Origin of the sequence: Bacillus sp. REN16, assembly GCF_020731355.1 — a bacterium.
Taxonomy (GTDB): domain Bacteria; phylum Bacillota; class Bacilli; order Bacillales; family Bacillaceae_L; genus Ferdinandcohnia.
This window is the reverse complement of sequence record NZ_JAJFZK010000004.1, coordinates 1-362,412: the sequence shown is the minus strand read 5'-3', so window position 1 is coordinate 362,412 and position 362,412 is coordinate 1. Positions and strand designations below refer to the sequence as shown.

Here is a 362,412-nt window from a genome sequence, read left to right as displayed (position 1 = left end):
CACGCCGCCAGCGTTCATCCTGAGCCAGGATCAAACTCTCCAATAAGAGTATTGATTGCTCAATAAAATAAAATTAAAACGTTGACGCTTGTATTGTGTTCAGTTTTCAAAGAACTTTTAACCGCCGCTCAAAAGCGACTTTAATAATATATCATGTACCAAACTTTCATGTCAACAACTTTTTCAAAAACAATTTCTTCGTTTTTTAAAAGTGTGACTCAATCAATCACGTTGTCGTGATGACTTAACCTATATTATCAGCCCAACGTCCATTTTTCAATACTTTTAAACACGGTAATTTATGGTAAAAAAAAGACTCATCCAAAACAGGATGAATCTCTTCTATATAGATAGTTATTGTTTTTGATAGCGTAATACAGGTTTTCTTGCTGCTAATGTTTCATCAAGTCGGCTTACAACTGTTGTATGTGGTGCTTCTTGAACGATTTCTGGATTTTCTTCTGTTTCTTTCGCAATTTGGATCATCGCTTCAATGAAATCATCCAGTGTTTCTTTTGATTCTGTTTCAGTCGGTTCGATCATCATACATTCCTCAACATTTAGTGGGAAGTAAATGGTTGGCGGATGATAACCGAAATCGAGCAATCGTTTTGCAATATCTAATGTACGAACACCTAATTTTTTCTGACGTCTACCTGAGATTACGAACTCATGTTTACAGTGTCTATCATATGGCAGGTCAAAATGTGGCGCTAGTCGACGCATCATGTAGTTTGCATTTATTACAGCATTTTCAGTAACCGCCTTAAGACCATCTGGTCCCATTGACCGGATGTACGTATACGCACGAACATTGATTCCAAAGTTTCCATAGAACGGTTTTACACGCCCGATTGATTGTGGACGGTTGTAATCAAATTGATAGCCTTCCTCTGTTTTTACAAGAACCGGTTTTGGCAGATAAGGAATTAAATCTTCCTTTACACCGACAGGACCAGAACCTGGGCCTCCACCGCCATGTGGACCAGTAAAGGTTTTGTGCAGATTTAAGTGAACAACGTCAAATCCCATGTCTCCAGGGCGAGCTTTACTTAATACCGCGTTCAGGTTTGCACCGTCATAATAAACTTTACCACCAGCTGAGTGGATGATTTCTGTCATTTCCAAAATATTCTCTTCAAACAGACCTAGTGTATTCGGGTTGGTTAACATCAATGCAGCTGTATCCGGTCCAACTACTCGACGTAAATCCTCTAGATCTACTAATCCGTCCTCACCAGATTTTACAGTGATCGTTTCAAAGCCAGCTACTGTTGCAGATGCTGGGTTGGTACCATGTGCTGAATCAGGTACGATAACTTTTGTACGAGCAGTGTCGTTATTTGCTTCGTGGTAGGCACGGATCATCATTAATCCGGTCCACTCACCATGTGCACCAGCTGCCGGTTGAAGGGTCACTTCATCCATTCCAGTAATTTCTTTTAGATGCTCTTGCAGGTCATACATTAATTCCATCGCACCTTGGACTGTGCTTTCGTCTTGTAACGGATGGATATGGGCAAATCCATTGTAGCGAGCAACGTTTTCATTAATTTTTGGATTGTACTTCATTGTACATGATCCCAGTGGATAAAAACCTGAATCTACTCCATGATTCCTTCTTGATAATGCCGTGTAATGACGCATAATATCTAGTTCAGATACTTCTGGCAGTTCTGGCTCCTCAACACGAAGATAGTCACTAGGGATAATCTCATCCATATTTACCTCAGGTACGTCTAATTCTGGCAAACTATAACCAATTCGCCCTGGCTTTGATAGTTCAAAAATTAATGGTTGATCCTGCTTATTCATGGCTATCCCCCAATTCTTTTACAAGAGTATCAATCTCTTCTTTTGTACGAAGCTCAGTTACTGCAACTAACATATACCCCTCAAGCTCTGGGTAGTCACGGCCTAAATCATAACCGCCGATAATTCCTTTTTCGATTAAACGTGCATTTACTTCTTTAACAGATTGACCTACTTTTACAACAAATTCATTAAAGATTGGTCCGTCGAATGGAAGTTCGAAGCCATTTGCTTTAAATTGTTGCTTTGCATAGTAGGCTTTTTGAAGGTTTTGAGTTGAAATTTCTTTCACACCTTTTTTACCTAATGCTGTCATCGCAACAGATGCTGCTAATGCGTTTAGAGCTTGGTTTGAACAAATATTTGATGTCGCTTTGTCACGACGGATATGCTGTTCCCGTGCTTGAAGGGTTAATACGAAACCGCGTTTCCCTTGTTCATCAACCGTTTGACCTACTAGGCGACCCGGCACTTTACGCATTAATTTTGATGTAACCGCGAAATATCCACAGTGCGGTCCGCCAAATGCAGCTGGGATTCCGAATGGCTGTGCATCCCCAACTACGATATCAGCACTAAATTTTCCTGGAGGTGTTAATGCACCAAGTGCTAATGGATTGCTCGATACAACAAACATGCTTTTTCCGGTATGAGCGACTTCCTCGATTTCTTTTAAAGGTTCAATTTGACCAAAGAAGTTAGGATATTGAACAATCACACCTGCCACATCGTCATCCATTAAAGATCTTAATGCTTCAATGTCTGTTACACCGCTCTTTGTTGGAACTTCAACTACTTCAATGTATTGACCTTTCGCATAGGTTTCAAGAACAAGTCTAGATTCTGGATGAACAGCCCCAGAAACGAGTACTTTTTTCTTTCTTGTATGACCACATGAAAGCATAGCTGCTTCAGCTAGAGATGTTCCACCATCATACATAGAAGAGTTCGCTACTTCCATACCAGTCAATTCACAAATCATTGTTTGGAATTCAAAAATAGCTTGAAGCTCACCTTGAGATATTTCAGGTTGGTATGGTGTATATGCAGTATAAAATTCAGAACGTGAAAGAACATGATCCACAATTACAGGCATATAGTGATCGTACACACCTGCTCCTAAGAAAGAAGCGTTGTGGCGTAAATCAGCATTTTTTGCAGCAAGAACAGAAAGTTCTTTCATTAATGCAGGTTCTGATTTCGCCTTTTTAATCTTGTACTCGCCTTTAAATCGAACACTTTCTGGAATATCACTAAAAAGCTCATCGACAGTCGATACGCCGATTGCTTGGAGCATTTCGTTTTGATCTTGTTCCGTCATTGGTAAGTAACGATGTTTCATGAATGTACCCCTTTCCCACTTAGAGGATGTTCAAAAAGTCCGGTAAAAATGACACATCGAATTTCTGCGTTGGCTTGCTTTTGCGTTCCTCACGTATTAACTGCATACGTTCCGGTACTCAAAGCTGCACCGCCTTGAACTTCTTGGTCCTTTTTATCCTCCTTTTGAACCCTCACTATTCTCAGTTATTTTTTTGGACGCTTATAAAAAGGTGTTGCCACCACAATTGCTTTAAGACGTTTTTTACGAACTTGAACTTCAACTTCAGTTCCAAGTTCGGCATGATTTGATTTAATAAGAACTAACCCAATATTTTTTTGAAGGGTTGGTGATTGTGTTCCTGTCGTAACTTCCCCTACTTGCTCGTCACCAATATACACTTCATAACCATGACGCGGAATTCCTTTATCAATCATTTCGATCCCAACAATTTTACGAGGAGCTCCCTCTTCTTTTTGCTCTTTTAAAACTGCTTTCCCAATAAAGTCAGCCTCTTTATTTGGTTTCACCGCAAAGCCGATTCCAGCTTCGATTGGTGTGATATCTTTTGATAGTTCTTGTCCATAAAGTGCAAGATTCGCTTCAAAGCGTAATGTGTCACGAGCACCTAATCCACAAGGTAAAACTCCTTCTGGTTCTCCAGCTTCTAAAATAGCATTCCATAAGGTAGCTGTGTCCCAAGCCCGGCAATAGACTTCAAAGCCGTCTTCCCCTGTATAGCCAGTTCTTGAAACAAGTGTTTTCTTTCCAGCAATCACAACATCGTCTTGGAATTTAAAAAACTTGATTTCACTTAAATTTGTATTAGTTAGCTTTTGTAAAACAGCTTCAGCTAGTGGTCCTTGAAGCGCAATTTGTCCCATCTCGTTTGAAATGTTGACCACTTCCACATCACCAAAGACATGCTCTTTTAGCCATTCAAAATCTTTTTCTGTATTTGAAGCATTTACAACAAGTAAATAATGTTCATCGGATTTTTTATAGATCAGCAGGTCATCAATTGTTCCACCATTTTCATAGCACATCGCCGTATATTGTGTTGCGCCATCCTTTAACGTTGAAACATCATTTGTCATTACTTTTTGGAGATACGCTAAGCTGTCTTTTCCTTTTACATCGATTTCTCCCATATGGGATACGTCAAAAAGACCTGCTTTTGTACGAACCGCTTCGTGCTCTTCTTTAATACTTGAAAATTGAACTGGAAGATCCCACCCGCCAAAATCTATTGTTTTGGCGCCATGCTTTTGATACTCATCAAATAATGGTGTACGTTTTAACTCGGTCAAATCCGATTCCTCCCTCACATTGCATCATTTTAAAAGTTATTTGGGCCTCAATTCTAAAACCAAAAGATTCTGAAAACACAAAAAAGGACAGATAGACTCCACAGAAGTGTGAAGTCTCTGTCCTTGCACCTGAAAGTTTACCTAAGATGAAGTTCAAAAAGTCCGGGAAAAATAGCTGTCGAATCTCTTCGTTGGCTCGCTTCTGCGGTGCTCATGTATTAAAGCATACACTCCGCTCCTCGAAACTTCGCCGCCTCGACCTTCTCGGCTCTTTTTGTCCTCCTTTTTGAACCCTACTCTATTAGGTTTGCCCCTTTGGTGGCCATAAAATCGGCTCTCTCCAGAGTTGCGTCGAACAAGAGTCTTTTTGCCTGAGAGATTCACAATGGTTTTGCTTGCTCCTTCGGCGCTACAAAAAAGTAGTCTCTCCCCTTGTTGTCATTCGCGGTCTTCATATTTTTCATTTTTTTGGTAATACTAACGAAACGAATATGGAAATTTAACCAATTCCAGCCCAATAGCTTGTTTTTATCAATTAGAATGTATCACTAAACCCTTCTAAAAAGCATAGAGAAGCGTTTACCAACTACCTTCATCCTACCATTATCCAGCGGATTGGGCAATATATTATTTTCTTAACATTAATTTATTTTTTCTGTAAAACGTTCGTGTTTTATGAAAAAGTTCACTTTCTACTATATTAATACTCAACTAAGAAAGGACTGTGAATATATGAATGTCGATTTTGAATTTGATCAGTCGTGGCAGGGTGACTTTCTGCAAAGAATTGACGATGACGGTCCTTGGGCGAACTGGGAGTTGTACAAACTTGCATATGAAGTGGAAAAACACCAGTCGATACCTGATTTCGAAGGTCTTCAGGCTCCTAAGCATTTACCACAGTTAACACCACTTCCACATCAGCTGGAGGTGGCAAAGCAAGTTGTTGAAAAAATGAATGGAAAAGCGATACTAGCTGATGAAGTTGGGCTCGGAAAAACAATTGAAGCTGGACTGATCTTAAAAGAATATATGATTCGCGGACTTGTAAAAAAAGTGTTGATTCTAGTCCCCGCTTCGCTTGTATCTCAATGGGCTTCAGAATTAAATCAGAAGTTTTACATTCCAGCGGTTCAGCAAAAGAAAAGCTATATGTGGGAGCAATATGATGTGATTGTTTCTTCTATTGATACTGCCAAAAGAAGTCCTCATCGGGAAATCGTGTATGAGCAGGATTATGATTTAATTATCATCGACGAGGCTCACAAGCTTAAAAACAATAAAACAAAAAACTATGAATTTGTTCAAAACCTAAAAAAGAAGTTTTGTTTACTATTAACGGCAACCCCGATTCAAAACCGAATCGATGAGATTTTTAATCTCGTGTCCTTGCTTAAGCCTGGGCATTTAGGTAACCAGGAGAATTTCGAGGAGTCATTCGGGAAAAAGAGCCGCTCTATCGATGATCATGCGCATCTAAAGGAACTGGTCAATAAAGTGATGATTCGGAATCGCCGTGATGACACTGGAATTGAATGGACAAAACGGAAGGTTGAAACCGTTCCGATTGAATTTTCAGAGACGGAACAGGAGCTTTATGATGCGATTTCCGCCTATCGGTCTAGCTTTTCCGGCTTTGCGTCGAGTATGTTCTCAATTCTTACTTTGCAAAGAGAGGCTTGTAGTAGCCGCGAAGCCGTTTATTTTACATTGAAAAAGATGCTTGAGAAGAAAAATGAAGATGGTAGCGCTTCTGCCCCTCAGGATATGGTCTTAGGGCTCATGAATAAAGTCGAGCAAGTCACGCAAAACTCAAAGGCTGAAAAAGCAGTTGAACTCATTAAGCAAATTGATGATAAAGTAATAATTTTTACCGAATATCGTGCGACTCAAATGTATTTACAATGGTTTTTGCAGCAAAATGGCATATCATCCGTTCCATTTCGAGGTGGGTTCAAGCGCGGGAAAAAGGATTGGATGAGAGAATTGTTTAAAGGTAAATTCCAGGTATTGATTGCAACCGAGGCTGGCGGCGAAGGGATTAACCTGCAATTCTGTAATCATATTATCAACTATGACCTCCCATGGAATCCGATGAGGCTTGAACAGCGGATCGGGCGTATTCATCGACTTGGTCAGGAAAAGGATGTCCATATTTATAATTTCGCAACGAAGAACACAGTTGAAGAGCATATTTTGAAGCTATTATATGAAAAAATTAATCTGTTTGAGCGCGTCATTGGGCAACTGGATGATATCTTAACAAGACTCGACCTAGGAAATATTGAGGACCATATTCAAGACATCATGCTTCGGTCTCGTAGTGAAGGCGAAATGAGAATAAAAATGGAGAATTTAACATCAATTATTAGTTTTGAAGAACAAAATGGTGGTGAACAGCATGCAGCAACAGGAAATAGTTAATTTTCTAGAAAAATATTTTGTATCCAACCATTGTGAAATTCTTGAACGAAACCCTGGGCATATGACAGTCCAATTGACGATTGATTTGGATAAGCAACTTATGAACCGTCCCTTTTACTGGACCTATGTTGAAAAAACAGGTGGAGAACCGAATCCGATGAAGCTCACGTTAATTACAGACCGGGATCAAACACCGGATAACATAAAGGGTGATTTTATTCATTTCGGAACACCCCGCTTGCACCAAATTTTTGAATCAACGAAAAAGCTTGCAAGCTATATCCGGTTGTACCAGCAAAAACCGCCTGGCGCTCAAGGCAATACACCCCTTTACCCTTGGCTTGGTCTAAATGTGAAGGTTTCCTATAAAAGTGACCGCAAACGCGATGTATTAATGTCACTTGGCATTCAGCTTATAAATGGAGTTATTGTTGAGGATTTTCAGGAAAAACTTGAAAAGCTGCCACTTACTCCTAAAATACCAGATTTAACGTACACAATGTCACCGCTTGTCAGACCACAAAGTGGTGTCAATCGTCTTCAGCAATATGTGAGAGGCTATGTGGAAACACAGGATCACGCATGGGCAGATGAGGCAAGACAGCGCTGGGATGAGGACTTAGCTTTGTTAGATGCCTTTTATGAAGGTATCGAAGAAAAACCAGAGAGCTATGAAATTGAAAAACAAGCACTAAAGGACCAGTACGAACCAAAAGTTCTTGTCGAAATCATCAATGGCGGGTTGTTTTATCTTTGTCAAAATACGATGTAATTATGGCCTATCCTATGTTTTATAGAGTGGGTTTTGCCGCCAATGTTAATTTAACAAATTTTTTCTTCATTAGACTATTATTATTTAATATCTGCCTGTTCTGTCGGAATGGGCATTGTATTTGGACTCGCACCGACACTTCTACTTTGATCTGTCCGAATGAGCCTTGCATTCGGACTTTCAAACAGTAGTTCTACTTTGTTCTGTCTGAATGGGCTTGACATTTGTACACTGCAATGGAAGTTCTTCCTTGGACTGTCTAAATGAACCTCGCATTTAGACTAGTTGCCAGCAAATATACATTGGTCTGTCTGAATGACCCTTGCATTCGAACTTTCAATCAGAAGTTCTTGTTTAGTCCTGTCCGAATAAGGCTTTATAATCGGTTGTCATTCTGGCCTTTTATGATTCTGTTTATTCCCCGAAGGATAAGCTATAATAGGAAGCAAAAGGAGATGATAATTTGGCAACGAAAAGAGAAGATGTTTACAAATTAATTGAAGCGGTACCGGACGAAAAACTATCTGAGCTTGTCAAAATGATTAAACTTTTAACAATGCCTGAAGATGAGCCTACAAAAACAGAAATCAATGCAATTTCGGTATCTCGTTCAGAATATGAAAATGGGGAAACCTATTCTTATACGATTGACGAATTACGTAAGGAGTTTTTAGACGATGAGTAGGTATTACACTAGTATTACTCACTCCCCAAATCCCCCTATCAAAACTCTATATTAACCCCAATTATTGAAAAATCCCATATAATGATAAATAAATTACTTTTATCCGAAAGTTCTTGTCGAAATCATCAATGGCGGGTTGTTTTATCTATGTCAAAATACGTTGTAATTATGGCCTATCCTCATTTTTGGGGGTAGATAACATTTTTTGTGGGCATTTTTCAAAAGAATCGTTCGACAAATACCTTACATTTATTTGGTAATTCTACAAAAGTCCTTATAGAAATATCGTTATGTATTAACCTTAATTTCCTTCTAGTTAACAAATCCTGGGTCTTTTTCCCTATCCTTCGAGTTTCTTCTACATAAATGGTGAATATAGGGCATTTTTTATTAAGGAGGACAACCTATCGTTTACCTTTTTTAAATATTTTGACATCGACAGTTTTTTACAGAAAGTTTGTTTCCTATGTTTTATACTTCTAAATGTAATACAAAGGTTCTATACATAGAAGGACTATCGTTTTAGGTCAGTCGGCTGGGTTCGAACAGACAAAGGCAAACTTATTGAAAAATAGGGACGCAAAGTCACAGGTCTAAAGTTGAAGATTTCAATTATGACGGCTGGACTGCCTGGAATACTAATGTATTTTGGGAGGAAAACAAATGTTAAATGAAGTACAAAACAAAAACGAACAATTAGATCACGAATGGATCGACCTAATTTTAGAAGCAGTGGAGATGGGAATGAGCGTCCAGGATATTCAAGCTTTCCTCCAAAGTAAAACAGCATAACGGACCTTATTTATACATACAGCAACCAATTGTCGCAACAGATTGGAAACATATGGATGCAGGGAACTCGGTTAAATCGGGTTCTTTTTATTTTTCACTTTTTTGTGTTCTTATTATAAAACATTCACTTCGTTATATGTTATAATGGGATTAGGAAGGAAGGTGAAAAGTCATGATTGGTCAACGTATTAAAACATATCGCCTACAAAAACAATTGTCATTATCTGAACTAGCGGATCGCGCAGGAGTTGCCAAATCATACTTGAGCTCAATCGAACGGAATCTCCAATCAAACCCTTCTATCCAGTTTCTTGAAAAAATATCTACAGTATTAGGCGTAACGGTTAATGAATTACTCCATGAACAATCGGAGCCTGAAAGTGTAGAACTTGATTCAGAATGGACAAGGCTTGTACGAGAGGCAATGAAATCAGGAGTTTCCAAAGACGAATTTAAATCTTTCTTAGAATTTAACAAATGGAAAATGGATAATAAATGACGTGAAAACGAACCTTCATCGATGAAGGTTCGTTAAGCTAATCGGGCTTTTACTGGCAGTTGCTCCCCTTCAATATGGAATTCTTATCTTTAGAAAAAAGAAATTACTGCCAGTTTATGCGGAAAAAAATGCTTCGGCACATTAGTTGCCTGAAGCATTTTTTATTTTCATATGTATGTTTCAAAAGTGGAATTATTGTGGGATTCAAATTGTTGGGTAATTGGATATTTGTTCTGTAATGATGAAGGAAAAACTTCTCCTGCATCACGTGCAAGCAGGCTTATAAGATCAAATTGACATATAGGACATTTCCACTTACCGAGCTTACTGCTGCTAAAGGATGGTTGGTTACATTTTGGACATGTTTTCGTGTACATATGGTTTCCTCCATTGTTTAAAATATTTGCGTAATCCAATAGCCATGGAGGAAAAAGACATATGTGTATAAAGCAGTGGCTACATAGGATAAAGAACGAATTAATTTACTAACTGGGAAACGAATGATAAAGATAAGTGCTATTAAAAATATGGAAAGTAATGCTTTTGCAAAAAGAAAGAAAAAAGGATTTAACTCGTATAATGTATACATCAATGGATTTGCTTCTGAAATATGCCCACCAAGGATTCCCAAATGAGTGATAAAAGCGTCTAATAGATTTAAGATTGCTAGTAGAATGATGATGAATTTCATTGGGAACCTCACTTTAAGCTTTATAAAAGAGAATTAAACATTTTCTACTATGAAACTCTTTGTAATTCTCAATAAAGAACATCTTGGTAATTAAAAGCCCCTGTTATTTGAAATCGGTTAATCAACAGACCTTAATCGTCTTTTTAAGAAGATAAATAAGATTCCTCCACCTAAAACCAAAACAACACCAGCAATCAGTATGTTAAAGGTATTTGTACCAGTCTCAGGCAATTTTGGACCATCAACAGGGAGAACTCCCCCTAAGGTACCTTCTGCATAGAATTTCATTTCGACTTCAGTTTCCAACCCCTGGTACTCGTTCCCTAAATGTGAAGGAAATTCAACTGTAAAAATTAGTTCTTCTTGTTTACCACTTACAATTGGTCTAGGATTTATTTTTTTAAATTCACCTAATTTCCCTTTAAAAAACTCACCGCTGCTATCAGAAATGGTAAGATATAACTCTTCATACAATTTTTTCGATCCCGATTTTCGATCTGCTGAAGTTAAATAGTTAAAATCCTCTGAACCACTATTTTTTATAGTTAAGGTTCTTGTTGCCCAGTCTCCAGGTTTAAAATTATCAATATCAAATAATATTTTTTCAGGAGTCGTCATGATATCTATTACCTTATTAGTGTTAGTCGGTGATGCTGAAACTTGATTAGCTAGAAAAAAAAATAGAAGAGTACACACTGACATAAAATTTATTATTCTAAGAAATCCTATTCCCGTCTTCATCATACGCTCCCTTCCTTCCCTAGAAGGGGATCAATATTAAAGAATATTGATCCTTAATTTGTTTTCGTTTCTTCAACAGCATCTTTCGTCTTGCTACTTAAATCAATTTTTGAGATTGTTCTCCAGAGTGAGAAAATGGAATATAGGAATATTAGAACCCCTGGGACTATCATTAAAATAATTGTTCCTTTTTTGGAATCTGCAAAATCAGCAAAGTATCCAAGATATGGTATTGTAAATCCACGATATTCGGCTACTACATTTTGAGCTAATACTGGATTAATATCCTCTGTATTATTATTATCCCCTTTTGTCCGGTACATCACTTGATTCTCACTTTTCATAACTTCAACGATTCTATGGGTAATTAGCTTTTCATCTTCTTCCATGAAAGTAATAACATCGTTTTCTTTAAACCGCGTCATATCTCCACCTGTTTTAACAGCAATGATAGACCCTGTTTTTATTCCAGGCTCCATCGAACCCGATAAAACAGTTTTAAGCTGATATCCAAATACAGAAGGCTCCCCTCCAGAGAGTTTATTTGTTACGACAAGTGATGCAACGCAAATTAATAAAACTATTAATAAACCAGTAACAAAATGATTTAACCATTTTAAAATTTTCTTTTTATTCATTGTCCATCCTTCTCCTTATTTCCTTCGTCATTTGTAGATACATCTGGAACTGTGTTATTTACTGCATCTGGAGTTTGGTTTCCAGCATTACTTTCAGTTGTTGCAGGGGGCTCTTCACTTCCATTTGTAGAAGTTTGTTCCTTATTTTCTGGTGTCTGATTTGAAGGTTTATCTGATCCTGTTTCTTCTGTAGGGTTTGCTTCAGGCAATTCTATTTTCTCAGTTTCAACCGAGTTATTTGCTGGTTCTTCAATAGTTGATTCACTTTGATTATTTTGTTTTTTGCCATTGTCATCCTTACACATAACTTTTACCTTTACGCTCCAAACATCCTCAACGGATTTATTTGTTTGATAAGCATAAAACTTATAAAAACCTTCCTTAATTTCTAGATTTGTCATAAAACTAAGCTTGGTTTGTTCTCCACTGGCTAGCGCTGGAATTACGTCCTCCCCTTCAGGTATGTTGATCTTGGTTCCCTGAATTTTCGGATTACCCCCTTGTTCCTTTTCTCCATCCTTGTCATAATCTTTATCTATATAGTAAATCTCGAATTTACTTGGTGATTTCATATCACTATCACTAACATTTTTTATTGTAACTTCTGTTTTCGCAGGACATGCCTTTAAATTGAAATTTCCATTATCGGTAAATTTTAATCTGCTATTATCTGGCTCTACCCATGATCCGGCTGTAAGTGATATATTAGTTTTATCACTTGAGGTGAAGTGGGCAGATGTACTTGAGGTGACATATTTGATTGAAAAAATCATTAAATAAAACACCAAGGCTATTTTAAGAACGGCAAAAAAACGTTTTCTTCTTTGTTTTAAACCTTTTAACAATCTACTATTCCCATCCATATTTTTATTCCGCCCTTCTTCATTACAGTATTTATAGATATTTATGAAAACAAAGCCACCCATATGTGTTCATAAATATCTATAAAGTATGTAAGCGAGGAAGGAGATATAATCCCCTTCCCCTATTTCAATTATGCTATATTATCTTGCTTCACCTGGTGTTTGGTGAGCAGTAAATGTCCACTCAAGCTCTAAAGCGTCACCTTGGAATTCATTTTGGTCTGCACCATTGTCTACAAATTCAAATGCAACAAACATTTGGTCGTCAGATCCTGCAGCCAGACCGCTATCTTCTCCACCTAATCCAAGTAACTGTGTAATCCAATGATTTAAGTTTTCAACTGCATCTGGTGTCATATTTTGAAGGTCATATAAAGTAGTCTCAGAAATTACATCGTTATAATCTCCGATAATCCAACCATTACCTGTTTTATCGGCGTTTTCAAGGAAAAGAACCTTGATATGTTTACCGAAATCATCTACGTTGTCACCGTTAGCATCTACAACATTATAAGCTGTTGCTAAATCAATTGTTGAAATATCAAGTGATCCGTTATTTTCTAATTTAAATTCACGAACCATTGTATCCCCAGGCTTTAAATTATCAACATCAATAACAACAGATGGATTAACTGCTAAATCTAAAGTTCCAGCTGCAAATGTGTTGTTTGATACTTCTGTATCACTGAAGTATGCAAATGTTCCTCCCCCGATTAGTGATAATCCTAGTGCTGCTGATGCTACTCCTAAACCTAATTTCTTTTTCAAACTCATTTTTGTTTCCTCCTCTTAATCCCATTTAAATTTTTTTATTGAATCCTTATGTATTGATAAGGAGATCAACCGAGATATGTACTTTGCAAAGTTCGTTTCCGTTCTCTGTAACGAACCTTACAATGTGAGTATAATCCATAAGTCTTATTTATGGAAAATCTCAAAAACAGCCATATTTTCTCAATTAAGAACACTTATCGTTCTTTTTCTCGAATTCCCTCCCGTTTTCTTACTATTTTACAATTTTATTAAGAACGAAATGTTCCTTATAATGAACATGTAAGTATTCAAATAAATGAAGGAGAAGGAAGATGATTGGTTCGAGGATTAAAGAATTACGAAGGCAGAAAAGTCTCACCATTACAGAGCTTGCAAAGCGTGCTGGAGTTTCAAAGTCTTATTTAAGTTATATTGAACGAGATGTACAAAAAAATCCTTCTCTTCAATTCTTAACTAAGATTTCAAAGCCACTCGAGACAAATATTGAATTTTTATTAGGGAAAGAGAAACCTGACCCTAATACAAATGGACTACTTGATCTGGAGTGGACTAGGCTTTTAAAGAATGCAATTGATGATGGATTAAGCAAAGAAGACTTCCGGGAGTTTCAAAACTTTATTAAATTTAGAAACTGGAAAAATGATCACATAAATGACAAAGGAGGGAATAATATTGATAACGTGACAAAATAATAAAAGAATTTATGTAGGTAGTAATAAAAATGATTAACTATGGAAATAGTGAAGATGTAAATCTTTAATTATTTTGCTTTGTCAGAACAACCTTTTGATTATAGTGAAAGGAGAGAGATTAATTACCAATGAAAAAAGGAATTTTAATAACTAGTTTGATTGGTGTAATTTGTTTAGGGTCCACACAATTATTACCTGTGTTTGCAAGTGACGACGCAGAAAATAACGTAAAACAAGAACGCAAAGCTTTAACAACTCCTGAAAATACTAAGGTACAGGATACAAATACTAAAGAACAACAAAATGAAATTACCGAAGAAACAACAAAATCAGCTACTTCCACTAGTCTTCGTGGACAGCTAAGGGAAAATGAAAACTATGATAATTTAGCAAATGATTTGGGTATTTCAACTGAAGGAAAGGATACAGAGAAAATAGAAGCTGAAATTCGTTCTACAATACTCCAGCAGAAGGCAAAAGAAGCTGGAATTTCAGTTGAAGGAAAATCAGAGGAAGCACTAATAACTGAAATTAAAGAAAAGTATAGTGAGAAACCCGAATTAACAGAGCCTTCCTCAAATAAATACGAAGAACTACGTATGAAACCAGATTCTAGAAGAAATCAAATCATAGATACTGCAAAGCAAAATGGTATTGAAACAGAAGGTAAAGAATTTGATGCAATAGTTGATGAACTAAAAACAGTCCTATTACAAAACAAAGGTAAGTAAAGTTAAAAAACCTTGAAAGGGAAAATCCCTCCAAGGTTTTTTTGATTTAATCCGCCTTCTCCACTGCCGACAACACCAATCCCCGCTCATTCTCCTCAGCCTTATACGTAATATTGTTCAAAGTTGCGGTTCCGTTTATCTTCTTATCTTTATCACGAAGGAGACCCAATTTATATGTTACTCTTCCGATGTCCTCTTCTTTGACTGCTTCTTCCGTGTTTGTTACGGCGACCAATAGAAAGAAAGCAGCGATGGTGTCCTCATATTTATCTAAGGTTGTGTTAAGGTTATCTGATTCCAAGTCTTTTTTCACGATCGATAATCGAACGACCTCATTGGTTGTTTCATTTACGATTCCTTCGAGAATCATTCCATTGTTGATATCATGTTTAAATTCTCCATTTCTTACATTTAATTGATCAATTTTGTCGGAATCCTTCATTTCTTCCTGGGCTTGGTTCCAATTTTTCACGAGGTCATCTGTTGTGAAACCAAGTGAGCCTAAATTAATCATTTGATCCTCGACTTGTTGTATTTTTGTTTTAGCTTCGTCTTTTTCATCTTTCCCTTTGGCTTTATCATCGCCCTTACAGCTAACTAGCATGGTTATACTTAATAGGATGATCGCTATAAAATTTAGTCGTTTCCGCATGATATTCCTCCTAAAAACAACATTTTACATAATGATAATATGTGCGGTAAAAGGGCAAATCATACAACATGCAAAAAGCGACCCAAATCGAATCGCTTTTTCAATGTTCATCTTTTTCACTAATCATCGCCTTCACGACAATTACTTCGCTGCTTTCTTTTATTGTATCCTCAATCACTTCCTCATCAAGTCCAACTCGTACACCATTTCCGCTATCACTTGCAAGCAACGCAAGAATAATTGGTTTTTCAGCTTCTATTATTGTTTTATCATCCACCCATGTTTGGGCCATTCCTACATTTTCTTTATTAAGTTCCAAAGGGGTTGAATCAAATGTCGTTAGGGCTGTTCCATCAGAACTTGAAAAAGTCCATCTAGTATAGGAAGTATCATCTAATTTGAAGTCAAGTTGGGAGACACCCAATGTCATTTTTTCACTTGTACCCGTTAAACCATTTATAATATCTTCCTGTTTTTCACCATTCTTGTAATGCTCAATCCAAAAATGCATCATTTTTATGTCTTTGTTTTTTATATCAAGGTCGTACATTAACAATGTATCAAAACCGAGTGAACTAATAATTTGTGTGTTTCTTTCAGTTTGTTTGACTGGTGTAAGTACACCATCTTTTTGTTGTCCTGTTACATCATTGGTACTGCATGCAAACAAAGTAAGTATTACAAGAACCCAAATATAGTTTTTTAATGCTCTTTTCATCGACACTCCCCCTTTTTTTATAATACCATACATTACCATTTCCTCTGCATAAATTTACCGATGGAATGGGAATTCTAAGAGAAAAGTGAGGTGTATGTTTTGTTACGGAAAATATTGATTGGTTGCTGCTTTAGTTTGTTGCTATCACCGACTATTTTTTTCTTGAATGATTCCCCTGTTACCACAGCTGAAACTGAGAAACCGGTTCCAGAATATGCAAAATGGGGGAAACTTGCGATGGAGGAAACCAAAAAACGGTATCCATCAGCAGAAATTGTTGATTATCAACATGTTGGCAGATATAAGAAGAATGGGATGTATGTTGAACGGTTCAAGCTGTGGTTAAAGAAGGATAATCGGGAGTTTGGTGTTTTTGTGAATATCACGTTTGAACCGGACACAGAACGAGTAAAAAATATCACAGTTGTAGAAACAGATCGTTAGTCATTTTATACATATTCTACTTGTTTTTTGTGAAAAATAGCACGTAAAGGAGGTGTGAATGCTATGACTGGTTTCATTATGAAGATTATTTTATTACCTTTAGTTGTAGCAATTTGTTCTGGTATTTTTGATAGTGTAGATTATGTTTCATGGTATCAGCCAATCGTGGTTGGTGTAGTATTAGCCATTGTTGGTCACTTGATGGAAGTTATGATGCTTAGAAGAAATACAACAGTAATGACTGATATTGCAGATTTCATTGCTGCAGCAATTCTTGTATATTTTGTTTCACAATTTTTAGATGGTGCAAGGGTAACTCTATGGGGAGCACTCTTAACTGCCCTTGTGATTACTCTAGTTGAAATCCCTGTCCACCGCTGGTTAGTACGTTCAGGCAGGGCAGAAAAATCAACTGCATGATTTATCAAAAAAGAGGTGCAATCCAAGCACCTCTTTTCCATTTATCCACCAATATAAGACATTTCAATTTTCTTACGTTTCTTTGCCGTTTCCTCTGTTCGTTCATCTGAGTAACGATCCCGTCTTCCCTGCCAAATCGATGTCAGGGCTTTATCAATTTCACTTTCGGTTGCGTCTGAACGAATTAATGATTTTAAATCGTGGCCCGCGGTTGCGAAAAGACAAGTATACAGTTTTCCATCCGCAGAAATCCTTGCCCGTGTGCAGCTTGAGCAGAAGGATTCTGTAACAGAAGAGATAAACCCGATTTCCACATCTGTCCCTACATAACGATACCTTTTTGCCACTTCGCCGAAGTAATCGGCATCAACAGGTTCCAATGGCATTTCACTGTGAATCATGTCGTGAATCGCTTTTTTCGAAACAACCTGGTCAAAATTCCAGCCATTTGTTGTCCCAACATCCATAAATTCGATGAACCTTAGTGTAATCCCTTTTTCTTTAAAGAATCTGGCCATCGGTAAAATTTGTGAATCATTTACTCCTTTACGAACGACCATATTCATTTTCACGATAAGTCCGGCTTCTTGTGCAGCTTCAATCCCTGATAAGATCGGTTTCACGCCAACAGAGCGGCCATTCATACCTTTAAAAATTTCGTTATCGATTGCATCAAGGCTTACATTGACGCGCTGAAGTCCCGCTTCCTTCAATTGTTTTGCATATTTCGGTAAAAATACCCCGTTTGTTGTAAGGGCAATGTCTTCAATACCTTCTATATGAGTTAAACGCTCCACAAGCTCATGGACATTTTTTCGAACTAAAGGTTCTCCACCTGTTAACCGAATCTTTTGCACACCCAATTTGACAAAGCTTTTTGTCAATGTTTCTATTTCAGAATAGGATAATAGCTCCCCTTGAGGTAAGAATGGATAATCATCCCCAAAGATTTCTTTAGGCATACAATAAGAGCAACGGAAATTGCATTGATCTGTGACAGAAATGCGCAAATCACGTAGAGGTCGATTCAACTTATCAACAATTTTTTCTTTTTTCGTAGTCATCTAACCTGTCACTCCTACTTTTTAAGTACTATTACTCTATCATACTAACAAATACTTGTGAATAGAAACGATATACCCTTAAATGGGTTAAAGAAATAATTTTTCACATAATACAGACAAACGCCCACTACTTCTGGACTCTTATTACATATCCATGTTAGTGAGGCAAGAATAAGGAGCAAACTTCTATTTATGAAGGTAAAATTCTAGCCCACTCACGGAAAAAAAGAAAATCCCGTGCCCTTAATGGGGATATCACAAAACAGGAGGTAAACAGATGGGACCTTATAGAAGACCATTCGGATTTGGCCATGGATTTGGCAGACCGGGACGATTTTTTTGGGGAGCACCTTTAGTTGGCGGATTAGTTGGAGGACTTGTTGGTAGTACTCTCCTCAACCCGTATTTCTATGGTGGCGGATTTGGATATCCATATTATCGCCCACCGTATTATCCATACTACCCGTATGGCGGCGGTTTCTGGTATTAAATAGAAAAGTGCAAGGCGCCCGTTCATCGGCGACAAGCATAAGAAAAGCGCTGACAGAAGGTGCATTTTACCTTCCGAAGCGATTAGCTTATGACCTCGAGCCGATGGCGCCTGGAACTAGACAATCCAAAAAGAGAGCCGACAACAAGACTGTCAGCTCTCTCTTTTTTTGTTCTTCTTGAACATAAGTGAGACGGCAAGCGGCATAATTCCAAACCAGCGATTAGTTAATGGTTCCTGTTCTTCTTTACGTTGCTGCTTCGTAGCCTTGCGAACGTCTTTCGGCTGGTCTATAAACTTTACGAACTGTTGGGTTACAAATTTCACATAATCGTTTGTAGACATAATAACACCTACCTTTTTCAAGCGTTGATGATATTATTTCCTTATTTTTGCAAATGTAACCATGCTTAACGTAAATCAAACCAGGAACTTATTTCTTTTGTTTCATAATTGTACACAAATTTGGCACTGCTTTTACGTTGTTGTGGTGTTTTACATGTTAAGGTAATCTGCGCGGTTGTCGTTGTCAGGGGAACAACTCTATAAGTGATGGTACCTGTTGGATAGTTGAATGTGCCCGTTAATTCTGCACTTTCTTCTTTATCTTGCAATTTGACTTTTATGTCCCCAACACCTAGCTGCATTAGATTCTCCAAAATTAAGATTTCTTCCGTTTCGTTAGCGAAAGCTTTTTCGGTTCGATACTCATTGACCTGTGAAGTGAAAATGAGAAAAAACAAAAAGGAAATCGCAATCGTAACTGGAAGGATAAACCCCTTTTCATTTTTCATACTTATCTCACCTCCAAGGTAGTAAGGGAAGAGATCAATGCTTGATACGTTTTCCCGTCAACCGTCAGAACTGTAATTAAAAAACCATTTGTTCTTGGTTCAAATGTGACTTCCGTAATATGTTGAAGCAGCAATTCATGCCCTTTTGAATTGACTCTTCTTCTAATTTTATCCGTATATTTTTCGAAACTTACGACATCACCCGCTGCATTATAAAAGGTCACAGACGAATTTGTTGAAACGGAAAGATTACTCGCTTCCCGAATCTCCATCTTCATTTGTTGAATTAAAATTTGCCATTCCAGTTTGTTAAATTGTTTATCATTGTCCCGAAACACTACACCAAGAAATGGTGCAATAAACGAGAGAATAACGATTAGGATTGAAAAGGTTACGAGCATCTCAACTAATGTAAACCCCTTTTCATTCCCCGCCATTTATATATCCGCATCTTTCATACGTTTTTGATAGCTTGTCCTCCCAGTTTACACACAGCTCCCATTTTTGAAGTTCCCCATTAAAGCTTTTTTGAAAGTTGTAGCTTACCCCATCTTTTACAATATTCATTACGGATGAATCACCGTTATACTCCTTTTGCAGCTCCTCTGAAAGTAATTGAGTTCCGATATTATAAATGTCCGTATTTCTTCGTTCTGTGATAATTAGCATGAGCTGGGGAAGAAGCGTTACACAAAGCATAAACCATATGGAAACCGACAGGAGCATCTCAACCAACGTAAATCCCCGCTCATTTTTCAGTAACATAAAACCGGCCCTTTCCTAATAAGAACGTAACCAAATAGGTACTCTCCTTATATTTGAATCGAATTTCACCAGAACGCTGGATATTTCCATTACTTGTAAAAACCGTTTGATATCCAAGCGTAGAAAATTGAATACGGATTGCCGGGTCAATCTTACGATGGATAACCTCTTCTAAAGTATTTCCCCTTGTTATCCGATAAAATGACCCACTTGAACTAAAATAAAGTGTTGTCCCTTCACTATGGCTGATTGCAAATTGCTGGCCTAAGAAAATATCGTTTTGCAGCTGCTCCAAAAATTGATCCATTTTTTTCGATTCATGTAGTGGTCGAAGCTCTAAAAGACTAATCGAAGAAATAATGATGACGATTGATAAGACCAACATTACTTCGATTAAGGTAAATCCTTTATTATTGAGTTTGTGCAGGTGCTTCAACTATTCCAACAACTCCATTTGTAATTGTAATCTGATTACCATTTGGACATGCAGGTATTCCATTTTCTAGATATTTACCTTCTTTTAGTTCGGCCTCCGTCGGAAACTTGCCTTTTTCCAACTCATAAGCCTGCACCTGCGCTTCAACCATTTTTACCATGGCACTGCACCCCTTATCCTTAATCACCGTATTATGCTTTGTGACATTCGGCACAGTGATCAATAGCAAGATTGAAACGACTAATAAAACAACTAGCATTTCTACAAGAGTGAATCCCTTTTGGTTTTTTACTTTCATCTAAATCCTTCCTCTCTATATTCCGTTTAATAGCTGAAACATTGGAACCATGATTGCGCCGTACATTAACATGATGATGATTCCAATGATTGCAAATAGAATAGGTTGTACGATTGCTAATAAACGAGTCACCTTTTCCTCGGCTTTTTCCATGACATATTGGCTATAATGCTGGAGCTCGCTTGCTAAATTTCCATTGGATTGACCATGTAAAATGATCATCGCTAAATCTGCCTCGTAATATTCTCGCGTCTTCAAAATTTCGTCAAAACGGTTCCCCGCTCGCAATAACATTTTCATTTCCTTTGCTTCCTCACGAAAAAACGGCGAGTGAAGCTGTTGCTCAAACATGGTTAAGGCTTGAAAAATTGATAACCCGCCTTTTAACAAGTTACTGAGCTGAACGGAAAAGAAATGGGAATTAAACATAATCATTACTTTTTTCAATATGGGAATTTTTAATAGTAGCTTCATTTTTTCAACAGGAGTGCGTTTTTGAAAATGAAGAAAATAGTACGCGAGGCCGATGATTACTAGTAAACCGACGATGAGGAGCAAATATCGGTTTAGTTCTGGGAGCCTTAATAAAAACTTTGAAATAAACGATTGTTCATAACTCATGGAAGTAAATAAACTTTCAAATTGCGGTAATAAAATTTTTTCAATCATGGTAAACATAAAACCAACAAATAACAAGAGGGCTAGCGGATAGCGAATAAGTTTCTTTCCCTTTTCGAGATGGTTGAGCTTCTTTTGCAGCATGACACTTCCTTCACGAAGAGCAAATGAGACATCTCCATGCTGCTCGGCAAAATAGATATATCCTAAAATGTCCTTGTGAAATCCTACTTTGCTAAAGGCCGTGTATAACGAATCCCCTTGTTTACAGCTTTCAATAATCACTGCAATATCATGACTATGCTTTTTTGGAAGCTGAAAAAGTAAAAATTGTGAGGCTTGTTCAAAGGAATAGCCTTGATCAAGCAGGTTCCCAATTCGACTAAGGTATAAGGTTTGTTCCTTTAAAGTCCAATTTTTATTTCTTTTCCACGTCTTCATTGACGACCCATCTTTCTAACGCGTCTGGATATAAATAGCCAAGGGCAATTCCTTTTTTAATCACATCCTTTAATTTTTCATAGCGGTATTCTCCCTTTTCACCTCTTGCTTCCTTAATCACTTCCGTTAAGGCATGTCCATTTAATAGCTCGTACACCCCAACCCTTCTTACCTTTCGATACTTTTTACACAGTGGTGTACATTTACCTTCACAATACGGACATTTGAGATCCACAAGTCTTTGGGCGGCAATTGCAATTAAGGTTTGTTCAATATCCTGTAAGGAAACATCAAATTCCAAAAGCCGATAAATCGCCCCTTTTGTATCTCGAGTATGCATCGTGCTTAAGACTAAGTGACCTGTCAACGCTGCTCTGACTGCAATTTTTGCGGTTTCTGTATCCCTTATCTCTCCAACCATGATGATATCGGGATCATGACGCAAAATGGCCTTTAAGCCATGAGCATAGGTAATGCCTGCTTTTTCATTCACCTGAACCTGAAGAACATCTTCGCTTCTTTTTTCAATTGGATCTTCTAATGTGATGATATTCCGGTTGAAAAGCTTCTTCGTTGCGTGCAATAAAGAATAGAGGGTCGTCGATTTACCCGAACCTGTTGGACCTGTGAAAATTATAAGCCCATGTGAATGCTTCAATAGTGAAAGCAATTTAGTTGTCATGTTTGGAAAAAGCGATAGATTTGCAAAAGAATAAGTTGGTGTTTCAGGCAGGATACGTATGACTAGACTTTCGTTGTAAGGTGTGGGCAGTGTAGATAATCGAAGGTTAATGGTTACGCCTTTGAGATTTAAGTTTATCGCACCATTTTGCGGTCTTCTCCTTTCTCCAATATCCATTCCAGCCAGGAATTTATAATGGGAAATCAAGCGTTCGCAAACATCCTTTGGAATCGTTTGCTTATTGAATAAGTCGCTGTCGAGCCGGTATTGGATCATCGCATCATTGATTTTCGGAACAAAATGAATATCAGATGCACTCATTGACCAAGCGTCCTCGATCAATTGATCACCGAGCTGTTCAATTTCGCTCAAATACTTCACTCTCCTCATAGTTTATTTTTTTCTCTTGCAGGTATCATATTTCAACATAAATCTACAAACTCCTTCTTTTTTCGAAAAAATATTTGTGAACTTTTTTTGAACAAAAAATTTGAAGACAATAAAAAATACAACCACTGCCATGATGGTTGTATTTTTCAAAGCATTAAAGTTTTTCTCTATCATTAGGAGGAATCAATACATTATATGTAGGTGACATACAAAGTATGCTAATCATGTTGCTAAAATACTTGAAGTTTTGTGAACTTTTCCCTTCAAGTGATATAAATCACTTATTGATGGTATTTACCTGAGCTATAATGGGAGTATCATTAGGGTCACAAGGAGTGATAACGGTGGAACAAACACTGAAGATAACGAACGTTTTAGCAGATCCAACACGTTATTATATTTATCAATTTATTATCAAACGAAATGAAGATGTCACCGTACAAGAAATTGCAGAACAATTTGAAATTCATCCGAATGTAGCTCGACTTCATTTAACAAAGCTTGAGGATGTAAATATGCTTGTTTCAGAAGCTAGGAAAACTGGAAAAGGCGGCAGACCAAGTCGTCTATACAGACTATCAAATGATCATATTCAAATTAATTTTCCGTTTCGCGATTACCAGCTTCTTTCAAAAATTGCGATTGAAACGATGGCAACTCTTGGTGATGTCGGTAAAAAAGCACTTGAACTAACAGGTCGACGATTTGGTGAAGAATTGGTTAATCATCATATCCCTGTCTCCATTCATGAGCTAACCTTTGAACAAAAGCTCGAAATTTTAAAAAAGGCATCTACGGTTGCGGGTTTTTATCCAGAATTAGACCATAATAAGGAGAAGACAAAAATCTTTTTAAAGATCAACAATTGTCCTTTTAAAGAAATTGCCCAAGAAAATTTTGAAGCTGTTTGTGGAATGCATCATGCCTTTCTAAGAGGTATGTTTGATTTACTATTTGACGATGTCGAGCTGGAAGAGTCAGATAATATGATTCTTGGATGTAATTCATGCAGTTATCACGCAATTGTCGCAAAGTAAGGTTTACATTTGTGTAATCGTTACATTATAATAATAAAAGTGATGTTTATCATGTACAAGGGGGGGAAATATACATAATGGAACGTATGTACCGAGTTTTAGGTTTTTGGACAGGTATATTTGCAGTAATGTTCTACGTTGGTGGTATGGATATTCTAGCACTAATTTTCTTTGCACAAACCGGATTTTTCGTCCTTTTAAGCTATTTAAAATTGTCTGAAAGAATGTATATTTACGTGTTTGGCGCATATTTAACAGTTTTCTTCTGTGCCTTCTCTTACTACACCACATTTATGATGCCTATGGGCGGAGGTCACTAAAAAAAAGCGATGGAAACATCGCTTTTTTTATTTGTCTTGAAATAGAGATTTCCACTTTATTTCAACATTTTTTTGCTGGATCAGGACATGAAAGGCAGAACTCATCCCACCGTCCATAATCAGCGAACGAATCGCACGGTTTTGTTTACTTTTCACCGAAAAAGGATTGGAATCAAAATTATCCTGTAAAAATGTTAAAATCCCCGCTGCTAACAAAAATTCATCTTGTCGAAATTTTGTCACAAATTCAAATCCGAGCTTTTCACCTATCGAAATGAGTGTGTCAAAATGAATATGTGTTGTAAGATCCATCTCACCTGGATGTTCTAGTGGATCGTCCATTAATTGGTGCTTATAATAGCCACGAAGGCTTCCCTTCCGTCTAGCAGGTTCCATCCATTCCTCATTTGAGTATCCGTAATCAACGGTAAAGACAACCGCATTTCCAAGAAAGTTATTCAGCTCCTCAAGATATGAAAGCATTTGAAGTGGAACCTCAAATCGTTGACCATTTGCGAGCTCTATCTGATTCGAACGCAAATAGTGAAAAATTTGTTCATCGGAAAGTGGTTTAAGAATTTCGCTTAGCTGATCTTCCTTATTAAGTGTGACTTTCACTTCAAGGTATTTATCTTCATGTTTCTCGATCACTCTAACTGGAAATGCATCAAACAATTCATTTGAAAAAAGAATTCCATTAAGTACTGGAAAATTCATTTTTGCTTCATCAATGCTGTGATATTGGATTACCTTCTCACCAATCGGGAGAATCTCCTGCTGCAAACGCTGATGGTATGGACTCGATTCAATCATGATGTATGTTATTTTCTGATAGGTATCGATGTAGCGATTCTTTAACTCATCCAGAACTGCTTTTGCAAATCTGCCGTTTCCCCCTCCAATTTCGCAGATAATCGGTGAAATTTTTTCAAACGTAATAAGTTTATGAAAAATGGATGCAAATAATTTGCCGAAGACATTGGAGATATTGCTTGTTGTAATGAAATCCCCGTTTTTCCCTACCTTTTCTTTTTCTTTCATATAATAGCCCTTTTCTTCATAATAAAGGACGGTATTCATATATTGTTCATAGGTAATTTCGTTGTTTGGAGATGTTTGAATGATCTCTTTTAGTATACGTTGCATAGGCTCACCTTTTGCTAGTTTTCACCATTGACACAGTGTTTATATTATTATATTGTAAGTTTAGTAGCTTACAATATCCCTCCCATTATACGGATATTAAATCTTGGCGAATGCCAAGTTTACAGGGCATTAGGATATTCTTAATGCTAAAACATCCCCCAGAAAAGGTCTGACTCTGTTGAGTTAGGCCTTTTCTGTTTTTAAAATTAACTTTATTCTAAATCTAAGTGATTGTAGTGGAAAGCTTCCGCTGAAGCGAAAATCACCCTATGTTTTGCAAAATAGCCTTAAAACTAAAATCCATTTAGAAAAGGGTTTGAGTCCATTTCGGCCTCAATGGTTGTTTCCGGGCCGTGTCCGGATAAGACGATTGTTTCTTCTGGTAAAGTGAGAAGTTTTTTATGAATACTGTCCAGTAATTGTTCATGGCTTCCCCCGGGTAAGTCTGTTCTTCCAATGCTTCCTTGGAAGAGAGCATCTCCTGAAAAAACAATGCCAAGCTCCTTGAAATAGTATGAAACACTTCCCGGTGAATGTCCTGGTGTGTAGAAAATCTCAAATGGAAAATCACCAACAGAAAAGTCTCCTTCTTTTGGAAGAAGTACAGGATCTGCTTTTGACAGGATTTCTTGGCCAGGTATAAAATATGCAGACCCATTTAATGAAGGATCATGTAGCCAATTTTTCTCTTTCACATGAATATATACCGGGATATCCCAATTTGCGCGTACATCATCTATCGCACCAATATGATCAAAATGAGCATGTGTTAAAAGAATCGCAATTGGTGTTAATCCCTGTTGTCTTAATATGGTATTTAATTTTTGTCCATCCCCGCCTGGGTCAAAGATGACACATTCCTTATTTGAGTTTGCAAGTATGTACGCATTTGTTTGTAATGGTCCTAGTGGAACTCTTTGCCATTTCATCGTTTTCCCTCCGTTGTTTTTACTCTATCATTTATTCTACACTATCGTACAAAAACGAAAAAGCGCTTAACCAATCGCAATCATGCTTTTCTTAAAAATAATCATTTGTCTAAGAAGTGTCACTTTTTCCTCCTCGACAAAACTGGTGAAAACGATTAGAATATAAAATGAATCTATCTATTTTTTACATAAAGGGTTTTCAGCCTTTTGAAACAACATTTTACCTTATCGTGATGTTGTAAATTTTCATACTATGGGGAAAAATAGTATTGAATCGTAAGAAAAGGCTACATTTAAAATGAATCATTGATTATAGCAGGGGGGTAAGTCACATGGGTCTAATGATTATCTTTTCTTTAGTCGTAATTTTAGCTGCATTTGGTATTATTCGTTCATTACGCGATAAAAACCTTTTAGGCTTAGTATTCTCAACAGGAATCTTTTTAGTATTAGGCTGGTTCACAATCATGACAATCTGGAAACATGGTTTCCCAACAGCTCACTAAAAACAAAAGTGCAAGCGCCTTGATCAGCCCCGACAAGCATAAGAAAAGCCGGCGGGAAGGATGCCTTTTATCCTTCTTGACGGATTGGCTTATGACCTCGAGGGGCTAGGCGCTGGAGCTAGCCGAAAATAAATAAGTAATAAAAGCCATCGAACCCGATGGCTTTTTTCATTCCGTTTAAAATAATACAAGTTCCTCTACGGTTTTCGTCTTTAAATCAATTATCTTTTCGAATTGGAATCCATATAAACATAAGAACCCATTAGGAGAAAAATTAAGGGGTTGATCATCCATCTTTTCAAGGATTACTTCTTCCTTGCCTGTGCTCATATCATAGGAAACAAGCTCGAACTTTTCCCCATACGTATCCAAGGCACCTGTTGAATATGGCCTAAACGAATAAAATTTCTTTTGCCCTGCAACATAGTCAGCCGATGGAATATACCATTTGGAATAATCACTTAAAAGGGGCATTTTATATTCATGCAGCTGCTTATTTTTTTCAGGATTGTAAAAGCCAACCTTCGCAAATGATTTTTCCTCTTGAGTTAATTCATATGTAACAAGTAAATCCTTGTAGGATGCAAATGAAATGATGTTCTCAAATAAAAGTCCCTCTGTTTTCGTATTTAAATGATACGAATAAAGTGGTGCAAAGAAATCAAGCGCATTTTGATCCCATTTTAAATAGGAAATTGTGTTTGAATTTAACCATTGAATAAACGGCTGAAATACCTCATATTTCGTAGTCCTCTCGGCCCCAATATCAAGCAAATGAGTTTGAAATGACCAATCCTCTAAAAACGATGTCACGAACACCTGATTTGAGTTATACGGATTCCAGCTATAATACAAATCAAAGGATTTGACCGTCCATTCATATTGTACAGTTCCTGCTTTATCGATTGCGATTAACTTCGCCTGATTTTGACTATCGGAAGTATGTATCAAAAACATTGAATGGTCTTCATTGGCCTTCATGGTCAGAACCGGTGCTGTGGTTTTAAAGAATAATTCCTTCTCGCCCGTAAACAGATGGTACCTGTAAATTTCAGAATTTCCGTTGTCATCCACTACGTATAAGACACTTTCATCGTCATACCAATCGCCCACACTATTAAAATCCGCTTTCTGAAGGTCTAATGGTTGTAAGTGCTGATTCTCTCCCAAAAATTCAGTTGGCACAGGTCCCTTTGATACATTTTTATTACTGCTCTTCGGCGCGTTACTGCTATCCAACGGTTGATGAGAGTTACAGCCAGCTAATAGAAAAAGAAACATAAAAACGTAAATCAAATTTCTCACCAACTCAATAATCACCTCTTTACCATACACGGTCCATTTTACAACATGGGGTCATCTACCCTGCTATTGTTTCCCTTAACAGATAATACGATTATGCCTATTAAAAAGTTTCAAAGCAAGAAAAAAATCTGTACACAAAAATAGAGCCCGACCCAAAGTACTAAAAACGCTTAGTACACTGAAGATCAGGCTCTAAAAATTTTATGTTATCGTGTAATTCTTGGCGGTCTTACTGATGAAGTATCTGCTACAGCAACGATAATTGTTACTGAATTTCCACGATAAGTGGCAGTTACTTCAGTTACACCTACTGCTTTTGCTATGATAACACCATTTTGGACAGTTGCAATCTTTTCATTAGATACCTTATAGGTAGCTTCTGAAGTTACATCCTCAAACGTTATTTTATCACCAGCAGTAGCTATTTCAGTGATTTTCACTTTATCTGACGCACCCTTATTAATTAGAAGCAAATCTTTATCTGCAACTAAGTTGTATGTCGTCTCAGGATCTGGATCCGTATTCCCTTTAACTACAGTCACATTAACTGTTAATTCATTTCCACCATAAGAAATTGTTACAGTTGTTTCACCTGCAGCTTTTGCAGTAATTACACCTGCTTCTGCTGTTGCGATTGCAGCATCTGCCACTGTGTAAGTAGCTTTAGCTGTTACATCTTCTTCAGTAATTTTATCGCCTTCTTTAGTAGTTTGAGTTACTACTACATTTGCTGTTTGGCCTTCTTCAATTGTAACCTTTGATTGGTCAACAGCAAGGCTAACTTCCACTTCCACTGGTTTTTCTACAGTGAAATCTGCTTTGCCTTTATTTCCTGCAGCGTCAACAATATTTACTGTAACTGATTCTGCATCGTTTGGTACATTAATTTCAAATGAACCGTCTTGGCTTAGTGTAAGTGGTACAGCACTACCTGCTACACCATTGCTTGTGGCAACATAAGTAGCTGATAGCTTAGTGTTAAGGTCGTAATCTAATCCGTATGGACTTAGAACTTCCTTATAATCAACATACTTATCTGTTACATTACCTGTAATTTTATCTGTTCCTGCCTGGCCAGTAATTTTAGGGCTAGTAGATTTTACGAAAATTGGCCCTACGTAATCACCAATTACCCCAGATGTTGCTAGTGCAGTATAGTCAATTGTATATACTCCATCAGGAATCTTTGTTGCTGTTTGAGGTGGCGCCCAAGGTGTATATTGTCCTGCAATTCGTAATTGATATGAGCCTGCCCCTAAGGAGTTACCTGCATGTAAGTAACCGATATAGCCATCTTGATAATATCCACCATCAGGATCTTCGATATTCCAAAGTTCAAGATAGTTTGTCCCTACATCTCCAGTAATTGTGAAGTAAAGCATCGCTTCATCTTTCACACCATCTCCATTGAAGGAAAGATCTGTTTCGGTGATGCGCATATCTCTGATTTCTGTTGCTGCTTCTCCACTGAAGTCTGCTGCAAACGGAAGTGAAATATGGTTTGCACCACCATTAATGTGGATATAACCTAAAATTTCGTCTCCAGCTTTTGTAGTAGTTTTCGAAGCAGTTAACGTTACGTTTAATAGTTGTTCTCCATTTGGAGCTAAAGTGAATGATGTTTTATCAACCGTCACCTTGGCATCACCAAATGCCTTTGTTACGTTAACAGATACATTTAAATCTCCACCGGCACCTTTAAGGTCTTTGACACGAACTTGCTTCGTAACTGTAATGTTCTTGTCAAGTTTTTGCGGACCAAAAGTAACGGTTCCTTTAATATTTGGTACAACTTCACCACTGGCATCAAGTACAGCTTCATCTTCTGCATAAGCAAGTACACTCGGGAATACTGCAGCATACGCATCTACACGACCTGCTCCCTGAGCGAAAACATCATACTTACTTGTGTCCAGAAGTTTCGCAGTATTGGATAGAGCTACTTTCACATCAAAAGCATCCCAATCTGGGTTAGCTTGTTGGATGAGAGCCGCAATACCAGTAATATGTGGTGCAGACATTGAAGTTCCTGTAAAACGGTCATAAGACTCTTCATAGCTTGCATCAGGGAAATCCCATTTGTAAGCTGGTACAGATGACATAATATTTGTTCCAGGTGCTGTAACATCTGGTTTAATATCAAAGTTTGGTGTGGATGGTCCACGTGAACTAGAATCATTCACTTGATCACCTTCGGAATTTGTCTGACCGTAGTTTCCGAATGTCACAGTGCCTGATCCCGCCTTTAGCGCATCACGAATGGCTGTACCGTCTGTTACAGACATATCGATTGTCGGAATGAAGGCAAATGAGTCGCCTAAGAATACATTAGATACATCAGGTGCATTTGTTCCACCAGAGAAGTTATGAATGATTGTTGCGACTGCACCGTTTGCTTTTGCATTTGCGATTTTATCAACAAAAGCAAGTTCTCCACGAGAGATCAAAGCAACCTTTCCTTCTACATCAATTCCATCATAGTCAGAAACTGCGCCAACACCCGGTACAGCGACAAGCTCAAACTCACCAGCTAGTTGAGTTGCCAAATCTTGTCCAAATGTTGTTCCCATGAATTTTAATTGCTTCGAGAAGTTGTAATCCTCCCCAACAGTTACAGTCACTTCAGCGACATGTTGAGTTTCTGGATTAGTCGTGTTACCTACAATAATTCCAAGACGTGATGTTCCAGGAGTACTTACTGTTCCACGATTTGGACCCGAGTTACCTGAAGAGACAACTGAAATCACTCCAGCCATCATCGAGTTGTTAATTGCATATGATAAACTGTCATTTTCTGAGTTGCTGCCTCCACCAAGTGAAAGGTTAATAACATCCATTTCTTCATTAACTGCATGCTCAACAGCTGAAATAATTCCAGATGTTGCCCCACTTCCGTAGGCACCAAGTACGCGGTATGCATATAGATCAACTTCTGGAGCAATCCCTTTAATTCCATATTGATTTGCACCAATAGCAGCAATTGTTCCTGCAACATGCGTTCCGTGATCCGTATAGAATGAACGTCCATCCGCATCGAATTCTGGCTGGCCTGCAGCACGGTCTAACGGTGATGTTTCGCGTGCATCATCATCGGCACGATTACGTGCATACTTAGAGTCATGTACAATAAAGTTCTTTCCACCCTTATAGATTTCTTGGAATTCTGGATGTTCCGGATCAATCCCTGTATCAAGTACAGCTACCTTAATCCCTGCTCCTTTGTATCCCTTATCCCAAATATTCTCAATCCCTAAGTGGTCGATACTCGTATTCATTTGAGTCTCGTATTTCACAACTTTTTCAAGTTCTGATGATGCCGGATCTGTTGGCTTGTCCTCTTCTGCTGCATAAACGATCGCATCCGGTTCAACCCAAGTGATGCCTGTAATGTCAAGAAGCTTCTTAAGGTCATCCGCTTTTACTTTAGCAGCAAAGCCATTAAGCACAGTATCATATTTAAAGCCTTTTGTTAATTTGATGCCCTTTGCTAATATTTCACTATCAACAGTAGCTTGTTGTCTCTTAATCTTGCTGCGGATTTCTGAAATCTTTGAGTTTGATAAGGTTTTTCCTTTTAGTTCACTGATCCCTTTTTCTAATGCTACTGGGTTTTCTGATAGATGGATTATGACTGGAATCAGTTCATTACCTGATTTTCCTTGTAAATCCTTATGTAGCCTTGGTAACCCTTCTGAGGCTGCATGTTGTTCAGCAATTGCTGCCTTTAGCATCATGTTTTTTTCATTTTGTTGTACTTGCTTAAACGTTTTATTTTCTGCCCTCTCCCCTTCTGCCGAGACAGGCATCATAATTGATAGCACCATTACGAAAGCTAGGATACTACTAAATAGTTTCATAAACTTTCTTTTCCCCAATTCTCTTCCCCCTACTCATCTGTTTTCACCAATATTTAAATGACCATTTTGGTTGTTGTGTGTCTATTAAAAACGGATTGATATACTATTTTACACCCCCTCGTTTTTTGATTTCTTTTAAACAAATTTACCCACCTCCCAAATGTTCTCAAACGAGAACATAATATGCAAAAAAAGGAATGAAAGTAAACTTCTTTCATTTAGTTGAATTATACAATAGTATTTCGAATATTGGAACTATAAAACGAATAATTAGGACTTAATTAAGAACAAAAAATATTTTATAGTCCGGATGACCTTTTTATATCTACACAACTATCAGTTTAAAAACAGGTTTGGCTCCCATCGTATTGCCTGCCATTTAAAATTTTATTCCCCTACATTTGAATGTAGGGGAATTCCACAGAATATATTTACATATACATCGATGCCAAGAAGGCCCCAAGAGTTTCCTGATAAATTTCTTCAAATTGAGAAAGCGGTAATGGATTAACCCCTTTACCTAATTCAAATGTAAACCCGGGACGTCTCCATTCTTGGATAAACCAATCCTTATAGCCTGCATGGCTGTCTACAAAACGAACGGCCTCATACCCCGTAACCCTTGAGAATTCCTTAACTAGAGTTTCTGCTTCACGTGGCTCCAGGCCTTCATAGCCCCAATAAATGACCTCTCCTTGGGTATGGAAGGCTAATACTCGTGAAAAATTGGAGGACCTTGTTAATTTCTCGATTGCAATGACCTCTGGCTCAGTTAATGGAGCATCCCCGGGGTAATCTCGAGGTGCAGGTGCCTTTGGTTCTTTCCGTTTCTTTTCAATTTCCCAATTTGCCGGAAATTGATTATTTAAATCGATCCCTCGAATATTCGCTTTCCAGTCTTTAAAATCCATGCTTCCACCGTTTATTTGGATAACCTCATGATTATACGGCTCCTGGTTTGGAGGCCCATTCAGGACTAAATCAACCCCATCTGGATTAACCATCGGGACGATTGATAGAAATGCTTCCAAATAAAGTGGTTCCACATAAAACCCGCGAATTGGCGCCATATTGGTGAGTGCTAGCAAATACTCATTTAAAAAAGTCATGATTACATTTGTTGTAATCCATTCATTCGCATGAAAAGAGCCGTTCCAATGGATTCTTTTTTTACCTCGACCCAATTGCAGCTCAAGCAGGTCCTTTCCTAAGACACTGTTTCCAATCGAACGAGATTGAAGAAACGGATAAATCGATTGCAATTCCTGTATATCCTTTATCATATCTTCAAAATCATACTGTCGATTTCCGTTAACAATTGGCTTCACAACTCTCTCTGGTAACAAAATCGTTTGCCCTACTTTTAGATTTTCTGCCTCAATCCCCGGATTAACTAAAAATAAAGCATCTGCCAAAAGTGACCGGGATTTCGCAAGCTTCCATAAAGTATCACCGGAAACAATTGTATGTGATTTTATAATAAATCCAGGGATATTTATGTTTGCTCCCACCTGCAAGTTATTACTATCCACATGTAAGTTCGAATCAATCATTAAATGTATAGGTATGGCAAACAATTGACTGTAATACCAAAGCGTATCGTCTTGGCGGACTTTTACCTTCACTAAAAAAACCTCCTTGTTCCTTCCTTCTATAAACTTATGAACAAAGGGATGTACTTCATGCTATTGGAAAAGCCTTGACCATTCTCTGGCCAAGGCTTCGATTTGTTATTCTGCAAACCCTTCCGGAACGGGTTCGCTATAAGAGGTTCCATTATAAAAGCGCAGTAGGTCCCCATACACGATTTCATCAGAATAATCTAATTCATATCCCGCCTTCTTCATATACGGCTCACAGAAGCTGAGTTCAGTCTCCTCACCTGTTGCCTTGTCATAGCAGGCATTTTTCGTAAAGACATAGTCTTCTGTAATAAAGCTGCCGTCTCTTTGAACAACAAACGGCAATTTTTCGTTTGAAAATAAATCACTGCCGAAGTGAACATCGTTTTGTATATCCATTCCTAAAAGGCTTAAAATTGTTGGTTTTAAGTCAATTTGTCCAGCTACCCTTGAAATCACTTCTGGGTTCTTATTTGTCACACCAGGAATGTGAATGATTAGAGGTACCTTTTGTAATTGAATGGAATCAAATGGTGTAATTTCTTCTTTTTCTAAAAACTGCGCCATTGCTTTATTATGGTTTTCTGAGATTCCATAATGATCCCCGTATAGAACAAAGATTGTATTTTCGTACATTCCCTCTTCTTTTAGTCGCTCGAAAAAGAGTTTAATGGACTCATCCATAAAACGAACAGTTGGAAAATAACGGTTCAATGTTCTTGAGTTAGAATCAAATTCATTTACCATTCGATCCTTTTCTTCAAGCTCAAACGGGAAATGATTTGTTAGTGTAATAAATTTCGAATAATAAGGTTGTGGCTGCGATTTTAACAAGTCAATGGATTGTTCAAAGAATTCTTTATCCTTTAAGCCCCAACCAATTGAATTTTCTTCTGTTACTTCATAGCTGTCAACATCAAAAAATTTGTCATATCCTAAAGAATCATACATGATCTCCCGATTCCAGAAGGTCTTATTGTTCGCATGGAAGACCGATGAAAAGTATCCATAGTCCTTAATAAATTCTGGTGTAGCTGTATATTCATTGGTCGCATGTGTAAAGAATACTGCCCCGCGGCCAAGTGGATACAAGGAATTTTCTAATAAAAACTCAGAATCAGATGTTTTGCCCTGACCTGTTTGGTGATAAAAATTGTCAAAGTAATAGCTTTCATTTATTAAATCATTTAAAAATGGAGTAATTTCCTCTCCATCAATGGTTTCATTAATGACAAAGTTTTGAAGGGACTCCATTGAGATGACGACGATATTTTTCCCTTGGGCGATGCCAAATTTATCTCCTGGATCCTTTTGATTCGCTTTTAAGTAATTTTCTATTTCGATAAATGAACTGCTGTCGGCCAAAGCTCTTTGTGCGGAAGACTTCGATTGAAGGACGATATCATAAATTTGATAGTTGTATGTCCCAATGTTTTTCACTAACATTTCACGGTCAAATGTTCTAGTTAACAATTGAGGTCGCTGTGCTTCAGCTAATCCAAGATTAAAAAAGAACACCGCAGCAACTAGGATAAAATAGGATCTTCGTTCTTTCTTTGTAATTTCTTCAGCAACAGTGAAACTTGGTTTAAACTTGTTAATCAGAATCAAGATGACCACGTCGATAAACATGAGTGGGTCTGTGAACTTCAAGTTACCTGTGATACTCGTTCCTAAGTCCCCCATATTACTTGTTTGGAAGAGAACCGGAAGCGTCAGAAAGTCGTTGAAGAATCTGTAAAAGACAACATTGGCAAACAATACGAATGATGATATAAAACTAGCAAATATAATAAATTTGTTACGGTGTTTTTCCTTAATAAAAAAGGAAATACCAAAGAACAGCAATAAAAAACTTAATGGATTAATGAGTAAAATAAACTCTTGCATCAAGTTTTCTATTTTAATATCAAAGCTAGTTTTATATACGAAATACGTTTTTATCCAAAGCATTATTGCAGCTAAAAAGATGAATTTCGTTTTGGATAAGGTTGATGACCTAATCATCAAAATACCTCCCTGTTTTAAAGACCGCGGAGAACTATTTGAATTCCATTTTTAGGTAGTTATAAAAAACCTAATCATAATCTTAATATGTTTTTTACCAAAAATCAATCATCAAAACAACCTAATTTTATAGATTGATATAGAGGTACATTATGTATATACATATAAGACGAATAGTTGACTAGAAAGTTTCATAGTAAATAAAAGTAATAATCTTTTGAATTTTCTAACAAAAATGTAAAAAAAGAGATTTCGTCGTGAAATCTCTTTTTTCTAGTACTTTCGGATTATTTTTATGACAATTTTGTTTTTGCTAAATATGCGGCACCAATCACACCTGCATCGTTTCCTAATGTGGCAATTGTAATTTCTGCAACATCTGCGACTCTTGGAAACGCAAAGCGTGTGAATTGTTTTCTTAATGGTATCAGCAATTGTTCACCAGCTTTTGAGACACCACCACCGACAACAATTTTTTCAGGGTTTAGTCCATTTGCCACATGACTTAATGCTAAGCCCAGGTGGTAGGTAACATCTTCAATAATGCTCTTCGCAAGCTGATCCCCTTTTTCTGCTGCTTCAAAAACATCCTTAGAGGTGATTTCACCCGTTTTTTCAAATTGATCACGAATAAGGCTTGGCTCATTATGAGCTTGGATTGCCTCTTTCGCCAAACGGGCAATGCCTGTCGCTGAAGCGATCGTTTCAATACAGCCGGTCTTGCCACAGCCACATAGTGAACCACCTTCAGGTATCGAAGTGATATGGCCAATCTCTCCACCTGCACCATTTGCTCCGCGAACTACCTCACCGTTTGAAATAATACCACCACCAACACCAGTTCCTAATGTTACACAGAGCAGATTCTTAGCTCCTGCTCCGGCACCCTTCCACATTTCACCGATTGCTGCTACGTTCGCATCATTATCGACGACTGCAGGTAGACCGATATAAGCCTCTAACTCTGCTTTTAAAGGGTACATTTCTTTCCAGCCTAAGTTGGTTGCTTTATAGACAACCCCATCTTCGAAACGAACTGGCCCAGGTGCTCCCATTCCCGCACCAGCAAATTGTTCTATCTTAAGCCCTAATTCATTCATTTTTACCTTAATCGCTTCCGCAATTTCGGGAATAATTTTGTCCCCTGATTTATCGGTTGGAATTTCCCATTTGGTGACAATTTCACCTTCTTGTGTAATAAAAGCTAGCTTAACTGTTGTACCACCTAAATCAATACCTATCAATAATTTTTCCATATGTATTTCCCATTCCTTTATTTATTTGTTCTTGGCTCTTTTCTCTGTTTCCCATACGATTTCTTGACGGAGAAGAAAGATGGCTGTTTGATAGTCCTTTGTTTCAATGAGCTGGGAATTGTAAAGCTCTTGGATCTCAGCCTCCATTAATTCAAGATCAGCCACTCTTTCACCGACATAAATGATGGTTCCAAATTTTTTTAGAAATTGTTGAATATCATAAATTGTTTTCACATTTTCACCTGCATTCCGCAATATAAATCTAGCTTATTCAAAAAAAGGGGAACACGCAAGTCTTTATCATAAAAGTCCTTGAAATTGTAAAAGGAGTGCTCGTTTGAACACTCCCTAAAATTTTATTTATCTGGATCCTGCGGATGCAAGATTTTTGGTCGATTTCGTTTTAACGGAATTGGTGCACGGAATAAGACATCCTTAAATCCTTTATAGGAAAATGGGATAAACGGCCATAAATACGGCACATTAAAGGATTTCATTCGAGCTAGATAAATAATCCAAAGTGTAATCCCACCTACAAAACCAATTACCCCAAAAATACTTGTTGTTAATAGTAAAAATAATCGAGCCAAACGGTTTGCAAGACCCATCTCATAACTCGGTGTTGAGAAGGTTCCAATTGCGGCAATTGCTAAATACAAAATAACCTCATTTGTAAATAAACCAACTTCGACGGCTACCTGTCCAATTAACATCGCAGCGACAAGTCCCAATGCCGTTGCAAGGGAGGTCGGCGTGTGAATGGCTGCCATTCGTAATAGATCAATTCCTATTTCAATTAAAAAGAACTGTAAAATCAATGGTAATCTGCCATTATCATTCGGCCCAATAAACTTAAGTTCTTCTGGCAACAATTCAGGATGAATAGCAAATAAATACCAGAGCGGTAATAAAAAGAGCGAAGACCATACACCGATATAGCGAACTAGGCGAAGGTACAGGCCTGTAACTGGACTATTCCGATATTCCTCCGCATGCTGCATATGATGCCAAAACGTTGTAGGTGTGATAAGGACACTTGGAGAACCATCTACCATAATAATAATATGACCTTCAAATAAATGAGCTGCCGCTGTATCAGGTCTTTCCGTGTATCTTACAACCGGGTATGGATTATAATGTCGCCCTGAAATATATTCCTCAATGGTTTTCTCAGCCATCGGCAAACCATCTGTATCTATTTTTGAAATTGCATCTTTGACTTCCTTTACATGATCAGGATCGGCGATATCCTCAATATAACTTACAATGATATCTGTTTTTGAACGTCTCCCAACCTGCATATATTCCATTCGCAATGATTTATCCCGAATTCGTCTTCTCGTTAAGGCTGTATTAAAGACGATTGTTTCAACATAACCATCCCTTGAACCTCTAACAACTCTTTCAGTATCAGGCTCTGCAGGACCTCTTACAGGATATGTTCTTGCATCAATTAAGATCACTTTTTCAAGTCCATCAACAACAAGCGCTGTTGGACCTGCAAGCACCATATCAACCACCTTATCAAGGTCATCGACACTTTCAACTTCGACATAAGGAATATACGTCTTTAGCAGTTTTTCTAAGCCATCTATTTTAAACGTGTCTTCATCCTGTTTTGCGAGAAACTTTTGCAGAAGGTGCAGCATGTCATCTTTGACTAGACCGTCAATTAAAAACATGGACATCTCTTTTCCGGCATATTCCATGTCAAGTTGGATGACATCAAAGCTTTTATCTACACCAAGGGCTTCTTTTAAAAAGCTTCGATTTTCCTCTATACTTGTTGAGACCGGATGCTTTGGCTTTTCTTTTTCATTTCCCATCTGACTCACTCCAATCACGTACAAAAGCAACTTGTAAGGCTACTAATCCATCATTGACGTAAAACTGGAAAAACATACCGATTCGGAAAAATAAAGAAAAGTGCCTCGTTTGAGACACTTTTTACAATGAGCCATTCTCCATGGCATTTATTTCGTTCATTAATTCCTTGTAATTTTCGTTTTCCGGATCTACTTTAATTGCTTGTTCGACAGCCTTTTTTGCATGTTCATAATCCTGTAATTGGACATAGACTAAAGCAAGATTATAATGTGCTTCAGATATCTTTGGTGCTTTGTTCGTGACAATTTCCAAATGATCTCTTGCCTCTTCAAGCTTTCCTAATTTAATCTCAGTATAGGATAGGTAAAAAAACACTTCGGGTGAATCTGTACCTTGTTTTTCGGCAGTTAGTAGCACGTCATAAGCTTTTTGAATTTCATTTGCTTCAATATATTCCTGTGCCGTTTGAACGATAAATTGAGGATTATCAGAATGCGGCTGAACAACATATCCGACATAAAGAAGAGCACAAACAGTTACAATTGTTGCCGCTAATCCACCTAATCGTTTTGCAAATTCCTTTTGCTTCGGCAAATGCACAATGCTAGCTGCTAAAAATCCGCCAACCAAGCCGCCGATATGACCTGAGTTATCAATTCCCGGAATCATAAAACCTAAGGCTAAGTTAATGATAATAATTCCAATTACATTTGGCCCCATTGTTCGAAAAAAAAGTGAAGGATAGGCTGTACCAAAAAACAATAGTGCACCAAAACAGCCAAAAATAGCACCAGAAGCCCCGGCAGATATATTTGCATTAAATACAAAACTCGCTAGACTCCCTACGAATCCTGCAAATACATAAATCATTAAAAACCTTAGTTTTCCGTAGAGCCTTTCAACCTCTGCCCCTAAATAATATAACGCTAAGGTATTCATTAGAAGATGAATAAATCCAATATGTAAAATCATCGGCGAGAAAAAACGCCACCATTCACCATTTAAAATCCGAAAGTTTTCCTTTGCCCCATATTTCAGTAAGGTTTCAGTATTTGTGCTTCCTCCATGCAATTCTAGAATCGCAAACATAATTATTTGAATTGCAATAAGGATATAGGTAAAAAACGGTTTACCATTTTGGAAGACTTGCTTTTCATTTGAGATCCGTTTATTTGCAACCGTAATGACCTCTCGTTTTATGCTTTCAATTGTTTCGACATCAATATAGATGGAATCATCCAATTTAAAATCAGTCTGAACAAACTTAGATACCTCCTGTAATCCAGTATCCAAATGTTCCGAATCAATTAAAACCGTATGTAAAGTTGTATGACCTTTTGCACCTGCAACAAGTGGATCTTGTAATCGAAATTTCCAATCGTCGACAGGCGGGAATGTCGTAATATAAATATTCAAAGCATCCAGTTTGCGAACATATAGGCGTTTTCTTAGTTGTTCTAACCTTCCTGCTGTGATTTCCATATCACGTTGCATCCAATTGCTCCAGTCCAAATCATGGCGCAGGATACGGATAATTCTTGGTTTATTTTTTTGTGTCGTCTCCAACCATATTTCATTATTTGATTTTGATAATTGAAGAATTCGATAGCCGCCCTCTAACTGAAGCTTCTCAATCATTTTCCAATAAAGATAATCCTGCTTGAACACCAAATCCCCCCTTGTCCAACGAGTTTCTTTTATTATAAACGTTTTTCTATAACCTTTACCAAATTTCTGTCTTAAAAATTGAAAAACCTGTTGAATGAAAGTTCAACAGGGTTTTTTCTCTCTATCGGAAGGCTTGGTGCATCATTTTATTTCGAATAAATGGGATTTTCATCGACGAACTGATAAAGATACGTCGGATTGCCGGGTTACCAAATACGCGATTAAAAATACGATATCGGTATCTGTAGACAGCATAAATCCCTCCAAAAAGTAAAGCTATTCGGGTCAATAAGCTCAACATTTTTATCCCTCCTAGCTATACTTTTTGATTAACTCTTTCATTTTATCCTTATAATAGTGAAAGGAAATATGTCCCAAGTCCAGAAGCAAGCAGGATTGATATAAAATTCACAACATCATTATTGAAATAGCGTAAACCCTTTAGATAGGCTGTTTCCTGTCCACAATGGACCCTTTTTTCCGTTTCCATTCCACAGACAGAGCATCTATACACGACTTGGATAGTTGCCCCGATAATGGTATCAATTAAATTACCGCAAAAACCGATCAAAGTAATTCCTGCCAACAGAGGAATAGAAAGTTCTGGCCAAACTAAAAATGAAATGGCACTAATCAGAAATGAACCCAAGAAGCCAGCAATTGTGCCTAATGAGGAAACAGCTCCTGATGTCCCAGCATCAACCCGTTTCATTTTTGTTAGGAGAATTGGCTGTTTTTTACTAAGAGTCCCTATTTCTGAAGCCCAAGTGTCAGCGTTTGCTGCTGCGATCGAGCCAATAAAAAAGGTTAACCAAACGAAAGAATCCGTCGATACAAATAGGAGACTGGCAAGCGCTGCGACGCCGCCATTGGCGAAGACTTGGATGATATCCCGTTGTTCTCCTTTTGCCACTTTATTTTTGAGATTGTCTTTATTTTTAGCTTTGAATTTACTCCATAAGCTCGAGCTTGCAAAAAAGACTCCTAATAAAAGTAATCCACGATACCCAAAGCCAATCGACACAGCACTTCCTATTATGATCGTCCCGATAGCCCCGCTAAATGTTAAAGATTTAAGTCTGTATCCCGCTGCTGCCACGACAATTGAAGCAAGTATTTGGATTGATAGATTAATCATGGGTTTCAATAACCTTAGTGTTTGTCACGATTTTCTGAACAGGAATATCGAAAGGCTCAACTGGTATTTCATTAACTAGCTGATCTTGAAAAGCTAAGGAAACGGTATTCCCTTGATATTCCATTAAATATCGATCATAATACCCGCCACCATGTCCTAGGCGATATCCGTTTGCAACGAAGCTTAGGCCCGGTACAAATAATACATCCATTTCATTATGTAAAACCTCTTGTGTTTCATCTTCAATTGGTTCTTTTAATCCATAATAAACCACTTCAAGTTGTGAAAATGAGGTTATTTCACGGAATGTCATCGATTTAGTTTTTGGATGACACTTTGGGACAGCCACACGTTTGTTTGTTTCCCACGCTTTCTCGATCAAATATTTCGTATTAACCTCTAATTCTCCAGAAATCGTGATACCAATTGTCTTTGCATTTACCCATTCGGGCAAAGAAAGAACTTGTTCTGTTATATCCCGTGACCATTTATGTAAAGTGGCTTTCTCTATCGAACGTAAAGTTTCTTTCATATCTTTTCTCATGTCCTGTTTCGTTTTCAAGCTATTCGCCTCCCCTTGTCCTTACTTCTATTATATACATAAAAAAAACAGCAGGAAATTGCTTCCTACTGTTACTTTGTTTCACGGTGTAGAGTAACCTTTTTTAGTCTTGGGCTATATTTTTTAACTTCAAGACGGTCAGGGTTGTTACGCTTATTTTTAGTTGTAATATAATTACGATCACCAGTTTCAGTACAAGCTAAAGTGATTTTAACACGCATGGTCATTTCCCTCCAAACATTTAAAGCTTTAATCAGACTTAACCATCATACCACTTAACTAATCAAAATTCCAGTGCTATTTTTATGAAATTAGAATTTCTAAATACTATATTAAAATACATATTCAACGTATACAAAATGTTGTCCACGTTTGTAAGTTAGGATAAGATTAGTAATGGAATGGAGTGAAGATATGGAATACGCATTTATGATTCTATTAGGTATTGCAATACTTCTTCTTATCATTTCCTTTTATGGAAAAGACCGGATTAAAAAGGTGCAAGAAGAAATTGATCAACTTTCCCTTTCTGTCATTCAGGAAACGTATCTTATTAAGAAAAAAGTGAAAGTCCTCGAGGAAGAATTACTCACAAATGATATCGATTATGAGGGACCGCCGCAAACAAGTGCCATGTCTTTATCGAATTCCTCAATTTTATCTTTATATGATAAAGGGTTAAGCTACGAGGAGATCGGTAAGAGAACAAATTTGCCGGTTGAAGAAGTTCGACTCATTCTGGAGCAGGCAAAGAAAATGGGGCTCATCTAATGGATAAATATTTATTACGTGGAATTGCAATCGGAATCATCCTGTCAACCATTGTTTATGGGGCTATTTACTATTTGACTGCATAAGAAGACTCAAGCCATCAAACAGGCTTGAGTCTTTTCTATGCATTTAAATCAACATTTTTTCCTTTAACCATATAAATGATATGCTCAGACATATTTGTCGTATGGTCGGCTATCCGTTCAATATTACGGGAAACAAAAGAAAGCTGCGAAATTTGATTGAATGCATCAGGTTTGCTTGGCATTAATTCGAGTAGCTCTTTTATGGTTTTACCGTATAAAGCATCGACCTCATCATCTTCCTTAGCCGTTTCGATTGCTAGTTCAATATCTTTCTCGATATATGCTTTGATTACGTTATTTAACATATTCAAGGCCATTTCCGCCATTTTAGGAATATCCACAATTGGCTTGATGAGCGGTCCGTCTCCGATATGGATAACGGATTTTGCAATATTGACAGCAAGATCGCCGATTCGTTCGACATCGTTTGAGATTTTTAATCCGGCGATAATCGCACGAAGATCAGATGCGACCGGTTGTTGTTGGGCGATGAGTTGGATGATTAAATTGTTGATTTCTTCTTCAAGGTCGTTAATCTTTTGGTCTTCTTGAATGATTTGCTCAGCCATTTCGAGATTTTGAGTTGCAAGTGATTGGACTGATTTTTCAACCGCTATTTTTGATAAGTTTACCATTTCAATGAGTAATTCTTTAAGTCGATCTAAATCTTTATCTAGTGTCGTGCGTATGGACATATCGTACTCCCCTTTAATTATTTTTTATTTCTTACCCGAAACGACCTGTGATGTAGTCTTCTGTCCGCTTGTCGGATGGGTTTGAGAACATTTTATCTGTTTTTGCATATTCAATGATTTCTCCACTCAGGAAAAATGCAGTTCGATCAGAGATACGTGCTGCTTGTTGCATGTTATGTGTAACGATAATAATGCTAAAATTTTGCTTAAGTTCTTGCATGAGTTCTTCAATTTTCAATGTTGAAATCGGGTCAAGTGCTGAAGTTGGCTCATCCATTAGAATAACATCAGGTTCAATTGCTAAACACCTTGCAATACAAATTCTTTGTTGCTGACCACCTGAGAGACCATATGCATTTTCATGAAGACGGTCTTTTACCTCATCCCAAATCGCAGCTCCACGCAGACTTTTTTCCACAATTTCATCTAAAATCTTTTTATTTCGGATCCCGTGAATTCGAGGTCCATAGGCAATGTTGTCGTAAATCGATTTTGGGAACGGATTTGGCTTTTGGAAAACCATTCCAACCTTAGTTCGAAGTTGTTCTTCTTTATAGGATTTATCAAAAATATTTTTCCCTCGATATAAAATCTCTCCAGAAATTCGTACAATGGGTACAAGTTCAACCATTCGGTTTAATGTTTTAATATAAGTTGATTTTCCACATCCCGAAGGTCCAATAATCGCCGTGACTTCGTTTTCGTAGATTGGAAAGTTAATATTTTTTAACGCATTGTCTTCCCCATACCAAAGATTTAAATCCCTTGTATCATAAACAATTTTCTTATCTGTTTGATCAATATTTATATTTTTATTAGTCATAACATTTAATGTCATTGTTTGTGTTTCTCCCCTTAAATAAGTTTAAAATCTACTTTGGAACTTGTTTCGGATCATGATTGCAATGGAATTCATTAAAAATAGAACAATTAGCAGAACCACAATTGTTGCAGCAGCAAGATTGGCATATTCAGCAACTAGAGCAGAATCGAGTGTCCAATAATAAATTTGCATTGGCATTACTGTAAACTTGTCAAAAATACTATCTGGGAGTGGAATTAATAGTGCCGGTATTCCAAGAACTACAAGTGGAGCTGTTTCTCCAATTGCTCTAGAAAGTGCCAAAATAACTCCTGTTAAAATTCCAGGTAATGAAGCAGGTAATACTACATTTTTAATGGTTTGCCATTTGGTAGCACCCATTCCATAGGAAGCTTCACGAAGAAACCCCGGAACTGCACGAATCGCTTCTTGACTAGCTACTACCACAATTGGAAGGACTAATAAAGACATTGTCAGTCCGCCCGCTAGAACAATATTGCCTAAATGAAGGCCACGAACAAAAACGGTTAATCCTAGAATTCCAAAAACGATTGATGGAACGCCCGCAAGATTGGAAATATTCGTTTGAATAAAACGTTGAAGGCGGCCTTTTTTCGCGTATTCTTCAAGATAAACCGCTGTTCCGACACCAAGAAAAAGTGTGATTGGTGCAACTACAATCATTAACCAAAGCGTCCCAAGGAGCGCGCCCATAATTCCCGCGTTTTCAGCTACGGTAGATAGTTTGCTTGTTAAAAATTGAAGGTCGATCCAACCAAGACTTTGGGAGATAACCCGATAAAATAAAATTAACAAAACGACTAGACTAAACATGATTGAGATGAAAAAGATTGTTTTTGCAATTTTATTTGTCATTAACCTTGTTTTCAAAGTCTTTTGCACCTGAGCTGCATCTACATATTTCATTCTTAATATTCCTCCTTAAACTTGCGAGAAATATATTGAGCAAGCATGTTCATGATTAATGTAAAAACGAATAATGTCATTGCTACCCCGTATAGGCTGTAATAAATTGTTGTCCCTGCAGCTGCATCGCCGCCATTTACTTCTACAATATAAGAGGTCATTGTTTGCATTGATTGGGTAATATCAACTGTAAAGTTCTTTGAGCTTCCACTTGCAATCGTAACAATCATTGTTTCCCCGATTGCCCTAGAAATGCCTAGTACAAATGAAGCAATGATTCCAGACATCGCAGCAGGTATGACAACCTTCCAGGTTACTTCAAGTTTCGTTGAGCCTAAGCCTAGCGCGCCTTCTCTCATCGCATTTGGCACTGAGCTCATCGCATCTTCTGATAGAGATGCAACCATTGGAATAATCATGATTCCCATTACGATACCTGGACTAAGGATATTTGTCGGTTCAAGACCAGGAAAAATAGATCGTAAAAGAGGTGTCACGAACGTTAAAGCAAAGAATCCATACACAATCGTCGGAATACCAGCAAGAATTTCAAGGATCGGTTTTAAAATCTTTCTAACACGATCTGAAGCATATTCACTTAAATAAATGGCAGACATCAAACCGATAGGTATTGCGACTATCATGGCTATGGCCGATGATATAATCGTTCCTGTTAATAGAGGTAATACCCCAAATTGGGCATTTTCGCCTAGGGGTTTTAATACGGTACCGGTAAAAAAGTCAAGAAACGGTACACGTTTAAAAAACTCGAATGTTTCAAAAAGAAGAGTAAAGACAATACCAATTGTCGTTAAAATGGAGATAATCGCAATCAAAAGCAAGCCTTTTGGAATGGCTTTTTCAATTAAAGTGTTCATGCTTTGATTGCTTTTATTTTGAGCAATCAGTTCTCTTACGTTTAAAGCTTTAGAACCTTCCTTCATGATAAACTCCCTTCAAGCCAAATATTTTTTCTATCTATAAATTGGGTTGAAGATGAAAGCCAAAATATGCCCTCATCTTCACTTTTGAAAACCTATTTTAAAGCTTCTAATTCTCCAACCGTCTTTTGTAATACATCTTCTGGAAGTGGAGCAAATCCAGTTTCTGCTGCTATTTCAGCTGCATTTTCCATCGTATAGATTGCATAGTCTAATACTTGTGCCTTTTCCTTCGCCATATTAACATTTAGGTACGTAAATACTGGTCTAGTAAATGGCGCGTAATCACCATCTTCACTGATTGTTTCTGTACTCGGTTCTACCGGACCGTTACCAAAGTCAATTTTTACAATTTTTACTTTTTCTTTGTTGCTTGCAGCATAACCATATCCAAAGAAAGCAATTGCATTTTTATCTTTTGAAACTAGGTCTACTAATGTTGAATATTCTTGTTGTAAACTTGCTTCAGCTACAAGATCTTGCTCATCTAAAATGCTTTCCCAGAAGAATTCATACGTACCGTGGTTTTCATTAGGACCATATGTTTTAATTGGCTCATTTGGAAAATCGGAACGTACATCAGACCAATTTTTCTTACCAGCACTTGCTAAGAAAATATCAATAACTTCTTGCTGTGTAAGCTCTTCTGCCCAATCGTTTTCTGGATTCACAACAAACGTTAATCCGTCAAGTGCAACCTTTAATTCTTTCACTTCAATCCCAAGTTCCTTAGCTGTTGCTGCTTCTTCGTCTTTGATTTGGCGTGACGCATCATTAAAATCAGTTCCGCCATCTTCAACTAAGAATTTTTTAAATCCAGCACTTGTTCCAGCGCGGCTCACCTCAACCGATACATTTTCTTGCTCATTTAACATATAATTTTCAGCCATCTTAGACATGAAAGGAAATACTGTACCAGACCCATCAATTACTACACTGCCTTCTAATTCAGCACTTTCAGTTTCGCTTCCCGTTTGCGGTTCTTCTTCCTTCGTGCTGCTGTCATTTCCTCCACATGCTGCTAATACAAGCAGTGCAAATGTGATTATTGCTAAACCTATTAACTTAATTTGCTTCATTTCTTGTATTCCCCCTAAGAGTGAGTTTGTTTTGCTTTGTCTTACAGTATTAGAATAATCCGATTCTATTAATCTCGTATGAATTAAATGTAAAGGTTTTGTAAATTTGAATATAATGATGAATATACCCCTTTTTTGTCGATGCCTGATTCATTTTTGACATAGAAAAAAGCCTAACGAAAATTCGTTAGGCTTTTCTTTTATCATTCAGTTTCTGCTTCATCTTCAGTTGTGTCCTGCTGTGCACCTGCATTTGGTGTCTCCGTTTGTTGTGGCTGAGCAGCTCTCTTTTCTTTTAGCTCAAAATATTTGTCCAAAATGGCTGCTCCAACACTAAGGTTCATGTTATGTGATGTGTTACCATAATAAGCGTATGGAATGACTACAGCAAATGCCACTTCTGGATTGTCAAATGGTGCATATCCAACAAGTGTACTATTAACAACTTCAATACCATGGATAAATGACTGGGCTGTACCAGTTTTTCCAGCAGCATTATAAGGTTTACCAGCAAATGCACTGCGGGCAGTCCCATTTCCGCCTTGAAAAACTAATTTAAACCCCTGCTGAACCCGATTGAAATATTTCTGGTCGATCTCGACTTTATTTAGAACAGTAGGTTCAAATGGCTTTTGGATCGGACCTAATTCATTCTCCTCCATCGTTGGTTGATGAATTTCCCTTACAATCTTCGGCTGCATTCGATATCCGTCATTCGCAATCGTTGACACATATTGTGCTAATTGTAAGGTTGTATAAGTGTCATATTGTCCAATCGCTAAGTCCATTAGCAAACCTGGGCCGAATGATGGGCCAGTATAACCCGAACCCTCACCTGGTAAATCAATTCCTGTCTTCACTCCTAAACCAAATTGACTGAAATAGTTTCTAGCCGTACGAAAAGCATCATAATCAATCGAAATCGATTGGTTATAGACATAATGTCCACCTGCTAAATCAAGAAATGTTCTAAACATATAGACGTTTGATGACATTTCGAGTGCTTTAAGGTCGTTTGTTGGGCCTAGGTTTTTCCAAGATGCCTTTGTTTCCGTTCCTTTAATTTTTATGGGTGCATCGTAGTACATCGAACCAATATCAATTACCCCTGTATCATAACCAGTTAACATGGTCGCGCCTTTGACAGTGGACCCCATTTCATAAGCGGCATTCATGGTACCAAGCGCATAATCCTGGAATTTGCCTTTGTCGTATAACTTTCCAGCCATACTTAATATTTCACCTGTTTTGGGATCCATCATGACGACAAATGTGCGGTCAAGATATTGCGTATTCCTATTTTGCTTATGAACCAGCATTTGTTCTTCAATAATTTGTTCAACCGCCTGCTGCAGCTCCATATCAATCGTGAGGACTAGGTCACTGCCTCTTTGTCCTTCTGAAATCATTATTGTTTCTTGGACAGCGTTACCTTTGATTACATTTTTAACTTTGGCTTTTTGGCCATGTAATACTGATTCATATTGTGCTTCTAAATAGCTTAAACCAACACGATCATTTAGGTTATATCCACGAGCTAAATAATAATCCAGTTTCTCGCCCGGCAGTCCTTCATCTGTATCAGAAATTCGTCCGAGAATTGTTTTTAAAGTATTATCAAATTTATAGTCACGAATCCAATCAGTTGTTGTATTCACACCTGGTAAATGTTCTAGATTTTCACTAACGACCGCATATTCCTCTGGTGTTACATTTTCATTTTTTACAATTTGCGGGACTAGTGCATAGCCTTTTGTCATTTCGCGGAAAATAGCCGCTACCTCTAGCTCTGATTCAGTTATTTGATTAAGGTCTTCTTCCGTAATCCGTTCGATTTGCAGTTTGTAAATATCCTTACTTGATAAATCGCCATCTTGCTCTTTCTGCAACTCTTCATCAGTAACAAGCGCTTTAGCCTTTTCAGGATTTTCTAGCATCCAAAAATCTTTTAGGTCTCGTTCTGTTACTTTGTCAGGTTTCATCTCAATTAACTTCGCAAGAGTTTCTGCAATTTCTAACACATCTTCCTGCTTTGTTCCTTGAGCACGTGTATATGTGATTGCGTTTAGCGCCTGATTATCCACGATAACATTCCCATTTTTATCATAAATCTTTCCCCTTGGAACAGGAAGATTAACGATTTTGTCTTCTGTCTTATCTACTTCCTTTTGAAATTTCTCACCGTGAACAATTTGCACAACCCCAAGCCGTAAAATCAGCGCTGAAAAAAGTAAAAAGACAGCAAAAAATAGCATATTTAAACGAAAGGGAACATGTGACTTTTTCTTTTTAATCATTAACATCAACTACCTTTATTTATTTGCCTATTATTAATTTTATCATAGTGCTAACTTCTTATGAATTAAAAAGACACCTAGCCAGGCTAGGTGCCTTATCTTCTATTGTAAAAGAAACTTACACTTTTTTCTACGATAAAAATCTGGGTTTAAGCAGTTGAACCGCCTTCACCTTCAATTAGTTTACGGTTTGCGGCAGATTTTGATTGAACTTCACCAGTGGCATTGGGTATTTCAATACGCCTAACCGGAAAATAAAGAAGTAAATGCCCAGCACCGACAATGGCCAGAAGAATAGGAATACTTTGTTTTTCATCAAAAAATGTGACAGCGATCAGGAACAATATAATTGATAGAATCCTGCCGAGATTAAGAAAAAGTTCCCTAACGACTATATATTCGATCCTCATCTCTTTTGAATTCCATCCTTTTCCAATCACATCATAGGTTAAGGAGTTGTACGGAACAAGCAAAATTGGGTAACCAACTCCAATAATGACACCATATAAAATCAGCCTTGTATAATTTACATCAAAAAGAATCGCAAATATAGCCAGATACACCATTAAACCACCGACAAGAATTGCCTTTTTGCGCATTTTCTTTTTGATTAACCTCGTTGCTAAAAAATAAAACAAAAAGGATACGGCTGAATTGATTAAACCAAATTTCCCTAAGGCCAACTCGCTGCCAGTTGCAACAAATACAAACACCGAGATGACAAATACAAAGGTCCCTTCACGAATACCTTGAAAAAAGTGAGCATGGAGGATACCCTTCCAATTTGAATTGTTTTTTCGTTCTGAAAGAATTCGCCTAAATAAAAAGTCCCCTTCAGCACTTCGCCTTTTTAAGAAAAAGCTAAGCACAACAGCACCGATAAATAACCCTAAAGAAATTCCGAAAATAACGGTGTATCCGGTAAAACTCGCCATTGAAGAAATGATGATTCCCGCTGCAATTGGACCTAGCATCCCCGCAAAGGAACCAAGCAGCCCCAAAAAGCCGTTGAAAAAATCACGTGTTTCAGGCTCTGTAATCTCAAAGGTTAAGACATTAAAGGCTAGCCAGTAAAAACCATAGCCAATCCCAAGCAGTGCTCCTAAAAGCAATAAATAGTGTGAAGCACTTTCACCTATCCATAAAACGGTGATATAAAAAATGGCTAAGAATGAAACTCCAAGCCGTAGTACGATCACTCTATCTATTTTTTTTGCCCATCTTCCCGCAAGGATAAAGGTTAATGGTTGTAAAACGACGACTGCTAAATTATATAAGCCTAGATCTTTAAAATCACCTGACTGCTTCCATAAGTACACATTCACAAATGTGTTTGATAAAGCGATACTTAGTGCATATAAACCACCAATGACCAGTAACAAAATTAAATCCCTGTGTATGGGTACATCACCGAGTACCTTTTGAAAACGAAACATTTGCTGACTCCCCTTTTTTAACTACACTCATTATTGTGCGATAAAAAAATGGAGATATACAAAGAAAAGCCAAAGTTGCATAGTGATATACCCTTTACCCCATTTGCTGTATATCATTATTTGAATTATGGCTCGATGATATACCTCTATGGAGTTTGCGGTATACCATTTATCGTTTTGCGATAAGATGATATACCGATAACTTGGGTTTGCGGAAACAAAGTTACCATTTTTTATTTCTTTTTGGCAATCGGGCACGATTCCGGCCCTTGCGTTTCCCTTTTGGGATTTCTTTTCCAACAATCGGACACGATTCCGGCCTTTGCGTTACCCTTTGGGGATTTCTCTTCGGCAATCGGGCACGATTCCGGCCCTTGCGTTACCCTTTTGGGATTTCCCTTCGACAATCGGGCACGATTCCGGCCCTTGCGTTACCCTTTTGGGATTTACCTTTGACAATCGGACACGATTCCGGCCCTTGCGTTACCCTTTGGGGATTTACCTTTGACAATCGGACACGATTCCGGAACTTACGTTACCCTTTTGGGATTTACCTTCGACAATCGGGCACGATTCCGGCCCTTGCGTTACCCTTTTGGGATTTCCCTTCGACAATCGGGCACGATTCCGGCCCTTGCGTTACCCTTTGGGGATTTCCCTTCGGCAATCGGGCACGATTCCGGCCCTTGCGTTACCCTTTGGGGATTTCCCTTCGGCAATCGGGCACGATTCCGGCCCTTGCGTTACCCTTTTGGGATTTCCCTTCGACAATCGGGCACGATTCCGGCCCTTGCGTTACCCTTTGGGGATTTCCCTTCGGCAATCGGGCACGATTCCGGCCCTTGCGTTACCCTTTGGGGATTTCCCTTCGACAATCGGGCACGATTCCGGCCCTTGCGTTACCCTTTGGGGATTTCCCTTCGGCAATCGGGCACGATTCCGGCCCTTGCGTTACCCTTTGGGGATTTCCCTTCGGCAATCGGGCACGATTCCGGCCCTTGCGTTACCCTTTTGGGATTTCCCTTCGACAATCGGGCACGATTCCGGCCCTTGCGTTACCCTTTGGGGATTTCCCTTCGGCAATCGGGCACGATTCCGGCCCTTGCGTTACCCTTTGGGGATTTCCCTTCGGCAATCGGGCACGATTCCGGCCCTTGCGTTACCCTTTTGGGATTTCCCTTCGACAATCGGGCACGATTCCGGCACATAATAAGATCAAGATCAGTAGAAAGCAGCTCTGAGTCTATGCATACAAAAAAACCAGTGGAAGAATCCACTGGTTTTCACCTAAGGCTTTAGCCCACATTATTTATTTTGCAGCGTTGTAACGGTTTGCTACTTCTTCCCAATTTACTACATTGAAGAATGCAGAAATGTAATCAGGACGACGGTTTTGATAGTTTAGGTAGTAAGCATGCTCCCAAACATCAAGACCAAGAATTGGAGTTTTGCCTTCCATTAATGGAGAGTCTTGGTTTGGAGTGCTTGTTACTTCAAGCTCACCGTTGTTAACAACTAACCAAGCCCAACCAGAACCAAAACGAGTTGTAGCTGCTTTTGTAAACTCGGCTTTGAATGCATCTAAACTTCCGAATTTGCTGTTGATTGCATCAGCTAATTCACCAGTTGGCTCACCGCCACCGTTTGGAGAAAGAATTGTCCAGAATAGGCTGTGGTTTGCATGTCCACCACCATTGTTTCTTACTGCTGTACGAATATCTTCTGGAACAGCATCAAGATTAGACACTAATTCTTCAACTGATTTGCTTTCTAAATCAGCTTTGCCAGCAATCGCATTGTTTACGTTTGTAATATATGTGTTGTGGTGCTTAGTGTGGTGAATGTTCATTGTTTCTTTGTCAATGTGTGGTTCTAATGCATCATAAGCATAAGGTAATTGTGGTAGTTCGTATGCCATGTTTATTCCTCCTAAAGTATATGTAATATTTGAACCTTTTGAAAACGAATTCGTTTTCATTAGCCCTCACTTGTTAGATTACCAAAATAAGTATAATCTTTCAAATAAAATGCTTTACTATTTGATTAGTACACAACACCAGATTTAAAGTTCCCTTGAAACGAAAAATTTATACTAAAACACGACAATGAAAAAATAGATAATCATGATGGCTTGAATGACTCCTTTTGCTAGAACGCCACTTAGAAAACCAATGAGAGACCCAATACCGCTTTTAAAAGCATTCTTTAGATCCTTTTTATGTACGAGTAATTCTGCTAGAAATGCTCCAAGGAATGGGCCGATGATTATACCAAAAACCGGTATCACAAATGGTCCAACTAAAAGTCCGATCGTACTTCCCCACACAGCAGCCTTACTACCGCCATACTTTTTAACACCTAGTAAATTGGTTGCATAATCCGCCCCCAATAATAGAAGCAGAAACAACCCCTCAATTAACCAGAACCATATTGTGAATGAATCAAAGCCTTGAAAAAAACCATAAACCAAAAAACCGCCAGCAATAAACAGTACACTTGGAATGATTGGATATACCAGTCCTACAAAAGCGATTACAAACAATACAATGATGATCGCCCACATTAGTAATCCCATTTTGCTTACCTCCCTTCAAAAAAATACAAGGCATTGAAATTTGCCTTGTATTTCATGTTTTAGAATATTAAAGATGTGTTTCGCCTAGAACGGCTTCAGCAATATTTACAGCGTGGTCGCCGATTCGCTCTAAATTACTAATAATGTCAACAAATACGATACCTGCTTGACCACTGCATTTTCCTTCAGTTAAACGTAGAATATGTTTTTTTCGTAATGAACGCTCCATCGAATCGATTTTTTCCTCTTGTTTGACGACATCTATTGCAACAGTACGATCATTCTTCTGAAGGCATTGAATGGCCTCACTTACAGTATCAGTAGTTAATTTAAACATTTCATTTAAATCTTCCATGGCCCCTTCGGTTAACTTCACTTTGTTTGAAATTTGATAGTCAACCAATTCCACAACGTTTTCGAAGTGATCCCCAATTCTTTCGATGTCACGGCAAGAGTTTACAAGCAATGAGTGTAGTGCAGATTCTTGAGGTGAAAGCGATCTTGATGAAATTTTCACTAAATAATCCGTAATTTTTTTATCAAGATTATTAATCGCATCTTCAATTTGTAGTGCAGTATCCGAAAACTTCTGCGATTTTTGATTAAGATAGGTGTTGGATTCTTCTAGCCCTTTAACAGCAAATTCACCCATTCGAACAACTTCTTCTCTTGCCTGACCTAATGCAATAGCTGGTGATTGTTGAATAAAAACAGGGTCTAAGTGTTTCGCCTTATATTCAATAATCGAATCTTCACCAGGAATTAGCTTTGTTACAATAAATGCTAAAACGGCAATGAATGGGAACTGAATTATTGTATTTGTCACATTAAACGTACCATGAGCAAATGCAATTGTCATTTCAGGATTTAAATGTAATGTCGTTTGTAAATATCCTATTAACTTTGTAAACGGTCCAAGGAACAACAAAAAAAGTATTGATCCAATAATATTAAAGAGAACATGTGTAAACGCTGCTCGTTTAGCTGCAACAGATGCTCCAATTGAGGCCAATACAGCAGTAATGGTTGTTCCGATATTATCCCCAAATAAAACTGGAATAGCCGCCTTAAGTTCCAATAAACCTTCACCGAATAATCCCTGTAATATTCCAATTGTAGCACTCGAACTTTGTACAACGACAGTAAATACTGTACCTATAACAACTCCTAAAATAGGGCTTGAACTCATACTAACAGTTAAATCATGGAATGTTTCTAGGGTACGGAGAGGTTTCATTCCATCTCCCATTAACTCTAAACCTAAGAAAAGTGATCCGAACCCAAAGACAATTTGTCCAAAATTATGTACCCTCTTATTTTTAAAGAAAAATAGTAATATTGCCCCGACAGCGATAATTGGGAGTGCGTAATCGGAAATTTTAATACCAATAATGAATGCGGTAATTGTTGTTCCGATATTTGCTCCCATGATAACACCGATTGCTTGTCGTAAAGTCATAAAACCAGCACTAACCAGCCCTACGACGATAACTGTTGTTCCCGAACTGCTTTGGATTAAACATGTTACAAAAACACCTGCAAGAACACCCATGAATGGATTGGTTGTAAACTTATCTAAAATATCCCTCAGTTTATCACCCGCGGACTTTTGCAGGCCATCCCCCATATACTTGATACCAAAAAGAAAGATACCGAGACCACCTATAAACTGAAATATCATACTCTGAACGTCTAATTCCACTATGACAACTCCTACTATTTTTTAAATTTGTAAGCAAACCCATTAAAAATAGTAACGCAGTCTATTTTTTATGTAAAGGTAATATAAAGTAAATTTACAAACCTGTAACATTAGACTCTTTTCTATCTCGTAATTATATTTTTTACTCCCCGCGTAAAAGTATGCATTTCTAGCTACCCTATTAAATTTTTCCCCATTCTATTAATTATGGAATATTAAGGTGAGCCACGCATATTCTGTATTAAATAGACCTAATGGAGGTTTTAGATATGAAACGATTCTTCACATTTCTAGCAATTGCATTTATTTTATATATTATTTATTACGATGTAAAAATTGGAACTCTACCAGTTGCAAAAAATGAAGCGGTAGAGGTAATAGCAGGAACAGAAGTCGTTGCTCCCCACCCAAGTGATCCATATAAGGAACTCACAGTAAAACCAGGTGACACGCTGCTATCAATCGTTGAAAAAATGAATGAAGGGCAGAAGATCACTTCTATTGAATCGGTAATTAAGGATTTTGAAGAGCTTAACCCTGATAGTAAAGCCGAGCTTCTTCAGATTGGAAAAACCTATAAATTCCCCCTATATACAAATGAATAACAAGCTTTTCTTGTCAATTTTTTGTTTCAACTGTAAAATAGGCAGGTAAATGATTCTTTAGACTAGATATTTTTCTAATAAAGGATTACTCTTATATAAGTGATTAAAAAGCTTTATCTTTATTCTGCAAAACTGACAGAATAAAGTAAGCCTCCGGCGGATGCCACAGATTTTTAAAGGAATTTTTTCGAGCTTGCTCGAAAAAATCTGGGCGCAAATACGCCAGGGCGCATTTGATTTTTAAAGGAGCGATATTCGTGAGTGAAATCATCCATCGTACAAAAACACGTCCTGTAAAGGTTGGTAATTTAACGATTGGTGGTAATAATGAAGTCATTATTCAAAGTATGACCACTACTAAGACACATGACGTTGATGCAACTGTTGCAGAAATCAAACGTCTTCAAGAAGCAGGATGCCAAATTGTTCGTGTAGCATGTCCTGATGAGCGTGCAGCAAACGCAATTTCAGAAATAAAAAAAAGAATTTCAATTCCGCTTGTAGTTGATATACATTTCGATTATAAATTAGCCTTAAAAGCGATTGAGGGAGGGGCCGATAAAATTCGGATTAACCCAGGTAATATCGGTCGTAAAGAAAAGGTTGAAGCTGTTGTAAAAGCAGCGAAGGAAAAAGGAATTCCAATTCGTATCGGAGTAAACGCGGGATCATTAGAAAAGCGCATCCTTGATAAGTATGGTTACCCAACTGCAGACGGTATGGTTGAGAGTGCATTACACCATATTAAAATCTTAGAAGATCTCGATTTTCATGATATTATCGTGTCAATGAAGGCTTCTACCGTAGAACTTGCAATTGAAGCATATGAAAAAGCAGCAAAGGCGTTTGATTACCCATTACACTTAGGTATTACTGAATCTGGGACACTATTTTCTGGAACAGTGAAGAGTGCGGCTGGTTTAGGTGCAATCTTAAGTAAGGGCATCGGAAATACACTTCGTGTCTCACTAAGTGCGGACCCTGTTGAGGAAGTAAAGGTTGCACGTGAATTGTTAAAATCATTTGGGTTAATATCCAATGCAGCAACACTCATTTCATGTCCAACATGTGGAAGAATTGAAATTGACCTCATTAAAATTGCAAATGAAGTTGAAGAGTATATTGCAAATATTAAAGCACCTATCAAGGTTTCAGTGTTAGGCTGTGCTGTAAACGGCCCTGGAGAAGCAAAAGAAGCAGATATCGGGATTGCTGGTGCACGAGGTGAAGGCTTGCTGTTCCGCCATGGTAAAACCGTTCGAAAAGTACCTGAGGCAACTATGGTAGATGAATTAAAAAAAGAAATCGACAAGCTTGCTGAGGAATACTTCGCAAAACAAGCTGCTGAGCAGAAATAACAATAAGATAAAAACAAGCCCGACACTGTATGTGCCGGGCCTATTTTTATTATTTTTTAATCGTTAAAAAAATGGGAGAATGAAGATGCCGACGATTATCGATACAGCACCGATTCCGATTGCCCATGCTCCTAAACCAGTTGCTCCACGTCTGCGTGCAATGAATCCAATAATAATACCTGCTGCTCCTAATATGACAGGCATTACAAATAACGAAATAATTGATAAAGCTAGAGCGAGCCAGCCTAAACCTGCTCCACCTGCTCTATCCACCGTATGATCACGATCTGTCTCACGCCTAGTGGTTCCATAATTGATCGGAGGGGCAACCTCTGCCGCCGTTTCCTCATTATAGCTTGAGTCAGCATTTGCACCTATGTTAGGGTCAACGTAGTAATCAAAATCATTATCGTCACGATAATTTCTTACGTCTTTATCTTCTGCCATGCTTATCCCTCGCTTTCCTTATGGGTAAGGAGCATTTATAGTATGAGTTAGGAAAGCAGGAATTATGATTGTTAATCATTTACTTTGGAACCAATAAACTTAAAACCGAGTTCCTAAATCCTGCATTCCGGACATGATCCATAAATTTCAAATTTATGACCAGTTACATCATAACCGGGTAAAGTGTCGACGATTTTATCCATTGGACAGGATTCAATTTCCTTAGTTTTTCCACATTCCAGACAAATAAAATGGTGATGATGGTGCGTACCGCCACAAGTAAAGCGGAAATGTTTTTCACCTGAAAGTTCCGTCGTTTCCAAAATGCCAAGATCCGCAAATAAAGAAAGATTACGATAAATTGTATCGAAGCTTAATCCAGGATAGTTTGTCTTTAATCCGTCCAAAACATCCTTTGCGGTTAAGTATTTATCAGAAACAGAAAATAATTCAAGCATTTCCTGTCTTTTATCAGTATGTTTAAATCCTTTTTCCTTCATTAATTGAATCGCTTCAGAAACATTCATGCTATTCTTCCTTTCCACCATTTTTTCCAACTTATTGCACCTAAAAGTATCACAATGGATAATACTACGATCGTTCCTCCGGGAGCCAAATCAAGGTAATAAGAAAGCACTAACCCAAAAATGACAGCTAATTCACCAAACACAACAGAAAGAATAATCGTTTGCTTAAAGCCTTTTGCAATCCGAATCGCTGCTGCAACTGGTAATGTCATTAGAGACGATACTAATAAAATCCCGACAATTCTCATTGAAGCAGCAATCACTAATGCAACTGTGACAATAAAAATGAAATGAATGGTTTTTGCATTGATCCCAGAAACCGCTGCATGCTCTTCATCAAATGATAAAAGAAATAATTCCTTATATAGGATCAGGACGATTAAAATAACAAGTACCGTAATCCCAAGGACAGTCCATAAATCAGCTCGACTTATTGCACTTACACTGCCGAACAAATAATTAAACAGATCGGTATTAAAACCATCAGCAAGGGAAATAAAAATCACACTTAAACCTATTCCACCCGATAAAATGATCGGGATTGCCAGCTCTTGATAATGCTTATACACCGTTCTTAAGCGTTCAATAAAAAGCGAACCAATAACGGAAAAAGTCATTCCCATGTATATTGGATTGATTGGCCCAGCTAAACCAAGCTTCTTTTCAAGTAACAGACTAGCCGCAATACCTCCCAGGGTCACATGGCTTAAGGCATCAGCAATAAGTGACAGTCGTCTTACAACTATAAAAACACCCAGCAATGGTGCAATCAATCCGATCAGCAAGCCACTAAGGAATGCATTTTGTAAAAATTCATATTGAAAAATATCCGAGAGCATCGTTTCACCTTCCGTGATTATGGTCATGAGTAATTACTTGAAGTGAATGTCCATAAAATTGGGATAAATCCTGATCATGAAGATGTTCAAATTCTTTTGCACTTCCATGAAAGTGAAGTTCCTTATTTAAACATGCAACATGGGATACCTTTTCTGAAACTGTCCCAACATCATGGGTAACTAATATCAATGTAATCCCCTTATTCTTATTAATATCTTCGAGCATATGATAAAAAGTTTGAACCGTCTCTGCATCAACGCCAACAGTCGGTTCATCAAGGATTAGAAGTTCCGGTTCACTTACAAGTGACCTTGCGATGAAGACACGCTGTTGTTGTCCTCCCGAAAGTTCGCCAATGTTTCGATACAAAAATCGCTCCATACCTACGGATCGAAGAGCTTCTATTACTTTTTCCTTGTGTTCATGTTTGAAAAAATGAAACAATCCAAGCTTTGCTGTCAATCCGCTCGAAACAACTTCAAATACTGTTGCCGGAAATCCCGAGTTAAAACTATTAGCTTTTTGCGAGACAAATCCAATTTTCGGCCAATCTTTAAAATTTGAAATGGGGGTTCCAAATAACTCAATCGACCCTTTTTGAAGTTTTACAAGTCCTAGGATACTTTTTAACAATGTCGTTTTACCGGAGCCATTAGGTCCAACAATTGCTAAGAAGGAGCCTCGAGGGACAACTAAATTGATGTTTTCTAATACTGATTGTTCATCATATCGAAAGGAAAGCTCCTTAATCGTTAATACCGAATTTGACTGAGTCAAGTTATCACCACATTTATTATAATTGTTTATTTCCATCTTATTAAGAATCATTCCGATTTATACTTTATGAAGTATACAGGATGATTTTAATAAAGTAAAGATAATCAAAAAAGATTAACTCATTTTTAAAAAACCCGTTTGTTAAACAGAACTTTTTGAAAAAGTGTTAATCTACTCTCCATTAATGGACCGCGGATTTAAAGCGGCCTCCTTTTACCTCATGGGTATCCATAATGGTTATAAAGGCATTTGGATCAATTTCCTGTATAATTCCTTTAAGTTTTGTTACCTCAAGTCTTGTGACAACTACGTAAACAACTTCCTTCTCTTCGTCCGTATATCCTCCTCTGCCTTTTAGCTTCGTCGTCCCACGACCAAGACGATGAAGAATGGCATCTGATATATCATCAAATTGCTCAGAAACGATAATCGCTGCCTTCGTTTCATCTAGCCCTTCAACGACCGTATCAATTGTTTTAAACGCAATGTAATAGGCTAAGACAGAATACATGGCTGATTCAATACCAAAAACAAATCCTGCCAATGCAAAAATGAAGATATTGATAAACATTACAAATTCACCAACAGAAAACGGCAGTTTTTTGGTTAAAATAATCGATAAAATTTCTGTTCCGTCCATTGAGCCGCCGTTACGAATGACAAGTCCGACACCTGTACCAAGAAGAAGACCCCCAAATACGGCTGCAAGAATGGGTTCAATATCAAATGGTTTTACATAGTGAAGTAAAGTTTCTATGATTGCCAAAGCTACAATTCCAAGGATACTGGACCACATAAAGGTTTTGCCAATTTGTTTATACCCTGAAAACATAAACGGTAAATTAAAAATAACAACTAGAAAACCAAAGGTAATATAGGTAGGAGTTAAATAATCTACAATTAATGAAATGCCGATGATTCCACCATCGATAATTTTATTTGGAATTAAGAAAAGTTCAATTGAGGTGGCGGCAAAAGTCGCTCCAACCAAAATCATAATCATGCGAAATATAATGCGTGAAACGCTTTCCTTTTTATGCACTCTGTTCATCCCATCACTCCAATTCGAAAAAGTATTGGCTTTTCTTGATTTGTTTTATGCACACACCTTTTCGTGTTGAAATAAACTAACGTGAGGAAGGTGAAGATTATCAAGATGAATATTTATCAGCAAATCGTAAACCAAAAATTAAAAACTTTAACACCAGATGACTTAATAAAATATGGAAAACAATATGATATAGATGTAACCAAAGCGCAAGCAACAAATGTGTTAAAGTTGATTCGCAAAAAGAAACATATTAATATCTTTAATCCTGATGAAAAAAATCAATTATTAAGAGAAATTGCCCAGATAACGAGTCCTGACGTTGCCAGAAAACTAAACCAACTATTTATCAAATTTACGAGTTGAAAAAAGCTGTCGACACAGACAGCTTTTTTCAATCTATTGATTGATTATTTTCTCCAATAAGTCCTCATCAAATGACTCCTGACGAATCATGTCAATTTCAAACTTATATGGAGCTTTCTTATTGTTTTTGTCTTCCCCTACATACGGTGTTTCGAGAATTTTAGGGACATTTTCAAGAGATGGATGATGGACTATATAATTAATTGCCTTAAATCCAATTTTACCATATCCTATATTTTCGTGACGGTCTTTTCCTGCCCCTTTTTCATTTTTGCTGTCATTAATATGAAGGACTTTAATCCGGTCAATACCAATTAATTTATCGAATTGATCCAGTACCCCATCAAAATCATTGACTATATCATAGCCCGCATCATGAGTATGACATGTATCAAAGCAAACAGACAGCTTGTCATTATGTGTGACACCATCAATAATCTGTGCGATTTCTTCAAAGGATCTGCCGCATTCAGAACCTTTACCAGCCATTGTTTCTAATGCAATCTGGACTTTGTGGTCTTTTGTCAGAACTTCATTTAGACCCTCGATAATTTTCTTTATTCCTGCTTCAGCCCCAGCACCAACATGTGCTCCAGGATGAAGGACGATTTGGCTTGCCCCAAGTGCTTCTGTTCTCTCCATTTCCGAGCGCAAGAAATTTACACCAAGTTCAAAAGTTGCTGGATTTGAGGTATTACCGATATTAATAATATATGGAGCATGGACAACAATTTCATCAATCCCATTTTCTTTCATATGGGCTTGTCCTGCCTCGATATTTAAATCTTCTATTTTTTTACGTCTTGTATTTTGCGGTGCGCCTGTATATATCATGAATGTATTTGCGCCATAAGACACTGCTTCTTCACTTGCTGCTAGAAGCATCTTTTTACCACTCATCGACACATGTGAGCCTAATTTAAGCATGCATAAAACACTCCAATCCCCTTAACAGTACACGAATCTATTTTACCATATATTTCAGTTATTTTCTTTTTAAACGTCTTTGACGCTTTTTGAAATCTTCCATTTCCTGATTCATTTTTTTCTTATAGCCTGGCTTCACCTTTTTAGGCTTTTTCACCTTGTTTTGTGCAAGCTTATCAATATCATCGACTTCCTTTTTTCGAGCCTTTCGTTTATTTCGCTCACCAATATGCATCCATTCGTCGTTCTCAAGATCCATATTTACAAAGGAAATGCCCATTTTTTCGAGTCTTACAATTGCATCTTCATCAGACGGATCATAGATGGTTGCAGCGATTCCTGAATACCCTGCTCTTGCCGTTCTGCCAACTCTATGAATGTAAAAGTCAAGATCACTAGGCAGTTCATAATTGATCACATGGCTGACACCATCAATGTCAATCCCTCTTGCAGCTAAATCTGTTGCAACAACATATTGATACTCTAGTGAATTTATTTGCTTCATGACCTTTTTTCGTTCACGAGGCGGGAGGTCACCATGGATTCTTCCTACCTTCATCCCTTTTCCGATGAGGCCATCAGCTACTTCATCCGCCATTTTTTTCGTATTTGTAAAAATAATCGCCAAGTATGGGTTATACGCCTCGACCATTGACTTTAGTAAGCTTAACTTATTTCGATGTCTTAGTGGAACAAGAATATGTTCGACCTTTGCCGCTGTTGCCTGTTCTGGAGCAACATGGGTGTACCGAGGGTTTTCCATATATTTTTTTAAAAAGGGCTTTAATTTTTCAGGTATCGTTGCGGAAAACACCAAAATTTGTAGGTCTTCGGGCATTCTTGCTGCAATTTGGTCAACATCTTCGATAAAGCCCATATCAAGCATCAGGTCTGCTTCATCAACCACGATTTGAGTAGCCTTGTATACTTGAAGAGCCTGTTCTTTCACCAAATCATGAATTCTTCCCGGTGTTCCCACAACAATATGCGGCTGTGTTTTTAGCTTTTCAATTGCACGTGCCTTATCAGTCCCACCAACAAATAACTTTGCAGTAATTGAATTCTCCTCACTAAATTTAGTGATTTTGCCAATCTCTTGATGGATTTGCGTTGCAAGCTCCCTTGTGGGTGCTGTAATAACCGCTTGTACCTCTTGTCTTTCCGGGTCAATCATATTGATAATGGGTAACAAATAAGCATGGGTTTTACCTGTTCCTGTTTGCGATTGGCCAATCGCATTTTCGCCTCGTTGAATACTTGGAATTAATCTTTCTTGAATTTCAGTTGGCTTTGTAAATTTAATCTCCTTCAAAGCATCAAGTATAAATGGCTGAAATTGAAAACGTTCAAATTCTTGTACTGTCATTACGATCCCTCATTTATATAAATATAATTTGTATGTAAGATTATCTTTGCTTTAAATGTATTAAATCATAACCTAACAATTCATTATAAAGGAAAGCTTGGAAAAACACCAATCAAGCCCAATTGATCGATTTGCTAAAACATTCATCCACTTTTCGCATATCCTAAAAACAAGGTATTATCACAAACTCATTCTTATACTTAAGGCTTAGCAATGCGAGAGGAGGATAAGTAAATGTTTTATCCAAGACAACCAATGAACCAAATGAGACCAATGAGACAAATGAGACCACCATCTATGTTTTCGCAGCAATATGGTTACCGGCCACCTGGTATGTTTGGCGGAATGCAAGGCATGCAAGGACAAGGAAGATCTGGATTAGGCGGTCTTTTAAAAAAATTAATCCCTGGTGCGGGGCAGCGGAATCCGATGCAAGGAATGGGTGGAATGCCCGGCTTCTTTAATGCTTCACAAGGAATGAATCCCGGTACCCTTCAAAATTTAGCAAATCCCTCGAACCTAAGTGCAATGATGGGAAATGTACAAAAAACCTTAAAAATGGCAGAATCCGTTGTTCCAATGGTTCAGCAATATGGCCCATTAATGAAAAATATTCCAGCTATGATTAAAATGTACAGTGCCATAAAAAACGCGGGAAATGAAGAGGAAGAAGGAGATCAAGAAACCATATCACTTTCTGACGTCACTTCAGACGATGCAAATTTAGAAAATGGCAAGGAAAAACCAAAAGCAACTGGTACCGGAAAATCAGTGCCAAAGCTTTACATTTAATATGAAGTTCAAAAAGTCCGGTGAAAATGACACATCGAATTTCTGCGTTGGCTTGCTCCTCCGTTCCTTGGAAAAGAAAACCACTTTTCCGGCGTGCAAGATCGTCTGCTCACGTATTAACTGCATACGATCCGCTACTCAAAGCTGCGCCGCCTTGAACTTCTTGGTCCTTTTCATCCTCCTTTTGAACAACCAATAAAAGACTTTGTATTATCCTCCATACTCAGATATAATAAATACGAGATTACGAGAGTACCAGTTATTATGGTAACGGCTATCCGATTTATTATTTTTTAGGAGGAGAAGTGCATGGAAGTAATCAAAATTGCACCGCGCGGTTATTGCTACGGTGTAGTGGATGCGATGGTAATTGCGAAAAATGCTGCTTTAGATAAAACATTACCTAGACCCATTTATATATTAGGAATGATTGTTCACAATAAACATGTAACAGATGCCTTTGAAGAAGAAGGAATTATTACACTTGATGGGGAGAATCGTTTAGATATTCTAAATCAAGTAAAAGAAGGTACTGTCATTTTCACAGCGCACGGTGTATCACCTGAGGTGAAACAATTAGCGAAGGATAGAGGTCTGGTTACTCTTGATGCAACTTGCCCTGACGTAACAAGAACACATGATTTAATTAAGGAAAAATCAGCAGAGGGTTACCATATTATATATATTGGTAAAAAAGGTCATCCGGAGCCAGAAGGAGCAATTGGTGAAGCACCTGGTTTCGTCCACCTTGTTCAAACCGTTGAAGATGTTGAGAACCTGGAGTTAAATAGTGAAAAGCTTGTTGTCACTAACCAGACAACGATGAGCCAATGGGATGTTCTTGATGTTATGGAAAAAGTGAAGGAAAAATACCCGCATACTGAGGTCCATAATGAAATTTGTCTAGCTACACAGGTTCGCCAAGAGGCGGTTGCGGAACAAGCAGGGGTGGCAGACTTAACAATTGTAGTTGGGGACCCAATGAGCAATAACTCGAACCGTCTAGCACAAGTTTCTAAGGATATTGCAGGAACTACTGCTTACCGTGTAGCAGATGTAAGTGACATCCAACTTGAATGGCTTGAAGGCGTAAAGAAAGTAGCAGTAACAGCAGGTGCTTCCACTCCAACACCAATTACAAAAGAAGTGATTAACTTCCTCGAACAATATGACCCAGAAAATGAAGAAACTTGGGAACGTGTTCGAAAAGTTCCTCTTCATAAAGTATTGCCAAAGGTAAAAACAAAACAATAAGCCAAGGGTACTCCTGCAAACGGAGTACCTTTTTACTTATAAGAATTTGAATGGGTCTGTATTTAGTTCAGAGGTGATAACCGAAACCTCGAATTTCTTTTGTTTAAAACGCTCGTTTAGGATGTTTGCTACCCCTTTTTTCATGACCTTTTCAACATTATGACCAGGGTCAACAATATTAAGTCCCATCATCATGGCATCATGAGCAACATGGTAATACATATCACCTGTTACATACACATCTGCCCCAGCCCTTTTGGCATGCGAAATGTATTTATTGCCATCCCCGCCAAGTACGGCAACCTTTTTTACTTTATCTGAAAGTGAACCGACTACACGTATTCCTTCAACCTCTAATTTATCCTTCACATGCTGTGCAAACTCCTCAAGTGTCAGCTCTTGTTCAAGATAGCCTACTCGACCAAGTCCAAGTACTTTCCCTTCATTTTCAAGGGGGTAAATGTCAAAGGCAACTTCCTCATATGGGTGTGCCTGAAGCATAGCCGTAACAACCTTTTTTTGAAGGCTGCTTGGGAAAACTGTTTCGATTTTAATTTCTTCTACTACTTCTAAATTTCCGACCTCTCCGATATGGGGGTTTGTTCCCTCGTGTGGCAAAAAGGTCCCGACACCTTCTGTATTAAACGTGCAGTGACTATAATTCCCAATAAAACCTCCCCCAGCCGCTCCTAATGCTGTCCTAACCTTCTCGGCAGATTCCCTCGGAACATATACAGCCAGTTTTTTAAGCCTTTCCTCATAAGTAGGAGCCAGTAATTCAACATTTGTTAGCTCTAACGCATTCGCTAATAAATCGTTAACACCACCGGCCGCTACATCAAGATTCGTATGTGCCGCATAAACCGCAACGTTATGTAAGATACATTTTTCAATGATTCTTCCCGCTGGAGTATCCGTTTGAATGGCTTTTAATGGACGAAAGATCGGAGGATGATGAGCGATTATCAGGTCTACATTATTTGATATTCCTTCATCGACAACTTCCTCTAAAACATCAAGCACAACCATAATCTTCTTTACAGGTTTATTTAATGTTCCAATTTGAAGGCCAATTTTCTCCCGGTCACCTTCAACAGCTAAATATTTAGGAGAAAATTGTTCAAATACTTCGATAACTTCAAATCCATTTGGTATTTTGCTCATTTCAGGGCCTCCTTGACAATCTTGATTTTTTGTTTAAGTTCTTCTTTTCTTAGATGATTTTCAGTAGTCTCTCCTGCCACACTTAATTGTTCTAGAATTCTTTCCCAGTGGTTTAGCTCGTGATTCCATTTTTTTATGAAGATTGGATTTTTTTCTTTTACTAAAAATGGACCAAGCAGTAATTCTTGTTCTTTATTTTTATATGGCTTTTGAGGGTTACCTTTTTCGGCAACTAATACTTCATAGATTTTTTTGTCTTCTTCTAAAATCTCTTCAGCGATTAGCTCCCAATCATGTTCAATCAGCCATTCTCTTATCGTATAAGCTCCAATATTCGGTTGGAGGATTAACCGCTCTACCCCTGGTAGTTTGCTCTTTCCATTATCAAGGATGGAACGTATCAATGAGCCGCCCATTCCAGCAATCGTAATACACGTTACTTCATTTGGTTCGATGACTTCTAGGCCATCCCCTTTTCGCGCTTCCAATACCCGGTCAAGTTGATTTTTAGAGATTTGTTTTTTTGCTGATTGTAAGGGACCTTCTGCTACTTCACCAGCTATTCCGCTTTGGATCATGCCGTTTAAAAATGCATAGCATGGCAGATAGGCATGATCAGAACCGATGTCTGCTAAAATAGCCCCCTTCGGTATGTAAGATGCGACTGTTTCCAGTCGCTTTGATAGCTTCTCTTCATTCATAATAACACCACATTTTTTAAGGTTATTTAAAAATTCATTATACAGGTTTTGCGTGGAAACTTCCATTCAGGGTGAGATGGGCAGAAAAAAACCCCTTACATAAAACGTAAAGGGGTTTAGTCTATTATTATTTATTTTTGTTCAACTAACCAATTTGCTATTTCTTCTACCATTGCAGCGTCTTTAACTAAGCCACCTGGCATTGCACCTCTACCGTTTGTGATAACATCCTGAATTTCTTCAACAGATAGATCAATACCTTTCAATGCTGGCGCAGTACCTTGACCCGCTAAATCCTGACCATGACATGCTGCACATGTACTCTTGACAACCTCTTCTGGGGATGCAGCTGCTGTTTCTGGAGCCTCTTCACCTTTGTTTGCCATTTCGTCCATGTTACCTAGTCCAACAAAGCCTAATAGGAACATAAGTCCAATACCGAAAACCGCAATTAAAGCAAATGGTATTAATGGATTCTTTTTCATTTTCTGACCTCCCTTACCTTATGTACATAATTCATTAATCAAATGCGCCTTAGCGTATTTGCGCCCGATTTTTTTCGGCTTGCCCGAAAAATTTCCTTTAAAAAATCGCGGCATCCGCCGGAGGCTTAACTTTATTCAGCCAGGTTTTGAAACCTAACTGATTTGGGTCCGCTAATTTTATCCTGCCACTTCAGAATTCGGAAGAATCGCTGAATAAAGTTAATATAATATATATTCTTTACAAACACTCTCTATTTTACTTGAAAAATGATAGAAGTAAAAGACCTAATTGTACAAAGAACCCTATTAACATATTATTGCAAAATTATTTTACACAAAAACGTCACAAATTTGTCAAACAAACAGATAAAAAACTCCTATCCCAAGGGAAAGGAGCTCAAGTCAATTTTTATGTTTAACATCCAAGCGATCTGGCAATTACCATTCGTTGAATTTCAGATGTGCCTTCACCGATTTCTAAAAGCTTTGCATCCCTCATAAATCTTTCAACATGATATTCCTTCATGTAACCGTACCCGCCATGAATCTGAACAGCTTGATTTGTTACCTCCATGCAAATTTCAGACGCAAATAGCTTTGCCATTGACGCTTCTTTTGAAAAATTTCGGCTTTGATCCTTCAGCCATGCGGCTTTATACACCATATTTCTTGCCAACTCAATTTTCATTGCCATATCTGCTAATTTAAATTGTATCGCTTGAAAACTAGAAATTGACCTTCCAAATTGTTTTCGCTCTTTAGCGTACGATAACGCCTTTTCATAGGCCGCCTGCGCAATTCCAACCGCCATTGCCCCAATTCCGATTCTCCCGCCATCTAGAGTGATTAGAAACTGTCTGAAGCCCTCACCAAGTTTGCCAAGTAAGTTTTCCTCCGGGACACGTACATCCTCTAAAACTAATTCTGTTGTATTTGAAGCATTAAGCCCCATTTTTTCATAATTATCGATTACTTTAAAGCCTTCTGCATCCGTTGGAACAATAATCGCGCTGATTTCCTTTTTTCCGGCATTGCGACCAGTTATTGCTGTAAGCGCAAGATGCTTTGCAAAGCTTGCATTGGTAATAAAACATTTATTTCCGTTTATTATAAACTCGTTATTCATAAGTACTGCCTCTGTTTGCGTTCCTCCTGCATCTGATCCAGCGTTTGGTTCGGTTAATCCAAATGCACCAAGCGATTCCCCAGTACAGATTGGTGTTAAGTACTTTTGTTTTTGTTCTTCTGTTCCAAATAAATATAGGGGTGCACCACCAAGCGAGATATGTGCTGAGTATGTAATTCCGGTAGACCCGCAGGCACGGCTTAGTTCTTCAACCACGATTGCAAAGCTAATTGTATCTGAATCGGCACCGCCGTACTCTTCTGGAAACGGTAAACCCATCATGCCTAATTTTCCTAGCTTTTGAAAAACTTCAATTGGGAAACGTTTGTCTTTATCTCGTTGTTCAGCTCCTGGAGCAACCTCTGCCTCAGAAAATTCCCTTATCGTTTTTTGAATCATTTTTTGCTCAGTCGTTAAATCGAAATTCATAGTACCCCTCCCGTTGTATGCGTTTTCACTATCTATTATAAGGGGTGTCGACCAATTTTCAAACAATTTAAAAATTAAATAGAAGAATAACGGAAGTAATACTGCCAAGAATTCCGGTGATTAAAAAATATTTTTTCTTTGAAAAAATACCAACAATTACCCAACAAAAACAATTCAATAAAATAATTCCAAACAAATAATATTCATGCCCTTTAAACAGGAGATCACTTACGTTCACTGATAAAAGAAGGATAAAAAGAGCAAGAATAACGGAACCAATATGTACAAAAAATGGATTATTTCTGTTCCTAATCAACCCTAAAGTACAGATAATTATAAAAATAAAGTTTATAACCATTTGCAATATAGGCGATATTTCAGTAAAATAAGTGACAAGAAATAAAACTGGTAAAAGTAAACCAATTCCGAGTATCGAAATTGTCGTTTTATTCTTTGCTGGGGCCGTTGTCTTAGTGGGTTCGACCCCCTCACCTTCCGTATATAACGAAAGAAGGAAATTACAATAAGCTTCCGGAAGTAATTTGTTTTCACGCCAATAGATAATTTCGTTGATAATAACTTTTTTTCTGTCTTGATTCATGAAAGCGTTCACCTTTCTAATACTTAAAAACGGGTAATGACCCCAAAAAAATAGTTTACTTCAATTTTATGAAGTAAACTACGAAATGTAAATGAAAAGTTTTATTCTAAGAAATCCTTTAGTCTTTTACTACGGCTTGGGTGACGAAGCTTACGAAGTGCTTTTGCTTCAATTTGGCGGATACGCTCACGAGTAACGCCAAATACCTTACCTACTTCTTCGAGGGTACGAGTACGTCCATCATCCAAGCCAAAACGGAGACGTAATACATTTTCTTCTCGATCAGTTAAGGTATCAAGGACATCTTCAAGCTGTTCTTTTAAAAGCTCATATGCTGCATGTTCAGATGGAGATGTTGCATCCTGGTCTTCGATAAAATCACCAAGATGTGAATCATCTTCTTCACCAATTGGTGTTTCTAATGATACAGGCTCTTGAGCAATCTTTAGGATTTCCCTAACCTTTTCAGGGGTTAAATCCATATCCTCGCCAATTTCTTCAGGGGTTGGTTCGCGTCCAAGATCCTGGAGTAACTGACGTTGTACACGAATTAATTTATTGATCGTTTCAACCATATGAACCGGGATACGAATGGTTCTAGCTTGGTCTGCAATCGCACGTGTAATTGCTTGACGAATCCACCAAGTGGCATACGTACTGAATTTGAAGCCTTTGCGATAATCAAATTTCTCAACAGCTTTAATTAATCCCATATTTCCTTCTTGGATCAAATCTAGGAACAACATCCCACGACCAACGTAACGCTTTGCAATACTTACAACAAGTCGTAAATTGGCTTCAGCTAGTCGGCGTTTGGCCTCTTCATCACCTTGTTCGATTCTTTCAGCAAGCTGAATCTCATCATCTGCAGATAGTAGGTCCACACGGCCAATTTCTTTTAAGTACATACGCACTGGGTCATTGATCTTAACTCCTGGAGGAACACTTAGGTCATTTAGATCGAATTCTTCTTCCTTGGATAAATCTTGAACATTTGGATCATCCTCATCTTCTGCATCAGCATCATGGTCTTCACCATCACCAATTAATTCAATCCCCTGCTCTCCAAGGAACTCATAGTATTCATCAAGATGGTCTGATTCAACTTCAAAACCAGACATGCGCTCTGCGATTTCTTCATACGTTAACACACCGCGTTTTTTTCCAAGCGCTGTTAATTTTTCTTTAACTAGCTCTAATGTTAGTTCTGTATCAACTTCTTTAGACTTTTCAGCCATTTGTTCCCCTCCTTCCAAAACTAGTAAGACATAGAGGTTAGAAAACCTATTTTAATGTAAGGCTTTTTTCATTTGAATGATTTCATTTGCAATCGTAGCAGCCTTCAAATAATCCTTACTGCGTTCAGCATCAAGCTGTTCAGATTCTTTTTCTTTTATCATTGACAATTTTTTGTGATTCAACACCTGTTTCACATAATCTGATAAGACAGAATCTGATACTTCTTCTTCAACTGACATCATTGCTATATCTGTGACAATTCGTTTAAGATTATCATCGTGTATCCTTGTTAGAAATGTGCTGATATCTGGCTCATGACCTTCTTCATAATATGCGTAAAGATACGTTAAAATTGCTTGATGCTCCTCAATATTAAATTCGGCTTGCAGCTGATCTTGAACTTTATCGGCAATATCCCGACTTCTTAGCATATACGCAAGTAAAAAACGTTCTGCATTATGATAGGCTTTAAGTAATTGTTTAGATACGGCAGGTTTCGCTTTCGTATTATTTCTATTCCCAGAGAAATTATCCCTTTTTTTCCGTTCAGATTTATAATACTGAAGCTGTTGGGTTTTTAACGCATCTAGTGAAATCGAAAATTCACCCGAAAGCTGGCGCAAATAATGGTCTCGTTCAACAGCCTTTTCTAAAGAGGATATTTCCTTAAGTACTTCTTCGATATAACGGATACGTTCTCCTTCATCCTGAAGATTTTTTCCTCTTCGTAAGTACTGCATTTTAAATGCCATTAATGTAAGACTTGCCCCTATTACATCATTTTTAAACTTCTCTGCGCCATGTTTTTTAATGTAGTCATCAGGGTCCATACCATTGGGCATCGTTGCAACTCTCACATAACAGCCTGCTTCAACCAACATGGATGAAGCCCGTAAAGCAGCATCAAGCCCAGCATTATCAGAGTCATAGCAAATGACAACAGACTCCACATTCCTTCTAATCATTTTTACATGTTCATCCGTTAAGGATGTACCCATTGTACCAATCGAATTTGGAACATCAGCTGAATCAGCTGCAATTACATCTGCGAATCCTTCAAAAAGGACCGCTTGCTGTTGTTTTCGGATATCAAGTCTTGCTTGATGGAAATTATAAAGGGTCTTACTCTTATTAAATATAATCGTTTCGGGACTGTTTAAATACTTTGGTTCCTGACCCTTTTCAAGCACCCTGCCAGAAAAAGCAATCGTTTTGCCTTGATGATCCCAAATCGGGAACATAATACGGTTTCGAAATCTATCGAAGAATGTTCCGGTATCCTCCTTTTTTACAAGTAATCCGGCACGTTCCATCAACTCAGGCTTAAATCCTCTTTTTTGGAGAAATTTCGTAGCGAAGCTCCACGAATCAAGAGCATAGCCAATTTCAAACTTTTCGATAACATCCCTTGTAATGCCCCTATTTGTTAAATAATCTAATGCTGGTTGACCTTCTTTTGTATTAAGTAATAGGTGATGATAGAATTTCTTTATAAGCTCGTGCGCTTCTTGCATTTTTGATGCATCATTGCTTTTATTAGAAACAGCAGTTTGCTGTTCATAATCTGATAAGTCTATGTTCACTTTTCTAGCTAAGTTAGCCGCAGCCTCTGCAAAGGAATACCCTTCTAAGTCCATTAAAAAAGAAAATACATTTCCACCTGCACCACACCCAAAACAATGAAAGATTTGTTTATCAGGGGATACAGAAAATGAAGGGGTATTTTCACCGTGAAATGGACATAAGCCAAAATAATTTCTACCTTGCTTCTTCAATTGAACATATTCACTAATAATATCAACAATGTCAACAGATATACGAATTTTTTCGATTGTTTCTTCGGGAATTCGATACCCCATGTTTAACATCCCCAAGTACTAAGTTATTCGATATGTAGAGTTAAAATCCTGCAATATTCGACAAACTTTTTTTAAAAATTTTAGAAAAATGTTGTCTGTCTTCTTCAGTAAAGGGTTTTGGTCCTTTCGAGTAGGATCCATTACGTCTTTCCTTTGCAGATAAAAAGCGAAAATGGAGAATTTGATCCATATCCTCTTCCTTAAACTCTTTCCCACGGGGTGATAGAACAATAACACCTCTGTTTACCAAAATACTTGCTAAGCCAGTATCTTGGGTAACAACGATATCTTTTTTAATTGCATGATTCATAATATAAAGATCTGCCGCCTCTTTCTCAGCATCCACGTACACCCATTTTCCACCCATGGGATTTGACATAACATGCGCGTAAGAAGCTACAAATACAACATTGATATTATATGTACCAGCAATGCTAAGTATTTCTTCCTTCACTGGACATGCATCTGCATCAACAAATATTTTATTCTTTTTTCCGTCATATTTCTCTATTCTACATCACTCCAGAGAATCCTTCTTTTCCAGAAAAGTTTTAATAAGATGTTCAAAATCTGTGATTGTCCAATCTTTAGGTGAGTAATGCTTTGGAAGAAAAATTTTGAAATGAGAAAATTATGTCGAAAATTAATTCACCTATTTCCTAATCTTACCCTTGACAACCTTCAATACATAGTTTATTCTATCCAGTCGAACTCTAAACCTAAAAATATGTATTTTTATCACAATTTTTTATTATAATATAAAATTCTTACAAACGCCATAAAAAAACATATCTTTTTGAGATATGTTTTCTCTTATTAATTAGCGGTTTCGTTTTAATTGGTTCTGCGTTTATTGATTTTATTCAAGATAATATTCGCTGTTTCTTCAACGGCTTTATTTGAGACATCGATAACATCACAACCGATTCTATTTATGATTGATTCAAAGTGATCAAGTTCTTCTTTAATCCGGTTGATGTTGGCATAGATTGCTTGGTCATCTAATCCTAGTGATTTTAATCTTTCACGTCTAATATGATTTAGTTTATCGGGGCTTATTTTTAATCCAAAGCATTTATTCGGTGACACTTTGAATAATTCTTCAGGCGGATCCACCTCAGGAACGATCGGCACGTTAGCGACCTTGTAGCGCTTATGTGCAAGGTATTGGGATAAAGGTGTCTTGGAAGTTCTTGAAACTCCAATCAAGACAATATCTGCCCGAAGTATCCCCCTTGGGTCACGTCCATCATCATACTTAACTGCAAACTCAATTGCCTCTATTTTTTTGAAATAATCTTCGTCTAGTTTTCTTACCAGACCAGCTTCAAATCTTGGGTTGCTTTCATAAAGGCCTGACATTTTTTCAATTAAAGGGCCCAGAATATCATTCACAATTACCCCTTCTCGCTCTGCTTCCTTCACCAGGAAATCTCTTAGTTCAGGCACCACAAGGGTAAAAGCAATAATTGCATTATTTAGCTTCGCAAGGGCTACAACCTCTGAGAGTGTAGCTGTGTCTTCCACATAAGGAATTCGTTTTATATCTGTATGAGATCCGTTAAATTGACTTACTGCCGCTTTAACAACCAATTCTGCTGTTTCCCCAACCGAATCAGATACTACATATACCACGCGATTTCTCATTTCCTAATCCATCTCCTTACCAAAAATTAGAGGATTTCATCCCCAGCGAGGGCCACTAAGGCTTTTGTCATATTTGTCTTTGTGATTCTTCCAATAACTTCGATACCACGGTCAGAGTGTTTCACAACAGGTAATGCATCAATTTGCTTTTCGATTAATTTATGCGCCACATCAAGTAAAAGCTCATCTTTTTCACACATTGTAATATTCGGCATACGGGTCATAATAATCGTGACAGGAACGGATTTTAAATCCTGGTTACCTAAACTTGCCCGCAGTAAATCTTTTCTCGACAAGACTCCAACAAGAAGCGATGATTTATCGACTACAAATAATGTACCGACATCCTCTAAAAACATCGTAACTATCGCATCATAAACAGATATACTTTCGTTTATCACGACCGGAATGGATTGATAGTCCATCACTTTGATTTTTTTAATTTTATCAGCCAGTAATTGCTGACCTGTCTTTCCTGTATAAAAATAACCGACACGTGGTCTTGCTTCAAGATAGCCTGCCATTGTTAAAATGGCGAGATCTGGACGGAGGGTTGCCCTAGTTAAACCTAATCGGTCAGCAATCGCTTCCCCTGTAATCGGCCCATTGTCTTTTACTATTTCTACAATTTGTTCTTGCCGCTTACTTAGTTCTATTGTACTCACCACCAATCGTAAACTCTAATCATTTATGTAATGAATTTAAATGAGGTTATACTAATTAGAATTATTATATACTAATTGCATAATTACGTATAGTGTATAGAAAAAAGACTAGGAGCAAACGGGCTCCTAGCTTCCCTAATGTCTAGCACGAGGCGCCATCGGCTCGAGATCATAAGCCGATAAACAGGCGCCTTACGCTTTTCTTGTTTATTTTACAATAATCGCGTTCATATCCCCGATTAAATAGATTAGATCTGAAAGCTGAACCATTTGTGCAAGACGATTTTTCCTTACTGCGTCATTGTCTGCCATAACCATTGTGTGTTCAAAGTATTGGTCAATTACCTCTCGTAACGAGGCCAATAAATGGAAGGCTTCTGCTGCATCATGTTTTTTCAGAGCTTCAACTACCTTTGGTTTAACCTCTATATACTTCTCAAAAAGATGTTTTTCTTCATCTGATTCAAATAGGCTTGGATTAATTTCAGCTTCTTCACCTTTTTTTGCGATATTCAATACTCTGGCCAATGATTCAATAGTTGCTTTGAAGTCTTGATGGCCTTTATTTTTTTCCAGCATTTCGGCTTTTTTAATAAGCAGGCTAACATTTCCAACCTTGCTGCCTAGCACTGCGTCAATAATATCATAGCGGATGTTTCGAGTGTTTAATTCATGCTTGATCCGCAACTTAAAGAATTGAACAAGTTCTTTTTCGATTTCTGTTTTTTCAAGCTTTGCAATATTTGCTTCGACAAATAGAGCTGATACGTAATCGAATAACTCTTCAAGACTAATATCCCAGCCTTTATCAAGTAAGATTTGAACAACGCCTGACGCCATGCGACGTAACGCATATGGATCCTGAGAACCCGTTGGAATAATGCCGATTGAAAAACACCCAACGATTGTGTCTAGCTTATCAGCAAGGCTAATTAAAGCTCCAACAGTTGATGCAGGACTAGCGTCTTCAGCATATCGTGGCATGTAATGCTCATTAATGGCTACTGCGACAGCTTCATCTTCCCCACTTAATCGTGCATATCGTTCACCCATGACACCTTGAAGCTCAGGGAATTCATACACCATGTTTGTAACAAGGTCAAATTTACAAATACCTGCAGCCCGATTTGCTTTCTCTAGTGTTTCACGATCTATTCCAAGAAGCTCTGACAAATACTTTGTTATTTGCTGAATACGTCTAACCTTGTCACCAATTGAGCCAATTTCTTCATGATATATGATTTTATCAAGCTTTTGAATTAAGTCATCAATCTTTAATTTTTGATCTTCTTTATAGAAGAAGTCTGCATCTGACAAACGAGCACGAATGACTTTCTCATTTCCCCTTGCTACTGTTTCAAGATGCTTATGGTCACCATTTCGAACCGCGACAAAGTAAGGTAGAAGAGCGCCGTTTTTGTCTTTTACAGGGAAATAACGTTGATGCTCTCTCATGCTCGTAATTAGCACTTCTTCTGGTAAATTCAAAAATTCTTCTTCAAATTTTCCATAAAATGCAGTTGGATATTCAACTAGATTCGTTACTTCTTCTAACAAATCCGCATCAATTGGAACCATCCAATTATGATCTTCTTCTAAAATTTTAATTTGGTTTGTAATTGCTTCTTTACGCTCTAGATAATCAGCAATAACATATTGAGACATCAGTAGTTTTTCATAGTCTCTAGGCGCTGTAATTTCAACCTCATGTCCCAGGAAACGATGTCCCAAAGTTTTATTACTAGCAGTAACGTTTGTGATTGAAAGTGGAATAATCTCATCACCAAATAAAGCAACGATCCATTTTATAGGACGAACATAACGAAGCTCTTGATCACCCCAACGCATATTTTTTGGGAATGATAAATGTGTTATGACATCCTCAAGCTCACCTAAGATTTCTTTTGTGTCTTTACCTTTTATAAATTTATTGATATGTGCGTATTCCACCCCATTAATCTCTTTAAAATAGATATCTTCAACTGATGCCCCTTGACCTCTTGTGAAGCCCATCGCTGCTTTTGTCCAATTGCCATCCTGGTCTAAAGCGATTTTTTTCGCCGGTCCTTTCGCTTCAAGTTCAACATCCTCTTGTTTTTCCGCAACATCATGAACAAGCACAGCTAGTCTTCTAGGTGAAGAAAAACGTTCGACCTGCTCAAATGAAAGATTATGTTCTAGCAGCCAGTTCGTTACCTTGTCAGAAAGCTGGTTCATGGCATCTGTTACAAACCTTGCTGGCATCTCCTCTAAGCCAATTTCAATCAATAAATCCCGATTACTCATTACGATCGTCTCCTTTTGCCTTCAGCATTGGGAAGCCTAATTTTTCCCGCTCTTCATAAAACGTTTTAGCAACTTTACGTGCTAAATTACGCACTCTGCCGATATACCCTGTTCTCTCTGTTACTGAGATGGCTCCTCTTGCATCTAACTGGTTAAAGGTGTGTGAACATTTTAATACATAGTCATATGCCGGATGGACGAGACCCTCGTCCATTTGACGATGTGCTTCCTTTTCATAAATACTAAATAAGTTAAATAGCATGTCAATATCAGATGTTTCAAATGTATATTTTGAATGCTCGTATTCAGGCTGATGAAAAATATCACGAACCGTAAAGCCTTTAGTCCACTCAAGATCAAAAACATTTTCCTTATCCTGAATATAAGAGGCTAAACGTTCGATTCCATATGTAATTTCAACAGACACTGGTTTACACTCGATGCCCCCAACCTGTTGGAAATATGTAAATTGAGTTACTTCCATCCCGTCAAGCCACACTTCCCAACCAAGTCCTGCTGCTCCAAGTGTTGGTGCCTCCCAGTTATCTTCAACAAATCTTATATCATGCTCTAAAGGATCAATTCCTAATTTAATTAATGAATCAAGATAAAGCTCCTGAATATTATCAGGGGATGGCTTCATAATGACTTGGAATTGATGGTGTTGATAAAGGCGGTTTGGGTTTTCTCCATAGCGGCCATCAACTGGACGTCTGGATGGTTCAACATATGCTACATTCCAAGGCTCTGGACCAAGGCTTCTTAGGAATGTATAGGGGCTCATCGTTCCTGCACCCTTTTCTACGTCATAGGCTTGCATGAGAATACAGCCTTGATCTGACCAATGTTTTTGTAATGTTAATATCATTTCTTGTATATTCATTAATTTTGCACCTCCACAGTAATAGCGAAAAATTTCGGACATGATTTCAAACAAATTGTTATAAAATAAAAAAACTCCCCTCCTCTATGCCTAATTCTAGACATAGGGACGAGAGTTTACCCGCGGTTCCACCCTATTTGCAACAAACCCACTGAAGGATTATTGCCTCTTTCAAACGATACACTCTGGAACGCCTTCCTTATCTGTTCATACCCTAGCTTCCACCGTCCTAGGTTCGCTTTTATGAACTATAAGAGGATGTTAAAAAGTCCGGTAAAAATGACACATCGAATTTCTTCGTTGGCTTGCTTTTCCGTTGCTCACGTATTAACTGCATACGTTCCGCTACTCAAAGCTGCACCGCCTCGAACTTCTCGGTCCTTTTTATCCTCCTTTTTAAACACACACTTTAATAAGTACTACTTTCCTTCACCGTGCGATATTTTTAATTGAACTATATTCCAAATTTACGACCATGTCAAGTAGATTACCTTATGGTAGGCGAAGATTATCGAGTTGATCTAAAAATCGTTTTGATTTTAAATACAAACCTGAATATTCTTCGTAATACATGTCGATGACCGTTTTTAATTCTTTTTTTGTTTCATCCTTTACTGTTATACTCCCCAACCGGCTCAAATCAAAATAATAAAACAAGCGAAGCAATCGTATAGTTGCTTGTGATATTTTCAAGTGATATGGCTCTTTTTCATAGCAACGATGACAAAGGAGCCCACCTTCTCTTATCGAAAAAGCAAACTCTCCCTCTGTATTTTTACAAATTGTACATTCATCAAGTCGAGGATATAACCCGAGTAATGGGAGCATTTTAAGCTCATAGATGTACAAAAGAATATCAGGGTCATAACCTTCATTTAAATAATTTAATGTTTGATATAGCATTTCAAAAAGGAAAGGATTCGTTCTCTTTTCTTCCGTGCATTTATCGGTTAATTCAACTACATAAGATGCATATGCGGTTAAAAAAATATCTTCACGAATAGATCGGAAGGTCGAAATGGTTTCACCTTGTTGTAAGACTCCTAAACCTGACGTCTTTTGAACTAAAAACTGTCCATATGTAAAAGTAAGGGTAATAGCAGCAAGGCGACTGCTCGGTTTCTTTGCACCTCTTGCCATTACCCCAATTTTTCCCCATTCGCGGGTATACAAAGTTACGATTTTATTCGTTTCACCATAATCACTTGTTCTTATGATAATACCTTCGCATTTTTGCAGCAATTCTGTCACCATCCATTGGCAACTAGGTAACCAATTACCTTTGTTACGAAAATTTAGCGCTCTTTAAGACGCTTTTAAAGGATGGTCAAGTAATTGGAAATTCTATTCCTGCTAGCTCCTCACTCTGTGTTTCGGGTCTCTCAGTCTTCTCTTGTTCCAATTCCTTAAAAAGAAGATACGTATCAACATTACCTGTTTGACTAAATACCTTCCAGGTAAAATCTAACATAGTAACCCCACCTCTTTCGTTATTTTAACTAGCAAAGACTACTCCAATTTCATTCACTTGTATGAATATCTTGACCGAAAATCCTTAAAAACATGTTACATAAATTTTGTAAATCCGTGTATTTTTTCTTATCACCATAGATATCTAGCTCCAGCACATTAAGCTTTAAGTTAATATTCATCTTTTCTAAAGCCATAGTCACGAAGCTGGGACGCTTTGTTACGCCAATCCTTTTGAACCTTTACCCAAAGTTCTAAAAAGACCTTCGACCCTAACAGTGCTTCAATATCGGCCCGTGCGCGCTTTCCAACTTCTTTTAGCATGCTGCCTTGTTTTCCGATCACAATGCCTTTTTGTGAATTGCGTTCGACGATAATAGTAGCCCCCACGTATACAGTATTGCCACTTTCTCTTCTCTCGAGTGAATCCATGACAACTGCAATTGAATGTGGAATTTCCTCTCTGGTTAGGTGAAGTACTTTTTCACGAATTAATTCAGTGATAATAAATCGTTCCGGATGGTCTGTTACCTGATCAGCAGGATAATACTGAGGACCTTCCGGTAAATAATTTTTGATTTGTTCTACTAATCTTGGAGTATTCGTACCCTGAAGAGCTGAGATCGGGACTATTTCCTTAAAAGGATAGAGCCCTTTATACTTTTCAATTAATTCTAATAACTGATCAGGATGTATTTGATCTATCTTATTAACAACAAGAAAAACTGGTGTCTGAATATTTTTCAGGCGTTCGATAATGAACTCATCACCTCGGCCATAGCCCTCTTCAGCATTTATCATAAAAAGAACGATATCGACTTCCTTAAGGGTATTCTGGGCAACCTTCATCATAAAATCGCCGAGCTTATGCTTCGGTTTATGAATCCCAGGCGTATCAATAAAAATAATTTGTGAATTTTCCTCCGTAAAAACCCCTTGAACTTTGTTACGCGTTGTTTGAGGCTTATCACTCATAATGGCAATTTTTTGACCGATAACATGATTTAGAAATGTGGACTTCCCAACATTTGGGCGTCCAATGATTGAAACAAAACCTGATTTATAACCATTTTTATTTTCCATGTAAATCCTCCGGTGTAAAAGCTCCTGGCAGTAATTCAGCGATCGTTGTCTCTTGTAGATCACCTTTTAAATTTGATAAATAAACCTTTGTATCAGGCTGACATAGCTCTGAAATAACTTGACGGCATGCGCCACAGGGGGGTACTGGTCGCTCAGTATCTGCAACTACGGCAATAGCTGCAAACTCCTTATCGCCTTCAGATACAGCCTTAAATAAAGCCGTTCTTTCTGCACAATTGGTTACACTATAAGCTGCATTTTCAATATTACATCCATGGTATACTTTACCATCCTTTGTTAGTAGGGCAGCTCCTACTTTAAAGGTTGAATATGGAACATATGCTAGTTCTCTTGCTTTTTTCGCTTCGTTGACCAGTTCCTCTATTTTCACTTCTATCTTCCTTTCTGCATATCTTGGTACGGAAGTGTATTTTTATTTTACATAATATTTTTAATCAATGCATGGATTTAAATCATTTGTTATATAATTGTAAGAATTTTCTCTAAATTAAACTAGGTAAATAAGGTAAAAAGATGATTAAACCTATAATCACAGCTATAATTGCATAAATAAGGACAGCTCCAGCGGCTATATCTTTAGCTTTTTTAGCTAATGGATGAAATTCATTTGTAACTAAATCCACCACTTTTTCGACTGCTGTATTTATCATTTCAATTGAGAACATTCCGCCAATCAATACTAAAATAACCATCCATTCCACCTTTGTGATTTGAAATAGGAAACCACAAATGACAACAATGATTGAAAATAAAAAGTGTATTTGTAAATTACGTTCCGAAAAAAAGGCTTCTCGCAATCCTTGTATAGCGTATGAAAAGCTTTTGATTAAGCTTGTCCATTTATTTTTTTGCTTATCTTTCAAGTCCATATGCCTCTAAGATTTCATTTTGTCTTGAAAACATTTTGTCCTCATCCTCTTTTGTCATATGGTCATAGCCAAGTAAATGCAAGAAACCATGGACTGCAAGGAAACCCAGTTCCCGAGCAAAGGAATGGCCATAATCCTTAGCCTGTTCCCTTGCTCTTGGGATTGAAATAATAATATCGCCTAATAGCTTTGGTATGTCTTCCCCAATAATTTCAATTTCTCCTTCACCCATTTCTTCCATAGCAAATGAAATCACATCTGTTGGTTGATCCTTATCGCGATATTCTCGATTTATTTCTTGAATCCGTTTATTATCAACAAAGGTGATTGAAACTTCTGTTCCTTCTTTGACCCCTTCTTTATCAGCCGCTAAGAAAAGCAGCTCCTTCACTAATGTACTCTCTTCTTCTTTTACTTCTCCAATTTCATCGTTAAAATCAATTTCTAATCTCATGCTTCCTTCACCTTCTGTTTTGTGGCCTCTGCCGGGTATTCGATCCTTGAGTGGAAAATTCCCTTTAGCGACTCACAAAGTGTTTTCGCAACAATATCGAGCTCTTTTAGGGTTATATCACATTCATCAAACTGCCCATCCTGTAATCGGTCGGCAATAATGCTGTTAACAAGTGACTCAATTTTTTGCGGGGTTGGATTTGATAGCGATCGTACTGCCGCTTCAACGCTATCAGCAATTCCAATTACCGAAGCCTCTTTTGTTTGTGCCTTTGGCCCCTCATATCTGAAATCAGATTCAAGAATTTCCCGATCACTTTGTTGTTTTGCTTTATGATAAAAATATTTTAACAAAGTTGTACCATGATGCTGCTCAGCGATGTCGACGATTTCTTGTGGCATTTTATATTTCCTTAATGTTTCTGCGCCATCAGTGGCATGTGCTGTAATAATCGTTTTACTAAGCTGTGGAGCAATCTTATCATGCGGATTCTCAATATTCATCTGATTTTCGATAAAAAAATGTGGACGTTTTGTTTTGCCAATATCATGATAATACGATGATACTCTAGCTAATAATCCATTTGCTCCAATCGCTTCACAAGCGGACTCTGACAAGTTTGCAACCATGACACTGTGATGATATGTACCCGGTGCTTCCGTTAAAATCTTTCGTAATAACGGATGATTCGGATTCGATAATTCGATTAATTTCATGGTCGAAAGTATATTAAATCCGGCTTCAAAGAAAGGTAATAGACCAATGGTTAGTACAGCAGCTATCACACCCGACAAAACTGCCATAATAATGGATGAACCATAGTCTAAGCTAGAATAACTGCCATTTTGTAATAACATAATCGAAAAGATTACGATAATATTGATTAAAGCCACAAAGAGCCCCGCTTGAAGTATCTTACCTCTGCGATTATGCTGACTTAAAAATAACACACCAGCTAAACAAGCAAATAAGAAATAAATTCCTGCTGTGAAATTGAGAGTACCAGTAACACCCTCGTTAAAGATAATACTTCCACAAACAGCAAAAATCATGCTTGAGAGAATGGCGACTTTTTCATTTATTATCAGCTTGATTAACATTGCTCCCATCGCAACCGGAACAATATATCCTATATCGGAATAATCAATTTGTTGGAATAAACTAATACCCTTCATTAATAGAATGGTAACAGTAAAGATAATCGCAAAAATCGATAAATATATATTCCGATGTCGATCGGCAGGAATCATTTCATTATGAAAATGATAGACTAGTGCAGCTATTACTAACAAAATAATCAACGCCAAGCCAATAAACGGTTGAATTGGGTTATTGGTGCTAGTCATACCCAGTAGTTCAAGTTGACGATAAATATCTCTTGTGATCAGTTGTCCTTCTTCCACGATAATTTGACCTTGGAGAATTTTCACAGGCTCAACTGCTTCGATTGCTTGTTGGCGTTTTTCATCTGTGGCTTCAACATCATAATAGACGTTTTGAACGACAGCAAAACGCGCCATTTCTCTCATTGGCTCTCTTAACGCTGTATCAACACTAGAATAACGTAATTCCTCCACTACTTTATTTTTTGCATTTTCTACCTCAGATGAAGGAATTCTAGTGTTCATTACATTATTAACAGCAGTGATAACGGCATCCTTTGCACGTGATAATTGATCAGGGGTTGCCGTTAATAAAGCAGTAAGGACATCATCTGGAATTCGATTTGTTAAATCCTGTGGCAGCTTAGTTTTTAACATTTGTAATTTTTCTGAAGCAGTCAATTGTTTTGGATCTTCCCCTCGATCTTCCTCCGTGAGGCTTTCCCATTCCTTTACCTTCGCTTCATAGACATCCGATGCTTCATTATTCGTTTCTTCAATTGAGTCAAAAATCGAGATAGCAAGATCTACTTGGTTATCTGCGTATTCAGATTTAAGCGTGAAAACATCCTCAACCTCTTTTGCCGCTGTATCCTGTTTTGCTTTAGTCGCAATTTTATCTTCAATTGTTAATGGAGAGCGAATTGTTTGTTCGGATGGATGCAGCACCTCTAATTGCAAAACTTCTGGTTTGACATTGCTAAACATCACTAAGAACATAATTCCTGCAAGGAGGATATAAATCAAAATATGTAAGGATTGATAGCTCTTTAAAACGGATAATTTATTCGTTAGCTTAGTCGTTTTCCTCATTTCTTCAACCTCCTTTTCTAAGGATTATTTTACCAATTCCTTTAATGGTAAAAAAGACCCATTCCATATGGGTCTTTTACTTTTGATCAGCCTCGGCTTTTTCATACGCTTCAATAATACGTGCTACTAGAGGATGACGTACAACATCGGACTGTTCCAAGAAGATAAACGCAGAACCATAAACATCCTTCAGAATATTTATTACTTCATGTAACCCAGATTTTACCCCCTTGGGTAAATCGATTTGCGAAATATCTCCAGTTATGACCATTTTAGAGCCAAAACCGAGTCGTGTCAAAAACATCTTCATTTGCGCCAACGTTGTATTTTGCGCTTCATCTAAAATAACGAAAGCATCGTCTAAGGTACGCCCTCTCATATATGCTAATGGGGCAATTTCAATTATTCCTCGTTCCATTAAACGTTCGGTATGCTCTGCTCCAAGCACATCATGTAATCCATCATATAAAGGACGTAAATATGGATCAACCTTTTCTTTTAAATCCCCAGGTAAAAAACCAAGGCTTTCACCTGCTTCAACCGCAGGGCGAGTTAAAATGATTCGTTTAACCTGTCCATTTTTCAACGCATTAACAGCCATAACAACAGCCAAATAGGTCTTACCGGTACCCGCTGGCCCGATGCCAAATACTAAATCATGCTGTTTGATTGCTGCCACATACTGATGTTGTCCGTGCGTTTTTACACGAATGGATTTTCCTTTAGCCGTCTTTGTTATTTCTTCATCATATAATTCTTCAAATGAATCCAATTTTCCAGTCTTCGCCATTTGAATACAGTAGATGACATCTCGTTCACTCACAAGTATTCCTTTTCGGATAACACTTAGCAGCTTTTCGAGAATTTCCTCAACAAGCTGTACATTAGTTAATTCACCGGAAACGTGAACTGCCTCACCTCTTGTAATGATTGAGACATTTAATTCTTCTTCAATCCGTTTCAAATGGAGGTCATTGTTTCCAAATAAAACAAGTGCCTCGTTTGGGTTTTCCAGTTGATGTTTACTCATTACTAAATCTTCTGACATCCTTTAGTCTCCTTGAACTAATGGTATCGTAGTTACGATATTCTCAATAACATTATATTTTATTTCCAATTCAACTTTACCATTGTTAATCGATTGACGCAAAACATTTTCTTTTATAATTTCAGCATCACTGTCCAATCCTTGCTCTAAATTGGTCCTTCCGATTCGCTTTGCTTCTTCGATGGCTTGGTCTGTCGTATATTTTCTTGTAATTTTTTCACTTTCCCTTAGCGTATCTTTTTCATACGCGATCGGAAGCTGCCAGTTAAAGAATTTGACATGTTTTTTCTGTGACTCAGTTTGATACTCCTTGTATTCAATTTTGCCAAAACCCCATAAAGGAATACGTAAATTTCCTACCAAAAGATAATGCTTAGTTTTATTTTCTCCTGTTAATACTTCAAGTTTCGTTGTAATATCTACCTTTACGTCAGCCTTGTACCATGTTTCACCAAAAATTTTTCCACGTGCAGGTACATAGATCTCTTCCCCCTCTTTTCCAATTTTACCTGTAACTAAGAGATCCCCTTTTTTGACAAGATCATTTACTGCTTTTACTGGCTTTCCTTCCTCCACAATTAACTTTTTGATTATGGCTTTCTTATTTGCGACAAGATCACGTGGGCTTAACTGTTCTGGAGCCTCTGGCTGATTCTTTTCAACAACCTCAAAATGATAGGTCGTCCCATTTAATTCCACACCAATCCATGTAATATCGTTTATCGCGTCTTCTAAATGTCTTTGCAATGATTCATTATCTTCAATAAAGAATTGTAATTTTCCTTTTTCGACACCAAGCTTTTTTAATTCTTTAATAATAAGGTGCTCGGTTTCTGGTTTGGCCCCTACAACTTTTATGCCCCAAACCATATTCGATAATAATGTAACAATGATAAAAAACGATATCGCCCCAATAAAAAAACCACTATTATACAATGCCTTTTGAATGAGAAATGGCAAGCCTTTTTTTCCAATAAAGCGAAGCTTACAATCATTTTTCCGGACAATACGGCGAATTTTTTTGACATCCTTTAAATACATGGAGAAGCTAAGGGTGTGGGTCCCTGGCTTCTTCACATTCCACACGACAATACCTTGTCTTACACATTCGTTGATAAATCGCTCAGTCCCTTTTCCAGAAATAACAGCGTTGACACTTCCACTAAAAAAATGCATCCAATGGTTCTTCATGCTTATCCCCCTAGCGAATCAATTCTGAATCAATTCTCAATATATTGCACATGTTCGATTTTTCCTTCGAGCATTATTTCTTCAGGTAAAATGGTTTTAATCACAAATGCTTTTCCCTTAATCAGAAGTTGTCCTTGTTTCAGTAAGAGCCGCACCTCTTTATCTGAGAAGGCCAATAGTCCTCGGTGATTCTCTATGTAAATATGTAATTGTCCAATCATCGTGATTCTTGGAAGATCCATCATAACGTCAGCAGGAAGTTCCATCTTGTTTGTGATCCATCTTTTCATGCGTTGTCCTAGGTTTTTAGGCATAACAAAGAACCCCCTTTCAACTCATATTATGAGTGAAAGAGGGCTCATAGAACATTTTTAAATGGGGGATAAAAATGACACATCGAATTTCTGTGTTGGCTTGCTTCTCCGTTCCTCACGTATTAACTGCATACGCTCCGGTACTCAAAGCTGCGCCGCCTTGAAATTCTCGGTCCTTTTCATCCCCCTTTTTTAAAATATGATAATACAGATGTTAACGTCGGATTTGGTACGGTTTTTTTGCCCGTGGAGGACCTAGAATTTCGGACCAAATAATCCCTTCGACGACCTTGTTTTTCGAAAAGCTTTTGACGCCCGTTTGCCCTGAAGCAGCAGCTCTCGGTTTGATAACTTCTAGGACAGGCTGCCCTTCATCCTGGGTTGTTGTTTCACTATAGGTTCCCTTTTGTTGAAGCTCTTGATATCGTTCATAGAATGTATTTGAAACAGAAGTTTCTGGCACTTCTTTAGGTTCAAATTCATACTTTGACTCCGCCTGTTGAACTTCCTTTACAGGTTTTGGTTCTTGGTCAAACGGATTGAACTGTTTAGGCAATGGGACTTGAGGTGTTGGCTCTTTTTCACCGCTTGCAAAACGTTTAAACGTATTAACAGCTAATCCAATTATGATAATAAGAATCCAAGGATTTGCCATAACCTTTTCAATTATATTTTGTATAAGTAAATCCACAGTGTAAACCTCCTTTCACTTTTTGAGGTTTATTTTCGATCATTATTTATCTTCATCATGATCTTTTGTGCTTCTGCCAATTGAATCTCTCATGTCAGTGTCAGCCATGATGTTTTTAAGATTTGTATAGTCCAGCACTCCAAGGTTACCAGAGCGTAGTGCTTCTGCCATTGCCAATGGCACTTCAGCCTCGGCTTCCACAACCTTCGCTTTCATTTCTTCTACGCGGGCGCGCATCTCTTGTTCACTTGCAACCGCCATAGCACGGCGTTCTTCAGCTTTTGCTTGAGCAATTTTCTTATCTGCTTCCGCTTGGTCTGTTTGAAGCACGGCACCTATGTTTCTGCCGATATCAATATCTGCAATATCAATCGATAAGATTTCAAATGCAGTACCTGCATCTAGTCCTTTTGCTAAAACTGTCTGAGAAATCATATCAGGATTTTCAAGTACCTTTTTATGGTCTTTTTGTGAACCGATTGTGCTTACAATACCCTCACCTACACGGGCAATAACAGTTTCTTCTCCTGCTCCCCCGACTAAACGATCAATATTGGCACGAACGGTGATACGAGTTTTCGCTTTTACTTCAATTCCATCCATCGCAACACCTGAAATAAATGGTGTTTCGATAACTTTAGGGTTAACACTCATTTGTACCGCTTCTAATACGTCACGACCTGCTAGGTCGATAGCAGCTGCTCTTTCAAATGTTAAATCAATGTTTGCACGTTGTGCAGCGATTAATGCATTAACTACACGGTCAACGTTACCACCTGCTAAATAATGACTCTCCAATTGGTTTGTATTAAGATTTAAACCTGCTTTTTGAGCCTTAATTAACGGGATAATCACACGGTTCGGGATAACCCGACGTAACCTCATCCCAATTAATGTAAAGATACTTACACGCACACCAGCAGCAAGTGCCGAAATCCATAGTGCAACCGGCACAAATGTAAATAGTACAGCCAATAAAATAATACCAAGTGCAACTAATATTAATACTGTGATCAGACCTGTTGGCATTCTTTTTTCCTCCTACTTGTTTTTATTATCAATTTCAGTTACTTCCCGTACAACGATTCGAGAACCTTCTGTTTTGATAACTTCCACTTTTGTATTTTTCTCAATGTAATTCCCTTGTGTTACAACGTCTATTCTTTCATCATTGATAATAACAGTACCAGAAGGTCTTAATGTTGTTAAGGCAATGCCTTGTTTTCCAATTAGATCCTTGCGGTTCTTATTTGAGACATACCCGCTTTCGGTATTGGTAGAATCAAAAAGAATAATCTTTTTAAATGCATGTAGCCTCTTGCCAAATACTTTCACTAAAATAATTGATACTACAATCGTTGCTACTAATGCTACTAGAAGCGAAATTCCAATGACCATCATACTGCTCCCTGCCAAGAAAAAGCTCGTTAAAATAGCACCTAATCCTATCAAGCCGATAATCCCCCCAGGTAAAACAAACTCCAGTAAAACGAATACAATTCCTACCACAAAAAGAATAATGGATTCCATTCCAGCTAGTCCTGCTACTAAATGACCATAGAAAAAGAGCAATAACGCTGATATTCCCATTATACCAGGAATACCAAAACCAGGTGAGTATAATTCAACAACTAATCCTAAGCTTCCAATTGTTAATAAAATCGATACTACAATTGGATTTGTAATAAAGCGTGCAATTTTTTCCGCTAGACTCACTTCAGCTTCTTCAATTGCTGCTTTTTCATAGCCTAAAGTCTTTAATAAATCTGCTCTATCCTTTACGATCCCTTCCGCATAATTAACTGACAAGGCCTGTTTGGCTGTTAAGGTCAGGAATTTTCCTTTTTCAGCTCCAAGCTCCGGAAGGTCAATCTCTTTGTCTGCCATCGCTAAAGCATAGATCGGATCACGACCATTATTTTCTGCCGCCCCCTTCATTGCTGACAACCAGTAGGAAACAGCTTTTTCATCTGCTGTGTTCCCCGCTTGGTCAATGATGCCGGCAGCACCCATTCTACCATTTTGAGACATATAGATCCTATCTGCGTTTAATGCAATAAAAGCACCTGCTGAGATAGCATCATTATTGATATAAGCAACTGTTGGTATGGATGATTCCTGAATTCGTTTCCCGATTTGTGTTGCAGCATCAACGGCACCACCCGGGGTATTTATTTCAAAAATGATAATGTCTGCACCTTTATTCTCAGCATCAGTAAGCGAACGATCGATAAATGCACTTAATCCTTTTTCGACTGTTTCTTCTAATGGAATGATATATACTACCTGATCGGCAGCACTAGAGCTTTTATTTGGCGCTAGTGTGAGGATAAGTGGTATGAGAATAATGGACAGGAATAAAAGAATTCTCCATTTTTTCAAATTGTGTTCCCCCCTTTCTATTCATTTTACATCTTGATAATATGATATACGTTTGATAAGCTCATCTGGTTTCATTATTTGCGGTTTTTTATGCAATGTCTTTCGTGGTAAAGATTGCCTTTTTTATAAGTAATGATAAAGAAAAAACACCTTACGCGATGTAAGGTGCTTTTGTTAAGATAATTGCTGTTGAACAAGTTTATTTACGAGACCGCCATCAGCTTTTCCTTTTACCTTTGGCATAATTGCGGCCATCACTCTGCCCATGTCAGCCTTTGAAGAAGCATTGACCTCTTGTACTGTTTCTTTAACAATCGCAACAAGATCCTCTTCAGATAATTGTTCTGGAAGGTATACCTCTAATATCTCAATTTCAGTTTGAACTTTATTAACGAGATCTTCACGACCAGCGTTACTAAATTCGCGGAGGGAATCTTTTCGTTGTTTTAATTCACGAGTAAGAACTGTTAGTTCTGCTTCATCTGAAATTTCGCTAGTTCCAAGCTTAATACCTTCATTTTGAAGTGCAGCCTTAACCATTCGAATAACAGATAGCTTATCCTTCTCTTTATTCTTCATCGCTGTTTTCATATCACTATTTAAACGCTCGAGAAGACTCATAAAACTACACCCTCTTTTAGAATTTACGCTTTCTAGCAGCTTCAGATTTCTTCTTACGCTTTACGCTAGGCTTTTCATAGAATTCGCGCTTTCTAGCTTCTTGAATAGTACCAGATTTAGACACAGTACGTTTGAAGCGGCGAAGAGCATCTTCAAGCGATTCGTTTTTACGAACGACCGTTTTTGACATTCTAATTCCCTCCCTCCGAAAACAACCACTAACTCTAATTAAGACACATGTTCTATTACATTCTCTTAGTGTCGATCGATAAATATCGTCGAAACAAAAAACATGTACTTTGCAATTATAATATATGCATGATTTTTGGTCAACTGTAATTCATGATAGTATCACTAGAAATCACGTCTTTGTATTAGTTTTGATAAATAATTTAGCGGTTATCCCTGTTAAATCCTTTCTTTATATAGGAATTTGCTCGCAAATAAGATTGGACATGTATTCAAGATTAAAAAGTTGAAGTAGTCATTTTCACTACTCCTTGTCCATACAATGAGATAGGGGTGAAAATGCATGATTGAGCTAATATCGTTATTTGCTGTATTTATTGCAATTTTTTTATTTGGAATGACTGTGATGAGGACAGGCCTATATAATCTTACTGGAGATAAAGTAAAGGTTTGGCTGATTCGTTTCACTAATAACCCGATAAAAGGATTATTTACCGGAATGATCATTACCGCAATTATCCACAGTAGCTCTGCAGTTATGGTGCTTGTAGTCGGATTAATTGCGACAGGTTATTTAACCTTTAAACAATCAATTGGTATTATTCTTGGTACGAATATTGGAACCACCTTTACTGCAGAAATGATCACCTTTGACATTTTTGAATGGATTGTTCCAATTTTAATAGTGGGTTTTTTATGTTTGTTTATTAGTAATCAACAGGTCTTTAGCTTTGGTGCTTTTTTATTTGGATTAGGATGTATGTTTGTGGCGATGAATGGTTTTGAGCAGTTGGCTAGGCCAATCTCACAATTCCCATCCATTCATACTTTTTTTCAGCATACAAATGAAAGTGGTCTTTTTGGGGTAGGTGTTGGTACCATTTTAACCTCTATTATTCAGTCTAGTACAGCAACAACCGGGATCATTATGGGTTTTATGAATGAACAGCTACTTACTTTAAATGCTGGTATTGCCGTGTTACTGGGTGCGAATATTGGTACATGTATTACTGCTTTTATTGCAAGTATTGGGAGCAAACAGGAGGCAAAATTAGCTGCATATGCCCATATTTGGGTCAATGTGATCGGTGTGGTATTATTTTTCCCGTTAATCAATGTACTCGGTCAAATTTCCATGCTTTTAACCTCACATCCTGATGTTCAAATCGCCCATGTAAGTTTGATATTTAATGTTCTTACTTCACTGCTCTTTTTACCTTTTGCTGGAGTGTTAACAAATTTTATTACAAAGGTACACAGAGCTGCATGATAAAAGCTGGCCAATGGCCAGCTTTCTTTTTAATAGTCGGAAGATCCTGTTAAACCCTTTACAATGGAAATTCCTGCACTTGCACCAATTCTAGTAGCTCCTGCTTCAATCAAATCCTGGGTGCCTTTTAGGTCACGAACACCTCCAGATGCTTTCACTCCCATATCTGGTCCGACTGTTTTGCGCATCAAACGAATGTCTTCCACAGTGGCTCCACCAGTAGAGAAGCCAGTAGATGTTTTCACAAAATCTGCTCCTGCTTTAACGGAGAGCTCACATGCACGTACCTTTTCCTCGTCAGTAAGTAAACAAGTTTCAATAATCACCTTTGTAAGTGCCTTACCTTTTGCAGCTTCCACAACAGCAAGGATGTCTTTTTCAACTAATTCGTCATTTTTATCTTTTAAAGCCCCGATATTGATAACCATATCCACTTCAGTTGCTCCTTTTTCGATTGCATCCTTTGTTTCAAATGCTTTCGTTTCGGATGTACTTGCCCCTAATGGAAAGCCAATTACTGTACAAACCTTCACTTCAGAATCTTTTAAAAGATTTGCTGCTGTTTCAACCCATGTTGGATTCACACAAACAGACATAAATCCATATTCCTTTGCCTCGGCACAAAGTTTTTCAATTTGGGCTTTCGTTGTATCCGCTTTTAAAGCTGTATGATCAATCATTTTAGCAATATTCGTCATTATGTATGTCTCCTCTAATCATTTTAGTTGTACGTACCTCTAACATCATATCATTGTTGCATTGGGTTGGCTAGTCTTTATCAAATGCGCCTTGGCGTATTTGCGCCCAGATTTTTTCGAGCAAGCTCGAAAATCTTCCTTTAAAAATCTGTGGCATCCGCCGGAGGCTTTTAGTATATCAGACGGAGCCTGACTACGGCTGATATACTAAATAGTAATAGTATGCGATAAAAAAAAGAAGCTAATCAAATGATTAACTTCACTTCTTTTTTTGTATTACGCAGTCGTTCTTGCGTCTTCTGTTTCAATCGGAAGGTCTTCTTCAACTTTTACAAATTGTCCCTCATTATAAGGGTAACCAGCTTTTGTGATTTTCACTTTCACGATTTTACCAATCATATCTTCAGTCGCATTGAACTTCACTTTTAGATAATTGTCAGTAAATCCAACATATAAACCACTTGTTGGATCTTCCTTGTCAAGTTCTTCAGGAATAACTTCTAATACTTCTCCTTCGTAATTAGATGCATATTCCTTCGCTAATTGATCAGAAAGAGAGATAAGACGGTGTACACGCTCGTTTTTCACTTCTTCATCAATTTGGTCTTCCATTCTTGCTGCCGGAGTACCAGTACGCTTAGAGTATGGGAAAACGTGCAATTCTGAGAATTTATGATCTTTTATAAAATTATAGGTTTCCATAAACTCTTCTTCTGTTTCGCCTGGAAAGCCAACGATAACATCAGATGTTAACGCTAAGCCTGGCAATGCTTGACGTAGTTTTGTTAAGCGTTCAGCAAAAAATTCCATCGTGTATTTACGTCTCATGCGTTTTAGCACTGTGTTTGATCCAGATTGTAATGGAACATGCAGATGTCTTACTACCTTTGTTGATTGATCAAGTACTTCAATGATCTCATCGGTAATTTGGCTAGCCTCAATGGAAGAAATACGAATTCGCTTAAGACCAATTACATTCGATTCCAGGTCACGTAAAAGGGCAGCTAAATTGTAATCTTTCATATCCTCACCATAGCCGCCTGTATGGATACCAGTTAAAACAATTTCCTTATATCCTGCATTTACAAGCTGCTGTGCTTGTTTAATTACTTCTTCTGGATCACGAGAACGCATTAGCCCCCGTGCCCACGGGATGATACAGAAGGTACAGAAATTATTACAGCCTTCCTGTATTTTTAACGAAGCACGTGTTCTGTCCGTAAATGAAGGTACTTCAAGTTCTTCATATACACGTGTTTTCATAATATTACCCACACCATTAATCGGTTGGCGTTCTTGCTTGTATTGCTCGATATAACCAAGCATTTTCCTTCGATCTTGTGTACCTACAACAATATCAACGCCAGGGATTGCCATAATTTCTGCCGGCGATGTTTGAGCATAACAACCTGTAACGCAAATAACAGCATCAGGGTTTTTACGAATTGCTCTACGTATAACCTGTCTACTCTTTTTATCTCCTGTATTTGTAACAGTACAAGTATTAATAACATACACATCAGCAGTACTTTCAAATTCGGTACGCTCATATCCATTTTCTTTAAAGAGCTGCCAAATCGCTTCTGTTTCGTAATGATTTACTTTACATCCTAATGTATGGAATGCAACTAATGACATTGTCGTCACCTCGCTAATTCAAAATAATATGATACAGCTGATAAAACATATAATGGTGCTGTCTCAGTGCGTAATATTCTTGGACCAAAACTGCAGGAAATAAATTCATTCGCTATTAAGGTCGAAACCTCTTTTTCCGTTAGACCACCTTCGGGTCCAATCACAACCAATAGGGAGTCTCCCTGTTTTAATTGGGAAAAAACACGAGAGAGATTTGAGCTTTCACCGCGTTTTGCATCCTCTTCATATGCTACGACTTTATAAGTATAGGACTCTTTAAGAGATAGTAGCTCTTTAAATGTCAAAGGTGTACGGACATCGGGAACGATTCCACGGTGTGATTGCTCTGCTGCTTCCTTTGCAATTTTACCCCAGCGTTCCACTTTTTTCTGTCCTTTTTTTTCATCCCATTTGACAATTGAACGAGTCGCAACAAAAGGGACAAACTCAGATGCCCCAAGCTCCGTCCCTTTTTGGATTACATATTCAAGCTTGTCCCCTTTTGGCAATCCGCTTGCAATACATACCTTTATGGGGAGCTCATTCGAGTTCTCTACCCATTCTACAACATTTGCCAAAACCGTATCATTGGTAATTTCAGTAATCGCACATAGTGCTACTTTTCCATTATAGCAACAAAAAATGGAATCTCCAACTGACATTCTCATGACACGTGTAATATGGTGAACATCTTCACCCAAAATTGTGGCCTCAGTTTTGCTCATTTGGTCGACAAAATATCGTTGCATTTAATTTTCCACCCTACATGCTTTTCTTTCTAGCAATCATGGATACCCAATCTTCCATCACAAGTACTTCTTCAATAACAAAACCAGAAGCTAGAAGACTATCCTTTACTTCTTGTTTTTTCGTATTAATAATACCAGAAACAATAAATGCTCCATTTGGTTTTAGGATTTTTGCCGCGTCGTCTGTAAAACGGACAATAATTTCAGCAAGGATATTTGCTACAATGAGATCCACTGGTCCGTCGATATTCTCAAGAAGATTATTTTGAGAGACCGTAACTTGATCATGCACCTTGTTTAATTTTATATTGAGTTTTGCACTTTCAACGGCTACTATGTCTAAATCAAGGGCTTTGATGGGGTCTGCACCAAGCATTGCAGCAGCAATACTTAAGACACCAGATCCTGTACCAACATCGATTATGGTATCCCCCGATTTAACGGTACGTTCTAGTGCTTGAATACTCATCACAGTTGTAGGATGAGTACCCGTTCCAAAAGCCATTCCTGGATCCAGTTCAATGATTAATTCATCACTATTGACAGGTTCATACATTTCCCATGTCGGGACGATGGTAAATTTTTCTGAGATTTTAACAGGGTGATAATACTTCTTCCAAGCCGTAGCCCATTCTTCTTCATGGACTTCACTAATCGTAATTTTATTATGACCCAAATCAATATCAAAACGCAAAAGATTGTTAATCGCCTCTTTAATTTCATCGACGGTTTCACCTAAAAAGCTATTAACAGGAAGGTAGGCTTTCACGATAACACCTTCATCAGGGTAATCATCAGGATTAAGTTGGTAGATCTCACCAAACACATTTTCTCTTTCCTTTGTTAGGTCGAATGGATCTTCAATAACCACTCCACTTGCTCCTGCTTCATGAAGGATATTTGATACTGGCTCCACCGCCTCTTGTGTTGTGTGAATGCTAATTTCAGACCATTTCATTACTACCAACTCCAATCCAAATTCTATAAATGGTTATTCTCCCTTAAATGCTCGTTTTACTTTTGCGAAAAAATTATCATGTTGTTCGTCAGGTACTCCCGTACCACTAATTTCTGTAAACTCACGAAGCAATTGTTTTTGCTTTTCTGTAAGCTTTGTAGGAGTAATTACACGAACGTGAATATGCTGGTCACCTTGGCCATATCCTCGTACATTCGGTACTCCTTTGCCTCGTAGTCGGAATTTCGTTCCGGTTTGAGTACCCGCAGGAATTTTTAATTTGACCTTTCCATGCAGGGTAGGTACCTCAATTTCATCACCTAAAGCAGCTTGAGAAAAGGTTAATGGCATTTCACAGAAGATATCATCCCCATCACGCTCGAAAAACTCATGAGAACGCACATGGAAAACAACATATAAATCCCCTGGGGGTCCACCATTCACACCTGGTTCACCTTGACCAGATACACGAAGCTGTTGGCCATCGTCAATACCTGCTGGAATTTTGACATGAATTTTTTTGCGTTTATTCACTTTACCAGAGCCGCTGCATGTTGAACATTTTTCTTTAATGAATTTCCCAGTGCCACTACAATGATGGCAAACACGTCTGTTCACAATTCTGCCAAATGCTGTATTTTGTTCAACATTGATTTGACCTGATCCGCCACAGTGTGAACATTCCTGCGGCTTTGTTCCAGGTTTTGCTCCTGAGCCGTGGCAGGTTGAACATTCTTCTTCTCTTGGGATTTCGATGTCTGTTTCTTTACCAAATACAGCCTCTTCAAACTGTAAGGTCATTGTATATTGTAAATCTGCCCCTTGTCTTGGTGCATTCGGGTCTCTTCTTCTTGTTCCGCCACCGAAGATCGAGCTAAAGATATCTTCAAAACCGAAGCCACCGCCAAAATCAGAACCGCCACCAAAACCTTGGTTTGGATCTGTATGACCAAATTGGTCATAATGGGCACGTTTATTGTCGTCTGATAATGCTTCATAAGCTTCTGTAATTTCCTTAAATTTATCAGCAGCATCTGCTTCTTTGTTAATATCGGGGTGATATTTTTTAGATAATTTTCGATATGCCTTTTTTATTTCATCTTTGCTAGCATTTTTCGAAACCCCGAGGACCTCATAAAAATCTCTTTTACTCATTAAATCCACTCCCGCATCATTCACATAAAGAATATTGTATCATTTATTTTTATAAAAAGGCAATAATACGTCCATACATCTATCCTAACAAAAAAAGCCAAAGCCAAGACAGGCCTGACTTCGACTTTTTAAGCTTAACTTCTTCGTTTTTGAATTTATTTATCGTCGTTTACTTCTTCAAATTCAGCATCTACCACATCGTCGTCTTTTTTACCTTGACTCGCACCTTCTGCACCCTGTGCACCTTGCGCTTGTTGTGCTTGCTCATATAGTTTCACTGATAGCTGTTGAACGATTTCTTGTAGGGCATCTTTCTTCGCTTTGATTTCTTCAAGATCGTTTTTCTCGATTGCTTGTTTTAATGCATCTTTAGCTTCATTTGCTTTTTCAACCTCAGCTGCATCTACTTTACCTTCAAGATCTTTAAGTGTTTTTTCAGTTGTGAACACTAATTGATCTGCTTCATTGCGAAGTTCAACTTCTTCTTTACGCTTCTTGTCGGCTTCTGCATTTTCCTCAGCCTCACGTACCATGCGATCTACTTCATCGTCAGATAAGCCTGAAGATGATTGAATTGTAATAGCTTGTTCTTTGTTAGTGCCTAAATCTTTAGCACGAACATTGACAATGCCGTTTTTATCAATATCAAACGTTACTTCAATTTGTGGGACCCCACGTGGTGCTGGTGGAATATCAGTCAATTGGAAGCGACCTAATGTTTTGTTGTCAGCTGCCATTTGACGTTCCCCTTGAAGTACATGGATATCAACAGCTGTTTGATTATCAGCAGCAGTTGAGAACGTTTGGGACTTACTTGTTGGGATCGTTGTATTACGATCAATTAAACGAGTAAATACGCCGCCCATTGTTTCAATACCAAGTGATAGAGGTGTTACGTCTAAAAGAACAACATCTTTAACGTCACCAGTTAAAACTCCACCTTGAATAGCTGCACCCAGGGCAACTACTTCGTCAGGGTTAACACCTTTATGTGGTTCCTTACCAGTTTCTTTCTTAATTGCTTCTTGTACAGCTGGAATACGAGTTGAACCACCAACAAGGATGACCTTGTCGATTTCACTTGCTGAAAGTCCAGCATCTTGAAGGGCACGACGAGTTGGTCCCATTGTACGTTCAACAAGTCCTGCTGAAATCTCATCAAATTTCGCACGAGTTAAGCTTACTTCTAAGTGAAGCGGTCCCGCTTCTCCAGCAGTGATGAATGGAAGAGATATCTGTGTAGATGTTACACCGGATAAGTCTTTCTTCGCTTTTTCAGCAGCATCTTTTAAACGTTGTAATGCCATTTTATCTTTTGAAAGATCAATTCCATTTTCTTTTCTGAATTGCTCTACTAAATAGTCGATAATCACTTGGTCAAAGTCATCTCCGCCAAGGCGATTGTCACCAGCAGTTGAAAGAACTTCGAATACTCCGTCACCTAGTTCAAGGATAGATACGTCGAATGTTCCACCACCAAGGTCATAAACAAGGATTGTTTGGTCTTCATCTGTTTTTTCCAAACCATAAGCTAGAGCAGCTGCAGTTGGCTCATTAATAATACGTTCAACCTCAAGACCAGCGATTCGACCTGCGTCTTTCGTTGCTTGACGTTCAGCATCATTAAAGTATGCTGGAACTGTGATAACAGCTTTTGTTACTGTTTCGCCAAGATATTCTTCCGCATAGGATTTAAAATATTGAAGAAGAATAGCAGATACTTCTTGAGGAGTATATTGCTTACCTTCAACCTCAACCTTATAATCTGTTCCCATATGTCGTTTAATTGACATAATTGTGTTAGGGTTTGTAATCGCTTGACGCTTTGCCACTTCCCCAATTTGTCTTTCACCATTTTTAAATGAAACAACTGATGGAGTTGTGCGGTTACCTTCTGGATTCGGAATAACCTTTGCTTCTCCACCTTCCATTACAGCAACACATGAGTTTGTTGTACCTAAATCTATACCAATGATTTTACTCATGAAAATAACCTCCTATTAACTTTGAAATTACTCGTTTACTTTAACCATTGAAGGACGTAAAACTCTATCTTTCAGTTTATATCCCTTTTGAAACTCTTCTAGAACCACATTAGATTCAGCATCAGGTTCACTTACCTGCATAACCGCTTGATGAACATTTGGATCAAATTGGGCTCCAACTGCTTCGATTGCTTCTACCCCTTCTTTATTTAGGGCCTCCACAATACTGCGGTATACCATTTCTACACCTTGTTTAATTGATTTCGCTTGATCATTTGTTGCTTCAACTTGAAGCGCTCTTTCAAAATTGTCTAGAGCTGGCAATAAATCATTCACAAGGCTTTGTGCTCTATATGTAGCAGCTGTTTCTTGGTCTAAGCGTGCTCGTCTCTTAAAGTTTTCAAAGTCGGCAACCTGACGCAAAATGCGATTTTCTGCCTCTTCTAGCTTAGCCTCGAGTTCTGCAATTTTTTCATTGGCTTTCGAAAGTTCGGCATTCACATCTTTTTCTTGTTCTTCTACTAACTCTGCTTCAGCCTGTTCAATCGTTTCTACCACATCTTGTTCTTCGTTTACGTTGTCTACTTCAATTTCTTCTTTTACTACTTCATTCTCGTTAGCCAATACACTCACCTCCCTTAAAGTGAAAGTTTCTTTTCATAATAACTAGTATATGTATTAGAGGGAAAGGTCACCCTCTTCTAAATATAGCCAGTGCCAAGCACAGCTATTCGATTTGGTACAGTTTTGTCAAGACCTTTGAGAAATCTTGGCTAATATGCTGCAACAAAGTAATCACACGTGAATACTCCATCCTAGTAGGTCCTAAAATGGCGATAGACCCAAGATGTTCATTACCAATGGAATAGGTTGCCGTAATTAAGCTACAATCATTCATTGCAATATTGTTGTTTTCGTGACCGATTTTAATATTAATCCCCGCTTTGTCGGTTCGTAACAGTCTCGAAAATTCATGCTCACTTTCAATCATCGTTAGCAATGAGCGAACCTTGTCAATATCATGGAACTCCGGTTGACTTAACATATTTGTTTTTCCGCCAATAAACATTTTTTCTTCTGTTTTCAGTGAAAGTGTTTTATCCAAAACATTTATGACCTTGTCATAGTTCCGAATATTTGTTTTTAAAAGATAAGCAACCTCTTTATAAATTTTATTTTTCAGATCAGTAAGTGGAACACCAACAAGTCGCTCGTTTAAAATGTTAACCATTTTTTCGATATCGCTTGGGTCAATGGACTCAGGAAATGAAATTGTTCGATTTTCTACATGGCCATTATCCGTTACGATAATTGCAACAGCTGTTTCATTGTTAATTGGAACAATTTGCAGCCTTTTTACTTTATTATCTTTAAAGGCCGGACCTAAAACAATTGAAGTATAGTTTGTTAGTTCAGATAAAATCTGTGCGGATTTTTGAACAATTTTTTCTAGTTCGTAAATCTTCTCCGCAAAAATGGACTTTAACTCCTGTTTTTCCTTTAAAGTTAATCGACCTGGAGATAATAAATGATCTACATAATAACGATAGCCTTGTTCGGATGGAACTCTACCAGATGAGCTGTGAGTTTTCTCAATAAAACCTAGTTCTTCCAGATCTGCCATCTCATTGCGAATAGTTGCTGAGCTGAACACTATCCCATTCTTTTTCGACAATGTTCTTGACCCTACTGGCTGTGCAGATCTAATAAAGTCATCAATTATAACTTGAAGAATCAATAGTTGACGATCTGTTAGCAAGGAACATCACCTCTGTTAGCACTCCTTTATCGCGAGTGCTAATTCTATAATTAAATTACCAAATACATATGCCATTGTCAACGATTAAAACCTATTCACTTTATAGCAAAAATGCCTGAAAAACGTCATTACCTAAAAATTTCCCTTTATGTGTTAACCGAATAAAGTCTTCTGTTTCTTCAAGTAAACCATTTTCTTTTTGTTCCTTAATTTGGCTCGCAAAAACATCAAAAATACTTACTGAAAACTTTTCCTGAAAATGGGCGATGGAAACTCCTTTTGTTTTACGTAAGCCTAAAAAGAGTTCCTCCTCCATTTTTTCTTGTAATGTTACTTTATGCGTTTCAACATGCGGAAAACCGTGTTCGTCAATTGCTGTCATATATTTTTTAATTGGACCGGCATTTGATATTCTTTTTCCCGCCACGTAACTATGGGCACCAGCACCGATTCCGTAATATTCCTCATTGTTCCAATAGGTTAAATTATGAAGGCTTTCAAAACCATCTTTAGAAAAATTGCTGATTTCATATTGATGGAACCCATGCTTCTCCATCTTATCCATTAAAACTTCATACATTTTCGCCTCATTTTCTTGGCTTGGTAAATGAAGCTTTCCTTTTCTCATCAAGTTATAGAACACGGTTTTTGGCTCGATGATGAGAGAATAGGCAGATACATGTTCTACATCAAGGGTGAAAGCTAAATCGAGTGATTCTTGAAAGCTTTCAATTGTTTGATGTGGGAGAGCATACATTAAATCAATGCTAATGTTTTTAAAACCAACCTTTTTCGCCAGTTCAAGAGTGTGAAAAACATCCTCCCGACGATGTGTTCTGCCAATTGTTTTGAGAAGCTCATCATCAAAGGTTTGTACACCAAAGCTGATTCGATTGACACCAGAGTCTAGTAAAACTTTTAATTTATCCTCTGAAAGATCACCAGGATTGGCTTCAAATGTAAATTCTATTTTCTCGCTTCTTGGCTTTAAATATTTATTAATACTAAAAAGGAATGTTTCTAATTGGTTAACGGAAAGGACGGTGGGCGTTCCCCCACCAACAAAAATGGTTTTGAGAATTGATGGCGGATAGGCTTCAATTGTATTTTTCATTTCCGTATCCATGTATTGAAGATACTCATCAACCGGTTGTCCTTTTAGAAATACTTTATTGAAATCACAATAGTGACAAATTTGTTCACAAAAAGGTATATGAAGGTATGCTGCTTGTACCAAAAAAATCACTTCTTTCTACAAAATTGAGAAAAACCGCAGAAAAAGTCTGCGGTATCCCAATATTACTTGTCGTCCATTTTTAATACTGCCATGAATGCTTCTTGAGGTACTTCGACTGAACCAACCTGCTTCATTCGTTTTTTACCTTCTTTTTGTTTTTCAAGAAGCTTACGTTTACGAGAAATGTCACCGCCGTAACATTTTGCTAACACGTTTTTACGGATTGCTTTAATAGTTGAACGTGCGATAATCTTTTGTCCAACCGCCGCCTGAATTGGCACTTCGAATTGCTGTCTTGGAATAAGTTCCTTCAGCTTCTCGACAATGATTTTTCCACGTTCATATGCCGTATCCCTATGAACGATAAACGAAAGTGCGTCAACCTGCTCGGCATTTAATAGAATATCCATCTTCACAAGCTTAGATGGCTTATAGCCAATTAATTCATAGTCAAATGATGCATAACCCTTTGTGCTTGATTTTAGTTGGTCAAAGAAATCATATACAATTTCCGCAAGTGGAATCTGATAAACGATGCTTACGCGTTTTTCATCCAGATATTGCATATCGATAAAAATACCGCGTTTTCCCTGACATAGTTCCATTACAGCACCAACATAATCATTAGGCACCATCATTGTCGCTTTTACATAAGGCTCTTCAATTCTGTCAATTTTTTGCGGGTCTGGCATATCAGATGGATTATCGATTTTCAAATCAGTTCCATCTGTTAGGAATACATCATAAATAACGCTCGGTGCTGTTGTAATTAAATCGATCTTAAATTCCCTTTCAATTCGTTCTTGAATAATTTCCATATGCAATAAGCCTAAGAATCCACAACGGAATCCAAATCCAAGCGCTTGTGATGTTTCCGGTTCAAATTGTAGGGCAGCATCGTTTAATTCAAGCTTTTCCAATGCATCACGTAAATCATTGTATTTTGCCGTATCAATTGGATACAATCCACAGAAAACCATTGGATTTAGGCGTCTGTAACCTGGTAATGGTGTTGTAACACCATTTTTAGCATTTGTAATCGTATCACCAACACGTGTATCCCCAACATGCTTGATTGAAGCCGTTAAAAATCCAACATCTCCAACCGTTAATTCTTCTCGCAATGTTGCACGTGGTGTGAACACACCAGCTTCGATAACCTCGAACTCTTTACCAGTTGACATCATTTTAATTTTGTCTCCAGGTTTAACAGTACCTTCGACGATTCGAATATAGGCAACTACACCGCGATATGGATCATATATGGAATCAAAAATGAGTGCCTGTAATGGCGCTTCAGGGTCACCCTGTGGTGCAGGAACCTTTTCAACTACCTGCTCTAAAATATCTTCAATTCCAATTCCGGCTTTCGCGGATGCAAGAACTGCTTCTGAGGCATCAAGTCCGATCACATCTTCAATTTCTTGTCTCACCCGTTCAGGGTCAGCACTTGGCAAGTCGATTTTATTAATAACAGGTAAAATTTCAAGGTCATTGTCTAAAGCCAGGTACACGTTTGCTAGGGTTTGTGCTTCAATCCCCTGTGCTGCGTCAACAACGAGTACTGCACCCTCACATGCTGCTAAACTGCGTGAAACTTCATATGTAAAGTCAACATGCCCTGGGGTATCAATAAGATGGAAAGTATATTCTTCTCCATCCTTCGCCTTATATTTTAATTGTACCGCATTAAGTTTAATTGTAATGCCACGTTCTCTTTCTAGGTCCATGGAGTCTAGCAATTGCTCTTTCATTTCACGATGGGTTAACGCATTTGTTTTCTCAAGGATGCGGTCAGCCAATGTTGATTTACCATGGTCAATATGAGCAATTATTGAAAAATTTCGGATTCTGGATTGTCTATTACGTCTCTCTTCTTGGTTCATTAAAAATCCTCCTGATACGAAAAGCGCAAGTGCCTTGATCAGCCCCGACAAGCAGAAGAAAAGCCGGCGAGAAGGATGCCTTTTATCCTTCTTGACGGGTTGGCTTATGACCTCGAGGGGCTAGGCGCTGGAGCTGGACAATTGTAAAATAATCGTACAATATCTTATAAAATTTTAGCATACACTAGATTAGATTATACAGAACTCTTGTGCGACATTCAATTAAGAAAAAATCGAATCATAAAAAAGAAAAGAGAGCTTGCTTTTTATTTAGCAAGCTCCCCCTATATTTTATCCAGCAAACTCCCGATTCCGTTTCCAATGGCTACCATGATTTTTTCAAATAGAGCACTAATCCCATTTCCTAGTTTTTCACCTATGCTTGAAAAAAGGTTAAAGGCTTCTACTTCTTCCAATTGTTTTTGTTTTTGTTCTAGGTCATGACTGGTAACCTTTCGACCTAAGACGGATGCTTCAACTTCACCGTTATCATCGGATATATGAAAGGCACCTTGAAGAGAGGGGTCATTATAGCCCCTCATTTTCTTCATACCTTCATTCGCTTGCTGCATACCGATCAGAACTCCTAAAAGGAGAACGGTCACAATCAAGAAACATTTCATCATGAATTTAACCATTGGAATCACCTTCATTTATATCGCATTATTGCTTATTCGTTTCATTCGCGTTTACTTTTTCAGCTTGCCAGTAATATTCTGCTAATACGTCCGCAATGGCTGCTGCCGAACGGCGCAGTTCCTCAAAATTATTATCAACACCGCCAAATTCAATCAGCATCGCATTCTCCGACTTGTCTTGGTTATATACCCCATTATTGCCTTGTCCACCTTGGTCTAATACCCCCCTGCTTAAACCAGGGTATTTTTCTTGTAACTTTTCATGCAATTTTTGAGCCAAGGCTAAGTTTTTTTCAAAATGCGGATTTTCGATTCCCACAATAAAGGCAATCTTGGCATAGGATTTTCCGTTAATTGTAATTGTTGTTACTTCTTTTCGGTGTGAGTCCCGATGTATGTCAATTAAGTAGTTTAAATCAGTATTATTAGCCATTGCACTTGCCACCAGTTCACCCGAGCCTTTATAAGCTGTATAGTAATTGTAGCCTTTTTGCTTTAAATAACTATTCATATTTCGATTGTCTATCTCAGTTCCAATTCCTCGTGCCTCTAGTTCTTGTTTCAGCATTTCCCCCACTTTCGTTACATTCACTTCAGGATGTGAAGCATTATTCGCATTCGAGGTATCCACCCCTTTTAAATGCGGAAAGTAGGCTTCCCATGAATGTGAGTGATAAATATAGGCAACTTTTTTATCACCGGTCGTCATCGTTGGGGGAGGTACAGGTCCAGAAGGCTTCTCAGCCTGTTCAACATTTTGAGTGGCCACCTGTCTTTCATCTAATAAAACATCCAAAGGCGGTGGAGATTCTATTGGCATATTAGTATAGTTTGTTCCCTCACCCGCTACTAGAATTTTGCCATCAAATAGAGAGAAGCCAGGCAGTTCTCTGCCTAAAAAGCTCCGTGGGTCATCCAATGTAAGGTTAGTTGCTACTTTAAATACAGCCCCCAGGTAGTCTGGCTTCGTTGTAGATTCAGGCAATCCCTGAACGAAATAATGATTTTCATATCCCAATAAATGAACAAGAGCCTCTCCTGAAAGATTTGTTGCCACATTACTAATAGAAGAAGAACTTATTCTATACTCTGGTTTAAGAGAGACAATCGCTCCCGTAATCGTAAACAATAAGATAAAACTAAAAATGAGGAATAGAATCCCTTTCACGATGCTAGTTCCTTGAATTGAGATCATCATTCCCTGAGCCCGAAAACTCTTCATATTCTACCTCCTCAATGTTTGTCTATCATATTGATATGAACAAACATCAATTAGTAGAACTGAATTGCTAGAATCTGCCTCATTTTTTATTGTCTAGTTCCAGGGGCCATGCACATTTCTTTTTAATGCGTATAAGCTCCTGAATTATCCTGACCAATTTCACCATGCAATGCTGTATTAAGGCCTCCGGCTATAACATTTGCCATATCTTCAATAAAGACGTCCACTTCTTTTGGGGTCACCATTAAGTTATGGCCAAGCGGTGCCAACACTTCATGAATGAGCTTTCTTTTCTCATCATCTGGCAGTGTTCCAACAATTCCTAGGAAGGTATTTCGTTCCTTTTCACCAGGCAGATCATCTTCTGTTAAAACTTTCTTTTCTCCAAAGCTCATACCCGCAGGAACTAGAGCTCGTGAAGGTTTATCTCCTTCCTTCAATTCTCTACCAAAATGCTTTAAGATAAAATCAATTGCATCACTTGTAATCGAAACAGCATCGACTACGGTTGGTATTCCGATGGCGATTACGGGAATCCCCAAACTCTCTTTACTCAATTCTTTTCGCTTGTTCCCCACTCCAGAACCCGGATGGATTCCTGTGTCAGAAATTTGTATTGTTGAATTCACCCGCTCTACTGAACGTGCTGCCAGTGCATCAATGGCAATAATGAAATCAGGCTTTGATTTTTCGATCACCCCATAGATAATATCACTGGTCTCAATTCCCGTTAAACCCATCACCCCAGGTGCAATCGCACTTACAGAACGAAAACCATCCTGGACATTTTCTGGCTGAAGTTGAAAGAGATGTCTAGTAATGACCAAGTTTTCAACTGCCATTGGTCCAAGCGCATCTGGTGTGACATTCCAATTTCCTAACCCCACAACTAAGCAGCTTGCATCCTTTCCTATATTCAGATTTGAAAGGAAATGACTGAACTCTCTCGCAAATACACTTTGTACCTTTTGTTGAAGCTCTGAATCCTTTTGGCGAATCCCCTGTACTTCTAATGTTAAATAGTTGCCTTTTTTCTTACCGATTGCATTTGCACCTTCATCGGTAATTTCAACAGTTGAAATGGTAATGCCATCCTCTTGTCTTTCTTTTATGATGACTCCCTCTATTTCTGATACAGGCTGTTGGTCTTCTTTTAAGGTTTTATTTCGTTCTTCTACGGCCATTGCGCTTGCTTCAAGGGCTAAGTCAGTTCGAACTGAATATTTTGTTAAATCTAGTTGTTCTCCCATTCCAAAAACCTCCATTTTTCACATAGTATGTATAGCTTTACCCCTAGAAATGCGGTTCATGCAATTTTTATCTTATGGAAAATAGATTGGTATTGCATTATCACAGTCAATTTGATAGAATAACTTTTGTTGTAACATCAGAGTATCAAAGACTGTATTCTGATCATTTGGCGGTGGAAAGAGGATTTCTTCTGCGTAAATGATTGAACGTGTAGATCATCTTGATATTCGCAGGAGGTGAAAGTATGCCAAATATTAAATCAGCTATCAAACGAGTAAAAACTAATGATGAAAGCCGTGCTCAAAACGCAACTGTAAAGTCTGCAATGCGTACTGCTGTTAAAAACTTTGAAGCTTTAGTTGCTAATAACGACGCTGACAATGCAAAAGCAGCATTTGTTACTGCTTCTAGCAAACTTGACAAAGCAGCTCGTAAAGGTCTTATCCATAAAAATGTTGCTGACCGTCAAAAATCTCGTCTAGCTAAAAAACTTAACGAAGTTAACGCATAATACCGAATAGCACAGACGCAGACAATAAATAAACGACTCGAATTGAGTCGTTTTTTTTATTTGGCATTGTCTAGCTCCAGCGCATTCCGCTTTTCTATATTATTTAGCCAATTTCATAATAAATAATTCCAATATCAATTTCTTATCCATTTTACCGTTTTTCATTTCATAATCCGCTTCAGCAAGCTGGTTCATAATTTTTAGCAGCTCTTCTTGTGAAAATAAATTAGATTGTCCACCAGCTAACTTGACACGAAATGGGTGAACCTTCAAATTTCCCGCAATCTGTTGTTGTCCATACCCTTGTCTAGAAAGCTCCTTTACCTGAAAAATTAACCTAAACTGAGTCGCGAGCAAGGATAAAATTTTTATCGGCTCCTCTTTATTCTGCAGAAGGTCGTAAAAGATACGTAATGCCTCATCAAGTTTACGATTAACTACTTTATCAATAAGGGAAAAAATATTTTGTTCCAAGGATCGTGGTACAAGCAAATGAACCGTTTCCTCGGTAATTTCTCCATTTGCCCCCAGGTATAAACACATTTTATCCATTTCTTGTGTAATATTCATGAGATTCGTCCCTGCTACGTGTAAAAGTTCCTGAATGGCAGGAGGGCGAATTGTGACCTCATGCTGAGTTGCCCGATCAGTGATCCAGCTATGTAAATCCTTTTCGGATAATGTATTAACAGTCAGTACTTCCGCATTCGCTTTTAGAAGCTTGACGATTTTTTTTCGCTCATCTAATTTTTCATAGGGTGCTGTAAATACAAGAATCGTAAAAGGAGCAGGACTTTTCAAATAAAGCTCAAGGACCGATACATTATGTTCAACCTTGTCCTTATTTTTCTCAGACGTTAAAAACGAAGGATTTTGTAAAATAACTAGCCTTCTTTCTCCCATAAAAGGAAGTGTTTCCGCATCAGCTAAAGCTATTTCAACTGGCGTTTCCTCTAAATCAAACACCGATAAATTAAAATCCTTTTCTTCCTCCTTAATGCTATATTCAATAAGCAGATCCTTTGTTTCTTGGATTAAAAAATTTTCCGATCCATGTAATAAATAGACAGGTGCCAATTGTTTTTTCTTAATTTTTTTCCAAAGCTCTAAATTCATTCATATTCCTCTCCACTGTATGCCTTCATCTACCTATTTCATCGTATAGGGAATTTGGGTATTTTTCAATAGATAGATAAAACAGTAAAGGGAATTGGTCTTTGCCAATTCCCAATCTATATGAAACATTACCAAACAAGCCCCGGGAATCTTGCCTGGTAATGATAATTTTTGATCAGATCATTACGGCGATGTTGGCTTATGTACTATTAAGATTTACGTTGTTTTTTTGAACTATTTGTGACAAGTGTTGTCAATAAATGAAGAGTATTGGATAATAGGGAAAAAAGGATTTTTCTTACACTCCGCTTTCTATTTTTGTAAAACAAATCCAACTTTTTAAAGGAAATATAGATTTTTTTGGGTAGTTAGGCTATACTATAACTGTTTAGGAGGGGTTAGGCGTGAACGAATTTGAAAAAAATATTAAAAACACACGAAATGACGTTGTAGATGCTGGGGTAGCATTTGTTGTATCATTTGGCTTCTTCGCTACAATTTTCATTATCGCAACTTTAATTAAGGTTATCGGAGCTTAATACCGACAGAATACATACTGTCAAACACAGGGACTGCCTTTACGCGGCAGTCTCTTTTCGTACTCTGCTCTACATTATCTTATGGAATTGTGCGCATAAAGGTTCCTGAATTTTTAAAATATCGATATTGAATGGCGCCATCCGAATCTGTTCGATAAACCTTTATATTTTCCTCTTTAAAACGATTTAAAACGTCTGGATGCGGGTGATTAAATTGATTGTTTACCCCCACTGGGATTAAGGCAATTTTAGGATTTAAAGACTTTACAAACGCCTTCGTTGAAGATGTTTGGCTTCCGTGATGACCAACTTTTAACACATCTACCCTTAAATTTTGATAATTTTTGATGAGACCCTGCTCCACATCTTTTTCAATATCCCCTGTAAATAACCACTTAAGACCACCAAGCTTTGTATAAATGACAATGGAATTATTATTTTCTTTCATTTCATTTCCTTTTGGGGCAAGGATATAAAAAGTGTTTTTACCGTCCTTCCATTTATGTCCGCGTTCTACTGAATGAATAGGAATTCCTTTTAATACAGCGGCTTGTTTCAACTCTTCTTCCTGACTAGTATCCTGTTTGTTTTTTCCTAAGACAATTTCCTTTATTTTTATTTTTTCAACTAAATCTTTTGCACCGCCGATATGATCTTGGTCACCATGTGTAATGATAAGCTTATCCAGGCAGCGTACACCTTTTGATTTTAAGAAGGGAATAATGATATCAGCAGTCGAAAATTCCCTTCTTTTTTTCCTCCATGGTTCCTGTTCAAATTGAATCGCTCCCCCTGTATCAATTAAATAGACCCCTTTTCGAAATGGGAGTTCAATATAAATACTATCCCCTTGCCCGACATCAATCATTGTAACTTCACCATATGGGTTCAAATATGGCATGACTAGATGAAGGATTAAAACCCCTATTGGGGCAAGAAGTGACCATTGAATAATTCTTTTCTTTCTCTCCCAACAAATTAAAAAATAGAAAACGGAGGCACAATAAAGGAGCAGTAAAACTAACCCAGGTTTTCCTAGTGTTAACATAGAGAATGAAAATTGTGAGACCCAAACGGTGGCTTGATTTACGATTTCAAGCATCCAAGAAAGAATAATTGCAAATAATTGCCCTACCGGTTCAAATATTCCTAATAAAACCACAGTAAATAACACGAAGGGTAAAATTATCACAGAATATAATGGAACATAAAGCATATTTAACGGCAGGCTCAACAATGAAAACTCAAAAAAGTGAAATAGTAAAATGGGCAACGAGGCAATTTGCGATAAAAACGAGACCGCAAATAAGGAAGTAAACGTATTGGGATAGTGTTTAAAAATGGCTCTTGAGGATAAAATCAAAGATGCACTAACCATGAAGGATAATTGAAAGCCGATATTTACTAAATAGTACGGATTAATCGCAAGCATGCAAATGCAAACAAAACTAATCACATCTAGCATACTGCTCTTTTTCCACCACATGATGGTCGCTAGCATCAGCAAACACATCAGCACAGAGCGAATAACTGAAGGAGATCCACCTGCAATCACGATATAGGCAGGCAATAAACATAGGAGAAGAATGGAAGCTGACTCCCGCGTCACTCCAAATCGAATACATAAAAAATAAAACATCCCTGTCATCAGACTTACATGGAGTCCAGATATCGCTAATAGATGAATTAAACCTAGTGATTGATAGGAATTTACGATATCGTTCTCTATATTTGTTCTTTCTCCATATATTAAGGCTTGGATAATCCCCGCTGTTGACCCTTCAAAATGTGTATCAATTTGATGAATTCCAGCTTCACGAGTTTCTAGCAGCCAACGACCCATTGACCACTTTTCCTGGGAAGAACATGTTTCGGGAGTTAGCGCATTTGTCTCAAAGATCCAATGGATTTTTTGAGAATGTAAATATTTCTGATAATCAAATGAATGTGGGTTTCTTGAAACTTGAGGTTTTTTTGGAGATCCATTAAAGGTACACACCAAGCCCATTTGGACTGATTGGCTAAGTCGATACTTTTCATCTTCTGTTTCAATATAATATACCAGGAGGAGCTTTTCTTTTTCCGATGTTTTTACAATGACGGAGAGTTTATCCCCATTGATATCCGGAGACTCAATGATTTCAGCATTAATTGTCGTAGTTACAGATGTCAGATTTGTTTGATTCATAGAATCAACATAGATGAAAATACACATGAAGGAAAATAGAGTGAAAATACTGAGGATAATAAGAGAGAAATGGTGGCGAAAGATGATAAAACCTAATAAGAGCAGAGTAAGAAGAATGCTAAACCAAGAAAAGGAAGTATAAGGGATTGCTATTCCCAATATTGAAAAGAAAGCGAAATAGACAAGCTTCCCTCTGACGTATTCCCCATACTTCCTGATTGCATTAACCGATATTTGAAAAAAGTGTGGCAGCTTGTTCATGCAATTCCTTTATCTCTTTATCTTCCGCACCTGAATCCGTTAATTTCTCAATTAATTCATTTACAAATGATAATTTCTCTCTTGATTTTAAGTCAATCACCATTTCATGAAGTGGAACCTTTTCAACTCTTACACCCGATTTTTCAAACAATTCGATAGCATAAGGATGGTTCTTATAATCCTCTGCATAATATACAACTTTGATTCCTGCCTGGATAACAGCTTTTGTACACTGGAGGCATGGAAAATGTGTGACATAGATTTCCGCATTTTCTGTTGGAACTCCGAACTTCGCACACTGTAATAACGCATTCATTTCAGCATGTACAGTTCTTATGCAATGATTGTCCACAACATAACAGCCCTCATCTATACAATGTGTTCCTCCTGAAACGGAACCATTATATCCCCCTGCAATAATCCGCTTATCTCGAACAATTGTTGCTCCAACCGTTAATCGTGTACATGTACTTCTTAATGCTAGTAAATGGCTTTGAGCCATAAAATATTGATCCCATTTGATTCGATTCAAAACTTCCCCACCCCTTCAACAAAATCCTACAATTATTTTATCGGTTATCCGCATATTTCGTCAAATCATATTCAGCAGCTGCTAAATATAGTTAATTTAATTTAATCTGGTCCTTAATCTTTTCAAAGGATTTTTCTCCAATTCCACTTACTTCAAGCAGGTCCTCAAGTTGCTTAAAAGGCCCATGTTCTTCCCGATAAGAAATGATCGCTGCTGCCTTGGATGGCCCAATGCCTGATAACGTTTCAAGTTCTGCTTGTGTCCCTTTATTAAGTGAGACTTTACCTTCGTCCTTTTGTGAATGACCGCTTGTACCGATTGTAATCTCCTCACCAATACGTGGCACATAGATGACCATTTCGTCCTGTACCCGCTCGGCTAAATTTACTTGGACATGTTCCGCTTCCTCAGTAAAGCCTCCAGCCATTAGAACGACATCCTTAACTCTCATCCCCTCTTGGACCTCAAACACACCCTCATTATGTACTGCACCCTTTATATCCACAAGTATGACCTTAACTTCTTCTTCCACAACAGGGACATCTTCAATTACCGGTTCAAGTAGCAATTCCTCTTCTTCAATGTTAGGTTCAGCATTTGTTTCTCTGCCGAAAATAAAATAGAAAACAACGAAGATAATAAGACAAATTCCACAGATTATGACTAATAATTTTATTCTATTATCTTTAATACTCATGATTAACCGCCCTTTCTTCTTAGCCTAGGAAATTTGCAATCATATTTTGGTATGGAAAAACATATTGTGTTAGGAGAATAGTCTGTAAAGGAGGGACGAACTTGAATATAGGGTTTATTGGTACAGGAAATATGGGGAAAATTTTGATAGAGTCCTTTGTTGAATCTCTCGCTATTCCGCCTTCCAAATTAATCATTACGAATCGTACAATTGAAAAAGCAATAGTCATCAAAAACTCCTTACCAGATATTACGGTTGCTTCTTCAAATGAAGAGGTTGTAAGGGCTTGCGATTTAATATTTATTTGTGTGAAGCCATTAGAGATTCACCCCCTTTTACACCAATTATCCTCTTCCTTAACGAGTAACAAATGTATTGTATCCATTACTAGTCCGATTTCTGTTGAACAGCTTGAATCACTTGTAAACTGCCAGGTGGCACGAATCATTCCGAGTATTACCAACCGTGCACTTACAGGTGTTTCCTTATTTACCTTTGGCGGGAGGATTAGCAGCAGATTTAAAGATTATTTGGAATTTCTTTTTGAACAAATTTCCAGCCCGGTTCACATAAATCATGAAATCACAAGAGTTGCATCTGATATCGTTAGTTGTGGTCCTGCGTTTTTCACCTACTTGTTAAGGCGGTTTGTAGATGCGGCTGTGAAGGAAACGAAAATCACTGAGGAGCAAGCAACGAAGTTAGCAAGCGAGATGATTATTGGAATGGGAAATCTACTTGAGAAGGAAATTTATACATTACCCGCACTTCAGGAAAAAGTATGTGTCAAAGGTGGAGTAACCGGAGAAGGAATTAATGCAATTGAAAAGCATATTGGTGAATTATTTGAAGAAGTATTCAGGAGTACCCATAGGAAATTTGATGAGGATATTTACGAAGTAGGAAAACAATTTAATGAGACCCCATCTCGATAAATATACCATTTGACCAAGCAAATAGGAATAGGTATTTTTAAATTTTATAAATAAAAGGAGGGCAGACTTTAGATTCTGGCCCTCTATTTCTTTATGGTAAATAAGATTCTTTCAGATGTCTCTTGAACAGAATTTATAAAATCTCCTGTAATATCTTGTACGTTAAATCCGGCTTTTTCTAACCAGTTTTGATACGTTTCTATCGGAAAAGTTCGTTGTTCGTGGAACTCCTCAAACCTTGTGTAATCTTCATTATGTTCATTTTTCACAAAAAAGGATAGTTCGTGCTCGACACTGTGCGGGAGTTCCCCACTAAAACAATTCCAAATATAGCTAACCCCATCATCAACGCTCACAAATGGTCCATCCATAAAAATCGAATCCATTTTATAAACAGAATGGACATCGAACAGAAATAAACCATCTTCTTTCAAAAGCTTAAACGCATTTTCAAAGGTTTTTTGAACTTCTTCCTCCGTACCCAAATAGTTTAGCGAGTCACAGAATATCAAAATGAGGTCAAACGGCTCAAACCCTGAGATTTCAGTCATATTCTGCTGGTAAAATTCAACCTTTACGCCAGCTTCCATTGCTTTGTGATTGGCTACTGCCAGCATGTCCTCGGATAGATCGATTCCGACAACCTCAAAGCCTTCTTGCGCAAGTCTTATTGCAATTTCTCCAGTTCCACAGCCAATATCAAGAACCCGTAAACTTTTCATTTTATTGAATTGTGTTGCCTTTCTTTTTACAAATGAAATCCATTGCTCATAATCTACATCACGCATTAGTTCATCATAGATATAGGCAAATTCCCCATAGCTCATAAACTTAGCACATCTTCAATGGTTTCCGTAGGTGCATCTCCCCATAGACGTTCTAAATTATAATAGGTGCGTTCGTCTTTATGGAATACATGAGCAATTACATCTCCCAGGTCAACAAGAACCCATCTCGCTTCATCAAAGCCCTCTAGACGCTTAATATGAATACCATTTTCATCGGCCTTGTCCTTTATCTCACGAGCGATTGCCTGTACCTGTTTTTCAGAATTTCCGTGGCAAATAAGAAAATAATCGGCTACAAGAGATAACCCCTTCATATTTAACGCAATAATATTTTCTGCACGCTTATCATCAGCAGCTTGAACCGCAAATGTTAAAATATCTCTTTCATTCACCTTTGGATTCCCCCTTTTTCTCAATAAGTAAGTAATTATATGTCCGTACTGTATCGGGATAGATTGCTTGATTTTTCTTGGCCAAAAACGTAATTGTGTTGCGTAAGGCATAAATAAGAGCTTTGTCTAAGTCCTGCTTTGCAAGTTCTCTGCCTTCCTCTACTCCGGGAAAATGTCTTCCTGGCTCAATGTAATCAGCTACAAAAATAACTTTTTCAAGCAGCGTCATTTTTTCTCTTCCCGATGTATGAAATCGGATTGCATCAAGAATTTCTTCATCCTCAATCCCTACCTCTGTCTTTACAAGATAAGCTCCAACCGGTGCGTGCCAAAGCTCTGTATTATGGATCAATAAATCAGAAGGCATATGCTGGTCGATAATAATTTGTTTCATTTCATCCTTCGGTCTAAACTTTGCATAGTCATGAAATATGGCAGCCGTTTCCGCCTTTTCCACATTAGCATGGTAGCGTTTTGAAAGATCTATCGCCGTTTCCATTACGCCAAGTGTATGCTGATAACGATGCTCCGTTAACTGTTCTTTTACTATTTCTAAGGCCCTCTCACGTTCCATATAAATGCTTCTCCTCTATATAGTTTCGTACTTTTTCAGGAAGTAAATACATTGTATTTGCTTTTTCTGTCAGCCTCTTTCGAATTATCGATGAAGATATATCTAATTGTGGAATATCTACTTCTGTGATTGGATATTGAGTCGGAAATGAATAACCCGGCCTTTTTACTCCAACGAATGTAACCATTTTAACTAGTTCATCAATTTTATGCCAATGGGGCAGATATTCCACCATATCTCCACCAATGATAAAATAGAATTTTGTATCTTCATGTGTTTCACGTAATAATTTGATTGTGTCGTATGTATATGAGGGCCCTTCTCTTTCCAGTTCAATCAACTGTAATTTAAATTTCGGCTGATCTGAAATGGCTAGAGAAAGCATTTCTACCCGCTCCTCATCGGTCACATAGCTTTTACGCTCTTTATGCGGAGGAATATGATTTGGCATAAACCACACTTCCGTGAGATTTAATTTTGCTAATACCTCTGATGCGATGAAAAGATGACCAATATGAGGCGGATCAAATGTACCACCGATGATTCCAATATGGTTCATTTTTGTCCCTCCAACAAAATCTATTTTGACTTTGGTAACTCTAATTTTTTATTTTCTTTTGATTCTTTGTATAGGACAATCGTGTTTCCAATCACCTGCACCAATTCAGCCCTTGCACCTTTACTCAAGCTTTCAGCGACCGTATCCCGGTCGTCTTCGCAGTTTTGAAGTACACTTACCTTTAATAGCTCACGTGCTTCAAGAGCCTCACTAATTTGTTTAATCATATTATCATTTACCCCGCCTTTTCCCACCTGAAAAATAGGATCTAAATGATGAGCGTTGGAGCGCAAAAATCGTTTTTGTTTTCCTGTTAGCATGTTCTTCCTCCTAATAGCTTTGTAACTAAGTTTTCCATTCTTTCCGTATCCGGAAAAATTCCTGTCCATTTTTCAAACGCCAGGGCACCTTGATAAACAAACATTCCGATTCCGTTTTGCGTAATTGCGCCACGTTTTTTTGCTTCCTGCAAAAGCTTTGTTTCAAATGGATTATAAATAATATCACTCACAATTGTATTTGGAGCGATATTTTCCACTGAAAGTGGCATATCTTCAACATTTGGATGCATTCCAACGGAGGTAGTATTCACAATCACTTGATAATCCCCTAAATTAGCTTCTGCCTCAGCAAATCGCAATGCACGTGAATCAACCGCATATTTACAATCTTCTATAATCGTGTTCGCTCGGTCAATGGTTCGATTTACAATATCAATGTTTTTAACACCCATTGCTGCTAATGAAATAAAGATTCCTCTAGCTGCTCCGCCAGCACCGATTATCAAAACATTTGCGGAACATAATTCTTCATTGCTAATTACTTGATTTAATGAACGAATAAATCCACTTCCATCCGTATTATAGCCAACTAATTTCCCATTTTCGTTAACAATCGTATTAACTGCACCAATATTTGCCGCTACCTCTTCCACATTATCCAAATATTCAATGACCTCTATTTTATGTGGTATTGTGACATTAATGCCAGATATGCCAAGCGCTTTTATCCCCTCGATAGCAGCTTTAACTCCATCTTTTCCAACATGAAAGGCGTGGTATCTAGCTTCAAGCTTATAATGTTCAAAAATATCATTATGCATCATTGGTGACATTGAATGTGAGATGGGACTTCCGATTACGCCGTAAACCTTTTCCATTTCCTCACCCATTATCTTTTTTTATCTATATTATTAGATTAACGACCTTCTAACAACCACTCCTACACCCCTTGGAACATGTGCAACAACCTTTGTATGTGGTTCATTAATTGTTACCCAGCCCAAGCCAGAAAAGACAATATCTGTTTTTGCTTCTTTAATCATAAATTCATGTGCAACTAGTTCCGGGAATTCATTTAATTCGTTTTTTCCGGGCGGCTGTAATAGCTCCCCCTTTTGTCTTTCGTATAATTCGTATGCATTGTCAAGCTTTGTTCGATGGATATTCAGTAAATTTGAGAAATGACAAACGAATGATTGCCTGTCCCCACTTACAAAATCAAAACGAGCTAAGCCGCCAAAGAACAATGTTTGTTGTTCATTTAATTGAAAGACTTTTGGTTTGATTTCTTTTTTAGGTGTGATAATCTTCAAGTCTTCTTTTGAAACAAAATGTGCCATTTGATGGTGATTAATAATTCCAGGAGTATCAAATAAGGAATGCTCATCATCTAATGGAATATCAATGATATCTAAAGTTGTTCCAGGGAAATGCGAAGTTGTAATGACATCCTCCTTCTCCCCGCTAAATTCCTTAATCAGGCGGTTTATGAATGTTGATTTCCCGACATTTGTACACCCTACCACATACACATCTTTACCTTCACGATAATGCTCAATGGCATCCGCTACCTCTTTAATTCCAGTGCCTTTTTCTGCACTAATTAAATTGACGTCGACAGGTTTGAGTCCTAGTTCACGAGAAGACTCTTTCATCCAATTGACTAGTTTTTTCGGCTTCACCGATTTTGGCAGCAAATCTACCTTATTACCTATTAATAATATATCGTTATTCCCCACAAAACGGTGAAGACCAGGTAACCAACTGCCGTTAAAATCAAAGATATCAACAATTTTTACGATTAAGGCATTAGTAGAGCCAATCCCATGAAGAATTTTTAAAAAGTCATCATCAGTTAGCGAAACATCTTGGACTTCATTATAATGCTTTAATTTAAAACACCTTTGACAAATGATTTTATCCTTTTCTAAAGCAGAAGGTGGTGCGTATCCTAATTTTGTATTGTCAGCCGTTTGGATTTCAACTCCACAGCCAATACAGCTAATCTTTTCTTGTTCCACTCTATTAATCCTCCCAATAAAGCATTCCGCGACGCTTCATCCAAGTCAGTATTTTTCTTTCGACAAAGCGATTAAATTTAGTAAAAAAACCATCTGTTTGTGCAACAGGAACAACGAGAATGGTATGTAAGCCACAGCGATTCCCACCTAAAACATCAGTAAGAAGCTGGTCACCGATTACAACTACTTCATCTTTTTGTAGATTCATTTCTCTTATTGCACGATTGAAGGCCCGAATCATCGGTTTTCTTGCTTCAAAAATAAACGGGATCCCTAACGGATCTGCGAAATCTTTTACTCTTTTCTCTTGATTATTTGAAACAATCGTAACCGCTATCCCCTGCTCTTTTATATCTTTAAACCATTCCACGAGTTCTGGAGTTGCATTTGGACGGTCCCACTCAACTAATGTATTATCTAAATCGGTAATGACACCTTTAATTCCTATTTCCTTTAGTTTACTTGGTGAAATCTCTAAAACGGATTTCACATGTTCATTTGGTAAAAATTTCTTTAACAATATCCTTACACCTCACTGGACTTACCTTTTTGTCCATCCTATCATAACGGATTAAAGTGAAATTCACAAAGTAAAACGTGACAATTTCCGTCATGATTGGTAGTTTTTATAGAAAAAATAAAAAGTTTTCGACAAAAGTCAGTAAATTTCAACACTTGTGGATAAACTTATACACATTTTACACATTGATATACATAGATTTCCAAATTTTATAAACAAAATACCCACAGGTTATCCACCTTTTCCTGTGGATAACAGAACGGTTGTTCTATCGTTTTTTTCGTGATAGAGTTGAATTATCAACTAGAATAACGTATCAGTATATGACAACTAGAGATCAATTAGAACAAATTACTCTTAAAAAATCTTTAGGAGGTGAATAGCCAACCATTGGCTAAAAGCTATGAAAAAATTATCAGATGACTTGTTAGTTGAATCTTATTTTAAAGCAATAAAATTAAAGCTAAGTCCTGATTTTATTCACCTTATGGAAACAGAAATTGTGCGCAGATCATTAGGACATAGAATTAGAAATATATCATAAATTATTATTTTGTAAAAGAGCCTCTAGTGGCTCTTTTTTTCTTGTTTAAGTTTACCTAAGACTTCTCCTACTTTAATATTTGTTGCTGGTTTAATTTCAGGATTAATTGTAAAACCATCTTTTTCAAACAATAAAATAACGGTTGAACCGAATGAGAAATACGCAATTTCTTCCCCTTTTTTAACAGAATCACTTGTATGAGTTGTTTCAATACTATTGATGAACATAGCACCCACTTTGACAACACCAACAAATGAGTCGACTGCACGTATTTCTGTAATTTTCCTAAAATTTTTAGATAAAGGTTCTCTTCCATATTTTAACCCAAGGCGATTAACTGGATACGATTTCCTTCCCAATTCCCATTGCTTTGTGATGATACCAGAAATTGGGCTATGAATTCGATGATAGTGGCTTGGACTTAAATATAGAATAAAGAAGGTACCGCCTACGTATTTTGCAAGTGATTCTTCATCACCAAGCATTTCTTGAATAGAATAGTGTTTGTTTTTTACAATCATTTCCTTGTTTAAGGTTATCATCCCGATTTCTTCAATAACCCCATCCACAGGGCTGATTACTGAATTTTCTTGTTGATCAATTTGCCTGCTGTTCTTGTTGAGCTGTCTTACAAAAAGATCATGAAGGGTTGCGAAATCAGTTAAGTTTTTTTCCATTTCCGCTTGGTTAATCTTGTATATTTTCGCATAACTCGGAATAAGTATAGCACTAACCCTTGATTGTGAAAATTTTTTTAATATCGCTGATGAAAGACGATGGTTGGTTAATTCAATGAAGAAACGATACAGCCATTTCCGCAAATCTAATTCCCCCTAAAAATTACTCTTTGACTATCCACATTCGAACGAATAAAATAAAGTTATTAAAGCAATACTATTCTATTTTATGTATTTTGCATATTTATTACAAAGCTTTTCCAAGAAAGGAGTGAAAATATGTTTTTATTGGACTATCTAGATTCAACCTTAAAAAAACTTAAAGCCCATACCGCCAATATACTAACACTAATCAACCTAAGCTTAGGTGGTTTTTCCATACTATTTGCTATCAAGAATGAATTAAATTTAAGCTTATTACTAATCTTTTTAGCTGCACTGGCTGATCGTTTTGATGGAATGGTTGCAAGAAAATTTCAAATCGAATCAGAGCTCGGTAAACAGCTTGACTCGATGTGCGATGTTATTTCGTTTGGAGTCGCACCTGCACTTTTATTATACCAAGGAATTATCCAAGAATTCGGAGCACCGGGAATGTTTTTCACCGTTTTGTATATCGGATGTGGAGCATTTCGTTTAGCAAAGTTCAATATTAGTGATAATAAAGGTTTCTTTGTAGGCTTACCCATAACAGCTGCTGGCTGTCTATTGACATTAAGCTTCTTGGCAATCCCATATGTATCTCCACAGTTTTTCATATATCTCATCATTATTCTGTCTTTCCTTATGATTGGTACATTCAAATTAAAAAAAGTATAAAAAAACCTATCCACGAAATTGGATAGGTTTTCTTCTGTTTAGCTCCAGGCGCCTTGCGCTTTTCTTTTTATTTCGTTAACTCTAAAAATTCTTCAACGTCTTTTATAGAAAGCTTCACAGCTTTTTCCCAGAAATCACGTTTTGTTAAATCAACACCTAAGTGTTTGGCGGCAAGGTCTTCCACCTTCATACTCGCTGTATCCTTTAGCAATGCGATGTACTTCTCTTCGTAATCGGTTCCCTCTTCTAACGCCTTCGCATAAATTCCCAATGAGAAAAGATAACCAAACGTATATGGGAAGTTATAAAATGGTACACCAGTAATGTAGAAATGCATTTTAGATGCCCAGAATTGTGGATGGTATTCATCTAATGCTCCGCAATACGCTTCTTTCTGTGCATCAAGCATTAGTTCATTTAGACGATCTGTACTTACAATGCCAGCCTTCCGCTCCTCATAAAATCTTGTCTCAAATAGGAAACGTGCGTGAATATTCATGTAGAAGGCAACACTTCTTTGAATTTTGTCCTCTAATAGGGCAATTTTTTCATCTTCAGACTTTGCATTTTTTACAGATGCATCTGCGACAATCATTTCTGCAAAAGTTGATGCAGTTTCGGCCACGTTCATCGCATAGCTGCGATTTAATGTATGAACGTCTGCCATTGCATGCTGGTGGAATGCATGGCCAAGCTCATGGGCAAGGGTTGACACATTTGAAGGTGTTCCCGAGAATGTCATAAAGATCCTTGATTGATCACTTTCAGGAAAGCTCGTGCAAAATCCGCCTGGACGTTTTCCAGGGCGATCCTCAGCCTCAATCCAACTATCATTGAACGCTTTTTGTGTAAACTCAGTGAGACTGGAGCCAAACTTACCAAATTGTTCTAAAATAAATTCGGCACCCTCTTGATAAGACACCTTGCTTTCCGTTTGCCCCACAGGTGCATCAAGGTCATACCAGCTTAATCTGTTAAGATCTAATAGCTTTGCTTTGCGATTTAAATATTCCACAAAGGGAGCTTTGTTTTCAGTGATAACTGTCCACATGGTCTCAAGCGTTTCCTTAGACATTCTGTTAATGTCAAGCGGTTCATCGAGAACATTTTCCCATCCGCGTGCTTTATATACATTTAGACGGAACCCGCCTAGATGGTTTAATGTTTCACCAATGTAATCAGAATGCGCATCCCAAGCTTTTTCCCATTGCGTAAACATTGATTGCCTTACATTTCGATCAGAGCTTGAAAACTTGTTAAATGCTTGTCCAACCGACAGCTGGTTCGTTTCACCATTTTCATCAAATGGAACCTTGATGTTACCAACAACCATATTATAAAGCTGTCCCCATGCATGGTAGCCATCCACCCCCAAAGCATTAATGAGATTTTCTTGTTCTAACGAAAGCTTTTCTTTTGCTCTTGTTCTTCTTTCTTCTAGCACATACGATAGCTCATTTAATGGCTCTACTGATAAAAGTTCATCCCATACAGACTGTTCAACTGCGACTAACTTTTGATCGAATGCTGTTAAAATTGATTGAAATTCGCTGCTTAGTTGAGTAATTTTTCCTTGCAAAAGACTAGCTCCACGGTCAGTTGTATCCTGTGCTGTTAAACAGCTAACAAATGCCCCCGCTTGACGTAGCTTTTTAAATGATGATTGAAAATCATCCAGTATGTGTAATAACCCTTCTTTTTCCTTTGCATTTGTTGGAACCTGAAATTGATGGACTAACTCACTAAACTCAGTAAGTTCCTTCTTTAATGTTTCCAAAAAGGAATGAAAGACATGCGAACTGCTTCCACCTTCAAAAAAGACATCCAAATCCCATTTTTGTTCATATGTACGTGTACTCACATTAATTTCCCCCTTTTTAATTATTTAGACTCACTAAATAATTCACACCATTCATTATAAAGGGATTTTTATAAAATTTCTATAATTTCGTGCCATTTTGCCTTCCGTATTAAATTCTGCCTTTTGTGGCAAACTTAGGAAAAAGCCCGGAGCTGTTTGTTATGAAAAGACATCCCTTCAAAAATTATATAGATAAATTTAAAAATCCTAAACTAGATCCCACACAGTATCCTGAGGAATCGGCTGCAGAGGATATTGCAATAAAAAATCAGGAAATTAACCTTGATCTTCAGATAAACATATCGACATTGCAAAAGGTATATAAACTACCGGAAAACAGTGATGTAAAAATCCATAATTTTACGATAAACGGTATCAATAAAACAGCTGCCCTCTTGTTTATTTCAACGATCACTGATGTAGACATGATAAATGAGCATATTCTTGAACCCTTATTGAAAAATGAAGATCCAGGAAAGACAGTTCAAAATATAATCCAGATTCAATCATTTACACCAGTTCAACTAATAAATGATATTGTGAATGGTGCTAATCAAGGAAACACCATTTTACTTATTGATGGTGAACAACAGGCATATATGATTGGAACGGCAAATTTCCAAGGTAGATCCGTAGAAAAAGCAGAAAATGAGGTTGTCCTGAAAGGCCCTAAGGAAGCCTTCAACGAAAAAGCAGATACAAACATCTCGTTAGTTCGAAAAAAAATCAGGAATGAAAATTTAATTGTTGAAAATATTACCATTTCAAAACGTTCAAATAATGAACTATATATACTTTATATAAAAGACCTAACCAATGAAAAATTGATAAAAAATATAAAAGAAAGAGTGAGTTCTTTGGATGTCGACGCCATTCAAGACCTCTCCCTTTTGGAACAATACATTGAAGAAAGGCCAAAATCAATATTTCCAAGTATTCTCTATACAGAAAGACCAGATCGTGCATCCTCCTTTTTAGAGGATGGATATGTTGTTTTATTAATGAACAACTCTCCAGCTGCCTTAATATTACCGACCACCTTTTGGTCTTTTATTCATAATCCTGAGGATCACTACTTACGGTTTATATTTGGAAATTTCACTCGAATACTTCGTGTATTTGCCTTGTTTATTACCGTTTTTGGATCCGCGATTTATGTTTCAATTACAAATTACCATTCTGAAATGGTTCCGACTGATCTTTTATTAGCAATATCAGCAACACGTGAAAAAGTTCCTTTTCCAGCCCTTATCGAAATATTAATGATGGAAACTGCCTTTGAATTGATAAGAGAGGCTGGACTTAGAGTCCCAAATACGATCGGGCCAACAATTGGCATAGTTGGAGCGTTAATTTTAGGACAAGCAGCGGTACAGGCAAATATTGTTAGCCCTATCGTTGTTATTGTCGTAGCCTTAGGTGGACTTTGTTCATTTACCCTTAGCGATGTAAGCATGAATTTTGCAATACGAATCATTCGTTTTGCTTTTATTCTTTCCGCTGGATTCTTTGGCATTTATGGTATGACATCCTTATTTACAGTTGGGATATTTTATATGGTATCGATTAAATCATTTGGCGTTCCTTATTTATCACCAATGTCACCTAAATATACGTCTTCGAAAGATACAATCATCAGAAAATTAATCAAAAACGAAAGATTTCGTCCTGGTTATGTAAAACCAAAGGACATTATAAAAAAGGCAGAGGAATAGGCTATGGAACAATCTAAAGGAAAGATAGGAATCAGAGAATACGTTGCTATCGTCATTTTAGTGATCGGGGTGAAGCTGTCTGATGACACACCAACTATTTTTGTTGAAACCCTAAAGAGCGCATATTGGATGGCCCCCCTTATTATTGGATTTGTTTCAATTATTCCAATTTATTTTACGACTAAAGTCATAACAGCCTATAAAAATAAAAATTTACATGATGTAATCCTTCACTTATTCGGGAGATATATAGGCACTTTTCTATCTTCTGCCCTAGTACTAATTTTAATGCTTGGATTCATTTTTGATTCTGCCATTTATGTAGATATTATTGGTACTTTTTATTTTACACAAACACCATATTTGATGATTTATACCGTTATGATGATTGTTTGTGCGTATGGTGCCAAGAAAGGCCTAGAACATATCGGCTCTGTTTCATGGCTTGTACTTTTTTATATAAAAATCTCATTATTGTTAGCTCTAGTTTTAGCACTAAGAGAAAGCAGTTTTTCTTTCGTCTTCCCAATTTTTGGTCCAGGCCCTTGGGATGTGATAAAAAAGAGCACAACACATGTTTCGATGTTTGGGGAATTTTTTTTTATGGGATTAATTGCACCTTACATTGTATCCGCAAAAGCTTATAAAAAAGGGACTTGGATTGCATTCGTCGTAATCATAATTGAATTAACGATTGCCTTTCTTGTCTATTTATTTGTATTTGACTATGAAGGTCTAAAAATGATTGATTATCCTTATCAAGAATTAATACGTTTAATTCGATTTGGGTTTTTAACTAATATCGAAACCTTTTTCTTTCCATTTTGGATTATTGCATCATTTATTCGATTTACAGCCTATATATATTTAATTGCCTTATTTTTAGGAGGTATTTGTAATATCAAAAGCTTTGAATATTTAACTCCAACAATTGCGACTATTGTTGTTATTTTTGGAATGGCTCCTGAGGCTCCTACTTTCACAATCTTTAAACTTAGAGAACTTTTATTGAATAGCGTGAGTCCGATGTTTCTTTTGTTACCTTGCCTGATGTGGATACTTGCGAAATTAAGAGGGGATTTAAAACATGAAAAAACAAGCCAAAATAACTAGACTTCCTCTAATTTTCACAACTCTATTGGTTTTGGCCGGGTGCTGGGATATGGAGGAAATTGACCAAAGAGCATATGTCCTTGGGATTGGTCTAGATAAGTCAGATGTTAAAGGATTTTTACAAATTACTTATTTAATATCCAATCCTGAGGCCGGGTCAACACAACAAGGTGGTGGTAGCAATGAACCATCACATGAAATTATCACACTTAACGCTTCAAGTTTTATTCAATCTGAAAACCTGGCAAATGCCGTAATAGCAAAGGCCATTACTTATGATATATTAGATTTCTTTGTCGTTTCAGAAGAACTTGCGAGAGATAAGGATTTTATACGATTTTTCTATGATGCGACAAAGGACCGTGATGTTAGACGTGATTCAAAGCTAATCATTACAAAGGAAAAGGCTAGTACATTCATTGAACAAAACAAACCAAAACTCGAAACGAGAAGACATGAATATTTTGAAACGATTTTTAAAAATGCATCTAAAATTGGTTTTATTCCAACTTCAGAAATTAACAATTTTTTTAGAATAACCGAAGCAGATGCAGATCTTTTTATATCTGCCTATGCAACGACTGAACAGGACAAAAATACAGCAAAGAAAAACGAGGATGAGGATTTTATAGCTGGTAAGATGAAGGTAACTGGAAAAACGAATCCTGCGCAATTTCTAGGTTCGGCGGTCTTTAAAGAGGGGCAAATGATTGGAAAGCTTTCGGTGCAAGAAACGCGTATTACCAAAATGTTACATAAATCGATGGAAAAACCAAGCTTTTTAGTCACTCTTCCCGATCCCTTTATGAAGGATTACTGGATAACCTCACGTTTTTCACAGATTAAAAAACCACAGATAACAGTGGATGTATCGGGACATCCACCAAAAATCAAGGTGAATCTTCCAATAAACGCTGACATTCTAACAGACCATAGTATGGTCAATTATGCTGACCAAGAAAAGAAAAGAGAGGAATTAAAGGTTCATATCACTAAGGGCTTTGAAAAAAGAATAAATGATTACGTTCAACGTACACAAGAAGAGTTTAAAGCAGATCCTTTTGGATTTTCTTTTGTCGCGAGAAAACATTTTTTAACGATTCCGGAATGGGAAAACTATGATTGGATGAGATCGTATCCTGATGCAGATATTCGTGTGAATGTCGAAATCACATTTGGTGAATTCGGACGACAATCTAAATTACCAACATATGAAAAGATAAGGGATTAAGAGATGAGAATATTTATTTATTTGATGATGATCATCATGTTTTCCTATACCGCTGGGTTCTCCGTTTCCCTTTGGAAAGATAAAAACAAACCAGGTTCAATTGTTGTTTTTGGTCTAGCATTACTTGTAGCCATTGCACCATTTTTTACGATTCTAAAATAAATGTAGGGCGGATGGTGTAAAAAAGTTCATCTTTTGTACTATCATCAGCTTTTTTCTATTGGACAGACACACACAAGCACACTCGCTCATAACATTAAGTAATGGGCAAATGCCTAGATAAAGTAGTGTAACAAGTCTACATACACTACGATTTATGCGGAGGTGAGCGAATGTCTGGACTGTTAGCAGCATTAGGCTATTTTGTAAAAGAATTATTATTTTTAGTATCCTATGTAAAAAATAATGCTTTTCCTCAACCGTTATCGGCTTCTGAAGAGAAGAAATACCTACAATTGTTAGCCGAGGGAAATGAACATGCTCGGAATGTGTTAATTGAACATAATTTACGGTTAGTCGCTCATATAGTAAAAAAGTTCGAAAACACTGGTGAGGACACGGAGGATCTCATTTCGATTGGTACCATTGGCTTAATCAAGGCAATTGAAAGCTATTCACAAGGTAAAGGAACAAAATTAGCAACGTATGCAGCAAGATGTATAGAAAATGAAATATTAATGCATTTACGGGCTTTAAAGAAGACGAAAAAGGATGTTTCCCTTCATGATCCAATTGGTCAGGATAAGGAAGGAAATGAAATTAGTTTGATTGATGTATTAAAATCGGAAACAGAAGATGTGATTGAAACGATCCAATTAAATATGGAGCTTGAAAAAATAAAAGAATACATTGATGTCCTTGATGACAGGGAAAAAGAAGTCATTGTAGGCAGGTTTGGACTTGATTTAAAGAAAGAAAAAACCCAGCGTGAAATCGCAAAAGAGCTTGGCATCTCAAGAAGCTATGTTTCTCGCATCGAAAAACGCGCTTTAATGAAGATGTTCCACGAATTTTATCGGGCAGAAAAAGAAAAAAGAAGATCCTAAAAAAGGTGGATTGCACATATGATGCAATCCACCTTAAGCTTTATCCTATAATTCTACACTAACTTCAGTTCCAATTATAATTGCAATCACAGACGTAATGACAATCCCCATAACGATCATAAACATATTCATCAGCCTCCAATGAAGAGATGTATTTCTTACCTTAACTTTATCACCTTCGAACTGTGTAAACGTTACCCATATTTGAACATTGTGTTAAAGAAAATTGACAAAATTAAGGCAGCAAAACAAAACCAAAAGGAGCGTCTCACATGACGCTCCTTTTGGTTTAATGGTTATGCTTCTTTGTAAATAAAATTGTAAAAATAAGCACATGAACCGATAACATACATAACTCCTCCTAAAATTTTGTTCGTTAGGTGGAATCCTTCTCCACAGATAACCAAGCTATAATCGGACTCATTTTCATTAACATTTTCATTCCCCTTTCTTCCTTTTTATTTTGTTGATTAGAACAAGCGCATCATTGAATATTGGCGTTCTTTCATTTCTTCCATAAGCTTATTGACTCTTTCCTCATTTTCATATTGTTCAATTGATTTTTGACGTTTTGAAATCGAGATTGTTAAAAAGAATAGATTGATGGTCATTATTTTTCACCTCCTTTATCGGATTGCTATTAGATCAGTGTAGGAAAAAAAGACACAAAAATGCCACAGGCATACTGGTCCTGTGGCAATCAAATGCGCCTTGGCGGATTTGCGCCCAGATTTTTTTCGAGCTTGCTCGAAAACTTTCCGTTAAAAATCTGAGGCATCCGCCGGAGGCTTTAACTTATTCAGGCGGGTTTTGAAACCCGGCTAAATAAGTTAAAAGGCATAATAAAGCCACAGGCAGACTATTCCACCTGTGGCATGATTAACGTATCATTAAAAAAATTAGAAATTAATCACCGGTATGGTCGAATAGATTGTTCCATATGAAGTTTTTGATTTTCTCATGCCAATTGTTACTTTCATCATTTTATTCGACCTCCTTTAATAATTAATTTTTCCTACTGTGGTAATTATAACCAATATAACTATATATGTAAACCCTTTTTTTGCAAAAAAATTCCTTCACCATAAGTTTAGGTGAAGGACTATTCTTCTTCAAGTTGTTTTTTATATTTAATGGCTAATAAGAAAAAAGTAAAAGAAGAACTTAAAAAAATGAGTGTTGAACCCATCATACTATATATTTGAAATGGAGAACGTTCCTCCGGAATGATGATACCAATATAAAAAAATACACTTAACACTAGAAGGATGTAACCAAAGCTGATAAAATCCGTAATTTTATGGCGCAAGTTTTTCAACTGTTTATTATGATCCATTTTGCATCACCTACTAATTTATTAAACTTCTATCCTATGATAACACACATTAAAAACATGAGAAGAATGTAATTTTTAGCAGTTTCGTTACAAAAAAAACCTCCAACCCGAAAACGGGCTAGAGGCAACAGTTTTATCATTTATTCTAAACCTTGTTCTAAGTCTTCGATTAGGTCTTCAATATCTTCTAATCCGACTGATATACGAACAAGTCCATCGCCAATTCCTAGTTCCGAGCGGCGTTCCTTTGGAATAGAAGCATGTGTCATTTTTGCTGGAACAGAGATTAAGCTTTCAACAGCCCCAAGACTCTCCGCCAATGTAAAGTATTTAACCTTGCTTAGCAGCTTATCTGCATTCTCTGCACTACCTACATCAAAGGATACCATCCCGCCAAAACCATTCGCTTGTGCCTTTGCAATAGCATGGTTTGGATGTGTTTCAATTCCGGGATAGTATACCTTTTTAATCGCTGGATGGTTTTGTAAGAACTCTACAATTTTACGTGTGTTTTCTTCATGCTCTTCCATCCGAACTCCAAGTGTGCGGATACCCCGAATCAGCAGCCAAGAATCCTGAGGACCAAGTACGCCTCCAGTTGAGTTTTGAACAAAATGTAAGTCCTCACCTAACTTAGCCGAATTCACGACAACAAGACCGGCTACCACGTCACTGTGTCCACCAAGGTACTTTGTAGCACTGTGTAAGACGATATCAGCACCAAGGGCAATTGGATTTTGCCAATACGGTGTACTGAAGGTATTGTCAACAATGGTTAGAAGATTATGCTTTTTCGCAATTTCTGAAGCACCCTTGATGTCTGTAATTTTTAATAAAGGGTTAGTTGGTGTTTCAATGTAAATCGCTCTAGTATTTTCGCGAATTTCACCTTCAATATTGTCTAGATTGCATGTATCAACAAAGGTTGACTCAATCCCAAAACGATTTAGCACCTTAGACATCACACGAAAAGTCCCACCATATACATCATCGGAAAAAATGACGTGATCCCCGCTGTTAAACAGCATCATAACAGCTGTGATTGCGGCCATACCAGAACCAAATGCAAATCCTCTTTCTCCACCTTCAATATCCTTTATCAATTCCTCAAGGGCATGTCTAGTTGGATTTCCTGTTCTTGAGTATTCATACCCCTTAAAGTTTCCGATTCCTTCTTGTTTATATGTGCTAACCTGATAGATTGGTGTATTAACTGCACCTGTCTGAGGATCCTCGCCTACTCCCCCATGGATAAGTAAAGTTTTTCGTTTCATCCTATATCCCGCCTTCATATATTTTTTTGCTTAAATAGCGCTCACTGCTATCTGGAAAGATCACAACAATATGTGATTCTGGCTTTGCTTGCTCAGCTTCTAAAAGTGCCGCATGGAGTGCAGCACCTGACGAGCTCCCTACAAGCAATCCTTCCAATTTAGCGACTTCCTTTACTCGATTGAATGCATCCTCATCTGAAATCGTATGGATAGTATCGAAATAAGACGGATCCATATAGCCTGGCAAAAATTCCATTCCAATTCCTTCCGTTTTATGGGGTCCCGATTCGCCGCCATTTAAAATGGATCCAACCGGTTCAACTATGACGGTTTTTATAGATTGGTTCATTTCTTTTAAATACTCCGCAGTACCCATAAAGGTCCCGCCTGTACCAGCACCCGCTACAAAAATATCAATTTGACCCTCAAGCTGTTGCCAAATTTCAGGACCAATTGTTTTATAATACGTTTCTGGATTAGCAGGGTTTGCGAATTGCTGTGGACAATAGGAATTTGGGATTTCATGTAAAAGCTCTTTTGCCTTTTCAATTGCCCCCGTCATTCCTGCCTCCGTAGGCGTATTGATCACCGTCGCTCCCAACGCCCGCATCAATTCTTGTTTTTCAGCAGAAAATTTTTTAGGCACACAAAGGATTACCTTAATATTGTGGGTAATTGCTGCGAGTGCAAGTCCAATTCCCGTATTACCAGCGGTTGGTTCAATGATCGTGCCCCCTTCAGTTAACTGACCTGTTTCAAAAGCATGCTGAAGAAGCTCGACTCCTAGGCGATCCTTGATACTTCCACCGGGATTATAGAATTCAAGCTTGGCAAAAAGACGAACCCCATTTTGTAATGGAAATTTCGTAATTTCTACTATCGGAGTATTTCCGATAAGCTCATGGACATTTTGATACACTTGCATGACAAATCCCCCGTTAACTTTTTATTTATTTATTTCCTCAACCATGCGTTCAACAACTCTTGAAGAGTTGACGGCAGCTGTTTGCAGAAATTGTTCAAACGATACATCCGATTCTTTCCCTGCAATATCTGATAAGGCACGAATGACTACAAACGGTACTTTAAATTGATGACAAACTTGCGCTACTGCAGCTGCTTCCATCTCCACTGCATATAAATCACCAAATTTTTGACTAACAAATGAAACCCGCTCCGGATCATTCATGAAGGAATCACCTGTTGCAATTAATCCAGTTACAACCTGAATGTCTGTGATTCCTTCTGCACTTTTTTCAGCTAGTTTAATTAGATTTTCATCTGCTTTAAAGGCAGCAGGTAATCCCGGAACTTGCCCATATTCATAATCAAAGGCAGTTACATCAACATCATGATGTCTTACCTCAGATGAAATGACAATGTCACCGACATTAAGGGTTTTTAGATGACCACCTGCAGAACCTGTATTCACAACGTAGTCTGGTTTAAATTGCTGTAATAAAATGGTTGTTGAAATTGCAGCATTTACTTTTCCGATTCCTGATTTGAGTAAAATCACATCATATCCATTGATAGTTCCTGTATAGAAGACACTTCCAGCTACTATTGTTTCCTGTCTAGTTTCAATTTTTTCCCGTAAAATCGCTACTTCCTCATCCATTGCTCCGATAATTGCTACTTTCATAAGTACGTATCACCTTTCATACATTTTTATTGTTTCGTCGCTTCCATTACCCACACAAAATGATTAAAACGTGTGAATTCTACTGTAAAACCATTTTGGTTTGCAATGTCTTGCAAGTTAGGAATGGTTGTGTAGTATTCAGTTTCCAAATCTTTTGCTAGATTAAGGTAACCCTTTTTTATTGCGGACTGAATCGTCATTGTATATTCTCGTTTATTTTCAAATATTGTATCCGCAAACACTATTTTACCACCTTTATCAAGGATCTTGCTATATTCGGAAAATGCTTGATTTTTCTCGCCATCATTTAAGTGGTGGAATGCATACGTACTAACGATTGTATCAATTTTGTCAGCAGGTTTATTAAAAACAATAAAGTCACCATCTTCTATTGTTAGAGAATAGTTCTGAAGCTTTTCTAATGCTATTTCTCGCATTGGTTCTGAGGGTTCAACACCATATACTTTTTTATTTTCATTCAGTAGTTTTTGAGTGAGATTACCCGTACCCACTCCAAATTCCAAAACAGTGAGACCTGATTTCTTTACGACATCATTTAGAATATCATCATATCGCGAAAACACTTCCTGGTATTCCACATCATTTCCGGTTACAGTCTGGTCATAAGTGTGTGCCCAACCTTCAAAAACCTCTAAAAACTCTCGTCCCATTTTTCTCACTCTCCACCATTATATATTAATCCTATAAGTATACTATGAATTTAAAAATGAACTGTTCTAAATTTAACATATTCAACTTATTTTATCAATCATCGATGGATAAAGGAGAACAAAAAAACGCAGGATCTCCTGCGCCTATTTTAATCATTATTTTCATTTTCGTCTGGTTCATTCTCATCTTCATCAGGTTCTGAATTCTTATAGCCTTTATATGTTTCACTATCATTTTCTTTTAATTCTTCAATTTTTGTTGGTTTCCAGCCTTCGCCCGGAACCCAATCTAAATATACTTTTTGAACTTGTTTAGTTGATTTTGATGAAACAGTTGCAGTAATGGAATTTCCTCCATTTCTCCCTAGCCACCAAACAACCATATCTGAACGATCAAAACCAGTTGCGTAGCTTGCCGCCATTTCCATTTCATTTCGATCAACTGAGTTTTCCGTATAATCAATACTATGTGGTTCTGCCTGAGCAGTACCAATTGGCTTCCAAGCAGGATTTTCAACTGTTTTTATAATATTTGAATCTGGATCACCTTCAGTAACAACTGCTGCTTCATCGGATTCTGGAGCTTTTTGCTCATCCTGACTTTCTTCGTTTGCCTCTTGTTTTGTATCTTCATTTTTTGGATGATCTGAAGCATCTTCTTTTTTGTCCTTTGAATCATCTGAAGCAGCTTTTCCCTCATTGTCTGCCGGTTGGTTCGTTTGATTTGAAGACACAGGTTCATCTACGTTTTTGTCTCCAAAAATGAGCTTTCCGCCAAAAAAGACAATTAATACAATCACTAGGACAATTAAAATATTTAAAACCCGATTTACCTTTTTTCGTTTCGCTCTTCTCTCGGTTCGAGGCCCTTCATATAGTTTGTCTACATCATACCCCATTTTACAGTACCTCCTAAAACGACTATTACTCAATCGACTATCTTCTTATTCTAGCATGTGTACAGAAAAGGTTGAAGACATTTCTTTATTAGCCGTGTGTTTTAGTACCTTTTTCCTGTTCCTTTTGATAAATTCCTTGTACGATTTCATAAAAGACAGTATTTGTAACAGACTGAGAGGCAGGCTGCTCCAAATTGACCACTACAAGCGCATATTTCGGCCTTTCAAATGGAAAATACCCCGCAAACCAAGTGTTGACAAGTCCAACCTCACCTTGTTTTTTACCTGTCTCAGCTGTTCCTGATTTACCCGCTACTTTATAAGGCAAATCAGCAAATCGTTGTCCTGTTCCAGAGGTAACGACTCCGCGAAGTAATTCCTGAAGCCTGCTAGCTGTATATGGAGCAATCTTAGGTCCTTCCATATCCTGTTCCGCAAAAGAAAATAAGGTTGTACCGTTTTTATATAAAACATCACTAACCGTTCGAACTTCTTTTTTAGCACCGCCGCGTGCAATCGTTGACATCATGTTTGCAATACCTAATGGTGTCACCCTAACATCCTTTTGCCCAATCGCCGTTTGCGCAATGGCTTTCGCAACATGTTTATCCTTTTCATCCGTCCATATTCGACCATTATATTCATTAGGGAGTTGCTTGAAATCTTGAAAACGAAAAACATCGCCATTCCAACCAACAGGTCCAAGTAAGCCAAGCATCTTGGAATATTCTTCAATTACATCTTGGTCCTTTTGTAACAATTCCTGTGCAGTAATTGCAAATGTGTAATTACAGCTTTTCGCAAAGCTATTATGGAAATTCAGCATCCCATGCGGATATTCAGCTGGGCCTTCCCCATATAAATCTTGATCACAATTGTACATTCTATCATTAGAAATTTGCTGTTTTTCGATTGCTGCTGCTGCAATTACTGTCTTGAATACAGAACCAGGGAATTGCGGCATAATCATTTGATTTTCAGCAGTGCCATCTGCAAATGGATTTGATGAATTAATATCGGGTTTACTCACCATTGCAAGCAAATCATTGGACTCAACATCAAGAAGGACAATCCCTCCTTTTTTCAAATCATTCTTATCAAGGATTGTTTCCGCCAAAAGCTGTAGATCTTTATCCAAAGTTGTTTGAATTGCGACTGGATAATAAGGATTTGCTGGTGCTGTGTATTTTACATCAATGCCAAATAAAGGTCCTCCATCTCCTGCCACATGATAGAGAAGCTTCGCCTCACCTTCAGGTAAAAGGAATTCATCAAACGTTGATTGCAAACCTGTGATTCCCAGTTTCGTATTCCGCGGTAAATAGTTTTTCTCAGGATAGCGCTCCTGGAATAAGTCCCTATTTTCTCGGATTAGGCCAATTAAATGTTCTGCAATATCACTATCAAGCTCATATTGACGATGGACAGCAAATACACCTGGAATTTGAAGCTTGTTGATTTTGTTCATCTGCGTTTCCGTTAATTCTATGGGTTTTTCTCCACCAACGATTACAGGCTTTTTCGCATTTTGAATTTCATTTCTTAAGGTAGTGGCAGAAATATTTACGATTTCGGCTACGTCCTCCGCTGGCCATTCAATGTTTTTTAAAAAAGGAAACAATACGAGTGTTGGATAATATTCATGCGTTAATGCTTTTTTATTCCGGTCGATAAATCGTCCACGGCCTTGGTCAATAACAAGTTCTTGTGTTCGTTGCGAAACACTTGCTTCTATTAAGTTAATATCTCGGTTCGTTAGAGATTCTGTACTAACAAGCTGCAATTGCATTAGTCTGCCGATTAACCCTGCTAAGGTTAAAAGGATTACGATTAAAATGATAATAGCACGTTTTTTGATTACCATAGAAAAAACACCTCGTCAACAGTTTCGACGAGGTGTCATAATATTTATACATATAAATCAAATACGCCTTGGCGTATTTGCACCGAGGCTCTAACTGTATTCAGTATTTTTGAATAAAGTTAGTCAATTTTAGTTATTTCAACTAGCAAGTCTCCTCCTGGGGTTTGAACCGTTACTTTGTCCCCAACATGCTTTCCAATTAGGCTTTTTGCAATTGGTGAGTCATTTGATATTTTTCCTTCAAACGGATCTGCTTCAGCACTTCCTACAATCGTATAGGTTTCTTCTTCCCCATCTGGAAGCTCAATAAAGGTTACTGATTTTCCTAATGAGACCTTACCAGCACTGTCAGCATCTTCTTCGATAATTTTTGCATTTCGAATCATATTTTCAATCGTAGTAATACGACCCTCAACAAATGCTTGTTCATCCTTCGCTGAATCATACTCAGAGTTCTCAGAAAGGTCCCCAAAGCTTCTTGCAATCTTAATACGTTCTACAACCTCTTTGCGCTTAACTGTCTTTAAATTCTCTAATTCCTGCTCTAATTTTTGCTTTCCTTCTGCTGTCATTGGAAATACTTTCTCTACCATAATCCCTTCACTCCTTGTAGTCGTTACAATCCCCCTGTGATTGCTTAAAAAATCATTGTATGTAGTACGAATTGTTTTTTCCTATTTGTATAGTAAGGAAAGGAATGATAGGGAACTTCTACCATTCCTTTCCTTATGTTTGTACTATCATAACACCTATTTCTCTGTTATGTTATTACAAAATGACGTTTTGTTCAAGAATTGTTTGAATTTTTGTTACCATTAAATCAATTGCAACGTGATTTTGTCCACCTTCAGGGATGATGATGTCTGCATATCGCTTTGTTGGTTCACAGAATTGGTTATGCATTGGACGAACCACTGTCTCATATTGTTCGATAACGGAATCTAACGTACGACCTCGGTCTTTAATATCACGCAGCATTCTTCGGATTATCCGGATATCAGCATCAGTGTCCACAAATAGCTTAATATCCATTAAGTCACGCAGCCGTTCATCTTCAAGAACAAGAATTCCCTCTAAAATAACGACATCCTTTGGTTCAACGCAAATCACATCAGAAGACCTTGTATGAAATTTATAGTCATAAACCGGCTTACTTATACCTTTGTATTCAAGAAGTTTTTTGACGTGCTCAATGAGTAAGTCATTATCAAAAGCTAAAGGATGGTCATAATTTGTATTTAACCGTTCTTCAAAAGGCATATGGCTTTGGTCTTTATAATATGAGTCCTGCTCGATCATTAGGATCGAGTGACCCCTAAAATGCTCATATATGGCCTTTGATACACTTGTTTTACCAGATCCTGAGCCTCCAGCAATGCCAATGACAATTGGCTTCTTGCTCATGTTACTTCCCCTTTCGCATCATGTTGTTTGGATAAACAGGCTTGTCTACTTTAAACGAAACAATTTGCAATGGATGTTTTGCTTTCTCAATTTCGTTGCCGCGCTCATCCCAAATCATCTCAACTGTTTGTGTAAAATTGGCAATTTCAGGACCAAAAAATTCTACCTGATCTCCCTTTTTAAAATAATTTCGCTGCTGTAATGTTACGATTCCTGATTCCTTTTCATAGTCTAACACCAGACCAGCAAAATCATAAGTTGTTTTTTTGCTATGAGTGCCATACATTTGCTCATTTACACCAGGAACCCCTTCAAAGAAGGCTGGGGCAGTATCACGATTTGCACATTTATCAAGCTCTTTTAGCCACTCTTCATCGATAACAAAATTGTCTGGATCGGCACTATATGCATCGATGACTTTTCGATAAACACTTACTACTGTTGCAATATAGTGAATCGATTTCATTCGTCCTTCGATTTTTAAACTGTCGATTCCTAATTCAATCATCCGCGGAATTGATTCGATAAGCTTCAAATCTTTTGGACTCATTGCAAACGGGGAGTCCTCTTCTCCAAATAGGGCTTCCTCTTTTTCATCTTCATTTAATTTAAATAAATCATAATCCCATCTGCATGATTGACAACAGCCCCCACGATTGGAATCACGGGCTGTCATATGATTACTTAACGTACAACGGCCGGAATAAGCAATACACATCGCACCATGAACAAATGTTTCGATTTCGATGTCAACCTTTTCCTTCATTTCTTTAATGTCTTCTGCGCTCGTTTCACGCGCGAGTACAACACGTTCCAGCCCTTCTTCCTTCCAAAATTGAACTGCCTTCCAGTTGGATAGGGATTGCTGAGTGCTTAAGTGTACTTCCATTTTGGGAGCTACTCGTTTACATGTTTCAATAATTAATGGATCCGCAACAATGATTCCAGATACTCCGGCATTTTCAAGCCCCATTAAGTATTCATCTAGTCCATCCATGTTTTCATTATGGGCGAATATATTTGTAGTGACATAGATTTTGGCTCCATATTTTTTGGCGAACTCTACACCTTCTGCGATTTCTTCAAGTGTAAAATTATCTGCGTTAGAACGTAATCCATACTCTTGACCACCGATAAAAACGGCATCTGCACCATAGTGAACAGCAATTTTTAATTTTTCCAGGTTACCCGCAGGTGCTAGCAGTTCTGGTTTTTTGACGATCATACGCTTGCCGTCTACTATTTTTGAAATAGGTTCTCTTACAACTGCTGTTGACATGCAAATTCCTCCTCATTACTTATTAGTAGACCGTTTCTTTAAAGTAGAAGCCTGTGTCTAGGGGGCGATTGATTGGTTGAAGTTCTTCAAGTTGCTCTAATAGGTCATCTTTGACATCTTCATATTCATCGCGATTTTCCACACATAAGTCAATTGCTTTTCGATAAATTTTCGTTACCTCAAGCAGGTATTCAGTAGTTTTCAAAATCCCTTCGATCTTAAAGCTGTCAACACCAGCATCAATCATATCTTCCAACTCATCAATGATGCAAACATCATTTGGGCTCATAATATGAGTGCCATTTTCATCTTCAAAAATCGGGTATTTGCTGTCGCGCTCTTTATCAAATAAAAACAGATTTTTATCTTTTTTACGGTTTTCGATTTCCATCACATTACCTTGATACTCGAAATAGTTTCCGACTAACGAACGTTTTGATTGAAACATGCACATCATTCCATGAACCTGGACCTCAATTTCGACCTCTGCATTTTCTTTAATTTCGACAATCGCATCCATATTTAATTCACGGGCAAGCACGGCACGTTTCGCACCTTTTCTTCCCCAATAATTACATGTATACCTGTTCGTCGCAGTTGTTTCTGTATTCCAATGAAGCTTCATTTCTGGTGCAACCTCACGAACAGTCATTAATACCGCTGGATCTCCGAACACAATTGCATCTACCTTACTTTCCTGTAAAAATGCAACATAGTCAGCTAACTCATTCACTTTTTCATTATGGAATATGGCATTTATTGCTACATAGATTTTTGCATCATGAGCATGGGCGATGTTTGTCGCTTTAACAATTTCCTCGCGATTGAATTCACCAGCAAGACGTAATCCATAGCGTTGTTCACCTATAATAAGAGCTGTTGCCCCAGCATTTATCAATGGTTCAATATCTTCTATACATGTAGGCGTGACCAGAAGCTCTGGTTTCTTCATTCCTTAACACCTCTTCTTTTACTTAATGCAACTCCATCACCTACTGGTAAGATGGTTGTTTGATAATCTTGGTGCTTGAGAAGCCATTCGTTATATGCCTTAATTTTAGTCACGAGATTCCGAATTCTTTTACTCTCGATTTCTTCCTCCGCCACAAGCCCTTTAAATAGTACATTATCAGTCACAATTAAGCCATCCCTTGAAAGGCATTTTTCATAGATGTCAAAAAAATGTCGATATTGGCCTTTTGCTGCATCAATAAAAATACAATCAAATTCGCCGTATTTTTTCACCTCATCCGCTGCCTCAAGGGCATCCCCAAAAATCACTTCTATTTGTGAGCCAGTACCAGTTCGCTCAATATTCTCTAGGGCTTTTTCATAACGTTCCTCGTCCCTTTCGATTGTTACAATCTTGGTATCCGGAAGTGCATTTGCCATGCGGATAGCGGAGTAACCAATCGCTGTTCCAATTTCAAGAATCTGTTTCGGCCCTGATATTCGCATTATTTGAAGCATTGTTTCAATGCCTACCAGTTCCATGATTGGTACATTATTTTCTTTCGCATAATGTTCAATTTCTTCAATAATTTCATCGCGTTTTGGAAGTAATGCCTCTAAATAATTGGTTATTTTGCTTGATAACAAGAAAAAAAACCTCCATTTCGATATGGTGGTATTGGTAAAAACGTAGTCATTTGTTTTTGTATAATAATAATTTCCCTTTAACTTGAATTATTTTATCATAAAGAAACAGGGAACGCCATATTGGGTTCCCTTGAAAAATCTGTGCAGCCGCCGGAGGCTGTAACTTATTCCGTCATCGCAAAATAAAGTCACTATTGTTGATTCGTAATATACTTTGCCTTTAATGCATTATGCTCTTCCAATGTCCTTGCGAAATATACTTCTCCTGTTGGAGCAGCCAGGAAATAGAGATAATCTGTTTCCGCAGGGCTTAGTGCCGCTGATAAAGATGTTTCACCAGCATTAGAAATCGGACCTGGTGTTAAACCTTTAATTTGATATGTGTTATATGGTGAATTCACTTCAAGATATTCGTACAGTACCCTTCTCTTATGTTCACCTAATGCATAAAGAACTGTCGGGTCTGTTTGAAGTGGCATATCAGCATCTAAACGATTATAAAACACACTGGAAATTGTTTCACGGTCTGTTTTCGCTGTCGCTTCTTCCTCTATTAACGAAGCCATGGTTAATAGTTTATGAGTTGAATCGATATACTTATTGCCTTCCAGTGAGCCTGTATATTTTACAAGGATTTTCTCTGTTTGCTCTAGCATCGTTTCAACAATTGATTCAATTGAAGGCTTCTTCTCGTAAAACGGATATGTTGCTGGAAATAGATAACCTTCAAGCGGATGTTTAATATCTTTATTTAATATTTCTTCCGTTAAAATACCTGGGTATCTGCTGATTAAATCATTAACATACTTAGCGTCATCCATCTTATTAATGACTTCCTCATAGGTATAGCCAGTTTGTTCAGCAATTATAATTGCAATTTCTTCAAGCTGTTTTCCTTCAGGGATCACAAGTTTAAAAGCTGGCTCACCCATAAGAATTCCAGATTTCAACCCTTCAATGATTTCATCAAAGTTCATTGATTGAGTAAACGTGTATTCCCCAGCCTGAAAACCAGATTCATTTTTAAATTTCGTATAGTAACGAAATACTTTTGCATTTTTTACAATATCATTTTCCTCTAGAATTCGGGCAATTGCTGTTGGTGATGAACCAATTGGAATCGTAACCTCGATTGGTTCCTTATTTGTAGGGTCCACAGGCTCAAGAGCAGATTTTATATATAAATAGCCTCCGCCAATTATTCCAGATAAAGCTACCAGTATTACCATAAATACGATAAATACAATTTTACGGATTACTCTGGCTTCACTATGCCGTTCTTGCAGATTCTTTTTATATAAATCCTTTTTCGATTCGTTATCTGACATGTACCGTAAATCCTCCCCTCACTCGAATTATTATACTACATTTTTTTATGTAATTCGTCAATTTTAGGAAGAATTCACTAGAATTTTGTAGTTTTTTCTAAAAAATCAGGTTGTTTTCGGGGCTTTTTGGGGGGTTTTGAAGAAAAAGAAAAAACAGCCCATGGCTGTTTTACTCTTCTCCTTCTTCATCAAGGAATGTATTTAACATTTCTTCAACAAGATCCCATTCTTCTTCGGTCTCAATTGGTTGAAGTTCTCCGTCTTCTCCGTCCTCTGACGGGCTATAACTTGATGCATGAATTTCGATATCTTCTTCGTCTTCATTCTCATCACTTAACGGATAATAAAGGACGTAAGATTTTCCAAATTCCTCTGATTCAAATGTAAATAATACCTCACAAAGAATTTCATTTCCTTGTTCATCAATTACAGTGATTTGCTTTTCACCATGTTCCATGTAAATCCACCTCATTAATTTTTACTATCTAGATACCCCTGGAGGATCATGACGGCAGCCATTTTGTCGATCACTTGTTTTCTCTTTTTTCGACTTACATCTGCGGATATTAGGACTCGTTCGGCTGCTACTGTTGAAAGACGCTCGTCCCATAAAACAATAGGCAAACCGAATTTTTCCGTTACCATATCAGCAAAATGCTGACTAGCCTCGCCACGAGGTCCAATTGTTCCATTCATATTTTTAGGTAAACCAATAACAACAGATTCTACCCCATATTCCTTGATAATCTCGCCAAGCCGTTCCAATCCAAACTGCCCGCGCTCTTCATTAATCTTAATTGTTTCAATGCCTTGAGCAGTCCAGCCCATTTCATCACTGACGGCGACACCGACTGTTTTTGAGCCGACATCTAACCCGAGAATCCTCATTCGTTTTACCCCTCACGATGGATCTTTAAATAAGATTTCACTAGCTCCTCAATTATTTCATCTCGTTCAAGCTTGCGAATAATATTCCTTGCATCATTGTGACGCGGGATATACGCAGGATCTCCTGATAATAAGTATCCAACAATTTGATTGATTGGATTATACCCTTTTTCTTGAAGAGCATCGTAGACATTGAATAATACTTCATTTACATTTGTTTCAACTGGTTCCTCTGGAAAGTTGAATTTCATTGTTTTATCAAATGAGCTCAAGTTCTGCACCTCACTCTTTAGATTCTGATGTGTTTGAATCCGTGCATGTAAATCTTACCATTCATTGTACACTAATCACAACTAAATAGAAACAAGAAGTGACAATTTGTATCATCCGTTTTGGCCAGGATGATACAAATTGTTATGTTTTAGATTGTTTTTATCCATTCTTCTACAAATTGAAGTGCTGATTCCAGCTGGTCTGGATTTTTTCCACCGGCCTGTGCCATGTCTGGGCGACCACCACCGCCGCCACCGCATCGGGTTGCAACTTCCTTGATTAGTTTTCCAGCATGGAAACCTTTTTCAATCAAGTCTTTTGTTACTCCAGCAGTTAAGTTTACTTTATCATCGTTCACAGAACCTAAAACAATAACAGCTGAGCCAAGCTTTTGTTTTAAGTCATCAACCATCGTACGAAGATTATTCATATCTTGGGCATTTACCTTACTATATAAAACAGTAGCACCGTTGATTTCTTTTGCTTTGTCAACAAGGCTGCCCGCTTCAATATTGCCAAGCTTCGCAGAAAGTGATTCATTTTCACGTTGTAAATTACGAATTTCATGCTGTAATGCTTCGACTCTACCTGGAACTTCAGTTGGCTTTGTTTTTAAAAGATTAGCCACTTCCTGAAGCATTTTTACTTGGTCATTAATTACATGATATGCTGCTTCACCCGTTACAGCTTCGATACGTCGTGTTCCTGCACCTATACCTGATTCAGAAACAAGCTTGAATAACCCGATTGTTGAAGTATTTGGTACATGGCATCCGCCACATAGTTCCAAGCTATAATCACCAACCTGAACAACACGAACAATGTCACCATATTTTTCGCCAAATAGGGCCATAGCTCCCATTGCTTTTGCTTCAGTTAAAGATTTGTAATCAATTTGAACAGGGATGCTGCTCCAAATTTTTTCATTCACAATTGACTCAATTTGCTCAAGCTCTTCAGGCTTAATTTGACCAAAATGTGAGAAGTCAAAACGTAATCGATTTGAAGTTACAAGTGAACCCGCTTGGTTTACATGAACCCCGAGGACATCTTTTAATGCCTGATGTAACAAATGTGTCGCTGTATGGTTTTTAATAACCCCACCACGATTTTCTTGGTCAACCTTGGCCTGAAGCTGGTCACCTTTAGCTAAGCTTCCTTTTACAACGATAACACGGTGAAGATTTTGTCCATTTGGTGCTTTTTGGACATCTTTTACGAGTATTTTTGTAGCTTCATTTTCAATTGTACCCTCATCCGCAATTTGTCCACCACTCTCAGCATAGAAAGGTGTTTTGTCTAAAATAAGCTGAATTTCTTCACCTTCGCTTGCTTTCTCAACAATTTCCCCATCTTTGACCATGACAAGAACGGTTGATTGTGCCTCAAGTTCATCATATCCAACAAAAGTGCTTTCTATTTTTATTTCACCAAGAACACCACTTTGCACTTGCATAGAATCCACATCTTGACGAGCAGATCTAGCTCTTTCACGTTGATTTTCCATCTCACGTTCGAATCCGTCGTGGTCCACCTTCATGCCTTCTTCTTCAGCATATTCCTCTGTAAGTTCAACAGGGAAACCATATGTATCGTACAGACGGAAGACATCGACACCCGCAATCGTATCACTGCCTTTTGTTTTTTCCTTTTGAATGACAGTTGATAGAATAGCTAATCCATCATGTAATGTTTCATGGAAGCGTTCTTCTTCTGTTTTCACTACTTTTTGGATAAATTCTGTTTTTTCTTTTACTTCCGGATAAAAATCAACCATGATCTCGCCCACAACAGGAACAAGTTCATACATAAATGGACGATTGATTGAAATTTTCTTTGCGTAACGTACAGCCCGTCTTAATAATCTTCGGATGACATAGCCTCTACCTTCATTTGAAGGAAGTGCTCCGTCTCCTACCGCAAACGTAACGGTACGAATATGGTCAGCGATTACCTTAAATGCTTCATCTTTATCTTTTGCTTGTCCATATTTTTCACCGGAAATAGACTCAGTTGCCTCGATAATTGGCATGAAAAGGTCTGTATCAAAATTTGTAGGTACATTTTGAATAACAGAACACATTCTTTCAAGACCCATTCCAGTATCGATATTTTTCTTTGGAAGCGGAGTATATGTTCCATCTGGGTTATGGTTAAATTGTGAGAACACAAGGTTCCAGATTTCTAGATAACGCTCATTTTCTCCACCTGGAAATAATTCTGGATCATTTGGGTCGTTTCCAAACTCTTCACCACGGTCAAAGAAAATTTCCGTATTCGGACCACTTGGACCTTCACCGATATCCCAGAAATTTCCTTCCAGACGAATGATTCGTTCCTCAGGAATTCCAATCTTTTTATTCCAAATTTCAAATGCCTCTTCATCTTCCGGATGAATCGTCACAGAAAGCTTCTCTGGATCAAACCCAATCCAGTCCTTGCTTGTTAAAAATTCCCACGCCCATTCAATTGCTTCTTTTTTGAAGTAATCACCGATTGAGAAGTTTCCAAGCATTTCAAAGAAAGTATGATGTCTGGCTGTTTTCCCTACATTTTCAATATCATTTGTCCGAATGGACTTCTGTGCATTACAAATTCGTGGATTCTGAGGAATTACACGTCCATCGAAGTATTTTTTTAAAGTAGCTACACCACTATTAATCCATAGTAAAGAAGGATCTTCATGTGGAACTAAGGAAGCACTTGGTTCAATTGCATGTCCTTTTGATTTGAAAAAGTCTAAAAACATTTGTCGTACTTGAGCTGATGTTAATTGTTTCATTTCATAACCTCCACTATCATTTTAGACATAAAAAAATACTCTAATCCCCTAAAAACAGGGACGAGAGTATGCTCGCGGTACCACCCTGATTATGGACACAAAATAGAACACGCCCATCACCTTCGTATATTGATAACGGTATTCACCGGTAGGTTTTCCTACACTCAGGAGTAGCCTTCTGTTACCCTTCATCTGGAATTCCTTTCAGCCATGGAAATTCCTCTCTGGTTCGATGGTACTGTAACATACTGATTCCTTCATAGTTTTCAATTAATACATCATTTCCTGTCAATTATATTCAAGTCAAAAATGTTTGTCAATGCTGGTACTAGTCCTTTCGAACAACTGTAAAATGCTGTTTTGCGTGAACGATAAATACCTTTAAAATTGCTACGACCGGAACAGCTAGGATTAGCCCCACAACCCCACCAATTTCTCCGCCCAGTAAAAGTGCCGCAATGATAACGACTGGATGGAGACGCAGACTTTTTCCTACAATAATGGGAGATAGTAAATTCCCTTCAATAAATTGCAGTCCGAAAACCACAATCACAACAATAATTAACATTTTTACCGAAATGGTTGCTGCAATGATCGCAGCCGGGATTGCGCCGATAATTGGTCCAAAATATGGAATAATGTTTGTTACCCCAACGATGCTCCCAAATAATAATGGATATTTCATTCCAGATATCCAAAAGGCCACCGATGCTGTCGTACCAACAAGCAGACAGACGATAAGCTGTCCTCTTATATAATTTCCCAATGACTCATCCACATCTCGAAAAAAAAGCTGCCCTGCTTTTCTCAGTTTTCGCGGAGTCATGTACCAAAGCGCTTTTATCATTTGGTCATGGTCTTTTAACATATAGAAAACGATGAACGGAATGATTGCAATGATGAAGATTGAATTGAGTAATCCTTTTAAAAAATTCAGCGTCCGTGAAAGCAGGTAATCCACATAGTTTTCAGCTGAATTGAGCAATTCATCAAGCTGTCCATGGACGAAGGCAGGCAGCTGTGACGTTCCCGTTTCGATTTCTGTTAACCACCCCCGATAGGTTTTGCTAAATTCAGGAAAGCTTTCAGCAAGATCCCTAAGCTGGGCAAGAATCACTGGAATTCCTTTATATATTGCAGCTCCAATACCCCCGAAAAAAAGTAAATAAATAAGTAAAATTGCAAGTGATTTTGGCACCCCACGATGGTTGAGTTTTTCAATAATTGGATGAAGCAAATAGGTGATAAAAATAGAAACAATAAATGGGAGTATAAATGTTTTTAACAGTAACACTAGCGGTAGCCAGATTGGAGCCAATTTTAAGAAAATATAGATTGTCAAAAACGATAGTAATAAAAACGATAGTCTAAAAATCCATTTGACTCTTTTCTCGTTCATCAGACTTCACTCCCTCAGGAAGTAGTTTTTGGAATCTAAGTTGTTTTATACGGGTGGGGCATTTTACAGAAAATATTGTCAAAATACAGATTCTTTTGTAAAATGTTGCTGAAAGGATGTGGTGGCATGATTTTTAAACCACGCGGTGAAAATACCGAACTAGAGCTATTTCGCTCTTTGCGGATCCGCAAGAAACTAGAGGTGGAAGACGATAACAAATTTGCTTACCTTGAAAAAGGCTGGCTTGGCGAAATACAATTTGACCAATTGCTATTAGGTCTTCCAAATGAATGCCTCATTTTAAATAACCTTCTGCTGGAAATAAACAACTCCCTATTCCAAATTGACTCCCTGCTAATCGCCCTAAAGAAGATACTCATTTTTGAAATTAAAAATAACGAAGGCGATTATTACTTCAAAAATGACCGCTTACACATGATATCCGGAAAAGAAATCAAAAACCCGCTCAACCAAATAACCCGCAGCGAATCATTATTTCGGCAACTCCTCCATGAGTTGAGATTTAATATGCCAATTGAATCCCATGTTATATACATAAACCCAGAGTTTTATCTATATGAGGCACCAGTAAACTCACCTTTTGTATTTCATTCGCAACTGGGTCGGTTTATGAAAAATTTAGAATCGGTTGCAGCTTCCGGTTATTCTGATGGCCATTTGCGATTAGCTGAAAAGTTGGCATCCCTGCATATTACAAAAAATCCATTTTCTCGGTTGCCCGCTTTTACATATGAGGAGTTAAAGAAGGGGATTGTTGGTAAGTGTGGTTGTACGTTTATGGAAGTCGCGAATCAAAATTATCTTATTTGTCCAAGATGTAAGGAATTGGAACATAAGGAGTCCGCGGTGCTACGGAGTGTGAGGGAGCTAAGTTTGCTATTTCCGGACAGGAAGATAACGGTGAACGGAGTTATGGAGTGGTGTGGGGTTATTTCAAGTAAAAGGATACGTGGTATCCTTTTAGACAATTTTACTCTCGTTAAAATGGGAAAGGCATCTTATTATTTATACCCTTCGGAGGCAAGACAACAGGATTAAGCTATTTAAAAATGAATATGACTCTAGTGTCATACCTTGCGTTACACTGTTCGTCATTTCTTCCGGTAATCGGGCACGATTCACGCTTTTGCGTACCCATTTATGTTTTTTCTGACGGCAATCGGGTACAATTCATGCGCTTGCGTATCCATATATGTTTTTTCTGACGGTAATCGGGTACGATTCATGCGCTTGCGTATCCATATATGTTTTTTCTGACGGCAATCGGGTACGATTCATGCGCTTGCGTATCCATATATGTTTTTTCTGACGGTAATCGGGCATGATTCATGCTCTTGCGTACCCATTTATGTTTTTTCTAACCCCGATTGGGCACGATCTAGCCCCGCTAGATCAATCAAACACAAAAAACCCCACATTTGTGGGGTTCCCTTACATATTAAAACATTTTTGTGATGCGCTTGCGCATTTTTTTCATGTTGCGGGCAGACATAACATCTGTTCTTTGCATAATTCCGTATGCCGCAGCACCTAGACCAATCGTGATTAGAGATGTCATTGCTTTATTCATAACCTCTTCACTCCTTGTATAGGATTACATACTGATTCTTCTATCGTCCTCAGCAAACAGATCATCCAATGAACTGAGAGTGCCATCTTCCTCTACCTGATGTGTAAATATTTGTCCTTTATTTACGGATAATTCAATAAAACATCCCCAGCAGTAATATTGGTTAACACCAATTTTACCGATATCTTTACTTTTACAATTTGGGCACTTCACAGGGTACACCTCACATCATGGAATTCCTAATTTAGACATCAACGACGATGACATCTTCGCCAATCTTTAAAGGCTTCTCAGTTTTAACAACTTTTTTTCCTTCTGTAATATCAGCAAAAAAGCCATCCGTTACTTCATACCCTATAATCGTGCCCACTTCTTCAGTAAAATATACATCTTCCAGTAAGCCTAATTTTTGTCCTTCTGAGGACAATAAAGGTTTTCGGAATAATCCATGATGAGTGTGTAAAAAATAAGTCAGTGTCTCAGCTTCGTTGTCAAGATGCTCAAGCATCTGTACATCCGAAACCATAATACCATCATCTCCAATGGAGGAGATGCTTTGGATGGGGACTACTCGATCTCGTTCAAATAGTCCTTTTCCTTTAATAATCAAGGCATTTACCTTTCCATCTGATGTGATACAAAGATCAGCAACCCGACCAAGTACTTCAGCAGAATTTTCATCATAGACCGGTAAATCCTTGAGTAGTGAGAATGTCCGCAAAGATAATCGCCACCTCTTTCGAACATTATTATCATTTACTTTCAGACATCTTGTCATACAGCACAAGAGTTTCCAAAAGAAAAAAGCTGGTGTACCCAGCTTTTATTCAGCTTCCATATAATCATAAGGAGAAATTCCAGCCATCCCGATGTTGGGATCGGTTTGAAAAAGCATTTCATAATAAGAGATAACTTCTTCAGATTCCGCGACCGTGCTATCCCTATCTTCGATTTCACCAAAGGTTGCCTTTAATTTTTCACATAAGGTTGTGAGGCGGTTTGTATCATTTGCACGCCCAACACCTTGTCGTAATGCGTCTTCCTCCCCACAAAGGATTAAAAAGTTTTTCGCTCTTGTGATTGCGGTGTAGATTAAATTACGACGCAACATGCGGTAATAGCCTTTGACAATTGGTAAAATCACAATTGGAAATTCACTGCCTTGTGATTTGTGAATCGAACAACAATACGCATGTGTAATTTGATTTAAGTCCTGTTTTGTATAAGTGACTTCGTTGCCTTCAAAATTGACCACAACCATATCTTGTTTTTCAGTATTTTCTTTCGCATAAAAAATGGATTCAATTTCTCCAATATCGCCATTAAATACATTGTTTTCAGGTTGGTTGACTAATTGAAGTACCTTATCGCCACGGCGGTAAATGATATCTCCGAATTTTAATTCTCGTTTTCCATGGATGGGTGGATTAAAAAGCTCCTGTAGCATGACATTTAAACTGTCGATTCCCGCAGTTCCACGATACATTGGTGCTAAAACTTGAATATCCCTGACCGAAAAACCCTTCTTTTTCGCATTGTCCGAAACCTGTCTAACAACCTCAAGGATTTGATTTTGATAACATTTTAAAAAGGATCGGTCTTTTTTAGGGGCTGAGATGTCTGGTGGCAGATTACCTTTTTTAATATCATGGGCTAGCTCGATAATGGACGATCCTTCAGATTGACGGTAGATGTCCGTAAGTCGAACAGTTGGTAAAACCTCCGAAGCTAATAAATCCTTTAAAACCTGTCCAGGACCGACTGATGGCAGCTGGTCTTCATCGCCGACCAGAACTACTTGAACATGGTTGGGCAGGGATTTAAACAATTGGTTCGCCAGCCAAATATCGACCATGGAAACTTCATCAACAATCAACAGTTTGCCGTCGATCGGATTATCCTCATCATGACTAAATCCTTCGACGCCGTTCCATCCTAACAGCCTGTGAATAGTGACAGCCGGGAGTCCAGTTGATTCACTCATCCTCTTAGCCGCACGACCAGTTGGAGCGACAAGGACAACCGGAAATGGATTTTCAGAATTATAATCCTTCGGGTCTAAAGAGCAGCCATGCAATTCCCCGTATAACTCAACTATACCTTTGATGACAGTAGTTTTTCCGGTACCAGGTCCTCCCGTTAAAAGAAGCATTGGGGACATTAATGCTTTTTGAATCGCATCTTTTTGAGAAGGTGCATATTGTACTTTAATTCTTTCCTCAAGTGCACCAAGTGCTAGAAGAAATTCTGACTCCGGAAAAATATCTTCGTATTCGGTTTGTTCCATGACCCGTTTGATATTTGTGATAAGTCCTTTTTCAGAAAAGTAAAGGGAAGGCAGGTAAACCTTGTCCTCTTCTATGACAAGCTTGCTTTCTTCAGTTAAACTAATCATTTCCTTTGATATATCTGTTGCAATTATTTCATCTTGGCTATTTTGTTCCAATAATTGCTGGACACGTATGATTAAATCCTCGACAGTCAGATAGACATGTCCATCCTGCAAAGAGTCTTGTTCAAGTATGTAAAGACAGCCAGCCTTGATTCGATCTGGATGATTTCCGGAGATTCCTATTTGACGTCCCAATTCATCCGCCCTTCCAAATCCGATTCCTTCGATATCCTCGACCAATTTATAAGGACTGTGTTGAAGGATTTCAAGAGTTTGCTCTTTATACATTTGGTAAATCTTCATCGATAGCTGAGGTCCAAAACCATATTGGGTAAGTCCAATCATAATTTGTTCAAGACCCTGATGCTGTTGCAGGGTGTCGTATATTTCCTTTGCTTTATCGGCTGGGAGTTTATCAACGTCCTGCAACACTGATGGATTTGCGATAATTTTCGAAATGGCTCCTTCTCCAAGTGCCTCTACTATTTTTTCAGCCGTCTTTTTTCCGATTCCCTTAAAAAGATCACTTGAAAGATACTGGATGATTCCTTGTTTTGTGTGGGGGATTTCTTTTTGAAATTGATCAACGTGGAATTGGATCCCAAAGCGCGGATGCTCCTTTAAGCGACCGAAAAAAAGGTAGGTTTCGTTTTCATGAATGCGAGGGAAATACCCCGTTACAACTGCTTCTTTCTCATTATAGTCTTCATTTGTTTCTTGAAGCCTAATGCGAACAACAGAATACAAATTTTGCTCATTGTGAAAAATGGTAACTAAATGAGTACCCTTCATGTATTTACGTTGTTCATCAAACAATTCCAAAGTTTCCTGTTGTTCCATAAGGATTCCCTCCCCGTCATTTATTCGCTTAAGGCTTCACTAACTATTTTCTTTCCATTTGCAGCAAGCATATGGTCTGGTTGGATTTCTAATGCTTTTTCAAACATCACGAGTGCTTTTTTGTAATCATTTTTAAAGCCTGCAAACGCAACACCTAAATTATAATAGGCATCTGAATGCTTGGGTTCTAATTCGATTACGCGATGAAACGTATCGATCGCTTCGTCTATGACGGATTCACCAGCTAAGCAAAGTCCGTATTGAAATAAAGCATCAACATCATTTTCGTTTAGCTCAACTGCACGTTTCATATACGGCAATGCAAGCTTTGGCTGACCAAGCTGAATCAATGTCATTCCCAGCATAAAATATGTATCACTATTCTCGACTCCCGCTTTTAGCGCTTTTTCAAACATATCCTTCGCTTTGATAAAATCATCCTGGTTGTAGAGCAGGCTTCCAATTCCATAATAAGCAGTCCCAACTCCCGCATCAAGCTCCAATGCTTTATTAAAAAAAGCAATTGCTCGTTCCGGGTCACCAACTGCTGAAAGAAGATTACCGAAATTCACATAGTAAATTGGCTCGTTCGGGTTTTCCTCGATGGCTTGTGAAAAGCAATTTGCTGCTTCCTCGTATTTTCCCTCTTGCATATACTCAATACCTTGTTTATTTAAATCCAATGATTTTCAACTCCAATTCCAATCAAATACGCCCTTGGCGTATTTGCGCCCAGATTTTTTCGAGCTTGCTTGAAAAGTTTCCTTTTAAAATCTGAGGCATCCGCCGGAGGCTTAACTCTTTTCAGCAGATACCTCTGCTGAATAGAGTTTATGCAGTTCATATTATAACACAGGAAAACCCCAACTCTAAATATAGAGTTGAGGTTTTCTTTAACCAACATATGTTAGACGTTCGCTATTTTTAAAAACTTTATCAATCGTCGCACCACCAAGGCATTCGTCCCCATTATAGAACACAACAGCTTGGCCAGGTGTAACCGCACGAATTGGCTCATCGAAAATAACTTTAACCGTATTTTCGTCAACTTTTTTTACTGTTACAGCATTATCCTGTTGACGATAGCGGAATTTGGCTGTGCATTTTATATCCTGCTCTGGTTTGTGATCGGATACCCAGCTTACATTTGTGGCTAAAATAGAATCAGAATAGAGATATTCATTGTGGAAGCCTTGATCTACATACAGAATATTTTTCTCTAGGTCTTTACCAATTGCAAACCAGGGTTCTCCACTTCCACCAATGCCAAGGCCGTGTCGTTGACCAATGGTGTAATACATCAACCCATCATGCTTGCCCTTTACTTCACCAGAAAAAGTCACCATATCACCTGGTTGGGCAGGTAAATAATTTCCTAGAAACTCTTTAAAATTACGTTCACCGATAAAACAAATTCCTGTACTGTCCTTTTTAGCAGCAGTCGCGAGGTTAGCTTCTTTTGCAAGCTCTCTTACTCTTGGTTTTTCAATATTTCCTATTGGAAACATGACTTTTGACAGCTGATCTTGAGTTAGTTGATTTAGAAAATAAGTTTGATCTTTATTTTCATCGATACCGCGGAGCATTTTATATTCTCCATCTCTGTATTCAACACGAGCATAATGGCCAGTCGCCAAGTAATCGGCACCCAGTGTCATGGCATGCTCCAAAAAGGCTTTGAATTTGATTTCTTTATTACACATAACATCGGGATTTGGCGTTCTGCCTGCTTTATACTCGTCCAAAAAGTAAGTAAACACCTTATCCCAATATTGCTTTTCGAAATTAACCGCATAATAAGGAATGCCGATTTGGTTGCAGACTCTGATTACGTCCTCATAGTCTTCCGTTGCTGTACAAACGCCATTTTCATCGGTATCGTCCCAGTTTTTCATAAAAATCCCGATGACATCATAGCCTTGCTCTTTTAATAAAAGTGCTGCAACAGATGAGTCTACTCCACCAGACATCCCAACGACTACACGGGTATCTTTTGGGTCTTTCATGTTTCCACCTCCTCTAAAGAGTTAATCGTTTAACAATTTTTGCTGTTTCAAAAGCTGCCGTTTTAATGTCTTCAATCGTATTTCCAAGACCGAAGCTAAAACGGATTGACGAAGTGATTCGGTCAGAGTCTTTTCCAAACATGGCTACAAGCACATGTGATGGTTCAATTGAACCAGCTGTACATGCGGATCCGCTGGAGACGGCTATTCCTGCTAAATCAAGGTTGACCAGCATAGACTCTACATTTGTACCAGGAAAATAAATATTTACTACATGTGGCAATGACTTTGATAATTCACCATTTATTTCAAAAGCAATATCGTGTTCTTTTAAAACGGAAAAAATGGTCGTTTTAAATTCCTGATAAAGCGTATATTTTTGATCTATGGCTTGTTTTGCTAATTGGGCCGCTGTTTGTAACCCGATAATCCCTGCAACATTTTCTGTTCCAGCACGGCGTTTCTTTTCTTGTTCGCCACCAAATAGAAGTGGGGCAACCTTTTTACCTTCTCTCATATATAAAAAACCTGTTCCTTTAGGACCATTGATTTTATGAGCCGAAACTGAAAGAAGGTCAACCATGTAATGATTCACATCTATATCAACCAGTCCATATGCTTGGACGGCGTCTGTATGAAATATTGCCTGATGTTCTTTCAGAAGTTCCCCAATTTCCTTAATGGGTTGAAGTGCACCTACTTCATTGTTACCAAACATGATGGTTACAAGTATGGTTTCTGGTGTAAGAGCTGCTTTTACATCCTTGACAGAAACAAGTCCAGCCTCGTTAACAGGCAAATACGTAACTGTAAAGCCTTGTTTTTCAAGATGTTCACAAGTATGGAGTACGGCGTGATGTTCGATGGCAGACGTAATAATATGTTTGCCTTTTCCTTGCATCATAGTGGCTGTTCCCATTATCGCTAAATTATCAGCCTCAGTACCTCCGCTTGTAAAAACAATCTCATTTGGCTTTGCATGGATACTTTCGGCAATTGATTGTCTCGCTTCATCTACGGCATGTCGACCTTTTCGACCGAAATAATGAATGCTTGACGGGTTGCCAAAAACCTCTGTCATGTAAGGGAGCATGCTCTCCACAACATCAGGGTGCATGGGCGTTGTAGCTGCATGATCCAAATAAATATGTTGCATCATAGAGCCCTCCTCCTTTTTTAAATGTAGCTTTTTGATTATGCCACGTTTTTCTTAAATATAAAACATATATGCATCATTGCCGTCGCTATGGCTTGCAAGGTCTTCAAGTGTTGTACTGTCCAACACTTCTTTCACAGCATCTCGAATTCTTATCCATAATTCCCTTTTTGCTGGCTCTTCATCCTCTAAAACCTCGACAGGGCTAATTGGCCCCTCAAGCACGAGAATGACGTCACCCGCGGTAATTTTTGTAGGTTCGTCCCCAAGGATATAGCCTCCATAAGCACCGCGAATGCTTTTTACCAACCCTGCATTGCGTAAAGGTGAAATTAATTGTTCAAGATAATGCTCAGAAAGCTCATGTTTTCCGGCAATCGATTTTAAAGAGATTGGCCCTTTTCCATGATTCTTAGCAAGTTCAATCATGATTGTCAGACCGTATCTGCCTTTTGTTGATATTTTCATACACAAACACTCCTAATTACTAAAATGATTCACTTCAATTGCTGTTGTTTTATTCAATTTACGTTTAATTCCATCATGCATTTTCTGGCATTGCGGCAATACAAATCCAGCAATATAACCGATTCCTACACAATAAATCAAGGTTCCGACAAAAACAGGTCCCCCTAATAACCAGCCAACTGTTAAAACCATAATTTCCATTCCCAAACGAATATATTGCACTTTCCACTTAGAAATTTCAGTAAGTGCTAACATTAAACTATCCCTTGGACCTGCCCCCGCCTTAGCAGAAATATATATACCCATTCCATAACCATTAATGAGAAGTCCTACGAACAACATGATCAGTTTTCCGGTAAAGGATTCAGGTGTAACAAGGAACGGTGCCATCATAAACATATCTATAAAAATACCTACCGAAATCATATTTAAAAAAGCACCAATTTGAGGCAGCCGCTTTAATAAAATTGTAGAAAGAAACAAAACAAAAAAGCCGACGATGATCGACCAGGAACCAATGGTTAAACCAATTTGTTTATAGAGTCCAATATGCAAAACGTCCCAAGGGGATGCCCCGAGATCCGCTTTGATTATCATAACAATCCCAAATGACATGATTAACAAGCCGATAAAAAAAGTTAACCATTTCAAAATATGGTGGCTAAAGCTAGTCTGTACTCGCATTCTCTCACTCCGTCTCTCGTGTCTACCTCTGCTGTACATCTTCTTTCTATTTCTTTTACATCCAGCTTCAGCGCCTAGCCCCTCGAGGTCACAAGCCAATCGCTTCTGAAGGCAAAGGGCGCCTTCTGTCAGCGCTCGTCTTGTGCTTGTCGGACTTGCACAGGACGTGCTGACATCGACGTTTGCCACAGGACGTGGCAGCCTTTAGTTGATGTTCCTCTTTAATGGCGCTTGCGCTTTAGTACTAAACTCACGACATTATATCATAAATTGCAGGTCATTTGTATTTATCAATCGCAAAACGTATGATAAAGTTGATGTATCAATTTTGAACTGTTGGATAAGGGGATGAATCATTTGCTTTTCGAATCACTTATCGAAGCACCTTTATCGTATCGAATGCGGCCAAATCATATTGAAGAAATTCTCGGTCAAAAGCATATTATCGGTAAGGATACGGCGTTATATAAAATGATTATGAATGGTCATGTTCCCTCTATCTTACTTTATGGGGAGCCTGGTATTGGGAAAACTTCAATTGCAACGGCAATTGCTGGTACTGTTGATATGCCATTTATCTCAATCAATGCAACCACTGCTGGAAAAAAAGATATTGAGGATGCGGTAGCAACCGCAAAAACAGAAGGAAAATTAATCCTTTTTATCGACGAGGTACATCGCTTTAATAAAGCACAGCAGGATTATTTACTCCCCCATGTTGAGAGAGGCTTGATTTCGTTAATTGGAGCAACGACGGAAAATCCATTCCATGATGTAAACCCAGCGATTCGGAGCAGATGTGGGCAGATTAAAGAGCTTCGACCACTAACAAAAGAAGATATAAAAGAATTAATCATTCGTGCCTTAGATGATTCAGAACGCGGCCTTGGCCATTTGCAAATTTCGATTTCAGAAGAAGCGATTGACCTCATTTCATCATCGACAAAGGGTGATGCACGATCTGCAATGAATGTGTTAGAAGATGTTGTATTAGCTTCAAAAACAAGAGATAGTGATGTAGTTGAAGTAGATTTAGAGCTTGTAAAGGAATGTGTAGAAAATAAAGGCTTCTCCCATGATAAAGACGGAGACCTTCATTATTCCTTATTATCTTCTCTTCAAAAAAGCATCCGTGGCAGCGATGTTAATGCAGCTTTGCATTATTTAGCCAGGCTTATTGAAGGCGGAGATTTAGTTTCGATTTGCAGAAGACTTACGGTGATTGCCTACGAAGATATTTCTATTGCAGCACCCGAGGTTGGAGTTCATACAGTGGCTGCTTGTCAGGCGGTGGAACGATTAGGTCTGCCTGAAGCACGAATTCCACTAGCGAATGTTGTCATTGAACAATGCTTATCACCTAAAACAAATAGTGCGTACAGATCTCTTGATAAAGCAATCGAGGATATTAGAAAAGGAAATATCGGCGAGATTCCCGATCACCTTCGTGATGCGCATTATAGCGGGGCAAAAGAGCTAGGTCATGGAATCGGTTATCAATACCCACATGATTATCCAAATAGCTGGGTGAAGCAGCAATACTTACCAGACCTATTGAAAAATCGTAAATACTTTAAACCGAAACAAAATGGACAAGAAAAATATTTTTCAAAAGTTTACGACAGGCTTGAACAACTACAAAAAGAGGGGGAGAAATAGACTTTACTATTTCACCCCTTTTGTATTTAAGCAGCTACATCACGTTTCGTAAAGACAAACCATGTTAGTGCATTGAAAATAACAAAATAGATAATTAACATGACAATCGAAAAAGTCATTGTCATACCTTCAACTAAAACATATCCAGTGAGATATTGAGATAAATCAGTATTCGCAAATAGGATGTACTTTGCCCAATCGAATTTCGCTGCTAGGAGCAATGTTGCATTAACACCAGCAAACATTAAGAAAATGGCTAATCCAATGGCAAGACCACTATTCCTAAAAATAGTCGAAATCATAAATGCAAATGTTGACATCATAATTAGGTTAATCGATTTTAATCCAAAAATCCCTAAAATATGAGAAACCATATGAACCTCATGTACCGCACCATCTTTATATACGAGGTGTGGAATCGAATTTCCGGTACCAAAGAATATACTTCCTACTATCAAAGAAACCACAAAAAGTAGGACCAAAGAAAATAACGCAAACAAAATAGTTGCTAAGTATTTTGAAAGAAGAATTTTTGACCTTGACACGGGCCGGATTAACAATAATTTAATGGTTCCCCACGTAAATTCAGAAGCTACACTACTTGCACCAACAACAATTGTAAATAATGTAATGACCGAAACAATTTCCGCAGTATATCCCATATAGGTCCAAATTGATCGATCAGCCGTTGGTGCTATATCGTGTTCAAGGCGGTATTCGTTAATTGCAAGTTCTTTTTCAAATGTATCCCTTGTTATTTTAGGGTAACTCTCATTGGCAATATCTGCTTTTAGCGTTTCATTATACTGCTGTAGATTTTGTTTCCAATTTTCATCAACTGAATCTGATGCTGTTATATTCGTAACGATTCCTACAATTAGTGCCGCTACAATGAGTAAGACAAGCATAATCCATGTTGAGACTCGACGGTAAATTTTCATATTTTCATTTTGAATAAGTTTGATGATATTACCCAATTCCGCTACCCCCTGTTACCTCTAAGAATCGATCCTCAAGTGATTTTGAGTGTTGCATAATTCCATACACCTGAATCTCATTTTTTACAAGACTAGCATTTATATCTGGAATCATTTCATGATCCGTTAGAATCTCAATTCCTTTTTCCGTTTGTATTACTTCAAGCATTGGAAATTCGGCTGAAAGAATCGATAATGCTTTTTCTATATTTCCCACTTGGAATTGAACACGAACACTGGCTTCTTCATTCATAAATTCAGTAACCTTCTGCACCCCCACTAAGCTACCATTTTGAATGATCCCAATCCGGTCACACATCATTTCCATTTCGGAAAGGAGGTGACTGGACACAATAACAGCTAATCCCTCATCTCTTGCAAGCTTCCTGACATAATCACGAACCTCACGAATTCCAGCAGGATCAAGACCATTAGTTGGTTCATCCAAAATCAAAATCGAAGGGCTATGCAAGAGCGCTTGCGCAATTCCTAAGCGCTGCCTCATCCCTAGTGAATATGTTTTTACCTTATCATTAATTCTTTTTTCAAGTCCAACAAGCTTGGTAACCTCAAGAATTCTTTCTTTTGTTACCCCTTTTACCATCCGTGCATAGTGAACAAGGTTTTGATAACCCGTTAAAAACTTATACATTTCTGGGTTTTCAACAATACCCCCGATATGCTGAACAGCTTGTTCAAAATTCTTTGCAATATTTGTTCCTTTAATAATAACTTCACCGTCTGTTATGGACATCAGTCCAACAAGCATCCTTATGGTAGTCGTTTTACCAGCACCGTTTGGTCCTAAGAATCCAAAAACTTCTCCAGGATATACATCAAAGGTAAGTCCCTTAATGATCTCTTTTCTACCAATTGTCTTTTTGACATTTTTCAATTGTAAAACTGGCTGCACATTTTCTCCTCCTTACAGTTTGTGAGATTTAAGTCTACAAAATCTCGTTCACATCTTCTGGATTATGCGATATTACTACTTACGTATTATAAATGAAAAAGTTCCCATTTTTTTAGGTTGTGAGAAAACTTTACACTCACTTTACATTTTATAATTTCAGTATGATAGGCCTTTCGCTGTATTTTCATTTTTCCCAAAACTACTAATGTATAAAAAAAATTTAACGTGGTCATGCTAGATATAAAGAAGAAATCTATCATTTTGAATTAATAGGGAGTTGTTTTTATGAAAGTGAGACAAGATGCATGGTCACATGAGGATGATCTCTTATTAGCGGAAACAGTATTACGTTACATTCGTGAAGGTGGTACACAATTAGCAGCATTTGATGAAGTCGGCGATAAATTAAATCGTACGTCAGCAGCTTGTGGGTTCAGATGGAATGCAGAGGTCCGCAATAATTATGAGCAGGCAATTGCTATTGCGAAAAAACAACGGAAAGAAAGAAAAAGAGCATTGGACAGAATGAACAAAGATACCGTAACAATTGAAGAACCGGTGATAAAAGAAACAGTTGTGGAAAATATTCCTGCTCAACTGTACGCGGAAGAGGTATCAGCGGAGTTGATTCCATCATCTAACACCATTACACTTGAAGATTGTATTTCATTCCTCTCATCCTTACGCCATAATGATCTGCTATCTAATCAACTGGAGATGGAGAATAATCGATTACGTCGAGAGAATGAATCATTAAAGCAACAAACAAAAGAGCTTGAGAAGAAATTCGAAAAGTTATCTGACCAACAGACTATCATTCAAGAAGACTACCAAGCCCTTGTGCAAATTATGGATCGCGCAAGACGCTTAGTGATGTTTGAAGACTCAGATGATCGTAACTCCCCTGCATTTCGCATGGACAAAAACGGGAATCTTGAGCAATTAGCAAAATAGAAAAGTGCAAGGTGCTAGACTAAGGAACATCGACTAACTACCGCCACGTCCTGTGGCGAACGTCGATGTCAGCACTTCCTGTGCAAGTCAAGCACAAGACGAGCGCTTCTGAAGGCGCATTTTGCCTTCAGAAGCGATTGACTTGTGACCTCGAGCCGATGGCACCTGGAACTAGACATAAAAAACGTGGCATTGGCCACGTTTTTTATTAGTCTTTAACTCGTTTTATCTTAATATCTTTTAACAATTCACTTACAACATAACTTCCCATAATTAACCCACATGTCGATGGTGTAAAGGCATTTGAGGATGGCGGCATTTTTGCTTTACGGATTTTTGCATTCTCATCTGTAATTTCCTGACGAACATCTTCACGGATGACAATTGGGCTTTCATCAGAGAATACGACAGGAATTCCTTTACGGATTCCCTCTTTTCTTAATTTAGTTCGAATGACTTTTGCCATTGGATCAGTATGTGTTTTTGAAATATCTGCGATCATAAAACGTGTTGGGTCCATTTTATTTGCAGCACCCATACTTGAAATGATTGGGATATTACGTTTAAGACATTCCTTCATTAGATGAATTTTATAAATTATTGTGTCTGAAGCATCAATGACAAAATCCAGATCATAGCTAAAAAATTCCTCATACGTTTCCTCTGTATAAAACATTTTAAGTGCAATTACTTCACATTCAGGATTTATGTCAGCAATACGTTTCTTCATAATATCTACTTTTGACTGACCAACTGTTGACAATAAAGCAGGCAATTGACGATTAATATTCGTAATATCGATATTATCCTTATCAACCAATACCAATCGTCCTACACCAGAACGTGCGAGTCCCTCTACTGAGAAGGAGCCAACACCTCCCACTCCTAGGATAGCTACTGTACTGTTTTTAAGGATATCAACTCCTTGCTTGCCTACTGCTAATTCATTTCGTGAAAATTGGTGTAACATATCTTCAACTCCATCAGGTATCAAATTCAACTGTATTTTTTCCAGAATAAGAATATAACATACTTCCAACTAATTCAAGAATTTCTGTAAAAATTATAAAAATTTCAAGCATAAAAAAACCTGTTTACAAAAGTAAACAGGTTATATTGTGTGGTTGTAGAAGTCCCAATCATGCCGTCGATGCCTTAGTTTTGAACCCGCTCACCGCAGGTGGGTACCCTGTTTCAACCTTTATAAGTCCTCTATTCACTAATGATGAGGCATTTACGCAAGTCGAAAACTCCGGGCTCCCGTATAATCTATTGTTCGGTCAAAACAATAGGTTATACGACAAACACATCAGGACTTCAGTTACTAACTTTAGTGGATGTTCAAAAAGTGCGGTGAATATGACGCATCGAATTTCTGTGTTGGCTTGCTTCTCCGTTCCTCACGTATTAACTGCATACGCTCCGGTACTCAAAGCTGCGCCGCCTTGAAATTCTCGGTCCTCTTCATCCTCCTTTTTGAACTTTTATTTTATGTCACAATATTAACACACGACATTCGTGTTTACAAGTTGACCAAAAAGGGTTTTGTTCGCTATTTTCGAACATTTAACGACAAATACAAGTCGTTTAATTGTGCTTTGCTTACTTCACCTGGCGCGTCTGTTAATAGATCACTTGCACTTGCTGTTTTAGGGAAAGCAATGGTGTCACGAAGATTTGTTCGACCTGCTAAAAGCATGACTAGTCGGTCTAGACCTAACGCAATTCCACCGTGTGGTGGTGTCCCATATTCAAATGCCTCCATTAAGAATCCAAACTGCTCTTTTGCTTCCTCTTCTGTGAATCCTAATACTTTGAACATTTTCTCCTGGATGTCACGTTCAAAAATACGAAGTGAGCCTCCACCTAGTTCATAGCCGTTTAATACGAGGTCATAAGCTTGTGCTTTTACTTCCCATGGTTTGCTTTCAAGATGCTCGATATCTTCTCTAGCTGGCATTGTAAATGGATGGTGAGCTGCATAATAACGACCATCTTCCTCATCGAATTCAAAAAGCGGCCAGTCCGTTACCCAAAGGAAATTAAATTTAGATTGATCAATTAATTCAAGTTCTTTTCCAAGTTTTAGTCTAAGTGCACCTAACGCATCTGCTACTATATTTGCTTTATCCGCTACAAATAAGAGTAGATCTCCTGCGGAAGCTTCTAAGACGGCTCTTAATGACTTTTGCTCTTCTTCATCAAAAAACTTCGCAATAGGTCCTTTTAATTCAATTTCTTCAACCTTTAGCCAAGCAAGACCCTTAGCACCGTAACGATTCACATATTCTGTAAGACCATCGATGTCTTTGCGAGTATATTTGGCAGCAGCACCCTTTGCATTGATAGCCTTAACTTGACCTCCAGTTGCTACTGCATTGCTGAATACTTTAAATCCGCTATCCTTGACTACTTCGGAAAGATTGATTAATTCCATTTCAAAACGAGTATCAGGTTTATCAGAGCCATAACGGTTCATAGCATCGTCATAAGTTAAACGAGGTAATGGAAGCTCTACTTCCAATCCTTTAACGTCTTTCATTAGCTTTTGCATCATTTGCTCTGCCATAGCCATAATGTCTTCCTGGCTCATAAAGGACGTTTCAATATCGATTTGTGTAAATTCTGGTTGTCTGTCAGCACGCAGATCTTCGTCTCTGAAACAGCGAGCAATTTGATAATAACGGTCAAATCCGCCTACCATCAATAACTGTTTAAAAATTTGCGGAGATTGTGGAAGTGCGTAAAACTCACCAGGATGCACACGGCTTGGCACAAGATAATCACGGGCACCCTCTGGAGTGCTTTTAGTTAAGATTGGTGTTTCGATATCTAGGAACCCTTCACCGTCTAAATAATCTCGAATTGATTTTGTCACATTATGACGCATTTTAAATGTTTCAAACATTGCTGGTCTGCGAAGGTCTAAATAACGATATTTTAATCGTAAATCCTCGGATACATCCGTGCGGTCTTCTATCATAAATGGAGGTGTTTTTGCTTCATTTATGATTTTGATATCAGTCGCTTTGATTTCGATTTTTCCAGTTGTAATATTATTGTTGATTGTTGCTTCAGCTCGAGCCACAACTGTTCCTTCAATATCCAATACATATTCGCTTCTTACAGTTTCCGCAATTTCTAATGCTTCTTTCGATTCTTCGGGATTAAATACAATTTGGACGATTCCTGTTCTGTCTCTGAGGTCAATAAAAATGAGTCCACCAAGGTCTCTTCTTCTTTGAACCCAGCCTTTTAATGTTACTTTTTCGCCAATTGCTTGTTCTGTGATTTCACCACAATAATACGTTCTTCCAAACATGTTTCCCACTCCTAGTGACTTTTTTCAAGTATATATGCTATAAATTTTTCAAGTTGGACTTCTTCTTGATTACCTGTTTCCATGTTTTTCACATTAATCACGTTTCTTTCTAATTCCTCGTCGCCTAAAATAGCAACAAACTTAGCTTGTAATCTGTCGGCTGCTTTGAATTGGCCTTTTACTTTTTTATTTAAATAATCTTTCTCAGCAATTAAGCCAGCTTTTCTCAGTTCATTTACTAATGACACGGATTTTACGGAAGCTGCTTCCCCGATTGCGGCAACATAGCAGTCAACCCGTTCTTCAACCGGCAGCTCAATCCCCTCTGCATTCAAGGCTGCTAAAAGTCGTTCAATACTTAAAGCAAATCCGATACCAGGTGTTTCCGGGCCGCCAAGTCCTTCTACTAAACCATTGTAACGTCCTCCACCACATAGGGTAGTTATGGCCCCGAAGCCTTCTGCATCACTCATGATTTCAAATGCGGTGTGATTATAGTAATCCAAACCTCGAACTAAACCTGAATCCACTTCAAATTCAATCTGTAAATCTGTTAAGTAAGATTTCACTTTATTGAAATATTCACTTGATTCCTCGTTTAAATATTCAAGGATAGATGGTGCAGAATGCATTAACTCGTGGTCACGGTCTTTTTTACAATCCAAGATTCGCATTGGATTTTTCTCAAGTCTTGATCTACAATCCGAACAAAATTCATCGATTCTTGGAGAAAAATGTGCGATTAATGCATCACGGTGTGCGCTTCTACTAGACACATCACCTAGACTGTTGATAACAAGCTTTAGTTTTTTCAATCCAAGTGATTGATAGATTTCCATTGCGAGTGCAATAACTTCTGCATCGATTGCAGGGTCATTGCTGCCTAAAGCCTCAACCCCAAATTGGACGAATTGACGGAATCGACCTGCTTGCGGACGTTCGTAACGAAACATCGGCCCACTATAATAAAGCTTTGTTGGCTGTGTTGGGTTACCAAACATTTTGTTTTCCACATATGAGCGAACGACGGCAGCAGTGCCTTCTGGTCGAAGTGTTAAGCTTCGTTCACCACGATCTTCGAAGGTGTACATTTCTTTTGTAACGATGTCTGTCGTTTCACCAACACTTCGTAAAAATAGTTCTGTATGTTCAAAGATCGGTGTCCGTATTTCTTTATAATTAAATCTTTTGCATATATCTCGAGCTTTTTCCTCAATATATTGCCATTTTTCCACATTACCTGGAAGAATGTCTTGCGTTCCTCTAGGAATATTAACCATTTAGTACTCCTCCTTACTTTTAAAAGAAAAAACAAAAAGCTCCCATCCCTACAATTTCTTGTAGGGACGAGAGCTTGTGTTCCCGTGGTGCCACCCTAGTTAAGTCTAACGGCCAATAAGCGGCGAATCTCTTCGTTAGCTTCGTTTTCTGCGATACGCATGCACAATAACGTGCACTTTCGTTTCTCGAAAACTTGCTGCCTCGACCTTCTTGCTTCTTGGTCGTTTAGAGACATTCGTTTTAGTCTTCACTCAATCAGTTAACGCCTGAAACGTTCAACTCCTACTAAAGCATTTGCTTTTTCAAAGAGAAACCTACGAGGTGTTCGTTCAATAAGTCATCATGCAGGAATGTTTTCAGCCTATGACATTCCCTCTCTATTCATGTGTAGTCTTATCTACTTTTCCCCATCACTGGTTCGACATGTTATTTTTTTGTAGAATTTTATATAATCATACGTATGAACTCAGTTCATGTCAAGTTTAAGACGAAATTTTTTTGTTTTTCAACTAAAACTTTTGTCAGGACCGATGTAATTGCCTTTTTAAATTTCTTACGTCTTTCACAGAAACACCAAATTCACTCGCTAATTCAACATACGAAGATGACTGCTCTTTTTGAATAAAATCGTGAAAATCCACTCCAAATACATTTCCGCCAGTATTTTGCACATTATTACTTTTTTCGCTAAATCTCATCCTATTCGCCCCTTTTTCATGTTAGACTTATGTTTCCCTTTTTTTGAGATTTTCTTTCTTAAAAAACAGGAATATTTTTATTTATGGCGAATTGTTATAAAGCTATGTTTTTTTACTCAAGGAGGCTTTAAAGTGTTACACAAGATTTTAAAATTGGGACTTGCGTTCCTGCTCGCAATTGTTTTTTCAGTTACCACAAATCCTGGAAAGCTGGCAAATGCACAAACAATCGCGGAAATTAATACTCCTGTCTTAAACGTAAGAGAAGGTCCTGGACTCTCCTACGGAAGAGCAGCACAAGTCAAACAAGGAGAAAAATTTACAATCATTGAAAGGAAGAATGAATGGGTTAAGCTGCAACTTTCTTCAGGAAAAACAGGCTGGGTTGCTTCGTGGCTCATCAAAGAAAACCACTCCACTCAGACACCAACCACTTCTTCATCAACAGTTGTATCGACCGTAGATGGGCTTAGATTTCGAAGTGGCCCAGGAACAAGCTTCCAAGTAATCGGCTCCTTAAATAAAGGAAACGAAGCCGGGTATATTGAAGCTAATGAGAATTGGACTAAAATCTCTTTAAATGGACATATTGGTTGGGTTGCCTCACAATTTATCATGGCAAAGCAGACATCAGGTTCAACGAATTCGAACCCAAGTTCAAATTCTGGTTCATCTAAAAAAACTGGGACGATAACTGCTTCCATCTTAAATGTGCGGGATCAACCTAATTTACAAGGTAGAATCGTAGGTAAGCTAAAGCAAAATGCAAATGTTACGATTACAAATGAAAGAGAAAACTGGTTAGAAATTGTATTTGGTAATAGTTCTGCTTGGATACATAGAGATTTCGTTGCGGGTATTTCTTCAACAGAGGAAAAACCATCTCGGCCTGCTACACCACCACAAAGCCCAACAAACTTAGGGAAAATTGGTATTGTAACTGCATCTAGCTTAAATGTTCGAGACAGTGGTTCACTTTCGGGTAAAATTGTTGGAAGCCTAAAACAAGGAAATAAGGTAACAATTGAAGAGGAAGTAAACAATTGGAGTCGTATTGCATTATCAAATGGAGCTAGAGGCTGGGTCGCCAGCTGGTATTTGGATATTCAGCTTGATACATCAACTGAAGCACCAAGCTCAGGTCAAACCACTGTAAAAATTCTTTACAATGGCACTAATATTCGTTCAGGATCATCCACCTCACATTCAGTTGTTGCTCGGGCAAATGAAGGCGATTCTTTTGCAATGGCTGCTAAAGAAGGGGACTGGTATAAAATCAACCTTCCTGGAAATAAAAGCGGATATGTTGCAGGTTGGCTTGTTTCTGTTAATGGAGCGCAAAACATTGTTGAACGCCCTGGTGTGAATCAATATTTAAAAGGGAAAACAATCGTTATTGACCCAGGTCATGGTGGTAATGATAGTGGCGCAATTGGAGTAAGTGGTTCTTACGAGAAAAATCTAAATTTACGCACAGCAAGAATGGTCGTAGATAAACTTAATGCGTCTGGTGCAAATGTCGTCATGACACGTAATAGTGATAATTATATTAGCTTACGTTCAAGGGTTAGTATCTCTCATTATCGAAACGCAGATGCTTTTATAAGCATCCATTATGATAGTATTTTTGATCGTAATGTACGTGGAGTAACATCCTATTATTATAAAAATATCGATGTTGGGCTCGCTTCAAACATCCAATCGGAGCTTGTTAAAAACACTGGTTTCAAAGATAGACAACATCGTCAAGGAAACTATCAAGTATTAAGAGAAAATCGAAACCCATCAGTCTTATTGGAATTAGGTTTTATTAGTAATCCGACTGAAGAATATACGGTAAATACAAATAACTTCCAAGAAAATGTTTCAAATGGGATTTATTATGGACTTGCTCAATATTTCAAAGGAAAATAATTTTTTCACAGAAAAATGCCTCAAAAGCAATTTGCTTTTGAGGCATTTGTTATTGTCTAGTTCAAGGCGCCTTAAGCTTTTCTTATTTACTCTCAAATATTAATGTAACAGGTCCTACATTTGTAAATTGGACATCCATCATTGCCCCGAATGTACCCGTTTCGACGATTACACCTTTTTCACGGATTTCTGCATTAAAAAATTCATACATCTTTTCCGCGTATTCAGGTTTTGCGGCATCCATAAAGTTTGGACGTCTTCCTTTCCGGCAATCCCCGTACAATGTGAATTGTGATACGGAAAGGATATCCCCATTTACATCAAGCAGTGACCGATTCATTTTTCCTTCATCGTCCTCAAAGATGCGAAGGTTCACAATTTTGTCTGCAACATATTTGATATCATCTAAAGTGTCTGTATGTGTGATGCCGACCAATAGCATCAACCCATTGTTGATGGAACCTACTACTTCATTATCAACCATTACCCTTGCATCGCGTGCTCGTTGTACAACAACCTTCATCACAAATTCTCCTTCTTAACTCATTACACGGCGAACGGAATAAATATCCCGAATTTGTTTAATCCGTTCGACCACTTTATGAAGATGACTCACATTTTGAATTGAGATTGCCATATTAATGGTTGCCATTTTATTTCGGTCAGACCTTCCAGAAACAGCTGAAATGTTTGTCTTAGTCTCATTTACCGCTTGGAGAACTTCATTTAATAAGCCTCGGCGATCAAAGCCGCTAATTTCGATTTCAACATTAAACTCTTTTCGATCATTTAAATTACTTTCCCATTCAACCTCAATTAATCGCTGTTGGGCGTCCTGAGTATGAACATTTTGGCAATCAGCCCGATGAACAGAAACACCTCTACCTTTTGTGATGAAACCAACAATTTCATCTCCAGGTACCGGGTTACAACATTTCGATAGACGAATCAATAGATTGTCAATTCCTTGAACCTGAACACCTGAATCTCGTCTTTTTGAGCGATTCGATACTTGCTTTACCTCTGATACCGATTCAGCAACCTGCTCCAGGTCTCGTTGCTTTCTCAGTTTGTCCGTTAAACGGTTTGCAATTTGGGCTGCGGTGATCCCGTTATATCCTATTGCTGCATACATATCTTCTTCATTGGAAAAATTGAATTTCTCGGCAACTCTTTTTATATTTTCAGATGTTAAAATATCCTTTACTTCAAACTCAAGATTGCGGATCTCTTTTTCAACAAGCTCTTTCCCTTTTTCAATATTTTCTTCACGGCGTTGTTTCTTGAAAAATTGGCGAATTTTGTTCTTTGCCTGTGATGTTTGGGCGAGCTTAATCCAGTCCTGACTTGGACCATAAGAATGCTTCGATGTTAAGATCTCGATAATATCTCCTGTTTTTAGTTTATAATCCAGGGTCACCATTTTCCCATTTACTTTTGCACCGATTGTTTTGTTCCCTATTTCAGAGTGAATACGGTAAGCAAAGTCAATTGGAACAGAGCCAAATGGCAGCTCCATAACATCCCCTTTTGGCGTGAAAACGAAGACCATATCGGAAAATAAATCGATTTTTAGGGATTCCATGAATTCTTCCGCATTAGAAGCATCATTTTGCCACTCTAAAATTTCACGGAACCATGTTAATTTCTCTTCAAAAGAGGATTGTTGATTAATTTGTTTGCCCTCTTTATACGCCCAGTGGGCTGCAATCCCAAATTCCGCAATCTGGTGCATCTCTACGGTTCGTATTTGAACCTCAAGCGGATCTCCCTTCGGACCAATCACAGTTGTATGAAGAGACTGATACATATTCGGCTTCGGCATAGCAATATAGTCTTTAAATCGTCCAGGCATTGGCTTCCAGCATGTATGGATGATTCCTAGAACCGCATAACAGTCCTTTATGCTATTTACAACAATACGAACTGCAAGAAGGTCATAGATTTCATTAAATTGCTTATTTTGCAGGACCATTTTACGATATATACTGTAAATATGCTTTGGCCGTCCCGAAATATCCGCTTTGATTGAAACCTCGTCCACATGGTTCTTAACTTCCTTAATGACTTCCTCAAGATACTCCTCACGTTCCGCACGCTTCTTTTTCATTAGGTTAACAATACGGTAATACTGCTGTGGATTTAAATAGCGTAAGGCAGTATCTTCAAGCTCCCATTTTATTTTTGAGATACCTAGCCGGTGTGCCAATGGAGCAAAAATTTCTAGTGTCTCATTGGAAATCCTACGCTGTTTTTCTTGTGGGAGATGCTTAAGAGTACGCATGTTGTGCAAACGGTCGGCTAGCTTAATTAATATCACACGTATGTCCTGGGCCATTGCTACAAACATTTTTCGATGATTTTCTGCCTGCTGTTCTTCTTGGGATTTGTATTTAATTTTCCCAAGTTTAGTAACTCCATCTACAAGCATGGCGACCTCGGGGGTAAACACGTCACTTATTTCTTGAAGAGTGATATCAGTGTCCTCTACTACATCGTGTAAAAAACCGCCTGCAATCGTTGAAGGATCCATTTCAAGATCCACCAAAATACCCGCTACTTGTACTGGATGGATGATATATGGTTCACCCGATTTACGAAACTGCTCCCTATGGGCTTCTTCCGCAAATTTATATGCACGTTCAATAAACTCGACATCGTTATCACGCAAATATTCTTTTGCCTTTTCAATCACTTGCTCAGGAGTTAAGACACTCTCGTTTGCCATAGATTTTATCACCTTTTTAGAAATTAAAGATTCAAAGAATAAGTTCTTTGAATCTTTTGTTTAAAATGATTATATTGTTTCTATTATCTTGAAAATCTCGAAAGAAGTAAAGGGAAATGACAGAAATATTGCCTAAAAGGCTGAGAAATTCGTTTTAAAAAGAAAAAATATCCAATCTACTAAAAAAAGCACTCCAATTGAGCGCTTTTTTATAGGGAATTTAAAACTGCATAAGTGTTAAAACATCATAGCCATCTAATTTATCCCGACCATCCAGGTAAGTGAGTTCAATGAGGAATGCAATCCCCGCTACAACACCGCCAAGCCGTTCAACAAGTTCAATGGTTGCTTCAATTGTTCCACCAGTTGCTAATAAATCGTCTGTAATTAAGACACGTTGACCTGGTTTAATTGCATCTTTATGAATGGTTAGAACATCTTTTCCGTACTCTTTACCATAATCTGCTTTAATGACATCCCTTGGAAGCTTACCTTCCTTACGAACGGGAGCAAAGCCCACTCCATGTGAGTATGCTACTGGACAGCCAATAATGAAGCCACGGGCCTCTGGTCCAACGACAAGGTCAATTTCTTTTTCCCTTGCATACTTCACAATTTGGTCTGTAGCGTATTTATACGCTTCACCGTCATTCATTAAAGGAGTAATATCCTTAAATTTAATTCCAGGCTTTGGATAGTCGTCAACAATTTCAATAAACTTTTTTAAATCCATTAACTTAGTGCCTCCTCAAGCAAATGCGAACCTTTATTTAGTGAATCAAACCAATACTTTAATTGTTGATATGATGAATACAATAATTGCTTTTCCAATTCAATTCTGCTAGCTTTCAATTGATAGGTTCTTGATTCAGTCAAATCCCTTTTTTTAGCTTGATTTGATAAGGTAATAAATCCCTTGTCTATTTTAACAAAATCTAATTCAAAAAACACCTGTGACATAAAATCAACTGTTTCCCTTGACCATCCTCTATATTTTGCTAAGTCATGGGCATAGCGATTCATATCAAATGGACCTTTTTTTGCCAGAAATGCATAAAACCATTTAAAATGCTCTCTTGTCGGGATCGTACTGAAAAAATGATTCTGCTCATGGAAGAATAAAGTATAAATACGAGTTGGGAAACTTGTACCAAATAATGCTTTAATCCATTCAGCTTCATCTGGTAAATCAAGAAGAACAACATGCTTTGATTCCAATTGAAGCTTAATTGCTTCTTCAATTGATAATACAACGGTACTTCTGTGATTAGTTAACCGAAGCTTTTCAATTGTGGTTTGCGAAAATGCAATTAATTGAAGCTTATCATCCCTTATTTTTTCTAAATAAGAAGCAAAATCGCGCATACCACGAATATCAAATAATTGCCATTCATTAACCGCTATGTCCTGAAGCATAATTTGTGGTTTTCGGCTGTTATTCCATTCATTAATAGATAATTCCCCAATCACTGAAACCTTTGATAACGGGGAAATTCCTTCACAAGTATGTCCTAACCCAAAACCAACCCCATCTAGAGTGTTTGGATCATCCTGGAGAACAATTTTTAAATGACTTTGGTTTGCGCCAATTCTTCGGATTGTATTGACACTAACATCATTAATCTGAACGATTGGTTTCGGATTTCCCATTCCAAATGGTGCTAATTTGTTCATTTCTAAAATTGATTCAATTGAAATATCTTGAATACCGCAAATTGCATCGACGGCTGTAATTGGTTGAAAGTCTTCAGAAGTTAATACTTCATTTGCAATCACATTCAGACGATTTCTAAGATCGTTAACATCGTCTACTTTAAGAGTCATTCCAGCAGCCATTGGATGTCCGCCAAAATGAGGCAAAATATCGCGGCATGTCGATAGGCTTTCATATAGGTTAAAGCCTTGAATGCTTCTTGCAGAACCTTTTGCCAACCCTTTTTCTGAATCAATGCTTAAAACAATCGTAGGGCGATAGAAACGATCAACCAATCTGGAAGCAACAATTCCAATAACACCAGAGTTCCAGCCTTCTTTTGCAATGACTAGGACAGAATTAGAAGTAGGTGGATAGTTTTCCTCTACCTCTTTAATTGCTTCCTGTGTCATTTGATTAACTAATTGCTGTCTTTCCTTATTCATCTCATCAATTTCATCAGCAATATATGTGGCTTCTTCTGGATCATTTGTCATTAATAAATCGACTGCTGGGTCAGCTGATTGCAGACGTCCAACTGCATTAATCCTTGGTCCAATCGCAAATCCAACTGTTTCCTCTGATATTTCCTTGGAATCAATTTTTGCTTTTTTCAATAATGCTTTTAATCCCGGTCGGTTAGTATTTTGTAATGCTCTTATTCCCTTTTTAGCAAGAAGACGGTTTTCTCCATGTAAAGGAACCAAATCAGCAATTGTTCCAATTACTGCCACATCTAATAAATCGTCGGGAACTTCACCACGTAAAGCATGAGCAACTTTAAATGCGACTCCAACCCCAGCCAATTCTTTAAATGGATACAGACTATTCGGTTTTTTAGGGTGGATAATCGCAGTTGCAACAGGCAGTTCAGGGCCAACCTCATGGTGGTCCGTAATAATTAAATCAATTCCTATTTCTTTTGCAACCTCAGCTTCACGAAGTGCTGAAATTCCCGTATCAACGGTTATAATTAAAGAAAAGCCTTCTGATTTCGCCCATCGAAATGCTGTTTCATTTGGACCATAGCCTTCAGTGAATCGATTTGGTATATAAAAATCAACATTTGCGCCTTTTTCTTTTAAGGCTGTCATCATCACAGTCGTACTGCTAACACCATCGGCATCATAATCACCAAATACTAAGATTCGTTCCTTATTATCAATTGCCTTTAAAATTCTCTCAATCGCTACATCCATTTGATCGAGTAAATAAGGATCGTGGAACTCTAAGCTATCTGGTTCTAAAAATTCCCGTGCGGATTCGATAGTAGTGAGCCCTCTATTCACAAGCAGGAATGCTACTAGAGGTGTAACTTGCAGTTCATTAACTAGTAGATTTGTATTAATCTGGTTGTATTCATTTACTTTCCAACGAGTTTTAGATTGTAACAAAAGCTTCACCCCTTAACCACACTATTATACCGGAGCAATAGCTGCGTTACAATGATTGACATTTTTCAGTAATTGCGTTATTCATCGTCTGAGTATGGATTAATATGGATAAAGACATTATGAACTTGTGCATATTCCATCAGTTTTGCTTTTACCTGTTTACCCACTTTATGGCCATCTTCCACCGTCATGTAGGGGTCAACTGAAATTTTTAAATCGACGATCACGTAATGCCCATGCTCACGCGCATGAAGCTCTGTTATTTTTTTCACTTCTGGAACAGACATCACTATTTTTCTAAATTCTGTTGTATCTTCATCATGTAAAACATGATCCAATGTATTATGTATGGCTTCTATTCCAAATTCCCATGCCATTTTCACAATCAGCACAGCAACCACAAGACCCGCAACAGGATCGGCATAAACAAGCCAATCTAGCCCTAAATAACCGCCAATTATAGCCCCTACGATCCCCACAAGGGTTGCAATCGAGGCGAATACATCGGAACGATCATCATACGCATTAATAATCAGTGCGTCACTCTTTATCTTTTTCCCAAGATTAAATTTATAACGAAACATAACTTCCTTAATAATGATTGAAAAAACGACAGCATATATCGCCGTTGTTTTCGGAACATCAATCGGCTTAAAGAATGCTCCAATTGAAGCTTTTCCGATTTCAAACCCAACAAGGGCCAGCAGCACCGCAACGATGATTGCGGAAACTGACTCGGCCTTCCCATGACCATATGGATGATCCTCATCAGGCGGTCTTTTCGCTGCTCGCACACCGATGTAAACAGCGATTGAGCCAGCTACATCTGAGGCTGAGTGGACAGCGTCAGCAATAAGAGCGCGGCTATTGGATTGAACCCCAACCACCCATTTAATAATAGCTAAGATAATATTCCCCACAACACCAATAATGATGGCTTTTTCCGCTTGTTTAAAGCGATCATTCTCTTTCAAAAACTCCTCATCCTCCCCATGTAAGTTTGAGAATACATCAAATACGCCATGGCGTATTTGCCGCCCGATTTTTTTTGGCCCACACGATGTGGGTCACAAAGACGTTGCCACAGGACGTGGCGCTCTTAGTCTTTGATCTTAAGATCGAAAAATTTCCCTTGAAAAATCGTGGCATCCGCCGGAGGCATAACTTTAATAAGCAGAAATTGTCTGCTTATTAAAGTTATGCTTTCTAGTGTAACCAAAATCAGAACAACTCATCAAGTCTATGAGAAAACAAAAAGCCGTGAAAACTCACGACTTTTTACTGTTTACACTTGTGGCTCAGTCTCAGCTTTTACTGATTGTTTCTTTGAGATTTGCTTAGACTTCCATACTAACCAAAGCTGTGCAGCAATGAAAATGGATGAATACATACCAGCTACTAAACCAATTGTTAAGGCAAATGAGAAGTTTGTAATGGCTTGTCCACCTAAGAGTAGTAATGCAACACTTGTGAAAATTACCGTAATCGCAGTATTAATGGAACGACCTAATGTTTGTCTTAATCCATTATTTACAATGCTTGCAAGATCTTCATATGTTTTAATACGCTTTTTCTTCTTTAATAGTTCACGTATTCTATCGAAGGTTACAATGGTATCGTTGATGGAATAACCGATAATCGTTAAAACAGCCGCGATAAATGTAACATCGACCTCAAGGCGTGTAACACTAAAAAGTACAATCATAAAGAACGCATCATGAACAAGTGCTACAATCGCTGCTAAGCCCATTAACCACTCAAAACGGAATGCAACATAGATGATAATACCGAGCATCGCGATTAAACTGGCGTAAAATGCATTCCGTGCCAATTCTTTTCCAACAGTCGGAGAAACAGTACTTACGTTAGGGTCTGCCCCATAAAGGTCTTGGAAGTGGTTTTTCACTTTGCTCACTTCGTCTTTTGATAGCTCATCAGCGAATCTAGCAACACCAATTTCATCATTATCCCCAGAAATAACAATTTCTTTAGCCTCTAAATTCAGCTTACTAAGTTCTTCTGTAAGTTCTGCTTTGGAAATTGGATGGTCAGCAAGTACATCCATACGGGTACCAGCAACAAAATCAATCCCAAGATTAAGTCTAAAAATTAGTAATACCACGATTCCTACTAAGACCATAAGTCCGGATGCAATAAAGAATTTATTCTTATGCTTCGCAAAATCAAAACGATCAAAGCGAGTTGGGAAATTTCCTTCCGGATCGGCATCAGCTAGATCTCGAATCTGACTTTGTTTGACCCCAAACCAGCTCGGTTTCTTATTTAAATATTTGCTGTTGACCCAAAGCCCTAGTAAAAGTCTGCTTCCATATACCGCAGTTAAGAAGCTTAATATTATACTCACGATTAACATCGTTGCGAATCCTTTTACGGCACTTGTACCAAAAATAAATAAGACGACACCTGCTAATATGGTTGTAATGTTAGCATCAAAGATGGTCAGGAATGAATTTTTACTACCTGAACGGTATGCTGATAAGATGGATTTCCCGGACCTTATCTCTTCCTTAATTCTCTCGTAGGTTATAATATTGGCATCGACTGCCATACCTACCCCGAGAATTAGGGCTGCTATACCAGGAAGTGTTAGCACCGCATTCATCCAGTCAAAAACAAGTAAATTTAAATATACGAATATACTTAATGTAATGACAGCAATAAAACCAGGGAATCGGTAAAAAATAAGCATAAATAATAGCACTAAGAAAATACCAATAGCTCCTGCGAAAACCGTTTTATTTAATGCTTGTTCACCAAATTTTGCTCCAACAGAAGTTGAATAAATTTCGTTCAAATCAACTGGAAGTGCTCCTGCATTTAACAAGGAAGCAAGTTCATTCGCTGATTCAACAGAAAAATTACCACCTGTTATTGAAACTGTTTTTGTGTTAAACACTTCATCAACTGTTGCTGCTGAAAGATACTTTGGATTTGGTTTCTTACTTTCAGCCTCAAAGGAATCAACACCTTCTTCAAAATCTAACCAAATCACCATGAGGTTATTTGGTCTACCATAATCCTTAACCTTTTTAGTTGCATTTTTCAGATCATCAGAATTTTTAACTGTTAAGGCAACAGATGGTCTTCCCATATCATCAAATGATTGTTTAGCACCATTTTGTGCTAATTGAGATCCATCCAATAATACGTTATCGTTTACATCTCTGAATGTAAGCTTTGCTTGGGTTGATAGAATTTCACGAATTTTATCTTGGTTTTCTACACCCGCCAATTGCACACGGACGCGGTCCTTGCCTTCAATCTGAATATTTGGCTCATTTACGCCTAGTACGTCAACACGGTTCGTTAAGGCATTTACCGTACTTACTAGCGCTTCCTTATCAATGACATCGCCATCCTTTGCTGGCAATACCTCATAAAGGATCTCAAAACCACCTTGAAGATCAAGTCCTAATTTAATGTTTTTTGCGGTGTCTGTACCGTTAATTCCGATTAAGGCTCCGAAGAGAAGCACCACTACGAAAAACACCACGATGCGGCCTTTTTTAACCATAAGTATGTAAATCCTCCTTTATCTAGCTTAAAAAACAAAGCCTGTCCCTTAAGCCCTCCATCACAATTATGAAACAATGCGAATTTCATGTCAATTGCAGTTTTGTGAATACATAGTCACATCGAAAAAGTTTTCAAAAAGAGTTATAATAACTTTTCCAAAACGTCTCTTCCTTCACCTTCAAACCAATTTGGGGCTTTAAAAGCCTCGACAGTTGCATAGTTCATATAATCTCCAACTTTAATAGATAAAATATCGTTAACAATTTGATGTAAAAGCCTCTCTTCTTTTTCTTTTCTCCATGTTTTATTTTTCAGGAACTCCCAAAGTTCATCCTCTTTCACACTGTCATATCCGTACAGTTGGAATTCCTCCAGCTTACTTATTAAAAATGGACGAACTGTTTCACGATACTTGTCATACATGTGAGTCTCTGCTTGATTCACTCGTCATCTCTCCCATTTTTCAACTATGTCTTCCAATCAAATGCGCCAGGACTTCTGAGGAATATAGTTAATACTTGTCATGCTTGGCCACTAAGCGAGCATATAGTTAATTGTAAATGATATCACCTTTTTTGAGAAGGTAGGGAAAACGAATTGTCAAAGCAAACATTCCTAAAAGGAACATTAATTTTAATAATCGCGGGACTCATTACAAGGATATTGGGATTTATTAATAGAATTGTTGTCGCACGGCTTATTGGGGAAGAAGGTGTGGGGCTTTATATGATGGCCATCCCCACTTTTGTACTCACCATTACATTAACCCAAATGGGGCTCCCAGTAGCAATCTCGAAATTAGTAGCTGAAGCAGAGGCACAGGGTGATACAAGAAGAATCAAAAAAATCCTTGTCGTTTCTTTATCGATTACAGGGACATTAAGTATTATCTTTACACCAATGATGATTTTTCTTGCACCTCTTTTATCTGAGACCTTACTAACCGACCAAAGAACATACTATCCTTTGTTAGCCATTTCACCAATTGTACCAATTGTGGCGATTTCGTCTGTTCTCCGCGGCTATTTCCAAGGCCGACAAAATATGAAGCCGCCTGCTTATTCACAGGTTATCGAACAAGTCGTTAGGATTACTTTAGTGTATATATTTACAAAAGCATTTTTACCAATGGGGATCGAATACGCAGCTGCTGGTGCAATGCTTTCGGCTGTTGTTGGAGAACTAATGTCATTACTTTATTTATTCTTTATGTTTAAAATGAAAAAGCGAATTCGGATTCGAAAGAACTTTTTCAATTCTGCTAAGCAAGGAAAAGAAACGTTTAATGATTTGACACGTATTGCAGTCCCAACACTAGGAAGCAGACTAATCGGGTCAATTTCATGGTTTTTTGAACCGATTGTAGTAGCACAAAGTTTAGCGATTGCCGGTGTCGTCACCCATCTTGCTACAAGGCAATATGGGGAGCTTACCGGATTTGCATTACCATTGCTCATGCTTCCATCTTTTATCACAACTTCACTGTCAACAGCTCTCGTACCTTCAATAAGTGAAGCAGCAGCAAAAAAACAATCATTATTAATTGAATACCGCCTTAAACAGGCGTTGCGTTTATCGCTTGTGTCTGGCGGATTGGCCATTGTTGTTTTATATGTGTTTGCTTCACCTGTTATGGAGCTTATGTACGGAAATAGTAAATCCGCCATCTATATAAAGGTTATGGCTCCATTTTTTATCTTTTATTATTTTCAGGGGCCGCTTCAAGCAACACTTCAGGCACTTGATTTAGCGAAAGCTGCGATGATAAACAGTTTTATCGGAAATGCAATTAAAACAGCAGCTATTTTTGTTCTTGCAACTAGACCTTCCCTCGGAATCATGGGGGCAGCACTTGCCATCGTTCTTGGGATGATGCTTGTCACCTTGCTCCATTTTTCGACGATTGTCAAAGTAATCTCCTATAGCTTCTATATCCGAGATTACCTTAAGAGTGGGATTACAATGATCCTCTCGGGAATTGGTGGACACTATTTTTATCAAATGTTCCTGACCGATTGCTCCCTTGCCATCAGGACATTATCAGCAATTAGCATAACATCATTCATTTATATCATCTTCCTGTTTGTATTTAAACTCTTAACTAAAGAGGAAGTGAAAAGAATACCATTTATCGGACCAAAGCTTGCTATACTGTTATAAAACGAAAAGCTTAATGCGCCTGGAGCTAGACACATAAGAAGACTGAAAGGTAACCAATGCGGTTACCTTTTTTCGTCCTTAATATCTACATGCAGTTTTCCATGATGATAGCTGCAATAGGAGATTTTCTTAATATCGCTATGCCCAAGCTTTTTCATCTCAGACCGCAACCAAAATTCCGTTTTATTGATTTGATCTAAATGTCCATTCTGAATTTGCCCATCAAGAATAAGGGGTAAATCAATAGTATAATCGGTTACCGCAGATGATTGATTTTGACTTTTGGCCAGGACGGACAACTCACCTGAAGATTCCAAGATGGCAAATTCCACATCGGCTAAGTTCTTCACATTATTTTCACGCAGCTGCATCATCAGATCATCGAGACTATAACGTTGCTGTCTCATGGCATGTTCATCAATTTTACCCTTATTAATAATAACAGTTGGCTTACCATCAATAATCTCTCTTATTTTCTTACTTTTCAAGGAAAGGAGAGCAAGCGAGTATTGGATTACCATTAACAAAGCCATCGGTACGACGGAATGTAAGATTGGATCTTTAGGGGATTCAATCGCAATGACAGCCATCTCGGCAATCATCATCGATACAATCAAATCCAGCAGGCTAAGCTCACCAATTTCGCGTTTACCCATCAATCGAAAAATCAAAAGAATGATAACGTAAAGTAAAACAGTCCTCCCCATTATGATGAGGTATTCCTCCAAGATGAATCCTCCTTCCATATAAGAAAATTAATGCAAAAGCATATACATGTAGTTTGTACAATTCCAGAAAAAACATCATTCATAGGTTTTTCCATTCCTGATTAGGGGTACATGAAAAGTTTGTACTTTTTATTCTAATTCATTGTGGACATGAATATGCTCGTACTAAGGGTTTTTCGTATGAATATAAGGGGGAGAGAATCGATATGAGAAAAATGGGAGTTGCAATGGTTTATGGTGTCGTAACTATTTTTGTCATTGTTATTGTATCTAGTTTACTTATTTCATTATTACTTCGTTTTACTTCACTTCAAGAAGCTTCAATGTCATGGGTGATTTTGGGTGCTTCATTCCTTGCTCTTTTTGTCGGAGGGTTTGTATCAGGTGGAAAAGGAAAGGAAAAAGGCTGGCTAATTGGTGGAGGAACTGGAGTTTTGTATTCCATCCTTGTGTTAATCGTACAATTCTTGGGCTATGACACTACATTTACAGCAGAACAAACAATGTATCATGTTGGGTTTTTAGTGGCTGCTGTCCTAGGTGGTATTTTCGGTGTGAATATGACTACACCTTCAAGAAGAGAGGTTTAGTTGATGAACTAAAAAAAGAGCGTTCTAGACGCTCTTTTTTTGCTGGGTTTAATTTAGTCCTTATTAACATCACGTATTGCTTGTCTATCGTATGTAAGATTCGCATTCCCTGATTTAATGACTACCTTGTTCTCATCGATTGAATCAATGATTCCGTGTAAACCACCAACAGTAACTACCTTATCACCCTTTGCAAGATTAGATTGCATTTGTACAGTAGCTTTTTGACGCTTTTGTTGTGGACGAATTAGTAGAAAATAGAAAATCGCAAACATCAGAATTAAAGGACCAACTGTTCCTAAAATACCTTCCATTCATTTCACCTCCCGAATATTTTCTCTACTACATTTTCTTTATTTAGAAGTTTTTCGCGTTTGGTTTATTGAAACCGTATCGCTCAAAAAATTCTTCGCGGAAGTCTCCTAGACGATCTTCTCGAATCGCTTGTCTGACCTGCTCCATTAATTTTAACAGAAAATGCAGATTATGATAAGTAGTAAGTCGAATTCCAAATGTTTCACTTGTTTTAATTAGATGACGAATGTAAGCACGACTATAATTTTTACAAGTATAGCAATCACAATTTTCATCCAGAGGTCTAAAATCACGAGCATATTCTGCGTTTTTGACAACTAAACGACCCTCGCTAGTCATAAGTGTTCCATTACGAGCAATTCTAGTTGGAAGAACACAGTCAAACATATCGATACCACGGATTGCTCCATCAATAAGAGAATCTGGTGATCCTACACCCATTAAATATCTAGGCTTATTCGCCGGTAAAAGCGGTGTTGTAAATTCTAGAACTCGATTCATGACATCTTTAGGCTCGCCAACAGATAAACCACCGACCGCATAGCCGGGGAAATCTAAGGATACTAAATCTCGGGCACTTTGTTTGCGAAGCTCCTCATATTCTCCACCTTGAACAATCCCAAATAGACCTTGGTCTTGTGGGCGGCTATGAGCTGTTAGACATCTTTCTGCCCACCGGCTTGTCCTTTCAACTGATTTTTTCATGTATTCGAAGGTAGCTGGGTATGGAGGGCATTCGTCAAATGCCATCATAATATCTGATCCAAGCGCATTTTGAATTTCCATCGATTTTTCAGGAGATAAAAATAACTTATCCCCATTTAAATGATTTCGGAAATGAACACCTTCTTCCTTGATTTCTCGGAATTCACTTAAACTAAATACTTGGAAACCGCCTGAATCGGTAAGTATTGCCCGGTCCCAATTCATGAATTGGTGTAGACCACCAGCTTCTTTAATGATGTCATGACCTGGTCTTAACCAAAGATGGTAGGTATTGCTTAAAATAATTCCAGCCCCCATCTCCTTTACGTCTTCAGGTGACATTGTTTTTACCGTTGCAAGAGTTCCAACAGGCATAAATGCAGGTGTTTCAAATGAACCATGTGGAGTATGTACGATTCCTAATCTTGCACCTGTCTGCTTACAAGTCTTAATATGTTCATATCTTATTGCTGTCACTGATAACTGTCTCCTTTATTATGGGTGTTTGTCACTACCCGAAGTTCCAATTTATTTAATAAGCATTGCATCTCCAAAGCTAAAGAAACGGTAACGCTCTTTTACTGCTTCATTGTAGGCATGAAGGATATGCTCTCGACCTGCTAGCGCGCTTACGAGCATGATAAGTGTGCTCTTAGGTAGATGGAAGTTCGTGATGAGTCCATCAATCGCCTCATATTGATATCCTGGATAAATGAAGATACTTGTCCAACCGCTTGACTCTGCAAATTTTCCATTCTTTTTCACAATAGTTTCAAGCGTTCTAGTCGATGTAGTCCCCACGGAAATGATTTTACCGCCGTTAGCTTTCACATCGTTAAGTAATTTAGCTGTCTCCTCAGTCATTTGATAAAATTCAGAATGCATGTCATGATCCTCAATCGTATCCGAGTTTACCGGGCGGAAGGTACCTAAGCCAACATGCAAGGTAATAAATGCTGTATGTACACCTTTGTCACGAATTTCCTGAAGAAGTTCTTCTGTAAAATGCAGGCCAGCTGTGGGTGCGGCTGCTGAGCCACGGTGCTTAGCATACACTGTTTGGTATCGCTCTTTATCGTCCAATTGCTCGTGTATATATGGAGGTAAGGGCATTTCACCCAGCGCATCTAAAACCTCGAAAAATATACCTTCATAGTGGAAGTCCAATATTCTGCCACCGTGATCGCCGATTTCCGTACAAGTTGCTTTTAAGCGTCCATCTCCAAAGGTTAATTCAGTGCCTTCCTTGACCCGTTTTGCAGGCTTCACAAGTGTCTCCCATGTATCCCCGTCTTTTTGTTTTAAAAGAAGCACCTCTACTTTAGCGCCTGTATCCTCTTTTACACCATAAAGTCGTGCTGGAAGAACACGTGTATCGTTTAAGACTAAGCAGTCTCCTTCATTAAGGTACGAAAGAATGGAGCGGAAATGAGTATGAGTAATTTCGCCCGTCTCCTTATCTACTACCATTAAACGTGAAGCCTCGCGTTTTTCCAATGGAGTTTGTGCAATTAATTCCTCTGGTAAATCAAAATCAAATAAATCTACTTTCATAATCTCACCTTATTCCTAACAGTTTAACGAAACCGACTAAAGACATATAAAATTAATGATAAAACAATGCTAATTACAATCGATGTAACAATCGGAAAATAGAAGGTTGTATTTCCCTTTTTCACTACAATATCCCCTGGCAACTTTCCAATAAAATGCATGATAAATCCAACAATTAATAGGAGAATCCCCATTATCATTAGCATTTTGCCCATGTTTCATTACCTACTCCTTCGGAATCTCAATTTGAAAATGCCGGTAAACAAGGTCTGTTACGACTCGACCACGTGGGGTTCGCTGCAAGAAGCCGATTTGAAGAAGATAAGGCTCGTACACATCTTCAATTGTCAGCGACTCTTCACCAATAGTGGCTGATATGGTCTCAAGACCAACTGGACCACCACGAAACTTCTCAATGATTCCTTTAAGTAATTTATGGTCAATATGGTCAAGTCCTAAACGGTCAACCTGAAGTAATTCTAATGCCGTATTTGCCATAGTTGTCGTGATTGTCCCGTCACCACGTACTTGGGCGAAATCTCTTACCCGCCTTAGCAGACGATTCGCAATCCTCGGTGTCCCTCTTGACCGTCTCGCAATTTCATGTGCAGCCCGGTCTTCAATTTCTACCTCCAGCAATTCTGCTGTCCTCACTACAATATCCGCAAGCTGATTTTCATTGTAGTATTCAAGACGGCTAAGGACCCCAAATCGATCCCGAAGTGGTGCAGACAAGGAACCAGCCCTTGTTGTCGCCCCAACCAGGGTGAAGGGTGGCAAATCAAGTCTGACAGAACGCGCCCCTGCCCCCTTTCCGATCACGATATCTAAACAAAAATCCTCCATTGCAGGATATAAAACTTCCTCGATGGAGCGTTGAAGTCGATGGATTTCATCAATAAAAAGGACATCACCTGGTTCAAGTGCTGTCAAAATAGCTGCTAGATCTCCAGGCCTTTCAATCGCCGGGCCAGAGGTCGTGCGAATATTTACACCCATTTCGTTTGCAATAATGGTGGCAAGCGTCGTTTTCCCCAGCCCTGGAGGTCCATATAATAATACATGGTCCAAGGTTTCCTGCCTCATTTTTGCCGCTTCGATAAAAATCGATAAATTCGATTTTACCTTTTCTTGTCCAATATATTGGGATAAGGTTTGTGGTCTAAGGCTTTGCTCGATCGCTGACTCTTCGTAATTTGCACTACCTGAAACGATTCTGTCCTCCATTCAAGCAACCCCCTTATTTTAATAGCTTTTGTAAAGCCTTTTTAATATATTGATCTGTTGAAAGCTTTTCTTTCCGCAGTTCCGGCAATACTTTATTGATTTCTCTCTCAGCATAGCCTAATACTTTTAACGCTTCTGCCGCTTCATCAAGCTCTGTCTGACTTGTATATATCTCCAACTCATGATCTTCGGAAAATAAATCAGGATGTAATGAAGGCATCAAATCATGAAGTTTTCCTTTTAAATCTAAGATGATTTGTCGTGCCGTCTTTTTCCCAACACCCGGGAACTTTACTAAGAACTTTTCATCCTCATTCTCAATCGCTCTAACAAGTTGTTCAGGCTCTCCAGATGCTAGAATTGCTAGCCCGCCTTTTGGGCCAATCCCTGTGACATTTAATAGTTTCAAAAATAAAGCACGTTCCTCACGCGTCTTAAAGCCATAGAGCGCCAGTATATCCTCTCTTACATGCTGATATGTATAAACGGTTTCCAGATTTTCTTTTTTAAAAACAAATGGGTTAGGTGTATAAATTTGATAGCCTACTCCGTTATTTTCAACAACAACATATTCAGGATTTATATATTCAACCGTACCTTTAATAAATTCAATCAAACATCTTCTCTCCCCTGCTTTGCTGTACATCATTTTATCATATTCGTCCAAAAAAGACTAAAATAAAAAGAGACTAGAAGCTTTCCTAGTCTCTCAAATACTAATGTATTATGGGGAGGATGTATATGTCTTATAGGTTTCAATCACATTAATATATTCGTCCTTTGTGCCAACCTTGATTCCTTTTCGTAATAAATCATGCTGGTAACTTTCAAGCTTTTCAACATCGATTTGGAAGAAAGACTGTATGACATTATCAGATTCATCTGGTTTTCCGTTAAAAATTGATAAAATTCCATCATTGGTTAAGCCAAAATAACCATTTGATTTTAGTAACGGCGAAATATCATCGATACGCTGTTGAAAAACAACCTGATCTTCATCTTGATGAACGAGGTTCCAATCTTCGTAAGTGGCCCAAAAATCCTCCATCGATAGGATTGTCTCTTTCAGTATTTCTTCACTTACCTCACCATCAACATAAACGCGTTCAAGAATGACCGTGACTTCTAAAGGACCATTCACTTCATGAACTGTCTCATTATTTTCCTCTGTTAACTCTGCACTGCTTCCTGAAAAGCTTGGCAATATAAATACAACCGCTAGACAAACGATTACTTTTACGATCGTTCTCATTTGGCATCACCTCTTACAATTAGTTGCCATCTACATTAGAATTTTTTAAAATTGCAATTACCGCCCTACACTCACTAGTGTGACCAAAATTAACAGGTTTAACCAAAATTTTTACTTTCATTAGAAAAGGATGCCCCTAGGGACATCCTTTAACCTCTGCTGAATAAAGTTAACCCCTATTATGATTTGTAAATGGGGCTTTAATTGTGTTGCCAATGTTGTCGAAGAGGTCTTTAATGTCAGCATCGATGGTTTCGCGTCTGTTTCCATTGCGAATATTATTATCGATGTCACGAACTCGGGTAAAAGTACCTTCATCTGTAACAACATTTACATTTCGATTCCCAGCTAGGGGTGCAACTGCTTTTTCGACTGCATTTTGTACATTATTACGGTTGTTATTGTCATTTGTATCAACAGCAATCAGGACATTATCATCTGTCACGATTACACGAGCATCTTCGACATTTTTAACCTTCTCCGCACGTTCGGAAATTTTACGAACTAAATTTCCATTGTCATTGTAATAACCATACGTTTGGACCTTATGGTTATTGTCGTTAAGATGGCTGTGATAATTTTGATCGGCATATCCATGTTTATTATATCCAATTGTATTTGGATTACCATCATTATAAGGGTTTATTGTTCGGCCATCGCGATTATTCATAATGCCAGTTCGGCGTTGTTCATCGCGATAATTCATAATTCCCGGACGATTCTTTCTTGTTTTATCGTTGTCCATACTATAAGAGTTGTTATTTCTGTCGTTCCGGTTGTTCATGATGCCGGTTTTGTTATTTCTGTCGTTTCTGTTGTTCATAACGCCAGTGCGATCGTTCCTATTGAAATTGTTCCCATTGCGGTCCATGATCTCTGTTAGTGGACCATCGTTGTCACGGAGTTGATATCCATTTCCGTTGCGAACATTTCGGTCACGATCATCTTCGTTTGAGTAATACCCAATTGGTCTGGCATTATCATTACTATTTGTTGATGCCCCTTGGTCGGTATTACAAGCTGTTAGTCCCCCAAGCAGCAATGCTGCAGTCGAAACTGAATAAAGTATTTTCCTCAATACAATAACCCCCTTTGACCTTTGAACATAAATTTATGTTCATCTTTAGGTTGTCTTATCAAAGGGGGATTATTTCTGTTAGTTATTTGCAGGATATTAAAATTTTGGGCAAACATTTTTTTATTATTATTCCTAGGAACTACAAAAAATAAAAGGACGAATTTCTGATTCGCCCTTGCAAAAGTTTTTTAAAGTTTATTTAATCTAGATCATCATCGACATCAGGCATATTAAACATTGGGTTAAACGCCATTTGTTGATTTGGATTCATTCCGAATGGTACACCTTGTTGTCCTGGGAACCCCCCTTGAAATTGGGGTTGGAATTGTCCAGGAAAGCCAGGTTGCCCCATCGGAAAGTTTTGCTGAGGAAATTGCCCTGCAAATCCCGGCTGCCCCATCGGAAAGCCTTGTTGAGGAAATTGCCCTGCAAATCCTGGTTGCCCCATCGGATAGCCTTGTTGAGGAAATTGCCCACCTTCAAACGGCGGCTTTGGTCCTCCACAGCCACAATCTTTTTTGTTATAGAACTGTGATGGCATCATTTGTTGATTCATAGGACCTGCATAACCTGGTCCAGGATTACCAAATGGATTAGTAGTCATCGCTGGACTTACAGCTTGTGGTGCAGCTTGCATTGGCATACCTGGAGCAAACGGCGTTGGTCCTTGACCCATGCCCGGAAACCCTCCATTAAAGCCCATCCCAGGCATTACTGGTGAAACTGGCACACATGGACCTGGCCCCATCGGGAATGGTGGTGCTTGCATTGGTGCCATCTGTGGCATCATTTGTGGCATTTCTGGTACATCTTCAAATTCATCCTCCACTCCTGCTACCATTTGCGGCATTTGTGCCTGCATAATATTAAAATTGTTAATATCAATTTCAAATGGATTTGGTTGTGGCATTGGTACTGGTGCTGGTGCTGGTGCCATTTGTACAGGTGCCACTTCTTCCTTAACTTGCTCTTTCACACCTTCTGTACGTGGGGATCCACCCATCGGATTAAAAGGTCCTTGTGGTGGAAAACCTCCCTGAAAACCTGGAACATAATTAAATCCAGATCCAGGCATTACCGGTGTCATTGGTACGCAATGATTAAACATTGCAGGCTGTTGAATTGGCATTTGTGGCATTTGTGGCATCTGTGCCATCGGTTGAGATTGAGGCATTTGCGACATCGCTGCTTCATAATCCTCCTCTGGTCCAAAATCATCTTCCACGGGTGCCATCATTCCTGGTAAAACATTCTGTGGTGCTGTTGGAAGTTGTGGCATACCAACATCCATTAAATTATAATTATTGATATCAATTTCAAGCGGCTGATATTGCGGCATCTGTGGCATAACAGGCATTGGTGGCGGAGGTGCTGGCGCCTGTGGCATAACAAATATTTGCGGCATTTGAGGTATATATGGACCGGTCTCCACTCCCTTTACTTCCTCTTTTACCTCTGGTACCTCTTCTTCTACTTCCATTACTGGAAATGGCTGCGGAGTAATATTAGCAAATGGATGCTGAATTTGTTCCTCCTTTTTAGGTGCTACGTGAATTTGTGCTTCTTTTTTGGCTCCGCCAATTTGAGCTTCTTTTTTTACATGAACAGTTCCTGTTGGTACTTTAATTTTCATACCAGGCATAAGCATATCCGGATTGCTTAATTGGGTATTTACAGCTTTTAGTTCCCCGAAGTCTACACCATATTTTTTCGCAATTTCCCATAAGGTGTCTCCTTTTTGAACGATATGGATCTTCACGCGTTTTTCCCCTCCTATACATAAGTCCATACATACTATGACAAATTAGGCAAATTGCCACTATTTCTCATCACAACTTATGCGTAGGCTACACAAATTATGTGTATTATGAAGGGTGGTCAAGTTTAAAAAAATAAGACTCAACCAAAAGGTCAAGTCTCAAATGCGATAATATGGATAGCTACCTAACACGGTAACACCACTTCCCAGTGCCTCTAGTTCAGCAATCGCGCTTGGGATTAGAATATCATCCATTTTTTGTTCAATATCAATTAAAAAGAAGTAATTACCAAGACCTGTTTTCATGGGTCTTGATTCAATTTTTGATAAATTTAATTTTCTCCATGCAAATACAGATAATACTTGATGCAATGCTCCTGCCTGGTCTGATGGCAAAGTAACCATTAAAGTTGTTTTATTGCCTGAATTGTCCTTCATGATATCTAAATCTAACATCTCTTTATGAAGAACAACAAACCGAGTATGATTATTGTCAAAATCGTGGATATCATGTCTCACGATTGTTAAACCATATTCCTTAGCTGCAAATGAATTTGCAATCGCGGCTACCTTTTGATCAGGATGCTCACTTACAAATTTCGCAGCTGCACCCGTAGAGCTAATTTCAATCGGTTGTATACTTGGAAAACTATTGTATAAAAATTTATGACATTGTGCGATCGCATGAGGATGTGAATAAATTCCGTCAACATTTTCCCATTCAATTGTATTGTCGGGGTGCACCATTAAATGTTGCTTAATCGGAATAATCACTTCGCCAACTATTTTCAACTGTTTTTCATGAATTAAATAGTCAATGGTTAAATTTACAGTTCCTTCTATTGTATTTTCAATTGGAACAACAGCTACATCGACTTCCCGATTTTCCACTGCATCAATACATGCCGGGATAGTTCGATACGGAATATTTTTCTTACTAGGAAATAGTGCCGTTACCGCTTGTTCTGTGAATGTTGCGTTTGGTCCCAAAAATCCTACATTCGTTATATTCATCTGTGTCTCCCCCTATGCTCCTGTTCCAAGAATTTCAACTTTATCTACGAATTCGAGTTTTCGAAGTTTAGCAAGGAGGTCAGTTACTTCACAATAAATGCCTGACGTATTTAAAGAAAGTGTTACATTCGCTTTTCCCCTAAGCGGAATTGTTTGGTGAATTGTTAACACATTACAACCAGTATCGGCTACTGTTCTTAGCAATTGTGATAGTGTACCAGATCGGTCTTCCAAATGAAAAAATAATGAGATAATTTTTTCTTTCACAGTCGTGTGGAAAGGAAAGACAGTGTCTTTGTATTTGTAATAGGCACTTCTGCTTAAGTCTACTTTTTGTGTAGCTTCAGCAATTGATTGTGCTTCTCCACTGTCTAATAGTTCCTTGGCGTCTAAGGTTTTTCGAACCGCTTCTGGAAGTACATCCTCACGAACAAGATAGAATTTGCCATCCATGTATGCTGCTCCCCCCAACTTCTCCATCTCTTTATTCTATAAATTCAAACTCATATTCAAGTAATTTAACGATATCCCCATGTTTTGCACCTTTTTCACGAAGCGCATCATCGATTCCCATTCCTCTTATTTGGCGTGCAAATCGTTTTACAGACTCATCTCTATTAAAGTCAGTCATTTTAAAGAGTTTTTCAACTCGTTCCCCAGAAATCACAAATGAGCCATCACTTTCACGTGAAATCACAAAGTCCACTTCTTCTTTTTCGTGACGATACATCACGCGGTGAGTGCTTGTATCTTCCTCCACCTCAAGCGGAAATTCTGGAGTCGTTTCAAGCAAGTCGGCAATGGTAAATAATAAGTCACGAAGACCTTGTCTTGTAATTGCCGAAATCGGAAAAATTTTCACATCATCCTGAAGCTTTTCTTTAAATATTTTTAAATTTTCTTCCGCTTCAGGAATATCCATTTTATTCGCTACAATGATTTGCGGACGTTCAGTCAACCTTAGGTTGTATTCCTTTAATTCCTGATTTATCGTTTGATAGTCTTCGTAAGGATCGCGCCCTTCCATCGCAGACATATCAATGACATGAACAATAACTCTGGTTCGTTCAATATGTCGTAAAAATTGATGTCCAAGACCAACACCTTGGTGTGCACCTTCAATTAGACCGGGAAGATCGGCCATCACAAAGCTGCGTCCATCTTCAGTTTCCACAACTCCAAGATTTGGAACAATCGTTGTAAAATGATATTCTGCAATTTTCGGTTTTGCTGCTGAAACAACAGATAATAGGGTTGATTTTCCTACGCTAGGAAAACCAACTAAACCAACGTCAGCTAAAACTTTTAGTTCAAGTTTTACGTTTCGCTCTTGTCCAGGCTCACCATTTTCAGCAATTTCTGGTGCCGGATTGGCAGGAGTCGCAAATCGTGAATTACCTCTTCCGCCACGGCCGCCTTTTGCAATGACTGCTCTTTGCCCATGCTGTGTTAAATCTGCAATCACCACACCTGTATCGTCATCTGTTACGACAGTTCCAGGCGGTACCTTTACAATCATTGAATCAGCATTTTTCCCATGCTGATTTTTAGACATTCCGTGTTCTCCACGTTTTGCCTTAAAATGACGTTGGTAACGGAAATCCATTAAGGTTCTTAGTCCTTCTTCGACTTCAAAAATTACGTCCGCACCTTTTCCGCCGTCTCCTCCCGCTGGTCCGCCCATTGGAACATATTTTTCACGACGGTATGCAACCATTCCATTACCGCCGTCTCCACCTTTTACATACACTTTGACTTGATCAACAAACATGTTTTACCTCCGGTTAATTATGCGTCTTTATCATTATGCAATATGTAGTGTTAAACTTACTTCTTCTTTATGTACTTTATATTCCGTTATTTTAGGGAGCTGTTCTGCTTGACTCATTGTATGTAGCCAATTTGTAAGGTTTTCCCTATTTTTTAGTATTCCACTAAAATCAAAAAAGAATCGGGTTTCCTCTGATGAACAATCGATTGTGAGAGATAAATGATTTTCCCCCAGGTCGTCCACTTCTTCATCAAGTATGGCAAAAAATTGTGTGGACCATTCCGTTAAATTCAAATCGTGGTTTGATAAATTTCGAATATCCCCGACGAGATCATAGTCTAATTGATATTTATGTGGCTCCCAATTAAAGGTCATGATAAGTGCAGCAAAGGATGGAATTTGTAAATTTGTGAGATGTGTTTCGTTTTGAGCGTCTATTACAATTTCTTCGATTATCGTATTAACCCGGTCTATCTTATTTAATGAAATATTCCCTTTGATCAGTTGTATTTTATTTAACCAATCATGTCGCGTATGTTTTAATACATCAACTGTACTCCAATTTTTATTCATAACATTTCCCCTAAAATTCAAATGCCGCCAAGGACAACATGAATGAATTCAATCTTGTCTAAAAATTATATCAAACTTTGAAAAATAACACTACATTCTAATCGTACGATTCCCAATAAAAAATAAAACTCTAACCATGTGGTTAGAGTTTTATTACGATTACGCTTCTTGCGCAGCTGGGTATACACTTACTTGTTTGCGGTCACGGCCTAAACGCTCAAATTTAACAACTCCGTCAACTTTTGCGTATAGAGTGTCGTCACCACCACGGCCAACGTTTACTCCAGGGTAGATTTTAGTACCGCGTTGACGGTATAAAATGGATCCACCAGAAACAAATTGACCATCAGCACGTTTTGCACCAAGACGCTTCGCGATTGAATCACGACCGTTCTTAGTACTACCTACTCCTTTTTTAGAAGCGAAGAATTGCAAGTCTAATCTTACGAACATTATATTTCACCGCCTATATAATAAAGTTTTTATGATTGAATTTTCATATACTGTCCATAATCAAGTTCAATCGTTTGGAGTGATACAAGCATTCCCTCTAAAAGAAGCTGTACCTTATCCTCTATTGTCACATCCTCAAGATGAGGAATCTGACAGCGGAGGAATCCATTTTTTTCTTGCTCCAATATCGGCTCTACTTTACATAAAGCATATATGGAATTAATGGTACCAAAAGCAACTGCTGAGGCACCCGCACAAACGATATCCTTACCAGAATCGTCATATTCAGCATGTCCACTCATTGTAAATGAGTCGATTCTACCAGAACTATTTCGGTTAATAGTTATCTTTATCATGATAGAAAGCCTTATGCGTTGATTTTTTCGATTGTAACTTTAGTGTAAGGTTGACGATGACCTTGTTTTTTACGGTAGTTCTTTTTAGCCTTATATTTGAAAACAATGATCTTCTTAGCGCGACCTTGTTTTTCAACTTTAGCAGTAACAGTTGCACCTTCAACAGTTGGGCTGCCAACTTTTACGTTGTCGCCACCTACGAATAAAACCTTGTCAAAAGTAACTGTTCCACTTTGTTCTACGTCAAGCTTTTCAACATAGATTTCTTGGCCTTCTTGAACTTTGATTTGCTTACCGCCAGTTTCAATAATTGCGTACATAATTGCACCTCCTATAATTTGGACTAAGACTCGCCACTACACAGGCGCTCCATTACTGGAAACTTACATACCTGGAATGTGCGGTTGTAGCATTGGGTGCTACAAACAATAACATGAAAATATTATCACAAAGACACAGTGGAGTCAATATGAATTATCAGTACTGAACTACAATAAATGATTTAGTCTTGCTTTTATTTCGGCTTCACTGCCCATTTGTCTAATCGTGTAACCATGTCGTGATGAAACTGCTTCAGTTATGTAGATTTTCATAGACAAAGCTTCCTCTAATCTTTTTTTGTGCTCCTTCTGTTCTCCCAGGAAAATAGTTATTACTTCTTCAGTCGCTTCAATCCAGACAGCATCATGGTCCATTCCTTGATGCTCCCATAGTTCCCGCTCGAGCTTAAAAACAACCGTTTCAGCAGAATCAATCCTTCCGGTTCCTAAACAGGTTGGACAATTTGTCTGTAAAATAGCGGAGAGATCCTTTCGTGTCTTCTTACGAGTAATTTCTAAAATACCGAGTGAGGTAAATCCGTGAATTGTCACCCGATTTCTGTCTTCCTTCGCTCCCCGGCGTAAAGCTTGGATCACTTTTTGACGTTCATCATTAAGCTTCATGTCGATAAAATCAATCAAGATAATCCCGCCAATATCACGGAGCATTAGTTGATTTGCAATTTCTTTTGCCGCAGCTATATTTGTTTTCAATACAGTGTCTCGCAAATTTTCTTTCCCTTGGAATTTACCAGTATTTACATCAATTATTGTCAAAGCTTCCGTTTGTTCAATTATCAGGTAGGCACCATTGTCAAGCCACACTATTTGCTTAAGACCTCGTTCAATTTCTTTCTCAATTCCATAGTAGGAAAATATATTTTCTTTTCGGCGATAAAAGCTTACCTTTTCTTCACCTAATTGTGCCTTTAACTGACGAAATTCTTCCGCATCATCAATCACAATTTCCTGAATTGTTTCAAACCGATGCTCAAGGAGGATTTTATCAACAAGGGTATTGGCATCAATTAGAAGGCTTGGCGGCTTGAGGTCTTTTTGTTGGTCTTGGAGGGATTTGTAACGACTTCGTCCAAATTCAAGCTCTTTCAGTATCCTTGTTTCATCTTGATTTTCACATGCGGTTCGGACGATTAAACCCTCTTGGTGTTGAAGGTATGTTTGTCCAAATCTGCGCCATCGAGTCCTCTCTTCCTCTTCTTTCATTTTCCTTGAGACCGCTACATAGTTGCCAAACGGCAAATAGACAAGGGAAGCTCCAGGAAATTCAATTAGACCAGTTAATTTAGGGCCTTTCCGCTCTGCCCCTTCTTTCATTACCTGGACAATGATTTCCTCACCTTGTCTAACAAAATGCGATATGCTTTTTTCTTTATCACTTGAGGGGGATAGATGGTAGGCAGCAAGCTGTTCTCGTCCAATATACCCGTTCCTGCCTATGCCAATATCAACAAAAGCCGCCTGCATCCCCGGAAGGACATCAATCACACGCCCCTTATAAATATTTCCAACGATTTCTTTATGTTTAGGTTGTTGGATATTTAATTCAACAACTTTATTTCCCTCGACTACTGCTACACGCTTTTCAGTTGTTTTTACATTCATAATTATTGTTTTCAAAGTCTTAATCCTCGCTTTGACATTACGCTTTTCTATTTTTAATGTAACCTATCTAGCAACGTCAATACAAGTAGAGAAGCTCACCAATCGGTTGCGTAATTTTTTTATCATTAAAATAAGCATGTAAAAGCTCATTCTCATCTAATGGCAGCTGGTTTTCTCCATCCTTTTGGATCACAATCGGATGCTTATATCCCCGTTGAAACATCGATAAAACGGAATATACCATCTCCGTTTCATCCACCACCAAAGGCTTCAGTTTCGTAAACGTATCTTGCTTCCCATAATAACGCTCCAATAAGAACCTCATAAAGACGTAATGACGCTTCTTCCATTCCATAATAATTGAAAATATCAAGAAGGATAAAATGACCCAAAGATTAAGATTAGTAGGTGCATAGACTAGAATTACAATTAAAATGATCATTGTAACCAGGGTAGATACTATTAGCATCCGTTTATGAGCTTCAAAAAAGGAATGCCTATAAGAGAAAAATAAATAGACAAGTTTCCCTCCATCTAGCGGCCATATCGGAAGGAGATTAAAGAAAAAGATGACAGCATTATGATAAAAAAAGAGATCAAAGGTCTTTTCAGAAATAACAGAACCAGCTGTTAACAAATATGCAACGACTACCATCCAAATATGTTGAAGGGGTCCTGCTAATATAACAAGGAGTTCCTCCTTTAATGGACGATTTCCGTGCTCATCCATTTCCGCTACTCCACCAAATGGAAGGAGTTGAATTTTTTTAATTCTCCATGAAAAAAAATGGGCACATGCGGCATGTCCCATTTCATGGACCAATATGATAATAAATAGCATCAATAGCTCTCTAAAGTTGGCAGTAATGACCGCCACTCCGACGATGAGCCAAAGCAAAGGATGCACTTCAATTTTTCTGAGAAGTTTTAAATAATTATTCAAATTTTATCACCTGTATCGGATCAATAAATGTTTCACCTTGCTTAATTGCAAAATAATACGTTCCTTTGCTGTCACCTTCTGGTTCCTGAACCTTTCCGACTTCTTGGCCAGTTTCCACATAATCATATAGCATGACATCAACAGTACCTAAATTCCCATACCAAGTTTCAGAGCCATCACTATGCTGGATCACAACGGTTTTACCAAGATCACCTTTAACTGCCAAGTCAATCACTTTTCCCGCATTCATTGCTTCTACTACTTTACTATCCGTTTCAACAATAATTCCTTGGCCATTAGCTTCAAAGGTTTCAGTCACTTTACCCACTGCTGGAATTGCGTATTTACCAGGAGCCGGGGTATCAACTTTTTCTTTATTTTGATTAATAGGGATCAATGCAAGCGGACTGCCAAACGTATCTGTATACCATTCAGTTACGGCAGCAAATTGAAATTCCGTTTCCATCGTGCTCGATACGTAATGCCGAACTTTTTCAAATGTCGGAGATTGATTTTTAAATACAATGCCGATCGATAAAACAAGAATAGCCGAAAGTAACACTTTAAAAAGAAAAACTTCCTTTCGAAACAGAGGATGCCCTCCTTCACCTGGCCCTCCACCATCAATGGATGTGTATGTACTGCCTCCGTATCGTTCCTCATCACTAGCTAAAAAGGGAGGAGCGGCTTTTTTAGGGGAACCTGAGGTGGAGTATCTCGCACGTTTTCTCTTTTCAATCCGCCGTCTAATTTCGTTTGCTCGATTACTCATATTTTCACATCATTCCTTGTCCATATTATTTGTACAAGTTTATGATTGATGGACCTTGGTTATGACAGATTGAACCTTTTTATCTAGCAAATTTAAGCTTCATTACTATGAACGGTCAACCTGTATGTGGATGTGGGGACAACTTCTAAAAATCACTAAAAAAGAAGGATGAGATTTCCCACCCTTCTTCCTGCTCCATTATTTTTGATTAATTCTTTCCTGGCTTATCCGGTTTACCTGGTTTTTCTGGCTTTCCTGGTTTATCCGGCTTACCTGGTTTGCCCGGTTTACCTTTTCCAGGCTTGCCATCATCTTCTTGCACGTTGATGATTAGCTTACCTGTTGCTAATTGTCTAGCTTCGTTACCGTACTCGTCTCTTACAATCACCTCAATTTCAGCACCATCCGCAACTACACTAGATACTGCTGTCCAGTATCCTTCATAGACACCCGCCGAAACTTCTTGCAATGGAAGTTCAGTCACATTGCTAAGACCTGCTGTATTTGTTAACGGTAAGCGTATCGCGTAGGTTGCATTCAATCCTGGGTCACTTGTGAATTCAATCTTCACACTTTCGCCTGATTGCAAATGAACATCTTCAGTAGGTTTTAGATCAGCTATTGTTATCTCACCAAATTTAGCAAATACAGTAATCTGGTGATTAGTCGAATTCCCTGCTTTGTCAGTGGCGACTGCTTCAATCTTATTTTCACCATTTTCAACAAGAATCCGCTTTGTAAAGCTGCCATCTGTAATCGTCGCACTCTCACCGTTAACAGTAACAGTGTCGATATTCTCGTCATGTACAGTTCCTGTTACAGTAATCGCTTCTTTATTTGTCTTAAAGCCATCTTCCGGACTAGTTATGGCAAGTTCCGGTGCTGTTTGATCAAGTACTACTACAACGGCTTCGGATTCGTCCGTAACACCAGTATCAGTTGATGCCTTAGCTGTTAATGAGTTTTCACCAACCTGTAAGTCAATGTCCACTGAATACGTCCCTTCAGCAGTTGCAGCAGTTGTCGCTACTTCCTCACCATTATTTAGGACGTGAACAGTTGTTGTAGGGGCAGCCTTTCCTTCAACTGTTACGGTGGTTTCATTTGTAAATAATCCTGTGGCTGGTGAAGTAATAGTAGGCGCTGTTACTTCATAATTGACAGTAGCCCGAATCATATAGTTGCCTTCTTCTTCAGGTGCTAATGACCATCCGCCACCAACAAACTGCCAGCTGCGCCCTGAAAATTCACCGTCTTCGTCAGTTCCAAGTCCAGGAGCATTAGGATTCGGATCTGCTTGAATGTATACCATATAGAAGTCTCCTTCTACAATGATTCCTTCAGCAGCAAGGTCAATATTTGTCCATTCACCTGTTCGAAGGGCTGTTACGTCAATTGGTCCTGCTAGTTTCTTACCTGGAGCACCGTCTGTTCCCGTTGCATCCCATACTTCTACTTTGAAATTTGTACCTCCAGGGGTCGGCCAAGAAGTATCCCAGAAACGGAAGAGTCCACCTGTCACAAGTGCTGTATCGTGACCCTCAGGTAAAGACATTTTCACAGCCCAGCCATTTCCAGCATCATAGAATGCACGAGCATTTTCCGCAGTACCGTCATCATACCCAATTTCCCCAGGGTATCCGATGAATGGCCTTAATTCAACGTTTTGTTCTAAGGTTCCGTCTCCTTCAAGGACAACTTCAAATGATTCACTGTAATAAGAAGGTGCCATTACTCGAACAGTATAGGTACCTTCATAAGCAGTTAGTGAATATTGACCATTTTCATCTGTCTCAACAGGAGCTACGTTAGCATCTTCTACAAGTAACATAGTTGCACCTGAAACTGGTTCACCAGTTGCAGCATTTGTTACCGTTCCTGAGATCGTCCCTTTTGCTTTTTCTTCTAAGACAAAGTTTGCTACGGCCTCACCATCAGCTTCAACTGTTACCGTTTGTTGTGCCGGGTGATATCCATAGCTTTCAGCAACAACTGTAAAGTCTCCTGTTCCATGGATTAATTCAAATGCACCGTTTGCAGGATTAGTCGTAACAGATCTGCCGGATTCAATAACACTTACTTGAGCGTATAATGGTAATGCTTGCGGGTTAACTTTATCAACATCGACTTCCTTCATGTCATGTTGTGAACCCTCTGGCTTAATTTTTGCTGGGTCTACTTTTTCCCCTTCTTTAAGAGCAACAGAGTCATCACCTTTAGTTGGCATAACTCCTAATTTGGCTTTACTTCCTTCTGTCAATGGCTCATCTGATAGACGAACATCATCAATATACCATCCATCACGAACTACACTTCCATCTGTTGTTACGTTAAATCCAATATATATTCTTTGACCTGCATACTCCGATAAATCAACTTGCGCAGACTGCCAGCCTGAAGAAACATCCGTGATACGTCGCAGCTGCGTCCAGTTCTCCATATCGGTCGAAACAAACACATGACCAAAATCCCAGTTACGTTCAAGATTATACCAATTCATGTATTGCAGGTATGCAGCACCCTCTGCTGGTAAATCAATTGGAGGCATTACAAGCGTCATATTCGCTCGACTATTATACGTTCCTGCTAAATTGGTAGCATAAACGTTCTCTCCTGAGTAAGCACCATTTGGACCACTTGTTGGAGCACCCCATTGCCATGTGTCCTCGGCGCCAAAAGAGAACCAACCGATTGGAGCAGATTCAAAGTCTTGGGAATAACCAACTGAAATTCCCGGTTCTACAGAAACTTCATAAACATCTGTTGTTATATCGTTTTGACCAAAATCAACAATTTTCCAACGATATGAAACAGTTGGCACCGATATTTCTTGCCCTGGAATGACTGCCTCGTATGCTCCTTCATTGTAAGTACCGGATGTTTGAGTAGTGGCTACATTTGTCCAGTCGCCAGCTTCATTTTCATATTGAAGCACTACCGATGTAATACTTACATTGTCTTTAACAGAAATACTTAGTGGTAAATCCATACCTGCATATGTTTCACCCGGTGCAGTGTGCTCAAATGTTGGAGCTGCATCATCTACACCATCTTTTGCAACCTGACCTTTAATTTTTCCCAGCCCGGAAGCAACAGAGGATACAGCTAAATATGCGTTTACCAATCCATAACCGTAACCAAAGTTTGGTGATTCCGGAAATGTACCGTCCGTTAAAGGAGTTGCAGTTGTTGTGATAATTTCTTCAATTTGTTCAATTGTTAATGATGCATTTGCTTGTTTTAATAAGGCTACAACTGCGGAAATATGAGGTCCAGCCATTGAAGTTCCATTCCATCCTCCTTCATAGCCGCTCCCTGGTACTGATGACCGAATATTCACTCCCGGTGCTGAAATATCCGGTTTCATATCGCCTGGATATGGTGATGGGCCTTGTAACGAAAAGCTTCCCAAACGATCATTGATATCCGTTGCTCCTGTTGCGAAAGATTCTGGGTAATTCGCTGGATTAGCAATTGACCCAGGGCCACCAGGATTAGTTAATGTTGTATTACCAGCTGAAAACTCCGGGAAAATATCAGCGGCTCTCCAGTTTTGAACCATTGGACGATACCATTCATCTAATCCTGGTCCGCCACCCCATGAGTTGTTGACAACGTCTGGCGCCATATCTGGATTACCTCCTGGAGCAATAATCCACTCTCCAGCTTCTAGAAGATCCAAATCTGATCCACCAGCAGATGTAAATGCCTTTACAGCAATCCACTTCGCACCTGGAGCAACCCCAATTTGGTTCCCTCCATTTGGTTCAGCCCCAACCATGGTACCTGTAACATGCGTTCCGTGGCCAATATCATCATATGGTGCAGATTGGCCAGCCGTTGCATCAAACCAGCTATATTGATGGTTCGGATTAGTAGGACTTGCAGGATTATAGCCTCGGTACTGTTCCACAAGTGCCGGATGGTTCCATTGAACACCCGTATCAATACTCGCAACTACTGTTCCTGAACCATCAATTCCCATTTCCCATACTTGTGGAGCAGCAACACGATCAATATTCCACTCAATGTTTTGTGGGCTTGCCTTTGACTCTACAGCCACTGACTTCTCCGCTTTAACAGGTGCATGCAATTGACGAATTTCATTTGGTAACACCTTTTCAACCTCAGGGAATGAAGCGATTTTTTCCATTACTTCCTTAGTCGCAGTAACCCCCATTCCGTTCACGATGAAGAAGGATTTTATATCTTTTGCATTTCCTGCCGCTTCTTCTTTTTCAAGGTATTCCTTAATATTGCCTTGTGTTTCGATTGCAGTTGTTCGAAGTTCTGAAACGATAGCATTTCGCTTAATGGATTTCGTGTTTGCTGCCGTAGCTTTTTGTAAACTAGCTTTTTTAGCCGCTTCATTTGCTACTGCCTTTGAATCCACTTGTTCCTTGAATTTAACAAGAAATGTAACCATTTTTTCATTCGCATACTGGTCCTGCAAGCTCTTCGAAATTTTAGTTGAAGCTACCCCTTTTTTACTTCCCAGATAGGATGTTGAAGAATCCTTTGTTTGTGCAGATGCCTCCAACGTAACACCAGGCACGAGTAAAAGCGCACACATTAACACACTTGCTACCTTCGTTAACCTACGTTTCCCGTTCCTCCTCATCAGGTTTCCTCCCTTATAATTTTTTGTAATTACGTAAGCAACCTCCTTTTCTTGAATTCCTGTCCTTTCGAATGCTTTGGGTTGTTAAAGTCCCCCCATTTTTCTCTAGATCGAAATTGCGATTTTCCAGTAGAAACCGCATTATGTAGATGAACAGGTATACATTAAATGTAGTAGCTATTTAAAAGTGGAAAAAGTGTCGAAAAACAGGATAATATTTTGAATATTAGGAATTTGGTAATTTTTACCTATTTTGTAAAATGCAAACTAGGAGGTTAGAACGAAGTAATATATATTCGGTAGAAGTTTATTTTTATAGGGGTTATTCAAAGAAAATGAGGTTTTACCTATATTATTCACGCGTAATTCCCACAAAACTTTTTCTAGGTAGAATAGCATAATTGTTACAAGTTCAATATTTATTATTAAAAAATGATTATTTTTTCCTTACATCATTTTCAATAATTATAAGAGCAAGCCCGTTTTGGTAAATTATTCCTTACCTTTTATTTCTAATAATAGGTAAAGACCCCCGCCAACAAGACTCTTTTTAAGAAAAATCAGGACCTAATCCTCATGGTTAATGTAAGTTTTTCTAATAACTAGCTAGATTCATTTCCAGGCAAAAGAAAAAACCACCCGATTAAATAGGTGGTTTAACGGACACCAAAGAATTTCTTAATCTTTGAGAACATACCTGTTTGGTCGTTTTCAAGAGATTGTAGAGGAATGGATTCTCCTAAAATTCTTCGTGCGATATTTCGATAGGCGATCGCTGTTTTGCTGCTTGAATTTAATGCGATTGGTTCACCACTATTGGAAGCTTTAATGACTGCATCATCATCTGCCACAATTCCAATTAAATCAATGGATAGATGTGTAACAATTTCATCGATATCGAGCATTTCGCCTGTCTTCATCATATGATTTCGAATCCGATTCACGATGAGACGTGGCGGCTCAATTTCCTCTTTTTCTAGTAATCCGATAATCCGGTCAGCATCACGAACTGCTGAAACTTCTGGTGTTGTAACAACTATTGCTTTGTCTGCGCCAGCAACAGCATTTTGAAAACCTTGTTCAATACCGGCAGGACAGTCGATAACAATATAATCAAAATTTTGTTTTAACTCTTCGACCAATATCTTCATTTGGCTAGGCTCTACTGCTGTCTTATCACTTGTTTGGGCAGCTGGCAGTAAATAGAGATGGTCATCGAATCTTTTATCCTTTACTAAAGCTTGTTTAAGCTTACAACGACCTTGAACAACGTCTACTAAATCATAGATGATGCGGTTCTCTAAACCCATGACAACATCTAAATTTCGCAGGCCAATATCTGTATCTATTAAACACACACGTTTCCCTAGCACAGCCAAGGAAGTGCCTACATTAGCAGACGTAGTCGTCTTTCCGACTCCACCTTTTCCTGATGTAATAACTATAGCCTCTCCCACAGCTAGATTCCCCCTTCTAACCTTGTTAAGTTAGGTCTTAAATGAGTTAACTGTTGCAATCTGTCTACTACAATTGTCTCATTGTCGTCCACATATGCACATTCCATTATGTTGGTTTCTGTTTGAGCGAAGTCAGGTGCTCTGTTCATTATATCAGCAATTCGAAGCTGAGTTGGCTTCATGACTGACGCTGCAATGATTGCATCCTGATTACCATTGAATCCTGCATGTGCAATTCCGCGCAAAGAACCCATAATAAAAATATTACCGCCTGCTATAACAGTTGCCCCGGGATTCACATCCCCGACAAGCACTAGGTCTCCATCTACTTTAAGGACTTGTCCAGAACGAATCACCTTTGCAACTGAAACAATCTCATTCTTCTTCTTCAATTCTTCGGCTTCTTGTTTTGTAATCACATTACTGTCAATTACATCCACAACCAAATGCTTTTTATTGCGAATGATAGAACGTATTTCTTCTTCTTGATCTTGCGTTAGAAAACGATTGCCAGTTTTCACTTTAACAGGAACGAACGGAACATCATCTTTCGTTTTACGATTCAAGGATAGCATAATCTCTAAATCTGAAATCAGTTCTTCAAATGAACATGAATCATCGAGATGCAACGTAAGTCCGTCTTTTGTCCCTTTTATAGTAACATACTGCTGTTTTTGTCCTTTCACGACGTTCACCTCAACGATAATATACTTCAACAAAAGACTCCATTTTTCCTGTTAAATCTCAAAGTTTTTTTGAAAGAACCAATTTACTCTTCTATATGTAGCTTTCCTAGTAATTTCTTAAATGGGTAAGCAAATACTAGGATAAATATACTATTTAATAGGATTGTCGGCAAAATACGGATTTGCAGAAATTGTTCAACTGAAAGAGAAGCTGAACCGATTGCTAAATTTACCGCATATACACAGAATTCCAAAGCTGCTATCCCAACCAGACTTAAAAAAGAAATGACAAAGATATTGGTTTGAAGAATCCGACTTGCCCAGGAAATAAGATAAGCCATAAGTGTATATAAAAACAAATAAACTCCTAGTATTTCAGTATAAACAATATCATAAAGCAAACCAAAAATAGCCGCATATATAAGCCCAATTGGTTTATTAAAATAGACTGTAATAAAACCAATCAAAACAAATAAAAACCGAGGAACGTAGACATTTTCCTGATGAAAAATGTCTGCTGGCACTAAATCAATAAAGCTGCTTTCAAATAAAAAAACAAAGGACAAAATAAAAGGAAGGACGAAACGCCTCACGATTCCTCCTCCTCTTCATTTGGAACAATCATCGTTCTTTCAACAATTATAACATGATCAATTTCATAAAAATCAGCTGCTGGCTTAATATAGGCAGTCTTCGTTAACCCATAATCATCAGGTACAACGTCCATGACCTCACCAATATACAGCTCACTCGGAAAAATTCCACCAAGTCCAGAAGTAAGTACCTTTTGATCTTTTTCTATTTTTGCATCTGGTGTATTGATTTTAAATAGAAGCGCTTCTTTTTCTTCGTCATACCCCTCAATTAACCCCATAATTTTTGTATCTCCTTGAATATAAGCTGAGATACGATTGATACGATTTGGGGAGCTTAATAATTGGATGGTCGATGTAAATTCATTTGCATGTTTTATTTTACCAATTAAACCCTTTGAGGTAATCACAGCCATGTCAACCTTCACTCCATGCCGTGTTCCTCTATTAACCGTTATAATTTCATGCCATTGATCAGGGTTACGCCCTATTACCGTAGCCTGTATTTTATTAAAATGATCGAGTGATTCCGTTTTTTTCAAAACATCACGCAATTTATCATTTTCTTTTTCTAATTCCTGTACTTTTGCTTCGATTTGACCATAGGAATCAAGCTTTTCCTTTAAAAGCTGATTCTCTTCAAAAGTATGTTGAATATGATTGACATTATCAAAAAATCCAGCAATAGCTTGAGAGGGTTGATGAAATATACTTTGAACCCAACCAACTGAATCCTTTAAAAACTGTTCAGGCCATGATAATTTGTCACGCTCTTTTAAGGAAAATCCAATCAATGCCACTAGAACGATGATACAAACAAGTAAAATAATTAATCGCTTATTAAGAAAAAATTGTGGCATGTGTTACACCCTCTAACTAAACTAAAATTTCAACACATAAAGTGGGGAAATCAATTCCCCACTATCATCATGTTCTTCTTTATCGTAAATCCTTTGATTTCCCTTTAAATAAATGAATATGGTCAAGGGCTTTACCTGTACCAATAGCTACACAATCTAATGGATTTTCAGCAATAAGAACAGGCATACTTGTTTCCTCACTAATCACTTTATCCAAATTGCGTAAAAGAGCTCCCCCACCAGCTAAAACGATTCCGCGATCCATTATATCTGCTGCTAGCTCAGGCGGTGTCTTTTCAAGCGTATTTTTAACCGCATCGACAATCGCATACACAGTGTCATGCAGAGCGCCCGAAATTTCTTCGGCCGTAATCTCAATTGTTTTTGGCAATCCAGTTAATAAATCTCTTCCACGGATTTCCATGTTCTCTACACCCTCAGGAGCACCGGCTGAACCAATCTCTACTTTGATTGCTTCCGCTGTGCGATCCCCAATCATGAGGTTATAGGTTTTACGAATATATTGAATAATTGCATCATCCATTTCATCTCCGGCAATACGAATTGACTGACTTGTAACAATTCCACCTAAAGAGATAATGGCAACTTCAGTTGTTCCGCCACCGATATCAACAATCATGCTGCCAGTTGGTTCCCATACCGGAAGATTTGCACCAATAGCCGCTGCAAATGGCTCTTCGATTGGATATGCATCTCTTGCACCAGCTTGCCTTGTAGCATCAATCACCGCACGTTGTTCGACCGCAGTAATCCCCGATGGGACACAAACCATAATATATGGCTTTCTTGAAAAGAAGTTTTTCGTTTTAACTGCTGAATTGATGTAATATTTCATCATTGTCGCAGTTGTTTCATAGTCAGCAATGACACCATCCTTCATCGGACGAAGTGCAACAACATTGCCAGGTGTACGCCCAATCATGTTTTTAGCATCGTTTCCTACTGCTACAATCTGCTTTGTGTCTGTTTGCATCGCAACTACAGATGGCTCTCTAACTGCAATGCCTTTTCCCTTAATAAAAACAAGTGTATTTGCCGTCCCTAAATCTATACCAAGGTCTCTTGTACCTATTCCAAACATAATATGTATCTTCCTTTCTGATACGCGAATAAAAATGGGTTAACATGCTAAAAACTCATAACCAATATTATATCGTACTAAATTAAAAATTAATAGAGGATGTTCAAAAAGTCGGTCGAAAATGACACCGTCTTTTGAACACACATTTTAACAGTCACACATACCCTTTTTCTTTTAGACTGACATATTTCTGTTCACCGATGATTAAATGGTCCAAAAGCTCTATGCCGATTATCCTGCCACATTCAACTAGCCGCTTTGTGACCTCAATATCTTCCCGGCTCGGTGCCGGGTCACCTGAAGGATGATTATGGATGCAAATGATGGATGCCGCTGATCTTCGAAAAGCCTCCTTATACACCTCACGCGGATGAACGATCGAAGCATTAAGACTTCCGATAAAAATCGTTTGACGGTGTATCACCTGATTTTTCGTATTCAGGTAAAGACAAACAAAATGTTCCTGTGATAAAAATCGCATATCCTCCATCACATATTTAGCCCCATCCTCTGGGGATCTGATCACATATCGATCTTCATATTGAAGTTTTCCAATTCTGCGACCTAGCTCAATCGCCGCCATGATTTGTACGGCTTTCGCTGTTCCGATCCCTTTAATGGAAGTGATTTCTTCGACAGATGCATCCTTTAATAATCTTAGTCCTTCAAAATGATGCAATAAGCGGTTTGAAAGCTGAATGACGGATTCTTCCTTTGATCCTGTTCGTAAAAGAATGGCTAAAAGCTCATGATTTGAAAGGCTGTCAGGACCGTCTGAAACCAATCGTTCCCGCGGCCTTTCCTCTTGAGGATAATCTCGAATCATAAGTGCTGATTTCAAAAAGGTTCCTCCTATCCATTGTACTAGATACTTGGACCCTACTCGGAAAAAATACTGGCTACTATGTCATTTAGCCTATAATTGCGCTGTTTATTAGTTGCATTCTTTTCTGCGTAAATGAATCCATTTTTAGCTGTGAAATCCCAGCTCTCTAAGTTCACGAAGAGTTCGTGATACAGGCAAGCCAACGACAGAAAAATAGTCGCCTTTAATATGTTTTACGAGTGCAGATCCAAGTCCTTGAATTCCATATGAACCTGCTTTATCCTTTGGTTCGCCTGAAGCAACATATGCTTGAATTTCCTCATCAGTTAAATCCCAAAACGTTACTTCTGTTCTTTCAAAGAACATCTTTTTGGTGTCCTTAAAAAGAATCGCAACTCCTGTTACGACTTCATGTGTTTGATTTGATAATTTTTTTAAAACGTGTATCGATTCCTGTTCGCTTTTAGGTTTACCTAAAAATTGGTTTTGAAACACAACAGCTGTATCAGCTGCAAGGATACAGGAATCTGGGAATTGCTTGGCAATTGCCTTTGCTTTATTAAAGGCAATCGTCATGACCTTTTCTTCAGGAGTGAGAGTTTCGTCAATGGTTTCATCAATATTACTGACGGAAACATCGAAGGAAAGTTTCACATTTCTAAGAAGTTCTTTTCGTCGTGGAGAACCTGAGGCTAAAACGAGGTGTTGCATGTTTATTCACCCTTTATCATTTTTTTCAGAATGGAAGATACCTGTTTATCCTAACAAACAAATCAACACTCTACAATTATGTAAAATCCAATTTTCCAGATAATTTATTGTTTGAGAAAATTTGTCCCTTTATGTAAAAGCTATGGAAATCAAGACATAGAAAAAGAAAGGAGTAAAGATCCCCTTTCTATTTTCACTAAAAAATTGAATTTTGTCTAGCTTAACTCAGAAATCCACACTGAATAAGCTTGGTATGCATTTAATAATGATTGCTGTGATTGCCATAGAGATTTTTGGCCGCCTCCATTTTTAAATTCTTGCAGTTGTGTAAAGGCGGATTGTACATTTGTATGGAATTCTTTCATTTGTGCATGCAGGCTGTCAGTCTTTACATCTTTTACTGTTGCTATTTGTTTGGTTAGATTATCCCATTGTCCATTATCAATTTCACCGTTTTCGAAAGCCTGAGAAGAAAGTGCCACTAATTCCTTATATACTGGAAGAGCTGCGTTAATAGCTTCCGCATCTGCCTTTCCTGCATTCGTATAGGACCCACCAGGTAATTCAAATGTTTTTGCAAAAAATTCAGGGAAGGCTTCTTCATATTTTGTCTTAATCCCGCTTACCGATCCTTGTTCAGATCCAATACCGGCAATTACGAAAAAAGCTCCATCAACTTCAACAGCAGTCGCGGCAAAACCCTTGCCTTTAATTTCGCTGACAGTTGTATTCGCAGATTCAGCAGTTGAAAACTTCCCACCTTGGACTACACCGGTAGCCAGTGTTTCTAAATCAATTGCTGTTTGGCCACTCACAGGCGTGTCCTCCTGTTTCCCAGTAGAAGGCGGGGTATTATCAGTAACCTCGGCTGGCGTCTCGTTTTCCGCAGGTCCTGCATTTACATCATCCACTATTTTTAAAATCATGAATCCAAAACCAACTCCAAGGATAACTGCTAAAACAAAAGAAACGGCAAATTGTTTAACAGGAAAAAAGTGAAATCCTTTTTTATTTTTTGGTTTATACGGTATTTTACTAGGACCTTTTGATAGTCGTAAATCTTCGATCGGGATTACTGGAATCTCTTTTTCCTTTGAAGAATGATTTTTCAAGTTTTCATCTGGCAGAACCCAGCTAAAATCATCCTCCTCTTCCTCTTGTGCCGCGGCAACCTCATCATTCTCTATAATAATAAGAGGTTTTTCCGATTCGACAAATTCATGGGTTTCTTTCTCTTCTTTTTTAACTTTTGACTCCTTACCATTGATTTTAATAGAAATCCGATTGTGCTTATCCATTTCTTCACCACCTATTTAAGGAAAAGCTCTATTTTTGTCAATCCTACCATACCTCAAAAAAAAAAGAACAAGACATTTGTCGTCTTGTTACTAGAGGTTTTCGTCAAATTCCTACAAGCATTAACATTTAGAAATTTTGGGCATCAAAAAAACCCACTAAATAGTGGGCTTTATCCTTCAACATTCATTGATAATTCAACAAATACACTTGGTCCTAGATCTTGGGCTTTAATAATATCATCTACGGATAAATGAGTTCCAGCTGGAATTAGTATATTTCCTTCATTGTCCAGAATGTCTTTCTTCACAACTTTACCGTAAAGTAGGTCAACTTGTTTTAAACGTAATGCCTTTGATTCAGACTCTTCGTGCTTATCGATTGACGCATTAATTTCATCAAATGGACCTTGTTCATCTGTTGATGCAGGGAGTAGTTCTTCGATGATTTCATTTGATTGAGTTTCAGTAGACTCCGGTTGTGGATTTTCTAATGACTCTACTGAATCAAGGAATTTAGATGAAGCATTTTCTTCAACAATGATAATGTCTTTTCCATATGTAAGGACAGAATCAGAAGGTAAAGCAACCTCATTGCCAGAAACATTTAATAATGTTCCTAATAGATTTCCGGATTCATCATCAACATAATATTCAAGGACTTCCCCTAATAATTGCCCTTTTCTTGTCATTACTTTTGTATTTGTAATTTTAATTTTCTTATTAACAAGTGTATTCGCAATCGGAATTTCATTTAAATCAATTACGGCGCTTTCACTTTCAATGGTAACCGCGTATTCTCCGATTCCAACCACTCTTTTGAACGGAATGGCTTTTACACTTACCTGCCAATCTTCATGTTCAATTGTCAGGAAGTCGACTGAGCCTTTCTCAGGGTTAATAACTAAAGATTTTACTTTTCCGATTTCTACACCATCTATAATACTTATGATTGGTAACCCAACGATTTCAACACTTTTTTTCATAAATCATTCACCACACCTATTCATGTTTAAAACGGCTTTTTCATTTTATTCTACCATGCTTTTCGTTATTTTTCGTCATATTTTGCAATATTCTTCTAACAAAAAGTTAATTTCCTGTAAAATAACAGGATATTCCTTGAATCTGTTCATATTTTTGGAAATTAATGAAGATAGTTCCTCGTATTGTTTCGTTTCTATATAATGATCAATTAATAAGCTGACAAAAGTATAATAATCATGATCAGACATTCCGGGATGAAGGTGATCTACTATCAATTTTTCATATTGTGTACTTGATAATTGATTCTTAGAGAGATTGATTTGAGACACCATAGAATTGAAAAGTAATTGTTTCGTTACATCTTTTTCTTCTTGAATATCAATTACTTCAGGTTCTTGATTATGAAGATTTACATCGTTCTCATTAATTTCGAGTAATTCGTTTTTCATTTCGGAATCCGATGGACTATTATTTGGTATGATTTCATCTTCCGAATATTCTTCTATTTTTGTATCTTCAATAACTTCCATTACCTCATCATTTGTTTCATCTGCAATATCGATTAATTCTTCCTCTTGATGATCGTTAGCTACTTGTAAACTATCAATATTGATTTCCTCAAGTTCAGGTTGCGAATAGGTATATAAGTCCTTAACTTCTATTTCTTCAAGCTCATCTATATTATCATTATTGACAGTTGTTTCGACAACAGCTTCGTCGGCTTCTTCGCTTTTTTGATTAGCTGTCTCTAACTCCAATTCTAATTCCTTCAGTAAATCATCGAGGTTATTATTATTACTTATTTGAACTTCCTTTTTATCTTCGATTTCCTCATACACGATCTCATTGTTCAGTTCATTTTGTACTTCTGAAACTTCTTCCAATTCAAACCGTTCATCTATTGTTTCATCAAGGAAATCCGTATTTTCTAATTGATTTTCATCTGTTTGCTCCGGAATAGATAAGGAAGCAGACGGTTCGAAAGTAGGAAGAATAAGCTCTTCCTTATGTACCACCTGACTACGCATTTCTTCCTCTATACCATCTTCAAGTTCAAACTTAATCACTTTATTCTCTGAACCCAATTCATATTCGTTTTTTTCAAATAGCTTATTACCGAATCGGGTGGCTAAAATATATGTAACCCCTATTGCTAGCAGTATTAACACAATCCCAGTTTGCCATACGCTCATTACTGTCCTTGCCGCTAAACCTATAATAAATACAATAAAAGCACTTATTAGAATAATAATTTTTCCCTTCTTCGTAAAACCAAAGGGAATAAAATAGATAATAGGCAGAATTAGAAGAAGCGAAATAATTGCAAATAGTAGCGATTCCAAGCTGTTATCACATCCATCTATAATTTCTTAAAAAAACGAGACAAATCATGCCTCGTACATATAGGTTTATTAATCATTGACTATCTTTGCTTTCATTTTCTAAACCAGTAGCCAACGGATTTTTTTTATTTCCTGGGGGTGGTACCGTTAGTCTAGGTGCCTCTTCAGCAAGATCCTTATATTTTGGCATGTAGAATGAAGATATTGTCACATTGTACACTAGCGGTGCAGGAACTTGTTCGATTGAAGTCAGCTCCGATGTACCCGTAAAGCTTAATGCATCAACCTTCGTTATTCTTGTTTGATGTTCGACAACCGACAAGAATTTCTCCAATTCACTATAATTTGGAGATTCAACACTCAATGTAACCGTTACTAGACTTAAACCATCTACTAGTTCAGGATCGAATGTATTCTCTTCCTCAGGTTGTTCAGCCTGCGTGGTCTTGTCTGGAGCAACCTCTACCGTTTCAGTTGTATCGTTAGGTTCTGTTACTTCTTCCTGTCCCTCAGTTTGAGATTCTTCATCTAAAATAAATTCATTTTCACTATAGGACATGTTGGTAACTTTACTTTCAGATAAGGTTTCGGCACGTTCTATATCCAAAATGATTTGTTCCACTAATGGGATTACCGGTATTTTCTTTTGAATCTCAGTCGAGCTAACAATAGCTTCCTCAGTAGTACTTTTTTCAGAAACCAACTCTAACAGTCTTTGTTCCGTTTTCAAACTATTCTCTAGCTGAGAGATTTTTTGATTGACCGGTGTTACTAGTAAAAAATAGGCTAAATAAGATAAGCCAAGTAAGACAACAGTTGAAAGGATTAAAAGAGTAAGCTGTTTTCGTGAGAAATGGAGAGTCATATTAGTCACCCTCCTTTTCTATCGTATTAAATGCAGCCTTGTTAATAATTAATTCAAATTGTGCATAATATCTTGGTAAAATGTTATCATTTGCATCTGTTTTAGTCGCATTATTAGGTAACGTTACATTGCCTTCAGTATTAGTAGGGTTCGACTCATTATTTGTTTCATTCCCTTGTCCTACATCCTCTTCATTAACCTCTTCAGTTAGCGGACTAGTTGATACAGTAAACAGCTTGACTGATTCAAAGTTAGGAGATTCATTAAGCAATGCTAAATAATGTGCAACCTCGGTATTCGTATCAAACTGGACTTCAAAAGAAATAACACCGGTATCTGAATAGGTAAAGGATTGAACAAATCCTCGTTCCGGTAATAATTTCGTTAGGTGATTTAAGATCGGAACTGTTTCAACAAAATAAGCATCCGCCCATTCTGCTGTTCTTTCTAGCTGTAGAACACTATTTGAATTATTTGAAACTGCACCTTCTTCTTCGGCAGCAACTCTGGCTGCTTGAACTGTTACAAGTTGATTGTTAAGATCCTTTTCAAGTGCATGAGCTTTATTTAGTTGTAAAAAAACAAAAAGAAAGCCAACTAAGGCAACAATCACGATAAGTATGACAAGAAATAAATTAGCTCTATTTCTATATTCTTTTCTAGGAAGTAAATTAATATCTACTAGCATTATTGCACCTCTTTAAGAGCCAATCCTAATGGTAAATAATAATGGGCAGGAAGCTGTTCAAATTTATCAATGGTTTGAACCGGTATTTCATATCTTTGCTTTAGTGTTGTCCTAATGCCTGAAAGATATGGATGGTCACCGCTCATTAATATATTGGTAATCCTTTCCTTCCCCTGAGTCATATTAAAGCTATAAAAATTCATCACATGCTCTATCTCTTTGATTAATTCATCCATTAGAACTTCTATTTTACTTCGATGACTATTCCATCGTATATCCGCTAATGTATGAGAATTATTTTGTTGAATATCCCAATCTTCTATGGATGTTTCTAACGTAATATGTCTCATAAACAAAGGTACATCTTGATGAAAAATACTCAAATTAACAGATTGTAGATCAAACTGTATAAGCAATGAATGACCTTCCTCTTTTGTTTTATCGCAAAAATGAAAGAGACGATACATACATAGTGGTGTAATATCAGCTGCTACTGGCTTTAAATCTACCTCTTCTAATAACGAAGAATACTCGGACGCAACGTCCTCAGGTGCAGCAATAATGAGTACTTCTTTTCGGGTTTCATCCTCTGTAAGCTTTTTGAAATCAATAACAGGTTCCTCAAAAGGAAGATGGATGGTTGTGCCAAGTTCCAAATAGATATATCCTAAAATCTCATCATCTTTTACTTCATTTGGGATTGTTATTTTGCGAATCACCACGAAAGGGTCTGGAATCACAAATTGAACATGATTTTTTTTTATTCCCCAATCTGACACACACTCATCTAAAATTAAAAGTAGTGTATCCCTTTCAATTATTCTTCCTTCTTGAATAATACCAGGGGGTAAATATTTTTCACGAAACTTTTGAACGGTAATAGGGTTTGTTTGCTTCACACCCACATATCTGATCGCATGATCTTTAATAATAATATTTGCCATTTTGTTTGATGAAAATAGTGTAAAAGCCATTATGTATCCCCTTTAAATCAATGTACGAATAGTTCAATATACCACGAGATAATGTCTTGTCCAAAAAAGTATGCAAGGAGGGTCCCAATGACGATGGATGGACCAAAAGGCATGGGTTTCCCTTTCTTTACTTTACCAATGACCATTCCACAAAGTCCAATCACAGTACCAAAGATGGTTGCTAAGAAAAACGATAACAGAACAAGTTTCCAGCCCAATACAAGTCCAAGAACTGCATAAAGCTTAATATCTCCACCGCCCATGCCTCCTCTACTGATAATAGCGATTAGATAAAGGAGAAGAAATCCGACGATACTCCCGGCTAGCATGTCCCACCACGGTTCAAGTGGAATGAAAATACGTTCAATGATGAAAACCGGTGCAAAGAACAGAAGCACTTTATCTGGGATAATCATGTATGTAAGATCTGAAACAAAGATGATCATTAATAAGGAAATTAACGTCCAAGCGATAATCAATTCTTTTGACCATCCCACCAACAATGGTGAAATCGTAAAAAGAATTGCGGTTACTAATTCAAAAGATGCATAAATAGGTGAAATGCGTGTTTTACAATTTCGGCATTTGCCACCTTGGAGTATGTATGAAAATACCGGTATTAATTCAATTGCCGTCAGCTGATGCTTACAAGTCGGGCATGCTGAACGTGGGCGAACGATTGATTCACCGGCTGGGATTCGTAGGCCGACTACATTGAAGAAGGAGCCTAGCAAAAGCCCAACGATAAATATATATAAATAAATCGTTATTATCATTTCTATCTCCTTGAAATTAAAAGTATATAGATGAAATAACGAGATAATTCATCTATATACTTTATTAATCTACTTCATCAATTAATTATTTTTAACATCCGCTCTATCCAAATCGTTTATATTTATCGCGTCTAAATAAGTTCTCGCTGGATCATGTCGTGATACAAGAGTTACTTTATAAACAGTACCTGATCCAGCGGGTTTATGAATAGCAACTAAAGTTGTTTTTGGATTATATGTTGAACTTTTATTACTAGGATCCTTAATCTCATCCATGAAACCATTATTAATAAGTTCTTCAAGTGTTATATTTGTTGGTGTTGCCTCGGCAGCAGAAATTGACTGATTTTGAGATGAAACATATAACTTAGCCGCATTAACTATCGCTTCAGCATTCGAAACATGAGCATCTTTGTTTGAATTATCCAATATTTTTCCAATACTCGGTATTGCAATCGCCGCAATAATCCCTAGAATTACGATTACTGCTAATAACTCAATTAACGTCAAACCTTTTTGATTTTTTAAATACTTTTTCAGCATTTATTTTTCCTCTCCTTTTTACACGGAACTAGTCCATTTATACTATTCATTATAATTGCAAACCATGTAGAATACACTACTTATTTGTTGGAAACAAACGAAATTTTGAGCGATTTTTGTAGAAAAAGATAAAATACCATTTAAATTATTGAATTTGGTTAAATATATCAAACATTGGTACAAGAATAGCTGTGACAATAGTCCCTACTATACTACTTAAGAATACTATCATAAGTGGTTCAATTAGTGATTTTAATTGATCCGTTGTGTTCTCTACATCATCTTCATAGAAATTCGCTACCTTACCTAGCATCTCATCCAAAGATCCTGTCGTTTCACCAATTGCGATCATATGAGTAATGAGTGGCGGAAATGCCCAATGCTTTTTCATTGGCTCTGTCATGGACTTACCTTGTTCTAGTGATTTCCTTGATTGTTTGATAACATCTGCAATCACTTCATTTTCAACAATTGTTTCCACAACTGCAAGCGCCTGTAATATCGGAACAGAACTGCTTAACATAGAAGCTAATGTTCTTGTCATTCGAGCAAGGGCCGCTTTTTGCATTAGTGTTCCAAAAATCGGCATTTTTAATAATACAAAATCAAGATAATACCTAGTTTCTTTTCTTTGTTTTATAATCGTGAAGAGCAGAAAAATAAAAATAAAGATCAAAATGACAAGCCACCAAAATTGCTGCATAAATTCACTTGCATTTAAGACAAATTTGGTAATAGCCGGCAGCTCAGCTCCAAAGTCTGCAAACATATCGACAAAAGTTGGTACAACAGAAACTAATAAAAAGATAACGACAGCTACTGCAACAACCCCAATAACCGCAGGGTATGCCATTGCCGACTTTACTTTTTGTCTTGTTTTATTTTGCTTCTCATAATAATCTGCAAGGTTTTCCAGAGTGTCATCAAGATTTCCTCCAACCTCACCAACCCGTACCATATTTGTAAAAAGTGTTGTAAAAATTCGTTTATGCTTTGCTGTTGCTGCCGATAAGGAAATACCCTCCCTTAGGTCTTCTTCTACCTCAAGTAAAGCATTTTTTAAAGGCTTACTGCTTGTTTGATTCGCCAAAATATTCATCGTATCAACAATCGTAACCCCAGCTTTGATAAGTGTAGCAAATTGCCTTAAAAAGATAACGAAATCTTTATATTTTACTGGACTTCCAATTGCAATTTCTTTTGTTAGTAAGGTTTCAGGAATTTCATTTATATTCGTAACTCGGATTCCTTTTTGCCTTAGATTTGCTACTGCATCTGTCTTAGACGTTCCAGATATTGTGCCGGATTTTTTTCCATATTTGTCTCGTCCCTCATACTTATATCTAGGCATTATTCATGGTCTCCTGTAAGAAAGGTTGGGCAACATCCTTTGAAATAGTCCCGGCACGGACTAAATCTATTAGGTTACTATCCAGTGTGTGCATTCCTTCAGCACGGCTTGTCTGCATTACATTTTTAATTTGATGAGTCTTTTCATTGCGAATTAAATTGGCAACTGCTGAGTTATTAATCAGAATTTCGGTTGCTGCTCTCCTGCCCTTTCGATTAGCTGTTGGAAAAAGCCTTTGCGAAATCACACTTACAAGCACATTAGCAAGTTGAATTCTAATTTGCGGTTGCTGTGAAGATGGAAACACATCTATAATCCGTTCAATCGTTGATGGTGCACTAACTGTGTGTAATGTACCAAGCACAAGATGACCCGTTTCAGCTGCTGTAATGGCTGTGTGAATGGTTTCTAAATCTCGCATTTCACCTACAAGGATCACATCAGGGTCCTGCCTAAGTGCTGCACGAAGTCCGTTCGCAAAATTAAGTGTATCACTTCCAATTTCTCGCTGCTCAATGATACTAGCGCCATGCTTATGCAGGTATTCAATTGGGTCTTCAAGAGTGACTACATGTTTACTCATTGTTTGATTAATAAATTGAATCATGGATGCAAGTGTTGTCGATTTCCCGCTTCCGGTCGGCCCTGTAACGAGAACAAGACCTTGGGGTTTTTGACAAATTTTCTTTAATACCTGCGGAAGTTCAAGTTCCTCAAATGTTGGAATTGCGGTAGGTATCACGCGAAATGCAATTGCGAGAGTTGTTCTCTGTTTATATAAATTTACACGAAACCGTGAGACACCCTGGATTCCATATGAGAAATCAAGTTCTCCTTTTTCTTTGAAATACAACCACATATCTTCTGGTACAATTGCCTTAGCAATCGAGTCAATCATGTTTGGCAAAATCATTTCCTTGCCATATCTCTTTAAATCCCCATTAATTCGAAAGATAGGGGGAACACCGGCTGTGATATGAATATCAGAAGCTTTTAATTCATGTGCTGAAAGTAATATTTGGTTTATTTTTTCTTTCATACTGTTCTCCACCTATTCAGCAGTTGCTACGCGAAGTATTTCCTCGGTTGTCGTAATCCCTTGCTTTACCTTTAATAGACCATCATCAATCAGGAAGATGGTTCCATCTTTTATTGCGACCTCTCGAAGGCTTGAGTATGGCTCTTTATTCATAATCATTCGTCTCATCTCATTATTAAGAACTAATAGCTCATGAATGGCTACTCTTCCTTTATAACCTGTCATATTACATGTTCCACAACCTCTGCCTCGATTCACTTTATCGATGGTAATGCCTCGTCTCCCGAAAATTTCAAGTTCTCGAACGGTAGGTTCATGTAACTGACCACAGTCTCGGCATACACGGCGAACTAAGCGTTGGGAAACGACTCCTGATAAAGATGACGCAACAAGGAATGGTTCAACCCCCATATCGATCAAACGTGTGATTGTTCCAAGCGAATCATTGGTATGAAGTGTACTTAATACTAAATGCCCAGTTAGTGATGCTCTTACAGCAACATCCGCCGTCTCACTGTCACGAATTTCTCCGACCATAATAATATTGGGATCTTGCCGTAAAATTGCACGAAGTCCTTTGGCAAAAGTCATACCGACATTTGGGTTTACCTGAATTTGATTAATGCCTTCTAGTTGGTACTCCACTGGATCTTCAACGGTAATAATATTTACATCCTCTGAATTTAGCTGATTCAAGGCAGCATAAAGGGTGGACGATTTCCCTGAACCTGTTGGACCCGTTATTAAAACGATTCCAGTCGGTTGTTGAATTAATTTCTTAAACCGTTCTAAGTTAACTTTATTGAATCCTAATTGTGAAATATTATTAAGCGAACTACTCATATCCAACACACGCAGTACAATTTTTTCACCGAATACCGTTGGTAAAGTAGAAACACGTAAATCAATATGATGTGCTTCCAAACTTACTTTAATCCGTCCATCCTGAGGGATACGACTTTCCGTAATATCTAAGTTTGCCATAATTTTAATACGTGCTGTTAGGACACTTTGCATACTGCGCGGTAAGGTTCTTTCTGTACGCAGCACCCCATCTACTCGATAACGCAGAATTACCTTTGTTTCATGAGGATCGATATGAATATCACTTGCACGCTGTTGAACTGCATTTTGTAAAATTTGATTTACTAATTTAACGACTGGTGCGTCCTCATTTGTTATCTTTTCCTCTTGTATTTCAGTTGGTGTCTCATCTAGAAACTCTTTGATCCCATCGTCTAAGTCATAAAACTTATTGATTGCACGTAAAATCTCATCTTTTGAAGCAATGGCAGGTTCGATGTGAAAGCCTGTCCTCAGACGTAAATCTTCGATTGCATAAAAGTCCATCGGGTCAGCCATTGCCACATAGAGCCTGTCCCCTTCTTTTCTAAGGGCAATCAACAAATACCTTCTAGCCATTTCCCTAGGTATTAGTGATATTAAAGATGCGTCAATAGGATATCGGAATAAGCTGACATGCGGAATTCCTAATTGAAATTCTAAAACCTCAATTAATTGTTGTTCTGTAATAAATCCTTTTTGAAGTAAGATATCACCCAGCTTCTGTGATTCCGTCTTATCCTTTAGGGCCTGTTGTAGCTGGTCTTCCGAAATAAGACCAGATTCTACCAATAAATTTCCTAGCCGTTTTCGAGTTATACGCATGGAGTTTCCCCTTTCCTAAGACTTTTGTAAATGCAATGGATCAGGATCTTCCCAAAGGTCCGTATCTGAGTTATCATTACCATTTTCATCTGTATCGTTACCTGACTGATCATTTTCTCCATTTTTCCCTTCTGAATCATTCGTAGGAGGATTTTGGTTCGAATCAGGATTTGATATATCTTGCTCTTGTCCGGTAGGGTTTTGTTGTTCCTCTTCTGGGACTACAATACTCTGCACTTCGATTTTCGGAATTGGCGGATAGTAGTCTTGTGCGACAAGCACGCTTTGGTCAAGCTGCCCTTGTTTTTTGACGATCCGATATATTTTACCTACCTGGCCGGGAGTCCCTTTTTGTTTGACAACAACTTGTCCTTTCTTTAGGGTACTATCAAATTGCTTAATTATTTTCGGTTTAAACGATTCTTCATCTCTTATTGAAATACTAATGGTTTGCGGCATTTGGGCACCTGTAAGTTGAACCTCGAAACCTTTGTCTGTTAAAGAAAAGACAAATCTATATTCATAAGGGTTCGTATTATAAATAATAAAATCCTTCTTTTCTTTTTCAATCATGGCTTCATTTCCGAAAGTTGCATAAGGTGGCAGGATATCGCTTATATGACGCTCAACGATATCAAAATTAGTTGGCAGAACGGTTGAATATATCCCAGTTGCTATCATGCTTAATGTTTCATTTGAAAATTTATTTAATACATCATTCTCTTTCAGAAATGTATATAAGGATAATGGGGTATTAGCTGGAACATTGATGTTCCCAAACTCTTTAACCCATTTTATGAGTTCACTTTCATCTCTTATATTACTTACAAGAGCTTGTGCTACAACATTTCCTTCATCAACCTTTATAAACTGTGCGAGGTTGAATACTACTTCTCCTGGATGTAAGGTTACCGCTGGTTGTAACAAATCATTTTTAAACTCTTCAGATTTAAGATCCTGTGTATCTGTCTGATTAAATTCATTGATCATAGTTTCAAATTCTTCATCTTTGATATCCGCAAGTAGTGGATTCTGCTTACCATCAATAGCGGAACTTACACTTTTAAGAATATCAAAGCTATACACTTGTCGCTTTTGCAGTACAACATTTTCATCTTCTTTTACAATTGAGATTTGCCCCATTTCATACCAGGTTTCAACCTCTGTTAATAAGGCTGCTTTTGCACCCTCTTCTGTAAGACCTGAAACATCTACGGGACCTATCATTGTGCCTTGTTTAAAAGAGTTTCCTCCAAAAAATGCATGATATGTTGTCGCACCGATTGTCGAAAAAAGCGATATAAATAACACGCAGATTAAGAGTAGACTAAAAACTTTAACCATCTTTATCTTTAGCATGTTTGTCCCCCTTGCTTACACTTCTTAGTTCTGCTTAAAAATGATCTATTTCTATTAGGTTGTAGTGTCCCCAGTTCAATCACATGATTTTCCATAATAGGAATAAAACTGACTAGTAATTTATTCCTATATTTCATCTTACATTCTATATGAAAATATGAAAATACAAAAGACGAATTTTCGTATATTTTGTTGTTATTTGTGACATTTTTTATCCTTTGAAAATGAAATATAAAATCTAATGTCGTATTTGTAAAATAATGTCGTATAATAGTGGAAAATAGGTAATTGGTAACGAATTAATAATTTTTACATCATAAAGGTTGTGATTGTAATTGGGCAGGCTCTTAAATAAATCAATTTTCACAGAAAAGGGAATTAGCTTAATTGAAATTCTTATATCAATTGTACTTCTATCCATTATTGTAGTTTCTTTTTTAACAATGTTTGTTCAATCCGCAAAAACAAATAAAATTTCCGAGGATACATTAGTTGCTACATACCTTGCCCAAGATACAATGGAATGTATATATAATAGCAGCAAAACTTCAAGCTTTAATAGCGTGAAAGTAAAGGGAGACTGCACCCCAAAGAATGACGGATACGATACAACAATTTCAATAGTCAAAGAAGAAGACTTGTATAAAGTGCTTGTAGTTGTATTGAATCAGTCCACCGGACGTAAGGAAGCCCAAATGGAAACATTATTATCTTGGAAACAGTAGAGGGTGTGAAATAATTGGTAAGAAATAATAAAGGTGTTACATTAATCGAATTATTAGCTGTACTCGCGCTTTTAACTTTGATTCTTACTTTGGCTACTTCCGTCCATCTATTTGGTCAAAGACAAACATCAAATCAAACCTCTCAGATTGAAAACCAGGCAAATGTTAGATTAGCGATTAATATTCTTACAAGAGAAATACGTAAAGCCAATAGTGTTGAAGTATCTAATAATGTTTTAAATATTGACGGTACAATTTATAAATTAGAAAATAACGCCATTACAAAGAAAGGATCTGCCTTAGTTTCATCAATTAAAGATCTGCAAGTTATTAAAAATAAGAATAAAATTCAAATAGATATCACATCTATTTCTGATAAGAATGATCAGGAAGTAACCTTATCTACCAAAATTTATATACGGGAGTAGGTGGAACAGTGAGAATACCGGGGAATCTTCGCAATTATGTTCAAAATGAAAAGGGTATAGCTTTGTATGTGGTACTAATGGTTCTTGTTATCATTTCTGTTTTGGGACTAGGAATCATGGGACTGACACTAAATAATGCAAAAATGAGTTCTAACGAACATAATCAACAATCAGCCTATTATATTGCAGAAGCAGGTGCAACGAAGGCTTTGAATGAAATAAGCAAACAAGCAACATGTCCCCCAAATTTAAATAAATGGGATAACAAAACATACACATTTGAAAAATCTTTTGGAGAAATTCCAAATGCAACAATTAAAATCGGGGCACCTAGCAAGGTTACTGATGTTTATACCTATAATTTGACCTCCACCGGAGAGATTGGAAGAAATAAGAGGTCTGTAAAAAATACATTTTCATTGAATTGCGGAAGTAACAACCAGGACCAAGATGAAGAAAGTAATGTCCCAATTGAGATTTTAAATGATGTTGCAGTTTTTTCAAATGGAGTAATGGAAATGATTACAGGGGTCGGGGCTACTGATAGCATAGGTACTAACGCTAACTCAATTACTATTGGATATGGAATGGAAAATTTTAAAGGGACTATTAAAGCGCCCAATGCCCAAAAAAGTATGGTAAATATGCCATATGGCATGCCAAATTTCAAGCCTACCTTCACTCGAATTGAAAAGAGGAACTATATTTTACCTCCTTTTCCGGAATTTGAGCGTGGACTTCCAAATGAAGGTACTATCCATTTGTCGGGGGGAGCTTCCAATGACAAAAAAATTATTTTAAATAAGAATTTATATTTTAATGAAATTAAATTAGAAAGTGGCAGGACACTTACGATAGATTTGAATGGTCAAGATCGAACCATTCAAGTTAAAAACCTTAATGTCTCTCAAGGTTTTATTAAAATAATTGGCACTCAAAATAATTCGAAAAAATTAACCTTAAAGATTGAAGAAAATTTTTCAGTGACAGGTAGCAGTACAGTAAACACAAATGCGAATAGTAAAGACCTTAACATTTTCTACAAAGGCTCAAAAGAACTCAACTTTGGTGGCAGTGTTAAAATTTATGGATCTTTATATGCAAAAAGTGCCAACATGGTATTAACCGGTAGCGGCGCAATTAATAGTCATATTATTATGGGGGGAAACAAATTAACCATTGAAGGTGGATCAAGCAATAATAGTAAACTAATTTTAGCTCCTAATGCACATGTATTATTAACAGGAGGCGGAAAAGTGTATGGTTCAATTATTAGTAATACATTCCGTTCTGATGGTGGAGCATCAATAGAATTTGAAAAGTTTGAAGATGATGAATTAATCCCTTATTATCCACCAACAGAAAATAATGAGCCTGGTGATTCAAAACCTATTATTGAACCAGGACCAATTAGGGAACAAGGATGAAAAAACCTGTCATGATTTTATTAAGCTTATATCAACAGTTAAAACCCAAGAATGTTTGTTTCCTCGACATTCTTGGGTTTTTGGTTATTGGCATTAATTAAATTCTTGTATGTTTAAGATAGGATCGTACTTCTGAAATAAAATAAAGTGAGCCAGTGATAACTAAAGCAGCATTTTCTTCTAATGAAACACGTGCTAGTCCCTTGTTCACTGCTTCCCGCCAATCATCCACTGTATGTATAAATTCTTCCTCAGATGAATTTTCATAAAGCTCACTGGTACTTGCAGCTCTTGGGTAGTCAAAGCTCGTAAACGTTAATGTTTTGGCGATATTTTCGAGTTTTCCGATCATCGTGTCTAATTTTTTGTCGCTTAATGCACTTAAAATAATGTGGATGTCTTTACCCTTTAAGTGAACCTCGATTGTCCTAATAAGGCTGTTAATGCCTTCAGGGTTATGGGCGCCGTCTAGAATGACCAGTGGCTCCTTCGAAATCTCCTCAAATCGACCAATCCATTTTGTTTTCTCCAAACCTGTTGAAAGCTCACTACCTTTTATTTGTAAAAGACCGCTATTTTGTAATAAGTGAACGGCCATTACTGCTAGGCTTGCGTTTCGCACCTGATGAGCGCCTTTCATAGAGATTTGTAAATTTTGAAAGGTTGTAGTTTGCGTTTTTAATGAAAAAGCTTCACCATCATTTGATTGATGATCAAGGATAAAGAAATCTAGGCCTAGTTGATAAAATAGACTATTTTCCTCTTTTGCCTTTGTACTAATCACTTCGATTGCTTTTTGCTGCTCGACTGCTGTGACAACAGGGACATTCCATTTGATAATTCCCGCTTTTTCTGCGGCAATTTCTTCAATAGTATCTCCTAAAATATTCATGTGGTCAAAACCAATGCTCGTGATTACGGATATAAGAGGAGTAATGACATTAGTTGAATCAAGTCTTCCACCTAATCCTACTTCCATAATTACGAAGTCGATGTCGGATGCTTGTCCGAAATAATAGAGGGCCATTGCTGTGATGACTTCAAATTCTGTTGGACCGCCAAGTTCTGTCTCCTCTAATTCTTCTGCCAATGGTTTTATTACCTGTAAGAGGGAGACAATTTCATCATTTGAAATCGGTTTTCCATTTACACTGATCCGTTCATTAAAGGTCTCAATATATGGTGAAGTGAAGGTTCCGACTTTATAACCTGCTTCTTGTAAAATATTTCGGATATAACTAACTGTTGATCCTTTTCCGTTAGTCCCCGCCACATGAATTGCTTGAATTTTTCTCTCAGGGTGATTAAGCTGCTCCATCATCCATTCCATTCTGGCAAGCCCTGGCTTCATTCCAAGTCTTAATCTACCATGAATCCAAGATAGGGCCTCTTCATACGTCTGTATCATATGCGTTCCTCCACATATTATTTTGAAAATGAAGGAAAGACGAATCTATGATAGATTCGCCTTTTATTCCTTTAACCTCTTAATTCTGCAATACGCTCACGAACTGTTTCGCGTTTTTCAAGATAGTCTTGTTCTTTAGCTCGTTCTTCGTTGATTACTTTTTGAGGTGCTTTCTTAACGAAACCTTCGTTGCCTAGTTTCTTCTGAACGCGTTCAACCTCTTTATCAAGTTTATCAAGTTCTTTTTCTAGTCGTTTAATTTCTTCATCGATATTAATGAGCCCTTCAAGTGGAAGGAATAATTCTGCGCCTGTTACAACAGATGTCATCGCCTTCTCAGGTGAAGTAATCTCAGTTGCAATCACAAGCTCACTTGGATTACAGAATCTCTCAAGGTAGGAACGATTCTTCTCTAATTGTGCTAGAACTGTTTCATCCTTTGCTTTAATGTGAAGTTTAATCTGCTTACTCATTGGTGTATTCACTTCTGCACGGATATTACGAACAGAGCGAATAATATCAACTAATAGTCGCATTTCCCCGGCTGCTTGGTTATCTGAAAGCCCAGGGTTTACTTCTGGCCAGTTTGCAACCGTAATCGATTCGCCATTATGCGGCAGATTCTGCCATATTTCCTCGGTAATGAATGGCATGAATGGATGCAAGAGTCTCATTGTGTTATCTAAAACATATGCAAGAATTGATCTTGTTGTTTTCTTTGCTTGCTCGTCTTCACCGTATAAAGGAAGCTTCGCCATTTCAATATACCAATCACAGAAGTCATCCCAAATGAAGTTATATAATACTCTGCCAACTTCGCCGAATTCATATTTATCAGCAAGCTTCGTAACTGATTCGATTGTTTCATTTAGGCGAGTTAAGATCCATTTATCAGCAACAGATTTTTCACCGCTGAAATCGATGTCTTCATACTGAAGATTATCCATATTCATTAATGCAAAACGTGATGCATTCCAAATCTTATTTGCAAAGTTCCATGTTGCTTCAACCTTCTCCATGCTAAAGCGCAAGTCTTGGCCTGGTGAACTTCCTGTTGATAAGAAGTATCGTAATGAATCGGCACCATATTTCGCGATGACATCCATTGGGTCCACACCATTTCCGAGTGACTTACTCATTTTTCGACCTTCTGCATCACGTACGAGACCATGGATCAGAACGTCTTTAAATGGACGTTTTCCTGTAAATTCCAGCCCTTGGAAAATCATTCTTGATACCCAGAAGAAGATGATATCATAGCCTGTTACAAGAGCAGCTGTTGGGTAGTAGCGATTAAAATCAGCTGCATCCTTATCTGGCCAGCCCATTGTTGAAAATGGCCATAATGCAGAACTAAACCATGTATCTAAGACATCATTGTCCTGCTCCCAGTTTTCAATATCTGCTGGTGGTTCATGATCAACATAAACCTCACCTGTTTCTTTATGGTACCAAGCTGGGATTCTGTGTCCCCACCATAATTGTCGAGAAATACACCAGTCACGAATGTTTTCCATCCAATGCAGATATGTCTTTTCAAAACGGTCAGGAACAAAATGTACCTTATCTTCCTGAGCTTGAAGCTTAATCGCTTCATCTGCTAAAGGCTGCATTTTTACAAACCATTGTGTTGATAAATATGGTTCAACAACTGCCCCGCTGCGCTCGCTGTGGCCAACTGAATGAAGGTGGTCTTCAATTTCAAAAAGCACGCCTTCTTCTTGAAGATCCTTGACAATTTGCTTTCTGCATTCAAAGCGGTCCATACCTTGGTATTTACCAGCTTTCGCATTCATCGTTCCATCCTCATTCATTACTAGAACGCGTTCAAGATTGTGGCGATTTCCTACCTCAAAGTCATTTGGGTCATGTGCCGGTGTAATTTTAACTGCGCCTGAACCAAATTCCATATCAACATAATCATCACCAACAATCGGAATTTCTCTTCCTACGATTGGGAGAATGACTGTTTTACCGATTAGGTGTTTAAAGCGCTCATCCTCCGGGTGAACAGCAATTGCAGTATCGCCAAGCATTGTTTCTGGACGAGTGGTTGCAATTTCAATAGACCCGCTTCCATCCGCTAATGGATAGCGCATATGGTAAAATGCACCTTGAACATCCTTATAAATTACCTCAATGTCAGAAAGGGCTGTTTTTGTTGCAGGGTCCCAGTTAATAATGTATTCACCACGATAAATTAGACCTTTTTTATAAAGAGTTACGAATACTTCACGAACCGCTTTTGAAAGTCCTTCATCAAGTGTGAATCGCTCTCTTGAGTAATCTAAACCAAGTCCAAGCTTAGACCATTGTTCACGAATATGGCTCGCATACTCTTCCTTCCACTTCCATGTTTCCTCTACAAATTTTTCACGGCCCAGGTCGTAGCGAGTTTTTCCTTCCTCACGCAGCTTACCCTCAACCTTAGCCTGTGTTGCGATTCCTGCATGGTCCATTCCAGGCAGCCAGAGAACATCATAGCCTTGCATTCTTTTGATGCGGGTAAGGATATCCTGTAAGGTTGTATCCCATGCATGACCAAGGTGAAGTCTCCCTGTTACGTTTGGGGGTGGTATCACAATTGTATATGGTTTTTTATCGGCATCATCTTTTGCTTCAAAAAATTTACCATCCAACCAATATTGATAGCGGCCCGCTTCAATCGTTTGCGGATCATACTTTGTTGATAACGTCGTTTCATTTCCTTCCATCATGTATACCTCCTAGTAAAAATATCCAAAATTCAATCAAATGCGCCTTGGCGTATTTGCCGCCCAGATTTTTTTCGAGCAAGCTCGAAAAGTTTCCATTAAAAATCTGTGGCATCCGCCGGAGGCTTATTTATTCAGCCCTGGCTGAATAAATAAAAAACTCCACTCATCCCTATTAAAAGGACGAATGGAGTATATTCGCGGTACCACCTTTTTTCATAGATAAATAAAGATTATCTATGCTCTCAAGAAAAGATAACGGCTTTTCACCGGCTTTTACTACTGGGCTTCATAAAAGCTACTTAAGGGCGACCTTCCATCGTAACATTCCTAAGAAATCTCTCAGCTAATGATTTCTCTCTCTGAAGGGGTTTTCGATGTACTCTTCCCTCTCATCGTATGTAAGCATTAATGATGTTTAAAAGTCGCCAAATGATAAGCTTCGAATCTCTGCGTCACTCGGTCTCTCCGGTCCTCACGTATAAAAGGCATACGCTCCGGTCCTCAAGACTCTCGTTCCTTGACCTCCTCGCTTCTGATTCGTCGACTTTAAAACTTTTATTTTTATTACTATAAGATTCTACTACTAATGTTTTGAAATTTCAATAGGTATGTGAATAAGGGTAGCCAAGTTTTTACTACTTTATTCACTTTTGTACGTTTTGTTACAAACATTTAAGGGAACTATTCTGCTTTTCCAAGCATATTTTAATTATAGGATTCCATGAAGGGAGAGATCAGCATGAGAAACCGTCGATTTCGAAAATACTCTTATCCTCATTGGCTGCGGCAATGTCGAGATGTTTGTCACCAATTTATTATCCCCATCACGATTGTTCAAGCAGTTCGAACGATATTTCTGCCGACATCGTTTGATGTACTATTTTTAGCCATCTTAATTTTACTTGCCGTTGCATTTCACCTCGATATGATCTAAAAAATCCCATACATTATTCCGTATGGGATTCTTCTTCTTCTTCCTGCTCTTTTCTTTTTTGTTCTGCCTCCAAAAGTTTTACTGAAACAAATTCAATGTTTTTCGTAAGCCAATAAGCCCTTTGTAAAACTTGGACATGCTCCCGCTCTGATTTCTTCCGTTTTTGATCGGCATAATTTCGAACACATCGATAAATGGGGTCTGGAAATGTTAAATGACTTAAAAACAGGTAAAACTCCTCTTCACGTAATGGAAAACGGCTTTGATAGGATGCAAACCACTCGAGGCAATCCGTACAAAGGGTTGGGTAGGTTTTTAAGATTCGAAAATAGAGACTCACCAAATCATTTGTCGGATTTGCATAGCCTGCCCTTTCAAAATTTGAGAGATACCCTTTTCCACTTTCATCATATAAAAAATGGCTATCTGATAAATTATTTAATGTTAAGGTTGTGCGGTAAGACTTCTTCTCCATCATTAATTCATGCCATTTATCGAGCTGGTTTCTTGCAAATGATGAAGCCAAACTGACTTCATAAAAATACGTACAGAATTGGAGTTCGAATGGTGACATATACCATTTTGCCTCAGCTTCTTCAACAAAGCGCTCCAGAATCTGGTTGCGCTCTTCCCATTTTTTGATGATTGTTTCATAATGTCCAGTTATCTCATTTTCATTGTCAATTTTTTGTTTTCTTGCAGTCGTAAGATGAATCCTCGCGATCTCGTTAAAAAAGGCATGATAGTGGTCCCCACGGTGATCCGGAATATCGCTGTGCAACCATGGCATCAGGTAATAGAATTTTTGATTATCATAGACAAGGTATTTTCCTTCGATGGTTGGATATATGGGTACTGCTCTTGTGTAGCCCTGTTGAAATAATTGTTGGAGGAAAGTGGGGAAGGACGGATTGATTTTGTTTGAAATGGATTTTAGAGCATAAATACCTTTGTTTGTCATGACTTTTGTGACTTTTCCAATCTGTTCAAATGATGTTGGCTGAAGGTTATATTTATTTAGGATGGGCCCGATCTTACTTCCTTCTTGATTATTCATTGGGCCGTCACTCACTTTCCTAACAATTTTTTTAATGTTCCATAAAAAGATAACAGGGCGAGGTTTTCCTCCCCGCCCTATCGGTTATCTTTACGTATGTGCCTGGACAGGGATGTATAATAGCTGTCCTTCCGAGACGGAATCAGTATTCAGTGAATTGACACGTACTAGCTGTTGTACGCTAATTTCGTAGCGTTGTGAAATTTTTTCTAATGAATCGCCATGCTGTACGATGCAGATTTTCATGGTCGAATGGTCATCCACTTCATCTCTGCCAAATATTTTGGTTAATAATAAATCATTTTCATTTCGTTTAATTTGTTCTTCTTCATTTTGTTCGTGTCTTTGATCTTGAACCGCTTCTTTTTCCTGTATAGCAGTCGTACTTTTCTTTTTTGGTTGATCAGAACCAAAGGTTAATTGATTATCATGTCTTGCTTTCACTTCGATTGAAGGAGTTAAAACAACGTGAACCTCTTCCTCTTCCTCAATCGCTTCGATAACTTCAACTTCCTCTTGTTCTAAATAGACCTCTTTTCTAGCCTCGACTTCAAAAGGAACAAATAAATCAGAATCCTCTTCTTCATCTTGCTGTTCACTTACCGCAATAACTTCTTGCTCCTCATTATGTAGCACCACTTCTTCTTTATTTTGCAGCACTACTTCTTCGTCTTCACGTGTTTCTTCTGCAACTACTTGATTTTCTTCTGGTTCTTCTTGTTTTTCTTTAGCAACTACTGGGCTTTTTTCTGGTTCTTCTCGTTTTTCTTCTGCAACTACTGGACTTTCTTCTGGTTCTTCTCGTTTTTCCTCTGCGACTACTTGAACTTCTTCAACTTCATCGCGTTCTTCTGCGGACACTTGAATTACTTCTTCGCGTTGTTCTTCCGCAACTGCATCTTGGGTTTCTTTCTTTTCAAAAGAACTGCTTCTCACAAGTTCAAGTTCTTCTTCAGCAGGCTGCTCATTCACAATAGGTGTTTGTTCTTCTTGTTTAACAGCCTCTGGCACACTTTCCTCTTTTGGTGTTTGCGTAATGCCGTGGATCCCACTAATGGCTAAATCAGCAACGATTTGCAGACAGCCACGCTTTGGAATTTCATAGTCAAATGTTTCAATCAAAACATACACATCATCTAAGCTTTGAACACGATCTTGTGGAATCGTAATATCAACAGGGAAGCGATGGTTTAGTTCACTAATTCCATCTTCACGTGTAATTACTTCATTTACTAGTCGAACCGAGGCAAAGTCACGTTCTCCCTCTTCCTCATTGATTTCATCTATTCGATATTCACCTGTTAGCTGCAATGCACCGCGAATGGACACATATTGGTCATGCTCTTGAATGACAATATCCGGGTCAAGCGATATTGAGATGAGCTCTGAGACTTCCTGTCCCTTTTGAAACCAGACTGATTCCTCTACTGAAAATCGTAAGTTTTCAGATGACATCAGCTACTCCTCCTTTCAGTCTCCTTCAATACAGATTTACTATGACATTACAATTTTTATGATAAATCACTAGCATTTATGATAAGTTATTAAAATAAAAAAGCAGACCCAGTGAATTATCTGAGTCTGCCATTGCATATTTTTTGTTAACCTTTAAGTTTTGAAAATGCTTTTTCAGCCGCTTGAATTGTTTTTTCAATATCCTCTTCTGAATGAGCGGTTGAAAGGAAAAGTCCTTCGAATTGAGATGGCGGAAGGAATACTCCCTCATTTGCCATTTCACGGTAATACGATGCAAAATACTCTAAATTTGATGATTTTGCAACATCATAATTAACTACCTTTTCATTTGTAAAGAAGAAGCCAATCATTGAGCCAGCACGATTAATACAATGTGGGATATCATATTTTTCAGCTGCCTTTGTAAATCCTTCTTCAAGTCGATCAGCTTTCTTTTTAAATTCAGTGTAGTCTTCCGGTGTTAGCTGTGATAAAGTCTCATAGCCTGCAGTCATCGCTAATGGGTTACCTGAAAGTGTTCCCGCTTGGTAAATTGGGCCTGCCGGTGCGATTTGTTCCATGATGTCTGCACGACCACCATATGCACCTACTGGAAGACCTCCTCCAATTACTTTACCAAGACAAGTGATATCAGGAGTGACACCAAAATAACCTTGTGCACAATTGTAATCAACGCGGAATCCAGTCATAACCTCATCAAAAATTAACAATGCACCATTTTGAGTCGTAATCTCACGAAGACCTTCAAGGAATCCAGGCTGTGGAGGAACTACCCCCATATTTCCTGCTACTGGTTCAACAATCACACCAGCTATGTCTTCCCCAAATTGTTCAAATGCATATTTAACTGCCTCTAAATCGTTATATGGGACAGTTATTGTATTTTTCGCAATGCCTTCAGGTACTCCAGGGCTATCAGGCAGACCAAGAGTTGCGACTCCAGAGCCTGCTTTAATCAATAATGAATCCCCATGTCCATGATAACAACCTTCAAATTTCAAGATTTTATTACGGCCAGTATAACCTCTAGCTAAACGCAAGGCACTCATCGTTGCTTCCGTTCCAGAGTTCACCATCCGAACAATTTCAATTGATGGGACCCTTTCAATGACAAGTTTCGCTAGCTTATTTTCAGATAAAGTTGGAGCACCAAAGCTTGTTCCCATTTCTGTTGCTTTCTTTAGTGCTTCAACAACTTGATCATCTGCATGGCCATGAATTAATGGTCCCCATGATAGTACGTAATCTATGTATTCATTTCCATCGATATCATATATTTTGGAGCCTTTTCCGCGCTCCATGAAGATAGGATCCATATTTACAGATTTGAAAGCACGAACCGGGCTATTTACCCCACCTGGCATAAGGTGAATGCTTTCTGAAAATGCCGCTTTTGACTTTTCATAACTTCTCATGTTCGTAACCCCTTTCTTTTATGGGGCCTGACCCCCGATGCGTTAATGCGTCAGTGAGAGACAGGCACTAATTATTTTCTTGTAACCAACGAGCTACATCTTTTGAATGATACGTAATGATTAAATCCGTTCCTGCACGTTTCATTCCGGTTAGCATTTCCATCACAATTTCTTTTTCATTTATCCATCCATTTTGAGCTGCTGCTTTAATCATCGAATACTCACCACTAACATTATAGGCAACAACTGGAACATTAAAATTATTTTTAACATCACGAACGATATCCAGGTATGATAATGCTGGCTTTACAATGATGAAATCTGCCCCTTCTTCAAGATCAGATTCAGCTTCACGAATTGCTTCTAGGCGGTTTGCATAATCCATTTGGTAGGTTTTACGATCTCCAAAGGATGGTGCACTCCCAGCTGCATCGCGGAATGGACCGTAAAATGAAGAAGAATATTTAACCGCATAAGACATAATCGGCACATTTTCAAAGCCTGCTTCATCCAGACCGTGGCGAATCGCTGTCACAAAGCCATCCATCATATTAGATGGTGCAATGATATCAGCACCTGCTTGTGCCTGGCTAATAGCCGTTTTTGCTAATAATTCAAGTGATGGATCATTGAGTACTTGCCCATTCTCAATTACTCCGCAGTGGCCGTGTGATGTATATTCACATAAACAAGTATCTGCAATCACGATTAATTCCGGATATTTTTCCTTCGTTAGTCGAGTCGCTTCCTGAACAATACCGTGATTATGATAAGCCCCAGTTCCGACCTCATCTTTTTCATGAGGTACACCAAATAAAAGAACAGATTTAATTCCTAACTCCACAACTTCATCAAGTTCTTGTTCAAGTAAATCCAATGAAATATTATAGACACCTGGCATGGAGGAAACTTCTATTTTTTTGTTTTCCCCTTCCACAATGAATAATGGATAAATTAAATCATCAATATGTAAATGTGTTTCGCGTACTAATGCTCTCATGTTTGCTGATTGGCGTAATCTTCGATGTCTTGCAAATTGTAATTTCTCCATCTCTTATTCTCCTCCTTCTTGTTTTTGTAAAAAATCAATGATTTCAGCAAGTAAAAAGTCACTTGTGTAATTATTAGGACAAATATGAATGGGAATCTGTAACTGCTTTGCTGCTTTGCTTGTTTCCGGTCCAATACAAGCAAATGTAACATGCTTTGTCCATTCTTCCCATTCGGTTTGCTCCACCATTTTATAGAATTGCTTCACTGTTGATGGGCTGGTAAAGGTGATAACATCAATTTGTTTTTCTTTTAACAGATGGATTAGACGTTCCCTTTCACTAGAATCTCCAACAGTCTCATAGACAATTAAATCAGTAGCAAAAGCACCGTGATTTGTAAGTTCATCGACTAAGTAAGATCGCGATAAGTTTCCACGTGCTAATAAAAAACGGACACCCTTCTTCACATATGGTCTTAAACTTTCGAATAAACCTTCTGCGATAAATTCATCCGGAACCAACTCCGGCTTATACCCCTTCGCTAACAAGGCCGTCTCTGTCTTTGTGCCTACTACTGCTATTTTGGGCATCAGAATTTTTCTGCTTACTTTTTCCACTACTAGATCATACAAATCAAAGAAGGAGTCAACGCCATTTTTACTTGTAAAAATCAGCCAATCATAAGTATGTAAACACTTTATTGTCTCTTCAATGAAAGTCGTGATTTTAGATCTTTGAAACGTCAGTAATGGAATTTCAATGGGAGTCCCGCCAGCAGCCAAGATTTTCTTTGAAAATTCAGCAGCTTGCTTTTTACCTCTTGTATTTAAAATTGTTTTCCCCAAAAGAGGTTGTTCGCCTTCCATTACTTGTTAAGCTCCTCTTTCACCTTATCAATTAACTCTTTCGCACCAAGGTCTGTTAGTTTTTTTGCTGCCACATGTCCCACTTCAATTGGATTTTTACCATAGACTTGTTCTTTGTATATGGTTTTCCCATCTGGTGAACCTACCAATGCCGTTAAGGCAATTTCATTATCATCTGACATCGTTGCATAAGCCGCTATTGGAATTTGGCAGCCCCCTTCCATTTTATGAAGGAAAGCACGCTCAGCGTTCACCGTGTTTTGTGTATATTGATCATTTAACTTTGATAATGCAAGCAAGATTTCAGCATCATCTTCACGACATTCAATGGCAAGAGCCCCTTGTCCAACTGCTGGTAAACATACTTCTGGTTCTACAAATTCCGACACTACATCATCAGACCACCCCATACGTTTTAAGCCGGCAGCAGCCAATACGATGGCATCGTAGTCTTCATTTTCTAACTTTGCAAGTCTTGTATCGATATTACCACGAATCCATTTAATTTCGATATCTTCCCTTTTTGCAAGGAGCTGTGCACTTCTTCGCAAGCTGCTTGTTCCAACAATAGCTCCACTCGGAAGCTTATCGAAGGATACATCTCCCTTTGAGATGATGACATCACGGTGGTCTTCACGCTTTGGAACACATCCGATGATAAGGCCTGCTGGTAACTCCGCTGGCATATCCTTCATACTGTGGACAGCCATATCAATTTCCTTATCATATAAGGCTTGTTCAATTTCCTTTACAAAAAGGCCTTTCCCACCAACCTTTGATAAAGTAACATCAAGAATTTTATCACCTTTTGTGACAATTTCCTTTACTTCAAACTCATTGGGTACACCTAAATTTTTTAGTTGCCTGATTACCCAGTTTGTTTGAGTAATCGCCAATTTACTTCTTCTGGAACCAACTATTATTTTTCTCATAAATGCTCCTCCTGTCTATGTATGCCAAAAATGAAAATTCGATAGGCTTCCGAATAAAAAGAAATTAACAAGTAAAAGTAAAAATGCTCCTATATTCCAGTAGGCAAGTGTTTTCCCCTGGAGCTTTTGGACAACCCGTTTATAAAGATACCAAGAGTAGATGACTAAAACAAAAAAGGAACCTAATACCTTGGCATCGTAGAAATAAAAATTCTCAACCTTAATAGATGCCCAGAGCACCCCCAAAATAAGCGCTAATAAAAGCATTGGCACCCCAATCAAAATCAATACATAAGACATATGGTCAAGTTTTGATAAATCATCAAGACGAAGAAGTCGCTTCCCCCATTTTTTCTGTTTTAACAAATTGTATTGAATCAAATATAGGATTGAAAAAACAAAAGATATCGTAAATGCCCCATACGAAAGAATCGCCATCGTGATATGAATCATAAGCAATTCAGAAATAAGCTGACTTTCCACTGCGCTTGAACCATGTTGACCAGGGGCAAATGTATGTAAGGCCATAATGAAAAATCCTAATAAATTTGTAAAAAAAACAATGAAATCCACTCTCAAAAATTTATTTAATAGTAACGAAAGTGTAATCAATACCCATGCATAAAAATAGAGTCCTTCAACCATGGACAATATCGGTAACCTGCCAGTATTCAGCAAGCGTGTAAATAGAAAAATCGATTGAATGATCCACACAAATGCAAGTAACCAGAAGGCAACCTTGTTTACCTTCCGGTTATTATGAAGAAAGTCTATAAAATAAAGGAGGACACTTATGGCATAGAGAATTACAGTAAACTCATGTAATCTCGTTACATTCATCTCTAGCATATGGATTTACCTCTCATTATGATTGTAGAGAAGGTTGCTGTTTAGGTTTAGTGACCGCTGCCCGGTTCAAACTTTTCGTTGTTTCTTGCTGCAACACTTGCTCAGAAAAAACGGCATCCTCAATATTAAAAATCTTCATAAATAATGCGAGAGATTCCTGTGCATTTGGCTGGGCAGCAAGTTCTTTTGCTTGTAAAATCGGGTCCTTTAATAGCTGATTAATGATACTCTTTGTATGTTTGTTTAAGACTTTTCTCTCGCGTTCAGAAAGATTAGGCATTTTTCGTTCAATGCTTTCCATTGTTTCTGCTTGTATCGCTAATGCCTTGTCTCTTAGTGCAGAGATAACTGGAACGACACCTAAAGTGTTTAACCAATTCTTGAATTCAACAATCTCACTTTCAATCATGAGTTCAATTTCTTCCGCTGCAACTTTACGTTCCTGAAGATTAGCTTCCACGATTCCTTCTAAATCATCGATATCATATAAAAAGACGCTTTCTAATTCGGTAAGCTCTGGGTCTAAATCTCTTGGTACAGCAATATCAACCATAAATAAAGGACGACCCTTTCTCATTCGCTCGACATCTTGCATCATTTCTTTTGTGACGACATAGCCTTTTGCACCTGTGGAACTAATTAAGATGTCAGCATCAACTAAAGCACATTGAAGTTCTTCGATTGCTTTTGCTTCCCCTTGGAATTTGTCTGCAAGGCTTTGTGCTTTTTCGAAGGTACGATTCATAACTGTTACTTTCCCCACACCTGAACCATGAAGATTTTGCACAGCTAATTCGCCCATTTTTCCAGCACCCAAAATAAGCACCTTTTTATTCGAAAGATCTCCAAAAATCTTCTTCGCAAGTTCGACGGCAGCATAGCTCACAGAAACAGCATTTGAACCGATTTCCGTTTCAGAATGTGCACGTTTCGCTAATGTAATCGATTGTTTAAAGAGGTGGTTAAAAACAGTTCCTGATGTACCTTTTTCTTGTGCAGATAAAAAGCTTGAACGTACTTGTCCAAGGATTTGGGTTTCACCTACAACCATCGAATTCAACCCGCATGTCACATGAAAAAGGTGTTCGACTGCACCATCATTTTCAAAGATATTCAAATAAGGAGTAAATTCTTCTTTGTCAATTCCAAACCATTGTGAAAGGAATTCTTTAATATAATAACGTCCTGTATGCAGTTGGTCGACAACAGCATATATTTCTGTCCGGTTACATGTTGAAACAATAATATTTTCTAAAATACTTTTTTTCCCTTTTAATTCATTCATTGCCTGTACAATGCTCTCTGAATCAAAGGTTAATTTTTCACGAATTTCAACAGGGGCTGTTTTATAATTTAGTCCGACCATAATTGTATGCATAATCTCTCACCCCAACTTTTACATAATAAAATGGATCTCATCTAAAAAACTACAACTATTATACCATGTACGACGCTTAGGATTGTCGAAAAATGTGTGAACAGTTTTTGACAACCTATGCTAAAATTAGAAAAGCGCAAGTGCCTGTTCAGCCCCGACCTCGAGAGGCTAGGCGCTGGAGCTAGACATCACTGGTAACATTAACAAAAAAGCATGTTCAAATCAAGTAACTAGCATGGGGGACTATATGAAAAAAAATAATCTCTTTTCTGGTATCATCCTTGTTGGGATTGGTTGCTATCTTTTGCTCCAACAATTAGGTGTACCAGTATTTACCAACTTCTATTCGTGGCAAACACTCGTCATCCTTGTCGGGATTGCTTTTCTTTTTCAAGCGTATATTGAAAACAATCATAGCAGTATCCTGCCTGGTGTTATTCTGGTTGGTTTTGGCTTCCATTTTCATGGTATGAATCAACTTGGAGTTTGGCCGAAACAGCCAGGTACTCTCTTGTTTATCATTGGTCTGGGAATGCTGTTTACATATTTTAAGACAAAAAATGGACTATTCCATAGTGCCGTTCTAATAGCTGTTTCGCTATTGTTCCTTAATTATGGCCGATTTATTAACTGGTTGGGATTTTTGGAAGGCGGTTTGTCATTCATAATCGACTTTTGGCCCCTTCTCCTTGTCGGAATCGGCTTTTATTTATTATTCATTAAGAAAAAGTAAATTATACCAATACAATCATACCCACGAAACGGAAATTTTCGTGGGTGTTTTATTACAAAACAAATACCCCAAAGCATGCCCTTGAGGTACTGTTTTTACTATAAAATGGAGTTTAGAAAGTCTCTCGTTCGTTGTTCTTTTGGATTTTCAAAAATGTCCTTCGGATGTCCGACCTCAACTATTTTTCCATCATGCATATATACGACGCGGTCTGCAACTTCCCTGGCAAAACCCATTTCATGAGTAACGACAATCATTGTCATACCCTCATTTGCTAATTGCTTCATTGTATTGAGTACCTCTCCAACCAATTCTGGATCAAGGGCCGAGGTGGGCTCATCAAATAACATAATTTCAGGTTGCATTGCCAAAGCCCGGGCTATGGCAACACGTTGCTTTTGCCCACCCGATAATTTAGACGGATACACATTTAATTTGTCAGCCAGCCCTACCTTCCCAAGTAATTCTTTAGCATGATCAATAGCTTCTTGTTTTGGAATCTTTTTAACCTGAGTTGGAGCCTCTATCACATTTTCGAGAACTGTCATATGAGGAAAGAGATTAAAATGCTGAAATACCATTCCTACTCTTTGTCGAATTTCAGTTAGATTATGACTTTTGGAGTCTATTTTTTCAGCTTTAATCATGATTTCGCCACTTTCTTTTAATTCTAGAAAGTTTAAACAGCGTAATAATGTACTCTTACCCGATCCGCTTGCTCCAATTAAACAAACAACTTCACTCTCTATTACTGCCATATTAATATCTTTTAACACATGTAAGTCACCGAATGATTTATTTAAATGCACAACCTTTATCATTTCTTTCTTTTCCATGTCATTTCACCATCCTTATTTGTCGCTAGCAGCCAATTTTTTCTCAAGCATTCCAACTAAAATTGTAAAGATGAGCACGAGGATTAAATAATAAATCGCAACGATGAGCAAATACGTCATGTAGTCAAAGTTATTAGATCCTAATGTTGTCGAAACGTTGAAAAGCTCATTTAAGCCGATAAATGCTGCAAGTGATGAATCCTTCAAACCGATGATAAATTGATTTCCAAGAGGGGGTATTGCTCTTCGAAACGCTTGGGGAAGGATGATTCTTCTGATTGTTAAGACCCTGCTCATTCCTAAAGACTGTCCAGCCTCCATTTGACCGCTGTCAATTGATTGGATTGCTCCACGGAAAATTTCCGCAATATATGCTCCATTATGGAAGGCCAACCCTAATGTGACAGACCAGAACATGGAGATATTTAAAGCCGATAAACCAAAATAAAAGACAAAAATTTGTACAACTAATGGGGTCCCTCTTACTAGATATATATAAAGATCTGCTATTTTTACTAAAATGGTTTTTCCTGAGATTTTTAAAAATGCAAAAAGCAACCCAATAAAAACGGCAATCAAAATGGCAACAATGGTTACTTGCAGGGTAAGGAGCATTCCTTTTAAAAACACAGGATAGGATTCTATTAACTGCTCGAAAATATGACTAAATTCAGGCATTTCACTCAACTCCCTCTTCAACATTTCCCTTTAGAAAAAGAAACGAATGCGTAGGAAAAACACATTCGTTTCGATGATGTTTTTATTCTTCTGGATTTGTCGTGATATCTTCTTTGAAGTATTTTTCGCTTATTTTCTTCAGTGTTCCATCTTTTCTTAGCTTTTCTAATGCCTCATTGACTTTTTTCAATAACTCTTCATTATCCTTTGCTACTGCAATTGCTTGCTCACTCAAACCAAGAATATCTTTACCAACAATCTCTACACCGTTCCCGATTGCTTCTTTTCCCGTTAAGAAGTCTGTAATAACCGCATCATGCTTTCCAATCGCCAAAGCTTCTAAAGCTGTTACATCACTGTCATATTGAATAACATTCTTTGTTACTTCTTCTGCCGTTTTTGCATATGTAGAGCCCTTTGATACGGCAACTTCTAAATCCTTCAAATCTTCTAAGCTCCCGATATTACTATCCGGTCTTACAAATATTTGTGGACCTGAATAATAATAAGGTGTTGAGAAGTTAACATGCTCTGCACGCTCGTCTGTAATTGTATGACTTGCTACTGCGGCATCAAATCTGCCTGTTTTCACACCCTCTACAATACTGTTAAATTTAAATCTCTTTTGTTCAGGCTCTAAGCCTAATTCCTTAGCGATTGCTTCTGCCACTTCAATATCAAAGCCCGTCATAACTCCGTTTCCATCTGTAACACTAAACGGATTGTACTCACCTGATGAAGCAAACGTAAATTTTCCTTCCTCCACTAATTTCATCCCGCTTGAAGAGGATTTTTCACTGCCACAAGCACTCAAGACACCGATCACCAGAAGCAAACTGAAAAATAATACAAACCCCTTTTTCACTGTCATTTTCCCCCTTTTTATTCCTTCTGAAAATCTTGCCGAATTTCTCCTAGTAGAGAATACCTAACATTCCTTATATCTTTATTAGTCCAAACCCCTTCATATAACCAAATCGGTAAAATCACCCTTAAATCCCTTTGTTTCTTTATAATTCTTTAAAATGTGCATCGACACGGTTTCTGCTCAAAAAAACAGCTAAAGCAAAAATGCCTTAGCTGTTTTCCTATTTCATATATGATTGTAAAACGGTCCAGGCCTCTTCCTTTCCTAGACCCGTTTCTGATGAAAATTTAATGAGGTGATCGTCTGGCTCAAGCTCCAGTGTCTCGCGAACCACCTTTAGATGTTTATCCCATTTTCCTTTTGGGATTTTATCTGCTTTAGTCGCAATTACGATGACTGGTATATCGTAATGCTTTGCAAAATCATACATCAGTACATCATCACTTGATGGCGGGTGGCGTAAATCAACTATGAGAACAACTGCTTTAAGTGGTTCACGTGTTGTTAAGTACGTTTCAATCATTTTCCCCCATGCAGCTCTTTCTGATTTTGATACCTTGGCATATCCATAACCTGGAACATCTACAAAATATAGGAGTTCATTAATTAGGAAAAAATTTAACGTTTGGGTTTTGCCAGGCTTTGATGACGTACGAGCCAGAGCTTTACGATTAAGCATTTTATTTATAAAAGAGGATTTGCCAACATTCGAACGTCCTGCCATTGCAAATTCAGGTAAATCTCCTTCAGGATATTGATCCGGTCTTACTGCACTTATAACGATATCTGCACTTGTTACTTTCATTTTTTCTCCTCGATTAACGCATGTTTTAAGACTTCATCTAAATGTGAAACCGGAACAAATTCCACATCTTCTCTCACACTTTCAGGGATATCCTCAAGATCCTTTTCGTTTTCTTTTGGAAATAGGATTTTTGTTAACCCTGCACGATGAGCACTAAGTGATTTTTCTTTCAAACCGCCAATTGGTAAAACACGTCCTCTTAGCGTAATTTCACCAGTCATTCCGACTTCCTTACGTACAGCCCTTCCGGTTAAAGCCGATATAAGCGCAGTTGCAATTGTAATACCCGCTGAAGGCCCATCCTTAGGCACAGCACCCTCTGGGACGTGGAGATGAATATCATTTTTCTCATTAAAATCCGGATCAATATTTAATTCTTCCGCTTTAGATCGGATATAACTAAATGCTGCTTGTGCAGATTCCTTCATAACGTCCCCAAGCTTACCGGTCAGGACAAGCTTTCCTTTACCCGGTGCTATGGAAACCTCGATTGAGAGTGTATCACCGCCAAATACGGTATATGCAAGTCCTGTTGCTACACCCACTTGGTCCTCGATTTCAGCTTGACCATAGCGAAATACCTGTTTGCCTAAAAATTCAACAACATTTTTATCCGTTATGACAACTCGTTTCTTTTCACCTGACACAATAATTTTCGCAACCTTACGACAGACTTTCGCAATCTGGCGTTCGAGTCCGCGAACACCTGCTTCTCTTGTATAATAACGAATAATGTTTAGCAGAGCATCTTCACGAATTTGTAGTTTTCCTTTCGTTAATCCATGCTCTTCAAGCTGCTTTGGCAATAAATGATCTTTGGCAATATGAACCTTTTCAAGCTCCGTATAACCTGCGATCGTGATAATTTCCATACGATCACGAAGCGGTCCAGGAATTGTAGCTAAATTATTTGCCGTCGCGATAAACATAACCTTCGATAAATCATATGGCTCCTCAATGAAATGGTCACTGAAGTTAAAGTTTTGTTCAGGATCCAATACTTCAAGCATCGCTGATGAAGGATCTCCTCTAAAATCATTTGACATCTTATCAATTTCATCTAATAAGAACACTGGATTGATCGTTCCTGCCTTTTTCATCCCTTGAATAATGCGACCAGGCATTGCACCGACATATGTTCTGCGATGTCCTCTAATTTCAGATTCATCACGAACACCTCCAAGCGAAATTCGTACGAAATTTCGTCCAAGTGATTTGGCCACTGATTTAGCCAAAGAGGTTTTACCGACTCCTGGAGGCCCAGCCAAACATAAAATGGGTCCTTTCAATGAATTTGTTAACTGTTGAACAGCTAGGTATTCAAGGACTCTTTCTTTGACTTTATCCAGTCCAAAATGGTCTGTCTCCAGTATTTCTTCCGCACGATGAATATCGAGGCGGTCTTCTGTGGCTTTTGTCCACGGCAGTGCTAACAGCCATTCAATATAATTCCGAATCACTGCACTTTCTGCAGATGTTTGCGGAATTTTTTCGTAACGGTCTAGTTCCTTTAATGCGACTTGCTTTATATGCTCAGGCATTCCTGCTGCTTCTATTTTTTCTTTAAGAGACGTTACTTCACCCGTTTTACCTTCTTTGTCCCCTAATTCCTTTTGGATTGCCTTCATTTGTTCACGCAGATAGTATTCCTTTTGGGTTCTTTCCATCGAGCGCTTCACACGCTGACCAATTTTCTTTTCGAGACTTAAGACTTCTTTTTCATTATTGATGATCGTAATCACTTTATTCATTCTGTCACGAACATCGATTGTTTCCAAGATATCCTGTTTTTCTTGAAGTTTAAGAGGAATATGAGAAGCAATAATATCTGCCATTCTCCCCGGTTCTTCAATATCTGTTACAGAAGTATATGTTTCGGCTGAAATTTTCTTTGAAAGCTTTATGTATTGTTCGAAATACTCAAGCATCATGCGCATGAGTGCTTCTGCTTCAACATCCTTTGTCTCGTCTTCTTCAAATGTCTTTACTTTTACTGAATAATAGCTATCTTTGTCATAGACTTCCTTAATTTCTGCACGGTAAAGTCCTTCAACTAATACACGTATTGTCCCGTTTGGAAGCTTTAGCATTTGTTTTACTTGCGTTAATGTTCCTATGTTATAAATATCATCCTTTGTAGGATCGTCAATTGCGACATCTTTTTGGGTAGTTAAAAAAATGATATGGTCTTCTACCATCGCTTTTTCCAATGCTTGCACCGATTTGTCACGGCCAACATCCAGGTGCAACACCATTGTAGGATAGACGAGTAATCCGCGAAGTGGTAAAAGAGGAACAATGATTTCTTTTTTTCTTGTCATTGTTAAACACCTCAAAATTGAATATAGTTCTTAAATGTAAATTTTATCTTATTTGAAAGCTAGTGTCTATTTATAAGAAAAGCGCAAGCGCCTTGCTCAGCCCCGACAAGCACAAGACGAGCGCTGACAGAAGGCGTTTTTTGCCTTCAGAAGCGATTGGCTTGTGACCTCGAGGGGCTAGGCGCTGGAGCCAGACATTAAAAACTATGTACATTAAAAAAAAAGACTTCGACGCTCCTTTTTAGTATGTCGAAGTCTTCTTATTTTAAACTGATTCTGTCTTTGAATACGTCGTCGTGGCCGGAATGATTGATTGCTTGGATTGCTTTTGGCGTTCTGGTGTTTCAATCGCAATCTCAAACACTTGTTCAAGGTTTGTCACAGGAATAATTTCAATTCCTTCAATTTCCTTTAAGATGGATTGCATGTTCTCTTCTGGAATGATGACCTTGTTTGCTCCGGCTTGTTTCGCTGCCTTTATTTTCGGTACAACTCCACCGATAGGTTTTACATTCCCGTGAATACTGATTTCTCCTGTCATTGCAACCTTATGATCAACTGGGAACTTATGAATTGCCGAATAGATACCTGTTGCCATTGCTATTCCAGCAGATGGTCCGTCAATTGGAATTCCACCTGGAAAGTTAACATGGATGTCATAATCATGTGCTGGCACGCCCATTGAACGAAGGACCGTAATCACATTTTCAATCGAGCCCTTCGCCATACTTTTTCTTCGAATGGACTTTCCGCGGTCCCCAATACTTTCTTCTTCCACAATACCTGTGATGTTAATGGTTCCTTTATCTTTTGCGGCGGGAATGACTGTTACCTCAATTTCTAACAGTGCACCCGTATTGGGTCCATATACGGCTAGTCCGTTAACAAGTCCTACTCTTGCGCTTGGATAAATCTTTTTATCATATCGAGGAGTTAACTGGCTGGAATGGAGCACCCATTCAATATCCTCATCCTTAATAAAATCCCGGTCCTCGGAAATCGCAATACCTGCTGCGATTTGAACCATGTTAACGACTTCACGTCCATTGCGTGCATAGGAGGCAAGTGTAGCAACACCTTTTTCTGTTGCTTCCATTCTCACTTTTTCAAGCGCTTTTCTTGTCACAACGGCTAACTCATCTTGATCCAATTCACGGAAAAATACTTCAAGACAACGCGAACGAATTGCTGGTGGGAGCTCATTTGGCGTTCTCGTTGTTGCACCAATCATTCGAAAATCAGCTGGTAATCCATTTTTAAAAATATCATGTATATGTGTAGGGATTTGCGTATTTTCCTCACTGTAATACGCACTTTCAAGAAATACCTTACGATCCTCCAATACCTTAAGCATTTTATTCATTTGTATCGGATGAAGCTCTCCAATTTCATCAATGAATAATACTCCGCCATGCGCATGAGTAACTGCACCGGGCTTAGGCTGTGGTATACCCGCTTGCCCCATTGCACCTGCCCCTTGATAAATCGGATCATGAACAGAGCCGATTAATGGGTCTGCAATTCCACGTTCATCAAATCTTGCCGTTGTTGCATCTAATTCTACAAAGACAGCTGATTGCTTAAAAGGGGATTTTGAATTGCGTTTTGCTTCCTCCATCACTAGACGGGCTGCAGCTGTCTTACCTACTCCAGGTGGTCCATAAATAATGACATGCTGAGGATTTGGTCCACATAATGCGGCCTTTAATGACTTGATGCCATCCTCTTGGCCAACGATATCTGAAAAACTAGTTGGTCGTACTCTCTCGGCTAGAGGTTCTGTTAAGGAAATGGACCTCATTTTCCGGAGTTGCTCCATTTCTTTTCTAGATTCTTTATCTATAGATACCTTTTGAGTTCGCTGGTTTTTAAGGAGATTCCAAAAATAAAGCCCGATGATCACTCCAAAGAAAAGCTGTACGAATAAAACAATACCTGTCCAACTCATATTATTCCTCCTGCTCGCAAAGATAGACTACTATCTGCTATTATCTCCTGAGTAAAGGTGGAATAAACCAATTTTGACGGATTTTTCGTACTAAGATCAAAGACTAAGAACGTAACTTGCTGTTGACCTGCACATGCGGACATAAAAAATCCCGAGATCCAACATGACCTCGGGATTTTCCTATTATGCGGAGATTTCCGTATTTTCTACGATTGTTCCATCATCCAAAAGAAGCTTTGGTGATGTGTTTTTTGAAACTGTTTCTGCTGTAATAATACATTTTTTAATATCATCTCTTGATGGAAGATCAAACATCACATCTAGCATGATACCTTCAATAATGGAGCGTAAACCACGTGCTCCCGTTTTACGTTCAATTGCTTTTTTCGCAATTTCAATTAGGGCATCATCTTCGAAATCCAGCTCTACCTCATCTAACTCAAGCATTTTTTGATATTGCTTCACTAGGGCATTCTTAGGTTTGGTTAGAATTTCTACTAACGCGTCCTCATCTAATGGCTGAAGACTTGCAATAACTGGAAGACGACCAATAAATTCAGGGATTAATCCGAATTTTAATAAATCTTCTGGCAGTGACTTAGAAAGTAATGATTTTTGGTCTAATTCTTCTTCCACAATGTTAGAGCCAAATCCAATTACTTTTTTACCAAGACGACGCTTAATGATTTGTTCAATTCCGTCAAATGCTCCACCACAAATAAACAAGATATTTGTTGTATCAATTTGAATAAATTCTTGATGTGGATGCTTTCTTCCACCCTGTGGAGGTACACTTGCCACGGTTCCTTCAAGAATTTTTAAAAGTGCCTGCTGAACACCTTCACCGGAAACATCTCTTGTAATCGATGGATTTTCTGATTTACGTGCTACCTTATCGATTTCATCAATATAAATGATACCTTTTTCCGCTTTTTCAACATCATAATCAGCAGCTTGGATTAGCTTTAGAAGAATGTTTTCTACATCCTCACCAACATATCCAGCCTCTGTTAAAGAAGTCGCATCCGCAATGGCAAATGGCACATTTAAAATACGAGCCAATGTTTGAGCAAGTAATGTTTTACCACTACCAGTTGGCCCAATCATACAAATATTACTTTTAGATAATTCAACATCATCAATTTTGCTGTTTGAATTAATCCGCTTGTAGTGGTTATACACAGCGACAGCGAGGGATTTCTTTGCTGAGTCTTGACCAATTACATATTCATCTAGAATTTCTCTAATTTCCTTTGGTTTCGGTACATCTTTAAATTCTACTTCTTCCTCCGTACCTAATTCCTCTTCAACGATTTCAGTACATAGTTCGATACATTCATCGCATATATAAACGCCAGGTCCTGCGACTAATTTACGAACCTGATCTTGCGTTTTACCACAAAAAGAACATTTTAGTTGTCCTTTTTCATCATTAAATTTAAACATCATGTCACCCCTTATTGTTTCTTCTCTCTACATTAAACCAACTTTCTATTTACTTAGTCAGTTTGGTTTGAACTTTGGCCCCATACCATTCGTTCGAAAATTTCTAAATCGTTATGTATTGCACATTGTACCATATTTCTTGTTCAGATAGGTAATAATAACTCTCTTGCTCATTATGTAAGTATGTCCGGTTGGAAAAGAAAACGCCTAGTGAAACGTGTGCTACCTTCGCCCTCCTTTTAAGTGTTCCCAGTTTTGTTAGAATAAAACTACTACCAAATGCTTATTGTATGTACGACTTCCATGTTTTGGGTATAAAACAAGGCACGATCATATCGCGCCTTGATATTCCCTTATTTATTATTATGCAACACTTTTGCTATTTTCCACAAGAAAATCGATTGCTTTTCTTATTTTTAAATCTTCTTTTACGCCGTCAATGCCACCGATCATTTGTGTAATTTGATCTGCTGGCACTCCGTACATTGTAGACATGTTTTCAAGTTCTGCATTAATTTCTTCTTCAGAAACCTCGATGTTTTCAGCCTTAGCAATTGCTTCCAATGTTAAGTTAACACGTACGCGCTTGCCAGCATCTTCCTTCATTTGTTCACGTAATGCATTTTCATCTTGACCTGAGAATTGGAAGTAAAGGTCAAGATTCATACCTTGCATTTGTAAACGTTGTTCGAATTCACGAAGCATACGGTCTAATTCGGTATCAATCATCGCTTCTGGAATATCGATTTCCGCATTTTCAGATGCTTTTTCGATTAAAGTATCTTTAAGGCTATTTTCAGCATCACGCTTTTTGGTTTCTTCTAAGCGAGTTCTTGTTTTAGCTTTTAACTCATCTAATGTTTCAACTTCATCGTCTACATCTTTTGCAAACTCATCATCTAATTCAGGAAGCTCTTTTCCTTTGATTTCGTGAATTTTCACTTTGAACGTAGCTGGCTTACCTGCTAGATTTTCAGCATGGTATTCTTCCGGGAATGTTACTTCCACATCTTTTTCAGCTCCAGCAGCTACACCAACTAATTGCTCCTCGAAACCAGGGATGAATGAGCCTGAACCAATTTCTAATGAGTAGTTTTCAGCTTTTCCGCCTTCGAATGCTTCTCCATCAACGAAACCTTCGAAGTCAAGAACAACTGTGTCACCCTCTTCAATATTACCTTCTTCTTTAACAACAAGTTCAGCATTGCGCTCTTGTAATTGCTTGATTTCTTCATCAACTTCTTCGTCAGTTACAGTGTCATCAAGTTTTTCAACTTCAAGGCCTTTGTAGTCGCCAAGCTTAACTTCTGGCTTAACAGTTACTTTAGCAGTGAAAATAAGGTTTTTACCTTTTTCGATTTGCTCAACGTCAACTTCTGGACGGTCAACTGGCTCAATTCCAGTTTCTTTAATTGCACTTTCATATGCATCTGGAAGAAGAATATCTAAAGCATCTTGGTATAATGATTCAACACCAAAACGTTTTTCAAACATTCCACGAGGCATTTTACCTTTACGGAATCCAGGTACGTTTACTTGCTTAACTACCTTTTTAAATGCATCGTCAAGCCCTTGGTTAAATGTTTCAGCGTCAACCTCAATGGTTAAGACACCTTGGTTTCCTTCTAATTTTTCCCACTTTGCGGACATAATTCTTTCCCTCCAACTATCTATTTACTAACTATTTTTTCCGATATGTAAATTGGATCACTATTACCATATGTCGGTAACCTAGTATTTTACAACCATTACATTATAACATAGAATAGGCACCTTTCAACATATAGAATTATGATTATATTGTTAGAAAGTTTACCCAACTGCACTCTATTATAAAATAACGAGTTTCTATTATTTTATTCCATATAAGAAAAACCCTCTATTTGTTCTATTTTTTCAAGAGTCTGCTTAAGTTCAAACAAACTTACACCATAAATTTGCTCTAGTGTGCGATTTTCAATCTCCATTCCGTGCAATTCTGCGCTATATAAATGTAGGGCTGCTGCATACATGGAAGGATCCTCCTCCTCTAATGTGAAAGGATAAAGAACGAAGAGATGTTGAAGCCATATCTCTTTTGCTGTTTCGAAAAGAGTAGGATTCTCATTTTGCAATTGCTCTTCCAAAATAGTTAGAACCTGAATTGTAAAAGGAGACATTGATGGGTCAACAAGATCACGGGGGTTCACCATTATTGTTGCCCCTAATTTCTCCACCTCCATCTCAAGATCTACCTGGTTTGTAACAAGCAGCTGAATGATAATAGTTTTTACAATCGGATGATTCTCCGGTATTGATAAAAACGGAACAAGAAGATCGATGTATTTTCGAATATTTAGTTCCTTCAGAGATTGAATAATGGCTATTTGGTTTCCAATATTTCCTTCATTATATAAGGAGTTTTGAAGCTGATTTTTTATTTCTTCATTTAAGTTTTCAGCCTGTTCGTGCCGCTCTCCACCCAGCATTCGTTTGCTTAGCTCCAGCAACTGAAACAGATTATCATAATACTCGGGAGGGACTGCATCTTCGTCAAGCACTGCCTCGATTGTTGTTTTCACTTCATCATATTGTCCGAGCTGGATAAGGATTGTCACATAAATTTGCAGCACATGAAAATAATCCCCAACATCCTCTTTTAACATAACTAAACAATTCTCTTTTGCTTGCTCTAATTCTCCCATTTCAAAAAGGCAAATGACGATTCCCAGTTCTATTTCATGGTTGCCTCGTTCAAACTCCTGAGCCTGTGTCAAAAAAGTTAGAGCTTCACTGAATTTTTTATTCGTTAAAGCTTCAAGTCCTTTTTCCATCAATCTTTCTTTAAGTTTAGGAAAAAGAATAATTTTATCTTGTTTTTGATCTTTTTTTTGTTTATCCATAGAGTTTTCTGACCCCAAATTCGATTTTCTACTTGAGTTATAAGTTTACCAATGTAGAAATGAGAAAACAATAGCGTGTCTCTTAAACGAAAAAAATATAGACAAAGCCGGAAATAGCTTTGTCTACAATTTTAGTTCGCTGTTTTAAGTTCGTGCTCTGTTATTTGTTGCTCATAAGATAATGTTTTATCTATCTCATCCCAGCCATTAATGAGCATTTCCTTCCAATAGGAATCGATTGAGAATTCTATTTTAAATCCTTTTGAATCAACAATTGTTTGTTCCTCTAAAGAAATTGTGCATTCAAAACTAGCATCATTAGCTTCTTTTAATAGATACTCAATTACCTTTTTCTCTAAAACGATTGGAAGCATTCCGTTCTTTAAACAGTTATTATAGAAAATATCTGCAAAAGAAGGAGCAAGGATTGCTTTAAATCCATAGTCATTCAATGCCCATGGTGCATGTTCACGTGATGATCCGCAACCAAAATTTTCATTCGCAACGAGAATGGATGCACCCTCGTTTTCCTTACGGTTTAATTCAAAATTTGGATTTGGGCTTCCATCCGCCTCAAAGCGCCAATCGAAAAAGGCATATTTTCCAAACCCAGTTCTTTCAATACTCTTTAAAAATTGCTTTGGAATAATTTGGTCTGTATCCACATTATTTCGATCCATTCCTGCAACTTTACCTTGATGTGTGATAAATGGTTCCATGATTATGCCTCCTCTCCTGCTGCTACTTTTTGAATTTTTCGTACATCAACGAATTTCCCATAAATCGCAGCCGCCGCTGCCATTGCTGGACTGACCAAGTGAGTACGAGCGCCCTTTCCTTGTCGTCCCTCAAAGTTACGATTTGATGTAGAAGCACATCTTTCACCAGCAGGTACAACGTCAGGGTTCATACTTAAGCACATACTGCATCCTGCATCACGCCACTCAAAGCCTGCTTCACGGAATACATCCGCAAGACCTTCTTTTTCTGCTTGTATCTTAACTTGTTGAGAGCCCGGAACGACTAAAGCACGTACGTTAGGAGATACTTTTTGTCCACGAATGATGTCGGCAGCTTCCCGTAGATCACCAATTCGTGAATTTGTACAAGAACCAATAAAGACATGCTGAATTTCAATTTCGTTAATAGGCGTTCCTGGAGCAAGTTCCATATATTCATAGGCACGCTCTGCAGATTTTTTATCAACTTCCCTTTTGAAATCCTCTGGGAATGGAACAGTATCCTCAATCGTTACACTCATAGATGGGTTTGTTCCCCATGTAACAGTTGGTAAAATTTCATCCGCATGAATTTCTAGAACTGCATCGAAAACGGCACCTTCATCAGTTGCAAGCTGCTTCCATTTTTCAACAGAGGCATCAAAATCAGCTCCAGCCGGACTATGTTTTCTTCCTTTTAAATAGGAGAATGTCGTTTCATCTGGGCTAATTAAACCAGCTTTTGCTCCACCTTCAATGGACATATTGCAAATTGTCATTCTTTCTTCCATAGACATGCTTCGAATAGCTTCACCAGTATATTCAATGACATGGCCTGTTCCAAAATCAATGCCAAATTTGTGGATAATTGATAGAATAACATCCTTTGCATAAACACCAGGTGATAGAGTTCCAACTACATTTACCTGCATGGTTTTCGGCTTTTGTTGCCATAATGTTTGTGTTGCAAGAACATGTTCAACCTCACTTGTCCCAATTCCAAACGCTATCGCTCCAAATGCACCATGTGTAGATGTATGACTATCTCCACATACAATAGTTTTTCCTGGTTGAGTTAATCCCAGTTCAGGTCCAATTACGTGAACAATCCCTTGTTCAGGGCTATATAGGTCTGCAAGAGGAACGTTAAATTCCTTACAGTTTTTTTCTAAAGCACTCATCTGTTTAGCCGCAATTTCATCCTTTGTTTGGAAGCGATCACTCGTTGTAGGTACGTTATGGTCCATAGTTGCAAAGGTCAAATCTGGTCTTCTAACTTTTCTATTCTTTAAACGTAATCCTTCAAAGGCCTGCGGAGAAGTTACTTCATGGACTAGATGTAAGTCAATGTAGAGTAGGCTTGGTTTCCCCTCTTCATGATTGATAATGTGTTGATCCCATATTTTTTCGATAATTGTTTTCGGTGCCATTAGTATCTTCATCCTCCTTTTTCACTTTTTTTGAAAAGACAAGCTCGGTATAAACCGAGCTCTCTAGTGGGTGTTGCTATGCAGCTTTTTAAAAAAGGTCTTAAGCATAAGCAGACATAATATTAGAAATCGCCCCGTCTTCAACTAAGGCCTCTTTAATTTTTTCCACCATTTCAGTTGTTGAAATTGCTCTTTGTTGTGTATCTGCAATATCTGCAGTCCGGTACCCAGATGCTAATACTTCATCTACCGCTTTTTCCACAGCGTTTGCTTCTTCTTCTAAACCGAATGATAAACGCAATAGCATTGCAGCCGATAAAACGGTAGCGATTGGATTCGCAATATCCTTACCAGCTATATCAGGTGCAGAACCGTGAATTGGTTCATAAAGACTTGGTCCATTAGTAGATAAACTTGCTGAAGGCAGCATTCCAAGCGATCCCGTTAGCATTGAAGCTTCATCGCTTAAAATATCACCAAACATATTCTCAGTTACGACAACATCAAATTGTCTAGGATTTCGAATAAGTTGCATTGCAGCGTTATCCACAAGCATATGCTCTAACGTTACATCTGGATAATCTACTGCTACTTCTTCAGCAACCTCACGCCACATTCTGCTAGATTCCAATACATTTGCTTTATCAACAGAAGTTACTTTCTTCTTTCTTGACATCGCCATTTCAAATGCTTTTTCTATGATCCGCTTCATTTCAGATCGCTTGTAGGATAGAGTATCAACAGCTGCTTCCTCTCCATCTTCAATTGTTCTTCCACTTGGCTTTCCAAAGTAAAGACCACCTGTGAGTTCTCTAACAATGACAAAATCTGCATTTTCGATGACTTCTTGTTTAAGTGGAGACGCATCTAGCAAGCTATTAAAACAAGTTACAGGCCTTACATTGGCATATAGATTCAATGCTTTTCGAATTTGTAATAATCCTTTTTCAGGGCGGAGATGCGGAGGATTTGAATCCCATTTAGGTCCTCCGACAGCTCCTAGTAATACTGCATCACTTTGTTTACATACTTCCAGTGTTTCCGCTGGGAGAGGAGTTCCTTCAGTGTCTATGGCTACACCACCTATTAAAGCGTGTTGAAATGTAAACTCATGATTGTATTGTGCTGCTACAGCCTTCAACACTTCTATTGCCCCTTTAGTCACTTCTTTTCCTACGCCATCACCACGAAGTACGGCAATACTTTTCTTCATCCTGACTCCTCCTCTTTATGTCTTTTCAACACTGAAAATAGTAGTTATTTTTATACCCCAACTTTTTCAAGTAATTTCTTATTCTTTTCAACGGCTAATAGTCTATTTACTGCATTAACATATGCTTTAGCAGATGCTTCTAACACGTCCTGTGCCGAACCTCTTCCGCTGCTTTCTGCATTGTTATTTTTCACCTTAACAAAAACTTCAGCAAGAGCATCTCGCCCTGCACCAACAGATTGGATTCGGTAATCATCTAAAGTAATTGAAATACCAAAAGCACGCTCAAGTGTGTTATAAAGTGCTTCAACACTTCCTGATCCTGTGGCAGCTTCTTGGATTTGGTTGCCTTCTCGGTCTGTTAAAGTAATGGTTGCAGTCGGGATTTGGTTTGTACCGTATTGTACCTGCATGGAGGTCAATTGATACATATCCTCTACATTTGCTACCTTTTCATTGACTAATAATGTTACTAAATCATCATCGGTGATTTCTTTCTTTTTATCCGCTAAGTCTTTAAATAACTTGAATACACGATTAACTTCCGCGTCATCCAATGTATATCCTAACTCAAGTATACGATTGCGGAATGCGTGCCTGCCAGAATGCTTTCCAAGTACCATTGAATTAGATTTAACCCCTACTAATTCCGGAGTGATAATTTCATACGTCGTTTTTTCCTTAAGCACACCATCTTGGTGAATACCCGATTCATGTGCATACGCATTTTTTCCGATTACTGCTTTGTTAGGAGGAACAATCATACCCGTTAATTTACTGACTAAATCACTTGTACGCTTAATTTCATCCAGCTTTAATCGTGTATTTGCTTGGTAGTAATCTTGACGAATATGCAAAGCAACTGCCACTTCTTCTAGTGATGCATTACCCGCTCTCTCACCAATCCCATTAATCGTACCTTCCACCTGTAAAACACCACGCTCAACAGCTGATAATGAATTGGAGACAGCCATACCAAGATCATCGTGACAGTGAGTAGATAGTATTACTTTGTCAATATTCGGTACGTTATTTAGGATATAAGTAAACATTTTTCCATATTCTTCCGGAGTACCATAACCTACTGTATCTGGAAGATTAATAACATTTGCTCCTGCATCAATCACTTCTTTTATGATTTTTGCTAAGAAGTCTAATTCAGTTCGGCTCGCATCCTCAGCAGACCATTGGATAATTGGGAAGAATTTGGATGCATATTTCACACTATCTACTGCTGTTTGAATGACCTGGTCTTGAGTCTGTCTTAGCTTATATTTTCTATGAATAGGGGATGTAGCAAGAAAGGTGTGGAGACGAGGCTCCGCTCCACCCTGTAATGCTCCCCAAGCAGCATCGATATCACTTTGTACTGCTCTTGCTAAACCCGTAACAGAAACATTTTTGATGGTTTCAGCAATTTGTTTAACTGACTGAAAATCACCATCAGAGGCAGCTGGGAATCCGGCCTCCATGACATCCACATTGAGTCGTTCCAGCTGCTTTGCTATTTCAAGTTTTTCATGTAGGTTTAAATTAACTCCAGCAGACTGTTCTCCATCTCTTAATGTCGTGTCAAAAATATTAATTTTCCGCACGGGAACCCACCACTTCTTTCACTTGTCTTTGTTTAACAAATGGCATCATTGCACGAAGTTTTTTACCCACTACTTCGATTTGGTGTTCAGCTTCAAGTTTGTTAATTGCATTAAATTCTGGACGATTAGCTTGGTTTTCTAGTATCCAGCCTTTAGCAAATTTACCAGTTTGAATGTCTTTTAATACTTCCTTCATTTCTGCTTTCACACTGTCAGTAACAATACGTGGTCCAGTTACGAAATCTCCCCACTGAGCTGTGTCGGAGATAGAATATCTCATTCCTGCTAAACCTTCTTCGTACATTAAATCAACGATTAGTTTTAATTCATGTAAACACTCAAAGTATGCAACTTCTGGCTGGTATCCAGCTTCTACTAATGTTTCGAATCCTGCTTTAACTAATGCAGAAGTACCGCCGCATAATACTGCTTGCTCACCGAATAGGTCTGTTTCAGTTTCTTCTTTAAATGTAGTTTCTAGAACACCCGCTCTAGCTGCTCCAATACCTTTTGCATATGCGAGTGCTACTTCTTTTGCATTTCCAGTTACGTCTTGCTCAATCGCGAATAATGCTGGAACTCCTGCACCTTCAGTATATGTGCGGCGTACTAGATGTCCTGGCCCTTTTGGAGCTACTAGGAATACATCTACGAAGCTTGGAGGAACGATTTGGCTAAAATGAATGTTAAAGCCATGTGCAAATACTAATGCATTTCCTGGTTTTAAACCTGGCTCAATTTCTTCTTTATAAACCTTTGGTTGATTTTCATCTGGAAGTAATACCATTACAACGTCCGCTTGCTCAGCAGCTTCACTAACTGAATATACTGGAAGTCCGTCATTTTTTGCTTGTTCATACGATTTTCCTTGACGTAGACCAACAATTACTTCAATACCACTTTCACGTAAGTTAAGTGCATGTGCATGCCCTTGTGAACCATAACCAATGATAGCAACCTTCTTATTTTGTAAAGCAAACTCATTAACATCTCCGTTATAATATACCTTTGTCATTTTAAAATCTCCCCTTATTAGAATTAAATTATATATAGTAATGTGATTAAACCCTTAAACAATAGAATAATTCTTTGCATTTGAAGCTGTTTTTTGGTTACCTCTTGTGAAAGCTGTTGTGCCAGTACGAGCAACTTCTTTGATACCGTATGGCTTTAAGAGGTCAATTAAAACTTCTATTTTTTCTGATTCGCCTGTTACTTGAATAACTAGGCTATCCCTACTTACATCAATAATAGATGCACGGAAAGGATCTATTAAGCTATAAATCTCATTTCTATTTGATGGACTGGATGCTACTTTAATAAGAGCTAACTCTCTTGCCACAATGGCTTGGTTTGTAATATCCATGACCTTAATAACATCGATTTGCTTGTTTAACTGTTTTGTAATTTGTTCAACAACGGTTTCTTCATCAAGATGAATGACAAATGTCATCCGAGAGAGCCCCTCAGTTTCAGAATGTCCCACTGTGATGCTTTCAATATTGTAATGACGTTTTGTTAACAGGCCAGTGATTCGATTAAGTACACCCGCGCGGTTATTTACTAATAATGTAATGATTCTTTTCACAGCTTAACACCTACCATTTCATGATGACCCTTTCCTGTTGCAACCATTGGGTACACATTTTCGAAAGGCGTCACACTAAAGTCCATAAGAACTGGTCCCTCAAATTCAAGAGCATCTTTCAACACTTGTTCTGCTTCTTTGTCACTTGAAGCTTTCATTCCCTTAATTCCATAAGCATCAGCTAATTTCATAAAATCTGGCTGATTAGGGATTAAGGAATGTGAGTATCTTTCATTATAGAAAAGTTCTTGCCATTGTCTGACCATTCCTAAAGCTTTGTTATTAAGGATGATAATTTTAATTGGCAGATTTAGTTCCTGAATGACTGAAAGCTCTTGGGATGTCATCTGGAACCCGCCATCTCCAAGAATGGCAACAACAGTTGAAGATTTTTCAGCAAGCTGTGCTCCTATACTTGATGGTAATCCAAAGCCCATTGTCCCTAAACCACCAGAGGTTACCCAACGATTAGGCTTCGTAAAATGATAGTATTGAGCCGCCCACATTTGGTGCTGACCTACGTCTGTTGTTACAATCGCTTCGCCTTTTGTATATTTATAAATAAGTTCAATTAATTTTTGTGGCTTTAGTTCATCTTCTGATGGTTTGTAAACAAGTGGATATTCTGCCTTCCATCCCGCTAGTTTATCTCTCCATTCCTGAGATTCCCCAGGCTTACCATTTTGGTGAACTAAGCTTTTAAGAACTTCCTTTGCATCCCCAACAACAGGAATTTTGGTTGGTACGTTTTTCCCAATTTCCGCAGGATCAATATCGATATGTGCAACAGTTGCGTTTGGAGCAAAATGTTGCAGATTTCCCGTAACCCGGTCATCAAATCTAGCTCCAATACTGATCAAGAGGTCACATTCGTGTAAAGCCATGTTAGCTGTGTATGTTCCATGCATTCCTGCCATTCCAAGATAAAGCGGATGATCGGCCGGGAATCCGCCTAAACCTAAAAGTGTATGGGTTAAAGGGATCTGCTGTTGTTCTACATATTCTCTTAACTCTTTAGCTGCTTTTGCAAATATAACCCCAGCTCCTGCTAGAATAACTGGTTTCTTCGCTTGGCTAACTGCTTCTACTAGCTTACGAATTTGTAAGTGGTTTGGCTGAATTGTTGGCTGATAACCAGGCAAATGAATTTCTTGATCGTAGTCAAATTCTGCTTCATGTACTGTCATGTCTTTTGGAATATCAATTAATACAGGCCCTGGTCTTCCAGAAGTAGCGATATAAAATGCTTCCTTAATTATCTTTGGTAGGTCCTTCACATCCCTAACCTGATAGCTATGTTTTGTGATTGGCATTGTGATTCCGAGCACATCTGCTTCTTGGAATGCATCAGAACCAATTACTGATGATGCAACCTGACCTGTAAATACAACAAGTGGAATTGAATCAATCATAGCATCCGCTAATCCAGTGACTATATTTGTAGCTCCTGGTCCGGAAGTAGCGATGACGACTCCTGGTTTTCCTGAAATTCTCGCATACCCTTCAGCTGCATGTATTCCACCTTGTTCATGTCTAGATAAGACATGAAAAATACCTGAATCATATAAACTATCATAAATGTTAAGTACAGCACCGCCAGGATATCCAAAAATGACTTCTACATTTTCCCGCTTTAATGCTTCAATTAGCATTTGGGAACCGTTCATTTTTGAGGAAGTTTTGGTTTGTTCTTCCACTTTTGCATTTAAGCCCATTTTTTCTTACATCCCTTCCTTATTGTAAATAAATGTTTTAATAAAAACAGAAAATGCCAGTCCACCCACTAGACCAATTTCTTGGTCGAAGGGGTGAAAAGGCATTTATCACTTTCCACGGTACCACCCTTGTTCGCGATCAAAAACGATCGCCTTGAGGAACAACGTTTGTTGTTCATTTTGATAACGGGTGAGTTGTAAAGCACCCGGTTAGCCCTACTTTAATAATATTTCAAGCTAACACTCTGAGGTGAGTTCATCTAACGGGATAACACCGGCTTCCACCATTTCCGGCTCTCTGTTGATATCGTAACGTAAGATTACTTATCCTCTTCAACGTTTATGAATATTGAAAATTTTCAAGTTACATCTTTACAAGTTTCATGCTGGCATTTTTGCTTTAATACCTAAAAACTTAAACGCTTTACACTATTGAAAACTAAGGTATAAAAAATAATCCAAATCCATGAACTCTTATCATTTTGAGAATGATGAAGGTCTTTATTTAGGACTGTCTTATACCGTCAATTAAATTACTAAGTTTTCATTTATTTGTGAAAATATTTTATATTAGAGCCTATATTACTCTCATTTTTTATCAGAGTCAACACCATTTTAAAGAATTGTTAGATTATTTTGATTTACTGTAAAACCTGTATCCGCTTACACCTTTGAAACTATGCGGTTTCTAATATAAAAGAATTTCTTGAAAAATTTGTGAACGAGAAATTATGTGATGGTGGAGGTTAAAATCTAAAATGGGAGATCAAGAAAAATGCTATAAAAATAAAAAAAACACTTCGATTCATTTTTATGAAAGGAAGTGTTTGTGATTGAATATGTAAAATGGCGTCCCAGGAGAGATTCGAACTCCCGACCGTACGCTTAGAAGGCGTATGCTCTATCCGGCTGAGCTACTGGGACATAGTTATAAAGTTTTATTTAGTTCAGTAAGCCAATACTTAGTTTGCACTATCCTGTTCCTTCCTCTTCTAGAAAACCCGAGGATGATTCATGCGTCGGAACAAAGCTACATCGATGCAATTCAAGATGTTTACGCTTGGCTGAGCTACTGGGAAATAGTTATTTTTTATCGTTAACTCATTAGCGACATTTTTTATTATAGTCATATAGGAAACTAATGTCAACACTTTTTGAAGAAAAATTTTCTAAAGGGAGTAAATTTTACTCCCTCTGCTATTGTATCATAGATTTACCTTCGTTGATAACTCTTCAATTTCATTTCCTTTACTATCATAAAAAACAACGCTTACTTGTTTATCGACGATATCTAAAATAACATAGGTCTTTTCCTTGCGCATTCTTGGCAATCGAAAACTTCCGGGATTTATGAACAAAATATCATCAATCATTTCTGCACCTGCAATATGCGAATGACCAAAACATGCAATGGATGCTCCTGCCTCTTGTGCACGATATTTTAAATTCATTAAGCTCATCTTCACATTGTACAAATGACCATGGGTAAGATAGACCTTTACTCCATTCAAAAGAACGATCATGTCATTAGGAAAATTCGAGTCAAAATCACAATTTCCTCTCACCGCTGAAAACCCGCTCATTTCTTCAGATTGTGAAGAAAGTTCAGAATCCCCGAGATGTAGCATAAATTCCACATCATTTTTATGTCGTTCCTTTATCTCGGTTAATTCCTCTGTTAGACCATGACTGTCGCTAATAATTAATACCTTCATCTTTGAAACTCCTCACGATCCCTAAGAAGCTTTTCCAACTTTCTGAGTGCATTCCCACGATGACTAATCATATTTTTCTCGTCATTTGACAGCTCAGCCAAAGTTTTACCTTTTTCAGGCACAAAGAAGATAGGATCATAGCCGAATCCATTTTCACCAACCGGATTTTCAGTAATGACCCCTTCACAAGTTCCCTCCACTATTTCTGTTTCTTCACCGGGTATGGCTAACGCTAATGCGCAGTGGAATCTTGCAGTCCTTTTTTCATTTGGAACACCTGTAAGCTCTTCTATAACTTTATTAAGGTTATCAGTATCGTTTTTATGTTCGCCCGCATATCTAGCAGAATAAACACCAGGTCGACCATCAAGATAGTCAATTGCAAGACCCGAATCATCTGCTATAACAGGTATGTATAATTTTTTCGCAATTGCCTCTGCTTTTATTTGGGCATTTTCTGCAAAGGTTTTACCAGTCTCCTCAATATCCTCAATCTTGGGATAATCGAGTAACGACTTCAGCTTAACACCTTGACTTGCAAACAAGTCTCTAAATTCATTTACCTTCCCTTTATTTTTAGTAGCAATCATGATTTCTTTCACTTATGAATCCTTCTTTCCAATTAAGTTTACTAAATCTCCTAATGCATCTTTCTGAACCTGAATCAAGTCATGTATCCCTTTTTCGGCTAATTCTAATAGTGTTTGTAGTTGACTGCGCGAAAAAGTAGATTCCTCACCTGTTCCTTGAAGCTCAACAAATTCCCCTGCTCCTGTCATTACTATATTCATATCCACATTTGCAGCTGAATCTTCGATGTAATTTAAATCAAGGATTTCTCCTCTTTCGGGATCGATTCCTACCGAAATAGCAGCTAAAAAATCTGTGATTGGAAATGAATTCATTTTTTTATTCTGATAAATTTTATGTACTGCAAGAACCATCGCAACATAAGCACCAGATATTGATGCAGTTCTTGTTCCTCCATCTGCTTGAATAACATCACAGTCAATCCAAATCGTTTTTTCACCAAGTTGTTCAAGATTGACAACAGATCTAAGAGCGCGTCCGATTAAACGCTGAATTTCCATCGTTCTTCCTGAAACTTTCCCCTTAGTCGATTCGCGGATATTTCTCTGCTCGGTTGCCCTTGGAAGCATTGAATATTCAGCTGTGATCCATCCCTTACCAGATCCTCTCATAAAAGGTGGCACCCGGTCTTCGATGCTCGCATTACAAATGACCTTTGTATCACCCACCGTTATTAAAACAGAGCCTTCCGGATGTTTTATATAGTTTAATTCAAGCCGGACTGGCCGTAGTTGATTATGTAATCGTTCATCAACCCTCAAAAACAATACCCCCTGTCTTCCACTAAAAAAGGTGGGCGACTGCTGCCCACTCATTCATTATATAGTATAGCAAAATTTTGCTTTTCTATCGCAGCGAAAAAAAGGATGTGAACAATGTCCACATCCAACTTTTTAGAAACTGCCTGTATTTACATTTGAAGGACGAGTTACTGGTTCAGTCAATGATTTTCCATCTTCAGTAACAACATCATCACTACCATTAACCGTAATTGCAACACCTTTCACTTCAGGTTGCTCAGTTAAAGATAACACAAGCGAATTAATAACATGCTTCGAGATCATTTTCTCGTTAAAGGCTCCAAAAATTGCCTCATTAAAGTCAAGCGTGACTTTTCCGTCTTCCATTTTAGTACCTAAAAGTTTTACATCTTGATGAATATCACTAATTAAATCTGAACCCATATCCGGTCCATTGATTAACGCATTTACAACAGCCGATACTCTGTCATCTCCGGTATTTTCAACCCGCTTCGTCACTGGAACATAATATTCGCCCTCATCATTTTGCACATAGAAATAAAGAGTTACAGGACGACTGTTCGTAATGTCGACAACACCACTGTTATCAATATTAATCCCATCAGCTCTGCTTAAGTCTGCTGGAATTGGAGTGCCATCAACAGGCATTTCTTCTAATTGATATCCATTCACGCTGATTACAACGTTGTTCACATTTTCAAATTGGGTTAATGTATACGTAATAGCTTGTAGAATTTTCGCTTCGTCCTCTGGATTATAGTTTGCAAATTCCTTCGAGAAGTCTGCTGTAATTGTTCCATCCTTCAGATTCACATCCACCACTGTATCCTGTGGAATAACCGCTCTGAATCCATCTGGTAAAATTTCACTTAACGGTCCACCAGCAACTAAATACTCAAGAACCTGTCTTGCTGCCGCATCTTGCTTTGGTAAATCAACAGTGTAAGGAACCACTAGTCCATTTTCATCAATTAGATAGAGATCACGTTTTACGGTCTCAGTAGCAGCTTCCTCCTGATCAGTTGCTTCAGTAGCAGGAGTTTCCCCTTTTGCTACTGTTTCATCGACCGCTTCATTTTTTGGCGGATCCATTTGTTTGGCCTCTTCCTTCCCACCAAATAAACCACATCCTGATAGTAATACTGTTGAAGTAACCACTGTGGCGGCTATTGCAGATTTAGTTATTTTACGCATTCTTTTCCCTCCTAAGGCAGTTTGTACTACTATGTATACGAGCCCTATTTTCAAATTAGACCGCTTTTAAGTGAAAAAAATGGACAAAATGTTTTGGATTTAGGAGGGAAATAGATTGTTAACAAAAAAAGCCCCAACCTGGGGACTTTTCTCTCTTATAGCTTTACCGATTTCACATTATACACTGGTTGTTCAAACCAGTTAGTTGCGATTCGTTGGAAGATTTCTTTCTCGCCTGTTGTGAGGAACAGGTGATTCTTTTTTCTTGACTTTTTGTTTAATAATCCACTGTAGAACAATACGGTGCTGACCTCGCGGGCGGTCTCCGCGCCGGAATCGATAAGTTTGATTCGATCCCCAAGATAGGCTTGGATGGTATCACGAAGAAGCGGATAATGGGTGCAGCCAAGAATTAAGGTGTCGATATCCTTATTCCTTAGTACCTCAAGTGTTTCAGCCACTATTTGTTCTGCCTGTTCACCGACGAACTCGCCTGCCTCGACGATTGGTACGAAACGCGGGCATGCGAGACTTTCAACAGTGATTTGATTGTTGATTGATTTAAGTGCATCTTCATAGGCCCCACTTTCGATTGTATTGACAGTTCCGATAACACCTACATAGTTATTTTTTGTAACCTTGAGGGCGGTCCTTGCACCAGGGTAGACGACACCGATTACTGGGATGGGAAGCTCAGCTTGGATTTCATCCAATACAAGTGCGGTTGCTGTATTGCATGCAATGACAAGCATTTTAATGTCATGTGACAATAAATAGTTCGTCAGCTCCCATGTAAACTGACGAACTTCGTCTTTAGGTCTTGGCCCGTACGGACATCTTGCGTTATCACCTAAATATATGATTTCTTCATTTGGTAATTGTCTAATTATTTCCCGAGCAACGGTTAAACCGCCCACCCCGGAATCAATAACTCCGATTGGTCTTTTCAAACGTTTCGCCTCATTTTACTCGCATTTCTTGATGTAATTTCCTTAAACTCTTATCTAGTTGGATGACCTCGTCTTCAGAGAAGTTTTCCATGATTTCCTGCAAATATTCTTGTCTTTTTTTGATAACTTCCTCGATGATCCGTCCCCCTTCTTCAAGTAAATGAATTCGAACGACACGACGATCTTTTGGGTCTTTTACACGCATGACAAGATTATTTTTTTCCATTCGATCGACTAGATCTGTTGTTGTGCTGAATGCTAAGTACATTTTATTTGATAATTCACCAATTGTCATGTCTCCATGTTCCAGCAACCATTGGAGGGCGATAAATTGTGGTGTTGTAATTGTGAAGTTACTTAAGATTTCACGGCCTTTTTGTTTGACTAAGCCAGAAATAAAACGAAGAGATTTTTCGATATCTGCGACTATTTGTGTGTCCTTTGTTTCATTGCTCTCTTGAACAGTCATTACATCCTCTCCTAGTAAAGAATTTAGTGTGAAATTCGACTGTATTTCATAAAACCTCAGCATCTCAGTAAAAATATATTATTCTTATTTTCTACTTTTTTCGAGCAAAAAGCAAGTTCAAGTATATACGAAATATGTAGTTGGTCGTTAAATAAGTAACCGGCTACCTTACTTAAGTAAAGTGTAGCCGGTAATACTTAAAGTTCAAGTTCTCCCATACGAAGGAGCTCTACAACTGCTTGAGAACGCCCCTTTACTCCCAGCTTCTGCATCGCATTCGAAATGTGGTTACGAACTGTTTTTTCGCTAATGAATAATTCACTTGCGATATCTTTCGTTGTTTTATCTTGAACTAGTAATTCAAAAACTTCTCTCTCTCTTTTTGTTAGTAGCGGTTTTGGTTGAAACTCTTTCTCCTTCAAGTATTGTAACCCTCCTTGCTAAGGTTCGAGTTGAACTACTGGATGGGTATATATTTAGTCACAATATAGTATGAGAAGGAGTGTGTTGCGGTGACTGTTAAAAGGTTGATATGTAGACTTTTTCGCGTCCATTTTTAAATGTCTTGGTATTTTCATCCTACTTAGCTCATACAATATAGGTTAGGTGCTTTTTTAACATATGCTTCATCTCATCAGACCATGGTTCCCCTTTTCCTGTTCGCTTGGACATTTGAACTAATGTACTTCTGCCGACAAAACAAATTGATCCCTTATTGTCCTTTGCCATATAATGAATATCCATGGAGGAATTGCCAAGCTGGTTTATTTTAACATACAGCTTAAGCTGGTCTCCAAAAAAGACTTGTTTCAAATAATCACATTGTTGGTTGGCAATAACGGGTATTGCATCGCTCGATTTGTCGGTCCATTTATGCATAAACCCTAGATGATTAAAAAATTGAATTCTTGCTTCTTCAAAGTAAGTAAAGGGTACAGTATTATTTAAGTGTCCAAACATATCAGTTTCGGAAAAGCGTACTTGAATCGGTTGAAAAAAATCAAATGTATTCTCCCATGTCTCATTATCATCGATATACGTAATATGTTTCATTCCAATAGCTCCCTTACATAAGATTATTCAAGTCACGGTAAAGTGGTGCCTTCTTCTAATCGGAAATATGGGGATTTTATAGCTAACCCCTTTCCATACTATCCCTTCGTAAAAAAACACTCCTCCATTTACATGAAGGAGTGTTCATCGCTTATCTATTAGACTTGGTCACTACCAAACATATTTCTGAATGCTTGAATAGATGTGTCTCTGTTTAGCGCTGCAATTGAAGTTGTGAGTGGAATACCTTTTGGACAAGACTGTACACAGTTTTGTGAGTTACCACAGTTTGCAAGGCCTCCGTCTCCCATAATTGTTTCTAAACGTTCTCCTTTATTCATAGCACCAGTTGGGTGGGCGTTGAATAAACGAACTTGTGATAGTGGAGCAGGTCCAATGAACTCAGATTTGCTGTTAACATTTGGACATGCTTCTAGACATACACCACATGTCATACATTTTGATAATTCATATGCCCATTGACGTTTCTTCTCTGGCATACGTGGTCCAGGACCCAAATCATATGTTCCGTCGATTGGGATCCAAGCTTTTACTTTCTTCAATGAATCAAACATTCTGCTACGATCAATTTGCAGGTCACGAACGATTGGGAATGTCTTCATTGGTTCAAGCTTAATTGGTTGTTCAAGCTGATCGATTAGAGCTGAACATGATTGACGTGGCTTGCCATTTATAACCATTGAACAAGCTCCGCAAACTTCTTCTAGGCAGTTCATATCCCAAGTAATTGGGGCAACTTTATTTCCACTAATATCTACCGGATTACGACGAAATTCCATTAAAGCAGAAATTACGTTCATATTCTTACGGTATGGAACCTTAAATTTAATTACATAAGGATCAGAATCTGGAGTATCCTGACGAGTTACATGAAATTCAACTGTTTTTTCACTCATCTTATTTTTCCTCCTTATTCTTAGTGTAGTCACGTTCACGTGGTGGAATTAATGAAGTGTCTACCTCTTCATAATGGAATGCAGGCGCAGTTTCTTTACCAGTAAACTTAGCCATTGTTGTTTTTAAGAATTCCTCGTCATTACGTTTAGGGAAATCAGGCTTATAGTGTGCGCCACGGCTTTCGTTACGGTTATAAGCACCAATTGTAATGACACGAGCAAGTTGAAGCATATTTTGTAATTGACGGGTAAATGTAGCACCTTGATTACTCCATTTAGATGTGTCATTAATATTGATATTCTTATAACGCTCAAGAAGCTCTTGAATTTTTTCGTCTGTCTTTAATAGCTTGTCATTGTAACGAACAACTGTTACGTTATCTGTCATCCATTCACCAAGCTCTTTGTGAAGGATGTATGCATTTTCGGTACCATCCATTGACATAATGTCATCCCATTTTTCCTGTTCTTTTTTAACATGGCTGTCAAAAACAGTTGAAGATATGGAATCTGTACCTTTCTTAAGTCCTTTAATGTAATGAACTGCGTTAGGACCAGCAACCATACCACCATAAATAGCGGATAAGAGTGAGTTAGCACCCAAGCGGTTTGCACCGTGCTGTGAAAAATCACACTCACCAGCAGCAAATAAACCAGGTATATTTGTTTGTTGATGATCATCAACCCATAATCCACCCATTGAGTAGTGAACAGCTGGGAAAATTTTCATTGGAACTTTACGTGGATCTTCACCCATGAATTTTTCATAGATTTCAATAATTCCACCTAATTTAATATCAAGTTCTTTTGGATCTTTATGAGATAGATCTAGGTAAACCATGTTTTCACCATTGATACCTAGCTTTAAATCTACACACACATTAAAAATTTCACGTGTTGCAATATCACGTGGCACTAAGTTTCCGTATGCAGGATATCTTTCTTCTAGGAAGTACCAAGGTTTACCATCCTTGTATGTCCATACTCGTCCACCTTCACCACGAGCAGATTCACTCATAAGACGAAGCTTGTCATCTCCAGGAATTGCTGTCGGATGAATTTGAATGAACTCACCGTTTGCATAATATGCGCCTTGTTGGTACACGATTGACGCTGCTGATCCAGTATTAATTACTGAGTTTGTTGTCTTACCAAAGATGATTCCAGGCCCACCAGATGCCATGATAACTGCATCAGCAGGGAAAGATTTAATTTCCATTGATTGAAGGTTTTGTCCGACGATCCCACGACAAATTCCTTCATCGTCTTGAATAACCCCAAGGAATTCCCAGCCTTCATATTTCGTTACAAGCCCTGCAACTTCATGACGGCGAACTTGTTCATCTAATGCATAAAGCAATTGCTGACCAGTTGTTGCACCAGCGAATGCTGTACGGTGATGCTGTGTTCCACCGAAACGACGGAAATCAAGTAAACCTTCTGGTGTACGGTTAAACATAACTCCCATACGGTCCATTAAGTGAATGATTCCTGGTGCAGCATCACACATAGCCTTAACTGGCTTTTGGTTTGCTAGGAAGTCACCACCGTATACTGTATCATCAAAGTGGATCCACGGAGAATCCCCTTCACCTTTTGTATTAACCGCACCGTTAATTCCACCTTGTGCACAAACAGAGTGAGAACGTTTTACAGGTACGAGTGAAAATAAATCAACTTGTGTTCCTTCTTCAGCAGCCTTGATGGTAGCCATTAAACCAGCTAGTCCACCACCAACTACGATAACTTTTCCTTGACTCAAAGCAACTCACTCCCCAATAAAGAGACCGTTCAACTTGTATAGAAATTGTGAACGTTCTTATTTTAAATTCTTAAACGAAAGCTAAAATTGTTGAAACACCTACGTATGATAATGCAATAAAAATAATGATTGTAACATATGTTGCAATTTGTTGAGAGCGAGGAGTTATTGTTAGCCCCCAACTTACAGCAAATGACCATAGTCCATTTGAGAAATGGAAAATTGTAGAGATTACACCAACAAGATAGAAAATAAGCATTGCTGGCGAACTCAAAATATCTTCCATCATATTGAAGTTAACCTCTGCCCCTAAAGCGGCAGCAATACGCGTTTCCCATACATGCCATGCTACAAAAATTAGAGTAATGATTCCGGATATACGTTGTAAGAAGAACATCCAGTTACGGAAGAAACCGTATCTACTCACATTGTTCTTTGCAGTAAAGGCAATATATAGACCATAAATCGCGTGAAATAATAATGGTAAATAAATGATAACTACCTCTAGTAAGATTCTAAATGGAAGATTTCCCATAAAACCAGCAGCATTGTTGAATGCTTCTTCTCCTCTTGTCGCAAAGTTATTCGCTGTTAAGTGTACAAGTAAGAACACCCCTACAGGAATTACACCTAATAATGAATGAAGCCTGCGATTAAAAAATTCACGATTACCAGCCATACTTTACCCCCCTTAATAATAAACCGCACCTTCAAGGCACTCCTTTGTAAATTGCTCATCCTGTATAATTATATAAAAGGACGAAATAATAACTGATAATTGAAACCCTTTGCACAAAACTACAAAATACTTTTTTCATAGATAAAAAGTTAAATGTATCTGCAATTTTCTTTTATCAGTATAATGTAACAAATCCATTTTACTCCCATAAAGCAGGAGCGTCAAGGAAACTAATCCACAAATTATTCATAAAAAAGATAATAATTGTACACAAATGTTTGAAATACGTCAAAATAAAATAGCGATATCATATGACAAAAAGATACAAAAAAATCATGTGTTTCTTATCCCCTCATGATATATAATAAAGGATGGAGAAAGAGGGGAATGCAGTGAAGAATATTAACATCAATGAACAAAATGTAAATCTGAGTGAACAGACCGTTTCTGTTTTTGGGTATGAACTTATCCGTGAAATTTTAATTCCTGACTTGCTGGGAAAGGATACTCCCCAGATTTTATATTGGGCGGGAAAAAACCTTGCCCGTAAATTCCCCTTACCAACAATTGAAGAAATTATTTCGTTTTTTCATGATGCTGGATGGGGTGACCTTAAGGTCGAACGTTCGGATAGGACCTCTGTCGAATTTCATTTAGATGGAGCGATCGTCTCTTCTCGTTTTAAACGAAAGGATATCTGTACATTCCAACTTGAATCTGGTTTTCTTGCTCAACAAATTCAACAACAGAAAAATCGAATCACTGAAAGCTTTGAACAACAAAAAAGACGAGCTCAAAAAATCATATTTACGGTAAAATGGGACCAAAAAGACATGACCGAAGAGTAAAATCCTGCACAATTTGTGCAGTTTTTTTATATAGAAAAGGGCGCCCTAAGGCTTTAAACCGCCTTTGAACGACCCCCTGTTTTAATTCATTATAGTTTCACTTTTGCTTTTTCTTCCTCAACTGCGGCTAAGTTAAATGAATCATGTAATGCTTCAACCGCACGAACCATACTTCCTTGTTCAACAACAGTGGAAACCTTAATTTCAGATGTACTTACCATTTTAACTTCAATGTTTTCTTGTGCAAGCACTTGGAACATATCAGCTGCAACCCCTGGATTTGAAACCATTCCGGAACCTACAATGGAAACCTTTGCCAATCCATCTTCATGCTGGATACCCTCAAATTTTAACAAATCAATGTTGTTTTCTAAAACAGCTAGAGTATCTCGTAAATCTGGTGTTTTTACTGAAAATGAAATATTGGCATGATTTTCATCAGTTTGGTTTTGAATGATAATATCAACGTTAAGGCCATTCTTTGCAAGAGTGCCAAAGATCGTTGAAAGTGTGTGTAATTCATTAGGTAATCCAGTTACTGTTACCCTTGTAATCTGGTCTTCAAATGCAATTCCCCTAACAACAAGATTCTTTTCCATTGAAACTTCCTCCTCAATAATGGTTCCATTTTCTAGCTCTAAGCTTGAACGAACTTCAAGCGGCATTTCAAAGTTTTTCGCAAATTCAACTGCACGTGGGTGAAGTACACCCGCACCAAGGTTAGCAAGCTCCAGCATTTCATCATAGGAAATGGAATGGAGTTTTCGTGCAGATGGAACAACACGGGGATCTGTCGTATATACACCGGTTACGTCTGTGTAGATATCGCATTTGTCCGCATGTAATGCTGCAGCCAGTGCAACCGCAGTTGTATCAGAACCACCTCGTCCAAGAGTCGTAATATCTCCAGAACTGCTGATTCCCTGGAATCCCGCAACGACAACGATTTTACCTTCTTTTAAGCTTTCACTTACCCTTGAAACTTCAATATTTTCAATACGGGCATTGCTATGTATAGCCTCAGTTTCAATACCAGCCTGCCAGCCTGTATAAGATACAGATTCATAGCCCTTTTCCTGTAAAGCCATTGATAAAAGGGCAATTGTTATTTGTTCACCTGTACTTAACAACATATCCATCTCGCGTTTACTTGGCGAGCTAGAAATTTCATTTGCCAAGCCTACAAGGTGATCTGTTGTTTTCCCCATTGCTGATACAACTACTACAACTTTATTTCCTGCTTTCACTTCTTGAATAACGCGATTTGCAACATTTTTAATTTTATCCGGCGACCCTACTGAGGTGCCTCCAAACTTTTGTACGATGATCCCCATTCCATCAACCTTCTTTCTGGATAATAAAAAACAGCAATGAGAGATTATCTCATTGCTGTGATATACGTAAACAAAAACGCAACACATCGTGAGATAGCTCTCCAAGATTAACTCATCTTGACAATCTTACGTCTCTTAAACATAAGACCAGCAAAAAAAGGTATGAGCCTTTTTTCACTTCGGCGACCTTTCCTTTCTGCAATGATCTTAGGGGCTCATTCCCCTCCTATTGCATACTGATAAAGCTCGCTCCTCTATCATCACTTCAACGTAATGAAGTGTAATATTATATTATTTAGGATTATATCAGAGTATTTTAAAAATAGCAACGACTATTCCTTTAATTTTTCATAGATAGCTTCGGCCGTTGGTCGAGGAATATCGGCGTGTTGGATTTCCTCAATACTGGCTTCCTTCAACTTCTTAATTGAACCAAAATGTTTAAGCAATGCTTTCTTCCTTTTTTCACCTACTCCAGGAATATCATCAAGTACAGATTGAAAAGCACTTCTCCCACGTACTTGACGATGGAAGGTAATCGCAAAACGGTGTACCTCGTCTTGAATCCGTTGGAGGAGATAAAACTCCTGACTATTTCTAGGCAGTTCCACAATTTCAGGCGGGTCACCAATCAATAACTCGGAAGTACGATGCTTATCATCCTTCGCCAGTCCCGCTAACGGGATTTCTAAACCTAGCTCATTTTCTAAAATATCCCTTACAGCAGCAAGATGTCCTTTTCCTCCATCTATGAAGATTAAGTCAGGTAGTGGAAGGCTTTCTTTGAGTGCGCGACTATATCTTCTTCGCACAACCTCTCTCATCGATTCGTAATCATCAGGACCTTGAACGGATTTGATTTTATATTTTCTATATTCCTTTTTATCCGGTTTTCCATCCGTAAAAACAATCATTGCTGAAACAGGATCTGTCCCTTGGATATTTGAGTTATCAAAGGCCTCAATCCGATGAGGTGTATAGATTCCCAACTTTTGTCCTAAGTTTTCAACCGCTTTGATTGTCCGCTCTTCATCTCGTTCAATGAGAGCAAATTTCTCTGTTAACGCGATTTTTGCATTTTTCGTTGCTAAGTCTACTAATTGTTTTTTCTTCCCGCGACTTGGTTGCTGAACGTTTACTTCTAGTAATTGCTCTGCAGTCTCTCGTTCAATTGGACTCGGAAGCAAAACTTCCTTTGGCTTAAAATGATTATCTTTTAAATAGAATTGTCCCAGAAAGGTGAGGAAATCCTCTTCAGGCTCATTATAAAAAGGAAATAATGACACATCCCGCTCGATTAATTTACCTTGGCGAATGAAAAAGACCTGAACACACATCCAACCTTTATCATAGGAATAACCGAATACATCACGATCGATGAAATCCGTTATGGTCATCTTCTGCTTTTCCATTGTTGTTTCAATATTTGAGATTTGATCACGATATTCCTTCGCTCTTTCGAAATCAAGGTCTTCAGAAGCCTTTAACATCTTTTCTGTTAACTCCATTTTGATTTCTTTGTACCCGCCATTTAAAAAACGAATGATGTCGTCTACCATTTTTTTATTTGTTTCATCTGGTACATCGTACACACAAGGTGCAAGACATTGACCGATATGATAATACAAACAAACCTTATCTGGCAGAGTTGAACATTTTCGTAAAGGATAAATCCGGTCTAATAGTTTTTTTGTTTCATTTGCTGCTTGGACATTCGGATATGGGCCAAAATATTTGCCTTTGTCTTTCTTAACTTTTCGTGTAATCAATAAACGAGGATGTTTTTCCGCGGTAATTTTAATAAAAGGATACGTCTTGTCATCCTTTAGCATTATGTTATATTTTGGATCATGTTTTTTGATTAAGTTGATTTCCAGCAGCAGAGCTTCAATATTTGAAGATGTTACAATATATTCAAAGTCCACAATCTCATTTACAAGTCTCAGCGTTTTACCGTCATGTGACCCTGTAAAATAAGAACGAACACGGTTCTTTAATACTTTCGCTTTTCCCACATAAATAATGGTCCCTTGCCTGTCTTTCATTAAATAACAACCAGGCTGGTCCGGTAATATTGCTAATTTCTCTTTAAGATGATCGTGCATACTCACCACTCCATCTGACCTAAAAATGATACTACCCTCATTAAAGAAGGGTAAGCCGTATCCTATATTGTAACATCTTTAAAGAGAAGTTGTACGTGTAAAAAAAGGAATTCTTTCGGGGCAAACAAAAAACAGCCAAAATTGGCTGTTTTTAATTGGATTAATAGTGGTTAGCAAGTTTTCCAGCAAGAGCTTCTTTTGGTTGGTAGCCAACTACTTTATCTACAACTTCACCATTTTTGAATACAAGTAAAGTTGGGATACTCATTACGCCAAATTTTGCTGCTGTTTCTTGATTATCATCTACATCAAGTTTAACAATTTTTACTTTATCTCCAATTTCAGTATCTAATTCCTCAAGAACTGGAGCAATCATTTTACAAGGTCCACACCAAGGTGCCCAGAAGTCTGCTAAAACTAATCCATCTTTTGTTTCTGTGTCAAAATTTTGATCCGTTACGTTTGTAATTGCCATCTTAACCCCTCCTAAATATGTTATAGCTTTGAAATTATAACAAGAGTATAACATTTGGAATGTCATTTTACGAATGTTTTGCTTCATAATAAATTACTATCTAAAAATCATAGATGTTGATAAGAATTGAAATTAAACTGCATACATAATCATCTTTCCCAACTTTTTACGCTGATATGTACGGAAAGCGAAGAAGGCACATAGAAAAAGACGCCCCGGAGGACGTCTTTTGCGTATTGCGGCGAGAGACAGCACTCCACATAGTGCCTTGCCAAAAGGCGTGTCATCTCGACTTATGCAATTCAGCTCATCGCTTGATTAGTATACCATACTTTCTTCAAAGGTAAAATAGAAAAATTCCCCTTAAATAAAGTGAGCCTTTAAGCGCGCTTCGCTACTATTATGCATTTACTTTTAATTTTTTAAATTCTTCAGTTAGCATTGGAACTACCTCAAAAAGGTCCCCAACAATTCCATAGTCTGCAACCTTGAAAATATTTGCTTCAGGATCTTTGTTGATAGCTACGATTACTTTCGAGTTAGACATACCGGCTAAGTGCTGGATTGCTCCTGAGATACCGCAAGCGATATAAAGGTCTGGCGTTACAACCTTTCCAGTTTGTCCAATTTGAAGAGAGTAGTCACAATAATCCGCATCACATGCACCACGGGAAGCTCCAATAGCTCCACCAAGAACAGTTGCTAGTTCTTTTAATGGTTCGAAGCCTTCTGCACTTTTCACTCCGCGACCACCTGCAATGACAACCTTTGCTTCGGACAAATCAACACCTTCTGTTGCCTTTCGGACAACTTCTTTTACAATTGTACGTAAATCTTTGATGTCAACAGATAGAGAAGAAACTTCTCCAGAACGTGATTCGTCTTTTTCAAGTGGGGTAATATTATTTGGTCGAACGCTTGCGATCATTAATCCGTCCGTTACAATTTTCTTTTCAAATGCTTTTCCGGAGTAAATAGGACGTGTAAAGACAATATTTCCACCCGCAATTTCAATAGCTGTAACGTCTGAAATGAGACCAGAATTAAGTTTTCCCGCAATTTTTGGTGACAGGTCTTTACCTAATGCAGTGTGCCCAAATACAATGCCTTCCGGTGACTCAGCATCGATTGCTGCTAATAAGGCTTGTGAATAGCCATCTGGCGTATAAGATCCTAATTTTTCATCTTCAATTGTTACAACTCGATCAGCACCATAATGGATTAATTCATTTGCTAAGCTGCTTACAGAGTTTCCAACTAAAACAGCAACTACTTCTCCACCTTCTGCGACTGTTTTTCCGGCTGCAATTGCTTCAAAAGATACGTTACGTAACGCACCTTCACGTGCTTCTCCTAGAACTAATACTTTTCTTGACATTATGCGTAACCCCCTAGATTAGTTGAGTAATTTTTGGAAATCGTATACAAAAACAATCTTACGTTATACTACCTTTGCTTCATTATGAAGGAGTGACACAAGTTCTTTAACTTGATCTACTAACTCACCTTCAAGCACTCGACCCGCTTCTTTTTTAGGTGGCAGATAAATTTCAATTGTTTTTGTTTTTGCCTCTATATCATCTTCATCAAGATCTAAGTCATCCAACTCAAGCTCATCAAGCGGCTTTTTCTTCGCTTTCATAATTCCAGGTAAGGATGGGTAGCGAGGTTCATTCAGCCCTTGTTGACATGTAACAAGTAATGGTAAAGAAGTCTCAATCACTTCAGAGTCCCCTTCAACGTCTCTGACTACTGTTACTTTTGAACCGTCAACCTCTAGTTTTGTAATAGTCGTTACATAAGGAATATCCAGAAGTTCTGCGACACGTGGGCCGACCTGACCTGAACCGCCGTCAATTGCAACGTTTCCGCCTAAAATAATATCTGCATCTTTTTCCTTTAAGTACTCAGCTAAAATTTTTGCAGTTGTATATTGATCTCCATCTTCAAGATCGTCTTCAGTATTAATCATTACCGCTTTATCTGCACCCATTGCTAGAGCTGTACGTAATTCTTTATCTGCTTCATCGGTTGTTGCAACTGTTACTACTGTTACTTCTCCACCGTTAGCGTCACGAAGCCTAATCGCTTCCTCGACAGCATATTCGTCATAAGGGTTAATAATAAACTCAGCACCCTCTTCACTAATTTGTCCATTGCTTACAACGATTTTTTCTTCTGTATCAAATGTTCTTTTCAATATTACAAAGATGTTCATGTGATTCCCTCCTAAGGTTTTATGCTTGATTGTCAAAAATCTAATCTATTTTATTTTCTCTAATAAACATGAAATCTATTATTTCCCTTTAAACGTTGGCTGACGTTTTTCGATGAAGGCAGATATCCCTTCCTGTCCATCCTCAGAGACGAACATTTCACCGAATAATTCGGCTTCTCGGTCCACAGTTGCTTCGTATTGTTCATTCTTTACCGAATTCAGTAATTCAATTGTCGCTTTTATCGATAAAGGGCTTTTTTGAGCAATCTTTTGAGCCATCGCCATCGTTTCCTCATGAAGTTTTTCTTCAGGGAATGCCTGATTTGCTAAACCAAACTGGACGGCATCTACACCACTTATTGGATCACTTGTCCAGAGCATTTGGGCTGCTTTGGCAACTCCTACATAGCGTGGCAAGCGTGCTGTACCCGCAAATCCTGGAATAAGTCCAAGCTGCAGCTCAGGTAAACCAAGCTTTGTATTTTCACTTACAAGTCGGAAATGACATGCCATTGCTAGCTCTAGTCCACCACCTAAAGCTGCCCCATGGATACTTGCAATAATTGGTTTTGGGAATCGCTCCATTCTTTCAAATAATGCTTGACCCTTTCTGGCAAGATTGGAAAATTCTTCACCTGAGTTGATTGTAGTAAACTCTTTTATATCAGCCCCTGCAGAGAAGAATCTCCCTTCCCCATGAATAACTAAAACTCGTGCTGCATCATTTGTTTCTATTGACTCTAGCAAACTTGTAAGCTCTTTCAAAACAGCAGATGATAATGCATTTGCTGGAGGTCGATTAAAGGTTATAGTGGCGATATAGTCATCTATTTCTACTTTAAAAAACTCCATCTGCATCCCTCCTAATTATGTATATGTATGTTGCACACCTAAATTAAATGCGCCTTGGCGTATTTGCGCCCGTTTTTTTTAGGCCCACACGATGTGGGTCACAAAGAAGTTGCCACAGGACGTGGCGTATTTAGTCTTTGATCCTATGCTCGAAAAATTTTCTTTGAAAAATCATGGCATCCGCCTGAGGCTTTAACTTTATTCAGCAGAAGTTTAGACTTCTGCTGAATAAAGTTAAAAATTACTAGGAGTGTGCTTTCCCACAACCATTAACTAACAAGGCATGAACATCCTTTGCCAAGGCAGTCAAATCATATTTTTGTTCGTTCATGACCCAAGTGGTTGTTGTTTCGTCGATTGAGCCAAATATCATTTGTCTTGCCAACCGTGCATCAAGATTGGGATTAAACTCACCGTTTTCTTTTCCAAATAGGATGATAGAATCAATTGTGCCTAAGTACCTTTTTAAGACTTCATTAATCCGGTGACGCAATTCCTTATTTGATTGTCTTAATTCAAGCTGAGTAACAATGGCAAGATGATGATCGGCAGATAAAAGCTCAAAATGTTTTTCTACCAATGTTAATAACTTCTCCGCCGCAGTCGATTTTCCTGCTATTTCAGCCTCAATTTTTTCAATAAATTCTCCCATTTTTTCATGAAATAACGAAACTAGAATATCTTCTTTATTTTTAAAATAAAGATATATAGTACCGTCCGCTACTCCTGCCTGCTTAGCAATCCTTGAGACCTGGGATTGATGATATCCATTTTCAGCGATGACAACTACCGCCGCGTCTATGATTTGCTTATATTTAGGTTTTGTTTTTTTCAAGATCTTACTTCCTTTCAGAAAAATGAATGAATAATCATTCACAATTCTATAATAAAACCAAACGGAACAACTGTCAAGATTAACTTCTGACATGTGACATGTCTTGTTCGCTCTTTGTTAAAATAAAGAAAAAAGAGCCACAGGCTCATCATGGCTCCTCACAAATCTCTGTGTTCCCTCATTGATGTCTAGAGCTGATTGATCCTATTTCTTAATTGATTTTTGTTAGTTTTTCCTTTTCTTCGTCCACTAAGACTCTTCGTAATACTTTACCTACGATCGTTTTAGGTAGTTCGTTTCTAAATTCATACACTCTTGGAACTTTATAGGCAGCCAGATTTTTTCGGCAATGCTGATCAAGTTCTTCTTCTGTACATTGCTGGCCTTCTTTTAAAACAACGTATGCCTTGACCGTTTCACCACGATATGGATCAGGAATTCCTGCAACAACTGCCTCTTGTATCTTCTCATGTTCAAAAAGAATTTCTTCAACTTCCCTTGGGTAAATATTAAACCCTCCTGCAATAATCATATCCTTTTTGCGGTCTACTACATAGAAATATCCATCTTCATCCATATAGCCCAAATCACCTGTTAATAACCAGCCATCTCGGAATGTGGCATCTGTCTCCTCTGGTTTATTCCAATAACCTTTCATGACCTGAGGGCCTTTTACGGCAATTTCTCCAATCTCACCAAATCCGACAGGTTCACCTGTTTCCATTGATAGCACGGCTGCATCTGTGTCAGGCCATGGTAAACCAATACTACCGTTAATTCGTTGTCCCCAGAGTAAATTTGCATGTGTTACTGGGGAGGCTTCTGATAATCCATAGCCTTCTACAAGCTTTCCACCCGTTATCTTTTCAAATTGTTCCTGCACCTCAAGCGGTAATGCAGCTGATCCACTAATACAGGAGTCAATCGAGGATAAATCATATTTATTAAGATCAGGATGATTCAATAACCCAATATACATGGTTGGCGCCCCAGGGAACAAAGTTGGCCTTTGTTTATGAATCGTTTTTAATGTAGCGCCTGCATCGAATTTTGGCATTAAAATCATTTTGGAAGCCATCATAATCGAGAGATTTAACACTGTCGTCATTCCGTATACATGGAAAAATGGCAGTATTGCCAATACAGACTCTTCACCTTTTTTACATTTATACAACCATTTCGAACACATCATTGTGTTGGCTACTAAATTTCGATGTGTAAGCATTACACCCTTTGGAAAACCTGTTGTTCCACCGGTATATTGTAATAATGCTAAGTCTTCTACGGGATCAATCTCTATCTCGATTTCTCTTGCTTCTGAACCTCTAATAATTTCTCTTAGCAGGTGATTCGTTCCCTCGTGTTCAACTTTGACTACGATACCATATTGCTTCTTTTGAATGAAAGGATAAATTAAGTTTTTTGGGAACGGAAGATAATCCTTAATTTCTGTCACAATAATGTGCTCAAGTTGTGTTAACGCTTTCACTTTTGAGACGCGCGGAAATAGAATATCTAACGTAATAATTGCTTTTGAACCTGAATCCTTCAGATGATATTCAAGCTCTCTTTCAGTGTACAATGGATTCGTTTGGACGACGATCCCACCGGAAAATAGAACACCGTAATAGGCAATAACACCCTGTGGACAGTTGGGCAACATGATGGCAATACGATCTCCTTTTTTGATGCCTTGATCCACTAAATAGTTTGCAAGTTTCAGAGATTCTTCATACACTTGTGAAAAAGTTAATTCTTTTCCTTGAAAATGAACGGCAGTCTTCTCGGGATATTCATGTGCTGTTCGTTTCAAATAACTTTGAATCGGGATGCTTTCGTATTCAAGCTCATGCGGAATTTCCTGCGGATAACTTGCTAACCACGGCCTTTCAAACTCCATTTTATAACCTCCCTTATTTATTATTGTACATGTGAATACGAAGACGTATTCAGAATCCAGTTTGAATTTTCAAACCATTTACATTCATTATAGTATAATGAATATTCCGTGACAATTACATTCATGAAATGTTGTTGCTATTTATATCGTTTTTGGGCAAATAAATAGGGCTGATGGTTATTCCAATCAGCCCTAAAAGTTATAAAACTAAATACACTATGCCTATGATTACAAATATTCCACTGACAACTAACAAAATCTTCGCTAGCTTTTCCATATTTAAAAACCACCATTCCCAATGCCTGCGCCAATTACATAAGAAAGTCCCACTGATATAACCATGGATATGAACCCTACTGCGCGATTATCTTGTTGTATTTCAACATCGATGTTGAACTTTGGAGTTAAGAATTCAAAAATAAAGTAGCCAACCAGCAGGAGGAAGAATCCAAATACACCCCAGCCAATCATGACAAATAGTGAGTCATGATTTTGGATGGAATAGCGGAATATATTTGCGATTCCAAAGATTTTTCCTCCAGTTGCCATTGCAACAGATAGGTTTCCGTTTTGGATTTCTTCCCAATTTTTATACTTGGTGACCAATTCAAATATGGCCATAAACAGAACCATGCACAGTATAACGACACTGTAGTTTGCCGCTGTTAACACATATTCATTATCCCAAAATTGATCCATCATCTTCTCTCCCTATTAGAGATTACTTGGTATACCATGTTATTTTAATTCTACAACCGTAACGCCAGTTCCACCCTCTCCGGCTTCCCCGAATCTTGTTGATTTTACAGCTCGATGATTTTTCAGATATTCTTGAACACCCTGGCGCAGAGCACCCGTTCCTTTTCCGTGGATAATGGAAACACGCGGATACCCCGCTAATAATGCATCATCAATGTATTTCTCCACTCTTGAAAGTGCATTTTCATATCGTTCACCACGTAAGTCAAGCTCGAGACTCACATGGTAATCTCTGCCCCTAACTGTTGCCAAGGGTTTTGTTTCTACTGGTTTTGGGCTGCTGACATACTCAAGATCTTTTTCTTTTACTTTCATCTTTAAAATCCCAATTTGGACCTGCCATTCATTATTTCCTGACAGTTCGATAAGATGACCCTTTTGATTTAGGCTAATCACCTTCACTTCGTCACCTGGAACAAGTTTCCTTTTTGTTTTCGTTGCAACAGATTGTTTACCCGTTTTTTCTGTGAGTTTTGGTACTGCATTTTCCAAACGTTTTTTTGCATCAATCAATTGATGTTCTTTGACAAGCGCTTGTTGATCAAGCTTCATTTTACGTAAATCACGAATGACTTCTTCTGCTTCAGCAACAGCATTATTGACTGTTTCTGCTGCTTTTTGCTCAGCCTTTTCGTAAAGTTTTTCCCGTTGTTCATTAAATTCGAGAATTTGTTCTTGAAGTTGCTTATGAAGTTTTTCTGCTTGTCTGCGAATCTCTTCTGCATCATCCAGTTCCTGCTCTGCATCCTTTTTGCTTTTTTCCAAGGAGGCAATCATATTTTCAACTGTGTTCGTTTCAGAGCTAATATGACTTTTCGCTAAGCTGATGATTGTATCTGAAAGCCCTAGTCGTTTTGAAATTTCGAATGCATTACTCCGTCCTGGAACTCCAATTAAGAGCTTATAAGTTGGGCTTAATGTTTCAATGTCAAATTCGACACTAGCATTAACTACCCCTTCTCGATTGTATCCGTAAGCTTTAAGCTCCGGGTAATGGGTTGTTGCTATTACCCTAGCACCACGGTTATAAACTTCATCAAGAATGGAGATTGCAAGTGCAGCCCCTTCTTGTGGATCAGTTCCCGCCCCTAATTCATCAAAAAGAACTAAGCTATTTGCATCGACACGTTTTAAAATATCCACAATATTTACCATATGGGATGAAAACGTACTCAAGCTTTGTTCGATGGATTGTTCGTCCCCAATATCAGCATATACGGATTCAAAAACAGCAATCTCAGACTCTTCTTGTGCAGGTATTTGCAAACCTGATTGGGCCATAATTGTTAATAATCCAATCGTTTTTATCGTGACGGTTTTACCACCTGTATTTGGTCCCGTTATCACAATTGAGGTATAGTCCTTACCAAGCTCAATATCGTTTGGAACTACTTCTTGTGGGTCTATTAAAGGATGCCGGCCTTTCTTTATAAGTACATAGCCATCCCCATTAATTTTCGGTTTAGAACCTTTTAATTTCTTACTATATGCAGCTTTTGTGAACATGAAATCAAGCTCTCCAAGCGTCTCCACATTTTGATAGAGTGACTCTGCTTCAACTGCTACATCGTTTGAGAGTTCCAGTAAGATACGATCGATTTCTTGTTTTTCTCTTACTCGGGCCTCTTGCAATACATTATTAAGCTCGACCACTGATTGTGGTTCAATAAATAATGTTGCTCCTGAAGAGGATTGGTCATGAACGATTCCGCCATATGTCCCACGATATTCTTGTTTAACCGGGATCACATATCGATCATTTCGTATCGTTATAATTGCATCGGATAGTGTTTTTTGTGCGGAAGATGAGCGTATAATATGCTCAAGCTTTTCCCTAATTCTAGCTTCACTGCTCCGGAGCTGCTGACGGATTCCGCGCAATTTGTCGCTCGCCCCGTCCATGACACCACCATTATCATCGATACAGTTTTTTATTTTTTGTTCAAGTTCAAATAAGGGTGTAATGCTTGTAACCAGGTCCCCTAGGATCGGCAGACTAATCTCATCCTCAATCATACCTTCTATAAACTTTTTCATTTGACGGCCAGCATAAATAGTCCCCGCAATATCTAAAAGCTCCATTGTATTAAGGGCTCCGCCGATGCTTGACCGTTTTATGGAGGCTCTAATATCTGTTAAACCACCTAGTGGCACATTTCCTTTTAAACGCAATACCTTTGCAGCTTCATCTGTCTGATCCTGTAGAAACATAACCTCCTCTACATTTGTAGACGGGGTCATTTTATCTACCTTTTCTCTTCCCAAAGAAGATGAGACATGCTGTTTTAGTTGTTCCTTTACTTTATTAAACTCTAGTACCTTTAAAACCCGTGGTTGCATGCTGTAACTCCCTTCTTGCTACCAAGTTCCAACTTTTTCAACTAAAGGATTTCTAAATCCTATAAATTTCGTTTTAAATAAGCGATGAGCTCATCCTTATCCCAGGTATTAATGACATTTTCTTTTTTAATCCAGCCTTTTATTGCAGCGGATACACCATATCCCATATCCTCTAGCATATCCATATTATGTGCATCTGTGTTAATGACTAGTTTTACACCCTTCTCTTGTGCCTTTTTAATATATTCTGAAGAAAGGTCTAACCTATTCAAATTCGCATTTAATTCTAACGCTGTATTTGTTTCTTTTGCTAACTCAATTAACATATCTACGTCTACGTCATATCCTTTTCTTCGCCCTATTATCCTTCCGGTAGGGTGTGCAATAATGTCAACATGCAGATTTTCTAAAGCTGTTTTTAAGCGCTGCATGATTTTCTCTCTCGGTTGTGTGAAACTAGAATGGATGGATGCAATCACGACATCAACTTCTCTAATAATTTCGTCATCATAATCAAGTTTACCATCTGGCAGGATATCCATTTCAACACCTGTGAGTATTGTAAAATCATCGTATTTTTCATTTAATCTTTTTATTTCTTTGTGTTGTTCCAGTAATCGTTTAGGAGTTAGCCCGTTTGCCACACGTAAGTATTGTGAATGGTCTGTGATTGCCATATAACGATACCCTTTATTCCTGCATGCCTCCACCATTTCCTCGATGGTAAAAGCCCCATCACTCCATGATGTATGCATATGGAGATCACCTTTTATATCTTCAAGCTGAATATGTTCAACTGCCTGATGAAATGCATCTACCTCAGAACCATCTTCTCTAAGCTCAGGAGGGATAAAGGCGAGTCCAAAATAGTGATAGAATTCTTCCTCTGTTTCAAAAGTTTTTATTTCACCCGTTTCGCTATTTTCAACGCCATACTCACTAATTTTTTCACCGCGTTCTTTTGCTAATTGTCTCATTCTTACGTTATGGTCTTTGCTCCCAGTAAAATGATGAAGGGTGGTCGCAAATTCATGTGGTTTCACTAGACGGAAATCCACTGAAATATCGTAGCTGTATGAAATTTGTATGGAAACCTTTGTGTCTCCACTCGCAATAATCCCATTAATACCATTTAGCTGTAAAAGCTGTTCCCGAACTTGTTCAGGTTCGTTTGTTGCAATAATAAAATCGAGATCCTTTATTGTTTCCTTCATCCGGCGCAGACTTCCTGCACGGGAATATGTAATGATCCCTTCCATCGTACTAAGCTGTGTTTCGATTTCTTCAGCTAACGCTAACATTAATGCAATCGGCAAGCGATCTGGCCGTTTTCCATATTCCTCAATAGCAGAAAGTATTTTTTCTTCCGTTTTCGTTCCAAAGCCTGCCAGATTTTGTATTTTTTCATTTTGACATGCTTGTTTTAGCATTTCCATATCTTCGATGCCTAGTTCCTGATAAAGCTTTGCTATTTTTTTGCCGCCTAGACCTGGCAGGTTTAACAAAGGGATTAGACCTTCTGGTACCATTTCTTTTAATTCATTTAATACGGTTGATTCTCCGGTATCGATATATTCGGTAATGACCGCTCCTGTTCCTTTACCAATGCCAGGTAATGTTGTGAAGTCATCAATCGTAGATAAGCTACGATCATCATTTTCAAGGGCTGCTGCCGCTTTTCGAAAGGCAGATATTTTAAATGGGTTGTCCCCTTTTAGTTCCATATAAATTGCGATTGTCTCTAAAAGACGGATCACATCTTTTTTATTGATTGTCAATATAACCACCACCTATATTTCATCTACGATTAACTATCCAAAATGATACAGATTTTTTGTAAAAAAGTCACTATTTGCGGATTCATGCGGGTTCATAAAAAAAACTTCCCTATAATAGAGAAGTCGAGTTACTAATTATCAAATCCACATGTCCTTAATTTTTCCAGTAAAGAATGGGGTATGTTGGACGATCATTTTAGCCATAAATGAATCATTGAGATTAGACTGAACGATTTCTACCGGAAGTAGTGCTCCGATATATAGGACGATAAATACAATTAAGTAAACTTCAACAAATCCTAATAGACCTCCAGCCCAACCATTGATTTGTTTTAAAATTGGCAGATTTGCAAGGAAATCTAGCATTGAGCCAATGATTTGCCACAGGAATTTTGTTATAAAGAAAATAATTGCAAAGGCAATTGCCCGATAATAGGCTGTCTCTAAATTCGTACTTTCAAATAAAAACTTCATCGTATCGGCGTCGCCGAAAGTTGGATATGGAATCCATAATATTAATTTTGGCATTAGTTCATCATAATAGAGGTATGCAACGATAAAAGCAACTATAAAACCTGTAAGATGAACGATTTGAAGGATAAAGCCTCTTCTTAAACCAACTAAAAATCCCACTAAAAGGATGATTATTAGGACTAAATCAAACATATCACGTCAATCCTTTTCATTTATTGCTTGTGTTAAACGTTTTTCAAGCTCTTCGTAGTCTTCTTTTAGCTTTAAATGTTCATGTACAATATTAACGGCTGTTAATACTGCTAATTTATTAATATCAAGTGTCGCGTTTTTACCGCTTATTTCTCTCATTTTATCATCGACAATTGAGGCCACAAGGCGTATATGGCTTGTGCTCTCAGACCCGATAATCGAATATTGCTGTCCATATATATCTACAGTTGTTTTTGTTTTTTGTGGCTGTGACAAGTAGTTGGCCTCCATTCTAGACAATCCTACAGATAATAATACCACGAACATGATATGTATGGAAAGAAATCTCAACAAACGTTATGATAGATTATAAAGAATTTTATCCAATCTTGTATAAAAATAGTAAATAGGGGATGTTATCTTGTCTAATACTGTCTTAAAGTGTACCCCCGGTACCATTGAAAAAATGAAGGCGCATTATAAAAGTTACTTATTAGAAAAAGTCCCGCAGGGCGGGGTATTTGCTGCCAAACTTCCAAGCTGTTCAATTACTGCATACAAGTCAGGAAAGGTATTATTCCAAGGAAATAATGCTGCTCCAGAGGCTGAAAAATGGGGGGCCACAGAAACACCAACTAAAACAACTAATACAAAGAAACCTGTTGCAAAAAATAGTGGCTTACCGCCTAATATCGGAACCTTATCGATGGTTGGATCTGATGAAGTTGGGACAGGTGATTATTTTGGCCCCATGACAGTAGTAGCTGCATATGTTTCTAATGATAAGTTTGCTTTGCTGAAGGAACTTGGGGTTAAAGATTCCAAGGATCTAAACGACAAACAAATTTGTGAAATTGCTGAATCTATCATTCATGTGATTCCTTATAGCCTGTTAATATTACATAATGAAAAATACAATGAACTCCAAGCAAGAGGCATGACACAAGGCAAAATGAAGGCATTGCTGCATAATCAAGCAATTGGGCATGTTCTTAAAAAAATTGCACCCGCTACACCAGACGGTATTTTAATTGACCAATTTGCAGTCCCAGACGTGTATTTCAAGCATTTATCAGGTCAAAAAGAAATCATTAAAAATGATGTATATTTTAGTACGAAAGCAGAGGGAGTTCATCTTTCGGTCGCTGCCGCCTCAATCATAGCAAGGTATGCATTTGTTAAAGAATTTGACAAATTGAGTAAAAAATGCGGATTAGAGTTAAAAAAAGGAGCAGGCGCACAAGTGGATGTTGTTGCCGCTAAGCTAATCAAAAAACAAGGCGTAGCTGCTTTACGAACCTTTACGAAACTGCATTTTGCAAATACGCAAAAAGCTAAGAAAATTGCCGGAATTTAAAAATGGAGCGGGCTCAATACCCACTCCATTTTCATTATGAACGCAAAGTTGCTTCAAATTTTTCCGCAACTGCTTTTAGTACTTTATCATGTGCTTTTGTAACTTCATCTTCAGTTAAGGTGCGCTCTGGATCAAAATACTTGATTGAATAGGCAACAGATTTTTTACCTGGCTCCATGCGCTCTCCTTCATATAGGTCAAAAATCGAAACATCGCGAAGTAGCTTACCACCCGCTTCAATAATAACTTGTTTCATGTCACCTGCTGCTACTGACTTATCCACAACAAGTGCAATGTCACGAGTCATCGAAGGGAATCGTGGAATTGGCTGATAAAGAATTTCCTCCACATCTGCCTCTAAAATATCTTTTAATGATAATTCAGCAACAAAAGTTGGTGTTAAATCTAAGTCTTTTTGAACATTTGGATGAACTTGGCCAACAAATCCAATTTCTCTGTTATCCAATAACACAGTAGCTGTACGACCTGGATGCATCCCTTCTACTCTCGCTTGCAGGAATGATGTTCTGTTTTCTAGACCAAGCTTTTCAAATAACCCTTCTAGAATTCCTTTGACAACATAGAAGTCCACCGCTTTTTTCTCACCCTGCCATGTTGGTGATAACCATGAGCCTGTCAAAGCAATTGCCAAATGTTCCTTTTCGTCAGGTAGTTCTTGGTTTGGTCTAGTAATGAATACAGAGCCTGTTTCGTAAGTCGCTACACTATCAATTTGACGAGCTAAATCATGTGAAACAACCTCTAATAAATGTGGAAGAAGGCTTAATCTTAGGTGACTGCGTTCTTCACTCATAGGCATTGCCAGACGAATTGACTCACTTTGTTCAAGTGCGTATTTATTTACTTTTTCAGCACTTGTTAGGGAATATGTGATGCTTTGGTATAAACCAACACCTTCTAAAAACCTTCTAACTAGACGGCGCTTTGCTTGATAGTCCGTTAATCTACCTGGTTTTGATTCGCCAATTGGAAGAGTAGTTGGTAATTCATCATATCCAAATAAACGTGCTACCTCTTCGATTAGATCCTCTTCAATTGTAATGTCTGGTCTGCGAGTAGGTACTGTAACGTGGAATGTATCATTATCCACAGTAAATGAGAATCGCAGGTTGGTAAAAATTTCTTCTACTTTTTCTTTTGAAATCTCAGTACCTAACACTTTATTAATTCTCTCAAGTGTTACAGAAACATTTACTGGTTGAATATCAAGTGTATCAACAGCTACAACACCATCAAGCACGACACCGCCAGCCAGCTCAGCCATTAGCTCAGCGGCACGGTCAGCGGCTTCTCGAGTACGGTTTGGATCAATTCCTTTTTCAAAACGAGCACTTGCTTCACTGCGCAGACCGTGATCTTTAGATGACTTACGGATTGTGCTGCCTGTAAAATAAGCAGACTCGATTAAGACAGTTGTAGTGTCAGATTTCACTTCAGAATTTGCCCCGCCCATTACACCTGCAAGTGCGACTGGAACTGAACCATTTGTAATCACTAGGTGCTCATCGGTTAATGTACGCTCTGCATTATCTAATGTTGTAATTTTTTCTTCATTGTTCGCACGTCTAATTAGAATTTCTTTGGAACCTAGACGATCATAATCAAATGCATGTAGTGGTTGACCATACTCTAATAAAATATAATTTGTAATATCGACAACATTATTATGTGGACGAATTCCTTCAGCCATCAGGCGTGTTTGAAGCCATAATGGAGATGGACCAATTTTTACATTCTTCACTACTCGTGCCACATATAAAGGATTATCTTCCTTCGCTTCTACTGAAATCGAAATGTAATCTTCCGCTTTTTCCGCTGAAGTGGTTACTTTCGGTTGTGGAAGATTTACATCTTTTCCTAAAATAGCAGCAACTTCATAAGCAACCCCCATCATGCTCATAGCATCAGCACGATTAGGAGTTAATCCTAGCTCTAGAACTTTATCATCAAGATTTAAAAGAGCGAGTGCGTCAGCTCCTGGCTCTACTTCATGCGGGAATACAAAAATGCCTTCTGCGTATTCCTTAGAAACAAGCTTTGATTCAAAACCAAGCTCTTGAAGGGAACAAATCATTCCATTTGATTCTTCACCGCGAAGCTTCGCCTTTTTGATTTTAAAATTACCTGGTAACACAGCCCCTACCTTTGCGACTACAACCTTTTGGCCTTTCGCAACGTTTGGCGCACCACAAATTATTTGAACAGGCTCGCCTTCACCAACATCAACGAGACATTTATTCAATTTATCAGCATTCGGATGCTGCTCACATTCAAGAACGTGACCGACCACAATTCCGCTAATGCCTTCACCTAAATGATCGACACCTTCAACTTCAATTCCACTTCTCGTAATTTTTTCTGCTAATTCTTCGGGTGTTACACCTGATAAATCAACGTATTCCTGTAACCATTTATATGAAACAAACATTCTCTTTCTCCCTCCTTAAGCCCGATTAAATTGTTTGATGAAACGATTATCATTTGTGTATAAATGACGAATATCATCAATTCCATATTTCAACATGGCAATACGCTCTGGGCCCATACCAAATGCAAATCCTGTATATTTCTTTGAATCAAAGCCTGACATTTCAAGTACATTTGGATGAACCATACCTGCGCCTAAAATTTCAATCCAGCCTGTCTTCTTACATACATTACATCCATCCCCGCCACACTTAAAGCAAGATATATCCATCTCTACTGAAGGTTCAGTGAATGGGAAAAAGCTTGGGCGCAGTCGGATTTCGCGATCTTCCCCAAACATTTTTTTCGCAAACGTATTAAGAGTTCCTTTTAGGTCACTCATACGGATGTTTTCGTCGACAACTAAACCTTCAATTTGCGTGAATTGGTGAGAGTGTGTCGCATCATCATTATCACGACGGTACACTTTACCAGGACAGATGATTTTTACCGGACCTTTCCCTTCATGCTTTTCCATTGTTCTCGCTTGAACAGGTGAAGTTTGGGTACGAAGGAGAATATCCTCGGTGATGTAAAATGAATCCTGCATGTCCCGTGCTGGATGGTCCTTCGGTAAATTTAACGCTTCGAAATTGTAATAATCCTTTTCAACTTCTGGTCCTTCCGCAATTGAATAGCCCATTCCTAGGAATAAATCTTCAATTTCTTCAATTACCTTAGTTAGCGGGTGAGGTCCACCTACATTAACCGGTCTACCTGGTAGTGTGACATCAATTGTTTCAGAAGCAAGTTTTCTTTCGACTTCTTCTTTTTCGAGTAGTTCTTGTTTTGCAGTTAATGTTTCAGTGATTTGCTCTCTGACCTCATTGACAAGTGCACCCATTTTTGGACGCTCTTCAGCAGAAAGTTTGCCCATACCTCTAAGTACCTCTGTAATAGGTCCTTTTTTACCTAAATAAGCAACACGAATATCATTTAATTCTTTAAGATTCGTTGCTGCATCAACTTTTGCAAGAGCTTCTTCTTTCAGCTCAAGTAATCTTTCTTGCATGGTTTTTCCTCCTTTTTATTAGAAAAGCGCAAGGCGCCCGTTCATCGGCGACAAGCACAAGACGAGCACTGACAGAGGGCGTCTTTTGCCTTCCGAAGTGATTGGCTTGTGACCTCGAGCCGATGGCGCCTGGAGCTAGACAATAAGACAAAATAAAAAACCTCAATCCCAAAAAAGGGACGAGGTTTAGATTCGCGGTACCACCCTTGTTAACAATTACAAATAATTGTTCACTTCGTTTCGATAACGGCAAATGCCGGAACACCTTTACGTCTATTGTTCAAACGGTCCAAGTGCCAACTCAAGAGGTGAATTCACTTTCTTCTTCTATAAAAATGCTTGCAGTCACGGCATTTTCTCCCTGAAATAGTGAGTGGAAAGGTACTAGTCTCTGTCACTGTTTTTTTACTATATGTAAAGCATATAAATTATATTATACGTATCTTCAATATGCAAATCAAACCCAAATTATTTCTTTTTTCTTAAAAATGGGAGAAAGAGGATAAAAAACATAATTAACGCGACGATTTCCAAGGATAAAATATACCATGGGTACGGGCCAAGCAGGTCGATTAGGCTTGGGTTCATTGGTTTGTGCGCAAGAAACATATAATTTCCACCTGTTGCTTTGTTGATAAAAAAGACAACCAAAGCGATACTGTTTAATCCCGCAAAGGCCTTCCAAATGGATTTCAAAGTCGGTCTGCAATTCTCATACCAAATCATGTAGAAGCTTGCTAGAATAATCGCAATATGGGCTAGGAAAAAGTGGAAATAGCGATAATGCGGAAAATCATAGGCAAGTTCTGGTGTAAGCATCGCTTGCAGGGCACCACCTATGCCTAAGAAATAAGTTACTTCAAATAATAAATAGCTTCGAGTTAATAGCATAATGATGCTTAGAAATAATGATATCGAGCAAAGCTGAAGCGGCAGGGAATCAACTGGATCCCACACCCCTGTAAACACATACCAGAGGTAAAGAGATAGTTCGCTAGCTAACAAAACAATTGCTAATGTATAGCGAATGACTGATTTTCTTTTCGTGAGTCTATCTCTTAAAAGAAACAACAAAACACCCAAGACTATAAGCAAGCCCAACATCACAACATGCGAAAAAGATAACCAATGAAACGGTTCACCAACTATTGTACCTCCAAAATAGTTGTTAATAGCCCCCGCACCCCTTATCCTACAATTTTATTACTCGTTTTTTAAAAGTTACAATATATTTTGAAATCTTCATGTTCAGTGTATAATTAATCTAATAAATATGAAAGGATGAATTGAATGAATAAGAGAGAAGAATTGAAACGAATTATTGATAATTTGCCTGAAGAAAAACTTCCCGATCCAGCGGACTTTTTAAAATCATTAATTCCAGAGGACGATGAGCCTATAACAGAAGAAGAGTTAAAGGAAATCAAAAATTCGAGAGAAAGAATTAGAAATGGTGAATTTGTCACATTAGATGATTTAATTAAAGAACTAGATGAGGATTACAAATAATGTATACCTAATTAATCGACAAAAACGCCGAAAAATTCATTAAGAAACTAGATAAAAACATTCGGTTAAGGATAACTGATGCTTTATTAGAAATACAAGAAACACCATTTTCTGCCTCAAACGTTAAAAAGTTGTCAAACCTCAACTTATACAGAAAACGTGTTGGGGATATCGGGATTGTTTATGAAATAATCGAAGGTAAATTAATTGTTCATATTATTAAAATTGGGTATCGAGGCGATATTTATAAACGCATTTAATCGTTCACTCATCGCCCCACCTTGTGCACTTTACCGCAAATGATAAAGCAAGATCCCCGCTGCCACGGCTACATTCAATGATTCACTTTTTCCGTAGATTGGAATATATAAGTTTTGATCTGTTTTTACCAGTAATTCAGGATTTACTCCATTGCCTTCATTTCCAACCAGTATGGCGAAGGATTCCTCGGCAGCAGCTTGTTTATAGTCAACTGCATTCTTTAAAGAAGTCCCGTATACTTTTGTACCGTTTTGCTTTAGCTGATCAATCGTATCATATAAATTTCCCTTCACAATAGGTATATGAAAAATCGACCCCTGTGTAGAACGAACCACCTTTGAATTATAGACATCGACACTTCCTTCTCCAATAATCACAGCATCTATACCAGCTGCATCCGCAGTGCGAATCATTGTTCCAAGATTACCCGGGTCTTGCACAGCATCAATCAGTAATAATCTTGTGAAATTGACTTCTGCTCTAGCGGAATATTGTTCACAAATAGCCGCGATTCCTTGAGATGTATCTGTATCACTTATTTCTTTCATTATTTTTTCTGTCACAATCGTGATAGATAAATTGTCTACATTCCAGCTTGATGGAATATCTACTGTTTCACTTATGATCAATTCACGAATGATCACATCACTTTTTAAAGCTTCTTCAACTAAATGAAACCCTTCAATTATATAAGTTTCGGTCTTATCACGTTCTTTTTTCGTATGTAATTTTTTCCATTGTTTTATTTGGGGATTTTTATTTGATTCAATTCGCTTCACGTACTAATTGCTCCTTTTTGCTGATTCTTTTTTTCATTATATCCTATGGAACTTACATAAAAAAGGCAGATCGCGTAAAAGATACTAAAGAAAAGTTACATAGAAAGGGTGCATGTGAATGAATTTGAATTTAAGAAATGCAGTTAAGCATAATGTGGCAGGAAATTCTCAGGCAGAATTACAAGATACAATTGTGGATGCTATCCAAAGTGGAGAAGAAAAAATGCTCCCAGGTCTAGGAGTATTGTTTGAAGTGATTTGGCAAAATGCAAGCCAAGAGGATAAACAAGAAATGCTCGCAACTTTAGAACAAGGGTTAAAATAATAATTGAGTAAAGCCGATGACATCAATCATCGGCTTTTCATTTTCAATCAAATTTAATTTTATTTACTGCTTCTTGATCCAGACGTTTAATTACCTCAGCAATAAGTTTCACTGCATTTTCATAATCATCACGGTGAAGAATACCTGCATGTGAATGAATATAACGTGTTGCAATTGTAATCGCTAAGGCCGGAACACCTTCCAGCGTAATGTGGATTGAACCTGCATCAGTGCCACCACCAGCAATCGCATCAAATTGGTATGGAATGCTTAGTTCATCTGCAACTCCAACAACAAAATCACGCAAGCCTTTATGCGATACCATGGATGCATCATATAAAATGATTTGTGGACCCTCACCCATTTTACTTAACGCTTCTTTTTCCGAGATTCCGGGAGTATCACCGGCAATCCCAACATCAACAGCAATTGCAAGATCAGGCTTGATCATTGTTGCAGCCGTTTTTGCACCACGAAGACCAACTTCCTCTTGAACGGACCCAACGCCATATACAACGTTTGGATGTTCTTCATTTTTCAAATATTTTAGAACATCAATCGCAATCGCACAGCCGATACGATTATCCCATGCTTTCGCAAGCAGCATTTTTTCATTATTCATAACTGTGAATTCAAAATATGGAACAACTTGGTCTCCAGGCTTTACTCCGAATTCAAGAGCTTGCTCCCTGCTTGATGCACCAATATCAATGAACATATCTTTGATTTCAACAGGCTTCTTTCGTGCGTCAGCAGATAAAATATGAGGCGGTTTTGAACCAATTACCCCTGTAATATCTCCCTTCCTCGTAACAACTGTTACTCTCTGAGCAAGCATAACCTGTGACCACCAGCCGCCAACTGTTTGGAAACGCAGAAATCCTTTTTCATCAATCTGTGTTATCATGAATCCAACTTCATCTAAGTGTCCAGATATCATGATTTTTGGACCAGTTGTATTGCCTTCCTTTTTTGCAATTAAACTGCCTAGTCCATCGTATAAAATTTCATCAGAATATGGAGTTATGTATTTTTTCATGACCTCACGAGGCTCTCGTTCATTACCGGGGATTCCTTTTGCATCAGTAAGATCTTTAAGCATCGTTAATGTTTCATCAAGCTTTGTCATTTTTACATCACCTAACCTTCATTGATTTGACCATTTTTATTATACAGAAAATAGTGGCAATTTAACAATTTTGGGCAAATATTATTTTACACCGCTTGATCCAAATCCGCCTTCTCCTCTTTCAGAAGCAGTCACCTCCTCGACCTGAAGCAAGTTAACCTGAGCTACCTCTGCAATTACCATTTGTGCAATCCGCATGTGTTTTTCCACTACAAAATTTTCTTTACCATGATTGATTAAGATGACGCCAATTTCTCCACGATAACCTTCATCAATCGTTCCCGGACTATTTAAGACGGTTACTGAATGTTTTAGTGCTAATCCGCTTCTTGGTCGTACTTGTGCTTCTGTCCCCGCTGGCAGTTCAATTTTGATACCGGTTTTGACTAATTCAGCATCACCCGGTTTAATTACTTTTTCTTCGGCAGAAAATAAGTCTAAACCTGCATCACCCGGATTGGCTTGCAACGGAAGCCTAGCATCTTTATTCAACAGCATTACTTTTAAATTATATGTCATGTAAAAACCTCCTCTAGAAAAAAATTATAACAAATTTAAAATATCTTGAAACCTTTTGTGCAGCTAATTCGTATATGTTGGCAGATTGAAAATGGAGGGAGTCCTCTTATGTTTGTCCTACTTATTCGTTTTGTCATTTTACTTCTAATCATCTTTTTATTATATCGGATTTTCAAGTACGTACTAAATCCAAAGAGGAAGCTTGAACTTGCTCAAGAAAAGCGGGAATTCTACTGGCTTGATGACCTGGAAAATGTCCATAAAAACTTTTTATTAACGAATAAGGGCGTTTTATTTGAAGGGGAAAAATATTTAGGATCTACGAAGAACTCATTTGAGGTTGTGTCCATCTTTGTTTGGGCCAAAAATGATAATCTGAAAGGATTAACCTATACAGATTTCCAGTATATTGAACGTAGAATAAAAGAAATATATCCACATGCAAAGATTGATTGGAAAAGTCCGATAAAAGAACTTATAAAGGAAAACAGTCGTGAGAGATAAACTCATGACTGTTTTTTATTGATAAGACTTATTTGTTTTTGGTTTAAAAAATTCATGCCACTTGATAATAACTTGTTTTTCTCTCAGTAGATAGAACAAAAGAGTAAGGGCAAGGAGGATTGCGAGAATCACAGTTGTAGAGAATTCGCGGATAAATTGACCGAACACAGTAAATAGAAGAGCTACCGGGATATTGGTTAAAAAGGATGCTTTGGTATATCCTCGAAAATTTCTTGTGACATCCATGATACATAATGATAAAAGATGAAAATTAATAAATGGAATAAGACGTAAGATTGCAATTTGCCCAATCGTAAAATTGACTTTGTCTCCCAACCATTTTTGCTTGAGAGCATTAACCTTTTTGGACAGCCTTGGTACCTGCCGATATAAAAAATAAAAAATGATGCTGAGCATGGTTAAACCTAGTATGGAATAAATCGTCCCAAAAACAGAGCCGAATAAAATACCCCCGATGATGCATATAACAGGAACTGGTATGAAAAAGAATGGACGAATCAGATGGAGCCCAATAAAAATAATGGGGGCAAGCAGTCCAGTGGATTCAATAAATACAAACAGCAATGTCATCGTTTCATCCAAATGTACAACCCACCTCTTCCTGTTGGAAACTTATACAAGTGCTAATTAAACCATATACAATCGTACAAGCAGTTATGACAGGTTAATTAAAATATATATGTAGATAACAATCGAAAGTACTGCAAGTAAAGGAAGCAGGATGACAAATTGTTTATGCTTCGTCTTGTGGCGAAATTGCTTCATTCCAAAAGTCGCTCCAAGGGCTCCACCTAAAACAGAAATGATCCAAATATGCTTTTCAGAAATGCGCCACATGTGATTTCTTGCTCTATTTTTATCGATGTACATGAGCAGGAAACCGTATATATTTAAAATTACATAGATTGATAGAATTGCGTACATAATTTTTGCCACCTTTTACAATTTAAATTAAGTTTTATTGCTGTTATTTTGTTTTATAGCCATTATTTTGTTTTTATAGCTGTTATTTTGTTTTTATAGCCATTAATTTGTTTTTATGGCTATTATCTCGTATTTATAGCTGTTAGCTTATCAGGCAACAAAAAAGGTTACCCTCATTTTACAACGAGAGTAACCTTTTTACATAACCTAAATTACTTAAGGTTGTTTTTTGCAACTGTTGCTAATTCTGCGAATGCTTTTTCATCGCTAACAGCTAGGTCAGCAAGCATTTTGCGGTTTACTTCGATACCAGCTACTTTTAGTCCGTGCATTAAACGGCTGTAAGAAAGACCGTTCATACGAGCAGCAGCATTGATACGAGTGATCCATAGCTTACGGAAGTCGCGTTTCTTTTGACGACGGTCACGGTAAGCATACATTAATGATTTCATTACTTGTTGGTTTGCAACTTTATATAAAGTGTGTTTTGAACCAAAATAACCTTTAGCTAATTTTAATACTCTTTTACGACGTTTGCGTGTAACAGTTCCGCCTTTTACTCTTGGCATTTTGTACCCTCCTAGAATCTATATCAATCGATCAGTGATTATTTAATGTTGTCTAGCATGTGGCGAATACGTTTGAAATCGCCTTTGCTTACTAGTGAAGCTTTACGAAGCTTACGCTTTTGTTTTTGTGATTTATTTCCGAATAAGTGGCTTGTATATGCATGAGAACGTTTAAGTTTACCAGATCCTGTTTTCTTAAAACGTTTTGCAGATCCACGGTGTGTTTTCATTTTTGGCATAGGGAGTTCCTCCTCAATTCATTACTTTTCGATTTTAGGTGCTAGTACTAAAAACATGCTTCTACCATCCATTTTTGGATGTGATTCGATAGTAGCAACTTCAGTACAAGCTTTAGAAAAACGATCTAAAACACGTTGACCGATCTCTTTATGTGTAATCGCACGACCCTTAAAGCGAATAGATGCTTTTACTTTGTCACCTTTTTCAAGGAATTTGATTGCGTTGCGAAGCTTTGTATTAAAATCATGTTCATCAATGGTTGGGCTAAGTCTAACTTCCTTGATGTTAATAACCTTTTGATTTTTACGTGCTTCTTTATCCTTCTTCTGCTGCTCGAAACGGAATTTACCGTAGTCCATAATACGACATACAGGTGGTTTCGCATTTGGAGCAACCAATACAAGATCAAGATTTGCTCTAGCAGCAATTTCCAATGCTTCAGTTTTGGATTTAATTCCTAGCTGATCACCATTTTGACCAATCAAACGAACCTCACGGGCACGGATGCCCTCGTTTACCATCATGTCTTTGCTAATAATTAGCCACCTCCAAGGTTTTTTAACAAGCTTTGTCTAGTTTCAGCGCCTAGCCCCTCGAGGTCATAAGCCAATCCGTCAAGAAGGATAAAAGGCATCCTTCATGCCGGCTTTTCTTATGCTTGTCAGGGCTGAACAAGGCGCTTCCACATTTCTAATGAATGCCTCGTTTGAAATTTTGCGCATTTTACAGATTTGAGACAAATAAAAAAGTGTGAATGTATACACACCCACACTATTACAATTCATTTACACAATAATGATTAATGAACGTAAGACCTACCAACTGCAATTTGCGTCAATCAGGTGAGAAGCGGGTGCCTCTACTTTCTCAAACAAGTATTCAATTACCTACAAAAGTATAACATTTGTAATGGTGTCTGTCAAACGGTGCAACTAGAATAACACAACGATGTTTATTCTAGCATGCACTTTTACATTTGACAAGTCCTTTTTTACCTTTTCACTTCTTGCAGGACATTTGCAAGGAATGTATCAAAAGACATTGTCTCTGATTTTTGCTCGCCATACCTACGAACGTTAACTGCATTTTCACCCATTTCGTTGTCCCCTACAACAAGCATAAATGGAACTTTTTGCATCTGAGCTTCACGAATTTTATAGCCAATCTTTTCATCACGATCATCTATTTCAACACGTAATCCTTCTGCTTGAAGTTTCTCTTGGACGCTCTTCGCATAGTCTAAGTGAGCGTCTGGCGATACTAGAATGACTTGGACTTGAACAGGTGCTAACCAAGTTGGGAATGCGCCTTTGTATTCTTCAATTAGATAGGCAACGAAACGTTCCATTGTTGAGACAACACCCCGGTGAATAACGACTGGACGATGCTGTTTTCCATCTTCACCGATATATGTTAAATCAAAACGCTCTGGTAATAAGAAGTCAAGCTGAACAGTTGAAAGTGTTTCATCTTTTCCAAGTGCTGTACGTACCTGAACATCAAGCTTCGGACCATAGAATGCTGCTTCTCCTTCTGCCTCGAAATAATCAAGACCAAGGTCATCCATTGCAGCTTTTAACATGGTTTGTGCTTTTTCCCACATCGCATCATCATCAAAATATTTTTCAGTATCAGCCGGGTCGCGATAAGAAAGACGGAAGCTATAGTCTTCAATATCGAAGTCTTTATATACCTCTAAAATAAGGTTAACTACTCGCTTGAACTCTTCTTGTATTTGGTCAGGACGTACGAAGATATGTGCATCATTAAGAGTCATCCCTCTAACACGTTGTAGTCCAGATAATGCTCCACTCATTTCGTAACGGTGCATTGTTCCTAATTCAGCAATACGGATTGGAAGCTTACGATAGCTATGAATACCGTTTTTATAAATCATCATGTGATGCGGACAATTCATTGGACGAAGCACAAGTTCTTCATTATCCATTTCCATTATTGGGAACATGTCTTCTTGATAATGATCCCAGTGTCCTGAAGTTTTATAAAGGTCGACATTTGCAAGAACAGGTGTATACACATGGTCATAGCCTAGTCTTACTTCTTTATCGACAATATAACGTTCAATCACACGACGGATAGTCGCACCTTTTGGAAGCCATAATGGCAAGCCTTGACCTACCTTTTGTGAGTTTGTAAACAGGCTTAATTCCTTACCTAATTTACGATGGTCACGTTCTTTGGCCTCTTCAAGGAAGTGAAGATGTTCTTCAAGATCTGCCTTTTTGAAGAATGCAGTTCCATAAATACGTTGAAGCATTTTATTGTCGCTATTGCCGCGCCAGTATGCACCAGCAATGCTTAGAAGTTTAAATTCTTTAATTTTACCTGTAGAAGGAACATGGACACCACGGCAAAGGTCAAAGAATTCACCTTGTTCGTAAATAGTTAATGTATCCCCGTCTGGGATATCTTGAATCAACTCAAGCTTAAGCTCATCACCAATCTCTTCGTAGCGACGAATCGCTGCATCTCGTGAAACCTCAACACGGTGAATGTCAAGATTTTCATTGACAATTTTCTTCATTTCTTTTTCAATTTCTGGCAAATCCTCAGGTGTTAATGACTTTTCCATATCAATATCATAATAGAAGCCATTTTCAATAACTGGACCGACACCAAGCTTAACATCTTTGTATAGACGCTTAATCGCTTGCGCCATCAAGTGAGCTGTACTGTGGCGCATGATCTCTAATGCTGCATCAGTATCTTGGGTAATAATTGCTATTTCGCCATCTTCATGGATTTCAGTTCGCAAATCGATTTCCTGGCCGTTAAATTTACCGGCTATTGATTTTTTCTTTAGTCCTGGGCTGATTGAGCCTGCAATTTCTTCTGTTGTTGTTCCTTTAGGAAACTCCTTCACTGCTCCGTCTGGGAATGTAATTTTTACTACATCTGACATCAGTTTTCAACTCCCTTTTCTTTTTGAAAATAAAAAATACCCATCCCTAAAAAAGGGACGAGTATATGTATCGTGGTTCCACCCTTGTTTCCACTCAGTTAAAAATCAAGTGGCTCAAGAAATAAATAACGGTTTGCCCGTCAGCAATTACAGCTTTGCTACGCAAAGGTTCACTACTGAAGTTTAAAGGTGGTAAATGTATCATTCGTGTTAGGAAGCTTCCAGCCTAGTCTTCCCTCTCTGATAACCGTAATCATACATTCATGTCCTCATCATAACTTTTAAGTATAATGCAGTTTTTGTAATATGTAGTATTATAGTCTTATTTAAAAGTTAAATCAAGGGCACTTCACACATTTTATATATTTTTTGCTTTAAGGCGTCTATTCTCAAAGGATTTCTTTGTATAAATCGTCACGTTCTCCAAAAAAATATTGTGGATGGTTTGAATCATACCATTATCAATCTGATCGGTATAAATACAAATTGATTTTGGCGCAATTGATACCAAGGGTGCCAAAACGGCTGAATCAATATACATTGGCTGATGTAAAATTAATTTTCGGTCAATATACTTAAAAAGCTCATCACGCTTTATTTCAGTAAATGTTTCATTATAAAAATAAAATTGCTCATCATGTAAAATATGTAATTGTTCGAGCTTCGGTTCCCTTTTTTCCCTAAATTCTCGCAATCCTTGGATAAATGTTTGATACTCTTGCTCCAGCTTATATTCGTCAATTGCTGATTCCACAATTTGCAATAATGCCTCATTGTATAAACGCATGCGAAACTTTAAAAACGATTCGAATGAAAAGGAAATTGGAACCTGCAAGAATTCATGGAGTGCTTCAGCTATCAGTTGCTCACGCGGAACAACATCCTGGACGGCGGGTATGTCAGGATTATTTCCATCCATTAATGTTTTTGTAATTTCTAAAATTTGTTTTTTCTCTTCATAATCAGTAAAGTAAAAAATGTTTTCAATAAATTCGAGAATCCAATGATCTTCTTTGTTCTTGATAATAAATTCGGTCATAACCGGAATGATCACGACCTGAATAGCGTATTGTGTTTTTTCCGATACGAAAACAGACACCACATTTTCTTCTTCCTTTACAACCTCTATGTAATCTATTGAAAGAGCTTTCGTCTTTGCAAGTAAGCCCTTATACATTTTTCTTGCATCAGTCATTTCTTGAAAATGCATTTCAATCAAGCTAGTCCCCCCATTTCACCAATACCATTACCCTGTTAAATGTATATGGTAAATAGGACAACTTTAGAATATAAAAAATAGCTATCCCTTTTTGGGATAGCTATTTCGCTCTAATCAAATGCGCCTTGGCGTATTTTCGCCCGATTTTTAGGCCCACACGATGTGGGTCATGAAGACGTTACCACAGGATGTGGTGTTTTTAGTCTTCGATCTTACTGCTCGAAAAACTTCCTCTGAAAAATCGTGGCATCCGCCGGAGGCTCTAACTATATTCAGCCGGGTCAAAACCCGCTGAATATAGTTAGTAGCGTCGGTTTTTTCCTTTAAGTTCGACTGGCTTTGCTAAGTATCTAATTCGTTCCATAATTCTGGCTGCTTTTACTTTTTCCTCTTCACCACGTTGTGTGTATGATAAGTGGTGTTCGAGACCTTTAAAATCAAAATTTGATGTGAAAAAGGTTGGTAAATTTTCAAGCATGCGATATTGCAGAATACTTCCAAGAATATCATCACGCATCCAGCTGGACATGGATTCCGCCCCAATATCATCAAGCATTAACACTGGAACCTTTTTAACTGCATCAATTTTTGAATCGATTGACTGGTCCTGAAAAGAGCCCTTCAATTCCCTCATAAATTCCGGAACATAAACGAGCATAGATGACACCTTTTTTTGGGCTAAACCATTTGCAAGTGCCCCCAGAAAATAGGTTTTCCCAATTCCAAAGGAACCGTATAAATAGAGGCCATGCACCCGTTTACCTGGTTCATATTGAGCAAGAAATTCCTGGATTAAAAGAATAGCATCGGAACGGCCTTCATCAAAATCAAGGGATTCAAGGGAGGCGTCAAGAATATCCTTTGGAACATACATGCTCTTGATCAATGACTTATATTTAATCTGTTCATCATACATAACCTTTTTCGGGCATCTTTCATAGCTTAAGTCAATTGAATTTCCTTTAAGTTCGAGATGAGGATGATATCCCTGCAACATGTTTTTACATGTATTTAGACTTTCACATTTCGAACATTCCTTGCTTTGGTTAATATACTCATACAGCTTTCCAAGGTTTCTATTAATCGTATCATTCGTGATTTCGTCTTGATGGACATTTATAAAGGCCCTTACATCTGGATGATTTAAAACTTCATGTTTGATTTGTTCATAACGTTGCTGAAAGCCAGCATTATTTGATAGTTTGTTTAAAGAATCCTGTATCGGTTTCATGTCCTCACCTCCATCTTATCTATTATTTTTTTTAAGTCTTTCTTCAAATAATCGCTTCTTTTCCTCAAACGAGGGATCATGCCATTTTTCCTGTTTTGGAGTTTCGCTTTTTGTTCCTTCGTCTTCTTGCTTCAGCCAATCCGGCAGTAATTCTTTACGTATCGGCTGTCGTTTATATTTATTTGCCTTTTTATCTGCAGTCCAATTGTACTTTTTAGCGGTTTCCATTGCCTCTTTTACTGTCTGAATATCCAAACGAGCCCAGTTGCTGGCAATCGTTTCAATATAGGACTTGGTTAGTCTCATATCTGATTTTAACATGACATAATACAACAGTACATTCACAACACCTGGAAGAAGGTTTTGCCTGAACATAACATCTTCAATAATTTTCAATTCCGATACTGAAGGCTGTGCTCCTCCAGAAACATCAATCAGAAATTCTTTAGGCGAGATTCTTTCAAGCTTTTGAATTAATTCTTCTTCCTTTGTTTGTGGAGTTTTTTGTGACATGGTTTGTTTAGGCAGTGGTTGAACTTTTTCCGTCAAAGCCGGTAATTCATTACCTGTTTCAAATTGATACCAGTCCCTGGAGGCCTTTCTTAATTTTTCAATATCAATTTTTTCATTGGGGTCAAGGGCACTCATGACAATTCCTTGCATTTCAATTGGATCGATTCCGTACAGGAAGGAGAGTTTTGTTATTGCTTCTTTTACTCGAGGGGTAATTGATTTTGTCGGGATCATCACCTCGGAGATTCCAGCAAAAAACAGATCAAAATTAAAGCCTTCATTTACAATTAAAAGCTTTTTCTCCTCATTTCGATCCATGAATTCTGTATTTTCATCTCGTTCAAGATTATCATTCATTTCATCACTAATTGTGGAAATCATTTTTGAGACCTTCATTGATTCAAATACTTCGCTAAATGCTTTTGTAATCGGTTTATATGCATGTAAGTCCAATTCATGATCAGAAAAGAACTGTTTCAGCTTAAAAAACTTACTTTTACCTAGCCTATTATATAAGTATACGTTCAGTACACCATCCGTGAAAAAAGCCCTTGGTGAAAGTGGTGCTTGCAGCTCATAGATAAAACTTCTAGAATCCTCATCAGACTTCACAAATGTTTTTAAGAGCCCAATGCCCTCAAGTTTTAATCGTTCTTGATAAATTTCCTCAAGATTCGTTTGAAGAAGCGCCATTAACGTATAATGAGTGCTTTCCTCACTCCAAAGCCGATTTTGCTCCAATTCACTCCACAGGGTCATATAAAGACTGAATGCTTTCATTCCAATAAGGGGCTGGTATAGCAATGATACAATTTTCCGGTCATAGTCATGCAAGAGGTCTGCAGCGTGAACAAGGTAGCGGTCGACAGGTACTATTTCCTTCCAATGCTCCATTTCATCAAGCCCTTTCTATAAGTAAGAAAAAGAGCTTAATAAGATTCTTAAGCCCTTAGCGTTCCCGTTTTATTAATTCCTTTAATTCATCGATAAATACATTTATATCTTTAAACTGACGGTATACGGAGGCAAAGCGAACATATGCCACTTCATCTACCTGCGCCAAATGATTCATTACATACTCACCAATAATATCACTTTGCACTTCTGCAATCCCTTGACTTCGAAGTTCTTTTTCAACCTCATGAGTAATATCCTCTAATTGCTTTAAGGAGACAGGACGTTTTTCACAAGCTTTAATAAGCCCACGCAGCATTTTTTCTCTGCTGAATTCCTCGCGTGTTCCTTCTTTTTTAACAACAATTAAAGGGATTTCTTCCACTTTTTCAAATGTTGTAAAACGATATTGGCATTTTTCACATTCACGTCTTCTGCGGATTGAACGACTATCATCAACTGGACGTGAATCTAACACTCTTGTTCCATTATGATGACAAGTAGGGCATCTCATTGGTAACAACTCCTTCCTCGGAGATCTCTATGTATTCATCTTATAAGAAAGATTTTTGTAGGACAAGTGTTTTTATTGATGTTCTTAAGATTCTCCCTTACCGATGAGTGGAAGCTCCTTATCTAAATGTTGATATAAATTCGTGATTACTTTTCGGCTATAACCAAAATCGATTGGCACCAATAATGTTTCTGTCGTGACTGCAAAGTCAATTGCCGTTTCAAATGGTCTAACGGAGACGACGGTTGCCACAACAAAGGCTTTTCTGCCTTTTTTAATTGAAATGCTTATTTCTCCGCGGTCTTCCGATACAGAGTTGATTTGGTACCCATCTATATTGTTAATCACCTTTTTTACAGCTTCAATCGCTTTTTTATTTGTCGTTTTATAATAATGACTTTTTAAAAGCTCGTCCGAATGTTTGTCTCTTGTTTCACTGTGATTCGAAAAAAACGTTTGCAATCCCATGTATTCCACTCCTTAATTATCTATATAATCCCCATTTTGTTTAAAATGTAAAAAAAGAGGTGTAGTTCATACACCTCTTACTATTTTAGATGATTCTTATTTATTTTTAAAGTACTTTAACTTGTGCTGGCTTAACTTGTACTGGGCCCATACCACGTGGAAGTTCGATATTCTCGCGCGTTTGCGCACCGAGCTCCTCAGCAATATAGTCTGCAGCAATATTCGGATCTAAATCTCCACATGTGTAAACATCAATACTTGCATATCCATGTTCAGGAAAACTGTGAATTGTTAAATGTGATTCCGAAATAATAACAACACCGCTTACTCCTTGTGGAGCAAACTTGTGAAATGCTACCTCACGAATTTCTGCACCTGACTTTAGAGCCGCTTGAACAAAAGTTTCTTCAATACCTTGCATGTCATTTAATTTTTCAAAATCGCAACCCCATAATTCAGAGATTACATGTCGTCCCATTGTTTCCATCATTTAGTTGTTCCCCCTCTTACAAAATTTTGGTGAGTTCTTCGCGTAAAGCATGGGCATAACTACCACGGGGGAAAGTTAGTCCAGAGAGGTCCTAACCCTTTAAGTAGCTACAAAAGCATAGGCTTTTAAGAAGTTCACGAAATCTAGTATACTTTGTTTATATATTTTTAGCAATAACTTTCATGAATTATTAAATGAAATTATAAAAACCCTCCCTAACACTGGGAGGGTATTGACCTTATCCTACTTTTGCTTCTGTTTTTTGGATGATTTTTGCACCAATATATTTAACCAAATCTACAACTCTGCAAGAATACCCCCATTCATTATCATACCAAGCTAATACCTTTACCTTACGATCTCCAATGACCATCGTAGACAGGCCATCGATAATGGATGAATGTGGATTTGTATTAAAATCAATTGATACGAGTGGCTCAGTCGTAAAATCCAAAATGCCTTTTAATGATCCCACTGAAGCAGTAATAAAAGCTTCATTAATTTCTTCAATGGTAACATCTCGTTCAACATCAACAACTAAATCAACTAATGACACATTTGGAGTTGGAACACGAAGTGCCATTCCATGCAATTTTCCTTTTAGTTCAGGCAAGACAAGTGATAACGCTTTTGCTGCTCCAGTTGATGTAGGAATGATTGATTGTGCACAGGCTCTTGCTCTTCGCAAATCCTTATGCGGATTGTCAATATTTTTTTGATCATTTGTATAAGCATGAACGGTTGTCATTAAACCGTTTACAATTCCAAACTGCTGATTTAATATCTTTGCAACCGGTGCTAAGCAATTTGTTGTACAGGATGCATTCGAAATAATGGCATGTTGTTCAGGATCAAATTTATCTTGGTTAACACCCATTACAATTGTTATGTCTTCATTCTTACCAGGTGCTGTTAAGATAACCTTTCTTGCCCCAGCTTGTAAATGCAGGCTCGCTTTTTCCTTTGAATTAAACTTTCCAGTTGCCTCTATCACAATATCTATATTTAAGCTTTTCCAAGGAAGTTCTAAAGGATCGCGGGAGCTAAGAAGCTGAACCCGCTTTCCATTTATCAATAAAGAATCGTCCTCAGGAATGACTTCCGCATCGAATTTACCATGGTTTGTATCATATTTTATGAGATGTGCTAGCGTAACAGCAGGGTAGCTTGCATTAATTGCAACTATTTCTAATGAATCATCCATAATTGCATTTCTAAATACCATTCTACCTATACGGCCAAATCCATTAATTGCGATTCTTGGCTTCATTACAACCCCTCCAGGATATATGTTATACTCTTTACTACCAATATTTATAAACAGTATAACACATTGGTGAGCTTATGTAACATTTTTAATCTATTTTTTTATAAAAATGGTTATTTATACAGCTTAAAATCTCCTTAAATTATTTTTAAGCATGAAAAAAGGCATCTCAGCCACTCGAGATACCTTTTAAAAACGTTATAAAAGTCTATTGAATACCCCATTGCTTACAAATTTCATCAAACTGTTCCTTTGTAGCCTCAATTGTGCCATTATTATCAATTACAGCATCAGATAATTGAATTTTGTCCTTAAGCGGCATTTGTGATCGAATTCTTGCCTCAGCATCCTTCTTGGGAAGTTGATTACGATTCATGAGACGCTCTAACTGTGTCTCATAATCAACATACACCAGAAGAGTTCGATCAACCAATGAGGTTAATTTACTTTCAAACAACAATGGAATATCCAATACAATGGTTTCTTCACCGTTATGGATATGTTCTTCCTTTTCCTTCAGCATTTGCTTCCGGACAGCAGGATGAACAATTGAATTTAATAAAAGACGCTTTTCTTCACTGAAAAAGACGACCGAACCTAATTTCGGACGGTCAATCGTGTTGTCAGGTAATAAAATATCTTCACCAAATGATTGAACAATTTGTTCGTATGCTTCTTCTCCAACCTCAACAACTTTACGTGCAATAACGTCTGCATCAATTACTGCAATTCCTGCGTCTATAAACATCTGTGATACTGTGCTTTTTCCGCTTGCGATTCCACCTGTTAATCCGATTGTTAATGCCACGTATTCTATCTCCCCTGTTTTGTTTTTTAGAATTTCCAGATTCCAATTAAAATCAGTAAGATTCCTGGCAAAAATGAAAATTTCTGTACCCATCTTTTCTTTGAAAAAACGGAACCACTTTTGATACCTGTATATACAAAAAGTGAGCTCATTATAGCAACCAACATCGCCATTACCCACGGAGAAAATCCTAATAAAGCTGCACCAATTCCTGCGCCAAACGCATCTAGCGAAAGGGCAAAACCTAGTAAAAATGCTTCGAGACCGGTAATGGTTCCTGATTTATCAAGGTCAGCAACCATAGGCTTCTTTAAAATATTAATAACAAGTCCAAGTGATTTTATTTCAACCTTCACTAATAGTTTTTCTTCATTTTGTTCTGCTGCCTGGGATGATGGACGAAAAAACTGAAACAATACCCAGGCACCAATTAATACGAGAACGATACCACCAAGCCTGTCGGCGATTGCAGGTGATACAAAAAGTGCAATTGATTTACCTAACGCCATGGCTGCTGCCATCGTTACAGCTGAACAGCAGGCTATGGTTAAAATTGATTTGAACGGTATTTTCATTTTTCTCATACCGTATGTGAATCCAACGCTAAAACTATCTAAGCTTACAGCAAATGCTAATAAAACGAGTGATGCGAATTGGGACATTTCAAAGAGGCTCCTTCCTATCGTTATAAGATAAGTATATGGAAGGAGCCCATCCCGTGTGAAATAATCGAAAAGCGCAAGCGCCTTGAACAGCCCCGACAAGCACAAGACGAGCTGGCCAGAAAGTTGTTCTTTGACCTTCTTGACAGATTTACTTGTGACCTCGAGGGGCTAGGCGCTGGAGCTAGACACCAAAAACTATGTACGAAAATTATACTTTCCTATTGATGAGTCTTCTGGCATTTTGGACAGTAATGTGTGCCTCTTCCACCGACGACTGTTTTTTCTATTTCTGATCCGCATCTTTGGCATGCTTTTCCATTTTGGCCATACACATATAGCTGCAATTGGAACATACCAATTTCACCTTGTGTGTTAACATATGAACGGATTGTACTTCCACCTTTTTCAACAGCCTCGTTCAACGTTTGAATGATTTCATGGTGGAGTATTTTCAATTCCTTTTTGGTCAAAGAATTTGCTTCTCGCTCAGGATAAATTCCTGCTCTAAACAATGCCTCATCTACATAAATATTTCCAAGTCCAACTACTTTTGTTTGATCAAGTAGTGCCACTTTTATTTTCCGATTGGTCTTCGATAGCTTTTCTTCTAAATATTTCAACGTAAATTCTTGCGAAAAGGGTTCAGGACCTAATTGAGATAAGGGAAGACTTGCCTCTTCTTCCCCCTTTTTAAATAGATGCATCGTTCCAAATTTACGAACATCCCGATAACGCAGCTCAGTTCCATCTGTAAAAGTAAATAAAACGTGAGTATGTTTATCATATGGTTCATCTTTATCATAAAGGCCATATCGGCCTTCCATGCGTAAATGTGAAACCATCACATAATCATCTAATATAAACTTTAAAAACTTACCTCTTCGATCCACATCATGAATGGTTTGGCCGCGAAGAGCATCACAAAACTGCTCTGGTTCCTCTGGTTTTTTAATGATTTTTGGCCATAGTACCGTCACATGATTGATAGTCTTTCCATTTACGAGCTGAATTAATGTTCGCCTAACGGTTTCGACCTCTGGTAATTCAGGCATATGATCACTCCTCAAATCGGTTATTTCGCATCATACCAGGTCTTGCCATATTCATAATCGACCTTTAATGGAACTTTTAAGGAAATGGCATTTTCCATTACTTCTGGTACAATTTTTTTCAAAATCTCAATTTCCTCTTCAGGTGCTTCAAAAATTAATTCGTCATGTACCTGTAAAAGCAATTTTGCTTGCAGCTTTTCTGTTTTTAATCTTGCTGCCATATCAATCATCGCCTTCTTGATAATATCGGCAGCACTTCCTTGAATCGGAGTATTCATTGCTGTTCTTTCTGCAAAGCTGCGAACATTAAAATTACGAGCCGTAATTTCAGGAATATATCTTCTTCTTTGAAGAAGAGTTGAGACATATCCCTTTTGTCTTACATCCTCAACGATTTCCTCCATATATTCCTTAACACCAGGGAAGCTTGCAAAATAACGTTCAATAAAATGTCCTGCTTCCTTTCTTGTAATTCCAAGGTTTTGAGACAATCCAAAATCACTGATTCCGTACACAATCCCGAAGTTAACAGCCTTTGCCTGGCGACGCATATTAGAGGTTACCTCATCTTCCTTGACGTGGAACACATCCATTGCCGTTTTTGTATGAATATCTAGATCATTCGAAAAGGCATTGATTAAATTTTCATCGTTTGCAATATGTGCAAGCACTCTTAGTTCAATTTGCGAATAGTCTGCTGCAAACATAAACCAATCCTTATTAGATGGAACAAAAGCTTGTCTTATTTTTCGTCCTTCTTCCAGGCGAATCGGAATATTTTGCAGATTCGGGTCTGTTGAGCTTAGTCTTCCCGTTTGTGTTAGAGCCTGCTGGAATCGAGTATGAACTTTACATGTATCTTCATGAACAACCTTTAATAAACCCTCAATATAGGTTGATTGAAGCTTTCCAACTTGGCGATAATGCAAAATATACTCAATAATCTCATGCTCTTTAGCCAGCTTTTCAAGAATATCAGCAGAAGTTGAATAGCCCGTTTTTGTTTTTTTGTAAACGGTAAGCTGAAGCTTTTCAAAAAGAATGACACCTAGCTGTTTTGGCGAGTTAATGTTAAATTCTTCTCCTGCCAGCTCATAAATCTTTTGTTCAAGCTCTTGCAGATGTTGCTTTAATTCCTCTCCCATTGTTTTTAAACGTTCAACATCAACCTTCACCCCTGTTGCTTCCATATCAGCTAGGATGAAGGATAATGGCATTTCTAAATCAGTGAAAAGCTTATATTGTTCGTTGTCCTGTAATTCCTTTAGGAAGATATCCTTTAACTTTTTAAGTGTAACTGCTTTTCTAACTAAATGCTCCGCAAGAACTTCTTCGCCTGGTATATTCTGTTTCGCACCTTTTCCGTACACCGCTTCATCCGTTTGTACACCAGTAATTCCCTTAGTTTTTGCAATTGCTGCAATATCGTCGGTAGAATCAGATGGATTTAAAATATAGGAGGCAATTAAACAATCAAAATCAATTCCTTGTAACTCAATTCCCTTCCATCTCAAGGCAACAATTGATTTTTTCGCATCAAATACCGTTTTCTTCTTATCTTTGTCCTTTGCCCATTGCTTAAAGGCTTTCGATTCAAGTGCTAGCTTTGTTGGAATATAAAAATTCCCATTTTCATTTGAGATTGCAATTCCTTGAACATCTGCTCTATGGTAGCTTTCATCATGAACTTCCACATTTAAGGCAGAATCAGCAGTTAACATATCATCCTTGACTTCTTCAACGAATTTGAAAGAAATCTCTTCTAAAGGCTTGTCCTCGGTTTTCTCACTTCCCTCTACCTTATCGAGTAAGGAATTAAACCCAAGTTCTTTAAAAAGCTTAATCACTTGGTCACCATCATAGCCATTATATTCAAGCTCACCTATTCCAATTTTAATTGGCGCATCACGATAGATCGTGGCAAGCTTCTTACTCATGATCGCTTGGTCTTTATTTTCTTCAAGCTTTTCTTTCAGCTTCTTTCCGCTTACCTTATCAAGTGAGTCTAATAGCTCCTCTAGGGTATTGAACTCTTGCAATAATTTTAGAGCTGTTTTTTCACCAACTCCTGGGACCCCTGGTATATTATCAGAGCTATCCCCCATCAGTCCTTTCATGTCGATAATTCGTTCTGGTGTGATTCCATATTTTTCATTAATGAAATCAGGCGTATAGGAATCAACGTCTGTAATTCCTTTTTTCGTTATATCAACCGTAACCTGGTCTGAGGCAAGTTGTGTTAAGTCTTTATCCCCTGAAATAATTTTAACCTCAAAACCGTCTTGTTCAGCTTGAAGCGATAAAGTTCCGATAATATCATCGGCTTCATAGTTTTCTAATTCATATCTGGCAATCTTGTAAGCATCAAGGAGCTCTCGTAAAAATGGAAACTGCTCTGAAAGCTCAGGTGGAGTTTTTTGTCGACCACCTTTATATTCGCTAAACGTACTATGTCTAAACGTTGTTTTTCCTGCATCAAAAGCTACTAAAATATGTGATGGCTTTTCCTGCTCAAGTATTCGGTTCAAGATCATCGTAAAGCCATAAATTGCATTTGTATGTACACCTTTATCATTATTCAGAAGTGGCAAGGCAAAAAATGCCCGATAAGCGATACTATTTCCATCCACTAAAACAATCTTTTTATCCAAGAAAAATCGTTCCTTTCTATGACAACAATTTGGGACCTTTTGAGTATACAAACGTCGAAACCCATAATAAAAAGCCGTTGTTTTCCTACTGTTCATTTTAGCATGACATGAACGCAAATGGAAAACAACGGCTACTTATATGTGACTTTGTTAATCAGTATATCCCATTAACAATCTCGCGTATGGAGAGTCCGCTGGTAAAATAATGACTGTTTCTCCATCGATTGTAGTTTTATAGGATTCTAACGTACGGAACAGGTTGTAGAACTCCGGGTCCTTTGAGAAGGCATCATTATAGATACGGGCTGCTTCCCCTTCCCCTTGGCTTCGAATAACCTCCGCATCAGCTTGTGCTTTTGCAATGATTTCCTTTACTTCCATATCCGTTTTTGCCTCAATTTTATTTTTCTCGGCATCCCCTTCAGAAAGATAGTTTTGAGCTGTTGATTCACGCTCGGAAATCATTCTTGTATAGACGGATTGTTCGTTTTCAGCTGGTAGATCAGTACGCTTCATACGTATATCTGTTACGACGATTCCATAATTATCTTCTTCAAGGTTTTTATTTACAATTTCTGTAATACGATCATTTAGACTGCCGCGCTCCGACTTTTCATCGTTAATAATCTCATCATAATTTAATTGACCAAGCTCTGTACGAATCGCCGAATATACGAATTCATCTAGCTTTGCTTCAGCACTAACGACCGTTCTTGTTGTAGCAATCATTTGTTTAGGGTTTTCAATACGCCAAACAGCATAATTATCGATCATCATTCGCTTTTTATCCTTCGTATTGATTTCAGCCTCTTGAACATCATAAATCATTTGATATTTTGGTAATGTTTCAACTGACTGGATAAAAGGAATTTTATAAGAAAGACCAGGTGTTTCTTCAATTCGGACAACCTCACCGAATTGTCGAATAACCTTGTATTCACCTTCTCTTACGATAAATAAATTAACCAGAACGATCCCAATTAGAATAATTGCGATAAGAAGGAATATACCGCCCTTCGTGTATTTGCTATATTTATTGGAACCCTTTTTTTCGTTTAAATCCACTACATTTTCACTCATTGGTTACCACTCCCTTCTGTTTCTACAGGAGGAACCTGCGCTTGGCTTCCAGCTGGACGTATTGGCAAGTACTTCATGGTATTGCCATCATCCTTCATAATATAAATTTCAGTATTCGGTAATACTTGATCCAGGGTTTCAAGAACAAGACGTTTTCTTGTAATCTCAGGATTTTTTGCATATTCAGTGTACAATGCATTAAATGTAGCAACATCCCCACGTGCAATTTCCATACGGGCTGCTTTATCCCCAGTGGCACGAGAGATAAGGGCTTCTTGCTCCCCTTTTGCTTCAGCCATTTTTTGGTTACGGTATTTGTTTGCTTCATTTATTTTTGTATTTTTTGTTTCACGGGCATCTGTTACATTTGTAAATGCTTTTCGAACCTCGTCATTTGGTAATTCAACATCCTGCAGTTTAACAGCAGTTACTGAAACCCCAATATCATATTTCTCTAATAGAGCAACTAATAAATCTCTAACCTCAGCTTCAATTTCCGCTTTACCAGATGTTAACGCATCATCGATTTTGGAACTTCCAATTATACTTCTTAAAGATGCAGAAGTAGCATTATATAAAATTTGCTCAGGATCCTCAGAATTAAATAAGAACTTTGAAGGATCGGTAATTTGCCATTGAACAACCATATCCGCGAGAACAATATTTTCGTCACCGGTAATCATTTTCGTGTCCTTTGGCACATCAGTTATTTCACCATCTTTTTGATCATAACCAAATTGTAAACTATAAGTAGTTTTTGGTAATTTTTCAATATCCTGTATCGGCCATGGCATCTTAAAATGGAGACCAGGCTCAGATATTGCTTCATCCGCTTTACCAAACGTTAATATAATTGCTTGCTCTGATTCATCAACAGTGTACCAGGATGTAAATCCAACAACACCCAAAACCAGAACGAGCACACTTAGTCCTGCAATCGTAAAAATTCTTTTCAAACTAACCATGCTTTCCCCCCTCAATTTATATCTACATAGTTTTATACGATTATAATACAAAAAGGTTTCAATAAGATAAAAAAAAGGACAAGGATATTACATCCTTGTCAAAAGGTTTGGCCTTCTAGTATGAAGGGGTTCTCATAAATATCATACGGTTTAGATATTAAGAGAATATGTTTCCATTGTAAACATTTTGTAAATTAGGATATCTTTGTTGATGTTAATTCTTTTTTTAAACGAATCGAAACCGTTGTTCCTTCCCCTACTTTACTGCTTATTTGTACTGCCCCTTCATGTGCCTCAATAATATGTTTTACGATTGCAAGACCTAAACCTGTACCTCCCGAATTTCTACTTCTCGCTTTATCAACTCGATAAAACCTTTCAAAAATGCGGGAAAGCTCGTTTTCTTCGATTCCTATCCCAGTATCGATAATTTGGATTTGAACAGAATCAACCAGATTTGTGGCCTTTACCACAACCTTAGCTTTATTAGGAGAATATGACAAACTATTATTAATAACATTGATAAAGACCTGTTTTAATCTGTCCACATCTCCGTCTATAACCATTGTTTCATCTTCTACGAAAAGCTCTAAATGAATATCTTTCTCTACTGCTTTTGAGTTTAACATTCGTAAACTATTTTCCAAAAGCTCCTTCACATTAACACGTGAAAGGTTTAGCGAAAAACCCTTATTCTCCATTTTCGATAAATCCAATAGATCTTGAATAAGAACTTGAAGACGATGACTTTCATTTAGGATGATTGATAAAAATTCTTCTAAGACTTCCTTATCATTCATCGCCCCATCTAACAAAGTCTCAGCAAACCCTTTAATAGATGTAATGGGTGTTCGAAGTTCATGAGAAACATTTGAAACAAAATCCTTACGCATCTGCTCAAGTCTTTTCAAGTCTGAAATATCATGAAAAACTAGAACAACCCCTCGCCATTCCACGTTTGCCCCTAATATTGGCGTAGCGTACACCTCAAAATCCTTTTGTTCATTTCCAATCGTCAAATGGATTTGTCTTCGTAATTTTCGCTCGGTCATAAAAATTTCTTCTACCAATTTGACCATTTCTTTATGAGTAAAAGCTTCGTAATAAAGCTGCCCCAATAAATCTTCTTTGTCGTCAATCTTAAATATTTCATTAATCGTCCGGTTAAAAATACTAATATATCCTTTGCTATCGATAAATAATAGCCCGCTACCCATATTTTCAATCAAGGTATGTAATCTGTCGTGCTGCATTTCATAGGATTTGGTCATTTCTTCAATATTTCTTGCAACAATATTAATTGATTGCCCCAGTAACCCAGCAGCACTAATATGATCCTCATAGGTTCTTGCTCGGTAATTTCCCTTTGCTAGTTCTTTTACCGCTTTTGTTGCAGCATCGATTGGTTTTGTATAGGTGGTCGTGATTCTTACAATTAGTGAAAGTATGATTATCAATGCAATTCCTAGACAAACGATAAGCGCAATCCAGACCTGTTGGACAGTTTTATCTACGGAGGTTCCGTGGATCGCATTATTGCTGATTAGACTACTAATGAATTGCCCTAACATAAAACCCATACAAAGAAAAACAATAATGATTAAAAAAATAATCGCAAAAAGAAGTCTCGAGTGAAATTTATTCATAGAGCTTTGGCTCCTCAAGCTTATAGCCTAACCCCCTTACGGTTTTAATTATACTTGGCTTTTTTGAATCCTTTTCAATCTTTTCACGTAAATGACTTATATGAACATCCACTATTCTGGTGTCACCAGCAAAATCATAATTCCAGACTGCACTTAAAAGCTGATCTCGTGTTAAAACTCTTCCCTTATTTTTTGCCAAATATGCGAGTAGTTCAAATTCTTTAGGTGTAAGGTCAAGCGCTTCCTCATTAAAATAGGCCTCGTAATTTTCCGGTAAAATCCGTAAAGGTCCAATCATAATTTGTGGAGCCGATGACGTGTCTTCTGAATAAACCTCTATTTTACTTGTTCTTCTAAGTATTGCCTTTACACGAGCTACTACTTCTCTTGGACTAAATGGTTTTGTCATATAATCGTCTGCCCCAAGCTCCAAACCTAAAACTTTATCAAATTCATCATCTTTTGCCGTTAACATAAGGATCGGGATATCTACTTTATTTTGGCGAAGCTGTTTGCATACTTCGATCCCATCCAATTTTGGCAGCATTAAGTCAAGGACGATAATTTGTGGTCTTTCCACTAAAGCTTTCTCTAAGCCATCTTCCCCGTCCATTGCGGTAATAACCTCGTAGCCTGCCTGTTGCAGGTTATACTGAAGTAATGTAATGATTGAACGCTCATCCTCCACAACCAATACCTTTTTCTTCATTGTCTTCCTCCATCAAAAAAAGATAAACCCCATCATATATTTGTTATCTCTATCTCTTTATATAGATATTATAGAATAACAATTCTAGACTTACCATGAAAATACAAAAAAGAGAGGCTAAGCTCTCTAAAAGTTCTCCAATATTTTCCCTTCCATTGGGGTGATCCGATGTGGAGGACATACTAATAGTCTACCTTCGATTGCCTTTGATTCATCTTCATCTAATGCAGCAACTGAAATTTCAACTGTATGCTCATGAAAATTAACTTTAGTTACTTCAAATAAAAATTGAACCGTGTCATAGTGGTATAAAGGCTGTAAGAATTCAATTTCCTGCTTTAGAATATAGCTGCCAGGACCAGGTAAATATTTTGAAATGGCCGCTGATATAATACCTGTCAACATAACAGTCGGAACAAGCGGTTTTTTAAAGGGAGTTTGAGATGCATAATCATGTTGAATATAAAGTGGATTTGCATCATTCGTCAACCCTAAGTATAACAGTAAATCTTTATCTTCAATTTTCTCAGTTAGTGTTAATTTTTCACCAACAGTCATTTCCTCAATCATTCTACCTAGTTTTCGCTTTTTCCCTAATAACATGAAAAGGGTCGCACCTCCATTAAAATGAAAACGATTACAAGTTTATGTATAAAAAATTCGGGGGAACCCCGAATCTTTATTCGATGTCTAGTCCAGGCGCCATCGGCTCTTGGGTCTAGCCAATCGCTTCTGAAGGCAAAGTGCGCCTTCTATCAGCGCTTTTCTTATACTTGTCGCCGATAGACAGGCACCTTGCGCTTTTCTCTTAATTCTATGATTATGCAAGTATATTCATGACATTTTTTACGGAAGCAGCCGATTTTGCAAGTTCTGCTTTTTCCTGTTCTGTAAGTTCAAGTTCAATAATTTTTTCAATACCATTTGCACCTAGAATGGTTGGAACGCCAAGGTAAATTCCAGTAAATCCATATTCACCTTCTAAATATGCAATTGCAGGTAAGACACGTCGCTGGTCTTTTAATATAGCTTCAACCATCTCCACTAGGGAAGCAGCTGGTGCATAATAAGCACTTCCATTTCCTAATAGGTTGACGATTTCACCGCCACCTTTACGTGTACGTTCAACTATTTCTTCTAAGCGATCTTTTGGAATTAAAGTTTCGAGTGGAATGCCTCCTGCATAGGAGTAACGAACAAGCGGCACCATGTCATCACCATGACCACCAAGAACAAATCCAGTGATATCTTTTACCGATAGATTTAGTTCCTGGGCAATAAATGTTCGGAATCTTGCTGTATCAAGTACGCCTGATTGGCCAATAACACGATTTTTGGGGAACCCTGATTCCTGAAACACTGTATATGTCATAGCGTCAACTGGATTTGTTAAAACAATGATATAGCCATTTGGAGAATGTTTTGCAATTTCCTGAGCAACACTTTTCATGATTTTTTGGTTTGTTTGAACAAGATCATCACGACTCATCCCAGGTTTACGAGCAATGCCTGCTGTAATCACTACGATATCTGAATCAGCTGTATCCTCATAGTTTGATGTACCCGTAATGTTTGCATCAAATCCTTGAACTGGACTAGCTTCCAACATATCTAAGGCTTTCCCTTTTGTTGGGTTCTCCATTTGTGGAATATCAACTAAAACGACGTCTCCCAATTCCTTTTGAGCAAGCAGAAAAGCTGTTGTTGCACCAGTAAATCCACTACCAATTACAGAGATTTTTTTCCGTTTAAATTGACTCATATTATATCCTCCCTATTCATATGTAAGTAACCGCCCTAATTAGGGCGGTTACTTATATCTATGATTAGCCCAAGTTTTTGATTAGTTCATCAGCAAACTCTGAACATTTTACTTCTGTTGCGCCTTCCATAAGACGAGCAAAGTCATATGTTACTACTTTAGATTCAATTGTTTTTTCCATTGAATTCATAATAAGATCTGCTGCTTCATTCCAACCAAGGTGTTCAAGCATTAATACACCTGATAATAGAACAGAGGATGGGTTAACTTTGTCTAAACCAGCATATTTAGGTGCAGTTCCATGTGTAGCTTCGAAAATGGCATGTCCAGTTTCATAGTTAATGTTAGCTCCAGGTGCGATTCCGATTCCGCCAACTTGTGCAGCTAATGCATCAGAAATGTAATCACCGTTTAAGTTCATTGTAGCTACCACATCAAATTCACGTGGACGGGTTAAGATTTGTTGTAAGAAGATATCAGCAATTGAATCTTTTACAATAATCTTGCCTGCTGCTTCAGCATCAGCTTGTGCTTTATTAGCTGCATCTTTACCTTCTTCTTCTACGATGCGGTCATATTGAGCCCAAGTGAATACTTTATCGCCAAATTCTTGTTCAGCAAGCTCGTAGCCCCAGTTTTTGAATGCTCCTTCTGTAAACTTCATGATGTTACCTTTGTGTACAAGAGTTACAGATTTGCGGCCTTGTTCGATTGCATAGTTAATAGCAGCACGTACTAGACGCTTTGTTCCCTCTTCAGAAACTGGCTTAATACCAATTCCAGAAGTTTCTGGGAAACGGATTTTATTAACACCTAATTCATTTTGTAAGAAGTTAATCAACTTTTGAACGCCTTCAGAACCTTGTGCATATTCAATACCAGCATAGATATCTTCTGTGTTTTCACGGAAGATTACCATGTCTGTATCTTCTGGACGTTTAATTGGTGAAGGTACACCTGTAAAATAACGTACTGGACGAAGACAAGTAAATAGATCTAATTCTTGACGTAATGCAACGTTTAATGAACGAATACCACCACCAACTGGTGTAGTAAGAGGTCCTTTAATAGCAATTATGTACTCACGAATAAGATCTAATGTTTCAGCCGGTAACCATTCACCAGTTTGGTTAAAAGCTTTTTCCCCTGCTAATACTTCTTTCCAAACAATTGATTTTTCGCCGTTGTATGCTTTTCCAACAGCTGCCTCTAATACACGTGACGCCGCGGCCCAAATATCTGGACCAATTCCGTCACCTTCAATAAATGGAATAATTGGATTATTTGGTACGTTTAGTACACCATTGGAAACTGTAATTTTTTCTCCTGCCACTAGTATTACCTCCTAAAGTTCATAAGAAGCATCTCAGGAGGAAATTTCTCCTGATATGCTTTTTTCTAATATTTATATTGTTAGATTTATTAACCTCTTTGGTCAATTGGAACGTATTGCTGCATTCCTGGACCAGTATATTCAGCTCGTGGGCGGATTAAACGGTTGTTATCATATTGCTCTAGAATATGAGCTATCCAACCAGAAACACGGCTTACTGCAAAAATTGGTGTAAATAAATCATGATCAATACCTAAGCTATGGTATACAGATGCTGAGTAGAAGTCAACATTTGGTGGTAATGGTTTTTGACTTGTTACAATTTTTTCAATTGCAGTTGACATTTCATACCATTTAGGTTCGCCAGTAATCGTTGTTAACTTTTGAGACATTGCCTTCAAGTGTTTTGCACGCGGGTCACCTTTACGGTAAACCCTGTGGCCGAATCCCATGATTTTTTCCTTATTAGCTAACTTCGTCTTGATATAATTTTCAACATTTTCAACTTCCCCGATTTCGGAAAGCATTTTCATAACTGCTTCGTTTGCACCACCGTGAAGTGGACCTTTTAATGCGCCAATTGCAGCTGTTACACCTGAATAAATATCAGAAAGCGTAGCAACACAAACACGGGCTGTGAAAGTGGATGCATTCAGTTCATGGTCAGCATGTAGAACTAATGCTTTATTGAATGCTTCTTCTGCTATTTCACTTGGTTCTTGACCGCTTAGCATATACAAAAAGTTTCCAGCAAAGCTTAGGTCAGTGCGTGGAGCAACTGGCTCTAATCCTTTGCGTACACGAGAAAAAGCGGTAACAATTGTAGGTAATTTTGCTTGAAGACGAATTGCCTTACGATAATTTGCTTCCGGATCCATTACATCTGCTTCATCATCAAACAGTCCTAACAGTGAAACTGCTGAGCGAAGAGCCGCCATTGGATGAACCTTATCAATTGGGTATGTTTTGAAATGATTTAATACTTCTTGCGGAAGACCTGCATTTTCAGCAATCTGCTGTTTTAATTCAGCTAACTCCTCTTTATTTGGAAGTTTTCTATGCCATAACAGGTAGACAACTTCTTCAAAACTAGCGTTTTCAGCTAAATCATCAATATCAAAACCCGCATACGTTAATGTGTCATCAATAATTGAACTGACCGAAGATGTTGTAGCTACAATTCCTTCAAGACCCTTTGTTGCTGTCATATGACCCTCTCCTTTTTTCATATTCCCCTACCCCCTAAAAAGAGGTAAAATGAGCGCATGCTCAAAATTAAAACATCGAGAATGCGTTAAGTACCCATCATTTCGTGAAGTAAATGCTTTCATTTTTCAAAAATCACGCGAAGTCACAAATATCAAAATAATATTGTGACAAGTAAGAGTAGTAGCAAGTGATATGTAGAAATGTTGTAACTCTCGACTCTATTATAATAAAAAATCAGAGTTTTGTGAATCAAAAGAGACTATTTTCCCTGATAAACTATTATCACACAAAAATATTATTTACTAGGATATCTCTTTAACTAGTTAACCGAGCCGAATACTTAGATTAGTCATCTAAAATAGTTTTAGCTAATTTTGTGGTATTTTGCAGTTTGTTCACGAAATTTTCACTCGCTCTTACGTATAATATCATATTCGCAAATTTTTCTCCATAATTGGAAACATTATTATTCAATTCTTCGTAATTTACTTTTAAAGTTTTCTAAGTGATTGTAAAATAATATGTAAGAATTACCTAGGGAGGAAAAAGTTTGAATATTAACTATGTATACGGTTTTCTTCGATTCTTATTGGTTATTGCGCTAGTAGTTACTGGTTTCGTATTGGTTTATTTTTTATTTAAGCTTACCTATCCGTTTATTTTTGCTTTATTAATAGCTTTCCTCATTAATCCTCTAGTAAATTTTTTGGAACGCAGAGGACGAATGCCTCGAGGTTTATCCGTATTTATAGGGATCTTCCTTGTATTTGGGATTGTCACAGGCTTACTAACATTATTAATTGCTGAAATTATTTCAGGAGCAAATTATTTAGCAAAAGAGGTTCCACAGCATTTTGAAAAGCTTGTCGTTTATTTTGAAAATTTAATAGTTGGTCAAATTATTCCTTTTTATGAGAGATTAACAAGTATGTTCGACAATTTGGATCAAGGTCAACAACAAACCATCATGGATAATGTAAGCAATGTAGGTAGTACCATTGCGACGAATGTCGGAGAGTTTGTAAAAGCCTTCTTGGAAAATATACCCAAATTTCTCGGTTGGTTGCCAAACGCAGCGACCGTTATCGTGTTTTCACTGTTAGCCACTTTTTTCATTAGTAAGGATTGGAACAAATTCATTATCTTGGGGCGAAAGTTTATCCCTGTAAAAGCTAGAACAAGTGGAAAATCCGTGTTTATAGAATTAAAGAAAGCTTTATTTGGTTTTATTAAAGCTCAAGCAACCCTCATTTCGATTACTGCTGGAATCGTGTTGGTTGGTTTATTAATATTACGTGTTGATTACGCAATTACAATTGCCTTGTTAATTGGACTTGTTGATCTTCTCCCATATTTAGGAACAGGGCTCGTGTTTGTACCGTGGATTATATACTCCGCTTTTAGCGGGGATATCCCACTAGCCATCGGACTTGGTATTTTATACTTAGTGGTAATTGTACAGCGACAGGTTATGGAGCCGAAGGTGATTTCATCAAGTATTGGATTAGATCCCTTGGCAACCTTAATATCTCTATTTATTGGGTTTCAACTATTCGGTTTCATCGGACTGATTATTGGGCCAGTGATATTAGTCATCATAAGGACTTTATATACAACTGGTGTATTCAAGGATGTATGGAATTTTATTATCGGAAAAGAAGCATAAATAAGAAAAGTGCAAGGCGCCTGGAACTAGACAACAAAAAAGCCATTCACAATGGCTTTTCTCCTTTCATCACCAACGACGTATAACTGTAAAGTTTCCTTTATCAATTCTCCGTCTAATCCAGTTTGCTATAACAGGTTTAATAGAATTTCTCGTTACTGGTAAGAGTAGCAGGAGCCCTGTCAAATCGGAAATGTAACCCGGAGTTAAAAGCAAAATAGCACCTATTAGAATACATATTCCGTCCATTATTGCTTCACCTGGCACCTGTCCAAGGTCCATCTGTTGCTGAGCCCGTCTAATCGTTTCTATGCCTTGTTTCTTGGCAAGCCATGCACCTAATACTCCTGTAAGAATGATTAATAGAAATGTAAGCGGAACTCCAATTGTCTTTCCTGAAAAAATTAGAACACTTATTTCAAGAGCAGGTACAATGATAATTAATGCTAGTAAAACTCTCATATAATCCTCCTTGGGTAATGAAGGCTTTTCTTCTATTATACGTTTCCTAATCACAAAAAAGTAGTCAAAAACATAATGAAAAAAGAGAAGGTTTCCCTTCTCCATTCTTATAGAACATTCGCATGTCCTTCGTATATAACTCCACGAGCGGAATCAACAGTGATATCCTGTCCATCTTTTAATAAAGTTGTTGCATTTTCAACTCCGACAATAACAGGAATTCCGATGCTTAATCCTACTACTGCTGCATGGCTTGTAAGTCCGCCTTCTTCTGTTATTAACGCAGAAGCCTGCTCGACGTATTTTACCATGTCACGGTCAGTTGCAGGTGTTACAAGGACCGCTCCATCATACATTTTTGCTTCAGCTTCTTCACTAGTATGGGCTACTACAACTTTTCCAAAAGCTGATTTTCTGCCGATTCCTTGTCCATTAGCAATTGTATTACCAACAACATGAATCTTCATAATATTGGTTGTACCGCATTCTCCAACTGGCACACCAGCTGTAATGACTACTAAATCACCTGGTTTAATAATACCAGTACCTAATGCTACATCAACAGAGTTATCAAGCATTTCATCTGTAGATTTTGCCACATTTCCTGTTTGTGGATATACACCCCAAACAAGTGAAAGCTTTCTAGTTGTCGATTCATTCGCTGTTACAGCAATGATTGGCGCTTTTGGACGGTATTTTGAAATCATTCTTGCAGTATGTCCGCTTTCAGTAGGTGTTACAATTGCAGAAGCATCAAGGTTCAGTGCAGTATGGGCAACTGATTGACCAATTGCATCCGTAATCGTAATACCAGAGAGTCTACTGCGATTAGATAAAATTTCTCGATGAACTAAAGCTTTTTCAGCGCGGGAAGCAATATTATGCATCGTTTGAACTGCCTCAACTGGGTATGTACCAGCAGCTGTCTCACCAGATAGCATAATCGCATCCGTGCCGTCAAAAATTGCATTCGCAACGTCACTAGCCTCTGCACGAGTAGGTCTAGGATTACGTTGCATAGAATCAAGCATTTGAGTTGCTGTAATCACTGGTTTACCTGCAGCATTACATTTTTTAATTAAATCCTTTTGAACAAGCGGTACTTCCTCAGCAGGTATTTCTACACCTAAGTCACCACGTGCTACCATAAGTCCATCTGAAACCTCTAGGATTTCATCGATATTATCGACACCCTCTTGGTTTTCAATTTTAGGAATGATTTGAATTGCTTCACCTTTATTTTCTTCCAGTAATTCTCTGATTTCTAACACGTCTGAAGCACGACGAACGAAGGAAGCTGCAATGTAATCTACATCTTGTTGGACCCCGAAAATAATGTCCTTCGCATCTTTTTCAGTAATACCTGGTAAATTAACACTTACACCTGGTACGTTTACACCCTTTTTATTTTTTAATGTTCCACTATTTAATACTTTTGTAAGAATTTCACGTTTCTGTTGATTAATTTCTACTACTTCGAGACCTATTAGTCCGTCATCTAATAGAATTTTTGAACCTGGATGAACATCCTCTATAAGACCTGGATATGTAATCGAGAATTTTTCAGTTGTACCCACTACTTCATCCATTGAAATCGTGATATTTGAACCCTCAACTAAATCGATTGCCCCATTTTCCATTGTATTTGTACGGATTTCCGGGCCTTTTGTATCTAATAATATCGCAATATTCTTTCCAGTTATTTTAGAAGCTTCACGGATATTTTTAATTCGAGCTCCGTGTTCTTCAAAGTCACCATGTGAAAAGTTCAATCTCGCTACATTCATTCCAGCATTAGCTAAAGCAACAAGTTTTTCGATACTTTCACTAGCTGGTCCTATCGTACATACTATTTTTGTTTTTCTCATTACATTTTCCTCCTCTATAATCGCTTATTTTATAAGCGATTACCAACACTTCCACAATGAATTATACCGAAGTCTTTATTAAATTGATAGTTCTTGCGCTAGGTTATACATTTTTTCATCAACCGTATGTTGACGATCTAAGATTTCCATAATATCATGGTCTACCAATTTGTTCTGTTGAATTCCAACAGCTCTTCCACCATTTCCTTCAATCAACAACTCAACAGCTCTTGCTCCAAGGCGGCTTGCTAACACTCGGTCTGTTGCCGTTGGAGAACCTCCACGTTGAATATGTCCAAGCACACTTACTCTTGTTTCAAAATTTGTCGCTTCTTGAATCTTCTTACCTATTTCTACACCACTGCCTACACCTTCAGCTACTACAATGATACTATGCTTCTTACCACGGTCATGGCCACGGTTAAGCTTAGCAACAACATCATTCATGTCATGATCTGCTTCTGGAATTAAGATTGTTTCAGCACCACCAGCCAATCCAGCCCATAATGCAAGATCACCAGCATGTCTGCCCATTACTTCAATTACGTAAGTACGTTCATGTGAAGTTGCTGTATCTCTAATTTTATCGATTGCATCAATTACTGTATTAAGTGCGGTATCAAAACCGATTGTAAAATCAGTACCTGGGATGTCGTTGTCAATCGTACCCGGAACACCCACACATGGGAAACCAAGCTCTGTTAATTTTTGAGCCCCACGGTAGGAACCGTCTCCTCCAATCACAACTAAGCCTTCGATCCCCAATTTTTTCAGTTGTTCAATTCCGTGTTTACGGCCTTCTTCAGTTTTGAATTCTTCACATCGAGCTGTGTAAAGCATTGTTCCACCACGATGAATAATATCACCAACTGAGCCAATTTCTAATTTTTTGATCTGTCCACTTATAAGTCCAGCATATCCTTGATAGATTCCATATACCTCGACATCATGATAGATTGCTTTACGTACCACAGCACGAATTGCTGCGTTCATTCCGGGTGAATCTCCACCACTAGTTAATACACCTATTTTTCTCATTTTTTCCACCTCTATGTAATAATCAAATGCGCCTTGGGGTATTTGCGCCCGATTTTTTTTCGAGCAGGCTCGAAAAATTTCCTTTTAAAAATCGTGGCATCCGCCGGAGGCTTTAACTTTATTCAGTCTTTTGCTGAATAAAGTTAAATAATCGTAAAATTAGCTTATTAATTCGCTTATACTATTCTTTCGCAATATGTATAAAATAACACTAATATATAAGTAAAACAAGCTATGAAAACGTAATAAATAGTGAAAAATGTGTTAACTTGTGTCAAAAAACAAAGAAAAATGGAGAATTTTCTTTAGGAGGGGAATTTCAAACATTACATCCAATTTTAAATGGATGGTTGCCTAATTATTTATCATTCAAATGCGCAATGACAGTTTCACGCAACACAAAGTAAAACGTGCTCTAAACAATTGTTAGATGCACGTCTACTCCTTTACTGAACTCCGATATATTCTTCTTCAGCTATTTTAAATTGGCCGATCTTTTTGTATTTTTGATAGCGTTGCTGAATTAACTCATCGTTGTTTAATTTGCGCAATTCTTTTAATGATTGTAAAAGAACTGTATCAATGAAAGCTGCCTGTTCTGCAACATCCTTATGAGCACCGCCCCTAACTTCAGGGATGATTTCATCCACAATTCCTAGTCCTTTTAGGTCTGGAGCGGTAATTTTCATAGACTCTGCTGCCTTTTTCGCAAGACTTGCATCCTTCCATAGTAACGCTGCTGCTCCTTCAGGAGAAATAACAGAATACGTTGAATTTTCAAGCATATGGATGTAATTTCCTACTCCTAATGCAAGGGCTCCTCCACTTCCACCTTCTCCGATAACGATACAAATAACTGGAACAGCTAAGCTTGCCATTTCAAAAAGGTTTTTTGCAATAGCCTCACTTTGTCCTCGTTCTTCCGCTGCTTTACCTGGATAAGCACCTTTTGTATCAATAAAGCAAATAATTGGACGGTTAAATTTTTCGGCCTGCTTCATTAAACGAAGAGCCTTACGATATCCTTCAGGATGTGGCATACCAAAATTTCTTCTAATGTTTTCTTTCGTATCTTTTCCTCGTTGGTGGCCAATTACAGTTACAGGTAATCCATGGAATTTAGCAATTCCACCAACAATGGCAGCATCGTCACCATAATAGCGATCACCATGACACTCGAAAAAGTTTGTAAAAATACGTTCCATGTAATCAAGGGTTGTTGGTCTGTCTGGATGGCGGGCAATCTGTACACGATCCCACGGTTTCAAATGACTATAAATGTCATTCTCCAGTTTTTGAAGTCTCGATTCTAGCTTGGAAATTTCATCTGAAAGATCTACATTTGAGTCACTTGTAAAATCTTTGAGCTCAGCAATCTTTTTTTTCAATTCTACGACTGGTTTCTCAAATTCTAGTTCGCCTACCAATTTACCGCACCTCCATTCACATGAATGTCTACTATATTCGCCAATGTATCTTTTAATTCATGACGGTGGATGACAGCATCCAACTGACCATGTTTTAATAGAAACTCCGCTGTTTGGAAATCTTCTGGAAGTTCTTCACGAATGGTTTGCTCAATAATCCTTCTGCCAGCAAAACCAATTAATGCACCCGGCTCAGCAAAATTAAAGTCTCCTAATGATGCAAAGCTTGCAGAGACTCCACCAGTTGTTGGATGAGTCATTATCGAAATAATAAGGCCACCTTGATTGCTAAAGAGCTTTAAGGCAGAACTTGTTTTTGCCATTTGCATTAAACTAAGCACACCTTCTTGCATTCTAGCTCCACCAGAAGCTGTAAAAATAAGAAATGGAACTTTTTCCTCCATTGCCTGTTCAATTGCTCTTGTAATTTTTTCACCGACAACTGAACCCATACTTCCCATTCGGAAGCTTGAATCCATGATTGCTAAAATAATTCGATTACCTTCAATCATACCTTCACCCGTTACTACGGCTTCATTAATACCTGTTTTATCTTGATCCTTCTTCAGTTTTTCTAGATAATTCGGGAATCCGAGTGGATTTTCAGAAACCATATCATGATCAAATTCAATGAAAGATCCTTCATCAAGTAAGCTTTCGACTCTTTCATAGGCAGTCATTTGATAGTGATAGCCACAGTTCATGCATACCTTATCGTTTTTCATTAATTCCTTTGTATACATGATTTTTTTACAATTAGGACATTTGCTCATAATACCTTCTGGAACATCTTGTCTCGCTTGCTCTGAAGGAATCGAAGCATATTTTTTCTTTTTCACAAAAAAGTCTTTTAACAAAAAGGAACCTCCTCACACATTCAATGGAATGGCTTTTTCGACTTAGTTTTCATTTATATATTTATCTGCGTATACAAGACAAAAAGTTGTGTAACGAAAAAAAGGAAAATCTTTATCTTCCTTCGTTGCCAAAAAAGCATGTACTTATACTTTACTGAATGTCTTCACTATTTTTTGTAGGAATTTGTCAACAAAATCAATACAATTTCCTACAAATTGATTTTTTCATAGGCAGATAAAGCTTTTGCCACATCTCTATTACTAAGAGCTTCAACTAACTCATCAAAACCTTCTTTGTTTATTACATGAGTCTGTTCCTCATATATAAACTTCACATACTCATAAATTACGACCCAGATTCGCAGTAAAAGCCGGTTACCTGTTGCTTCAACAATTGTCTTAAAAAGGTATTCTTCGGGATCACTAGTCTCCCATAGAGTCTTTTTAAGTTCTGCGATCATCTGATCGTTAGTTGTGTGACAAACTAATTCTATACAGGATTTTTCAAGTGTTTTTTTCGTTTCAAGAAGATCGTTTTTTGTTTTATCTCCTTGGATAATAAAGGTACCAAGTAAATGAATCAACTGATGATCCCCAAAATCCTTTAAAAAGGTACCTTCTCCCCTTCTCGTCTCAATTAGGCCTAATAACTCAAGTGATCTTAAGGCCTCTCTTACAGAGGAACGCCCTACATTAAGACGGTCTGAAAGCTCTCTTTCAGAAGGGATTTTATCTCCAGCGGAAAGTCCATCATCTTGAATGATGGACCTAATTTGTTTCACGATTTCAATGTAAACCTTAGAATTATGGGATGTCACAATACCTCGTCCTACTCTATTATGGCTAACCGTCTTGTCTTCTCTGCAACTTCTTCCGGATTTACAGTGATTCTTGCTACCCCTGTTTCCATTGCTGCCTTTGCCACACCAGCAGCAACAGCAGGAGCAACACGTGGATCAAATGGTGCAGGAATGACATAGTCAGCTCGAAGTTCCTCAGAAGAAATTAATGATGCAATTGCTTCTACTGCTGCAATTTTCATTTGTTCATTAATATGAGTAGCTCTAGCATCTAAAGCTCCTCTAAAAATCCCTGGGAAAGCAAGTACATTGTTTACTTGGTTTGGAAAATCAGATCTTCCCGTTCCAACCACTTTAGCTCCTGCTTCTAATGCCACATCTGGCATGATTTCTGGATTAGGATTTGCCATAGCAAAAATAATTGGATCCTCATTCATGGTTTTTACCATATCCGCTGTAAGAGCACCTTCAACAGAAACGCCGATAAAGACATCTGCATCCTGAAGAGCATCTGCGAGAGAGCCTTCTAGACGATTTCGATTTGTATATTTTGCTACTTCGGCTTTAACATCATTCATACCAAAGGTACGACCTTCAAAAATCGCTCCTCTAGAGTCACACATAATAATGTCGCGAACCCCATAGCGGTATAGAAGCTTAATAATTGCAATCCCGGCAGCACCTGCTCCGTTTGCAACAACTTTTATTTCTGACATTTTCTTGCCAACAAGCTTTAATGCGTTCACTAGTCCTGCTACTGTAACTATTGCGGTACCGTGTTGATCATCATGAAAAACCGGAATATTGGCTTCTTTTTTTAGACGTTCCTCAATTATAAAGCAATTCGGAGCTGCGATATCCTCTAAGTTAACGCCGCCAAAAGTAGGCTCTAATAATTTTACAGTTTCCACAATCTTGTCAATATCTGTTGTATTTAAACAAATAGGAAATGCATCTACACCTGCAAAGCTCTTAAATAGTACAGCTTTTCCTTCCATAACTGGAAGTGCAGCTTCTGGACCAATATTTCCCAGGCCCAGCACCGCTGTCCCATCAGAAACAACAGCTACCATATTCCCTTTCATTGTGTATTCATACACTTTGGATTTATCATCGTAAATAACCTTACAAGGTTCAGCTACTCCTGGAGAGTATGCTAAACTTAAATCCTTTGCATTTCTTACAGGAATTTTTGATTTTGATTCGAGCTTTCCCTTATGAAGTTGATGAATATGTAGGGCTTCTTCTCTTAGAGTCATTTCCTTTTTTTCACTCCTTGTTATAAAGAAAACTTGGCAGCCAAAAAAATCTGGTACCAGTTGTAGTCATTAAGGTAGTTAAAACTTGTCCGATTTTTCATGAAAACTAGTAAAATAGAATTTCCTTATTCATACATGATAAGTGGTATGGCCACTTCGCTTTTATATTACAATATAACATAAATGCGGTTCCTGTAAAGAGTTTGTTATTGAAACACCACATTTTCCTGACCCATTAAATTCTTCATTTCTTTTAAAAATTTCGGATTAGGACTTACCCAAAGTTCTTGTTGAAGCTGAATTGTTTTTTGAGATTCCTGATAATATAGAACAACTGGAATTTCCCCAGGATATTCTTTTAGCAATTCTTTTAAATCGATAAACACTTGATCAGTTTGATGTCTCTTCTCCATTCTAACAAACAGCTTCTTTTCATCTTCTGGCAAATCCTCTTTATTAGGGAAAGCTTCAGCCTGATTAATAATTAGCTGAATTTGATTATTCCGATTTTCTATTTTCCCTTTTATTAATAGTAAAGCCTCGTTTTTTAACAGCTTTGCTGACTGGGTATACGTTCTCGGAAAGGCAACTCCATCTAGTTCACCTGTTTCATCACCTATCGTCAGAAAGGCCATTACTTCTCCCTTTTTCGTGCGTATCGTTCTCTCTTTTGTGATAAACCCTCCTATCACAACATTTTGATGCAGATAAAGGGGCGCATCCGATATAGCTACCGCTCCGTTTTTCTTCAAAAATGTCGAATACGCTGTAATCGGGTGACTTGATAAGTAAAATCCAAGCGCTTCTTTTTCAAAGCGAAGTTTTTCCATTTCCTTAAATGGTTCAACCTCAACATATTTTGGCTTAAGTCCAAAATCATCCTCAAAAAACATTTCAAATTGATTTTCATCATTTTTTGGCCGAACCAGTTCTGCATGTTCGAGTGCAACGTCTAATGTGGCAAGAAGTGTTGCCCGATGTTCACCAAATTCATCAAAAGCACCTGAACAAATTAACGCTTCTAAAGTACGACGGTTAATACTTTTCATTGAGGTTCTGACACAAAAATCAAAAAGGTCAGAGAATAACTTACTTTTTCTTGTTTCACTAATCTCCTTTAGTGCAGCAACACCAACACCTTTAATACCTGCCAAACTAAAACGAATGGAGTTATTCTCCACAATAAACGGATAATGGCTTTTATTAATGGATGGAGACAGAATCCGGATCCCCTTTTGTTTTGATTCACGTATATATTGTCCCAGCTTGTCATCATTACCAATGACACTTGTGAGCAGAGCAGCCATAAAATAGAGCGGATAGTTTGCCTTTAAATAGGCAAGCTGATAAGCAATCATACTATAAGCAACAGCATGACTGCGGTTAAAACCATAGTTGGCAAATCTGACAATTAAGTCGTAAATTTCATTCGCTGTTGTTTCTGTGTAACCCTTACTTATACTTCCTTGTACAAAATGCTGACGCTCCTTATCAAGAACCTCTTTCTTCTTTTTGCTTACTGCTCTCCTTAGAAGGTCTGCCTCACCAAGACTAAATCCGGCCATCTTCGAGGCTATCTGCATAATTTGCTCCTGATACACAATAACCCCATTTGTCATTTGCAGAATCGGTATTAGGTCAGGATGCGGGTATTGAATCTCCTCTTTTTTATGTTTCCGCGCAATATACGATGGGATATTGTCCATCGGGCCAGGTCTGTACAAGGCGTTTACTGCCACAATGTCTTCTAGGGTGTTCGGCTGCAGCCTTATTAAAACACTCCTCATCCCGCTTGATTCAAGCTGAAAAACCCCCGTTGTATCACCTTTACTTAATAAGTTAAATGTTTTTTGATCATCTAATGGAATGTTCGAAAGTTCAATCGTTTTCCCTGTGCCTCGCTTGATCATGGATAGAATATTATCAATAAGGGTCAAGTTTCTAAGCCCTAGGAAATCCATTTTTAAGAGCCCGATTTCCTCAAGTATATCCATTGGGAATTGTGTCAAATAAACGTTATTGTGGCCCTCTTGAATGGCAATTAAATCCGTAAGTGGTCGTTCACTTATAACAACCCCAGCCGCATGTGTGGATGTATGTCTTGGAAGTCCCTCAATTTTTTTAGCTGTATCAAAGATTTTGCGTCCGATTTCAATATTTTGAATATATTCACGTAAGCCTTGTGATTCTTCATATGCCTGCTGAAGCGTAATTCCAAGCTTACTGGGAACTTGTTTGGCAAGAAAATCGGCTTCTTTAGGGGAGATTCCCATCACTCTTCCAACATCCCGAAGTGCGGCTCTTGCTGCTAATGTTCCAAAGGTAATAATTTGTGCGACATGGAGTCTGCCGTATTTTTTCGAAACATATTCAATCATTTCATCGCGTCGGTTATCTGGAAAGTCAATATCAATATCTGGCATTGATATTCTTTCAGGGTTTAAGAATCGTTCAAAGAGTAATTGATGTTCCAGTGGATCAACATTCGTAATATATAAAACATATGCAACCAACGAGCCCGCTGCTGAGCCTCTTCCTGGCCCCGTCACAATACCATTCTCATGGGCATATTTCATAAAATCCCAAACAATTAAAAAATAGTCACTAAAATTCATTTTTTTGATGACTTGAAGCTCATATTGCAGTCGCTCGTACTGGTCATCAGTAGGGTTTTGATACCTATCTTGCAGACCTTTAAGACAGATTCGCGACAAATAATCCTCAGCAGATTCATCCCCCGGAACTGGGTATTTCGGGAGCGCGAATTGACCTAGTTCAAAATCAACATTACAAAGACGCGCAATGCGCAATGTGTTTTCAAGAACTTCTGGGCTCTCAGAAAAAAGCTCGGTCATTTGAGATGGGGACTTTAAATAATATTCCTTGCTCGGAAGAATGTCTCGATCATCATCTGAAAGCTTTGCCCCATTTTTTATAGCTAGTAAGCACTCGTGGGCAAATGAATCGGTCTGATCTATGTATTGAACATGGTTTGTAGCAACCAAAGGTACTTTTAGTTCATCACCCATTTTGAATAGCATATTGTTAATTATGGTATTCTCTTGCAATCCATGGTTTTGCACAGATAAGTAAAAGCTTTCTTGTTCGAAGATTTGTTTGTAGGAATTGGCTTTCTTTAAAGCTTCCTCGTAATTTCCATTTTTTAAGTTTTGTTCGATGTCACCTTTTAAACCAGGTGATATCCCGATTAATCCCTCACAATATTGCGATAACCATCTTCTCGGGATTCCATCCTTTGATTTAGTCTGAATCGCACTGCTAATTTTTAAGAGATTTTGATATCCTTTATTGTTTTTCGCAAGTAATACGACAGGATAAGCAGTGTCTTCTTCTTCCGATAACACTGATGCAGTCATGCCTATGATTGGTTTGATTCCACGCTTCCTGCATTCTTTATAAAAAGCGATTGCTCCATACATTACATTTTCATCAGTTAATGCCAATGCCTTATGCCCTATGTTGCTCGCTTTTTCAACCAAAGTTTCAACTTTGGCGGCACTTGATAAAAGGCTGTAGGCACTTTGAACCTGGAGATGTACAAAAGGCAACGAAATCACACCTTTTTCAAAAATTTTACGTCCTCTTCAATACTTTAATTATAGTCCTATTTATGAAACAAGCAAAACAAAACTCATTACGGTCATACCGGCAAAGGATTGTCCATATACATATAGTAATAACAAATTCAAAAAGTGGGTGTCCAAATGGAAATAAAAGATGCATTTATGCCAGCATTTATTCATAGTTTCTTTATTGCCCTCGGGGTTCTTCTGGGTGGTTCTCTAATCGGCGGGCTGGGTGCGTTTGTTTCAGGTCAAGCACCATTATCTGAAATTTATTCAGTGGCCAGCAAGTTGAAAATCTGGGCACTTGTTGCTGCAATTGGTGGAACATTCGATACATTTTACAGCTTTGAAAAAGGGATTTTTCTTGGTCAAACAAAGGATGTCTTTAAGCAATTTCTCCTAATTGTCTCTGCAATGGGAGGAGCACAGTTCGGATGGAGAATTATTGAGTGGTTTACACAGGAGCATATCACCTAATGAGAGTTCCACCCTATCATCAAAAACCAGGCTGGCAGCGATTTTTCGCAGGCATTGTTATCGGTGCTCTAATAAGTTGGTTTGTCTTTTTGTTTCAGTTTGGGGTTTTACAGGATAAACAGATTCAAAAAATAACGGAACAAAATAATGTAATTAAAGAATTAAGAAAAAGCAAGGACATCCTTATTGAAGATGTGGAAAAATTAAATGAAGATAACAAAAAAAAGCTCAAAATTCAGGACTTCAAGGTAGATTTCGCAAATAAAAAGAAGGTTGAACTTAGTTCACTCAATCTTCACCATATGAAAACAGCTGTAATTGAAGATCTGAACTCTTTAATTGGACAGGATGTTCAAACAGTATCCAAAAACAAAGATCTACTCTTTAGTACAATTGAAAATCATGTTTTCGAGCTGGACGATAAAAAATATAGATTCAAAATTCACACTGTCTTTTTTGATACAACTCTTGAAATTACACTAAATATCGAACTTGTAAAATAACTTAGCCTCCTAGTTCGGAGGCTTTTTTAATATAAAAGAGATATTTTTGTTACAATTTTTAGAAAATTTTAAAATTATGTAGCATTTTTAGGCACAAATGAAATAAAATAAAATTACAACGCACAAGGAGGGAAAATATGTATATTAACCGCAGAAAACTTTTAAATGAAAAAATGACGCATATCAAAAATGGTTACTCCGCCTACGCAGAATCACCAGATGTTATTAATGCGATAAAGAAAGAAATTCAAGCATTAAACCTCAATGTCCTTGAAGAAGTAACCGACTTAGGCTCATGGTTTATCCCAGTGAAGGTGGAAAGCTAAAAAAGTCGCATCCAAATAGAGCGACTTTATTTTTTTAAATCCTGGTTGGAAGCTTCACGTAAATCTGCGATGACTTGGTCTACCTTTTCCCATGAATAAATAGTAGCTCCCGAAGCTAGGGGATGCCCGCCACCATTATATTTTTTGGCAACACCGTTAATCACTGGCCCTTTTGAGCGTAAGCGAACACGAATTTGTTCCTTTTCCTCTACGAAAAACACCCATGTTTTCATATTTTCGATATTCCCTAAGTTACTTACTAGCTGCGATGCTTCAGAAGGTGTTACATTAAATTCTTTAAGAATATCGTTTGTAATCACCATCCAGCCCACACCATCTTCAGTAACCTTATAATTCTGATAGACATAGCCACTAAGGCGTGCAACATTTTCCTTTATTTTATACAAATTCTCATAAACTTGAGGAAAATGAAAGCCATATTCGATTAATGCTCCAGCATATGCAAATGTCTTTGGATTTGTATTAGGAAACAAAAATCGACCAGTGTCTCCGACGATTCCAGCAAATAGAAATCTCGCAGCTTCCTTCGAAAATGATAGTCCTTGATTTTTACCTTGCAGGTAAAGCTCATAAATCATTTCACTGCAAGAACTTGCATTTGTATCAACCCATACATAATCACCATATGGATCATCATTCGGATGGTGATCAATTTTAATCAGCTTTTTACCTTGTTTGTAACGTGTATCTGAAATCCGCCCCTGATTTGCAGTATCGCAGACAATCACTAATGCGTCAGCATATATTTCATCAGGAATTTTGTCCATTTCCTTTAGAAAGAGTAAAGATGGCTCATCCTCTCCAACGACAAATACATGTTTAGTTGGAAAGCTTGCTATCAGTATTTCTGCTAATCCACATTGTGAGCCATATGCATCTGGGTCTGGCCTAACATGGCGATGAATGATAATTGTATCAAATTCAGTTATTGTTTTAAGAATCGCTTCTATCATTTTATTCTCCTTTTATATCCTCTCTTCTTCACATTCTATTCACTAGCATTTTGGATTCTTTCTAGTTACAATAGGAATAGCAGTCTAGAATTGGAGGTAGCTTCTTATGAAAATACTTGTTATGTTAATCATTTTTGCACTTGTCTTTTATTTTTATTATAAAACAAAATACTTCCGTACAAGACGTCCAATTGAAAAACAATGGCTCTCAGCGAAGTCTAGCATGGCACTTGGACTATTTGTTGCCTTATTCGGTTTAAATACATTCTTCGTTCATCCGTCTACGATATCAACAGTAATCGGCTTCATTCTTGTATTGGTTGGCGGCGGCAGTACTTGGGCGGGATTCCGTGCGTATAAGCATTATCAGCCCTTGGTTATGCAAGAAGCTAAGCAACAATAAGAATGAAAAAGGACGCCCCAAAAGCGTAACGGGTTCCGTTTCCTGTCGCAAAACCCGAAAATGTAGCCCATTTTGTACTGCTTCTTGTATCTGTTTTTGCAATTAATAATAAAGTGGCTCAGTTCGCTGAGCCATTTTTGATTGGAAAAGAGGTTAGGGGGGCAGCTAACGCACCGGATTTTAAAAAATAGAGGGAGAAATTCCTCTTAATTTGTAAATAAGCTAAAAAATAGCGTAAATAAGAGGAGAAATTTCCCCTATTGACTCAAGTAACGTAAAAATTGGGGATTTTTTTCTGCATAAGCGGAAAATTTCCCCCTATAACCCCCGAAAAGAGCTCTATTCTGCATTTAACGGAAATATCTCCGCTTATTTTAAATATCACTGGGTATTCAATTAAGGATAGGATTTCTTATGTTTCTAAGTACTTTTGTAAGATAAAATGTATGCAAAATTGTAGGGGTACAACAGCCATTGTACCCCTACAATTTGGGGATCATTTTCCTATACAAATTTTTATGTAATTTCGGCACAAATGGCTTTACTCGAATAAAAAATGAGCATCAATTTCATATGCAAATTGGCACTCATTTTAACTTACATTTTTAATGTTTGTGATAGTTAACGGAACCCGTTACTAAAAGCGTCTCTTTTTTTGCCTTTAAAAGATAGTTTGTGTAAAATTCGGTACCCAGTTTTCGTTGTCCGGCTCCAGCGCCTAGCCCCTCGAGGTCACAAGCCAATCACTTCTGAAGGCAAAAAACGCCTTCTATCAGCGCTCGTCTTGTGCTTGTCGGACTTGCACACGATGTGCTGACATCGACGTTTACCACAGGACATGGCAGTAGTTAGTCGATGTTCCTCCTGCAAGGCGCTTGCGCTTTTCTTATTTATCTCTCTATTAATTGAGCCATCATCATTGCTTTTCCAACAACAACCCCGCCATTGAAAACTTCAACGTCAACCTTACCAAATCGTCTTCCAACCTCTAAAACTCTTGGATGGATATTCATCAAACTATCAATTTGAACAGGCTTCATAAAATATACTGTCATATTTTCGATGACGAGATCACCTTTTTTAAAGGATTTAAGTACCCTGTTGGCAGCCTCCGTGACAATCGTTGTAAACACACCGTAAGAAATCGTTCCTAAGTAATTTGTCATTTGAGGGGTTACTTCACATTGATAAACGGACTCGCCATCAGCCGATATATCTATTAGTTGATTCGTAACAATATCATCAATCGTTTCCCCTACTTGCGGTTGGCGACCAACCATCTGAAGGGCTTTCAAAACATCCTGCCGACTAATTATTCCTTGCAGGCGATTTGATTGATCCACCACTGGGAGCATTTCAATTCCTTCCCACACCATCATATGGGAGACAGAGGCAACAGATGTCTTTCCATTCACCGTCATCGGGTGTTTCGTCATCACTTTTTCAATGAGCATATTTGGGTCCTGTCCCATAATATCCTTTGCAGTCACCATCCCGACAACCTTTGATTGATTATCAATGACTGGATATCGTCCGTGACCAGTTTCTGTATTATGTTCATACCACTTTTCAACTTTATCTGAAAGGTGAACACTGACTGTCTCTGTTTTCGGAGTTAAAATATCCTCAACCAACACAATTTCTTTTTTTATGAGCTGATCATAAATTGCACGGTTAATCATCGTTGCAACTGTAAAGGTATCATAGCTACTCGAAATAATCGGTAATTGCAGTTCATCAGCAAGCTTTTTTACATCATCATCCGTATCAAACCCGCCCGTAATTAATACAGCAGCTCCTGCATTTAATGCATATTCATGTGCCTTTGTTCGATTACCGACAATTAACAGGTTTCCAGCACCCGTATAGCGCATCATTGCTTCCAGCTTCATCGCACCAATTACGAATTTATTTAATGTTTTATGTAGGCCGGCCTTTCCTCCAAGCACTTGTCCATCGACAATATTGACAACTTCGGCAAAGGTCAGCTTTTCGATGTTTTCTTTCTTCTTTCGTTCAATTCGAATCGTACCCACACGTTCGATAGTGCTAACATATCCCTTATTTTCAGCATCTTTAATAGCACGGTAAGCGGTACCTTCGCTTACCTTCATATCCTTTGCAATTTGTCGAACTGAAATTTTCTCGCCAATCGGAAGTGTGTCAATATACTGTAAAATTTGCTCATGCTTCGTCGCCAAGCTCTTCACCCTCTAATTATCATTCTTTGTCTGTTATCTTTATTATACGGGTGGAGCTTGTTTTATACAATTTTATTAGTAGTGGCGCATTCTTTGTCTGCGTTTTGCAGATGCTGCTTGCGGACTTGTAATTTTTTGAGCTGATTTTGGGTTATACAATAAGCCAATTAGATTTCCACTCACCACTATCAAGGCAAAGACCAACCAGGAAATCGCAAAAATCCCCTCTAAGCCTGATGCTCCAATCGCTAGTCGTGGTACCCCATAATAAAGCATAACACCACAAAGCAATAAACATAGTAATAATCTATTATGCATAACATTACCTCCTTTACCTATGCTTGTATCATTCTATGAATCGATCATTAAAAAAAGACGCAAAACATCAAGTCTTTCTTGCTTTTATAATTCAATTGAATCTCCAGCAACTAAAACTTTTCCTTCAGCAGAGGTGAGTCTTGAGACAAAATCATTCGCATCCTGCTTAATTACCGGGAATGTATTATAGTGAATGGGTACAATTGTTTTTGCCTTCAGCCATTCAGCCGCAATTAAAGCATCGTCTGGTCCCATCGTGAAGTTATCCCCAATAGGCAGAAAGGCAACGTCAATATCATTAAGTTCACCGATTAATTTCATGTCATAAAATAATGCTGTGTCTCCTGCATGATAGATAGTCTTGCCTTCAGCAGTAAACAAGATTCCTCCTGGCATTCCTGTATACACAAATTCTTTCTTTTCAGGAATTTCTACACTTGAACCATGGAAAGCAAGAGTATATTTCACCTTTCCAAAATCAAATTGGTGTGCACCTCCAATATGCATTGGATGCACATTTAAACCCTGCCATCCTAAATAAACAGCAAGTTCATTAGGAGCAACAACAAGGCTTGAATTGCGCTTAGCAAGGTTTTCGGTGTCCCCAACATGATCTCCGTGTCCGTGTGTCAGTAAAATAACATCAACTTTTTCATCTGCGGCATGTAAGTCTGTATTGGGATTTCCTGTAATAAACGGGTCAATAATGATTGTCTTTCCGCCTGTTTCAATTTTGACTACTGAATGTCCATGATAGGATACCTTCATATGTATCTCCCCTTTTCAAAATTTAGATGTACCTCTTACTATATATCTTCTTTTCATTAGCCTACTTTCCTTCTTTTTTTATACCCCTTCCTTATGTAAAACAAACCCGCAAAAAAATGAATGAATTCATCACCAAAGTTTACTTTTTTCGTTGAAATTGCTACTCTTAACTTATCATTAAGAAGGATGTGTCATATATGAATCAACGATTACAGTTGCTTTCCAGCTGGTTAAAAGAAAAGGATATTACATGCAGTTTCATTACATCTACTCCAAATGTATTTTACTTAACAAATTTTTATACGGAACCACATGAAAGACTTCTTGGTTTATTTGTTTTTCAGGATGAAGAACCAATCTTAATTTGTCCAAAAATGGAACTCGCTCAAGCACGTAATGCGGGCTGGCATTATGAAATCATTGGGTATAGTGATACAGATAATCCATGGGAACTTATCAAACATTCCCTTTCAAAACGAAATGTAAATGTATCTACATTAGCTCTTGAAAAAGAACACTTAACCATTGATCGGTACGAAGAGATTCAAACATTATTCCCATCCAGCTCCATCGTATCTGCTGAGGAAAAATTACATATATTACGTATGATTAAAGAAGAAAAAGAAGTTTCCATTCTCCAAGAAGCAGCAAAATTTGCTGATTATGGTGTGGAAATTGGAGTCCAAGCAATCGCTGAAGGAAAAACCGAATTAGATGTACTTGCAACTATCGAATATGAATTAAAGAAAAAAGGAATCCGCCAAATGTCCTTTGATACCATGGTATTGACAGGGCTAAAGACAGCAGCGCCACACGGAAAACCTGGACTTGAGACAATCAAAAAAGGAGATTTTGTCCTGTTTGATTTAGGTGTTGTGCTTGATGGATATTGCTCAGATATTACAAGAACTGTTGCATTTGGTGAAATTTCCGATCAACAGCGTGAGGTATATGATACTGTATTAAAGGGTCAATTAGCTGCTGTTGATGCATGTAAACCGGGAACAAGAGTTGGAGATATCGACGTCGCTGCACGTTCTGTTATTTCAAATGCCGGCTATGGAGAATATTTTACACACCGAATCGGTCATGGTCTTGGAATTGATGTTCATGAATTTCCATCCATGAATGAAACAAATGATATGCTTTTACAAAAAGGAATGGTGTTTACCATTGAACCAGGTATTTATGTTCCTGAAATAGGCGGCGTTCGAATTGAGGATGATATGATTATCACCGAAAGTGGAGCTGATACACTTACAAAATTCCCCAAAGAGCTCATCATTAAATAATACCAAAAGGACCCTTGAGGTCCTTTCTTAATTCACAGCATTTTCTTCTTCTTCTTCAAATTTTGAGCAAAGGTATTCAAACAGCTTATGATTAAAATTATCCTGATTACGCACGTAATCGAATAAAATATCATATTGCTCTTTATTATTTTGTAAACCATTTAACACTTTAAAAAATAATTCCCTTTGTTCCGAGATCGTGTCAACGATTTTCTGATCTTTTTCGTCCTTTTCTTCAAAGCGTTTTGAGATGGTTTCATTTTTCAATTCATGATGTTTTAATGAAGTGATGATTTGATCAAATTGGCGCTTTACGAGATTCATATTTTCAGAAACTTTTTTGTTAAATATTTCTTGGTTTTGGACAATTTGCCCTAGAATCTCTAGCTGGTCTTTTTGTTCCACTTGCTGCTTGGCCGCTGTCTCATTGTATTTTTCCTGCTTCTTCATAAAACCAATAAACACCTCCAATAAGTTTTTCTGTTCTCCCATCTTTTTTGAAAGCTTATCATCCTTCTCCATTTGTTTCTGTTCATGATTAAAAAATTGGTGTTGTAATCCCTTTTGTTCAGCAGCTAATTTTTTGATTAATCCTTCATTGCTCTTGATATATTCTTTAATGGTTTCATTGTATTTTTCCTGATGTTTTATATGTTCAGAGACAAAATTTGAATAGTAGGATGATTGATTAGAATTTTCTGGTACCGGTGTCATTGGACGGTGAACAATTTTGGCTAATGAGCCATTATAAAAAACGGATGAACCCATACACGGCACTCCTTTACTATTTAGTCGACGTATTTCTTAATACAGACTCTTCTTTATCCTATTTTTATGCCTAAAAAAGGGTGACAATGATTAAAGAGCTGGTAAATGGAAAAGCGTAAGGTGCCCGCTTATCGGCGACAAGCATAAGACGAGCGCTGACAGAAGGTGCATTTTACCTTCCGAAGTGATTGGCTTATGACCTCGAGCCGATGGCGCCTGAAGCTAGACACTTAAAAAGGACACCTAATGAGAAGGTGTCCTTTTACTGTTTTATCGATTTTCTAGAAGTGTTTTTGCATCTGAATACGAAGTCCCATGTGCTTCTGCAACTGCTTTGTAGGTTACAAATCCATCTAATGTATTTATTCCTTTAAACAAAGCATCATTTTCCAAACAAGCATTCTTGAAGCCCTTATTCGCTATCATTAACGCATAAGGAACCGTTACATTTGTTAGAGCAAGGGTAGATGTACGCGGCACAGCTCCAGGCATATTAGCAACTGCATAATGAACAACATCACGCTTGATGTAGGTTGGATTATCATGTGTTGTAATCTTGTCAGTTGTTTCAAATATTCCACCTTGGTCAATCGCAATATCAACAACAACAGAACCGGGTGCCATTGATTCAATCATTTCTTCCGTAACAAGTTTTGGAGCTTTTGCTCCAGGAATGAGCACTGCACCGATTACAAGATCTGATTCCTTCACAGCTTCTGCGATATTAAGTGGGTTTGACATGAGCGTTGTTATATCTGCCCCAAAAATATCATCAAGCTGACGAAGACGTTCTGGATTTAAATCAATAACCGTCACCTGTGCTCCAAGACCAACTGCCATCTTAGCAGCATTCGTTCCTGCAACTCCTCCACCGATGATTGTCACTTTACCGCGTTGTACTCCAGGTACTCCTGCAAGTAAAACACCTTTTCCACCATGTGGTTTCTCTAAAAACTGAGCACCTATCTGTGTTGCCATCCTACCCGCCACCTCGCTCATTGGGGTTAACAGCGGAAGCGAACGGTTTGGCAGCTGGACCGTTTCATAGGCTATCCCTATAACATTTTTCTCAACAAGAGCCTTAGTTAGTTCAGGTTCTGCTGCCAAATGTAAATACGTAAATAAGAGTAAGTCTTTACGAAAATATTGATACTCCTCTGGCAGTGGTTCTTTTACCTTCATGACCATGTCCTTCTGCCATGCTTCACTTGGTGTATTTACGATAATTGCCCCAGCATCAGCATATTGTCGATCCGTAAAACCAGATCCCGCTCCAGCCTGGGTTTCAATATATACTTCATGTCCGAAGCTTTTTAGACTCAGAACACCAGCCGGCGTCATTGCAACGCGGTTTTCGTTATTTTTAATCTCTCGAGGCACACCAATACGCATGTAAAAACACTCCCTTATAGTTATCACTAATCTAAATTCCCTAAAAAATACAGATCCTATTACAACAATCATGAAAACACTTACATAATAGTATTTTTTACCACAACAATCAAGAAAAAGTTCAATATTTATACAAGTATATTTTTCTTTTTAACTAAAATTCAGTGTTATAATAATACTAGAAAGACCATTTCTATATTTAGGGGGCATTCAAATGCTAGTAACCTATAAAAAAGTCCTTGTTGCTGTTGATGGTTCTAAGGAAGCTGAATGGGCTTTTAAAAAAGCAATCGATGTTTGCAGCCGGTATCATTCTGAGCTCATTATTACTCATGTGATTGACTTAAAACAATTTGCAGCAATTGGTGCATACCACCATAATCTCTCTGAGCAATCTGAAAGTTTTGGTAAAGATTTACTTAATCGGTACGAGCAAATTGCCGAAGAGGCAGGAATTGAATATATTGAAACAATACTAGAGTTTGGATCTCCTAAAATTAAAATAGCAAAAGAAATTGCTCCAAAGAATCATGTTGATTTGATCATTTGTGGGGCCACTGGTCTTAACGCTGTCGAACGGTTCCTATTGGGCAGTGTTTCTGAAAACATTACTCGTTATGCCAAATGCGATGTCATGGTTGTAAGAACTGAAAAAGATCTTTAGAATAAAAACAAAAAAATCGTGAGCAATCACGATTTTTTTGTTTGTTTTATTTTCAGTAAAACCTTAGCCACTTCTTCAAATCCGGTTCCGCCTGCACTCTTTCGGCGTGCCACAGCCGTTGCAGGTAATAACACTTCATAAATGTCTTCTTCAAAGAGTGCAGATGCTTCGCCGAACACTTCAAGCGGCAAATCACCTAAATAGACACCACGTTCAATACAGGTTAACACAAGCTTTCCTACCACTTCATGTGCCTCCCTAAACGGAAGTCCCTTTGATGCTAAATAATCAGCAAGCTCTGTGGCATTCGAGAAATCTTTTTTAACGGCAGCCTCCATTACATCTGTTTTTACCTTCATAGTCGACACCATTCCAGCAAAAATCTTCAAGGAGCCTTTTATCGTCTTCACTGTATCAAACATGCCTTCTTTATCCTCTTGCATATCTTTGTTGTACGCAAGTGGTGTTCCCTTTAGGACCGTTAATAAACCGAAAAGATTTCCATAAACCCTTCCTGTTTTACCACGGATTAGCTCTGCCATATCTGGATTCTTTTTCTGCGGCATAATACTGCTACCTGTTGCAAATGCATCGTCCATTTCAATAAAATTAAATTCCTGAGAGGACCATAGAATTAATTCTTCACAAAAACGCGATAGATGCATCATAATCATGGAGCTGTTGCTTAAGAACTCAATGATAAAATCTCTGTCACTCACAGCATCAATACTATTTTCATAGATTTTTTCGAAGCCTAAAAGCTCAGCACTATAATAACGGTCAATTGGAAAAGTTGTACCAGCTAAGGCACCAGCCCCTAATGGAGACATATTGATTCTTTTCAACGAGTCAGTTAAGCGTTCCTTGTCGCGGTCAAGCATCCAATAATAAGCAAGTAAGTGATGGGCAAATGATATTGGTTGTGCTCTTTGTAAATGCGTATATCCAGGTGCTATTGTTTCAACATGTTGTTCTGCTCTTTCCACGATTGCATCTTGTAGTTCCTCGACCAGATCAAGAATTTCATCGACCTGCTTGCGTAAGTATAAATGCATATCTGTTGCAACCTGGTCATTTCTGCTACGCCCTGTATGAAGCTTCCCGCCGACCTGACCAATTTCATCAATTAGCATTTTTTCGATATTTAAATGAATATCTTCATTTGCGACTGAATACTCCAATTCATTATTTTTAGCTTTTTCTAATAAGGTAAGCAGCCCTGACTTAATGGTATCTGCTTCCTCCGTTGATACGATTCCGCATTTACCTAGCATTGTAACATGCGCAATACTTCCTTCAATATCTTCCTTCACCAATTCCTGATCAAAGGAGATGGATGCGCCGAACTCATCAACCCATTGTTCGGCACTTTTGGTGAATCTTCCTCCCCAAAGTTTTTTCATACTCCAACCTTCTTACTATTGTTTACGATACTATTCACCTTTGTTGGTAAGCCCCATAATGAAATGAAACCAACCGCAGCATTATGGTCAAATTCATCCTCTTTCGTATATGTTGCAAGTTTTTCATCGTATAATGAATTCTCGGATTTACGGCCTTCTACAATGGCATGACCTTTAAAGAGTTTGACACGAACTGTGCCATTTACATTTTTTTGTGTTTCTTTTAAGAAACCAAGCAATGCATCTTTTAAAGGTGAGAACCATAATCCATTGTAGATAAGTTCAGTAAGCTTTTGCTCGATAACTGGTTTGAAATGAGCCACTTCTTTAACAAGTGTAAGGTCTTCTAGCTCCTTATGTGCTGTTATTAAAGTCATTGCACCAGGGCACTCATAGACCTCACGAGATTTAATGCCAACTAGACGGTTTTCTACATGATCGATACGACCTACCCCGTGTTTTCCAGCAATTTTATTTAATTCAAGGATTAATTCAGCCAATGTATAGTGCTGACCATTAATGGTTTTTGGGACACCTTGTTCAAATCCAATTTCAATCATGTCAGGTGTATTAGGTGATTCTTCTAGAGATGCTGTTAATTCATATGCCTCTTCTGGTGGTGCAGCCCATGGATCTTCTAAAATACCACATTCGTTACTGCGTCCCCAAAGATTTTGGTCAATTGAGAATGGGCTATCTAAATTAATGGGAATCGGAATATTATGTTGTTTTGCATATTCGATTTCCTCTTCACGTGACCAGCTCCATTCACGAACTGGTGCAAGGACCTCTAGATCTGGATTTAATGCTTTAATTGAAACTTCAAAACGAACTTGGTCATTTCCTTTTCCAGTGCAGCCATGTGCAACTGCAACTGCATTTTCTTGCTCAGCTACTTCAACTAGCTTTTTCGCAATTAGCGGACGAGATAATGCAGATACTAACGGATATTTACCTTCGTAAAGTGTATGGGCTTGTAAAGCTGCAAGTGCAAAATCATTTGCAAATTCCTCTTTCGCATCAATGACGTATGAGCTAACAGCACCAACTGTAATTGCTTTTTCCTTAATAAATCCCAGATCTTTTCCTTCTCCTACATCTAAACAGCAAGCAACAACTTCATACCCTTGCTCCTGTAACCATTTAACTGCAACACTTGTATCAAGACCACCTGAATATGCTAAAACGACTTTCTTTTTGCTCATGTTGTATCTCCCTTTCGAATAATAATTCATTTGTTTTTATATTTATACATTTATAATGTATAACTTTAGCAACTCTTTCTACTTTTTTCAATAGTAAAGTGAAGAAAAATTTAAAAAGTCTTTTCATAGATAATAAACTTGGAGTATTATAGAATAGGAGCAATACTTACTTGGAGTGATAAAATGGGTGATTATTTTCATTTTGATGATCGACTTGGAATCCATCTTCCTTATTTAGAGAAGGAGTGGGAGGAATATAAAGAGGTAACACAGCAATATATTCTGTTCCAATGGGAAAATATCAGGGGACATATCCCTGATCGTATTGCAGAAATTGAAACAATGATTAATAAAAAACAAGAACAGCTTGGAAATGAACTTGATTTCGGACGTTCCTGTGAACTAAACAATGAAATCTCAGAATGTGCCTCTATCATCAATGATTTATGGATTTGGTACAGAATGAACCAAGTGATATCACATAAAAAACATCAATAGAAAAGGTCTAATCATGAAAGATTAGACCTTTTTCATATCCTTTTTTATTTCACTAACTACATGGCCAAGTTCAGGCAAGATTAACTTCTTCATAGCAAGCCTCACTGCCCCTGAGGATCCCGGTGTTGAGAAAATTGCCGTATCATTACATACACCCGCTATTGCTCTTGATAAAATTGCTGCCGAACCTATATCCTCTGTATAACTGAGCATTCGAAACAGTTCACCAAACCCGACTATTTCTTTATCTAATAATTTTGAAACGGTCTCGATTGTAACATCGCGTTTTGCAATGCCCGTTCCACCATTTGTTAGAACCACATCGATTTCTTCGTGAGCACAGCCTTCACGTATTGCTTTTTCAATAGAAGCTTCTTCGTCCTTCACAATATCATACTCCAAGACTCTAAAGCCCTCTTTTTCAAGAAATGTAATCATGAGTTGACCGCTTTTATCTGTTTCCTTTGTTCTGGTATCACTGATTGTAATGACTTTGCATGTAATAGAGCTTGGTGTTGCACGTTTATGTTCATGGACACTCATATCTTATAACTCCTTTTCCACCAAAAAACGATAACGGTAATAATTATGGGCAAAATCACTAACCTGCCGTGTGAGTTGATAATTCATACCTGCACCAATCGCCATACTGATAAGTGGAATTCCTTGAATCATTCGCTTTCGCAGAAAAGAGATTGCAACAGCTTTTACAATATGCCTTAATGGTAACTCAAGCCACGTTTCATCCGTTAACTCCTCTGATCCGTTGTAAAAATACTGATTCTGATTGGATCCGTCGGCATCCCGTGTTAGAGCTTCCCATCCCTGGTGGCGCATACGTTTAGGCAGTGTTGCCGCATGAAATACCTTTAAGGATGTCATCATTTCATATGGAGTATTTACTTCGTAACCATACGTCATTGCAATTAATTGGACAATGCGAAGATTAAGGACCGTAATCGCAGGTATATCCGTTCCAAGAAGCAGGAGTCCCCCTGTACCTGACAAGCCTCCATGTGCAAATGAATATAGGCGGTGCTTCGCGATTTGATTTTCCGTTAGATATGTTAGTTCATCAATTGTCAGTTCCTTCATATCTGATAACTCCTCAATCTCCTGGTTAAAGATCCGTGCTGAACGAAGCAACCTTTCCCTTGCGTCCACTTGAAATTGTGAGCCTTGAAGGATGGCATGTAAATGAAAGAGCCAATTATCCAGCTTTGAGAAGAACTCGTTCCGGACATTCTCAGGAATAAGACTTAACGAGTTTTCAAGCCATTTGTCATAAGTCATTTCAAAATCCGTTTGTTCATGATTCATTTGGTTTGACCATTTTTCAATTTCCCTTAAAACATTTAGTTCCCGTTCAGAAATACCCATATTCATCCTCCGTTTCCAACATTCACTATGTGTATTATACCATAATCTAATTGCGGAAAAATCCTCTCCCTTTTTTTGATAAAAAAAAGACAAACCCATTACAAGTTTGTCTTTTCATTATTATCTTGTTAAACGAATGACATCGCGTGCGATCATGACTTCCTCGTCCGTCGGAATGATAATAACCTTTACTGGAGAGTGAGGATAGTTTATAAATGCTTCTTTTCCTCTCACTTTATTTAATGCTGGATCCCAGTATACACCCATGAACTCTAATCCAGTTAATACTCGGGCACGAATAGTGTCACTGTTTTCACCAATTCCAGCGGTGAAAATGATCGCATCTATCCCATGCATACGAGCTGCATATGAACCAATGTATTTATGGATTCTGCTAGCAAACACTTCAAGGGCTAGTTCAGCACGGCTATTTCCTTCATCTGCTTGTTCCTGAATATCCCGCAAGTCACTTGAGAATCCGGAAACACCTAGCATACCACTTTTTTTGTTAAGCACATCTAATACTTCATCAGCAGTATTACCTGTTTTTTCCATGATAAATGGAATTAATGCAGGGTCAATATTACCGGATCGTGTACCCATCGTTACACCTGCAAGGGGTGTAAAGCCCATGGATGTATCGATTGATTTTCCTCCTTCAATTGCAGCAATACTAGCTCCATTTCCAAGGTGGCAGGATAATAGGCGTAACTGCTCAACTGGTCTTCCTAATAGTTCGGCTGCTCTTTGTGATACATATTTATGTGATGTTCCATGGAATCCGTATTTTCTAATCCCATAGTTTTTATAATAGTCATATGGCAGACTATATAAAAATGATTTCTCTGGCATTGTTTGATGGAAGGCTGTATCGAAAACGGCTACTGCTGGGACATTTGGCAATACTTCATGAAATGCTCTAATTCCCGTAGCATTAGCTGGGTTATGCAATGGAGCCAATTCGGATAACTTTTCTATTTCAGCTAAAACTTCTTCTGTAATGACAGCTGAATCAGCAAAACTTTCCCCACCGTGGACAACCCTGTGTCCAATTCCATCGATTTCGTTTAATGATTTGATGATGCCAGACTCGGTCAATTTATTAAGTAATAATTTTACTGCCACTGCGTGATCTGGAATTTCGAGTTCAGTTGTTTGTTTTTCATCATTTACTGAAATTGTAAAAATGCCTTTTTCAAGACCAATTCGTTCAAAGATCCCCTTTGTAATAACTTCCTCACTCGGCATTTCGAATAATTGGAATTTTAGTGAAGAACTTCCTGCATTTATGGCAATGATTTTTGACATATCATCCGCTCCTTTGTTTAAAATCACTTTTATATGTAAATCCTCGCTCTACATTATTCTATGCAAAACGACAAGGTTTCATAGATGCCTTATTCATTTAAACATCGGTGCACAAACATTTCAAGGAGAATCCCAATTTGGTACCGTTTTCGCCATAAAGTTCCTATATTCAGATAATGGAAAGCGCTGTAAATAACAAAGATGCAATCGCTTAGGCACTGGAACTAGACGCAGAAGAAAAAGAGACCCGATTGGATTGGATCTCCTTAACTTCAAATATTATTTAATTCATTGTTTTTCTTGCTTAAACCAATCATCAATTTGTTTGATTATGCCTGCCATTGCTGTCTGATTTGAAAACTTAGGCAGGTTCGCGAGAAGGGCTTGTTTTGGTGCTTTCACTCCGGGTCCTTTTTTCTGGATAATAAAGATGCTTTTTGCTGCTTTTTCATTTTTAAATAAGGATAGAGGTAGCTGAATCATCCCTTGTATGTAGGATTGCTCTTTAAGAAATGCATTTAATTCCTTAGCATACTCACTTGTAAATAAGTGATTTGGTACAAGGAAAAATAAATAGCCACCAGCTTTTGTATATTTAAGGCTTTGTTCAATAAATAGATGATGGGCATAAGAATGGCCTTCTTTAGCATGAAGTTCAAAGCTTGCAGCACCAAGGTCATTCGGATAATAGCCAACAGGCAAATCACATACCACTACGTCCATAGGGTCTATGTAAAGTGGCTGCAGACTATCCTGGTTATAAAACTGAATGGAATGGCGCTGCAGATTCGCACTCACATATGCCACCTTTACTAATAGGTCATCAATATCGATCCCAGTTGCTTCAATTTCTTTTGATTGATTTTGATTAAGGACGGTTGTTAGAAGATTTGCAGTCCCAACAGCCGGATCAAAGATACTGAAACCATTCCAGCCCACAGTAAATTTTGAGACTAGGTATCCCATAAAGATTGAAACGGCGTCCGGTGTCATCTCATGGTTCGGCTGGGTAGCCTCTTTCATTCCTTTTAACGAAGCAAGCTGATAGGATTTACGAATTTCTTCAACTGAATATTGGTTAATGTCGATTTGTGCATATTCTTTTTCGATGTGTTTTTTTGAGAGTTCACTTAGTTCGTCCTGTAGGATTGTGTTTTGGAAGAGGTTTTCACCAGTTTCTGCTACTGCTTCTAAGTATGTACATGATAATTCTTCCTTAAGTATTGTGGCTGTGTTGTCAATAACGGTAAATAGTTTTTCAACTGCAGATATTTGTGCCATTTGTTATAACTCCTTTTTCGAAAAAAAGAACCCCAATGCTAATTGGGATCCCTATAACATTCTGTCTTATTTCGCTGCCTTTGCTGCTTCTAGTGCTGCTTCGTAGTTTGGATGATTTGTTGCTTCACTTACATATTCAACATATGTAACAGTGTCGTTACTGTCTACAACGAATACCGCACGAGCCAATAAGCGTAATTCTTGAATGGCTACACCATATGCCTCGCCGAAGGAAAGATCGCGATGGTCCGAAAGTGTTTGAACATTTTCAATACCGTTTGCACCGCACCAACGACCTTGTGCAAATGGCAAATCAACACTAACTGTTAAAATTTTAACATTGCCTAAACCAGCTGCTTCTTCATTGAAACGTCGAGTTTGAGCATCACATACACCTGTGTCAAGTGATGGAACAACACTAATTAAACGAACAGAACCCTTTGTGTCTGCAAGTGTTACAGGTGATAAATCATTTGCTAATACAGTAAAATCAGGAGCCTTATCTCCAACCTTTACTTCATTTCCTAATAAAGTAACTGGATTGTTTTTAAATGTGATATTTGCCATTTCCAAAATCCTCCTTAAATTGTTATGTACAGTGTAAATGATATCTTTAATTCTATTGGATTGCAACGAATTCGAATGAAAAAATCAATCAATTCGGCTGCTTAAAGTAAAAAAGAGTCAACTGCATAACAGCTAACTCTGTCATTTCTTAAATATCAAAATCCTGTTGCTTTTGCTGATTTTGTTGATCTTGATTATTCTTTTTTAACATTTGTTGGATTTTATCAACAGCCTGGGGGGCAAGTTCAAGCAATTTTTCAAATAAATGAGTGCTTTCATCGAGGTGAAGCATTTTAACCCCATTTGCGCTTACAATTAAAAAAGCGATTGGTGTAATCGAAACTCCACCACCACTTCCTCCACCAAATGGTAGTTTGGAGCCCTGTTGTTGCTGTTGTTGGTCTCCACCTCCGCCACCACTATCTTTTCCACCCTCACCTTGTCCCTTGAACTCACTGCCTCCTGCCGCAAATCCAAAGCCAACTTTTGAGACCGTTAAAATAACGCTCCCATCAGGTGTTTCAACAGGGTCACCGATGATTGTATTCACATCAATCATTTGCTTTAAATTTTCCATCGCTGTCTTCATTAAACCCTGTATTGGATGATCAGACATAATAAATTCCTCCTGACATTCTAAACTGATTTTTTATCTGAATCGGTTTCATTGAGCTTAGAAAGGGTTGGGGATTTAAACTTCGGAACGCTCCCTCGCCAGTTTATAATCGCTCTGATTCCTGCTACCATAGCATGCCCGATTCGAAAATGAATCATGCATCTTAACCTCGTCTCGGATACGGCTATTTGGAATGAAGGAGTAATTGAATAATCAGGATGGGTCTTCAAGTTTAAATACTGGCTGATCACTCCGATTATTGTCCCCTTGATGGACCAAGCCAGTCCAGTGATAATCCCAGTATGTGCGGCATCTCCAACTCCGATATGTGAATGCCATTTAAATTTTGAAACCGAAATTTTCTTCAAAAAGCTTTTAAGTATCGGTACCAAATTGATAACCCGGTGAAGAATTATTTCTGCTTCTTGTAAATTTACGATTAAATTTTGGACGGAGAATTTTTCTTTTTTCTTTTTCTCACCTGCTGCTAAGTCTGCTTTTTTTTCCTTTTTGAACACGATACTTGGAGTTTCATTATCAATTGCGACCATTGGAACGTTAATGGTATATCGAATCAGACCAAACCAAATGCTGAATCTTATCTTAATATGGTCATCGTCCTGTGAGTGATTTGCTTCAATAAAAATAGTTAGCCTTGTTATCAAAATGAGAATGATAAAAAAGAGTAAAATTAAAAAGATAAATAATACCCATTTCACAACACTCACACCCTTTCAATGTTTCATTATCACCTACAAGATGGTAAAAAATACGCGAAAAGGGGTAGTTTGGTAATGTGAAGCCATGAAAAAAAGAGTGCGCGGACTAACGGGTTCCGTTTCCTGTCGCAAAACCCGAAAATGTAACTGCTTCTTGTATCTGTTTTTGCAATTAAACATAAGGTTAGGGGGGCAGCTTACGCACCGGATTTTAAAAAATAGAGGGAGAAATTCCTCTTAATTTGTAAATAAGCTAAAAAATAGCGTAAATAAGAGGAGAAATTTCCCCTATTGACTCAAGTAACGTAAAAATTGGGGATTTTTCTCTGCATAAGCGGAAAATTTCCCCCTATAAACCCCGAAAAGAGCTCTAGTCTGCATTTAACGGAAATATCTCCGCTTATATTAAATATCACTGGGTATTCAATTAAGGATAGGATTTCTTATGTTTCTAAGTATTTTTATAAGATAAAATGTATGCAAAATTGTAGGGGTACAACAGCCATTGTACCCCTTCAATTTGGGGGTCATTTTCCTATACAAAATTTTTATGTAATTTCGGCACAAATGGCTTTACTCCAATAAAAAATGAGCGTCAATTTCATATGCAAATTGGCACTCATTTTAACTTACATTTTTAATGTTTGTGATAGTTAACGGAACCCGTTACTAGTGGACACCCTTACTTTTTAGCATGGATAACAGTCGTATCAGATAATAGATCATGAATTCCTTGTTTTTTTGGAAGAAAAGCAACGATAAGATAGCCGATAAAAAAGAGCTTTGAAATATACCGGCCAATGAGCTCCCTAAAGAGCACCGTCATCCAGGTTAATTTTTTCCCTTCAAGAGATACAACCTTTACCCCAAACACCATTTTCCCTAACGTTTGGTTAAAAAACTTTGTCATTAATACAAAATATAAGTAAAAGACGACAGCCGTTGCGATTGCTGCTGCACTAAATATTTTACTATCTGATAATGGGATGTCTAACGCTCTAAAGGCAGGATAGATTAGGATTCGATTCATACTCCCAATTACAACTAAGTCTAATAAATATGCCCAAAAACGCAGCCAAAAACCTGCATAGCGCGGCATATTTTGGTCAACTGTTCGAGTAGAATGATCGTGAACATGATTGTCACCTTGTACTCCTTCATGTGTAAGATCCATATTCAAGTTTGTCCCCTCCCTATTCCGCGTACAAGTACATCATTCTAGGCGAATTTGGCTGTGATAATAAATGAACCAAAGTTGCCATCTCGATGTCATCACTAAACATTTTTTTCGCACTCATCGAAAACAGGGATCCAAAACCAAAATTAGTTTCATACTCGACGACTTTGATATTTCCAAGTTCGTAATCCTTTTTCATTGCATCAACCGTATCCTCAAAATATCCCAATTCATCAATTAGATGGTTATCTTTAGCCTGTCTGCCATCATAGATTCGTCCGTCTGCTATCCCACGAACCTCTGACTCAGACATATTACGCCCCTCTGCGATTACATCGACAAATCCCTGATAGGCGTTATCGACCATTGTTTGCATAATTTTTCTTTCTTCTTCTGTCATTTCCCTACTTGGGGACATGATATCCTTGTATGGCCCACTTTTAATAGTCTCAAATTTCACGCCATATTTTTCTGCAAGGCCGCTATAATTAATCCCTTGCATGATAACCCCTAGCGAACCTGTCATAGTATCAGGTGTAGCAAATATTTTGTCTGCTGGAGCAGAAATATAGTAACCACCCGATGCAGCCATAGCACCCATTGAGACATAAATTGGTTTTTTTGTTTTTTCTTTTAGGTCTGTTAGTTTTTTATGTATTTCTGCACTTTCAACGACCCCGCCACCTGGTGAATTAACTTTTAAAATGATTCCTTTTACTGTTTTATCCTCTTGCGCTTTTTCAATCATTTTTAAGAACGTCTGATGCTGATAGCCGGCAGTTTGAAAGAATGAAGTCACGTCTTCACCTGTATCCTGGATCACTCCATTTACAGATAAAACGAGAATCTTATCCATTCCTTTTCCTTCGATTACAACATTTTCAAGAAACTCTTCATTTGAAGCGGCTAGAAATTCATCTGAAATGCTTGTGAAGTTTTTTGATGCTAAATTTGTTGCGAAATTAAAAAAGATCGAAAATACAAATATAACTGCAGCAATTCCTAATGCTGCCCACCGTTTCCCATTCATTTCTTATCCTCCTGTTTTTCAAAAAGTGTTCAAAAATAAATACGTTTCAGATCCAAAATAGTTTCATTTAATTGATAAACTATATAATAAGACACATAATAGCTTTATTAGATTTAACCAGATCTATTCAAAAAATATCAACAGGGGGCATTTTTATGGAACGTCGTAATCTTTATTTCTTTTATAGAAAAGAAGATAAACTAATTGAATATGTTGAAAAATTAAATCAAATTGCTAAAGAGCACCAATTTACAGTTGTGGATGACGCTGAAAAAGCAAATATCATAGTCAGTATTGGTGGTGACGGAGCTTTCCTTCAGGCAGTTCGTAAAACAAATTTCCGACAGGACTGTCTATATGTAGGAATCTCAACATCCGGTACATTAAACCTTTATTGTGATTTCCATGCAGATGAAACTGATAAAATGGTGGAAGCCATGTTAAATGAAAAAATGGAGGTCCGCCGTTATCCAATTATTGAGGTAAAGGTGGATGACAACCCATCGTTTTATTGTTTAAATGAATGTTCCATTCGTTCAGCCATCATAAAAACATTAGACTTAGAAGTTTATATTGATGATTTACATTTTGAAACTTTCCGTGGCGATGGGATGATCATTTCTACTCCAACAGGAAGTACAGCATATAATAAATCAGTTAGAGGCGCAGTAGTAGATCCCTTGCTCCCTTGTATACAAGTCACTGAACTAGCGTCATTAAACACGAACCAATACCGAACATTAGATTCTCCGTTTATTTTAAGCGGAACACGAAAATTAACCTTGAAAGATGTTCAAGACGGAAATGATTTTCCAACAATTGGAATGGACAATGAAGCCCTTAGTATCCGTAATGTAAAACAAATTGATATACAGTTAAGTGAAAAAAGAATTAAAACCGTCAAATTAAAGGATAATTCCTTCTGGGAAAAGGTAAAACGAACATTTTTGTAATCAAATAACGAAAGACCAGGCTCAACTCCAGCCTGGTCTTTCGTTATTATCTCTTATACATCACAGTATTATCAACAACTGTCATCATAACATTTGTACGGAGAATTTCATCTGCTTGGATTTTGAAAATATCTTGATCAAGAATGGTAAAATCTGCTTTATAACCAGGAGCGATTTGTCCCATACAGCCCTCTTTTCCAACTGCGTAGGCACTTCCTGTTGTAAATAACTGCACAGCCTCGTAAACTGAGAGTCTTTCTTCTGGCATAAATACCATGTCTTCTTCTGGTTTCTTTCTCGCTACTGCTGCATGTATTCCAAGAAGGGGATCAATTGGCTCAATTGGAGCATCAGACCCTCCTGCGCAATGGAGGCCAGCACGCAATAACGTCTTCCATGCATAACAATATTCCATATTCATTTCACCAATTCTTTCAACCACCCACGGAAAATCCGATACGACAAACCTTGGTTGGATATCAAGAATGACTGGTAATTGTTTTGCGCGATCGATTAACTCTTTTCGTAAAATTTGAGCATGAATCAGCCGATCTCGTTGATTTTGTAATGGCGGGAATTCCTCAATCGCATCTAACACATATTCAAATGCAAGGTCACCTATCGCATGGACAGCGACCGGCATCATAAACCGTCTCGCCTTTTGAACAAGCTTTTTCAACTCATCTAACGAGTGAATTGCTACCCCCGCCGTATCAGGTGAGTCATTATACGGATGACTTAATAATGCAGTTCTGCCCCCAATAGAGCCATCAGAAAAAATTTTCATCGCTCCAAACTTTAGAAAATCTCCACCTTTTCCAAAAGAATAACCCAAGCGATGCATGTCATCGACGGCTTCATGGTGAACTAATAGGTTTGTTCTAAATTTGAAACCATCCTCATTGATGCTATTTTGAAATCCTCCAAATGTACGCTCAAATCCACCATAATAATTCAAATCCTCTGTATGTCCACCTACAAGTCCTTTGCTTAAGCAATCCTCAATAGACAAACGAAGGGCATTTTGTATGTAATCTTCCGTTACCTCTGGAATGACTGCTTTTACAAATTCCTGAGCTTGGTCCAGTAAATACCCCGTAGCATGCCTATTCGCATCCCTTACAATCACACCACCTTCAGGGTTAGGTGTATCATCCGTAATGCCTGCCAATTCTAATGCCCTTGTGTTTACAACAACAGCATGTCTGCAAATTCTTTTTAACATGAGCGGATTATCGGGTGAGAGTTCATCCAGTTCAATTCGGTGAAAAATCTTCCGGTCAGGAAGCTGATTCTCGTTCCATCCTTCACCAATAATCCATTCGTCTGCTGGCTTATCTTTTACATATTCGTGTATGGCATCTGTAATTTCCTTGGATGACGTCATTCCCGAAAAATCCAGTTTCATCAACTTTTCACCATGACCAATAAGGTGCATATGACTATCAACAAACCCTGGAAACATGGTATGCCCTTTTAAATTGACAACCTTAGAAATTCTATTTTTATATAGTTTTTCTAAGTCTTGTTTCAGCCCCACAGCAATAATCGTGCCATCTTCCACAAAAACGGCTTCAACAGTCTCTTTTTCCCTTTCCATCGTGTAGATTTGGCCGCCCGACCATAAAGTCCCCATTATCACACCTCCTGTTCAAATTTAATTATGTTTACTTTAGCATGAAAAAGCAGGTAGTAAAAATACTATCTGCCTTTTCTGCTCATTATGCTTTTACGTTAGCTGTTTCTGCCTGTCTGAGTTCAATTCTTCTAATTTTTCCCGAAGTGGTCTTCGGCAGATCATTTACAAATTCTATTTTTCTTGGATACTTATACGGTGCTGTCATTTGTTTTACATGATCCTGTAAGTCTTTGACTAAGCCCTCATTGGATGCAACACCTTCACGTAAGACAACGAAAGCTTTTACAATATTCCCTCGAACCTCATCAGGACTTCCAACAACGGCACACTCTTTTACAGCTGGATGCTTGACAAGTGCATCTTCAACCTCAAATGGTCCAATCGTATAGCCTGAGCTTATAATAATATCATCAGAACGTCCTTCAAACCAGAAATAACCGTCTTCGTCTTTTTTCGCCTTGTCTCCTGTAATATAGTAATCTCCTCTATATTGCATGGCAGTTCTCTCAGGGTCTTTATAATATTCTTTAAAAAGAGCCGGTGTGTCTGCATGAACACCGATATCGCCTACTTCACCCACCGCACAAGGCTTTCCATACTCATCGACAATTTCGACATTATTGCCTGGTGTTGGCCTGCCCATTGAGCCAGGTTTCATTTCCATTCCTTTTAAAACACCAACTAATAACGTATTTTCTGTTTGTCCATATCCGTCACGAACTTCTACATTAAATACTCTTTTGAATGTATCAATTACTTCGCGATTTAAAGGCTCTCCAGCCGAAACAGCACTATGTAAATCAGGCAGTGAGTAATCAGAAAGATTTTCCGCCTTTGCCATGATTCGATATTCGGTTGGTGTACAACATAAGACATTGATTTTATTAGCACTTAACAATTCTAAATATTTATTTGGATCGAACTTGCCGAAATATACAAATCCAGTTGCCCCGCTTCCCAGTACGGAAAGGAATGGGCTCCAAATCCATTTTTGCCAACCAGGACCTGCCGTAGCCCAAACAGTATCAGATTCACTGATGCTTAACCAGAATGGTGCAGCTGTTTTTAAATGCGCATATGCCCATCCATGGGTATGAACAACACCTTTTGGATTTCCAGTTGTCCCAGATGTGTAGGATAAAAAGGCCATGTCATCCCTGCTAGTTTCGACTGGATTTAGTTTGTCAGATTGGTTATGCATGTTCTCTTCTAAGGAAAGCCAACCGTCTACATTGTCACCCACCGCAAACTTTTGAATATGCTCGATCTTTTCAATGGATGAAAATTGTTCACAATATGGATGGTAGCTGATTATTGCTTTAACATCCCCATGATTGATTCTGTATTGAAGGTCCTTCGCACGGAGCATTTCAGAGCTCGGGATGACAACTAATCCTGCTTTCAATGCGCCTAAATAAACCATATATGCCTCAACAAGGCGTGGAACGATAACTAAGACTTTATCACCTTTTTTAAGGCCGTTGTTAATCAAGGTATTTCCAATTCGATTTACTTTTTTGAAGAGGTCCACGTATGTGATTTCCTTTTTAGTGCCCTGCTCATCTTCCCATTTTAAGGCAACTTTTATTGGGTCATTTGCGTACTTTTCAATTTCCTTAACAAGGTTATACTTTGCAGGTGCAATTAATTCTTCTCTTTTCACAATCATTCCTCCTCCGATTTTATAGTCTAATTATATAAAAGATTTCAAAAAATTTGGAGGTTTTTTGTGAAGTTTTTATGACCAGGTTATAACATCTGATTCCAATTACAGTTTTAAAACTAAAAAAGGACGGGGATTAGCCCGTCCTTGTAGCCATTTATATTATTTTTTTAGAAGTTTCCTCCGCCCATATGTGATTGAGCGTAAGATACTAAACGCTTAGTGATTTCTCCACCAACAGATCCGTTAGCACGAGAAGTTGTATCAGCACCAAGGTTTACACCAAATTCAGATGCGATTTCAAGTTTCATTTGATCGATAGCTTGTTGTGCACCTGCTACTAGAAGTTGGTTGCTATTGTTGTTTGCCATGTGATTTCACCTCCTTGTGAGTATAGAATGTGTAAAATCACAAAGCAAAATACATTTAAACCATTGGTAAATGTTCACAACAAAAGCATGATTTTCTATTAAAAGAGATCTTCGATTTCTTCTTTCTTTGAGAGGTCTAGTGTAAGAACTTCGGTTTCATTGACTGCTTTTTCAATAAGACTTTCAAAATCAGTGTAGCTTTCATAATGAGTAACTTTTTCAAGTCTTGGTCTTGTTTTTGGTGCTGCCGGAGTAAAGATGGTACAGCAGTCCTCAAATGGTCGAATTGAAATATCATGTGTATTGATTTCCTTTGCCATATCAATGATATGAAACTTATCAACAGTAACAAGTGGTCGGATAATCGGGGTATTCGTGACATTGTTGATAACATGCATACTTTCTAAAGTCTGACTTGCCACTTGCCCTAGGCTTTCCCCAGTTACAATTGCTAGCGCATTGCGCCTTCTTCTAATCTCGTCGGTAATTCGAAGCATCATCCGGCGGGTTGATATTAGCGAATAGTTTTCCGGAATTTGCCTCCCTATTGTTGTCTGAATTTCGGTAAATGGCACGATATGCAGCTTTATGGTTCCGGAAAAATCCGAAAGTTGCTGTGCAAGGTCGATCACCTTTTGGCGTGCCCGTTCACTTGTATATGGAGGACTATGAAAATGTACAGCTTCAATTGTTAAGCCCCTTTTCATGGCTAAATAACCAGCTACTGGGCTATCAAAACCACCTGAAAGCATGAGCATGGCTTTCCCGCTTGATCCAACCGGAAGTCCACCTAAACCAATCTCATCTTTAAAGGTAATGTATGTTGCTTCCTTACGAACCTCAACACGCATATTAATATCGGGGGTATGCACATTTACATAGATTCCCTTAACATTCTTTAAAATATGTGATCCTAATTCATCATTTAACTGATTGGAATCAAGTGGAAAGTTTTTATCTGAACGTTTAGTCGAAACTTTGAAAGATTTTCCTTCATGTTCCATTTGTTTGAACGCTGCAAGTACGCCCTCTTTAATCTTTTCAATTTCACTCTCAACCTTTAAAGCTAAGCTAAAGGACTGAATCCCGATGATATTTTTAAGAACTTCTACAATTCCCTCATGGGGTTCTCCATTAAGCTTTATATAAATACGGTCCCTTGTTTTTTCAAATGAAAGGCCTCTGTATTCCGGAAGTTTTCTGACAATACTATTTAAAAGTTTATTTATAAACAGATTACGATTTCGACCTTTTGTTGTGATTTCGCCAAATCGTATTAAAATGTGATCATATTCCATCTTTGTCCCCCATATCATTTTGTAATTTCTGTAATGAATTTTCAATCGCATTTATTAAAATCGGAACTTCTTCTACTTGATTTTGATGGGATAGGCTAATTCGAATTGAACTATCCGCTTGAACCTTCGGCACACCCATTGCAAGTAATGTTTTACTTGGTTCATTTTTTTTTGATGAACATGCAGAGGTAGTGGAAACGTAAATTTCCTTTTCCTCCAATAAATGCACAAATACCTCGGGCTTTAACCCCTCGATTGAAAAGTTAATAATATGTGGTGCACTGCTTTCCATAGGAGTGTGAATCTTAACCCCATTTAGCTGCGATAATTTTTCAGCAATGGTTCTTTTTAGATTTGTGAGATGACTGATATGAACATCTCTATTCTCTATTGTTAACCTTAACGCTTTCGCAAGGGCTACAAAGCCAGCAATATTTTCTGTACCCGCCCTTTTTTGCAATTCTTGATCCCCGCCAGCGATTAAGGATTTCATTCGTATACCTTGACGGACGAAAAGCACTCCAGTTCCTTTCAGTCCATTAAACTTATGCCCAGAAATCGTACATAAATCAAGTTTCGTCTTATTAAAATCTAAATGTGTTTTACCGATTCCTTGTACATGGTCAACATGATAAATAATTTTCGGATACTTTTCTAATAGATTGCCTATTTCCTCGATTGGCTGGATTGTCCCAACTTCATTATTCACATGAATAATCGAAACAAGAATTGTATCTTCGCGGATCGCATTTTTTAAGTTTTTAATTGATATAACACCATTTTCATCAACCGGGAGATAGGTTATTTCAAATCCAAGGTCTGTCAATTGTTTGCATGCTTCGCTTACAGAAGGATGCTCAATGGATGTTGTAATAATATGTTTGCCTCGATTTTGATATTGTAAAGCGATCCCCTTTACAGCAAAATTATTCCCTTCTGACCCACCTGATGTAAAAATGATTTCCTGTGGCTTTACATGTAAAAGGGATGCAATTTGTGTGCGTGAGTGACTTAAAAGCTTTTCGGCTTGTCCACCAATTCCATGTAAGGATGAGGGATTGCCAAAATAATTTGTTGCGACCTTTATATAGGAATCAATTACATCATCAAATGGTTTTGTTGTTGCACTATTATCTAAATAAATCATCTGAATTCCCCTAAACTAAACATTATTTGCATCAAAATCATAACATAAATTGATTGAATTAAAAAAGACCTCAATTTGTGAGGTCCTTAATTCATTCATTTTCGTCTTCAAGTAATACTTCAATTTTCTTTAGTGCTCCGGGATCCACATCTTCAATTGCAGTTGCTGCTTGCTCTAATGCAAGTGCATACTCAAAATTTCTAAAGGAACTTTCAGCTTCAAGTAAACTTACCGCAATTTTAGGATTTCGGCTACGATATCGATTACCATATTGAATAACTTTTTCTGCAAGATATACTTGCTCGATCATTTCTTCTGTATTCTTATGTGTTTGTGAAATTAAATCAAGTGCATTTTGTAAAGCCTGATTCACGGTATTCATATTTAATGGTTTTTCTTCAAGCGTTGACATAACTTGCGTTAAAGATAATTTCGATTCGGACATAAGCTCAGAGTACTTAATCGGCAATCCTGGGATATTGCTTTTTGAAATAAGGCGTTTTGCATCAGCAAGTTGTTTCTTCATTTCCATAATTTGTTCTCTTGCATGCAACTCATCCTTACGAAGGGTTTTAAGCATTTCTGAGTATTGTAAATGCTCTTCCTTCACATCTTGGATCTTTCCGTAAACTTCTTCAAGTTCATTTCTAATTAAAGAATAGGCAATTTGGTCTTCCTCAAGCTTTGCTTGAATCGAAATATATTGTTTCACTATTTGCTTGATTTGTTTTACGATATTGCGGTGTCGCTCAAGATCTTGTTCATTCACATGATAGCTTTGCTGTACAAAAGATGTTTCTTCCCCAGTGCCTTTACTGCCTTCGATCAAGTCTTCAAGGTCCTGTTCTATTTTTTCAACTTCATTTTTAACAAACTGATTCGCCTTTACTTCCGCTTCAAGTAAATCATAGATTGTATCAAGTGATTCCCGTGTTTCATCCAATCCTTTTTTAACATCTTCGAGCTTAAGTTCCTCAATAAAAGCAATATATTGAGTCAATTGCTCTCTCATTCTGTCGATCTCTTTTTCAATTTGGTGATGTTCCAGTGAATAACCTTCCTGTTCCATTTGGCTATAACCTTCTGAAATCTCATTTAATTGATTTGGAATCATGCTAAGACACTCATGCAGCAGATGGGGAATTTCATCCATCTGTTTTTTTATTACGCTAAGAGCATCCTTAATGAGAAGTACTATTTCTCTTGCCTCAAAGTAATTTCCATTAGTGGTAGCCTCTTCAAATTCCTTGAATTTCCCATAAATACCTTCTAGATTTGTTTCAAGCTGTTTTTCCGCACAACCAAATGTATGTCGATGTGCAAGTAAATTCTTTTTTAATTCACGATATAATTGATTTAACTCATCAACCTCTACGCGATTTTTTTCTTCACTGCCAACCAAATCTTTTAGTTCATCTAAGATAATCACAATATTACTTTCAGCATCATTCAGAATGGCTTCAATTTGTGCAAGTACACGTTTCGCTTTGCCAAAACGATATTTATCAGCTAAATCTTCTGCATCAAATAATAGTTCTTCGACATCAGGCAGTGCAACGGTGACAATTTCATCCCACTGCTTTCGCCAGCGTTCAAATAATTCCTCAGTTTGACCTGTCATGTTAAGATCCTTTACCTTGGCTATTTCATCGGTAACTGGCCGATTCATCATATCTATTTTCCAGGCCTCTAGCCGGTCAACATCTTTATATATCCTTTTCCTCGAATAAAATCCAAAAATGGCAACTATACCTACTACTACGATTATGCCGATTATGATTTCCATAATGTGGCCTCCTTGCTCCCTCAATCATTCTCAATCTATACTTTTATGTATTATTATCATAAATTTTTTTGAAATGTTTTTTTAATGTATTTATGATACCATGTAAACGACAATTTTTGACTAAAACTTTTAAAATTTTTTACAAATTTTATAGATAAATGGGG

At 37.9% G+C, this 362,412-nt stretch carries 354 protein-coding genes, 1 tRNA gene, 1 other RNA gene, 3 riboswitches and 8 other annotated features; of the genes, 56 read left to right on the top strand and 300 right to left on the bottom strand.

From position 1 onward, the window contains the following. Positions 1 to 354: 354 nt before the first annotated feature. From gcvPB to gcvT, 3 genes are all read right to left on the bottom strand, one after another. Positions 355 to 1,815: an aminomethyl-transferring glycine dehydrogenase subunit GcvPB gene (gene gcvPB / locus LKW28_RS07430; protein WP_229139709.1), complete on the bottom strand. Its 1,461-nt coding sequence runs from the start codon at positions 1,813 to 1,815 to the stop codon at positions 355 to 357. Beyond that, the gene (gene gcvPA / locus LKW28_RS07425; protein ID WP_229139708.1) at positions 1,808 to 3,154 is read right to left on the bottom strand and encodes an aminomethyl-transferring glycine dehydrogenase subunit GcvPA; all 1,347 of its coding nucleotides are present in this window, start codon (positions 3,152 to 3,154) and stop codon (positions 1,808 to 1,810) included. The genes gcvPB and gcvPA overlap by 8 nt, the downstream gene beginning before the upstream one ends. 185 nt (positions 3,155 to 3,339) lie before the next feature. Continuing rightward, positions 3,340 to 4,443, bottom strand: coding sequence for a glycine cleavage system aminomethyltransferase GcvT (gene gcvT / locus LKW28_RS07420; protein WP_229139707.1), 1,104 nt, complete (start codon positions 4,441 to 4,443; stop codon positions 3,340 to 3,342). 349 nt (positions 4,444 to 4,792) lie between these two features. After that, positions 4,793 to 4,885, bottom strand: a riboswitch (glycine riboswitch). A 290-nt stretch (positions 4,886 to 5,175) separates the two neighbouring features. On the opposite strand from gcvT, the gene LKW28_RS07415 reads away from it, so the two are divergent. Continuing rightward, a complete protein-coding gene (locus tag LKW28_RS07415) occupies positions 5,176 to 6,867 on the top strand; it encodes a DEAD/DEAH box helicase (RefSeq protein WP_229139706.1) in 1,692 nt (563 codons plus the stop codon). Beyond that, positions 6,845 to 7,639, top strand: coding sequence for a YqhG family protein (locus LKW28_RS07410; protein ID WP_229139705.1), 795 nt, complete (start codon positions 6,845 to 6,847; stop codon positions 7,637 to 7,639). The genes LKW28_RS07415 and LKW28_RS07410 overlap by 23 nt, the downstream gene beginning before the upstream one ends. 80 nt (positions 7,640 to 7,719) lie before the next feature. On the opposite strand, the gene LKW28_RS07405 is transcribed toward LKW28_RS07410, so the two are convergent. Further along, positions 7,720 to 7,863 (bottom strand): hypothetical protein, encoded by a 144-nt coding sequence (locus tag LKW28_RS07405; protein WP_229139704.1) that lies wholly within the window; start codon positions 7,861 to 7,863, stop codon positions 7,720 to 7,722. A gap of 239 nt (positions 7,864 to 8,102) precedes the next feature. Here LKW28_RS07405 and LKW28_RS07400 point away from each other — a divergent pair, with 239 nt between their 5' ends. From LKW28_RS07400 to LKW28_RS07390, 3 genes are all read left to right on the top strand, one after another. Continuing rightward, a complete protein-coding gene (locus tag LKW28_RS07400) occupies positions 8,103 to 8,324 on the top strand; it encodes a hypothetical protein (protein WP_229139703.1) in 222 nt (73 codons plus the stop codon). A gap of 544 nt (positions 8,325 to 8,868) precedes the next feature. Continuing rightward, positions 8,869 to 8,958, top strand: a riboswitch (cyclic di-GMP riboswitch). 29 nt (positions 8,959 to 8,987) lie between these two features. Further along, positions 8,988 to 9,116, top strand: a complete 129-nt coding sequence (locus LKW28_RS07395) for an anti-repressor SinI family protein (protein WP_229139702.1) — start codon at positions 8,988 to 8,990, stop codon at positions 9,114 to 9,116. A gap of 172 nt (positions 9,117 to 9,288) precedes the next feature. Then, positions 9,289 to 9,615, top strand: coding sequence for a helix-turn-helix domain-containing protein (locus LKW28_RS07390; protein ID WP_229139701.1), 327 nt, complete (start codon positions 9,289 to 9,291; stop codon positions 9,613 to 9,615). A 394-nt stretch (positions 9,616 to 10,009) separates the two neighbouring features. Here LKW28_RS07390 and LKW28_RS07385 read toward each other — a convergent pair whose 3' ends face one another. The 5 genes from LKW28_RS07385 to LKW28_RS07365 all read right to left on the bottom strand — a co-directional run bounded on the left by LKW28_RS07385 (position 10,010) and on the right by LKW28_RS07365 (position 13,322). Continuing rightward, positions 10,010 to 10,306, bottom strand: coding sequence for a DUF5658 family protein (locus LKW28_RS07385; protein WP_229139700.1), 297 nt, complete (start codon positions 10,304 to 10,306; stop codon positions 10,010 to 10,012). A gap of 117 nt (positions 10,307 to 10,423) precedes the next feature. Further along, complete coding sequence (locus tag LKW28_RS07380) at positions 10,424 to 11,050, bottom strand: TasA family protein (protein ID WP_229139699.1); 627 nt, start codon at positions 11,048 to 11,050, stop codon at positions 10,424 to 10,426. 50 nt (positions 11,051 to 11,100) lie between these two features. Next, positions 11,101 to 11,685, bottom strand: coding sequence for a signal peptidase I SipW (gene sipW / locus LKW28_RS07375; RefSeq protein ID WP_229139698.1), 585 nt, complete (start codon positions 11,683 to 11,685; stop codon positions 11,101 to 11,103). Further along, positions 11,682 to 12,530 carry a hypothetical protein gene (locus tag LKW28_RS07370; RefSeq protein WP_229139697.1) on the bottom strand — a complete coding sequence of 283 codons (849 nt, stop codon included), beginning with the start codon at positions 12,528 to 12,530 and terminating at the stop codon, positions 11,682 to 11,684. The genes sipW and LKW28_RS07370 overlap by 4 nt, the downstream gene beginning before the upstream one ends. 159 nt (positions 12,531 to 12,689) lie before the next feature. Beyond that, a complete protein-coding gene (locus LKW28_RS07365) occupies positions 12,690 to 13,322 on the bottom strand; it encodes a CalY family protein (RefSeq protein ID WP_229139696.1) in 633 nt (210 codons plus the stop codon). 311 nt (positions 13,323 to 13,633) lie between these two features. On the opposite strand from LKW28_RS07365, the gene LKW28_RS07360 reads away from it, so the two are divergent. Then, positions 13,634 to 14,014, top strand: coding sequence for a helix-turn-helix domain-containing protein (locus LKW28_RS07360; RefSeq protein ID WP_229139695.1), 381 nt, complete (start codon positions 13,634 to 13,636; stop codon positions 14,012 to 14,014). A 128-nt stretch (positions 14,015 to 14,142) separates the two neighbouring features. Next, positions 14,143 to 14,745 (top strand): hypothetical protein, encoded by a 603-nt coding sequence (locus LKW28_RS07355; protein WP_229139694.1) that lies wholly within the window; start codon positions 14,143 to 14,145, stop codon positions 14,743 to 14,745. Positions 14,746 to 14,791: 46 nt separating this feature from the next. On the opposite strand, the gene LKW28_RS07350 is transcribed toward LKW28_RS07355, so the two are convergent. Both LKW28_RS07350 and LKW28_RS07345 read right to left on the bottom strand, forming a co-directional pair. Next, a complete protein-coding gene (locus LKW28_RS07350) occupies positions 14,792 to 15,397 on the bottom strand; it encodes a hypothetical protein (RefSeq protein ID WP_229139693.1) in 606 nt (201 codons plus the stop codon). Between the two features lie 100 nt (positions 15,398 to 15,497). After that, entirely contained in the window at positions 15,498 to 16,115 is a 618-nt protein-coding gene (locus LKW28_RS07345) for a hypothetical protein (RefSeq protein ID WP_229139692.1), read from the bottom strand. 99 nt (positions 16,116 to 16,214) lie between these two features. On the opposite strand from LKW28_RS07345, the gene LKW28_RS07340 reads away from it, so the two are divergent. Further along, on the top strand, positions 16,215 to 16,559 hold the full coding sequence (locus LKW28_RS07340) for a YqzG/YhdC family protein (RefSeq protein WP_229139691.1): 345 nt from the start codon (positions 16,215 to 16,217) through the stop codon (positions 16,557 to 16,559). 63 nt (positions 16,560 to 16,622) lie between these two features. Further along, positions 16,623 to 16,979 (top strand): DUF2512 family protein, encoded by a 357-nt coding sequence (locus tag LKW28_RS07335; protein WP_229139690.1) that lies wholly within the window; start codon positions 16,623 to 16,625, stop codon positions 16,977 to 16,979. Positions 16,980 to 17,020: 41 nt separating this feature from the next. On the opposite strand, the gene moaA is transcribed toward LKW28_RS07335, so the two are convergent. After that, positions 17,021 to 18,043, bottom strand: coding sequence for a GTP 3',8-cyclase MoaA (gene moaA, locus LKW28_RS07330; protein ID WP_229139689.1), 1,023 nt, complete (start codon positions 18,041 to 18,043; stop codon positions 17,021 to 17,023). A gap of 277 nt (positions 18,044 to 18,320) precedes the next feature. Between moaA and LKW28_RS07325 the strand changes: the two genes are divergently transcribed. Beyond that, positions 18,321 to 18,533, top strand: a complete 213-nt coding sequence (locus tag LKW28_RS07325; protein WP_229139688.1) for a hypothetical protein — start codon at positions 18,321 to 18,323, stop codon at positions 18,531 to 18,533. 153 nt (positions 18,534 to 18,686) lie between these two features. Here LKW28_RS07325 and LKW28_RS07320 read toward each other — a convergent pair whose 3' ends face one another. The 8 genes from LKW28_RS07320 to comGA all read right to left on the bottom strand — a co-directional run bounded on the left by LKW28_RS07320 (position 18,687) and on the right by comGA (position 22,939). Then, a complete protein-coding gene (locus LKW28_RS07320; RefSeq protein ID WP_229139687.1) occupies positions 18,687 to 18,878 on the bottom strand; it encodes a YqzE family protein in 192 nt (63 codons plus the stop codon). Positions 18,879 to 18,943: 65 nt separating this feature from the next. Further along, positions 18,944 to 19,327: a competence type IV pilus minor pilin ComGG gene (comGG, locus tag LKW28_RS07315; protein ID WP_229139686.1), complete on the bottom strand. Its 384-nt coding sequence runs from the start codon at positions 19,325 to 19,327 to the stop codon at positions 18,944 to 18,946. Between the two features lie 2 nt (positions 19,328 to 19,329). Continuing rightward, complete coding sequence (gene comGF, locus LKW28_RS07310) at positions 19,330 to 19,764, bottom strand: competence type IV pilus minor pilin ComGF (protein ID WP_229139685.1); 435 nt, start codon at positions 19,762 to 19,764, stop codon at positions 19,330 to 19,332. After that, the gene (locus tag LKW28_RS07305; RefSeq protein ID WP_229139684.1) at positions 19,751 to 20,092 is read right to left on the bottom strand and encodes a type II secretion system protein; all 342 of its coding nucleotides are present in this window, start codon (positions 20,090 to 20,092) and stop codon (positions 19,751 to 19,753) included. Before LKW28_RS07305 ends, comGF begins: the two co-directional genes overlap by 14 nt. Next, on the bottom strand, positions 20,076 to 20,528 hold the full coding sequence (gene comGD, locus LKW28_RS07300) for a competence type IV pilus minor pilin ComGD (RefSeq protein WP_229139683.1): 453 nt from the start codon (positions 20,526 to 20,528) through the stop codon (positions 20,076 to 20,078). The genes LKW28_RS07305 and comGD overlap by 17 nt, the downstream gene beginning before the upstream one ends. Then, the gene (gene comGC / locus LKW28_RS07295; RefSeq protein ID WP_229139682.1) at positions 20,503 to 20,826 is read right to left on the bottom strand and encodes a competence type IV pilus major pilin ComGC; all 324 of its coding nucleotides are present in this window, start codon (positions 20,824 to 20,826) and stop codon (positions 20,503 to 20,505) included. Before comGC ends, comGD begins: the two co-directional genes overlap by 26 nt. 15 nt (positions 20,827 to 20,841) lie before the next feature. Next, positions 20,842 to 21,885, bottom strand: a complete 1,044-nt coding sequence (comGB, locus tag LKW28_RS07290; RefSeq protein WP_229139681.1) for a competence type IV pilus assembly protein ComGB — start codon at positions 21,883 to 21,885, stop codon at positions 20,842 to 20,844. Continuing rightward, entirely contained in the window at positions 21,863 to 22,939 is a 1,077-nt protein-coding gene (gene comGA, locus LKW28_RS07285) for a competence type IV pilus ATPase ComGA (protein WP_229139680.1), read from the bottom strand. Before comGA ends, comGB begins: the two co-directional genes overlap by 23 nt. Before the next feature lie 362 nt (positions 22,940 to 23,301). On the opposite strand from comGA, the gene LKW28_RS07280 reads away from it, so the two are divergent. Beyond that, a complete protein-coding gene (locus LKW28_RS07280; RefSeq protein ID WP_229139679.1) occupies positions 23,302 to 23,994 on the top strand; it encodes a helix-turn-helix transcriptional regulator in 693 nt (230 codons plus the stop codon). Between the two features lie 77 nt (positions 23,995 to 24,071). Further along, positions 24,072 to 24,314, top strand: a complete 243-nt coding sequence (locus tag LKW28_RS07275) for a DUF2626 domain-containing protein (RefSeq protein WP_229139678.1) — start codon at positions 24,072 to 24,074, stop codon at positions 24,312 to 24,314. A gap of 27 nt (positions 24,315 to 24,341) precedes the next feature. On the opposite strand, the gene LKW28_RS07270 is transcribed toward LKW28_RS07275, so the two are convergent. Continuing rightward, positions 24,342 to 25,460, bottom strand: a complete 1,119-nt coding sequence (locus LKW28_RS07270) for a class I SAM-dependent methyltransferase (RefSeq protein WP_229139677.1) — start codon at positions 25,458 to 25,460, stop codon at positions 24,342 to 24,344. 293 nt (positions 25,461 to 25,753) lie between these two features. Continuing rightward, complete coding sequence (locus LKW28_RS07265; RefSeq protein ID WP_229139676.1) at positions 25,754 to 26,389, bottom strand: MBL fold metallo-hydrolase; 636 nt, start codon at positions 26,387 to 26,389, stop codon at positions 25,754 to 25,756. Positions 26,390 to 26,721: 332 nt separating this feature from the next. Here LKW28_RS07265 and LKW28_RS07260 point away from each other — a divergent pair, with 332 nt between their 5' ends. Beyond that, positions 26,722 to 26,895 carry a DUF2759 domain-containing protein gene (locus LKW28_RS07260; RefSeq protein ID WP_229139675.1) on the top strand — a complete coding sequence of 58 codons (174 nt, stop codon included), beginning with the start codon at positions 26,722 to 26,724 and terminating at the stop codon, positions 26,893 to 26,895. Between the two features lie 177 nt (positions 26,896 to 27,072). On the opposite strand, the gene LKW28_RS07255 is transcribed toward LKW28_RS07260, so the two are convergent. From LKW28_RS07255 to rpmG, 12 genes are all read right to left on the bottom strand, one after another. Beyond that, positions 27,073 to 28,200, bottom strand: coding sequence for a hypothetical protein (locus tag LKW28_RS07255; protein ID WP_324255018.1), 1,128 nt, complete (start codon positions 28,198 to 28,200; stop codon positions 27,073 to 27,075). A 206-nt stretch (positions 28,201 to 28,406) separates the two neighbouring features. Next, positions 28,407 to 32,075, bottom strand: coding sequence for a S8 family serine peptidase (locus LKW28_RS07250; protein WP_229139673.1), 3,669 nt, complete (start codon positions 32,073 to 32,075; stop codon positions 28,407 to 28,409). Between the two features lie 413 nt (positions 32,076 to 32,488). Further along, positions 32,489 to 33,682 (bottom strand): M14 family metallopeptidase, encoded by a 1,194-nt coding sequence (locus LKW28_RS07245; RefSeq protein ID WP_229139672.1) that lies wholly within the window; start codon positions 33,680 to 33,682, stop codon positions 32,489 to 32,491. A 105-nt stretch (positions 33,683 to 33,787) separates the two neighbouring features. Next, a complete protein-coding gene (locus LKW28_RS07240) occupies positions 33,788 to 35,686 on the bottom strand; it encodes an LTA synthase family protein (protein ID WP_229139671.1) in 1,899 nt (632 codons plus the stop codon). Positions 35,687 to 35,979: 293 nt separating this feature from the next. Then, on the bottom strand, positions 35,980 to 36,942 hold the full coding sequence (locus tag LKW28_RS07235; protein WP_229139670.1) for an ROK family glucokinase: 963 nt from the start codon (positions 36,940 to 36,942) through the stop codon (positions 35,980 to 35,982). 21 nt (positions 36,943 to 36,963) lie between these two features. Continuing rightward, positions 36,964 to 37,176, bottom strand: coding sequence for a YqgQ family protein (locus LKW28_RS07230; protein WP_229139669.1), 213 nt, complete (start codon positions 37,174 to 37,176; stop codon positions 36,964 to 36,966). Between the two features lie 122 nt (positions 37,177 to 37,298). Further along, on the bottom strand, positions 37,299 to 38,768 hold the full coding sequence (locus LKW28_RS07225) for a spore germination protein (protein WP_229139668.1): 1,470 nt from the start codon (positions 38,766 to 38,768) through the stop codon (positions 37,299 to 37,301). Between the two features lie 121 nt (positions 38,769 to 38,889). After that, a complete protein-coding gene (locus LKW28_RS23120) occupies positions 38,890 to 40,437 on the bottom strand; it encodes a rhomboid family intramembrane serine protease (protein WP_229139667.1) in 1,548 nt (515 codons plus the stop codon). A 121-nt stretch (positions 40,438 to 40,558) separates the two neighbouring features. Further along, a complete protein-coding gene (locus tag LKW28_RS07215) occupies positions 40,559 to 40,738 on the bottom strand; it encodes a hypothetical protein (protein ID WP_229139666.1) in 180 nt (59 codons plus the stop codon). Between the two features lie 48 nt (positions 40,739 to 40,786). Then, positions 40,787 to 41,575: a DUF92 domain-containing protein gene (locus tag LKW28_RS07210; protein ID WP_229139665.1), complete on the bottom strand. Its 789-nt coding sequence runs from the start codon at positions 41,573 to 41,575 to the stop codon at positions 40,787 to 40,789. After that, entirely contained in the window at positions 41,568 to 42,137 is a 570-nt protein-coding gene (locus tag LKW28_RS07205; RefSeq protein ID WP_229139664.1) for a 5-formyltetrahydrofolate cyclo-ligase, read from the bottom strand. The genes LKW28_RS07210 and LKW28_RS07205 overlap by 8 nt, the downstream gene beginning before the upstream one ends. A gap of 71 nt (positions 42,138 to 42,208) precedes the next feature. Beyond that, positions 42,209 to 42,358, bottom strand: coding sequence for a 50S ribosomal protein L33 (gene rpmG, locus LKW28_RS07200; protein ID WP_057998762.1), 150 nt, complete (start codon positions 42,356 to 42,358; stop codon positions 42,209 to 42,211). Between the two features lie 175 nt (positions 42,359 to 42,533). Here rpmG and LKW28_RS07195 point away from each other — a divergent pair, with 175 nt between their 5' ends. Further along, complete coding sequence (locus LKW28_RS07195; RefSeq protein WP_229139663.1) at positions 42,534 to 42,908, top strand: hypothetical protein; 375 nt, start codon at positions 42,534 to 42,536, stop codon at positions 42,906 to 42,908. A gap of 121 nt (positions 42,909 to 43,029) precedes the next feature. Here LKW28_RS07195 and phoU read toward each other — a convergent pair whose 3' ends face one another. The 10 genes from phoU to LKW28_RS07145 form a co-directional block, all read right to left on the bottom strand. Beyond that, entirely contained in the window at positions 43,030 to 43,689 is a 660-nt protein-coding gene (phoU, locus tag LKW28_RS07190) for a phosphate signaling complex protein PhoU (protein WP_229139662.1), read from the bottom strand. 31 nt (positions 43,690 to 43,720) lie between these two features. Continuing rightward, on the bottom strand, positions 43,721 to 44,527 hold the full coding sequence (gene pstB / locus LKW28_RS07185; protein ID WP_229139661.1) for a phosphate ABC transporter ATP-binding protein PstB: 807 nt from the start codon (positions 44,525 to 44,527) through the stop codon (positions 43,721 to 43,723). 27 nt (positions 44,528 to 44,554) lie between these two features. Next, complete coding sequence (gene pstA / locus LKW28_RS07180) at positions 44,555 to 45,439, bottom strand: phosphate ABC transporter permease PstA (protein WP_229139660.1); 885 nt, start codon at positions 45,437 to 45,439, stop codon at positions 44,555 to 44,557. Between the two features lie 2 nt (positions 45,440 to 45,441). Further along, on the bottom strand, positions 45,442 to 46,383 hold the full coding sequence (gene pstC, locus LKW28_RS07175; RefSeq protein ID WP_229139659.1) for a phosphate ABC transporter permease subunit PstC: 942 nt from the start codon (positions 46,381 to 46,383) through the stop codon (positions 45,442 to 45,444). A 92-nt stretch (positions 46,384 to 46,475) separates the two neighbouring features. Next, positions 46,476 to 47,459 (bottom strand): PstS family phosphate ABC transporter substrate-binding protein, encoded by a 984-nt coding sequence (locus LKW28_RS07170; protein WP_229139658.1) that lies wholly within the window; start codon positions 47,457 to 47,459, stop codon positions 46,476 to 46,478. A gap of 203 nt (positions 47,460 to 47,662) precedes the next feature. After that, positions 47,663 to 49,756, bottom strand: coding sequence for a peptidoglycan D,D-transpeptidase FtsI family protein (locus tag LKW28_RS07165; protein WP_229139657.1), 2,094 nt, complete (start codon positions 49,754 to 49,756; stop codon positions 47,663 to 47,665). Positions 49,757 to 49,905: 149 nt separating this feature from the next. Continuing rightward, the gene (locus LKW28_RS07160) at positions 49,906 to 51,192 is read right to left on the bottom strand and encodes an MFS transporter (RefSeq protein WP_229139656.1); all 1,287 of its coding nucleotides are present in this window, start codon (positions 51,190 to 51,192) and stop codon (positions 49,906 to 49,908) included. A gap of 1,309 nt (positions 51,193 to 52,501) precedes the next feature. After that, positions 52,502 to 53,110 (bottom strand): superoxide dismutase, encoded by a 609-nt coding sequence (gene sodA, locus LKW28_RS07155; protein WP_229139655.1) that lies wholly within the window; start codon positions 53,108 to 53,110, stop codon positions 52,502 to 52,504. 174 nt (positions 53,111 to 53,284) lie between these two features. Continuing rightward, positions 53,285 to 53,767, bottom strand: a complete 483-nt coding sequence (locus LKW28_RS07150; RefSeq protein WP_229139654.1) for a DUF456 domain-containing protein — start codon at positions 53,765 to 53,767, stop codon at positions 53,285 to 53,287. 67 nt (positions 53,768 to 53,834) lie between these two features. Continuing rightward, entirely contained in the window at positions 53,835 to 55,469 is a 1,635-nt protein-coding gene (locus LKW28_RS07145; protein ID WP_229139653.1) for a Na/Pi cotransporter family protein, read from the bottom strand. Between the two features lie 269 nt (positions 55,470 to 55,738). Here LKW28_RS07145 and LKW28_RS07140 point away from each other — a divergent pair, with 269 nt between their 5' ends. Further along, positions 55,739 to 56,074, top strand: a complete 336-nt coding sequence (locus LKW28_RS07140; RefSeq protein WP_229139652.1) for a LysM peptidoglycan-binding domain-containing protein — start codon at positions 55,739 to 55,741, stop codon at positions 56,072 to 56,074. Positions 56,075 to 56,325: 251 nt separating this feature from the next. After that, positions 56,326 to 57,432 (top strand): flavodoxin-dependent (E)-4-hydroxy-3-methylbut-2-enyl-diphosphate synthase, encoded by a 1,107-nt coding sequence (ispG, locus tag LKW28_RS07135; RefSeq protein ID WP_229139729.1) that lies wholly within the window; start codon positions 56,326 to 56,328, stop codon positions 57,430 to 57,432. A gap of 63 nt (positions 57,433 to 57,495) precedes the next feature. On the opposite strand, the gene LKW28_RS07130 is transcribed toward ispG, so the two are convergent. From LKW28_RS07130 to LKW28_RS07110, 5 genes are all read right to left on the bottom strand, one after another. Further along, positions 57,496 to 57,879 carry a DUF4190 domain-containing protein gene (locus tag LKW28_RS07130; RefSeq protein ID WP_229139651.1) on the bottom strand — a complete coding sequence of 128 codons (384 nt, stop codon included), beginning with the start codon at positions 57,877 to 57,879 and terminating at the stop codon, positions 57,496 to 57,498. Between the two features lie 113 nt (positions 57,880 to 57,992). After that, the gene (locus LKW28_RS07125; protein WP_229139650.1) at positions 57,993 to 58,406 is read right to left on the bottom strand and encodes a Fur family transcriptional regulator; all 414 of its coding nucleotides are present in this window, start codon (positions 58,404 to 58,406) and stop codon (positions 57,993 to 57,995) included. After that, the gene (locus LKW28_RS07120) at positions 58,403 to 59,245 is read right to left on the bottom strand and encodes a metal ABC transporter permease (RefSeq protein WP_229139649.1); all 843 of its coding nucleotides are present in this window, start codon (positions 59,243 to 59,245) and stop codon (positions 58,403 to 58,405) included. Before LKW28_RS07120 ends, LKW28_RS07125 begins: the two co-directional genes overlap by 4 nt. A gap of 4 nt (positions 59,246 to 59,249) precedes the next feature. Then, positions 59,250 to 60,059 (bottom strand): metal ABC transporter ATP-binding protein, encoded by an 810-nt coding sequence (locus LKW28_RS07115; protein WP_229139728.1) that lies wholly within the window; start codon positions 60,057 to 60,059, stop codon positions 59,250 to 59,252. A 145-nt stretch (positions 60,060 to 60,204) separates the two neighbouring features. After that, entirely contained in the window at positions 60,205 to 61,074 is an 870-nt protein-coding gene (locus LKW28_RS07110) for a YitT family protein (protein ID WP_229139648.1), read from the bottom strand. 105 nt (positions 61,075 to 61,179) lie between these two features. On the opposite strand from LKW28_RS07110, the gene LKW28_RS07105 reads away from it, so the two are divergent. Beyond that, complete coding sequence (locus LKW28_RS07105; RefSeq protein WP_229139647.1) at positions 61,180 to 61,437, top strand: DUF2624 domain-containing protein; 258 nt, start codon at positions 61,180 to 61,182, stop codon at positions 61,435 to 61,437. Positions 61,438 to 61,470: 33 nt separating this feature from the next. On the opposite strand, the gene LKW28_RS07100 is transcribed toward LKW28_RS07105, so the two are convergent. Together LKW28_RS07100 and LKW28_RS07095 are read right to left on the bottom strand one after the other, a co-directional pair. Continuing rightward, a complete protein-coding gene (locus LKW28_RS07100) occupies positions 61,471 to 62,364 on the bottom strand; it encodes a deoxyribonuclease IV (RefSeq protein ID WP_229139646.1) in 894 nt (297 codons plus the stop codon). A 58-nt stretch (positions 62,365 to 62,422) separates the two neighbouring features. After that, positions 62,423 to 63,730, bottom strand: a complete 1,308-nt coding sequence (locus tag LKW28_RS07095; RefSeq protein ID WP_229139645.1) for a DEAD/DEAH box helicase — start codon at positions 63,728 to 63,730, stop codon at positions 62,423 to 62,425. Positions 63,731 to 63,964: 234 nt separating this feature from the next. Between LKW28_RS07095 and LKW28_RS07090 the strand changes: the two genes are divergently transcribed. Both LKW28_RS07090 and LKW28_RS07085 read left to right on the top strand, forming a co-directional pair. Then, positions 63,965 to 64,522, top strand: a complete 558-nt coding sequence (locus LKW28_RS07090) for a YqfQ family protein (protein ID WP_229139644.1) — start codon at positions 63,965 to 63,967, stop codon at positions 64,520 to 64,522. 309 nt (positions 64,523 to 64,831) lie between these two features. After that, entirely contained in the window at positions 64,832 to 65,776 is a 945-nt protein-coding gene (locus tag LKW28_RS07085) for a 4-hydroxy-3-methylbut-2-enyl diphosphate reductase (protein ID WP_229139643.1), read from the top strand. 36 nt (positions 65,777 to 65,812) lie between these two features. Here LKW28_RS07085 and LKW28_RS07080 read toward each other — a convergent pair whose 3' ends face one another. The 27 genes from LKW28_RS07080 to rpsU form a co-directional block, all read right to left on the bottom strand. Then, positions 65,813 to 66,940 carry a Nif3-like dinuclear metal center hexameric protein gene (locus tag LKW28_RS07080; RefSeq protein WP_229139642.1) on the bottom strand — a complete coding sequence of 376 codons (1,128 nt, stop codon included), beginning with the start codon at positions 66,938 to 66,940 and terminating at the stop codon, positions 65,813 to 65,815. Continuing rightward, on the bottom strand, positions 66,937 to 67,641 hold the full coding sequence (locus LKW28_RS07075) for a tRNA (adenine(22)-N(1))-methyltransferase (protein ID WP_229139641.1): 705 nt from the start codon (positions 67,639 to 67,641) through the stop codon (positions 66,937 to 66,939). Before LKW28_RS07075 ends, LKW28_RS07080 begins: the two co-directional genes overlap by 4 nt. 131 nt (positions 67,642 to 67,772) lie before the next feature. Next, positions 67,773 to 68,126: a cytochrome c550 gene (gene cccA, locus LKW28_RS07070; RefSeq protein WP_229139640.1), complete on the bottom strand. Its 354-nt coding sequence runs from the start codon at positions 68,124 to 68,126 to the stop codon at positions 67,773 to 67,775. Between the two features lie 415 nt (positions 68,127 to 68,541). Continuing rightward, positions 68,542 to 69,681, bottom strand: coding sequence for an acyl-CoA dehydrogenase family protein (locus tag LKW28_RS07065; protein ID WP_229139639.1), 1,140 nt, complete (start codon positions 69,679 to 69,681; stop codon positions 68,542 to 68,544). 67 nt (positions 69,682 to 69,748) lie between these two features. Then, positions 69,749 to 70,282: a hypothetical protein gene (locus tag LKW28_RS07060; protein WP_229139638.1), complete on the bottom strand. Its 534-nt coding sequence runs from the start codon at positions 70,280 to 70,282 to the stop codon at positions 69,749 to 69,751. Between the two features lie 101 nt (positions 70,283 to 70,383). Continuing rightward, complete coding sequence (gene rpoD / locus LKW28_RS07055; RefSeq protein ID WP_229139637.1) at positions 70,384 to 71,520, bottom strand: RNA polymerase sigma factor RpoD; 1,137 nt, start codon at positions 71,518 to 71,520, stop codon at positions 70,384 to 70,386. A gap of 51 nt (positions 71,521 to 71,571) precedes the next feature. Next, positions 71,572 to 73,380, bottom strand: a complete 1,809-nt coding sequence (gene dnaG, locus LKW28_RS07050; RefSeq protein WP_229139636.1) for a DNA primase — start codon at positions 73,378 to 73,380, stop codon at positions 71,572 to 71,574. Positions 73,381 to 73,420: 40 nt separating this feature from the next. Next, positions 73,421 to 73,891, bottom strand: coding sequence for a YaiI/YqxD family protein (locus LKW28_RS07045; protein WP_324255017.1), 471 nt, complete (start codon positions 73,889 to 73,891; stop codon positions 73,421 to 73,423). Positions 73,892 to 74,214: 323 nt separating this feature from the next. Continuing rightward, positions 74,215 to 75,027, bottom strand: coding sequence for a pyruvate, water dikinase regulatory protein (locus tag LKW28_RS07040; RefSeq protein WP_229139634.1), 813 nt, complete (start codon positions 75,025 to 75,027; stop codon positions 74,215 to 74,217). 26 nt (positions 75,028 to 75,053) lie between these two features. After that, a complete protein-coding gene (locus tag LKW28_RS07035) occupies positions 75,054 to 75,692 on the bottom strand; it encodes a helix-turn-helix transcriptional regulator (protein WP_229139633.1) in 639 nt (212 codons plus the stop codon). A gap of 207 nt (positions 75,693 to 75,899) precedes the next feature. Next, a complete protein-coding gene (gene glyS, locus LKW28_RS07030; protein ID WP_229139632.1) occupies positions 75,900 to 77,978 on the bottom strand; it encodes a glycine--tRNA ligase subunit beta in 2,079 nt (692 codons plus the stop codon). Beyond that, complete coding sequence (gene glyQ, locus LKW28_RS07025; RefSeq protein ID WP_229139631.1) at positions 77,971 to 78,861, bottom strand: glycine--tRNA ligase subunit alpha; 891 nt, start codon at positions 78,859 to 78,861, stop codon at positions 77,971 to 77,973. Before glyQ ends, glyS begins: the two co-directional genes overlap by 8 nt. A gap of 492 nt (positions 78,862 to 79,353) precedes the next feature. Beyond that, a complete protein-coding gene (gene recO, locus LKW28_RS07020) occupies positions 79,354 to 80,103 on the bottom strand; it encodes a DNA repair protein RecO (RefSeq protein WP_229139630.1) in 750 nt (249 codons plus the stop codon). A gap of 85 nt (positions 80,104 to 80,188) precedes the next feature. Beyond that, positions 80,189 to 80,332 (bottom strand): YqzL family protein, encoded by a 144-nt coding sequence (locus LKW28_RS07015; protein WP_229139629.1) that lies wholly within the window; start codon positions 80,330 to 80,332, stop codon positions 80,189 to 80,191. A gap of 170 nt (positions 80,333 to 80,502) precedes the next feature. Beyond that, entirely contained in the window at positions 80,503 to 81,414 is a 912-nt protein-coding gene (gene era, locus LKW28_RS07010) for a GTPase Era (protein ID WP_229139628.1), read from the bottom strand. Further along, positions 81,404 to 81,805: a cytidine deaminase gene (locus LKW28_RS07005; RefSeq protein WP_229139627.1), complete on the bottom strand. Its 402-nt coding sequence runs from the start codon at positions 81,803 to 81,805 to the stop codon at positions 81,404 to 81,406. The genes era and LKW28_RS07005 overlap by 11 nt, the downstream gene beginning before the upstream one ends. Before the next feature lie 112 nt (positions 81,806 to 81,917). Next, positions 81,918 to 82,304 (bottom strand): diacylglycerol kinase family protein, encoded by a 387-nt coding sequence (locus LKW28_RS07000; RefSeq protein WP_420708826.1) that lies wholly within the window; start codon positions 82,302 to 82,304, stop codon positions 81,918 to 81,920. After that, positions 82,288 to 82,758, bottom strand: a complete 471-nt coding sequence (ybeY, locus tag LKW28_RS06995; protein ID WP_229139625.1) for an rRNA maturation RNase YbeY — start codon at positions 82,756 to 82,758, stop codon at positions 82,288 to 82,290. Before ybeY ends, LKW28_RS07000 begins: the two co-directional genes overlap by 17 nt. Continuing rightward, the gene (locus LKW28_RS06990) at positions 82,755 to 84,953 is read right to left on the bottom strand and encodes an HD family phosphohydrolase (protein ID WP_229139624.1); all 2,199 of its coding nucleotides are present in this window, start codon (positions 84,951 to 84,953) and stop codon (positions 82,755 to 82,757) included. Before LKW28_RS06990 ends, ybeY begins: the two co-directional genes overlap by 4 nt. Positions 84,954 to 85,029: 76 nt before the next feature. Continuing rightward, positions 85,030 to 86,001: a PhoH family protein gene (locus LKW28_RS06985; RefSeq protein ID WP_229139623.1), complete on the bottom strand. Its 972-nt coding sequence runs from the start codon at positions 85,999 to 86,001 to the stop codon at positions 85,030 to 85,032. A gap of 3 nt (positions 86,002 to 86,004) precedes the next feature. After that, complete coding sequence (yqfD, locus tag LKW28_RS06980; protein ID WP_229139622.1) at positions 86,005 to 87,192, bottom strand: sporulation protein YqfD; 1,188 nt, start codon at positions 87,190 to 87,192, stop codon at positions 86,005 to 86,007. Positions 87,193 to 87,221: 29 nt separating this feature from the next. Further along, a complete protein-coding gene (gene yqfC / locus LKW28_RS06975) occupies positions 87,222 to 87,506 on the bottom strand; it encodes a sporulation protein YqfC (RefSeq protein WP_229139621.1) in 285 nt (94 codons plus the stop codon). 214 nt (positions 87,507 to 87,720) lie between these two features. Beyond that, on the bottom strand, positions 87,721 to 88,197 hold the full coding sequence (locus LKW28_RS06970; protein ID WP_229139620.1) for a hypothetical protein: 477 nt from the start codon (positions 88,195 to 88,197) through the stop codon (positions 87,721 to 87,723). A 42-nt stretch (positions 88,198 to 88,239) separates the two neighbouring features. Beyond that, complete coding sequence (floA, locus tag LKW28_RS06965; RefSeq protein ID WP_229139619.1) at positions 88,240 to 89,226, bottom strand: flotillin-like protein FloA; 987 nt, start codon at positions 89,224 to 89,226, stop codon at positions 88,240 to 88,242. A 12-nt stretch (positions 89,227 to 89,238) separates the two neighbouring features. Further along, positions 89,239 to 90,579 carry an NfeD family protein gene (locus tag LKW28_RS06960; RefSeq protein WP_229139618.1) on the bottom strand — a complete coding sequence of 447 codons (1,341 nt, stop codon included), beginning with the start codon at positions 90,577 to 90,579 and terminating at the stop codon, positions 89,239 to 89,241. Between the two features lie 174 nt (positions 90,580 to 90,753). Beyond that, positions 90,754 to 91,200 (bottom strand): GatB/YqeY domain-containing protein, encoded by a 447-nt coding sequence (locus tag LKW28_RS06955; RefSeq protein ID WP_229139617.1) that lies wholly within the window; start codon positions 91,198 to 91,200, stop codon positions 90,754 to 90,756. 16 nt (positions 91,201 to 91,216) lie between these two features. Beyond that, positions 91,217 to 91,390 carry a 30S ribosomal protein S21 gene (rpsU, locus tag LKW28_RS06950; RefSeq protein WP_015595024.1) on the bottom strand — a complete coding sequence of 58 codons (174 nt, stop codon included), beginning with the start codon at positions 91,388 to 91,390 and terminating at the stop codon, positions 91,217 to 91,219. A 342-nt stretch (positions 91,391 to 91,732) separates the two neighbouring features. Here rpsU and LKW28_RS06945 point away from each other — a divergent pair, with 342 nt between their 5' ends. Continuing rightward, positions 91,733 to 92,659, top strand: coding sequence for a Na/Pi symporter (locus tag LKW28_RS06945; protein WP_229139616.1), 927 nt, complete (start codon positions 91,733 to 91,735; stop codon positions 92,657 to 92,659). 29 nt (positions 92,660 to 92,688) lie between these two features. On the opposite strand, the gene deoC is transcribed toward LKW28_RS06945, so the two are convergent. The 13 genes from deoC to gpr all read right to left on the bottom strand — a co-directional run bounded on the left by deoC (position 92,689) and on the right by gpr (position 107,834). Next, a complete protein-coding gene (gene deoC, locus LKW28_RS06940; protein ID WP_229139727.1) occupies positions 92,689 to 93,360 on the bottom strand; it encodes a deoxyribose-phosphate aldolase in 672 nt (223 codons plus the stop codon). 273 nt (positions 93,361 to 93,633) lie between these two features. After that, a complete protein-coding gene (mtaB, locus tag LKW28_RS06935; protein WP_229139615.1) occupies positions 93,634 to 94,995 on the bottom strand; it encodes a tRNA (N(6)-L-threonylcarbamoyladenosine(37)-C(2))-methylthiotransferase MtaB in 1,362 nt (453 codons plus the stop codon). A 5-nt stretch (positions 94,996 to 95,000) separates the two neighbouring features. Beyond that, a complete protein-coding gene (locus tag LKW28_RS06930; protein ID WP_229139614.1) occupies positions 95,001 to 95,744 on the bottom strand; it encodes a 16S rRNA (uracil(1498)-N(3))-methyltransferase in 744 nt (247 codons plus the stop codon). A gap of 13 nt (positions 95,745 to 95,757) precedes the next feature. Next, positions 95,758 to 96,702 carry a 50S ribosomal protein L11 methyltransferase gene (gene prmA / locus LKW28_RS06925; protein ID WP_229139613.1) on the bottom strand — a complete coding sequence of 315 codons (945 nt, stop codon included), beginning with the start codon at positions 96,700 to 96,702 and terminating at the stop codon, positions 95,758 to 95,760. Between the two features lie 33 nt (positions 96,703 to 96,735). Continuing rightward, positions 96,736 to 97,857 (bottom strand): molecular chaperone DnaJ, encoded by a 1,122-nt coding sequence (gene dnaJ / locus LKW28_RS06920; protein ID WP_229139612.1) that lies wholly within the window; start codon positions 97,855 to 97,857, stop codon positions 96,736 to 96,738. Positions 97,858 to 98,012: 155 nt separating this feature from the next. Then, complete coding sequence (dnaK, locus tag LKW28_RS06915; RefSeq protein WP_229139611.1) at positions 98,013 to 99,842, bottom strand: molecular chaperone DnaK; 1,830 nt, start codon at positions 99,840 to 99,842, stop codon at positions 98,013 to 98,015. A 27-nt stretch (positions 99,843 to 99,869) separates the two neighbouring features. After that, positions 99,870 to 100,466: a nucleotide exchange factor GrpE gene (gene grpE / locus LKW28_RS06910; protein WP_229139610.1), complete on the bottom strand. Its 597-nt coding sequence runs from the start codon at positions 100,464 to 100,466 to the stop codon at positions 99,870 to 99,872. A 103-nt stretch (positions 100,467 to 100,569) separates the two neighbouring features. Continuing rightward, positions 100,570 to 101,601, bottom strand: a complete 1,032-nt coding sequence (gene hrcA / locus LKW28_RS06905; RefSeq protein WP_229139609.1) for a heat-inducible transcriptional repressor HrcA — start codon at positions 101,599 to 101,601, stop codon at positions 100,570 to 100,572. 100 nt (positions 101,602 to 101,701) lie between these two features. After that, the gene (gene hemW, locus LKW28_RS06900) at positions 101,702 to 102,838 is read right to left on the bottom strand and encodes a radical SAM family heme chaperone HemW (protein WP_229139608.1); all 1,137 of its coding nucleotides are present in this window, start codon (positions 102,836 to 102,838) and stop codon (positions 101,702 to 101,704) included. A 62-nt stretch (positions 102,839 to 102,900) separates the two neighbouring features. Continuing rightward, the gene (gene lepA, locus LKW28_RS06895) at positions 102,901 to 104,724 is read right to left on the bottom strand and encodes a translation elongation factor 4 (protein ID WP_229139607.1); all 1,824 of its coding nucleotides are present in this window, start codon (positions 104,722 to 104,724) and stop codon (positions 102,901 to 102,903) included. 284 nt (positions 104,725 to 105,008) lie between these two features. Then, the gene (locus tag LKW28_RS06890) at positions 105,009 to 105,362 is read right to left on the bottom strand and encodes a YqxA family protein (protein WP_229139606.1); all 354 of its coding nucleotides are present in this window, start codon (positions 105,360 to 105,362) and stop codon (positions 105,009 to 105,011) included. Between the two features lie 25 nt (positions 105,363 to 105,387). Continuing rightward, entirely contained in the window at positions 105,388 to 106,584 is a 1,197-nt protein-coding gene (spoIIP, locus tag LKW28_RS06885; RefSeq protein WP_229139605.1) for a stage II sporulation protein P, read from the bottom strand. A gap of 122 nt (positions 106,585 to 106,706) precedes the next feature. Beyond that, positions 106,707 to 107,834, bottom strand: a complete 1,128-nt coding sequence (gene gpr / locus LKW28_RS06880; protein ID WP_229139604.1) for a GPR endopeptidase — start codon at positions 107,832 to 107,834, stop codon at positions 106,707 to 106,709. Between the two features lie 245 nt (positions 107,835 to 108,079). Between gpr and rpsT the strand changes: the two genes are divergently transcribed. Further along, on the top strand, positions 108,080 to 108,346 hold the full coding sequence (gene rpsT / locus LKW28_RS06875; protein ID WP_229139603.1) for a 30S ribosomal protein S20: 267 nt from the start codon (positions 108,080 to 108,082) through the stop codon (positions 108,344 to 108,346). Positions 108,347 to 108,445: 99 nt separating this feature from the next. Here rpsT and holA read toward each other — a convergent pair whose 3' ends face one another. Then, complete coding sequence (gene holA, locus LKW28_RS06870; protein WP_229139602.1) at positions 108,446 to 109,462, bottom strand: DNA polymerase III subunit delta; 1,017 nt, start codon at positions 109,460 to 109,462, stop codon at positions 108,446 to 108,448. Between the two features lie 404 nt (positions 109,463 to 109,866). On the opposite strand from holA, the gene LKW28_RS06865 reads away from it, so the two are divergent. After that, positions 109,867 to 110,001, top strand: coding sequence for a YqzM family protein (locus tag LKW28_RS06865; protein ID WP_116351544.1), 135 nt, complete (start codon positions 109,867 to 109,869; stop codon positions 109,999 to 110,001). Between the two features lie 79 nt (positions 110,002 to 110,080). On the opposite strand, the gene LKW28_RS06860 is transcribed toward LKW28_RS06865, so the two are convergent. The 3 genes from LKW28_RS06860 to LKW28_RS06850 form a co-directional block, all read right to left on the bottom strand. Continuing rightward, on the bottom strand, positions 110,081 to 112,450 hold the full coding sequence (locus LKW28_RS06860) for a DNA internalization-related competence protein ComEC/Rec2 (RefSeq protein ID WP_229139601.1): 2,370 nt from the start codon (positions 112,448 to 112,450) through the stop codon (positions 110,081 to 110,083). After that, positions 112,413 to 112,982 carry a ComE operon protein 2 gene (locus tag LKW28_RS06855; protein WP_229139600.1) on the bottom strand — a complete coding sequence of 190 codons (570 nt, stop codon included), beginning with the start codon at positions 112,980 to 112,982 and terminating at the stop codon, positions 112,413 to 112,415. Before LKW28_RS06855 ends, LKW28_RS06860 begins: the two co-directional genes overlap by 38 nt. Before the next feature lie 91 nt (positions 112,983 to 113,073). Continuing rightward, positions 113,074 to 113,679, bottom strand: coding sequence for a helix-hairpin-helix domain-containing protein (locus LKW28_RS06850; RefSeq protein ID WP_229139599.1), 606 nt, complete (start codon positions 113,677 to 113,679; stop codon positions 113,074 to 113,076). Positions 113,680 to 113,780: 101 nt separating this feature from the next. Here LKW28_RS06850 and comER point away from each other — a divergent pair, with 101 nt between their 5' ends. Further along, positions 113,781 to 114,614: a late competence protein ComER gene (comER, locus tag LKW28_RS06845; protein WP_229139598.1), complete on the top strand. Its 834-nt coding sequence runs from the start codon at positions 113,781 to 113,783 to the stop codon at positions 114,612 to 114,614. Between the two features lie 83 nt (positions 114,615 to 114,697). On the opposite strand, the gene LKW28_RS06840 is transcribed toward comER, so the two are convergent. From LKW28_RS06840 to LKW28_RS06805, 8 genes are read right to left on the bottom strand one after another with little or no spacing between them, the layout of a single operon-like run. Next, the gene (locus tag LKW28_RS06840) at positions 114,698 to 115,441 is read right to left on the bottom strand and encodes a class I SAM-dependent DNA methyltransferase (RefSeq protein WP_229139597.1); all 744 of its coding nucleotides are present in this window, start codon (positions 115,439 to 115,441) and stop codon (positions 114,698 to 114,700) included. Continuing rightward, the gene (rsfS, locus tag LKW28_RS06835) at positions 115,438 to 115,794 is read right to left on the bottom strand and encodes a ribosome silencing factor (protein WP_229139596.1); all 357 of its coding nucleotides are present in this window, start codon (positions 115,792 to 115,794) and stop codon (positions 115,438 to 115,440) included. Before rsfS ends, LKW28_RS06840 begins: the two co-directional genes overlap by 4 nt. Next, the gene (gene yqeK / locus LKW28_RS06830; protein WP_229139595.1) at positions 115,787 to 116,368 is read right to left on the bottom strand and encodes a bis(5'-nucleosyl)-tetraphosphatase (symmetrical) YqeK; all 582 of its coding nucleotides are present in this window, start codon (positions 116,366 to 116,368) and stop codon (positions 115,787 to 115,789) included. Before yqeK ends, rsfS begins: the two co-directional genes overlap by 8 nt. After that, positions 116,358 to 116,927, bottom strand: coding sequence for a nicotinate-nucleotide adenylyltransferase (locus LKW28_RS06825; protein WP_229139594.1), 570 nt, complete (start codon positions 116,925 to 116,927; stop codon positions 116,358 to 116,360). The genes yqeK and LKW28_RS06825 overlap by 11 nt, the downstream gene beginning before the upstream one ends. A gap of 20 nt (positions 116,928 to 116,947) precedes the next feature. Continuing rightward, complete coding sequence (yhbY, locus tag LKW28_RS06820; protein WP_229139593.1) at positions 116,948 to 117,247, bottom strand: ribosome assembly RNA-binding protein YhbY; 300 nt, start codon at positions 117,245 to 117,247, stop codon at positions 116,948 to 116,950. Next, positions 117,241 to 118,086, bottom strand: coding sequence for a shikimate dehydrogenase (aroE, locus tag LKW28_RS06815; protein ID WP_229139592.1), 846 nt, complete (start codon positions 118,084 to 118,086; stop codon positions 117,241 to 117,243). Before aroE ends, yhbY begins: the two co-directional genes overlap by 7 nt. Before the next feature lie 33 nt (positions 118,087 to 118,119). After that, positions 118,120 to 119,229: a ribosome biogenesis GTPase YqeH gene (gene yqeH, locus LKW28_RS06810; protein ID WP_229139591.1), complete on the bottom strand. Its 1,110-nt coding sequence runs from the start codon at positions 119,227 to 119,229 to the stop codon at positions 118,120 to 118,122. 4 nt (positions 119,230 to 119,233) lie between these two features. After that, entirely contained in the window at positions 119,234 to 119,749 is a 516-nt protein-coding gene (locus tag LKW28_RS06805; RefSeq protein ID WP_229139590.1) for a YqeG family HAD IIIA-type phosphatase, read from the bottom strand. A 403-nt stretch (positions 119,750 to 120,152) separates the two neighbouring features. On the opposite strand from LKW28_RS06805, the gene LKW28_RS06800 reads away from it, so the two are divergent. Then, a complete protein-coding gene (locus LKW28_RS06800; protein ID WP_229139589.1) occupies positions 120,153 to 120,293 on the top strand; it encodes a sporulation histidine kinase inhibitor Sda in 141 nt (46 codons plus the stop codon). A gap of 23 nt (positions 120,294 to 120,316) precedes the next feature. On the opposite strand, the gene LKW28_RS06795 is transcribed toward LKW28_RS06800, so the two are convergent. Further along, entirely contained in the window at positions 120,317 to 121,114 is a 798-nt protein-coding gene (locus tag LKW28_RS06795; protein ID WP_229139588.1) for a phosphatidylserine decarboxylase, read from the bottom strand. Positions 121,115 to 121,249: 135 nt separating this feature from the next. On the opposite strand from LKW28_RS06795, the gene pssA reads away from it, so the two are divergent. Then, positions 121,250 to 121,789 (top strand): CDP-diacylglycerol--serine O-phosphatidyltransferase, encoded by a 540-nt coding sequence (gene pssA, locus LKW28_RS06790; RefSeq protein ID WP_229139587.1) that lies wholly within the window; start codon positions 121,250 to 121,252, stop codon positions 121,787 to 121,789. A gap of 67 nt (positions 121,790 to 121,856) precedes the next feature. Here the strand turns inward: pssA and LKW28_RS06785 are convergent, their stop codons facing one another. After that, positions 121,857 to 123,650, bottom strand: a complete 1,794-nt coding sequence (locus LKW28_RS06785) for a M3 family oligoendopeptidase (RefSeq protein ID WP_229139586.1) — start codon at positions 123,648 to 123,650, stop codon at positions 121,857 to 121,859. 161 nt (positions 123,651 to 123,811) lie between these two features. Between LKW28_RS06785 and LKW28_RS06780 the strand changes: the two genes are divergently transcribed. The 5 genes from LKW28_RS06780 (at position 123,812) to sigK (ending at position 128,755) form a co-directional block, all read left to right on the top strand. Continuing rightward, entirely contained in the window at positions 123,812 to 125,365 is a 1,554-nt protein-coding gene (locus LKW28_RS06780) for a spore germination protein (protein WP_229139585.1), read from the top strand. A 3-nt stretch (positions 125,366 to 125,368) separates the two neighbouring features. Next, positions 125,369 to 126,478, top strand: a complete 1,110-nt coding sequence (locus LKW28_RS06775) for a GerAB/ArcD/ProY family transporter (protein ID WP_229139584.1) — start codon at positions 125,369 to 125,371, stop codon at positions 126,476 to 126,478. Then, positions 126,453 to 127,709, top strand: a complete 1,257-nt coding sequence (locus LKW28_RS06770) for a Ger(x)C family spore germination protein (protein WP_229139583.1) — start codon at positions 126,453 to 126,455, stop codon at positions 127,707 to 127,709. The genes LKW28_RS06775 and LKW28_RS06770 overlap by 26 nt, the downstream gene beginning before the upstream one ends. A gap of 3 nt (positions 127,710 to 127,712) precedes the next feature. Further along, on the top strand, positions 127,713 to 127,871 hold the full coding sequence (locus LKW28_RS06765) for a hypothetical protein (RefSeq protein WP_229139582.1): 159 nt from the start codon (positions 127,713 to 127,715) through the stop codon (positions 127,869 to 127,871). Positions 127,872 to 128,041: 170 nt separating this feature from the next. Continuing rightward, positions 128,042 to 128,755 (top strand): RNA polymerase sporulation sigma factor SigK, encoded by a 714-nt coding sequence (gene sigK / locus LKW28_RS06760; RefSeq protein WP_229139581.1) that lies wholly within the window; start codon positions 128,042 to 128,044, stop codon positions 128,753 to 128,755. Between the two features lie 470 nt (positions 128,756 to 129,225). On the opposite strand, the gene LKW28_RS06755 is transcribed toward sigK, so the two are convergent. The 19 genes from LKW28_RS06755 to LKW28_RS06665 form a co-directional block, all read right to left on the bottom strand. Next, on the bottom strand, positions 129,226 to 129,366 hold the full coding sequence (locus tag LKW28_RS06755) for a YrzI family small protein (RefSeq protein ID WP_229139580.1): 141 nt from the start codon (positions 129,364 to 129,366) through the stop codon (positions 129,226 to 129,228). A gap of 491 nt (positions 129,367 to 129,857) precedes the next feature. Further along, positions 129,858 to 130,091: a YrhC family protein gene (locus LKW28_RS06750; RefSeq protein ID WP_229139579.1), complete on the bottom strand. Its 234-nt coding sequence runs from the start codon at positions 130,089 to 130,091 to the stop codon at positions 129,858 to 129,860. 140 nt (positions 130,092 to 130,231) lie between these two features. Next, positions 130,232 to 131,365, bottom strand: a complete 1,134-nt coding sequence (locus tag LKW28_RS06745) for a bifunctional cystathionine gamma-lyase/homocysteine desulfhydrase (RefSeq protein ID WP_229139578.1) — start codon at positions 131,363 to 131,365, stop codon at positions 130,232 to 130,234. A gap of 1 nt (position 131,366) precedes the next feature. Beyond that, positions 131,367 to 132,290, bottom strand: coding sequence for a PLP-dependent cysteine synthase family protein (locus LKW28_RS06740; RefSeq protein WP_229139577.1), 924 nt, complete (start codon positions 132,288 to 132,290; stop codon positions 131,367 to 131,369). 21 nt (positions 132,291 to 132,311) lie between these two features. After that, a complete protein-coding gene (gene mtnN, locus LKW28_RS06735) occupies positions 132,312 to 133,010 on the bottom strand; it encodes a 5'-methylthioadenosine/S-adenosylhomocysteine nucleosidase (RefSeq protein ID WP_229139576.1) in 699 nt (232 codons plus the stop codon). Between the two features lie 26 nt (positions 133,011 to 133,036). Continuing rightward, the gene (locus LKW28_RS06730) at positions 133,037 to 133,681 is read right to left on the bottom strand and encodes a class I SAM-dependent methyltransferase (protein ID WP_229139575.1); all 645 of its coding nucleotides are present in this window, start codon (positions 133,679 to 133,681) and stop codon (positions 133,037 to 133,039) included. 149 nt (positions 133,682 to 133,830) lie between these two features. Further along, positions 133,831 to 134,580, bottom strand: a complete 750-nt coding sequence (locus LKW28_RS06725; RefSeq protein WP_229139574.1) for a YrrS family protein — start codon at positions 134,578 to 134,580, stop codon at positions 133,831 to 133,833. A gap of 88 nt (positions 134,581 to 134,668) precedes the next feature. Next, on the bottom strand, positions 134,669 to 136,444 hold the full coding sequence (locus LKW28_RS06720) for a peptidoglycan D,D-transpeptidase FtsI family protein (protein ID WP_229139573.1): 1,776 nt from the start codon (positions 136,442 to 136,444) through the stop codon (positions 134,669 to 134,671). A gap of 119 nt (positions 136,445 to 136,563) precedes the next feature. Next, entirely contained in the window at positions 136,564 to 137,040 is a 477-nt protein-coding gene (greA, locus tag LKW28_RS06715) for a transcription elongation factor GreA (RefSeq protein WP_229139726.1), read from the bottom strand. Between the two features lie 172 nt (positions 137,041 to 137,212). Then, on the bottom strand, positions 137,213 to 137,848 hold the full coding sequence (gene udk, locus LKW28_RS06710; RefSeq protein WP_229139572.1) for a uridine kinase: 636 nt from the start codon (positions 137,846 to 137,848) through the stop codon (positions 137,213 to 137,215). A 1-nt stretch (position 137,849) separates the two neighbouring features. After that, positions 137,850 to 139,127, bottom strand: a complete 1,278-nt coding sequence (locus tag LKW28_RS06705; protein ID WP_229139571.1) for a peptidase U32 family protein — start codon at positions 139,125 to 139,127, stop codon at positions 137,850 to 137,852. Positions 139,128 to 139,149: 22 nt separating this feature from the next. After that, complete coding sequence (locus LKW28_RS06700; RefSeq protein WP_229139570.1) at positions 139,150 to 140,079, bottom strand: peptidase U32 family protein; 930 nt, start codon at positions 140,077 to 140,079, stop codon at positions 139,150 to 139,152. Then, on the bottom strand, positions 140,076 to 140,726 hold the full coding sequence (locus LKW28_RS06695) for an O-methyltransferase (RefSeq protein WP_229139569.1): 651 nt from the start codon (positions 140,724 to 140,726) through the stop codon (positions 140,076 to 140,078). Before LKW28_RS06695 ends, LKW28_RS06700 begins: the two co-directional genes overlap by 4 nt. Positions 140,727 to 140,917: 191 nt before the next feature. Continuing rightward, positions 140,918 to 142,054 (bottom strand): endolytic transglycosylase MltG, encoded by a 1,137-nt coding sequence (mltG, locus tag LKW28_RS06690; RefSeq protein WP_229139568.1) that lies wholly within the window; start codon positions 142,052 to 142,054, stop codon positions 140,918 to 140,920. 169 nt (positions 142,055 to 142,223) lie between these two features. Beyond that, positions 142,224 to 142,511 carry a DUF1292 domain-containing protein gene (locus tag LKW28_RS06685; RefSeq protein WP_229139567.1) on the bottom strand — a complete coding sequence of 96 codons (288 nt, stop codon included), beginning with the start codon at positions 142,509 to 142,511 and terminating at the stop codon, positions 142,224 to 142,226. Positions 142,512 to 142,525: 14 nt separating this feature from the next. After that, positions 142,526 to 142,942 (bottom strand): Holliday junction resolvase RuvX, encoded by a 417-nt coding sequence (ruvX, locus tag LKW28_RS06680; RefSeq protein ID WP_229139566.1) that lies wholly within the window; start codon positions 142,940 to 142,942, stop codon positions 142,526 to 142,528. Positions 142,943 to 142,947: 5 nt separating this feature from the next. After that, a complete protein-coding gene (locus tag LKW28_RS06675; RefSeq protein WP_010678229.1) occupies positions 142,948 to 143,214 on the bottom strand; it encodes an IreB family regulatory phosphoprotein in 267 nt (88 codons plus the stop codon). Between the two features lie 149 nt (positions 143,215 to 143,363). Next, positions 143,364 to 145,997: an alanine--tRNA ligase gene (alaS, locus tag LKW28_RS06670; RefSeq protein ID WP_229139565.1), complete on the bottom strand. Its 2,634-nt coding sequence runs from the start codon at positions 145,995 to 145,997 to the stop codon at positions 143,364 to 143,366. A gap of 53 nt (positions 145,998 to 146,050) precedes the next feature. Further along, positions 146,051 to 146,267, bottom strand: a binding site (T-box leader). 58 nt (positions 146,268 to 146,325) lie between these two features. Further along, the gene (locus LKW28_RS06665) at positions 146,326 to 147,396 is read right to left on the bottom strand and encodes an AI-2E family transporter (protein ID WP_229139564.1); all 1,071 of its coding nucleotides are present in this window, start codon (positions 147,394 to 147,396) and stop codon (positions 146,326 to 146,328) included. A 126-nt stretch (positions 147,397 to 147,522) separates the two neighbouring features. Between LKW28_RS06665 and LKW28_RS06660 the strand changes: the two genes are divergently transcribed. Further along, complete coding sequence (locus tag LKW28_RS06660) at positions 147,523 to 148,455, top strand: nuclease-related domain-containing protein (RefSeq protein ID WP_229139563.1); 933 nt, start codon at positions 147,523 to 147,525, stop codon at positions 148,453 to 148,455. Between the two features lie 400 nt (positions 148,456 to 148,855). Here the strand turns inward: LKW28_RS06660 and LKW28_RS06655 are convergent, their stop codons facing one another. The 9 genes from LKW28_RS06655 to LKW28_RS06615 form a co-directional block, all read right to left on the bottom strand. Then, complete coding sequence (locus tag LKW28_RS06655) at positions 148,856 to 148,987, bottom strand: YrzQ family protein (protein WP_229139562.1); 132 nt, start codon at positions 148,985 to 148,987, stop codon at positions 148,856 to 148,858. 24 nt (positions 148,988 to 149,011) lie between these two features. Continuing rightward, entirely contained in the window at positions 149,012 to 149,200 is a 189-nt protein-coding gene (locus LKW28_RS06650; protein WP_010678234.1) for a hypothetical protein, read from the bottom strand. A gap of 31 nt (positions 149,201 to 149,231) precedes the next feature. Continuing rightward, a complete protein-coding gene (locus tag LKW28_RS06645; protein WP_229139561.1) occupies positions 149,232 to 149,708 on the bottom strand; it encodes a PRC-barrel domain-containing protein in 477 nt (158 codons plus the stop codon). Between the two features lie 102 nt (positions 149,709 to 149,810). Continuing rightward, complete coding sequence (locus LKW28_RS06640) at positions 149,811 to 152,219, bottom strand: ATP-dependent RecD-like DNA helicase (protein WP_229139560.1); 2,409 nt, start codon at positions 152,217 to 152,219, stop codon at positions 149,811 to 149,813. A gap of 20 nt (positions 152,220 to 152,239) precedes the next feature. Then, complete coding sequence (locus LKW28_RS06635; protein ID WP_229139559.1) at positions 152,240 to 152,902, bottom strand: tetratricopeptide repeat protein; 663 nt, start codon at positions 152,900 to 152,902, stop codon at positions 152,240 to 152,242. A gap of 210 nt (positions 152,903 to 153,112) precedes the next feature. Then, entirely contained in the window at positions 153,113 to 154,225 is a 1,113-nt protein-coding gene (gene mnmA / locus LKW28_RS06630) for a tRNA 2-thiouridine(34) synthase MnmA (RefSeq protein WP_229139558.1), read from the bottom strand. A 13-nt stretch (positions 154,226 to 154,238) separates the two neighbouring features. Beyond that, positions 154,239 to 155,381, bottom strand: coding sequence for a cysteine desulfurase family protein (locus LKW28_RS06625; RefSeq protein WP_229139725.1), 1,143 nt, complete (start codon positions 155,379 to 155,381; stop codon positions 154,239 to 154,241). A 54-nt stretch (positions 155,382 to 155,435) separates the two neighbouring features. After that, on the bottom strand, positions 155,436 to 155,849 hold the full coding sequence (gene cymR, locus LKW28_RS06620; protein WP_229139557.1) for a cysteine metabolism transcriptional regulator CymR: 414 nt from the start codon (positions 155,847 to 155,849) through the stop codon (positions 155,436 to 155,438). 12 nt (positions 155,850 to 155,861) lie between these two features. After that, positions 155,862 to 156,533, bottom strand: coding sequence for a YczE/YyaS/YitT family protein (locus tag LKW28_RS06615; protein WP_229139724.1), 672 nt, complete (start codon positions 156,531 to 156,533; stop codon positions 155,862 to 155,864). A gap of 357 nt (positions 156,534 to 156,890) precedes the next feature. Between LKW28_RS06615 and LKW28_RS06610 the strand changes: the two genes are divergently transcribed. After that, positions 156,891 to 158,192 carry a replication-associated recombination protein A gene (locus tag LKW28_RS06610; RefSeq protein WP_420708821.1) on the top strand — a complete coding sequence of 434 codons (1,302 nt, stop codon included), beginning with the start codon at positions 156,891 to 156,893 and terminating at the stop codon, positions 158,190 to 158,192. Positions 158,193 to 158,218: 26 nt separating this feature from the next. On the opposite strand, the gene LKW28_RS06605 is transcribed toward LKW28_RS06610, so the two are convergent. Next, positions 158,219 to 159,169: an ABC transporter permease gene (locus tag LKW28_RS06605; RefSeq protein WP_229139556.1), complete on the bottom strand. Its 951-nt coding sequence runs from the start codon at positions 159,167 to 159,169 to the stop codon at positions 158,219 to 158,221. After that, on the bottom strand, positions 159,162 to 160,082 hold the full coding sequence (locus LKW28_RS06600) for an ABC transporter ATP-binding protein (protein ID WP_229139555.1): 921 nt from the start codon (positions 160,080 to 160,082) through the stop codon (positions 159,162 to 159,164). Before LKW28_RS06600 ends, LKW28_RS06605 begins: the two co-directional genes overlap by 8 nt. 285 nt (positions 160,083 to 160,367) lie before the next feature. On the opposite strand from LKW28_RS06600, the gene LKW28_RS06595 reads away from it, so the two are divergent. After that, entirely contained in the window at positions 160,368 to 161,036 is a 669-nt protein-coding gene (locus LKW28_RS06595; protein ID WP_229139554.1) for an RsfA family transcriptional regulator, read from the top strand. A 208-nt stretch (positions 161,037 to 161,244) separates the two neighbouring features. Here the strand turns inward: LKW28_RS06595 and LKW28_RS06590 are convergent, their stop codons facing one another. The 5 genes from LKW28_RS06590 to LKW28_RS06570 form a co-directional block, all read right to left on the bottom strand. Next, the gene (locus LKW28_RS06590) at positions 161,245 to 162,006 is read right to left on the bottom strand and encodes a tRNA threonylcarbamoyladenosine dehydratase (protein WP_229139553.1); all 762 of its coding nucleotides are present in this window, start codon (positions 162,004 to 162,006) and stop codon (positions 161,245 to 161,247) included. Between the two features lie 158 nt (positions 162,007 to 162,164). After that, a non-coding RNA gene (ssrS, locus tag LKW28_RS06585) (6S RNA) lies at positions 162,165 to 162,355 on the bottom strand. A 233-nt stretch (positions 162,356 to 162,588) separates the two neighbouring features. Beyond that, positions 162,589 to 164,358 (bottom strand): aspartate--tRNA ligase, encoded by a 1,770-nt coding sequence (gene aspS, locus LKW28_RS06580; protein ID WP_229139552.1) that lies wholly within the window; start codon positions 164,356 to 164,358, stop codon positions 162,589 to 162,591. 11 nt (positions 164,359 to 164,369) lie between these two features. Further along, a complete protein-coding gene (gene hisS, locus LKW28_RS06575) occupies positions 164,370 to 165,638 on the bottom strand; it encodes a histidine--tRNA ligase (RefSeq protein WP_229139551.1) in 1,269 nt (422 codons plus the stop codon). Between the two features lie 59 nt (positions 165,639 to 165,697). After that, positions 165,698 to 166,062, bottom strand: a binding site (T-box leader). 98 nt (positions 166,063 to 166,160) lie between these two features. Then, complete coding sequence (locus LKW28_RS06570; RefSeq protein WP_229139550.1) at positions 166,161 to 166,337, bottom strand: hypothetical protein; 177 nt, start codon at positions 166,335 to 166,337, stop codon at positions 166,161 to 166,163. Between the two features lie 132 nt (positions 166,338 to 166,469). Between LKW28_RS06570 and LKW28_RS06565 the strand changes: the two genes are divergently transcribed. Continuing rightward, on the top strand, positions 166,470 to 168,251 hold the full coding sequence (locus LKW28_RS06565; RefSeq protein ID WP_229139549.1) for an SH3 domain-containing protein: 1,782 nt from the start codon (positions 166,470 to 166,472) through the stop codon (positions 168,249 to 168,251). Positions 168,252 to 168,333: 82 nt separating this feature from the next. Here the strand turns inward: LKW28_RS06565 and dtd are convergent, their stop codons facing one another. The 7 genes from dtd to LKW28_RS06530 all read right to left on the bottom strand — a co-directional run bounded on the left by dtd (position 168,334) and on the right by LKW28_RS06530 (position 178,026). After that, entirely contained in the window at positions 168,334 to 168,774 is a 441-nt protein-coding gene (dtd, locus tag LKW28_RS06560; RefSeq protein ID WP_229139548.1) for a D-aminoacyl-tRNA deacylase, read from the bottom strand. Positions 168,775 to 168,789: 15 nt separating this feature from the next. Then, positions 168,790 to 170,979, bottom strand: a complete 2,190-nt coding sequence (locus LKW28_RS06555; RefSeq protein WP_229139547.1) for a RelA/SpoT family protein — start codon at positions 170,977 to 170,979, stop codon at positions 168,790 to 168,792. Positions 170,980 to 171,199: 220 nt separating this feature from the next. Then, entirely contained in the window at positions 171,200 to 171,712 is a 513-nt protein-coding gene (locus LKW28_RS06550) for an adenine phosphoribosyltransferase (RefSeq protein ID WP_229139546.1), read from the bottom strand. Continuing rightward, the gene (recJ, locus tag LKW28_RS06545) at positions 171,712 to 174,066 is read right to left on the bottom strand and encodes a single-stranded-DNA-specific exonuclease RecJ (protein ID WP_229139545.1); all 2,355 of its coding nucleotides are present in this window, start codon (positions 174,064 to 174,066) and stop codon (positions 171,712 to 171,714) included. Before recJ ends, LKW28_RS06550 begins: the two co-directional genes overlap by 1 nt. Before the next feature lie 77 nt (positions 174,067 to 174,143). Beyond that, on the bottom strand, positions 174,144 to 175,040 hold the full coding sequence (locus LKW28_RS06540; protein WP_229139544.1) for a cation diffusion facilitator family transporter: 897 nt from the start codon (positions 175,038 to 175,040) through the stop codon (positions 174,144 to 174,146). Between the two features lie 311 nt (positions 175,041 to 175,351). Continuing rightward, positions 175,352 to 177,601: a protein translocase subunit SecDF gene (gene secDF, locus LKW28_RS06535; protein WP_229139543.1), complete on the bottom strand. Its 2,250-nt coding sequence runs from the start codon at positions 177,599 to 177,601 to the stop codon at positions 175,352 to 175,354. Between the two features lie 143 nt (positions 177,602 to 177,744). Next, positions 177,745 to 178,026, bottom strand: coding sequence for a post-transcriptional regulator (locus LKW28_RS06530; RefSeq protein WP_229139722.1), 282 nt, complete (start codon positions 178,024 to 178,026; stop codon positions 177,745 to 177,747). Between the two features lie 174 nt (positions 178,027 to 178,200). On the opposite strand from LKW28_RS06530, the gene spoVB reads away from it, so the two are divergent. Beyond that, positions 178,201 to 179,763, top strand: coding sequence for a stage V sporulation protein B (gene spoVB / locus LKW28_RS06525; protein ID WP_229139542.1), 1,563 nt, complete (start codon positions 178,201 to 178,203; stop codon positions 179,761 to 179,763). A 62-nt stretch (positions 179,764 to 179,825) separates the two neighbouring features. On the opposite strand, the gene LKW28_RS06520 is transcribed toward spoVB, so the two are convergent. Next, positions 179,826 to 180,491 (bottom strand): DUF421 domain-containing protein, encoded by a 666-nt coding sequence (locus tag LKW28_RS06520; RefSeq protein ID WP_229139541.1) that lies wholly within the window; start codon positions 180,489 to 180,491, stop codon positions 179,826 to 179,828. Positions 180,492 to 180,697: 206 nt separating this feature from the next. Between LKW28_RS06520 and LKW28_RS06515 the strand changes: the two genes are divergently transcribed. Next, positions 180,698 to 181,081, top strand: coding sequence for a TIGR04086 family membrane protein (locus LKW28_RS06515; protein WP_229139540.1), 384 nt, complete (start codon positions 180,698 to 180,700; stop codon positions 181,079 to 181,081). A 53-nt stretch (positions 181,082 to 181,134) separates the two neighbouring features. On the opposite strand, the gene yajC is transcribed toward LKW28_RS06515, so the two are convergent. From yajC to LKW28_RS06320, 39 genes are all read right to left on the bottom strand, one after another. Beyond that, a complete protein-coding gene (gene yajC, locus LKW28_RS06510; RefSeq protein WP_229139539.1) occupies positions 181,135 to 181,395 on the bottom strand; it encodes a preprotein translocase subunit YajC in 261 nt (86 codons plus the stop codon). A 43-nt stretch (positions 181,396 to 181,438) separates the two neighbouring features. Next, positions 181,439 to 182,578 carry a tRNA guanosine(34) transglycosylase Tgt gene (tgt, locus tag LKW28_RS06505; RefSeq protein ID WP_229139538.1) on the bottom strand — a complete coding sequence of 380 codons (1,140 nt, stop codon included), beginning with the start codon at positions 182,576 to 182,578 and terminating at the stop codon, positions 181,439 to 181,441. A 51-nt stretch (positions 182,579 to 182,629) separates the two neighbouring features. Beyond that, on the bottom strand, positions 182,630 to 183,655 hold the full coding sequence (gene queA, locus LKW28_RS06500) for a tRNA preQ1(34) S-adenosylmethionine ribosyltransferase-isomerase QueA (protein ID WP_229139537.1): 1,026 nt from the start codon (positions 183,653 to 183,655) through the stop codon (positions 182,630 to 182,632). 23 nt (positions 183,656 to 183,678) lie between these two features. Then, a complete protein-coding gene (locus LKW28_RS06495) occupies positions 183,679 to 183,870 on the bottom strand; it encodes a DUF2905 domain-containing protein (RefSeq protein ID WP_229139536.1) in 192 nt (63 codons plus the stop codon). Between the two features lie 10 nt (positions 183,871 to 183,880). Further along, positions 183,881 to 184,882, bottom strand: a complete 1,002-nt coding sequence (ruvB, locus tag LKW28_RS06490; RefSeq protein WP_229139535.1) for a Holliday junction branch migration DNA helicase RuvB — start codon at positions 184,880 to 184,882, stop codon at positions 183,881 to 183,883. A 13-nt stretch (positions 184,883 to 184,895) separates the two neighbouring features. Beyond that, a complete protein-coding gene (gene ruvA / locus LKW28_RS06485) occupies positions 184,896 to 185,498 on the bottom strand; it encodes a Holliday junction branch migration protein RuvA (protein WP_229139534.1) in 603 nt (200 codons plus the stop codon). Positions 185,499 to 185,606: 108 nt separating this feature from the next. Continuing rightward, entirely contained in the window at positions 185,607 to 186,134 is a 528-nt protein-coding gene (locus LKW28_RS06480; RefSeq protein ID WP_229139533.1) for an intercompartmental signaling factor BofC, read from the bottom strand. 169 nt (positions 186,135 to 186,303) lie between these two features. Beyond that, complete coding sequence (locus tag LKW28_RS06475) at positions 186,304 to 187,212, bottom strand: YhcN/YlaJ family sporulation lipoprotein (protein ID WP_229139532.1); 909 nt, start codon at positions 187,210 to 187,212, stop codon at positions 186,304 to 186,306. A 199-nt stretch (positions 187,213 to 187,411) separates the two neighbouring features. After that, the gene (gene safA / locus LKW28_RS06470) at positions 187,412 to 188,971 is read right to left on the bottom strand and encodes a SafA/ExsA family spore coat assembly protein (protein WP_229139531.1); all 1,560 of its coding nucleotides are present in this window, start codon (positions 188,969 to 188,971) and stop codon (positions 187,412 to 187,414) included. Positions 188,972 to 189,130: 159 nt separating this feature from the next. Further along, a complete protein-coding gene (pheA, locus tag LKW28_RS06465) occupies positions 189,131 to 189,985 on the bottom strand; it encodes a prephenate dehydratase (protein ID WP_229139530.1) in 855 nt (284 codons plus the stop codon). A gap of 12 nt (positions 189,986 to 189,997) precedes the next feature. Further along, positions 189,998 to 190,438, bottom strand: a complete 441-nt coding sequence (locus tag LKW28_RS06460) for an ACT domain-containing protein (protein WP_229139529.1) — start codon at positions 190,436 to 190,438, stop codon at positions 189,998 to 190,000. A gap of 31 nt (positions 190,439 to 190,469) precedes the next feature. Continuing rightward, positions 190,470 to 191,756: a GTPase ObgE gene (gene obgE / locus LKW28_RS06455; RefSeq protein ID WP_229139528.1), complete on the bottom strand. Its 1,287-nt coding sequence runs from the start codon at positions 191,754 to 191,756 to the stop codon at positions 190,470 to 190,472. A 33-nt stretch (positions 191,757 to 191,789) separates the two neighbouring features. Beyond that, on the bottom strand, positions 191,790 to 192,329 hold the full coding sequence (locus LKW28_RS06450) for a sporulation initiation phosphotransferase B (RefSeq protein WP_229139527.1): 540 nt from the start codon (positions 192,327 to 192,329) through the stop codon (positions 191,790 to 191,792). A gap of 159 nt (positions 192,330 to 192,488) precedes the next feature. Next, a complete protein-coding gene (gene rpmA, locus LKW28_RS06445) occupies positions 192,489 to 192,782 on the bottom strand; it encodes a 50S ribosomal protein L27 (protein ID WP_229139526.1) in 294 nt (97 codons plus the stop codon). A gap of 29 nt (positions 192,783 to 192,811) precedes the next feature. Next, a complete protein-coding gene (locus tag LKW28_RS06440; protein WP_229139525.1) occupies positions 192,812 to 193,138 on the bottom strand; it encodes a ribosomal-processing cysteine protease Prp in 327 nt (108 codons plus the stop codon). A gap of 11 nt (positions 193,139 to 193,149) precedes the next feature. Beyond that, complete coding sequence (rplU, locus tag LKW28_RS06435; RefSeq protein WP_229139524.1) at positions 193,150 to 193,458, bottom strand: 50S ribosomal protein L21; 309 nt, start codon at positions 193,456 to 193,458, stop codon at positions 193,150 to 193,152. Between the two features lie 16 nt (positions 193,459 to 193,474). Continuing rightward, positions 193,475 to 193,554 (bottom strand) — a sequence feature (ribosomal protein L21 leader region). Between the two features lie 72 nt (positions 193,555 to 193,626). Further along, entirely contained in the window at positions 193,627 to 195,096 is a 1,470-nt protein-coding gene (locus LKW28_RS06430) for an Rne/Rng family ribonuclease (RefSeq protein WP_229139523.1), read from the bottom strand. Between the two features lie 61 nt (positions 195,097 to 195,157). After that, positions 195,158 to 196,024 carry a M50 family metallopeptidase gene (locus tag LKW28_RS06425; RefSeq protein WP_229139522.1) on the bottom strand — a complete coding sequence of 289 codons (867 nt, stop codon included), beginning with the start codon at positions 196,022 to 196,024 and terminating at the stop codon, positions 195,158 to 195,160. Further along, positions 196,017 to 196,796 carry a M23 family metallopeptidase gene (locus LKW28_RS06420; protein ID WP_229139521.1) on the bottom strand — a complete coding sequence of 260 codons (780 nt, stop codon included), beginning with the start codon at positions 196,794 to 196,796 and terminating at the stop codon, positions 196,017 to 196,019. The genes LKW28_RS06425 and LKW28_RS06420 overlap by 8 nt, the downstream gene beginning before the upstream one ends. 208 nt (positions 196,797 to 197,004) lie before the next feature. Continuing rightward, positions 197,005 to 201,417: a S8 family peptidase gene (locus LKW28_RS06415; protein WP_229139520.1), complete on the bottom strand. Its 4,413-nt coding sequence runs from the start codon at positions 201,415 to 201,417 to the stop codon at positions 197,005 to 197,007. A 656-nt stretch (positions 201,418 to 202,073) separates the two neighbouring features. Continuing rightward, the gene (minD, locus tag LKW28_RS06410; RefSeq protein ID WP_229139519.1) at positions 202,074 to 202,874 is read right to left on the bottom strand and encodes a septum site-determining protein MinD; all 801 of its coding nucleotides are present in this window, start codon (positions 202,872 to 202,874) and stop codon (positions 202,074 to 202,076) included. A 2-nt stretch (positions 202,875 to 202,876) separates the two neighbouring features. Continuing rightward, positions 202,877 to 203,569, bottom strand: coding sequence for a septum site-determining protein MinC (gene minC / locus LKW28_RS06405; protein ID WP_324255015.1), 693 nt, complete (start codon positions 203,567 to 203,569; stop codon positions 202,877 to 202,879). 74 nt (positions 203,570 to 203,643) lie between these two features. Beyond that, positions 203,644 to 204,153: a rod shape-determining protein MreD gene (gene mreD, locus LKW28_RS06400; RefSeq protein ID WP_229139518.1), complete on the bottom strand. Its 510-nt coding sequence runs from the start codon at positions 204,151 to 204,153 to the stop codon at positions 203,644 to 203,646. Beyond that, positions 204,150 to 205,013: a rod shape-determining protein MreC gene (gene mreC / locus LKW28_RS06395; RefSeq protein WP_229139517.1), complete on the bottom strand. Its 864-nt coding sequence runs from the start codon at positions 205,011 to 205,013 to the stop codon at positions 204,150 to 204,152. Before mreC ends, mreD begins: the two co-directional genes overlap by 4 nt. 79 nt (positions 205,014 to 205,092) lie before the next feature. Continuing rightward, entirely contained in the window at positions 205,093 to 206,115 is a 1,023-nt protein-coding gene (locus LKW28_RS06390; protein ID WP_229139516.1) for a rod shape-determining protein, read from the bottom strand. A gap of 154 nt (positions 206,116 to 206,269) precedes the next feature. After that, positions 206,270 to 206,941 carry a RadC family protein gene (radC, locus tag LKW28_RS06385; protein ID WP_229139720.1) on the bottom strand — a complete coding sequence of 224 codons (672 nt, stop codon included), beginning with the start codon at positions 206,939 to 206,941 and terminating at the stop codon, positions 206,270 to 206,272. A 144-nt stretch (positions 206,942 to 207,085) separates the two neighbouring features. Beyond that, positions 207,086 to 207,652, bottom strand: a complete 567-nt coding sequence (locus LKW28_RS06380; protein WP_229139515.1) for a Maf family protein — start codon at positions 207,650 to 207,652, stop codon at positions 207,086 to 207,088. A 215-nt stretch (positions 207,653 to 207,867) separates the two neighbouring features. Then, on the bottom strand, positions 207,868 to 208,950 hold the full coding sequence (locus LKW28_RS06375) for a hypothetical protein (RefSeq protein WP_229139514.1): 1,083 nt from the start codon (positions 208,948 to 208,950) through the stop codon (positions 207,868 to 207,870). Between the two features lie 170 nt (positions 208,951 to 209,120). Then, positions 209,121 to 209,933 (bottom strand): PRC-barrel domain-containing protein, encoded by an 813-nt coding sequence (locus LKW28_RS06370; RefSeq protein WP_229139513.1) that lies wholly within the window; start codon positions 209,931 to 209,933, stop codon positions 209,121 to 209,123. Between the two features lie 75 nt (positions 209,934 to 210,008). Beyond that, positions 210,009 to 211,277, bottom strand: coding sequence for a hypothetical protein (locus tag LKW28_RS06365; RefSeq protein ID WP_229139512.1), 1,269 nt, complete (start codon positions 211,275 to 211,277; stop codon positions 210,009 to 210,011). A 73-nt stretch (positions 211,278 to 211,350) separates the two neighbouring features. Further along, entirely contained in the window at positions 211,351 to 212,142 is a 792-nt protein-coding gene (locus tag LKW28_RS06360; protein WP_229139511.1) for a hypothetical protein, read from the bottom strand. 1 nt (position 212,143) lies between these two features. Then, entirely contained in the window at positions 212,144 to 212,830 is a 687-nt protein-coding gene (locus LKW28_RS06355) for a PilN domain-containing protein (protein WP_229139510.1), read from the bottom strand. Continuing rightward, complete coding sequence (pilM, locus tag LKW28_RS06350) at positions 212,830 to 213,804, bottom strand: type IV pilus biogenesis protein PilM (protein WP_229139509.1); 975 nt, start codon at positions 213,802 to 213,804, stop codon at positions 212,830 to 212,832. Before pilM ends, LKW28_RS06355 begins: the two co-directional genes overlap by 1 nt. Before the next feature lie 17 nt (positions 213,805 to 213,821). Next, positions 213,822 to 214,580, bottom strand: coding sequence for a prepilin peptidase (locus LKW28_RS06345; RefSeq protein WP_229139508.1), 759 nt, complete (start codon positions 214,578 to 214,580; stop codon positions 213,822 to 213,824). A gap of 81 nt (positions 214,581 to 214,661) precedes the next feature. Next, positions 214,662 to 215,123 carry a prepilin-type N-terminal cleavage/methylation domain-containing protein gene (locus LKW28_RS06340; protein ID WP_229139507.1) on the bottom strand — a complete coding sequence of 154 codons (462 nt, stop codon included), beginning with the start codon at positions 215,121 to 215,123 and terminating at the stop codon, positions 214,662 to 214,664. A gap of 145 nt (positions 215,124 to 215,268) precedes the next feature. After that, positions 215,269 to 216,474: a type II secretion system F family protein gene (locus LKW28_RS06335; RefSeq protein ID WP_229139506.1), complete on the bottom strand. Its 1,206-nt coding sequence runs from the start codon at positions 216,472 to 216,474 to the stop codon at positions 215,269 to 215,271. Beyond that, entirely contained in the window at positions 216,467 to 217,513 is a 1,047-nt protein-coding gene (locus LKW28_RS06330; RefSeq protein ID WP_229139505.1) for a type IV pilus twitching motility protein PilT, read from the bottom strand. The genes LKW28_RS06335 and LKW28_RS06330 overlap by 8 nt, the downstream gene beginning before the upstream one ends. 12 nt (positions 217,514 to 217,525) lie before the next feature. After that, the gene (locus LKW28_RS06325) at positions 217,526 to 219,181 is read right to left on the bottom strand and encodes a GspE/PulE family protein (protein ID WP_229139504.1); all 1,656 of its coding nucleotides are present in this window, start codon (positions 219,179 to 219,181) and stop codon (positions 217,526 to 217,528) included. A gap of 15 nt (positions 219,182 to 219,196) precedes the next feature. Further along, positions 219,197 to 220,540, bottom strand: coding sequence for a G5 domain-containing protein (locus tag LKW28_RS06320; RefSeq protein ID WP_229139503.1), 1,344 nt, complete (start codon positions 220,538 to 220,540; stop codon positions 219,197 to 219,199). 335 nt (positions 220,541 to 220,875) lie between these two features. Between LKW28_RS06320 and LKW28_RS06315 the strand changes: the two genes are divergently transcribed. The 3 genes from LKW28_RS06315 to LKW28_RS06305 are packed head-to-tail and all read left to right on the top strand — an operon-like array spanning position 220,876 to position 223,120. Next, positions 220,876 to 221,265 (top strand): hypothetical protein, encoded by a 390-nt coding sequence (locus tag LKW28_RS06315; protein ID WP_229139502.1) that lies wholly within the window; start codon positions 220,876 to 220,878, stop codon positions 221,263 to 221,265. A gap of 14 nt (positions 221,266 to 221,279) precedes the next feature. Beyond that, on the top strand, positions 221,280 to 221,693 hold the full coding sequence (locus LKW28_RS06310; protein WP_229139501.1) for a prepilin-type N-terminal cleavage/methylation domain-containing protein: 414 nt from the start codon (positions 221,280 to 221,282) through the stop codon (positions 221,691 to 221,693). Between the two features lie 8 nt (positions 221,694 to 221,701). Continuing rightward, the gene (locus tag LKW28_RS06305) at positions 221,702 to 223,120 is read left to right on the top strand and encodes a pilus assembly PilX N-terminal domain-containing protein (RefSeq protein WP_229139500.1); all 1,419 of its coding nucleotides are present in this window, start codon (positions 221,702 to 221,704) and stop codon (positions 223,118 to 223,120) included. Between the two features lie 97 nt (positions 223,121 to 223,217). On the opposite strand, the gene LKW28_RS06300 is transcribed toward LKW28_RS06305, so the two are convergent. Next, positions 223,218 to 224,528, bottom strand: a complete 1,311-nt coding sequence (locus tag LKW28_RS06300; RefSeq protein ID WP_229139499.1) for a bifunctional folylpolyglutamate synthase/dihydrofolate synthase — start codon at positions 224,526 to 224,528, stop codon at positions 223,218 to 223,220. A gap of 71 nt (positions 224,529 to 224,599) precedes the next feature. Then, on the bottom strand, positions 224,600 to 227,242 hold the full coding sequence (locus tag LKW28_RS06295) for a valine--tRNA ligase (protein WP_229139719.1): 2,643 nt from the start codon (positions 227,240 to 227,242) through the stop codon (positions 224,600 to 224,602). A gap of 176 nt (positions 227,243 to 227,418) precedes the next feature. After that, positions 227,419 to 227,647: a binding site (T-box leader), on the bottom strand. Positions 227,648 to 227,984: 337 nt separating this feature from the next. Here LKW28_RS06295 and LKW28_RS06290 point away from each other — a divergent pair. Then, a complete protein-coding gene (locus LKW28_RS06290; RefSeq protein WP_229139498.1) occupies positions 227,985 to 228,179 on the top strand; it encodes a hypothetical protein in 195 nt (64 codons plus the stop codon). Between the two features lie 13 nt (positions 228,180 to 228,192). Here LKW28_RS06290 and ysxE read toward each other — a convergent pair whose 3' ends face one another. From ysxE to hemA, 8 genes are all read right to left on the bottom strand, one after another. Beyond that, positions 228,193 to 229,236: a spore coat protein YsxE gene (ysxE, locus tag LKW28_RS06285; protein WP_229139497.1), complete on the bottom strand. Its 1,044-nt coding sequence runs from the start codon at positions 229,234 to 229,236 to the stop codon at positions 228,193 to 228,195. Between the two features lie 90 nt (positions 229,237 to 229,326). Next, positions 229,327 to 230,691, bottom strand: a complete 1,365-nt coding sequence (gene spoVID, locus LKW28_RS06280) for a stage VI sporulation protein D (protein ID WP_229139496.1) — start codon at positions 230,689 to 230,691, stop codon at positions 229,327 to 229,329. A 146-nt stretch (positions 230,692 to 230,837) separates the two neighbouring features. Further along, entirely contained in the window at positions 230,838 to 232,127 is a 1,290-nt protein-coding gene (gene hemL / locus LKW28_RS06275) for a glutamate-1-semialdehyde 2,1-aminomutase (RefSeq protein WP_229139495.1), read from the bottom strand. Between the two features lie 67 nt (positions 232,128 to 232,194). Beyond that, a complete protein-coding gene (hemB, locus tag LKW28_RS06270; RefSeq protein ID WP_229139494.1) occupies positions 232,195 to 233,178 on the bottom strand; it encodes a porphobilinogen synthase in 984 nt (327 codons plus the stop codon). A gap of 3 nt (positions 233,179 to 233,181) precedes the next feature. Then, positions 233,182 to 233,985: a uroporphyrinogen-III synthase gene (locus LKW28_RS06265; protein ID WP_229139493.1), complete on the bottom strand. Its 804-nt coding sequence runs from the start codon at positions 233,983 to 233,985 to the stop codon at positions 233,182 to 233,184. Beyond that, on the bottom strand, positions 233,985 to 234,917 hold the full coding sequence (gene hemC, locus LKW28_RS06260; protein WP_229139492.1) for a hydroxymethylbilane synthase: 933 nt from the start codon (positions 234,915 to 234,917) through the stop codon (positions 233,985 to 233,987). Before hemC ends, LKW28_RS06265 begins: the two co-directional genes overlap by 1 nt. A gap of 15 nt (positions 234,918 to 234,932) precedes the next feature. Next, a complete protein-coding gene (locus LKW28_RS06255; protein ID WP_229139491.1) occupies positions 234,933 to 235,766 on the bottom strand; it encodes a cytochrome C assembly family protein in 834 nt (277 codons plus the stop codon). A gap of 16 nt (positions 235,767 to 235,782) precedes the next feature. Continuing rightward, the gene (hemA, locus tag LKW28_RS06250; RefSeq protein WP_229139490.1) at positions 235,783 to 237,144 is read right to left on the bottom strand and encodes a glutamyl-tRNA reductase; all 1,362 of its coding nucleotides are present in this window, start codon (positions 237,142 to 237,144) and stop codon (positions 235,783 to 235,785) included. Positions 237,145 to 237,391: 247 nt separating this feature from the next. Between hemA and LKW28_RS06245 the strand changes: the two genes are divergently transcribed. Continuing rightward, positions 237,392 to 237,877 carry a LiaI-LiaF-like domain-containing protein gene (locus LKW28_RS06245; RefSeq protein WP_229139489.1) on the top strand — a complete coding sequence of 162 codons (486 nt, stop codon included), beginning with the start codon at positions 237,392 to 237,394 and terminating at the stop codon, positions 237,875 to 237,877. A 98-nt stretch (positions 237,878 to 237,975) separates the two neighbouring features. Here LKW28_RS06245 and LKW28_RS06240 read toward each other — a convergent pair whose 3' ends face one another. The 28 genes from LKW28_RS06240 to LKW28_RS06105 form a co-directional block, all read right to left on the bottom strand. Next, entirely contained in the window at positions 237,976 to 238,698 is a 723-nt protein-coding gene (locus LKW28_RS06240; protein WP_229139718.1) for an amino acid ABC transporter ATP-binding protein, read from the bottom strand. Positions 238,699 to 238,728: 30 nt separating this feature from the next. Then, positions 238,729 to 239,391, bottom strand: a complete 663-nt coding sequence (locus tag LKW28_RS06235; RefSeq protein ID WP_229139488.1) for an amino acid ABC transporter permease — start codon at positions 239,389 to 239,391, stop codon at positions 238,729 to 238,731. Positions 239,392 to 239,473: 82 nt separating this feature from the next. Next, positions 239,474 to 240,262, bottom strand: coding sequence for a transporter substrate-binding domain-containing protein (locus LKW28_RS06230; protein ID WP_229139487.1), 789 nt, complete (start codon positions 240,260 to 240,262; stop codon positions 239,474 to 239,476). Positions 240,263 to 240,479: 217 nt separating this feature from the next. Next, positions 240,480 to 241,064 carry a ribosome biogenesis GTP-binding protein YihA/YsxC gene (yihA, locus tag LKW28_RS06225; RefSeq protein ID WP_229139486.1) on the bottom strand — a complete coding sequence of 195 codons (585 nt, stop codon included), beginning with the start codon at positions 241,062 to 241,064 and terminating at the stop codon, positions 240,480 to 240,482. After that, positions 241,061 to 243,385 (bottom strand): endopeptidase La, encoded by a 2,325-nt coding sequence (gene lon, locus LKW28_RS06220; protein ID WP_229139485.1) that lies wholly within the window; start codon positions 243,383 to 243,385, stop codon positions 241,061 to 241,063. The genes yihA and lon overlap by 4 nt, the downstream gene beginning before the upstream one ends. A gap of 265 nt (positions 243,386 to 243,650) precedes the next feature. Continuing rightward, positions 243,651 to 245,333, bottom strand: a complete 1,683-nt coding sequence (lonB, locus tag LKW28_RS06215) for an ATP-dependent protease LonB (protein ID WP_229139484.1) — start codon at positions 245,331 to 245,333, stop codon at positions 243,651 to 243,653. 183 nt (positions 245,334 to 245,516) lie between these two features. Continuing rightward, on the bottom strand, positions 245,517 to 246,779 hold the full coding sequence (gene clpX, locus LKW28_RS06210) for an ATP-dependent protease ATP-binding subunit ClpX (RefSeq protein WP_229139483.1): 1,263 nt from the start codon (positions 246,777 to 246,779) through the stop codon (positions 245,517 to 245,519). Positions 246,780 to 247,142: 363 nt separating this feature from the next. Continuing rightward, complete coding sequence (gene tig, locus LKW28_RS06205) at positions 247,143 to 248,429, bottom strand: trigger factor (protein ID WP_229139482.1); 1,287 nt, start codon at positions 248,427 to 248,429, stop codon at positions 247,143 to 247,145. Positions 248,430 to 248,635: 206 nt separating this feature from the next. Then, entirely contained in the window at positions 248,636 to 249,661 is a 1,026-nt protein-coding gene (locus tag LKW28_RS06200) for a tetratricopeptide repeat protein (RefSeq protein ID WP_229139481.1), read from the bottom strand. Between the two features lie 131 nt (positions 249,662 to 249,792). Next, positions 249,793 to 250,380, bottom strand: coding sequence for a 3-isopropylmalate dehydratase small subunit (gene leuD, locus LKW28_RS06195; protein ID WP_229139480.1), 588 nt, complete (start codon positions 250,378 to 250,380; stop codon positions 249,793 to 249,795). Positions 250,381 to 250,382: 2 nt separating this feature from the next. Further along, positions 250,383 to 251,810 carry a 3-isopropylmalate dehydratase large subunit gene (gene leuC, locus LKW28_RS06190; protein ID WP_229139479.1) on the bottom strand — a complete coding sequence of 476 codons (1,428 nt, stop codon included), beginning with the start codon at positions 251,808 to 251,810 and terminating at the stop codon, positions 250,383 to 250,385. A 100-nt stretch (positions 251,811 to 251,910) separates the two neighbouring features. Beyond that, positions 251,911 to 253,023, bottom strand: coding sequence for a 3-isopropylmalate dehydrogenase (gene leuB, locus LKW28_RS06185; RefSeq protein WP_229139478.1), 1,113 nt, complete (start codon positions 253,021 to 253,023; stop codon positions 251,911 to 251,913). 50 nt (positions 253,024 to 253,073) lie between these two features. Beyond that, positions 253,074 to 254,618, bottom strand: a complete 1,545-nt coding sequence (locus LKW28_RS06180; protein WP_229139477.1) for a 2-isopropylmalate synthase — start codon at positions 254,616 to 254,618, stop codon at positions 253,074 to 253,076. After that, the gene (ilvC, locus tag LKW28_RS06175; RefSeq protein WP_229139476.1) at positions 254,605 to 255,633 is read right to left on the bottom strand and encodes a ketol-acid reductoisomerase; all 1,029 of its coding nucleotides are present in this window, start codon (positions 255,631 to 255,633) and stop codon (positions 254,605 to 254,607) included. The genes LKW28_RS06180 and ilvC overlap by 14 nt, the downstream gene beginning before the upstream one ends. A 54-nt stretch (positions 255,634 to 255,687) precedes the next feature. Continuing rightward, positions 255,688 to 256,206 (bottom strand): acetolactate synthase small subunit, encoded by a 519-nt coding sequence (gene ilvN / locus LKW28_RS06170; RefSeq protein ID WP_229139475.1) that lies wholly within the window; start codon positions 256,204 to 256,206, stop codon positions 255,688 to 255,690. After that, positions 256,203 to 257,921, bottom strand: a complete 1,719-nt coding sequence (ilvB, locus tag LKW28_RS06165) for an acetolactate synthase large subunit (protein WP_229139474.1) — start codon at positions 257,919 to 257,921, stop codon at positions 256,203 to 256,205. Before ilvB ends, ilvN begins: the two co-directional genes overlap by 4 nt. A gap of 86 nt (positions 257,922 to 258,007) precedes the next feature. Further along, positions 258,008 to 258,267 (bottom strand) — a binding site (T-box leader). A gap of 501 nt (positions 258,268 to 258,768) precedes the next feature. Continuing rightward, positions 258,769 to 258,845: transfer RNA gene (locus tag LKW28_RS06160), tRNA-Arg, on the bottom strand. Between the two features lie 281 nt (positions 258,846 to 259,126). After that, complete coding sequence (locus LKW28_RS06155; protein ID WP_229139473.1) at positions 259,127 to 259,636, bottom strand: metallophosphoesterase family protein; 510 nt, start codon at positions 259,634 to 259,636, stop codon at positions 259,127 to 259,129. Next, the gene (locus tag LKW28_RS06150) at positions 259,633 to 260,238 is read right to left on the bottom strand and encodes an XTP/dITP diphosphatase (protein WP_229139472.1); all 606 of its coding nucleotides are present in this window, start codon (positions 260,236 to 260,238) and stop codon (positions 259,633 to 259,635) included. The genes LKW28_RS06155 and LKW28_RS06150 overlap by 4 nt, the downstream gene beginning before the upstream one ends. After that, entirely contained in the window at positions 260,239 to 260,988 is a 750-nt protein-coding gene (gene rph, locus LKW28_RS06145; RefSeq protein ID WP_229139471.1) for a ribonuclease PH, read from the bottom strand. Positions 260,989 to 261,120: 132 nt separating this feature from the next. After that, complete coding sequence (locus LKW28_RS06140; RefSeq protein WP_229139470.1) at positions 261,121 to 262,182, bottom strand: GerMN domain-containing protein; 1,062 nt, start codon at positions 262,180 to 262,182, stop codon at positions 261,121 to 261,123. A gap of 155 nt (positions 262,183 to 262,337) precedes the next feature. Further along, positions 262,338 to 263,132 carry a glutamate racemase gene (gene racE / locus LKW28_RS06135; RefSeq protein ID WP_229139469.1) on the bottom strand — a complete coding sequence of 265 codons (795 nt, stop codon included), beginning with the start codon at positions 263,130 to 263,132 and terminating at the stop codon, positions 262,338 to 262,340. Positions 263,133 to 263,142: 10 nt separating this feature from the next. Further along, the gene (locus LKW28_RS06130; protein WP_229139468.1) at positions 263,143 to 263,601 is read right to left on the bottom strand and encodes a MarR family winged helix-turn-helix transcriptional regulator; all 459 of its coding nucleotides are present in this window, start codon (positions 263,599 to 263,601) and stop codon (positions 263,143 to 263,145) included. A 197-nt stretch (positions 263,602 to 263,798) separates the two neighbouring features. Then, positions 263,799 to 264,023: a spore germination transcription factor GerE gene (gerE, locus tag LKW28_RS06125; protein ID WP_010678342.1), complete on the bottom strand. Its 225-nt coding sequence runs from the start codon at positions 264,021 to 264,023 to the stop codon at positions 263,799 to 263,801. Positions 264,024 to 264,189: 166 nt separating this feature from the next. Next, positions 264,190 to 264,654 (bottom strand): acyl-CoA thioesterase, encoded by a 465-nt coding sequence (locus tag LKW28_RS06120; RefSeq protein WP_229139467.1) that lies wholly within the window; start codon positions 264,652 to 264,654, stop codon positions 264,190 to 264,192. A 158-nt stretch (positions 264,655 to 264,812) separates the two neighbouring features. Next, complete coding sequence (gene sdhB / locus LKW28_RS06115; protein WP_229139466.1) at positions 264,813 to 265,571, bottom strand: succinate dehydrogenase iron-sulfur subunit; 759 nt, start codon at positions 265,569 to 265,571, stop codon at positions 264,813 to 264,815. A 1-nt stretch (position 265,572) separates the two neighbouring features. Beyond that, positions 265,573 to 267,333 carry a succinate dehydrogenase flavoprotein subunit gene (sdhA, locus tag LKW28_RS06110; protein WP_229139465.1) on the bottom strand — a complete coding sequence of 587 codons (1,761 nt, stop codon included), beginning with the start codon at positions 267,331 to 267,333 and terminating at the stop codon, positions 265,573 to 265,575. 70 nt (positions 267,334 to 267,403) lie between these two features. After that, entirely contained in the window at positions 267,404 to 268,012 is a 609-nt protein-coding gene (locus LKW28_RS06105) for a succinate dehydrogenase cytochrome b558 subunit (RefSeq protein WP_229139464.1), read from the bottom strand. Positions 268,013 to 268,404: 392 nt separating this feature from the next. Here LKW28_RS06105 and LKW28_RS06100 point away from each other — a divergent pair, with 392 nt between their 5' ends. Next, positions 268,405 to 268,860 carry a YslB family protein gene (locus LKW28_RS06100; RefSeq protein ID WP_229139463.1) on the top strand — a complete coding sequence of 152 codons (456 nt, stop codon included), beginning with the start codon at positions 268,405 to 268,407 and terminating at the stop codon, positions 268,858 to 268,860. Positions 268,861 to 268,949: 89 nt separating this feature from the next. Here the strand turns inward: LKW28_RS06100 and LKW28_RS06095 are convergent, their stop codons facing one another. The 13 genes from LKW28_RS06095 to zapA form a co-directional block, all read right to left on the bottom strand. Next, entirely contained in the window at positions 268,950 to 270,194 is a 1,245-nt protein-coding gene (locus tag LKW28_RS06095; protein WP_229139462.1) for an aspartate kinase, read from the bottom strand. Positions 270,195 to 270,280: 86 nt separating this feature from the next. Then, positions 270,281 to 270,459: riboswitch (Lysine riboswitch) on the bottom strand. Between the two features lie 67 nt (positions 270,460 to 270,526). Next, positions 270,527 to 272,299, bottom strand: a complete 1,773-nt coding sequence (gene uvrC / locus LKW28_RS06090) for an excinuclease ABC subunit UvrC (protein WP_229139461.1) — start codon at positions 272,297 to 272,299, stop codon at positions 270,527 to 270,529. 160 nt (positions 272,300 to 272,459) lie between these two features. Beyond that, entirely contained in the window at positions 272,460 to 272,774 is a 315-nt protein-coding gene (trxA, locus tag LKW28_RS06085) for a thioredoxin (protein ID WP_057999495.1), read from the bottom strand. Between the two features lie 400 nt (positions 272,775 to 273,174). After that, on the bottom strand, positions 273,175 to 274,152 hold the full coding sequence (locus tag LKW28_RS06080; protein ID WP_229139460.1) for an electron transfer flavoprotein subunit alpha/FixB family protein: 978 nt from the start codon (positions 274,150 to 274,152) through the stop codon (positions 273,175 to 273,177). A gap of 63 nt (positions 274,153 to 274,215) precedes the next feature. Next, positions 274,216 to 274,992, bottom strand: coding sequence for an electron transfer flavoprotein subunit beta/FixA family protein (locus tag LKW28_RS06075; RefSeq protein WP_229139459.1), 777 nt, complete (start codon positions 274,990 to 274,992; stop codon positions 274,216 to 274,218). Positions 274,993 to 275,070: 78 nt separating this feature from the next. Beyond that, positions 275,071 to 275,844: an enoyl-CoA hydratase gene (locus LKW28_RS06070; RefSeq protein ID WP_229139458.1), complete on the bottom strand. Its 774-nt coding sequence runs from the start codon at positions 275,842 to 275,844 to the stop codon at positions 275,071 to 275,073. A gap of 244 nt (positions 275,845 to 276,088) precedes the next feature. Further along, entirely contained in the window at positions 276,089 to 276,679 is a 591-nt protein-coding gene (locus tag LKW28_RS06065; protein WP_229139457.1) for a TetR/AcrR family transcriptional regulator, read from the bottom strand. Positions 276,680 to 276,890: 211 nt separating this feature from the next. Further along, complete coding sequence (locus LKW28_RS06060; protein ID WP_229139456.1) at positions 276,891 to 278,579, bottom strand: AMP-binding protein; 1,689 nt, start codon at positions 278,577 to 278,579, stop codon at positions 276,891 to 276,893. A gap of 279 nt (positions 278,580 to 278,858) precedes the next feature. Beyond that, the gene (locus LKW28_RS06055) at positions 278,859 to 279,278 is read right to left on the bottom strand and encodes a DUF350 domain-containing protein (RefSeq protein ID WP_229139455.1); all 420 of its coding nucleotides are present in this window, start codon (positions 279,276 to 279,278) and stop codon (positions 278,859 to 278,861) included. 39 nt (positions 279,279 to 279,317) lie between these two features. Continuing rightward, the gene (locus LKW28_RS06050; protein WP_229139454.1) at positions 279,318 to 281,678 is read right to left on the bottom strand and encodes an endonuclease MutS2; all 2,361 of its coding nucleotides are present in this window, start codon (positions 281,676 to 281,678) and stop codon (positions 279,318 to 279,320) included. Between the two features lie 59 nt (positions 281,679 to 281,737). Next, a complete protein-coding gene (gene polX / locus LKW28_RS06045) occupies positions 281,738 to 283,459 on the bottom strand; it encodes a DNA polymerase/3'-5' exonuclease PolX (RefSeq protein ID WP_229139717.1) in 1,722 nt (573 codons plus the stop codon). A 135-nt stretch (positions 283,460 to 283,594) separates the two neighbouring features. Then, positions 283,595 to 284,122 (bottom strand): CvpA family protein, encoded by a 528-nt coding sequence (locus LKW28_RS06040; protein WP_229139453.1) that lies wholly within the window; start codon positions 284,120 to 284,122, stop codon positions 283,595 to 283,597. 6 nt (positions 284,123 to 284,128) lie between these two features. Next, positions 284,129 to 284,398: a cell division protein ZapA gene (gene zapA / locus LKW28_RS06035; protein WP_229139452.1), complete on the bottom strand. Its 270-nt coding sequence runs from the start codon at positions 284,396 to 284,398 to the stop codon at positions 284,129 to 284,131. Positions 284,399 to 284,543: 145 nt separating this feature from the next. Here zapA and rnhC point away from each other — a divergent pair, with 145 nt between their 5' ends. Continuing rightward, positions 284,544 to 285,479 (top strand): ribonuclease HIII, encoded by a 936-nt coding sequence (gene rnhC / locus LKW28_RS06030; RefSeq protein ID WP_229139451.1) that lies wholly within the window; start codon positions 284,544 to 284,546, stop codon positions 285,477 to 285,479. Positions 285,480 to 285,513: 34 nt separating this feature from the next. On the opposite strand, the gene pheT is transcribed toward rnhC, so the two are convergent. The 3 genes from pheT to LKW28_RS06015 all read right to left on the bottom strand — a co-directional run bounded on the left by pheT (position 285,514) and on the right by LKW28_RS06015 (position 290,127). Beyond that, positions 285,514 to 287,928 (bottom strand): phenylalanine--tRNA ligase subunit beta, encoded by a 2,415-nt coding sequence (pheT, locus tag LKW28_RS06025; RefSeq protein ID WP_229139450.1) that lies wholly within the window; start codon positions 287,926 to 287,928, stop codon positions 285,514 to 285,516. Positions 287,929 to 287,943: 15 nt separating this feature from the next. Then, complete coding sequence (gene pheS, locus LKW28_RS06020) at positions 287,944 to 288,978, bottom strand: phenylalanine--tRNA ligase subunit alpha (RefSeq protein WP_229139449.1); 1,035 nt, start codon at positions 288,976 to 288,978, stop codon at positions 287,944 to 287,946. Positions 288,979 to 289,150: 172 nt separating this feature from the next. Further along, positions 289,151 to 289,385 (bottom strand) — a binding site (T-box leader). A 61-nt stretch (positions 289,386 to 289,446) separates the two neighbouring features. After that, positions 289,447 to 290,127: a TIGR02206 family membrane protein gene (locus LKW28_RS06015; protein ID WP_324255014.1), complete on the bottom strand. Its 681-nt coding sequence runs from the start codon at positions 290,125 to 290,127 to the stop codon at positions 289,447 to 289,449. Between the two features lie 141 nt (positions 290,128 to 290,268). Here LKW28_RS06015 and LKW28_RS06010 point away from each other — a divergent pair, with 141 nt between their 5' ends. Together LKW28_RS06010 and LKW28_RS23210 are read left to right on the top strand one after the other, a co-directional pair. Next, complete coding sequence (locus tag LKW28_RS06010; protein ID WP_229139447.1) at positions 290,269 to 290,487, top strand: hypothetical protein; 219 nt, start codon at positions 290,269 to 290,271, stop codon at positions 290,485 to 290,487. A 14-nt stretch (positions 290,488 to 290,501) separates the two neighbouring features. Further along, on the top strand, positions 290,502 to 290,747 hold the full coding sequence (locus LKW28_RS23210) for a type II toxin-antitoxin system RelE family toxin (protein ID WP_420708830.1): 246 nt from the start codon (positions 290,502 to 290,504) through the stop codon (positions 290,745 to 290,747). A 30-nt stretch (positions 290,748 to 290,777) separates the two neighbouring features. Here the strand turns inward: LKW28_RS23210 and LKW28_RS06005 are convergent, their stop codons facing one another. Then, positions 290,778 to 291,527 (bottom strand): TrmH family RNA methyltransferase, encoded by a 750-nt coding sequence (locus tag LKW28_RS06005; RefSeq protein ID WP_229139446.1) that lies wholly within the window; start codon positions 291,525 to 291,527, stop codon positions 290,778 to 290,780. A 118-nt stretch (positions 291,528 to 291,645) separates the two neighbouring features. Between LKW28_RS06005 and sspI the strand changes: the two genes are divergently transcribed. Then, entirely contained in the window at positions 291,646 to 291,852 is a 207-nt protein-coding gene (sspI, locus tag LKW28_RS06000; protein WP_229139445.1) for a small acid-soluble spore protein SspI, read from the top strand. Between the two features lie 43 nt (positions 291,853 to 291,895). On the opposite strand, the gene LKW28_RS05995 is transcribed toward sspI, so the two are convergent. Together LKW28_RS05995 and dut are read right to left on the bottom strand one after the other, a co-directional pair. Next, the gene (locus LKW28_RS05995) at positions 291,896 to 292,981 is read right to left on the bottom strand and encodes a M42 family metallopeptidase (protein WP_229139444.1); all 1,086 of its coding nucleotides are present in this window, start codon (positions 292,979 to 292,981) and stop codon (positions 291,896 to 291,898) included. An 81-nt stretch (positions 292,982 to 293,062) separates the two neighbouring features. Further along, positions 293,063 to 293,500 carry a dUTP diphosphatase gene (gene dut / locus LKW28_RS05990; RefSeq protein WP_229139443.1) on the bottom strand — a complete coding sequence of 146 codons (438 nt, stop codon included), beginning with the start codon at positions 293,498 to 293,500 and terminating at the stop codon, positions 293,063 to 293,065. A gap of 108 nt (positions 293,501 to 293,608) precedes the next feature. On the opposite strand from dut, the gene LKW28_RS05985 reads away from it, so the two are divergent. After that, positions 293,609 to 294,004, top strand: coding sequence for a sigma-w pathway protein ysdB (locus LKW28_RS05985; RefSeq protein ID WP_229139442.1), 396 nt, complete (start codon positions 293,609 to 293,611; stop codon positions 294,002 to 294,004). 15 nt (positions 294,005 to 294,019) lie between these two features. Here the strand turns inward: LKW28_RS05985 and LKW28_RS05980 are convergent, their stop codons facing one another. The 25 genes from LKW28_RS05980 to citZ all read right to left on the bottom strand — a co-directional run bounded on the left by LKW28_RS05980 (position 294,020) and on the right by citZ (position 319,156). After that, a complete protein-coding gene (locus LKW28_RS05980) occupies positions 294,020 to 294,607 on the bottom strand; it encodes a TVP38/TMEM64 family protein (protein WP_229139441.1) in 588 nt (195 codons plus the stop codon). Positions 294,608 to 294,679: 72 nt separating this feature from the next. Then, positions 294,680 to 294,949, bottom strand: a complete 270-nt coding sequence (locus LKW28_RS05975) for a DUF1294 domain-containing protein (RefSeq protein WP_229139440.1) — start codon at positions 294,947 to 294,949, stop codon at positions 294,680 to 294,682. 212 nt (positions 294,950 to 295,161) lie between these two features. Further along, complete coding sequence (gene rplT, locus LKW28_RS05970; RefSeq protein ID WP_229139439.1) at positions 295,162 to 295,518, bottom strand: 50S ribosomal protein L20; 357 nt, start codon at positions 295,516 to 295,518, stop codon at positions 295,162 to 295,164. A gap of 38 nt (positions 295,519 to 295,556) precedes the next feature. Continuing rightward, positions 295,557 to 295,757, bottom strand: a complete 201-nt coding sequence (gene rpmI, locus LKW28_RS05965) for a 50S ribosomal protein L35 (RefSeq protein WP_116351718.1) — start codon at positions 295,755 to 295,757, stop codon at positions 295,557 to 295,559. A 21-nt stretch (positions 295,758 to 295,778) separates the two neighbouring features. After that, positions 295,779 to 296,297: a translation initiation factor IF-3 gene (gene infC, locus LKW28_RS05960; protein ID WP_229139716.1), complete on the bottom strand. Its 519-nt coding sequence runs from the start codon at positions 296,295 to 296,297 to the stop codon at positions 295,779 to 295,781. Positions 296,298 to 296,494: 197 nt separating this feature from the next. Continuing rightward, positions 296,495 to 296,629, bottom strand: a sequence feature (ribosomal protein L20 leader region). Between the two features lie 120 nt (positions 296,630 to 296,749). Beyond that, positions 296,750 to 298,681 carry a threonine--tRNA ligase gene (thrS, locus tag LKW28_RS05955; RefSeq protein WP_229139438.1) on the bottom strand — a complete coding sequence of 644 codons (1,932 nt, stop codon included), beginning with the start codon at positions 298,679 to 298,681 and terminating at the stop codon, positions 296,750 to 296,752. 50 nt (positions 298,682 to 298,731) lie between these two features. Continuing rightward, positions 298,732 to 298,966 (bottom strand) — a binding site (T-box leader). Between the two features lie 73 nt (positions 298,967 to 299,039). Beyond that, positions 299,040 to 299,891 (bottom strand): putative sporulation protein YtxC, encoded by an 852-nt coding sequence (ytxC, locus tag LKW28_RS05950; RefSeq protein WP_229139715.1) that lies wholly within the window; start codon positions 299,889 to 299,891, stop codon positions 299,040 to 299,042. A gap of 310 nt (positions 299,892 to 300,201) precedes the next feature. After that, positions 300,202 to 301,131 carry a primosomal protein DnaI gene (dnaI, locus tag LKW28_RS05945; RefSeq protein ID WP_229139437.1) on the bottom strand — a complete coding sequence of 310 codons (930 nt, stop codon included), beginning with the start codon at positions 301,129 to 301,131 and terminating at the stop codon, positions 300,202 to 300,204. A gap of 15 nt (positions 301,132 to 301,146) precedes the next feature. Further along, the gene (locus LKW28_RS05940; protein ID WP_229139436.1) at positions 301,147 to 302,538 is read right to left on the bottom strand and encodes a replication initiation and membrane attachment family protein; all 1,392 of its coding nucleotides are present in this window, start codon (positions 302,536 to 302,538) and stop codon (positions 301,147 to 301,149) included. Between the two features lie 55 nt (positions 302,539 to 302,593). Next, complete coding sequence (gene nrdR / locus LKW28_RS05935) at positions 302,594 to 303,052, bottom strand: transcriptional regulator NrdR (protein WP_229139435.1); 459 nt, start codon at positions 303,050 to 303,052, stop codon at positions 302,594 to 302,596. A gap of 84 nt (positions 303,053 to 303,136) precedes the next feature. Further along, positions 303,137 to 303,520 (bottom strand): cytosolic protein, encoded by a 384-nt coding sequence (locus LKW28_RS05930; RefSeq protein WP_229139434.1) that lies wholly within the window; start codon positions 303,518 to 303,520, stop codon positions 303,137 to 303,139. Positions 303,521 to 303,626: 106 nt separating this feature from the next. Then, entirely contained in the window at positions 303,627 to 304,007 is a 381-nt protein-coding gene (speD, locus tag LKW28_RS05925) for an adenosylmethionine decarboxylase (RefSeq protein ID WP_229139714.1), read from the bottom strand. 241 nt (positions 304,008 to 304,248) lie between these two features. Beyond that, on the bottom strand, positions 304,249 to 305,280 hold the full coding sequence (locus tag LKW28_RS05920; RefSeq protein WP_229139433.1) for a glyceraldehyde-3-phosphate dehydrogenase: 1,032 nt from the start codon (positions 305,278 to 305,280) through the stop codon (positions 304,249 to 304,251). A 205-nt stretch (positions 305,281 to 305,485) separates the two neighbouring features. Beyond that, positions 305,486 to 306,085, bottom strand: coding sequence for a dephospho-CoA kinase (gene coaE / locus LKW28_RS05915; RefSeq protein ID WP_229139432.1), 600 nt, complete (start codon positions 306,083 to 306,085; stop codon positions 305,486 to 305,488). A gap of 26 nt (positions 306,086 to 306,111) precedes the next feature. Next, entirely contained in the window at positions 306,112 to 306,747 is a 636-nt protein-coding gene (ytaF, locus tag LKW28_RS05910) for a sporulation membrane protein YtaF (protein WP_229139431.1), read from the bottom strand. A 221-nt stretch (positions 306,748 to 306,968) separates the two neighbouring features. After that, a complete protein-coding gene (mutM, locus tag LKW28_RS05905) occupies positions 306,969 to 307,802 on the bottom strand; it encodes a DNA-formamidopyrimidine glycosylase (RefSeq protein ID WP_229139430.1) in 834 nt (277 codons plus the stop codon). A gap of 20 nt (positions 307,803 to 307,822) precedes the next feature. Continuing rightward, positions 307,823 to 310,453 (bottom strand): DNA polymerase I, encoded by a 2,631-nt coding sequence (gene polA, locus LKW28_RS05900; RefSeq protein WP_229139429.1) that lies wholly within the window; start codon positions 310,451 to 310,453, stop codon positions 307,823 to 307,825. A gap of 150 nt (positions 310,454 to 310,603) precedes the next feature. After that, a complete protein-coding gene (gene hflC, locus LKW28_RS05895; RefSeq protein ID WP_229139428.1) occupies positions 310,604 to 311,533 on the bottom strand; it encodes a protease modulator HflC in 930 nt (309 codons plus the stop codon). Then, the gene (gene hflK / locus LKW28_RS05890) at positions 311,530 to 312,498 is read right to left on the bottom strand and encodes an FtsH protease activity modulator HflK (protein WP_229139427.1); all 969 of its coding nucleotides are present in this window, start codon (positions 312,496 to 312,498) and stop codon (positions 311,530 to 311,532) included. The genes hflC and hflK overlap by 4 nt, the downstream gene beginning before the upstream one ends. 194 nt (positions 312,499 to 312,692) lie before the next feature. Beyond that, on the bottom strand, positions 312,693 to 314,144 hold the full coding sequence (gene pnpS / locus LKW28_RS05885; protein ID WP_229139426.1) for a two-component system histidine kinase PnpS: 1,452 nt from the start codon (positions 314,142 to 314,144) through the stop codon (positions 312,693 to 312,695). Further along, a complete protein-coding gene (locus LKW28_RS05880; RefSeq protein WP_229139425.1) occupies positions 314,137 to 314,853 on the bottom strand; it encodes a response regulator transcription factor in 717 nt (238 codons plus the stop codon). Before LKW28_RS05880 ends, pnpS begins: the two co-directional genes overlap by 8 nt. Positions 314,854 to 314,979: 126 nt before the next feature. Next, entirely contained in the window at positions 314,980 to 315,456 is a 477-nt protein-coding gene (locus LKW28_RS05875; RefSeq protein ID WP_229139424.1) for a MaoC/PaaZ C-terminal domain-containing protein, read from the bottom strand. Positions 315,457 to 315,673: 217 nt separating this feature from the next. Beyond that, positions 315,674 to 316,615 carry a malate dehydrogenase gene (mdh, locus tag LKW28_RS05870; RefSeq protein ID WP_229139423.1) on the bottom strand — a complete coding sequence of 314 codons (942 nt, stop codon included), beginning with the start codon at positions 316,613 to 316,615 and terminating at the stop codon, positions 315,674 to 315,676. 64 nt (positions 316,616 to 316,679) lie between these two features. Further along, a complete protein-coding gene (icd, locus tag LKW28_RS05865; RefSeq protein ID WP_229139713.1) occupies positions 316,680 to 317,954 on the bottom strand; it encodes an NADP-dependent isocitrate dehydrogenase in 1,275 nt (424 codons plus the stop codon). An 83-nt stretch (positions 317,955 to 318,037) separates the two neighbouring features. Next, on the bottom strand, positions 318,038 to 319,156 hold the full coding sequence (gene citZ, locus LKW28_RS05860) for a citrate synthase (RefSeq protein WP_229139712.1): 1,119 nt from the start codon (positions 319,154 to 319,156) through the stop codon (positions 318,038 to 318,040). 551 nt (positions 319,157 to 319,707) lie between these two features. Between citZ and ytvI the strand changes: the two genes are divergently transcribed. Further along, on the top strand, positions 319,708 to 320,823 hold the full coding sequence (gene ytvI / locus LKW28_RS05855) for a sporulation integral membrane protein YtvI (RefSeq protein WP_229139422.1): 1,116 nt from the start codon (positions 319,708 to 319,710) through the stop codon (positions 320,821 to 320,823). Positions 320,824 to 320,892: 69 nt separating this feature from the next. Here the strand turns inward: ytvI and LKW28_RS05850 are convergent, their stop codons facing one another. The 8 genes from LKW28_RS05850 to LKW28_RS05815 all read right to left on the bottom strand — a co-directional run bounded on the left by LKW28_RS05850 (position 320,893) and on the right by LKW28_RS05815 (position 332,103). Next, positions 320,893 to 321,285: an FxsA family protein gene (locus LKW28_RS05850; RefSeq protein ID WP_229139421.1), complete on the bottom strand. Its 393-nt coding sequence runs from the start codon at positions 321,283 to 321,285 to the stop codon at positions 320,893 to 320,895. A 107-nt stretch (positions 321,286 to 321,392) separates the two neighbouring features. Continuing rightward, positions 321,393 to 323,153, bottom strand: a complete 1,761-nt coding sequence (pyk, locus tag LKW28_RS05845) for a pyruvate kinase (protein ID WP_229139420.1) — start codon at positions 323,151 to 323,153, stop codon at positions 321,393 to 321,395. Between the two features lie 78 nt (positions 323,154 to 323,231). After that, on the bottom strand, positions 323,232 to 324,191 hold the full coding sequence (gene pfkA, locus LKW28_RS05840; RefSeq protein WP_229139419.1) for a 6-phosphofructokinase: 960 nt from the start codon (positions 324,189 to 324,191) through the stop codon (positions 323,232 to 323,234). 446 nt (positions 324,192 to 324,637) lie between these two features. Next, positions 324,638 to 325,618 (bottom strand): acetyl-CoA carboxylase carboxyl transferase subunit alpha, encoded by a 981-nt coding sequence (gene accA, locus LKW28_RS05835; RefSeq protein ID WP_229139418.1) that lies wholly within the window; start codon positions 325,616 to 325,618, stop codon positions 324,638 to 324,640. Next, on the bottom strand, positions 325,612 to 326,475 hold the full coding sequence (gene accD, locus LKW28_RS05830) for an acetyl-CoA carboxylase, carboxyltransferase subunit beta (RefSeq protein WP_229139417.1): 864 nt from the start codon (positions 326,473 to 326,475) through the stop codon (positions 325,612 to 325,614). Before accD ends, accA begins: the two co-directional genes overlap by 7 nt. Positions 326,476 to 326,684: 209 nt before the next feature. Next, positions 326,685 to 327,293, bottom strand: coding sequence for a FadR/GntR family transcriptional regulator (locus LKW28_RS05825; RefSeq protein WP_229139416.1), 609 nt, complete (start codon positions 327,291 to 327,293; stop codon positions 326,685 to 326,687). 11 nt (positions 327,294 to 327,304) lie between these two features. Then, positions 327,305 to 328,534, bottom strand: a complete 1,230-nt coding sequence (locus tag LKW28_RS05820) for an NAD(P)-dependent malic enzyme (RefSeq protein ID WP_229139415.1) — start codon at positions 328,532 to 328,534, stop codon at positions 327,305 to 327,307. A gap of 206 nt (positions 328,535 to 328,740) precedes the next feature. Beyond that, the gene (locus tag LKW28_RS05815; RefSeq protein WP_229139414.1) at positions 328,741 to 332,103 is read right to left on the bottom strand and encodes a DNA polymerase III subunit alpha; all 3,363 of its coding nucleotides are present in this window, start codon (positions 332,101 to 332,103) and stop codon (positions 328,741 to 328,743) included. 156 nt (positions 332,104 to 332,259) lie between these two features. Here LKW28_RS05815 and LKW28_RS05810 point away from each other — a divergent pair, with 156 nt between their 5' ends. From LKW28_RS05810 to LKW28_RS05800, 3 genes are all read left to right on the top strand, one after another. Then, positions 332,260 to 332,598 carry a YtrH family sporulation protein gene (locus tag LKW28_RS05810; protein ID WP_229139413.1) on the top strand — a complete coding sequence of 113 codons (339 nt, stop codon included), beginning with the start codon at positions 332,260 to 332,262 and terminating at the stop codon, positions 332,596 to 332,598. After that, the gene (ytrI, locus tag LKW28_RS05805) at positions 332,598 to 333,101 is read left to right on the top strand and encodes a sporulation membrane protein YtrI (protein ID WP_229139412.1); all 504 of its coding nucleotides are present in this window, start codon (positions 332,598 to 332,600) and stop codon (positions 333,099 to 333,101) included. Before LKW28_RS05810 ends, ytrI begins: the two co-directional genes overlap by 1 nt. A gap of 137 nt (positions 333,102 to 333,238) precedes the next feature. Continuing rightward, complete coding sequence (locus LKW28_RS05800; RefSeq protein ID WP_229139411.1) at positions 333,239 to 333,427, top strand: hypothetical protein; 189 nt, start codon at positions 333,239 to 333,241, stop codon at positions 333,425 to 333,427. A gap of 26 nt (positions 333,428 to 333,453) precedes the next feature. On the opposite strand, the gene LKW28_RS05795 is transcribed toward LKW28_RS05800, so the two are convergent. Beyond that, entirely contained in the window at positions 333,454 to 334,401 is a 948-nt protein-coding gene (locus LKW28_RS05795; RefSeq protein WP_229139410.1) for a DHH family phosphoesterase, read from the bottom strand. A gap of 106 nt (positions 334,402 to 334,507) precedes the next feature. On the opposite strand from LKW28_RS05795, the gene LKW28_RS05790 reads away from it, so the two are divergent. After that, positions 334,508 to 334,804 (top strand): YtpI family protein, encoded by a 297-nt coding sequence (locus LKW28_RS05790; RefSeq protein WP_229139409.1) that lies wholly within the window; start codon positions 334,508 to 334,510, stop codon positions 334,802 to 334,804. Positions 334,805 to 335,694: 890 nt separating this feature from the next. On the opposite strand, the gene LKW28_RS05785 is transcribed toward LKW28_RS05790, so the two are convergent. The 3 genes from LKW28_RS05785 to LKW28_RS05775 form a co-directional block, all read right to left on the bottom strand. Next, entirely contained in the window at positions 335,695 to 337,005 is a 1,311-nt protein-coding gene (locus LKW28_RS05785; protein ID WP_229139408.1) for a CBS domain-containing protein, read from the bottom strand. 75 nt (positions 337,006 to 337,080) lie between these two features. Further along, a complete protein-coding gene (locus tag LKW28_RS05780) occupies positions 337,081 to 337,323 on the bottom strand; it encodes a hypothetical protein (protein WP_229139407.1) in 243 nt (80 codons plus the stop codon). Between the two features lie 84 nt (positions 337,324 to 337,407). Next, a complete protein-coding gene (locus tag LKW28_RS05775; protein ID WP_229139406.1) occupies positions 337,408 to 338,091 on the bottom strand; it encodes a metal-dependent hydrolase in 684 nt (227 codons plus the stop codon). A 197-nt stretch (positions 338,092 to 338,288) separates the two neighbouring features. Between LKW28_RS05775 and LKW28_RS05770 the strand changes: the two genes are divergently transcribed. Then, positions 338,289 to 339,383 (top strand): M24 family metallopeptidase, encoded by a 1,095-nt coding sequence (locus LKW28_RS05770; RefSeq protein ID WP_229139405.1) that lies wholly within the window; start codon positions 338,289 to 338,291, stop codon positions 339,381 to 339,383. Positions 339,384 to 339,410: 27 nt separating this feature from the next. Here the strand turns inward: LKW28_RS05770 and LKW28_RS05765 are convergent, their stop codons facing one another. Together LKW28_RS05765 and ald are read right to left on the bottom strand one after the other, a co-directional pair. Continuing rightward, positions 339,411 to 340,151: a hypothetical protein gene (locus LKW28_RS05765; protein ID WP_229139404.1), complete on the bottom strand. Its 741-nt coding sequence runs from the start codon at positions 340,149 to 340,151 to the stop codon at positions 339,411 to 339,413. 270 nt (positions 340,152 to 340,421) lie between these two features. Continuing rightward, positions 340,422 to 341,543, bottom strand: a complete 1,122-nt coding sequence (gene ald / locus LKW28_RS05760) for an alanine dehydrogenase (RefSeq protein WP_229139403.1) — start codon at positions 341,541 to 341,543, stop codon at positions 340,422 to 340,424. A gap of 214 nt (positions 341,544 to 341,757) precedes the next feature. On the opposite strand from ald, the gene LKW28_RS05755 reads away from it, so the two are divergent. Further along, complete coding sequence (locus LKW28_RS05755; protein WP_229139402.1) at positions 341,758 to 342,207, top strand: universal stress protein; 450 nt, start codon at positions 341,758 to 341,760, stop codon at positions 342,205 to 342,207. A gap of 26 nt (positions 342,208 to 342,233) precedes the next feature. On the opposite strand, the gene argH is transcribed toward LKW28_RS05755, so the two are convergent. Then, complete coding sequence (gene argH, locus LKW28_RS05750; protein ID WP_229139401.1) at positions 342,234 to 343,610, bottom strand: argininosuccinate lyase; 1,377 nt, start codon at positions 343,608 to 343,610, stop codon at positions 342,234 to 342,236. After that, a complete protein-coding gene (locus LKW28_RS05745; protein ID WP_229139400.1) occupies positions 343,607 to 344,815 on the bottom strand; it encodes an argininosuccinate synthase in 1,209 nt (402 codons plus the stop codon). Before LKW28_RS05745 ends, argH begins: the two co-directional genes overlap by 4 nt. Before the next feature lie 183 nt (positions 344,816 to 344,998). Here LKW28_RS05745 and LKW28_RS05740 point away from each other — a divergent pair, with 183 nt between their 5' ends. Continuing rightward, positions 344,999 to 345,313: a hypothetical protein gene (locus LKW28_RS05740; protein ID WP_229139399.1), complete on the top strand. Its 315-nt coding sequence runs from the start codon at positions 344,999 to 345,001 to the stop codon at positions 345,311 to 345,313. A gap of 21 nt (positions 345,314 to 345,334) precedes the next feature. Here LKW28_RS05740 and LKW28_RS05735 read toward each other — a convergent pair whose 3' ends face one another. From LKW28_RS05735 to sppA, 9 genes are all read right to left on the bottom strand, one after another. Beyond that, positions 345,335 to 345,856 carry a MogA/MoaB family molybdenum cofactor biosynthesis protein gene (locus LKW28_RS05735; protein ID WP_229139398.1) on the bottom strand — a complete coding sequence of 174 codons (522 nt, stop codon included), beginning with the start codon at positions 345,854 to 345,856 and terminating at the stop codon, positions 345,335 to 345,337. Between the two features lie 3 nt (positions 345,857 to 345,859). Then, a complete protein-coding gene (locus tag LKW28_RS05730) occupies positions 345,860 to 346,693 on the bottom strand; it encodes an EcsC family protein (RefSeq protein WP_229139397.1) in 834 nt (277 codons plus the stop codon). A gap of 120 nt (positions 346,694 to 346,813) precedes the next feature. Further along, positions 346,814 to 348,001 (bottom strand): acetate kinase, encoded by a 1,188-nt coding sequence (locus LKW28_RS05725; protein WP_229139396.1) that lies wholly within the window; start codon positions 347,999 to 348,001, stop codon positions 346,814 to 346,816. A 288-nt stretch (positions 348,002 to 348,289) separates the two neighbouring features. Then, on the bottom strand, positions 348,290 to 349,282 hold the full coding sequence (locus LKW28_RS05720) for a class I SAM-dependent methyltransferase (protein WP_229139395.1): 993 nt from the start codon (positions 349,280 to 349,282) through the stop codon (positions 348,290 to 348,292). A 66-nt stretch (positions 349,283 to 349,348) separates the two neighbouring features. Further along, entirely contained in the window at positions 349,349 to 349,849 is a 501-nt protein-coding gene (gene tpx / locus LKW28_RS05715) for a thiol peroxidase (protein ID WP_229139394.1), read from the bottom strand. A gap of 148 nt (positions 349,850 to 349,997) precedes the next feature. Further along, on the bottom strand, positions 349,998 to 350,465 hold the full coding sequence (gene ytfJ, locus LKW28_RS05710) for a GerW family sporulation protein (protein ID WP_229139393.1): 468 nt from the start codon (positions 350,463 to 350,465) through the stop codon (positions 349,998 to 350,000). A gap of 20 nt (positions 350,466 to 350,485) precedes the next feature. Then, the gene (locus tag LKW28_RS05705) at positions 350,486 to 351,184 is read right to left on the bottom strand and encodes a DUF2953 domain-containing protein (RefSeq protein ID WP_229139392.1); all 699 of its coding nucleotides are present in this window, start codon (positions 351,182 to 351,184) and stop codon (positions 350,486 to 350,488) included. 682 nt (positions 351,185 to 351,866) lie between these two features. After that, positions 351,867 to 352,358 (bottom strand): RDD family protein, encoded by a 492-nt coding sequence (locus tag LKW28_RS05700; protein ID WP_420708827.1) that lies wholly within the window; start codon positions 352,356 to 352,358, stop codon positions 351,867 to 351,869. 19 nt (positions 352,359 to 352,377) lie between these two features. Then, positions 352,378 to 353,391 (bottom strand): signal peptide peptidase SppA, encoded by a 1,014-nt coding sequence (gene sppA, locus LKW28_RS05695; RefSeq protein ID WP_229139391.1) that lies wholly within the window; start codon positions 353,389 to 353,391, stop codon positions 352,378 to 352,380. A 155-nt stretch (positions 353,392 to 353,546) separates the two neighbouring features. Between sppA and LKW28_RS05690 the strand changes: the two genes are divergently transcribed. Then, positions 353,547 to 354,344 (top strand): NAD kinase, encoded by a 798-nt coding sequence (locus LKW28_RS05690; RefSeq protein WP_267497898.1) that lies wholly within the window; start codon positions 353,547 to 353,549, stop codon positions 354,342 to 354,344. A 46-nt stretch (positions 354,345 to 354,390) separates the two neighbouring features. On the opposite strand, the gene LKW28_RS05685 is transcribed toward LKW28_RS05690, so the two are convergent. From LKW28_RS05685 to ezrA, 6 genes are all read right to left on the bottom strand, one after another. Next, entirely contained in the window at positions 354,391 to 355,980 is a 1,590-nt protein-coding gene (locus tag LKW28_RS05685) for an amidohydrolase (RefSeq protein ID WP_229139390.1), read from the bottom strand. Positions 355,981 to 356,065: 85 nt separating this feature from the next. Beyond that, entirely contained in the window at positions 356,066 to 357,646 is a 1,581-nt protein-coding gene (gene mbcS, locus LKW28_RS05680; RefSeq protein ID WP_229139389.1) for an acyl-CoA synthetase MbcS, read from the bottom strand. Positions 357,647 to 357,816: 170 nt separating this feature from the next. Continuing rightward, complete coding sequence (locus LKW28_RS05675; RefSeq protein WP_229139388.1) at positions 357,817 to 358,017, bottom strand: alpha/beta-type small acid-soluble spore protein; 201 nt, start codon at positions 358,015 to 358,017, stop codon at positions 357,817 to 357,819. 98 nt (positions 358,018 to 358,115) lie between these two features. Continuing rightward, positions 358,116 to 359,315, bottom strand: coding sequence for a tRNA uracil 4-sulfurtransferase ThiI (thiI, locus tag LKW28_RS05670; RefSeq protein ID WP_229139387.1), 1,200 nt, complete (start codon positions 359,313 to 359,315; stop codon positions 358,116 to 358,118). Beyond that, a complete protein-coding gene (locus LKW28_RS05665) occupies positions 359,305 to 360,462 on the bottom strand; it encodes a cysteine desulfurase family protein (protein WP_229139386.1) in 1,158 nt (385 codons plus the stop codon). Before LKW28_RS05665 ends, thiI begins: the two co-directional genes overlap by 11 nt. Before the next feature lie 91 nt (positions 360,463 to 360,553). Further along, positions 360,554 to 362,248 carry a septation ring formation regulator EzrA gene (gene ezrA, locus LKW28_RS05660; RefSeq protein ID WP_229139385.1) on the bottom strand — a complete coding sequence of 565 codons (1,695 nt, stop codon included), beginning with the start codon at positions 362,246 to 362,248 and terminating at the stop codon, positions 360,554 to 360,556. Between the last annotated feature and the right edge of the window lie 164 nt (positions 362,249 to 362,412).

What these genes read in the sequence shown, in the direction of transcription:
- yqfD (WP_229139622.1), bottom strand. Translation starts at nt 87,192, where the DNA reads ATGAAGAACCATTGGATGCATTTTTTTAGTGGAAGTGTCAACGCTGTT.
- LKW28_RS05995 (WP_229139444.1), bottom strand. Translation starts at nt 292,981, where the DNA reads ATGACAAAGCTTGATGAAACATTAACGATGCTTAAAGATCTTACTGAT.
- LKW28_RS07210 (WP_229139665.1), bottom strand. Translation starts at nt 41,575, where the DNA reads ATGATTAATCTATCAATCCAAATACTTGCTTCAATTGTCGTGGCAGCA.
- LKW28_RS05765 (WP_229139404.1), bottom strand. Translation starts at nt 340,151, where the DNA reads ATGGGTTCATCCGTTTTTTATAATGGCTCATTAGCCAAAATTGTTCAC.
- LKW28_RS06515 (WP_229139540.1), top strand. Translation starts at nt 180,698, where the DNA reads ATGAGAAAAATGGGAGTTGCAATGGTTTATGGTGTCGTAACTATTTTT.
- LKW28_RS06130 (WP_229139468.1), bottom strand. Translation starts at nt 263,601, where the DNA reads ATGACTGTTCAAGAGAGCAATGAAACAAAGGACACACAAATAGTCGCA.
- hemC (WP_229139492.1), bottom strand. Translation starts at nt 234,917, where the DNA reads ATGAGAAAAATAATAGTTGGTTCCAGAAGAAGTAAATTGGCGATTACT.
- pheT (WP_229139450.1), bottom strand. Translation starts at nt 287,928, where the DNA reads ATGTTTGTTTCATATAAATGGTTACAGGAATACGTTGATTTATCAGGT.
- LKW28_RS06105 (WP_229139464.1), bottom strand. Translation starts at nt 268,012, where the DNA reads ATGGCTGGTAATCGTGAATTTTTTAATCGCAGGCTTCATTCATTATTA.
- LKW28_RS07165 (WP_229139657.1), bottom strand. Translation starts at nt 49,756, where the DNA reads ATGATTAAAAAGAAAAAGTCACATGTTCCCTTTCGTTTAAATATGCTA.
- LKW28_RS06860 (WP_229139601.1), bottom strand. Translation starts at nt 112,450, where the DNA reads ATGAACAAGCTGCCACACTTTTTTCAAATATCGGTTAATGCAATCAGG.
- mreC (WP_229139517.1), bottom strand. Translation starts at nt 205,013, where the DNA reads ATGCCACAATTTTTTCTTAATAAGCGATTAATTATTTTACTTGTTTGT.
- sipW (WP_229139698.1), bottom strand. Translation starts at nt 11,685, where the DNA reads ATGAATAAAAAGAAAATTTTAAAATGGTTAAATCATTTTGTTACTGGT.
- pstB (WP_229139661.1), bottom strand. Translation starts at nt 44,527, where the DNA reads ATGACATTAAATGTTATGACTAATAAAAATATAAATATTGATCAAACA.
- gcvPB (WP_229139709.1), bottom strand. Translation starts at nt 1,815, where the DNA reads ATGAATAAGCAGGATCAACCATTAATTTTTGAACTATCAAAGCCAGGG.
- pyk (WP_229139420.1), bottom strand. Translation starts at nt 323,153, where the DNA reads ATGAGAAAAACAAAAATAGTATGTACGATAGGACCAGCTAGTGAAAGT.
- LKW28_RS06050 (WP_229139454.1), bottom strand. Translation starts at nt 281,678, where the DNA reads ATGCAACCACGGGTTTTAAAGGTACTAGAGTTTAATAAAGTAAAGGAA.
- dnaI (WP_229139437.1), bottom strand. Translation starts at nt 301,131, where the DNA reads ATGAAACCGATACAGGATTCTTTAAACAAACTATCAAATAATGCTGGC.
- cymR (WP_229139557.1), bottom strand. Translation starts at nt 155,849, where the DNA reads ATGAAAATATCAACAAAAGGCAGATACGGTCTGACAATCATGATTGAA.
- LKW28_RS07225 (WP_229139668.1), bottom strand. Translation starts at nt 38,768, where the DNA reads ATGGGAAATGAAAAAGAAAAGCCAAAGCATCCGGTCTCAACAAGTATA.
- yqeK (WP_229139595.1), bottom strand. Translation starts at nt 116,368, where the DNA reads ATGGAACGTGAGAGGGCCTTAGAAATAGTAAAAGAACAGTTAACGGAG.
- LKW28_RS06660 (WP_229139563.1), top strand. Translation starts at nt 147,523, where the DNA reads ATGATTTTTAAACCACGCGGTGAAAATACCGAACTAGAGCTATTTCGC.
- LKW28_RS05810 (WP_229139413.1), top strand. Translation starts at nt 332,260, where the DNA reads ATGGAAATAAAAGATGCATTTATGCCAGCATTTATTCATAGTTTCTTT.
- LKW28_RS07075 (WP_229139641.1), bottom strand. Translation starts at nt 67,641, where the DNA reads ATGAATGAAGAGAAGCTATCAAAGCGACTGGAAACAGTCGCATCTTAC.
- LKW28_RS07380 (WP_229139699.1), bottom strand. Translation starts at nt 11,050, where the DNA reads ATGATGAAGACGGGAATAGGATTTCTTAGAATAATAAATTTTATGTCA.
- comGF (WP_229139685.1), bottom strand. Translation starts at nt 19,764, where the DNA reads ATGGCGGGGAATGAAAAGGGGTTTACATTAGTTGAGATGCTCGTAACC.
- LKW28_RS06340 (WP_229139507.1), bottom strand. Translation starts at nt 215,123, where the DNA reads ATGCTGAAAAAGTATTTAAAAAATCAAAAAGGTTTGACGTTAATTGAG.
- LKW28_RS06780 (WP_229139585.1), top strand. Translation starts at nt 123,812, where the DNA reads ATGAAAAGACATCCCTTCAAAAATTATATAGATAAATTTAAAAATCCT.
- citZ (WP_229139712.1), bottom strand. Translation starts at nt 319,156, where the DNA reads ATGACAGCAACAAAGGGTCTTGAAGGAATTGTAGCTACAACATCTTCG.
- LKW28_RS06615 (WP_229139724.1), bottom strand. Translation starts at nt 156,533, where the DNA reads ATGCGAGTACAGACTAGCTTTAGCCACCATATTTTGAAATGGTTAACT.
- spoVID (WP_229139496.1), bottom strand. Translation starts at nt 230,691, where the DNA reads ATGTCATCTGAAAACTTACGATTTTCAGTAGAGGAATCAGTCTGGTTT.
- LKW28_RS07105 (WP_229139647.1), top strand. Translation starts at nt 61,180, where the DNA reads ATGAATATTTATCAGCAAATCGTAAACCAAAAATTAAAAACTTTAACA.
- LKW28_RS07260 (WP_229139675.1), top strand. Translation starts at nt 26,722, where the DNA reads ATGGGTCTAATGATTATCTTTTCTTTAGTCGTAATTTTAGCTGCATTT.
- argH (WP_229139401.1), bottom strand. Translation starts at nt 343,610, where the DNA reads ATGAAAAAACTTTGGGGAGGAAGATTCACCAAAAGTGCCGAACAATGG.
- era (WP_229139628.1), bottom strand. Translation starts at nt 81,414, where the DNA reads ATGGAAAATAAAAATGGTTATAAATCAGGTTTTGTTTCAATCATTGGA.
- aspS (WP_229139552.1), bottom strand. Translation starts at nt 164,358, where the DNA reads ATGTTTGGAAGAACGTATTATTGTGGTGAAATCACAGAACAAGCAATT.
- LKW28_RS06140 (WP_229139470.1), bottom strand. Translation starts at nt 262,182, where the DNA reads ATGCGTAAAATAACTAAATCTGCAATAGCCGCCACAGTGGTTACTTCA.
- LKW28_RS06570 (WP_229139550.1), bottom strand. Translation starts at nt 166,337, where the DNA reads ATGAGATTTAGCGAAAAAAGTAATAATGTGCAAAATACTGGCGGAAAT.
- LKW28_RS06990 (WP_229139624.1), bottom strand. Translation starts at nt 84,953, where the DNA reads ATGAGGAAAACGACTAAGCTAACGAATAAATTATCCGTTTTAAAGAGC.
- LKW28_RS07395 (WP_229139702.1), top strand. Translation starts at nt 8,988, where the DNA reads ATGTTAAATGAAGTACAAAACAAAAACGAACAATTAGATCACGAATGG.
- LKW28_RS06595 (WP_229139554.1), top strand. Translation starts at nt 160,368, where the DNA reads ATGAAAGTGAGACAAGATGCATGGTCACATGAGGATGATCTCTTATTA.
- LKW28_RS07240 (WP_229139671.1), bottom strand. Translation starts at nt 35,686, where the DNA reads ATGATTAGGTCATCAACCTTATCCAAAACGAAATTCATCTTTTTAGCT.
- LKW28_RS06060 (WP_229139456.1), bottom strand. Translation starts at nt 278,579, where the DNA reads ATGGAGTTTGAAAGGCCGTGGTTAGCAAGTTATCCGCAGGAAATTCCG.
- hflK (WP_229139427.1), bottom strand. Translation starts at nt 312,498, where the DNA reads ATGGTTAGTTTGAAAAGAATTTTTACGATTGCAGGACTAAGTGTGCTC.
- LKW28_RS06850 (WP_229139599.1), bottom strand. Translation starts at nt 113,679, where the DNA reads ATGAGTATTAAAGATAATAGAATAAAATTATTAGTCATAATCTGTGGA.
- ald (WP_229139403.1), bottom strand. Translation starts at nt 341,543, where the DNA reads ATGCGTATTGGTGTGCCTCGAGAGATTAAAAATAACGAAAACCGCGTT.
- rplU (WP_229139524.1), bottom strand. Translation starts at nt 193,458, where the DNA reads ATGTACGCAATTATTGAAACTGGCGGTAAGCAAATCAAAGTTCAAGAA.
- sigK (WP_229139581.1), top strand. Translation starts at nt 128,042, where the DNA reads ATGTCTGGACTGTTAGCAGCATTAGGCTATTTTGTAAAAGAATTATTA.
- LKW28_RS07320 (WP_229139687.1), bottom strand. Translation starts at nt 18,878, where the DNA reads ATGTCTACAAACGATTATGTGAAATTTGTAACCCAACAGTTCGTAAAG.
- LKW28_RS06945 (WP_229139616.1), top strand. Translation starts at nt 91,733, where the DNA reads ATGATTGAGCTAATATCGTTATTTGCTGTATTTATTGCAATTTTTTTA.
- leuD (WP_229139480.1), bottom strand. Translation starts at nt 250,380, where the DNA reads ATGGAACCATTTATCACACATCAAGGTAAAGTTGCAGGAATGGATCGA.
- LKW28_RS06590 (WP_229139553.1), bottom strand. Translation starts at nt 162,006, where the DNA reads ATGTTACACCAATTTTCACGAAATGAATTAGCAGTAGGCAAGCAAGGA.
- LKW28_RS06075 (WP_229139459.1), bottom strand. Translation starts at nt 274,992, where the DNA reads ATGAACATCTTTGTAATATTGAAAAGAACATTTGATACAGAAGAAAAA.
- rplT (WP_229139439.1), bottom strand. Translation starts at nt 295,518, where the DNA reads ATGCCAAGAGTAAAAGGCGGAACTGTTACACGCAAACGTCGTAAAAGA.
- LKW28_RS06320 (WP_229139503.1), bottom strand. Translation starts at nt 220,540, where the DNA reads ATGCTAAAGATAAAGATGGTTAAAGTTTTTAGTCTACTCTTAATCTGC.
- LKW28_RS06985 (WP_229139623.1), bottom strand. Translation starts at nt 86,001, where the DNA reads ATGTCAGAAGATTTAGTAATGAGTAAACATCAACTGGAAAACCCAAAC.
- lonB (WP_229139484.1), bottom strand. Translation starts at nt 245,333, where the DNA reads ATGAGTTGGACAGGTATTGTTTTATTCGTACAGCTTTTCTTTGGAGTG.
- LKW28_RS06390 (WP_229139516.1), bottom strand. Translation starts at nt 206,115, where the DNA reads ATGTTTGGAATAGGTACAAGAGACCTTGGTATAGATTTAGGGACGGCA.
- moaA (WP_229139689.1), bottom strand. Translation starts at nt 18,043, where the DNA reads ATGACTACGAAAAAAGAAAAAATTGTTGATAAGTTGAATCGACCTCTA.
- thiI (WP_229139387.1), bottom strand. Translation starts at nt 359,315, where the DNA reads ATGGAATATGATCACATTTTAATACGATTTGGCGAAATCACAACAAAA.
- LKW28_RS07350 (WP_229139693.1), bottom strand. Translation starts at nt 15,397, where the DNA reads ATGCGGAAACGACTAAATTTTATAGCGATCATCCTATTAAGTATAACC.
- hemL (WP_229139495.1), bottom strand. Translation starts at nt 232,127, where the DNA reads ATGAGAAGTTATGAAAAGTCAAAAGCGGCATTTTCAGAAAGCATTCAC.
- tig (WP_229139482.1), bottom strand. Translation starts at nt 248,429, where the DNA reads ATGTCCGCAAAGTGGGAAAAATTAGAAGGAAACCAAGGTGTCTTAACC.
- uvrC (WP_229139461.1), bottom strand. Translation starts at nt 272,299, where the DNA reads ATGCACGATCATCTTAAAGAGAAATTAGCAATATTACCGGACCAGCCT.
- LKW28_RS05720 (WP_229139395.1), bottom strand. Translation starts at nt 349,282, where the DNA reads ATGGCACAAATATCTGCAGTTGAAAAACTATTTACCGTTATTGACAAC.
- LKW28_RS05975 (WP_229139440.1), bottom strand. Translation starts at nt 294,949, where the DNA reads ATGTACGCAATTCTATCAATCTATGTAATTTTAAATATATACGGTTTC.
- LKW28_RS07160 (WP_229139656.1), bottom strand. Translation starts at nt 51,192, where the DNA reads ATGTTTCGTTTTCAAAAGGTACTCGGTGATGTACCCATACACAGGGAT.
- LKW28_RS07305 (WP_229139684.1), bottom strand. Translation starts at nt 20,092, where the DNA reads ATGTTACTGAAAAATGAGCGGGGATTTACGTTGGTTGAGATGCTCCTG.
- LKW28_RS06360 (WP_229139511.1), bottom strand. Translation starts at nt 212,142, where the DNA reads ATGACTCTCCATTTCTCACGAAAACAGCTTACTCTTTTAATCCTTTCA.
- yhbY (WP_229139593.1), bottom strand. Translation starts at nt 117,247, where the DNA reads ATGCTAACAGGAAAACAAAAACGATTTTTGCGCTCCAACGCTCATCAT.
- LKW28_RS07360 (WP_229139695.1), top strand. Translation starts at nt 13,634, where the DNA reads ATGATTGGTTCGAGGATTAAAGAATTACGAAGGCAGAAAAGTCTCACC.
- LKW28_RS07355 (WP_229139694.1), top strand. Translation starts at nt 14,143, where the DNA reads ATGAAAAAAGGAATTTTAATAACTAGTTTGATTGGTGTAATTTGTTTA.
- ytrI (WP_229139412.1), top strand. Translation starts at nt 332,598, where the DNA reads ATGAGAGTTCCACCCTATCATCAAAAACCAGGCTGGCAGCGATTTTTC.
- alaS (WP_229139565.1), bottom strand. Translation starts at nt 145,997, where the DNA reads ATGAAACAATTAACATCAGCTCAAGTACGACAAATGTTTTTAGACTTT.
- pssA (WP_229139587.1), top strand. Translation starts at nt 121,250, where the DNA reads ATGTTTTTATTGGACTATCTAGATTCAACCTTAAAAAAACTTAAAGCC.
- LKW28_RS06420 (WP_229139521.1), bottom strand. Translation starts at nt 196,796, where the DNA reads ATGAGTAATCGAGCAAACGAAATTAGACGGCGGATTGAAAAGAGAAAA.
- secDF (WP_229139543.1), bottom strand. Translation starts at nt 177,601, where the DNA reads ATGGTTAAAAAAGGCCGCATCGTGGTGTTTTTCGTAGTGGTGCTTCTC.
- prmA (WP_229139613.1), bottom strand. Translation starts at nt 96,702, where the DNA reads ATGAAATGGTCTGAAATTAGCATTCACACAACACAAGAGGCGGTGGAG.
- LKW28_RS06255 (WP_229139491.1), bottom strand. Translation starts at nt 235,766, where the DNA reads ATGCTAGAGATGAATGTAACGAGATTACATGAGTTTACTGTAATTCTC.
- LKW28_RS06040 (WP_229139453.1), bottom strand. Translation starts at nt 284,122, where the DNA reads ATGTTTGATTTAGTCCTAATAATCATCCTTTTAGTGGGATTTTTAGTT.
- LKW28_RS07115 (WP_229139728.1), bottom strand. Translation starts at nt 60,059, where the DNA reads ATGGAAATAAACAATTATAATAAATGTGGTGATAACTTGACTCAGTCA.
- ilvC (WP_229139476.1), bottom strand. Translation starts at nt 255,633, where the DNA reads ATGACAAAGGTATATTATAACGGAGATGTTAATGAGTTTGCTTTACAA.
- holA (WP_229139602.1), bottom strand. Translation starts at nt 109,462, where the DNA reads ATGAATTTAGAGCTTTGGAAAAAAATTAAGAAAAAACAATTGGCACCT.
- mdh (WP_229139423.1), bottom strand. Translation starts at nt 316,615, where the DNA reads ATGAGTCAATTTAAACGGAAAAAAATCTCTGTAATTGGTAGTGGATTT.
- LKW28_RS07215 (WP_229139666.1), bottom strand. Translation starts at nt 40,738, where the DNA reads ATGTTGAGCTTATTGACCCGAATAGCTTTACTTTTTGGAGGGATTTAT.
- LKW28_RS05730 (WP_229139397.1), bottom strand. Translation starts at nt 346,693, where the DNA reads ATGGGTATTTCTGAACGGGAACTAAATGTTTTAAGGGAAATTGAAAAA.
- LKW28_RS06070 (WP_229139458.1), bottom strand. Translation starts at nt 275,844, where the DNA reads ATGGAGTTTTTTAAAGTAGAAATAGATGACTATATCGCCACTATAACC.
- LKW28_RS06295 (WP_229139719.1), bottom strand. Translation starts at nt 227,242, where the DNA reads ATGGAAGGAAATGAAACGACGTTATCAACAAAGTATGATCCGCAAACG.
- hemB (WP_229139494.1), bottom strand. Translation starts at nt 233,178, where the DNA reads ATGGAGAAATTACAATTTGCAAGACATCGAAGATTACGCCAATCAGCA.
- nrdR (WP_229139435.1), bottom strand. Translation starts at nt 303,052, where the DNA reads ATGAGATGCCCTACTTGTCATCATAATGGAACAAGAGTGTTAGATTCA.
- LKW28_RS06330 (WP_229139505.1), bottom strand. Translation starts at nt 217,513, where the DNA reads ATGAAAGAAAAAATAAACCAAATATTACTTTCAGCACATGAATTAAAA.
- LKW28_RS06740 (WP_229139577.1), bottom strand. Translation starts at nt 132,290, where the DNA reads ATGCAAGTGTATCAAAATGTCCATGAGCTTATCGGAAATACTCCGATA.
- udk (WP_229139572.1), bottom strand. Translation starts at nt 137,848, where the DNA reads ATGAGCAAGAAGCCAATTGTCATTGGCATTGCTGGAGGCTCAGGATCT.
- lepA (WP_229139607.1), bottom strand. Translation starts at nt 104,724, where the DNA reads ATGAACCAAGAAGAGAGACGTAATAGACAATCCAGAATCCGAAATTTT.
- ytxC (WP_229139715.1), bottom strand. Translation starts at nt 299,891, where the DNA reads ATGCATTTTCAAGAAATGACTGATGCAAGAAAAATGTATAAGGGCTTA.
- mutM (WP_229139430.1), bottom strand. Translation starts at nt 307,802, where the DNA reads ATGCCTGAATTACCAGAGGTCGAAACCGTTAGGCGAACATTAATTCAG.
- rpmA (WP_229139526.1), bottom strand. Translation starts at nt 192,782, where the DNA reads ATGTTCGTAAGATTAGACTTGCAATTCTTCGCTTCTAAAAAAGGAGTA.
- LKW28_RS06955 (WP_229139617.1), bottom strand. Translation starts at nt 91,200, where the DNA reads ATGAGTCTTCTCGAGCGTTTAAATAGTGATATGAAAACAGCGATGAAG.
- LKW28_RS06685 (WP_229139567.1), bottom strand. Translation starts at nt 142,511, where the DNA reads ATGGAACATGGTGAAAAGCAAATCACTGTAATTGATGAACAAGGAAAT.
- dnaK (WP_229139611.1), bottom strand. Translation starts at nt 99,842, where the DNA reads ATGAGTAAAATCATTGGTATAGATTTAGGTACAACAAACTCATGTGTT.
- LKW28_RS06055 (WP_229139455.1), bottom strand. Translation starts at nt 279,278, where the DNA reads ATGGATCAATTTTGGGATAATGAATATGTGTTAACAGCGGCAAACTAC.
- LKW28_RS06755 (WP_229139580.1), bottom strand. Translation starts at nt 129,366, where the DNA reads ATGACCATCAATCTATTCTTTTTAACAATCTCGATTTCAAAACGTCAA.
- LKW28_RS07090 (WP_229139644.1), top strand. Translation starts at nt 63,965, where the DNA reads ATGTTTTATCCAAGACAACCAATGAACCAAATGAGACCAATGAGACAA.
- LKW28_RS07195 (WP_229139663.1), top strand. Translation starts at nt 42,534, where the DNA reads ATGGAATGGAGTGAAGATATGGAATACGCATTTATGATTCTATTAGGT.
- LKW28_RS07410 (WP_229139705.1), top strand. Translation starts at nt 6,845, where the DNA reads ATGCAGCAACAGGAAATAGTTAATTTTCTAGAAAAATATTTTGTATCC.
- queA (WP_229139537.1), bottom strand. Translation starts at nt 183,655, where the DNA reads ATGAAAGTAGATTTATTTGATTTTGATTTACCAGAGGAATTAATTGCA.
- LKW28_RS05700 (WP_420708827.1), bottom strand. Translation starts at nt 352,358, where the DNA reads ATGGATCTTACACATGAAGGAGTACAAGGTGACAATCATGTTCACGAT.
- LKW28_RS06010 (WP_229139447.1), top strand. Translation starts at nt 290,269, where the DNA reads ATGAATAAGAGAGAAGAATTGAAACGAATTATTGATAATTTGCCTGAA.
- dnaG (WP_229139636.1), bottom strand. Translation starts at nt 73,380, where the DNA reads ATGGGGTATCGAATTCCCGAAGAAACAATCGAAAAAATTCGTATATCT.
- LKW28_RS06745 (WP_229139578.1), bottom strand. Translation starts at nt 131,365, where the DNA reads ATGAAACGAAAAACTTTACTTATCCATGGGGGAGTAGGCGAGGATCCT.
- LKW28_RS06200 (WP_229139481.1), bottom strand. Translation starts at nt 249,661, where the DNA reads ATGGATAAACAAAAAAAAGATCAAAAACAAGATAAAATTATTCTTTTT.
- LKW28_RS06080 (WP_229139460.1), bottom strand. Translation starts at nt 274,152, where the DNA reads ATGTCAAGAAAAGTATTAGTTCTAGGAGAAGCACGTGAAGGTGCGTTA.
- LKW28_RS06730 (WP_229139575.1), bottom strand. Translation starts at nt 133,681, where the DNA reads ATGGGACGAGAGTTTTTAGAGGTTTTTGAAGGTTGGGCACACACTTAT.
- LKW28_RS06155 (WP_229139473.1), bottom strand. Translation starts at nt 259,636, where the DNA reads ATGAAGGTATTAATTATTAGCGACAGTCATGGTCTAACAGAGGAATTA.
- radC (WP_229139720.1), bottom strand. Translation starts at nt 206,941, where the DNA reads ATGATTCGAGATTATCCTCAAGAGGAAAGGCCGCGGGAACGATTGGTT.
- LKW28_RS07110 (WP_229139648.1), bottom strand. Translation starts at nt 61,074, where the DNA reads ATGAACAGAGTGCATAAAAAGGAAAGCGTTTCACGCATTATATTTCGC.
- LKW28_RS06665 (WP_229139564.1), bottom strand. Translation starts at nt 147,396, where the DNA reads ATGAACGAGAAAAGAGTCAAATGGATTTTTAGACTATCGTTTTTATTA.
- LKW28_RS06765 (WP_229139582.1), top strand. Translation starts at nt 127,713, where the DNA reads ATGAGAATATTTATTTATTTGATGATGATCATCATGTTTTCCTATACC.
- LKW28_RS07040 (WP_229139634.1), bottom strand. Translation starts at nt 75,027, where the DNA reads ATGAGAAATCGCGTGGTATATGTAGTATCTGATTCGGTTGGGGAAACA.
- ysxE (WP_229139497.1), bottom strand. Translation starts at nt 229,236, where the DNA reads ATGAATAATCAAGAAGGAAGTAAGATCGGGCCCATCCTAAATAAATAT.
- hisS (WP_229139551.1), bottom strand. Translation starts at nt 165,638, where the DNA reads ATGGTTAATATTCCTAGAGGAACGCAAGACATTCTTCCAGGTAATGTG.
- mtaB (WP_229139615.1), bottom strand. Translation starts at nt 94,995, where the DNA reads ATGTCATTAGTTGCATTCCATACATTAGGATGTAAAGTAAATCATTAC.
- speD (WP_229139714.1), bottom strand. Translation starts at nt 304,007, where the DNA reads ATGGAAACAATGGGACGACATGTAATCTCTGAATTATGGGGTTGCGAT.
- LKW28_RS06440 (WP_229139525.1), bottom strand. Translation starts at nt 193,138, where the DNA reads ATGATAAAGATAACTATTAACCGAAATAGTTCTGGTAGAATCGACTCA.
- LKW28_RS07415 (WP_229139706.1), top strand. Translation starts at nt 5,176, where the DNA reads ATGAATGTCGATTTTGAATTTGATCAGTCGTGGCAGGGTGACTTTCTG.
- glyS (WP_229139632.1), bottom strand. Translation starts at nt 77,978, where the DNA reads ATGAGTAATCGGGATTTATTGATTGAAATTGGCTTAGAGGAGATGCCA.
- pstC (WP_229139659.1), bottom strand. Translation starts at nt 46,383, where the DNA reads ATGAAGGAAGGTTCTAAAGCTTTAAACGTAAGAGAACTGATTGCTCAA.
- LKW28_RS06240 (WP_229139718.1), bottom strand. Translation starts at nt 238,698, where the DNA reads ATGATAAAGGTTGTGCATTTAAATAAATCATTCGGTGACTTACATGTG.
- LKW28_RS06245 (WP_229139489.1), top strand. Translation starts at nt 237,392, where the DNA reads ATGAAAAAAAATAATCTCTTTTCTGGTATCATCCTTGTTGGGATTGGT.
- LKW28_RS05940 (WP_229139436.1), bottom strand. Translation starts at nt 302,538, where the DNA reads ATGGAGCATTGGAAGGAAATAGTACCTGTCGACCGCTACCTTGTTCAC.
- LKW28_RS05820 (WP_229139415.1), bottom strand. Translation starts at nt 328,534, where the DNA reads ATGACTCTAAGAGAAGAAGCCCTACATATTCATCAACTTCATAAGGGA.
- trxA (WP_057999495.1), bottom strand. Translation starts at nt 272,774, where the DNA reads ATGGCAATTACAAACGTAACGGATCAAAATTTTGACACAGAAACAAAA.
- LKW28_RS06640 (WP_229139560.1), bottom strand. Translation starts at nt 152,219, where the DNA reads ATGGAACAACAGGAAACTTTGGAATTGTTTGATGAACAACGTAAATAC.
- LKW28_RS07080 (WP_229139642.1), bottom strand. Translation starts at nt 66,940, where the DNA reads ATGAGCAAAATACCAAATGGATTTGAAGTTATCGAAGTATTTGAACAA.
- LKW28_RS06700 (WP_229139570.1), bottom strand. Translation starts at nt 140,079, where the DNA reads ATGAAGAAACCAGAGCTTCTGGTCACGCCTACATGTATAGAAGATATT.
- LKW28_RS07270 (WP_229139677.1), bottom strand. Translation starts at nt 25,460, where the DNA reads ATGCAACGTATACTAAAAGAGATCATTCAAACATCTCCAAACAACGAA.
- LKW28_RS06655 (WP_229139562.1), bottom strand. Translation starts at nt 148,987, where the DNA reads ATGAATAAAGCAATGACATCTCTAATCACGATTGGTCTAGGTGCTGCG.
- LKW28_RS06335 (WP_229139506.1), bottom strand. Translation starts at nt 216,474, where the DNA reads ATGCCTAGATATAAGTATGAGGGACGAGACAAATATGGAAAAAAATCC.
- LKW28_RS06480 (WP_229139533.1), bottom strand. Translation starts at nt 186,134, where the DNA reads ATGAGAACGATCGTAAAAGTAATCGTTTGTCTAGCGGTTGTATTTATA.
- dtd (WP_229139548.1), bottom strand. Translation starts at nt 168,774, where the DNA reads ATGAAGGTTGTTGTACAACGAGCACGCGATGCAAGGGTAATGGTTGAT.
- pfkA (WP_229139419.1), bottom strand. Translation starts at nt 324,191, where the DNA reads ATGAGAAAAATAGGTGTATTAACTAGTGGTGGAGATTCACCCGGAATG.
- LKW28_RS07170 (WP_229139658.1), bottom strand. Translation starts at nt 47,459, where the DNA reads ATGAAGCAAATTAAGTTAATAGGTTTAGCAATAATCACATTTGCACTG.
- sppA (WP_229139391.1), bottom strand. Translation starts at nt 353,391, where the DNA reads ATGAATGGGAAACGGTGGGCAGCATTAGGAATTGCTGCAGTTATATTT.
- ilvB (WP_229139474.1), bottom strand. Translation starts at nt 257,921, where the DNA reads ATGGGCTTAAATGCAAAAGTGGAAGAACAAACCAAAACTTCCTCAAAA.
- LKW28_RS06375 (WP_229139514.1), bottom strand. Translation starts at nt 208,950, where the DNA reads ATGGATAAGCACAATCGGATTTCTATTAAAATCAATGGTAAGGAGTCA.
- ruvX (WP_229139566.1), bottom strand. Translation starts at nt 142,942, where the DNA reads ATGAGGATTCTCGGGTTAGATGTCGGCTCAAAAACAGTCGGTGTCGCC.
- LKW28_RS06555 (WP_229139547.1), bottom strand. Translation starts at nt 170,979, where the DNA reads ATGGCAAACGAGAGTGTCTTAACTCCTGAGCAAGTGATTGAAAAGGCA.
- comGC (WP_229139682.1), bottom strand. Translation starts at nt 20,826, where the DNA reads ATGAAAGTAAAAAACCAAAAGGGATTCACTCTTGTAGAAATGCTAGTT.
- LKW28_RS07325 (WP_229139688.1), top strand. Translation starts at nt 18,321, where the DNA reads ATGGGACCTTATAGAAGACCATTCGGATTTGGCCATGGATTTGGCAGA.
- LKW28_RS05725 (WP_229139396.1), bottom strand. Translation starts at nt 348,001, where the DNA reads ATGTCAAAAATCATTGCCATAAATGCAGGAAGTTCTTCACTAAAATTC.
- pstA (WP_229139660.1), bottom strand. Translation starts at nt 45,439, where the DNA reads ATGAAATATGTAGATGCAGCTCAGGTGCAAAAGACTTTGAAAACAAGG.
- dnaJ (WP_229139612.1), bottom strand. Translation starts at nt 97,857, where the DNA reads ATGAGTAAAAGAGATTTTTATGAGGTCCTCGGGGTTTCGAAAAATGCT.
- comGB (WP_229139681.1), bottom strand. Translation starts at nt 21,885, where the DNA reads ATGAAGACGTGGAAAAGAAATAAAAATTGGACTTTAAAGGAACAAACC.
- LKW28_RS06930 (WP_229139614.1), bottom strand. Translation starts at nt 95,744, where the DNA reads ATGCAACGATATTTTGTCGACCAAATGAGCAAAACTGAGGCCACAATT.
- LKW28_RS05755 (WP_229139402.1), top strand. Translation starts at nt 341,758, where the DNA reads ATGCTAGTAACCTATAAAAAAGTCCTTGTTGCTGTTGATGGTTCTAAG.
- LKW28_RS05665 (WP_229139386.1), bottom strand. Translation starts at nt 360,462, where the DNA reads ATGATTTATTTAGATAATAGTGCAACAACAAAACCATTTGATGATGTA.
- LKW28_RS05735 (WP_229139398.1), bottom strand. Translation starts at nt 345,856, where the DNA reads ATGAGTGTCCATGAACATAAACGTGCAACACCAAGCTCTATTACATGC.
- yihA (WP_229139486.1), bottom strand. Translation starts at nt 241,064, where the DNA reads ATGAAAGTAACAAGTGCAGATATCGTTATAAGTGCAGTAAGACCGGAT.
- rpsT (WP_229139603.1), top strand. Translation starts at nt 108,080, where the DNA reads ATGCCAAATATTAAATCAGCTATCAAACGAGTAAAAACTAATGATGAA.
- LKW28_RS06825 (WP_229139594.1), bottom strand. Translation starts at nt 116,927, where the DNA reads ATGAACCATATTGGAATCATCGGTGGTACATTTGATCCGCCTCATATT.
- LKW28_RS06770 (WP_229139583.1), top strand. Translation starts at nt 126,453, where the DNA reads ATGAAAAAACAAGCCAAAATAACTAGACTTCCTCTAATTTTCACAACT.
- hflC (WP_229139428.1), bottom strand. Translation starts at nt 311,533, where the DNA reads ATGAGTGAAAATGTAGTGGATTTAAACGAAAAAAAGGGTTCCAATAAA.
- LKW28_RS06840 (WP_229139597.1), bottom strand. Translation starts at nt 115,441, where the DNA reads ATGAGCTATGGGGAATTTGCCTATATCTATGATGAACTAATGCGTGAT.
- mnmA (WP_229139558.1), bottom strand. Translation starts at nt 154,225, where the DNA reads ATGAAAGACCCAAAAGATACCCGTGTAGTCGTTGGGATGTCTGGTGGA.
- LKW28_RS07125 (WP_229139650.1), bottom strand. Translation starts at nt 58,406, where the DNA reads ATGAATGTTTCTGAAGCGATTCAATTAATGAAGGAAAAAGGATTTAAA.
- LKW28_RS07100 (WP_229139646.1), bottom strand. Translation starts at nt 62,364, where the DNA reads ATGCTTAAATTAGGCTCACATGTGTCGATGAGTGGTAAAAAGATGCTT.
- mtnN (WP_229139576.1), bottom strand. Translation starts at nt 133,010, where the DNA reads ATGAAAGTAGCAATTATCGGAGCAATGGATGAGGAAGTAGCGATTTTA.
- yajC (WP_229139539.1), bottom strand. Translation starts at nt 181,395, where the DNA reads ATGGAAGGTATTTTAGGAACAGTTGGTCCTTTAATTCTGATGTTTGCG.
- aroE (WP_229139592.1), bottom strand. Translation starts at nt 118,086, where the DNA reads ATGGAAAAGGTTTACGGCGTAATCGGAAGTCCCATCTCACATTCAATG.
- LKW28_RS06750 (WP_229139579.1), bottom strand. Translation starts at nt 130,091, where the DNA reads ATGGATCATAATAAACAGTTGAAAAACTTGCGCCATAAAATTACGGAT.
- glyQ (WP_229139631.1), bottom strand. Translation starts at nt 78,861, where the DNA reads ATGAATATACAAGAAATGATATTAACATTACAAAAACATTGGTCAGAT.
- LKW28_RS05790 (WP_229139409.1), top strand. Translation starts at nt 334,508, where the DNA reads ATGAAAATACTTGTTATGTTAATCATTTTTGCACTTGTCTTTTATTTT.
- LKW28_RS05685 (WP_229139390.1), bottom strand. Translation starts at nt 355,980, where the DNA reads ATGGGGACTTTATGGTCGGGCGGCCAAATCTACACGATGGAAAGGGAA.
- LKW28_RS07235 (WP_229139670.1), bottom strand. Translation starts at nt 36,942, where the DNA reads ATGGAAAAATTATTGATAGGTATTGATTTAGGTGGTACAACAGTTAAG.
- LKW28_RS05780 (WP_229139407.1), bottom strand. Translation starts at nt 337,323, where the DNA reads ATGCATAATAGATTATTACTATGTTTATTGCTTTGTGGTGTTATGCTT.
- LKW28_RS06530 (WP_229139722.1), bottom strand. Translation starts at nt 178,026, where the DNA reads ATGTATGACAAGTATCGTGAAACAGTTCGTCCATTTTTAATAAGTAAG.
- sspI (WP_229139445.1), top strand. Translation starts at nt 291,646, where the DNA reads ATGAATTTGAATTTAAGAAATGCAGTTAAGCATAATGTGGCAGGAAAT.
- obgE (WP_229139528.1), bottom strand. Translation starts at nt 191,756, where the DNA reads ATGTTTGTTGATCAAGTCAAAGTGTATGTAAAAGGTGGAGACGGCGGT.
- LKW28_RS06290 (WP_229139498.1), top strand. Translation starts at nt 227,985, where the DNA reads ATGAGAAACCGTCGATTTCGAAAATACTCTTATCCTCATTGGCTGCGG.
- gcvPA (WP_229139708.1), bottom strand. Translation starts at nt 3,154, where the DNA reads ATGAAACATCGTTACTTACCAATGACGGAACAAGATCAAAACGAAATG.
- LKW28_RS05675 (WP_229139388.1), bottom strand. Translation starts at nt 358,017, where the DNA reads ATGGCAAACAACAATAGCAACCAACTTCTAGTAGCAGGTGCACAACAA.
- LKW28_RS05920 (WP_229139433.1), bottom strand. Translation starts at nt 305,280, where the DNA reads ATGAAGCCAAGAATCGCAATTAATGGATTTGGCCGTATAGGTAGAATG.
- LKW28_RS07365 (WP_229139696.1), bottom strand. Translation starts at nt 13,322, where the DNA reads ATGAGTTTGAAAAAGAAATTAGGTTTAGGAGTAGCATCAGCAGCACTA.
- LKW28_RS06265 (WP_229139493.1), bottom strand. Translation starts at nt 233,985, where the DNA reads ATGGAAGGCGAACAACCTCTTTTGGGGAAAACAATTTTAAATACAAGA.
- LKW28_RS05930 (WP_229139434.1), bottom strand. Translation starts at nt 303,520, where the DNA reads ATGGGATTGCAAACGTTTTTTTCGAATCACAGTGAAACAAGAGACAAA.
- LKW28_RS06495 (WP_229139536.1), bottom strand. Translation starts at nt 183,870, where the DNA reads ATGGGCAAAATGCTAATGATAATGGGGATTCTCCTATTAATTGTTGGA.
- rpoD (WP_229139637.1), bottom strand. Translation starts at nt 71,520, where the DNA reads ATGGCTGAAAAGTCTAAAGAAGTTGATACAGAACTAACATTAGAGCTA.
- tpx (WP_229139394.1), bottom strand. Translation starts at nt 349,849, where the DNA reads ATGGCAAATATCACATTTAAAAACAATCCAGTTACTTTATTAGGAAAT.
- yqfC (WP_229139621.1), bottom strand. Translation starts at nt 87,506, where the DNA reads ATGCCTAAAAACCTAGGACAACGCATGAAAAGATGGATCACAAACAAG.
- LKW28_RS06725 (WP_229139574.1), bottom strand. Translation starts at nt 134,580, where the DNA reads ATGGGGTATGATGTAGACAAACTATATGAAGGGCCTCGAACCGAGAGA.
- LKW28_RS06775 (WP_229139584.1), top strand. Translation starts at nt 125,369, where the DNA reads ATGGAACAATCTAAAGGAAAGATAGGAATCAGAGAATACGTTGCTATC.
- LKW28_RS06450 (WP_229139527.1), bottom strand. Translation starts at nt 192,329, where the DNA reads ATGAATAAAAATTGGAGTACAGTTGATGTATTAAAACATACGCGACAT.
- ybeY (WP_229139625.1), bottom strand. Translation starts at nt 82,758, where the DNA reads ATGAGATTAGAAATTGATTTTAACGATGAAATTGGAGAAGTAAAAGAA.
- pilM (WP_229139509.1), bottom strand. Translation starts at nt 213,804, where the DNA reads ATGGCTTTTACACTATTTTCATCAAACAAAATGGCAAATATTATTATT.
- rpsU (WP_015595024.1), bottom strand. Translation starts at nt 91,390, where the DNA reads ATGTCAAAAACGGTCGTTCGTAAAAACGAATCGCTTGAAGATGCTCTT.
- LKW28_RS06325 (WP_229139504.1), bottom strand. Translation starts at nt 219,181, where the DNA reads ATGCGTATAACTCGAAAACGGCTAGGAAATTTATTGGTAGAATCTGGT.
- gpr (WP_229139604.1), bottom strand. Translation starts at nt 107,834, where the DNA reads ATGGGAGAACAACTAGATTTAACAAAATATTCAGTTCGAACTGACTTA.
- LKW28_RS05800 (WP_229139411.1), top strand. Translation starts at nt 333,239, where the DNA reads ATGTATATTAACCGCAGAAAACTTTTAAATGAAAAAATGACGCATATC.
- LKW28_RS06800 (WP_229139589.1), top strand. Translation starts at nt 120,153, where the DNA reads ATGAAAAAATTATCAGATGACTTGTTAGTTGAATCTTATTTTAAAGCA.
- comGG (WP_229139686.1), bottom strand. Translation starts at nt 19,327, where the DNA reads ATGAAAAATGAAAAGGGGTTTATCCTTCCAGTTACGATTGCGATTTCC.
- ruvB (WP_229139535.1), bottom strand. Translation starts at nt 184,882, where the DNA reads ATGGAGGACAGAATCGTTTCAGGTAGTGCAAATTACGAAGAGTCAGCG.
- LKW28_RS06890 (WP_229139606.1), bottom strand. Translation starts at nt 105,362, where the DNA reads ATGGTTAAATTCATGATGAAATGTTTCTTGATTGTGACCGTTCTCCTT.
- ytfJ (WP_229139393.1), bottom strand. Translation starts at nt 350,465, where the DNA reads ATGTCTGATCATCCAATACAGGGTTTAATGAAGACAGCGATGGAAAAT.
- LKW28_RS06370 (WP_229139513.1), bottom strand. Translation starts at nt 209,933, where the DNA reads ATGAAAAAAAGTGTTGAAATCGTTGGGTTACCAATCATAAGTATTATA.
- LKW28_RS06345 (WP_229139508.1), bottom strand. Translation starts at nt 214,580, where the DNA reads ATGATAATAACGATTTATTTATATATATTTATCGTTGGGCTTTTGCTA.
- LKW28_RS07085 (WP_229139643.1), top strand. Translation starts at nt 64,832, where the DNA reads ATGGAAGTAATCAAAATTGCACCGCGCGGTTATTGCTACGGTGTAGTG.
- sodA (WP_229139655.1), bottom strand. Translation starts at nt 53,110, where the DNA reads ATGGCATACGAACTACCACAATTACCTTATGCTTATGATGCATTAGAA.
- LKW28_RS05875 (WP_229139424.1), bottom strand. Translation starts at nt 315,456, where the DNA reads ATGTTATTAGGGAAAAAGCGAAAACTAGGTAGAATGATTGAGGAAATG.
- LKW28_RS05745 (WP_229139400.1), bottom strand. Translation starts at nt 344,815, where the DNA reads ATGAGCAAAAAGAAAGTCGTTTTAGCATATTCAGGTGGTCTTGATACA.
- ezrA (WP_229139385.1), bottom strand. Translation starts at nt 362,248, where the DNA reads ATGGAAATCATAATCGGCATAATCGTAGTAGTAGGTATAGTTGCCATT.
- LKW28_RS06120 (WP_229139467.1), bottom strand. Translation starts at nt 264,654, where the DNA reads ATGAAACATATTACGTATATCGATGATAATGAGACATGGGAGAATACA.
- LKW28_RS05850 (WP_229139421.1), bottom strand. Translation starts at nt 321,285, where the DNA reads ATGAGAGTTTTACTAGCATTAATTATCATTGTACCTGCTCTTGAAATA.
- LKW28_RS07140 (WP_229139652.1), top strand. Translation starts at nt 55,739, where the DNA reads ATGAAACGATTCTTCACATTTCTAGCAATTGCATTTATTTTATATATT.
- LKW28_RS07095 (WP_229139645.1), bottom strand. Translation starts at nt 63,730, where the DNA reads ATGACAGTACAAGAATTTGAACGTTTTCAATTTCAGCCATTTATACTT.
- floA (WP_229139619.1), bottom strand. Translation starts at nt 89,226, where the DNA reads ATGCCAACAGGTCTGATCACAGTATTAATATTAGTTGCACTTGGTATT.
- LKW28_RS05740 (WP_229139399.1), top strand. Translation starts at nt 344,999, where the DNA reads ATGGGTGATTATTTTCATTTTGATGATCGACTTGGAATCCATCTTCCT.
- LKW28_RS05985 (WP_229139442.1), top strand. Translation starts at nt 293,609, where the DNA reads ATGTTTGTCCTACTTATTCGTTTTGTCATTTTACTTCTAATCATCTTT.
- LKW28_RS06625 (WP_229139725.1), bottom strand. Translation starts at nt 155,381, where the DNA reads ATGCAACATATTTATTTGGATCATGCAGCTACAACGCCCATGCACCCT.
- sdhB (WP_229139466.1), bottom strand. Translation starts at nt 265,571, where the DNA reads ATGAGTGAAAAAACAGTTGAATTTCATGTAACTCGTCAGGATACTCCA.
- LKW28_RS05690 (WP_267497898.1), top strand. Translation starts at nt 353,547, where the DNA reads ATGGAACGTCGTAATCTTTATTTCTTTTATAGAAAAGAAGATAAACTA.
- pheS (WP_229139449.1), bottom strand. Translation starts at nt 288,978, where the DNA reads ATGCAAGAAAGATTACTTGAGCTGAAAGAAGAAGCTCTTGCAAAAGTT.
- LKW28_RS06550 (WP_229139546.1), bottom strand. Translation starts at nt 171,712, where the DNA reads ATGGATTTAAAAAAGTTTATTGAAATTGTTGACGACTATCCAAAGCCT.
- LKW28_RS07390 (WP_229139701.1), top strand. Translation starts at nt 9,289, where the DNA reads ATGATTGGTCAACGTATTAAAACATATCGCCTACAAAAACAATTGTCA.
- LKW28_RS07345 (WP_229139692.1), bottom strand. Translation starts at nt 16,115, where the DNA reads ATGAAAAGAGCATTAAAAAACTATATTTGGGTTCTTGTAATACTTACT.
- leuC (WP_229139479.1), bottom strand. Translation starts at nt 251,810, where the DNA reads ATGGCACCGAAAACAATTATCGAAAAAATATGGGATCAACACATTATC.
- rpmI (WP_116351718.1), bottom strand. Translation starts at nt 295,757, where the DNA reads ATGCCAAAAATGAAAACACACCGTGGATCTGCAAAACGTTTTAAGAAA.
- LKW28_RS06460 (WP_229139529.1), bottom strand. Translation starts at nt 190,438, where the DNA reads ATGGATGGCAAATTCTATCTTGTTCGTGAGGATGTACTTCCAGAAGCG.
- ytaF (WP_229139431.1), bottom strand. Translation starts at nt 306,747, where the DNA reads ATGTCCCAATTCGCATCACTCGTTTTATTAGCATTTGCTGTAAGCTTA.
- LKW28_RS06415 (WP_229139520.1), bottom strand. Translation starts at nt 201,417, where the DNA reads ATGAGGAGGAACGGGAAACGTAGGTTAACGAAGGTAGCAAGTGTGTTA.
- mltG (WP_229139568.1), bottom strand. Translation starts at nt 142,054, where the DNA reads ATGTCAGATAACGAATCGAAAAAGGATTTATATAAAAAGAATCTGCAA.
- dut (WP_229139443.1), bottom strand. Translation starts at nt 293,500, where the DNA reads ATGACATATAATTTAAAAGTAATGCTGTTGAATAAAGATGCTAGGCTT.
- LKW28_RS07060 (WP_229139638.1), bottom strand. Translation starts at nt 70,282, where the DNA reads ATGAATCAAGACAGAAAAAAAGTTATTATCAACGAAATTATCTATTGG.
- clpX (WP_229139483.1), bottom strand. Translation starts at nt 246,779, where the DNA reads ATGTTTAAATTTAATGATGAAAAAGGACAACTAAAATGTTCTTTTTGT.
- LKW28_RS07265 (WP_229139676.1), bottom strand. Translation starts at nt 26,389, where the DNA reads ATGAAATGGCAAAGAGTTCCACTAGGACCATTACAAACAAATGCGTAC.
- LKW28_RS06355 (WP_229139510.1), bottom strand. Translation starts at nt 212,830, where the DNA reads ATGCTAGTAGATATTAATTTACTTCCTAGAAAAGAATATAGAAATAGA.
- pheA (WP_229139530.1), bottom strand. Translation starts at nt 189,985, where the DNA reads ATGAATATAACGAATGTAGGATTTTTGGGACCAAACGCAACATTCACA.
- rpmG (WP_057998762.1), bottom strand. Translation starts at nt 42,358, where the DNA reads ATGCGTGTTAAAATCACTTTAGCTTGTACTGAAACTGGTGATCGTAAT.
- cccA (WP_229139640.1), bottom strand. Translation starts at nt 68,126, where the DNA reads ATGAAAAAGAATCCATTAATACCATTTGCTTTAATTGCGGTTTTCGGT.
- LKW28_RS06300 (WP_229139499.1), bottom strand. Translation starts at nt 224,528, where the DNA reads ATGATACAGACGTATGAAGAGGCCCTATCTTGGATTCATGGTAGATTA.
- LKW28_RS07385 (WP_229139700.1), bottom strand. Translation starts at nt 10,306, where the DNA reads ATGAAATTCATCATCATTCTACTAGCAATCTTAAATCTATTAGACGCT.
- LKW28_RS05795 (WP_229139410.1), bottom strand. Translation starts at nt 334,401, where the DNA reads ATGATAGAAGCGATTCTTAAAACAATAACTGAATTTGATACAATTATC.
- LKW28_RS05775 (WP_229139406.1), bottom strand. Translation starts at nt 338,091, where the DNA reads ATGAAGGTATCCTATCATGGACATTCAGTAGTCAAAATTGAAACAGGC.
- LKW28_RS07065 (WP_229139639.1), bottom strand. Translation starts at nt 69,681, where the DNA reads ATGAATTTCGATTTAACGACTGAGCAAAAAATGATTCAAAAAACGATA.
- LKW28_RS06705 (WP_229139571.1), bottom strand. Translation starts at nt 139,127, where the DNA reads ATGTCAACAGCAGTTGTAAGAGAACCTATTTCAAAAATAGTAGACGGC.
- LKW28_RS07015 (WP_229139629.1), bottom strand. Translation starts at nt 80,332, where the DNA reads ATGTTAGATTTTACCTGGAAGGTATTTAGTCAAACAGGTAATGTTGAT.
- LKW28_RS07275 (WP_229139678.1), top strand. Translation starts at nt 24,072, where the DNA reads ATGGAACGTATGTACCGAGTTTTAGGTTTTTGGACAGGTATATTTGCA.
- pnpS (WP_229139426.1), bottom strand. Translation starts at nt 314,144, where the DNA reads ATGAATAAATTTCACTCGAGACTTCTTTTTGCGATTATTTTTTTAATC.
- LKW28_RS06380 (WP_229139515.1), bottom strand. Translation starts at nt 207,652, where the DNA reads ATGCAACACCTCGTTTTAGCCTCAGGTTCTCCACGACGAAAAGAACTT.
- LKW28_RS05770 (WP_229139405.1), top strand. Translation starts at nt 338,289, where the DNA reads ATGAATCAACGATTACAGTTGCTTTCCAGCTGGTTAAAAGAAAAGGAT.
- leuB (WP_229139478.1), bottom strand. Translation starts at nt 253,023, where the DNA reads ATGAAGAAAAGTATTGCCGTACTTCGTGGTGATGGCGTAGGAAAAGAA.
- LKW28_RS07335 (WP_229139690.1), top strand. Translation starts at nt 16,623, where the DNA reads ATGACTGGTTTCATTATGAAGATTATTTTATTACCTTTAGTTGTAGCA.
- LKW28_RS07120 (WP_229139649.1), bottom strand. Translation starts at nt 59,245, where the DNA reads ATGCTCTCGGATATTTTTCAATATGAATTTTTACAAAATGCATTCCTT.
- LKW28_RS06720 (WP_229139573.1), bottom strand. Translation starts at nt 136,444, where the DNA reads ATGGTAATCAAAAAACGTGCTATTATCATTTTAATCGTAATCCTTTTA.
- LKW28_RS07150 (WP_229139654.1), bottom strand. Translation starts at nt 53,767, where the DNA reads ATGGGATTACTAATGTGGGCGATCATCATTGTATTGTTTGTAATCGCT.
- LKW28_RS07000 (WP_420708826.1), bottom strand. Translation starts at nt 82,304, where the DNA reads ATGGACTTGAAAGATAAGCAAAAAAATAAATGGACAAGCTTAATCAAA.
- LKW28_RS07130 (WP_229139651.1), bottom strand. Translation starts at nt 57,879, where the DNA reads ATGGCAGAAGATAAAGACGTAAGAAATTATCGTGACGATAATGATTTT.
- spoIIP (WP_229139605.1), bottom strand. Translation starts at nt 106,584, where the DNA reads ATGAAGAGTTTTCGGGCTCAGGGAATGATGATCTCAATTCAAGGAACT.
- hemA (WP_229139490.1), bottom strand. Translation starts at nt 237,144, where the DNA reads ATGCATACAATTATGGTCGGACTAAATTATAAAACAGCCCCTGTTGAA.
- LKW28_RS06095 (WP_229139462.1), bottom strand. Translation starts at nt 270,194, where the DNA reads ATGGGGATCATCGTACAAAAGTTTGGAGGCACCTCAGTAGGGTCGCCG.
- LKW28_RS06235 (WP_229139488.1), bottom strand. Translation starts at nt 239,391, where the DNA reads ATGCCTGAATTTAGTCATATTTTCGAGCAGTTAATAGAATCCTATCCT.
- LKW28_RS05880 (WP_229139425.1), bottom strand. Translation starts at nt 314,853, where the DNA reads ATGAAGAAAAAGGTATTGGTTGTGGAGGATGAGCGTTCAATCATTACA.
- lon (WP_229139485.1), bottom strand. Translation starts at nt 243,385, where the DNA reads ATGACAAGAAAAAAAGAAATCATTGTTCCTCTTTTACCACTTCGCGGA.
- LKW28_RS06230 (WP_229139487.1), bottom strand. Translation starts at nt 240,262, where the DNA reads ATGACAGTGAAAAAGGGGTTTGTATTATTTTTCAGTTTGCTTCTGGTG.
- LKW28_RS07405 (WP_229139704.1), bottom strand. Translation starts at nt 7,863, where the DNA reads ATGTCAAGCCCATTCAGACAGAACAAAGTAGAACTACTGTTTGAAAGT.
- phoU (WP_229139662.1), bottom strand. Translation starts at nt 43,689, where the DNA reads ATGTCCATACGCACGACACTAGATAAAGATTTAGATCGACTTAAAGAA.
- thrS (WP_229139438.1), bottom strand. Translation starts at nt 298,681, where the DNA reads ATGTCAGATGTAGTAAAAATTACATTCCCAGACGGAGCAGTGAAGGAG.